Genomic DNA, 380,193 nt, shown 5'->3' with positions numbered 1-380,193 from the left:
GTAAACTAACTTCGCTTTTTTATTGTGACCGTTTTTAATCTCAATTAATCAAAGCTTGAGATCAAAACAAAATTAGACCAAAAAGAAAATCGCCTAAAAATTACTTTTTAGACGACCTCTTTTTATTTTAGTGAAACTCGATTTTGTCAAAATTACAAGTTGAACTAATCCTGCTGAAAAGTAGCATCTCAACACATATCGTAATTTTTATGACTCAAACTTGTCTTAAGACGCAATAGGTTTTATTTTTACAAACAAAATTAAAAACTGCATGCTTCAATTTTTAAGAAAACTATTCCGAACAACAACTCGTGTAAAAGCATCATTAACTATAGAAGAAACAGATCCTATGAAAAAATTTCTCATTGTAGGCTTAGGTAATATTGGAAGTGAATACGCAAACACTCGACACAATATTGGGTTTAAAATTCTAGATTTTTTTGCCAAGAAAGAAGAGGTCAAATTTGAAACTGATAAACTGGGTGATGTAGCGACCTATAAATTTAAAGGTAGAACGTTTATACTATTAAAACCGAGCACATACATGAATCTTAGCGGAAAAGCAGTTCGCTATTGGATGACAAAAGAAAAAATTCCGATTGATAATGTATTAATCATTACAGATGATCTGAATCTTGAATTTGGAACCATTCGTGTAAAAATGAAAGGAAGTGATGGCGGACACAATGGGCTCAAAAGTATTCAAGAGCAATTAATGACAACGAAATACCCAAGATTTCGATTTGGAATTAGTGCCGAATTTGGCAAAGGAAGACAAGTAAATTATGTATTAGGCGAATGGTCTGCAGAAGAAAATGATAAATTACCAGAGCGACTTGAAAAAAGCGCAGAACTTATAAAATCATTTGGAACCGCAGGAATTTCAAATACGATGAATTCATTTAACGGAAAATAAAAAGAGAGGCAATTGCCTCTCTTTTTTTAGTATTTAGTTTAGTTAGGTATCGTTCAAATTATTATTGAACAATTAATTTTTTAATACTTACTCTCTCTCCATCATTTACACGCACCATATACATTCCGGCTGCAGCCGAACTAATATTTAATTCCTCTATAAAGTTAGCTGAGTTTGTATATTTTTTAGAGAAAATAGCACGCCCGCGAATATCAAGTACATCAATGGTCACTTTTTCAGAAGATGTAGATGTGAAATTCACTGTAAATTTTCCTCGTGTTGGGTTTGGCCAAATAGCAAAATCTTCCAATTCATTCTCAACAGTTGATAAAGTATTTTGAACATTAATACGGTAATCTTCTACTTCTGCATCAGCACCATTTTCACATGAAGTCGGAAATACAACCGTAGCTCTTGAAGTATATTTAGTAGATACACGCATCGTTGTACTTCCTGTAAGTGCAGCACTTGGTACCATAATCATCATTCCTGAATTTGCCGTTGCTCCATTAGGAACGTTATCAGCTTCTCCTAAATCATATTCTTCTCCACTATCATCAAAACTACAATTCTGATTCCAATCAATCCACACCTTTGTTTGTGTTCTATAATCACCGTCAGTATTTGCATTTACGGTAATTGGATACGATGATTCTTTCGTTACATCTGTAAAGTCTGTTGTTGAATAATCGGTATAACCTGAAGGCTTTGCTGTAACATTATTAATATCAGCAAACAGCACTAAAGTAGTACTTGTTGCAAAATCAGTATTCGCTACAGAAGCACACACAGCACACGTTTGTGTTGCAAATGAATATACAGTTGAATAAACCGTCGCCACACAATCATTAGAAACACCAACTCTCCAATAATAAGTATTCGATAAATTTAATGTTGTAGCTGTATAATTTGTTGTGGTGATAGTAGCTGACTCTACAATATTTGTAAAAGCCATATCAGAAGCAATCTCAATCACATAATTTGCTGCATTTGAATTTGCTGACCAACTTAAATTTGCATTTACCGCAACATTTGTAGCTCCATTAGAAGGTGAAGTTAATGTGACTGGCGTTAAACTTCCTGGAAAAACACTTAACAACACATCAGAAGCTCTTGTGGTTGCTCCAGATGTTCCTTGCGCTGAAAACGTATAGCTTCCAGACGCTACTCCTGTTGTTCCTGAAATGGTAAGCATTACATTTGTTCCATCTACAGAGGCAGAAGTTGGGCTAAAAGTTGCCATTGCTCCTGCTGGAAGGTTTACAGTCGAAAAGTTCGTTGTTCCACTAAATCCGTTAAATGCATTATAAGTAAAGTTATATACAGCATTTGCTGGCTGGCAAGCGGTTTCATCATTATCAGCAAAAACCAAAGCGAAATCTGGTTCTACCAAAGTGAAATCACTAGAGTTCATTGCGAAGAAAATATTTCCTGCGCCTTCTACAATAATTCTAGCTTGTGAAGTTGGTGTTGTTACTGGAACCGTAATTGTTTGCGAACCATCATTTGGTACGTTAGAAGCCAATATTGTTGGAAATGTAGCGCCACCATCTGTAGATAATAAAATATTTACGTTTGCTGTACTAACTGGTGCTGCATCAGTATTTGCAACATTCCACGTTACTGTTTGACTCGTTCCCATTTCCCAACTTACATTAGATGTTTGTGAATTTACGACAAAAGGTCCAGCGGAAGTTGTGACTGTAATTTCCATTAAATCAAAACTAGATTGTCCGTCTAATCCAGTTGCAGTAGGTTGTCTATCACGCACTGTCAATGCCCAATTCATAGTTCTATTTACAGTAGCAACAGTTTCCCAAGCACTATTAATAGTTGGATTTGTCTGTGTTATATTTCCAGAAGCAACTCTACTCAATTTAGGAATATATCTATTTGGAGAACTTGTTGGCACTTGCGATCTGTTCATAGAACCCGCTGTTAATGTAGGTCCAAATGTCGAATTTCTTACTTGTCCACTATCTGTTTGTTCCCAACAATAAGTTAATGCATCTCCTCCATCTGCATCTGTAGCAGTTCCACGAAGTACATACGCTGTTCCTTGCGGAATAATATAATCATTTCCTGCACTTGCATTCGGCGGATTATTTGCCAGCATTGGAGAGTTATTTGCATTCCAGCACGTTTGTGTTACCAAATTGTCCGTCACTTGTTTGATACTGTGATAATGAAAATACGGATCACTATTTTGCTGTACATTATTTGCTCCAGTGATTCCTGCATATCCCATAATGGTAGATCCACTTCCTGGTTCTGCGTTTACACCTGTTCCTTCTATGTTGAAAGCCCATGTATGATTCGCGCCCATTTGATGTCCTATTTCATGCGCCACATAATCAACATCAAACGTATCTCCTTCAGGAATTCCATCTGCTGGTGAAGTATATCCACTTCCTTTACCTTGTGGAAAATCAGTATCACAAACACAACCTATACAACCTGCATTTCCTCCACCTCCAGCTGCGCCGAATAAATGTCCGATATCATAATTTGCTTCTCCTATATCATCTCTCAATGTCTCTTGCAATTCAACATTCCAGTTGGTCGCAAACCAAGGCGATCCTCCATAAACTGGGTGATCATCCAATCCACTTCCGCTTGGAGAATACGGATCTGTATTTGCATTCGTAAATATAACCGTTTGATTATTTGCTATTACCTCAAAAGTAACAGACATATCTACTTCAAAAATAGCATTTACGCGTGTCATTGTCGTATTAATAGCTGCCATTGCATCAGCAACAGCTCCTCCGTGGTATGCTGTATATTCTCCTGTTACAGAGATTGCAATACGGAATTTTCGCAATATTTGATCGTCAGCGTCTTCTGGTTGTGGATCTGTAAATCGATCTTGTACTTCAGCTATTGTTGAACAATTAAATTCACCAATAGTGCTTACTCTTGCATCTCTAGTATACAATACGTACGTAGAAATAGCATCGTCAGCAGGCTGCATAAAAACAGTTGACTTATCAACATAAGAAATCATGGTTTGTACACCTTTATGAGAAATACTCATGCGCAATTGCGCTCCTTGATTTTCTTGACTAAAACCAACATACGATTTAATGTTTGGAAAATCAGCGGCTAATTCAGGTGCAAAAACAGATGCTTCATACATTTTGAAAGACTCTAGCCTTCCATCAATACCTGGCACTTTTACCACAGTCGAAGAACCAAATGTATTTCCACGTAAAGGTGCCGTTGCAAGACGTTCCTTAAAAGCATTTACATTCAGTTCAAAAAAATGAACTTTTTGTGGTGATAAATTAAATTTTGATACAGTTTGAGAATTTGTAAAATTTTCTTTCTTTGTCCAATCGCTGTTTTGGGCTAAAACACTATTGAAAAAGAAAAGCATGCTCGCGAGAAAACCGTAGCGTAGAATTTGCTTCATTGTTATTTATGATTTGGGGGTTTAAATTTGGCAAAAATTGTATTTTTTATATCCTTAGCATAAATTTTTAATGTTTTTTCGATAATTGAAAGCATTGAAGCGACGAAATAATTATTTTTATCTGTGAAATAAATCTTCTTACAAAAGAAAATTAAAATCTTATAAAATATACAAGGAATTAAATAGCTTTGTAAAAAACAAAACGCATAGTGAATACCATAGATTTTTTTGAGGCATACAGAGCTGAAAATCCATCCGCAATTACCATTGGAACGTTTGATGGTGTTCACGTAGGACACAAAAAAATAATAGAAAACCTTATCGAGAAATCGGAAGGGCTTTCTACAACATTGCTTACCTTTTTTCCGCATCCGCGAATGGTCTTGCAACAAGATTCAAACATAAAACTCATCAATACCATTGATGAACGCATACAACTCCTAGAAGGAACCGGATTGGATACGTTGATCATTTACCCTTTCAACAGAGAATTTTCACGCTTAACAGCACGCGATTTTGTGCGCGATTTTCTAATTGCACAGCTAAACCTGAAAAAAATAATTATTGGATACGATCATCGTTTTGGAAGAAACCGAACGGCAAATATTAATGATTTGCGCGAATTTGGCGAAGCATTCGATTTTAAAGTAGAAGAAATTCAAGCAAAAGAAATTGACGATGTCACCATCAGTTCTACAAAAATCCGAAAAGCACTCACAGAAGGTGATATTGATACAGCAAACGCATATCTTGGCTATGAATTTATGTTGACCGGAATTGTCATTGCTGGAAAAGGATTAGGAAAACAAATTAACTACCCAACAGCAAACATTTACATTAAAGAAACGTATAAATTGATTCCGCGACAAGGTGTTTATTTTATAAAAAGCATCATAAATGATGTTCCCGTTTTTGGAATGATGAATATTGGCACAAATCCTACGGTAAAAGGCACAAAACAAACCATTGAAGTTCACTTTTTTGATTTTAATCGCGATATTTATGATGAAAAAATTCAAATCCGATTGATCAAACGTTTACGCAATGAAGAAAAGTTTGATTCCGTAGAAAAATTACAACAACAACTTCTAAGCGATAAAATACAATCATTAGCATTAATTGAAAAGTATCATGCTCAATAAATTTCTTTTTAAACAAGTAGACAACACTTCACTCGTCGTATTTCGAGTCTTTTTTGGGTTGCTTATTGGTTTAGAAGGATTTGGCGCAATTGCAACAGGTTGGGTAAAACGTACATTTATTGATCCTGATTTTACATTTACATTTATCGGTTTTGAATGGTTACAGCCACTTCCAGGCGTTGGAATGTATGTGTATTTCGCTATTATGGGAATTTGCGGTTTCTTAGTCATGATTGGCTATAAATATCGTTGGAGCATCGGAATCTTTACGGTATTGTGGACCTGTGCATATCTCATGCAAAAAACTTCGTATAACAATCATTATTATTTATTAGTATTGTTATGCATTTTTATGTGGATTGTTCCTGCGCATCATTACCTTTCGGTAGATGCGAAACGAAATCCTAGTATCAAAAAAATTCACATGCCCAATTGGTGTTTGTGGATTTTCATACTGCAATTATTCATTGTATACACATACGCTTCTGTTGCCAAAATATATCCTGATTGGCTGTCTGGTGAAGTTCCTAAAAACTTAATGGGCGGAAGACAAAATTTGCCTATTATTGGCGAATTTTTACAGCAAAACTGGATTCACTATCTACTAACGTATGTAGGAATTGGGTTTGACTTATTAGTCATTCCGTTATTATTGTGGAAACGCACACGTGTATTTATCTTTTGCTGCGCGATTGTTTTTCACTTGTTCAATTCATTTGTATTACACATCGGAATCTTTCCGTATATGTCATTGGCGTTGTGTATTTTCTTTTTTGAACCTGAAACCATTCGGAATATCTTTTTGAAGAAAAAAGAAGTGTATACAGGTAATGAAATCATTTTGTCGCCATACAGAAACCTTGCAATTCCAATATTTGCACTCTACTTTATTTCTCAAATAGCATTGCCGTTACGTCATTGGACATTTGAAGGTGATGTCTTGTGGACGGAAGAAGGACATCGCTTAAGTTGGCGAATGATGTTACGATCAAAAACGGGATATGTACAATTAAAAATTGTCGATAAAAGCTCTTGTCAGATCATTACATACGTAAATCCTGCAACGTATACGACTCCAAAACAAGCCAAACGTGTTGCTGTAAAGCCTGATATGTTATGGCAATTTGTACAATTTCTTGAAGCAAAATACGCAGAAGAAGGCACCGAAGTTAGCATTTATGCAGAAGGTCGTGTAAAAGTAAACAATCATTCCTATCAAAAACTTTTTGATCCAACTGTTGATATTGCTGCCGAAGAATGGTTGCGTTTCTCGCATCATACGTGGTTACTTCCGTTTAAAAGTAAATACGAACACGGTGACTTCCGCCGAAAATAAAATGATTTTGCATTTCTCCTTTCGCGAAAGCTAAAAAATAGTACGACAATTCTGTTAATTTGATTATTTTTGTCGCTTCAATAATCGGCGCGTTAAGGATTGAGGTATTGTTGGAGCTCCTCGAAGAGAGCGACTACCGAAAGCCTGACTGAATATACTGCGCGAAGCAGCAGTGTACGAAGGAACGCCAAAAAAATAACAAAATGTTACAATTACAATTTATTAGAGACAACAAAGCCAGCATTATTGAGGCTTTGAAGAAACGGAATTTTGATGCTGCTGAAGTTGTAAATGAAGCGATTTCGCTAGACGAAACCCGTAGAAGTTTGCAAGTTGAGTTAGACAATACGTTAGCTTCCTCTAATAAATTATCCAAAGAAATTGGAATTTTATTTAAAAGTGGTGAACCTAAAAAAGCGGCAATTTTACGTGAAAAAGGCACGCAACTCAGAGCGCAAGCAGAAACTATAAAAACGGATTTAAAGGAAAAAGAAGAGGCGCTGTCTGAGCTTTTATATACCATTCCAAATGTGCCAAACGCGTTAGTTCCGAGTGGAAATAGCGAAGAAGATAATGAAGAGATTTTTAGCGCTGGCGAAATTCCAACGCTTCATGCAGCTGCACAACCACATTGGGAATTGGCAAAAAAGTACGACATCATCGATTTTGAACTTGGAAATAAAATTACGGGCGCAGGATTTCCTGTGTATAAAGGAAAAGGTGCGCGTTTGCAACGTGCGTTGATTCAGTATTTTTTGGATAAAAACACGGATGCTGGTTATACAGAATATCAAGTGCCACATTTGGTGAATGAAGCGTCTGGTTATGGAACTGGTCAATTGCCAGATAAAGAAGGACAAATGTATCATGCAACTGGTGACGATTTGTACTTAATTCCAACGGCGGAAGTTCCAGTGACAAATATGTTTCGTGGCGATTTGCTAAAGGCAGAAAGCTTGCCAATTTGTTGCACAGCATACACACCTTGTTTTAGACGTGAAGCTGGAAGTTACGGAGCGCATGTTCGTGGATTGAATCGTTTGCATCAGTTTGACAAGGTAGAAATTGTTCGTATTGAGCGTCCTGAAGATTCGTATGCAGCGTTAGACGGAATGGTAGACCATATAAAAGAAATTTTGGAAGAGTTAAAACTTCCATACAGAATTTTACGTTTGTGCGGTGGCGATTTAGGATTTACAGCGGCTTTGACGTATGATTTTGAAGTATTTTCCACAGCGCAAGATCGTTGGTTAGAAATCAGTTCGGTTTCTAACTTTGAGACGTTTCAGGCAAATCGTTTAAAATTAAGAATCAAAGACAAAGACGGAAACAAGCAATTGGCGCACACCTTAAATGGAAGTTCGTTAGCACTGCCAAGAGTTTTAGCAGGTATTTTAGAAAATTACCAAACGGAAAACGGCATTGAAATTCCAGAAGTATTGCGCAGATACACAGGTTTCGATAGGATATCGTAAACGATATACATTATAAAATCATCATTTTTTAAAACATCGGCAATGTATTTTGTCGGTGTTTTTTGCTTTTTATCGATAAAATAAGTAGGTTTGTACTCCAAATTTGAATCAATATAAATACATGTTTTTTAAAAGCAGATATGTACTATATTTTGAACTTACAATACAAGCTATACACCCAAACCTATATTAAAATAAGCCTTTTAATTTATGTCATTATAGCTGATAGAAATGCCCTTGCAATTGCTTGGGCATTTTGTTTTTATATACATTGATAAGTGCACTCATACACTTTTCTTGCATAAAATCACATCAAATTATTTTAATAGAAAAATTCTCACTTATCACTTTGATTTCACATAAGATTACTATAATTTTAAATCCAAGTAAACTTACACACTATCAAAAGCAAGCATATGAACGAAAACTATGAACACGGACATAAATTAGCATCTATAGGGCAACGGTTTTTTGCATCATTTGTTGAAGGACTCATATATACTCTTTTAACGCTTGTGGCTTATTTAATAGTAGGAATCTCCATTTTTGAATATGAAAGTAGTGATTTTGAATTAATTGACATTGTGTATTCTGCAATTATGGGACTCATTGTTGGCGCTATATTTTACCCCCTATTTGGCGGCAACTTAGGGCATAAAATCTTTAATTTAAAAGTAATTTCTTCTGAAACTGGAGAGGATTACAACCGTGCTGAAAAAGGAGCTATTAGAGAATGTTTAAAATATGTTTTAGGATATTTAATCATTCCTGTTATTTGGTTGTTATGGGATGACAATAACCAGAATTTATATGATAAACTGACAAAAACATTGGTCGTTGAAAAAAATAGAAACGAAACGAACTAAAATAAAAATTAACAAGCTACCATACGAAACCAAACTACATTACCATTTATTTAACATACTTTGTGTTATCTTTGAATAAAAGCTTTTCTATGCGGTATGTATTATTTCTAATCTTCAGTTTGGCAGTGTATGGATTTGCGTATGCACAAAGTGATGCGTTGGCGCAACAATACTATGAAAAAGGAGAATATAAAAAAGCCATTGTTGCTTTTGAAAGACTCTACAAAAATTCGCCCCGTAAGGTAAATTACTTTATTGCGATGATCAGTAGTTATCAACAATTAGAAGATTTTGAAACTGCTGAAAAACTACTTTTACAAGCGATTGAAGTTCCAAAATCGAGTCCAATGTTATTGGTAGAAACTGGCTTTAATTATGATTTAAAGAAAGATTCCATCAACTCAAAAAAATACTACGACAAAGCAGTACAATTTACCGAAGCAAATCCATCTGCTTCGTATATAATTGGACGTGCTTTTGAAAAAAAGTCCTTACTCGATTATGCATTGCAAGTTTATCAAAGTGCAATGATTGCAAATCCAAACTATAATTTTTTAAATAATATTGCTCGTATTTATGGCGAAAAAGGAGACATTGAAAAAATGTTTTCAAGCTATTTAGATTTGATCAAAGATAGAGTTGAACAAAAAGGCTATGCACAACGAATTATTAGTCAGTTTTTACGAAACGATCCAGGTGAAGAAAACAATGTTTTATTTCGTAAAATACTACTCAAAAGAAATCAACAAGAGCCCAATTTATTGTGGAATGAACTCTTAAGTTGGTTATTCATTCAGCAAAAACAATACAAAAGAGCGTTTATACAAGAAAAAGCAATTTACATGTCGGGTGATGCTTCCTTGCAACGTATTTTTGATTTGGCAGACATGAGCATTGAAGATAACGACAAAGAAACGGCACGCGAAGTATTGACGTATATCATAGAGAAATCTAGTCAAGATGCAACAAAAATTCGCGCTTCTCAAAGCTTAATTCAACTCGATATTGAAGCGGTGACCGACGGAAATTACGATGAAATTCAACAACGATTTGATCAATTATTATCGACCTACGAGCGCAATTACAGAACCGTTTTGTTACAACGCGATTACGCAAATTTTTTAGCATTTCAGAAAAATAATCCGGAAGCTGCCATTTCCTATCTCAAAGAAACTATAGAACTCAAACTTACTACGCGTCAACTTGCGACTGTAAAATTAGCTTTGGGCGATATTTTAGTCTACAAAGAACAATTCAATCAGGCATTAATTTACTTTTCGCAAGTGCAAAAAGCATTAAAAAATGATGTCATTGGACAAGAAGCACGTTTTCGAGTGGCACGAACGAGTTATTACAAAGGTGATTTTGAATGGGCAGAATCGCAACTAAAAATATTAAAATCGTCTGTATCACAATTAATTGCGAACGATGCTTTAAAATTAAAACTGATTATTTCAGATAATTCTTTGGAAGATTCTACACAAACTGCCTTAAAAAAATATGCCAAAGCAGACTTGCTCGCGTATCAGTTGAAAGATACTGAAGCCATTGCACAGCTTGAAGATATATTGCTAAATCACAAAGGCGAACAAATTGAAGACGAAGCACTTTTCATGCAAGCAAAACTCTATGAAAAACGTGATGAGTTTGACAAATCTCGACTGAACTACAAGAAAATCATCGAGTTTTACAAAGAAGGCATTTTAGTCGATGACGCCTATTTTGCAATGGGACAATTGTACTTAAATCACTTTGACGATCCTGAAAAAGCCAAACAATTCTTTGAAGAAATCATTTTCAATCATCAAGACAGCATTCACTATGTAGAAGCACAAAAAGCGTATCGAAAATTGCGTGGTGATACGGTTAATTGAATCAACACGTCCATTAAAAATTATTTCTTAAAGTAGCGCACTCTTTTTCTGAAGTATAGAAAAAGTTTTGCGTTAAAAATTTTCGAAGCCTTGGAGAAAATTTAGCAAAACATTTTCGGTTTTAGTTTTCCAAAGAGAAAACTAAAAATACCTACTAGAAAAAGCGCATTTTCTTTTGTTGACGCTTGTGCTGAACTTGATTCAGTATCTATTGTGCGAGCAAAGAAAATGAAAATTATAAACTAAAAATGTTCTGTGAAATTGACACTTTCTAATAGACAAAAATCTTTATTTTGATGTGATATAAGAGTATATTATTATTAAAATAACTTAATTTAAAATCACTTTTCGGTTTCAATAAACTTATACCATATAATTCAGCTTAAAAGCGTAATTTTGCACTTTATTTAGAAAGCACATATATGTACATTTATAACGTTACTATTAACATTGACGAAAGCGTTCACGAGGAATTTTTAATTTGGATAAAAGAACATATTCCAGCGGTATTAGCCACTGGGAAATTCACAGAAGCACGATTGGTTCAGGTTTTGGTTGAAGAAGAAATGGGCGGCACAACATACGCAGTTCAATACTCCGCAAAATCAAAAGATCATTTAGAAGCATATTATGCAGAAGATGCAACACGATTGCGTGAAGAAGGCATGAAAAAATTTGCGGATAAAATGCTTGGTTTCCGAACAGAACTCAAACTTATTGAAGATTTCAAAGCGTAAAAAACGATGAAGGAAAAAAAATATTATTCGCAAGTAGCATACTTAGTAAAGGCAATTTTGGTCATTATTGTGATTGGAGTTACCTTTTTCATTATCACACAGTTCTCAGATAAAATAGCGCAAGAAATCAGTATCAAATTGCGAAAAAATTTAGTCGTTATTGAATATATAATGAATGGTATTTTTGGAATCATTGCTTTTGGTTCTATTGCATTGATTCTCCTTAGAGGAAAACCTAGAGTAACGTTGAGTGATACAACATTGAGAACAAATCGTTTCAAAAAAGATTTTATAGAATTAAAAACTTATCATCCATCTAAAGGTGGAAGCGAACCGTATGTAATTTCGCATGATGGAAAACAATACGATATTGAACTTTCGTGGTTTTCTAAAAAAGATCAAAAAGAAATAGAAGCGTTTATCAAAGAACGCGTTGCAACTGCATAACATCGTTCAAAAAAAACAATGGTTATTGAATAGCACACTCTTTTTCTGAAGTATAGAAAAGGTTTTGCGTTAAAAATTTTTGAAGCCTTGGAGAAAATTTAGTAAAAGCTTTTCGGTTTTAATTTTCCAAAGAGAAAATTAAAAATACCTGCCAGAAAAAGTGCCTTTTCTTTTGTTTCGTTTTCTTTGGGCAAGCAAAGAAAATGAAAATTATAAATTAAATTAAAAAACCTTAAAGTGCTATGACAGATAAAGTAAGAGCAAAAAAACACTTAGGACAGCATTTTTTAAAGGATGAAGAAGTTGCAGAAAAAATTGCAGATACGCTAGTGCTGAAAGGCTATAAAAATATTTTAGAAATTGGTCCAGGAATGGGCATGTTGACAAAGTATTTATTAAAAAAACCTGTCACAACGTATGTGTGCGAAATTGATAGAGATTCGGTTGCCTACTTGAAAGCAAATTTTTTACAGCTTTCCGATAAAATTTTAGAAAAAGATTTCTTAAAATACGATTTAACAGAAACGTTCAAAGAAGAACCGTTTGCCATCATTGGAAACTTTCCATATAATATTTCTACGCAAATTGTATTTAAAACTTTGGAAATGCGCGATCAAATTCCTGAATTTAGCGGCATGTTTCAAAAAGAAGTTGCAGAACGCATTTGTGCATCACATGGAAGCAAAACGTACGGAATTTTATCAGTATTGACGCAAGTTTTTTACGAAGCAGAATATCTTTTTACAGTTCCACCAGAAGTATTTGATCCGGCACCAAAAGTGAATTCGGGCGTAATGCGACTCACACGAAAAGAAAATTATACACTTCCGTGCGATGAAAAATTATTCTTTAGAGTGGTAAAAACAGCATTTCAACAACGACGAAAAACACTTCGTAACAGTTTAAAAACATTCAATCTTTCCGATAATTTAAAAGAAGATACTATCTTTGGGCTGCGGCCTGAACAATTAAGCGTTCAGCGATTTGTAGAATTAACCATCAAGATAGCAAATGATTCCATTCAAACTCAGTGATGAACTCATTGAGCAAGTAGAAAAGCTCATTGAGATTAAAAAAGATTCTGTACTTCTAGAACTTCTAGAAGAAATCCACTATGCAGATATTGCAGAGATTATTGATGAGTTAAATCTGGAACAAGCTACCTACATCATCAAACTACTAGATAGTGAAAAAACTTCCGATATTCTTACCGAAGTTGATGATGATACGCGTGAAAAAATTCTTGAAAACCTTTCTGCCAAAGAAATCGCCGAAGAAATTGATGAACTTGATACAGATGATGCTGCCGATATCATTTCTGAACTTCCTGAAGAACGAAAGCAAGAAGTAATTTCCGAATTAGAAGATAGAGAACATGCCAAAGAAATTGTAGAATTATTACGTTATGACGACGATTCTGCTGGTGGATTAATGGCAAAAGAATTGGTAAAAGTCAAGGAAAACTGGAATGTACTTACCTGTGTAAAAGAAATGCGCAAACAAGCGGAAGAAGTAACACGCGTACATTCAATTTATGTCGTAGATGATGATGATATTTTAAAAGGAAGACTTTCGCTAAAAGATTTATTGACAACTTCGACAAGAACCCACATTAAAGATATTTACATTCCAAAAGTAGATTATGTAACTGTTGGTGACAAAGCAGAAGATGTTGCTAAAATCATGTCTAAATACGATTTAGAAGCCATTCCTGTAGTGGACGAAATGCAACGTTTAGTCGGTCGTATTACCATTGACGATATTGTAGATGTAATTAGAGAAGAAGCTGAGAAAGATTACCAATTAGCGGCAGGTATTACACAAGATGTAGAAGCCGATGATAGCATTTGGCAACTCACACGCGCACGTTTACCTTGGCTGTTTTTAGGATTAGTAGGTGGAATTGGCGCAGCTGCCATTATGGAAGGATTTGAAGAAATGATTAGTAAATATGCAATTTTATTCTTCTTTACACCATTAATTGCTGCGATGGCTGGAAATGTTGGTGTGCAATCGAGTGCTATTATTGTGCAAGGTTTGGCAAATGACGATATCAAAGGAAGCATTAAAAATCGGTTGATTAAAGAAATGCTCTTAGCCATGCTAAACGGTATTATACTAGCAATCATTCTTATGATTGTAGTTTGGTTTTGGAAAGATGATCACAAAGCTGCATTAGCGATTTCAGTTTCGTTAGTCATTGTTATCATTGTTGCAGGAATCATAGGGACTTTTATTCCACTATTCTTAAACAAACGCGGAATTGATCCGGCAATTGCCACAGGTCCATTTATTACCACGAGTAATGATATCTTCGGAATTTTAATCTACTTTATGATTGCCAAATTAATTATTGGAATCTAAAAAAGCGAACCGAAGTCCGCTAATTTTAATGCTTATGTCAATGTAGGTTCTAACAACCTATAAATACACTTTGGCATGAAAAATTCACTGAAGGTTGACAAATAATTGCATTAGAAGTACACAAAGTATCCGCTTGAGTTCTTACAGTCATCCCTCCTTTTACAGCGTTTGAATTATTTGCATTCAATTCTGACACTACTGATTTTTTTAACGATAATGTTTTCAATTTTTTTTTCATGATATCTAATTTAATGTACCTACTCTTTTTAACAATTGGCTTTTCGGAATCCGCCTTTACTAGTACGTACTAGTGATTCAAAAATAGCTTAGAGTTTTAATTTTCACCTGAGTTTTCGGGTCAGATTAGTATGTTTGTAACCATTCGCACGCTATTTAACATAAGATTATGTTAAGGACTACTGAATTCTTTAAAGTTGATCGATATTAATATCAGGTTTGGTTAGATAAAAAAATTAGACAATAAGTTCTTGAACAAAATTGGTGATGAAATTATCAAGACTTCTATGCCTTGCATGCTCAATTTGACAAACTCATCAAGAGCATTAAAAAAAGCGAACCGAAGTTCGCTTTAAATTTAATTTCTGTCATGAAATTTAAATACTAGTTGCAATATTAAATACTAGCAGTTATGAGTACGAGGACAATTCCATGTTAAAGGACATTCCCAGCCTGTCAAACAACCTATTTGATTTGTATAACAAAATGTTCCTGCTCCAGTTTGTCCTCCTTTAATTTCTCCAACTTTTTCAGCTCCTAATTCTGATACTACTGACTTGTTTAACTTTAAATTTTTATTTTGTTTTTTCATGTTTTAAATTTTAAATAATTAATAATTTAATTTCTTACTGTTTTAATCACAGATATTTACTGATGGCTCACAAGGAACATTCACAGAAATAAACTCGCAATTGTAATCAAATGGAGTAGTTTTACAAAAACCTCCTTCTCCTGTTCTTCCACCTTTAACTTCTCCTGCATTTTCTAAACTTAATTCTGATACAACTGATTTGTTTAACTTTAAACTTTTGTTTTGTTTTTTCATAATATTATAATTTTTAAATCGTTAATGATGAAACAAATGAAATACTAAATTTGAAGAGAAAAAAGGAACGTAAACCGCAATTATCGAATCAAAGCCACGTAAATGTGTTTTCAGAAAGAAGAAAATTAAAATTATAAAATACTGAAAATCAATTGTATAAATAAAAACACAAACCTATAATTATCGAATTACGGGTTCAAGAAGGAATGGAAAATCATACAATCAGAAAAGCGGTTCCCGCAGATGCAAAATTCATCTCATTATTGGCAAAAATTACATTTTCAGAAACCTTTGGTAATTTATTTCATGACAAACAAGATTTACGCGCCTATATCGAAAAGGTCTTTTCTCTTGAAAAAATGACTTCTTCACTCAAAAAAGAAGAAAACGTATTTTGGATTGCGTACGCAGATGAACTTCCTGTTGGATACGCCAAACTCAAAAAAAAATCGCCTGTACCAAATAGTTCCTACAAACAAGCCGCACAATTGCAGAAAATATATGTGCTCAAAGACTATTTAGCGCACAAAATTGGCACCAAACTTCAAAACGAACTCTTTATTGAAGTACAAAATTTAGACATCGAACGCTTATGGCTTTCCGTATTGCACACCAACGAACGTGCCATTGGCTTTTATAACAAACACGATTTCCATAAATATGATTCATATAGTTTCAGTATTGGAAAAGAAGATTTCGTATTCAACATTATGATGAAGACATTCTAAAAAATTCCTCGTATTTTAGTTGCATGAAATGAGCCATAACAATTAAGTTGATACCAACCGAAATGATCATTGGCGAATTCCGTCTGACCTTATAAGAACAATAAATGTTTACAGATGAAAGCAATCAACATCAATCAAAAATTTCAACTCGTTAATAAACAATGGCATCCACATCAAGTTGCAGTTGTAGACGATATGCAAGTCATTTTGGCTAAAATTCAAGGTGAATTTGTATGGCATTCGCATGATAATGAAGACGAACTGTTTCAAGTTATGAAAGGAACATTATTCATGAAATTTCGCGATAAAACAGTTACCGTAAACGAAGGCGAATTTATTGTAGTTCCAAAAGGTGTCGAACATTGTCCTGCAACCAAAGATGGCGAAGAAGTACACATTTTACTATTCGAAAAACTGTCTACGGCGCATACAGGAACTGTGCAACATGAAAAAACGCAAACCGAATATCCAAAAATATAAACAAGCGTGAACATATTACATCTTGATGAAAATCATCCATTATTAATTGATCAATTAGCAACGTTAGGTCATACCAATCATGAAGATTACACATCTTCAAAAGCCGAAATTGAAGCAAAAATTCACGAATACGACGGTTTTATTATTCGCAGTCGATTTCGCATTGACGCAGACTTTCTAGCGAAAGCGACCAACTTAAAATTTATAGGAAGAGTTGGCGCAGGTTTGGAAAATATAGATTGTGAATTTGCAGAACAGCAAGGAATTCATTTGATTTCAGCACCAGAAGGCAACCGAAATGCGGTTGGCGAACATGCACTTGGAATGTTGTTATCACTCATGAATAAACTCAACAAAGCTGATTATGAAGTTCGCAATGGAAAATGGTTGCGCGAAGCCAACAGAGGTTTTGAACTCGATGGACAAACCGTTGGAATTATCGGGTATGGAAATATGGGAAAAGCATTCGCGAAAAAATTACGCGGTTTTGATGTTGAGGTACTTTTTTATGACTTAAAAGAAAACATTGGCGATGAAAATGCAACCCAAGTATCGCTTTCAGAATTGCAAGATCGCGCGACGGTTTTAAGTTTGCATACGCCACAAACATCGCGTACGCTGAATATGATTAACAAGAAGTTCATTCAGGGATTCAAACATCCGTTTTGGTTCATCAATACGGCGCGTGGAAAAAGTGTGGTGACGCACGATTTGATGAAAGCTTTACTATCTGGAAAAATATTAGGCGCAGGATTAGACGTGTTAGAATATGAAAAAAGTTCGTTTGAAAACTTATTCAATGACAATCAAATGCCAGAAGCTTTCAAATATCTGATTCAGGCAGAAAATGTATTGCTTTCGCCACATGTAGCAGGTTGGACAAAAGAAAGTAAAGAAAGATTAGCGCAAACTATCGTAGATAAAATCAAAACACATTTTCATTAAGATGAAAAAAACAATTTTCATCTTTGCTACCTTAATCATTGCCTTGCTAGCCCTATTTCAGTTGAGTAAATTTTCCATCATGCAAGGAAGTTCATCATTGGAATTTATCATTGCTGCCATTGCAATTATTTTTTTCTTCATCGGAATTTACATCAACAAGAAAAGAGCTATTTTACAAGAAAAACCGAAAACATCAGAAATAGATCATTCGCAAATTGAAAAAATAGGATTAAGTAAGCGCGAATATGAAGTATTGTGCAAACTTGCGAAAGGACATTCTAACAAAGAAATAGCTTCGCTCCTATTTGTATCTGAAAGTACTATAAAAACACACGTTTCAAACATCTACATAAAACTCGATGTAAAACGTCGCACACAAGCCATTCAAAAAGCAATAGCCCTTCAAATATTGCCAGTTTCATAAAATTACTACCTTAGTATGATAGAATTAGTACTTTCGTATGAGTGTTATTTTTAAGACATCTTCTACTTTTGAAACTACTAATTTTAAATTTTCAATAGATGAAAAACACAGTACTTAAATACGGATTGTATAGCTTTTTAACAGCTTTCGGGCTCTTCTTTATCGCCTTATATTTTGGGCAAGGATTAGCATTTACAACACAAGAAGTTATTGGATACACTACCATGGTAACTTCGTTATCCTTTGTATACTTTGGCATCAAACATTATAAGAATCATGAATTAAATGGTAAAATTGATTTTAAAACGGCTTTCAGTATCGGAGCACTTATTTCATTATTTGCCGCAATTGGTTTTGGACTAATGGATGCAATTTATATTACTAAAATCAATCCTGATTTTACGGAACAATACCTTGCCTACGAATACAATCTTTTAGATGCGCGAACTGATTTATCAATTAAAGAAATTAATCTAGAAAAAGTATCATTACAGAAACAAAGTGAAGCATTCGGAAATCCTTTCACCGTTTTTTTTATTATGTCCATGATGGTATTTGTCATTGGCATCATTATTTCATTGCTTTCCGCTTTAGTACTACATAAAAAAGAATAACTATAATATCACAATTTAAAAAACGAACAAATGAAAAATAGAGTAACAGGTTTAGGTGGGTTTTTCTTCAAGACAGAAGATCCAAAAGGGCTCAAAAATTGGTATGGAAAACATTTAGGATTGCCCGTAGACGATTATGGATGTACCTTTTGGTGGAAAGATAAAGAAGGCAAAGATTACTCAACACAATGGAGTACTTTCCCAAAAGACACCAGCTATTTTAAACCAAGTGAAAAGCAATTCATGATGAATTTCAGAGTTGAAAACTTAGTTGAATTATTAGCTGTTTTAAAAGAAGAAGGCGTTACCATTGTTGGTGAAGTTGAAGAATACGAATACGGAAAATTTGGTTGGATTTTAGATCCTGAAGGAAATAAAATTGAACTATGGGAACCTATAGATGAAGCTTTCAAATAACACAAGCGAAATCACTATACTAACTTTCTAATAGTACTTTGAACGAAAAATTTCAGCTTCACGCGGAAAAGAAAAAAGGCGTTTATTATACTATAAAAATGATATTACATAAAGGTAAAGTCCTTTTTAGCACTAAGAACTGTAACAAATAGTCCACATCAAGAACTAATTTTATGTTGATAGTGATGGCTTTTGAATAGGTTCGCAAAAGTCAAAAAAAAACTTTACATTTAAGAATCCAATCAAAAAAAGTAATATTATGAATGATAAAAACGACGATTTAGACAAAAACATAGAAGATACTTCCAATGAAGTTTCAAAAAATATAGAAGACGTTCAGGAAACTGTAAGCGAAAAAGCGGAAGAAATTCAGGAAGAAGTAACGGAAGCTGCAGAGAGTAAAGCAGACGAAATCAAAGGTGAAGTAAAAGATACGTTTGATACTGCGAAAGAAAAATTGGGTGAGTTTACAGAAACCGCACAAGAAAAAGCCGCAGATTTTGCAGAAGAAGCCAAAGAAACTTTTGGAGAAGCAAAAGAGAAAGCTGCTGAATTTGCGGAAGAAGCCAAAGAAAAAATTAGTGACTTCGCAGACGCTGCCAAGGAAAAAGCGGCTGATTTCGCAGAAGATGCAAAAGAAACCTTTGGAGAAGCAAAAGAAAAATTTAGTGAATACAAAGAAGTAGCGAAGGAAAAAGCAAGTGAATTTTCGGAAGAAGCCAAAGAAGTTTTTGAAGATGTCAAAGAGAAAGTAAGCGAATTTGCTGAAGAAGCTGGTGAACGCATTGAAGATTTTACCGAGGAAGCAAAAGAAACTTTTGAAGAAGCAACTAAGAAAACAAAAAGTTTTTTTCAACGCTTATTTGGAAAATAAAATACGTAAAAGACTAGATATATATCTAGTCTTTTATATCTTTATCGTAATTGTACGTTACAAACACATATCATGGGAATTACAAAAAATCACATCTTTGATGACTATCAAAACGAAACTGCTTCCATTACAAAAGTATTAGGACATCCAGCCCGAATTTCCATACTGCAATATATTAGTGAAAACGAATATTGCAATTGTAACGATTTAGTAAAAGCTACAGGATTAGCACAACCAACCATTTCACAACATCTTTCCGAAATCAAAAGAATAAAACTACTCAAACAGAGAAGTCAAGGAAAAAATACGTTTTACGCCATCGATATTGATATTTTGAATCAATATCGAAGAAAAATCTACGACTTTTTTGTAAAAATTCAGGTAAACTGTCAAAGTAAAAGCTGAACAAATTGTTGTACGTAAGTTTACCTCTATGTTAAAATAACATCAATTCATTGAAAAACTAGATATAGAATCCTTTCTTCTACTTACATTTGTTAGGATAAGTAGTCAATTTTGAAGATTTCCCCAAATGTAAAAATTAGTATATACTTCGAGAGTGACGACAAACTAATAATCATAAACCCTACCAAAATTATGAAAAATGTACTTGTACTCTGTACTGGAAACTCTTGCCGAAGTCAGATGGCTGACGGCTATCTAAAGCATTTTGCCAAAGACAAAGCAGCTATATATAGTGCTGGAATTGAAACACATGGCGTAAACCCAAGAGCAATTGCCATCATGAAATTAGATGGTGTAGATATTTCTAAAAATACTTCTAACAACGTTTCTGAATATTTAGCAATCGACTTTGATTTTATCATTACCGTTTGCGATCACGCGCAAGAAAACTGTCCGCATATTCCAAGTGAAAACGCCAAACGTATTCATCAAGACTTTTTTGATCCTTCGAAAGTAAATGGTTCTGAAGAACAAATTTTCAATGCTTTTAAAAAGACACGAAGTCAAATTAAAGCGTTTTGTGAAGAGTTTGTAACGACGGAATTGTCTTCTTAGACTGCTTGGAATCGTTTCCGCTATGGCGGAATCTTTTAGATTTTTGGACTCGCTTTGCTTTTAGACTCGTTTCCGCCTTTCGACTATCGCTCAAGATAAACTATGGCGGAAATCTCTTGGATTTTTGGACGCGCTTCGCTTTTAGACTGCTTTGCTCTTAGTATTTGAGTCTTGAGTCTTAAGTCTTAAGTCTTAAGTCTTAAAATCTACCCTAGTTAGCATCTTTTTCAAATTAATGTCAAGAGAAATACATCCTTTACACTAAAAAGCTTCTTTTCCTGCGAAAATTAAAATATTTTTGATCGGAATTAGTTTAGTTGTAGATGAAGTCACTCTTCTTATTTTTTTGTATCGGATTGTTTTTCACTGTGAATTTGCAGGGACAAACAAAAAATCGCCGTACAAAAAAAGTGGCGGTCAAGGATTCTATTGTCTTAGATTCGGTAAGTATCAATCCATTTCAATTTAAACTGACTGACAAAAAGAATAGCCCGATAGATTCTACCGCATATCGAATTGATTTTAAGAAGGCGATTTTATATTTGAATCTGGCAAAAATTAGTACCGATTCTATTCGCGTAAGCTATACCAAATACCCAGAATTTTTAACCAAGAAATATACAGGTTTTAACAAAAGTTCCATTGTTCAAAACCCGATTGATATTGATAAGATTATCTCGTTAAAATCAAATAGAGAAGTTGAAAATACACGTTTGTTTGATGGTTTGAATACGTCTGGAAGTATTTCACGTGGTGTAACTGTTGGAAATAATCAAAATACGGTTTTAAATTCGGAACTCGATTTACAGATTTCCGGAAAAATCTCTGAAAATGTTACGTTGCGCGCGTCTATTCAAGATGCAAACATTCCGATTCAAGAAAGTGGGTATTCGCAACGTTTGGATGAATTTGATCAGGTTTTTATTGAATTGGAAAGTAAAAGCTGGAAAATTAGAGCTGGAGACGTAAATCTTGAGAATACAGAAACAGATTTTATGCGCTTTCAAAAAAAGGTGCAAGGTGTCGGAATTACATCAACATTGCAACATGAAAATAGCAAAACAACACTTTTTGGCGCTGGCGCGTTAGTGCGCGGTCGCTATACACAGAGTAGATTTCAAGGGCAAGAAGGAAATCAAGGTCCTTATAAATTAACTGGTCCGAACGAAGAATTATTTATCTTGATTGTTTCTGGAAGTGAAACCGTTTTTGTGAACGGATTGCCCGTAGAACGCGGAGAAAATAACGATTATGTAATTGATTATAATGCTGGAGAGATTACGTTTACGTCCAGATATCCAGTTACTTCCGAAATGCGAATTACAGTAGAATATCAGTTTACAGATAATAATTACACACGTTTTGTTGCGTATGGTGGTGCAAAATATGAACATGAAAAGTTCAAAATTGCAGGATATTTGTATTCTGAAAATGATTCTAAAAACCAACCGATTCAACAAAATTTATCGGACGAGCAAGTTTCCATTCTACGCGAAGCCGGCGATAATCAGCAATTAATGTCTGCACCTTCCGCTGTAGAACAAGCGTTTACTGAAAACCGAATTTTATACAAAAAGGAAACCATTGACGGCATGGAAGTTTTTGTGTTTTCAAACAATCCTGATGATACCTTGTTTGATGTGCGTTTCTCGCTTGTAGGCGAAAATCAGGGAAATTATATCTTATCAAATACAGCTTCTAACGGACGTATTTACGAATATGTTTCGCCAATTGCAGGCGTTCTTCAAGGAAATTACGAACCTGTAATTCAGTTAGTTTCGCCAACCAAAACACAAGTTGCAGTGATTAATGGAGCGTACACGCCAAGCGAAAAGACAGACGTACAGTTTGAAGTTGGCTTTAGTAATAATGATCAAAATTTATTTTCGTCTTTGGACGATGATGACAATCAAGGTTTGGCGGCAAAAATTAGTGTGCAACAAGATTTATTGAACAAGAAATGGAAGATTCGCAGTTTTGCTAATTTCAATTATATTGATGAAAAATTTCAAACTATTGAACGTTTGTATTCTATTGAATTTAATCGCGATTGGAATTTAGACAACACTTTTAATGAAGGAAATCAACAATTTTTAGCGACAGGTTTAGATTTTTCTAACGAGAAAAACGGAACCGCACGTTATAGTTTTGAGTATTTAGATTTTAAAAATAATGCTACGGGAAATCGGCATCTTATTTCTTCCGATTTGAAATTCGGAAAGTTGACATTGCAAACCAACGGAAGCATTTTAGCGAACGAAACTTTGACGACAACTTCAGATTTCTTGCGATTGTATGCGCGTTCTACCTATAGTTTTGAAAAAAGTTGGGTTGGCGCACAAATGAACTTGGAAAGCAACGAACAAAAGGAAATTGTTACAGAAACATTCACGCCATTGAGTCAACGTTTTAAGGCATACACAGGATTTGTGGGTGTTGGTGATAGCTTAAAGATTCATGCGGAAGTTGGCTATACGTATCGTGTGAATGATAGTTTGCGCAACAACAATTTAGATCGTGTAAATACGTCTAGTACATACTTTTTAAAGTCAAAATTGATTCAGAATAAAAATACGCAGTTGTCATTATTTGTTAATTACAGAACCTTGCAGCAAGAAGATGAAAGTATTTCCGATGAAAAATCATTGAATTCGCGTTTGGTGTATCAACAGAAATTATTCAATAAAATGGTCACCTTAAATACCGTATATGAAACAAATTCTGGAACCTTGCCGCAACAAGAGTTTACATATATACAGGTTGATCAAGGACAAGGTGTGTATACCTGGAATGATTATAACGAAAACGGCATTCAAGAACTCAATGAATTTGAATTGGCACAGTTTCCGGATGAAGCTATTTATGTGCGTGTGTTATTGCCCAATCAGATTTTTATCAAAACGCATCAAAATAAATTTAGTCAAGTAATTACCTGGAATCCTGCGCAATGGAGTAATAATGATAAAGGCACTAAGAAGTTTTTATCGCATTTTTACAATCAAACATCATTTTTAATAGACCGAAAGATTCGTCGTGAAGATGATAATTTTAATTTTAATCCGTTTGATGATGATGAAAGCGAGAATGTGTTAGGATTGAATCAGAGTTTGAGAAATGCACTTTTTTTTAATCGCGGAAAGCAGAAATACACCACTTCGTATACATACTTGAATGCAAAATCGAAAAACTTGCTTTCCATTGGTTCACAAGAAAATATTAATACATCACATCAACTTCAGTTTACACATAAAATAGGCCAATTTTGGTTGACCGATTTGATTGGTAGTTCTGGAAAAACAGAAAGTATTTCGGAGAATTTCTTGAATAAAAACTTTGAAATTAACCTCTTTAAAGTAGAACCTACTCTTTCGTATTTATTTAACCGAAATAGTCGTTTTAGTGTGTTTTATAAGTATGAGAATAAAGAGAATCTTATTGGCGATACCGAATCGCTATCACAACAAAAGATTGGTGTTTCTTTCGCGTATAGCAACCAGCAAAAAGTAGCCTTGAATGGCGAGTTTAATTATTTTAAGAATGATTTTTCTGGAAATGCATTTTCGCCTGTTGGTTATCAAATGTTAGAAGGTTTACAGCCTGGCACTAATCTTACGTGGAACATTTTAATCCAAAAGAAATTGACTAAGTTTTTAGATTTGAATCTTTCTTATTTGGGTAGAAAAAGTGAAAATTCACGCACCATTCATACTGGGAATGTACAACTCAAAGCATTCTTTTAACTATAATTATTATAAATAGCCACGCAACCTTTTTAAAGTTTGTGAATCTAAGTGTGGTATAGTTATTGTTAAACAAAGCAACATACAACAACAAAACCATTACTTATTATGAAAAACAATTTTACCTCAGCGTTATTTGCGCTTTTCCTTTTACTAGGATTTCAATCGTATGCACAAGATACAGATTCACAAGATGATCAATATGGAGTTGGTAATCGTCAAAACGAAATTCGCTTAGATGTGTTTGATGCAGCATTTTTCTCTGCCATTGATTTGAGTTATGAACGTGTGAACGATTCTTCTATTGGCTATGGAGCATCTCTTTTTGTGAATTTTAGAGATACGGATGATGGCGGTTATTATGAAAAATTCGCATTTACACCATTTTTCAGATTTTACTTTTTTAATAAAGAAGATTACGGAGCAAAAGGACTTTTCGTAGAAGTGTTTTCGAAGTTTGCTTCTGGAGAAGATTTTGTGATTTTTGACAATACAAGAGAAGATATTGACTATTTTGATGCAGCACTTGGACTTGCAATTGGTAAAAAGTGGGTCAACAGAAGAGGATTTATGTTAGAAATTTCACTTGGTGGTGGAAGAAACATTGGATTGGATGATAATTCTCCCGAATTTACCTTTAGAGGTGGAATTTCATTAGGATATAGATTCTAAAGTATTGAACTAATCGTATTATAAAAATATTATAAAGCCTATTGTAGTTGATACAATAGGCTTTAATTTTTTGAAAAAATGAGTTATGAAAGGCTATTACCAAGCATATCCTCTGATTGAAGATACTTGATCATTCCAGCTTCTCCACCATCTCAGTCTATACCACTTTAGGTTTGCTACTCCAAATCCCCAAGCTCCAGTTCCTTGATAGAATCCAATAGCTCTACCATTGAAACAAGAGTGTTCGTATAGTATTGTATATGCTCTTCTATTATAAGGTTTTGTTACAATTAATGAAGACATTTGATCGTTGTATGAAGAACCTACCCAATGATTCCAGAAGTAACGACGACTTGTTCTACGTAAACCTGTCATTTCGGTATTGTAATACGCATGCTTATAGTAGTAGAAATTTCCTGTTCCAGAACCACTGAAACTAATACATGGTCCTTCAGCTCCAGTTGCTAAAGCTGTACCTTCATCATTTGGAATTGCACTTCCTGCGCTACGCTCTACAACTGCTTCCATTTCCTCTACGGTATCAAATAACATCACATCAATTTCTACATTGCTAGGTGCAATTGCATCTGCAGAAAGATCCGTTCCGTCTCCACGATCTTGAAGATTTGAGAATAATACAGCCTGTGGCTCGTTATCATCAGAGACAAGACTTTGGGCACGACTTGTATCTCCTGACATACTTAATACTTCTCCAGAATCATTGTCTAAGGCATAACTTACACTGAAACGTTCTCCATTGTAATTGTAATTGTGTGTTACCGTGGTTACATTTTCTTGAGCAGTACGCTTTGTCGCTTCAAAACTAGTTTGCTCTTCTGGGGTTTCACTTACGCTATCTGTCTGACAGCTCGTAATTGTTAGGGCCGCTACCATGAGCATTCCTAAATACATTTTAATTCTTTTCATAATTGAAAGGTTTTAATGGTTATACTATTTACTTACTCTGTTTTAAAAAAGGGTTTTCAGTAAATCCCCTTATCATAAATGTTGCAACTAAATGACAATGCTAATTAACAAGCTAAATACCACATTTTCAAATACTTAGTTTCGCTATTTACAAATAACAATCATGATATTTATAAATATCATGTAGTCTTATTCTTTAAATTACCCTGTAAAGACTGACGTTTTGACGATGTATAGTACTTATTTTAAAAAATTAGATTGTTGGCGATACGCTTTGCGTTTTTTTAGAAGAAAATTGAGTAAAAAAACTAGTTTTTGAAGTTATTTACTTACAAATAAGTATGGTTTAGAAGCCTTAAGCTTTATATTTTTGATGTTTTTTCTGAATATTTTTCATTTTGATTGAAAAAACTGTCAGCTAATTTTCAAGCTAATTCAGTCAAAAACAAGAAAAAGCAATGCCAAATGCATTCCTTTTTTTAGAGCTGTCTATTATGTGTAAGATTATATTCTTGTGTTAAACTTCATCGAAGATCTTACTTTTATACTTGTTATATAGGAATGAGATTATCAATAACAATACTCCTAACGATACAAATACAATCGTTTTTGCAATGGTAGTCAAGTGTGCTATATCATATAAAAATAGTTTGACGAGTGTGATTCCGAAAAGTGCCATGGCTCCGATTCGTAAGTATTTTTTCTTTTTCCAAATTCCTAAAACGATCGTGAATAGCGCGTAACTTCCCCATAAGATGCTTAATCCTAGTTTGTCTGATGCAGCATTTGATGCCATGCTAAACCAATGAATCAATTCACTACTCAGAATACATAAGATTGTAAAATGCAGTACACAATCAAAAATAATTTTGAGATCTCTTTTTATAAATTTTTCACGAATGTATCGATAACAAATCACTAATAAAAGGATGATAAAAAAGTATGAAACATATCGAATTCCAATGGCAAATAGTCCAACTTCTTCATATTTTCCAATTACTTCTCGCATATACGAATCGCTAAGTCTGCTTAACGCGTACAATCCTTGCGTTAAAAATAGTATAATTGCGACTCCATTTAAACCAAGACTTATATATCCTAATAGTTCATTTTTAATCTTCTTAATATTTACAAATGATAGTACAGATAAGAAAAGTAATGTATAATTGATCACCCAAATTGTTTTGAATTTTAATAGATTATAGCTTAAATTTTGAACGCTAGTTGCAACTCCAAATCCTTCATTTCTAGTTCCTGAACTAATATGTAATTGATTCCAATAACTTTCTATTTCTATTCTAAACGCGTAATATATGCTGAATAAGAAGATTCCTGGAATTACAAATGACAGCATTTGTGTGACGGTTTCAGAAAGTTTCAACGGTGATGAATATTCTTTTTTGAAATACAATCGTGTAATGTATGCAAACGCCGCTATAAATAGTATGGAACCTAAAAAATTCGTATTTAGTATTGGTGTGATGCTCGTTTCACTGTAATAATCATATTGTGTAACATAGAGTACTGACCAATCTTGTATAATGCTTAAAAAGGCTAATAACATTAATGGATAGGATAGTTTTTCGTAAATCGCATGATTTTTTGTGCGTCCAATCCAGAATAATATAGCAGCTTGAAAAACCCATAAAATCGTTACCCAATTTCCGTCAAGTTCTACTGGAATAGCAATGGTTATAAACGCAATCGCTAATCCAACTATTAAGTAAAATAAGTTTTTGTCTATCTCTTTTTGCCTAGATAAGAGCACAGCTACAACACAATGTAACAACGCATTTATAAGTGTAAAAAGACCTAGAAACTGTTCTCCAATATCATGCCTGTCCAATATGAAATATCCTAAAGTATAAAAGAAAAATGTGTTGAGGAAAAGCAGTACAATATCAATTCCGCTATACGCTTCCTTCTTAATAACTTTGTATGCCAAAAAGATCGTGTAAAATATGATAAAGAAGATGGAAAGAAATAATAATGCCAATCCAAAATATCGATCAGTAGTATAGTCCGAAAAATACCATGAAAAGTAAATTAACCAAGTAAAACCAAAGGAAGAACCGTACAATCCTTTCCAGTATTTTTTATAGGAAATAACTAAAATTCCAATATTAATAATCGTCATATACGAAAATAATACTGCTGCATTTCCTGAGTTGCTACTCAATAAAAAGGGAACAGCATACGCGCCAACTAAACCAATATGCGCAATAACTTGCCTATTGTAATGAATTGCCGTGACGACTCCAAACACGGTAAAAATGACCATTAAAATAAAAGCTGGTATTTGCGGAATTAGCCCATAAAAACTATGTGCTGCGTATGTAATAAAGTACATAATTGCGATAGCGCCACTCACTAAAACTGCACTGTAATTTTCGTATTTCTTTTTTAGTTTGATTCCAAAACCTAAAAGTGCAATTCCACTTAGATATCCTAAAATAATACGCATGAGCGGACTAATCAATTCGTTTTCTATGGAATATTTTACACCAATAGAAACACCAATTACAGTAATGATGATTCCTATTTTATTCAATAGATTTTCTCCAATAAATTTCTCCAAATCGGATTTTTCAGGAGGAGATTTAGGTATATTATTAAAATTGTGCCTCGGTGTTTCTACTTCAACTTTCGGTTGAAAAACTTCGGGCTTAATGACTTCTTGAGGAGCTATTGCAGTAACTTCAGGAACTTTTATTGAATTTTCCTTTACAGGTTGTTCTTTTTCTGAAGATTCTTTTGCAATAGCTGACCATCTTGAAGCTCTTAATGTTTCAATTCGAAAGCGTAAATCATTAATCTCTTCAGCAAATTGATCTTGCTTTTTAGACAATACTTCGAGTCGTATCAGAAGTTCTTGAATACTTTCGTTAGGTTTTTCCATACTTTAGTTGATTGATTGTGTATGCTTTGCTATTTTTTGAAGATAAGCACTTTCAGTACAAATATGAACGATGTATTTGTTTTTTTAAATTAAATTTTTAAACAAAAAGGACGATTTATATAGCTTAAAAATAATTTAACTATCTGATATTCAATTTATAAAATGATAAAAAACAAATGATATTATCATTAAAATAATTGCAAATAAAAAAGCTGTTTAAAACATTTAAACAGCTTTTTATATAGTTACTACGTGTGTGAATTTACATTTTCATCAACCAAGCACGCATATCAACTTCTTTCATAATGATCTCACGTACATCTTCAATTTTTACACGTTGTTGTTCCATCGTATCTCTATGGCGAATGGTCACCATATTATCTTCTAAGGTATCATGATCAACCGTAATACAGAAAGGTGTTCCGGCAGCATCTTGTCTTCTGTAACGTCGTCCAACCGCATCTTTTTCATCATAAATTACATTGAAATCAAACTTTAAATCGTCAATGATTTTACGTGCAATTTCTGGCAAACCATCTTTCTTTACCAATGGTAAAACCGCCGCTTTTGTGGGTGCTAAAACCGCTGGCAAACGTAAAACTGTTCGTTCTGAACCATCTTCCAATGTTTCATCTACTAATGAGTTAGAGAAGATTGCTAAAAACATACGATCTAGTCCAATAGAAGTTTCTACTACATACGGCACATAGCTTTCTTTAGCTTCATGGTCGAAGTATTGTAATTTCTTTCCAGAAAATTTTTCGTGTGCTTTTAAATCAAAATCTGTACGCGAATGAATTCCTTCCAATTCTTTGAAACCAAATGGAAATTTGAATTCAATATCTGTAGCAGCATCTGCATAATGTGCTAATTTTTCATGATCGTGAAAACGGTAATTATCCGTACCCATTCCTAATGATAAATGCCACTTCATGCGGTTTTCTTTCCATTGCTCGTACCATTCTTTTTGCGTTCCAGGTTTTACGAAGAATTGCATTTCCATTTGTTCAAATTCGCGTTGTCTAAAGATAAACTGACGCGCAACAATTTCATTACGGAATGCTTTTCCTGTTTGTGCAATTCCGAAAGGAATCTTCATACGACCTGTTTTTTGTACGTTCAAGAAATTTACAAAAATCCCTTGTGCCGTTTCTGGTCGCAAATATAAATCCATTGCCGAATCTGCGGAAGCGCCTAACTTTGTACCAAACATTAAGTTGAATTGCTTCACTTCTGTCCAGTTTTTAGAACCAGATATTGGATCTACAATTTCCAACTCTTCTATCAATGCTTTTACATCTGCTAAATCTTCGTTTTCCAACGATTTCCCTAAACGTGAAAGAATTGTATTTATTTTTTCTTGATAGCCAACAACACGTCCGTTTGTAGATAGAAATTCTTCTTTGTTGAACGCATCGCCAAAACGTTTTGCTGCTTTTTTGACTTCTTTCTCTATTTTTCCTTCAATTTTAGCACAATAATCTTCTACTAAAACATCCGCGCGATATCTTTTTTTGGAATCTTTATTATCAATTAAAGGATCATTAAACGCATCAACGTGGCCAGAGGCTTTCCAAGTAGTTGGATGCATCAATATTGCAGCATCAATCCCTACAATGTTTTCGTTCATTTGCACCATTGCTTTCCACCAATAGTTGCGTATATTTTTCTTTAACTCTGCTCCATTTTGAGCATAATCGTATACAGCACTTAAACCGTCATAAATTTCACTTGATTGAAATATATATCCGTATTCTTTTGCGTGCGATACTACCTTCTTAAATTGATCGTCTTGTTTTGCCATGGCGCAAATATAAAACGTTTGTAGATTAGCTACAAGCTATTTTTGCGCGATGTACACAAAAGCTGGTGGAATGTTGAATGCTTCAAACGATAACTTTACGTTATCGTTGAAAACTTCTTTCAACTTTTTGTAATAGGTAAGACTGTATTGGTATTGTACATATAAACTCCCATCAAACATTGCTTCGTAGGCATTGGCTAATATTTTATCGCTTATTTCAGTAGGAATGTTGGTTAATGGTAAACTTGAAATGATGCAATCTGTTTTGTCAAAACCATGTTTTTTCAGTATCGGAGTAATTTCTTCTGCCGAAACTTTTTCTATAATTAATTGCGAATGCTTAATTTTTTCTAAAGATTGAAAAAACTTGTCGTTAATTTCAATTGCAATCAATTTTGTGTGTGGTTGGATTCTTTTTAAAATCTCTTTGGTAATGATTCCATTTCCTGGACCAAACTCTACAATTACTTTCACATTAGCAAAGTCAATATTTTTTACAATTCTTCGGGTTAGAAATCGTGAACTTGGGAAAATTGTTCCCGAAGTTTTAATATCGCGTATCGCTTCTCTAAAAAATTTTAATCTATCCAATTGAGGAGATTTTAGTACTTGGTGATGAATTTTTGAATCTGACGCGAAGTAAAGAAAATATTCATAAACTACTCCCTTTTTTTGTGCTATTCTTTACTTTTTCAAAAATGAAGATTTAATGTATTCGCTAATACGCAAGATTTAATCCATCCGCAGACATGCCAATGTTAAGTTTGCGCTGCAACCGAAGATTATTTTTTCGCAAAACAAGCAATTGTCTTCTATACTGTATAATGGTTTCGTAATCTAAAACTGTATGGCGTATTTTATTGAGAAGTTCTTTAGCTTTGTTTTTTTCAGTAAGCAATTCTTCAGTATTTGCAGTATTTTGCTTAATTAAATGATCGTAACTTTTAATAATTTCGGTCAATTCTTCTTGAACCAATATTTTTTCTTTTTCTAAATAATCGCTCTTTTGTTGGTTGTCTTTGTAATTGAACACAGAAATGAACACCATAGATACCGTCATTGCAGCAAGTGCAATCAATAATATTTTTTGTATCGTCTCTTTTGTTACTCCACTCATAAAAAAGTAGTACTTTTATTGCTAATGTGTTAAAAATTTTAACGTTTACAGTTGGCTAATATATTAAATAATATTCTTTCTTCCTTTTTTCCTGAGATTTGCTTGGGTTGTTCTGCTAAATTAATGCATCAAGAACAGCATATTTGCACAAAATGTCGCCACAATTTACCTTTTACCTCATTTCACAAGCATCATCAAAATCCTGTACTGAATACTTTTTATGGACGCGTTCCGATAGAAAACGCAACAGCTTTGTTGCACTACAAGAAAAATGGAATGGTACAACAGTTACTACATCAATTAAAATACAAAGGAAGACAAGAAATTGGAACTATACTAGGGAATTTCCTTGGTCACGAGTTAAAAAAGGAAATTTCGTATCGCAACATTACACACATCATTCCGGTTCCGTTGCATAAAAAACGATTCCGAAAACGTGGTTACAATCAAGTAACAACTTTTGGTCAACAATTGGCACATCATCTAGAAATAGAATATCTAGAAGACATTCTTGTCAAAGTGACAAACACCAAAACACAAGCATTTAAGAAACGTGCAGCACGTTGGCTCACTACACAACATTCGTTTGAAGTAACTGATCTGCAAAAATTAGAAGGACAACATATTTTATTAGTAGATGATGTCATTACAACTGGCGCAACATTAGAAGCTTGCGCGAATGCACTCAAAAAAATACCAAATATTAAAATTAGCATTGCTACAATGTCAATAGCAAGTTAAAATCTACGTTAGTACCAAAAATAATTAGTTTATTTGTATCACATTATTTTAGACTAGTTAATGAAACAACGTTTTATATTTTTCTCCATAGTTATACTTTTACTTTTGTCCTTGGTCAATTGTGCCAAGCGTGGCTTTCCTTCTGGCGGCGATCCTGATAAGACACCACCAAAAATGGTAAAAGCGCAACCGGAAGAATTCAGCACTAATTTTGACGAAAAACGAATTCGTATTTACTTTAATGAATACATTAAGGTAAAAGATATTCAAAAGCAATTGATTATTTCGCCTCCGATTAAAGAAGGCGGATATATTATTTATCCACAAGGAAGCGCAAGCAAGTATATTGATATTCAAATTTTAGATACGCTGCAACCAAACACAACGTATTCGTTCAATTTTGGACAAAGTATTGTAGATAATAATGAAGGAAATCCGTACGATTATTTTAAATATGTGTTTTCAACAGGCTCGTATATTGATTCGCTAGAAGTTGGCGGAACAATTGAAGATGCCTTCAATAGAAGTCCCGAAAAGTTTGTTTCGGTCATGCTGTATGAGATTGATTATACGTATACCGATTCAACTGTGTATAAAAAAACACCAACCTATATTACAAACACACTTGATAGTATCACCAATTTTAAACTAGAAAATTTACGCGCAGGAACGTATAAAATGATTGCATTGAAAGATGTTTCAAGTAATTACGTTTTTAATCCGCTCATAGATAAAATAGGATATGTTGAGCAAGAAGTTACAGTGCCAACTGATTCATTGTATACAATTAAATTATTCAAGGAAATTCCGGCTTTTAAAGCAACGCGTCCAGCGCAAATTTCTAAAACAATGATTGCGTTTGGATATGAAGGTCCAATTGATAGCATGAAAATTACGGTCAATTCTGAAGTTGCAGATAATTTTCGTTACAAAACAACACGCGATCCTGAAAAAGACACACTTCGCTATTGGTTTGAAAACTTAAAACCCGAAACAGATTCGTTACTATTTACGGTTTCTAAAGGTACCTACAACAAAGATTTTACGGTAAAATTGAAAGAATTGGAACGTGATTCGATGAAGCTTACTGCAAATTACAAAGGAAGTATTCCACCAAATAAGGATTTTAAAGTAGCTGCAAACACACCAATTGTTGCGGTGAATGATAAAATAATTTCTATTCAAAATAAAGATTCAATTCCTATAGAATTCACTTCTAAATTTGATGAAACAACTAACAGTCTGGATCTTTTCTTTGAGAAAAAAGAAAACCAACGTTATGACATTACCATGTTGCCAAAAACCATCACCGATTTTTATGGAGAAGTCAATGACACATTAAAGTACACATTGGTTACCAAAGAAGATAAAGCGTATGGAAATATTAGCTTAACGTATGATGGTACTGAGTTTCCTATCATCATACAAGTTGTCAATGAAAAGCTAGAATTGATTGTTGAAGAATATGTTACAGAAGCAAAATCAAGCTATAATTTTCCGTTCATTGATCCGCAAAACGTATATTTCCGCGTTATTTTTGACACAAATAAAAACGGGAAATGGGACACTGGAAATTTCCTGAGAAACATTCAACCTGAAGACGTAAAATACTTCCCTAAAAAAGTGGAAATTAGAGCCAATTGGGACGTTAATGAAGATTTGATTCTTAAGAATTTAAAGTAAAGGCATCCTTATCATCTAAAAATTTCAACTTATTCCGATAGGTTTCAATATGTGATTTTGTAAATGTCACAATTTCCGTTGCTTCACGATTGGGTTCTATGTTCGTTAGTTGCTCGCCCAACACATCATACGCGGCGCAATGTCCTGGATATTCATGCGAATTTGCATCGAGTCCTACTCTATTCACGCCAATACAATAACTCATATTTTCAATCGCGCGTGCTTTTAACAACGCGTCCCATGCACTAATTCGTGGTTTTGGCCAATTTGCCACATACAACAAAACGTCATAGTTTTCAACATTTCGCGCCCAAACCGGAAAGCGTAAATCGTAACAAACTAACGGACAAATATTCCAGCCTTTATAATTAATGATATTCTTTGAAGTTCCAGCCGTATAGACTTCGTGCTCGCCAGCTAAGGTAAATGTATGTCGTTTGTCGTAGGTTTCCACGTTTCCAGAAGGAAATACAAATACCAACCGATTGTAATACTTTCCATTTTCAACAATTACCAAACTTCCTGTAATCGCAGCATTTTTAGCTTTTGCCAATGCTTTTATCCACGTCATGGTTTCGCCGTTCATCGTTTCTGCGACAATTTCAGGTTTCATGGTAAAACCAGACGTAAACATTTCTGGCAACACAATTATATCTACAGTTTCAGTAATTGCGTTGATTTTTTCGCCCAATTGGATGCGATTTTGCGCAGGATGTTCCCAAATAAGATTGGTTTGTACTAAGGCTATTTTTAGTGTTTCGTTTTGCATTTGGTATGTTGGTATGTTGGTATGTTGGTATGTTGGTATGTTGGTATGTTGGTATGTTGGTATGTGAAAAACGTCAATTCGAGTGAATTTGCGAAGCAAATTTGTATCGAGAATTACTCGCTTATTGTAAATTTAAGTTTATTTCCCATTAATATCTAACACTTCAAAAAGTTTTGCTTTGAAAGTTCGTCCAATCGGAATGCGCTTGTCGTGAATATACACTTCGTTTCCCGTTATTTTATCAACATGATCTTTGTTAATGACAAACGATTTGTGAATTTGGATGAATTGATTTTCAGGCAATTTCTCTTTCCATGTGCGCAAGGCTCCAATGAAAGATAATTTTTGCAGTTTGCTCACTAATGTCAAATAATTTCGTTCCGATTCGACATAAAAAATATCTTGAAATTGAATTTTATGAAAGGTTTTGTCAACGTTTAAAAACAAGGTTTCCGAAACTGTTTTTGGCGCTTCCGCAGAAATAACTCTGGGTTGATTGCGTTGTGTTTTCTGAATTGCCTTTAGGAAACGCTCCAACGAAAATGGCTTCACCAAATAATCGATAATCGTCTCAAATTCAAAACTTTCCACTGCATAATCAGGATACGCCGTTGTCATGATAATTGTTGGCGGATTTTTGAGCGTTCGCAGAAAACTTAAACCCGAAATATCTGGCAGATTGATGTCTAAAAAGATCAAATCGATGTCTTCCGCATATAAAATATCATACGCTTTCAAAGCAGCATTAAACGTTCCCACCAATTCCAAATGCGATACTTTCGCAATGTAACTTTTTAGAATGCGCTGCGCCGGAATTTCATCTTCAATAATGATACATTGCATATTGTTTAGCTGTTTCGAGTTAAGTTTAATTTCAATGTGACACCGTATTTTTCTTTTGCTTCTATATTCAATTCGTAGTTATCTTTATAAATCAAATCTAAGCGTTTTTTCAAGTTTTGCAAGCCTATTTTGTCTTCTGCCGTCTCTTTTGTCGCATCAAATACATTTGTACAGATACACTCCAACACACCATTAGTAAGCGTGATTTTAACATCAATATGTGTGTCAATTGTGCTGTGTTTAAACGCATTTTCAATAATGGTAATTAATAAAAGTGGCGCAATCGTATAATCAAAACGCAAGATTTCTTTTGTATACTGAATCGTTTTAATGCCTTCTGTCCGAATTTCTTGAAACGCAATATAATTGTCAATAAACGCAATTTCTTTTTCCAACGAAACAAAGGTCGCATTGCTTTCATACAATACGTGTTTTAAATTATTGGACAACATTAAAATCAACTCTGGAACTTGCGCTGGTTTTTCTAAAGAATAGGAATAAATTGTGTTTAAATTATTGAATAATACATGCGGATTGATCTGCGATTTTAAAAATTTCAATTCCATTTCCACATGTTTTCGCTGAATGACTTCTACTTCATCTTTCTTCTCTAAATACCGAAATAACATCCAAATAAACGAGAAAAAGATAATTGGAACAATTGTTTGCCAGACATAATCTGACAAGCATCTGGCAACACTACAACCGCATTCTGCAAATACATTACAATACAATTGAGTTGCCAAGAAACTAATCAACGCAATGATAAGAATGTATAATGTATACCATTTTCTCTTTTCAAAAAACGGCAATAAGATAAAATCATTCGCATACACAATCACAACCAAAATGGATAAGTATTGCAAAAATGGATTTTCTGCCCAATAGAAGTCTGAAAAGTAAAATAGCGAAACCACAATGAACAATGTCCAAAACAAAAGGTGAATCAGTATTTTAGAAATTTTATAGCTAAAAAAGTTCATGTTGGGATTTTTACAAGCAATCAAAGTACTAAGAAAGAGAGAATTCATCAAATATAAGTGGATAAAATACGTGTTTTGCTGTACAAACTTCAATTTCGCCCGAAAGAAATGCTTCTTTTTGAGAAATGCATTTCGTAAAGTCATTATTGCATGCTATACATTTTTTTAGTTTGTTGTTTTTAGTTGAATGATTTTTGAAACATCAATTCAAAATCAATCAAAAATGAACAGGCTTTTTATCACAATTTTCACGCTTTTACTATGTCAATGTTTGCTTTCGCAAGAAGTAAATCAGGTTACAAAAGACGCCAAAGGACGCGAAAAAATGCTAGGCGAAATTACCAAAGAAGGTTTTACGTCGAACACTTTTAATTCATGGTTTACAAAAAATCATGAAGCGTATACACCTGACGAAACAATTGTAAAAAAACTGAAGCGAAAACTAAAAAAATATACCATTACCGTATTTATGGGAACTTGGTGTGGCGATAGCAAAAAAGAAGTACCAAGGTTTTACAAAGTACTAGAAGCTGCCAATTTCCCTGAAAGCAAACTTCGTGTTGTGGGACTCAATAATGGACGTGAACAGTACAAACAAGGTCCTAATGGTGAAGAAAAAGGCATGAATATTCATCGTGTACCCACATTTATTGTGTACAACAAAAAAGGCAAAGAAGTTGGGCGTATTGTAGAACATCCTGCGGAAAGTTTGGAAGCTGATCTGTTGAGAATTTGTCGTGGAAAATCGTATGAGCATAACTATCAAATTGTAACGGAATTAGACAATTTATTTCAGAAAAAAGGGGAAACATACATTACTGAAAACGTTGAAAAAGTAGCTTCAAAATTAAAACCATTCTCAAAAAGTTTGAAAGAGCTCAATACCTATGGTTATGTGTTGCTTCGCGCGAAAGCGACCTCAAAAGCCATTGCGGTTTTTACCATGAACACCAAATTATTTCCAGACGATAAAAACGGCTATGACAGTTTGGGAGAAGCCTATTTTGTAATGAAAAATTACGAAAAGGCAACTGAAAATTACTCAAAAGTATTAGCATTAGACCCAAAGGATACGAATGCAAAAACGATGCTCGCAAAAATGAAATAATACATATTTAAAAGTTAGGTTGGTTTTAAAAGCAGTGCTTCTCGTTATGAGATTTGGCACTGCTTTCTGTATTTAGCTATTGAAATGCAGACACTATTTTAAAAAAAGAATTGAAAGCGGGATTCTTGTGTGAATTATTAGTAATTTTAGCGGTAAAGTGTTTCTTTTTCTTTTTTAAGAATTTGAATGAAAATAATCTACCATAGTTTCCAAACACTTTAATAATGGTTGCTGAAGCCCAGATTTTACAAACCGATTTTATGAAATTGTCACTTCCCAGATTTTTAGCATGCTTGTTGCTTTTAGCATTTCAAATCAATGTGTTAGCACAAGAAGTCCCCGAAAACTCTTCTAATCAAGAGATTTTTGATTTTATCATTCAACATAAATATTCCAATCCTGAACTTTCAAAAAAATATGCTCGAATTCTAGTCACGAAAAGTAAAAAAGAACAGGATAGTATTCAACTTTTTAACGCTTATGCGCAATGTTGTAAAATTGCAAATATTGAAGGAAATTACGAAGAAGCTATTCAGTATTGCGATTCAGCAATTACAACTGCCAAAGCCCTAAAAAATCAACTATTTTTAGCTGAAGTACATCTCGCCAAAGGAAACGCTATTGTATATCTTGGAGATAATAAAGAAGCATTGGCAAATTATTTGAATGCGTTAGATATTGCAAAACAACTCAAAGATATTCAATTTGAAATTGCAGCACAAGCCAATATTGCGAAGATAAAAAGGCGTATGGGTTTTTATGAAGAAGCACTTTCTATATATAAAAATAATGCACACTTAGCTGAACAATATGACTTTCAGAATAAAATGATTCTTATCAATGCGTATATGGGAGTTGGCGGTACTTATTTACGTTTGCAGCAACCCGATTCTACACTTAAATACTCAGAAGTAGGGCTCCAAAAAAGCCTTGCGTCAAATGATATGGAAGGTGTAAGTTATTTTTATATCGATATTGGTATAGCGCATTTCATAAAAGGTAATTTTGATATTGCAATTGAGTATTTAACTAAAGCTGAAAAGATTACCAAAGGACTCAATAATCAAAAACGACTTACTGAAATATACTATTATATAGGCAAGTCATATTTTGAGTTAGAAAAGTATGATGATGCAATTTCTTTTTTAAAAAATGTAGAAAAAATTGTTGCTAAAAAAAATAGCGAACAAAGCATAAAATTTAATCCTCCAGAATTATTAGGCACGTATCTTACACTTTCTAAAGCCTTTGAACTTAAAGATAAACGTGATTTGTATTTGGAATATACTTCTAAATATTTAGAATTAAGAGATGCAAATGAAAATCAAGATATTGCCGTGATTAAGGAATTGTATGAAACCGCACGAAAAGAAAATAATTCACTTTCATCATTGACGTCAAAATTACAAAACAGACTTATTTATGTAATTCTCTTTAGCATATTTGCGCTGAGTTTATGCGCATATTTCTTATTCAAATTTTTGAAAGCGAAAAAACAGAATAAAATTATTTTTGAGCAATTAGTTGCTAAAGTAAACACTAAAAAAGTAGTACCATCAAAACCCAATTTTACGATTGGAGACAAAAAAGTAGAAGCTATTTTAGAGCGTTTAGATAAACTAGAAGAATCATTATTTTTCCTCAATAGCAATTGCACCTTGCAAAGTTTAGCTAAAAAAGTAAAAACGAACACGAATTATTTATCAAAAATTATAACCAAATACAAGCACAAAAAATTTTATGACTATTTAAATGATTTACGGATTCAATATGTCTTAAAACGTCTCAAAGAAGACTCTAAGTTTCGCAACTATTCCGTGAAGCATATTGCAGAAGAAATTGGATATAAGAGTACAAATTCGTTTACAAAATACTTTAAAGCCTATACAAAACTCTATCCATCCTATTATATTAAGAACCTTGAGAATACATCAGAAAATAATGCCTCAAATTAAATAATTTGAGGTGTATGTAATTCATTTTTATATGTTTTAGGTTTTGAATAAGCTATCTTTCAATTTATAATCTAACAAAAAACCTTATTTATGAAAGTAAAGCATTCACAAAAAATGAAGCTTAAAAAAGCAACGATCGCTCAAATTAACCAAACAACTGCAATGCTAGTAAAAGGTGGTACTCGTGGTAATTCGACACTATTTGATGATTCCGCAATGGTTTCGCATTGTGCAGATATAGTTTGCTATTAATAATATTACCTAATAATTCACATGTAAGAATCGGAAGTTTAGCTTCCGGTTTTTTTTTGCGCCAAACTTTACAGTTTCAATTTTCTTCTTACCGCCTCAATTCATTTAATTTTTGCGCTTCTTGCGGAGACAACCTTTTGTGAGGTCAAATTTCCATCCTACTTTTAAATAACAAAATTCACGAAATCTTAGGCAACTTTTGCAACCTATAGTATGAAGTGAATTATTTAATAACTCAAAAACTTTAAACCATGAAAATTAAAAGCATTCAAAAGTTGAAACTAGTTAAAAACTCAGTAGCTATTTTAAACGAGAAAAATCAAAATGAAATTGTTGGTGGAACAAATAATGATCCAATGTCCAACTCTAGATGTATTACTTCTTGTCGTACACGTTAATCTTTTAAACAAGTATTTATCAACCCAAATTTATTTCAATTATGAAAACTCAAAAAATAAAATCATTAAAATTAGTAAAAGCTTCAATCGCTGATTTGAATCCTAAAAAACTACATACTATTAATGGTGGTGGACGTTCATTCAGAACTATCTGTATCACTTCATGTGTAGTACATTAATCGATCTATAACCTTATTATTAACTATAAAATTTTAAAACCATGAAAACTCAAAAAATAAAATCGTTAAAATTAGTAAAAGAATCAATCGCAAGTTTAGATTCTAAACAAAAACATGAAATTAAAGGTGGCGGAAGATCATTTACAACTATCTGTATCACTTCTTGTGTAGTACATTAATCAAATTAGAATCTTATTAATTAACTATAAATTTTTAAACCATGAAAACTCAAAAAATAAAATCGTTAAAATTAGTAAAAGCTTCAGTTGCAAATTTAGATACACAAACAGGACAAAAAATTGTTGGTGGCGGAACTAATCCTTGGACAGATTGTGGAAGTATTGTGTATTCAGTATGCGCTACTTCTTGTCACGCTCACTAAAATTTACTAATTCATAATTTTTAAAAAATATACTCATGAAAACTCAAAAGTTAAAATCATTAAAATTAGTAAAAGCTTCTGTTGCTACATTAGACAATGGAAAAGTTTCTAAAGTGCAAGGTGGCGGAAGCCAAACAAATTGCAACCAACGTTCGCTGTATCAAACATCGTGTTGGGCACACTAATGAAAGGATTATTTAGGTTAAAAGCTCTTGTTTTGCAAGGGCTTTTTTTGTTTTTAAATATACCCTGATTCTTTAAAAGTATATTTAGCATAATTACACTAAAACTTACTGTTGAAATATTTAGACTAAATAGTTAATTATTTATATTGTATTTTCTTTTACTTTGCTCGCACAAAGAAAAGAAACAAAAGAAAGTGCGCTTTTTCCAGAGGTGTTTTTAGCTTTCTCTCTCGGAAAGCTAAAACCGCAATCATTTTCCTAAATTTTCTCCAAGGCTTCAAAAATTATTAACGGAAAATGTCTGCTACACTGCGGAAAAAGAATCCGTTATGTATAATTTAACTTTGTTTTTTTTAATTGAAATGATCTCTATACGAGAACGAAAATAATCTAAATTTTATTCAAAATTTCTGCAGCTTGCGCTAAGGTTTCTTCCGTTTTAGCAAAGCAGAAACGCAACAATTTATGATCTTCTTTATATGTGTTGAACACAGAAAGCGGAATGGACGCAATTTTGTGCTCGCGTGTGAGTCGCTTGGCAAATTCTGTATCTAATTCGTCAGTAATATTTTTATAAGATAATACCTGAAAATAGGTTCCTTGTGATGGTTTCCACGTAAAACGTGAATCTTTAATTGCATTAAGAAAATAATCTCGCTTTCGCTGAAAAAATGCCGGAAGTTCCAGATAATTCTCAGGGTTTTTCAAATACCTTCCAATTCCAATTTGCATCGGATGGTTTACTGAAAATACATTGAATTGATGTACTTTTTTAAATTCGTCCATCAATGCTTTTGGCGCTACACAATAGCCCATTTTCCAACCTGTATTGTGAAATGTTTTCCCAAACGAAGCCGTGATAAACGCACGTTCGGCTAGTTTTGGATACAACGCTACACTTTGATGTTGTGCGTCATCAAAAATGATGTGTTCGTAAACTTCATCACTGAGTAAAATGATGTTTGTATTTTCCAGAATTGAGGACAACTCCAACATGTCAGCTCTTGACAAAACCGTTCCACTTGGATTGTGCGGCGTATTGATAATCATCAATTTGGTTTTTGTTGTAATTTTGCTTCGGACTTCATTCCAATCTACGGAAAATGAAGTTCCTTTGAGTTGAATTGGCACTACTTTTCCGCCATGTACTTCTACTGCAGGCGCATAACAATCATACGCGGGCGTAAATATGATCACTTCATCATTTGGGCGCACAAACGCACTTATGATCGTAAAAATAGCTTGAGTAGCACCTGCGGTTACTGTAATTTCCGTTTCCGGATTGTAGGTTCGTTGATATAACAATTCCATTTTTTCAGCAATTGCTTCCCGTAAAATAAGCGCGCCTGGCATGGGCGCATATTGATTGTAGTTTTCGCGCAATGCTTGCTGCACCATTTCAATGAGTTTTGGATCCGAAGGAAAGTTTGGAAATCCTTGTGCCAAATTGAGCGCGTTTTCCTTCGCTGCTAATTGACTCATCACGGTAAAAATTGTCGTGCCTACATTGGGCAGTTTGGAAGTTTGTTGTATCATTTGATTCTTAGTTACTGATTGTTAAAAATACCTTTTTTCAACGAAAATCTACGGAAGCTATAAAGTAATAATCAACTTATTACGGTGATACCGTATCTGCGTCTGCGCATATTTCACTAATATTATATTGATAACCAAAATCTTATATCATGAAAAAAGTAAATTTAAAATCTTTAAAACTAAACAAGAATTCTGTCTCTAACCTTGATTTAAAAAACATTCAAGGAGGTATTTGGTATCGATCTTTCGGATCGCCTTGCGAAACAAACGAAGCACACTATTGCACTTCGAATAATTTGCATTGTCAAACAATCATCGTTTGTTTTTAAAATCTATTTTAGCGTTGGTTATTATTCATATCCTGATAACTATTTCTTTTTCAATTGTTGATAACCTATTTATTACGGTGATACCGTAGCGACTTCTGAATGTATTTCACTAATATTACCTTGATAACCAAAAACTTATATCATGAAAAAGCAAGAAGTAAGAACACTCACATTAAACAAAAAGTGTATTTCCACATTTAAAATTAACGCTATAAAAGGTGGTTGTCCAACAGACAATTGCCCAGATAAAACCCGCGATCAATCATGTATTATATCGTGTAATGGCGCTTGTCAATAAGCTTAAGATGTAATCCTACAAAAAGTCCGCTAGCAAAAGTTGTTAGCGGATTTTTTATGATATAATTTTATTGTTCTCGATACATTTTATCTTCATTTTATTCCGATAAAACACTCCGAACTGACGTGTGTTATTCCATTTCGTCAGGTCGAGTGATTTTCGATAGAAAATAGTATCGAGAACTTGTGAAAGTTCGCGGCAACCTGCTACTCGACAAGTAGATTCCTGCCTTCGTAGGAATGACAAATCTATATGCTACTTGAAATTCGCTAAAACTTCTTCCAAATTTTCAATAATTGGATCTACGTCTTTGTTATTTTTTCGTTGTTTTTTTCGAACGATGATAAACCCAACAATTAATAACCAAGCATACGTCATTCCATACGCAATCAGTTTGAATTGTAAACTTGCTTCACGCAATACATCTTGAAAATAAATCGTCATTCCAACAGCCAATAATACTAAATAGACTGGCATAAAAAAGTTAGTAATCCATTTGAAATAGTGGAGTTTCTTCAGCATTTTTGTTGCGAATGCTTTCATGTTTTCCGAAATGTCATTCGGCGTACGCCAAAACAATACTCGATACCACATCATGGCTAGCGTTACACTCAATAAGATGAACATAAACGTGAGTCCTAAGTAGAAATTATCCGAACGTCCTTTGAGTGGATTTTCGTTCCACAACCAAATAAATACGGCAAATACAATTGCAAATGAAATGCTCATCAATAGGTTTCCAAAGACAATTTTTAGTTGGAGTTTTTTAAGTTTCCCAAACAACGAATCGCTTTGTGCTTTCCGTTGTAATTCATTGGATGAAACTGACTTCCAATCGTTTTGTAAGTCGTTAAAATCATTCATTATTATATATTTTTAAAAGTCGTTTTTTAATTCTGTTAATTCGAACACCTACATTATTGGCTTCAATTCCGATGATGTCTGCAATTTCTTGATAGCTCAATTCTTCTAAAACCAAACTGATGATCAATCGTTCGTCTTTTTTGAGCTTATTGACACATTGCATGAGTTTGTTTACACGGTTTTCTTGTGATTGTCGTTCGGTGTCAATGGCTGACTCAAACGTATCGGGCAATTCATCATTAAAAAGTGACAAATGCTTTTTTGTAGTTCGATTGAAGGTAATTGTGGTGTTTAAAGTAACTCTGTACAACCAAGTTGTCAATTTTGAATTCCCTTTGAAATTTTTCAATCCATTCCAAACGTTGATCAATACTTCTTGATACAAATCGTCCACCAACTCTTTTTCATAGAGATATGCAAAGCAAATCCGATAGATTTTGTCTTTGTGATGTGTGATGATTTCTTGAAAATAATCTTCTCGCATCTTATATTAGTTCGTTTTGATAAAGGTTGAAACTTCTTTGTAAAATTCTGTTGGATTATCGAGCATGATGAAATGTTCCGCTTTGTCAACAATTTTTACCGTACACGAAGTGCAATTTTTATATTGTTCTTGGCACATCTTCATCTTTTCGGCGCGTGTAAAGTTAGGAAATTGTGGAATAGGTTCGTTCCAATTGGTCAACACTAAAGTTGGTGTTTTTATATTTTGAATTGTATTGCGAATGTCTGTACTCATCATTTCAAACATGGTAAATCCAAGTGTTCTTCGATCGGATTTTGCTGCGTCGTTTAAGACGAAATCAAGTTGTGCTTTGTTGCGCATCATTCCGCCAAGCGATTGTTTGAGCGTATTCCGCAAGGTGATACTATCCATTGGCATGTACATTTCTTTCAACATTCCGTAGGTTGATTTCACGATTTCTTCAGTCATCGAAGGATTGGACGCGCCCGCCAAAAACGGCAAACTGTCTACAATGATGATTTTTGATACGAGTTTTTGATCGTCAATTCCGATTAGTAAACTTGTAAATCCGCCAATGCTGTGACCAATTAAAATGCTGTTTTTAGTTTTATGTTGTTGGATGTATGTTATTAGTGCTGTTTTCACTTCTTGTAGAATGTTCTCTGAAGCAATTGGTTTCACGCCACCAAAACCTGCCAACGTAATGACATGAATTTGATAATTGTCTTTGTATTTCGCAACCGTTTCGTTCCAAACATTTCCGGAACATGACAAGCCTGGAATTAAGAACATCGTGTCGCCTTTTCCGTGAACAGTGACTTCAAAAGCTGGTGTTTTTTTGATTTCTTGCCCGAGAACATTCGCGAAAGCAAAAAGGACTAAAAGAATAGATAGTGTAGTTTTCATCGTTTTTGATTTTGTATTTCCCTTTTAGTACAAACGATTTGTTTTTATTACAGTTTTGATGAAAAAAAACTTGAAGTTATTAGATTTTGAAGTTGTTCTCGATACATTTTATTTTCATTTCATTACAATAAAACACTCGAACTGACGAAATGGAATTCGTAAAACCATACGTCAATTCGAGTGAAATTCTGGAAGAATTTTGTATCGAGAACAGCTTTGAAATTGAAAAACCTCAACGTTTCAGTTTTTGCCACGAATGCACGAATTATTTTTGATGCGACTTTGCGAGAACTTGTAGAAGTTCGTGGCAATCTGCTCATCGAGAAACAGATTGCTTCACTATCGTTCGCAATGACGTAGTTTATCCAAAACAGTCTTAACTCTTGAATCTAGAAATCTAAGTTAGTCTAATAAGTCTACTCCACTATTTCCATCTTCTTCAGTAAGAACGAAGCATTCATGTTGGAACAGATTCCTTTTTTGAGTAGATACCCGAAAAATAATTCATCGTTGATAATTTCAGCATCGAAGAAATAGTTTTTGACTTGCGAAATGTCTTTTTCGAGTTCGCACAAACTTAAATCGTGTGTTGCAATGATTCCTGCAGCATTTTGTGACGCCAATTTTTGCACAATTTTTTTAGAACCCATCGCTTTGTCGTGACTATTGGTTCCTTTTAATATTTCATCTAGAATGATAAAATACGTATCATCTTTGATTCGGTCTACAATCATTTTTAAGCGTTGCAATTCCGAAAAGAAATACGATGCGCCTTCAGCTAACGAATCGGTCGTACGCATGCTTGTAATGAGTTTTATAGGCGAATAATTCGCTGTTGTTGCACAGATTGGCAAACCTGTGTTCGCCATTACGATACTGAGTGAAACTGTTCGTAGAAATGTACTTTTTCCCGCCATGTTTGCGCCAGTAATAATGAAAAACTCAGCGTTTCCAATGTTGAAATCGTTGTCGATTCTGTTGTTGGTTCGCAATAATGGATGTCCTAATTTTTTGGCGTCTAATACTTGATTTCCTTGCTCCGTAATTGTTGGATAGACAAATTGTGGATGATTGAACGCAAAGTTTCCTAAACTGTTGTACGCATCAAAAAATGTAACGACTTCAAACCATTGTGCAACTTTTTTGCTGTGTTTTCCAATCCATATTTCTATTTGATACGATTTTGAAATATCCCACAATAAAAGTCCATTTAAGAAGATTCCAACTAAGATATTATTTCGATTGTCTAGCGCATCTATTCGTTTTGAAAATTCTCGAACTAACGTAGATGCTTTTTGAACTTCGCTGTGAATGTTTTGCTGTTTTTCTTGTAATAGTTTTGATGTAAATGTCGTTGCTTCAATACGGTTTAAAAGATGGCCGTATTGCTGAAAAGTATCTTTTGCTTTGTTAGTATTGTTTGATAGTTGATTGATACTTTTTAGAAATTTACCTGTGATTCCTAAGCCAAGTCCAATCCATAGTATTGCATATAGAAACGGAATGATTTCTAGGTACACCAACGTAATAACCGCTATGGAAAGTGCAGAAAAAATCATCGGGAGATATCGAATTGCTTTCGGAATGAAACTTTTGTATTCACCTAACCAATTTATGATACTTTTGGAACTTGTTTCTACTTTTATTAAGAGTGCAATTGCCGAAAAGTGTTGTCGCCAATCTCCTTTTTGAGCTAGCTCTTTAATGGCTTCTTGTCGTGAGGAAATGTTCTCAATTTTATTACTCGCAAGTAAATCAGCAAGTTCATTTTTTCCTTCGCGTGTGGTGGCTCTGTTTAGGTATTGAAAGAAGGAAGCATTCCCAAAGAGATCAATATCATAACTATATTCATGTGCTGCGTTTAAGAATTCTTCGCCTGTTGGCAATTTGGAAAGATCGCCATTAATGACATCTATTTCAATTTGATTGCATTGAATTAACGCTTCTAGCTTGTTTTTTTGACTTACTAAATCGGCATGACGAAATACTAAATATAGAAAGATTCCTATTCCTATAACGGACGAAATAATCACATAATTCCATTGTCCAAAAAAGAGGTAAATCGCGAAAGCAATACTTAAAAAAACAATCAAACGTACCACACTTGATTGATTTAGTTTTCGCTTTTGAACTTTGAGTTCGGCTTCAAACTTCGCTTTTTGTGACTGATAGAAAGTAATCGGTTCTTGCATGATAGTATTCTGTGAAATATCTCGCCAAGAAACAAAAAAAAACGCACATTATAAATGAAGAACCGTGTTGATTATGGCAAGTTGATTTTTATAGGTTCAATTTGTGTTATAATAACGTGAGTTCGACGTAAGTTCCATTCAAATAAAATGAGGAAATATTTACTACGCAGAATTTAAAGTGCTGAAAATTAATATTTCACTTTCGTTTTCTTTGCTCGCACAAAGAATACTGAATCTAGTTCAGCACAGGCTTCAACAAAAGAAAATGCGCTTTTAGTTCATTCATTTCTATTTTAAATTAAGGAGTTCATGAATCTTCGATTTCCAAGGCTTCAAAAATTCTTAACGAAAAATTCCTGCTATACTGCGGAAAAGAAGAAAACCGCTATTGAATTTTATATCGAACTCAGGTTATAATAAATTGATTTTGCTCAATAATTCATCTTTGTATTTTTTTCCGATTGGAATGCTTGTTCCTAAAATGACAATTGTGTTTTGATCTATTTGTTCTAAATATTCCAAATTGACAATGTAACTACGGTGTACACGCACAAATTTTTTGTTGAGCTTTGTGATGATTTTATTCATGTTTCCACGAATGACATGCTTCTGATTATTCTTCAGTTGAATTTCTGCATATACATGTTCACTTTTAATGAATAGAATGTCTTCAAATTTTAACTTGATAAAGATGTTTTTTTCCTTGATGAAAAAGGCATCTTTAATGATTAACTCTTCATCATTGGCTTCTCCTACTTTTTTTGAATAGTTGAAAAGCGCAATTTCTATGGAAGAGTACAATTCGTCTTTTGTAAACGGTTTGACTAAGTACGCTGGCGGCATCACTTTTTTGGCTTCAGAAACCGTCAATGGATCAGCGTTTGACGTTAGAAATATAAAAGGGAAATCGTAATTACTTCGTATTTTTTCAGCAATGTCTATTCCAGTTTTTCTTCCTGAGAGTTGAATGTCTAAGATAGCAATATCGGGCTTTTCTGCTTCGATGGCTTCAATGGCTTCTGTATAATTGATGACAGGTTCGAGCGCATCATATCCTAAATCTTCTAAGGTATCGCATATATGATCTGCAATGATAATTTCATCTTCTACTACTAGTATTTTTACTTTAGTCATACGATTAGCTATTAGTCTAATAATGCTCTTGTGTGTGTGTCTTTAAACGTTATTTCAAACGTTGCGCCATCTATATTGTTTAACACAAAACTTCCATGCAATTGCTTGGTTAATCTTTTTACCAAACGCAGTCCTAAACTTTTTACTTTTGATAAATCTATTGCGCCATCAATTCCTTTTCCGTTATCAGAAACCGTGAGCTTATATTCTTCTTCATTCAACTTAGCAATCGCAATGTTCAACTGATTGTCAGTCGATGCATCGAATGCGTATTTGTAAGCGTTGGTAATTAATTCGTTTACAATTAGTCCTAAAGGAATTGCCGTATCAACATCAAAATACATGTTTTCTGTGTTGATATTGGTCTGTACTTTTTTCTCCGAAGCATACATGCTAGATAATTCTTTGACCAACACACGAATGTATTCGTCAAAGTCAATCAATCCAGTTTCGTTTTGATAGAGTTTTTGATGAATTAATGCCATCGATTTCACTCTGTTTTTCCCTTCGTTTGCCAAATTCAAGGCTTTTTCGTCTTCAATGCCTTTGGTTTGTAGTTCGAGTAAACTTGAAACTATTTGGAAGTTATTTTTAACTCTGTGATGCACTTCTTTGAGTAGCAATTGTTTTTCCTGCAAGGCTTTTTCGATGATTTTATTTTTCTCATCTAATACTTTTGATATTTTCTTTTTTCGCTGATATGCATAATACGCAAATCCGCCTAAGGCAAGCGCCAATATAAATAACCCAAATAGAATTTGTTGTACATGTTTTTCTGCTTGTACTTCATTTTCTTTTTGAAGTGCTAATACTTCTAGCGTTTCAGCGTTTTGAATACTGTCTTTGTATTGTTTTTTATCAAATGCATACGTGAGTTCTAGTTCTTTTTCATTTTCGATTTTGGCTTTGTTTACCATCGAATCTTTGATTTTTGCAGATACATCTAAATAGAAAAATGCTTTGTCACTTTTGTTGCTGTCTTTGTAAAGTGTTGCCAATCCTTTAGCAACGTATTCTTTATCTTTTAGTTTATTGAGTTTGTCCCAAATTTTATATGCAATTTCAAAATATTTGATGGCATTTTGTTTGTTCCCCAAATTTGCCCAATAATCACCTTTGGTCTGATTGAGATAACCTGTAAAACTTGGATTCACTTTTTTGGGCAATCCTTTGTCCGCTTTCGCGAGATGGTAATATGCACTGTCAAATGCGTTCTCTTTCATTAATGCTCTTGCCAAATGCACAGACGCATACGCTTTTCCGTAGCCAAATTTGATACTATCCGCCAACGCAATAGAAGCATGCATATTTTCTTTTTGTTCGTCAAGCGATACACAATTGCAACTTGCGTAGATCATTCCTAAGTTATTTCGCCAAACAACCACACTTCGTTTATTGTTTTTACGATCAAAATGGGCAATCATTTCTTTTAAGGCAGCAATTCCTTCTTTGTAATATCCTTTAGAATAATATAGAAATCCTTTTGCTTGTAGAATTGGCAACAACTTTTCTCCGTCTTTGTATTGTAACGCGATTATTTGTGCTTCGTTTAAATCTTTAATCGCATTATCTGTTTGCGAAAAGTTTCCATAAATATTTGATCGAAACGAATATGCATTGATCAGTAATTCTTGATCGTTAATGGCTTTTGCATACTGTAACGCTTCATTTACTGATTTGAAAGCTTCATTGTATTTACTTTGTGATTGATACGCGCGTCCCATTGTAACATGCGTTTTGCTTAAGGCAGGCGTATCTTTTAATTCGCGATACAAAGCCAAAGCTTTTTGAAAATGTTCAATGGATTCATCTTCTGCATAATTGCTTTTTATCGCAATATTATATTCTGTATCTGCTAACAGCTTTTTATTAGTTGCTTTTTGCGCCAATTCTTTTTGAAGATTCAATAGCGATAGTACACTATCTTTATCACGCGTCTTCGCGATGATTTCGGCAATGCTATCGTATTGTTGTTGAATGTTTTTTTCTTGAGCAGAAACACATACTACAGAAAACAAAACTGTAGTCAGTAGGAAGTATTTTAATGGCTTTATAGACATAAGTAATCTATTTCATGGTTAGTTTGGGTTCTCACAAAAATACAATGTTTTTAAATATTAAAAGGAGACTTACTCTTTAATGAAGTAGGTCTCCTTTTTTTTTTAATACTAATATGTATGTTTATGCATTAGAGAACCGTAATTTTTTTAACAACAGTTTTATTATGGTCACTTTTTATTTTCAGGAAATATAATCCAGATGTTAATCGCGAGACATCAATTTTCACATTTCTATCATTTTGAATGAGTTTGTTACTACCATAAACCATCTGACCAGTAATGCTATACATTGTTATGTTCGTTTTGTTAATTTGATTGCTCTCAAATTGTATGGTTAGTATATCTTCTACAGGATTTGGACTTACGTGTATGTTTATTGCTAGATTTTCTTCTTCAATACTTAATGGTGTTGTGAGTACACCTTCAAACCATGCAAAATACCCAGGACTAAACGATCCTAGAATTGCATCTAATACACCATCATTATTTACATCTCCAAAACTAACCGTTGCAAACTGTCCGAAATCAAATGTTTCTAAATCTCCTGGCATATTTTGATATGCATAGGTTCCATAATCTGGTGCTGTTGCTGTACCGATATTCTCTACCCAACGGACAATTCCTGTATCAGTTCCCACAATTAAATCAAAGTCACCATCACGATCTACATCCTCAAAATTAGGAACAGTCACCAATATATCACCATGTGGCCAATTACGATCCAATATTCCTGTACCTGTATTCATATCCCAAGGATTATCTAAATGTAATCTACGTTCATACATTGGCACTAATTTGGTCCCTGTATTTTCAAGATACGATATAGAATCACTTCCTATACCTACCATATCTAAATCATCGTCGTCATCTAAATCGACAAATCCAAGACCTGGAAAGTTTGCTATATTCTGATTTAAAATCCCAGGAATGGTAGATTCTACAAAATTTGGCGCTGTAGCTGATCCTGTGTTTTCATAATAATGAATATCATTAAAGTTAAAGAGATTTATATCATTTTTAGTCGCCAAAAATAAATCAAAATCACCATCATCATCGATGTCTACAAATTGACCTTTTGTTTCATTATTTCCTCCTGGAGCAATGGCAACAGCGTCTAATGCTGGTTGTGCTGTTTGTACCCAATTTGGAGCCGTAGCAGAACCTGTATTTTCATAGTAAAATAATTTTCCGTCCGCAGCTTGTGCGCCAGAAACCATGTCTAAATCACCATCTCCGTCTAAATCCACCAATACTGGTGCGCTTAATCTTCCAGTTAATGTTGGTAACACAGCTACATCCAAACCTGCAGGATTTGGCCCAGGAGCAGGTACTGTGCCCACATTGGGAGCATTGGAATTTATTCCGCGAAATTCGAATGTATCAGGAAATACAGCTTGTGCTGTTAGTACATATGTACAAAGTGCACATGATAAAAAAAGTAATTTTTGTTTCATAAGATTTGAGTGTTTATGTAGGTTAACAGAACAAATATAATTTGAAAAGCACTCGACAGTTTCTTAAATGTTCTGAACGTATTGTAAAATGTTCTGAACAACAATTTTTTGTTATAAACCAAAAAAAGCGAACCCTGTAAAAGGATTCGCTTTTGTATTTTTATAGTGTATGTTTCTACAATTCTTTGGTGTCTATTATTTTAAAGAAAGAAATAATAGTTTGCATGGCATTTTTATAGAAGGTTGGTTGAATGTTTTCAAAATCATCTGTTGGTTTGTGATAATCTTCATGATCTTCTACACCAAAATAAACAAACGGAATTCCTGCGCTGTGAAATCCTGCGTGATCGCTTGAAAAAGTCCATTCTTTATGACCAATGATTAACTTTACATCTCCGCTTCTTTCAACGTTTTCAATGATTGGTTTTAATTTTTCAGTGTATTGTGGACCAACAGCAAAGAGTTCTTTTTTATCACTACGGCTAATCATATCCATATTGATATTCAACTTTAATTGTGCTTTCGGAACCATGGAATTGTCTACAAAGTAATACGAACCCAATAATCCTTTTTCTTCCGCATCAAAAGCGGCTAAGATTACAGAATGTTTTGGTGGGTTTCGTTTGAAATATTCAGCGAAAGCGAATAATCCACTAATTCCAGAAGCATCATCATCTGCACCGTTGTATATGTTTCCGTCTTGGATACCTTCATGATCGTAATGTGCCGTGATAACAATGTATTCATTCGCTTTTAGACTTCCTTTTATGTAACCTAGAATATTTTCTCCTTGTGAAGCATTAAATTTTTCAGGTAAAGGAAATTCTTGCACAAAGGTTTTTCCTAAAGGTTCTACACCTAGTTTTTTAAATTCAGAAATGATATAGTTTTTGGCTTTTGTTGCGCCAGGTGTTCCCGTTTCTCTTCCTTCGTATGCATCAGAAGCTAATTCTTTAACATGCTTTAGTAATTGTTCGCCATCAAAATCTGCTGTAACAGTTTTTGGTAGATTTTCGGGCAGATTTGAAGATTTATTTTGTGTTTTACAACTGATAAAAAGTAATAACAGAATGACAATGGTAGTTTTTGGTAGTGGCATATTTTTTATAATAATGTGATTTTGGTATAAAAGAATTACTAGATTTCGATACTAAAACCTTCTAGAATTTCACACAATCTGAGGCAATTCATTTTTAAAATAAATATAAATAAAAAATCCCGAGCAATGGCTGCTTAGGATTTTTATATGTAGTATTTTTAATGCACTTTTAATTTATCCTTTTAGAGATGCTGCTAAGTATTCACGATTCATACGTGCAATATTTTCTAATGAAATTCCTTTCGGGCATTCTACTTCGCAAGCTCCTGTATTTGTACAATTTCCGAATCCTTCTTCGTCCATTTGCTTTACCATGTTTAGTACACGATCTGTAGCTTCTACTTGCCCTTGTGGTAATAATGCAAATTGAGATACTTTTGCCGATACAAATAACATCGCACTAGAGTTTTTACAACTTGCTACACAAGCACCACAACCAATACAGGTTGCTGCATCAAAAGCGGTATCTGCATCGTGTTTGTTGATCGGAATTGCATTTGCATCAATGGTGTTTCCAGATGTATTTACAGACACAAATCCTCCTGCATGTTGTATGCGATCAAACGCACTTCTGTCTACCACTAAATCTTTGATTACAGGAAATGCTTTTGCTCTCCATGGTTCGATATAAATCGTTTCACCATCTTTAAACTTACGCATGTGTAATTGACACGTAGTTACCAATCGGTCTGGCCCATGGGCTTCTCCATTGATGTATAAAGAACACATTCCACAAATTCCTTCACGACAATCGTGATCGAACGCTACAGGCTCATCTCCTTTTGTAATTAGTTCGCTATTTAAAACGTCTAACATTTCAAGAAAAGACATATCTGGAGAAACATCGCTGATTTTATAATCAACCATTTTTCCTTTATCATTTGCGCCTTTTTGACGCCATATTTTGAGTGTAAGATTCATAATTAGTATTATTATGTTATTATGAAAATAAGTTATTGAGTTATTGGGTTATTGACAGCCCAACTCTTTAATGACCTTACTTCCCTTTTTGACTTTTCAGATACTTTATGTAACCATTTAAAATCAAAAGCACTTTATTATGTATTATTCTTAATTCATTTAAGTTTTCTTCTGAAATATAACCTTCATCTAAAGCTATAATTCCATGATCTAAAGTTTCAAATAATGAACCTCTTGCTATTCTACAAAACTGAATGTTTTCTTGAAAGTGAAACCTTCCATAACCTTCAGCTATATTATTTCCTACAGAACGCGCAGACCTTTTTATTTGATCTATTAAAGCATATTTTTCGTTATTTGGTAGTTTAGTTATGATCACTTTTGAAACATAAAGCCTTAAATTTCTAGCTTCTTTCCAGCACCCTAATTCTTCGAATGATTTAAATGTACTCACAATAATAACTTAATTCTCAATAACTAAATAACCTAATATCTATTTATAACTTCTTTCCTTTACTTCTATATTTTCGTACTTCAACTCTTCTTTGTGTAAAACCGCATCTTTTGGTGCTCCTTTGTATTCCCATGCAGAAACATATTGGAACTCTTTACGACGCATTGCTTCACCTTCTGGCGTTTGGTATTCGTCTCTAAAGTGTCCACCAGCAGATTCTTCTCTTTGTAACGCATCTTTCGCGAATAATTCTCCTAATTCTAGGAAGTCAGCTACACGACCTGCTTTCGCTAGTTCTTCATTGTACTCGTCTGCACTTCCTGGGATACGAACGTCTTTCCAGAATTCGGCTCTTAGTTGTGCAATTTCTTCAATGGCTGATTTTAAATCTTTTTCATTACGTGCCATTCCACATTTATTCCACATTATTTTTCCTAATTTCTTGTGGAAATAATCAACGGGCTTTGTTCCGCCATTGTTCATTAAGTGTTCTATTTCTGAACGCACTTTATTTTCTGCTTCTTCAAATTCTTTAGAATCTGTCGGGATTGCTCCTGTACGAATATCATCGGCTAAGAAATCACCAATTGTATATGGCAATACGAAATAACCATCAGCTAATCCTTGCATTAATGCAGAAGCTCCTAAACGGTTGGCTCCGTGATCAGAGAAGTTTGCTTCTCCAATTGCAAATAATCCAGGAACTGTAGTTTGTAAGTTGTAATCTACCCAAATTCCTCCCATGGTATAATGTACCGCTGGGTAAATCATCATTGGAGTTTCATAAGGATTCTCATCTACAATTTTGAAATACATTTGGAATAAGTTTCCATACTTGTTTTTGATAACTTCTTGTCCCAATTTCTTTACTAAAGCCGCATCATCTTCATTCAATCCTTTTACGTGTGCTTCCTCTTTTCCGTAGCGTTGAATTGCCGCAGTGAAATCTAAATACACCGCTTCTCCAGTTACATTAACTCCATACCCTTCATCACAACGTTCTTTTGCTGCGCGTGAAGCAACATCACGTGGTACTAAGTTTCCAAAGGCAGGATAACGACGTTCTAAGTAGTAATCTCTGTCTTCTTCTTTAAGATCTGTTGGCTTCAATGATTTTTCACGAATTGCCGCTACATCTTTTTTGTGTTTTGGCACCCAAATACGTCCATCATTACGTAATGATTCAGACATCAACGTCAGTTTAGACTGATGATCTCCAGATACTGGAATACATGTTGGGTGAATTTGTGTGTAACAAGGATTTGCAAAGTATGCGCCACGTTTGTGTGCTTTCCATGCAGCTGTTACATTACTTCCCATAGCATTGGTTGATAAGAAGAATACGTTTCCGTATCCACCTGTTCCTAATACAACCGCATGCGCTGAGTGTCTTTCTATTTCTCCAGTAACTAAGTTACGTGCTATAATTCCTCTTGCTTTTCCGTCTACAATAACAACGTCTAACATTTCGTGACGGTTGTACATTTTTATTTTTCCACGACCAATTTGACGGTTCATGGCAGAATAAGCTCCTAGTAATAATTGTTGCCCTGTTTGTCCTTTAGCATAAAAAGTACGTGATACTAATACACCACCAAACGAACGGTTGTCTAACAAGCCTCCATAATCACGTGCAAAAGGAACTCCTTGTGCTACACATTGATCAATGATGTTTGCAGAAACCTCAGCCAAACGATATACGTTAGCTTCACGCGAACGATAATCGCCTCCTTTTACGGTATCGTAAAATAATCGATACGTTGAATCTCCATCTCCTTGGTAGTTTTTTGCTGCGTTGATTCCTCCTTGTGCTGCAATTGAATGCGCGCGACGTGGAGAATCTTGAAAACAAAATGCTTTTACATTATATCCTAATTCAGCCAACGTAGCTGCCGCAGATCCACCTGCGAGTCCTGTTCCTACTACAATAACATCAATAAGACGTTTGTTGGCAGGGTTTACAAGATTGATTTTATTTTTATGATTTGTCCACTTATCTGCTAGTGGTCCTTGAGGTATTTTTGAATCTAAAGCCATAGTTATGATAAGTTTTTAGTGTGCGAAATGGTGAAATAATGCAATGAATATAAATCCTACTGGAAGCCCAATTGAATATACTTTACTAACTCCTTTTAATGCTTTCGTGTATTTGTTGTTGGCTCCAATGGATTGAAATGCCGAATTGAATCCATGTAATAGGTGAAGTGCTAAAAACACAAATGCAACAACATAAATAGCTACGATTACTGGGCTTTGGAAGTGCTCTACAAGTTCGTGATAATAACGGTTTGGATCTAATACTTGAGGATCGATGTACTTCACCATCATTTCATGCCACCAAAGGTTAAACATGTGAACTACAAGAAAAGCTTCAATAATAAGACCAGACCAAATCATGTTTCTGCTCATCCAAGTAGAATTTGCTGCTCCATTATTTTTAGCGTAACTTACTTTTCGTGCTTTACGATTTTTTAATTCTAAAATAATTCCCATTGTAAAATGGAATACAATTCCAATAATCAGGATTGGTTGAAGAATGAATTGTACTGCCCAAAAAGTTCCCATAAAGTGGGACGCTTCATTAAAAGCAGTTGGACTAAACACAGAAAGAATATTGATTGCAAAGTGTTGTAAAAGAAAAAACATCAGGAAGAGTGCCGAAAGTGCCATGGCAAACTTTCTTCCAATCGAAGAATTTAAAATTCCGCTCATTATAATTGTGATTAATTATTTGTTACACAAATATACACTTCATGCAGAAGCTCTACAAATTTTACGTATTCTTTTAAAGTCTATTTAGAATGGGTTTAATTAAAAATTAAATCTAGGATTCACAATAGAATTGTAAATTGATCCAAATGAATAGCTAAAGCCAATGGTAACCCAATAATTGTATCCCGACTGTAATTGCTGTTGTTGAAGCAATAGTTCTTCTAGTGATACATCACCCGCAGGAAGATTGATTTGATTTCTGGTAATTCTATAATTTCCTCCAATATCAAAATTGAACCCTTTAAATACTCTAATGTTGGCGCCCATATAGAACCCTAAAGAGTTCAATGTGGTGTCGTGTAAATACTGACTAAAAAACACTTCTCCATTAATGTTTCCCCATTCTTGACGAACACTTCCGCCCAATAAAAGCGTGTGTTCAAATAAGAGTTCTTTATCTTCACCAAATACCGATCGCTCTATATAATCGTTAAAAACCAATCCATTTCGATACGACAGAATGAGTTGTTTTTTTGCAGATTGTTCGTATTTAAAAAAGTTATATTCTATCGCGGGTCTAAACCTCCAAAATAACTTATAATTACGATAGGTTGACGTTCCAATATCTCCAAAGAAACCATAAGACCAATGGCTATTTATACTCAAAACATCACTTACGTTTAAAGATTTATTGTTGTTAATTGCTACAATGTCACTTCCGTCAAAAGTAAAGGTCGATTTATTTTCACCAAAACTAGCTCTCAGTGAAAATTTGTTTTTCTCAGTGACTCTTTTCGCCGAAATATTAAAGTCTAAATTGCTTGACCTATTTGTTTCTTCTCCATTAAAATAACCTCTAGCGCCAAGCCTGAATACCCAAGCATTCCAAGCGTCGTCTTCTATAACTTCTGTTTCATTTTCTGGACTAGGAACCGTAACTGTTATAGTAGCTGTACTTTTATTTTCTATCCAAAACCGCACAAGACCCAATTTTATGTATTTCAAAATTTCATTTCTAACATTATCACTCGTCATGTCTGTATTGGTAGAAAATTCTAATTTGTAGCTGATTTTTTCAAACTTATTTTTACCAATAAAATCAATTTCATATAAGCGTCCGCCACTTCCATTTGACTGTATAAGAAAGAACAAATGAACGTCACTAAGACCTTGGTCTCGTACAAATTGAACATTGCCTAAATTTTGTTTGATGTATGTATGATCGCAACGATTACAATCGAGGAATATTTTGAGATCTTCATTCAAATTATCTTGCGAAAAAGCAATAGAAGAAATAAGCAATAGTAAAAGCAATAACGTAGATTTTAGCATGATTTGAGTTTGTTAGATACAACTATCTATGGGGAAGTGTTGAATGCGATAGTAGGAACTATATTATTTTTATGATGATTTGTTTCAATCCAAATACTGTGCTAAAAAACACATAGCTTGGATTTATTGGTAAAACTAAATTGACCTTGGCTAAATAATGTCAAAAAAATGTAAAAGAAGTGTCAATCATTGTGAAATTCACACGATATGAGGTGACAAATCGATCAAATGTAGTATTTTAATTCTAGATGCGTTTTTAAACTAAGAAAGTTTATTTTTTTTTAAAGATTTTTACTTCATCATATTCATGAATATTAATATTCTATCAATCAACTCTTTAATTTATTTCACGTTTCATCAATAAATCCGTTTGTTCATCATCTCCCAATTTGAAAATGTGTTTATCAAACGCTATGAAACCATTTTTTTCATAGAATCGAATGGCTCTAGGATTTTCTTCCCAAACACCTAACCAGACATAATCTACCTTTTTATGTTTTGAAATTTCTATTACTTTTTCACAAAGTATTTGTCCAACTTTGTTGCCTTGAAATTCATTCAACACATAAATACGCTGAATTTCAAGTGTTTTTACATTCTTGATTTCGGTCAACGATTTTTTAAAATTCACTTTTAAATAGCCTATTACTTTATCTTCAAATTCCGCAAAATAAAAATCAGAATTCTTATCCGCCAATTCAGCTTTCAATCTTTCCGTTGAAAAGTTATTTTTCAAATACTCATGCATGTTTTCTTCACTATTCTTCTCAGCATAGGTTTCGGAAAAAGTCTGCTTCCCAATTTTTTGTAATTGATCAATAGCGTTACTGGTTATTTTATTTATGCTTATGTTCTTCATTTATTTGAAATGTCGCGTCTCGTATTAATTAGAAACCGAAGGAATCAATCCTCTGAGTCCCATATCAACAAGTTGTTCGCCAATCGATGGCTCGTATTTTCCATCCGCGTTAATCTCTGTCCATTCAAAACTATTGTTGACAGAAAACGAAAGTGTTACCACTACATCTTCTGTTTCATTTCCTGTATACGTAAATCCATTTTGAAATTGTCCTGTAACTACACATGAACCTTGCGGCACTGGCGATGAATCAAATAACGGATTTGGCACTGTGGTTGCTCCTGCGGGCGCTTGTCCTTGTGTGGTGAATCCTAAAGCTTCAAATGCCCAGAATCCTTGTAATTTATTTTCGTTAATTTGAAATAAACCTGTGGTACTTCCATCAAAGTCTAATGATGTTATGTATGTATTATATCCTACAAAACTTGCTAAAGTCCCAACAAAATCAAGTCCGCCACCAAATACTTGTATTGTTCCTTCTTGATACGCCAACGAAACACGCACCCAATTGTAAGTTCCTGGGGCAATATCAGTGAGCGGAATTGTTAAAAACACTTCATCATTTCCTGCAAATTGAGCATTTTGAAAATCAATTGCCATATTCCCTCCTTCATTGGTTTCTGCACCTGTGTAGATGACTTGTCCATTACCTAACAATGTTGTTGCGCTTGGCGCAAATTCAATATAATTAGCGCTCATTCTACTAAAATTTGGCGATTGCGCTGCATTCCCCGCAGGAATTGTGGCTGGCTGTCCAATATTATTCAAGCGTTGCTGTGTGGCATCAAACTTAAACTTAATGATTAAATTGTTTACTGTCGGATTTGGCAAACAACAATCTTCATCTGATTTACAGGCTGTGAAACTTACGAGTACAATCGCGAAAGCGAAAATTAGCTTTTTCATGAGAATGATTTGTTTATAATATACCAAATATTGAAAAAAAATACTAGAAATCAATTATTTAATATCTGTTGAATATAACTTTTAGAAAAGAACCTTATTGTGTATCGCTGATAAATTTTAAAGTTAAATACTTTAAAATTTAGTTTTTATTTTCTTTTACTTTGCTCGCACAAAGAAAAGAAACAAAAGAAAGTGCGCTTTTTCCAGAGGTGTTTTTGACTGAAAAAGTCAAAACCGCAATCATTTTTCTAAATTTTTTCCAAGGCTTCAAAAATTCTTAACGAAAAATGGTTGCTACACTGCGGAAAAAGAATCTAGCCGTGTTATTTTCACATGATAATCAATTATTTGTAGTTTTTTAGTACACGTTCACTTTCAAAGTAAGAAAGTTTACTTATTTTTAAAAACTCTTACGTTACTACATCATCATGAATATTTATATTCTTTCGATTAATTCCCGAATTTATTCTACGAATAGATTGTATCACGAAGCCGCCAAAAAAGGGCATAATGTGCGCGTGATAGATCATACAAAATGTGCTGTGATTTTGGGTGATGAAGCCAAACCTCAAATTTATTTAGGTGCTGAAAACATTACACATGGTGTTGATGCGATGATTCCACGAATTGGAACTTCTATTACACGACATGGTGCAGCCATTGTAAAACAGTTTGAAATGAATGGCGTATTTACCACAGCAAAATCGTTGGGAATTATTCGTTCTCGAAATAAACTGCGCACCATGCAAATATTAGCACGAAAGCGCATTCCAATTCCGAAAACTTTGTTTGCAAAAGATACCACAAACATTAAAGAACATATTGAATTGCTTGGTGGCGCGCCAATTATTATCAAACTACAAGAAGGAACGCAAGGATTGGGCGTGATGATTGCCGAAAGTAAGAAATCTGCAAAATCGATCATTGAATCGTTGTATAATATGAACGTGAATATTATTCTGCAAGAGTTTATTGAAGAAGCCAACGGACAAGATATTCGCGTGTATATTGTTGGGAATAAAATTGTGGCTTCCATGATGCGAAGTAGCGATGGCGAAGATTTTAGAAGCAATGTACATCGTGGTGGAACTACGACTTCGGTAACGCTGACAGAATACGAAAAGAAAATCGCGATTCACACTGCAAAAGTGTTAGGTTTGCCTGTCTGTGGCGTAGATATTATTCGTTCCAAACGTGGACCTTTGGTGATTGAAGCCAATTCGTCTGCCGGATTGGAAGGTATTGAAACACATACAAAAGTGAATGTAGCAGGAGAAATTATTAAATTCTTAGAAAATAATGTTCGAAAATTCGGAAAATAAAACCATTACCATTCACGGAGAAACCGTAAAACCTGGCGAAGACAAATGGATTAGAATTCCGATTGATCGCTTACCAACAGGAACCTTGATTGAGATTCCAATTTATGTATCTAATGCAAAAAAACCAGGTCCGACATTGTTGGTGCAAGGTGGTTTGCATGGCGATGAGATTAATGGTGTAGAAATTATCCGTAGAATGCTTTTTGAAGGCTGCTATAAGATCAAAAGTGGCGCTGTGATTGTGTTGCCATTGTTGAATGTTTTTGGGTTTATTCATTTTTCACGACAAGTACCTGATGGAAAAGATGTGAATAGAAGTTTTCCGGGTGTAAATAAAGGTTCGCTTGCCGCGAGAATCGCCTACGAAGTAACATACAACGTGTTGCCACAAGTCGATTTTGGAATTGATTTGCATACTGGTGGCGCGCAACGCAATAATCATCCGCAAATTCGCTATACCGAAAGTATGCCCGAAAGTAAAACCTTAGCGCAAGTGTTTAATGCACCTTTTTATTTTGCGACTTCGCTGATTAAGAAATCGTTTCGAAAAACTGCTTTTGACCGAAAGATTCCGATTATTGTATATGAAGGTGGTGAAAGCATGCGATTTGATGAATATGCCATCCGAGAAGGCATCCAAGGTATTTTGAATGTGATGAAATATGTGGGTATGATTGACAAAATTGACCCAATGCTGATTGAGCGCGAAGCAAGTGAGTTTTTAACAACTCATAAATGGTTACGCGCACCAACTGCAGGTATGTTTGTCCCTCAAGTGTTGAATGGAGGTTCTGTAAAAAAGGGCGAAATTTTAGGCATTGTCACCGATACATTTGCCACGTATTGCAAAGAAATAAAAGCTCCGTACAATGGTTTTGTATTTTGCATTAATAATCAAGCGGTTGTGAATCAGGGTGATGCTTTGTTTCATGTTGGTTGTTAGACGCGCTTCGCTCTTACTAAGAAACTTCTTCTTAAAATATAAATTCAACAACAGTTTTTCACGCACTAATTTTTATTTTAGTCGTTACTATTTTGCGTATGACTAGTTTTCTGGTAATTGTTCTTCTATTTCATACGTACTTAAATTCAAAATGTTTTCTGGATATGCTAGTACGTTTTGTAATACAAGCCCTGTATGGAGATACTCCAGTATACTTTTAAATCGTTATTAAAATAGCCTGACTTTGTAAATGGCAACTCTACTTTAAAAATAATTTTATACTACAATCTGCTCATTATCAATATTCTACGTGCTTTATCAAACACTACGTACCCTACGTAAATTGAAGCATGTATAGTGTTATGTTGGTTTTCTTATCATAATTTGCACTATTATTTTAAACATAATTACCCCTAATATCACCCCTAATATTACGCCTTAATTATTGTATCCATGAAAAAAGCACTACTAATTATCCTAACCATTCTGGTAAGCTACACAGCATTTTCGCAATGTATGGTTGAAGAAGTATCCTTAACAGAAAGAATTAATAAATCATCCATTATAATTGAAGGCGAAGTTATTTCGCAACAAGGTTTTTGGGATGCCAAACGTCAAAATATTTTTACCGTTAATACGATAAAGCCGTTTAAAAATTTTAAAGGTGCGTTATTTAATAGTACAACCATAGATATTATTACTATGGGAGGAACTGTTGGTCTTACTAGATTAGATATTAGCAATGCTTTAAAACTTACTATTGGTGATGTTGGCTTGTTTATCTTGAAGGATTCGCCAGTATCATTAACCAAAAGGGGGAATTTTTTAACCACTGTAGAAGGTGCACAAGGGTTTATAAAATATGATCTGTTTGATGGTTCTGCTAATGATGGTTTTAAACGCTATCCTTCAGTAGAAAAACAATTATATGCACTCATAGCATCTAAAGTAGGTAAAAAATTCTCTGTTTTAAAAAGAGTGAATTTATTTCAAAATAATAAAAATGTTCAGGTAAACTTTATTTCTAGCTATTCTCCAACAATTGTAAATGCTGGAGTTAGCGATATACTTACTATTATTGGAGCTGGTTTTGGTTCCACGCAAGGGACCGTACAATTTAGAGATAGTAATACCGGAGGAACAACTTGGATTTCTGCCTTAGATAGTGATATTATATCATGGGCTGATAATCAAATTCAAGTAAAAGTGATTTCTAATGCAAGTACAGGGGAAGTTAGAGTACAAAGATCCAATAACCAAATTGTAACAAGTCTCGGTGGCCAAATTTTAACAGTAAACTGGGCGCATAGTAACGTAGAATCTGATTTCGTTACTAATACACCAATTAATTATGAGACAAGTTTACGTGCTAAGGATGCTAATGGAGGTTATGAATTTGAATTTGCGCCTAACTTTAGTAATACGAATGAAAGGTCAGCTTTTGATAGGGCTTTAGCAACATGGAATTGTGGTTCTGGTGTCAATTTTGAAAACTCGGGATATACATCGATAAGTGTTCTTGCCTCTGATGGTACCAATGCTGTAATGTATAAGAGTACAACACAAATTGTAGCTGACGGAGGTAGTGCTAGTAGCTTAGCTTTTGCGGCAAGTTGGTATATTGGATGTGATAATGGAGGTGCTATAGAATGGTATGTTAAGGAGATTGATGTTGTTATAAATAGTGATATAAATTGGTATTATGGCTCTGGAGATCCTGGAGATCCTACCAAGTATAGTTTTGAAACTGTAATACTACACGAACTCGGTCATGCACAACAATTGGGACATGTAGCAGACCAAAATGAGATTATGTATTATGCCTTAGGAACCGGTGTAAGTCTTACAACTTTAACTCCAGAAACCTTAAATGGTGCAGCATACGTAATGAATAAAAGTACTACAACTTCTGTTTGTAATAAATCAGTAATGACAACATATGCTGGTTGTTGTAATGATCCAGAAGTTGCCTCACATTCTTCAGATGTTTTTAAATGTGTAGAGGAATCAGCATCTTTTTCAATAACTTCAAATTATGGAACAACTTTTCGATGGCAAGTAAACAATGGAAGTGGTTGGACCAATATTCAAGATACTAATACATTTTATAGTAATGCCAATACAATGGAACTTACTATTGTTGCTATTAAAGCAAATATGGATACGAATCAATACAGATGCGTTGTTTCTAATTCCTGTACAGCAACAGCAAGCTCAAACGCTAGTACTTTAACTATAGAAGCTAGTCCAACAGCAACATTATCTGCTACTGCAGAAACTGCTTGCGAAAATAATGATGGAACAATTACGTTTACATTTCCAGATAGCCCAGATCGTACAGGCATTGAATTTAGTATCAACGGAGGTTCCACGTATCCATACTATTATGATGACGATATAGGGTCTGCAACAATTACAAATTTAGCACCTGCAACTTATAGTGTTTACGCGAGATATGGTGATGATACTTGTGCTACTGAGACAGGAGATATAACTGTTGACTCTAATAATTATCCACAAGCTTCCGTGTCTAGTTCTACAACTTTAGATTGTATTAATAACATAGGAAGTGTAACACTTACTTGGGTACAAGACCCAAGTAGGGACAATATAGAGTTCAGTACCGATGGAGGAAATACGTATCCTTATAACACGTTACTTAGTGCTAACGAACTTACAATACCAAACTTATCTACTGGAGTTATAGACTTATGGGTACGTTGGGGTAGCGATGAATGTCCTGTAGATATGGAAGATGTTACCATAAATATTCCAAATTGTAATTTTTCTAATAGCTTTATAACCACCTGGAAAACAGATAATACAGGAGACTCAGCAAACAATAGTATTACAATACCTACCGAAAGTTCTGGTACCTATAATTACTATGTAGATTGGGGAGATGGACAATTCGACTATAATGTTACCGCAAGTACCACGCATACCTATGCTAGTGCAGGAACTTATACTGTAAAGATAATTGGAGACTTTCCACAAATATATTTTAATGATTCAGGAGACAAGGAAAAAATTCTTTCTGTAGACCAATGGGGATCGACCAATTGGACAAGTATGAATAGGGCTTTTTATGGGTGTAGTAATTTAGTTGTAAATGCAAATGATAGTCCAGACCTTTCAGGAGTAACTTCTTTGGCTGGTATGTTCCGCAACGCGTCATCTTTTAACCAAGATATAAGTGCTTGGAATGTAAGTAGCATTACCACTATGGGTTACATGTTTGATGGCGCTACAGCTTTCAATCAAAATATTAGTGGTTGGAATGTGAGTGCTGTCGAAAACATGTCGCATATGTTCAGGAATGCATCTAACTTTAACCAAAATCTAGCGAATTGGGATGTAAGTAATGTCACAAATATGGGTAACATGTTTAGAAGTGCTACTTCATTCGATCAAGATTTAGGGGCTTGGGATATTAGTAGTATAACTAATATGACTTCTATGTTTACAAGTGTAGCCTTGTCTTCATTAAATTATGATACTACATTAATAGGTTGGAATACGTTAAGTGCAACAGAAACACAAATACCTGCAAATATTATATTTAGTGGAGGAAATAGTAATTTTTGCAATGCAGAAGACGCACGAACTAATTTAGACACTACACACAATTGGACCATTACAGATGGCGGAAAAGATTGTTCTTCAGCATTAATAACCACTTGGAAAACAGATAATTCAGGTGTTACCAATACTAATAGCATTAAAATTTCTTCAGATGGTAATTATAATAATTATAATTATACTATTAATTGGGGAGATGGCACAACGAATAGTAATGTAACGGATGATAGTATAACACATGCGTATACTACTCCAGGAACCTATACAGTAACGATAACTGGTGATTTTCCACGGATTTATTTTGGAACTTCTGGAGATGGAAAAAAGTTACTTTCTGTAGACCAATGGGGAATCCAAGTTTGGAAAACTATGGAAAAAAGTTTTTCTGGTTGTACAAATATGGTTATCAACGCAACTGACAGTCCAGACCTTTCAGAAGTCACTTCATTTTATCGTATTTTTCGAGGTGCTACTGCAATGAACCAAGATATAAGCGCTTGGGATGTTAGTTCAGTAACCAATATGAATGAAGCTTTTTACGAAGCTACAGCTTTCAATCAAGATATAAGCGCTTGGGATGTTAGTGCTGTCACAAACATGAGGTATATGTTCAGGAATGCATTTAACTTTAACCAAGATCTAGCGAATTGGGATGTAAGTAATGTAACAAATATGGGTGAGATGTTTAGAAGTGCTACTTCATTCGATCAAGATTTAGGGACTTGGGATATTAGTAGTATAACTAATATGTCTTCTATGTTTGCAAGTGTAACCTTGTCTTTATCAAATTATGATGATACGTTAATAGGTTGGAATACGTTAAGTGCTACAGAAACACAAATACCTACTAATATTATTCTTAGTGGAGGTTTTAGTAAGTACTGTGCTGGAGAACCAGCGAGAACCAATTTAATAAATACACATGGTTGGACTATTGCAGATGGTGGTAAAGACTGTTCCTCAGCATTTATAACCACCTGGAAAACAGATAATCCTGGTGATACCAATACTAATAGCATTAAAATTTCTACAAGTAGTCTTTATAATTATAATTATACTATTAATTGGGGAGATGGCACAATTAATTATAATGTAACGGGTGACATAACACATGCGTATGCTACTTCGGGAACTTATACAGTAACCATAATTGATGATTTTCCACAGATTCTTCTTAACAGTGGAGGAGATAAAGAAAAGTTGCTTTCTGTAGACCAATGGGGAAACCAAGTTTGGAAAAGTATGGAAAATAGTTTTTCTGGGTGTACAAACATGGTTATAAATGCAACCGATAGTCCAGACCTTTCAGAAGTCACTTCATTTTTTCGTGTTTTCAGTGGCGCTGCAGCTATGAATCAAGATATAAGTGCATGGAATGTTAGTACAGTTACAAATTTTAATCAAGCTTTTTATGGAGCTACCACATTTAACCAAGATATAAGTGTTTGGGATGTTCGCAATGCAACCAGTATGAACCAAATGTTTCGGGAGGCAACAGATTTTAACCAAGACCTAGGAACTTGGGATGTAAGTAATGTAGCATCTATGAACCAGATGTTTCGGGAGGCAGTAAATTTTGATCAAAACTTAGGAGATTGGGACATTAGTAGTATCCTAAGTATGACTTCTATGTTTCAAAATATAACCTTGTCTTTATCAAATTATGATACTACGTTAATAGGTTGGAATACGTTAAGTGCTACAGAAACACAAATACCTGCAAATATTACATTTAGTGGTGGTGGTAGTAACTTTTGTATTGGAGAAGATGCACACATTAATTTAGACACTACACACAATTGGACCATTACAGATGGCGGAAAAGATTGTTCTTCAGCATTTATAACCACTTGGAAAACAGATAATTCAGGTGACACCAATAATAACAGCATTAAAATTCGTATAAGTGGTCTCCGTAATTATAATTATGCTATTAATTGGGGCGATGGTAAAACGAATAGTAATGTAACTGAGAATATAACACATGCATATACTACTCCAGGAACCTATACAGTAACGATAACTGGTGACTTTCCTTACTTTGGGTTTGGAAATACTGGAGATCCAGAAAAGTTGCTTTCTGTAGACCAATGGGGAAATCAAGTTTGGAAAAGTATGTCAAGTAGTTTTTGGGGTTGTACAAATATGGTTATCAACGCAACAGACAGTCCAGACCTTTCAGAAGTCACTTCATTTTATAGTGTTTTTCGTGATGCTACTGCAATGAATCAAGATATAAGCGCTTGGGATGTTAGTTCAGTAACCGATATGAATTATGCTTTTTATGGAGCTACAGCTTTCAATCAAGATATAAGCACTTGGGATGTTAGTTCAGTAACCAATATGAGTTCTGCTTTTTATAGAGCTACAGCTTTCAATCAAAATATAAGCACTTGGGATGTTAGTTCAGTAACCAATATGAGTTATGCTTTTTTTTTAACTACAGCTTTCAATCAAGATATAAGCGCTTGGGATGTAAGTGCTGTCACAGACATGAGGTATATGTTCTGGAGTGCAACAAACTTTGACCAAAATCTAGCGAATTGGGACATAAGTAGTATTAGAAATATGACAAATATGTTTCGATATATAACCTTGTCTTCATCAAATTATGATAATACGTTAATAGGTTGGAATACGTTAAGTGCTACAGAAACACAAATACCTACAAATATTACCTTTAGTGGTGGTGATAGTAAGTACTGTGCTGGAAAAACAGCGAGAACCAATTTAATAAATACACATGGTTGGACTATTGCAGATGGTGGTAAAGACTGTTCCTCAGCATTTATAACCACCTGGAAAACAGATAATCCAGGTACTACTAATGCAAATAGCATTAAAATTTTTACAAATGGTATAAATCCTTATAATTATACTATTAATTGGGGAGATGACACAGCTAATTATAATGTAACGGGTGACATAACACATGCATATGCTACTTCAGGAACTTATACAGTAACCATAACTGGTGACTTTCCTTACTTTGGGTTTGGAAATTCTGGAGATGAAGAAAAGTTGCTTTCTGTAGACCGATGGGGAAACCAAGTTTGGAAAAGTATGGAAAGTAGTTTTTATGGTTGTACAAATATGGTTATAAATGCAACCGATAGTCCAGACCTCTCAGAAGTCACTTCATTTTATCGTATTTTTCGTGATGCTGAAACTATGAACCAAGATATAAGTGCTTGGGATGTGAGTACAATAACAACTTTTAGTGAAGCCTTTTTTGGAGCTACTGCATTTGATCAAGATCTAGGTGCTTGGGACATTAGTAGCATGCTAAGTATGACTTTAATGTTTGATAATGTAGCCATGTCTACATCAAATTATGATGATACGTTAATAGGTTGGAATACGTTAAGTGCTACAGAAACACAAATACCTACAAATATTATATTTAGTGGAGGAAATAGTAATTTTTGCAATGCAGAAAACGCACGAACTAATTTAGATACAACACACAATTGGACCATTACAGATGGAGGAAAAGACTGTTCTTTAGCATTTATAACTACTTGGAAAACAGATAATTCAGGTACTACCGATAATAACAGCATTAAAATCCCTAGAAATAGTCTCTATAACTATAATTATAATATTAATTGGGGAGATGGCACAACTAATCTTAATGTAACGGGTAATATAACACATGCGTATACAACTTCGGGAACCTATACAGTAACGATAACTGGTGATTTTCCACAGATTTATTTTGGAAATACTGGAGATCCAGAAAAGTTGCTTTCTGTAGACCAATGGGGAAACCAAGTTTGGAAAAGTATGCGAGAAAGTTTTTATGGTTGTAGAAATATGGTTATCAACGCAACCGATAGTCCAGACCTTTCAGAAGTCACTTCATTTTACCGTATTTTTCGAGGTGCTGAAGCTATAAACCAAGATATAAGCACTTGGGATGTTAGTTCAGTAACCGATATGTTTCAAGCTTTTTATGGAGCTACAGCTTTCAATCAAGATATAAGTATTTGGGATGTTAGTGCTGTCACAGAAATGGGGAATATGTTCAGGAATGCATTTAGCTTTGACCAAAATCTAGCGAATTGGGATATAAGTAAAGTAACAAATATGCTTTATATGTTTCTAAATGCAACCTTGTCTATCTCAAATTATGATAATACGTTAATAGGTTGGAATACGTTAAGTGCTACAGAAACACAAATACCGACCAATATTATATTCAGCGGAGGTAATAGTAAGTACTGTGTTGGAAAAGCAGCGAGAACCAATTTAAGAAACACACATGGTTGGACAATTACAGATGCAGGCAGAGATTGTGCAAAAGTTGCTATAAAAGTAGTCTTACAAGGTGCGACTTTCAATCCTAATGCAGGTGAAGAAACGTTAATGCGAGACGATCTGCGCGTCGCTGGGTTACTACCAGTAACAAGTCCTTATACTGATGCTATTGTGGCAAATGCAACGGTATTTAATAGAGGAGGAACTTCAGGAACTGAGCCAATAAATAATGATATTGTAGATTGGATTTTTGTTGAATTTCGTGATGCAACTAATAGCTCAGTTACAGTAGCGAGTCAATCGGCATTACTGCAACGCGATGGCGATGTTGTTGCTATTAATGGTATTTCAGATCTATACCTAAATTTAGCGGCTGGTAGTTATTATGTAGTAGTGAAGCATCGGAATCATTTAGGTGTTATGACCAAAAATTCGTTTACACTAGATGCGTCTAGGGTTCTGTTAGATTTTACAGATATTACAGGCATTGCAGATACAAATAATCAATTTACGTACGGTTCTAATGCGCAAGCAATTATTGCAGGTTCACCAAATACGTTAGCACTTTGGTCTGGAAATACAAATGGAGATCAATACATTCAATATACAGGCGCAACACCAGATGTGCCAAATATTTTATCAACGGTGTTGAATAATCTAGGAAACTTTTTAAACTTCCCTACCTATTCATTTTCAGAATATAGTATGAATGATGTTGATATGGATGGTAATATTCAATACAGTGGAGCTACTCCAGACACGCCTTTTATATTACAAAATACGCTTTCGCATCCTGGGAATTTTTTAAACTTTAGTACGCATAGAATAGAAGAACAGCTGCCAGAAAACTAATTGCAGTCTAGTTAGTTTAAGGCGTTATTTATAAATTTTTAAAGGGAATTGCTATTTTTAAAAGCAGTTCCCTTTTTTTGTAAATTACAGTTATTCTTCTATAAAAAGAAGTTCTTTATATTCTGTAGTCCAATTAAGAATAGCATCTACACTCGTTTTTAATTCTAATTTTGTAATGATATTAGTTCTATGTTTTTGCACAGTTCTTACGGAAATAAAAATGGAATCGGCGATATCTTTTGTAGTGTAATTTTTAGCAATTAATCTGATTATTGTATGCTCTGAAGGTGATAATTTATGAAATTTTTCTAACTCTGGTGAGATTTGATTTTCATAAACAGCATCAAATGTTTTACTAAAATAAGTTTCGCCATTACACAAGGCTTCTATGCATTTTTCTATTTGGTTAAAAGGTTCGTCTTTAAGCAAATACCCTGAAATATTTAATGTTTTAGCCTTAATAACATAGCGTTTCTCTTTATGAGATGTTAGTAGTATAAATTTGGTTTTTAAGTTTTTGTTTCTACATTCCTTGATCACTTGAAAACCATTCAATAGTGGCATTTGTATATCTAAAATTGCAATGTCTGGCGTATGCTTTAAAATAAGTTTTGATGCGTCTTCACCATTTGTAGCAGTATCAATAACATTATAGTTATTGGAAACTAATTCTTCGGTCAACCCTTTTAATAATAAAGGATGATCGTCTGCTATTATAATTTTAATTTCTTTAGCCATTTTATACTGGTATTTGAGCTGTAATCTTTGTTCCTTTTTCTAATTTACTATCTATGGTCAATTCGCCTTTTAGTATGCGAATACGCTCATACACTGTTTTAAGTCCTAAACTATTTTTTATTTTCGCATTGGTAAGATCAAATCCTTTTCCGTTATCTTCAATTGTTATTCTAATAAAATTGTGCTCTTTTATAATGTTCACATATAATGCTTTAGCTTCTGCATGTTTTAAAACATTAGTAATGCATTCTTGTATAAAACGATAACAATTCAGCGCTTGTTCTTCATTAAAATAAGTATCTATTTTATGAATCTCTGCCGTAACAAATAGGTTGGTTTGTTTGTCAATATCTAAAATTAATTGATCAATGCTTTCTGTTAATCCAAGTTGTTTTAATAAAGGCGGATATAAACCACGAGATAACGCACGCACTTCTTCAAGGGTATTATGCGTAAGTGTTGTTATTTCTTCTTGATCTATACTTTGGGCTTTTCTTTTAATCAACGTAAGTTGCTGACTAATACTATCGTGAAGTTCTATGGCTATTCTGCTCCGTTCATTTTCTTGAGATTGGATCAATCCTTGTGAAAAGTTTTCTTGCAGGTTTCTTTTAATTTGAGCTTGTTTTAAAAACCATACTAACGTTGAAATAATGATCAGAGAAATTAACGAAATAAACCACCACTCTTTGTAGAAGAACTCTTTACTCTCAACAGTTAGCTGTAATGTGTTTGCTATTTTTTTTCTTGAAAAATCTAATACTTCAATTTCTAAATTATAATTTCCAGCTGCTAAATTTGGAATCTGTATTACATTTTGATGTTTTAAATCGATCCACTCTTTCTTATTTAAACGGTATCTATAATAGTAGTTTTCTGTAAGTTTGTTTGTCTTTTTTAAAGCGAAAATAAGTTCTAAAGCTCTGTTTTCTGATGGTAGTATAATGGGTTTGTTAGATGCTAAATCTAGTCGATTAAAATTGGTTGTGTATTTTTTTAAGTCTTTATCGTATGTATTCACCGTAAGCAATACCAATACTGCCGAATCCTTCTTTACATTCAAATCTTCAGGTCTAAAATAATTAAGACCTTTAAGCGTGCCAACTAAAAAGGAATTATGCGTTGTTTTTAGTGCGCTATATCTATTGGCTTCATTATTACTTAAACCTTCATTTTCTGAAAATCGTGTGGTGGTCTTATCTTTTGGATTAAAAGCTACAACTCCATTAAACGTGTTAATCCACCAAATGTCATTTTTAAAAAGAATGCTTGCTATTCCTGCATTTAAGTCATCTTCATATACCGTTGTAAAACGTTCCTTTTTTTCATTAAATGCTACTATTTTTCCACTTCTTGTTCCTAATAAATACCCATAATCTTTATGATAATCGCACATTAAAATATAGGAGTCTTCAAGTTGAGGTTTGTTATTATAAAATTGATGCTCCTTACTCTTTAAATTATAAGTTAATAATCCTTTATTGGTTCCAGCAATAACTAAGTTGCTGTTTTTTAGCATTTCTATATCAATAATCTCTAAGGAGTCCGTTTTAAGTAAAGTCGTATGCGTTTTAGTTTTGGTATTAAACTGCATAAGCTTGTAATTGGTTGTGCCATAAACAATAATACTATCATTGGGACGCGCTAAACAATTTGCAGGTTTATGATTATACGTTTCTGTCTCAAATGTATTCCTGTCAACTCTTAAAATAGAAGCTTCACTATTACTCCATATAATGTTGTCTTCTTTAAACATATTTCTAGTTGAAACAGGTATAAAGGCGTTGCCTTTGTTTTTTAGCGCTAAAGGCTTAATTGTATTTGTAGCAGTGTTTAATGTAAACCATCCCGATTCTTCAGTTGCAATGATATAATTGGTAGCATCTATTTCATTGATAGCTCTAATACTATTTTCCTTCAGGTAGTTTTTTATTTGTTTTTTTGGAAATCTATAATAATGCAATTCATTGTTATAAACGACCCATACATCTTCTTTATTATTTTTTGAGGTGGCAACAAACCCTTTAACTGTACTGTATTCTTCTTCCTCATAAACAGTTTTCAAACCTGCATCATCTAAAGTGTCAAAACGTAGTTTATTAGTAATGGAAGATATAATAAGATGGTTATTTACATCATCAGTATACGTTTCAATAAAATTCTTTTTTAAGGTGTTATTTGTAGTATTACAAATTAAAATTTCTTTAGTCTTTTCGCTTATATAATGCAATTGAGAGCTATTATTTATAAAACAATAGTAGGTGTTATTAGCCTTAAATATATTTTTTATCCAGTATTTAGGTTGATCTGTTGTTTTAAATGAATCTGAACCAATTGTTTTTAATACATTTCCTTTCCAGTCGAACATCATAATAGGAAAACTGTCATCTCCAATAATACAATAGTCTTTAAAGTAAATAAACTTTGTAGAAGAATCTATTAAAAACTCATGCTCGGTATTCGTAAAACTAAATACAGGCTTTAAACTAAGATCCTTGAGAATTATATTTACGGTTATTTCTTGTTTTTTTTGTGATAAAACATAGTCTTTAAAATTGTATCTAAAAACATTTGAGAGTTGTGTGGAACCCGAAAACTGACCTTTTGTATGTATTCTTGTAAACTTTGTTGTTACAGGATCAAATAAAAATAGAATATGTTCAAAGGCTGTTACTGCTTTTAGGTAAAATTTACCATCAGCACGTTTATAAATTTGTGCTATCTTAGTTATGGGTTCTTCTAAAACGGGTAGCGGTATGTTATGAAACGTATTTCCATCAAAACGTTGTAATGTTAATTTCTGTTTATTTACAACAATAGTTCGCACATTATAATTAACGCCACCTAGCCATAAAAAACCATCATTATCTAAGCACATTGCAGCTATGAAATCTAATGCTAAACCATCGTTTTTTGTGTAGGTTTTTTTAGTTAACCTACTTGATTGAGAATAGGAAAAAATAGAGAATAATAATATAAGGTATAAAAGACTTTTACTCATTATAAAAATATCGGTTTACTTTTTAAATTGAGTATGTGTATTTATATTATTATTGAACTTAAGAATAAAAAATAGGGTAGATTTTTGTAACATAATTTGGGGTATTACAAGTTTAATTTATTAAATAAATGCTGTTAAAGGTATTAAAAATATGAGTATGCACAATATTTTGGCACGAGCAATCGCAGGTTTATAAATTCGATGATCTCTATTTAACTATTCTATGAATAATTACGTACGCACCTACTCTACTTTGTTGTTCAAAATCACCATCAAAAATATCCCAATGTTCATCAAGAAACTCAACTTCCAGCGTGGCGATTTTAATTTCTTTATCCATACTAGAAAGATGATTTTCTAAATCTTCACTACTAATTTTACTTTCTCAGAATTTTATATAATAGTCTTGTATTGAACGTCGAATGTAAAACTCTTTATGGTTAGTTGTCTCGCCATTTTTTTAACGAAATTTTTAATAACTATTGGATATGATATATTTTCCTGCGCTAGACGATATATCTTTTGCTTTATTTTTTGACATAATTACGTTCTTTTGACTTGAACAAGACTATGTGAAGAGACAAATGATACACGCTAATATAAATAAAGCCATATTTTAGTTTTCTCATTCTTCAATATTTACTAGCGTATATATACGGAATTCCTATTGTTTTTCTAAAAATATAACTTTTTTGAACATTCCTACAAATAAGAATACTTCTCAAAATACGTGCTAATTGCTTTCAAATCCTCAATCAAAAAGTTCGACTTTAGAAATCTTGGGGTTGGAAACGGCTGCGCCTTTGGTATCGCTTCACTTCGACAAGCTCAGTATGAACGCTCTTGGTATTTTAGTCAGTGAGTTTAAGTACTTTTCGTCATTCCGTGCTTGACACGGAATCTCATACACTAAATCATTACTATAACGTCTTTGCGAGAACTTTTTTCAAGTTTGTAGTTAGCTGTTTGTTGGGTAAACGTACGCCATCTTGAACTGAGAAAATATTACATACTAGCAACGAATATATTTAACAAATGACCTCAACCCATGAAAAGAAGCATTTTTGAGGTTCGTTAAGGGTTAAAAGCGGTTGATTAAGGGTTTTTACCGCTTGTTGTAGTGGTTCGAGGTGGTTCGGAAGCGCTTCGATGCGGTTCTGAACCGGTTAAAATGATTAATGAACCGCTTCGAAGGTATTCGGAATAGCTTATAATCATTACAAGACCGCTTCGAAGTCCTATTTTATAGAAAATAATCTTCACATAATTATTTATAAATATTAAATTATCGTTTATAAGCGATAATTTATCGCATCAAAGGATATAAAGATGGCTTTAAAACATTAATTTAATCCTTCGAGGTACTTCGGGAACGTTTTGAAGGCATTCTTTATGGGGATACCCTATGTTGGTATGGGGTAGATTGCTTCGTCATACTTCCTCGCAAAGACGTTTCAAATGGATTCTTATCTGCACAAGAAATCGAAGATTCGACGAAGTCAATGACAAAAATTTACAATTAATAGAACTTTGAGATCCCACTTTTCAGTGGGATTAGTTCAACTTACAATTTTGAATGCGTCTTTGAGACTTTTCAAAATTGAGTTTCACTAAAAACCACCACACGAAAATCGCTTTCCGCATAGTGGTAAATCAAGCATGAGAATGCTTCTTTTTATCTTGTAAAATATTTGATTAGATTCCGCTCTTCAGCGGAGTTAATTCAACCTGCAATTTTGAATGCGTCCTTTGGACTTCTCAACATAACTTTAGATTTTTCGTAATTTTTGAGAATAAAACTCAAATTGAAAATCTTTTAAAAAGACTCCGCTCTTCAGCGGAGCTAGTTCAACTTGCAAAGTTGTGTGCATCTCGATAGCTTCGCTAGGTATTTTCATCAAAATATATTTTGATCTCAATAATGCTCGATGTGACACGCTCGATAAAGGCTTTTCAACTTTGAGTTTCATTAAAACAAATCTAAGTTTGGCCAAAATTTAATTGCTTTAATTCCGTCTTCTAATGCTTTTTTCATAGCACCAGCTTGTCCTGCGCCATTTCCTGTTGAGTTTGTTAGAAATACATAGCTTACACCATTGTCCATTTTTTTAATAAACGTACTTGTTCCGCCCATTCCACCGCCATGTGACCAGTTTCCGCCACTTACTGCCCAACCTTTGGCATAGCTTCCATTTGCAGAAGAACCTTTGGTCATCGTTGTTATGGTGCTGCTTTTTAAGATGTCTTTTTTAGAATTTTGTCCATCCACACGAACCATGAACCTTAGTAAGTCTACCGAAGAAGCTATCAAACCGCCATGACTGTCCATTCTGCGCATTTGCAAACTATAGGCATTTCCACCATTTGCATAGTATACCACTTCTTTGTATTTACGTTTCTTTTTTTCGTTGGCTCCAATGTATATTTGCGAGATTCCACATTGCTTTAGAATGTTGTTTCGTAAGTAGCTTTCGTAACTTTTCCCTGTTTTCTTTTCAATGATTCTTCCTAATAGACAGTATCCATAGTTTGAGTATTGATAACGCGTTCCTGGTTTGTGACTCGGGTTGCGATTATCTAAAACCCAACCGATTAATTTGGGTTGACTTAAATCTTTCTTTTGAAACATAGGCGCGCTCCAAGTGTCTGTTCCTTCTGGTTTCATGTTATTGTCCCACGTATCGCCACCAGCCGTATGCTCTAGTAATTGTTGTACCGTGATTGCTTTTTCCCAGTTTCCTAATGCTTTTGAACCATATTTACTTCCAAGAATACTGTTTCTTCCTAATACTTTATCACTTAGTTTGAGTTTGTTTTGCTCCACTAATTTCATGATTGCCACAGATGTAATTGGTTTTGAAACACTTGCCAATCGCATTAAACTTGTTGCAGATGCAATGGTTTTGTCTTCTTTGTTTCCATATCCATATCCTTTTGCATAGACCAATCTTCCATCTTTTACAATTCCGATCGTTACGCCAGGCACTTTGAAATCTTTCATTACTTTTTTGATTTTCGCATCGAGTTGATTTGTATCGCTACTTTTCCAAGTGGTTACATTTTTGAAAGCTGCTGCATATCCTGATGATTTTCCTGCGTCGTGTCCGCTAACAGAAATCGGAACATATCCTTGATAGTAATGATTGTCAACTTGTAATTGATAGTTTTTAGAGTTCATTCCATGACGCGCACTATATTTTCCAGATTTTTTTTCCATGATGCATGCGTAATAGGTTTTATTTCCAACATCATAACTGTCCACCTGTGTTACACGAAAACCTTGTTTCCAATATTTAACAACTAGATCTTGATATTGTTTACTGGTTAAGCCATGACGCGCCACATACCCTGAAGGATTCCCTTTTTTCCATATCGCAGCATAGTATGCTTTTCCTTTGATTCCGTAACCGCTAATGTGTACTAAACGATAGCCGTCTTTTTGATTCTTTTTGAATTCGGCAGTATATTTCGTTCCTGTCAATCCGTGACGCGCTCGCAATCCGCTTGTACTTTGTTTGTTCCAAATAGCAGCATAGCGTGCTTTTTTTCCATTGGAATAGCCATCAACATGTATTAAACGATACCCGTTTTTATGATTTTTTGTCACCTCATCTTGGTATTGTTTTGAGGTTAGATTGTGACGTGCAATGAGTGTCGATGTTTTTCCTTTTTTCCATAAGGCAGCAAATTTTATTTTTCCGTTTACATAGTATCCATCTACATACGTTAGTTTGTAACCTGCTTTGTGAAATTTGGTGACTTCCGTTTGGTATTGCGCTGACGAAAGATTGTGACGCGCTGCGTAATTTTTTAGTGTTTTCACCACAAACGGTTTTTCTTCATTGTTGGCGTTTTCGCCATTTTTTGTTCCCGCAAAGGAGAAAGAAAATAGTAGTATCATTCCCCATAGTGCCAATTTTGTTTTTGTATTCATCATTTTGATTTTTAAAATTAATAACGATGCAAACCTAGTGTTGACAATGGGTTCAGGTGTCCTGTATTGTTGAAACTAAAGGAATTGAGACTTGAATGGGTGTTTTTCCCGAAAGACTGTGGGTGACATCCCTGTGAGTTTTTTGAAGGAATTGTAAAAAGCCGATTTTGAATTGAATCCAGCTTCTAGTCCAATGGATAATACTGGATATTCTATAAATGCCGGATGCGATAGTTTGGATTTTATTTCTTTGATGCGGTAACTATTTACAAAGTCTGAAAAGTTATGTCCGCTTAAGCTATTGATTACTTGCGAAAGATAGTTTGCGCTAATGTTTATTTCTTCAGAGAGTGTACTGAGTTTTATTGCTGGATTTCGATAGCGTTTTTCTTCTTCCATTAACGAACAGAGTTCTTTGTAATAGCTATTATCCTTTGAAATGCTCAATCCTTTTTTCTGTTGTAATTGAATGAGTTTTTTTTCGGTCAGTTTTGCAATGAGTTGAAAGAGATAGAGATGATTTTCCGTGAAGAAGTTTCGCTGAGAATGTTCCGCGTCTAACACACCTTTTAGGATTCCTTCTACATAGATAGGAACCGCTAATTCAGATAAGCGTGCTTTGTCATCTATGATGTAACGTTTGTCTTTGCGTGTATCTTTGATGAGTTCGTAGTTTCCTGTTTGAGCAACACTTCCCACAATTCCTTTTCCAACAGGAATTTCTTTGGGTTCGTGAATTTTAAAAGCATCTTGTTTTTTGTTTCCAAAAGCTGCTTCTTGCTTTAGCATTTGTGTTTTTTCATCTAAGAGATAGAGCACACAGTCTTCTAGTTCTAGTTTGGAAACACAGTTTTCCAAGATGTCCCAAAGCACTTCTTTCGTTTTACTGATATCAAATAGAGATGTTGCAAAGTAGCTTAGAATTGTAATGACTTGTGATTGATTTTTCTGCAAAACAGCCAACGCAGTAGGTTCAAACATTTTATCTAAACCAGAGAGATTGAATGTTTTTTCTTCTTCCGCTTTTTCTTTTTGAATTTTCTGCAAATGCGAAACGCTTTTTATGTAGAATACATAGTAACACGCCAAATACGCAATCCACAATGGATAGTACGTATCGTTTCCGCCAACATTGACATCAATTTTTATGTATAAAAGTGTTAGCAACCAAAAAACACTTAGCAGAATTAACGTCATGTAAATGTTTTTTAACCATTTCGTTTTACGCAGTACAAAGTGATACGATTGATCGCCCAAATCTTTTTCATAACTTTTGATGATGCGGTAATTCCAAACACCAATGATAAACGTGAATAGTAAGGCTAGGTTTTCATTCCATTCCGTGCGAATGTTACGAACTGTTTCTCGTGATAAAATAGCGTAATCGACAAAGACATTGATCTTCACGACCGTGTAAATAAGGAAGAACGCCGCAAACGGAATGAGTAAGTAGTATTTGTATTTTTTGAAGAGCTTTTCTTTTTGAAGATACGCACAGGTAAACGCCGTAAAGATGACAGGTGCTAGAAATTCGAACGGCAAAAAGAAGAGACTGATGACTTTGTATTTTCGAGAGATTCCAATGTCAAACGAAATGTATTGTAGAATGGCAATTGCTGTAATGATGAGAAACCAATAGAAATACCGTGTGGTTTTGTCCTGTGGTTTTTTAGTGAATACATGATAGAGCACTAAAGCTAATAATCCGATAGCGCCAATGAATATGGTGGTGTTGTATAGATTCCAATGTAACATTTGTAGGTAGGTTTCATTTACCTAAAGATACAATAAAAATGGTCTTATATACTTGATTTTCTCTTGATTGGTTGATTATATTGTATCAATTGATGATTTGGATTGGTTTTGTGTACCTTACCAAAAATCCATGTGAATTTGAGAATTCACAGGAATTCCTAAAAGATACGCAGGAACAAATTTTCCAAGAGCATTCATTTCTTTAATGATATTACTTTTATTGAAACCATCTTTTAGTTTATCTGTATGACTTTCAATATTTGTGATGTGCCCATCTTTATTGATGAACAATGTTACTAACCGAAATTCATAATCATGTTCATTCTCTTTTTTACCTTTATAAACAAAATATTTTTTAAGAAAGTTGCGCACTACATAGTCATTTCCATTAAATTTTGGTTCACTCTCAGTTACACGGTAATACTTAGATACGTCTATTACTTTTGATTGTTCTTCTCTGGTTGAACTTTTATAAATTTCAAAAGCTTTTCTTTTGGTTTTTTTATAAATATCATCTCCATATTTTGATCGAATTAAACGATTCATTTCGTCTTTATAACATTGATGATAATCCTCTGAGAATAATTCCATGAAAATGGAATGTTTTGAATATATGTACGTTTGAAAAAAACTCTCAAATTCTCTACCAGTACTAAATTCAATCTCCACATAATCATAATACCCTAATACTTTTCCGTTCTTAAAATCAATAGTAGCTTTTGTTACATTTTCAGCACATTCCTTTTCGGAATCTGTTTGAGAAATTGCTTGTAAACTGATTAGAATTGTTAGTACAAAAAAGAGGTGTTTCATAGTATGTTTTAGGTATTATATGCTGCGTGTTCGTGTATGACTAGTTAGTGTTCAGTTTTATATAATTTAGGTTCGGTTATTCCTTTTTTTATATATCCTTCTTTATTCATTAAGAAATGCATTTTTGACATGTCGTTTAAATATATTTCAAGTGGTTCAAGTCCAATAGATTTTCGTCTTTCGTTGATTGTTATGCTATCGGCTAATTTTTTAGGATACGCTTGTCCTGTGTGCATGTTATAAGTTACTTGCGTTCCATAAACTTGCGCTTGCCCTGTATTGAGCTTAACGCGATCAACAAGCAATCCATAATTACTTGCGTCAGCATTCCCTTTGTTTACTTCAATTTTCATTTTTTCGAGAACTTCTTTTTGAAAGTCAGGATTGTGATCTGAATGTTGAACCATTAACCAAAAATTCATAGAACCTTCATCTCCTGCCAAGTCTATTCCGACAAATCCGTTTTCTTTAAAGATTTTTGAAAGTCTTTTTTGATGCGTTGTATAAACGCTGTCTTTGAAAGAATTCCATGCATCTTTGGATAGTTTCTTGTATTCGCCTTGCGGAATGTATGCTGCTATTTGATCAATTTCAGCCATTTTTTTGAGTTCATCCGCTAAACCTTGATTGAATTCTACTTTTTCCTCAATCACTTTTTTGTCCGCATCTTTTTGCTTGCAGCCAATTATTAATATTCCGATGAATACTATTCTATAAATTTTATTCATTTTGCGATTTTTTTTTAGCTTGAAAGGAACGTATCTATCATAGAAATTCCTTTGAATTCTCCCGATCATGAGTTCTTGTTAAAACTATAAGAATCTTAATTAGAATCAAAATTCTTCATGAAAGTTTCTAGTATCCTTATGAAAAAAGATCGCTTAGTTTTTATGTGTACTGATAATACGCGTCATTTTCCAAGTTCCATTGTCGTTTTTCCAGATGGTAACAAATTTACTCGGAATCGATTTCGCTGTCGGTTCTTCGTTGTTGAAAAATTTGTGTTCGCCCATTTGTACCGCGCCATATCCTGGAATTGGATAGACTTCAGTAGTTCCATCAATAAGTGTTCGCGTGACTTTTCCGCAGATATTGTTTTTCATCGCTTCTAAAATTTGTGTTTTGGAGGTTGCCAAACCGCCTTTGTCATGGAAAAATTCTAGGTCTTCCGAAATCAATTCGTCTTGTGTTTTTAAATCGCAGGTATTGTATGCGTCAAAAAAACGTTTGTCTAAGGCTACAATGGTGTTGTATAATTCTTGATCTACAGGAACGTAGGTTTCTTTGGCAATTATAGTTCGCTCCGATTTTGCTTTGATAGATATACAAGAAGTGGTAAAGATTCCTAAAGCAAGTAATAATAGTACTTTTGATTTCATTTGATGTTTTTTGATTGATTGATATCTAATAGACAGTGATTTTTGGGATTTGTTACACTTCGACGAGCTTGTCTTGAATAGTATTGAATACTATTGAAATCAAAAAAAGTCTTGAGCTAAATCAAAGGATTCAACTCAAGACATGTACTAATTAAAATAAAAGGTCTTTCGTTAGGAAGTCTATCTCAACTGTGCTCAATAAAACATTTGTACTAAATTTATTTTTACTTCCTATAAGTCATTAGGTTTTAGTTTATCAATAATTTCTGTGCTCACCCAATACACATTTGATGACTCATCTTCGTTGGATCTATTAAAAAACAAATATTTGCCATCTGGAGTAATACTCGGGCAAGATTCGTTAAAATTAGAATTTACTTTATTTCCAAGCGGAATTGGTTTTGTCCATGTCCCGTCTTTTTTCTTAAAGCAGACATAAATATCATGGTCTTCATTTTCTTTGTTTCGAGCATATACCAGCAAATACTCTTGAGATGGGGAAACAAATCCGTGATGACCAAATTCAAGTTCAACTTCCTGTACCTCGGGAAATTCACCGTTTTTGTTTGGTGCATAATACATTTTCGCTTTTGAAATACTTGTATAAAAAAGATCTCCGTTTTTAGCTTGATTAATATAAAAAACTATGTCATCATTAATAGGTGAATCAAGTTGTATTGCATCACTCCAGGAATTCTCTAAACGGTTTACGTACCAAATTTTCTCATCCGAAAAAATAGAATCAAAAGCTGTGAAGTAAATCCTTTTGTTATTAAGACTAACGGATGGATATAACTCCTCATTTTTTTTCCCATTGGTAAAGTTTGCTCTTTTAACGGGAGTCCATTTATTACCTTTAAGTTTTGAGAAATAGATAGATGATGCTTCTTCATCTTTTTCATGAGCTGAAAAATATATTTCATCTAAATCAGGAGAAAACGAAATAGTCGATGCATTCCTTCCACTGATTGAAACAATACTAGGCGCAAAAATCTCTGGAATTAAGCCTGGCGGTTTTTGTCCAAAATATAGTTCTTTTAAAATTGAGGAATCATTGTCTTTTGCTTTCTCATTTTTTGTATTGCAAGCATTTAAAACCATTGCAAATACAACTATTAAAAATATGAAATTGTTATTTCTCATTGTACAAAGTATTATATGGATCTCTTTTTATTAATAAAACATAATTCAAAAGGGTTACTAATCTTGTAAAAGATAGCTATTCTTTTTTATAACTACTAAGAGTTACTTGCGCCAACATATTTTAATAATGCTCGATTTGACATTTTCGTTAAGTTAATAATTATCAAATTTTTTGTTAGTCTGGCATTCGGTCTCGTTGTCCTTTTTTACGATTGAATTTGTACACGAATGTTACCGATATTCTTCTTCCAACACGTCTTGATTGTGACGCTAAACGGAAATTTTCACCTGTAATTACCCGATCTTGAATTCTGGAATCAAATATATTTCTGACATTTAATGTAATGGCTCCTTTGTCATTAAAGAGATCTTTACTGATTCCGAAATCTGCAAAGTATTGCGCTTTTTGAAGTACTTGTGCTTGTTGATTTTTTCCTTGATAATTAAAACTCATCTGTGTAGAAAGTCCTTTAGAAAAACGCATTCTCGAATTGATTCTCGTAAACCATGTTTTGTTTTTTGCATCAAAGTTGTCACCTAAATAATCTCCTTTTTGATCGAATTGATAGTAATTAAATTCACCCGATAATCGCAACCATTTGAACGGATTGTAGGTTGTAGATAGTTCAAACCCGATACGATCTTCCGTATCTAAGTTTACAGGAATTGTTCTAAAATTTCCATCAGCTGTTTGAGACGTAACAAAGTTGAAAAAGTCAGTAGTGTGTTGGTAATAGAGTGATGGATTTATGGAAAATTTCCCCCAACGTTTTAAAAAAGCTGCTTCAAACGAATTGGTATACATCGGATTCAAATCAGGGTTTCCAGCAAATATATTTCTGAAATCCGTCAGTCCACCAAAAGGATTCAATTGCCAAAATCTAGGTCTGTTTATTCTTCTACTATAACTCAGTTGCACATCTGTTTGTTCTGCTAGTTTATATGACAAATGTACTGTTGGGAAAAGGTTGGTGTATTTTTTAGTGTCGTTGAATAATTGCTTTTCATCATCAATTCCAATATCCGAATGCTCAACACGCAATCCCAATAAGTAATTAAATTTCCCAATTTTGTCTCCATATTGCGCATACACACCATAAATTCGTTCGTTATAATCCAATTCATTGTCTAAATCAGGAATTAATTGATCGTCAATATGTACCATATAATCACTGGTGATTCTTCTGATTTCTCCTCTAAATCCTGTTTCTAAACGTGCTGTTTTGGTTAAAGGCGATACAAAGTTTGCTTGAAACAGAAAGTCTTTACTACTTTCTACATCATCACTTCGAATTGTTGTAAACGTAGTTTCCGCTGGAAATGTTTTTTGTTGGCGAATGCTTTCTTGTTCGTCATCATTCCAAAAATCATATTGCACGTCCATTTCTAGCTTCTGCCCTTCTTTTTCAAAGGTTTTTACATAATTCATTTCCAACCGATTGAAATTTTGCGGCTCTTTATAATTTTCAACACGCGAAATTGTACTATCAAGCGTTCCTAAAGCATCAAAATATGAATAGTTCAATCTAGTTTCATCCGTGTTTTTTAAAGCAGTATGATAAAAACTGGTGGTCAATGTATTTTTATCATTGATATAATAGTCACCACCAAAAAAGATATTGTGTGCATTATCATTTCTATCTTGATCGTTATTTTGCAATAAATTTATTTCAACGCCATTATTCGTCACCGTTTGTTGAATGTCTTCAGCACCTTCATAGTTAGAGTTTCGGTATCCAACATTTGTAAATAGATTTATTTTATCTGTTTTATACGTAAGGTTTACATTCGTGCGAAAATCTCGCGGAGTTCCTGCACCAAGTTGTACCGAACCGCTAAATCCTCCTTTTTTGTTCTTTTTTAGAATGATATTTATAATTCCCGCAGTTCCTTGTGCTTCATAACGCGCAGAAGGATTTGTAATGACTTCAACTTTAGAAATGTTTTCCGCTGGAATTTGATCCAATCCATTATTTGCAACCAATGCCGAAGGTTTTCCGTTGATTAATATCCGTACGTTTCCGTTTCCTCTTAGGCTAATTCCTCCGCCAGCATCTACACTCACGGAAGGTACATTGTCCAAAATATCATTGATAGAACCACCTTGAGAAATCAAATCTTTCCCTACGTTGAATACTTTTTTATCGAGTTTTAATTCTACCGTCGTTCGTTCGGCAACAATTTCTACTTCGTTTAAATATTGTGCATCTTCTTCTAAGTTTATGGTTCCTAAGTTGAGATTTTTCGCAATAGAAATATCTTTTAATTCGTGTGCTTTAAAAGAAATAAATTCAATTTTAATGGCATACACACCTTTTCCTATTGCTAAAGCAAAATTTCCTTTTCCATCTGTAATTCCACCTTCAAGCGTTGTATTGTTTTTGGCATCAAAAATGGTAATTGTAGCATATTCCAACGGTTGCTGTGTCGTTTTATCGACTACTTTTCCAGTAATCGCATATTCGTTATTTTGTTGTGCATGTGCAATTAGACAAGCTAAGTACACAAATAGAATGACTATTTTTTTCATGTTCGTTTTCTTTTATGAATGATTGATGCCACAAAGATGTTGTTAAAACAAACGCTGTTTTTTATTATAGCCAAACACGGTTATAAAGTCGTCAAACACCTCATATTTAACCGCATACCAGTTTTGTCTACTTTTTCATAGTGTTTAGGTGTTTTTTTGCGCTATTCATCTATCTATGTTTTTTACAATAGTGTAATGCGTACTTTTATAAATATTATTAGATTTGAAACCTTAGTTATGGGAATTATTAAGAATTTTATCGAATACATAAAGAATAGACGTTTGCTAAAACACATTGTTTTTTGGCTATGCTTATATTTATTTTTAATTTTTTCTGATGGAACGCAAGATCCTTTGTGGGTCATTGCTGTTGCGAGAATTGCACATGTAATTCCTCAGATTATCATTTCATATTTCTTAGCATATTGGGTCATTCCAAAGTTTTTATTTACAAAAAAATACATCACATTTGTAATTGCAGTACTTGCAAGCACCTATATAATTTGCGCCTTTTCACGAATTTTAATGGTGCATGTTGCTGAACCTATATTTAGAATAGCTCCATTTGATCAAGAACCTATTATTGAGATTTTAACCGATTGGAAGAAACTCGTAAGAGGGTATTTTTTCACCATTTATTCGGTTGTTTCTTTATTCTTATTGACGAAAATGTCTTTAGAACGCGTACGAGAACAATCGCTGAATAAAGAAAAAATATCAACAGAATTGAAGATGCTCAAAGCACAATTGAATCCACATTTTTTATTCAACACCTTAAATAATATCTATTCATTGTCGATTATAAACTCTCCCAAAACCTCAGAATCTATTGGGAAATTGTCTGAAATATTAGATTATGTTTTATATCGATGCGATCAAAAATATGTGCCCTTATCGGGAGAAATTACGTTGCTAGAAAATTATATTGCGCTCGAAAAATTACGCTACGACGAACGTTTGGAAGTTTCGTTTACACATCGTGTAGAAGCAAACGCTAAAATTGCGCCGTTAATTTTGTTGTCTATTGTTGAAAATGCTTTTAAACATGGCGCTGGAGAAGATTCTGGAAGTCCAAAAATCACGATTAACCTTACGCAAAAAGAAAATGTAATATCTTTTACGGTGTTTAACACCACAGCGATTCAGCAACAACAAACTTCTAAAAACACGATTGGTTTGGAAAATATTCATAAACAATTAGCATTGGTATATCCTACTTCACATACAATTAATATTGATCAGCAAGAAAGTTCTTTTGAAGTGACTATTACTCTAAATACAACATCATGAAGGTAAAATGCTTAGTAGTCGATGATGAACCTTTAGCAATTAAATTGTTAGAGAATCATATTTCTAAAATTGCTTCTTTTGAAGTTGTTGCAACCTGCAATAATGCAATGAAAGCATTGGAAATATTGAACACACAACAGATAGATTTGTTGTTTCTAGATATTAAAATGCCAACAATGACAGGAATCGATTTTTTAAAGTCGTTACGCAATCCGCCAAAAACTATTTTCACCACAGCATACCGAGAATATGCGTTGGAAAGTTATGATTTAGATGTGGCAGATTACCTTTTAAAACCGATTACTTTTGATCGCTTTTTCCGAGCTGTCGAACGTTATTTTAGAGAAATCAAACCTGTGCAAACTTCAATTTCTGCCCCTCAAACAGCAACAGAAACCATCATTCAGATCAAATCTGGGACAAAGTATCATAAGATTGCTGTTTCGGATATTAATTACATCGAAAGTTTAAAAGATTATGTAAAGATTCATACGTCTTCAAAGAGTATTGTATCCAAACAAAAAATTAGTGATTTAGAAACAGAATTGGCAACGCATTCTTTCTTACGCGTACACAGATCGTATTTAATAAATAGTAAAAAAGTAACCGCTTTTACAACACACGATATTGAATTAAACGACACAGAAATTCCTATTGGCGCAAGTTATAAAGAGTATGTATTGGCGATATTGAGGGAGTAGTTATCGTACTAATTTTACTTTCAAAAAAATTTAAGAATAGTTTCCCGCACCAAACCTGGCATTTCCAATGGAATCATGTGACCACAATTTTTTAATACTGTCATCGTCGCTTTCGCGAGATGTTGCTGTGTGTTTTTTACAGCTTCTATATTGACCAAAGCATCTTCTTTGGCAGCAATAATGTGAATTTGAGTTTGAATATTTTTTAACTCGCGGGTTACATCAACGCGTTGTGAAGTCGCTGTAAGTTGGCGGATTAAAACTTCTTTTCCCAATTTCGAATCCATGTCTTTTATCACTTGAATCAACTCGGTATTTTGATGGTTTTTTGGGTGGAGAAATTGCAACGCACGCGTATTCGAAATTCCTTTGTAGTGATGTTTTTCCAGAAAGTCAATAGTATTTTTTCGCAATTGTAATTCTTTGGCGTCCAAACCATTTGCAGAAGCTGCAATCACAATCATTTTTTGAATTCGATTCGGATGTGATACCGCAAAATGTATCGCTGCATACGCGCCCATAGAAAAGGCAACTACCTGTGCTTTTTCTTCCAAACTTTCGTTTAGTAAAGCATCTATTTCAACAAAAGAAGTTGCCGAAGTTGTGTCTATAAAAATACATTCGTACTGCGTTAATTCGGCACAAACAAAATCCCACAATTGTGACGTACACATCGTTCCTGAAAGGAAATAGAGTTTTTGTTTCATATTCCATCTTGCATTTTTTTCTTGTTCTCGACTGCGCTCGAACTGACAGATAAGAAAACAAAGTAATCATTTCGCCTAAGACGACAACCAATTAAATAATTAGTCGAAAATCCCTAAACTTATAAACCTTTCAACTCATAAACTTCAAAGAAAACTACTCTACCACCAAACTCATGGTATCTTTTCCACCGTTTCCAGAAATTTCAATACTATACGTTCCTTTAGGCACATAATACGAACCGTTTTTCTTTTTTGGAATGGAAGCATCTTCTTCTTTTTTCAGGTATTTTTTGCGTCCTTTTTCAGTAATACTCAAATCGTACGTCCACGTGTTGAATCCCGCGTCAGCGTCAACTTTATATTCGTTTAGTACAACTTCATTCGCAGCCAATACTTTTATCGTAAATGTCCCTGCATTTTTCGCATGAAAATAAATGTCTTTCTTTGGTACATTTGGCGTTAACCATTTGCTCCATGTAGATCCCCAAAATGTTCTGTGGCGTACACTTTTAGCAGGGAAAATATAAACGGTTTTATTTTTAATGGTTTCGTCTACTTTTTGTAAAACCTCAATGTTTGCTTTGTAAATAGAACGTCCGTGTGTTCCTAATAATAGATCTTTTGCTTGTTTTTGCACCACAATATCATGAACCGCCACGTTTGGCAATCCGTTCTGGAAAGGTTGCCACGATGTTCCCATATCGAGTGAAGCATACGCGCCATTATCTGTTCCGAGGTATAATACATTTTCGTTTTCAGGATCTTCTTTGATGACATTTACTGGCGAATCTGGAATGGAGTTTCCAATGTTTTTCCAGGTTTGTCCGTAATTATCTGACATGTACACATACGTTGTAAAATCGTCCCAACGATATCCGTTTAATGTTAGATACACACGTTCTTTTTTGTGTGCAGAAGCAATCACGCGTGATACCCATAAATCTTTAGGCAATCCGGCAGAAATATTTTGCCAATCGCCACCACCATTTTTAGTTACGTGAATCAATCCATCATCACTTCCTGCATATAGTAATCCAAATTGAAAAGGCGATTCAGAAATACTCGTCAACGTTCCGTAGGCAACATTTCCTTTTTTTCCACCTTGCGTTAAATCGTCAGAAATCGTTGTCCAATCGTCACCTTTATTAAGCGATCTGTGCAATTTGTTTCCACCTAAGTATAAAATATCTTGATTGTGAACAGACAGATGAATTGGTGTTTGCCAGTTAAACCTGTATGGCGATTCTCCTAGTTCATGTTTTGGTTGAATGTATTTTTGCAGCCCATTTTCACGATCAATTCTAAAGTAATTTCCAAATTGATATCCTGTGTACACAATGTTCGGATTGCGATTGTCTATCTGAACTTGCATTCCGTCACCGCCCATAATGCGCTCGTACGGATATTTTCCTTCTTCATGCCATTTTACGGAAGCTTCATAGTCATTTGGACCAACCCAAACACCATTATCTTGCAATCCGCCATATACTTTGTACGGTTTTTGCTCGTCTGCATAAATTGCGTAAAATTGTCCAACCGCAGGCGTATTACACTTGATCCAATTGTCGCCATTGTCATACGAAATATTTACGCCGCCATCATTTCCGTTGATTAAATGGTTTGGATTGTTTGGATTTACCCAAAGCGAATGATGATCAACATGCACGTTTTGTCCGTTGATTGATTTGTATGTTTTTCCACCATCTTGCGAACGCAAAATTGGTACACCTGCAATGTAAATTTGTTCTGGATTTTTTGGGCTTACGCGAATCAACCCGAAGTAATATCCATACGAATATACCAAATCGTCTAAGTAACCTTCGTGTGTTTTCTTCCACGATTTTCCACCATCAATTGTCTTGAAAACTTGCGCACCGATTACTGGCGTATCAAACAATAATGAGTTTGCGTTTTCTAAATATTTTGCCAAATCAATTGGTTTAATCGTTTTGCTTCTTACCAATTGTTTTACATTTTCAGCTCTGTATTTCTCTTGAAAACCATTCGTTTTTAAGTAGGTGTTGAGTTCTTTATCTGTTAAGCTTAAAAATTTCTCCGAAGACATCGTTTTAAAATCATCTTTTGTCAACGCTTTGGAATCACTATCTTTTTTCTTTTTGTCTTCTCTTCTGAATTGACTGTCATGAAACGCATATACAGTTTCTGCATCGTAGACTGCTAAACCAATACGTCCAACGCCATCACCTTCTGGAAATCCAGTTTTTTCACTTACTTTCTTCCAAGTTTGTCCTGCGTCTGTACTTTTGTAGATTGCTGAATTGATACCGTTTCCAACAAAATTCCACGCTTTACGATCGCGTTCCCATGAAGATGCATATTGCACCTTGAAATTGTTTGGCGCTACGGCTAAATCTACAATTCCTGTGTCTGCATTTACAAATAGTGTTTTGTTCCATGTTTTTCCACCGTCGGTTGTTTTGAAGATTCCACGTTCTGCATTTGGCGAATATAAATGCCCTAAAACTGCGACTACAACTTCGTTTCCGTTGTTCGGGTTGATTACAATTCTACTGATATGATGAGAATCGAGCAATCCCATGTTTTCCCAATGCTGGCCGTTATCGGTACTTTTTAAGATTCCAATTCCTGCATACGAAGAACGCGAAGAGTTGTTTTCTCCTGTTCCTACCCAAATTGTTTTTGACTTCCAATCGACAGCAATATCACCAATGTTTTGTGTTGGCGAACTGTCTAAAACTGGTTCAAACGTAGTTCCGTTGTTTTGTGTATACCACAATCCACCAGAAGCGTATGCCACGTAAAATTCGGTTGTATTGTTTGGATTTACATCTAAATCGACCACACGACCACTCATTATTGTAGGTCCAATGTTGGTGAATTCAATATTTTTTACGGTTGAATTTTGTGTGAGTGTCGCCTTTTGTTGCAATGCTTCTTGCACTTTTGCTGCCGAAGTAGGGTTTGTTTGCGCAATACTAAATTGCAAAAAGAAAATAGATAATACGGAGAGTAAGATTTTAGGTTTCATGGTTGGCTTGGTTTAATGTTGGAAATTACTGAATGTTGCATACTTGACAAAATTTTGGTTGCTTTTTTAACAATAGTCGTGTTGAAGTTTAGTTTTTAGTGTTAGTAAAGAGGATATAAAGCAAATTCACACTAATTAAAATGTTAATTATGGCTTTACCGTAAACGGTTAAGAATTAATTTTTATACTTTCTTTTTTAATCAAAATCTTAAATCATGAAAAAAAAGAATCTTACCGCATTGAAACTCAACAAAAAGTTAATTTCTGACCTAAAGAACAATGAACTCGCAGGTGGAACAGGAAACATTACAGATGTTTTTGATTGTCCTTCTATACTTGTGAAACCACATTGTTTTTCACGTCCTTCAGATTATTCATTTTGTAATTGCCCTTCAGCAATATGCTAACCTACGCATGTAAACGATAATAAGCTGTCTTAAAAGTTTTGAAACTGAATTCACTTTTGTGAAAGTTATACTTTTAAGACAGTTTCTTTTTTTTCTTCAATTAGTGCTTTTATGCTAATCCCTGGGCTAGCGCAAGTTTGCAACCTGTGCCGTTACTAAATGTTTTTTAGCTTGTTTGTCAGCACGAGTTGCAAAACTCGCTATAGTGATTTGCAGAAACTTCAATCGTTAATTCTAACACGGACAATTACTCTTTTCAATATGTTTACCAATTTCCTTTTTCACAGAATAACTGTGTTATTTTTAGTATATTTCAATCTAATAACTATAAAATTTAAAATCATGGGATTACTTTATGCATTATTAGTTGGAGCGGCTGCGGGTTGGCTAGGTGGATATTTAATGAAAGGTGGTGGTTTTGGAATACTTGTTAATATCATCATCGGTATTATTGGTGGTATGTTAGGCAATTGGGCTTTAGGTGCTTTAGGAATTAGTATAGGCACTGGCATTTTGAGTGATATAGCTACGGGTGCTATAGGTGCAGTCATTATTTTATTTATAGCTGGATTACTTAAAAAGTAGTTTTACTATTTCTTTAGAAAATATAATAAGGTGCTCGAAATAAGTATCTTTTTAAACTTGTTATTTTATTCTTTCCTTTCGAAAAATATAAATTATTGATTGATGAATGTGTCTACTGCAAATTTTGAATTGTATTTGAAAACCATCATTCAAGATGCTTCTTTGGATGCTGAGATTCCAGCAATTTTGGAAACCTTCAAGCATAAGCATGTTAAGAAGAATACACTTTTTGTAGAAGAAGGCAAAATTTGCGACTATTTCTGCTTTATCGATAGCGGCATTTTACAACATAACATTCTAGTATTGGGTGAAGAAAAAACAACCTATCTCGCCTTGAAAAATTCCGCCACAGCGGCATTAAAAAGTTTTATGTATCAAATTTCATCACGGAAAAATATCAAAGCAATTAGCGATTGTGATTTGTTTGTAATCGATCAAAAAAACTTTAAAAATTTACTTTCCACCAACAAAGCATTCCATCAGTTTTATTACAATCTGATTGAAAACCAAATTTACCATATTGACGATTATCGCATTGATTTGCTCACCTTAACGCCCGAAGAACGCTATAAAAAACTCCTCGCTAACGAACCAAAATTATTGAAAGAAGTGCCACTGCATTATTTGGCTTCTTTTTTAGGAATTTCAACGCGACATATCAGTCGGATTCGGAAGAATGTGATTTAGTATGTTGGTATGTTGGTATGTTGGTATGTTGGTATGTTGGAAAATATTTTCAAATTGACACATTTTCAAACCAATTTATTATTACATCAAAAAATAACGCCAAATGGCTAGTTGATTCTTTTTTTGTTTGATTATTTTTGAGGGAAATCAATTAAAATTACAGACATGAAATACCAACCAATAGATCGCGAACTGTTTATAAAGAATAGAAAGAATTTTATGGCGCAGATGAAACCTAGCAGTTTGGCGGTGTTTAATTCGAATGATATTTACCCAATTAGTGCCGATAGCACGATGCCTTTTGAGCAACATAGAGATATTTTTTACCTCAGCGGCGTGGATCAGGAAGAAAGTATTTTAGTATTGTTTCCCGATTGCCCAAAAGAGAAACACCGCGAGATTTTATTCTTGAAAGAAACCAACGAACACATTGCAGTTTGGGAAGGTGAAAAGCTAACGAAAGAAGCTGCGCTTAAAACTTCAGGAATAAAAACTGTGTATTGGTTGCAAGACATGGAGAAAATCATGTTTGAGATTATGACGCAATGCGATACAGTTTATATTAATACCAACGAACATTACCGTGCAAATGTAGAAACAGAAACCCGCGAAGATCGTTTTACAAAGTGGTTAACAGCCAAATATCCTGCGCATAGTGTTGCAAAGAGCAATCCTATTTTACAACGTTTACGCTCTGTAAAAGACAAAACAGAATTAGATTTAATACAACACGCCTGTGATATTACTGAAAAAGGCTTCCGCCGAATTTTAGGTTTTGTTCAACCTGGTGTTTTTGAATATGAGATTGAAGCTGAGTTTATTCATGAGTTTTTACGAAATCGTTCTAAAGGATTCGCGTATACGCCCATTGTAGCTTCGGGAAGTAACGCAAATGTGTTGCATTATATTGAAAACAATCAAGAATGTAAACCTGGCGAATTAATTTTGCTCGATGTCGGTGCCGAATATGCCAATTATAAAAGTGATATGAGTCGCACGATTCCTGTTTCGGGAACATTTACACCACGTCAAAAAGAAGTATACAATGCGGTAAATCGTGTGAAGAATGAAGCGACAAAAATGCTGGTTCCAGGAACGATTTGGGCAGATTATCATGTTGAAGTTGGAAAATTAATGACTTCAGAATTGTTAGGACTGAAATTGATTGATAAAGCCGATGTACAAAACGAAGATCCAGATTGGCCAGCGTATAAAAAGTATTTCATGCACGGAACCTCTCACCACATGGGACTCGACACACATGATTACGGAATTTTGACAGAACCAATGCAAGCGAATATGGTATTTACGGTGGAACCGGGAATTTACATTCCAGCAGAAGGTTTTGGAATTCGTTTGGAAGATGATGTTGTGATTCAAGAAAGTGGCGAACCGTTTAACTTGATGCGCAATATTCCTATTGAAGCAGACGAGATTGAAGAGTTGATGAATTAGACATTAGCTTTTTGCCTTTAGCTTCTAGCTATTGGTTTTTATTTGTTTATTACGAAACGTCCGTTCGAGTGTTTTATCGGAATGAAGTGACGATAAAATGTATCGAGAACTAATTGATGAATTAGATTATCAGCTATTAGCTTTTGGCTTTTAGCTGTTGGTTTTTTAAGTGAAAACTGAACTCATGAAAGAAAAGAAAATAGAATACACGGCTGATGATATTCAAGCATTAGAAGGAAGAGCGCATGTGCGTTTGCGTCCACAGATGTATTTTGAGAAAGTGTATGCAGAAAAATCGTTGGATAGACTTCCGTTAGAAGTTGCGTGTCATGCCTTTGATGAAGTAATGGACAAAAACTGTAGTTATATAAAAATTACATTGTTTTCAGATTATTTCTCATTGGAATATGATGCTGGAATGTCTCTAAAAGCTATTCACCGAAATGATACTATGACACATGCCGAAATGATCATGACTACCATAGCTGCATGTAGAAACTACAAAAAGCATTTATCCGTTGGTGATGAATTCTGCGAATTGGGAATTACGGCTATTAATGCCGCTTCCGAATGGTGCAAACTACTTACCTATTCAAACGGTCAGAAAGGTGAATTTCTCTTTAAAGAAGGAAAAACAGAAACGCGATCTATCACGAAAAGTGATGAAAACAAAAATTACACAAAACTTACCGTAAAACCTGATGCGACCATTTTTCCAAACTTAACCATCAATCCAGAAACATTGCAACAAAAGATTGATGTAATTCGCGAAAAGCTTCACGGATTTAACATTCAACTTCATATTAAAAGTTAATATCAGGAACAATTTTTTAAGAAATATTCAATATTCAGGAACTTTTCATTAGTATTGTACGTCACTTATTATAATGAATACCAATATTTATTACAATTAAACGAAGTTTACTTTTCCTTTTATGAAGAAAATACAACGCGCGAAGTTATTCACTATTTTACTACTAGGTTGGATGATTCCGTGCGTTTGCTTTTCGCAACAATATGTATTTAAAAATTTTGATACGCAACAAGGCTTGCCGAGTTCGGAAGTGTACAATTGTTTTCAGGATGCAAAAGGAAAGATTTGGTTTTTAACCGATAGTGGATTGTCCATGTACGATGGTTATTCGTTTCAGAATTTTTCCACCAAAGATGGACTGCTTGACAATACCTTGTTGAATTACTCGAAAGTTTCCGATAGTTTGGTTTGGATTTCTAGTCTCAACAATCAATTGGTAGCACTGAATACCAATGATGTTAGTTTTGAACCGTATAAGTTCAATCACAAAATTAAAGATGTATTATTAAAATCAAAATTACGGAATGCTAATTTCAATAGTTTTTCAGTCAAGCCAAACCATGAACTTTTTGCGAGTCTTACTTTATTTGGAAAGGTTCAAATTGATGCTAAAGGAATTACGAATGAAGTTTTAAACCCGATTTCTCTCAATGGCAGTTATACACATCACTATACCACACCAAAAGGTGAAATTAAAATGTATAAAGGAAAAATAAATGATACACTTTTGGTGAAGAATCATTCATACATCCGTATAAAGAGTGAAAAATCAACACGCTACAACTCTTTACGATTAAATAAGCAATTGACAATCATTAGTGATGACAACGAACTATTTTTATATAAAAACGGAGTGCTTTTTATCAAAAAAAACAGCGAAAATCAAGTTCTAAATATTGGCAAGTTTTACAACAATCAGTTTTGGGTAAGTTATATTGGTAATGGCGTGGATATTTTTGATGAAAATGGCGTATTGCAGGATCATTTTTTAGATCAAAAATCAGTGACATCCTTATTAATAGATCATAAACAATCGTTTTGGGCAACAACACTAAATTCAGGCGTTTATTATTGTAAAAATCCTGCGCTTACTTTTTATGAAATTAGCGAGAGCAATCATGTGCATGACATGGTGCGCAAAAATGACACCTTGTTTTTATCGACGTATGATGGAATTATTTTTAAATATCATCAACAGCTATTTACGGTCATTCATAAAGCTTTCGAGAATCGTCCGATTGCAATTGCGATACACCGCAACACTAATGATCTTGTATTTAATAGTAGAGGAATTTATTCATTCAATGAAAAAAAATTGATTCTCAATTCTTATGCACGAGGGTTTTCCGATAGCGAAACGGATTCGTTGTATTCGTATGGCAGTATTCCGCTTGCGCATCAATATGTAGATGGAAAGATTACCACAAAGGAAATCATACAGTCCGATGTTTTAAAAACTCGCGTAACATTAGATATTCAACCGTATAAAGACAAACTGCTTTTTGCTACGAATAACGAACTTTTTTCGTCTCCAAAAGATAATATTGTGTTGTTTGAAGGTCGCGTGAATGATGTTGATCGGTTTCAAGATGATTTTGCCATTGCTACTTCTGAAAAAGGAGTGGTATTGTTTAAAGACGAACAACCTTTTTTGACTATTTCAACAGCAGATGGATTGTACAGCAATCAAATTTCGGAACTTTTAGTGGAGAATGATTCCGTTATTTGGGCGGGTTCTAATTTTGGTGTGAATCGAATTGAAATTGTAAATGATGCGATTGCCAATATTTCAGGCTTATCGCACACGGAAAATTTAGGCATTGAAGTAAACGATGTTGAAATTGTAAATGATACACTTTGGATTGCCACTAAAAAAGGGCTGTATTCACATCCAACGGCAAATATTAAATCGAAAACGAATGAAACGCCCCGTTTTTTCACGCTAGAAGAAATTTCGGTAAACGGTGAAAAAAGAGCAAAACAAGGGCTAACGCAGCTTTCACACAATGAAAACGCAATCTTTATTCGGTACAATTATATTTTGTTTGATAATATGAAAACTGTTGAATATCGCTATCAGTTTGAAGATGACGATTGGGTATATACTAAAAACAGAGAAATTCGTTTAAATAATGTTCCTGCCATTCATAAAAATTTCATCATTCAGGCACGTGAACTTTCAGGTATTTGGACAGATAGAAATCAATTAATCATTCCAATTCATATTACGCCCGCATTTTGGACAACTTGGTGGTTTAAATCGCTGTTGGTTGGTGCTTTTGGCGTATTAATTTATTTCTTCTTTAAGATTCGTGTATTCACGTATAATAAAGATATTATCAGAAGTTTATTAATGTCATTATTTAATAGAGTGAAAACTGAAAAGCTAGCAATTACGATTAAAAGCGACGGGAAACATATTAAATTATTTAGTTCGGATTTATTATACATTCAATCTTCAGGAAATTACATTGAAATCTTTACCAAAGAAAAATCTCATGTAACACGCGGAACTATTAAATCGTTTCAAAAAGAATTGCCCGATAAGATTAATTACTTACAAATTCATCGTTCGTATTTGGTTCGACTCGATAAAATCAACGCGCACAACTATACTTCTGTAACCATAAATGAGCTTTCGATTCCGATTGGAAAGACGTATCAAAAAGAAGTAAATAAAATACTACTTAAATAAGCGTCTTCCATTCGTCACTTTTTCACCTCCATTCGTCCCTTTGTATTATAAATATTGATATTACAAACGATTCTGAATCTATATTTGTCGAAAATCGAACAGTACTACTTTATGAAAAATTCCATTAAACTTTTAGCTATCCTTTTTATTTTTTGTCTCTCATGTTCAACAGACAGTAACAATGAAGAAGACATGAACGATCCTACCGATCCAACTCCTAACACAACTGCTTTATTAAAAAGAACAGTATCACAAGATGATAGCGGTGACGATTATATTGTCAACTATACTTATAACGGAAATAAACTAGTGAGTTTTAATGAATCAGATACTTTTAACGCAACGTATACCTATTCAAATGATTTATTGGTAAGAGAAGATGCCTACATTGGAAGCGTTCAAGAATCCTATACCATTCTTGAATATGATACCAACAATGTATTGACCCAATATACTGTGTACTTCACAGGAGGTTCTAATTCTGCTATTAGAAACGAGATTTCATACTTACCAAACAATCAAATTAGCACGAAATCATACAGTGGCGATTTTACAACACAAACTGTGTATAATTATGAAAACATAGATACCTTTTCTAATGGAAATTGGACAAAAAGATATTTTGTAGATTATGGTGACGAAGAAGTATATATATACGATACAAAAAACGGAACATTCAAAAACATGCATCAAGGTGATATTTTTCAACTTCTAGGCGAACCAGGACAAGGATCAACTAACAATCCTACAGATTTTGATACTGGCGAAACACGATTGGAATACACATATAATACGAACGATTATCCCGTAAGTTCTTTAGGGTATGAGGAAGGAAATAGCGTTCCTGTAATCTCTACACAATATTTTTACGAATAGTTAGTCAGGTTCCCAAACCGAAAAAGCACGCCAATTGGCGTGCTTTTTCACTATCAATCATGAAAAAAAAAGCAGTACTTACTCTACTACCAAAGTGTATTGAGGTGTGGGATTTAGGGGGCAAAAGTATACATAAGTTCCTTTTGTAAGTGTTACTTCTTTTGAATGTCCTTTGGTGTCATTCTTTACAACTTCCGTTACATACGCGTTTTTAATATGGTTTGCAGCATCTGTTTTTCCTTTTGGTGCCAATACAAATCCTACGTCATGTCCAACGCCTGTATTTGAGATTTCAAAAACATATGTTCCTTCTGAAAGTGTAATTGATTTCTGTGTAAATTCTCCTTTTGTTTGCTCTAAAGAAACCGTTTTCACGTCTTTCTTCATCATTTTATTTTGTGCTTGCGTAGTCATTGAAAATCCTACGAATACTACTAATATTGTGAGTATGTTTTTCATTGTATTTTGTTTTTTAATCCTGAACTTATCAGGGTCTTGAGTATATATATAGTTTAAATTTATGCGTGAAAATAGCGTTCAGCTGTTATTTTACCATCTTTCCATTTTGTTCTGTTCACTTGCTCAAACCTGTGATGTTGTCCGTCATTTGTTTTGAATTCCATGATCGCTTCATAATAAGAAGTATCTCCCGAAATTGCATAATGCAAAATGTCGTATCGGATAAACTCAGTCACCGTAGCAAGCAATTCCACTTCTGCAGCAATGCAGACATCTTTTCCAACTTTAGGTGTTCCGTTTGCTTCTTGCAACACAACATCGTCTATTAAGTATTTTTCCATTGCTTCTAAAAACTGTCCTTTTCCTAAAAGATCTTTTAAATCGAGCAGTGCATTTTCTATTTGATTGTTCATGGTTTTATGTTTTTTAAATGAAATAATTATACGTTTACTGTAAATTTTCCTGCTTCTACTGATGGAAAGTCTACTTCTGTTTCTGCGATGTGATTTACATAATTTGTCAACGTGTTTGAAACTACATTCAATACGATTTCTAAAATATCGCCGTCGTTATAACCTGCTGCTTTTGCTGCTGTAATTTCCTCACCAGATACTTGTCCTCTATTTTTTGTGATACTTTGCGCAAATTGTAAACCAGCCTGAATTTTTGCACTGTCTGACAATCCTTGACGATTTAATTCTGTTTGCTCGTCTGTCAAACCGTTCATTTTTCCAATAGCTGTATGCGCTGACAAACAGTAGTTACATTCGTTTTCTTCTGCGATTGCTAAGGCTAATTGCTCTCTGAATTTGTTGCTAAAATTTCCACTAGCGGTCAATTCGCCTAAACTTAAATACGTTTGTAATGTTGCGGGAGAATTTCCAAATACTTTAATAAGGTTTGGAATAAATCCTAATTTCTTTTGTACTGCATCAAATAATTCTTTTGATTTTCCTGTCGTTGTTTCTGGGTTTAATGTTTCAATTCGTGTGTTCATAATTTCTGTTTTTTTAGTATTAATTTGATTTTTTATTCCTGCGCAGGCAGGAATCTATTGTTTTGTGTTTGTTTTTAATTTTTGCATTCGCACAATTGTCTTTCTGAATATTGCTCTTCGTATTCTTGATATCCCCAGCAATTTGGGCAAACTGTGTTTTGTGTATTTTTCATAATTCTTTGGTTTTCATTTCGACTTCACTCAGTATAAATTCATTTTAAATATTTAGTTGCTGAGCGTTGCCGAAGCGTTGATTTCTAATTACAGTACAAAGATGCGCCGTTAACACATGCCAAGAAATGGACAAAAGTTCCTAAGAGTTGGACAAAAGGGTTTTGGACTTGAAATAGTTAGATTTTTAGACGCGCTGCGCTTATAGATTGCTGGATTATTAGATGAAACATACGTCAAGCTGAACTTGATTCAGCTTCTCATAAGAGTGAGTTTTTTGTGTGATTCTGAGTCAAGCTCAGAATGACGCAGCAAATGTATTCGCAGCAAAAAGAGAAAGTTCTAGGATTTCAATCAAAAGTGAAGCATTTCCAAGAAGTCTAACAAATCTAAAAATCCAATAAGTCTAAAAAGTCCAAACAAGTCCAACAATCGAAGAAGTCTACTTCTTATACTCAGCTTTAAAAGAAAGTGGCGATTTCTCAATCGCTTTGGTGAAGAAACGTGTAAAATATGCTGGATCGTTGAAACCTAAGTCAAACGCAATTTCCTTGACGGATTGCTCCGAATACAACAATTGGCGTTTGGCTTCTAGGATAATTCTATTTTTAATAAAATCACTTGGCGTCGTTGTTCCGAGTTTTTGAAAGTGCTTGGAAATAGATTTTGGTGAAATGCCCAATCGATCTGCATACGCAGAAACCGAATGTAATTTTTTAAAGTTTTGCTCCACCAAAACACTAAAATCTTTATATAATTTAGTTTCGGTTTCTTCTTTCACCACAAAATTTGCTGTCTTCACACGCACCGAATGAATAATGAATTGCTTCAAGTAACTTTGCAACATATCATACTGACCTGAATTTTCATTATTAAATTCTTCGATCAAGTCTTCTAACAACAAACTCAAACGCAGAATATCTTTCGGTTTTGGAATCACAAAAGGTGTATCGTATACATTATTAAACAGGACACCATTACACGAAATTTCTTTATCATGTGTTTGAATGCAATAAAAATCACGTTTAAACGAAAGTTTATAAGCTTCTTTAATTTTCTCAGAACTTACTGAAAAGACTTGTCCTGGCGACAAAAAGAAAATAATATTTCCATCAAAGGTATATTCTTCAAAATCGATATAATACGTTCCTTTTCCTTCTTTAATCCAATAAATCGTATACGAATCTACTTGTTCAGGTTTATTAACCACGCATGCTTTTTCAAACTGCACAACGCTGAGCGAAAATGTATCTTGATAGGTATAAGTAGAAATATCTTGAACTGCCATTTGTAAATTTATCTATTCGATTTGTGTTTAGTCGTAAAAAGTGAAATTACTTAATCTTTCCTCTGAAATAAAACCAACACCACAAACGTCAAAATCGCTGGTAAAACCCACCCAAAATCATGAGTTCCTAACGGAATGATTTCGCGGAACGTAACCAAAGAAGCATTTGTTGGAAAGAAATGTGCCAACATGTCTAAAATTCCAAATAGAAACGTGATTAAAACCACCGCTCTAAAAACTAAAGGTGTTGCATGTTTTTCGGGAGCAATGTTTAAAAAGATCAACACAATTGATATTGGATAGATGAATTTTAATACTGGAATTGCAATGACTATGATATCATGAAAGTCCAATTGTCCGACAATAATTCCTATCAAACACGCGATAATTGCTGTAATTATATACGCGTTTTTTGAATCGTTAAACAATCCTTTGAAGTAATCAGCCGTTCCTGTGGTGATTCCGACAGCAGTCGTAAAACACGCCAATGCAACCAAAACGCTCAGAAAAGCGGTTCCGATATTTCCTAAAGTTGCCAAACTGATTCCACGCAGTAAAGTCGCACGTTTCATATCGCCACTCATAGCTGCGTCAATTTGAATTTCATTGCTGAAGTAAGAACCAAGTATAATCAAACCAGCATAAATAGAAAACAATCCGAATCCGGCAATCCAACCCGATTTCGCAATAAGTTTTTTCTTTTCTTCAAACGAATCATGTCCTTTTAAGTTCAACGAAATAATAATAACGCCACCGATGACAATCGCGCCAATGGCGTCAAAAGTTTGGTAACCTTCTTTTAATCCATCAAATAAAGGTGTTGTAAATGAAGAAGGATTTACCGCTTCATGCGGCATAAACAATCCAATACTAATAATCGCCAAGAGAATTAATACAATTAATGGCGTTAAGAATTTTCCAATGAAATTTAAAATTTTTGAACGATTCAACACAAAAACCAACACGAGCGCAAAATAAATACTACTTGTCAATAATGCACTGGTGCCAAAGTTGGGAAAAATAGAAATTTCGTGTGTTGCTGCGGCTGTTCGTGGTGACGGAATCGACACAGAAATCGCGTATATGATAATGCAAAATACACTACTAAATAACGGCGAAACCTTCTTCCCAAAATCAAACATAGAACCTTGCAATCGCGCATGCGCTAAGATTCCAAATATTGGAATGACAACTGCCGTAATCATGAATCCGAGCGTCACCCAATGCCATTGATCGGTTGCTTGATAGCCTAATAATGGCGGTAATAGTAAATTCCCCGCCCCAAAAAACATAGAAAATAAGGCAAAAGCGGTGACAAAGAGTTCTTTATTTTTTGACATGTATCGTTTTTTTAATTCCAGCAAGTATCAAGCTGATGATAACGTATAGAATAGCGAGAATAATATTGATAAATTTTATGGTAGCTGTCGCAAACGCAAGTGTAGACCAATGAGATTGCAAGTCTCCATAGAATAGTTGTAGTAATGCAAAATTTTCAACTGCGTCCAAAAAAGCAGCGAAAATGACCATTTTTATCATAATGATTCCAAGTCGATATCCTAAACTTTCAGGCTGTTTCCAAACAATTCGCGCAACCCGATGAATAATTAAACATAAAAGAAGTGCGTACGCAATCATAAAAATATAATCGAACCATAAACTCCATTCCGCAGAAAGCATGGCACCTTCTGTTGCTTGCCAAGAAGTCAATATTTTGGTGGAACAATCGAGCGTTTTTGCCAATTCAAACGAAATAATTCCTAAAGGTGCAACCTCATTTTTGAGTAACGTATCAAAATGAACCATACAACTTGCTGCTAGTAAAAAGATTAGCACTGCCAAGAGCAATAATTTCTTTTCGGAAGCATTGGAAAGTTTTTGAAAAACTGAAGTAAACATTTTGGGTTTCTGTTTTATAGCTAACGAAAGATACATATTTTTGCGAGATGCAACAGTTTGTGACCTATAAAAATATAGAAATTGCCTACTCGGTTTCTGGACAAGGAAATGCGTTGGTATTATTACACGGTTTTTTAGAAACGAGTACGATGTGGGAATCATACATCGAGCTATTTTCTAAGACACACAAAGTCATTACGATCGATTTGTTAGGTCATGGACATACGGAATGTATCGGATATATTCACACGATGGAAGAAATAGCAGAATCTGTTTTTGCCGTAATAAAAGCGTTGCGCTTGCGCAAAATTCACTTGGCGGGTCATTCTATGGGCGGTTATGTAGCACTGGCTTTCGCCGAAATGTACCCAGATTATATAAAAGGTTTATGTTTGATTAATTCTACGACAAGAGCCGATAGTGCGGAACGAAAGGTCAATCGTGATCGTGCCATTATTGCTGTAAAGCACAATCATACACAATTTATACGAATTGCAATTTCAAATTTATTCAGACCAAAAAACCGTAAAATCTTCGCAGAAACCATCAAAGAAGTCAAAAAAGAAGCGTTGACAATTTCATTACAAGGAATTGTGGCTGCGTTGGAAGGCATGAAAATAAGGGAAGACCGTGAAATTTTATTGCACTTTTCGCCCTATAAAAAAATGATGATTATTGGCAAACGCGATCCAATTTTAGCCTACGAAGCATTAATCGATCAAACAAAAAATTCGGAAGTTGACGTTCGTATTTTTCCAGACGGACACATGAGTCATATTGAAAACAAAGACGAATTGATCTTTGCGCTTCGTGATTTTGTGAGAAATTAGTTTGGCGAAAGCGAAAATTACTCCAAAAAAAGCTATCTGTCATTCAAAATGATTTCTAAGTAAGAAAATACATTTTATATTTTAAAGAAATTAAAATTAACAACGAAAGAATTGATTTTTCACTTTACCATTCAACTTTAGAAAAAGTGCTATTCGTCTAAAAAATGCATCTTTTCATCGGATAAATAATTTCAGTTTTGTATATTCGAAGTGCCCAAAACAAACTATTTAACCTACTTATCGCAATGGATACAAATCACATCAAAACTACTTTCTCCATCGGAAAATTGTACTGCAACATTTTCGGACATCGCTACAGAGTTACTAAACAAATTACATCACACGTAAATGAATATCAATGCATGTTATGCAATTGTGAAGCTACAAATGATGACAAAGGAGGAATTACTTCATTGACACCTCAACTAAAAGATATCAATGAAACTTTAATTTCTTTCCACAAAAAGAAAAATCACGCTTACTAAACTTCGTGTTCAACGTTTTAAGTTCTGAATTTAGAATTATTCCTGCTCATCCATTGCATTCCAACCTTGTGCTTTTAACGGAATCTTTGTATTAGCTCTTGTCACCAAGTGAATTCCTTCGCGCGCTTCTGTTATGTGACCAATGATAGAAAAATTTGGATTTGCTTTTATTTTTGGAAAATCTTCTTGACGAACGGTGAATAGCAATTCGTAATCTTCGCCGCCACTCAACGCCACCATTGTGCTGTCTATATTAAATTCTTCACAAGTAGAAATCACTTGCGGATCTAACGGAATTTTATCTTCGTATAAATTACATCCAACTTTCGACTGTTTACATAAATGCATAATTTCGGAAGACAAACCATCGCTAATGTCAATCATAGAGGTAGGTTTCACATCTAAATCGTGCAGTAATTTTGAAATATCTTTTCGAGCTTCTGGTTTCAACTGTCGCTCAATAATATAAGTATACATATCCAAATCTGGCTGATTGTTCGGATTGACTTCAAACACCGATTTTTCACGCTGTAATACTTTCAATCCTAAAAATGCACCACCAACATCGCCCGTTACGACTAATAAATCGTTTTCTTTGGCACCATTTCGATAGGTAATATTTTCTTCTTCTACTTCTCCAATCGCGGTAACGCTAATTAACAATCCTTTCGTAGAGGAAGTTGTATCACCACCAACAACATCCACTTTATAAACCTCAGCAGCCATTTGAATTCCTTTGTACAATTCTTCCAACGCTTCTAATGGAAAACGATTTGAAACTGCAATGGAAACCGTGACTTGCGTTGCAGTTGCATTCATTGCGTATATATCTGAAAGATTCACTACAATAGCTTTGTAACCTAAGTGTTTTAGCGGCATATAACTCAAATCGAAATGTACACCTTCTACCAATAAATCTGTAGAAACTACTATTTTTTTCGATTTAAAATCTAGCACTGCGGCATCATCTCCAATTCCTTTCACCGTAGAAGGCTGCGTACACTTTAGGTTGGCTGTCAAATGATCAATCAATCCAAATTCACCCAAACTCGCTAAAGATGTTCGTTGTTCTCCCTTGTCTTTTAACATGCTGCAGTAGTATTTATTTAAGTTTAAATTGTATTTTAGTCACAGTTTTTAAGCCTCGACTATTTGAAAACGCAAAATTAGCCAAAAAAATGACACATATTGCACGAAACCTACGCTTTATCCAAGCGCTCTTTTCCTTTGATGTGTCACGAATACAGATAGTTTCTTTATATATGAGTCTTTTCAATAGTTATTTTTACATTCATAAAAAAAATCTTGTAGCTATTCAGTACGCTAATTCAGCGAAAACCATATTCCAATTTTAACAATTAATTGAACATGAAAAAATACACACATATTTTAACGGCAGTAGTTGCTATAGCATTATTTAGCGCATGCGCAAATGATGACGACGCACCAATCACAGTAGGACAAACTCCAAATTCCATTGCGTTTCCAAATGCAGTTCTTTGCGAAAATGGCCTAGCAGGACAATATTCATGTGATGGTTATGATTTAATGAGCACGATGCCACTAAGCATTTTTGGTGCGTCTAAAGGAAATGATTCTTGGGGTTGGACAGATCCGCAAACCGGAAAAGAATATGTACTTATGGGAACAGATGAAAATACTTCTTTTGTAGATATCACAAATCCAACAGATCCTATTTATTTAGGAAAACTTCCCACAGCAACAGTTGCAAGTTCATGGAGAGATGTTAAAGTATACAACAATCATGCGTTTGTTGTAAGTGAAGCGCCAGGTCATGGAATGCAAGTATTTGATTTAACACGTTTGCGAAACGTAACAAATGCACCAGAAATATTTACTGCGGATGCATGGTATGATGGTTTTGGAAGCGCGCACAATATTGTCATTAATGAAACAAGCGGTTTTGCGTATGCAGTTGGCGCTATGACTTTAGATGATTCTACTTTTTCTTTTAGCGGAGGTCCACATTTTGTAAACATTCAAAACCCTACAAATCCTGTGGCAGCTGGCGGATATCCTAATGATGCGTATTCACACGATGCACAAGTTGTAACGTATAACGGACCCGACACAGAACATATTGGAAAAGAATTACTAATCGGAAGTAATACAAACGAAGTTGTAATTGTCGATATATCTGATAAAAACAATCCAATTCAGTTATCAACAATTGCATATACGGATATCGGTTATACACATCAAGGTTGGTTTACGGAAGATCAGCGTTATTTTATTGTAGGCGATGAACTAGACGAAATAAATACCGGATTCAACTCGCGAAGCATTGTGTTTGATTTTCAAGATTTAGACAATCCTTCAGTAAAAATGTCATACACAGGCCCAACAACGGCGATTGATCATAACGGATATGCAAAAGGCGATACATTTTTCTTGGCAAATTATACGGCTGGTGTTCGCATATTAGATATTTCAAATATTGACGGAAACCTAATTGAGGAAATAGGCTTTTTTGATACATTTCCAACAGGTGACCAAGCTATATTTAGTGGTGCTTGGAATATATATCCGTATTTTGAAAGTGGAAATATTGTAGTAAGCGATATCAATTCTGGCTTATTTATCATTCGAAAAAGTACAGATTAATTCATGAGAAGAAATCACACATATTTTAAATTAATTGCAGCGTTCATATTCGCTCTTGTCGTTAGTTGTGCATCAGATGATGGAACTTCTGGAGAAACGACAAATCCTCCTATAACTGGTTTTCAAGGTGAAATTGAATGGCTGAAAACACTTGGCGGTTCGCAAGAAGATACCGCGCAAGATATTGCCATGACGTCCGATGGCGGGTATGCAATTGTCGGTTTTACCGAAAGTATTAATGGTGATATTACCGACCATGCTTCCGAGCAAAATGATTATTGGGTGGCTCGTTTAGATGCTGACGGTAATTTACTTTGGAACAAAACATACGGTGGCACTGCAGACGATCGTGGAGAAGCGATCAAAGCTACCGCTGATGGCGGATTTGTCATTACTGGATATAGTAGAAGTAGCGACGAAGATGTAACTGTAAACAGTGGTTTTTACGATCAATGGATAGTAAAATTGGACGCAACTGGAAACATTCAATGGGAAAAAAGTTTGGGTTTCTCTGGAAGCGATCAAGCCTACGATATTTTACAAACAAGTGATGGCGGTTATTTTACCACCGGATTTTTAGACATTACAGCATCTGGCGGACTCGGAAGTTTTGGCAGACCCACTAGTGATGGAAGTTTTGCAAATGCAAAACATGGTGTTGGCGAATATTGGTGTCATAAGTTAGACGCAAGCGGAACAATTATTTGGAGTCGCTATTTTGGCGGCACTAACAACGATCGATCGTATAGTACATTAGAAACAAACGACAACAATTTTATTATTGCAGGTGCTTCGGAAAGTGATGATTTTGACATTACAAATAGCAAAGGAAGTTATGATTTTTGGGTGGTAAAACTGAGCAATACTGGCGATCTTATCTGGCAGCAATCGTATGGTGGTACAGGAATTGAAATTGGCTATGATATTGCAAAAACTACAGACGGAAATTACATTGTAGTTGGTGACACACGAAGTTCTGACGGCGATGTTTCCAATCCAAAAGGTTCTGCTGATTTTTGGGTGATTAAAGTAAGTGATACAGATGGCGCACTGATTTGGGAACGCACATACGGTGGAAGTGATTTTGAATCGGCACGAGCAATTACTCCATTACAAGATGGTGGATTTGCCATTGTTGGAAGTGCAAAAAGCAATAATGCAGATGTAAATTCAAATTATGGTCAAAATGATTTTTGGGTGATTAAAATTAATGATGCTGGAAATTTACTTTGGGAGAAAAATTTTGGCGGTTCACAAATCGATATTGCATACGGAATTATAGAAACAACCGATGAAAAACTAGTCGTAGCAGGAAATACACAAAGTTCTGACGGCGATATTAGCCTCAATAAAGGCATTAAAGATGCATTGCTTATCAAAATAAAATAGTGATGAAAAAAATAGCATATATATTCTTAGTTACATTATTAATTGTAGTATCATCGTGTAAAGACGATACTGATCCGATTGAAACTTCTGCGGCAACAATTACGTTTGACAATCGTGTTTCGGCAAATGAAGACTTAAATTTAGGGAACACAACATTCGTCAATCAAAACGATGAAACCATTTTGACAACTGAGTTAAAATATATCATTTCAAATATTGCATTGATTCAAGATAACGGAACCGTTTTCGAATACCCAAAAGAGGATTCTTATTTTATCATTAACGAAGAAGATCCGAGTAGTTTAGACTTGAATCTTACTGGAATTCCTATTGGAAATTATACACAAATTGCGTTTGGTATTGGCGTAGATCAATCTAAATATCCATTAGATGGCGGCGTGTTAAATTTTATACCACAAGCAGAAGAAGCTGGCATGTTATGGAATTGGGCTGCAGGTTATAAATTCATCAAATTTGAAGGTGTATTTACACCGCAAGGTGGCACCGAAAGTCCTTTTGCAATTCATGTGGGAAGTCATGGAGTCAATTTAGACAATTATAAATTTGTCACACTTCCGCTAACATCATCCATTACAATTACCACTGGAAATACGGCTTCCGTAGCTGTTCAAGCGTATGTAGCAAACATTATTGACGCAACGCATCAAATGAAATTAGAAGATGTAAGCGACATTCAAGTCGATCCTGTAAACGCTCCAAAAATTGCTAAAAATTTAGAAAGCGTATTTAGTGCGCAATAAACTGCATAAGAAACTTTTCTTTCAGCGCACATTTATATAAAAAATCCTGTCTTTGTAAACATCCACAATCATTAAAATTTATGAGTAAACCGTTTGAAAACTTTGACTTTTCAACATTTTGGGACAATGACGAATATGCATTAGAATCTTATGTTAGCGAATCTCCAAGTGATGAATTAATACTATCAATTGAAAATGAATTAGGGTATAAACTTCCTAAATCATACATTGAAATGATGAAAGTTCAAAATGGCGGAACTCCTGTCAATTTTTGTTTTCCAACAGATGAATCTACGTCTTGGTCAAAAGATCATGTCCAAATTTCAGGAATTTTCGGAATTGGTCGTGAAAAAGAGTATTCACTAGCAGGAGACTTAGGAAGTCAATTCATGATCGATAATTGGGGCTATCCAACTATTGGAATTTGTATTTGCGATTGTCCTTCTGCGGGACATGATATGATTATGCTCGATTATAGAAAGTGTGGTAAAGACGGAGAGCCTGAAGTTGTGCATGTTGATCAAGAATATGATTATACAATTACATTTCTTGCAAAGAATTTTGAAGCTTTTATTCGTGGTTTGGTAGATTACGATGAATACGACACTTCTGAAGAAGATTTAGTAAATCAATTAGAAGCCTTAGAAACTGCACGATTTTCAACGATATTGACGCAATTCTTTCAATCGACTCAAACAAAAGATTTTGAAAAAATATTGAGAACTATTATCATTAAACTCACAAAAGAAAAAGGCTATTTTTCATTGCATGATGATCCGCTCTCCTATTTAATATATGATACTTTATTTTACTTATATACCAAGAATAAAAAAGTTTCTTCTGCAAGTAAATATGTTGAAAAAGCATATCCAAAGATGATTGTTTTTACAGATCGAGGAATAAATACGGGCGGCTACGCACCTAGCTTTATCAGTACTTGGTTGGATGAAAAAATAGCAAATCAAGACATCACAAAAAAGTTTTTTAAAGGGCTAAAATTCACTACGGAATATGAACATACAATACTCGAAAGATTAAAACCGTACGAATAATAAGTTTAAAAAGTAATGACAGGCATTTGCAAATGTGCTGTACAACAATATTGACAATTGAAAATAATCACATCATAAATACTACATCTTGTAGTATACGATGTGTAACATAATCCTTATTTTTAAGGAAACTAACCGTTTCCTTCGTGAAAAAAATTATCGCAAGTATTGTTTGTGTCTTGAGCTGTTTTGTAGTACAAGCGCAATATTGGACAACCCAACATTTTAATGTAGAAAATGGTTTGCCTGATAATTATGTGTTTGCTTTTGAAAAATTTCAAGAGGAAATCTACGTTGCAACCGATGGCGGTTTGGTTACTTTTGACGGAATTGATTGTAAAATTCTCAACAAAAAAGAAATTCGGTATCCAGTTTCATTACTCAACGCCAAAGATAGTATTTTATATATTGGATCTTGGCTCGATGGAATAATAGCAAAAAACAATAAGAAGCTTAAAAACATATATCCTTTCCGCATTAATCGAATTCTAAAAAACAAAGATAAAAGTCTGATTTACAATACGTACCAGCGAATTTCGTTTTTAGCACTTAATGAACGCTCTCAAATTGACACTTTGATTGAACTTGATAGTATTAATACTACTAGACGACTCGCTATTGACAATTCAGCTATTTATTTAAGTGAACATAAAACAATCTCACAATACAATTGGAAAGGCAAAAAAGAACGTGAATTTAATCACGGATTTACTTCTGATGTTGAAGCCATCAACAGTATTGATGGATTTATTTTTTACAGCGATAATGAAGGGAACTTATCTTGGTCACCAAAGCTCAATCCTACGCAAAAAACAACCCATCATTTTGAAAAACCGTATACAATAAAATGTATCAAATCGTATAAAAAACAACAAATTTTAGTACAGTTTAACCATCGCGCGGAACGCAACAGCATTTACCTTATTACCTTTGACGAAACCTATTCTAAAATCATCAATATGGACGCTATTTTGACCATAAAAAATGGTATTAGTGATATTTTTGTAGATCAAGAAACGATTTATATTGCGGTGTATGGCGATGGGTTTTACAAACTATTTCCTTCCATCATTAAATCATATCACAAAACAGCTTATCAAATTCCAGTTCCTAAATTTAGCTTTGAAAATACCGCTGGGAATATGGTTTTTGCCACAGAAAATGTTTCCTATACACTTCAGGAAAAAGATACCTTTATCCAACAAAAAAACCCATTTCGATTTAATACAGTTTTTGAATTTGGAGGCAAACGCTATTTTTCTTCTCATGAAAATTTATACAATGACTCTTTAAAAATAATAAACGATTCAAGAGTTGATAACATATTATTTGCCAAAGCGAAAGATACTTTATTGTATTCAAAATACTGGCTAAGTCGCAATCACAATGGCGAATGCGAAGATATTTATTGTATTGAATACAATTATAATGATAAGAAAGTCAACACGGGCATTTTTTTTAAAAATAAAGTGTATTTGGGAACGCAAAATGGAATTCGAAAATTCATCAAAAATGAAGTAGATGTTTGGGAACGCACCGAAGATTCCATATTACAAAAAAACTTTCAACAACGGGTTATTCGTTCTTTTTCAATCCATAAAAATCAACTCTTAATTACCACTCCGTATGAAGCATATAAGTACGACGAAACCAACATTTCGCCATTACTTTTTACCGAAGAAGACATTTATATTAATGCAACTTTTGTAGATGCACAAAATCGTATTTACTTTGGTACAAATAAAGGTTTTTGGGTACTAACGGATAATTATAAATATCATTTTAACACAAAAAACGGCACCAATTCGGATAATATATATTCTTTTTATCAAGATCGAAAAGGAATTATTTGGATAATTTCAGGAAACGGAATTATGGAGTTCAATCCTGCTTTGCTTGATATTACATTGCCACCAAAAATTGAAATTGATCAAAAAAATATTCAAAACGATCACGCATTACTTCACTTTAAAAGTAGCACACGACATTTTCCAGAAGCCGTTCTTTTTGAATATAAAATAAACAATACCGATTGGAGAAAACTTCAGCACAAGCAACTTGAAATGAGCAGCTTAAAACCAGGTGATTATACCGTTTCTTTTCGTGGAAAGCATATCAATAGCGAATGGTCTATTCCGGAGACATTTCAGTTTAATATATCACCCAAATGGTATCAAATTACCGTGATCAAAATTTTTATATTTGGAATCATCACCTTCTTATTATTTGGGTTTTTATGGTATCGCTTACGCGTGATTAAACGCAGAAATGAAATTTTATCTAACGAAATCAACAAACGCATATTTTTTGAGCATAAAGTAGAAAACTTACGGGAAGAAATTGCGCGCGACTTTCATGATGAAATTGGAAATAATATTGCTTCTGTCATTGGTTTGTCAAACAATTTAAAACACAGCGAAAAAGTTCCTTCGCCCAAAATTGACAAAATTGCTTCGCTTTCCAAAGAAATTTATCACACAGCAAAAGATTTTGTTTGGTCACTCAATCCAAAAAATAACAATATTGAAAGTTTGTGTAAATATCTCCGTGATTATGGCGAAAATTTCTTTGACCTTTTTGACGAAATTGACTTTCTATATCTCGAAATAGACATCATTCCAATTGACATTTCATACGTAAAAAGCAGAAACATCATTTTGGCGTATAAAGAAATATTGGCAAACATTATCAATCATTCACAAGCAACAAAAGTAGTTTTTAAAACCTATTTAGACGGACATTTATTTACCATTCAAATTCAAGATAATGGAATTGGTTTTGACAATAGTTCATCAACCAGTGGAAACGGATTGAAAAATATTAAAAAACGCATGGAAATGATCAATGCTGAAATGGACATTGAAAAAGTAGCAGGTGTTTTTTACACATTTACCTTAGATTTAAAAGAAGAATTTTATAACACAGAAGAATTATGAAAAAATATATTTCTATCATTGAAGACAATACAATTTTCAGAGAAAACATTGCCGCATACATTCAACAACTAGACGGTTATTTTTTATTAGGTGCTTATGGAAGTTTTGAAGCAGCTTTGGAAGATTTTAAAACAGGAAATCATCCAGATATTGTATTAATGGACATCGGATTACCTGGCATCAATGGAATTAACGGGACAAAAATAATAAAACAACAATTTCCAAAAACCGAACTGATTATCGTAACCGTTTTTGAAGATAGTAATATGGTTTTTGAAGCGCTAAAAGCGGGCGCTTGTGGGTATTTAACGAAAAGTTTAGGATTGCCAGAACTCAACAAAGCCTTGAGCGATTTAGAAAAAGGTGGTGCTCCAATGAGCAATAATATTGCGAAAATGGTCGTAGAATCTTTTCAATTAAATCATCAGGATAATACTTTATCTAAACGCGAAAAAGAAGTTTTAACGCTTCTTGCCAAAGGAAAAACATACAGCACCATTGCGGAAGAATTGTTTATTTCTAAAACGACGGTTCGCACACACATTCGGAACATTTATCAAAAACTACATGTCAACTCAAAAGCAGAAGCCATACAACTTGCTAACGAGAAAAAGATGATTTAAAAAAACTCACAGTGCAACTATAAACCTAAAACTGATCTGTTACAACTGTGAGTATTTCTAAGGCAAAACCATAAGTTTAGCAATACCAAGAATCACAATTCGCGCATTGTGTTTGTGTTCTTTCTGTAGGACATACGCTTAATCGTGACTCTTTACAAGTAGGGCCACCAATAGTACTTCCTACAACTCCACCTAAAACTTGATCTGTTGTCAAATTAGAGACTAATTGTTTCTTCAAGTTTAATCCTGTTTTAAAATTTTGTTTTTTCATAATTTCTATGTTTTAATGTTTAACCCAAAAGTAGCTACTACTTAGAAGCGTTTAATCCTGCAAACTGTATGATTCTTTCAAAAAATTACTCAAATCAGTAAAAAACGGCGTAAAATGTTAAGTTTCTTGTTTGATCATCACACATTTGATACCTTAGCGATAGCTATGAAATATTACAAATGAAATTTAAGTATTACGCATATATCTTACTGATTTGCTTACTTGCTTCCTGCAAAAACGAACCGTATGAAGAAATTCCTGCGCAAGAAGCTGGCGAGTTTAGCAACGTGCGTCTTGAATTTAATGTGCCTTCAAATTTTCCACCTTTAGTATATGATGTAGAAGGAAATGCGCCAACAGAAACAGGTTTTGAACTCGGAAGACGTTTATTTTATGAAGGTCGTATGGCGTCAGATAATGTGGTTGCTTGCGGGTTTTGTCACATTCAAGAATTTGCATTTACACATCACACACATATTATCAGTCACGGAGTCGATGGCGCGTTGGGAAACCGAAATGCACAACCGCTTCACAATTTGGCGTTTCAGAACGAATTTACGTGGGACGGCGCAGCAATTCATCTCGATTTACAACCGATTATCCCCATTACGAACGAACTAGAAATGAATGAAACGTTCACCAATGTCATTGCCAAACTCGAAGCGCATCCTGATTATCCGCGTTTGTTTCGCGAAGCATTTGAAAATGGAGAAATCAACTCAGAAAATATACTAAAAGCACTGTCACAATTCATGATTATGATGGTGACTTCCAATAGCAAATACGACAAATTTCGTCGCAACGAAGGAAACGTAACCTTAACGGCAAACGAAACGCAAGGCATGGAATTATTCAGTCAAAAATGTGCTTCCTGTCATGCAACAGATTTATTTACTGATCAATCATATCGCAACAATGGTTTGGCAATTAACCCTGAATATAACGATATCGGACGCGCACGTGTTACGGGGCTTCCGGGAGATAATTACAAATTTAAAGTTCCCAATCTCCGCAACATTGAAGTTACCTTTCCGTACATGCACGACGGACGTTTTACAAGTTTAGAGCAAGTTTTAGAACATTACCGAACTGGAATCAACGACACAGAAAACGTAGACGAATCTTTACGTCAAACCGATGGAACACTTGGAATTCCAATGACCGACGACGAAAAAGCACGCATTATTGATTTCCTCAAAACACTCACAGACGCAGATTTCATCTTTGACAATCGATTTTCGGAGTTTTAAAAATATAATTTGGGCGCATCGCCAACAAAAAAGTTGCCGTCGGGGGCTATACGCCTACATCCAGATAATGTATTAGAACTTCGTAATGAAGGTTTGAACTATTAAGAATACGAGTGTTTTCTTAATTTTTGCATAGCAATGCTATGGTTAAATTAAAAAACGCAGCAAAGCGTTCGTATTTGAAGTAGTTCAAATACGTAATAGATTTTCTAATGCATTATCTGGATTTGATTCCTCGCTGCGCTGCGGGATTTTCACTGCTATCCTTTGTGCGGTTTCAAAAAACAGAATCTACAACTGAAATTTCATTTTGATTTTAGAGAATATTCTTATAACTTTAACAATATCATCACGTTAAATGCTTAAAAGCGAAAGAAATCATTGAATTAAAATTCAAATAAAGGATTTAGTTTGACGGGAAATTTTACGAATAAATCAAGAAATAAAAACACCATCAATAAACTCTATGGCAAAATATGTTATATAAATGTTAGGTTTCTTCTAAAAAAGCGGCAAATAACCTATCTTTGCATATTAAATAAACCCTACTAAAAAATGATAACAGTTTCAGACACAGCCCGTAAAAAAGTAGTTGAACTTATGACTGATGATGGTTTTAACGCTACAAACGATTACATTCGTGTAGGCGTAAAAAGTGGTGGATGTTCCGGACTATCATACGATCTTACGTTTGACAAAAACAAAGCAGAAGAAGATAAAGTATTTGAAGACAATGGTGTAAAAATTATTGTAGACAAAAAAAGCTTCTTGTATCTCGTAGGAACTACCTTAGAATATTCTGGAGGATTAAACGGAAGTGGATTCGTTTTTAACAACCCAAATGCACAACGTACGTGTGGTTGTGGAGAATCGTTCTCCTTATAATTCAAGGTTTAAAGTTTTAAGTTCAAGGTTAGATTCGTATGGCAACTATAAAACAGTTTGAAGATTTAGAAATTTGGAAACTAGCTCGAAAACTTTGTCAAGATATCTTTGAAATTGCAAAACAAAGCGATTTAAAAACCGATTATAAACTTTACAATCAAATCAATGCTTCTTCAGGTTCCATTATGGACAATATTGCAGAAGGATTTGAACGAAATGGAAATAGAGAATTTATACAATTCTTATCAATAGCAAAAGCTTCTTGTGGCGAAACAAGATCGCAGTTATATAGAATTGTAGATAGAAAATATATTACAAGTGAAACATTAAAAACAGCAACACTTGTTTTGAGTAAAAAAATTAGCGCATTTATAAATTATTTGTCAAAAAGTGAAATGAAAGGAAGCAAATACAAGAGTAAGCAACCTTAAATATTGAACTTTAAACTTTGAACAAAAAAGAAAGAATGAGTAAGTATACTGAAGAAGAATTACAAAAAGAGCTCGAAACCAAAGAGTACGAGTACGGATTTTATACAGACATTGAAAGTGACACATTTCCTATTGGTCTTAATGAAGATATTGTAAGAGCTATTTCGAAAAAGAAAAATGAGCCACAATGGATGACTGATTGGCGTTTGGAAGCATTCAGAGTTTGGTCGGAAATGGAAGAACCTGAATGGGCAAATGTACACTATACTAAACCCGATTTTCAAGCGATTTCTTATTATTCAGCTCCAAAACAAGCAGATCCAAATAAAACTATGGATGATGTGGATCCTGAGTTGTTGGAAATGTATAGAAAACTTGGAATTTCTATTGATGAACAAAAAAAACTACAAGGTGTTGCCATTGATATCGTAGTAGATTCAGTTTCGGTTGCTACTACATTCAAAAAGACCTTGGCAGAAAAAGGAATTATCTTCTGCCCTATTTCGGAAGCCATTCAAGAGCATCCAGAATTGGTTAAAAAATACATGGGAACTATTGTTCCTACCAAAGACAACTTCTACGCGGCGTTAAATTCGGCGGTTTTTACAGATGGTTCATTTTGTTACATTCCAAAAGGCGTTCGTTGTCCGATGGAATTATCAACCTATTTCCGAATCAATCAAGCAGGAACTGGTCAGTTTGAACGTACACTTCTTATTGCTGACGAAGGAAGCTATGTAAGCTACTTAGAAGGTTGTACAGCACCATCACGTGATGAAAACCAATTGCATGCAGCAGTTGTAGAACTCATTGCTATGGATGATGCAGAAATTAAATATTCTACTGTGCAAAACTGGTATCCTGGAAATGCAGAAGGAAAAGGTGGCGTTTTTAACTTTGTGACCAAAAGAGGATTGTGCGAAAAAGGCGCAAAAATATCTTGGACACAAGTAGAAACAGGTTCAGCTGTTACATGGAAATATCCAAGTTGTATCTTAAAAGGTGATTATTCAATTGGAGAATTTTACTCAATTGCTGTCACAAACAATCATCAACAAGCTGATACAGGAACGAAGATGATTCATCTTGGAAAAAACACTAGAAGTACCATTATTTCTAAAGGTATTTCTGCTGGAAAGTCGCAAAACAGTTATAGAGGTTTAGTGCAAATTGCTTCTAAAGCAGAAAATGCACGTAACTTTTCACAGTGTGATTCACTCTTGATGGGAAATCAATGTGGCGCACACACGTTTCCATACATTGAAGTAAAAAATAAATCTGCACAAATAGAACACGAAGCAACCACTAGTAAAATTGGAGAAGATCAAATTTTCTATTGCAACCAACGTGGAATTGATACCGAAAAAGCAATTGCGTTAATTGTAAATGGTTTCAGTAAAGACGTATTGAACAAGTTGCCAATGGAATTTGCTGTGGAAGCACAAAAATTATTAGAAATTTCATTAGAAGGATCCGTTGGATAATAAATCACAAAACAAAACACCACAAAACATGAGAAAAATTTATTTCGTATTCGCATTATGCGTATTGACACTAAGTTGTAAAAACGACTCCAAATCAACCGAAACAGTTACAGAAACTGCTTCACAGTACGAAACGTTTTCGGGTATGTTTTTATACTTAGAAAGTGAAAAAGCAGCCGTTTTTCAAGCCGCTGGAGATCAAATGTACGGAGTCGTTGTGGACGATCAGATGTTTGCACTTAACGAAAAGTGTAAAGTATATAAAAAACAAGATCACGACATGGTTCCTGTGGTTATCAAAGGTCTCAAGAAAGTAAATACAATTGAAAATGCTTGGCCAGAAATCATCGAAGTAAAAGAAATCATTTCTGTACAAGAGCCACGTAATGGTGAAGATGGTACTATTATCATCAAAAACAATCAATAATTCGTTTTAAAAAAATATAATAAGCATTAGAATGTTACACATAAAAAATCTACACGCAGGTATTGAAGATAAGGGAATTCTTAAAGGAATCAACCTTGAAGTAAACGCAGGAGAAGTACATGCAATCATGGGACCAAACGGATCAGGAAAAAGTACCTTATCTGCTGTAATTGCAGGAAAAGAAGAATATGAAGTTACCGATGGAGAAATCTTTTTAAATGGTGAAAATATTGAAGAATTAGGTCCAGAAGAACGCGCACATCAAGGTGTTTTTCTATCGTTTCAGTATCCTGTAGAAATTCCTGGAGTTTCTGTGACAAACTTTGTAAAAACAGCGATCAACGAAACCCGTAAAGCACAAGGTTTAGAAGATATGCCAGCAAGCGAAATGTTAAAGAAAATTCGCGAGAAAGCTGAATTGTTAGAGATTGATAGAAAATTCCTTTCTCGTTCATTAAATGAAGGATTTTCTGGTGGAGAAAAGAAACGTAACGAAATTTTCCAAATGGCAATGCTAGAACCAAAATTAGCCATCTTAGATGAAACTGATTCTGGTTTGGATATTGATGCGTTGCGAATTGTTGCAAATGGTGTAAATAAATTACGAAGTAAAGACAACGCCGTAATCATCATTACACACTACCAACGTTTGTTAGATTATATCGAACCTGATTTTGTACACGTTTTACACGATGGAAAAATTGTAAAATCGGGCACGAAAGCATTAGCCTTAGAATTAGAAGAAAAAGGATACGACTGGATCAAGCAAGAAGCGACAATTTAAAAATCGATTACAAAAGAAATAGATGGAGTTAAAAGATAAATTATTGTCATCCTTTATGGTTTTTGAAGATCGTGTAAACGATGAATCTAAAAACCTACATGGAATCAGGAATGAAGCCATTAAAACGTTTCAGGAAAAAGGGTTTCCTTCAAAAAAAGATGAAGACTGGAAATATACTTCACTCAATGCTTTATTAAAGCACGATTATAGTATTTCTCCACAACAAGAAACAGCAATCGAATTTAAAGAAGTTAAAAAATATTTTATTCACGATATTGATACGTATAAAATTGTATTTATCGATGGAAAATATAGTTCTTTCCTTTCGGAAACTACACATGACGGAATTGATGTGTGTCTAATGAGCGCTGCATTGAGCATGCCTAAGTATAAAATCATTATTGATTCGTATTATAACAAAGCTGCAAAAGCGGATCATAGTTTAACGTCGTTAAATACAGCGTTTGCTTCGGAAGGTGCATACATTCACATTCCAAAAAACAAAGTAGTAGAAAAACCAATTCAAATCATTCACTTTTCTACTGGAAATGAAACTTCTCTGATGCTGCAACCACGAAATTTAATCGTAGTTGATGAAAATTCACATGTACAAATCATTGAGCGTCATCAAAGTTTGACATCAAATGTTGTATTGACAAATTCGGTCACTGAAATTTTCGCAAACAAGCGTGCTATTATTGATTATTATAAGATTCAAAATGACAATCAAGATGCGTCTTTGATCGACAATACTTATATTTCTCAAAAGCAAAGCAGTCACGCTTCTGTACATACATTTTCGTTTGGTGGAAAGTTAGTTCGTAACAATTTACAATTCTTCCAAAAAGGAGAACATATTGATTCTACCATGAAAGGAATTACCATCATTGGTGATAAGCAACATGTAGATCACAACACATTGGTACATCATATTGAACCAAATTGTGAAAGTCACCAAGATTACAAAGGTATTTTTGCTGATCGTTCTACGGGAGTTTTCAACGGAAAAGTTGTGGTGGAAAAGGAAGCACAAAAGACAAATGCATTCCAGGCAAATAATAATATTTTAGTAGACGATAAAGCAACTATTAACACTAAACCTCAACTAGAAATTTTTGCAGATGATGTAAAATGTTCGCACGGTTGTACCATTGGTCAGTTAGATAAAGATGCTTTATTTTATATGCGTTCACGCGGAATTCCTAAGAAAGAGGCCAAAGCATTACTAACCTACGCTTTTGCGAATAACGTTTTAGAAAGTGTGAAGATAAACGCTCTTAAATCCCGAATCAATAAATTAATCGCTCAAAAATTAGGCGTTAATTTAGGATTCGATTTATAAAAAAGGAAAGACAAGAAATTAAAATCCCGAAGCAAACGCTTTGGGATTTTTTTGTGGAATATATCTGAAAAATGTTATCTCTACTCAATTGCCGTAGTAATTTCACTTAGAAATTTATTGAAATCCATTCCATCGCTACCGACCAATCCAAAACGTACAATTACTAAATCTTTTGATGGAATAATGTATACGCGTTGTCCTTGATATCCGTTTGCCGAATACATATCTTTTGGCACATCTGGATGATATCCGCCAGCATTTAACCAAAAGTGCGCTCCATAACGTCCATCAGATGTTGGTGTTGGTTTCGTCACATAATCTACCCAAGAATCATCAAATATTTGTGTGCCGTTCCAATTACCTCTATGTAAGTAGAGCAATCCAAATTTTGCCCAATCGCGTGCATTTGCCCAAGCATACGACGAACCTACATAATTTCCTTCCATATCAGCTTCAATTAACATGGAGTGCATTCCTATTTTATCAATGAAGTCAACATACGGATAATTTAAGTAGTCTTGATGCCTGCTAAATTGCTTTCGCAAGATCCCTGAAAGTAAGTTAGAAGTTCCAGAAGAATAATACCAAGTTTCGTTTGGGGTACCAACCAATGGTTTTTCTGCTTGCGATTTTGTCATGTCTTTGTCCAAAAACAACATTTTAGTCACATCTGATATTTTACCGTAATCTTCTTCCCATTCCAAACCACTATTCATTTGTAGTAAATTGTGAATGGTTATTTGGTTGCGCTCATCATTTTCCCAAGCTTCAACTGGAGCTTTGTCCCAAACATTAATTTTTCCTTGATATTGTAGTACTCCAAACATGGTACTTAACAAACTTTTGGTCATAGACCAGCCTAATATTCTAGAATCTTTGTTAAAACCAGTTGCGTATTGTTCTGCCAGTATTTGATCTTTATAAATGACTAAAACTGCGCGTGTTTTTTTGACATCTTCTCCGTTTTCTTTCGCGAAAGCGTAATTGACAGCATTATTAATCTTATCGTAATCAACATTTGAAAATATAGTATCTTTTTGCTTCATACTTCCATAAGGATATGAAGACATTCGTGCAATATTTGTTCGGTATGGTACTGGCGTTTCTTGTAATATATCGTAGTCATCATCAATAAGTACACTTCCCAAGCCTTTTCGGTAAACTGCGGTTCGTTCCATAAATCCAAACACAGATGCTGATGCAGATTTTTTGAATTCATCAACGACATCTTCAGCGATGTTTATAGGTCCAAAATTGTTGTCCGTCGCATCTGTAAATTCCACAGTCCTTTCCGCGACAAAGACAGACGAACTCATATTTTTTGCGGAATATCCAGAGATAATATTTAAACGCGAATAATTAAAGGCGACAACAACGGCAAGAATTACAATAAGTACTAAAGCTATTTTTAAGACTTTTTTCATCTGTTTATTTTTATGTATGAATCCTCTCAGATGGAATTCACCTATAATCACACGGTTACTATCAACCAATGATTATGGTTCATTTCATGGTTCCTGAATTTTGATACTCAAATATATTAAAATGAAAGTTAGTTTCTTGTTTTCGCGGTGTTTTTCCTTATAACAAAACAGGGAAAACACTCGAAAAAAGTATCTATAAAGCTGTTTATCAATTCATTAAATAGAAGGAAATTTGTAAAACTGTTACGTAACGGGAAAAGAAATACAAACCTTTTAAAAACTTACAAACCATGAAAAAAAAACAAAAAACGTTTAAAAAGCTTTCGCTGAACAAAAAAGTTGTGTCCAACTTGGAAATTCAGCAGACAAATGGTGGTGCTGTTACCACACATATTTGTCCTATTAATACGCTGAATTGTCCTGGAACTTGGATCTGCCCTATTGAAACAAGGTTTTGTCCAAGACCAACTTGGATCTGCCCAATTGAGACACAAATTTGTCCGATTGAAACTCTTGCATGTCCAATAAACACTTTAGCATGTCCATTCTAATCCATTAAAATTTTAAATCATGAAAAAAAATAAAAAAAGTTTAAAGAAGTTAACACTTAACAAAAAAGTTGTGTCTAGTTTAGAAGAGAGCCAAGTAAGTGGAGGAACTATTGTTTCTATCGCTTGTCCAACACTATTTTGTCCAACAAGATTCAATTGTCCAACACTACAATTTGATTGTCCGACATTACGTATTGATTGCCAACAAACCTTGGATAGTGGTTGCATTAAAACTTTAGATTGTTCGCTTGCAGGTTGTCCAACTAATTTTGTTTGCTAAAAACAACCTAATTTATTTATATATTGAGGAAAGCTGCTGTAAAAAGCAGCTTTTTTTTATTTATCGTGATTACTATGATATAACTTCTACTAAATAAAAACTCAACTAGTATTGAAAATTCTAGAACTAAGTGTTTCATTTTTAGTTTCTTATTTTCGTTTTCGTTGCTCGCAAAAAGAAAAGAAACAAAAGAAAGCGCGCTTTTTCCAGAGGTGTTTTCAGCTTTCTCTTTGGAAAGCTAAAACCGCATCCACTTTTCTAAATTTTTTCCAAGGCTTCAAAAATTTTTAACGAAAAATGTCTGCTACACTGCAGAAAAAGAAAACGTCCCATGTTATCTTTTTGTTGAACCAATATTATTTATACTTCGATTCAGGAAGTGAGATAGCTTGTGGATATTTTTTAAGTCTACTTGTCTTATAATCTTCTTTTGCTTTTTCTAGGTTGCCCAATTGTTCATAGCAATAACCACGACTGTATTCTGCTTTTCCATCACTAAATGCCTGTGCATCGATGACTTTTGATAAATTTTTGACAGCATCTAGGTAGTTTTTATTTATCAAATCAATAATACCTATATTTTGAATGGATAGATAATCTGTAGGGTTTGTTTTAAGAATTTCTTCAAAAACTTTTCTCGCTTGTGGATATTGTTGTTTTACAAAAAAATCATACGCTACTTGATGTTTTGCTTTTACTTCATCATTACTGAGATACGATTTAAACTTTAGCTTTCCTAAAACTTCTTTTTTTGCATTGACAATTTTGCTACTAAACTTATTATATGCCAATCCCGTATCTAGTATTTTGAGCATTAATTCACTGTCTTTGGTAAAATCGTACATGGTGTTCGATTTGGTTTTCCATTCACTCACATCTCTATAATTATGTTTCGTATAGTGATGCATTATTTTTAGCAGACTTGCGGTATCTTTATCTTTTAGATAGATTTTTTTAAGCATGTTATAATTCGTTTTGAATCCTGGATATCCATCAAAAACTTGTTCCGAATAATGTTTTGCGCTGTCTAAATTATCTTTTACATTCAAATAGATTTCTGCCTTAAATGCTTTTACCAAAAATGCATCTACATTGTATGATTGTGATGTGTTTAAAATGGCTAATGCTTCGTCATATTTTTTTGCTTTGATGGCATAATTTGCCAAGAACACATTATTAACGGTTCCAACATAACTCAATTGTGGATAGTCTCGCCATCTTTCTTTGATGTTTTCATAGCTATATTTCAGTTTTCCGTCGCCAAACAACGCTTTTCCTGATAAATCGGTTCGCATTTCACGTTGTAGTTGATATGCTTTAAATACTGCATAGTTTGAAGCTATACTGGCAAAACTGAACAGAAATAATACGCCAAATATGACTAACTGTAATTTTTTACTACTCAAAACGATTTCGCTGGTCGTTTGCCTTCTAGCGAAAGCCAAAATAAATACCACCGAAATAATAAAGAATAGTTGAATAGGCGCACGCTCCAACGGAAAGTTTAGCAATGCATCAAGTGTATAACCTAAAGCTACTAAAAAAACAGTGGCATATATATATTGTGTTTTAAAATCTTTTTCGCGACGCATTAATCCGATAAACCATAGAAATGGCGCAATAAATAGAGAAACATAAAAGAGAAAACCAACAATACCTGTTTCCGCTAGCTTTTCCAAGAAATCACTGTGCGCACGTCTAGGGTTTGCAAAAGCTCCTTTACTATTGGTATAATTAATATAATGTGTTTTTTTACCAACGGCTTTATAATTTCCATAACCGACACCAAGCACAGGATTTTCCTTAAAATTATCAAAAGCGAGTTTCCACAACGAAAATCGTCCTGAACTCGATCGTGATTCTATTTTAATAGAAACATCCGCCGAAACGATTTCTTTTTCCTTGGAATAATTTTGATTTACGTAATTTCTTCCACTATAGTAATCAGTGTTTCGCGTGTTCAAAAGATCGTCCAAGGTATTCATAGAATTTTTATCAATTCTATTCACATTCAACACTAAAAGTATAATTAAGAAAGGTGCTACAAACAAAAAAGCTGTTTCTTTTTTAAGCTTTGCACTGTGTTTTATAATTCCATATAGCAAATAAGCTATTGTGATGATAAATATAACAACGAATGATAATACAGCAGTTCTTGAAGCTGCAAAAAACAAAGCAACAATGGCAAGAAATATTGCCAAACCTGAAATGTATTTCCAGATTTTTTCAAAATATAAAAAGCCGTATATAACAAACGGTAATTGCACTACTAAGTATGCTGTGTAAATGTTAATATTAGAAAAGCAATGTTGAAATCCTAAGACAAATTCACTTGTTCTAGCCGTACTTGAATTTCCTGAGAAATATTGAACTGCTTTCCATGAATAAAAAATTACAACAACAATAGATACTTTACAGATAAAGTGAAAAAAGACTTTTGGATCGTGTCTAATAAAAATATACAAACAATAAAATGCTACAATTGTATTGACAAAACGCGCTAAATGCACCAAACTTTCGCTCACATTAATCGCAGTAATCATGGACAAACAGCCAACTGTAAAAAAGCCTACTAAGAGTCCACTATAAATTTTTGCCTTTTTATCGAATGTAGATACATTGAAGAAATCTTTATGTTTAAATAAAAACACTAGTGAAACCACGTTTAATAAGGAAACATACAACCATTCGGGCGCATCAAAATCCATTGCATTAAACAAAGGCACAAAACTCGTAAGAAGGTATAACAAACATAAAAGCTGTGCTATAATGAGTTGATTGGCAACTGGCGTTTTTTTGGGTGAAGCGGTTTTTTCGGATTTACTTTTTGGCATTGATGTAATTTTATATCAAGAAAATAAAAAAATAAAAAATGTAAGTCAAGCAAATACTCCGAATATTAAAGCATTGCTAGCTGAACAAATTACGAGAAAAATCTTGAATTTTGTTGAATTGTTTTTTGAAAGAATTTCAGAATCCCGATCAAACGCAAAAAATGAGCGTTGATTGCTGTTACAATTACAACGGAATTCACCTAAAAAGTGACAACGGATTCTAAGAATAGTTAGTACCTTTGTAAAGACTGAAAAAGATATCATGCTAGACATTCAAAAGATACGAAAAGACTTTCCAATTCTCAACCGAGAAGTAAATGGTAAACCCTTAATATATTTCGATAATGCGGCGACTTCGCAAACACCGCAACAGGTTATTGACTGCATTGTAGATTACTATTCGCGCTACAACGCAAACATTCACAGAGGTGTACATACGTTGAGTCAAGAAGCTACAGATGCGTATGAAGAAGCACGTATAAAAATTCAGAAACATTTTAACGCATCAAAACCGCATGAAATTATCTTAACGTCTGGAACGACGGAAAGTATCAATTTGATTGCCAATGGATTTGCTTCGTTTGTAAAAAAAGGAGACGAAATCATTGTTTCTGCACTAGAACATCATTCCAACATTGTTCCTTGGCAAATGCTGTGCGAACATACAGGTGCCATATTGAAAGTAATTCCAATGTTTCAAAATGGACAACTAGACATGGACGCGTATGTTGCATTACTGAACGAAAAGACAAAATTAGTCTTCTGTAATCATGTGTCCAATGCCTTGGGAATTATCAATCCAATAAAATTTATTATTGACAAAGCACATGAAGTTGCTGCTGCTGTACTAATTGATGGCGCACAAGCTGCACCACATATAAAAGCAGACGTACAAGCATTGGATGTAGATTTCTATGTGGCTTCAGCGCATAAAATATGCGGACCTACTGGTGTTGGATTATTATACGGAAAAGAAGCTTGGTTAAACAAATTACCACCATATAAAGGCGGCGGCGAAATGATTGATCAGGTTACGTTTGAAAAAACAACGTACGCAGGTTTGCCACATAAATTTGAAGCAGGAACCCCAAACATTTGTGGAGTCATTGCTTTTGGAGCCGCGTTAGATTATATGAATGCGATCGGTTTTGAAGCCATTGAAGCCTACGAACATGAGCTATTAGTCTATGCAACTGAGAAATTACTAGCCGTTGGTGATGTAACTATTTACGGAACTGGCGATAAAACCGCCGTGATTTCGTTTAATATAGAAAACATTCATCCGTACGATATTGGAACCATTATTGACAAACTAGGAATCGCCGTTCGTACAGGACATCACTGTGCGCAACCAATTATGGATTTCTACAAAATTCCGGGAACAGTTCGTGCTTCGTTTTCTTTTTACAATACAAAAGAAGAGATTGACACCTTTATAGAAGCGATCAAAAAAGCGAAGATGATGCTTTCGTAACTTTCTCATAAAAAACAGTTTATCTAAAGAATCGCTCCATTGGTCGATTCTTTTTTTTTGCGCGCATCTGAAAAAAACCGATGTGTTTCATCGATAAACATACTATCTATCACTTGTAGGTTAAATTTCATAATGTTGTTTTATCTCTAACATATTAATAAAATAATTACATTTTATCTAAAAAATTGCATTTTTTGTTAAATTATTCATAAAAAAATATACATTTGCCGAAGTATTAATCCGAATAAACCTAATTAAGAAAATTATGAAAAAAGTTTTTCTAAGCATGATTGCCGTAGCAACAATCATGGTATCTTGTAGTGATGACCAAACTGCAAATACAACAGATGACGCACAAGTAGCAGTTGACATGAGTGACTTCTACTTACACACAGACAATAGTGAAAAAGCTGCAGGTGGTTGTTTCACAATGCAGAAATTAAATGACCAGCTTGACAAAGATCCTCAGTTAGCTGAAAAAATGTATAATATTGAGAAAAGATTCAGACAAGATGTGCTTTCTAAAGCAAAACCAGCAAATCCTGGCGGCGGAAACGGCGGCGGTGGCGGCGACCCAGAACCACCAACAGATAACTTAGGTGTTGTAACAATTCCTGTATATATACACGTTGTATATAGTAACAGTAATGAAAATATTAGTGATGCACAAATTAACTCTCAAATGGCTGTCTTAAATGACGATTTTAGAAAAACTAATAATGATGCAAACCAAGTACCTTCATTATTCTCTGGAGTAGCAGCAGATACTGAAATTCAGTTTAGCTTAGCTCAAACGTTCAGATATTCAAACTCTAGAACTTCTTGGGGAACTAACAATCTTGTAAAATCAACATATCCACCAGTAACACCTTCAACTCACATGAATATTTGGGTTTGTAACATTGGTGGTGGAATCTTAGGATACGCACAATTTCCTGGAGGAAGTCCTTCAACGGATGGAATCGTAGTTGGACCACAATTTTTTGGAACAACGGGTTATGTAGCTTCTCCTTTTGACGAAGGAAGAACAACAACGCATGAAGTTGGTCACTACTTAAACTTACGCCACATTTGGGGAGACGGAAGATGTAACAGAGATGATTTTGTTTCTGACACACCAACTTCTGATGCACCAAACTATGGATGTCCTTCATTCCCAACAACAAACTGTCGTTCAACGGATATGACAATGAACTACATGGACTATACAAACGATGCATGTATGTACATGTTCAGTACTGGACAAAAGACAAGAATGAGAGGCGTTTTAGTTGCAGGTGGAGCTAGAGAAACCTTAGTGAACTAAGCAACGAATTACAGTGCTAAATTAAATATAGAAAAGACGCCAATATTGGCGTCTTTTTTTGTATTATTATATTATTGAATTTATAAAAAACCTACACATGAAATATATATTTTGTCTATTCTCCGTTGTTTTATTTTCAAAAGGATGCAATGATGCGAAAACAGAAACCACAAAAAGTGCGCAAGATGATATTTCAATTACGTATGAAGCCTCTTCACGCGGATTGTATCAAAAGATAGACCTTTCCAAAGCACAAATTACTGTTGCAAACGATAGAAGCGGAACTACAGTCACAAAAGAATGCAACGAAGCCGATTGGAGCGAAGTTGTAGCCTTACTTGATAAAATTGATGCTGAAAAATTGAACGGAACTACTGTAAAAGATGAAGACATCGCCAGAGATGCTGCAATTCCTGCAACATTGACTATAAAATACAAAGACAATACCATTACTTCTAAAACAATTGCACACGGAAATCCACCTTCATACTTAGCACCTTTGCTCACAAAAATACAAGCAATGGCAAAAGCTGTTGATAAACCGTAATAGTTGTTGTATTTTTGCATTTCATAAACAATCGTGTAAACGAAGAAATAATGACGATACAAGAGATACAAGACGAAATAGTTGACGAGTTTGCCATGTTTGACGACTGGATGCAACGCTACGAGTATATGATTGACCTTGGGAAATCGCTTCCGCTTATTGATGAAAACTTAAAAGAAGACGAAAACCTTATCAAAGGTTGTCAAAGTAAAGTTTGGGTCCATGGAGAAATGATTGATAATAAACTGGTATTTACCGCCGATAGTGATGCTATTATTACCAAAGGAATCATTGCTATATTAATTCGTGCATTTTCAAACCAACATCCATCAGCAATTATTGAAGCAAATACTGATTTTATTGACGAAATCGGCTTAAAGGAACATTTATCACCAACACGTGCAAACGGATTGGTGAGTATGATAAAACGATTAAAGTTATACGCAGTGGCATATCAAACACAATTAAACTAAAAAAATGTCAGAAGTTACTATAGATACAGACGCTTTAGGCGAAAAAATTGTAAAGGTTTTAAAAACTATTTACGATCCAGAAATTCCAGTAGATATTTACGAGTTAGGACTCATTTATGATGTTTTTGTAAATGAAACGTTCGATGTAAAGATTTTAATGACACTTACGTCTCCAAATTGTCCCGTAGCAGAAACGCTTCCGTTGGAAATTGAAGAGAAAGTAAAATCAATGAAAGAAATCAACAATGCTACGGTTGAAATTACCTTTGAACCGCCTTGGGACAAAGATTTAATGAGCGAAGAAGCAAAACTAGAACTAGGTTTACTATAAGATGGCTGAAGAAATTATCAACAGAGTTGCGCAAAGCAAATTAATGACAATTGATCTTGAAGATTATTATCCTTCTGGAAAACGTGTACTTTTTGACATTTCTGATTGGTTATTGGAAGGATTAATTCTACGCGAAAAAGAATTCCGAAAGTATGTAGCTGAATATGATTGGTCAAAACATCAAGGGCAGTATATTTCGTTAATTTGTTCTACGGACGCTATTATTCCTGGATGGGCATATATGTTGGTAAGCGTAAATTTAGCACCTTTTGTCGAAAAAGTGATAATTGGGACGTTGGAGAATTTAGAAACGTCCATTTACCAAGACATAATTGCAAAACTCGATGTTTCAAGCTATCAAGACAAACCTGTTATTATTAAAGGTTGTGCGCACAAACCTATACCAGACAACGCGTACACGATGATGATAACAAAACTACATGGTGTTGCTAAAAGTGTAATGTATGGCGAAGCTTGTTCCTCAGTTCCGCTATACAAAAAGAAATAACGTTTCTAAATAACCGATTTAATTTACTGACTTTCATAAGTTTAAATATTTTGTGATATTTTTGTGAACTCACGGACAACTCCTATATTTGCCGTCGCAAAAATCTAAAATAAATAGACATGAAAAAAATCATATTTACAATCGCGTTATGTGTCGGAATTACTTCCATGAATGCACAAACAGTAGAAGAATTAAAAGCTCAAAAATCTGAAAAGCAAGCTGCTGCAGATGCTTTACAAGGAGAAGCAAATGCGATACAAGCACAAATCGATGCATTACCAGGATGGAAAAAAGGAGCTTTCGGAACTATTGGAGGAAGTCTTTCTGAATTCAGCAATTGGTACGGACAAGGAACACCAAACGTTTCCTCTGGAAATATAGGGTTTACCATAAATGCTTTTGCAAACTTAAATCAAGAGAAATTTTTCTGGAATAATAGCGCGAATATAAACTTAGCTTGGGTTAAATTTGATGATAAAGACGATCCAACAGATAGTAAAAAGTTTAGAGAATCTACAGATGTATTCAATATCAGCACTTTATACGGTCGTAAAATCAGTGAAAAATTTGCAATTTCTGGTTTAGCAGAATACAGAACAACATTATTAAATAACTTTAACGATCCTGGGTATTTAGATGTTGGTTTTGGTGCTACTTGGACACCAATTCAAAACTTAATTGTGGTGATTCACCCATTAAACTACAACTTTGTATTTAGTGATAATGATTCTGTTTTTGAATCTTCATTAGGTGCAAAAATTGTAGCGGATTATACAAGAAGTATTGGCGCTGTAAACTTTAAATCAAACTTATCAATGTTCCAAAGCTATAAAAGTAGCGATTACTCAAACTGGACATGGACAAACTCATTTAGCTATTCATTATGGAAAATGATTGGTGTTGGTTTCGATTTTGGTTTAAGACAAAACAAACAAGAAGCGGTAAACTTCAATCTTGCTTCTGGAAATACAGCAACAACATTTGACAATGTAGATAATAAATTACAAACATACTGGACAGTTGGTTTAAGCTACAACTTATAAGATTTCACCCAAACAAAATACTAGAAATGCGTCTCTAAATGGAGACGCTTTTTTTGTTCCTAATTCTTTAAAAAAGAAAAAGCGATCCGAAGATCGCTTGAAATTATAAGTCTATTTTGGAGCAGTACACCATAAATCCCCAGTATCATAACACCATTGATTATAGGTCCAGTTACAAAATTCTGGTTCTCGTGAGTCACACATTGGACCATCAGAAAAGGCTCCACCTTTTGCGCTTTCATAAGTTAACGAAGAAACTGCTTTCTTGTTCAGTGACAAGTTTTTAAAATTCTTTTTTTTCATGATATAAAGTTTTGGTTTGAAAATGAAAGTATAAAAACAAATCATGAACCACTTACGGTAACACCTTAATTAACATTTGAATAGCAATTGCAAAAAGAAAATCGAAGTGAAACTATCTGTTACTAAAATAGCAAAATTGCTTTGTCATGCTAGCGTATGGAAATCAAACAAAAACATACGTTAACACACGTTTTAACACAACCGCGAGTTTCATTAACATAAAGTAAAAACCTTTGTAAATAGTGCAACTTCAAGCATTTTTAAGGTTAATGATCGGTTAACGATGGTGTTTTTTATGGCTACCAATTGTGTTATTGCTACTTTTGAATTGTTGAAAGTGCAAAAACACACAACATTTCGATCCTATATACGATTGATAACCACAACCAAAAACTGAATGAAAAATAAAGTCACCATATTAATTATTGCTTCCATTGCTACATTGATTGCTTTATCGGCCATTCAAGGATACTTAATAGAAAACGCATATCAACTCAAAAAGAAGTCCTTTATACAGGAAACAGATGATGCAATTTCTGACATTGACAATCATCCAGAGTTGGATTCAATTGTTGATGTTATCGGTGAAGATTTACGCACCAATTTGGGCGATTATAAAAACAACCGAATTAGCAAAGCAGAAGTTATTCGCAAACTTCGTATAAAAGGCGATAGCGTAAATCAGTCATATATGGAACGCTACACAAAAGAACTAAATGCGATCAACTTAGGTTATAAAATTCGGTATAAAAGACAACTCACCAGTATTATTGTATACAATGGACAGGAATACGACACAATTTTTCCATCAGCAAAAAAACAAAGTTTAACCATTTTAGGTGAAAATTTTGAAGATGAAAATTCACATGTAGTTAAAAGTGCGCGTACGTTTACAGAGTTTGATTTTATAACACAAGAAAGAGACAGCGTTTTTACAACCACACTTGATGTAGAGTTAAAAACAAAAGATGTCATTTTAATTATGGACTGGAAAAGTATTGTTTTCCGTCGCATGGCGAGTTTGCTCATCATTTCCGTATTGCTGCTTTTGTTTGTGGTTGGATTGCTATATTATTCGATTAAAAATTTAATCAATCAGAAGAAAATTACAGAAATCAAAACCGATTTCATTAACAATATTACACACGAACTCAAAACGCCGCTTGCCACATTAAGCGTAGCTTCAAAAAGCTTGAAAAATACCGAAATTAGAAATTCTACGGAAGCATTTGACAACACATTGAATATTGTAGACAGACAGAATACACGTTTGCAAAAACTAATTGATCAGGTATTAACGAATAGTTTAAGCGCAAAGGATATTATATTATCAAAAGACGCGGTTGTAGACAACGATTATTTTAATGATTTAATTGCTGATTTTAAACTGTCAACACAACAACGAGAACTCAGTATTATCAACAAAGTTTGCCCAGAAGAAGTATTGCTTCGTATTGACACATTTCACTTTACCACAGCTTTGTTGAATATTTTGGAGAATGCTGTCAAATACGGAAACGATCAAACAGAAATTACCATTGAAACTTCGCTGAAAAGCAATGAATATTACATCACAATTAGTGATAATGGACAAGGAATTGCAGCGCAAGATCAATCGCAAATATTTGACAAATTTTATAGAGTCAGTCACGGAAATGTACATGATGTAAAAGGACTCGGATTAGGCTTGTATTACACGAGTCAGATTGTAAATGCGCATCAAGGAAAAATTACCGTGCAAAGCGAATTGAAAGAAGGAACAACTTTTATAATAACAATACCTATTAACTAATGCAAAAGACCAAAGTTTTACTCGCAGAAGACGATTATGATTTCGGAAGTATTTTAAAACAATACTTGATGATTCACAATTTTGATGTGATTTGGGCAAAAGACGGCAAAGAAGCATTTGCACTTTTTAGTGCCGACGAACATCAACATGAAAATGCATTTGATATTTGTGTTTTTGATGTGATGATGCCACAATTAGACGGTTTTTCATTAGCTGAAAAAGTAATTGAACACAACCCAGAAGTTCCGTTTATCTTTTTGACAGCCAAGAAGATGAAAGAAGATAAAATACGAGGATTAAAACTCGGAGCCGACGATTATATCGTCAAACCATTTGAAGCCGATATTTTGGTTTTACGTTTACAAAACATATTAAAACGATCAAAAAAAACAATCATTTCATCAAAAAACGAACACGAATACACGATTGGGAAATATGTTTTTGACACTATAAACTATCAATTGAAATTCAATGGAGAAACCCAACGAATTACTGAAAAAGAAGCGCAACTGATTCAGTTTTTCTACGACCACAAAAACCAACTCATTAAACGAGAAGACGTTCTCGAAAATGTTTGGGGAAATGACGATTTCTTTTCTGGAAGGAGCATGGATGTATTTCTGAGTAGACTTCGGAAATACTTCAAAAAAGATCCCGCAATCGCAATTGAAAGTACTCGCGGTCTCGGATTGACTTTTAAAGTAATTACCAATTAATTCATCAAAAAATTAGAAAACATGAAAACATTTTTTATATCCGCATTTATAGTATGTATGTTCCAAATTGGAAACGCACAAAAAGCACCTGACACACCAGAAACACCAACAAATATTGTTGCAAATCATGGAAATTATAGCGAAGGAGGAAATACTTCGGTATCAATCAGTCACACAGACGACGCTTATAAACTAAAAGCAAGTTTTCCACAAAGCAGAGAAGCAAGATTAAAGGAATTGATTCAAAATACGCTTGGCGATAAAAATTTAAACATTCGCAAAGGTTATTCAAAGTGGAGCAATAATGAAAAAGTATATGAAGTTAAATTAACTCAAACAACACTACGAATTTGGATAGATTTAAACATCGCTTCTACGAATTTGATTGAAAAATTTGAAGCATTAGGACATGATGCAAAAACAATTATTTCGGGCAGTAATATTAATGTTGAGAAAGCCCGCATGCAACGAGAAGCAGATAGAATGCGACGAGAAGCAAATAGAATGCAGCAAGAAGTAAAACGCTTAGAACAACAAGCTGCACGTGAAACAAAACGTGTAGAAAGAGAAATGAAACAACAAAACGAACGTGTTCAACGTGATGCTAAACGTCTTGAGATAGAAGCAAAACGCTTAGATATGGAAGCAAAACGTGTGGAAAAAAGAGCGCGTCATAAAGGCGGCATAAGTTCATACATTAAGCGTTTATTGGACGATGCTAAAACAATATATACAGGAACTTCAGGTTCAGATTTGAATTGGATTTGGCCAAGTGTACAAGAAGATTTATTGGCAGCTTTTTTGGAAGATGAATTCGTTACATCTACTTCAAAAGTAGCATTTACAGCAGAGAAAGATCACATGTATGTAGATGGTGTTGAACTCACGGAAGCACAAAGTAAAAAATACAGTGCAATCCTTCGCAAAGCAGGCATAAAAACAAATGCTGATTTTTCATTCTACAAAAAAGGAGATCATATTGTGATCATCGGATTGAATGCAAAAATTAAAAAAACATTCAATGATTTATACAAACAAGGATTTATTGCATCTACGGATGAAGCTGTTAAGCTTCTAATTAATGGAAATTCGATCGTTCAAAACGGAACAAATCTGTCTTCAGACAAAGTAGCCGCAATCAATACAATTCTTAGTGACAACGGAATTATTCCCGCGCCAGGAAAGTATCTTGAAATGAAAAAAGCAGGAAGTTACCGATTGGGTTATAGTACTGGTACAAAAGGAATTGTTGGTACTTGGATTGAGGAGGACTGATTTTAAAAAACATCCTAAAAATACAAGAGAGCGATCTAAATGATTGCTCTCTTTTTGTTTATATGCCTTACCCTAAAAAGGTTCGTTTGGTGGACAGTGGTAGCAATTTGTTAATAATGTTGGATCAGTACATGTAAGCGGTCCACCTGTATTATCAGCTCTACGCAATCCCCCTACTACTTTAACTGTTAAACTTGATACTGCTTTTTTGTTTAGCGAAAGTTTTTTTAGACTTTTTTTCATAATTATTAAATTTTAGTGGTTTCACTACTTAATCCTTCTAAAAATCAAGTAGCCATTTGGTTAATTTTTCTTTTATATGTAAATCTACCTCTGTCCAGGACAAATAAAACACATTGTCATTGCCGTTGGTCCTGTTGGTCCAGTTGTGTAAGTGTCAGTTGTATCGTCATCTTGTCTGCGAAGTCCTCCTTTAAGTTTTACAGATAAATCAGAAACTGATTTTTTGTTTAAGGCTAATTTTTTTAAGCTTTTTTTCATTTTTACTAAGTTTTGGTTGTTAATTAAAGTCGTAGTTTTTAACAAATACTACGTTTGCGATGCATCAGCTTATGAAATAAGGGAATTATATACTTTTTATTGCTCTAAAATGTATCTGGTGGACAATCAAAACATCTTGTGTTTTCTGTCGGATCTGTTGTTGGCGCTTCTCTTCTAAGCCCTCCATTAATTTTTTCTGTTAAACTAGAAACGGCTTTTTTGTTGAGTGCTAATTTTTTTAGACTTTTTTTCATGCTGTAAATTATTAAGTTTTGCTCCTACTCGTACGTTTTTCGGATTCCACGTAAAATATGTGTACTGTACGTTTTCTCATGATAGAGAATATACAATACTATGCAGCAGTCTAAAAAAATTAAGGGAATTCTATGAACAAGAAACCTAAAAAATAAATTTTGGTTTTTTGCTTGCATTAAATATAAAGAAAATCGGAGCTAATTACAATTAGCTCCGATCATTTAATGTTTTTTGTCACTCTATTTCTTCGTAATCAGGATACAAGAAATTATTATATGGGAAGCGCGTTACGTGAATTTCACGTACTACATTGTATACTTTACGCTTAAAATCGTCTATGTTTTCTTTGTTGATTGCCGAAATGAATAATACATCTTCTGCGGAAGAATTCATCCAAGTTCGTTTCCAATCGTCCAAGGTATAATGTGCTTTGGTTCTTTCTGTTACTAAATCATCACTGTCAATAGTTTCATGTGTAAAAGCATCAATTTTATTGAAAACCATAATAGTTGGTTTGTCTGCACTTTTAATTTCACCTAAAATCTTATTAACAGAGGCAATATGATCTTCAAAATTGGGATGTGAAATATCAACCACGTGTAATAACAAATCAGCTTCACGCACTTCATCTAAGGTGCTTTTGAAGGAATCTACTAATTGTGTTGGCAACTTTCGGATGAATCCAACGGTATCACTCAACAAAAACGGAAGGTTTCCAATCACTACTTTACGTACGGTTGTATCTAAAGTTGCAAACAGTTTATTTTCAGCAAAGACATCACTTTTACTAACAACATTCATCAAGGTAGATTTCCCAACATTGGTATATCCAACTAAAGCCACACGAATTAATGCACCTCGGTTTCCACGTTGAACTGCCATTTGCTTATCAATCGTCTTCATTTTATTTTTCAACAAAACAATTTTATCGCGTACAATACGTCTATCCGTTTCAATTTCCGTTTCTCCAGGTCCACGCATTCCAATTCCACCACGTTGGCGTTCTAAGTGTGTCCATAAACCTGTTAATCGTGGTAATAAGTATTGGTATTGTGCCAATTCTACTTGCGTACGCGCATAACTGGTTTGCGCGCGTTGTGCAAAAATATCTAGAATTAAACCTGTTCTATCAATAATCTTACATTTCAACAAACGTTCAATATTTCGCTGTTGTCCTGGTGATAATTCATCATCAAAAATAACGGAACCAATATCATTTTCATTTACAAACCGCTCTACATCTTCCATCTTTCCTGTTCCAATAAATGTTTTTGGATTAGGAACATCCATCTTCTGTGTAAATCGCTTTATGACCTCACCACCAGCAGTATATGTCAAAAACTCAAGTTCGTCCAAATACTCTTTAGATTTGATTTCGTCTTGCTCCTTCGTAATCACTCCTATAAGCACAGCACGTTCGTAATCAATTGTTTTCTTTTCTATCATACATAAAATTAAAAAGCAAAGTTACACAATTCCTTTTTTGATTTTAGTACTTTTAGGTTTTATAAACAGACTTTTATAACGCCCATGGATAAAAAAGACCCTCTAAATAAATATCATACCGTTGCATTTTACAATCTTGAAAACTTATTTGATACAGAAGATGATAAGTATACTCTTGACAATGACTTTTTACCTGAATCAGATCGCAATTGGACTCCAAAACGCTACGAAAAGAAAATTTATAAACTAGGAACCGCTATTTCTGGTGTTGGTCCAGAAGGAGCAAATGATGCACCTGTATTAATTGGTGTGGCTGAAGTTGAAAATAAAAAAGTATTAGGCGATCTTATAGAATCAAAGCAGTTGGTAACGTTTGACTATGATTTTGTGCATTACAATTCACCTGACGAACGTGGAATTGATGTTGGTTTATTATATCAAAAAGAACATTTTGAAGTCACCTATTCAGAATCAATCCCTATTCTATTATATACGGATGAAGGTTTACGCGATTTTACACGAGACACCTTATATGTAAACGGATTACTAAACGGCGAGAGCATTCACGTTTTTGTCAATCATTGGTCTTCCCGCAGAAGCGGTATAAATGAAACTTCGCAGAAACGAATCAAAGCAGCACAAACTGTTCGAGAGAAAATCAACACTATTAAAGCTAATGAAGAAGATCCTCATATCATTATTATGGGCGATTTTAATGACGATCCTACAAGTGAAAGCGTTCAAAATCACTTGATGGATACTGATTTATACAATCCGATGCAAAAACTGTTGACCATCTATACAGGAAGCTTAAACTACAAAGGAGAATGGAATTTGTTTGATCAAATCATTTTTTCTACAAACTTTTTCGATTACAAAAAAGGAACACACAGTTTTGCTTCTGCTGATATTTTTGATGAAGACTTCTTAACACAATGGAAAGGAAAATACAAAGGAAATCCATTTCGAACCTATACAGGTAGAAAATATCTTGGTGGTTATAGTGACCATTTCCCTGTTTACATAAGACTAAAATTTAACACATAACCTTCATTTTTTGCAACTAAAGTGTTAAAGTAAAGTTAAGTTTACTTTTTTTTACTATTTTTAACCCTACTAACTATTAACCAACTTTTTTTATGAAAAAAATTACCTTGCTATGTATGGCAACGTTATTTTATACGTTTTCATATTCTCAAGTATTAAATCAACCAGCAAACTGGCCCAATACAAATTGGTCTGTTACTGGAACATATAATACAGATCCAGGCGCTTTTGAAGCCGATCCAACACTAACAGCAAATTTTGCCTTTGATGATGATGATGCCGGTGGTACCAGTGATGATACCATTGCAGCAGAATCTCCAATCATTGATCTTTCTGCTGCATTTACTGCCGCAGAAACATGGCTTATTGCTTCTGTTGACTACACCTATAATGATTTAGGTGATACACTAACTTTAGAATATTGGGACGCCGATGCTGCTGCATGGGTAACTTGGCAACAATTTCTTGCTACTGCAGACCAACCCAATGATAACTTTTGTGGCGGAACTAGAGATTCGTTTACAAGTGATCCTTTAGATATTGCTGGATTCACTGCAACGCAACAATCAGGATTTCGTTATCGAATTTCCTTTGATGATGCTGCAGGATGGCAATGGGGGTTTTGTTTTGATTCACCTACGTTAATCTCTTCACCTCCTCCGGCATGTCCAGATTTATCCAATTTAACTGCAGCAAACATAACTGCTGCAACAGCTGATATTAGCTGGACAGCAGGAAGTACTGAAACTGCATGGGAAGTTGTAGTGCAAACCGCAGGAACAGGAGTACCAACAGGTTCAGGAACTGCCACTACAACAAATGCACCTTACACAGCTACCGCATTAAGTGCTACTACAGCCTACGAGGTTTATGTAAGAGCTGATTGTGGTGTGGATGGATTTAGTAATTGGATTGGACCTATTAACTTTACAACTTTAAATGTACCACCACCACCACCAGTTGGAGTAACCTGTGCATCAGGAACTTCATCTTTTGTGTTTACGGAAGACTTTGAAACTGATCCAGCTTCTGGATGGACAGGGACAGGCTTTGCGGGAACTAATGGAAATTGGGATATAACTGCAGGTGGAGCTAACTCATTTGGAACTGGCCCTGCTGCTTCCTTTAGTGGAGGAATGCACTTAGAATATGAAGCTTCTGGAAACTCAACTACAGTTGCTTCTGCAATTAGTCCTGCAATTGATTTAACTGCAGCTTTAGACGGTGCAGAATTATCATTTAACATGCACGCCTTTGGTGCCGACATGGGAACATTAAATGTAAATATAGGAACTTCACCAACAGGTCCTTTTACAAATGTATATAGTTGGATTGGTGACTTACAAACAGCTGATACAGAAGCTTGGGTTCCAGTAGGAATCAATTTAGATGCTTATTTAGGTCAAAACATATATGTAGAATTTAGTTATGGCGGTGCTGGAACTGGATTTGAAGGAGATATGTCAATAGATTTAGTACGTGTTGAATCATGTGGTGCTTTCTGTATAGCCCCAAGTGGATTAACAGCTTCTAACGTAACAGCTACATCAGCTGATGTTGCATGGACTGCAAACAATGGGGAAACACAATGGGAAATTGTAGTGCAAGCCGCAGGAACAGGAGTACCAACAGGTGCCGGAACTGTAACTACTACAAATGCACCTTACCCTGCAACGGGATTAACTCCTAGTACAGATTATGAGGTTTACGTAAGAGCTAATTGTGGAGCTAACGGGCTTAGCAATTGGATTGGACCTATTAACTTTAGAACTTTAAACGCACCACCACCACCACCAGTTGGTGTAACATGTGCGGCAGGAACTCCTTCTTTTGTGTTTACAGAGGACTTTGAAACTGATCCAGCTTCTGGATGGACAGGGACAGGCTTTGCGGGAACTAATGGAAATTGGGATATAACTGCAGGTGGAGCTAACTCATTTGGAACTGGCCCTGCTGCTTCCTTTAGTGGAGGAATGCACTTAGAATATGAAGCTTCTGGAAACTCAACGACAATTGCCTCTGCAATTAGTCCTGCAATTGATTTAACTTCAGCTGTGGATGGTGCAGAATTATCATTCTACATACATGCATTTGGTGCCGACATAGGAACATTAAATGTAAATGTGGGAACTTCAGCAACAGGTCCTTTTACTTCTTTATTTAATTGGTCTTCTGACTTACAAACAACTGATACAGAAGCTTGGGTTCCAGCAGGAATCAATTTAGACGCTTACTTAGGTCAAGTTATATATATCGAATTTAGCTACGGCGGTGCTGGAACTGGATTTGAAGGAGATTTGTCAATAGATTTAGTGCGTGTTGAATCATGTGGCGCTTTCTGTATAGCTCCAAGTGGGCTTACAGCTGCTAACATAACAGATACAACAGCTGATATAGCATGGACTGCAAACAATGGAGAAACACAGTGGGAAGTTGCAATACAAACTGCAGGTACAGGAACACCAACTGGTCCTGGAACTTCTACTACAACAAATGCACCGTACGCTGCTACGGCATTAACACCTACAACAACTTATGAAGTATATGTAAGAGCCGATTGTGGAGTTAACGGATTTAGTACATGGACTGGACCTATTAACTTTACAACTGAAAACGCACCACCACCACCACCAGTTGGTGTAACTTGTGTTACAGCTGGTATTCCTTTTGCTACACTAGCTGAAGACTTTGAAGTAGATCCACCTTTTGGATGGACAGGAACAGGTTTTGCTGGAACTAATGGAAATTGGGATATTACTCCAGGTGGAGCAAACTCAGGTGGAACAGGTCCATCTGCTTCCTTTAGTGGAGGATTGCACCTAGAATATGAAGCTTCTGGAAACTCAAGTACAATTGCTTCTGCAATTAGTCCAGCAATTGATTTAACTACAGGTTTAGATGGTGCAGAATTATCATTCTATATGCATGCATTTGGTGATGATATAGGAACATTAAACGTTAATGTAGGAACTTCACCAACAGGACCTTTTACAAATGTATATACTTGGATTGGTGATTTACAAACAACTGATACACAAGCTTGGGTTCCAATAGGAGTCAATTTAGACACTTATTTAGGTCAAACCATATATATTGAATTTAGTTATGGAGGTGCCGGAACAGGATTTGAAGGAGATATGTCCATAGATCTTGTTGAAGTACAAACATGTAGTACAGCAGTACCTTCGTGTGTTTCATTGATATCACCATCAGATGGTGCTACTGCAATTGAAATTAATCAAAATATTACATGGAGTACGGCAGCCGGATCTCCTGGAGGATATATTGTAAGCGTCGGAACTACCCCTGGAGGTACAGATGTTGTAAATGGTGTAGATGTTGGTAACGTGAATACGCTACCATTAGCTACTAATTATGGTACTACTTATTATGTTACAATTTTAGCATACAACGGAAACGGATTAGCTACAGGTTGTACCGAAGAAAGTTTTACGACTCGACCAGATCCAAACCAAGTATTCAACTTAGTTTGTGCCAATGGAGCAATTAATGTAAATCACTGTTATACTAATAATGACGATAATTCGTTCTTATTCACATCCGATACAGGATTCCCAATAATATTAACGTTTGCTTCAGGAACAATTGTAGATGATGATGATATTATCAATTTCTATAGTGGTTCTGATAATACTGGTGACTTAATATCCTCAGGAAACAACGCAGGAGATTTGAGTGGCTTAACCGTTACATCTTCAGGTGGAAACCTATTTATGGAAATTATCAGTGATGGATTTCAAAGTTGTGCTAATGGAAATGGAACACAATGGCAATGGACTGCAGAATGTTCAACTTGTTTCAGACCAACTGCTACCTACACGGTAGTTGAAGATTGTGCAGCTGGAGATCAATTCTTGGTAGATGTAGAAATCTTAACTACGGGTGACGCAATGTCTATTACAATTACGGATGACTTTGGAAGTGTACCGCAAGTAGTTACAGCGGCTGGTGTGTATACTTTTGGACCTTTTCCAAATGCAACACCAGTAGTATTTACAGTAGCTGATACTGATGATATAAATTGTGTATTGACAAGTGATCCAAAAACACAGGCATTCTGTCCAGATCAAGAGTGTTCAATCATTAATGCTGGATATGATCAATTACAAACGTGTGATGTAGACTCAACTGACTTATCGGCTACCTTTATGGCAAGTTCAATAACGTCAAATACAAGTACCTATACAATTAGTGACTTACAATGTCCACCAGATAACTTAACAGGTACACCAACGTCAATTACATTAGATGATAGGTATTCATCATTGATACCATTAACCTTTAACTTCGATTACTTTGGAACTACTTATACCGATGTAGTAATTGGAGCTAACGGACTTATTTCATTTAATGCTGGTGATGCTGGAAACTTCTGTCCTTGGAACTTTGCGCCGGGAGATTTACTTCCAACGCCTGCAGTACCAACAAATGCAATTCATGGTGCATACCATGATATTGACCCTGGTGTTGCTGGGAATCACTACATTGAGTATGCAGTTGTAGGAACAGCACCTTCAAGACAATTTAAAGTAACGTTCTTTGAAGTGCCACACTTTGGATGTAATGCTCTTATGACTACACAACAGATCATTTTATATGAATCTTCAAATGTTATTGATGTAATCTTAATCGAGAAGCCAGTATGTCCAACTTGGAATGATGGTGGAATTGCGATTGTAGGTATTCAAAATAACGCAGGAACTGTAGGATATGCTCCTCCAGGAAGAAACAATGGTGTTTGGACAGTTACAAATCAAGAATTATGGAGATTTGTACCCGCTGGAAATCCTAACTACACATTTGAATGGTTTGATGATGCTGGAAACTCTTTAGGAAATAATACTGACATAACAGTAACTCCAACAGAAGATACTACCTATACCGCATCTATAAGTTATGCATTAGCAGATGGAACATTAGTAACTTTAACAGACGATGTAACCGTTACGGTAGAAAGAGATCCAATAATTGTAGCAACAGAAACATTAGAAGTCTGTGATGACGACTTTGATGGTGTCGCTGATTTTGACCTTACGGTACAAGATCCTAATATTATTGATACGCAAACAGGTGTAACTGTTTCATACTACGAAACAATGGCAGATGCAGAAGCAGGAACAAACATGCTTGCAGATCCAACAGTATACACAAGCGCTGGCGGAACAGTATATGTTCGTATTCAAGATGATGCAACTGGATGTTATGCAACAGGTGACTTTGAAATTGTTGTATTGATGCAAATTGATCCTGCAAATATTGGTTTAGAGGGTGAGTGTATCAATGATGAATATACAATTACGGTATCTCCATTAAATAACGGATATGATCCTGCCACTGTAACGTATGATTGGTCCGGTGGTTCATCTACAAACACTTCTGGATCGCAATTCGTTGCAACAGAAGATGGTGAGTACACTGTAACCATAACAACTATTGATGGTTGCGCAAGTACGCAAACATTTACCGTAATCAACGCAATGTGTTCATTCCCGCAAGGAATTTCACCTAACGGAGATAACTTAAATGATTCATGGGATTTACGTGCGTTTAGAGTACAAGAAGTAGAGATATTTAATTCTCATGGTCGTTCAATATACAAGAAATTTAAGTATACAAATGAATGGAGAGGTCAATCGAATGATAATGATGAATTGCCAGTAGGAACTTATTTTTATGTATTAAGACTTGAAAATGGAGAGGCTAAAAACGGGTGGATTTATCTAAATAAGTAATATCCGTTGCATAAAAATTAAATTCTATATTATTAAAATAATATCACATCATGAAGAACATATATATCGCACTATTTATATTACTTTTTACACTACCATCGCTTGCACAGCAAGATCCACAGTACACACAGTACATGTACAACATGGCAGTTATCAATCCGGCATATGCAGGATCTAGAGAAGGAATATCACTAGGAGCATTATACAGAAATCAATGGACCGGATTTGACGGTGCCCCAAGAACGTTTACGTTCTTTGGGCATTCGCCAGTCGGTAAAAATGTAGGGCTTGGATTATCTTTAATTTCAGATCAAATTGGACCTGTAAAGGAAACCAATGCCTACGCAGACTTTTCATATACATTACAATTAGGAGGTGCACACAAATTAGCATTTGGTGTTAAAGGAGGATTAACATTCCATGATATTGGATTATTCTCTCAAGTAAACCCAACACTAATAGATCAAGGTGATGAAGCATTCTCAAGTGATGTAAATGAAACGACATTTAACTTAGGAGCTGGACTTTTTTACTATACAGACAACTACTATTTAGCATTATCGATTCCTAACTTTTTAAAAGGAACGCATTTAGATGTCAATGGTAGAACGTATGGTTCTGAAATATCACATTACTTCCTTACTGGTGGTTATGTGTTCCAAGCAACTCCAAACACTAAAATAAAGCCTTCATTCTTAGTAAAGTCAGCTTTTGATGCACCAACATCATTTGACGTAAACTTAAATGCTTTATTTTATGAGAAATTTGAAATTGGAGCTTCGTATCGTTTAGATGATTCTTTTAGTGGAATGGTCAATTTTGCAATTAGTCCGAGATTACGTATAGGCTATGCCTATGATGCAGTAACTTCAGAAATATCATCTGTGGCAAGCGCATCTCACGAAGTATTCTTATTATTTGATTTATACTTCCCAAGAAAAGTTTCTCGTTCGCCTAGATATTTCTAAAACCTAATACGCCAAAAAACAATGAAAAAACTATATATATTATTTCTAATTCTAGCAACTTCAAATGTTTTTGCTCAGAATGATAGAACAAAGAAAGCTGACAAGCTTTACGACAGGCTTGAATATGTAAAAGCGGCTAAGGAATATGAAGAAATTGCCATTGATGATGCTGATGCTTATGTATACGAGCGACTAGCTAACTGCTATTATAATCTTTTCGAAACAGAAGAAGCAGAACGTTGGTACAGACAAGCTATTTCTGAAGGAAGTACAAGCGCAGACACCTACTTTAAGTATTCTCAAATGCTAAAAGCGAATGGAAAGTACAAAGAACATAACGAATGGATGGCAAAATTTGCTGCTGCAAAGCCAAGAGACAAAAGAGCCATTGCCTTCAATGAAAATCCAAACTACATTCCACAAATTCTTGCAAAAGTGACGAAGTTTGAAGTGAAGAATTCTGAAATCAATACGAAGAATTCTGACTTTGGAGCAATCACTTCTGGAAGCACTGTATACTTTACTTCTACTCGTGATGGAGGAAGAAAATACGGATGGAACGATCAACCATACTTAGACATTTACAGAGCTTCGTATGATGGAGATGGTAATTTATCAGGCGCACAAGCACTATCAAAAGACATCAACACAAAATATCATGAAGGAACTGTAAGTTTCTCACCCGATAAAAAAACGATGTACTTTACGCGTGAAAATTACTATGAAGGTAAATTCCAAAAAGATGAAGATGGAAAAGGAACATTAAACATGTATACTTCAACCATGTCAAATGGCGAATGGTCAAATGTAAAACCTGTTCCATTTAACAATGATGAATATTCAGTGGGACATCCTGCGGTAAGTGCGGATGGAAAAACATTATACTTTGCATCTGACATGCCAGGAGGTTTAGGACAATCTGATTTATACAAAGTCGCTATCAACAGTGACGGATCTTTTGGAGAACCTGAAAACTTAGGAGGAGATATCAATACAGAAGGAAGAGAATTTTTCCCTTTTGTGAGTAGCAACAATACACTCTATTTTTCTTCTGATGGACACTTAGGAATCGGAGGTTTAGATGTATTTGCAGCTAAAATTAATGGAGCTTCTTATGGTGCAGTTCGTAACTTAGGAACACCATTAAACAGTAACTCTGACGATTTTTCTTTTACATTTGATGAAGTAACTAAAAAAGGATTTGTTGCCTCTAACCGTGATGGTGGAAAAGGAAGTGACGACATTTACGAAACAACATTAATCAATCCTATTTGTGATGTTGACTATGTAATTGTAGTTACTGATAAAGAAACTGGGGCTGCATTAAGCGGAGCCAATGTAATATTAGCAGATGACAAAGGAAACAGTGTTGGATCAAAAACAACAGATGCGGACGGACAAGTTACATTCAAAGTAGAATGTGACAAATCTTCTATCTTAGAAGCTTCAATTCAAGGATATGTTCCTCAAAAAGTAAATGTAGATAGTGGAGACAATCCTCAAATGGCGGTAAACATTGCGTTAGCACCAATTGAAGAAATCATAGAAGATGAAGTAATTGTGCTTAATCCTATCTATTTTGACTTTGACAAACACAACATCCGACAAGATGCTGCTTTTGAATTAGACAAAGTTGTCAATGTAATGACAAAGTATCCTAATATGGTGATCAAAGTGGAAACACACACAGATATTAGAGGTCCTGCTTCATACAATCAAAAACTATCTGAAAGAAGAGCAACATCTACAGTACAATACATCATTTCAAGAGGAATTGATGCTTCACGCTTAAGTAGTGAAGGAAAAGGAGAAAGTTCTCCATTAGTAGATTGCACAAAATGTACAGATGAAGAACACCAACTAAACCGTCGTTCTGACTTTATTATTGTAAGTAAAGATTAATTACAATCTTACCACATAAAAAAAACCTGTAGCTCCCGTAGTTGCAGGTTTTTTTATGCGCTAAACTTTCAAACTATTCTTAAAATTCTTAAGTTTAATAAAAATTACACAGATGACCATTACTATAACTGATGAATCACTAACAGGCGATATTCTCAACAAAATAGAAATCGCTGTACAAAACGAAATTATTACCGTAAAAGATGTGATTACTGCCAGAGTCGCTTCTGAAGTAAACGCATACAACAACAAACTTCCAGAATACTTCAAAGGATTAATTCGTCCCACAGCATCCGAAAAAACCCTGAATGGTTACAAGCTAAAGAACAGCACAAAAAAAATAGACATTGAAGCGCAAACCTTCATCGCATTTGATGCCTTTCAAAAAAACGGATACTTAGTACTCATTGACGATCAACAAGCAGAAACGTTAACGCAAGAAGTATTAGTCACCAATACAACCACCATCAGTTTTGTAAAACTTACGCCATTAGTTGGCGGATAACTAAGAAATATGGGATTCAAAGAAAATCTAAGAAATTTATTTGGCGCAAAAAAAGAAACAGTTTCAGAACATCCTGCATTTGCTGAACTTTTAAAAAGTATCGTCACAGAGATTGTCATGGAAGGTCACCACTATTCCATTCCGTTTTCAAAACTAACTTCCTACCAAACGCTAAAAGCGAAGGATAACGCTACGAAAAAGGAATTTATCATATACCTAACAGAAAAAATTACAATATTTTTAGAAAAAAAATATCTAGACCTTTCCGAAAGTAGACAACGTCAAACATACGATGAGCTTGTAAGTTTGCTTTTACGAAGTAATCTTGAATACAATCCTTCCGAATTTACAACGCTACTAAACATCTTTGTTGATACAACTACGAAAGGACTGCGAAGGTTTGGCGATTGGCCAATTGGCTTTGCAGCGCAACAAATAGAAAAAAGTGTAAAGAAAAAAGGATTCTCTTCGGAATGGAAAACGCTTATTGAAAACTTATTGGCTTCTCCCGAAATGGAATTTAAAGATAATTATTGGGGATCAGATCTAAGTAAAGTAGAAGCAAAACTCAAAAAAATACTATTTGAAGACGAGAATACTGAAGGAAAAACACCTCCATACACACATACCGATGATCGATTTGGAGCAATGATGAATACACAAGTAGCTGAGTTTGATGAAGAAATACGCGATCATTTCTATCAACTATTTCATCTATTTACAAAAGCGACAAGCGGAAAACCATCACAACGTTTTCTAAAAAGCACAAGTGCTATAATTGATGCTATCGGAATTTCTAAATACAAATCTGTCATTCAACCATGGTTAGAATTTGTTTCTAAACTCAAAGAAATAGAAACCAAAAAACAATATGACTATGGAAATGGTCAAATACATGAATATTCTAATTATGAATTTTTACATGAAAAAAGCAGCGTTTTCATCAAAGGATTAGTCTGGAGTTTAGCAAAATTTCACGATACTACGACATTAAATTTGGTTGCAAAACTAGCAGAACGCTGTTACAAAAAAATTCCTGGTGTCGGTCCAGCTGCGGCTGGAATTGGAAATGCATGTATTTATGTTTTGGGAAACACTAAAGGATTGGAAGGCATCAGTCACTTATCGCGATTAAAATTAAAAATCAAGCAAAACAATACCCGAAAACTCATTGAAAAATACATTGATGTAGCTTCCGCCAAACTTGGCATTACTTCGTCCGAAATAGAAGAACTATCCATTCCACACTTCGGCTTGGAAAACAGTGAAAAAACATTCACGTTTGATGAATACACGCTAGAACTCAGCATTCAAGAACTAGGTAAAGTGAATCTTATCTGGCGGAAGCCTGATGGAAAAGTGCAAAAAACAACGCCTGCCTTCGTCAAAAACTCGGCAAAGCATACACAAACGCTCAAAAAAGCAAAAAGTGATGTAGCGCAAATAAAAAAATACCTCACAGCGCAACGTGACCGAATTGATCGGTTGTATCTTGATGATCGAATCTGGAGTTATGAAGACTTTACCAAACACTATTTGCAACACGGATTGGTGAGTTTTATTGCAACCCGATTGTTATGGCAATTCAAAAAAGAAGATACATTTGTTACTGCGATCTATCAAAATGAACAATGGACAACGCAGCAAAACACAACACTCGATTGGATTACAGAAGCAACAGAAGTCCGTTTGTGGCATCCAATATATGAAGAAGTAAACGATGTTTTATTCTGGCGAAAAAAGCTGGAAGAACTCGAAATAAAGCAACCGCTAAAACAAGCGTATCGAGAAGTATACATCCTAACGGAAGCAGAAATCAACACAAAATCGTATAGCAACCGAATGGCGGCGCATATTCTAAAACAACACCAATTCAATGCGCTGACAGGCATTCGCGGATGGAAATATACACTAATGGGCGCGTATGACAACGGCGTTGATGACGAAATCGCTTCCAGACAGATAAAAGCGCATGGAATAGAAGCGCAATTTTGGATCAATGAATTAAATGCGGATGATGAATTTAACGATACAGGAATTTGGAATTACATCGCCACGGATCAAGTTCGATTCATCAAAAACGATGAAATCATGGATATGATAGACGTTCCAAAACTGGTGCTTTCGGAAGTGCTCCGCGATGTCGATTTATTTGTGGGTGTATGTAGTGTTGGAAACGATCCGGAATGGAGAGACAATGGTGGTTTGCCACAATACCGCGATTACTGGACAAGCTATTCTTTTGGAGATTTAACCGAAGTTGCCAAAACCAGAAAACAAATCTTAGAAAAACTCTTACCACGATTAAAAATTAGTAAAGTAGCTACGATTGATGGTAAATTCTTAAAAGTAAAAGGTACCAAACGCACGTACAAAATTCATATCGGAAGTACGAATATCTTAATGGAACCGAACGATCAATATCTATGTATTGTTCCCGCGCGCGGAAAAGATAAAAACACAAATGATATCTTTTTACCGTTTGAAGGCGATCGTGGATTGTCGTTGGTATTAAGCAAAGCATTCTTATTAGCAGCAGATGATAAAATCACCGATACAACCATTCTTAATCAGATCAACTAATGCTAGAAAATGAAGAACATTCCGCGCATTTAAAACAAAAACTGCAAAACACGCATATTGTAGCAGTTGGTTGTGGTGGTTTGGGCTGTGCTTCCCTACTCTCTTTAGCGTTATTGGGTATTGGAAAACTAACCATCATTGATGATGATCGTGTGGAAATGAACAATCTGCAACGGCAAATTTTGTTTGATCTAACTACTGTTGGAGAATACAAATGTGATGTTGCAAAAGCGCAACTAGAAGCACGTTCAAAAGCTACGGAAATTGTTATTTTCAAAGAACGCTTGACCTCAAAAAACAGCGAACAATTACTCCAACAAGCGGATATTGTCCTAGATTGTACAGATAACTATGCAACGCGCTTGCTAATCGATACCGTTTGTGCAAAACACAGCATTCCAATGGTGTATACAGGCGTAAAAGGTATGGAAGGACATATTTCGGTGTTCAACTACAAAGACGGAAAATCGTTGGCGGAAACCTTTGAAAACGATCAAGAAATATTTCAAAATGAAGATTGCAATGATTCCAGAGTCATGCCGCAAATTGTAACAATGGCTGCTAGCTTTCAAGTAAATGAAGTCATTAAAATGCTACAAGATTCATCAGAAGTATTGCAAGGAAAACTACAAGTATTCAATCTGTTGAAAAATGTATTTCGAGTTTATAAGTTGAAGTAAATTAAAATGCTGGTTGCTTGTTGAAAAAATCTTTTTCTAGAACAATTCCTACTTATACCTTTGATTTTCGTTGAGATTCTTATAGCTTTAACAACACTTAAGGTATAGCTATAAAAGAAATAACAGGAATTTTTGTTATATATATGTTGTGCGTCATTTTGACAAACATAACTTTAAAACAATGCAGATTGAAAACGGAAATAGAAATTACATCAATATAGGTAAGATTACTTGCTGGATTACTTTCTTGCTGGGACTTGTATATTTATTTACTACATTTCTTGGTTTTTTATCGTTGGATTTACCTGATGAACCAATCGGAGACCCATACTTTACAATGATGGAATTGCTTTCCTTAATGATTGCTCCATTAATGGCGATAAATATGGTTGCAGTTCATTATCACGCTTCGACGAAATATAAATTGCACAGTCTTTTTGCTCTTTGTTCAATGTTTATTATGGCAGGAATTACCTCAAGCGTTCACTTTGTTGTACTCACTATGAATCATCAACTTGAAGCTACAACAATGGAAGATTTGACTTTACTCTTTTCATTTAAATGGCCATCAGTCGTATACTTATTAGATATTCTCGCTTGGGATTGGTTCTTTTCGCTTTCATTTTTATTTGCAGCTCCAATATTCAATAATGGAACAATAGAAAAAACAATAAGAGCACTTATGTTAATTTCAGGAATATTGAGCCTTATTGGACTAGTTGGTGTTATATTCGGAGATATGCAAATCAGGAATATTGGGATTATTGGATATGCTTTTATTGCTCCATTTGTTTTTTTATTAATCGGAATAAATTTTAACAACATACAAACAAATAAAAAAACGAACGTACAACAACATATATAATCCATTACTAGTACTCGCCTACTTCCGAAAATTGCTTACGCCAATTCGCTTCGCTCGTGTCTCACGGATTTTCTATTCGGTTTGTATTTACTAAATTAGTAGTTTAAACACGTAACGAAATCATACTCGAACACGTTAATTGCCATTTTGAACCCAAATTAGAATTAACCATATAGAAATAAAGAATAGACGAGGAAATGATGAAGATATATTGGGTTGATTTTAATAGATTTAAAGCAAGGATTTACGACAACTAACAATGTAAAAAATAATAATTTTGAAACTCACGAAGCAAAATTTTGAAAAAGCCCGCGGTTTTATTCTGGCAAATGCAAGAATGATAGAACGAAGATTGTTTGACTTCCACTTTAATGGAGGTTCCGCAAATGGAGTTTTTCACGCAGTATATGCATATCGAAATAATGACGGAGGTTTTGGTTATGGAATGGAACCAGATACAGCATCGCCCGAAAGTCAACCACTTTTCAGTATCATGGCGCTGGAAACCTTAGATGAAGTTGGCTATCTGAATGCTGAATTAATACGAAACGATTTTATGCCCTATTTTGAAAGTATTACCACTGAAAAAGGAGGCATTCCGTGGATGTTTAGACCCAAAAGTGAATATCCGTGCGGCGAACACTTTAAAACCGTCAAAGAATGGGCAGCACTTAGTACGACTTCATCACTATTGGGAATCCTTGAAAAGTATAAGATAAACATTCCTTGGATGAAAAAAGCAGAACAATTTGTTTGGGCAGAAATTGAACGCATACAAGAAAAACACGTTTTTTGTCATCTATGTACACCAAGACGATTACAGTTTTTGCAACACACTAAAAACAGAAAAAAAGCAGCGGAAGCAATGAGCAATTTAAAAAATTGGATCGTTGCCGACGGAGTCCTTTTCAAAGATCCATCGGATGATGGTTGGGGATTGTATGGAAAACCACACAGTCTGAATTACGCTCCATATCCTGATCACATTTTGAATCCTATCTTTTCCAAAGAAACCATTGAATCAGATCTAGAAGGATTACTAAACAAACAGAAAACTGATGGCCGATGGGATACTTGGTACGGAATCAGTGAAGGAACAAAGCTAGAATGGGCAGGAATTCAAACCCTATGGACATTAAAAGTTTTAAAATCATACGGCAGCATCGAAAACTAAAAACGACATGAAACTTTCATCAAAATTTAAAGACATTTATGCGCAAATCAACCCAGAAACAACCAAACTGGGAGATTTACGGAAAATTGCCAAAGAGATCAAAAAAGATCATGAATTGGCACTAGAACTGTGGTCTACAAGTGAACTTTTACCACAACTATTAGCAATCCTTATCCTAGACAAAAAATTGCTGTCGCAAGCGCTTATTGACAACCTTGAACTAGACATGCAAAAGCATGGATTTGAAGAGCGAAACCAATTAATGGATTGGCTCATGGCGAATCAGCTTTCCAAAGACAAAAAAACAATTGCTTTGATGGAATCATGGGAAAATAGTTCTTCAGCATTGCAAAGAAGGCTCTTTTGGTATCATCAAGCGCGATTAAGATGGATGGGAAATACCAACCACTCAAATACGGAAGCGCTCTTAACCGGAATAGAAGCTAACATGGCAGCTGAGCAACCTGAAGTTCAATGGGCAATGAATTACACTGCTGGTCAAATTGGCAAATGGCAAGAAGAACATCGTGCTAGGTGTATTTCCATTGGGGAAAAAACAGGTCTTTTCAAGGATGAAGTCGTTCCAAGAGGATGTACCCCAAGTTACTTGCCGAAATTCATTCCAATTGAAGTCGCCAAATTGAAAAAATAGCGATCTTTAAAAACAATAAAAAAGTAAAAATCATTCTATGTTATTTTTAGTTAGTGGAACATCAAGAGCAGGAAAAACAATCATTGCAAAAAAAATAGCTGCACAAAAAGGCATATCCTATTTCTCTACTGATTGGCTTGTGATGGGCTTTACAAACGGTATTCCCGAATACGGAATTCATCATTTGTTATTTCCCGATGAAATTGCGGAACGATCTTGGAGTTTTTTAAAAGCAATGTTTGAAAGTATGATTTGGAGTGACGTTGACTACATTATTGAAGGAGAAGCGATGCTTCCTGAATTGATCATTGAGCTATTGAAAAAACATCCCGATAAATTAAAAATATGTTTTGTTGGTTATACGGATGTTGATCTTGACGAAAAAATGAAAAATGTAAAAGATTATAGTGATGGGGAAACCGATTGGTTACATGATAAACCCGATGCATACATCCTAGATCACATAAAAAACATGATCGCTCACAGTAAAAAAATAAAAAAATCTTGTAAAAAACATACGCTAAAATATTTTGACACTTCTAAAAATTTCACGGATACCATTGAAGATGCCGTAGCGTATTTATTAGCGTAATTGTTAAATAAAACAACTCTGCGAGAACGCTTCGCGACTTCACGAAAGCTTACCGCAAGTCTGCGAGATGCTTCTGAAATTAAACAAAAGCTTGTCGCAGGACTGCGAGACGCTTCCGAAGTTGAACAAAAGCTTGTCGCAGGGCTGCGAGACGCTTCCGTAACTTCCCGAAAGCTTGCCGCATTGCTGCGAGAAGGTTTCGTTGTCTGTTTTATTGATAATTATTCAATAAAATGATCGAAAATGATAGTTTTATTGCGAATTCCTCAAAATCGTCATTTTTACGGTTATTGTGAGAAGTTGAAAATGAACGCAATTACGAAAACCACATTGCATAGGTATAATCTTTGTGCTACTTTTATAAGGAATAACAGGCGTTTAAAACAAAAACTCTTGTTATACATACCTTAGCGGTTATTACGAAAACAAAGTTGGTAGCTAAAAAATTCCTTTTGGATTCAATCGAGAGGTGAAAAATAAAACATCATCAATATTAGAGACTATATGTACAATCTTCCATACCATAAAGAACAAGACGAACAGGTAATTAAAGAATTTGTAGCAAAATATCCTTTTGCTTTTCTAACTGGATGTGATTCCGAAAACAGGCCTATTGTAACACAAGTACCCGTTTTTATTGAAAAAATGGGTAAAAAGAAAGTACTACGAGGGCACATAATGAAAAACACAGACCATCATAAAGCTTTTCTACATAATAAAAATGTGCTTGCAGTTTTTACGGGTAAGCACACCTATGTTAGTGGTACTTGGTATAGCAATCCAAATTCTGCATCTACTTGGAATTATATGAGTGTCCATATAAAAGGTGTTATCAAGTTTTTAGATGATAATGCGTTAGAAGATGTCCTTAGAATGACCAGTCTGCATTTCGAAGACCAAAACGAGCAATCAGCAACAGTTTTTGACAATTTACCTTCGGAGTTTAAACAAAGGGTTATGGGTATGATTATAGCCTTTGAAATTGAGATTACAGAGATTGACACTGTTTTCAAATTAAGTCAAGACAGAGATGCTGAAAGTTATCATAACATCATAAAGAAACTTAATGAACAAGATGAAGATGGTCGAGTAATTGCAGCTGAGATGGAAAAAAGAGCAAAAAATTTATTTCCTGAATACAAACCGTAGGCACAAAAAAGCATCTGAAAGCATTCTTGAGATGTGTCACATCGAGCATTATTGAAATCAAAATATATGTTGATTAAAAATACCTAGCGTAGCTATCAAGTTGTGCCACATCGAGCGCAGTCGAGATGCTCTTATTAAAAGATAATTTCTATCATTACGGGAAGCCACATTGCATAGGTGTAATCTTTGTTTTACTTTTATAGGGAATAATAGGAGTTTAAAACAAAAGTTGCTGTTCTATACACGTTATGGGCAATTAAAAAATTACATGCTACGTTTCATAAATAAACACATTACCCAACATTAAGAAAAATCAGCTAATGGCATTACCAAAACACAATGAAATAAGATTACCCGCTTTACAATTACTTAAAGCGAAAGGGAAAATTAAACTTGGAGATTTTATTCAGCCATTAGGTGAATATTTCAAATTATCTGATGAAGATTTAAACGAAATGTACAAATCTGGAAATGGTCCAATCTTTTACGATAGAGTTTCTTGGGCTTTGAGTTATCTAAATATGGGTGGGCTTTTAGACAAACCAAAAAGAGGAACTTATGAAATTAATACAAAAGGACTTGAACTAATCGAAAAGCCTGACTTAATTGATAAGCACATAGAAAAAGAAATTGACAAGAGAGAACCTACAAGAAAAAAAAAGAAATCAGAAGAACAAATAGACTTAGATGATAATTCTTCCGAATTAACTCCTCAAGAAAAACTTTATAGCTCTTTTTCCAATATTAAAAAATCTGTTTATACAGACATTGTAAATACAATTTTGACCAAAACTCCAATTGCTTTTGAAAAATTGGTAGTTAACCTTTTACAGAAAATGGGATATGGTGGAGAAATTCAAAACTCTGGATTAGTTACTAAGGCTTCAAATGATGGCGGAATAGATGGAATAATCAAAGAAGATGTTTTAGGACTTGGACGAATTCATATTCAAGCAAAAAGATATAAAACAGACATTTCAATCGGCAGAGAGGAAATTCAAAAATTTGTAGGAGCATTAGCTGTTGCTCAATCAAATAAAGGTGTTTTTATTACAACTTCTTACTACACAAAAGGCGCGATTGAATATGCTAATAATTTAAATGGCTCGACAACTTTAGTACTAATTGACGGAAAGCAACTTGCTGAATACATTTATGATTTTGGTTTAGGAATGCAAGTAGAACAAACGATTGAAATTAAAAAACTGGATGCTGACTTTTGGGATTCTCTAAAAGATAATGAATAAAAAAAACGTTTACTAACACCACATAAAACCAATTACGAGCACTACCCTACTCCCAAAAACCCTACTTCAACACACTCAATTCCCATCTAAATCTTCTATTCAGTTTTTATTTATTAAATTAATTACTTAGAAATGCAGCTAAAAGTATACAAACCATTACAAGACATCTAACGCAACCAATTCGAAAAAAAGCATCTTATAAAAAAACGGCATCATGAATTATCGAATTTTACTTCTCTCAATTTTAGCATTTGGAATGTTTTCTTGTAACAATGATGATGATGCAGTCGATCCGTGTCCGACAGAAACCATACTAATAGAAACCACAAGTCTTGAAACTGAATACGGTTGCATCAATACGGAAAATAGCATGGAAATCGATTTGCCATCTGGAGACTTTATAATTATCAGCGATCAGCAAGTATTTAATATGCTTGTCACTGAAGTTTGCATGCCAATGATTGACTTTACAACCTACGATTTGGTCATTGGTAGACAAGGACTCACAAGTGGAAATAGTTCAATTCGCTATGATTTAATCGAGATTTGCGAAACTGGAAATCAAACATTAACCGTTACGTTTAATCTAAATGCAACTACCGTAGCTCCTACCTTAACATTTCATGCGTTGGTTCCAAAACTTGCAGCTGCACAAGTACTAACTGTTGAAATTATAATTAATTAAAAAAATACGGTTTCCCACAAAAAAATAAAAACCACGTACTAACACGCTTACACAAAACAAACTAACTTCTTACCTTTGGAATAACCAACCATTCCATATTATGAAAGTTATAGATATTCACCCAATTACACAAACGGGTACTAATTCAAAAGAGCATTTTGTAGATGGTCGTCCGTGTTTTAGTCCAGACGGAAATACCGTTCTTTTTGAACGCACTGGAAAAGGAATTCCAAGAGCACAATTTTGGACAGTCGATATACAAACAAACTCAGAAAACCCCTATTATAAAAGTGATACGTATGGTTGTCTAAGAGCTTCTTGGACATGGAATCCTACAACAGGTTTACCACAAATTGCCTTTACAGGAATTTATCCGGAAGGTGATAACCCAACCTCAAGAGTTATGCTTTTAGATGAAAATGGCGCAGATAATAGTGCTACACATCTAACTGTTCCTGGGTATCAAGATGCACAACTCTCCTATCCTGCTTGGTATCCTAATGAACCTGCGCTGTTAATGACAAATTACTCACAACTAGAACTTTTAAAAGTAAATATTATCTCTTTAAAATCTAGTGTATTAACGCCTAATAATTATTGGTCTGGTATGGGAACTTTGAATCGAGCAAATCCAAAGATTATAGCGTATGCAGGGCAAACAAAAGGTTCTGGAGCCTATCATCAAAAAATAAATAAAGTATTACTTCAAGTTGGTCAAAATAATCCAGTTGTATTTTCAGATCCAGCCAAAGGAACTATTGGACGTACGCCTTGGTTTAGTCCTGATGGAAACATTATGGCTTTTGAAGCGTATTCAACACAACCAAAGCTTCAAATCTTCTTAAAAAAAGTTGATTTAGCAAATCCAAACACACCTATAATCCATGTAAAAGGTCCTAGTTCTCCTGCCCAACATCCAAAGTTTTCTCCTGATGGTTCTCGTCTAGTTTGGGCACAAAATGATGGACAAGGGAAAACACAAATCTACATGGGAACTGTTTCTATGGATGATTAAAAAATCAAAAAATTAACACAAAAACGTCAAAACCGAGTATTTCTACCGTATTATTTTAGAACTTTTAAGTCTACTTTTGAAATATATTTTTTGATCTGATTCCCCAAAAATGCACTATTACATATTAAAATAATTATATCATAGTGATGACTACACACAAAAATATCCTTATTGGAAGTGATACTTCGACTTCACTTGCGGCTATTATTAAAAGCTTGCAAGAAGTGAATCAGTACAGTTGTATTACAGCAACACGTGTGTCCGATATCATTCAAATTTCAAAAACGATTCAACCAATTTTAATCATTTTAAGTTTCCGTGACAATCAACATATCATTAACTCATTAGTATCCTACAGCAAAGATTTTTCAATTCCTATTTTGTGTTTACATCAAAAAAATGACCGCCGTAATTTACAACTGCACGATGGTATTGTCGTATTTACACAATCGTTCGAATATGGAATTCAGTACAGAAACTTAAATACAAATGTTCAGGGAATTTTAAAGTTGGTTCAAAAAACCAAGCAACCAAAAGCACCGAGAACATTCGCGAAAAGCGCAACACAATCCAGTGATCAAAAAAAAGATTTAGCACGTTATACTTTAGAACTCGATCAAAAAAAAGCGGTTTTAGATAAAATCAAAGAACGCATCAAGCAATTGTATACGGAAGTAGATGCAACGACCAAAACACAATTGATGTCTATTGTAAATACGATCAAAATGACACGAAATGATCGAAAACATTGGGATGATTTTAAACAGTATTTTGAAAACATCAATCCAAGTTTCTTGAAAGATTTAAGTACTAAATTTCCGTGTTTGACCTCGAAAGATTTAAAATATTGCTGTTACTTAAAGATGAATATGTCCAACGAAGACATTCGACTCGTTTTAGGCATCAATCAAGAAAGTGTTCGCACACATAAATACCGTTTAAAGAAAAAAATGGTCTTAGAAAAACACCAAGATCTTCGCAATTATCTACAAGCTTTTGCTGATTAACTTCTTATAAAATATTCAATATTTCTAGAACGTTCCCACATAAAGTATTGCTGTCTTCATTCATCCAAAAATTTTAAAACACTACATAGCGCGCCAAAAAAGCGATCACACTATTTGTGTACACGTATTTCTGTTTTGTCTACGAATTGTCTACGGAAAATTTCGTACAACACTAAAATGTGCATAAATGGTATACGCCTACTTCGCCTGATTCCGTATTTGTATCCTTAATTTTAACATCCAATAAGTTAACGAACCAAACCATAGTATCTACCATGATTGAAAAAGCACTTCAATTTACAGGAAAAGCGCTCAACCAATTTGTCAAAAAGAAATTTGGCTTGGATGAAGATGTCGTCATGATCAATCCGATTATTGATCAAAGTGGAAGTGTTCCAAAGGAAAATCAAAACAAGATCATTATTTCGTTGATTCACATTGAACAAGATACTACGAAACAATTCTACAAAAGAAATCAACAACTCACCACCGGAAATTACACAAGAACACCACAGAGTTATCGCTACAATTTATTTACGCTCATCACACCAAACTTTGAAAATTATAGTGAAGCATTAAAATTTTTAGATGCTTCCATTCAATTTTTTCAAATTAATGAAATGATTGATGCAACACGAAATGCCGAAATTCCTACCGAACTAGGAAAGCTAGAATATGAATTTCAGAAAGGTGAAAACTATATGCAAATGCAAAATTTGTGGACAGCGCTTGGCGCGAAATACCAACCATCGGTGATCTACAAAATGAAACTTGTAACGATTGTTTCTGATGAAATTGAAGGATTTGATGCAGGTATCAATCAAATTAGTACAAATACAGATCCAAAATCATGAATATAACGTATACATCCTTATTCAAAGTTTCGGTGGCGCATTCCTATTATGCATCAGGTATTTGTGAATGTTTACAGTACAAAGCAAGTACAGCATCGCAAACATTGATGGACAAATACGGATTCATCCTAAAAGCAACTACAAACGGATTTGAAGTATACACAACCAATCAATCTATTGAAACACATTTAAACTATATCACGCAAGTTTCAGAAACTACTGCTTTCACTTTCGTGGGAATCACTTCTGATCAGAATTTTTACAACTTTACGGAACTTCCAATAAATGAATTGGGTGTTCTTACCTATACAAGTACTAGCACAGCCAATGTGGAAGCTAACGAAACCATTCAACTTGCAGAAAACTTTGTTACAGATACAACGACGCAAGAAGTTGTTTCCATCACAATCACGTTTGATGATTTAATTCGTTTGCACAAAACAACTAACAATGTGCAATTTAATATTCAAATGAACGCGCGCGAAACGCAATGGTATTATTATATCATCAACAATTCCAATCAAGAATTTAAAAAATTGGTAATAGAAAGTGACAACGATATCCAATTTTCTGGTCCAACAGCAGCAACGCTTCAAAATGGACAAAATGCATTATTATTTTCATCCGAAACCACAAAAATACCTTTAAAAAATACTGTCGAATACACATTCAATTTAACCAATACAAAAACAACGTTGGCAGGTGAACGAACGGAAATCATCATCAAAGGATTGCCCATTCCGAATCCTCAAAATTTACAAGTAAATAACGACCATACAATAGCATCTCTGATGTATGTATACATCTAAGATGCCTTATTAAATATTAATAAAAATTAACACGAACTAATAACTATGTTTTATGAATTTATCAACCATTAAATCTCCAGGTGTTTATATCAATGAGATCAATGGATTCGGAAATTCAGTTGTCCCAGTGGCTACTGCAGTTCCCGCGTTTATTGGATATACACCACAAGCGATGTACGAAGGGAAATCGTATACAAATGTACCAACGAAAATTACGTCTTTTTCAGATTTTCAGGCAATATTTATGCTGCCAAGTCCGGCAGCGCCCGCAGATCCTGCAAAGCAATATAGCCCGCAGTACTATTTAGTAGCAGAAAAAAGTCAACCCGAAAAAGGTGACTACATGCAAATTGATGGAACTTATTATTCTATTGTTCCCGATGCAAACACTATTTACTATTTATACAATAGCATTCGTTTATTCTACGAAAATGGTGGTGGAGACGCTTATATTGTCTCTGTTGGAACGTACGGACCTGCTTCAGGAAATCCAATGACACCAGGCGATCAAATTGTAAATCCAAATGTACAATTGAACGACCTTACCAATGGACTTGCTTTGTTAAAGAATGAAGAAGAACCAACGATGTACATCTGTCCAGAAGCAACCTTGCTTTCTGTAGCAAACAACGGAACGCTTATGGCTTCGATGTTGTTACAAGCTGAAGAAATGCAAACCGCTGTTGCTATCTTAGACATTATCGGTGGTAGAAATCCTGATCCAGTAATGTGGATGGATGATATTACGGCATTCCGTGACAATACAGGTGCAAACGGATTAGACTACGGAACTGCATATTATCCATTTGTTGGAACCACTATTATGCAAACATCTGATTTAGATTATACCAACTTATTTGGTGGTGATTTAAAACAATTACAACCATTATTAAGTCCAGCAGACAATCCAGATGCAACTGTAGAAACAATTATAGGAAACATTGAAAATCCTCCAGGAACACCATTAACGGTAAGTCAATACAACAACTCATTAATTGCCGCGAGTAAAACGTACAGCACCATTATCAATCATGTATTGAGTGATGCGAATATGTTACCTCCAAGTGGTGGAATGGCTGGTGTAATCACAGTGACGGATAACGAAGTTGGTCCTTGGCAAGCACCTGCAAACACATCAATGGTTGGTGCATCGTCACTTCCTATAAAACTATCAGAATCACAACAAGGTGGCTTAAACGTAGATGCAGTTTCAGGAAAATCGATCAATGCGATTCGTTTTTTCAACGGACTTGGAATCCTAATTTGGGGTGCAAGAACACTCGATGGAAACAGTCAAGATTGGCGTTACCTTTCTGTTCGTAGAACGATGAATTTCTTAGAACAATCGTGTAAACTAGCCGCGCAAGCGTATGTATTTGCTCCAAATGATAAAAACACTTGGGAAGGCGTAAAATCAATGATCGGAAGTTTCTTAACCAGTATTTGGAAAGAAGGAGGATTGCAAGGTGCTGTTCCAGCAGATGCATTTTCTGTTGAATGCGGTTTAGGATCTACAATGACTTCAGAAGATATTTTAAACGGATTTATGAACGTAACAATTAAAGTTGCGGTAGTACGTCCTGCTGAATTTATCGTACTGACATTCCAACAACAACAAGCAACTTCTAGTTAATATATAGCTAGAATCAAGAGTCTTTAAATAAAATATAAATTAACATATAAAAATATAAAATTATGGCTGATGATGGAAGTGCAGAAGGCGCAACATGGCCCATGCCAAAGTTCCGATTTGAAGTAGATTTAGGAACTGAACTCAAAGGGGTCGCATTTCAGGAAGTATCTGGAATGGACGTAGAAAATCAAATCATAGAATACCGTAAAAGTAATAGTCCTTTATTCTCTACTGAAAAAATGCCTGGCATTGTAAAGTATGGAAATATAACTATGAAACGTGGTGTATTTGTCAATGACAACACATTTTGGGATTGGCATGCAGAAATTTCTATGAATACAATTAAACGTAGAACTGTACTCATAAAACTATTAGATGAAGCTGGAAAAGTAACAATGCAATGGCAGCTAAACAATGCGTGGCCAACAAAAATTACGAGTACCGATTTAAAATCTGATGGAAACGAAGTTGCAGTAGATACCTTAGAAATTGCACACGAACAACTAATCATAACGAATGGCTAATACTGACTACCCTGTTGGATTTTATTTTTCACTTTCGTTTGAAGGTGAAGACGCGGCTTTTAAAGAAGTCTCAGGAATCAATAAAGAACTAGGTGTGGAAGAAGTTGCTGGCGGCGGAGAAAATCGGTTTAAATATCGATTGCCCAACGTAAGTTCAAGCCAAAACCTAGTGCTCAAAAGAGCTATTGTTCCAACAGGTTCAAATCTCATTACGTGGTGTTCCGATACGTTAGATAATGGATTAGCAGCTGCAATAGAAACCAAAGATGTATCTGTTGATTTATTAGATAATGAAGGAACAGTATTGATGAAATGGACGTTTTACAATGCATATCCTTTAAAATATGCAGTTTCAGATTTGAAATCACAAGAAAGCGAAATTTTAATCGAAACTATTGAATTAGCATACAACTATTTCAATATCAAACAAACCACATAACACGTATACAACTCGAATTATGCCCATAGAAATCAGAGAATTAGTCATAAAGACAGAAATAAAAACGGTTCATGAAAACTTGAACACAAAACGGGCTGGTTATGATATTTCAGCATTAAAAGAAGAACTATTAGACACCTGCAAACGGATGATTTCTGAAGGTCAAAAACGAGGAAAGTATAACAGGTAAATTACCTTGAGGTAAACCCTCGAGGCATTTATTAGAAATTCATACTAGAATATTGAGGCAAACCTCAGCGAACTTAAATCTCGATTATCGAGTAAAATAAGATTATGTCATTAGAATACATGAAAATAACGGGTTACAAAGATGAAGACTTTACACAGGCTGTGTCGGGTGATCCGTATAATCTAATGATCAATCCAGAGTCTATAAAATGGAGTCGAACTATTGAATACAATGAACAACAACCGATAGATACGAGTTCAACATCTCAAAAATACAAAAGTACACCAAGTGATAATCTCAGTTTTGATATTGTCATCGATTGTACTGGTGTTGTTGATAATAAACGAACCGATCTAACAAAGGAAATACAAACCTTAGAAGACATTGTATACACATACAACGGCGACATTCACAGACCTAATTTCGTAAAAATCCAGTGGGGAAGCGATTTGGTGTTTTACAGCGTATTAAAATCATTTGATACAACGTACACACTATTCAAACCCGATGGAAGTCCGTTAAGAGCAAAAATTTCATTGAGTTTTGGAAAGTATATTTCGCCTGACAAGCGTACAAAAGAAGACAGTGAAAGTTCTCCTGATATTTCACATATCGTGGAAGTGGTTCAGGGCGAAAGTTTGCCACAATTATCTAATAAAGTTTGGAACACACCTTACTATTACATTCAAGTTGCGCAATACAACGATCTAAATAAATTTAGACAATTACAAGGAGGTCAACAATTATTATTTCCACCGATTATAAAACCAACCTAAATGAGTGCATCAACAACAATAACGAGCGGCGGTTTAGTTACGTTTACCATTAAAACTAGTGGGAGCGCTATTCCTGATACGATTGAAGTACAGTCCGTTGAAGTCGAAAAAGGTGTGAACCGAATTTCAACAGCAAAAGTTGTTGTTATTGACGGAACGCCCGCTACGGAAACATTTGAAGCAAGTTCATCGAGTACGTTTGTGCCAGGAAATACGATTACCATTGAAGCTGGTTATGATTCTACAAATGAAATCATTTTTAAAGGAATCATTACCAAGCAAAGCATTCGTATTCATGGCGGTATGGGTTCTGTATTAGAAGTAGAATGTCGTGATGAAGCTGTAAAAATGGTGGTCGGACGTAAAAGCTTGACCTATTCAAAACAAAAAGATAGCGACATTATGAGTACTATAATTGGCAATTATTCTGGATTGAGCGCTGATGTAACAGCAACCACCACAGAATGGCCCGAACAAGTACAATACTATGCAACAGACTGGGATTTTTTATTGGCTAGAGCAGAAACGAACGGAATGATTGTCACCACATTAAACGGAACAGTAGCCGTATTTGATCCAAGTAAGGACACAACTTCTGTATTGGAAATTACGTATGGAAACAACTTGTTAGAATTTAATGCTTCATTGGATGCCGTTACACAATTAGGTTCGGCAAAAGCAACTTCTTGGGATTATACTACGCAAGCAACCGTTTCTGGAGATGCATCAAGTAGTTATGCAGGTCCAGGGAATTTATCGTCCGAAACACTCTCTGAAGTCGTTGGACTTTCTGAGTATGAATTGCAAAGTACTGCACCAATTCAAACTGCTGATTTGACAAATTGGTCAAAAGCGGCGTTGGTAAAAAGTGCGTATTCTAAAATTCAAGGAGACGTAAAATTTCAAGGAAGCAATTTGGTTGATCCTGCAAAATATATCACACTCGCAGGATTGGGCGATCGTTTTGACGGCGATCATATTATTTCGGGTGTACACCATGTCATTGGACATGGAAACTGGATTACGGAAGTTTCGGTTGGATTATCGCCTGTTTGGTTTACAGAAGAACCCGATGTAATGGCACCACCAGCTTCTGGATTATTGCCAGGCGCACAAGGATTGTTCAATGCAACAGTAAAAAAGATGTATGAAGATCCTGATAGTCAATATCGTGTATTAATAGACATTCCATTATTTGACCCGAATGGTGAAGGATTGTGGGCACGTTTAACAAACTTCTACTCCACTTCTGGCGCAGGTGCGTTTTTTATGCCTGAAGTAGGCGATGAAGTTGTGATTGGTTTCTTAAATGAAGATCCACGCTATCCAATTATTTTAGGAAGTATGTACAGTTCATCCAGCAATAAACCCCTTGACGGTTTAGATCCGGATGAGAAAAACACCATCAAAGCAATTGTGTCTAAAACTGGAATTAATATAAAGTTTGATGATGAAAACAAAGTGCTTACGCTAGAAACGCCAAGTAAGAACACCGCTATTTTTAGTGATCAAGACAAGCAAATTACGATTCAAGATCAAAACAACAATAGCATTGTAATGTCTGAAAGTGGAATTACGATTAAAAGTGATAAAGACATTACCGTACAAGCTACGCAGAACTTAACGCTTAAAGGCGATCAAGGAGTTACCATTGAATCCTCTGGCGGCGATGTCCAAATCAAAGGATTAAACATAAAAGAAACTGCTCAAATGGAATATTCAGCAGAAGGAAGCATGACAGCATCGTTACAAGGTGGAACACAAACCACTATAAAAGGTGCAATGGTTATGATTAATTAACGAATAGATGTGAGTACTCAGTATTGAGACATGAGATTTCTCTCAATACTCAATACTAACATCTAAATACTAAAATGAATTATGAGATAAAATTTCTCTCAATTCTAAATACTAACATCTCAATACTAAAAATACATGCCACCAGCAGCACGATTAACCGATTTTCATGAATGTCCAATGGTCACACCAGGAGTTCCTCCAATACCACATGTTGGCGGACCTGTTGTAGGACCGGGAGAACCAACCGTTTTAATTGGCAAATTACCAGCCGCACGTGTGGGTGATATGTTAGTGTGTGTAGGACCGCCAGATTCTATTGTAAAAGGATCGGCAACCGTGATGATTGGCGGAATGCCAGCCGCACGTCTTGGAGACTCAACCGCACATGGCGGATCAATAGTATTAGGATGTTTTACAGTAATGATCGGTGGATAGAGAAGCAAACATACAAAAAGAATTTTTAGGCTCAGGCTGGTCGTTTCCTGTAACATTTTCAGCGGGAAATTGTCAATTGCAGCTTACAAAATATGAAACGAACATCAATGAAATGATCGATTTGATCATGCAAACAACTTTTGGAGAACGTCCTTTTGAAGCACAATTTGGTTCAGGATTACAGACATTTTTCTTCAAAGAAATGCGCCCAACATTACAAGGGGAAATTAGAGAAGCAATTAAAACAGCGCTTTTAAATAATGAACCTAGGATCAAAGTGATCACTGTTGAGGTAGCCTTTACAGATTTACAATCAGGTTTGGTAGAAGTAACTATCAATTACATCTATAACCAAACAAATACGCGACATAATTATGTGTATCCTTTTTACATAAAAGAAGGAACAAATTTACAATTATAACCAATGAATCAATTCGATCAATATAACGCAATGATGTCACTAGAGCAAGCTCTTGTGCCTACTGCTGGCTTGGTTGATAGTCGAACAGAAGCGGACAATTTGCGCTTGTTAGTAGATATTGCTTCGTTGTTTAATTTTTATGATCGTACAAATACCATCAACGGGAATTGGTCACCTTTTTTACTAAAAGACCCTGTATTCTTAGTGGCTTCAATTGCTAAAACATCGTTTCAAAAAGCATATTCGCTATTCATTAATACTTGCTTGCAATTAGAAGTTGCTTTAAACAAAAAGACCAATGATACCTTTATTTCAAATGCGTTTAATCAACTGTTTGATCAACTTACCTTTATTTTTAAAACGATTGAGCGATGGACGTATTACATGCAACAATCTAGTTTAGAATACAATCTTAAAACGTATATCATTCAACAAGTAAAAGAGAAACAGAGTGCATTACTTTGGGCACTTTTGGCTTTAAAAAATGATCTTACGACCAATGATATTATTCCAAATATTAGACCTGTAGACACTTTTGCTTATGAAAATTATGATAAAAAAATATGGAAAGAAAGCAAAGGAAAAAGACCATATTGGGAACTCTTAAATCTAAAGTATTCCCCACAAACTGATTATGTATATTACTTTTTTAAAGATTTCATAGCGCTTATTAAAAAGATAGAAACACTACTAAATGGTTCATTTTCAGAAATATTAAAAGAAATTTTTACAATTGCTGAAGACGCTTATACTGCTTTAGTAAAAGCCATAGACATCTTTTTTTCTGTATCCGAATCGCTGGTTAAAAAAGTAACTGAATTTATAGAAGAAATTGCTGGTTTTGTACACCAAGTAATTCACAAAATTAGAGATGAGTTAGAAGTAAAACTTGAAAGCATTAAAGATGAAGATACTTCTGAAACCATAGATGCTATTTTATCTGAATTTGACGCCTTACAAGACACCATCAAAGAGATTGATGACGAGCATTCCTATGAAGATTTAAAAGGAATCGTCATTAAAATTTTAAAGGCTATAAAAGCGATTGTCATCAAAATTACAGTCATGCTTTTAAAATTTGGAACCTCAATCTTTGATATTATTAAAGAAATTTTTAAAGCTATAGCTAATACCTTCAAAAAGATTGGTGAAGAATTATACGCCAAACTAAATGAACTCCTAAAACATATTTTAGAGAAACAAGTCCGACAAGATATTTACAACGGCATCAAAGGAACAGGGAAAACAGTGTTTGCTTTTTACAGCAATTGTATTTCGTATGCAGAAACAGAATTGGAATCGGTACAAAACGTTCCAGGACATTTTCCAGATACTATTTTGCTGAGAACGTTTACGAGCTTACTGAAAATTTACCAGACGCAACTAAATTCATTATCAGAAAAGCATTTAAACTTTTATTATGGTGATATTTTAAAGCAACTTCCAAATAGTGTTTCACCAGATACTGTATTTGCTTGTAGCGATTTGGCAAAAAAAACAGCCACATTTCAACTTCCAAAAAGTACTGTATTTACGGCTGGTTTAGATGCTAACAAACAAGCAATTCTATTTGAAACAACGAGCAAAGTTTCGCTAAATCCTGCAAAAATTGCAAACGCTTATACACTTGCTATCGGGAATGCTGATAAAAAAATGTATTTGCAAGAATTACCGCCAGTTACGGCAGTAAAAAAAGATGAATCAGGGAATATTCAACAATGGAAAACTTTCGGTTCTGAAAATACGCCGATAGGTACTAAGGAAGATTTGGCAATTGCTTTTGCATCGCCATTGTTTTTTCTCGCGGAAGCGAAAACAAGAACGATCAAATTAACGTTTACGCTATCCGATTCAAATACTTCAGATCTTTCTACTGATAACACCACTTGTTATTTAAGTACAGCAAAAGCTTGGTTTCCGATTCTCAAAAAAAACAGCCCAATTACGCAAGATGGAAGTACCGTAACACTTACCATTACCCTGTGCCAAACCGATCCTGCAATTACAGCATTTACAAAAAATCCTGATGGATATACAAGCGATTGGCCACTCCTGAAATTAGTTTTTTCAAACAATCAAAATCTACAAAATCCAACAGAAATTGAAACGTTGAACATTGATGTTGACGTGAAAGAATTGCAAAACTTTGCGTTGTATAATGATTTTGGACTATTGAATGCTAAAAAACCGTTTCAACCACTTGGTCCAACTCCAACTGTTGATCAAAGTTTTATGATTGGTAGTGCGGAAATATTCAGTAAGCCTACAAATAGTATAACCATAACAATGAATTGGAATCCATTTCCTGCTGATTTTAATTTTGCAGTTTACTATAAAGAATACAATGATTTTTTAAATGATGTATATTCAAAAGAACCTAAAGACCTTGTCGCTGCTAGAGAATTGCTTGAAAAAGTTCTCGACTTAGAGAACTCATTTTTTAATAAAATAACAGAAACACAAGAAGCACTTTTTAAATCACTATTTGATACTACAAAAACAGATGCAAGTAAATTAATTACGGAAGCAGATAGTAAACTCAAAAAGGCAATTGAAGCCCAGAACGAGGCATTAGTGAAGGAAATTGATCCTAAAAACGCAACTATTAAAAAAGTGATTACTTTACATAACATCTTGCTTTCCTATATAATTACAGAAGAAGCAACACTTTTAAAAGAAGTTGGTACTGATGGAAATTTAGATGCTAAAAAAATTACGGAAACAGAACAAGTTGTTTTATCTAAGATTATTTCTACCAAAAATTCAATAATTCTACAATTAACCGCTGCTGAAAGTAGTTTGTCAAAAGCTCCACCTCTGAAGACTAAATCTGTATTCAAAAATGCAATCGATTCAATTTTTAATCGTCATACTACGACTCCTACGACACTATTGGAAGATGATACTTCTGGTGACACTACGGAATTTCAGTTTTCCAATGACTCTTTCGAAGTCAATTTTAAATGGTTACAAAACGGATTATGGGAAGAATTTTACACGAATCAAGAACCTGAAGAGGTATTAATTTCGTCTGAATCTAAACTAAATCTTTTTTTCCCTACGGAACCGACAGGTATAGAAATTCCAGATACGCGAGCCTTTACATTTCCGGGTTTGAACGTAAATATTATAGAAGTTGATCCAGCACTACAAAAAACTCCTTTAACACTTACTGATAAAAGTAGTACTGGTTTTTTAAAGATGCAGTTAGTTACACCTGATGATGGTTTTGGCTTGAATCTGTATCCAAAAATAATAGGCGCCATTGCGCTGTTTAACGCCAGGTTAATTATGGAAAAAAGCAGTGAAAGTTTGGTAAATCCGCCAAATTTACCATTCATTCCAACAGTGAGTTTGTTTTCGGGAGATTACAATGCTTCTATAAACTATGATTTCTCAACTAATGACGAAACGTATCCGTTGGAATGTTTTTACTATACACCATTTTTAAATTATAAAGTATTCGATACGGTTGATGGAATTAGCACTAAAAATACAACGATTGGAAGTTCTCCAGCAAGAGATGATAGCGGAATTATTACGCCGTTAACAGCCTTGCCATTAGTGGCAACTTTTGTCTCAAACGGACAATTGTTTTTAGAACTAGCAGATGTAATTGCGCCTGCAAAAGTCAGTTTCTATTTTGAATTGGCGCGTACGTATACAGAACAAGCAGTTACAACAAACAGCGTAAGTTATTCCTATTTGAGTACGGATGGCTGGAAAGCACTGACATCAATAGCAGATGGAACAAATGGTTTTACCTGTTCGGGAATTATTACGATCAATATTCCTAAAGACATTACAAACGATCATGAAACCATGACTGGAACCAATTTTTGGATTGCTATGGGCACAGAAACAAGTCCTGATAATTTTCCTCAAACTTCCTTTTTAAAAACGAACGGAATTACGCTGCAACGCATTGTTTCTTCCAATGATTTTTCAACCGTTACGCCACAAATTATAGCGGATACAATTACGAGTCCGGAAACGGCAATTCCTGAAATTTCGGCAACGATACAACCGTTTGCTTCTTTTGGCGGAAAAGCCGCAGAAACAAATCAGCAAATGAATTCGCGAGTGAGTACACGTTTAAAAACGAAAGATCGTTTGGTAACGGCAGAAGATTATTTTAATGTGATTCGATTGGAATTTCCAGAAGTATACTATTCAAAAACTATGTATACAGCAAAAAAAGCCAGTACGTATGTCATCAAAAGAGTTTCAGATGCTACAGAAACCAATGCTTTTGTGCCACTATTAAGCGAATGCAAGGAATTGGAAATTCAGAATTATATCAAAGAACGGATTTCCCCTTTTGTGAAGGTTTCTGTTGGGAATTTTAAACTCAATTACGTCCTAATTATAGCAGACATTCAACTCCAAAGTGATGAAGATGTAACAACAGTTACCAAAGAAATCAACAATGCAATCAATATCTATTTAGCGCCTTGGATTACAAGTGCGCAATCACAAATTACAGTTGACACAGGATTGAACACAGCGCAATTAGCTTCGTTTATCAACAGTTACGACAGTGTTTTAGAAGTGAATAGCATTTCAATCCAAATTGTTACTGAAAATTTTAATCCAAAAGAAATCAAACCAGAAGACGGCAAGCAAGAAATATCACAAGAAGACGGAATGATTCTCGTTCCATCCTTGAATAATATCACAGAGAATAGTTTTATAAACTACCATTTATGACACAGGAAAACCACATCGTAGACGCACAACTTCCTTTGGAGCTCGATTTTAAATCGCTCAAAGCGGAAGGGCTTGCCTATATCCAAAAGCATAGTAGTACGGAATGGTCAAACTTAAATCCGAGTGATCCTGGTGTAACTATTTTGGAGCAATTGTGCTATGCGTTTACCGAACTTGGGTATTGTGCAAATTTCTCGATGAAAGATATTTTGACACAGAAAAATGGCGACTTAACGATGGAGAATCAGTTTTATGAGCCACAAAATATTTTAACAACGTCACCTATTACAATTGAAGATTATACTAAATATATCATTGATCAAATTGAGAGTGTAAAAAATGTCATCATTTCCCCAATTCCTGTGAATTTTCCATTCATGAATGGTGTATACAAAGTGTATCTATTGATTGACCCAACATACGACGATCCGACAGTAACGGATTCGCCAACAACAGAAACTTTCTATGTATTAAATAGTGCTCGAAACGTAGGAGAATTGTTTTTAATGCCGCAACTATTATCGCCTAAAACATATACCATTTCTGGAGATTTAAAATTGAAATCAGGATACGATATCAATACAATGTTAACGGAAATGATTCAGACCATTAACCAATACATTTTTCCTGATGTTACAGAAACTGGGTATGATAAGTTGAAGGCAGAAGGCGAAACGACCAATGAAATTTTTAACGGTCCAACATTGCAAAACGGCTGGATTCCATCTGAAAGTATTCAACCAAAAAAAGATACGATTCAACCTTTTGAAATTACAAAACTCATTCAGGATATTGAAGGTGTACAATCCATTTCAAAAATTGCTTTTACCTATAATGAACAACCAGCGACATCTGCAATTTGTGACGAAAATGAAATTTTGACTTTTGATTTTTCAACATCATTTTCATCAGGTAAAAATACCGAAAACCTTCAAATAAGCACGCAAGGAAAACCATTAAATGCAACACTCAACACGTCATTAATTGACGAATTGGCTAACATGCAACAATCGAGTGCACAAATCAACGAAGTAGCAGCTGTACAAGTAGCACCAACACTTCCGACAGGAAAATTTAGAGACATTACAAGTTACTATTCTATTCAAAATACATTTCCAGAAGCATACGCTGTTGGACTCAACGCGGTGAATGACAATACGCCTGATTTTCAAGTAGCACAATCGCGACAACTAAAAGGATATTTGAGTTTATTTGATCAACTATTGAGCAATCAATTTGCACAATTGGCAAACATTGACAAGCTATTTTCTTTCAAAAATGCAATCACAGGAGCACCCGCAGATTTGGAGCATTACAACAATATAAAAACACCTCAAGAAAAAGCAACTCCTAAATATCCTGCACCGTTTGAAGTGTTTTCACCGACGTATTTTTATCAATCATTATATACAAGTGTTCCAAATGTTGAACCGCTATTGCGGAATAATCAAATATTCAATTTTGGTCCAATCTCACAATCAGAAACTGCTTTAGCACATGAAAATTGGTTGCAATATCAAGATGATCCATACAACTCATACATGTACGGATTGTTAGTATTTACAGAAAAAGACACGGTAAATCTGCAACGCAGAAACGAATTACTCGATCACTTATTAGCACGTCATGGCGAATCGCCTTTAGTAATTGACACGCTTATTTATGGTACAGTATATTCGGGCGATGTGTTAAAAGATGCTATCATTATTAAAAGTGTGTATTTGCAAAATTTAGGCATTTTATCATACAATCGAACAAAAGCGTATAACAGCATAGGCGCAAAAAAATTACAGAACAGCGCCGTACAAATTACACCTGAACTCCTAGAGGAATTATCAAAAAGAGAAATCCCACAGACAGCAAGCGAAAGAGCTGATGAATTACAATACATTTCAAGTCATACTGCGGAAGAAGTTGAAAATTATCTGAATGTAAAAAGCACCAAAAAAGAGCTGCAAAACATCCTAACGCATACGTATAAAAACAATGGTGTATTTAACATCGCACTGGTAAATGAGAAGCAAAAAATTACAAAACAAGATTGCCTTGATTATGCAACACTTTCGTTGAAACTAAGTTTGTTGTTGACATTACGACCTTTCTATATCAATTTCATACAAGAAAGTGTAGATCCTGAAGCTTATCTTGATGAAAATGATGAAGTACCAAATCCATTTCCATCAGATGAAGTGTGTTCACAAATTGAAGTTGCTTTGTGGATGATTATGGAACGTAAAGGCATGATTTCTATAGAAACAAATCTGCTATTGCAATCGGGAAGTTTTGAAGTATTGATTCAAGAAGGAACTTCACCATTTTCATATTATCGTATAAACACGATGATAAATTATGCGGATTTTATCACATTATCAATGCAATTGGATAGCATGACAACGCAAGACATGCAAACATACTTGCATAGTATCAATGCCGATTATACACTTGAAGGAATTGACAGTAGTACGGTAACAGACGCAACTTTTACAGCTATTGAAAATACAATGTACGCTTGGACAGCAAGTGTAACCTGGGACAACCAAAACTCATTATACATTACAGATTCACTATTTGAAAATACATTATTATGGATTTTTCCAGATTTCATTAAGGATTTTAGCACATCAACATGGCAACAACGTCTCTCCTATTTCATGGAATGTCAATTGCCTATTGAGTTGCAAGCAAATCCTTTGTATGCGACAGTGGAAAATATGCAAACATTAATTCCATTATATGTGAGTTGGTTTAACGCCAATATTTACAATGCAACAACTGAATCTTATGATACCACTTTAGCCACTTCTAGTGCGGGAAGCATTATTACACTATTAAAAGAACTTAAAACAACGCCACCAGAATCAAATGCATAGTCAAGGAGCACATATCGTCACACGTTGTCAATGGAATACATCTTTCGATTCCAAAAACTTGGCGTATCAATTACAGACGGATATTAGTTCGTGGAGTTCCTATAAAATGAAACGAATTATCAATCGTGTGTTTGATAGTATTTGTCCTGAAGGTCAGACGCTTAAGATTAGCACATTGAGTATTGATTTGGGTGCAATTACATACGAAAACATGCTGAGCGAACTTCCTTTACGTTTGGAAGAAGCACTTCGGAATGCCTTGTATGACCTGATTATGTATCCAAAAAGTGGTGATAAAACTTTGGAAATTGTCAATGAACATGTAGCACAAATTAATGTGCTGCGCAATTTTCTTTTACAAGGAATGATGCCGTGGAATTATCAAGAAACATACGGAACGGCGCATCAAATTATGCGTTCGCAATTGACAAACAATCGATTGGACGTTATCCAAATGATTCAAGAAATTGGAAAACAAGAAAATGTTCGCAAACGTATTGCTTGGCAGTTTAATGATACGATTATCAAAAAAATTATTGCAGGATTAGAGCCAAATAATCATCAACAAATTATTAGTTTTTCGGATGAATTTGTAAAAGTTCAAGAAAGAGAAACCATTGTGCAAACCAGCACCAATGATCTTAAGAAAAATATTTGGTTGTGGATTTTAAACTATCTATTTACAGACAGAGGAACCATTTTTAATAAAGTAGCTTTTGTTCGAAATACAGTGGAACAAATGGCAAACCATTTCAATTTATCGTACGACGCGATGCTTGAATTGATTGAAGCTGCTATTGATCGCGCAAGTGAATATTCGCAGATAAATAAAGGTTTTATCGCAATTTTAAAATTATTATCAGAAGAATTACATCGCAAATCATTTACAAAAGTAAAAACAGTAAAACAAAAAGAAAACTTCTGGCTAAAAGTAGCAGATTATTTTAATCAACCTTCCAAAAGAAGCACAAATATTCAGAGGAATGAGTTTAATGAATTGGTGATTAATTTATCAAAATTAGACGCTGCACGTTTTCAAAAAATCGTGTTGAATGTAGAGCAAAAACCAACTACTTGGAAAACAATTTTAAAGGATTTAATTCCAGCTTCGATTGAAAACTTATTTGTAGCATTATCGCCTTCACAATCGAAAAATGTGCTAGCGCAGATTGCCTTTTTATCAAAACTAAATACCGCAACTTCCTTAAAAGTGGATCAACTTGATTTGTATACATTCGGAATTGAGTTTTGCATTGAAAACCAACATACTTCGGTTTCTAAAGATGCTTTCTTGACCTATACCATACAAAAATTAGCGAAGCAACAACAACAAACAAAGCTTACTATTTTAGATCATTTTGTCACTTCTAATGTTACAAACACAGCTAAGAAAACAACGTTTATTTCCTTGTTTAAGGAATTAAACACACTATATCAAAACGAAATTTCAGTTGCAAAAACATTTCGTTCAGAAGAAACATTACAACGAATTATCACACAATATATCGTTGAAATTCAGCAACATAAAACACATACGAACGAATTTAAAACACTCGAAAAAACAATTCAGCAATGGATTTCGGCTTCGCCAATAAAATTCTGGAATCACATTAATCGCATTCAGAAAACATCGAATGTTACCATTCATATTACCGCATTAATTGCTGCGTACGGAACACAACGATTCCTCAAAAAAGTACAACCCGAAATTGTTTCAATACTCGAAAAAGTACAGCAAATTATTGACGAACTTATTACTAAAAACGCAAGAAAAGCAACAGCATTACGCGCCATCAAACGTAGCTTACTCGAAAAAGGTTTTGAAATTGTATGGCAACATGAAAAATTGAGTTCGGCGAACTTCTTTGCGGAATTATTGCAGACATTGAAACAAGCTTCAACGGCTTCAAAAGTTGCAAATACAGACATTGAAGAAGCGATTCAATTGTTATTGAAATACCCAAAAACCAAAACACTTGCTTGGTCATCTCAGGAGTTTGAAGCAATTCAGAAACAGCATAAAATTCAAGTACATCAAACACCGTTAGCCAACATTTTAGAAATCATACAACAACCAAATCAGGAAGCCATCGTTGCACAACATATTTCGAAATTAGTGCACGCTAAGAAAGTAAATACTTCCGAATTTAAAGCACAGGAAAACAGCTTGATTTCCTATGTCCTTTCAAATGGAATTCAACTTCGTGAACGCTTGATTTCAAGGTTTTCGCAACAAGTTTCAGCAACAAAAACGTCGTTTACAACAGCGCAAATTAAAACGATTTTAAACGATTGTTTCTGGCAATTGTTTGTGTTGTACGAAAGCTATCGCGGAAACGAACGCAAGTTTACTGTATTGTTTGAAGAAACTGTTATGGAAACATTTCCAACAGTAAAAAAAGCTTTGGAAAAAACGAATCTAAAAAAGACCGCAAATGCTGATAAGAGCACAACATTAGCAACACCTTATAAAGTTTCAATTACAGCATTGTTTGAAGCGTTAAGAGACAATTTGAAAACGGAAAATTCGAGTTTTGAAATTGAGAAAACTACGTACACATACAAACAATTATTTGTGGTTGGTTTGGAAACATCGCCAACAGAAATTAGAATTATGATTGGTGAAACGGTTCAAACAAAAAAACAACTCGCATTACTTCGTGAAGCCATTTCTTTTGAAGAATTTATTGTCTTAATAGCGAGCGATTTATCAAGTGCGCAACAAGCCGTTTTTAAAGCAATTCATGTTGTATTTGCACTTGCAAAACAACTTGGAAATGCGCAAATACTGGCTACGTTGCAGCGTATTTTCTGGAAGCAAACAATTGCTATCATTCAAGCTAAAAATACCGCTTCAAAAGTATTAGAAATGCTTGTCAATACAACATTTGATACACTTTCAGACATTGAAACATTAGATCAAATTACCATTGTAAAACACATTCAAAATAGTGGATTGAAGATTCCAGAAATTTTGAAAAAAATCTTAATCAAAAGACATCGAATTTTCGAATTGGTTTCGGGAGAAGTACAAACAGCAACACTTTCGGAAGCGATCAAAAATTGTATCGAACACGGAAAAATTGAATTGTTAAGCGAATACCTCATCACACATTATGAAATTCCAGCGTGGTTTCAACATAAGGAATCTATAGATTATCAAAGTATTGTAGACGAACTTTTAATACAACAACCGTTAATCATTTTAAAAACGATTCGCGATCAACGCGTTTCAGCAATACAACTTTCGAAGTTTTCACAAACGATTCGCTTTGCGACATTGATTACAGCATTGACAAAATTATATCCAACACAACAAAAACAACTTTCGGATGTACAGAAACTTTATGAACATATTGCGTTGATTTCCATGACTGGAATTTCCACTAAAAGTTTACAAGAAATCTTAGTCAAAAAAGTACTAACCGCTTGGCGAACGTCCAATTGGAAATTGATTGCAAGTACAACTATTTGGAACGAGTTTTTATGGGAAACCTGCGGTAAAAAAGGCGTGACAGCACCTAACTTTTTTAAAGCAATGAATACAATCAAAACCGCATTGCCAGCATCATTATTAGTGAGTTATAAAAGTGTGTTGCCACATGTAGAAACATCGGTACGCATCCCAAAAACGATTGAATATAAAAACACTAAAAAACCTGTTATGAGTACAGAAACGAAAAAAATAGTAACCGAAGGAATTTCGGTTCCAAATGCTGGTTTGGTATTGCTCAACAGTTACTTTTTGATGCTTCTAGAACGTTTGGGAATTGTGTCAGACAAAGCTTTTAAAACAGATGACGATCCGTTGAAAGCGGTACATTATCTTCAGTATATCGTTACTGGATTGACACAAACCGACGAATCTTTATTAGTGTTAAACAAAGTGCTTTGTGGGCTTTCGCCAGATGCACCTGTGAGAGATCGCATTGAAATGACGGAAGACGAGAAAAAATTGATTGACGGATTGATTCAGGCAGCTATTGGGTATTGGACCGCTATTGGAGATACCTCTATCAACGGATTTCGAGGAAATTGGTTGGTACGAGAAGGAATTTTGAGAGAAACCGAAGAGCGTTGGGAGTTGACCGTAGAAAAAAGAGCGTATGATATATTATTGATAAAATCACCTTTTTCATTTTCAATCATAAAATTACCGTGGATGCAAAAACCATTACACGTAACCTGGGCATATTAACCTTTAAAATACGAATACCATGAACCTATATAAAAAACCATCTAAAATAGATAGCAGTTAAATCGGAATTATACCATTTGACATATAGAATAACCTGTAAAACGGTTAAAAATTAATTAATTAACTAAAAAAATCAAATTTATGAGTTCTTACAATGACAATCTAAATTCGAGTGTCAATTCATCGTTGAGTGCACAAGAATTAGAGTTACAAAATGTAGAAGCACAACGGGAAGCATCCATGTTTTCGCTCTACTATGCACAAGGTGCACGAATTACAACTGCAGAAGAGTTAGAAATAACCACTGCAAGATATGCTTTTGAGAAGAAAGTACATGAACAAGCTATCATTGATAGTGATGTGTCAACCAATGTACTTACCTCTGCAAACAATGCAAAAGATTATACAGCAAAGTCTGTAACGAATACTTCCGTTGCTGCGGCAAATGTTCAAATTGCGGCAAATGCTATTTTAAAGCTAGCCAGCGATACAGGAAGTATTTTTAGCATTATCAATGCGGCTGATTTTGATACTGATATCTATGCGCAAAGCAACAAAGCAAATGTGTTGATGAATGATACTGCCTATGCAGCAGAGCAAGCTTCGCAGCACAGTATGGAAGCTTCCGCTTCTATTGCAGAAGTTACCACAACGAATCTAGCTGATAAGGCTACGGTAACGGATACTTCTATAAAAGATTTATTAGCTGTGGTTACAAAACAATTTGATGATACAACGGCATTATTAGCTACGCAAAGTGCAGAATTAGCAACCGCTAATACGGTAGAAAAACAAGCAGAAGGCGTATTAGAAGATTATAGTGTTGGGTATGAAGCTACTTATGCCGCATACAAATTAAGCAATGACGAGCTCAACTTAGATCTTACAGTAACTACACCTAAAATGGTTGGAGATCATGATAGTTATACGGTTTCATTTGATCCTTATGTAAGTGCTTTTCAGGAGGAAAATGCTGATGGAACTCCAAAAGAAACCAACAACCCAGTTGAGAGCTACAACATTATGCTCGTAGAAAATAGCAAAAGTCCTACGTTTAGTATGAATGATGCAGAAGGCATTATAGCGGGAGCTTTTACAGATCGCTATGTTCCATTGAGTGATAGTAATATAACTACAATAACAGACAAAGACGGTAAGGAAATAAAAAAAATCATAAAGAAAATTTATGCTTCAGGTACGGATAATACTCCTGTTTTAAAAGATTCAGAAGGAAAGCCTTTAGAGTTAGGAAAAGAGTACACCATATTTGTCCTTACAGTATTTACAATAGCGTATAAGAAAATCATCAATACTTTTGACGATTATTTATCGGCGCCATCCAAAATGTTTATGCTGCAAAATCAATTGAATTCAGCAAATGTAAATACAATTCTACCGCAAACGGATAGTACAAGCGAAACAGATGCTAATACGAGTCCAAAATATCAAGTCATTAATTTTGGTGTCTTTGAAAAGCCTAGTTATACGGTAGCGTATCGATGTGTGTTTTTACCAAATAATCCAGACTTAGTCAGTGGATTACTTACAGTAGAAGAAATAGAAAGTATTGAAAATAATGTACAACAATTTGATAAAATTGAATACATCTATAATCTTGAAGTTTCTATGGTAAACGATCAAATACAAATTGTTACAGATCAGATTGCTAAGCTTCAAGCAACAATTGCTCAAGATAAGGTGAAATTAGAAAAGGCGAAAACGGATTCAGCTAAAAAAACATTAAACGACAATATTGCTGCAAATAACCTGGCAATAACTAGTAAACAAGAGCAGTTAACGACCTTTGAAGCGACATTGGTAACCTTAAATAACCTTAGAGATGCTGCCATTAAAAATATAAATATTAATGAGCACGTTCAACCAGGGTTTTTCTTTAATCTTACGACTGCTGAAAAAATTTCTGCCGGAAGTTATACACCTGCAACGTCAACAACAACTGATGATTCATTGAATATTCATATATCAAATAGTATTGATAAGATTGTAAAAGACATTGAGGCAATTGAAGCATTAAATCCTTCTGATGCTTCTGATACTGAAGAAAAAGCAACAGTACCAGTCATCACTAAGCCAAGTATTTCAGATAAACTGACCTCAGCAGAGATCAATAATATACAAGCTACTATTGGCAGCACAAGAGGAACTAGAAATACTGTTTTAAAAAATATACTAGCAGATTTGATAGCTGACACACTAGACGAAAAATTGAAAGACGCTGTAAATCAATTTTTAGAAGATTGTAATCAACTTATCATTGATTTACTACAAATACTTGAAGGCTACACCTATCATACGATGGAAGTTACCTTAGCAGCTGAAACTACAGATAACTTTGGAAATCGTTTAATTGCTAACAATATGTACATTCCTGCAATAATTTCAGTAACGGATAATGAGGATGAAACTGTAAATACACACTTTATCAATGCACTTTCTGACTTCAATCATACAGCAGAATTCCAGTATGTAGATCCGTATGCTGATACTAATAAAACAGTAGCATATCCAAAACAAACAACAACAAATTAATCCTAAAAATTATACATCATGAGTAGTAGACAAACCATATTAATACCAGCAGATCCTGCACCAGAAAAATACGGGATTACAGAAAAAAAGAAGCAAGAAATTGATTTCTTAACGCAACAAGTACAAAACGCGGAAAATGAAGTACAACAATACCAAGCTATTGTAACTTCATTAACCGAGAAATCAACAAAACTTGATGCAGAATTAGCAACCGCAGAAGCGAACAAAACACAAGCATTAAACAATAAAAACTCGGTTGATACCGTAGTAAACAATGCAAAAAGTTTATATGAAAGTTCTGAAACAACACATAAAGAATCTTCAAGTGCTGAAGACGACATAAAAGGTGTTGCTACCGAAGTAAATACAGTAATTAATAAACTTATTTATTCGGCAGAAGTCATCAATAAGCTATCAAACTTAGTCATTCGTAAAAAAGCAATCAATCCGCTAATTTCTGACGAATTAGTTTCAATGGTTTCAGAAGCATCTACGAATGCTAACAATGCTGTGGCATTAACTTTAGTAGCTTTAGAATCTGTGTTTGCATCACAAGCAACCACTATAGAATCTAAATCTGCAATGTCATTAGAGTTGTTACAAGCAAGAAAGCTGTATGAATTCATTATTGGTCGTAAAGTTACAGATCCTAAAGATGTAACCAATAAAACCTCACTTCTGTATTACTTAGATCAAGCGTATGACATTACAAGCAATATGTACGAAGAAACATTAGCTGCTTCGGATGATAATGCAGATCAGTTAAACGATGCCCAAGTATCATTGAGCAAATCAGAAGTAAAACTAAGCTCATTACAAGCCGGACTTGCCGCAGCAAATGCTGCAGCATTAGCATCGTAAATTTGAGTATATTACATGTGAAAATAACCTTAAAACAACATCATTATGGAGGACGTATTTAAAAAATTTTATAGAAGTTTTTATAATAGAACCAATGGCTTTATACCCACAAAACCATTGAATCAACATATGTATCCAGGAGATTTTTTCCAGATTAAAAACGGAGAACTCATTGTTTTAGGGAATATTTTTAGGAAAAATATAATAAATGCTGATGATGTAGTTTTTGAAAATGGCATAAAACTCAATCCTTCCAATTGGAATTTTAGCGAAGGTGTTACCAAACCCTATTCGGGAAGAGACACTGGACACAATCCTATTGAAGGCGATTTTGAGTTTAGTAAACAAGTATTAGCTTTTGACGGATTTGGAAGTTTCTTCTTTAAAAGTAGCGCTTCCGAATCTGTTAAATTTGCTAATTGGAGCGATTTTAAAGATGAGCTCATCATCAAAATGACGCAAGTATTATATTCGTTTAGAGAATTGTATATCGTTACCGAAAGTGCCACTGCCAAACATTGGACACTCGCCATTGCAGGTTCTGACAAAGCAGAATTGGAAATTGCAACCGAATCTGAAAATTTTGGATTGGTTGATATTTTTGGGGATGCAAGCGCCAAAACAATTCAAGCAAGAGAAATTGAATTTTATCATCGTGAAGAAAAAAAGAGACCTTCTTTCTTTAAAGCAAAAAAGTTGGTCGTTCAACAAGAAAAATTAGAAGTATTTATCAGTCAATTACTTAGTGATCGATCAAAAATACCTTCTTGGGCAAACAATTTCTATCAATATGATTTTTATCATGATGAGCTTTCATATTCAACGCCAATTACAACAAATGCACAAGCGTCCGTATTAGATATGTTGCAAGCCAATCAACTCAATCCAAATACAGCATTAGAGTATTTTTCTTGGGCAAATACAAACTTAGATGATGTAGAACGTCTATTCGGAAAATATGGAAACTAGCGAATACAATCTTTCTATTCATCAAGAAATTGATTGGTTGCAAAACGTCATCAATCAGGTAATCAGTAGTTATTTGCAGCATGAAGGCGTTGAGGCACATTGGACAGAACTTCCAATGCCTGATATAGAAGCAATAGATTCACCTTTTGCAAATACCATCAAAGAATGGAATTTAAACAATTTGGAACGACTTGCATTAATATTAGCTATTGCACCACATATTCGTCCGGAAGCATTGGATATTTTCTTCGGTCAGAATAAAATATATAACAGAGGTTTTACAGAATTTGGAGGTGTTATTGATAAAGGTCATAGCGGTTTTTTACCAACAGGACAAACCTTATTTTTTTTAATTACTGCGGTAAATCCTGAATGGCAAATTGAAGTACTTTCATATTTTAATAACGATCATATTTTTCAGAAAGAACAACTATTAAGTTTAGAATCGACAGAAAGTTATTTGCCAAAATTTAATGGTGTTTTAAGTATTAATCATCGATGGTTGCACTATTTTATGACAGGAGAAAAGCCAAAACTAGAACATAGTATTACGTTTCCTGCTCAAAAAATAACCACCAATTTAGAGTGGGACGATATGGTTCTCAATCCTGCCATTATGGATCAGGTAACCGAATTGAAAACATGGATCTTGCACAAAGATACTTTGTTAGACGATTGGGGATTATCCAAGCATTTAAAACCAGGATACAGAGCTTTATTTTACGGGCCGCCAGGTACAGGAAAAACCTTGACCGTTTCTTTATTGGGGAAAAATTTAGAGATGGATGTCTATCGGGTAGATTTATCTATGATCGTTTCCAAATACATTGGAGAAACCGAAAAAAACCTGTCGCGCATCTTTGATACTGCAGCACATCAAAACTGGATTCTATTTTTTGATGAAGCAGATGCCTTATTTGGGAAACGTACACAGGCAAATTCGTCAAATGACCGACATGCCAATCAGCAAACGGCATATTTATTACAACGCATTGAAGATTTTCCAGGAACCGTAATTCTTGCGTCTAATCTAAAAGCAAATATGGATCAAGCGTTTTCAAGACGTTTTCAAGCCATGATTAACTTTAAAATGCCAACAAAAGAAGAACGTTTAAAACTATGGGGAAAAGCATTTTCGGGTACGTGTACATTATCGCCTGAAATTGATTTGAACTCAATTGCAGAACATTATGAACTCGCAGGTGGTGCTATTATCAATGTGCTTCGTTATTGCGCGTTAGCGGCTATACAACGTGGTGATACTGTAGTAAACAAACAAGAATTACTCGTTGGAATTAGAAAAGAATTAAAAAAGGAAAACAAAACCATTACACAACCGTAAAAATGCGGATATCTTTATGGACATTGAAGAATTAATATTACTAAAAGAACATTCACAATTACTCGTGATGAATTCGTGGCGCTATGATATTCCACAAGAACAGCGGAATATTATCATTGCCAATGCGCTCAATAGTTGTGTAATTCATAAAAAATTTCATATTAATGGATATCTCATTACCAATAGACGTGTATTTTTAATTGGTTCAAGTGAAACCACACCTTTTCAAGAAGTATTGTATCATTTCTATTATGAAGTTGAAACAGGAATTGTAGCATACAAAAAGACACATAATGAATATGATGACGAACATCATTTAGCGTATTATACACAACACAAATTATTCACAAATTTTCCGTTTTACAATGAACATATCCGAAGTATTATCACCGGTAAAAAAGTAGTTTTAGACTATTATGATCCTAATTTAGCTCGATTGAAGGCTTATATTCATAGGCATACTTATTGTTCCGCAATCGATTATGCTGATGACACTAACGAGACTATTAATTTTCTAGTTGATATTGAAGATCTTATTGAAATTGACGATGATATTAAAACCTTAATTAAAAACGGAAAAAGTCCTGTAATTGTAAAAAAAATAGAACAACGCAATACCTAAAATTATGTATCAACCAGAACAAAAAAAGAAACTACAAAATAGCAATATTTCAGCTACAAGTGTAAAACTACATACGAATAAAGGTTTGACTTTAAAAGATCATAGAGCAACACATTTGCAAAAAACGAGCAAAGACATTGTCCAAAGAATGGAAGTCGCACAATTAGCAACCAGAAGAGTGCGAAATGTTAGGTTTAATGGTTTTAGTGAAACATTAAGACAGTTACTTCTAAGATGGGCAGTTCCTAATGGAACTCGCATTCAAATTGAACAAACGGATCATGTTGGAGGATCGTTTAATGTTAGATTTACGAATACAAATGGTCCTGCTATCAGTATAGCTACGGCAAGAGGCTGGATTCAAACAGCTATCAACCATCAATAACCTGATAATTCTTCAGAATCAAGCGATAGTGAATAATATATACTGAAAATGAAAACACATCTCACCAAAAAATTAGGAGGAAAAAAACAGCAAACTGCTGCTGCGCATTCCACAAAAAATAGTGTTTTTTCATTAGAAGACAATCGCACATCAACCATTGTTCAACAGAAACAAATAGATGCAATGCATTCTCAAATTCCTGTTCAAAAAAAGAAAAACAATACAGGTTTGCCCAACACATTAAAATCTGGAATGGAAAATCTGTCTGGTCATTCTATGGATGATGTAAAAGTGCATTACAACTCGTCAAAACCAGCACAACTCAACGCGCATGCGTACGCCAAGGAACCAATATTCATCTAGCTTCTGGACAAGAAAAACATTTACCGCACGAAGCGTGGCATGTAGTTCAACAAAAACAAGGACGTGTAAAACCAACACTTAAAACGAAAGGTGTTGCCATTAACGATGATAAAGGGTTAGAAAAAGAAGCCGATGTGATGGGCGCAAAAGCCTTGCAACGGAAAGAAATATCGAATCAAAAACCTAATACTAAAACGAATTTTGGAGTTATTCAGTTAGGGAAAAAATTAACGCCTGCTAAAAGATTAGAAGCGCTCCGAAGAGCTGGGCACGTTACTGGTATATCAAAAATAAAAAGAGTTGGCAAAAGAAGACCTAAAAGTTTAGGTGGATATGCACAAACTACTGTTTCAGGTAGAAAATATTACTCTAGAAAAGATCCTACTGGAAGAGTCGTTAAATTTGCAGGAGGTTTAAAGTATTCTAAAGCAGCTAGAAAAGCAACTCCTAAAGTTCCCTACAAAAGAAAAAATGATGCCGCTGGGCATTTGATCGCACATAGTTTTGGAGGTCCACCAAAATTCACAGATAATTTTGTGGCTATGAATAAAACTATCAACAGCGCTGGAGGCGCATGGGGAAAAATGGAAGGGTACATTAGGCAACGCTTGAAACAAAAAAATATAGAAGTCTGGATGTCAGTAAAACCACACTACGTTGGGAAAAGCAAACGTCCAATTAGTATAGGAGTAAGCCTTACATTTAATAGATCGCCATTCAAGGTAAAGTTTAATATTGCCACACCTTAAATGCTAATTTGACCAAAGCATTTTTATTTATTATATATGAAAACACATCTCACCAAAAAATTAGGAGGAAAAAAACAGCAAACTGCTGCTGCGCATTCCACAAAAAATAGTGGTTTTTCATTAGAAGACAATCGCACATCAACCATTGTTCAACAGAAACAAATAGATGCAATACAGTCTCCTATTCAAAAAAAGAAAAACAATACAGGTTTACCCGATACTTTAAAATCAGGAATGGAAAATCTTTCAGGTCATTCTATGGATGATGTAAAAGTGCATTACAACTCGTCAAAACCAGCACAACTCAACGCGCATGCCTACGCACAAGGAACCAATATTCACCTAGCATCTGGACAAGAAAAGCACTTGCCACATGAAGCCTGGCATGTAGTACAGCAAAAACAAGGACGTGTAAAACCGACTATAAAAACGAAAGGTGTTGCTATTAACGATGATAAAGGTTTAGAAAAAGAAGCCGATGTGATGGGCGCAAAAGCGTTACAACGGAAGGAAATTTCAAATTCTTCTATTCAGCTTAAAGAAGTGGCACAAAGAAAACTACAGAAAGTCGTTGAAAACACTTCTTCTGGAACAATTCAAAAAATGTCAAATTCAGTTATTCAATTTGCTGAACCACAAGATACTGTTGAAGTAATTAAAAAATATTTTTATAACACTTACCAACATTATGGAAAAGCCTTAATTGAAAGGGTATGTACAGCAAAAGGGATGCGGGTTCATGCACACGGAAGTGGAAAACCTGGTGATGGAATAAATGCCGCAACACAAAAAGAAATGGACGATTTACTTCCATTTCTTCGAGCAGCAAAAAGGGCAGCTCCAAGAAGGCAAGCTCCTGCAAAAAAGAAACCTAGGGATAAGTCTAAAGTACATAATAAAGTAGAAGCAAAAGCAGCGGCTCTTAGTAAAGAGCAAAAAAAGAAAGACAGAGCAGCCGCGAAAAAAGCAGCATACGATGCTCGTCAATAAAATTTTATTCAAAATAATCATACCGTTATAAAACCTCTTTTAATATGATCTCCTATTAAATAATCAAGATTCCGTATATTTAAAAAATAAACTATTCAAAAACCAACCAACCGATGCAAGCTACAAGTATCTCTAGTCACGAAAGCAGCTTTTTTAAAACAGGAGAAGATTCTGCTGGAAAAAAATTCAACTTAACAGAAATGTCTGTTCCCATCAAAGGAACCGATGAAGTCATGGAGTATGTGAATTGTAGAACACAAAATGGAGATAAATCGTTTTATTACGAAGAAAGAAATACCAAAACTCAAATTGTACTTCACTTTACAGCAGGGTATTTAAAAGGAGATGTAGCAGCCTTAACAAAACCTAACAATCATGTATCTACACCTTTCATTATTGCAAGAAACGGCACCATTTTAAGTATGTGGTCATCTGCTTTTTGGTCCTATCATTTGGGTTCAGGTGCTATTGGAGGAAATAAAAATGGTTGTAAAAGAACCATTGGTATTGAAATTTCTAATATTGGCTATTTAAAGAAAATAGGAGATACATTAATGACAGTTTACAGTGATACAGATGATTATTGTGAACTTGAGGAAGATTATTATCACACAAAATTAGATACGCCTTTTAGAGGACAAGAATATTTTGCAACCTTTAGTGAAAAGCAATACGATAGCCTCATCGTTTTGCTCCGTTATTTAACCGCCGAATATAACATTCCACGACTATTTTTACCAGAAGATAAAAGATATGAAGTAGGTACCGTAGAAGAATTACCAAACTTTAAAGGAATTACTTCACATATAAATTATAGAACTTCTGGCAAATGGGATATTGGACCTGCATTCGATTGGGAAAGAGTCATTCAAGGTGTGAATGCATAATTCGAAAAATTGTATTGTTAACTGTCTAATTTTTTACAGATATATTGTTATTTTTTAAAAACGCACGCTTCTTTTATCGTGAATTAGTATACTTTTGCAGCTGTTTTTAAAACGACCATTAAATGCTCAAAAAAGCAATTCAATTTATGATCATAAGCGCAATAGCGTTTGCCTTTTTGAATGCAATTGTAAAATATCTAGGTGATTTTAATGCGTACCAAGTTGTGTTTTTTAGATCGATTGGAACCTTGGTTTTCACCATTCCGTTTTTACTAAAACATAAAATTTCCATCTATGGAAATAAAAAAACATTGCTGATTTTTCGCGGAATCGTCGGTGTAACTTCCATGTCATTATTTTTTATGTCGTTGAAATATTTACCAATGGGATCAGTGGTTTCACTACGGTACATCTCTCCTATCTTTGCAGCAGTTTTCGCAGTATTTTTTCTCAAAGAAAAAATCAAACACATTCAATGGTTATTTTTCCTGATTGCTTTTTGTGGCGTTCTCGTCTTAAAAGGATTTGACGCGAAAATTGGCACCATAGGATTACTATTAGCAATTGCTTCTGCCTTTTTTAGCGGGTTGGTTTTTATTGTGATTCGAAAAATTGGAGACAGAGATCATCCAGTAGTGATTGTCAATTATTTTATGATGGTTGCCGTATTGGTTGGTGGAATTTTATGCATTCCGTATTGGAAAACGCCGATTGGTTGGGAATGGGCTTTGCTCCTTAGTTTAGGGATTTTTGGCTATATCGGGCAATTGTACATGACCAAAGCATTGCAACTAGCAGAAACTAACAAAGCAGCGCCATTAAAATATATAGAAGTTATTTTCACGATGCTCATTGGACTAAGCTGGTTCCATGAATCATACACAGTTTGGAGCGTGCTCGGAATTATCTTAATTATCATTGGTTTGACCTTGAATACGTATACGAAAGCTGCGAAATAAATTAACTTGACTTCGAAATAAAAATTACACGTAACGGATTCTTTTTCCGCAGTGTAGCAATCATTTTACGTTAAGAATTTTTGAAGCCTTGGAGAAAATTTAGTGAAATGAGTGCGGTTTTAGCTTTCCGAAGAGAAAGATAAAAACACCTCTGGAAAAAGCGCACTTTCTTTTGTTTCTTTTCTTTGTGCGAGCAAAGTAAAAGAAAATGAAATACTTACATTTTTATTTTATTGAAGCTATATTAAATAAAAACATAAAAAAGCACTTGCTAATTCACACAAGTGCTTTTTAAAATTCAATTGAAAAATCTAAACTAAAATTGAATCGTATTATTTTAAAGTAATTGGAAACTCAGCAATTGTTGTGTCCCATCCAATTTTTAAGTGTATTACATTTTTACTTTTTTCGTATAAAACAATTGATAATTGCTCTATTTCTGTATCACTTTTTTGTGTTGGCACCGTAATACTTGCAACATCTTTTGAAGCGTCATACGAGTAATTTCCCCAACCGTCATTTTCAGTGTTTATTTTTAAGGTCCACGAATCTTTCGTTGGAATGATAATTACGGAATAACGACCCGCTTTTACCTTCGAATCTCCGATCATAACATCTGTCATAAATAACACTTCCGTAGATTCGTTAGCACCAACTCTCCAAGCTTTGTCAAACTTCAATAAATTTCCAAAAACTTCTCTTCCTTTTTTATAAGGTCGTGCATAAATGACACGGATTTTTGGTTCCAAGGATTTTTTCTGTGCATCCGTTTTTGCAAAGGCTCTTTTTGCTGCGTTGGTTGGATAATGCGCGATGTCCGTTGGACTTTTATCTGCTTTTGGGAAATCTTGTGCGTTTACGGTACTTACTGCTGCGAAAAACGCTAGCATCATCATAATTTTTCTCATGATTACTTTTTTAAATTAATTAGGTTTTCGGTTACTATTCTTGATAATTCTTTTAATTCTCCTTTTTCATATAGTGCTGGCAAATCTTTCAACGGCGTGCCAACTTCTGCTTTGTAATTGATGTAATCTTGAAACGTAACTCCATCAACAACACGTGTATTATAAGCACTTCTAAAACGAACGCCGCCATCATTTACTTGATAATTATACGCTAAATAGTCAATCTTTTTTGTGTTTTGATTGATCCAATAATGATACTGATCATCGTGATCTTCTCCACCACCTTCTTGGTTGAACGTAATTTGAATGACATCGTATTTTTGTTCGTTAATCGTAGTTTCTTCCACATATTTTTTATTGACTGCTGCATCATTTAATTTATGTGGTAAGGTTGCAAAATAGATCACAGAATTGATTGCGCCGGTAGCACTTGCAATTTTCTTTTCGGGCAATTCAATGGGTTGATTGTTCACGAAGCGTGAAAATTTTCCATTGTCTAAAACATCACGCGTAGTTTTGCCATCTTTCGTGCTTTCGACTTCGTAGCTGTATTTATTTCCATCATTTTTAAAACGATATTTTTTAGTTCTAAATACAAATGAATAATTCGCAGTATCGTACAAATCGCCACCATGTGCTTTGATAGCTTCCTGAATAATTTGTGTTGCTTTGTCTATGGTTTTCGGTGTTGCTTCCTGAGTCGTTTCTGTAACAGTTGCCGTTTTCTCTAAAGTATTTTTTTCTTTGGTTTCGCATGCTATCAAGCTGAAAAACAGTGTGAAAACTAAGAATAGTTGAGTCGATTTCATTAGATTGATTTGGCTATTAGCTCACTTTTTTAGGCTAATTTTTTATTAGTTCCTGTGTTTGTCGCAATAATGCTAAGAACTTTCTTTTTTTAACAGAATTTAACTTTTAATGTGATGGTTGAAGAAATATGCAACAAGAATGAATTTATTATTTTTTTAGAGAAACAGTTCCTTTAATATTCTGCCAATTGAATAGACTCAATTGTAATAAAACAAGGTATATCTACAGAAAGTGGTTGTTCTTCCAATGAAGGCTCCGAAAATGACGTATCCTCCGTAATAATACCAGTAACAGTTACTTTTTTTCCTTCAAATTTCTGAAACTCTTCTTTTGGGCGTATGGCTTCTTTTAGATATGGAGGTAGCAAGATTACCTCTAATGTATCATTAACAACAATTTTATAATGCCCCGAATGTTTAGCCTGTCCTCGTTGTGATATGGTACACTTTGTATACACGCCAGTTAAGGTTGCACTTTCATTAAATTGAAAATCTAAGTCACTATTTTGCATCGAATCGGATGTTTTTTTTGAGTTACACATGGTAAATACGAACAGCATGCATATATAAATTATTTTCTTGGTCATTATTTCTTTTCAATTGTCATGGTCGTTGGTTTGTCTCCATGCTGTTTTGTCCCAAGATGTTGCTCATGGAACGTTTGTCCTTTTTTCGCTGCAGTTCCATACATCGCAAAATCCCATTTTTTATTTTCTACATCGCCAGGTACAGCATAATTTTCTAATGTTACCGTATCCTTTTTATCATCACTTTTCATTACAACGCCGCCCCAATGAAAGTTCCAAGTTCTTTTCCCTGGATAATTGGTACCACCAGAAGACATTGTATATCCTTGTCCTACATCGGGACTTGCATATTTATTTATTTCTAAATATTTATCTACTTCCTCTCTTTTTGTTGCGCTCAATGTATTATAATAGGTCATCATACTATCGCCATAAGCTTCTACTTTTGACCAATAAATCTTGATTTTTGCTTTTTTATCCGCTGTAGTAGTAGCAGCTCTATACGCAGCTTTAGCCGCATTAACTTCTAACATCTTAGCATTAGCTTTCGTAATTGTAGCATTGATTTTTACTTTTTCAGCGGCGCTAGTAGATGCCATTTTGAGCCATCGTTTCAAAAGTTTTTTCATAATTTCAGCTTTCATAAAAGCTGGCGATGTTGCAGCTGTTTTAGCATTGGTTCCTGTCAAAGGATCATAATGTAAAGCTGTTCTTTTGTTACTTCCTACTATTACGGCACAGCTTTTTCCACAATCATCAATAAGTTTCATATTGTCTCCAAATGTAAAATTTTTAAAATTTATTGGAGCCACTTTTTTGAGGGTTTTTGTGTTAGTACCATCTGATACATTAAAACTTGAACTTAGTTCTATCAGTTTTATTCCAGAACCAACTTTTGTTAATTTAGTATTAGCAGCTTTTGCTTTACCCGCTTTCGCATAAAAATCATGATTAGGATATCCTACTCTAACAGCTGCGGTCAAATCATCAGCTATTCTATAAGATTTCCCTTTTGCTGACCCTTTTGTACCAGTAGCATCAAAATACCTTTGAATTAAATTTGGTTGTGTTTTATTTCCTTTTTGCTGAACTACATGTGCTAATTCATGTGCAAGTAAATGCTTTCCTCCTGAGCTTTTCGGGTTGTATTGACCGCTATTAAAATAGATATCATTACCATTTGTAAATGCTTTGGCACTTAAAGAACGATTCATCTGTACAGCATTTTCATTCGTATGAATTTTTACTTTTGAAAAATCGGCACCTATACTGTTCCCCATACTATTTTGTGTAGAAGCGTCCATAGCCTGTCCGCCTCCTTTACTTTTTTGCAAAGAAGATGCTAATGCAGCTGAAGGCGACTTATTTTCATTTCCCTTCATTTGGAGTATTTCTTCTTCATCTTGTTTTACTTCTTGTCTTTGAATGATTGGACTCAGAGATGCAGCTAATGGTTTCATTTGTAATTTATCTTCATTACACTTGTTGCATTTTCGCTGAACTGTTTGTGATTGATTACCAGTAGGCATTCTCATCACCTTATCTGCCACTTGATCTGCTTCTTTTTCATATTTATCATTTGACTTACCAATGGTTAATTTTGCTTGAATGATAGGAGGAATAAAACTGTGTTGATTCCCTTTTCCTTTTAAAAAAGGAGTTGAATTAGAATTATTCTTATGTTTGGATTCACGAATTATTGAAGAAGGTGCAAACATGTTTTCTATTTTTAGGTAAGTAATTTAATAAAGATACCTTTTAATAACTTACAAAAAAAGAGTGAAAACCCCTTTTCTACACTCTTAAAAAAAGAGTAAGCAATATTTATTGACTTTTTCAGGTTTATTACACGATACAATTATTAAGAGCAGTCAATCATTTTACAAAAATCCCAAAGAGTTCATTGCCTGCGCGCGGCGGAATAGAGTTATATGCTTTTTCAAATGTGTGTATATTGAAGTACGGTTCAAGATAGCTTAGATATTCCTCTTTGCTTCCACCAAACGGACGTTTTTCTAAATCGCCAGTTAATGGGAAATCAAACCATAAACCGACTATTTTTCCTGTTGGTCGTAAGAGTTTCGACATCTGTTTTGCGTAGTTTTTTCTAGTTGCTGGTAATGGCGGAAACGAACAAAAAAATGTTTGTTCTAGAATCAGGTCGTAGTTTCCATTGTGCTGAAAGAAATCGCCACACAATAAGTTTTCAGAAGGAAATTTAGGGTTTCGTTGTTGGAATTCTTGCAGCGGAATTTCAGATATATCTAAGATAAAAACGTTTGTAAATCCTTTTTCAAATAAATATTCAGCTTCATAAGCATTTCCTGCACCGGGAATTAAAATCTTCAGATTTTTATCTGTCAATTGATCAATGTATTCTTTTAACGGCGTGGATGGCGAACCAATATCCCAACCCGTTTGCGCGTCTTTGTAGCGTTGTGACCAATATTCTTCTGTGGAAGCTGAATTCATAATCTTGCGTTTGAATGTAAAGTTCTGAAAAAGAAAATTAATTCATTATCAATCTTATCGCTATTTTTTATAATCAATTTAGATTATCTGTAACTTTTTGAGAATTAATGTCGTCTAACGAAAGAATCAATAGACGCAAAGAATAGTATGATTACAAAAACAACGAATCATAAAGGTTTTTTATTTGATCTAATTATTTACATAGCTGTAATGTTTTTGATTAGAGAAGTATCAATCCCAAATACCAGTTTTCTTGTTACTGGGCTTTTTTGGTCATTTACAACATTAATAGTTGCAAGTTGGAGAATGAAAGTTCGAAATGTTTCTTGGAAAGATGTAGGATTAACAAAACCCAAAAGCATAAAAAAAACACTGCTCGTTACTGGCTTAATTTTAGTAACTACAATTATCTGCTTAGTCGCTTTTAATATTATAAAAGATCAGATCCCGTTTTTCACAGAACAAGTATCAGACCTTGAAAAAACAACAGAGCCTACAACATCAAAATTTGGAAACCTTAAAGGCAATTGGTGGCTTTTTTTAACGATAATGCCAATGGTTTTAATTGAATCATGCTTAGAAGAATTATTAGATAGAGGATTCTTAATAAATTGGTTTGAAAAGTTATTCTCTCAAACTACTATTGCAACACTTCTTGCAGTCGTACTTCAAGCTGCAATTTTTGGTTTTAGACATTCTTATGATTTATCTGAAAGATCAATAACTGTTGGAATAATTGGCTTAATTATGGGAATAGCGTACGTAAAGTTTGGTCGAAATTTATGGCCATTAATTCTCGCGCATTGTATCCTTAATACAATATCAATGATTGATAGAGTCTAAATTATTTGAAATAAAAAATCCTTGCTTCTTTATGAAACAAGGATTTCGTTGCGTAATTATAGACTATCCGTGGCTTAGTACGTTTAGTTTTTAATTAAAAATCAACCAATTTTATGATTAGCTACAAGCGTCTAATGCTGCTATAAATTCATCATCACTATTAATGGTTGCTTGTGTTCCATCATCGTACTCAATAGTCATTGGATATGTTGGTACAAAGAATGTATCGTTATCTATTCCGTCAAGGAAAGCAACAAATTCTTCATCGCTGTTTATAGTTGTTACAGTTCCATCATCTGATAATAATGATAATGGATATACAATTTCAAAACAGTTTACTCCACAATCATCACAAGGATCAATATCATAACAATCGTTGTAAAGTGCATCAAAATCAGCGTCATTATTAATTGTAGAGGTAATTCCTATATTACTTGTTACCATAATTGGATATACAAATCCTATTGCATCATTTACAGAGAATAATTCTAAATTATCATTCACAACTACTGTAGTTCCATCATCGGTTATAACGCTTAATGGGAAATTGAAGTCAAAACAATCGTTTCCAAAAAAGATGATTTGTTGACCAAGACAAGCTTCCAGCGCTTGAATAAATCCAAATTCATTAGCAATTGTTACTATATTTCCATCTGCAGTAGTAATTGTAACAGGAAACGCTACATAGTAACCTGCATTAAAAAAATTGTCAGCTTCTGCTTGACTATTTACAACAGCAGTTGTATTACCATTCGTTACGGTATAAGGAAAGTTGAGTGTAAAACAGTCATCCGTTGAATAATTATCAATGACATCACTGTTTTCATTATTATTTTCAAATACCGTTTCTGCCTGATCTGTGGATGCTGCTGTACGAGCATAGGCTGTTAAACTTGTTTTCAAAGCAACATTTCCATCTGTACTTTGATCTTCAGGAATTACATCAGTGTTGTCATTACTACACGAAAATGTAAAAAGTGCAACTGCAATAATGAGTGATAATTTTAATAAATTTTTCATAGCTGTTTAATTTAGATTCAATTTTTTTTTGGTTTACAAATTATAGACAATCATATCACTTTTCACCCTACCTTTTCAAATTAAAGCGACAAAATAAATTTTTAAAATGCTGTTTTTTAATCATTTAAACATTAAATATTTTTACCTACATTTGAAACCTACAAACCCATACTTTAATTTTCCAACCTATTGAAACCAAAAAAATCAGTCTGTGAAGCTAAGAATTTTGATGCTATTTTCAAACAGCATTCAAGAACTTTGCGCAACTATATTTTTTATAAATGTGGTGATTCAGATTTGGCTGAAGATTTAGTACAAGAAGCCTATATTAAGCTTTGGAACAATTGTAAAAAAATTCCGTTCGCGAATGCGTTATTCTTTTTAAAAAGAGTTGCTAATAATGCATTTTTAAATGTGGTAAAACATAAGAAAATTGTATTGCAACACGAACAAATTAAGAAATCGGGAGTTGACAATCAAGATCCTGAATTTTTATTAGAAGAGAAAGAATTCATGCAAAAACTAGAGAATGCTATTGCGAGTTTGTCTGAGAAGCAGCGCGAAGTTTTTCTGTTGAATAGAATTGATAAGAAAACGTATAATGAAATTGCACTATTTCTCGATATTTCAAAAAAAGCTGTCGAAAAACGAATGCACAATGCACTAAAAACGCTGCGAAAAGAAATTGGAGATCTTTAAAAGGTAGGGTGAATAAATTTTTAGTTGTCTATAATATAAGTGAGGCGTCATGGAAAATAAAAAAAATAACGAAACTGATTTAGCGAAATGGCTTAGTGGAGAATTATCTCCAACTGAGAAAGATGCTTTTGAGCAATCGGAAGATTATAAAGCGTATGCTAAAATCATCAACGCAATGGAAAAACTAAGTGATCCAGCGTATGATGAAGACGAAGTTTTGTCAAAAATTAAAGAAAAAATTGCTTCGCAACCTAAGGTTAGAAAACTCAATATACGCTACATGTATGGCGCAGCAGCTTCGCTAATTTTATTGATTGGATTGTACTTTTTTCTGAATAATACAACCAAACCTTTTCAAACAGATTTTGGACAACAACTTGCTGTCATACTTCCTGATGGTTCTGAAATAATCTTAAATTCAAAAACAACGTTACATTACGATAAAGATAGTTTTATCAATAATCGAATTTTGCAATTAGATGGTGAAGCTTATTTTAAAGTTACCAAAGGGTCTCCATTTAAAGTAGTTACAAATGAAGGAACTGTAGAAGTTTTAGGAACGCAATTTAACGTCGATACAAACGATGATTTTTTTGAAGTTAAATGCTATTCTGGGAAAGTAAGAGTAACCAATGATCAAAAAGCAGAACGCATTCTAACCAAAGGAAATGCACATAGAACATACAATAATATGGCAACAAATTGGGATTTTGATCCAACAAATGCATCTTGGATTTCTGGAGAAAATACATTTACAAATACACCTTTGTTACAAGTAATTGATGCGCTAGAAGATCAATATGAAATCGAAATAAAGAATTCAGAAACCTTTAAAGACGAATACTTTACAGGTCGTTTTTCTAATACTGATCGTGATTTGGCGCTGAAAACTGTTTTTGGCGCAATGAATATTGCCTACGAACTGAATGATAATAGTGTAAAGCTCTCAAAAAAGTAAATGAAGCAAGCATATTTGTTATACCTATTACTTTTATGCTTCACGATAGCACATTCACAGGAACGCACAACTTCTTACGATACTACTCCGCTAAAAACGGTATTAACAGATGTTGAAAAACAGTTTAAAATTAGCATTTCTTATAATTCTAAAATCGTTCAAGGAAAAACGATTACGCTAAAAAATGTACCTGCTACACTTTTAGAAATTTTAAACATAATCACAGCGCAAACTGATTTGATTTTTCAAAAAATCAACGCAAAAAACTATATCCTAAAACAACCAAAAATAAAGAAAGATCCGCTAACAGAACGTACCATTGATTTAGACAAAGTGCTTATCTCTAACTATTTGACTACTGGGTTTTCTAAAAATGTAGATGGTGCCATTGAAGCGGTTCCAAAAAAATTTCAAACCTTACCTGGCTTTGTAGAACCCGATGTGTTGCAAAGTGTACAGCTGATTCCTGGTATTCAGAGTCCTGATGAAACCTCCACAGGGTTGAATATTCGTGGTGGAACGCCTGACCAGAATTTGATTCTTTGGGACGGCATAAAAATGTATCAATACGATCATTTTTTTGGCATGATTTCTTCCTTTAATCCGTATTTGATTGAGAATGTAAAGATTTATAAAAATGCGGCTTCTGCACGCTACGGGAATCATATCTCTGGTGTAATTGACATTAAATCACATTCCAAAATTCCAAAGAAAACCAAAATAGGATTGGGCGCAAATATGATTTATGTAGATGCGTTTGTACATCAACCTATTGGCGAAAAAGTAGCTGTGATTGCTTCGTTTCGTCGCTCATATTCGGATGTGTTTGAAACTGTCACTTTTGATGAGTTTTCAGAACAAATTTTTCAAAACACAAAAATTACGGACAATGCCGGAACGTTTAACGACGCGCTTTCATTGACCAATAATACGTTTTACTTTATTGATTTTACAGCAAAAATCATAGCCGAACTTTCTGAAAATAGTCAACTTTCTGTAAGTTCCATTGTGTCTAAAAATGAACTTGATTTTGTATCTCAATTTGATGAAATTAATCGACGAACAGACGATGATTTATCTATTAATAATCGTGGAATTGGCGTAACATGGAAAAACAATTGGAACAAAAAATTTGCTACAAAACTCAGCGTAACAGCTTCTCGGTATAATTTTGAATATATCGGACAAGAATTATTGTCTAATCTTTTCGATTACGAAACTGTCAAAAAGAATAAAGTATTGGATGTTGGCGTTCATATTGAATTGGAATATAAATTAAATACGAAAAATGCTTTTATTGGTGGTTACGAATTGTCTATCAATGAATTGGATTACACAATTGGGAAACAATCGGATGTTATTTTTGATCCAGATTTTTTGATTACTTCCGAAAATTCTAAAAATACAGTACATGCTATTTTTGGCGAACATCGCTTTAAAGCAAACGATTGGACTATTTTTACTGGCATTCGCGGAAGTTATGCGACTGTAATCAATAATTTCTTTTTTGAACCGAGAATTCACGTTTCTAAGAAACTAAATGAACTGTTTAATGTGACACTTTCTGCAGAAAGACAGTTTCAATTTATCAGTCAAATTATTGAGCTTGAAACGCAAAATTTTGGATTGGAAAATCAGGTTTGGGTTGCAGCAAATGATCATACAATTCCTGTATTGCGAAGCGAACAAGTCAGTATTGGCGGTAATTTTCAGTATAATTCTTGGAATGTTGATGTAGAAACATATTATAAGAAAATCAACAATTTAACAACGTTAACAAGAGGTTTTGACTTAGAAAACACGACACTTTCTATTGGCGAAAGCACTATTACAGGATTGGATGTTTTGGTGAAGAAACGTTTCTATAATTTTACCAGTTTGGTCAGTTACGCATTGACGCGAAACGAGTTTAAGTTTGACAATTTGAACAATACAAATCCATTTTCAGGCAATTTTGACATTCGTCATTATCTGTCTTTGATTCAATCGGCAAAGTTTGGCAACTTAGAATTATCGCTTGGTTGGCGTTACCGAACTTCGCGACCGTATACATTGGCATTAGGTTTGGAAGGTGATACTGCGGATACGGTAGAAATTCAATATGGAGAAACCAACGGCGAACGTTTGCAAGCATATCATCGTTTAGATTTTTCGGCGAAGTACGAATTGAAACCTTTTAAAAACAAGGATTTGAAAGCTTCACTCGGCTTTTCATTGTTGAATATGTATAATCAGAAGAATATTTTAAATCGAAGCTACCGAGTTATTTTGAACAGAGAAAACGCTGAATTTCAGTTGCGAACTATTGATAAAATTTCATTAGGAAGAACGCCCAATTTTATGCTTCGGTTGGAATTTTAAAGGAATTCCACAAAATAAAAAAACACCAACGTCCTTAAGACATTGATGCTTTTTCTTGGTAAAGAATATCGAATACTACGATTAATCTGTAAGTGCTTCCAATTCGTTGGTTACGTCCAAATAGTATACTTTGTAACACAAATATCCATTGCGAATGTGATAGCCATCTAAGAATTTATCTTTTGCTTTTTGAAAGTTAACTTTTGCTTTTTCAGGCTTGTTGAGTGCTTTGTACGCCAAGCCAATGTAATAGTAACTATCTGGATAATCTTCTGTTATTTTGAGTTGCTTGTCAAAGATTTCGAGCGCTTTTTTATATTGCTTATTTTTCACATACAACATCCCTAATGTATGATAATCTGTCAAGCCAAAATCTTCTTCGCGTTTGTAGCTTTTAAGACAATTTTCAATGGTTTCAATTCCTTTTTCGTAATTGCCCAATTTAGCATACGACATTCCAAGCAAGATCCGCATGTCTTTGTCGCCACCTGGAGTCATTTCGTAAATAAATGCATTTGGAAGCGCATAAAAACGTTCTAAATCTTTGATGCAAAGTTTGTAATTTCTGTTTTGAAAATGCCAATAGGCTCTGTATGTTAAGTTATATCGCGGTTCTAGTTCTACAGCTTTGTCGAGTAACCGTAAACCTTCCGTAATGAGTCCTCTTTTTAAATAGGCAACTGATTTTTCCATGTATGCCCAAGCATAGTTTGGATTGATTTTTAGGATAGAATCAAACATAATTTGCGATTCGCGACTTCCTTGTTTTAAATTTTCTCTTTGATGGGCAAGTTCACACGCTTTTCGTTCGTTGCTGCCTTCGGGATAAATTAAACAATTCCCCTGACTGTACATATAAGAAGTACAACTAAGTAGTGCAATGATGAGTCCTTTTTTCATGAGCGTACAATGTTTCCGTTTTCTATTTTTACAATGAGAAATGTGTATCCATCATGACTTTCTCCTTTATATATTGGATGATTCCATTTTTTTAAACTTTTCACTTTCGTGATGATTTCCTTTTCTAAAGCATCTGGGCATTTCATTTCTTTGAAGTCTTCATCTACAATTTCCCATCGGAATCTGCCTGTTTCATTTTTACAGTTTACCGCAAAACGAATGAAAAAATAGCCTGTAAACGATTCAAATGCTGGTTGTATTTTGTAATTGTTAATGAGTTCTTTTTCCATGGCAGGTGTACCACCTGTATATGCAATTTGTGCTCTTTTGTGAAGCACTTTTGTGGAATCGCAAAATATGAAGTTAGCATCATCAAGTTCAGCATTGAACTTTGTGTCGCCAATATCTGCTAGGTATTCGGGTTTCTTTTCAACTTCAGCTTCTTTTTTAGTATGGCAACTGATGCATAGTATCGAAACCATCAATATGTATAAGCAAGTTGTTGTTTTCATGTTTATTGATTGATCGATTGTGCTAGAATTTACAAATTTATTTTAGAAAATTCATCATAATGCATTCGGTAATGGAAACTTGAAAAGTCAAAACCTTTTAAAGTTTCTGCTCTATTTTTAGAAATTCTTTCAGCATGATTTACCATAAAGTTATAAATCTCAACACCATCTGCAACAAATACATTTTCCAGTCCTGAGAAATGAGCAATTACTGCTTCTAACTTTTTGATGTCTACTTCGTATTTTTTTAAATATAATGCCATTCGCACTTTTGCATCTTGTTTCTGAATGTCTGAAAATGCTCCTGAATTCAAACAACTTTCCAAACAGATACAAGCCGTGATATTCGTAAATATGTTGCTGTAAAGTGTATATAAATTTCGGTGATCTTCGGTTTCTACAATGTCCGTTGTTCGCGTACGGTGATTAATTTTGAAGATTTCTTCTTGTTTGTGAAGTAAGGTTGTGAATAGTATTTTTCCTGTGTAATGTCCTAAAACATCAATAAATTCTACTTCATCTTCTACATCTTTATTCTCTTGAATTGCAATATATAAACAACCATTTGCATTGATAGTAGCAAACGAACTTGTTGGCCTAACTTTTATCCTGTAAAATATACATTTTTTTAGACACATTTCTGCCAACGAAAAGTAATCTGACACTTCTGTTTTTAAGTGTTTTATAGCGTTAGTTAATGGTTTTATATTGTGTTCAAATAATTTTGCACCTGTTTCCAATTCTTCTTCTTCAAAAGGAGCACGTTTGGATACTATATGTATTACATTTCGTAATAAAGGTACTTCATGCTTTATAACTTCAATAGTTGTATCTGGAATTATATGTAAGTTTTCAAATGGTGTGGTTTCTCCTTTTTTGTAATAGCCCAATGTTGGTATGTACGCAATTCCATCTTCATTACAGAGTGCACTTGCTTTTATTTCTCCCTTTTCAAGTAGATATCCTTGCATTAATTCTGATAACATTCCTTCTGGAAAGCTTTTTTCGGTTTGAATTTTATTAAAATAAGCCATTAATAAAGGTTCAAGAAAAATTTGATCATCATCTAAGTCTATTCTCGTTAACATAGATTCATCTTCTTTATAAATTAATATTCGAACAACATTTGCTAGTGCATTTTGCTTTACAGGAATGAATGTATTGAGCATATTTTAGTTTTTGCGTAGTATGGTAATTTTTGTAAATGAAATAAGCAGAGATTGTACATCATTAAATATGTAATCAATCTCTGCTTATGCTTATTGTATATTTGTTTTATTAAACAAAAAACAATTAACTATCTATCTTTGTGAAGTTCCATAGTGACAATTGTCAGTATGACAGTCTCCAAATGGTGCTGCGATACCACCAGCGATTGTGTTTAATAATTCGTCTCCTACTACTGTGTTCGCTTTTTTTGCTAATTCTGCAAATGATAATTTACTCATAATGTTTAAATTTAAGGTTGTTTTTACCTACTCTATTAAGGCTTTTCGGTTTTCGCCTATTTGCGCGCACAAATGTTTTTCAGATCTAATGATCTCTATTTTTTTTATGGATTCAGTTCTTCAAATAGTTTAAAACTAAAGTTGTAGCTCTGATTGGAAAAGTCATACGCGTTGATGATATCTCCCCATTTTTTATTTATTTCTTCAAATTTATTTTTGATCGAATTCACAACGTCAAGTCCTTTTTTCGTCAACATATTTTCTAAACCGCCGTAATGTTTTATGACAACATCTAATATTTGTAGATCGATGTTACATTTTCGTTGATAGAATCCAATTCTTGCCAAGGCTTCTTTGTATTGTTTTCCCTCAAAAGAATTTGCAGCGACACATTCATCTAAGCAATAAAACGTCGTATAATAAGTGTATAAAGCGTGAATGAGTATGTTTACATTTCTGTGATCGGGTCTGCCAAGAATTTCTTCTACAGATTGTGTTTGATCAATTTTATAGAACGTTGGTTTGCTAAACATCAAGTTGTTCATAATTACATGACCTGTTTGATGTGCAATGTCATCAATGAAGAAGATTTCGTTGTATTCTTCTTGATATACATTAAAGAAAGCCAGTCCAAGTGCGTTACCACTTGCAAACGAGTTTGAATTTGTCGGATCTGTATTGAACATATAAATATATTCGCAACATTGATCAATGAGCTTGTATTGATCTGGCACATTTTTTCGAATGAGATCCATTGCATTATTTAACTGATCAATACGATCATTGTATAATTTGTCATCCCAAAGTTGATCTTCCGCAGGAATGTCTAATATTACTTTTAAAAATGGTGTTGAACATCGTAAGATTTTTATAGAAGAATCTTTTACTTTAACAGTTGGTGCAAAAGGTGTGTCTTCACCTTTTTTGAAATATCCTACACTCGGTACATACGCAATTCCTTCTTCATTATATAAAAGGTCAAGTTTTAATGCTGGTTTCTCAACATAATATCCTTGCATAAATTCTTCTAATAATACTTTTTCATCTTCTGGCTTAAATGTATTAATTACTTTATGTCGGAAGTAAGCAAACAATAGAGGGTTACAAAAAATTTCATCATCATCAAAGTCTATCTTTTCCAAGATATGCGGAGCCTCTTTGTAAAGTAATATCTTTACAGTGTTGATCTTTTCATTGATATCTGAAATGATTGAATCTTTTTCTAGTAATTCCGCCATACGATTTTGCAGTGTTATTTGTTCAATACTATATTACTAACTATAACACTAAAATCCTACGTTTATTTTAAATTTTAAGGAATTTTATTAAATATTTCAAAAGTAAAAGCATAATTTTTTGAGATATTTATTTACTCGTATGTTAAATAATATCGTCAAAATTTTTAGAGCAACGCCTTGATTTTAAGCTAAAAAACTGACGTTATACAGACGCAAAAAATAATAAATTAACAATTTTTACAGTAGTAGCATGTAAGAAATAATTTTGAAAAATTTATGATTTTCTTAGAGAAAACAGTGTTAAAAAAGTTCCAACATTTGTATTTTTTGTAAGAAATAATATGTAAAAATGTAGCTTTAATTTTATGTTTTGTATTAAAAAATTCTAGTGAGGAAAAAATTGGGAAAAATTTGTCGCAAAAAAATGCATCACCTTACATGAAAATTACACTTTTTTTAGTTTTTTTTGAATATCGTTCTATAACTGTTTTTGAAAAGAGTTCATTTATATTTTAATAATCCCTATATAAGATTACTTATCTTTACACCTTCGCACGAAACACAAACTTTTCATGTTTTTAAAACTATATGAGTTCTCCTTTAGCAAAAGATAAAAAAAGCCTGTTCGATAGAATGTTGATAAAACTTCATCGGAATGCTTCTCACAGCAACAGAATAGGGATTCTGAGTGATCTTTTCATGAAAAAAATTGACGCTTTAGCTATTGAAAAAGATGCTATCAAGTTGTTAGATATTGGTTGTGGCGATATGACAATTACCAATAGTTTAGCGGAAAAAGGAAACAAACTAACCTGTACAGGAATTGATATTTATCCGAACACTAAAAACTGGGAACATTATATGGAGTTTGATGGAAAAACACTTCCGTTTGAAAACAAATCGTATGATGTCGTATTGTTTAGCGATGTGTTGCATCACGATTATGAACACATGCATCAACTAATAAAAGAAGCCAAACGCGTCGCTGATTTTATTGTTATTAAAGATCATTTTGAATATGGTTTCTTTTCCAGGTCTTTGCTTCAACTTGCGGATATTGTTGGAAATTACGGCTACGGTGTTTCCATTCCGAAACATTATTTTACGAAGCAACGATTTTATACTGTTCTTAAAGAGAATCAACTAGAAGAAATTGAAACGATGTGTCCTGTGCATTTATACAACCATATTCCGTTAGTGAAATGGATTTTTAAAGGAAAGTATCAGTTTATTAGCACAATTCGTGCTTAAATTAATGTGAGTTCGACGTAGGTTCCATTCAAATCAAATTAGCAAAAACTTAGTGATTAATATTTAAAGTGATGGAAATCAATTTTTTAATTTAGTTCGTGTCATTTTTATTTCAAATTGCAGAACTCATGAAATGAATCATTTACTTGTCAAATGTGAATTCGGCGAAACCAATCTTCAATTTCGTTTTCTTTGCTCGCACAAAGAAAAGAAACAAAAGAAAATGCGCTTTTCCAGAGGTATTTTTAGTTTTTCTTTTATTGAAAAACTAAAACCGCATGAATTTTTCTAAATTTTCTCCAAGGCTTCAAAAATTCTTAACGAAAAATTCCCGCTATACTGCGGAAAAGAAGAAAACCGCTATTGAATTTTATATCAAGTTCAGATTATATTATGAAGCTATTTTATCTTCTTTAATATGTTGTTTTAAACCCAAAATACTAAAGAAGAAACTAAACAGGATAATTTGAAGTCCTAACATAATGGTAAAAACTGCAGGAACAATGACACGAAGTGTTTCAGCGGGTTTTAAATCGCTAAAACTTGTCGCTTTCCAATCTAATAAACCATGAACACTCAAATAAATTCCAACGGCTAAAGTTAGAAAACCAACAATCAATCCTTTTTCAAGATTGAAGATTTTGAATAGTTTATGGTAACGATCACTTTTGGGCAAAAGTCCATTTTCTACAGCAAAAATTTTAGTCAACGCATAAAAAGCGAGAAACTGAAATCCAACAACCACAGAACTTGCCGTGTATAATAAGGTATGTACATCAAACACAATTCCGCCAAAAGTCAATGGATTCATGATTAGAATTGTTGACAATATCGTTCCAACAATAATCATAATGAATGCCGGATATAAAAACAACCATCTTGGACTGTATAATAATAGGAAACGTAAGTGTCGCCAACCATCGCGCCAAGTGTTTAAATGTGGCGGACGCGTTCGTCCATCAGGGTGTAATATCGTTGGAACTTGCACAATGGAAAGTCCGTTGAGTTTCGATTTTACAATCATTTCAGAAGCAAATTCCATTCCCGTTGTGTTGAGATTCATCTTGGCGAAAGCCTCTTTTGAGAAACCACGCAAACCACAATGAAAATCCCCAATTTTTATATTAAAAAACAATCTTCCAATAAAAGACAACACAGGGTTTCCTAAGTATTTGTGTAAGAAAGGCATTGCTCCTTTCTTTACGCCGCCTTTGAAACGATTTCCCATAACCAAATCATTGCCTTCTCGAAGTTTTTCAATGAATAATTCCAACGACGAAAAATCATAACTGTCATCCGCATCGCCCATAATGATGTATTTTCCTTTTGCTGCTTTTATACCGCCTTTTAGAGCATTTCCGTATCCTTTTTCAGGAACAGGAACAACTCTAGCATTCAATTTTTCAGCAATTGCTTGCGAACCGTCTGTGCTGCCATTATCTGCAATAACGACTTCTCCGTGCACGTCATGTTTTTCAAAAAAAGATTGCGCTTTTTGGATACAAATTGCGAGTGTCTCAGCTTCATTCAGACACGGCATCACTATTGATAATTCAGGATTCATACAATTTTTTGTTAAGCGAATTTAATAAAATAAAAATAGTGAGAAATAGTACCCAATCATTGTAAAATGTAAAGCGAACAACCGCATGCATGCCAATGGCAACTACGATAATATTACTGATGAATAGTAGTGAAATTACGAATAACACTTTGTACGCTGCTTGATCGCGTTTGAGCAATGCAAAAAAGCTGCAGAATGCTAATAAAAAGTATAATAGTGCTTGCTTTATTCCGCCAAAACCAAAAAGCATGTTTCGCACATAGATTCGTTTCCATTTTGAGAAATTATCAAACACCAAAGGCTTTACCATTTTGCTCGTCATTTTGTTCAAAGCAATGTATTTTTCATTCTCAGAAAGTGTTGGATCTAAGCTCGCGTTTCCGTTCTTAAAGATCGGTCCCATGGTGATTCGCGCAAAATTACTGATATAAAATAATGTTGGAGTTTCGTTTTGCGCCAATTCCAAATGATTGATATTCATCTTTTCAGTCGCTAAATCTTTGTATGTGTTTCTAAAAAATTCTTTTTCTTGTTCGGTTTCAAAAATGGCTTCATCTTCCGCATCTGCGACAAATAATACAGGTGTAATTAAGTTCATTCCTGTCCAAGGTGTGCTCACAAAATGATCGTGTGTTATTTTATGATAGGTTTTATCAATCAACGAAACAACCAATGGTAAAAGTAAAAATAGTGCAATTTGAATGCTATATTTTTTGAATTCTCTTTTCTTGAAACTTACCCAAAAAATCAGCAGTAATCCTAATGGAACTAAGTATATAAATTGATATCGTGTGATGAGTAATAACGCTAATAACGGCAACGCGTACAGTAATTGTTTTTTGTTTTTTGAGATGAAAAACGAAATGTAATATCCTATAATAAGTAGGTATAACGAATACGCAATTGCTTCTGAAAGTATGCTATTGGCAATTTTTCCACCAGAAACAAACGGAAATAACAATATAATGGCAAAACAGACACTGAAAAAGTCATTTATAAGTTGATGCGATCGTAGTTTATGAATGAAAAAGTAGATGCTAAAACATCCGAAAATTGCTTGAAAAACGATGGTAGCTGTATCAAATCCGGTTCCGAATAGCAACTTCATGAATTGTAAAAAAAGTGGATAGCCGGGCGCACGAATAATGTGCATGTTTAAATATCCGGTAGAATCTGGAAAGTACACAATAGGATTGCGAAGTACAACGACAAGCGTGATCAGAAATAGAATTCCGATAGCAATGTTACTTTTTTGTTTTAAAAACTTCACAGGTTTCATTTTTGGTAAAAGTATCTATATTTTTTTAGAGTTCTATTTCATAAACTCTATTTGACTCAATTTCTGATGAATTTTCTTTCCCAATTTTTCTGCGCCAATTGGTGTCATATGATAATAATCGTAAAAATCTACGGCTTGCCAGTCTTCATCATTGGTTAAATCAATGACTAATTCTGGTGCTGAAACTTCTTTCATTGCTTCGTTGAGTTTGTTCAGTAATCTGAGATAACCAATACCATTGTATGCGTATGTATCTTCGAGGTATTTAAGTCCTTGAACACCATAAACTTTACCATTTCTGATTCTATAGTTATACGTGGGTTGCGTCACAAACAAAGGAATTGCTTCGATATTTCTTGCGTATTCATATAGTTTTTTGATACGTGCTTTAAAAGCTATTAAATTTGCTTCGTCATAAAGTTCGAGAAGTTTTTCGCTTAACACTTCTTCGGTCGTGTAACTGACTTTTGAAAAATCTACTTTGTGATGTCCGACTTCAAACTTTTTCGCTTTTTGTATTCCTCTAAGTTTCCGATAGACATTGTACAACACCGATTTGTCTTTGATGTGGCTTTTGAGTCCACGACTTTCGAGTTCTTTGATAGTGTCGTATTCGGAATCGCTACTGACGCTGTAAAAATCATTGATTCCAACATAGAAAATGATAATTTCTGGTTGAAGATTTTCAATTTTTGGAAACCAAATTTCTGTGCTTTTTATATGTCCGTACGTCGATTGCCCGTCAACGCCAGCATTTGATATGTACATTTCTTCACCATGATCTCGATATTCTTTTTCTAGCACTTCTTGCCAAGTTTTGGAATCGTCAATATAGCGTTGATCGGTTGTGCTTCCCCCAACGGTAAGTATGTTTATTTTTTCTGGCTGATCGAATGAAGAAATTCCACGCAATCCATATTGATCTCTAGAATAGGTAATAGTCGGATTTTCGGTGTCGTATAAGTGACTTACGTCGAATTCAAATTTTGCATCTCTGATGATTCCCAAATTGCTCAATTGATTGCTACTATTGAACCAACCGCCAAAAATGAGTTCTATCAACAAAACTCCAATCAAGAGAATGGAGCAATTTATGAGTATGAGTTTTAGTTTTTTGGGCATTCGTGAATACGTATCAATTCATTTATACTGTAAAACTAGAATATTAAAAATTAATAAGAGAAAATCAAAAATATTTTTATTGCCCATTGTTTGAATCATAACAATATACACGCAAAATAGTTCTTCATTCGAGAACTATTCTTATATTTGTCCTAGAATTAAAAGTATGAAGAGAATAATTGCGAAGCGAACACTAAGAGAGTTTTGGGAAAAGCACGCTGATTCGGAACAGTATTTAAAAACTTGGCACGAAACTGCTAAAAATTCTAATTGGACTTCGCCTAACGAAATTAAACAAACCTATATTAGTGCTAGTATCTTAAAAGATAGTAGAGTTGTTTTCAATATTAAAGGAAACTCATATCGATTAGTTGTAAAATTTAATTTTGATAGACAATGGGCATTTATACGATTTGTAGGAACACATGCCGAATATGATAAAATAGATGCCAACACAATTTAACGAATAAAATTATGGAGATAAAACCTATAAAATCCGAGCAAGATTACCAAAATGCTTTAAAAAGACTAGAAATAGTTTTTGATGCAGCTGAAAACACAAAAGAAGGAGACGAAGCTGAAATATTATCAATGTTAATTGATGCGTATGAAAATCAATATTACCCTATTGAAGCTCCTGATCCAATCGAAGCTATAAAAATTCGAATGGAAGAAATGAACTTAAAACAAAAAGATTTGGTTGGTATTATTGGTGGAAAAAGTAGAGTTTCAGAAATTCTGAATAAAAAGAAAAGACTCACTGTGGATATGATTAGAGAGTTGGAACGAACATTACATATTTCGGCTTCAGTTTTAGTTAACAGCTACCAATTATCGAAATAAAAATAATTATGTAGATAATACCTGTGAAAACCTATCGATTCATCCAAGCTTTAAAATCACTTGTTTTTTGTCTGCTGACGATGAATTCCTGATCGCGTTCTTGTGAAACCGATAGTTTTACCCGATGATTGAAGTATGGATTTATTTTTTGAATCGCTTGTTTTGCGACAATTTGACCACGATTGATTTTGTAGAATTCTTCGTGATCTAATGTGTTGAATAATTGATCAATGGTTTCATCAATTATGTATCTTTTTGAAGTTGTCACACCAAACGTAATGCTGTCTTCAGAATAGACATATAACAAATCCGAAATCTTAATTTGCACAAAACCTGTGCCTTCTTTTACTAATAAACCACTTCGTTTGCTGGTGTTTTTAGTTTCAGTTTGCGATTGAATACTGGTCAGTAATTGTTTTAAAATTGCAGGTTCAACCGTTGATTTTTGATTGGATTTGTTGAATTTATCCAACGCAATTTGCAAATCAACTTCTTGAATTGGTTTTAGTAAATAATCTACACTATTTACTTTGAAAGCCTGAATCGCATATTGATCGAAAGCTGTGGTAAAAATGATTGGTGCTTCGACCTCAACTTTCTGGAAAATTTCAAAACTCAAACCATCTGCGAGTTGAATGTCCATAAATACCAAATCGGGTAGGTTGTTCGTTTGAAACCAACTCACAGCATCTTCAACCGTGTCAATAATGTCTAATAATTCATAGGCAAAATTACACGTCGAAAGCATGTTTTGCAATTGATTTGCAGCGCGCGGTTCGTCTTCTATGATTAGTACTTTCATTAGTGTTGAGTTATATCAGATTTCAGTAATAACGGAATTGACACCATAAATTCGGTTCCGTTGTTTTCTATTTTTGGCAATTTATCAGAGATTAATGCGTGTCTTTTTTCAATGTTGATGAGTCCTAGTTTGGTTGATGGTAATTGTGTCGATTTTAGTTGCATTTTATTATGTACAACTAGAAAGTCATCTTGTATTGTAACTGTGATTGTTAATGGTTTTGATCGAGAGATTACATTGTGTTTGATGGCGTTTTCGAGTAATAATTGCAAACTCATTGGAACAATCATACGATCTAATTCGGTTTCTGGAAGCTTCCAATCTAGTTTCAAGTTGTCGCCAAAACGTTCGGATTGAATGTGAATGTACGCACGCGCAAATTTTAGTTCATCGCGTAGCGGAATTAAATTCGCATTGCCCGCATCTAAAATAAATCGATATACATCTGATAGTTTATCTACAAATTGTTTCGCATCTTCTTTTGAATTTTGATCAATGATATCGCGCAACGTATTTAAACTGTTAAAGAAAAAATGCGGTTGTGCCTGATTGCGCAAAGCATCTAATTGTGCCAAAACCACGACTTGTTTTGCTTGCTCTTCTTGGCGAATCGATTTTTTGAGTTGTATGTAAAAATAAATCGCTTCATATATTGCCATCACCATCATACTTATAATAATGATTGGCAATAGCACTCTGTATCGTTCAGAGAAATAATAATTTTGATCAAATATGTATCCTAACATAGCGCCGCCAATAGCATCTATTGCTGTAACGGAAACAATGATTGTGAGAAATAAAAAGAATGCACGTTTGCCTACATCTTCCACATTTGGAAATTTTTTCCGCAAGAAAATAAAGTTAAATCGCATTACAAACCAATTGAAAATAGAGAAAAATAAGGAAACACTCCAATTGATTACTGCTTCCCAAAAAGGATATCGTGAAAACGAATTGTTAAATAGGTAATCCGTCACAAAACTCAGTACAATAATACCAATGATTACAAACCAGATATCGTTGAATCCTATGTATTTTAATCGTTTTTCTTTGTTGAGTAACATGGTGTTTAATTATAGTTTAATTCCCTTTGTCTTTTCTATCTATTCTCTATTCTCTATTTTCTATTTTCTATTTTCTTTTATCTATTTTCTTTTATCTATTTTCTTTTATCTCTAATAGCCCAACCGTCTAACAATTTAATTCAAGTTAATTAACGGTATTCCTTGCTTCGCTTGATAGAACATATAGCCAATCCACGCTGCGTATAACAATCCAAAAAGAACAACAGCAATGATTTGATTTTTAGTTGAAGTCTTCCATTTTTTGGAAAGTATGAATGCGAATAACGGAATTATTTGAATGCCATGCAATCCAAAGAAGTGTGCAATTCGTAAATCGCCCGCAACTGTACTCCAGTTTACAAGTGGTAATCCTTCGCCTCCATCTGCTACGCCAACATTGTGTGACATTTGACTGATCATTTGTCCGCCAACCCAACTTCCAACGATGATAACAATCCAACCTAGAAATATAGCAACTTGAATTGATTTCGTTGTTTTCAATTTTAATCGAGCTGAATCAAAAGCAAATAATACCATGATTAATACATTGATTGCGATTAGAATTCCCATCGCAGCAAAGAGCAATCCGTCAAATAATGATTCTTGATTGTAATGTGATCGAACACCGCGCGCTGCTTGATAGACAATGATTCCAATTTCAAATAAAAGCGTCCAAGAAACAATGTTGTTTAGTATGTTTTTCTTTCGTGTTGAATACGGATATTTGGTAATCAAAAAACCTACTGTCATGATATAAATAGCGCCTGAGATACAGAATTTTAACGGTTTTATCCAAACGTTTACGCCAATGAGCGTTCTTTCATCTATGAACAATCCGCCCATACAAACCAACGCTCCAACAACATGAATCATCACAATTGTAAATAGTATTGGACTTTCCTTTTTTACTGTGTTGAATACTTCTTTTAGATATTTCATACTAATGCTTTTTTAAGTTTGATAGCTCTCATCATCATGAAAAGCAAGAATCCGACAGGACCTAACATGAAGGTTCCCGCTAAACAAGGTGCAATCAAAACTGGATGAATTTTTAATGCTTTGTTTTGATTTACAATCCACATGCCGACTAATAAATCGAACGCGAGATAGTGAACCCAACCCGCCAAGACAGCATTTTCTTCAGTAAATAATGCCATGACTGATTTTAGACTTCCAAAGTCCATTCCGCCACCAATTTGTGTGGCTTGAATGATGAAAATTGCATAGATAAGCGATAATGCTATGGGAATGATTTTGTAATCGATAAAGAATCGAGTGACTTTCCATTTGGGCAGAAAGATCATCAGAATCCACATTGGCATCGCCATCATTCCGACGATTGAAAAAACTTGTGATGGTGTCATAGTTGTATTGATTTTAAAAGTTCGTTAGTGATTGATGGTTCAAATATGTGACGATTACTTTAAAGATAGGATGACTTTCTGTTGAATTGTCGTTTTGGGAGATTGAAGTGTCATGCATCTGCAAAAATTAGGGAGAAAAAATCATTGCTTTTGAGGTTTTATAAAGCTTTTGAAGATTGTAGTTTAGCCCATAGGAAAGCGAAAAAGTTTCTACATGTAAAATTTTAATCAATTAAAAGAATCACGTAACACTATTACGGAAACCCATAAGGGAAAACAAATTCTATTTAAGTACTTCGTAAAATATCTTTGTAATTAATAGTAAATTATCTTAATTCCTACGTTATAAAAAGATATTCAGCACTATTAATATGTTAAAATTTTAATACATTTACTTTTTTACAAAACACACCTTGTTCAACATCAGACAGTTATTCATATGGTTAAAAAATACGTACTAGCATTATTCATCGTTTATTTTTCGCTACAGCTAAATAATGCTTCATCACTCAACTCAGAAAGCTCCTACTCAGTAGTCATGCCCAACGCAACTATTAGCGGAAATGCCACTGTTTGTCAATTTGGATCACAGCCAATTATTACATTTACTGGTTCGGCAGGAATGGCACCGTATACATTTACCTATGTAATTGGTACAGGAACACCACAAACCATTACCTCAACAGGAGATACAGCTACATTGCCTGTTTCTACCAATACAGATGGAATTTTCACATATACATTAACTTCTGTGCAAGACTCCACAGGAACTGATAATGCGGTTTCTGGAAATGTTACCATAACAATTACCGAAGGACCTGATGCTACCATTAATGGTCCAAATCCAACAATGATTGATGGATTAACTGCTTTTAGAGAATGTACTAATAGTTCTTCTACATTATCTTTTACGAATGGATCTTCTACAACATCAACATTAAATAGCAATTATACGATTGATTGGGGCGATGGAAGTCCTAATTTTAATGGAACTACTTGGGGGTTGTTAACACATGATTATAATGTTGGAATTTTCACATTAGTATACACAATACAAGGAAACAATGGTTGTACGACCGTACGAGAATATACGGTATTTGTTGGATCAAATCCAGCGGTTTCTTTAGGAAATCCGGGGAACACAGACATTTGTAATACGCAAGGATTGGTATTTCCAATTACAGGAACAGACAATAACCCACCAGGAACCACCTATACAATCTCTTTTAATGACGGTTCTGCTCCACAAATATTTAATCATCCACCACCTGCATCTGTTACACATATGTTTGCAATTTCATCTTGTAATACTACAAGTTCTGACGGAAGCAACTCGTATGCAAATTCATTTTCTGCAAATATTGTAGCTTCAAATCCGTGTAGTTCTTCGTCGGTTGGAGTTGTTCCAATATATGTATCCACAACACCTGAAGCAGATTTTACGTTTCCAACAACACCTACTTGTACCAATACACAAGTGTGTTTTGAAGATTTATCCATCGGAAATGCTACCAATGGAAGTGATAATAATTGTAGTACGAACCCAAATATTACTTGGGAGATTTCACCTGCAACATTTACAGTAGCGAGTGGTACCTTAGGAAACGATTTTGGTTCATCTGATCCAAATTTATGGACTTCTGGCTCTGAAATACTTTGCGTAAACTTTACCCAAGCTGGAACCTATACAATAACACAAAACGTTGGAAATAGATGTGGTATCGATGTAATTTCACAAACCATTTGTATAGAAGAACCTGTAAATCCGCAATTTAATTTAAGTACAGCATCAGGTTGTACACCATTAGATGTAAATGTTACCAATACTACAGATGAAACAACCAGTTGTAATCCACCAACCTATCAATGGCAAGTTACATATGCTGCTAATTTTTGCGGAACTGCACCAGAAGTTTGGAGTTTTACGAATGGAACTTCCGCAACCTCAGCGAATCCATCATTTAATTTTGTTACGCCCGGAACGTATACAATTCAATTGACAGGAACCAACGAATCCTGCGGAAGCACAAGCAATTCGCAACAAGTCATTGTAAAACAACCGCCGACAGTTACGATTGATCCTATTACTGATTTGTGTAATGCAACTTCTATTACACCAACAGCCACCATAAATAATTGCACGGATAATACTGGTGCTATAACCTATGATTGGCAATTTCTTGGAGCCACCACAACTTCGTCAAACTTAGCAACACCAGGAACAATTGACTACACAATGCCAGGAACCTATACAGTTACACTTCAAGTAACTAATGATTGTGGTGTTTCAGAATTGGTCTCAGAAACATTTACGATTCAAGAAGTTCCTGTGATAACGAATACAGACCTTTCACAAGATATTTGCTCAGGAGTTTCTTCTGCTGCTATCAATTTAACGGCAACCGCAGCAGGAACTACGTACATGTGGACAGCAACTGCCACGGCAGGAATTAGCGGATTTATTCCGTCAGGGACTTCAGCGACTATTCCTTCACAAATAATCACGACTTCAAATACATCATCTGGAACAGTTACGTATACGGTTACACCAACTTTAAATGGTTGTGATGGAATGCCAGTAACATTCACCATTAATGTGAGTCCAGCACCAGAAATTACTACACAACCTCAACCAAGTACGGTTTGTCAGAATGGAACACCAATTACATTAAGTGTAGCCACTTCAGGAACTTCACCTCAATATCAATGGTTTAGTAATACAACAAATAGCAATACTGGCGGAACGTCAATTACAGGAGCAACAAATCCTGATTTTGTACCGCCAACGGCAACCGTAGGAATGTTGTATTATTATTGTGAAATCACTTTTGCTTCTGGAGGTTGTTCGGTAATCAGTTCACAAACAGCTTTGGTGACGGTAACGCCGAGTGCAACCATTACAAATCAACCAACCATGACGCAAAGTTTATGTGTGGGAAGTACAATTTCAAGTCCGTTATCAATAGCTTTTACAGACGGAACCGGAACCGTTTCCTATCAATGGTTTAGCAATACAACGAACAGTAATTCAGGTGGAACAGCGATAGCAGGCGCAACAAATTCCGATTATACCCCACCAGTATTTACCGCAGCAGGCAATTTTTATTACTATGTAGAATTGGCTTTTGCTGGAAGTGGCTGTAACAATGTCGTGAGTGATACAGCAGAAATTGTAGTTGTCAATTTACCAACAATCAATTCACAACCTATTACAACGCAAACGCTTTGTCAAAATACAACGCCACAAACCTTAGAAGTACAGGTTTCGGGTGGTTTGGGCACATTTTCATATCAATGGTTTAGTAATACTGTAAATAGTAGCTCAGGAGGAACTTTAATTGCAGGAGAAACAAATACAACATTTATACCGACAACAACTACTGTTGGAACGCTATATTATTACTGTGTAATTTCACAAGCGGCTAGCGCAAGCTGTACGGTAACGAGCGCTACTTCGGAAGTGATTATAAATGCAGCGGCAACAATTGATACGCAACCAGCATCACAAGAATTATGTTTGGGTGATACTGTAAATGATTTGATGATTATATACAGTAATGGCGTAGGAACACCTAATTTTCAGTGGTATTCAAATACAGTTGACAATACTACTTCAGGAACAATGATTTCAGGAGCAACGAATAATAGCTATACTCCTGATGTCACTTCCGTTGGAACAAACTATTATTATTATACGATCACGTTTGGTTCAGGTGGTTGTTCGGAAATTACTTCTGATACGGTTGAAATTATCGTGAATGAAACACCCAGCATTAGCAATTTTACCGAAACGATATGTAGTGGAAACGACTTTACCATCACACCAGATACTTCAAACGGTGATATTGTTCCAACAAATACAACCTACACATGGACAGCACCAAGCATTTCTCCAGCTGGAAGTGTTATTGGCGCAACTGCGGAAACAACGCCACAAACTACTATTAATCAAACCTTAACAAATACGACAAACGCAGCCGCAATTGTAACGTATACGGTAACACCTACTTCTGGAAACTGTAACGGAACACCTTTCACGATTGAAGTCACACTAAATTCAGCACCCGAAATTACAATGCAACCGCAACCAAGTACGATTTGTCAAAACGGAACACCAAACACGTTGAGCATTGTATTGGGAAGCACCGTCGACACACCACAATATCAATGGTTTAGCAACACTGTTGATAGTAATACTGGCGGAACTCTAATTTCAAGCGCAACCAATGCAGATTATGTACCACCAACAACTACGGTAGGAATGTTATATTATTATTGCGAAATCACGTTTGCTTCTGGAGGTTGTGCATTGTTGAGTTCACAAACAGCTTTGGTTACGGTAACACCAAATGCAACCATTACGAATCAACCAACAATGACACAGAGTTTATGTGTAGGAAGTACGATTCCAAGTCCGTTATCAGTCGCTTTTACAGACGGAACAGGAACGGTTTCCTATCAATGGTTTGGTAATACCACCAATAGTAATACAGGTGGAACAGCCATAGCAGGAGCGACAAATTCCGATTATACACCACCAGTATTTAACGCAGCAGGGAGTTTTTATTATTACGTTGAATTGACTTTTACAGGAAATGGCTGTAACGATGTTGTAAGTGATGTTTCCGAAATTGTCGTTGTAGATGTACCAGTTGTAGATGTACAACCAATCGTTTCACAAAATCTTTGTCAAAATACACTCCCACAAACCTTAGAAGTACAAGTTTCGGGTGGTTTGGGAGCGTTTTCATACCAATGGTTTAGCAACAACACCAATAGTAACACAGGCGGAACAGCCATTGCAGGCGAAACGAATGCTACTTTTGTTCCACCGACAGACGTTGTCGGAACCATCTATTATTATTGTGAAATTACACAAGCGGCGAGTGCAAGTTGTTCGGCTGTAAGCGATACTGCGGAAGTTATTGTAAATCTTGGTCCAATGTTTACTTCGCAACCACAATCGCAGGCATTGTGTTTGGGCGAAACAGTAAATGACTTAACGGTAAGTTATAGCAATGGAGTTGGTTCGCCAACATATCAATGGTATTCTAATACAGTAGACGATGTAACTTCTGGAACCGTGATCGCAAGTGCAACGACCGATACATTCACACCTTCGGTTGCAACTGTAGGAACAACGTATTATTATTGTATAATTACATTTTCTTCTGGTGGATGTTCTGAAATTATCTCGAATACGGCAGAAATTATCGTGAATGAAACACCAAGCATTAGTAATTTTACCGAAACAATTTGTAGCGGAAATAGTTTTACCATCACGCCAGATACATCAAACGGTGATGTTGTACCTGTAAACACAACGTATACTTGGACAACACCCACAATTTCGCCAGCAGGAAGCATTACAGGTGCAAGTAACGCAACAACAGCGCAAACAAATATCAGTCAATTATTAACAAATACAACTACAGCACCAGCAGTTGTAACCTATACGGTAACGCCATCAACTGGTATTTGTAATGGACTTCCATTTACGATAGAAATTACGGTAAATCCTGCTATTTCAGCAAATGTAACTACTACGGATATTACCTGTTTTGGCGCAAACAATGGTGAAATTATAACAAATATCACAGGCGGTGTACCGTTTACCACTGGAACGCCTTATATAATCTCCTGGACAGGTCCAATGGGATTCACATCAAGTAATACGACTATTTCAAATTTGATTCCTGGCGATTATGTATTGACGGTTCAGGATGAAGGCGGTTGTCCATTTACGGAAACGTATACAATTACAGAACCCGCAGCATTAATTTTGACAGTTGACACCGAAAACTCCATTAGTTGTTTTGGTTTGAGTGATGGTGAACTGGCCGTTACAATCACTGGTGGAACGCCAAATTACAGCTATAACTGGACAAGAAATGGCGCACCTTTTTCAACAGATGAAGATATTTCAAACTTAACAGCAGCAACTTATGAATTGACAGTGACAGATGCCAATAGTTGCGGTCCAATTGTACAATCGTTTGTAATTTCAGAACCAAACGAATTGATGGCTTCATTACTAAATCAAACGAATGTTGCATGTTTCGGAGAAGCTTCAGGAGCGATAGAAATTAATGTTTCTGGCGGAACACCAACCGAAACTTCACCCGGTATTTTTGAATATATGTATGCTTGGACTGGACCCAATGGATTTACAAGTACTTCACAAAATTTAACAGCTTTACTAGGTGGAACCTATGATCTTACGGTGACAGATGCTAATGGTTGTGATGATACTTTGAGTGTTATCTTAACGCAACCTGATGAAATCATGATTACTTTCCAGACGACTGAAATTCTATGTTTTGGCGATAATGATGGTTCTATTACGATTACAAATATTTCTGGCGGATCAGGTTCTTACACGATTGAATGGAGCAATTTTGGCGCAGGAATGAGTCAGACCAATTTATCTGCTGGCGATTATATAATTACGGTGACCGACACAAATAATTGTACTGCTTCTGTGACTGTAACGATTCCAGAACCACCTATATTTACCATTAATCCTGTCGTAGAACAAATTTCTTGTTTTGGTGCGAATGATGGACGCATTGTATTAAACTTTCAAGGTGGACAAGCTCCTATTGATTTTGCATGGACAGATGATCCAAATGCTGGTGTTGAACGAAACAATCTTGGACCAGGAACCTATACAATAAATATCGTAGATGCAGTTCCTTGTACCATCACGGAAACGTTTACTATTTTAGAACCTTCAGCATTGAGTTTATCTGCAAATATTACAAATGCGCTCGATTGCGATGATCCAAATTCTGGAGCTATTAACTTATTAATTACAGGCGGAACAGCTCCTTTTACTGTTAGTTGGTCAAATGGCGAAACGACAGAAGATTTAGACAATATTCCACCTAACAATTATGTCGTAACGGTTATTGATGATAATGGTTGTGAAGCTTCTGAAAGTTATACGGTGGTAAGACCATCGCCTATTATTGTGGATGTTGACACAGAAACAGTCGTAAACTGTAATGTGTTTTTGGCAAGTCAAAACTTTACAGCGCAAGTTTCAGGCGGCGTACCTCCGTATAGTTTGAATTGGTCTAGCGGAACCGTATCTGGTGTCAACGATGAAGTAATGTCAACCACACAAAATGGCTTAGTTATTTTAGAAGCTACAGATGCGTTGGGTTGTGTAAACAGTTTTACGTTTGAAGTTGATATTCCTGAGTTGAGTGATGCTGATTTTACGACGGTTTCTACTGCTTTTGATACGTTCGGAATTTATTCACAATTAGACCCGATACAATTTACCAATACGACTACAGGTGACTTTACAAATGTTTCTTGGGATTTCGGTGACGGGAATTTTTCTAATGAAGAAAATCCTGTTCATACCTATGCTTCGCCTGGAATATATACTGTCGTACAAACCGTAACATTTCCTGGCGATTGTGTCTATACAAGGGTAATTAGTTTGCTTATTGAAAAAGGATATAAATTGATTATGCCAACCGCTTTTACGCCAAATGGTGATGGATTGAATGATTTTTTCAGACCTGTTTTTATTGGATTGGATACTATGGAACTAAATATTTATGATACTTGGGGAAGTTTAATTTTTTCTGAAACTGGCGATGATATTCAAGGTTGGGACGGAAAAATTAAAGGAGAACTCGTCGAAAACGGAAACTACTATTACACCTTTATGGGGAAAACCTTTTTTGGAAAAATTGTTAAAGAAAACGGACCGCTTACATTAATCTTATAATTGCACTATGAAATTAAAATTATACATCTTTATTATTGGTTTATGCTTTGTTTCTCAAATGAAAGCACAAGATCCAATATTTTCACAATACTTCTTAGTGCCACAAACGTTGAATCCTGGATTTTCTGGATTTATGGAAACTACACACATGGGAATTGTTCACAGAACACAATGGCCAGCTCTTGGTTTACAAATTGACACCAATTATGCCTTTGCAAGCACTTGGTTTCCTGAAGCAAATAGTGGTGTTGGAATTAGTTTTTTAAATCAACGTGAAAGTCAAAGTGGTTACGTTTTTTCTCAGTTTAATGTAAATTATGCGTATCAAGTACAGTTGAGCGACGATTGGTATTTTAGACCCGGAATTGAAGTGGGACGCGGTTGGAAGAATCTTGGTTTTCAAGGATTACTTTTGGAAGATCAAATTAATATACAAACCAATGTAATTAGTGCTTCATCTATAGATTTGTTATCACTAAATGACGGAGCAATTGGTTTTTGGGACATTTCTGCTGGACTTTTGTTTAATACCGAACAAGCTTGGATAGGTATTTCGGCAAAACATTTGAACAGACCTAATATTTCATTGACACTAGGCGGAAATGTTCCGCTGGAAACGTTCTTCTCTATTAGTGCAGGATACGAATTTCTGGTGACGGATTTTATTGATATTCGATTTTTACCTTTTGAAACCCGGTTGATGGTTACAGGAAATTTCATGCGTCAAGGACAATTCAATCGCTTTGACATTGGAACTTCGCTTTCTGTTGGACGTTTCTTTTTAGGGTCAATATTGGTTACCAATCCTTCTAAAAATAGCGGAAACAGTCATTTATTAACGTCTGTGAACACGTTTCTAGGTTTACAGTACACCAACTTCCGATTTGGTGTCTCATACGACTTTAACACCTCTAAAATTGGTCGTACTGGTGGTATCTATGAACTTTCATTAACCTATCAATTTGATTCGGAAGCCAAAAGATGTTATGGTTGCCCTGATTATCAGAAATAGTTGACTAAAATCAATACCTTCTTTCTTTTAAGGTAAAGTAGTACATTTGTTTTATGCGTTTTAGAAAACTACTTTTTGGTTTGGGTTGTATTGTAACATTTTTATTTCTGTTATGGTCTTCGCTTATATTAGTTTCATTGTTTCTACTTATAGTACTTGATTCTTTGACCCTACAAATGAGTGCCCGTTATTTAAAAAAGCGCATTCCTGACATGGTATATAAAGCAATACGATACATTTATGGTACGCTTGCTTTTATTTTTATTGTTATCTTGATACGAACCTTTGTTTTTGATATTTATTATGTGCCTTCAAGTTCAATGGAAAAAACATTATTTCCAGGCGATTATGTGTTGGTCAATAAAATAGCGTACGGTGCAAAAGTTCCAACGTATTTTGCAGATATTCCTGTAATTGGTGCGCTTTTAAAAGAACCCTATCTTTCTTCTAAAAACGGTCGGTATACAAAATTGAAAGCTTTTAAAGAGTTCCAAAGAGAAGATCTTATTGTTTTTAAATCTGTAGAAAAAAAGAACAGTTTACTCATTAAGCGACTTATTGGAATGCCCGGCGACACCTTAGAAATTGTAAACTCGACGGTCTTTATTAATGGTCAATTATTGACCAAAATGGAGTTTTTTAGTTATCGTTATTTAGATAGTTTGGGAAGAATTGAAACCTATACTAATAAAGAGTTTGATACACTTTCTCGAAGCCATAAAGCAGCTTTACAAAAAATGATTGTCACTAAAGCGATCTTTCCTTTTTCCAAACAGAAAGAATGGACTATTGATAATTACGGGCCTATTATTATTCCTAAAAAAGGAATGACAATTTCATTGACTCAGGAAAATATTGCTCTTTATAAACACAACATTCACGATTACGAAACTGAACTAAAAATGCTTTCTGAAAATACTGTATCAGATTATACATTTAAACATAATTATTATTTTGCATTGGGTGATAATCGTCATAATTCAATAGATTCTCGGATCTACGGATTCATTCCAGAAAATTATATTCAAGGAAAAATGGCGGCTGTGATTTTTAGAGATTAATTGTGAAAATCATCTTTTCTTTAAGGTGAAAATTGGTAAGTATACTAAAATCCCAAAGAGCGAAAATAATAATCCTCCAATGGTTCCGACACCTAATGCAAACCAAAATACTTCCTGTTGTCCGTCTTTAATGAAAGGAATAAATCCTAGTTGTGTAGAGACAATTGTAAATACAATTGGGATTATTTTTTGTTGAAATGCTTCTAGATATAAAAGAATGTGATCGCGTGCTGGAAATTGTTTTTTCAACACATTAAATCCGTTTATGATAAAAATAGACGCATTCACCGTAATTCCGCTTAATAGTATAAAACTTGCCATTCCACCTTGATCAAAATTAAAATCAAACAGATAAAAGGTAAGAAATACTCCGATGAATGCTATTGGGATGATGCTTAAGATAATGAACGGTTGCGTGAGACTTTCAAATAAAACAGCGCAGATAAGATAGATAATTCCCATCACTAACAGTAATAAGTAAAAGTAGTTTGTGTTACTTTTTGAGTCGGAATACCAGGCATCATCAGTATAATTAAATGTGTAACCCAACGGTAGTTTTTCGCGAATTTCTATGATTTTTTCATTGACGCTTTGCACTCCAAATTTGGTAGCTCCAATGTATTGAAATTCGACGCGCTGTATGTATTCTTGATTTTCCTTGTAAATGTTTTCAGCTTCGCGTTGTTTGTATATCGTTGCGCTATTTTTTAGCGTTATAGGCGCTTTTTCTTCATCAATTATCATATTCGTTATATGCCAGCGTTGCGCGCGCTTAGAAGTCTCAGAAATAAGTCGCACCGGCATGTATTTCCCTTGGATTTGTATGGATAGATCCTGACGTTTAGAAAGTGTCAACGTTTCCAGTTCTGATAATACATCTAACGGAGTTATATTGGCTAACGCAAGTTGTTTTTTATCTAATAAAAAATGATATTCATAGGAAGGTTTTTTGTTCCTATTAGTATTTTCACGCACTTGTACATTTTGGATTCTCGGATGTTTTTGCAACATTATTTTTAATGTATCTGCCCAATTGGTGAGCATATCATAGTTGTACCCTTTTCCACTTAGTGAAAAATCGATGAGTTCCGTTGCACTATTTCCTGCTCTAAATCCGTTGCCGACACCATGAATACTCCAGGTAATCCCACCAAAGTTCTTTGTTTTTGCAATCAATCGAGATTTTAATATAAAAGGAAACCCAGTTTCTTTATAGGCATCTTTAAATGTAATTTCTATCTGAGCATTATCAGGATTGTACACATACGTGGTGAATTGTTGTAACTCATTATAGGATTGCAAATCGTTTTCAAGCATTAAAAACACTTCATTCATTTGATGTACCGTAGCACCTTTTTCCATCGCTGCTGAGATATACAATTTGGTTTCTTCATTTTCATCATAAAAAGAACTATCAAACACATATTGAGAGAATAATCGGAATGATCCGCCTAAATAACGATCTACATACGGACGCACATGTTCTTTGTACCAACTATTTCCTATGGACGAATTATACGCTTTTTCATACCACGTTTCATTATTTTCCAATTGTTGTGGCAACATAAAAAAAGGAATTCCAAAAAGTACAATGATCAACGTAATGACTGTTTTTTTAAACCTTATTAGCACGGTAATCATTTTGTGGTAAAAGCTGTAAAATCTATTCTTTATAAATCCTTGTGGAAGCTGTTTATCTTTTACAGATAGCTTTATTTTTTCTAACAAAGCAGGAATTAGAAATAACGCAATACATAACGATACCACGAGATTGATAATGATTACATACGCGAAATCAATTAAATTTGCTTTGTACCGATCTTCTAAAAAATAAATAACCGATAACGCGCCAATTGTTGTCAAAGTAGAAGCGAGTATCGGTATAAATACATTCTTATGGTGTTGATGTCGGATATGATTAATCATCACAATACTATTGTCTATAATGAGTCCGAGTGAAATGGTAATGCCCGCTAAAGAATACAGTTGCAATTCTATTGAAAATGCATAGTACAGTATAAAAGCAATACTAATGTTTGCTATAATAGATAGTAATGTCACAAAAAGATACTTAAAGCTTCTACTCACAATCAAAATGAACACTAATAATATCAATACGGTATACAGTGTGCGCTCATACACTTTGCCTAGTTCTTGACGCAAATACGTGGTACTATCGTATGTTTTTATGATTTGGTAGCCAGTAGGCAATTGTTTTTCTAGGGTTAAAAGCGTATTGTGTACTACTTCTGCAAGTGCTAATGTATTTGCGTTTTTTGTAGCATATACGGCTAATGTAATGGCATCTTTCCCATTGACTCTATAATACCGTTGTTTTTCTTGAGACGCTTTTTGAATACGCGCAACTTCGTCCAAATGTATAATTTTATCATTCACTTTTTTAATAGGAATGTGCCAATTTACAGTTGTTTTTGAAGGTTGAACAATCAATGAACTATAGGCATTCTGATAGTTTACAATGCCTAATGAATGCTTTGCAAAAAATTGTCTTAATGCCGTCACGACCTCTTGTTTTGACAATTGTAACACATCTAATAGCTCATTCTTGTAGGTAATACGGTATTCTAACGGAGTTGCTCCATAAAGCTGAACGTTATCTACATTTGTGATGGCGCCAACTGCAGGAAGCAATTGTGATGTGACCACTTCTTGAATTGCCTGTGTAGGTTTTGGTGCATTGATACTATACGTAAGAAAGGCACTTTGTTGCTCCTCACTAGGTTTGTTAATTCTAATTGTTGGATACGAGGTTTGTTCAGGAAGTTGTTTGTACAACTGTCGTACAATTGTAGCGGTTTCAAAGCGAGCGACATCAATATCGGTATGCTTATCAAAATTCAACGTGATGTATCCGTAAGTTGTAGCACTTTTAGATTGAATATCTTCTACACCTTTCAATGTAGCAAAACCAGCTTCTAAAATTGATGAAACATCGCGTTCTAATACATACGGTGTGGCATTCATCAGTGAATAATTTACGGTAATAGATGGAAGTTTTGAAGTAGGATATAGTTGTAATGATATTTTAGGCAACAGAAATATGCCTACTAAAACTAGTATGATACATACTACATGTATTTTAAAAGATGATATTTTCATTATTGGAAATGATATCGATACATTTTATAGTTTATTTGGTATTACTACAAGGTATATAAATTATTGAGAAAATAATACTGCTAAAGTGCTACAAGAACTCAAAACAGCTTTTAATTTCTGATAATCAACACTATACATTTATTTTTTATAGAAAAACCTTACTTGAAATATGGCGTTTTATATTAAAAATCATAAAATTTAACGATATATTGTAAGTATAACCATATTAATAATTTTAAAAACTTACATTATGAAGAAGCTAATTTTTACAGCTGCTTTCGTAGCAGCCATCCTATTTACAGGAAGTTTATTATTTCAAGTTGAAAATATAGACGCGCAAACTCCTACTGATCCTGAACCCGTTGATGAAGTAATATTAGGGAGATGGATTAAAGTTTACACTGGTGATTCAACTCATGCATATGAAATGTGTGTACCATGTATTAATGGTTATGATTGTGATTGTGTAATTGGAACTATTAGAAGAAAGTAACAACGATAGTATTACAATACAATTCATTACTATTTCAAAAAAACTAGGTGTAAGATTTAAGTTAAACCATACTTCTCTGCACTCACTACCACGGTATATAAATTATTAACATATTAATGCCGCAAAAGTGCTGCAAGAAGCTGAAAAAATATTTGTTTACTGATAATCAACACTATACAGTTAAATATTACAGTAAAACCATACTTTCGATAAGGTCTTTTATAGCGTAAAATATAAAATTTAACAGTACATTGTAAGTATAACCATATTAATTATTTTAAAAACTTACATTATGAAAAAATTAATTATCAGAGTTGCTTTCGCAGCAGCTATCCTGTTTTCAGGAGTTATGTTATTTCAAATTGAAAATGTGGACGCACAAACAGATGCCCAAACAGTTGAGAGCAGATTAGGAAAATGGATTTCAATTTACCAAGGCGGTCAAAATCCTACACACCAAGAATGTATAGCACACTATACAGCAGAGTGCAGAACTGGTGACACAAGAAAGGTTCCAATTGCAGATGCAGGACCAGCTGTACCAATTAACAATTAATACATACAATTAAAAAATTGTAAATAAAGCATTGCACACAATCTCATCTCCATAACTATTTTAAAATAAATTGTTCCTTATTGTGATTCAATTATATAAAATAACTGTGGAGATGAGATTTGAATTATAAAAATGATATTGATACATTCTATTGGTTAAAAACCATACTTCTTTCCGCTCACGACTAGCTATAAAAATTATTAACATATTAATGCGATAAAAGTACTGCGAGAACGCGAGAACACTCTTTGTTTCTTGATAATCAATGTTATACGCTTAAATCTTACAGTAAAACCATACTATCGATAAGGTCTTTTATAGCATAAAAAATAAAATTTAACAGTACATTGTTAGTATAACCATATTAATAATATTAAAAACTTAAATTATGAAGAAATTAATTATTAGAGTTGCTTTCGCAGCAGCGATCCTGTTTTCAGGAGCTATGTTATTTCAAGTTGAAAATGTGGACGCACAAGACGCTACACACACAGATGCTGAGCCTGTAGATGCGTTTCCAGATTTAGGAAAATGGATTAAGATGTACAATGGTGACGGGGTTTATTGGAGAGACGAATGTTGGAAGCACACTGCAGATGAATGTAGAGTTGGACAGTGGAGAAAACCTCAGGCTGTGCCAGCCGGACCAGCAGTACCCGGTGGTAACTAATACATTTTAATTGCATGAAAAATTATAATAAACAGCTAAAACAATTACAATTGTTTTAGCTGTTTACCTATGTTATAGTAATTATACAACACAAAACTTCTTATACTCTTATTTTATGAAAAAGTATTCCTATAGCTTACTCATACTTTTCATTTGCATACTATCCTATTCTTGTAAAAAGGGAACTAATCATTCTACAGAAAACTATACACATACAATTACAATTAAAGATTCTTTAGACATCCGCCTGCCAGGAACGATAGATATTTATTTTTTCAAGAAAGATATTGACGACGATATTTTTTATGGATTACAGAAAAATGAGATCATTAAAATAGATTTAAAAGCAAAACAATTTATTGGAAAAATCGAAGTTCCAAGTTTTTATATAAGTTCTGAATTATCATCAATTCATGTCATCAATAAAGACAGTATTTTGGTCACTGATTCTCCAATATCTTTTCTTTTAATTGATGCCAAAGGAGAAGTTCTCAATAAATATACTATTGCAGAAAGTTCTTTACTGCCAGAAAACAGTCAAATATTCACGCCACCTTCATATATCAGACTTCAAGAAGATGGACAACATGTATACTTTCCAATTTTACATTATGCATATTTGAGCAGACCTTGGGAATACAAAAAAAATAACCGAATAGGTGTTTTAAACTTAACATCCGAAAAGGTTACAAAGTTCATCATTCCAACAGCAGAAAGTGCGTATATACCAAAAGGTTATAATTATCCTGATGACGTTCTAGAACCTAATCTTACCGTCGTAAACAACAGTATTATTGTTTCCTATCCGTACGATAATGTTATTGAAGTATATGACCTTTCGGGAGAATTTAAGTATCGAAAAAAAGTGTCTAGTCAATATATTTCGGAAGCTCCAAAACGTATGAAAATCAAAACGTATAAAGTCCACCAAAAAAGATGGAATCATCGAATTACCATGCCGTTTTATAACAATATCAACTTTCATGAAGCTATCGGATTGTATTCACGCATTGCATATCACGAGCAACCTTTAAAAATGAATGACGGAAAATTGAACGATGGAAGCAAACGAACTGCTTCTGTTATTTTGATGGATAAAAATTTCAATGTTGTTGGCGAAACCTTATTTGAAAATGGCTCGCTCGGCGTGTACAAATCAATTCCGTTGCCAGATGGTTATCTCATTGCGTCAAATCAAAAATACTGGAAACATGAAGATCAATTCATCTTTACAACGAGGCTTCAAATTGAAAAACTATGATGAAAAAGATACTCTTAGTATGTTGCTGCATTTCACTTTCTGGATGTGCGCCAAAGGAACCAAAATGTGAGTTCTACGAAGGTTTTTCATTCTACATGAAAGAAGAACATAAAGTGAAAATTACTGATGAATCGTCTAAAATTTATTATTTAATGCCATTAGCCGGATGCGAACCTTGCGTGGAATCAAACTTAGAAATGTTACAAACGATTCCTAAAAGCGATTCGTTACTCATCATTTTCATAGGAACTGCTGACATAGAAAAATACGCATTGGAAGCTGCGGCTTTAAAAACCAAACATCACTATTTAGAAGATATTGATAGAAATATTTCTAGCTACGAAACAAATTTTGGAAAACCGTTGCTGATTCATATCGAAAATGAAACATGTAAAGCGTATAACCAAATTACTGACTTAGAAGTAGAAGAAGCTAAAAGATATTTGGAAGAAAACATACACTAACGAGTTCTTTCTTAACAAAAAAAAACACTAAAATAATGTACAAAATCATCTTGCTTTTCGTCACGTTTTTTTTCTTTCTATCCTGTTCTGATACAAAAGAAACAGCTACGCATGACGAAAAAAGTGAGGAAGCAAAACGTGTTTCGCAACAGTTAAGTGTACAAACTACAAAAATAGATAGTGCCATTTTTCAAAAACAAACCATGTCTAATGGTGTTGTAGAAGCATTGCAAAAAAGTGAACTTCGCTTTAAAATCAGTGAACGCGTTGCTAGCATTCATGTAAAAAATGGAGGGTTTGTAACCAAAGGACAAGTATTGGCAACGCTAGACAATGCGATGTTAGAAAATCTGCTGGAAAGAGCGACTATTGACTTGGATAAAGCAAAACGGAATTTTATTGAAGAAAAAATAAACTATGGTTTTGGAGGTATTGACGAAAGTAAAATTGAACCAAAAAAATTAAAAAATATTTACCTAAGAAGCGGTTATACAGAAGCAAAAAACGCACTAGATAATGCGCAAATACAATACAATCAAACACTCTTAAAAGCGCCTTTTAGTGGCGTTGTTGCGAATTTAGAAAGCAAAGTAGGTGATTTTGTTACTTCTGGAGATATCTTCTGTATAATTATCAATAGAAAACAATTAGAAGTTTCGTTCGCTGTACTCGAAAATGAAATTCCTTTTTTAGAAACGAATCAAAAAATAACGGTGACTTCTTTTATTGATGAAAAGATGCACTATGAAGGAATTATCACAGAAATAAATCCGTTAGTAGATAGAAATGGACTTGTCAAAATAAAAGGTAGCATCCAAAAACCAACTGCTTCACTATTTGATGGAATGCATGTTAAAATACGCATCAATAAACCGCTAACTGACGTTTTAGTGATTCCGCGTGAAGCGGTAGTATTTCGCGAAGACAGAGAAGTTGTTTTTACGGCTGAAAATGGCAAAGCAAAATGGAATTACATAGAAATTCTGGATGAAAACAGCAAAAGTTATGCGTTACAAAAAGGCTTGAAATATGGCGATACTATTATTGTTACGGGGAATATGAACTTATCGCATGACGCAAAAATTTCGCCTACTTTTCAAGTGCATAAAGAAGAAAACCTACACGAATGATTCGGTTTTTAATTCACAAACCAATCGCTGTTTTTATGGTAACGCTTGCCTTGTTACTACTGGGCATTGTAGCGTCGCAACGCATTCCTACTTCTTTATTGCCCGATATTGACATTCCTGAAATTACGGTGCAACTTAGCTATCCAAATAATACGGCTCGGATCTTAGAAACCAACATCGTAAGACCGTTACGAAACCAATTGCTGCAAGTGGCAAACTTAGTTGACATTGAAACCCAAGCCAGAGACGGAATTGCAACACTTACACTGCGTTTTGCTTACGGAACCAACACTGATTATGCTTTTATAGAAACCAACGAAAAAGTAGATGCCGCGCTCAATCAGTTGCCGCGCGATATGAAAAGACCAACCGTTCTAAAAGCTTCCGCCACCGATATTCCGATACTAAATCTTACGGTTTCGTTAACTGAAAATTATACGTCAGCTCGGTTTCTCGCGTTAAGCGAATTTGCCGAAACAGTGATAAAAAAACGCATTGAACAACAACCCGATATTGCGTTGGCAGATATGAGCGGACAAGCACAACCCGAAATTATCATCACGCCGTATCAAGATAAACTCATTAGTTTAGGAATTTCAAATGAACTACTCGCCACTGCCATTCAAAGAAATAATTTTGAACTCGGAAATTTAACCATTCAAAACGGAATTTATCAATACAATTTCCTCTTTTCAAATCCTTTACGGACAAAGGAAAACATAGAAGATATTTATCTCAATATTTACGATAAACTATTTCAACTAAAAGAGTTGGCACATGTGTCCATTCAACCAAAACAAGAAAGAGGATTAGCGTATGCCAATGGAAAACGCGTGATTGTATTGGCGATTATAAAACAAGCAGATGCCAGAATGTATGAGCTAAAAGCATCTGTAGAAAAACTCATTCAAGCCTTTGAAAAAGAGTATCCCGATGTGCACTTTACCACCAACCAAGACCAAACCAAACTTTTACAATTGTCTATTGATAATTTAAAATCTAGTTTATGGATTGGAAGTATATTGGCAATATTAATTATGTTTTTCTTTCTGAAAGATTTCAAATCGCCATTAATCATTGCTATTAGCATTCCCACTTCGCTCATTATCAGTTTACTTTTTTTATACCTTTCGGGAAGATCTATAAATATCATTTCGCTCTCCGGATTGATTCTTGGCGTAGGAATGATGATTGATAATTCTATCATTGTCATTGATAATATTACACAAAAATTGGAAGCTGGACTCAATTTAGTAGAAGCTTGTGCAGCAGGAACAAACGAAATCATTTCTCCGCTGATCAGTGCCGTTTTAACAACGTGTTCTGTCTTTTTACCGCTGTTATTTTTAAGTGGCATCACAGGTACCTTATTCTTTGATCAAGCGTTGGCAGTTTCTATTGGTTTGGGAACTTCACTGTTGGTTTCTATCTTTCTAATTCCGCCTTTATACAAACAATTAAAAAGCAAAAAAATAAAGGTTCCGACTTGGTTTCGCATTCCGTTACAAACGCAGGTTGTTGAAAATTGGTATGAAAAAGGATATCGTTTTTTCTTTGCCAAAAAATGGATTGTGTATGGAATTTCCATCTTAAGTATTTGTGTTGCTATTGTATTGTTTAATGTAATGAAATACGAACAGTTGCCTGAAATTACACAAAATGAAACCATTCTTACCATTGATTGGAATGAACAAATTAATGTGACTGAAAATCAGCGTCGAATTCAAACTATTGTACAAAACATTCCAACACTTGAAACCACTTTTGCTCAAATTGGAGAACAACAATTTTTATTGCAACGAGAGAATATAAAAAGTTTGTCGGAAGCTTCCGTTTATTTAAAAACAACAACCCCAAAAGAATTAACTATTGTAAAAGAGCGCATCCGAGACTTATTACTAGAAAAATATACAGGAAGTACGTATAGCTTCAACAAACCAAAAACCATTTTTGAATATATTTTTAATACAAAAGAAGAAACGCTTGTTGCGGAAGTATTTTCAAAAGGAAAACTAGAAGTTCCTGAAGAAGAAAAAGTCAAAGAACTTACGCAATTGTTAGATAAAAAAAATACTGTGGATATTCCGTTGCAACAAACGGCCGTAATCCAAATTATTCATGAAAATGTAGCGTTGTATGATGTAAACTATAATTCGCTTATTAATGAACTCAAAGCCGCTTTTAGTCAAAATTTTATTGATGATTTAAAAACGGCAAAAAAGTTTATTCCGATCAAGCTAAATTACAATGTTTCCAATTTAGAAAATGTAATCAATCGTTTGTTTGTAAAGAATACAAACGGCGCGGATATTCCTATTAAAAACCTACTTAAAATTCAACGAATTCAGCAATACAAAACCATTACCGCGAACAGAAATGGTGAGTATTTAAGTTTTCCCATACAAAGTGAAGCAAACACAAAAGACAAAATGAAAACCATTGCAAACACCTTTAAAGAACATCCTGATGTGAACGTGCGATTTTCTGGAAGTTGGGCTGTAATTCAAGAATTGAAAAAAGAATTGTTAGTTGTCATTGTCATTGCAATTTTGTTACTCTATTTCATCATGGTTGCACAGTTTGAATCGTTGTGGCAACCGTTAATTATTTTACTTGAAATTCCTATTGATATTGGCGGCGCATTGCTTCTACTTTGGCTTTTTGGCGAATCGATCAATATCATGGCGGTGATCGGAATTATTGTCATGTGCGGCGTGATTATAAACGATAGTATTTTAAAAATTCACACCATTAATCTATTGAAAAAGCAAGGGCTTTCTATTGAAGACGCGATTAAAACTGGCGGAAAATTGCGCATAAAACCGATTGTAATGACATCACTCACCACTATTTTGGCGTTGCTTCCTTTTTTATTCATGAGCGGTTTAGGCGCTACCTTACAAAAACCATTGGCATTAACCGTTATTGGTGGCATGCTCATTGGTACGTTTATTAGTTTGTATTTTATTCCATTGTTATATAGTTATTTGCATCAAAAATTTGAGAAGTTACACTAATTCATTTTTCACCTTTTACGGACTAACCTTCAAATACCGCTATTCCTTATGGTAAAAAAATACGGTTTTTCTTTCAAAACTCAATTATTTCATAAATAAATGCAAACATTAAAAAGTGTATGGTTTTCCCGTAAACCTGGAGTATACCTCTCAAGAATGTTTCTTTTTGTTTAACTTTTTTGGGTTCATTCAGAAGAAAGCTTAAACAAGAAATAGGTGTTTGATGTTAATTTTTAGCATATTATTTCATTTCTAATAAATGGCAAACAATAGTACGGTTTTCACTTACCTTAAACGAGACAAATAACACGTTAACAATTTTTGAAACAAACTATTTCCTAAAAATACCGTTATATTTATATAAGAACCTACCCCAAACTTGATATGAGAAAACTATTCGTTGTATTCAAAAAAATAATACCAATCTGTTTTTTATTGGCGGCTACACTTAGTATTGGTCAACAAAAAAATAATAAGTTAAAAAAGAATCTTATAAGTTCTGACCAAATTGAGCTAGAAAGACACTTTCAAATACTTAATTCTGCAATTAACACTGTTGATTCTGCAAAAATCTATAATGATATAGCTAGTGTACATCTCAAATCTAAATACTATTTAGCAGTTCCAAAATACGATAGCGTCCGTTATTATGGTAATAAATCATTACAATTAACAAAAAGTGATAAAACTACAGAAGGAATTCAACAGTACTTAAGATCTCTAAATAGAATAGGTAATGCATACAAAAATGAAGGTTATATATCCAAGGCTTCAGAAAACTTTAATAAAATTCTGAACATCACAGAAAATATTTCCAATCCTTCCAATTTTTATGAAGCTAGACAATCAGCTACTACTGAAATTGCATCTTTTTTTGCCGCACAAGAAAATTTTGAATTAGCAATTAACCAGTATACCTCTTTGTTTGAGTATATAAAAGACAAAAATATTGATGAAAAAAAAATCTCCGCTATCGTTTTTCTAAAATTTGGGCGCTTTCATAGAAAGATTGGGCGCATGGATATTGCACTTCAATATGCATACAAAGCAAAAGAAGTCGCAACTAGAAATGATTCCTTTATTAGGGTTGCCATGGCATATTTGGAATTGGCATTCATAAAATTTGAAAACCATGAAACTAAAGAAGTTGATCTGTTTTTAGCAAAAGCTGTTGATTTATTGAAAAACCCTAAATACATTGGGTTACTTGCTGAATATTATTATATAAAAGCATTAATAGCAGATAGAAATACTAATGTTTTTGAAAAAATTCAGAATGCCGAAAAAGCATTTGAACTACTCAACAAACAAACAGTTTCTAAAAAGCACATTACCGTTGGTAACCTGTTGTATGAAGCCTATAAAGAAAATGGAGATTTTCAAAAAGCAATAGCTATCGTAGAAGATACTAGAACTTTAGAAAAAATTATTTCAAATAATGAAGAGCTAAAGAAAAGTGCCTTTTCAGAGATTACGCGAAGAGATACTAATATTGTATTTGAACAAAATAAGAGTCAAACCAAAAGTAATGTGATCCTATTTGTCATATTGCTTTTTATTATGGCTGTTATTACGACTATATACTTCTTTAAAGACCGCCAAAAGAAAATTAGATTATCAATGATCATTGCCAAAAAAAATGAACAGTTAAAACAATTAAATGAAGCAAAATCACAATTTTTTTCCAATATCACACACGAATTGCAAACACCGTTGACGCTCATTGCTGGACCTTTGGAACAAGTATTAAACGAAAACAAAGAACCATTAGATCCTATTACAAAAGGAAAATTACAAATGGTCATGAATAATACAAATGCATTGAAAACACTGATCAATGATATTCTAGACTTATCAAAACTGAAAGCAAAGAAGCTGAAACTGAATGCACAAAGTACAAATTTGGATACTTTTTTCAATACCACTACGCAAAAGTTTATTCAGTTAACAAAACAAAAAGACATTTCATTTGAGTATTGCTTTAAGGATTTAGAAGATTTTCATGCCATTGTAGATACAAAAAAACTAGAAAAAATCATTAACAATTTACTTTCCAATGCAATTAAATATACGCAGTTGGACGGTGCTATTTCTGTACTCGGTACATTGACGAAAAAAAATCAGTTAAAACTTATTGTAAAAGATACAGGTGTTGGAATTTCGGCAGCAGATATTCCTCAAATTTTTGATCGTTATTTTCAAACCAGTGATACTACAAAACCTTTAGAAGGCGGATCGGGTATTGGATTGTCGTTAGTAAAAGAGTTGGTGGAATTGATGAACGGGAAAGTTACCGTAGAAAGTGAGTTGGGACAAGGAAGTACGTTTACCATAACGATGCCTGTTAAAAAAGCTACAACAAAACTATCCGAAAATTATTCCAATACTGAATTTTTAAACACTGACATTTCACTCGATCATCTACAATTAGAAACAGAGTTTAAAGTAAAAAAACATACCGTCCTAATTGTAGAAGATCATACCGAAATGCAAGAATTTATTGCTTCTATTTTACAAAAACGATATAAATTAATTATTGTAAACAACGGCAAAGAAGCCCTAGAAAAGTTACAAACAAACACCGTAGACCTCATTGTCTCAGATATAATGATGCCTGTAATGGATGGTTTTACCTTATTAGGAATGATAAAACAGTCGGAAACCTATTATGATATTCCTATTATTATGCTCACCGCTTTAGCTGAAATCAATTATAAGTTAAAAGCGTTAACGGTTGGCGCTGATGATTATTTGACCAAACCGTTTGTTTCTAAAGAACTTTTAGCCAGAACACATAATTTACTAGAACGCTATATAACTCGTAAAAAAATAAAAGCAGAAACCATAGCACAAGAAGATGCTTTGGAAGAGTTACTTACTAAAACTGATGATGAAACCAACGTTTTAACCAGTATTGACCATAGAAAACATACCAAAACAGACATAGAATTGATTGCCAAAGTAGCCAAACTTATTGAGCAAAACATAGACAATCCTGATTTTAAATTAAATGATCTCTCGGAAAAAGTATTCTTAGGCGAACGACAACTGAGAAGAAAAATAAAACTCATCACGGGTTTAAGCACTAAAAAGTTTCAGCAAGAAATTCAGTTGCTAAAAGCGAGAAGATTATTAGAAGAAGATACCTATGGTAATGTAACAGCAGTTGCTATATCCGTTGGGATGGACAATGTAACACGGTTTAGTAAATTGTATGTGGCTCGATTTGGAAAGCATCCTGCTGATTATTTTTAAGATTAAAATGCTTTCTTTGAGATTACAACCTTTATACTTCTTCTGTTTACTATATCACATAAAAAAGAGTTTGTCTAAAAAGTCTTGAAAAGCGTCATTCAGAATTAAATTCAGAATCTCAACGCACTAATTTTCAAGGATTATGTGAAACTAAATCAAGTTCAGCTTGACGAAAATTATACTTTTCAGACAGCCTCTTAACCAGTTTTCTTCTTTGATCAATATTTTAAAATTACTAAATAGTTGTTTTTTATACCTAGAACCTAGAAAAAAGTAATAACACACCTAGTTATATCATCCTAAACACTTAAAAAACAAAAGCATCTGTTACGGCTTCAAAAAATGTGTTACACAGTTCAGGTTTCACTACTAAGGCTAGTATAACTTCTAGTAAATCAATATAAAAATCTCCCAAAGTGGTGTGTTAAATACGATGGGAGATTCGATTTGAAAAATTTTAAAAACTAACTAAGTCATTAGCTTTTAATTGATTTGATTTCCCGTCATTTTAAATCTTACATAGTCAGCTCTATCTCCCCAATTGGATAAAGTACCACAAGAATAAGCTCTGTTATTATGAAGATTTTTATCATCTTCATACTTTCTGTTGGTGTTGTATGTTCCATCATTGTTTTTATTAATAGCCAAGCTTTTTCGGAATGCACATGTACCATCTAAAAGAGCAGTAGTACCAACTAAATCCACTGTCCAGACAATTCTATAATTCCGGATAGAATTTCCGTAAATGGCATATAAGTCTGGTTCTGCAAGTACTTCATACTTAAAAGAAGACACTTCATCTTTAAATTCACTTGGAAGATCAATACTTCCACTGTTAATTTCCTTCCATCGTAAGCCTCCCCAACCACCAATTGCAGCTTCTTCTACATAATCAGCAAAATAAATACGCATTTCACCGCTACCGCCAAAATCTATGTCCTTGTACAATGTCAAAAGCGTAATAAATTCTCTATTCCGATAGTCTGCTTCTGAGCAGTATCTATAAGCTTCACCGTTGAAAATGTCACCATTTGAATAATAATAATTAGGAGTATCAGATAAATCAGAAGCAAAGTAACAACTTGACTTATTTAAAAATATACTCGCTAGGTTTTCCCCACTTTCAATAGCTTGCTTTACAAATTCTTGAAAAGCATAATATTGATCGGCACTATTGTGCACATAAACCTTATTTTCTGCCATTGTGTAATAGTAACTATCCTTATCTGTTTTGCTATCAGTAAGGTAATCGTTCCATTCTTCTTTGTTATACTCAATACCATCGAAGAAATACTTTAAATCTGTAGCTTCTTCAGTAGCAACTTCTTCTGGAGAAGTAATTTCTTCCTTTTGACAACTTGTAGCTAATCCTAAAAGTAAGAACAAGCAAATACTTGAAAAAATGAATGTATACTGTTTAATTAAATTTGTTTTTTTCATGTTTAAAATGATTTAGTTAATAAAATGTTAATATTGTACAACAGGACGAAAGTATGTAGCTGTAAATCAAAATCAAATACAAAAACGGACATGTACTTTCAAAAACGGATAGCCGCTTTCATTTTCGGACAAAAGCTTGGAAATCGTTGCAAAAACGGTCATTAGCGAAGAAAATAAATGCTGATGGAAGGCGAAAAATAAAGCGATACAATTTGAAATATTAAAAAAGAGGCACTCTGAAAAGTGTGGAAAAAGTCATTCTATATTTCACATTGGGTTTGTCGAAATGTATTTCAGAATTTCAACGGATTAATCTTCAAGGATTATGTGAAACTGAATCAAGTTCAGTTTGACGAAAGTAGAATTGCAACCTCTTTTTTGGATCATTATAAAGATTCTTGAAAAATACAGCTCCTGAAACTTGATCAATTAACGCGTAAAGAGGTTGATTACATGGGAAGTATGCGCATAAAAAAAGCCACTATTTCTAGTGGCTTTGGAAAGCTTTGCTCCTCTTCTTGGGCTCGAACCAAGGACCCTCTGATTAACAGTCAGATGCTCTAACCAACTGAGCTAAAGAGGAGTGTTATTGCTTTTGCGAGGGCAAATATATGCTATTTTTTATTTTGAACAAACAAATAATTTAAAAATTTAAAAAACTTTTAAGATCTGTTCCATTTCTTATTAAGAAGTGCCTTTTATCAGGTTCCAGATATCATTTCCAAAGATAACAATCATTAAACTCATAATGATCACAAAACCTACAACTTGACCAATTTCCATTACTTTTTGCGATGGTGCTTTCCCTACGATGATTTCATAGAGTAAAAACATCACGTGTCCGCCGTCTAAGGCAGGAATTGGTAATATGTTTAGGAATGCTAACCAGACGGAGAACATCGCCATGAAATTCCAAAAGAAGCGCCAATTCCAAGTGGTTGGCATCATGTCCACAATTCCAATAGGTCCTTTTACTTTTTTGTATCCTTGAATTACCGGATTAAAGATGAGTTTGAATTGCTTTACTTGGCGTACTAAAACATCAATGGTTTCTTTAAATCCTCTAGGAACTGCTTCAACGAAGCCATATTCTTTTGTAATTGATAATTTTTCTTCTGCTAATCTAACATTTGGATACACTCCCAAACCAAGACTGTCAGAAACTTTTGCGTAAATATCAATGAGTTGACCTTGTCTTTTGATTTTCAGATCAATTGAGTTTCCTTTGCTTTTCTCTACTTCCTCTGTGAATTCATCCCAAAACTCAAATGCATTATTATTTGCAGTTACGATTTCATCGCCTGCTAATAAGCCGGCAATTTTTGCATTAGAACTATCTTTTACCGTTCCTATTACTAATGAATTGTATCTTGGAATGATAATTTGGCGTCCTCTGCGCTCTAACGCTGCTTTTTTTCCTTCATCACTTAATGCAACAGTTACTTCTTTTCCTTCACGCACTACCGTGACTTCATCACCTAATAAAAGGTCAATATTTAAGTATTTGTCTAGTTTTTCAACTGTTTTTCCATCAATAGCAAGTATATTATCGCCTGTTTTGAGTCCAATTTTTTCACTAACACTATCAAAATACAATCCGTGTTCTATTTTATTAACAGGAACGTAGCTTTCTCCGTAATACATGAATAAAGCAATGTAGATAAACCACGCTAGTAAGAAGTTGACAATGACACCACCTAACATAATAATGAGACGTTGCCAAGCTGGTTTGGAACGGAATTCCCACGGTTGTGGTGGTTGCTCCATTTGTTCTTTATCCATGCTTTCATCGATCATACCTGCAATTTTGACATAACCTCCTAACGGAAGCCATCCAATACCGTATACCGTATCTCCTACTTTCTTTTTTACTAAAGAAAACCATGGATCAAAAAATAAGTAGAATTTCTCAACTTTCGTCTTGAAAAGCTTCGCTGGTATAAAATGCCCCAATTCGTGAAGAATCACTAAAATTGATATGATAAGGATAAACGATGTAATCTGAATAAATAATCCCATTTAAGTATAAAATGTTTATAGAACGCACAAAAGTAAGCTTTTATGACAACTTAAAAAAGAGTAGCGCGTACCTAAAATTTTGTTTTTAGTGTATTTACGTTGAAACGATGTAAACTTGGATTATTTTTTAGTAGAAACTAAGGTTGTTTTGTTTGCTGTATTTTCAATAGAAGGCTTGATTTCTAATTCTGCAACTGCCTCAATATCAATTCCGATAGTGTTGTTTTTAGAAATTAAATCATATTTTGGATCAAGTATAATATCTGAAATTTCAAAATCAACAGCTACTGTAAATTCTTGCCCATTAAATGTATTATCTAAGGTAATTAGCTTTTCTTCTCCTTGTATTCCAATGACTAAGAAAGGTACGTTCATTTCAAAATAATCAACTTTTCTGTTCGATTGCTCTTGATTCATTTTGATGCTCACTTCACGTTGGTCACCTTGATACCAAGCTACATTATATGAAGGATATCCTTCTCCATAAATCCAATCGCTAAAAAATTCTTTTAAGCTTTCTCCGCTTGTTTTTTCTAAATGTGCTTGTAATTGACTTGTATTTGCATATCCATACGCTAATTCTTCATCATTCAAATAATTACGAATTCCTTGAAAGAATACGTCATCACCTAATTTTGTGCGCAACATGTGAATCACCATAGCGCCTTTGTTGTAGCTTAATCTTGAACTGAAGATGCGTCCAACATTATCTAACTTTTCATCTTGTACATATACAGAACCATTTCTTGAACTTGTAATGTCCGCAATTTTTCCACGTTTCCAGTTGATAAAATCTTGTTCACCATCTAAATGGTTTTCTACCAATCCTGATAAATACGTTGCAAAACCTTCATTCAACCAGATATCATTCCAAGAATCGCAGGTTACTTTGTTTCCAAACCATTGGTGCGCTAATTCGTGTGCAATTAATGATCTGCTAAAATTCCCCATAAAAGAAATTGTAGAATGCTCCATTCCGCCACCATATTCAAACTCTGCATGTCCGTATTTTTCATCCTTAAAAGGATACTCTCCAAATAAACCTTGAAACAAATTCATAATGTCCACCGTAACTTTCGTGTACTCTTCTGCTTTATCTCTTGATTCTGGATATACATAATTTACAATATCAAAACTATATCCGTCTCCTTTTATAGTTTGTGAAAACACTTCGTAGTCTGTTACCGCAATTCCTATTAAATATGAAGGAATTGGGTAATTGTGTTGCCAATGTGTTGTTACAAAGTTTCCGTTTTCTTCTTCCGACAGTATAACGCCATTAGAAACAGCCTTGTAAGCCTTTGGTGCCGTAATGATCACATCAATCTGATCAATCTTATCGTTTAGGTCTTGTTTGCACGGCCACCAATCTCTTGATCCGTACGGTTCTGATAATGTATATAATGATGGTGTATTATTGTGTGTCGTTGTTACAAATCCGTCTCCGCCAGCATTTTTGTTTGGCGTTCCTTCATACGCAATGGTTACTGTTTCCGTAGCGTTTTCACAAATACCTTTTGTGAATGTAATGGTAAGTTCGTTGTTTTCTTGTGTGAAAGCTATATGTTCTCCTTTGGTTGTTACCGAAGCAACTTTTAGGTTATCTGATAAATCAAAAACGATTTCATCCGTGTTTTCTAATACGCGGAATTCAGAAGTTACTTCTCCTTTGATATAATGTTTTGCGGGATCTACTTCTAATTGAAGTTTATGTGATAATAAATCGTATGTAGCTGTATGCTGATTTGCCTGAAAATCCTGTAGTTGTTCTGCCTTATTATGCTCTCCTTCCACAATATCAATCAGTTCTTGACCTGATTGACTGTAGGCGATAAAAGTCCATAAGAAACCAATGGCTAAAATGGTATTCTTCATAGTTTAAGTTAGATTTGGGATAGACAATATAGGAATTTTTCCCAATCAAAAATAAAAATCGTAATTTTGTAGCGCGTTTTTTCGATGAACATACGAAATAGAATCGACGAACGGTCAATTTAACCGCTAAACGGACTCAAATGTTAGCATTTTTTGGAAAATATAAACTTTTCGCGATTGTAATGGGCTGTTTGTCAGCAATTATCGTCACTGCTTTTTACTTCACATTACAGAAAAAAACAGTATTACCTATCTATCAACCTGCCAATGTCAATGTAGAATTGGTCGATACTTCTATACAACACATTAGTAAGTATCATACGATTAAAGATTTTGCGCTTGTGAATCAAAATGGAGATACCATCACGCAAAACGATTATAAAGACAAAATTTATGTAGCAGACTTCTTCTTTACAACCTGCGCAACGATTTGTCCTATTATGACAAAAAACATGGCAGCTATCCAAAAAGAAATTTTAAGCGATGATGCTATTATGTTATTGTCACATTCGGTTACACCCGAAATTGATACAGTTGCGCAATTAAAACGTTATGCAATTGAAAAAGGTGTGAATGATAAAAAGTGGAATTTAGTTACGGGCGATAAAAAACAAATTTACGACTTGGCGCGTAAATCATACCTAGCAGTAAAATCACAAGGTGATAATGATTACGGAATGGTGCACACCGAAAATTTTATGCTCATCGATAAAGAACGTCGCATTCGCGGATTTTATGATGGAACTAAAGAAGAAGACATCAAAAAACTACTCGGAGATATCAAAATCCTGAAAGAATCTTACAAATAATACTTTTTCTAAATAGGAAGTTTTCTAACTAAACTTTTTAGCTTATTTTTGCTTCTTTAAAATTAATCTAAATAAGAAGAATGCTCACTATCGCAGATTTACAGAAAGGAGAAAAAGCAATTATTCTTGATTTTCCCTTGGATACAATTCCGCTAAAACTCATAGAAATGGGCTGCTTACCCGGAAATGAAGTCATGTTAATACAAACAACACTTTTCAACGGACCTTTATTTTTAACGATTAATGGAAGTAATATTGCCGTAAGAAAAGATACTGCAAGCCAAATTTTAATAGACAAAATCGTATAATCCTATTGGCTAATGAGTGATTCAATGATAAAAGTAGCATTAATAGGAAATCCGAACACTGGTAAAACATCCTTATTTAATCATTTAACTGGATTGAACCAAAAAGTTGGAAACTACCCAGGAATTACGGTTGATAAGAAAACAGGAATCTGTAAGCTTTCCAAAACGCAAAAAGCTAGCATTTTAGATTTACCCGGAACCTATAGTTTGAATGCCTCTTCGGCAGATGAAAAGATTGCCATCGAAATTTTAAACGATTCCTCCAATAAATTTTATCCCGATTTAGCAATTGTTGTCACCGACGTAGAACAGTTAAAGCGCAACTTGCTCATTTTTACACAAATAAAAGATTTAGAGATTCCGACATTGTTAGTCATTAATATGGCAGACAGAATGCAGTCGAAAGGAATTTCAATAGATATTCCGCAATTAGAAGCTGATCTGAACACAAAAATTGTGGTCATCAGTTCTAAATTACAAACAGGAATCAACGATGTAAAAGAAGCGATTATTAACTATGCTTCGCTTTCGACAAAACGTTCCATTGCTGCTGAAAAAATTACACAAAACACCATTACAAATCCTGAGTTAGTAAATTCATTATCAAAATTAGAACTCAAAAAAATACAACATCGCGAAACGATTATTCGCTATCAGTTTATCAATGAAGCACTAAAAAAGTCCTATAAAATAGATCGCGAAAAAGCATCTGACTTACAGGCAAAACTTGATCGAGTTTTTACACACAAAATATTCGGTTATGTTATTTTTGGTGTCTTGCTTTTATTAATATTTCAAGTCATTTTTGAATGGAGTTCTGTTCCGATGGATTTCATTGACGGTGCTTTTGGCTCATTGGCAGATTGGACAAAAGAAACACTTCCCGAAGGCATGTTTACCAACTTACTCGCCGAAGGAATTATTGCTGGTTTGGGCGGAATCGTCATTTTTATTCCACAAATTGCCTTTCTATTTCTCTTCATCGCCATTTTGGAAGAAAGTGGCTATATGAGTAGAGTTGTCTTTTTGATGGATAAAATAATGCGTCGTTTTGGCTTGAGCGGAAAAAGTGTCGTTCCTTTAATTTCGGGAGCTGCGTGTGCAATTCCTGCAATTATGGCAACCCGAAATATTGAAAGTTGGAAAGAACGACTCATCACTATTTTAGTGACACCTTTTATTACGTGTTCTGCGAGATTGCCTGTGTATGCCATTCTTATTGCATTGATCATTCCGAGCGAACGTGTGTTTTGGTTTTTTAATTGGCAAGGAATTACCTTGATGCTTTTATACCTTGTTGGATTCGCTATTGCGTTGCTTTCCGCTTATATTTTACACAAAACATTAAAGATTGAAAGCAAATCGTATTTTGTAGTAGAAATGCCAAAATACAAAGTTCCATTGTTTAAAAATGTAGCGTTTACAGTGTTAGAAAAGACAAAGGCATTTGTGTTTGAAGCTGGAAAAATCATCTTAGCGATCTCTATTATTTTATGGGTGTTGGCTTCGGTTGGTGTGAATGATACTTTTAAGAATGCGGATCAAATTATTACGGAATCTGTTTCTAAAAATGGTTTCAATGAGATTCAAGAAATTTCATTGTCAAATAAAATAGCACGTTACGAAAAAAGCTTGGTTGAAGAAGCAGTTGAAGCTAAAAAAACGATCACTGCACTAGATATTAATTCGGCGATAGCTGAAAAAACACCTGCGTTTAGAGAAGCTGTTATTGAAGATGAAATTGCTGCATTGCGCTTAGAGAATTCTGCTTTAGGAACCATCGGGAAAGCCATTGAACCAGCAATAAAACCGTTAGGATACGACTGGAAAATAGGAATTGCCTTAGTCAGTTCGTTTGCAGCACGTGAAGTGTTTATTGGAACGTTGGCAACAATTTACAGCGTAGGAAGCGAAGGTGATGACGAAGAAGCAAATACCATTAAAGCCAAAATGCAATCGGAAGTACACGCTGCTTCAGGGAAAAAAGTATTTACCTTTGCTTCAGGAATTTCGTTATTACTCTTTTATGCGTTTGCAATGCAGTGTATGAGTACGCTCGCTATTGTAAAACGAGAGACAAATGGCTGGAAATGGCCAATGATTCAATTATTTGGAATGACAGCTATTGCGTATATTGCAGGACTCATAGCGTATCAATTTTTAAAATAAATAGAAATGCAAGAAATTTTAGTTGGCATTACGTTTATCATTGCAGTTGGTTTTATCATCAAAAAATTCTTCTGGAAAAAGAAAACCGCAAAAGCTTGTGGAAAAGACGATTGCGGTTGTTAATCTGTTTTTTTATCTTCTTAGAAATAATAACTCAATCCAAAAAATAAGTTAGACGAATTTAAAGAAAGGTTAAAATTGTTGAAGCTTGTTTCTGAAGCATTTGATTCATTTTCCGAAGTACTCGTTGTGTACCCCAAAGCACCTATAGACGTTTCCAAAGCTAAGTTTTTATTTAATAGTAATGTAAGTCCTGGGCGTATTCCAAAAAAGAAGGTATCTGTGTTTGCGATATCAGCATTGTTAACTTCTGTATTGGAGTTTGTATAACGTGTTTCTCCCTGTACAAAAAACGCTAGTTTTTTTCCAATTCCTTTATAATAACGTACATACGGAAATATTTCAAATGAATTTGTTTTTGCTTCATTATCAAGAGCTCCATTCAATTCGTTTTCTCTAGTACTGTTAGCATATCCTAACCCTAATCCTAAGAATAAATTATCGCTAATAGCATACGCGTATGATGAATTGATCGTAAACCCGAAGTTTTTAGATTCTTGTGTTTGGGTTTGCGCTTCCAAATCCGAATTTGAAATATTTAGCGACAAATTAGCATTTATAAATTGTGATCCTTTTGCAAAAGTTAATTTGTCAGAAGTTGTGTCATCTTGAGCATTCACAAACGCAACGGTAAGAATGCATAAAAAGAGTGTAATTTTTTTCATAGATTTTATTTTAATGTTAAATTATATAAGATCAAATTTAATATAGCAATAGCTCTTAGGTAGTGTGTTTAACATATTTTTATTGATTTTGCATATATTGTCATCAGTAGAGTCTTATATTTATACTATGTCCATACTTTTTTTTGCACCTATACTTTTAATCGGTCTCGGATATTATTTGGATTATAAAGATAATCCTGCCCGATTTATGTCTGATATAAAAGGCGGAATGCTTTATTTCTTAGGATTATTAGCGTTTGTGATGATCCAAAAAATAGTGTTTGGAGTTGGATTACTATTCTTAGTATTGCAAGTTGCAATTTTCATTCTAGCATCCTTTTTTATAAAATTCTTGATAGAGAAGGGAAAATAAAAGCAAAAAAAAGAGAACGCTAAGCCTCGTTCTCTTTTTTCTTATAACAGTAGTTTGTTAATTATGCCTTTAATAATAAACAACTAATGATTTCTAAAATTACTCAATACGAAAGTACATTGATTATCAAGGAATCGAATTTTATTTAGATTAACACGCATGGTTAATCGGTAAACGTATTGATTTCATAGATAAACGGTAATTCTGTTTTTTTTATCTAAAATACTGTAATTCAGTTTTCTAACGTTTGTTAGTTATCATTTTTATGACATGATATCGACATAAATATCGTTTAGGTTTTTAGACATCTTATCCTCTGAACAAAAAGAAATCATCTTTCATTTCTTCTATTTCTGTATCTTTATTTGTAATGATATAATCAATGGCTTTTTCGGTAAATTCTTCTCCTTTTGTCGTCAACGAAATGATCTTATCTTCTACTGTAATCATATTATTTTTAAGTGCCAATTCTACTATTGATTTAGATCGAATGCGTTGCCAATTGATATGTTCGTTTAAATGTTTTACATGACGTTCACTTTCTTCGCTATGGTTTCTAATGTGCAATAAAAACACCAATAACATGATTTCGGTTTTCTGTTGTCGCACTTTATAATAGCCAAAAATAACACCTCTTTTCGGTAAAATATACATCAACAATGCTGATAAAATAGCTGCTATAACTAGAATGTATATATAATCTAATGTGACAAATTGTGTAAATACTGTTTTGATTTTTTCACCTAAAAGTAATTGCTCAAAACCAATTTCATTCGCTACTAAGTATTCATAATATTGATAAAAAATAGTACCTGTTCCAATGGCTAAACTTACCAGAATAGACGTAATGATTGGTTCATATACGAGTAAAAACAAAATTGCCAAAACCGTAGTCATAGATCCTGAAATAGAAGCATCTAATAGATGTGCTAGCCAATAGCCAGAAATTGCTGCAAACACCCCAAAAAAGCAGGAAAGCAACAGCATTTTCTTTAAGTCTTTTGTAAATAAATAGGCAGTTGCCGCAGGCGCAATCATCAATGCGACGACTAATATTGGACCAACTGCATCAAACGCCCCAACAATGGTTACTGAAGAAACCGTCATAAGTCCGTAATGCATAATGATTGGCGAAAAACCAAGTGCAGCCGCTAATCCAGGATCAAAAGTACTTACTTTGAGTTCTTTAAAAAACATGAATAATAAAACCAACGTAATGATCAGAATGATTCCAATAACCCAAATAGCTTTCGGTCCAAGATTGATGCACGAATCGGCAATGCCTTCCGTGCAATTGATCAGTAGCGGATCAAAAGGAGCCAAACTTAAATCACCAACCATCACCGAATCTATATCTAAATGAACATCATTTGCGTTTTTTGAAATTAAAATAACACCAATACTAAACAATGCAGGAAAGACCAATCCGATTGCAGTATCTGCTTTTACCAAACCTGTTTTTTGAATAAATTCGACCAAAATTACGGTGACAACACCAGCCAAAGCTGCTAACACAATCAACAACGGCGAAGATGTATCTTCCACAATAAAAAATCCAATGACAATTCCTAAAAGGATAGAATGACTGATGGCGTCACTGATCAACGACATTTTTCGCAACACCAAGAATGTTCCTGGAATGGCGCAGGCAACTGCTACGAGCGCCACAATGATTTGTATGATAATTTGTGCGCTATTCATGCGTGTCTTTTATTTGTTGATCGTATAAATTTGCCGCTTTTTCATAACCTTCTTGCGTCATTGACCATTGTTGTCCGTTAATTTTCACATAATTGAAATCGACTAATTCTTGTAAGGATCGTTTTGAAAATCCTTGAAAGTCGTTTAATATTTTGATGGTATGCGGATGTGAAATATTTTCATGTGTTTTCGCGATTCCGTACATAAACGCCAATGTTTTTTGCATTTTGATATTGTTTCTGTTCTTTCGAAAGCGAATTTCACGAAATAACAATCCTCTTTTTGGCGAAAAAATAAACGAGATAAAAACAATACTTGCCGCTACCAATACAATTACTGGACCTGTAGAAAGGTTTCCAACTACGGTACTAATTCCGGTTCCAACAACACCAGAAAACGCTCCAAAAATAGCTGCCAAAACCACCATAACACCTAAACTATTTGTCCATTGTCGTGCTGCTGCTGCGGGTGCTAATAACATGGCACTCATTAAAATAACACCAACAGTTTGCAATCCAAGTACAATGGTAATGACGATAAATGTAGTGATGAGAATGTCTATGAAGTTTGTGTTAAAACCTAGCGTTTTGGTATAATCTTCATCAAAAAGTAAGATTTTAAATTCTTTCCAAAACACGAGTAAAATAAGTAGTGAAATTCCAGCTACAATTGCAATAAGCCAAACATCTTCGATGAGCAACGTTGCGGCTTGCCCAAATAAATACGTGTCCAATCCAGCTTGACTGGCATTGGGTTGTTTTTGGATAAACGTTAAGAGCAACATTCCGAAACCAAAAAATAGCGAAAGGGTTAATCCCAACGCTGTATCTGATTTTAAGTGTGTGTTTTTTGTGATGCCACGAATCCAAAAGGTTCCAATTAATCCGCTAATTAAAGCGCCTAACAGAAATAGATTGCTGTCTTTTACACCTATAATTAAAAATGCAATTGCAATTCCTGGCAAAGCTGCATGCGAAATTGCATCACCGAGCAAACTTTGTTTCCGCAATACTGCAAAACTTCCCAACATTCCGCAAAGCGCACCTAAAATTGCCGTTCCTAGCGTAACAGTTCGCGACGTATAGTCTGAAAAAACAAGCGATATGTATTCTTGAATGTCTATAGTTTCTAGTTTTTAAATTGTAGCTGAACCGTTTTTCGTTTTCCCGTAGGTTTGTAAAATCCCATTTCTTCATCATAAATAAAGTCATTGTGTGAGATTTCTTGTGTTGCAATATTGACTTCCAATTCAAAATCATTTCTGCGCGGAATTTGAATGACATAGAAATTAGCGCCTTTTTCAAATGCTGACTTGCGTTGTAATTTTCCGTCTTCAGCTTCGTAATATGCTAAGATTTTGTGCTCATGCCCGCTTCCATGCGTTCCCCAACCTTCTAGTAAATAACCGTTTCCGATTTGATAAATTTCAATAATGACAACATCTCTAAAGGCATCTTCTTCGTCATAATCCATTTCTTCATTTTCTTTCTGAAAAGAAAATACCTGAACGTCGGTTGTGGTTTTGTACTGAACTAATGTTTTGAGTGTATGCCAACTTCCGCCCATGCGACTGTCCCAACCAAAGGTGCGTATTTTTTTATCTTCCGAAATCGTCATTCGGATTTGTTCAGAAAGTGCTGTAAACGGATAGTCCCAACTTTCTTTTTTGGAAAGTAGTGTTTTTAGTGTTGTTTCAAATTGAATTACAACTTCTTCCAAATCCATTTCTGGATCATTTGATCGTAATTTTTTTAAGATTGAAATTACGTTTTCTTCTTCCGCTTTTATACTCGATTGTCCATAGCTTGAAAGTGAATAGAAGCTGATACATAGTAGTAAAAAGATTGTTTTTGCTTTCATACGCTGAAATTTATTCTTGAACACTTACTTTGTAATTAATTCCGTAAGTTTTGGTTAAATTATCATCGTTGAAGATATCTTTTACGGGACCTGTCGCGATTTTTTTTACGTTTAAAAAAGTAACCCAATCAAAATATTCAGGAACCGTTTGTAAATCGTGATGTACTACAATGACTGTTTTTCCTGCTTTTCGCAATTCTTTTAGAATGTTGATAATGGCTTTTTCCGTGGTTGCATCAACTCCTTGAAACGGTTCATCCATGAAGTAAATAGCAGCATTTTGCACCAAGGCTCTTGCCAAGAAGATTCGCTGTTGTTGTCCACCCGAAAGTTGACTGATTTGTCGGTTTTTAAAAGGCAACATTCCAACTTTTTCTAATGCTTCTAACGATGCTTTCTTTTCTTTTTGCCCAGGACGTTTGATCCAACCGAGACTTCCGTACGTTCCCATCATCACAACATCTAAAGCTGTTGTTGGAAAATCCCAATCGACACTTCCTTTTTGTGGAACATACGCAACTAACGAACGTTGTTTTTCATACGGTTTCCCGAAGATAGAAACAGTTCCTGCAATTGGTTTTATAATCCCTAAGATGGCTTTGATCAGCGTAGATTTTCCTGCGCCATTGGGTCCAACAATACACATGAGTACACTTTCAGGAATCATTAAATCAATATCCCAAAGTACAGGTTTGTAGTTGTATGCAACCGTAAGATCATCTACCGTAACGGCGTATTTTTGTTCCATTTCTTTCAGGTTTTAGCTTTTGGCTGTTTGCCGCTGGCTTTTTGTTTGTTCGCTTGTTCGTTTACATCTCGACTGCGCTCGATGTGACATTTCGTTATTTAAAAAAACGTTTCTCAGTTTAAAAATCTAATAAAGTTCAACAATCTAACGCTTCTAACAAGTCTATTTTAGTGCATTCACAATCGTTTTTACATTGTATTGATACATTCCAATATACGTTCCTTCTAAAGTTCCTGCATTACCAAGTGCATCCGAATATAAGGTTCCACCGATAACAACTTCATGTCCTTTTGATTTTACAGCTGCTTGTAAGGCTTCAATGGTACGTTTTGGTACTGAACTTTCTACAAAAATCGCTTTGATGTCTTTTTCAATAATAAAACTAGCAAGTTTTTGAACATCTTGCACGCCAGCTTCGGTTGCTGTTGATAGTCCTTGTAAACCGACTACTTCAAAGTTATGCAATTTTCCGAAGTAGTTGAACGCATCATGCGCGGTCACTAAAACTCTTTTTTCTGTTGGTAATGTTTCGATGATAGCATTTATGTCTGTTGCTAAAACAGCTAGTTTTTCGATATATGCTTTTCCGTTTTTTTCAAAGCTTTCAGCATTTTCCGGATCGAGGTTTTTGAGTTCGTCAATGACAAATTGTGTTGCTTGTTTCCAATAACCAATGTGAAACCAGATATGCGGATCGTAACTAGACGCAAAGTATTCCGAACTGATCAAACCACTTTTATCGATCGCGTCCGAAACCGCAATGGTTTTCTTTTGCTGCTTGCGCATTTTTTCGAAAATGTCTTCTAGTTTTCCTTCTAAGTGCAATCCGCTATAAATAATAACATCTGCATTGAAAAGTTTGCTTACATCGCCTTCACTTGCTTTGTATAAATGTGGGTCAACGCCACTTCCCATCAAACCTTTTACTTCAACGTTATCGCCGCCAATATTTTTTACCATATCGGTAATCATAGTGGTTGTGGTTACAATTTTGAGTTTTCCATCACGTTTTTTGACTTCAGTCTTACAACTGATGATGGTGATTGTTGTTATTAGTATGAGTATGTATTTTTTCATTGTTTAATCTTTTCATTTCGCTTTCGCTCAATGTTTTTGTTTGTTTGTTGATTTGTTTGTTTTACACTGAGCATTATTAAAATCAAAATATATTTTGATTGAAAATACCTAGCGAAGCTGTCGAAGTGTTGATTTGTTATTCGTTTGCATCTCGACTGCGCTCGATGTGACATTCGTTATTAAAATCTAATCAAGTCCAAAAATCTAACGATCTAATAATCTAATTAGGCAATCGAAAACTAATTCCCGTACTGATAAAGAAATCCTGATCTGTATTCAATCCTGTTCCGCCAGATAAATCTAATTGAATTGTATCTGAAAGTAAATAAGTAAAACCGCCATCTAGTAAATGATTCGCGCGATCACTTTCTGGAAAATCTCCGTATACTTCTAAAAAGCAACCTATTTTATCTGAAATGCTGTATCCAAAAACTGTGGTGTACACATACGAAACACTGGATGAACTTCCGTCCCAAGCCGCACCAAGATTGTATGCAAAACTCCAGTTTTCACTCAACGTATGTTCAAACGAAAATCTAAAATCGCCACCTGTACTTTCGGGTTTGTATTCTGTTGCTGCTGTGAATGGCAAAAAAGCACCTCCTAAAAATCCAATTTTTGGCAACGCACCTTTTTCTTCTGTGATGCCTATTTTGAAACCTACATATAAAGGCGTTAATCCGCCGAATTTGTCTTCAAAATTACTAGCACGTTCACTGTTTTTTGTTTCAGCAATATTTAATCCTAATCGTAATTCTAAATTGTCTAGCAATCCGTATCGTAGTAACGTTGTATTGAATGTTGTGGTGTTACTTTCAATGTTATCACTTGTTGTTGCTTCATACATAAAGCCAGTTTCTACTTGCAATAATCCTTTTGGAATCAACGTTGGCGATTCGGTTTGATCTGGTCTATCGGTTACAATAACACCATAATCCTTTGTGTTTTCTTCATTATTTTCTTGTGCTTGCACAGTTGAAAAAGTTAGTAAGGATAACATTCCTAATACTATATATGTTTTGTTTTTAAACATCGCTTTAATTACTTTTTTTGATATAAATATTACTTGCAATCTGATTAGATATTACAATTTCTTGTTTCTTGATTTTTATTTTCATGGAATTATCAAATGGCTCCGTATCAAGTACTTTTATTTTTTTTCCTAATGCAATTTCTTGCTTATCTAAGTATTTTAGAAACGAAGAAGATGAGTCTTTCACACCAACAATAATTCCTCTGTCATCTTTTTGAAGTGTAGAAAGTAGCGTATCTGTTACTGTTTTGATGTTTCCGTCTTTATCAGGAATTGGATCGCCGTGCGGATCACGTGTTGGAAAACCTAAAAAAGCATCTAATTGATCGGTTAGTTTTTCAGATTTTATATGTTCTAGTTGTTCAGCAACATCATGCACTTCATCCCAGGTGAAGTTGAGTTTTTCTAATAAAAAAACTTCCCATAAACGGTGTTTCCGAACAATGTTTGAAGCGACTAACTTTCCTTCTTGGGTAAGCGCCGTTCCTTTGTATCGTTTGTAATCGACCAAACCCTTTTCTGAAAGTTTTTTAATCATATCCGTCACAGAAGAAGCTTTGGTGTCCATTTTTTCTGCAATGGAATTTGTACTTACGCCACCTTCTTTGTGATTGCAAATATGATAGATTGCTTTTAGATAATTTTCTTCAGAGAGTGTCATCTCATTTTATTTTTAGACTACAAATATATTATAAAAATGACATAAGTAAATATATTTTTAGACTTATCTAAAAATTAAATATTAAAAACGAATATTTACACCTAATATATTGATGTTAAATTGATTATTCTTTACTAAGGCTTTTGTAATTTATACAGTTCTATTCATTAACTGTTCGCCAAATGCTTTTAGCGACTGCTTTCCTTTGTCGCCAATATTGAGTGTTTCCAATAATTGAAATGCTTTAGAAGTATAGGCTTCAATTGCTTCTTTAATTGCTTCTGGCGCGTTGCTTTCGTTGAAAATTTCTTTTACTGTTAGCACTTTTTCGGTAGGATCTTCTGGTTGTGATGAGAATAATTGTACTAATTTTTCTCTGTTTACTTCCGAACTATTTTTAAGTGCTTTTAAATAGAGATATGTTTTTTTGTTTTCGATGATATCGCCACCAACTTGCTTTCCAAACGTTTCAGGATCCCCATATGCATCTAAATAATCATCTTGTAGTTGAAACGCCAACCCTAAGTAACGACCAAAATCATAAATACCTTCTGCGTCTTTTTCGCCTGCTTTCGCAACCAATGCACCCATTTTCATAGCTGCACCCACTAAAACCGCAGTTTTGTATTCAATCATTTTTAAGTATTCCGGAATCGTAACATCGTTTCTAGTTTCAAAATCAATATCATATTGTTGTCCTTCGCATACTTCAATAGCAGTTTTACTGAATAATTCTGCCAATGCTCTAAACGTTGTGACTTCATAGTTTTCAAACAGTTGGTATGCCAAAATCAGCATCGTATCACCAGATAGAATTCCTGTATTGATGTCCCATTTTTCATGCACTGTTACTTTTCCTCTTCGCAATGGCGCGTCGTCCATAATATCATCATGCACTAACGAAAAGTTGTGAAAAACCTCCACAGCTAAGGCAGCGTCTAAGGCTTTTTTGTGTGAAATTCCGAAAATTTCAGCAGTCATTAATGTCAATACTGGTCGCAATCGCTTTCCACCTAATTGAAGAATGTACACAATAGGCTCGTATAAATTCTTAGGTTCGGTAAGCACAATTTTTTCTTCTAAATAATTTATAAAAGTCTCTCTGTATTGAGTAATGTGTGTCATTCTGGTAAAATTTTAGCTAAAATACCATATTTCCAATGCATGCTAATAAAAATCATTTGTTAAATAATTGTAAAAACTTTGGAAACTTTTTTTGTTTTTAAAGTTTCCGCATTACATTTGCAACCTACTTATGAAAGATAAAATTAAAATCACAGCAACAGATTTGTTCTTAAACTTAGGGTTTAAGAGTGTTACTATGGACGATATTGCTAATGAAATGGGGATTTCGAAAAAAACGATTTACACACATTTTAGCAATAAAACAGATTTAGTACATGAAGTAACTTCTTCTTTGTTTTGCGCAATTAGTGAAGGTATCGACCTTATTTGCGCCACAGAAAAAAATTCTATTGAAGAATTGTTTGAGATTAAGCAATTTGTGATGGAGCATTTGAAAGACGAAAAATCATCCCCACAATATCAATTACAAAAGTATTATCCGAAAATTTATGCGACGTTGAAAAAGAAGCAATACGATGTCATGCAAGATTGTGTAAAAGAGAATCTACAACGCGGAGTGAATACAGGAGTTTACCGAGATACCATAAATATTGAATTTATTTCAAGAATCTATTTTAATGGAGTTATTGGAATTAAAGACAATGAGTTATTCCCATTGAAGACTTTCCCTATGAGTACATTGATGGAATATTTTTTAGAATACCACATCCGTGCAATTTGTACGCCGAAAGGACTTGAAACATTAAATAAATTTATAACAACTAATCAATCACTATAATATGCGAAACAGACTAATATTTATCTTTAGTTTATGTTTTCTGAGCTTAGGATTTTCGCAAGAAAATCAAGAAGTGCCCAAAAGTTTCTCTTTGGACGAAGCCATTGCTTTTGCACTTGAAAACAACCGAACCGCTAAAAATGCAGAACGCGATATTGAATCTGCAAAAAAGCAAAAATGGGAAACAACTGCCACAGGACTTCCACAAATTAATGCCAATATTGATTATCAAAACAATATAAAACAACAGGTTTCTTTATTACCTGCAAGCGCTTTTGATCCGTATAATCAAATTAGACAATTAAACGATTTTTACGACCTAAGTAGTTTGCCTGTAGTTGATGCTATTCCTACTGCTCCTGGCGCAAACGAATTTATTCCTGTAGTTTTTGGAACAAAACAATCTGTAAATGCAAATATTACTTTAACGCAATTAATTTTTGATGGTTCGTATTTAGTAGGATTGCAATCGGCAAAAGTATTTTTAGAGATTTCTGAAAATGCCAAAGAGAAAACAGATTTAGAAATTCGAAAAGCAGTCATCAACGCGTATGGAAATGTATTACTTTCAGAAGAAAGTGTTGCTATTTTGGAACGCAATAAGATTACGCTTGAGAAAAATTTGAATGAAACTAGAAAAATCTACGAAAACGGATTAACAGAAGAAGAAGATGTAGAGCAACTCGAAATTACGTTGGGAAGTGTTGAAAGCAATTTGCGAAATATAAAACGTTTACGTGAACTTTCTTATAAGATGCTTAACATTACATTAGGTATTGATTTGAATAATGATACGAAACTTACAGATACGCTTCAAGCATTGGCAACTTTAAATATTGCGCCTTCTATACTATTAGTAGAAGATGATGTTACAGGAACCGTTGATTATAGAATTGCAACGAATGATACACGCTCTAAAGAATTATTATTGAAGTTAGAAAAAAGCAAAGCATTACCAACACTTTCAGGGTTTTTGACTGGCGGATATAACGGAAATGGAAATTCGTTTGAATTCTTTCAAAGGGAACAACAATGGTTTGGCTCTGCTGCTTTTGGAGTCAGTTTAAGTATTCCGCTTTTTAGTTCATTTCAAAGAAGTGCAGCAACACAACGTGCGCAAATCAATTTGGAAAAAGCAAAAGATGATTTATTGGAAACTGAACAACAGTTGAAATTTCAAATTGCTGCTGCAAAAAGTGATTATCAATTAGCTATTGAAGAGTACGAAACTGCAAAGAAAAATTTGAGACTTTCAGAACGTATCGAGAAGAAAAATCAAGTGAAATTTTTTGAAGGTATTGCATCAAGTTTTGAATTGCGCCAAGCACAAACACAATTATATTCAGCACAACAAGAATATTTACAAGCAATGCTCGATGTGATTAATAAGAAAGCTGAACTAGAAACTATTTTAAATCAAACTAATTAGTTTATTAGTTGATCAGTTTAAGGGTTTATAATGCAAACAAGTTATAACTATAATATGAAAGTATTTTCATTTGAAAAATTAAACGTTTGGCAGAAGTCTAAAGACTTGCGCATAAACTTCTAAACTAATAAACACATAAACTGATCAACTAACAATCTTAAAGAACAACTATAAAACATCAATCCTAATGAAAAAAATAAATATACTAATCCTTCCTATCATGCTTCTTTTAGCTTCTTGTGGTGGTGGAAATAAAGATGTAGATACACTTATTGCTGCAAAAGACATCAAAAAAATTGAAGAGAAAAGAGATGCTTTAAAAACTGAAAAGACAGCGCTTGAGGCTAAAATTAAACTACTTTCAGATGCGATTGAGGAAATTAATCCAACAAAAAAATATCCTTTAGTAACGACCATTGTTGCCAAAGACACCATATTCAATCACTATTTAGAATTACAAGGAAGTGTAGACACGAAGAAAAATATTGTAATTACACCTGAAACGAATGGAATTTTAAAGCAAGTATTTGTCAAAGAAGGACAGCGTGTTTCAAAAGGGCAAATTTTAGCAAGAGTAGATGATGGCGGAATGAGTCAGCAATTGGCACAATTACAAATTCAGGCAGACTTAGCAAAAACAACGTACGATCGTCAAAAAAGATTATGGGATCAAAAAATAGGTTCTGAAATTCAGTTCTTACAAACAAAATCTTCGTACGAAGCACAACAAAAAGCCGTTGATCAATTGCAAGTTCAAATTGCAAAAACAGCTATTAGAGCACCTTTTTCTGGTGTGATTGATGATGTAATCACGGAGCAAGGTTCGGTAGTTGGTGCAGGACAAACACAAATTATGCGTATTGTAAACTTGCGTGATATGTATATTGAAGCTGTGATTCCTGAAAAGTATTTAACAAGTGTTGTTGAAGGTGTTGATGTAGAAGTTTCTTTTCCAGTATTGGGAACAACAACAAAGGAAAAAATTCGTCAGGCAGGAGATTTTATTGATCCAAACAACCGAACGTATAAAATTGAAATTGGCATTTCAAACAAAGAAGGAAACATTAAGCCAAACTTAACTGCTAAGTTAAAAATCAACGATTATACCAACGCAAAAGCAATCTTAATTCCACAAAGTGTCATTTCTGAAAATGCAGAAGGTGATCAATATGTGTTCATCGCAAATGATATTGATGGTGCAACTGCAAAAGCAAAACGTGTCATTGTGAAAACAGGAAAAACACAAGGTGATTTTATTGAAATTACCAGTGGATTAAATGATGGTGACGCAGTTATTAAAGAAGGCGCACGAAGTGTAAAAGATGATCAAGAAATTAAGATCATAACTAAAAATTAACCTGTACCAAATGGCTAACAAAAAAACAAACAAAGAGTTCATTTTATCCTCTTGGGCGATTGATAATAAAACAATTATCTACATCGTAATGGGCTTAATTCTCGTCTTGGGAATCTCAGCGTACTTTAGTATGCCACGAGAAAATTTCCCAGAAATTATAGAAACCAAAATTTACGTAAGTACAGTATATCCTGGAAATACAGCAGAAGATATTGAAAAACTAATTGTAGATCCGTTAGAAGATCGACTCAAAAACGTAAGTGGCGTTGTCAAAGTTACCTCAACTTCTCAAGAAGATTACGGAATTATTGTAGTTGAATTTGATGAAAAAGTTAGCGTTGAATCGGCAAAATTTAAAGTAAAAGATGAAGTCGATGCCGAAAAAGGTGGCGAAGATTGGCCCACATTTAATGGTGCTAAAGTAGAACCTACCATTTTTAATCTAAACATTTCAGAAGAAACACCGATTCTTAATATCAATGTCTCTGGAGATTATCCAGTAGATAAATTAAAAGAATTTGCCGAAATACTAGAAGATGATATTGAAGACTTTGAAGAAATAAAACAAGTTGATATTCGTGGTGCACAAGAAAAAGAAGTAGAAGTTGCGGTTGATGTCTATAAAATGATGGCAGCACAAGTAAACTTCGAAGATGTAAGAAGTGCCATTGCAAATGGAAACTCAACAATCTCAGCAGGAAACATGATTTCTTCTGGACAACGACGTACCATTAGAATCATTGGTGAAATTGATGATCCTAAAGAACTTGAAAACTTCGTTGTAAAATCGTTAGATGGCCCTGTATACCTTAGAGATATTGCCGAAGTGCGATTTAAAGAAGAAGACAAAACCACGTATGCACGAAAATTTGGTGAAAGTGTGGTAATGCTTGACGTAAAAAAACGATCGGGTAAAAACATGGTAGCTGCAGCTGAAAAAATTAGTGAGGTTATTACTAAATTTAAAAGTTCTCACCAAGACCTTGAAGTTTCGATCACCAATGATCAATCTGAAAAAACCATCAATCAAGTAAATGACTTGGTAAATAACATTATTTTCGGAATCATTCTGGTAGTATTTGTCCTGATGTTTTTCTTAGGATTTAGAAATGCATTATTCGTAGGATTGGCAATCCCGATGTCTATGTTTATGTCGTTTTTCATCCTAAATTTATTAGGCTACACCATGAATACCATGATTCTATTTGCCTTAATTATGGGACTTGGAATGTTGGTAGATAACGGAATTGTAGTAGTTGAAAACGTCTATCGTTTAATGGAAGAAGAAGGAATGTCGCGTACACAAGCCGCGAAAAAAGGGATTGGAGAAATTGCGTTTCCAATCATCATTTCTACCTTAACAACCGTTGCTGCCTTTGTTCCGCTAGGAATGTGGCCGGGAACTATGGGACAATTCATGATTTATTTCCCAATAACACTTTCTGTTGTATTAGGTTCTTCCCTATTTGTGGCAATCTTTATCAACTCATTAATGGTCTCTCAATTCATGGAAGTTGGCGAGCGTGAATTAAAAATGAGACAACTGTTAATTGTTACGGTGGTATTATTGGTATTAGGAATTTTATCATACTTAATTGGTGGCGGATCTAGCGGTTTAGGGTCATTATTCATATTCATAGCCATCATGTTTTGGGTTTATAAATATGTACTAAAACCAATGGCGCGTTTCTTTCAAACTAAAATGTTAGCTGCTTTAGAAAGAACGTACGAACGTTTCTTACGATTTGCCTTAGGAAGTTGGAGACCGTATGTAATTACATTAGGAACATTTGTTTTATTATTCTTAGCATTTGGACTTTTTGGCGCATCAATAGCGAGTAAACGTACCAAAATAGAATTCTTCCCAGACAATAAACCAAATCAAATTATTGTCTATATTGAATATCCGCAAGGAACAGCGATTGAAAAAACAAACAACATTACCAAAGAAATTGAAACGCGTGTATACGAAGTCTTAAATGGCGATGAATACATGGATGCTGACAATAACTTCTTAGTGGAATCTGCGGTATCACAAGTTGGTGAAGGTGCTGGAAATCCACAAACGGATGGTGGTTCGGCTGCTGAAATGCCACACAAAGCAAAAATCACCGCGTCGATGCGCGAATATAAATTCCGAAAAGGTGAAGACAGTGAAGTATTGCGTCAAAAAGTAACCGAAGCTTTAAAAGGAATCTATCCTGGAGTTGCTATTTCTGTTGAAAAAGATGCTGTTGGTCCGCCAGCTGGTTATCCAATTAATATTGAATTAGAAGGGAACGATTATACACAATTAATTGCAGAAGCAGAACGCATGCGCGATTTAATCAATACTAAAAATATTCCCGGTATTGAAGAATTAAAAATTGACGTCAACAAAGGAAAACCTGCGATGCAAGTAGTTGTCGATAGAGAAAAAGCCGGAGAATTAGGCGTTTCGGCAGGACAAGTTGGACAACAATTACGAAACTCAATATTTGGTGTAAAAGCTGCTGTCTACAAAGAAGATGGTGAAGATTATGACATTTATGTACGTTTCAATAATGACAACCGATACAACATGAGTTCGTTATTCAACCAAAAAATGATTTTCAGAAATCAAATGGGGCAGTTGAAGGAAATTCCTGTGTCTGCGGTTGTAAAACAAAACAACACTTCTGGTTTTAGCGCCATCAAACACAAACAGAAAAAACGTGTGGTAACCGTATATTCCGGATTAATGCCAGGGTTTACAGATGCTGGCGCAATTGTAGCACAAATTCAAGCTGAAATGACCAATTTTAAGCCCGATGGTATCAAAATTGATTACACAGGACAAATTGAAGAACAAAACAAGCAACAAGCATTCTTAGGAAGTGCTTTCTTTGCAGGACTTGGATTAATTATGTTAATCTTAATCTTTCAATTTAGTTCTATCTCAAAACCAACCATCATTATGATTGCGATTTTCTTAAGTTTAATCGGTGTTTTTGGTGGAATATTAATCACTGGTGCGCCATTCGTAATTATGATGACCATGATGGGAATTATTTCCTTGGCGGGAATTGTGGTGAACAATGGTGTAGTTTTACTCGATTACAATCAACTACTCATTGATCGTAAAAAGGAAGAACTTGAAATTCCAGAAGAAAAATACTTACCAATTAATCATGTATTTGAAGCAGTTGTACGAAGCGGAAAAGCACGTTTGCGTCCTGTATTACTTACGGCAATTACAACGGTATTAGGATTAATTCCATTAGCGATCGGATTCAACATTGACTTCTTTTCTCTATTCAGTGAATTTGATCCAAAAATATATATTGGTGGAGACAACGTAATTTTTTGGGGACCATTAGCATGGACAGTAATCTATGGATTAATCATTGCTACGTTCCTTACGTTAATTATCGTTCCGATACTATTCTTCCTAATCACGAAATTCAAATTCTGGGCATTCAAAAGCAAACGACCAGAAATAGATGTTGAAGATATAGATATCAATGAAATTGATTTACCGATAAAAACGGTATAGTAAAAAAGAGCGCTGCGCTGCAAGAGTAGAGAAACAAGACTTTCCTATCTATGCGCATTCTTGATTCCTTACAATCAATTAGAGACTCGTTATAGTTTTGACTGGACTTACTAAAGTTTGTAAAGACTGAGTTTCATTAAAACAAAAAAGCCCGAAATCTAATTTAGATTTCGGGCTTTTTGTATGATCGTTATTTCTTTATTTGTTGCTCACAATTGGATTTGGATTTGTCCAATGATTAACATTTACAATTTTACTATTAGAATAATCAACTTCGCTTAAACGATTTGTATTCCAGAAAAACCATTTTCCAACTTTCTTTCCGTTCTCGTAATTTCCAACGGCAATTTTCTTTCCGTTCGCATCATACGATTTCCATTCTCCTTGTAATTTTCCTTCCTTAGTAAAAAATCCTGTTTGTGCTACAGTTCCATTATAATGAAAATAAGTCGCTTCAATTACGTCTCCTTTTTTCTCTAATGTTGGCTTGTTATTTTGTGCGAATGCAACTGTTCCCGAAAGGATGAACACTGCTATGATGAGTAACTTTTTCATATCTATATTTTTAAAATGACTTGAGGCTTTCTTAATAATTACATTACAAAATTAACGTTTTTTTTACTTTCAAGCAACATTTACATAACATTAAATTAACATTGAATCTGTAAAACACTTATTATCAATTAAATAAACAACACTTTCAATGTTAACGCTACTGAAAAAAAAGGGGGAAACACCTGTATATATTTAGGTTTTACATGACTGAAATCGTCCACAATACCTATTAGTTTTGGTAAAAACTAAAACTACTATTTATGGGATCAATTGGAATTGAATGGGTCAATCAATACAACGGAAATGCTTCTGACCTTAGTAATAATGACAATAATGCAAGAGGTTTTTACAACACCTTACAAGGTGTAAAACAATTTGATTATGGTGATAACTTAGCGTGGGATCAAGATTTTGAAAAATCAGGAAAAGGTTCTCCTTCTACAGGAACAGATACTTCGTATGCTGATAATGTTGACATTGCTTTCTTTTCAGGTCATGGATCCAGAAATTATTTACTTTTTGGAAGAAACGACTTTGACAATGGAAAAGCCAGAAATACAGAAATGGAACTTGGTGACAAAGACTTAGAATGGATCGTTTTTGACGGTTGTCAAGCATTAGAATCTAATGGGGTATTTGACCGTTGGGGTTGGGGAGTTTTTAAAGGATTGCATTTTATACTCGGTTTTGCAACTATATGTTATGATAAAAAAAATCGAGGTGAAAAATTTGCAAGACGATTAAACGACTCTTGGACCGTTCGCGAAGCATGATGGATTAAAGCATGTAAAGAAACTGAACCAGCAGCTACAGAGTGGGCATATTTACGCGCCAACGAAGGAAGCATTAGCACTTATAGTGATCATTGGCATGGAAAAGGATCCATAAGTATTGATCCTGACAATCCAACTTCTTTAGCTTATGCAAACGGAAGCTGTTAACATTCAATCATCAAAAAAATAGTAAAAAATGAAAGATTCATTATTCAAACTCAATACAGAATTACCAAAACATATTGGTCGTGTACCCATGTATAAATCGTTTCACTTTGATACAGCTTCAAGCAAAAACAAAGAATATGCGGACTATATCGCAAAACGAACAAAATTTTTACGCTCCAACTTCAAAACTGAAGGCGAGCTGAGAGATTTAGGAGATCAACTAATCATTAGAAACGAAAAAGAAGCACTAGAAATTTACACTGCAAGTGATTCTTTTTGGTGGACAGATCGTACAAACGCATACAGCGAAAACAAAGAAAACGCTAGAAATTTACCGAATAAAGATGAAGCGGTTCAACATGCTAGAAAGCTTTTGGAACAACTAAGAATTGATCAAAGTACGATGAAAGTACATTCAGTTTCAAACTCTTTTACAGCTATGAGTGAATCGCCAAAAGACAAAAATCCTGAAAAATTTCCAACAAGCGTAAACGTCAATTTTACACATGAACTAGAAGGCTTACCAATATTTGGTTCGGGCGCAAAAACACAACTATCATTCATTAATAATGATCAACTAATAGAATTTTTACACTTCAACAGAACACCAAAACAGGAAGGAAAAGCCGAAGTCATCACTCCAGAAAGAGCTTTACAACAAGTATTTGATAATTTCCGATTTGCAGTTATCAAAGAGCAAGGAAAAAGCTCAGGGGAAATCACAGATGTCAGTTTAGGATATTACGCGACAAGTCCATCAGATTTGCAACGTTATTTAATTCCTGTATACAAAGTACAAGGAAGTGTAAGTACACCTGCATTAGAAAACTACGATTTCAATTTATTTGTTATTGCTGCTAAGGAAAGTCAAGAAATGGCAAAACGAAAAGGTCAAACGAATCAAGCCTTAGAAACCGTTTTTAATTAATAGCACTCCTAAACGCTTCACTAAAGTTAGTGGAGCGTTTTTTATTTTATAAAATCCTATTTCTTTTTGGTCCTTTCTTGATATATTACATATGTTATAATTTCCGTATATTTGTTGGTATAATACTTCATTATTATGGGAGCAGTTGAGTTAAAAAACAGAATACAAATATTTTTAGATAATGCCGATGAAAGAGTATTAGCTATAGTTAACGGTGTTTTTGAAAACTACTACAAAGACCAAACTGTAGCCTTTCATCCTGATGGCACTCCTATGACAAGACAAGAATACAAAATGGCGTTGGATACTGCTGAAGAACAAATTGAAAATGGAGATTTTATTTCTGCTGAAGAATTTGAGCAACAAGAAGATTAATGGCTGAAAAAGTTTCAAAAATAGTTTGGACACGCCAAGCTAGAGAAGCACTTACTTCAATTTTAGATTACAGATATAAAAATATTCCTTCTGCCCGAAAAATTATTCGTAATGATATTATTAGTTCTTCAAAAGAAATTGTTTTTATAATGCAATTCCAAGAAGATGATATCTATCCTAAGTATCGAAGAATAATTGTTCGTGATTACAAAGTTCTTTACACAGAGAAAAAAGGAACTATTTACATTATGAATGTGGTTTGCACAAAAACTAAATAAAAATCAATCAAATGAAATAGTTGCTCCCAAAATATTTCCATTCCTACACCATTCATCCACCAAAAACCATTAAATTTGCGCTTTTAAAATCGCATATACATGTACAGATCACATAGTTGTGGTGAACTAAGAGCATCACACATTACACAAGAAGTTACCTTAGCAGGTTGGGTTCAAAAGTCTAGAGATAAAGGGTTTATGATTTGGGTTGATCTTCGCGATCGCTACGGAATCACGCAACTCATCTTTGATGAAGAACGTACACCAAAGGACGTTTTTGAAAAAGCAAAAGCACTCGGTAGAGAATTTGTAATTCAAGTAAAAGGAAGTGTGATTGAGCGTGAAGCAAAAAACTCAAAAATGCCAACTGGCGACATTGAGATTCTTGTTACGGAATTGACACTTTTAAATGCTTCACTATTACCACCATTTACGATTGAAGATGACACAGACGGCGGCGAAGATATCAGAATGAAATATCGCTACTTAGACATTCGTCGAAATCCTGTAAAAAACAGCTTAATGTTTCGTCATAAAGTATCGATGGAAGTTCGTAAATACTTGTCTGCGCAAGATTTTATTGAGGTGGAAACTCCTTATTTAATCAAGTCTACGCCAGAAGGTGCACGTGATTTTGTGGTGCCTTCTCGTATGAATGAAGGACAATTTTACGCCTTGCCACAATCGCCACAAACCTTTAAACAACTTTTGATGGTTGGCGGAATGGACAAATATTTCCAGATTGTAAAATGCTTTAGAGATGAAGATTTACGCGCCGACAGACAACCTGAATTTACACAGATTGATTGTGAAATGGCGTTTGTAGAGCAAGAAGATATTTTAAATGTTTTTGAAGGATTAACACGTCACTTATTAAGTGAAATCAAAGGAATTGAATTAGAGAAATTCCCAAGAATGACGTACGATCACGCTATGAAAACGTACGGAAATGACAAACCAGACATTCGTTTTGGAATGGAATTCGGAGAACTCAACGAAGTTGCACAACATAAAGAATTTGGCATATTCAATTCGGCTGAATTAGTGGTCGGAATTGCAGTTCCTGGAGGAGCAACATATACACGTAAAGAAATCGACAAATTGGTTGATTGGGTAAGACGTCCACAAGTGGGCGCATTGGGAATGGTATATGTAAAATGTAATGAAGACGGAACGTTCAAATCGTCAGTTGATAAATTTTACGATCAAGATGATTTAGCAAAATGGGCAGAAGTAACTGGCGCAAAAGCAGGTGATTTAATCTGTGTATTATCTGGAAACACAAATAAAGTACGTGCACAACTAAGTGCGTTACGTATGGAAATGGCAACTCGTTTAGGATTGCGAAATCCAGCAGAATTTGCACCATTATGGGTCATAGACTTCCCGTTATTAGAACTCGATGAAGAAACTGGACATTACCACGCAATGCACCATCCATTTACGTCACCAAAACCTGGACAACTAGAATTGTTAGATACAAATCCTGGCGATGTAAAAGCAAACGCGTACGATTTAGTATTAAACGGAAATGAAATTGGTGGTGGATCTATTCGTATTCACGATAAAGAAATGCAAGCAACAATGTTTAAGCATTTAGGATTTACCGAAGAAGAAGCAAAAGCGCAATTTGGGTTCTTAATGGATGCTTTCCAGTATGGAGCGCCGCCACATGGTGGATTGGCTTTTGGATTGGACAGATTGGTTGCTATTTTGGGCGGACAAGAAACCATTCGTGATTTCATTGCGTTCCCAAAAAACAATTCGGGTCGTGATGTTATGATTGACGCGCCTGCGACAATTGATGAGCAACAACTAAAAGAATTGAGTATTAAACTCGATTTACACTAAAACATATTAAAAAGCCCGTTTTAAAAAACGGGCTTTTACTTTTACGGTGTATTAATGACATTGCTGGTTTCCACAAGCGGAATACAACGCGGTCGTTCCACACGTCCAATTGCACGTAATGCATGTACACGTATGACAGCCAGCTGTTCCAGCTCCTGATACAGCTTCTTCTTCTAAACTCGAAATTTTACTTTTACTAAACGAAAGTTTCTTTAATGACTTTTTTTTCATGATTTAAAAATTTATGGTTATTAATGATCATCATTTGAATTACTGATGATTTTTGGATTTCTAAGCATGCTTTTTTAGATTAAATCCAAAAACAAGATACCTAATAATTGAGTTCAAAAAGTTGTCTTCTTCCGTATATTAGATGATTTAAGTTACTGAAAATGAGTAACAAATGGTTTTTTATTAAAGCAATTTTATACGTAAAAGCAAATTATATATTTGAATGTTTTTAACTTGTATTTTCTACCGTTGATACAAATACTCAAGAAGTTCATACCAAGAAAATGGTTGATTACAATTCATAAAGTTATTTGAAGATTTTTTTCGCTAATTTTACAGGATGCAAACAACCAACGCCAAGTTTCTCTTTTATAGTGCGATCATTTTAGCACTCTGCGTCGCATCTTGCGCAAAGCAACCAAAAGAAGAAAATTTTATCCCAACCAAAAACGCTTTTACAACAGATGCACATTATATTGATCCTGCAAATGCGCTATTATGTGAAGGTTTTGAAATCTGTGACGAAAACTATATCCTTCAATATTATAATCCGGAGCGGGCAACCTATAGCAAAGGTAAAAACGGATTGCGAAACTTTATCTTATCAAATTATAAAAACAAAAATTACACCGATTCTGGATACTTAAACATTCGCTTTATCATCAATTGCAAAGGCGAAGCTGGATGTTATGTGGTTCATGAAAACGATCTGAATTTAGCACCGAAAACATTCACAAAAGACCTAAAAGATCAATTGTTTGCGTTGACAACTCAATTAAAAAAATGGAATCCGAACTTTGTACATGACTTAGATCGCGATTCTTATATGTATATCTCTTATCGAATAGAAAATGGAAACATCACAGAAATTCTTCCTTAGTATATGTTTGCTAATTTTGGTGTGTTCTTGCGAAGACAATTCAAACCCAAAAGAGCAATCTATGGCATGTTTTCAGTACGGAATGTCAAACTATCAAGGAACACAAGAAAGCATTAACGCATTTGCAAAAGCCGTAGAATATGATCCTACGCATGCAGAATCGTGGCGCGAACTTTCGATTCCTTTTCTGAAACGCGGAATGCCAAGTTTGTGGAAAAAATATATAGACAAAGCTGTAGAATTCGATCCGATTGCCTGGCAAGGTTACAGAGGTTACAACTATTTATGGTTTTATCGCGATTATAAAAGTGCCATTGCCGATTTTGATGCAACTGATACACTTACGCCTAATTTTACAGATGCGCCACAAGGTCATAGCGTAGATTATTGGCGTGGAATTGCCTATTTAGGCTTGAAAGATTATAAAAATTGTATTGCCTATTTTGACAAACACATTCAAAAAGAAATTGACGAAAGTGGTGAAGATTGGGTAGAACATGAAGCGTTTTTATATCGTGGAATTGCACATTATGAAGCTGGAAATCTTGAAAAAGCACTAGAAAGCATCAATACATTGCTAAAATACAACTCTGATTTTGCGGATGCGAAATATTATAAAGCGCTTATCTTAACAATCGCATGTGAAAAATTACATCAAAAAATTTATTTTGACGCAATGTTGCGTAGCTCCACAATTCATGCAAATGAATTAAAACGAAAGCTTGGCAAGAAAAAAGAAGAAACTATAAAAATCATTGAAGAAGCAATTGAAAATTTCAACAATGGATATTCCGATCAACGTCCGTATGTTGAGACCATTCGTCAATTATATTTTGAAGATTATCAAATCCTGAAAGCTAAATTGGAATCGATGAATTAGATTTGTACTTTTAAAGGTACTAACCATCGAACATGCCAACGCAGAAAAAATCGCGCTTTACACGTTTCTTAATTTGGAGATATAAACATATTTCCAACAAGAACTTCATTTTTATATTGAGCATTCTCGTCGGATTAAGTTCTGGCTTGGTTGCGGTTACCATAAAAAATATCACGTTTTACATTCAAGCTTTGTTGGAAAATGTTATTATTTTTTCTAAAAATCAACTCTACTTTATATTACCCGTTGTAGGATTGCTTTTGGTGTATTTATTGGTGAAATTTGTTTTTAAAAAACAACCAGAACACGCTATTTCTTCTATTCTGTACGCGTTATCAAAACGCACAGGTATTATTGCAAATCACAAAATGTATTTACCATTAATTACTGCGCCGTTAACGGTTGGTTTTGGTGGTTCGGTAGGATTATTAGGTCCAGCAGTCGCTTCGGGTTCAGCGATAAGCGCAAATATTAGCAAGTTATTTCACATCAATAGTAAAACACGAATGCTCTTAATTGGTTGTGCTGCAGCTGGCGCCATTTCGTCCATCTTTAAATCACCGATCGCGGCAATTATTTTTGCGATTGAAGTCTTTAGTCTCGATTTAACATTAACATCGTTAATTCCGTTATTATTAGCTTCGGTTTCGGCAGTTGTGACTTCTTATTTTTTCTTGGGAAATGAAAACTTGTTCAATTTTAAACTCATAGAACAATTTCAACTGAGTGACATTCCTTTCTACATAGCACTAGGCATTGGAACAGCGTTTGCATCTATTTATTTTACAAAAATGCACTTTGCCATTACAAAAGTTTTTGAACGGTTTAAACGGAAACTACACAAGCTCATCTTTGGCGGATTGGCAATTGGTGTGATGTTGTATTTTATTCCACCGTTATACGGAGAAGGCTTAGGATTCGTTACGAGTCTACTCGATGGAAATCATATTGAAGCACTCGGAAAAACACCCGTAGACAATTACACAGAAAACATTTGGGTGGTCATTATATTATTGATCGGAATTACCATTTTTAAAGCTATTGCCATGACCACAACTTTTGCGGCTGGCGGTTCTGGTGGAATTTTCATTCCGACAATGGTGATGGGAAGTGCATTGGGAAATGTTGTGGCAAAAGTTATCAATCAATTTGGGTTTAATGTTTCGGAAGCAAATTTTACATTGGTTGGCATGGCAGGATTAATTGCTGGCGTTATTCATGCGCCGTTAACGGCAATTTTCTTAATTGCTGAAATTACTGGCGGCTACGATTTGTTTATTCCGTTGATGTTGACGTGTGCAATTTCGTTTTTAATCACGAAAAATGTATTGAATTATACCATTTACACACGTGAATTGTCGGAAACTGGCGAATTACTCACGCATAATAAAGATGAAACTGTATTAACTTTGATGGCTTTAGACAGTGTAATTGAGCAAAATTTTACTAAAATTCAACCCGAAATGACACTTGGAACAATGTTGCATGAAGCGGTTGCAAAATCGAGTCGAAATTTATTTCCTGTAGTGGATGAAGAAGAAAATTTAGTAGGTATTATTGTGTTGGATGATATTCGCGAATTTATGTTTGATACTTCTTTGTATGATTCATTATATGTTGACGATATTATGCACAATGCGCCCGATTATATCATTTATGAAAAAGACAATATGAAATCTGTAATGAAAAAATTTCAAGATAGCAGCGCCTGGAATTTGCCTGTGCTGAAAGATGAAAAATATTACGGATTCGTCTCAAAATCGAAATTATTAACGGCATATAGACGAAAGTTGATTAATTTTACGCGGTAGTTTTAAGCTATTTTATTTTTAAAAATAATAACTCATGAAATACATTCTCATCATATTACTTATCGCCTTAATCGGCGTTGGAATTTTTGCACATTACTACGAATTTCAAGAAGAAAACTTCGATCAAAAAGTAATTGGACTGTGTATTTTGACGTTTTCATTTATTTGGATGCCACTATTTATTTACTATCGATATAAGGATAAAAAAAAGGAAGATTTTATACTTTCAAACGATAAGTTGAAGGAAATGAACGACTTCGCTCGAAAAGAATAACATAAAAAACTCAAGATATTTGTTTAGGATATGCCATAAAAATGCTAACTTAGGTATCTATTAATTTTTATTTTTTATCACAAATGACTGGTACAGTTAAATTTTTTAATGAATCTAAAGGTTTTGGGTTCATTACCAACGAAGACACAGGAAGTGACATTTTTGTCCATATTTCTAACTTGAACGGCTTAGTTTTAAACGAAGGAGACCGAGTTTCTTACGAAGAAGAAGAAGGGCGAAAAGGAATGGTTGCCGCACAAGTACAAATTATTGAGTAGTACTTTTTTACAAACCAACTTTACAATTTCACGCGCAATCAACATTGCGCGTTTTTTATGGATTAAAATCTAAGTTTTGCAACCATAATCAGTACTAGAAATAACTTCTAATTTTTCAGCACTCAAGTTCTTCGATTGTAGTAATCATTTCCATTTCAACAAAAGACTGTAAAAAACGAACATACAAAACAGCTCTTATAGTTCGCTTTTTTGCTTCGTTCCAAGATTTCCTGCTCTTATTCCAAAATATTTAAGTCTTAAAGCATCTTTTTAGAATTGAGATCTTTTATTCTCCAATTTTGAACTGTCTAACGATATTGAATACGAAGTAGTTTATACCTAAAATTAAGTATCAATAGGCATTTAAGATGTAATCAAAAAAAATAATTGAGTAGCTACTATCAATTTTGATTATGAAATCGGATACCGAAAATCTTAAAAGAATTTTAACCAGAATTATTCACTTAAATTTTAGAAAACATGCAAGCAATTCCAGTAAAAGTTAAAAATGTAACCGTTTATGCCTACTTCAACCCTATTGAACCATTGGAAGAAGTGATCATCACAGGTGCTACAGGAACCTACAGCGTAGGTACATTAATGACCAATATATTTTATAACTTAGACCTTAATGCAGATGGAAAACGTCATAATCCATTAAATGTACATGGTAAATATTATGCTACAGGCGAGACGAGTGACGGAACTAAGTTTACGACACCTTGGATGTATTGTCTTGAAAATGACGCTACACCTACGTTTGGTAGAACAGTATCGATGTTACATTCAAAACATGATATACAAAATGCGACTATTAATAGTGCTGAAGCAGATCCGTCAGATTATATCACGCTTGGTCCACTAACTGATATCACGGTAAGTCAACTTTTTCCAGCTCCAGAAATTGGACAATTATTATTAATCGAAAATGGAAAAGGAAATATCATTGGAACACGAATTGGAACTCCACATTTAATGGGCGTTCAAGTAGACAGCGGTGATAGAGTAGGAAGACTAGTTGGAGGAATGAAAAATATCATCATAACCGCAAAAACTAAGGATGGAAAGCCCTTTTCACAAATCGGATTAACGACAATTTCGGCAGGCAAACCTGCAATCTTTTTAAGATTATTTCCTTAATAAATACTAAAATACTTTAGAAGGATAAAAAATTAATCCCAGTAGAGAAGTCTCTGCTGGGATTACTTATGCACTCAATATTTTTAATTAATTCAAGTTTCGTTTTTGAATAAAGAATTGTTTTAACAAACTAGAAGCTTCTTCTGCCATCACACCGCCCTTCATAACTGTTTTTGGATGTAATTTTGTATTTAGATGAATACATCCGCGATCTTCATCACGAGCGCCATATACAATGTTTGATATTTGACTCCAATACAACGCGCCTGCACACATTTGGCAAGGTTCCAACGTTACGTATAGCGTACATCTTTTGAGATATTTTCCGCCTAAAAAATTCGCGGCAGCTGTAATGGCTTGCATTTCGGCGTGCGCTGTTACGTCCGTAAGCGTTTCCGTAAGATTATGTCCGCGTGCAATAACTCTATTATCAATTACAATAACAGCACCTACAGGAACTTCGCCTTTTTCAAGCGCCATTTCCGCTTCCTGAAGCGCTTTTTTCATGAAATAGGTGTCGTCGTAGATATCTTCGAGTTTCATTGTCGTGTTATTATCTTGTAAAACTACTAAGATTTTAGTTAACCAATTGCAAAAATCGTAGTTTTGTAATTACGCATTCGCAAATGACAACACTACTTTCACATATCAATTCACCCAAAGATTTACGGAAACTTTCTAAAGAAGATTTGCCGAAGGTTGCACAAGAATTGCGCGCGTTTATTATTGATATTGTAGCTACGAAAGAAGGACATTTAGGCGCGAGTTTAGGCGTGGTAGAATTAACGATTGCATTGCATTATGTGTTTGACACGCCAAATGATTTGCTCGTTTGGGACGTTGGACATCAAGCATACGGGCATAAGATTTTAACGGAACGTAAGGATGTTTTTCATACAAATAGACGACGTAACGGCATTTCTGGCTTCCCAAAACGTGACGAAAGTGAATATGACACCTTTGGCGTTGGGCATTCGTCTACGGCGATTTCTGCAGCGTTAGGAATGGCAATTGCATCTAAACTTCAACAAGATTTCACAAAACAACATATTGCAGTCGTTGGCGATGCTTCTATTGCAAGCGGAATGGCGTTTGAAGCCATGAATCACGCGGGTGTTACGGACACGAATATTTTGATTATTCTGAATGATAACGCTATCGGAATTGATCCAAGTGTGGGTGCGTTGAAACTATATTTAACAAATGTTAAGAAAGGAACGCAAAAGCAAGACAATATTTTTGAAGCTTTAAATTTTGAGTATTCTGGACCGATTGACGGACACGATATTTTTGCCGTTGTTGCCGAATTGGAGCGTTTGAAAACGGTAAAAGGTCCAAAGTTTTTGCATGTTATTACGACGAAAGGAAAAGGCTTACAGCAAGCTGAAGATAATCAGGTAACGTATCATGCGCCTGGAAAATTTGATAAAGTTACGGGCGAATTAACGCCGAAAAACACCTCACATTTACCACCAAAGTTTCAAGATGTTTTTGGACATACGATTGTAGAACTCGCTAAAGAGAACGAAAAGATTGTCGGAATTACGCCCGCCATGCCAACTGGAAGTTCGTTAAAGTTTATGATGGATGAAATTCCTGAACGTGCTTTTGATGTCGGAATTGCGGAACAACACGCCGTTACATTGGCTGCTGGAATGGCTACACAAGGTTTGATTCCGTTTTGCAATGTGTATTCTACGTTTTTACAACGCGCATACGATCAGGTTATACATGATGTGGCTTTGCAGAATTTACCCGTAATTTTCTGTTTGGACAGAGCTGGATTGGTCGGGCAAGATGGTGCGACACATCACGGTGTGTTTGACTTGGCGTATTTACGTTGCGTTCCAAACCTTATCATTTTTGCGCCTTTGCATGAAGTTGCTTTGCGAAATATCATGTACACTGCACAACTTGGATTGAAACATCCAATTGCAATTCGTTATCCAAGAGGTCGCGGCGTGTTGCTCGATTGGAAACAACCTTTTGAACACATCCAAATTGGAAAAGGAATTTGTATTCAAGAAGGAACTGAAATTGCGGTACTTACTATTGGAGCTATTGGAAATACAATTATTAATATACTACAAGAAAATTCATTTTCCACCAAAGTGGCACAATACGATATGCAGTTTGTAAAACCATTGGACGAAACTTTGTTGCATCAAATATTTGAAAAGTTTGAAACAATTGTTACTGTTGAAGATGGTGTAATTACTGGTGGTTTTGGAAGCGCCATTGCGGAGTTTGCTTCACAATATACCTATACAAATAGACTACATATTAAAGGAATTCCCGATCGTTTTATTGAGCACGGAACTGTAGAAGAGTTGCATGAGGAATGTGGAATTTCTGAAAATGCTATGAAAGCGTTTTTGATTTCGTTGTTAGCTTAATTACTTCATATGCATCTCGACTGCGCTCGATGTGACATGTTCAATGTAAAAGTAACTCATCATCAAATTCATACATCTTCAAATTAACACATTGTCACATTAGTTGATAATTATTTTCTGCGTTTGAATGGTATTGTTTTGTTGAATTTTTAGAATGTATACACCAGAAGCGATATTGGAAAGATTGAAATTAGTCGTTGTATTTTTTGTTAGATTGATGGCTTGAAGGTTCACTTGTTGTCCAGCTAATGTATAGGTTGTAATTGTTGCTACACCGTTTTCATTCGCGCTAAGCGACATATTTCCATCAGAAATTGTTGGATAAATTTTGAATTGCTTTTCTGCGTTAGTTTCCGCAGTACTGAGCGTTCCTGATAAGAAAGTTCCAGTAAAGAATCCACGTCCGTGTGTGGTTGCTAAAACCGTATTATCGGAAGTGCGTAAGTCTAAATCGACTACAGTTACTTCGCGCATTCCATTGTCGGATCGTGTCCAAGTTGGCGCCATTGCATCAAAGTTTTGCGATCGCCAAACACCTAATTCGGTTCCAAGAATGACTTCTGATCCGCCAGCTAGTAACGGATTCATCAAAATGCATTTTACAGGTAAATCGGGTAAGTCTCCTTCTTTGTCACTCCAAGATGTTCCTTGATCTGGTGAACGCCAAACATTGCTCACGCCATAGTTATGAAACGTCACTAAGAGTTCGTTTTCGTTCATTCCAAATTCAATATCTGAAATACTTCCCACAAAATTTACATCGCTTATGTCTGTAAAGATTGGTGTTTCCGTGTGTGCATTTTCAATTTTGAGCAGTTTCCCGTTTTTTAATCCTGCGTATAATGTTTGTCCATCCGCCGAGATTTTTAATGCGGTTGGCCCATTGTTTAGTAATGGATCCGTCATTTCAAAGGTGGTTACGTTTCCGTTTCCGCCATTGACATTGGAATGTTTCCCTATTTGAAAAACGCCTAAAGAGGTTGATGCATTTGTGTATAAGACATTGTTTGTTTTGTCTAATTCGGCTGTGTTGACAAATTCGCCTTCGCGAAAGCTAAACGGATTGGTTTCAAAAGCAATGAAATATCCTTGATTGATGTCAAAAGAAGGATACGGAACATACGCATGGTTTAGAAACGGAAAAGAAATGATTGCATATCCTTCAGCTGCGTTAATTTCTGTATACGCGCCATCGCCTCCAATGATGGTTGAAAAATTGTTGATTCCAACTGTTGCATCAATCGCAGAGAGACTTCCATTATCTTGCGTTCCGCCAGCAATATCGTCACCATCTAGGATATCGTTTTGGGCAATTGCACCCGAATAGAATTGCGTAACGTTGTAGTCTTTGTTCCGAGCTTGAATCGCAGCGGCATCATTCACGGAAGTGGAAATATTGTCACTGAAATATATACCTCCATCATTTCCAATGATTGCATGATTGTTGTTGTTTGGTCGAAAAACAATTGCATGTTGATCTGGATGCACCAACGAAGCCGTGATATTCTGCAAACCACTATCATTTTTCCACTTAGAGATTTGATCCCAATTGGAGTTTGTCGTATTGTATTTGAACCAATCAATTCCACCAACATACAAGTTATCATTCGCGTCAGCTTCAATGACTAAGTCGTAAAATGCTTGACTTCGGGTGAAATCGGTTGCGGAGATTCCTGTATCGGCATCATTTGGTTCTTGTAGCGCATTTACGGTTGCAAAGTTGTCATCTGTAACGTACACATCTGCTTGTCTGTTCGTTTCTGTAAGAATCCAAAAAGTGCCTGGCGTTGTGGACGAAGGTTCTATTTCGGTACGTTTTGTGTTTGCGAATGTGTATTCTAAATTAAAGGTAATTCCATCGGAAGATGAATAGATATATCCGCCAGAATTGTTGAAGAAATCGCCTGTGGTTGCCAACCATATATTGTTGTTGCTATCGAGTTCGATGTCGTTTGGATTTTGATAGAGTACGCTGCTAGGATATTGAAGTGGAAATCGTGACCAATTGGTTCCGCCATTGGTAGATTTGTATAATCCACGTTGATGGAATCCTAAGAGATTGAATGGTGCTTGTGCATCTCGGTAAGAAGCACTTGCTATGGAAGCGTATAGTTCCGTTGTTCCATTGTTGTTTCTGGCAACTAAATCATTGATGTAGAATACACCATCAACATAGTATGAAGCACCATCAACAGATGATGTTCCAAAGTTTCCGCCATAGACTTGCTGCCAAGTTGTTCCGCCGTCGGTAGATTTGTAGATTCCGTTTCCAACACCATCACCACTTGAGTACGATTCGCCCGAACCTAAGTAGAGAATGTTTGCTGCATTTGGGTCTGCAATTAAAACCGTTACCGAAATGTTATCGGGCAATCCTGTAACTAATTGCCAAGAAGAGTTTGCGTCTGTGATGTTATCATTTACCCATAATCCGCCAGAAACACTTCCTGCAAAGACACGTGTGTAATCGTCTGCTGGATTTGCATTGTTGATGTCATTTGGATCGAATAGTATTGCGCGCGTGCGTCCACCCACATTGTTTGGACCTCTTTCCTCCCATAGATTGTCATTCGCATCACCAGGAGCACGTTTTTGTATGTTTTGTGAAAGTTCTTGTTGTAGTGTGAATAGTGTTTCAGGAGTTGGTCGTCCCAATCTAGGATTTATCGTCAATTCCCATTGCTGTTCAAAGTATGCGTTTGGTGGCAATCCTTGTTGTTTTCGTTCTGATCGTGATATGGTTTTTGAATTTTTGAACGGACTATTTTCTAAATGGTACGCGTGTTCTTTCTTGAGTGTTTCTTGAGAATCTATTACTTTACATACCTTTTTGCGATTACTACTTATATAATAGCCAATGATCGCTAGAAATAGTAGTAAATAAAATATCCTTTTCTTTTGTCTTCTGTCCATAGTTATAGATAAGTTTTCAAAGAGAAGGATATTTTATATGTTAGTTGCTAAAGTTATTATTATTCAATAATAATTTTAGTTGATTGTACAAAATCTTCTCCAGTTACTCTTAGAATATATAATCCTGAGCGTAAGTTATCTAAGTCAAAGTTAACTGTTCCTGTTAAGTTAACATCTTTAGAATATAAATTTCTTCCGTTGATGTCAAATATATGTACAGAAACATCACCTAAGCTTTTATTTGCTTGAATGCTGAAGTTTCCATTTGATGGATTTGGATATACAGAAAATGCATTGATTGTATCAAATTCACCAACACTAAGACTTGTATTGATTGCCAAGTTATCTATGATTACTCCTTCATTGTTTACGTTTTGATCCGTTACTAATACAAATCTAAAGATAACACTTGATTCATTATTTAATGCAGATAAGTTATAACTATATTCTTGCATTGTAGTGTTTGTTCCTGTCCATTGCGATCCAATACAAGCAAAACAATCTGTATTTCCTGAAGAGGCAGCTGTTCTGTCACTGTTATACCAGTTTGCATCAGCAGCCGTTCCTAATGTATTCCATGTGTTCCCACTATCTGTTGTATATTCTACGTATAGATAATCCCAGTTTTCTTCTATATCATACGCCATATCAAACACAATTTGAGGATTTGTCACTCCATTTAAGTCGTAACAGTCTGTTAGCAGGTAACTTCTTGTGTTTCCTACATAGTCTCCACTAAGGTTTGTTGCATATACTTCTCCAGTTAATGTAGTTGTTTCAAATACACTTCCTGTTTGGCTGTATGTTCCTCTAGTCCATAATTGTCCAGCTCCCTCAGAATAGGTGATTAAATCGTCATCTGTTGTTTCAAAATCATATACTTGTTGTACTGCTCCAATTTCATTTACGCGCAGTCTAAAGGTTTCTTGATTGTTAGTTGCGTTTCCATCATTAAATACTACAATCGTAAAACTAAATACTTTTAATCCCTTTGTTAATGTAATTACAGGAAGATCAATGTCTTGTATTGCTCCAACAGGAATGTTTCCAGTATACGTAAATGTATTTACAGGTCCGCCAGCAATTGTGTAGTTAATGTCTACACTTGTAATTGGCGTCGTAACACCTGCGTTTTCAACTCTAACTCTTGGGCTGTATGTATTTAATCCACAGTGAATTTCTGAATCTGAAACTGAAACCAATCTAGCGTCTGTTGCCAACGGAGTATAAACAGTTCCAACATTTACACCATGAAAAGCATCTTGTGTTGCAATTGCTTCAGGACTGTTAGATCCGTATAAGTTTATCGCTACTTCTACAGCTCCGTTTCTTGTGTCTAGAAATGTACTGTTTGGTGTTAAATAGTCTCTTTGTACTAAGTATGCAATTTCTTGTGCTTTTTGCATTCCAATTCCTGTGATATTGTATGCATCGAATGCATCGTTAAAACCTATTCCACCTTGTACTAATAAGTAAAACCAAAAGTTTAACACACCACTATTACTGTGTACACCACATTGGTCATTGGCATTACTTGGTGTTGGACAACCTGCTGTTGATGTTGGTCTCCAATTGTTTCCTTCGTAACTATCAGGATCTCCAAATAAGTTCGGATTGCTCATGCTACGAATTCCAATTCCATTGGGTACAATTTCTTCTCCAATTTGCCAAGTTTGAATATTTGGATTCAAGTCATCTCCATTTCCTTTTGCATAAAATTCAATAGCTGCTCCCCAAATATCTGCATAACCTTCATCTATTGCTCCAGATTCTCTAGCATATACTAAATTACCTGTAAATTGATCTATTCCGTGTCCAATTTCATGTGCACAAATGTCAATAGATGTTAAGGGTTCAACTCCTCCACCTCCATCACCATAGGACATCACTGCTCCGTTCCAAGCTGCATTTTGCCAGCTTCCTCCACCTTGTGGATTGGCAACATGTACGTAGCTTCTCATCGGAAAACCGTTTCCATCAATTCCGTCTCTACCTTGCACGTTCAACCAAAAGTCATACGATTGCATTGCTCCCCAATGTGCATCTAAAGCTGCATTGTCTAATCCTGGAAGCGTCCAAGTATTGTCAGCATCTGTAAATTCTGCGAAGTTATTTACATAACCTCCACCAAAAACAACATTTTGTGCATCTCTTGTAAATACATTTCTTGAGTCGTCATTTAATGTATATAATCCGCTAGTTTCTAAACGCGTTTCAATACTTCTTGATCCGCTATATCTTGTGTTTGCTGTTCCTGTAACAAAAGGCGCAGTTGTTGTTTTTCTAGCAACTAAGTTTGCTGGATCGTTTAACATTTCGCGACCTTCATTGTAGTAATGCTTGATTATTTTATTATTGAATAAAATTTGTCCGTTTTGTGCATCAACATATACTTCTCCTCTACTTACGGGCTGTGTTGCATATATGTCAAACTTGTATGCTAAGTTTAACAAACCTGAATACGTGTTCATTTCTGGAAGTAATACCAATTCGCCTGTTGGTTTTGAGTAGTTCATTGCAGCTGCTTCCGCTGGATTTGACCATAAGTATTGTTGTGCTCCAACATACGCTTTTGCTTTTTCAAAGGCTTCTTGTGGTGATAATGTTGGTGAAAGATTTACACCAAGTGCATTATACAGTTCTCCATTGATACTTTTTACTGCATTGTTTTTAGCGTGAACTATTATCGTTCCAAATTCTACTTTGATTCCGTTGTAATATTGTTGCATTTTTTCATGCTGCATTCCTGTTCTGTCTTGATTGACAATTGTACTTTGGAATGTGTTGTTTTCATCTAAGTTAAACTTCTGTAAAAATTGTGTTGTTGCTTCTGCAGAAGATACTTCTTTTGTGAACTTGATTCTTTTGTTGACTGATACTTCATCTTGTGCGCTTACTTGCAATACGAATGCTGCACAAAAAAGTAGTAATCCTGTTTTAATGTAATTTGAGTACATATGAGTAATGGGTTAAGTGGCTAAAATAATAAAATTATAATGTTTTGGCTGTGAGCTTATTAAATAAGATTACCGCTTGACTATCTGATAGTCTAGATATGAAATTGGTAATGTTCATCAACCTTTTATACAAATGGTCAGTAGCATAGTCTACATTTTCCGGTAAAACTTTCAAAATTAATTTGTCATAGTTAGAAAGAGAGTCACTGTGGTAATTCTTTGTGGCAGTGATAAATGTATCTAGCAAATGTTGCAATACATGATATCCTGTAATTTCTTTTTCTATGACTTCATCACTTTTGTATATCTTCTCAACACTGATTTTGATAATATCATCAATTTGTGCTTTGTATTTACTTTTTTCCATTAATCCAACGGAAAAGTTTCCTTCACGAATGGCTTCTTCATTTTCCAAGAAGATTCGCGCAGCATCATTGATAAGTGTGTTAATTGATAAGGCTCTTAGATAACTTAAACGATCTTCTCGATGTTGTAATAAGTTATACTTTTCTGTCTGAATGGTATCTCTTACCAAATTGATTAAGTATTCCAATGCGTATTCTTCTTGAATTAATCCAAGATTGATACCATCTTCAAAATCAATTATTGTGTAACAAATATCATCGGCAGCTTCTACCAAGAATGTGAGTGGATGTCGCGCATAACGAATATCTTCGCCTTCACCGTATGTTCGCAAGCCTAATTCGTTGGCTACATCTGTAAAAGCATCTTTGTCAGATTGAAAAATTCCGTATTTCTTATCCGCAATGTGACTGGTTGGTTTTTTTGGCAATGATTGTTTCGGATACTTCATAAAAGCACCTAACGTAGCATAGCTTAGTCGTAAACTTCCAGCAACACCTTTACGGTTTTCGGTTAAAATTTTAAATCCGTTCGCGTTTCCTTCAAAATCACATAAATCTTGATATTCTTTTGGAGTTAGTTGTGATTGAAATTGTGTTCCTTTTCCAATTTTAAAATACTCTCCAATAGCTTTTTCTCCTGAGTGTCCAAATGGCGGATTTCCAATGTCGTGTGCCAATGCTGCCGCAGCAACAATAGCACCGAAATCATTGAATTGAAATCCGTGAACTTCTTTGAGATGTGGATATTTTTCTAGGAGTTTTGTTCCAACTGTTCGCCCTAAACTTCTTCCTACTACCGACACTTCCAAACTGTGCGTTAGTCGTGTGTGTACAAAATCTGTTTTGGATAACGGGACAACTTGTGTTTTGTCCTGCAAGCTGCGAAAAGCAGACGAAAAAATTACCCGATCATAATCTACTTCAAAGCCCAATCTGGTCTCATCTTGTTCTTTACGTAGTCGTTTGTGGGTGTCCCCGTAACGTTTTAAAGAGAGTAATTGTTCCCAATTCATTAGTAAATAGCATTTTTTTCTTTGCAATATACTACATAAATCATAGAAATCCCACCGAAGACCATTACTTGACGCTATATTGCTGTTTATGAGGGGAAAAGCATGTTGATTATTTAACCCATAATTAACATTAACTTAACCATAAACATCTTTATTTGCGCTTTAAACAACACAGATTTAACTATTTAATTATTTAGTTTTAATCACTTTTTCTAGTTTTTTTCATAACTGAGAAGTGATTTTTTTTAAAATGAAAAAATGAATAACATAAAATTACTATTAAGCTCAATTCTTTTATTTTCCTTTTGTATTGCACAAGCTCAAGAAATAGAAGCACCTAAATTTGGAAAAGGTATTTTAAACATTAAAGGAAAAGATAGCACTTGGAGCATGAATGTTTCTGCTAGAATGCAATTTCTAGGAATTTCTCAATGGGAAAGTGAAGACGGAAACCTCATAAATCCAGAAGCAAATTTTTTAATTCGAAGAGCGCGTTTAAAACTCAAAGGATTCGCCTTTTCTCCTAAACTTCAATATAAAGTTGAGTTAGGTTTGTCTAATAGAGATATTGGAGGAGCTTCACAATTTACGAACAATGCACCACGCTATATTTTGGATGCAGTTTTAAAATGGAATTTTCACAAAAACTTCACCTTATGGTTAGGGCAAACTAAGTTACCTGGAAACAGAGAACGTGTTATTTCTTCTGGAGATTTATCATTGGTTGATCGTTCGTTAGTAAATAGTCGATTTAATATAGATCGAGATATGGGAATTCAATTGAGACACCATTTTAAGCTTTCTAAAAACTTTATTGTTAGAGAAATGCTATCAATTTCGCAAGGAGAAGGAAGAAACGTAACTACCGGAAATCTTGGTGGACACCAATATACTGGAAGAATAGAGATGCTTCCTTTTGGTAATTTTCAAGGAAAAGGTGATTATGTAGGAAGTGATTTGAAAAGAGAAGAAGATTTTAAAGCAGCCATTGGAGTTACTTACGATTTTAACAATAATGCCGTTAAAAACAGAAGCAACCTTGGTTCTTATATGGAAACAGATATTGGTTTTTATGAAACAAACATCAACACATTTTTTGTGGATGCCATGATAAAGTACAAAGGATTTTCATTTATGGGGGAATATGCAGATAGAGATGCAAAAGATCCTATTGCTAAAAATTCTGATGGAACCGAAACTGGAGATGTTGTTCAAATAGGAAGCGGATTCAATCTTCAAGCTGGGTATTTATTTAAAAACAATTATGAGGTTACAGGACGTTATACCCATATCGATCTTGATAAAAACATCACAGGAAAAGGGCTAGAACAGCAATATACTTTAGGTGTTTCTAAGTTTATTGTGGGTCACAAATTAAAAATTCAAACGGATGTTAGTTACTTATCAAAAGAAAGTAGCAACAATCAATTAATGTATCGATTACAATTTGATATTCATTTCTAAAAGAAGATATAACCTTTAGGTAACATTCACCTTGAGGACACTATTGATATTTGCATATTATTTTTAAACACATATTATGGAGAACATTTACTTTTATATGATCATTGCCCTTGCTATTTTGGCTGTTGCCGATTTAGTAGTCGGTGTAAGTAATGATGCGGTAAATTTTTTAAATTCTGCAATAGGTTCTAAAGCGATTTCTTTTAGAACACTTATGATTGTAGCAAGTATTGGAGTTACTATTGGTGCCGTTTTTTCAAGCGGATTAATGGAAGTAGCTCGGAAAGGAATTTTCAATCCTGGCGAATTTATGTTTGAAGAGATCATGATTATCTTCATGGCAGTAATGATTACAGACATCCTACTGCTCGATTTCTTTAATTCTATAGGATTGCCCACATCAACAACAGTTTCTATTGTATTTGAATTATTAGGAGCTTCAGTAGCTATGGCATTGATAAAAATTGGTGCTACAGATGGCGAATCTTTTTCAAGCCTAACAAAATATATTAATACAGAAACAGCAACATGGATCATATTTGGAATTATCCTCTCGGTCTTTGTCGCCTTTACCGTAGGTGCCGTTGTACAATGGGTTTCCAGACTTATCTTATCGTATAACTTTGAGCAAAAAGCAAAATGGGTTGGCGCATTGTTTGGCGGAATTGCTTTGACAGCTATTACCTATTTCATTTTCATGAAAGGAATCAAAGGAACTAACTATGCAAAATCTATTGTAGATGTTTTATATACTGGTTCTGCAGACGGATTATTAGCTTGGGGAAATGAATACTTTGGCGCTTCTTATGAAACTGTAAAAGAATTAGCAAAAGAAAATAAGAATTTTATAAAAGTTGATACTAATGCAGGATCTGCTTCCATAACGTTACGAGGTTTTCTTGAAATATATGTACTTCCTATTGTTGGATTGAGTTTAGTTTTTTGGTCATTATTATCTTATGTCCTAACGAATTTCTTCAAAACCAACATTTATAAGCTTATTATCGTAGTAGGTACGTTTGCACTAGCACTAGCTTTTGCAGGAAACGATTTAGTGAATTTTATAGGACCATCAACAGGTGCTTACCAAGCATATTTAGACTTTATTGACCCTACAGTGAATACACTTGGATTATCAGCCGATAATTTTCCAATGGATAGTTTGGGTAAAAAAGTAACCACTCCTACATTTCTTTTAGTCGCTGCCGGATTAATTATGGTAGTTACATTATGGTTTTCAACAAAAGCTAAAAACGTAGTAAAAACATCTTTAGATTTATCGAGTCAAGGAGAAACTAAGGAGCGTTTTCAACCAAACTTTTTATCTAGAGGATTTGTTAGAATGGCGCTAGCAATGTCTAAAATGACTTCTTATATCTTACCAGAATCATGGCAAGCAAAAATAGAGAAGCAATTTGAAACACCTGTAATTACATTAACGAAGGATAAAACGTATGAAATGCCAGCTTTTGATATGGTAAGAGCCGCCGTAAACTTAATGGTTGCTGCCGTTTTAATTTCTTTCGCTACATCTTTAGGACTTCCGTTATCTACAACCTATGTAACCTTTATGGTTGCCATGGGTACATCTTTAGCCGATAGAGCTTGGGGCGCAGAAAGTGCTGTGTATAGAGTTGCCGGTGTATTAAATGTAATTGGTGGTTGGTTCTTTACCGCACTAAGCGCATTTACTGCTGCTGGGTTAGTAGCCTACTTATTAAACTTGAATTTAAAAGTAATGTTTCCTATACTACTTGTTGTCGCTATTGGATTACTCGTAAGAAGTACTATTGTTTATAACAAAAAATCTAAAGAATCTAAAGCAGAAGATCATTTAAACAAAGCAGAAAGTAGCTCCGTACAAGGTGTTATACATGAAAGTGCTGACAATATTGCCAATGTTGTAAAACGTGGGAATAGAATTTACACAAATGCCATCAACGGATTGGCGAAGCAAGATTTAGCAATGCTGAAGAAGAATAAAAAGAATATCGTAAAGCTTTCTACTGAAATTGATGAATTGCGAGATAATATCTTTTACTTCATCAAAAACCTTGACGAATCAAGTTTAGGTGCAAGTGATTTCTATATCAACATTTTAGGGTATTTACAAGACATGACACAATCGTTAGAGTATATTTCTAAAGTAAGTCATAAGCATGTCAATAACAATCACAAGAAATTAAAATTCAACCAGATTAAAGAATTAAAGCAGGTTGATGAAGCATTAGAAGATTTATTTAACAAGACAAAAATTGCGTTCGACTCAAGATCATTTGAGCAAATTGGCGATATCTTAAATAATAAAAAACAAGTTTTCGATTTAGTTTCTCAGAAGATTCAAGTACAAGTAGCTCGAACACGAACTGAAGAATCAAGTCCTAAGAATACAACATTATACTTTAGTTTATTATTAGAGACGAAAGATTTACTAAATGCAACTATGAATCTTTTAGAAGAATATCATAATGCGCATGATGCGACTGTAAAACCTGCAACAATTGCTGTTGAAGAAGATACTACAACTCAAGAAGTATTAAAAGAGAAAACGAAAGAGGTAAAAACAACGGAAGTTGAAAAACCTGTCTCAGATACACCTGAAGCAAAAACGAAAGAGGTAAAAACAACAGAAGTTGAAAAACCAATCTCGGATACACCTGAAGCAAAGCCAACAAAGGAATCAAAACCTGATGCGGACGAAGCTTCAAGCAAAGAAGAATAGCAGTAAATAACATAAGTATTAAAAAAACACAGCCTTTAGCTGTGTTTTTTTGTCTTATCTGAGATTTGATTAGCCACTATCTTATAAAAACTGTAACGGTTTTTTTAGGAAGGGTCATTACCGTTATTAAAAAGCGGATCTTTTTTCCCATAAAGTAATTCAGCGATTTCAATAAATTTTTTTATCATATCATTCACATTATCGCTATCATTAACTAAAGAAGAGGCCATATCTACTGTAATTAAATCTTCTCGAATAAGTTTATCCATATCCAAGTTTCCTTTATGGAAACTCTCCTTGGCCTCTTCACCTAGCTTTAATAGTGTTTGATGATATTTTAAATTATCCTTCTCTGTTCTAAATAGATGAATAACTCGCAAAACTTTGGCTACCTTCTTTCTTAATTTATCATACTCTTTTTGAATATATTTATTATCAGAATTTAAATATAATGTTATATTTCTACTTAATTCTTTAACGTCTCTTATGATCTCAACCATTTTCCTGTTTGCTATTTTTATTTCAGTAATTTGATTGTTTTGATCTTCATTTAAATCTAAGGCACTTTGTGCTTTTGTAGCATAACTAATAATCTCACCATAAATGTGTTTCACTTTAGTTGCATATAATTCTCTTATATCAGTTTCAAAAAGAATATTAGATTTCTTTATTACTTTCTTCAATTTTAAATCAGATTTAATATCCTCCCGATGAATGTTTAGCGCATGAGATACAATCTCAAAAATGGCATTCTTATATAAATATTTTGATTCTTTTACCAACGTTGCTATTGCAGTTTCAGGATACTTTAACTCCACTTTGTTTAAGAATTTAGGCTCATCAATTTCTTTTTCTGGTAATAATTTAACAGGGATATAGCGCTCCACTAATTTTGCAATTGGATGGATAAACCAAACCAATAAAAAAGTGTTAAAAATATTAAACATAGTATGAAATAGTGAAATTGCTACAGGAATGGCTGCAGCATTTGCATATGGCGAATCTGATCCTAAATACGTAGTAAACCAACTAATAAATCGTAAGAAAGGATAAAATAGAATAAGCACCCAAAGAACACCTATTAAATTAAAAACCAAATGTGCTCTAGCAGTACGTTTTGCTTGATAATTAGCAATTATTGCTGCTAAATTAGCCGTAATAGTGGTTCCTACATTTTCCCCTAAAACCATTGCTGCTGCTAACTCAAATGGAATCCATCCTTGCGCAGTCATGATTAAAGTTAAAGCCATAGTAGCACTAGAGGACTGTATCACTACTGTTAAAACGGTTCCTATAAAAAGAAATAATAAAATAGATAAATAACCAAGATCTGTATACTGTGATAAGAAACTTAGCATCTCTGGATTGTTTTTTAAATCTGGCATAGCCTCTTTTAAAAACTGAAGACCTATAAACAATAATGCAAATCCAATAATGAAATTTCCCCAATTATGATATTGTTCTTTCTTCAAAAAAGTAAATGCAAAACCAAACCCTATAAGTGGTAACGCAATGGCACTCATACTTACTTTAAATCCTAATATAGTAATAAGCCAAGCTGTTATTGTGGTTCCTATATTTGCTCCCATAATAACACTAATAGATTCTACAAGTGTTAATAATCCAGCATTAGAGAAGCTAACCACCATAAGAGTAGTTGCTGAAGACGATTGAATAATAGAAGTGATTAAAAAACCTGTAAAGATGCCTAAAAACCTATTGGAAGTCATTTTAGCTAGAATAGAGCGCATTTTGTTTCCAGCCAATTTTAATAGCGCATCACTCATCACTTTCATTCCGAAAAGGAATAATCCTAAAGCGCCTATTAGTTGCAGAATATCATAAAACCCGTATTCCATATATTAATTTGCTAACCATAAATAATTCAATTAAAGTAGTTATTTGAAAATTTAAAAACAAATGCCTTCTTACTGAGACTATTAATCTATACTATTTAAAAGGCATTAATACACATAAATTAAATGGCTATCTATATAATTTTTATCTTAGGCTTTTAATTTTACAATAAACACTATGAAAAAACGACTACTAATAGCGATACTATTCATTTTTACATATACTAATTGTGTCATAAGTCAAGAACTTACTGGGCAACAATTACTAGAAAAAGCGATTCAATATCATGATCCTAATGCAAATTGGGAAACGTTCAACGGAACTTTAAACGTTACGATGGAAACTCCTAAAAATGAACCGCGTTTGAGTACCATCAAAATAAATTTACCACAAGAATATTTTTATGTAAAAGCTACACGCGATGCGAAAACGACTGAATACACGGTTGAAAAAGATAGTTGTGTAATTGCTTTTAATGGTAAAACAAATATTTCTGAGGAAACTGCTAACAAGAATAATCTCAATTGCGAGCGTGCCAATTTATACAAAAACTACTATACGTATTTGTACGGTTTGCCAATGAAATTGAAAGATGAAGGCACCATGATTGATCCGAAAGTCACAAAGAAAACCTTTAAAGGAAAGGAATATTTAGTGCTAAAAGTAACCTACGCAGAAACCGTTGGAAAAGATACGTGGTACTTTTATTTTGATCCAAAAACCTACGCGATGGAAGTGTATCAATTTTTTAAAGATGAATCTAAAAATGATGGAGAATACATTCTATTAACAGAAGAAGCTGTCATTAATGATATTAAAATGCCGAAAAAACGCGCTTGGTATTACAACAAAGATGATGGATATTTAGGAACGGATATTCTAGGAAACTAGATCGCTGACGCTTTTAGACTTGCTTTGATGGTTAGACTTTTTGGACAGTTAGAAATTTTACGAAACGTCACTTCAAACACATCAAACAATCTAAGAAGTCCAAAAATCTAAAAAAGGGAACGTTTATTACAAACGTTCCCTTTTTCTTTATTAATTATAGTATCTAAATTAAGAACCACACATTAAGCAATCGTCATCTTGACCTTCTTTTGCTCGTGCAATCATTTCCTTCATTTCTTCTGCCGTTAAAGGCTCCACAGCAACTGGTGTTTCTGCAATTGGTGCTGGCTTTGCTCCTACAACTTCTGCTGCTACTGTTGTTGCAGCTTCAACCGCTACAGGTTCTTTTTTTGCTGCTTTACTTACCGTAAACTTAATGGCATCTACTGCCGATTTTGTACGTAAGTAATACATTCCTGTTTTCAATCCAGATTTCCATGCATAGAAGTGCATAGACGTTAATTTCGCCATCGTTGCGCCTTCCATAAACAAGTTCAATGATTGTGATTGATCAATGAAATATCCTCTGTGACGAGACATGTCAATGATATCTTTCATGCTCAATTCCCAAACTGTTTTGTACAATTCTTTAATGTCCTGTGGAATATTTTCAATATGTTGAACAGATCCGTTTGCACGCATTAACTGCTGCTTTAAATCTTCTGTCCATAAGCCTAAGTTTACTAAATCTTCTAGTAAATGCTTGTTCACCACAATGAATTCTCCTGAAAGTACTCTACGTGTATAAATGTTTGATGTATATGGTTCAAAACATTCGTTGTTTCCAAGAATCTGAGAGGTAGAAGCTGTTGGCATTGGCGCTACTAATAACGAGTTACGCACACCATTTTTTAGCACTTCTTTACGCAGTTGTCCCCAATCCCAACGTCCGCTTAATTCTTCATCTTTAATTCCCCATAAGTTATGTTGGAATTCTCCTTTTGATATTGGCGAACCTTTGTATGTTTGGTATGGACCTTCTTCAATTGCCAATTCCATAGAAGCTGTTACTGCTGCGAAATACAATGTTTCAAAGATTTCTTGGTTCAGTTTCTTTGCTTCATCCGATGTAAATGGCATTCTTAATCTAATGAATGTATCTGCCAATCCTTGTACACCTAATCCAATTGGACGGTGACGGAAATTTGAATTTTCCGCTTCTTTTACAGGATAGTAGTTTCTATCAATCACTTTGTTTAAATTCTTGGTTACACGTTTGGTAACTTTGAATAATTCTTCGTGATCAAATTCTTTTCCTTTTATATACATTGGCAATGCAATCGAAGCCAAGTTACAAACTGCTACTTCATCAGGAGAAGTATACTCCATGATTTCTGTACATAAGTTTGAAGAACGAATTGTTCCTAAATTCTTTTGATTCGATTTGCGGTTTGCTGCATCTTTATACAGCATATACGGCGTTCCTGTTTCAATTTGAGATTCTAGGATTTTCTCCCACAATTCACGCGCCCTGATTGTTTTTCTTCCTTTTCCTGCTGATTCATACTTTAAGTATAATTCTTCAAACTCTTCACTGTGTACGTTGAACAAGTTTGGACATTCATTTGGACACATTAACGTCCAAGAACCATCTTCCTCAACTCTTTTCATGAATAAATCTGGAATCCACATTGCGTAAAATAAATCACGTGCACGCATTTCTTCTTTCCCATGATTTTTCTTTAAATCTAAGAAATCGAAAATATCTGCATGCCATGGTTCTATGTATATTGCAAACGAACCTTTACGTTTTCCTCCACCTTGATCTACATAACGCGCAGTGTCATTATATACCTGTAACATTGGTACAATTCCATTACTTGTTCCGTTAGTTCCTGCAATATATGAACCTGTAGCACGAACATTGTGAATAGACAAACCTATTCCGCCTGCAGATTGAGAGATTTTCGCCGTTTGTTTTAAAGTATCGTAGATTCCGTCAATACTATCATCTTTCATTGCTAATAAGAAACATGATGACATTTGCGGTTTTGGAGTTCCTGAGTTGAATAACGTTGGCGTTGCATGTGTAAAGTATTTTTTAGACATTAACTCGTACGTTTCAATGGCAGCATCCAAATCATCTAAATGGATTCCGATAGAAACGCGCATCAACATGTGTTGTGGACGTTCTGCTATTTTTCCATTTAATTTTAATAAGTATGAACGCTCCAAGGTTTTAAATCCGAAGTAATCGTACCCAAAATCACGGTTATAGATAATGGTAGAATCTAAACGATCTGCATTGTCCATAATTACCTTATATACCTCATCTGATAAAAGAGGTGCTTTTTTTCCATTTCTTGGATTTACATATTCATATAAATCCACCATCGCTTCTGAAAACGACTTTTTGGTATTTTTGTGTAAGTTAGATACAGAAATACGCGCAGCCAATCGAGCATAATCGGGATGTGTAGTAGTCATCGTGGCGGCAATTTCTGCTGCCAAGTTATCTAATTCTGAAGTGGTAACTCCATCGTATAATCCTTCAATAACACGTACTGCTACTTTTACAGGATCTACCAAATCGTTTAAGCCATAGCATAACTTTCTCACTCGTGAAGTGATCTTGTCAAACATCATAGGCTCTTTTCTTCCGTCTCTTTTTACTACAAACATATGCGCGTCTACTTTTTTATTTTTCCTGACTCTCGTTCAGAAAAGGGGTTAGTTGTTTCACTAATTTTTCGGCGAAAAAATTAGCAGTTTAGGTATTTTATTATGTTTTTAAAAATTTTGACTGCAAGCAATCAAAACTTGGGTTTTTTTTAGCTAGAAATCAGCGTCAAAGCTAATTTGGTCTGATCCTTCTTCATTATTCAAAACACCTGCTTTTTGATATTCAGATACTCTTTTTTCGAAGAAGTTCGTTTTACCTTGAAGGGAGATCATATCCATAAAATCGAATGGATTTGACACATTATACTCTTTTTCACAACCCAATTCTTGTAAAAGTCTGTCGGTAACAAACTCCAAGTATTGTGTCATTAATTTAGCGTTCATTCCAATAAGACTTGCTGGCAATGATTCTGTGATAAATTCACGCTCAATATCTAATGCATCTACAATAATACTGCGGATACGCTCTTTGGGAACTTTGTTTACTAAGTGATGATTGTGCAAATGCACAGCAAAATCACAATGCACACCTTCATCACGAGAAATTAACTCGTTTGAAAATGTTAATCCTGGCATAATTCCTCTTTTCTTCAACCAATAGATAGAACAGAAAGCTCCTGAAAAGAAAATACCTTCTACCGCTGCAAACGCAATTAAACGTTCTGCAAAACTTGGCGAATCAATCCATTGTAAAGCCCAATCTGCTTTCTTTTTGATGGCAGGGAAATTATCAATTGCTTGGAACAACATATTTTTTTCCTTTTCATCTTTCACATACGTGTCAATAAGTAATGAATAGGTTTCAGAATGTATATTCTCCATCATGATTTGGAATCCGTAGAAAAATTTAGCTTCTGAATATTGTACTTCATTTACGAAGTTTTCTGCTAAGTTTTCATTTACAATTCCATCAGATGCTGCAAAAAATGCTAAGATGTGTTTTATAAAATAACGCTCGTCATCATTCAATTTTGTGGTCCAATCCGTAAGGTCTTGGTGAAGATCAATTTCTTCGGCTGTCCAAAAACTAGCTTCAGATTTTTTATACCATTCCCAAATATCGGCATGTTTGATTGGAAAAATCACAAATCTGTCTTTGTTTTCTTGTAAGATGGGTTCAATTGCTGATGACATAAAATTATAGAGTTTTTTAATGTAAAATTTGGTATAAAGACTATTGTTTGATTTGGGAATCACAAAGATTGAAAATTGTACGCGAAAAAGAAAGTCTAACTTATTCACAAAGTTAGCAAGTTTTTAACAACAGTACAGTTTTTTCTTACTTTTTAACACTTTCACGAATTGGCATTTTATACTGAAAATCAGTATGTTATAAGTTTTAATTATCGCTCAGGTGCTATAAACCATGAGGTTTCAAAAAAAAATGAGAAAACGAAAATTTTGAAATTTAGCGACCTAATTTTTTTGCTGTTTTTTCTAATTCCATATACCAATCTTCACCAAATTTTCGAACAAGGGCTTCTTTGACAAATTTATAGACAGGTACTTGTAATTCTTTCCCTAATGTGCAAGCATCATCACAAATTGGCCATCGATGATAGTTTACAGCTGCAAATTCACTGTAATCTTCCACACGAACTGGATATAAGTGACACGAAATTGGCTTTTTCCAATCAACCAAACCTTTATTATACGCTTCTTCAATACCGCACAATGCAGTTTGTTTGTCGTCAAAAGTAACATACGCACATTCGGCTCCGTTGACTAAAGGTGTTTCCAACTCGCCATTTTCAGTTACAATATAGGTTCCTTGTTGTTCAATGGCTTCAATTCCTTCTTTACGAAGAAATGGTTTTACGGTATCGTAAATAGCTCCTAATATTTTGATTTCGCCTTTTTCTAAAGGTGCTCCGGCATCTCCTTTTACACAACAGGCACCTTTACAGGCACTCAAATTACACACGAAATCTTTTTCGATAATCTCTTCTGAAACGATTGCTTTTCCTAATTGAAACATAGTGCAAATATACTTTTTTCTCTATCTGAAATTAAGTCTAATGTTCACTTTTTTTGAACATATTTAATTGACATTAATTTAATATAAAAAATACATCTTTTCTCTTTGATAATTAGCCGAATAATGTACTTTTGCCGCAAAATTTAAAACATAAAAAATGGAGTTGAATTTCAAACACATTTTAACGGCGAGTATGTTATTATTTGCCGTAATAGATATCGTAGGAAACATCCCTATTATTATAGATTTACGACGTAAAACTGGACATATTCAATCTGGGAAAGCCACAATTATTGCAGGAGTTATTTTAACTGCCTTTTTATTTGTTGGACAAAGTTTATTGAACTTAATTGGAATCACGGTAAGTCAGTTTGCCATTGCAGGTTCATTTGTATTATTTTTCTTGGCTTTGGAAATGATTTTAGGAATTACATTGTTTAAAGAAGATGACGAAAATGCCATGAGTGATGCTTCTGTATTTCCAATTGCCTTTCCGTTGATTGCTGGTCCAGGAAGTTTGACTTCTATTTTATCGCTTCGCGCAGAATTTAGAGTGGAAAATATTGTCATTGCTATTTTAGTCAATATGATTATATTATATATCGTATTAAAGGCTTCTGGAAAAATTGAACGTTTGTTAGGACAAAATGGAATCCGTATTTTGAGAAAAGTATTTGGTGTTATTTTATTAGCCATCGCTGTAAAAATATTTACTACGGGTGTTCAAAATATATTTGCGTAATTTTGCAATACGGAAAATGCTTGTTGCGCGTATTGATTCGCCAGAATTTGTATGCGCAACAGCAAATTTTATTTAAACTAAAAAATCTTATGAAAATATTCACATACATATTAATTACGATTGCCACACTACTTTCTATTTACAATGCCACAAAACTAGATTTTGCAAACTTATTACAAGGCGATAGTTTGGTTGCGCTCATTAGTATTGTAGCTGCAATGTGTGCGGTATTGATTTTATTGATCTTTATGATTTCAAAGAAGATTGAAGATAAAGTTAATAATAGAGACTAATGTTTGATGTGCTGGTAATTGGTGGTGGCGTTTCGGGAATGCAGTGCGCGCTTGTGTTGGGTTCTGCAAAGGAAAAACCATTTGCTGCTGATAAAAAAATAGGCGTTATTCTTCATCAAAAAACTTCACATTTACAAAATGCATTGTTCAATAATGTATTAGGTTTACCTAAAGGAAAAGCGGGTGCTACTATTTTGGAAGAAGGAAAAGCACATTTGCAAGAAGTGTATCCGCATGTGGAACAAATAGCCAATGAAAAAGTATGTGAAATAAAAGGTGAAGTTGGCAATTTTGAAATCATCACGAATAAAGAAACCTATTACAGTAAATTGGTTGTCATTGCGCTCAATTATTCAAAACCATTAACTATTGATGGCTTGGAAGAATTTGTAGCGCCGCATCCAAGAGCTGCTGTAAAAAAGGATCGATTGTATCTTAAAAATGACGATCATGTTGTAAAAGAAGGTTTGTATGTGTGTGGAACTATTGCAGGCTGGAGAAGTCAATTTTCTATTGCCGCCGGAAGTGGCGCACAAGTTGCCACCGATATTTTAACGCTTTGGAATGATGGAAATCATACGAAGGTTCATGATAAAATATGAATTGAGTGATTTAAAGAATTTAAGCTTTTAAAAATCTATTATCTAACAGCGCTAGCGGTCTAAGGTCTGACAGCGAAGCGATCTTTTACTTACCGTGAAGCTCAAGTACTTTCTCAAGCATCTCATCATCTTTATTCAACTGTTGTTGATAGCCATTTATATCAAATAATTGCTCAATATAAACCGCTTTGATGTGTCTTTTCATTTGTGCGGCGTACTTTTCTATATAGATTCGTTGTCCGCGCTTATCGCTGAAATAGTCTGAGTATTCTTTTAATAAATCATCGCTTACGCTGAAATTATTCATGAATTCTTCAAATGACATATTGCTATAAATTGCTCTGTCTTTGTCCAATTTTTCAAATACGAAATCATCCATATACCCTATCATTTTTGAGCGCAATCCTCTTTCGAGAGATAGTTCTTCTGGTGTCCGAGATAATGGTACAAATACATCCGGAATAATTCCGCCACCGCCATAGACAGTTTTACCTTTTGGCGTGGTAAACTTTAACGAATCTGCCACTTTGATACTATCCATAGATTTTAATTCCCCTGATCGGAATCGTTTGTAGTATTCTTCAAAATAATCGTCGTTTCCTTTTTTGTACGATCGTTGAATTGAGCGCCCTGTTGGTGTGTAGTATCTTGAAATTGTCAATCGCACAACTGAACCATCGCCAAGCGGCATTGGACGTTGCACTAATCCTTTTCCAAACGAACGTCTTCCGACAATGACACCTTTATCATTGTCTTGCAATGCGCCCGCAATAATTTCACTGGCAGAAGCTGATTTTTCATTGATTAGCACATAAATTTCGCCGTTTTCAAATTCGCCATCATCTGTTGCATAATATTTATCAATTTCTCCTTTTTTATTTTTTGTGAATAGAATCAGTTTTCCATCTTCTAAAAATTCATCTGCAATTTGACGTGTGACATCTAAAACTCCACCTGGATTGTTTCGTAAATCAAGCGTTAAGTTTTTTGCTCCTTGTTGTTGCAAACTTTTTAAAGCAGTTGCAAATTCATCAAAGGTAGTTTCTGCAAAACGGTTGATTTTTATATATCCCAAATCATCTGTCAACATATAAAATGCTACCACACTTTTGATTGGAACTTTTGCTCTTCTAAGGTTGATATTGAATTCTTCATTCGTTTGCTTGCGGTATATTCTAAGATCTACAGACGTATCTTCTGTACCTTTGAGTTTGGAAATAATATCTGTATTTCGCAATCTTTTGCCGTACAACGTATCTTTATTTGCCATTAAAATTCGATCGCCTGCTTTAATTCCAGCAGCTACACTTGGTCCGCCTTCGAGCGTTCGTACAACTGTCAATGTATCATTTACCATATCAAAACGAATGCCGACACCTACAAAATCACCTTGCATATTTTCGGCAACTCTTTTTTCTTCTTCCGAAGGAATGTACACAGAATGCGGATCTAAGTTTTCAAGAATATTTGTCACCGTAACATCGACAATACTATCAACATCAACATCATCTACATATTCGTAATCGATATAGTCAATCAATCGGTTGAGTTTGTCTTTACTTGTGTTTGAAGAAAACAACGTTTCGGGCGTTGCACTGAAGTTTAATTTTCCACCAATAAATACTCCAGCGGCAACTGCTGCGGCAATGATCACGGGAAGTAAATATTGTGTTGTTTTATTCAAAATGTTATTGTTTTATGAGGTTTGAAGTATTGCAATGTGTTCTACTTCAACGCCTGCTTTTTGTAAAAATTGTATTCCGGAATCGTCTTTGTATGCTTCTACATACACAACTCTTGTAATTCCTGATTGATGAATGAGCTTGCTACATTCTTTACATGGTGACATGGTAATGTACAACGTTGCGCCCACACATGATTGTGTAGAAGCTGCCACTTTTAAGATGGCATTTGCCTCAGCATGAAGCACATACCATTTGGTGTATCCTTCTTCATCTTCACAGAAATTTTCAAATCCTGATGGTGTTCCGTTGTAACCATCTGAAATGATCATTCTATCTTTTACAATAATCGCGCCGACTTGTCTACGTTCGCAATAAGAGAGTTTTCCCCATTCTGTTGCCATGCGTAGATAGGCATGATCATATTTTGCTTGTTTTTGTTTTGGCATAACCAAATTTAATCTTTTTATAGCTAAAAAAAGCAACTTGTATAGTTGCTTTTTGTCTTCTGTAACGAAGATATTAGGTTTCTGATGGATTCACAACAGCTTTGCTGTTAATTTTTTACCAAAATTATCCTGTACTTGTTTTGTTTAAAAAACGAATTGCTTGATTTTCAAATTTTTCTTTTCTGTATTTTGAATCTATTTATATATAATTCATATCAATAATATGAATGGCGATTCCTAAAACGATTGCCGAAATGACCATAATCCAATCTCTTTTATTGAATCTAAAAATCGTCTGAAAGATAAACGAAACCACCAACACTACCAATACAATGATGATTTGTGCAGCTTCTACACCTAAAGCAAATTCTAACATTGGCAATAGTTTACTTTCAAAACCTGATGTGATAAACTTGAAATGACTTGCAAATCCCAACCCATGAATCAACCCAAAAAATAATGCAGCTACTAACAGCAATACTATTTTCGTTTTGTTACTCGTTTTTCCTGCCGTAAATATGTTGTATAAAGCAGTAATGACAATGGTTATATATATTAATAGTCTAATAGCATTTTCACTGAATGAAACTGCGCCATAGGTTGCTAATATTAAAGAAATCGTATGCCCGATCGTAAATACCGTTACGAGCCAAAATACACGTTTCCAGTCTTTAAATGTATATGCGACCGTTAATACGAGTAAAAACAGCATGTGGTCGTAATCACTTAAGTCTAAGACATGATTGAGTCCTAATTTAAAGAATGTCAAAAATTCGTTCATCGGTTGTTGGAGGTTTTAGGTTTGGGGTTTATATATCAAACTTACATTATATTTTTTGATTTTAAAAACGGCGTTCTTTTTGCAGTTGTTCATAGGCTTTTTGTACTTGTCGGAATTTTTCGTTGGCTCCTTTGACATGTTCTTCTCCCAAATGCTGTACTTTATCAGGATGGTACTTTTTCGCCATTTTGCGATATGCCTTTTTCACTTCGTCATTGGTAACCGATTTGTCAATTTCTAAAATCTTATACGCGCTATCGACAGGATTGTAAAACATTGCTTTGATCGATTGGTAATCACGATCGTTAATATAAAGATATCCTGCAATTGTTTCGATTAATTCTACTTCTTCTTCACTCACATGTCCGTCGGCTTTTGTCACACCAAATAGATAGTGTAATAATTGCAAACGCGATGAATGATCCATGTACAACTGTATTTGCTGACATATTTGACGCGTAGAAAGGTCTTCTTTTTTCAAAATTCCATTAAACAGTTGAAACGCATGATTGGCACGTTCTTTCCCATACATTTTCACAAAATAGTCACGCACATAATTCTTTTCTGACGTTGTAACTTCGCCATCGGCTTTCATTACAATAGCAGAAAGCACCAATAAACTTACTTCAAAATCTCCTGATTTCGTCTGCGCTTTTTTTTGTGTAGTTGAAATTCTTCGCCTTCTTTTTTCATAAACAGGATCAGTACGCTTACGGCGTTGCCTTGAACCACGTTTTGGCGGCTCTAATAATAATCCTTTGGAAGTTGCTTTATCAACAGCAGTTCCGATGGCAAATCCAATAGCGGCTCCAATAGGTCCTCCAAGTGTCCAACCTAACGCGCCTCCAATCCAGCTTGCAAATCCACTCATATATCCTTGTTTTTTACCAAAGATACATTTTCCAAAGAAAAAAATATCAAAATATTGAGTGAAGGCGAAAATTAGGACGTGTTTAGTGAATTTACTTAGAAAAATCTATTGATTTCATAAGATAAGAGCGTCTTACTACAAATGGAATTATAGAAAATATACTATAAATTACTTTTTTCGTAAGAAAATTATTAAATTTACGAAAGAATTACAAAGCCAATCCCTACATACCTATACTTTTAATTTGTTTTTTTAAATGCAAAAAAGTATAAATGAAACGTATTTTTAAATTATTTCCTTTTACTGTTTTAGCACTTTTCTTAAGTGTTATAAGCTGTCAGCATGATGATACTTTGCATCAAAATGACCAAAAAGAAGCCGAAGTTCCAAAATTCATTATTAAAATGGAAAATGGCGATCACTTACGAGAGATCAATCCAACGGTGTATCAACAACTATCTGAAACATCGCGTTACACAAGTTCACTTAGGAATACAGAAGATGAAACAAGCACGCCAAGCTTTACGCTTGATCTTAGCATGGTGCAAATTATTGAACGTAATACCTATACGCAATATACAACGTCTATTTTTGATCATGCAGACTATGAAACCTATCTGATTAATTATTTGCTGCTCGATTTTGATGACGGCGCACACTATCAATTCCTTATTAAATATCCACGTATTGTAACTGATCAAGGTACAGCGCTTGACCGATCGAACGCTATCATGGAAGCAATTACAGGAAATACGTTACTTCAACCTGAAAACATTGTCGGTAGTCCGCGTCCATGTTTAGATAGCGTACCCGTAATTCTCGAAACAGTTGAACAATATAGTTGTACTGAAACACCCTGCACAGGTGGTGCTCGTCATGATTGGGGAGAAATTTGTCCTTGTGCAAATCTTGCGCATTGCACCATGCCAACAAGAACCTGCGGTTGGAACACCGTTAATGTTTGGGGATGTTCTGGCGGCGGTACGTCAGGAACTGGAACAACGAGTCCAACAGGCGGTGGTAATGATACAACACCCAATGATTCAAGCGATGATGAACCGATTGGGACTGTACCGATACTTTCTGCACTAGAGGAAATTGAAATGTGTATGAATATGCCTTCTTTTGTTGAAAATATCGAATTATCATCAGCTATGATTTCATGGTTACAAACACAGCCTAAAGATATAGTAGAAGTCATAAATAATATGCTTAAAGAATATTCTTGTAATCCTCAAGCACAAGCAGATATTTTTGACGAAATCGAAGGAATAATTGAAAATCCATTTATTGATACATCATTAGATCATTTTGCAGTCGATGAAATAACAAATAATTGTTTACTAGGAGTAGTGAGAGATGAAATCATCATTAATCTTAACGCAAGAATTATTAATACTATTAGAAATACTCTTGGACAACAAACTAATTATATTCTTGCTTTTAAAAATAATGATGATCTTAATAGTATTGCTAATGCAGGAACATCAATGCCACCTCAAGGAGCTATCAATAATGGATCATATCCAATAGTAGTTAACTTTGCTAATGATTATCTATCGAATAATCCAACTAAATTATCTCTTGCAGCAACAACGATACACGAAATGGTACATGCTTTATTAATTTATCTTTATTTTGAAGGAGAGTTACTTCAGAAGTATCCACAATTTACAGATCTTAAAGCTAAATTTGATGCCTACATCTCAAATAGAAATGTGGTAACTGAAACAGCGTTGGAAGATTCTATGCATGTAAGTATGGTCGATCTTATTGGAACTATGTCATATGCTCTTTTCCAATATGCGAAAGATAACCGAATGGAAAACGTAACACACCAATATTGTAAAGATATAACTAAAGGGACATTTTTCGGAACACCTGCGATGAACATAATAACGCCAGATATAAATTTACAAAATGATTATATCCTCAAAGCCCAAAATGAACAAAACAACACTTCAGATGCAAAAGGTAATGACTGTTAAAATAGTAAGTTTTTTGGTATTGATATTACTCATAACAATATCATGTCAAAAAGACACACAAAATGATGATATAAAAATATTGGAAATAGTTCTGCAAGAAAAACAAAACCAATCCAATAAGGCGGTTTTCTTGGATCCAATAGGAAAGAGTAACACTACCTTAGATTTTTTTAATTTGAGAAAAAAAAAGAATAGAACATTTACAATTGAATATCAGGATAGCATTTCTCCAAACGATACATTAACCCAAAGAAAAGGCAAAACTGTGTATAAAGACCTAGAAATAACACAAAACAATTATATCGCTTGGGGCAAAGGAGTTGATAAAAAAACAGAAGGTTTTTTAAAAGATTCTTTTAATTATAAAGATGAGAGAACTATTAATTGGACGCTACCAAAAACTTTAAATAATATTTTATTGAAAAAGGAAGGTTCTGAAAAGGGTAAGAAAATTAGAGTCTCTGCGCCTATTTACAATCTCGATAAAAACAAAGCTGTTCTTTTCACATTTGAACAGTCATATAAAAGCACGGTAGTACAAAGCATCTATTTTGTTAAAAAAAATAACGCCGTTTGGGATATTATTTATACAGAATCGCAAGTTATGTTCTTAGATTTAAAAATCGAGTTGACTGGGCAAAAGTGAAACAGATGCTTGGACTGAATTAACAGCCACACAAAAGCAATCAATTGAAAATAGTATAAGTACAAATAACCCCAATCAAATATGTACAAATTAAAAATTTTATTTCTTTTGACTTTTTTCCTAGCTCTCAATAGTTGTTCAGAACAAGAAAAAGATGTGATTTATATCTTCCTTGAAGATGGAAAACCAATTAGTTGTGTTAAACCAAAGACAAATAAAAAAGCCGATACATCAACAGTCGGTTATCAAGGTAAAATGCAAAAATTAGATAGCAAAACTTTTTTCTTTTGTCAGGAAAGATTTGTCAAAATTGATGATAATAAAAACGTTTCATCAAAAGAATTTGAAGAAATTAACTTTGTTAGTCATTCATTTCTTTATCAAGAATATATAAAACGAGCTATATTTTCTAAAAAAGACACTTTTAAAGATATATATCTTAGAAGAAGTGGAATCTTGACATCTATATTAAACACAAAGTGTATTGGGCTGATAATCCCTACTAAATTTTAATCTCAGCATCTAGCCCGTATTATAAGTTTCTTTAAACATAAAGTTTTGCTAAGGCAAAAAAACTAGACAGAACAGAAAATCCTATTGAACTTTCAAATACGACAAAGGTTTCCTTTTTAGTCTTTCTTTAACAAAAAACTGTATTTATCTGCGCGCTTTCCAAAAAATATAATCCGTATCTTTGCCCCATTATTAATGAATTAATTTAAAAGATTATGTATCCACCAGAATTGGTAAAACCTATGAGAGCAGATTTAACTGCCGTTGGTTTTGAAGAATTACACACTGCAGAAGCTGTTGATAACGCTTTAGCAAAAGAAGGAACAACACTTGTTGTTGTAAATTCTGTTTGCGGTTGTGCTGCAGCCAATGCAAGACCTGGAGCAAGAATGTCTTTAGACAATACAAAAAAACCTGATCACTTAGTGACAGTTTTTGCAGGAGTTGACAGAGAAGCTACGGATAAAGCAAGAAATCACATGATTCCTTTTCCTCCATCTTCGCCAAGTATGGCATTGTTTAAAGATGGACAGTTAGTACACATGTTAGAGCGTCACCATATTGAAGGTAGACCAGCTGAAATGATCGCTGAAAATTTAAAAGACGCGTACAACGAGAATTGCTAATACATTCTTACCGAAAAAAATACTATAAAACCACGTAATTACGTGGTTTTGTTTTTTATTTTTGTCACATCATAAAGTACCAACGTAGTGAAGTTTTTATCGTATATATTATCTACCATTTATCTGTTATTTTTCGGATTATCATTAATGATTTTTCACGGAATTCAATGGATTTGCTTAAAGTTAGGAGGTCAAAAATGGCACAACCGAAGCGTAAATTGGTTACAATTCACGTTGATGCGTTGCCACAATCTTTTAGGAACGCATTATACGCTTAAGAATCCGCATCAATTAAATCCGGATCAGCCGTTAATTATTGTGTCAAATCATCAAAGTATGAACGACATTTCGCCGTTGATTTGGCTGTTTAAAAAGCACTATCCAAAATTCATCAGTAAAAAAGAATTAGGCAAAGGAATTCCGAGCATTTCCTTTAATTTACGTCATGGTGGTGCCGCTTTAATTGATAGAAATGATCCAAAACAAGCGATTACAGAAATTATCAATTTTGCCAAACGAATTCACGAAAATACACACGCAGCTGTTATTTTCCCTGAAGGAACGCGGAGTAAAAATGGTGTGCCAAGACCTTTTAAAATAAAAGGATTGAATGTATTGTTTAAATATATTCCAAACGCGCAAATTGTGCCTGTAACGATTAACAATTCGTGGAAAACGACCAAATACGGAAAGTTTCCGTATGGTTTGGGTTCGCACATTACAGTAGAAGCGCACGAGCCAATTCAACTCAGTGATTATCCAAAAAACAAACGTGATGAATTACTTGAACATATCGAAAAAGTAATTACAGAACATATTGTAATTGATTAATTATACATCTTTATTTTAAAGCAAAAAAGGGTTTCACATAACGAATTCTTTTTCCGCAGTGTAGTAGACATTTTTCGTTAAGAATTTTTGAAGCCTTGGAAAAAATTTAGAAAAATGGATGCGGTTTTAGCTTTTTCAGCTAAAAACACCTCTGGAAAAAGTGCACTTTCTTTTGTTTCTGTTTTCTTTGTGCGAGCAAAGAAAATGAAAATTAAAACTTCATAATGTGAAATATAACTATGAATGTTTTTAAATATTAAGCAAGAAAAAATTTATGTATTTATGCATCAAGAAAAAATCATTTCGCAAACCATTTCTTTTGTTCAAAAAACCTTAAAAGATGCTGAAGGCGGACACGATTGGTTTCACATTGAACGTGTATATAAAAATGCACTTTTGATTGCGAAAGAAGAATCCGTAGATGAATTTATTATAAGTTTAGGCGCATTATTGCATGATATCGCTGACGCTAAATTTCACAATGGCGACGAAACTGTTGGACCAAAAGTAGCGCGTGAATTTCTTGAAAGTTTAGACGTTAGTAACGATGTGATTCTTCACGTAACAAATATCATTTCAAACATATCATTTAAAGGTGGAAATTTTGATCAACAATTTACTTCGCCAGAATTAGATGTGATTCAAGATGCAGATCGTTTGGACGCAATTGGCGCCATCGGAATTGCCCGTTGTTTCAATTATGGCGGATTTAAAAATAGAAAATTATACGATCCCGCAGTAGCGGTAAACCTCCACATGACAAAAGCCGAATATAAAAAATCTACGGCACCGACAATTAATCATTTCTACGAAAAATTGTTACTCTTAAAAGATAAAATGAACACCAAAACAGGAAAAAAAATTGCAACACAACGTCATGAATATATGGAGCAATTTCTTGATCAGTTTTACCGTGAATGGAATGGAATTGGTTAATTGTTAGACTTGTTAGACTTGTTAGACTTGTTAGACTTGTTAGACTTGTTAGACTTGTTAGACTTGTTAGACTTGTTAGACTTGTTAGACTTGTTAGACTTGTTAGACAAAATTAATTGATTTACAATTACTTATCACGCCATCAACTTTATTTTTCTTAGTTTCAAATACACTTCTAAAATTCAGAAAAAAGTATCTTTTTTAAAAAAATAAAAAAAGTGGGTAATGAAATTTCATAATGTACCCTAGTTATAGAAAGCAAAAACTTAAACTATTAATTTAAAGAACAACATTATGAAAAGCAAAACAATGAACTCATTAAGATTAAACAGCGTATTAATTTCTAACTTATCATCAGTGAAAGGTGGTCTTATTGCAAATAATAACAATCAACAGCCAATAAACGCTGCTCCAAGTACAGCTGGACCATCTTTGGACTGTGGTTATAGTGCTGGATGCCATACCTATACTTGTAAAAAATAATTATTCTTTACACAATAGAATTATCCAAATTTCCATAAAATAACTGGGTAATTCTATTGTATCATCGATTTCATTTCGCTTCTATATTTTTAAAACTCTTTTCCTTGTAACTTTTTTAAAATATTTTTTAGAGAGTTCAACTTAATATTCAATATCAATCATTCCATTTTTAAATGTAAATAGTGGTCGATCATTCGTATCTTTTAAAGTTACTCTAAAAGTTCCTTCCATTTTAGCATCGGTATGTGTTGTAATAGAAGTTTCTCTATCACCATATATAGGATCTGAACTGTAGTACACATCGTTTTCAATTAAAATAAATTCGTCTATTTGATTGGTTTCTTCTTCTAGTACGGAAAAGAAAAGTGTTTTGGTTTCATTATCAAAAGTCGCTTCTACAATTCTGTATTCAATATTTGTGGGACTCATCATCACTTCATAGTCTGTTAAAGAATAATCTACTCCATTAAGGTTAAAATGTATGGCATTTTCATTCATGATTGGTGAATTTCCATCATCAGATGAACACGATAAAAAAGCGAAAGCAATGAAACATAAAAATACTTTTTTCATGGTGGTTAATTTATAATTATACATGTCTTTTAGGAATCAATTTTGATTCACTAATTTTAAATGTAAATTATTTATCAATGCAACGTCTCAGATAGTTAACAAGCGTAAAATATTTTTCGTAAGCGTTGTTAAAACAGCGAATATTGCCCATTTTTGTACTGCTCATGAAGTGTGGTATTAAGTTTGGGCATTTGTGTATTTTTGAAATATTTCAGTCGCGCTAGCTTGATTAAATTTCTAATTTGTTCCGCTATTTTTCCTTCGCCGCGCATTCTGCTTCCGAAACGACTGTCGTTTAACGTTCCTCCGTGACAACTTTCTATTTGATGCAATACTTTTTCGGCTTTATCGGGCATGGTTTTGTGAATCCAATCAGAGAAAATTTCGCCAATAGCGCCATTCAATCGAACAATGGTAAACGCAATAGATTTCGCACCCAATTCGGAAACAGTTTTTGCCAACGGCAGAATTTCATGACTGTTTATCGATGGAATAATTGGCGCCAACATCACATTCACGGGAATTCCGTTTTCAGATAGAATTTTCACGGTTTCCAGTCGCTTTTTAATGGTTGCTGTTCTTGGTTCTAACACACGACGTGTTTCTTCTGATAAAGAAGTAATGGAAATATTCACACCGATTAAATTATCTTCTGCGAGTGCTGTTAAAATGTCTAAATCACGCAGTATTAGTGAATTTTTTGTAATAATTGCAACAGGATGTTTATATTTTAAAAAGACTTTTAAGAGACTTCGCGTAATTTCTAATTCTTTTTCCGCAGGTTGATAACAATCTGTATTTCCAGAAAGCACAATGGTGTACGCTTGCCAACTTTTCTTCTTGAGTTTCTCTTCCAACAATTCCGCAGCGTTTCGTTTGACGAGTATTTTCCGTTCAAAATCTAATCCTGCGCTAAATCCCCAATATTCATGACTATTGCGCGCGTAACAATAAATACAACCGTGCTCACAGCCTTGATATGGATTGAGTGAATATGTCATACCAACATCCGGACTTTGCACTTTGTTGACAATTGTTTTTGGAAATACGTTGGTATACGTCGTTTTATTTTTGTCCGCTTCTTCGCCTTCTTTGTGGCAATATTCTAAAAAATCAGCACGCGTTTCGTGTACATCTTGTAAAAAACGATTGTGCACATTTTTTTGCGCGCCTCTTCCTTTGGTTTTTTTTGTGGGTTCCACGATTTCTTTTTTCAAAAATAATCGCTCTTTCAATGAATGTTTGCTATTTGAATCATTTTAGAGTGCAACTACGGGAATTTCTACATTCTTGTTTCAATACTAAATTCACTACCTAAAAAAGAATCATTTTTAATACCTTTAGCATTCAAAAAATATAATTCATGAAAAAAGCTTTTCTATTTATGATTGTATGCATCTTTATGGTGCCTGCAAGTTCCAACGCCAATGAAGGCATGTGGTTTTTAATGTTTATTGATAGACTGAACCACAGAGACATGCAAAAAATGGGGTTACAATTAACCGCAGAAGAAATTTATAGCGTTAACAACAACAGTTTAAAAGATGCCATAGTACAATTCAACGGAGGTTGTACCGCGAGTATTATTTCTGATAAAGGATTAGTACTTACAAACCATCACTGTGGATATGATGCTATTGCAGAATTATCTACGGAAGAAAAAAATCACTTAAAAAACGGATTCTGGGCAAAAAGTTTTGAAGAAGAATTGAAGCCAGAAAGTTTATATGTTCGCTTTTTCGTGCGAATGGATGACGTAAGCAAACGTATTTTAGCAAAAGTAACTGATAGCATGACCGAAAAGGAAAGACAAGCTGCTATCAATAAAGAAATTGCTGTTATTGAAAAAGAAAATAACGAAGGTGGAAAATATACTGTTTCTGTACGTTCATTTTTTCAAGGAAACGAATTCTACTATTTCGTGTATGAAGATTATAAAGATGTTCGTTTGGTAGGAACTCCAACAGAAAGTGTTGGAAAATTTGGTGGCGATACTGATAACTGGGAATGGCCGCGCCATACAGGAGATTTCTCTTTATTTAGAGTATACACGGACAAAGACGGAAACGCAGCCGACTATTCTAAAGACAATGTTCCTATGAATCCAAAAAAGCATTTATCTGTAAACTTAGCAGGTGTAAAAGAAAATGATTTTGCAATGATTTTAGGATATCCAGGACGTACAAATCGTTGGATGCCAGCAGCAGGAATTGAACAAAATGTAAAGTATGCCTATCCAGCTTGGGTTGAAGGTTCTAAACTAAGTATGGATGTTATGAAATCGCACATGGATAAAAGCGAAGATGTAAATCTTAAATATGCTTCTGCTTACGCAGGAATTGCCAACTATTGGAAAAATAGACAAGGTATGATTGATGCATTGACAAAGCATGAAACTGCCGAGAAAAAGGGCAATTTAGAGAAAAAGTTCGGTAAATGGGCAAATAAAAAACGCAACAAAGCGGAATATGGTACTGTCATTGAAGATATTAATACCTATTACGCATTGACGAATGAAAAAGCACGTCACGATAATTACTTAATTGGAATATTGAGATCTAGTGAATTTGCTGTAACTCCATGGAGATTAGGAAATAACTTAAAATATTACACAGAACAAAACAAAGCAAAACGAGAAGAGTTACTTCCTAGATTAAAAGGAATGATTGATGATATCTTCAAAAATGCACATATTCCATTGGAAAGAGATGTACTTGCTGCACAGTTAAAGTTATATGTTGAAAAATCTGGATATGAATTACCACCATTGGTAAAACAAATCAGTGAAGAAATCAGTAATGACTTTGATAGTTATATTGATGCGATGTTTGAACTAAGTATTTTCACGTCTAAAGAGCGTTTGGAAGCCTATTTAATGTATCCAAACAAAATCTTATTAGAGAATGATCCATTATACTTATTATCATCTGATTTAATTGATAAATACAGAGATCAACCAGAAGCAATTGCGACTGCAAAAGAAGCGTATGACAAAGCCTATAGAAAATTTGTACAAGGATTACGTGATTCTAAATTGAGCACCGTAAAATATCCTGATGCAAATTCTACGCTCCGTTTATCGTACGGGAAAGTGGTTGCATTACCGAAAGATGCGCGTAACGATGCAAAAATCAACAACTACACAACCATGAAAGGTATGATTGCTAAATATCAACCAGGTGATGATGAATTTGATATGCCTCAAGGTATTTTAGATTTATACAAAAAGAAAGATTTTGGACAGTATGCTGATAAAAACGGATACATGCCTATAAATTTCTTAACAAACAATGACATCACAGGAGGAAACTCTGGATCGCCAGTATTAAATGGAAATGGAGAATTGATCGGTTTGGCTTTTGATGGAAACATTGAAGCAATGGCTGGAGATGTTATTTTTGACGATAAATTACAACGTACCATCAACGTTGATATTCGTTATGTATTTTGGTTAGTTGACAAACTATCTGGCGCAGATAACATTATCAAAGAATTGACTATTAAAAAGTAATTTAAAACACTATGTATATTGAAAAAGCCATTCTTTACGGAATGGCTTTTTTTATGAGGTAAAATTAAATTTACGTTGCAATTGCTTGTGCTAAATCGGCAATTAAATCGTCGATATCTTCAATTCCGACACTTAATCTTATTAAAGAATCAACCACGCCTGTTTTTTCTCTTGCTGACTTCGGAATACTTGCGTGCGTCATACTTGCCGGATGTCCAGCTAAGGATTCAACGCCACCTAAAGATTCTGCCAGTACAAAAACTTTGAGGTTTTCGACAATCTTTATTGATTTCTCGTAATCATTCCCTTTTGTAGTAAAAGAGATCATTCCGCCAAAATCGTCCATTTGCTTTTTCGCAATCTCATGATTTGGATGACTTTCAAATCCTGGCCAGTATACATTTTCTACTGCTGGATGCTGCGCTAAATATTCAGCCACAGCTTTTCCGTTTTCACAGTGACGTTGCATGCGGACGTGCAAGGTTTTAATTCCTCGCAATGCCAAAAAACTATCCATAGGTCCACAAATAGCGCCGCTTGCATTTTGAATAAAGTATAATTTATCTGCAAGTTTTTTGTCTTTTACTACCAAAGCGCCCATGACCAAATCACTATGTCCACCAATATATTTTGTTGCAGAATGCATGACAATGTCTGCGCCTAAATCTAACGGGCGTTGTAGATAAGGTGTTGCAAATGTATTATCAACTGCTAACATGATATTGTGTTTTTTAGCAACTGCGGATGACGCTTCAATATCAATAATATTCATCATTGGATTTGTAGGCGTTTCAACCCAAATCAGCTTTGTGTTTTCGTTTACATACGATTCAATATTCGCAGCATTTTGCATGCCGATAAAGTGAAATTTGATTCCAAATCCTTCAAAGATCTTTGTAAACAATCGATACGTTCCTCCGTATAAATCGCTTGTAGAAATCACCTCATCGCCAGGTTGCAATAGTTTCATTATTGCATCAATTGCCGCCAAACCTGATCCGAATGCCAAACCATAGTTTCCGTTTTCAATGCTTGCAAAAGATTTTTCTAAAGCAGTACGCGTAGGATTGTGCGTTCGAGAATACTCATATCCTTTATGTCCGCCAGGCGTTGTTTGTGCGTATGTAGATGTTTGATAAATTGGCGGCATGACAGCTCCGTACGCTTTATCAGGTTCTTGTCCGCCATGTATTGTTTTTGTATTGAATTTCATGTGTTCAATTTATTTTTATTTTAGGGTCACATGTTACCTTTGATGATTAAAATAATCTTTCCTTTTAAATGCTTAAAGAATATTTTATTCATGTCGATTTCATCTGTGCTTTTTATCTTTTGATACACATTTCGCGTTGAGTTTTTTGGTTTTCCAATTATAGGTGTACCTTTATAAATACTTAATTTTTTATTCGAAATGATACGTAAAAATAACAATTTCTCTATACATCTTCTCATTTTGCTTGGTCTGTTTAGCACACAAGCATTTTCTCAAAATTTCACAAAACAAGATACACTTCGTGGTTCCATTACGCCTGAACGTGTTTGGTGGGATTTAACACATTATCATTTAGACATCAAAGTAGCTCCAATTGATCAAACAATTTCTGGAAGCAATACCATTCAATATAAAGTGTTGGAAAATAACCAAAAGACGCTTCAAATTGATTTGCAAGCGCCATTACAACTCACAAAAGCGATTCAAAACGATCAAGAATTAGAAATTACGCATGATGGAAATGCGCATTTTATTCATCTCGCGGAAGCGCAAAAATTAGGAGAACTATATAGTATAAAAGTTTTTTACGAAGGAAAACCAAAAGTTGCCAAACGTCCGCCATGGGATGGAGGTATTACGTGGACAAAAGATAGCAATGGACTTCCTTTTATCGCTTCTTCCTGTCAAGGATTGGGCGCAAGTGTTTGGTGGCCGTGTAAAGATCACATGTATGATGAAGTGGATAGCATGAAAATTAGTGTGAATGTTCCGAAAAATTTAATGAATGTTTCCAACGGACGTTTGATTAAAGTTGAAGAAAAAGAAGATGACACAAAAACGTATCACTGGAACGTTTTAAACCCGATTAATAATTATGGAGTGAACATCAATATTGGCGATTATGTGCATTTTGGCGAAAAATACAAAGGTGAAAACGGTGAGTTGGATATGGATTATTATGTACTGCGAGATAATCTAGCCAAAGCAAAAGAACAGTTTAAAGATGCCGCACGAACTATGGAAGCTTTTGAACATTGGTTTGGACCGTATCCGTTTTATGAAGATAGTTATAAGTTGGTAGAAGCGCCCTATTTGGGCATGGAACACCAAAGTTCGGTAACATACGGAAACGGATATATGAACGGATATCGTGGAAGAGATTTAAGCGGAACAGGCTGGGGAATGAAGTTCGATTTTATCATCATTCACGAATCGGGACATGAATGGTTTGCCAATAATATTACTAATATTGACATTGCCGATATGTGGATTCATGAGAGTTTTACCGCGTATTCTGAAAATTTGTTTTTGAATTATTTCTATGGGAAAAAAGCAAGTTCGGAATATGTCATTGGAACGCGTAGAAGCATTCGAAATGACAAACCCATTATCGGAATTTATAATGTAAATCACGAAGGTTCAAGCGATATGTATTATAAAGGTGCAAACATGTTGCACACCATTCGTCAACTGATAAATAATGACGAGAAATGGCGCAGTATTTTGCGTGGTTTGAATAAAGATTTTTACCATCAAACAGTAACAACACAACAGATTGAGAGTTATATTAGTGAGAAATCAGGAATTGATTTGTCTTCCGTTTTTGATCAATACTTGAGAACGACAAATATTCCAAAATTCAGTTACAAAACTGAGGGCAAAAAGCTCATGTATCGTTGGGAAAATGCTCTTGAAAACTTTGATATGAAGGTAAAAATAATGATCAACGGAAATGAACTTTGGCTATCACCAACGACTTCTTGGAGCACAGAAAAAACAACTTCTGAAATTATTTCTACAAAGGTTGATGAAAACTTTTATGTGAAGATTAAGGAAGGTTCTAACTAATATAAAATTGTCAAGTCGAGCGCAGTCGAGACTCAAAAAAAATAGTTGATTCTAAAAACTTCTCGACTGCGCTCGAAGTGACAAATGCGAATTTTATTAGTTTTCTAATGTTTGTTTTATATGAGATTCGTCTACTTAAATTGTTTTTACAAAATCCAAAAACACTTCTTTATGTCGCTCTAAATCCATGTTCGCAGAAAGTGCTACACGAGCAATATAATCTTTATCGCCTTCTTTGGTAGTTCCTTGTGTAGATGTTGCAGGAATTGTCCAATAACAACCTTTTAGCTGTCCGTAACTGACACAATACTTGCTTTCGTTAGGAATTTTAGTAATCATCATATTGATTAATCTGTGATTTAATTTTCGTTTATACGCTTCTTTTTCTTCATGAGTATTTCCTTTCGTCGGAAGGTCTAATGAAAAAACCGATGGCGTAAATCCTTGTTCGGCTAATTCCTCCGAAACAAAATTGATTTTCGCTGCTGGTAACGTCTCCTGAATAAAGTTTACAAATTCGCGTGTATTTTGATACGCATCCGCAATTCTTTGATTCATAGAAGGCAGTTGTTTGTCTAATATTTCTAATTGAAGTGCTGTCGCTTCATTATCGCAAAGTTGTAAATGCATTTCTATGTGTTGAATCAATGCTTCAGCTTTTTCATTTCCCACACAATAACCCGCAGTACATTGTCCGCCACTTGGAAATTTTGATCCACTTGCATACGAAATCGTTCGAATCGTTGAAAGTATTTTTCCTTCGCCTAAAAAGAGCACATTAGGACAAAATGTTTGATCTAGAATAAAAACAGGATCAATCGCAGTTTCGCCCGTTGAAGTTGTACGTGTTGCGCTTAAAACCTCTTTTAATTGTATCAAATCTGGAACTTCCACTCTTGGGTTTGTTGGAATTTCAGCAATGATATACGGAATCGCATCTTCGGCAGCAATTTTTGCTAAAACGCTGTCAATACTTTGTACCATATCATGATCGCCGTCCACATGTAAATCTACGATTTCAACATTGTCAATACAAGCAGCTACACGCCGAGCCTGATCGTTTGTGCCGCCATAACAATTTGGAGGCACCACAAATTTGATTGCTTTTCCTTTGTGTTTTTCCTGCGCATCATGAATGAGTCCCATCATAATCGCATATTGAATAGAAAGTCCACTAGAACCAAGAAGTGGTTTTGTGTTTACACCAGTAATTTCTTTAATTAAATTTAAAACACTTGCTTTACTTCGACTCCGCTCAGCACGAGTGTCATCTTCAACATTGCTCGTTTGATTATCAATAGTTGATTTTCCTGTGAGCACATTCAAAGCAGTCAAACAATTTATTGGTGTCATTGCAATGGTTTCTCTTCTTCGTACATGTTGAATTTCTGAAATATAACTTTCATTTTCTTCGCCATTTACGAGCAAAATACTTCCTGAATCTCCGTGAAGATTCACAAAAAAGTCAATATTTTGATTAAGATCAAGAGTACTAATTCCATCTTGTTGTGAAATGAAAACCGTACTTCCATCAAACGCGGAAATTGCTGACGCTTTCTCAACTTTCTTTAACTCAAATTGATATCCATACACATTCTTTATAATTTCTGCATCAAAGAAATCGGGTAATGCATCCGTATAAATGATTTGCGTATTTTTATTGTCTAATAAATTTTTTCTTAGAATTGCTAAAACAGGAGTCGTTTTGGATGAAAAACTGATGACATTTTCTGGTTTTAGACTGTGTAAATTTGCAATTGTCCATTCGAGCACACACGATAATGGATGTCCTAATCGAATATAATCGTACGCAGTTGGCAATTCACGAAGTGCTGATGCATCAGAATTATGATCATTGAATAAAATTTCAAACTGATCTAAAAATTGAACTTTCGCCAATTCTTCATCGTAAATATCGAGTCGATGTGTTGTTAGACCCAACCAATCTGTTGGCATGTTTTCTAACACATCTTTTATATAATTTAGGGGCTTATTGTATTCCATAATTTTCTCTTCAAAATGGGCTGGTAATATACAGTATTTAGATTTTTTTATAAAGTGTTATGAGTCGTTTTATTTATGCTAGACTTCTTCGATTCTTGAACTTGTTAGACATGTTAGACTTATTATTATGAGATTCCTTTCAGCTTGACGAACGAAATTAAAAAATATTTTTAAAGCACTTCTCGATACTAATTTGTTTCACAAATTCACTCGAAGAAGTGACGTTTCAAAAACTAATCCTTCTTCAATTTCTTTACCAACTTTCCTACGGTTAACCCTTGTACTAAGATTGAAAATATCACAACAACGTATGTAATTACCAAAAACAAATCGCGATGCATATCATTGGTCAATCCTAACGCAAGTGCAATAGAAATTCCGCCACGCAATCCGCCCCAAGTCATGATAAGATTGGTTTTAGGGACAAAATCGAGTTTCTTCTCAAAGAATTTTATCGGAAATAATAATGACATGTATCTGCAAGCAAGTACAATCGGAATTGCTAATAATCCCGCAACAATGTATTTCACTTCAAAGGCAATCACAAGCATTTCCATTCCGATCAACACAAATAAAATTGTGTTTAGTAAAATATCGATCAGTTCCCAAAATTTATCTACATAGGTTTCCGTGACTTTAGACATCGCGTTTCCTCTGACAGTATCATTTCCAACAATTAATCCCGCAGTCACCACCGCTAACGGTGCAGAAACGTGCAATTCATGTGCAATGGCGGTTCCAGCCATTACGGTCGCCAACGTAATGATGACTTCAATATCGTAATCGTCAATTGATTTTAGCAATCTATATGTAACCCAACCGAGTAAAACACCCAATAGAATTCCACCTAAAACTTCCAAACCAAATAATTTTACAACATCTAATACTTCAATATTTCCAGGACCTGAGTTTGCTATTTGAAATATCGTCAAAAAGATAACGACACCAACTCCGTCATTAAACAGCGATTCGCCTACAATTTTCACTTCTAGTTTTTTAGGAACATTTGCTTTTTTCAAAATTCCCAAAACAGCAATCGGATCTGTTGGAGAAATTAACGCTCCAAAGAGCAAACAATAGATAAAGTTAACTTCTAAACCTGTCAATTGTAACGCATAAAACATCACAATTCCGACTAAAAACGTAGAAACTAACACGCCTAAAGTTGCAAAGACCAATACGGGCCAACGTTGCACTTTGAGTTGTTCAAAGTTGGTATGTAAAGCACCTGCAAAGAGCAAGAAACTCAGCATAATATCGAGCAATACGCTTCTAAAATCTATTTGTGTAATGATGTATCTTTCCGCATTTAGCAAGGTTTCATCAAAATAACTCAATGCAAATACCGCCAGCGTAAAGAGAATCGTAATCAGCATTAAGCCAATCGTGTTTGGTAGTTTTAAAAATCGCACATTAATATATCCAAAAGCGGCGGCTAAGGAAACAAGTATAGTAATAATTAAAAAATAGTCCATGAGTTAGATTGCTTTTCTGAGTGCTAATATATATCCTAAATGTATACCTTCATGAAAATTATTGAATTCAATTGCTTCTTGCACATTTGTCAACGTTGTTCCTAAACTCACCGTATACTCCGTATAGGTTTTAAAAATTCCTGCTGCGAGATCTTTTTCGGTTTGAATCAACAAACTTTCTAATAAACCGTTGATTTCGTCAACTTCTGCCTGAGTAACATCGCCTTCAGGCTTTGTTTTGTTTCTATATTTTGACACCAGTTCTTCCGAAACATGCATTGGCAAACCTGATAATTTATAGGTTAGCAATTGTTGTGTCACTACAACATGCGCAATATTCCATATAATATTATTGGAAAATCCTTCGGGAATTTTGTTTAAATCGGCTAAAGATATTTGTTCTAAAAAACGTTTTAAGATGATTCTATTTTTGTGTGTAATGGTACTCGTAAAATTCATTTTTAGTATATTTTTCTTAAAAGTATTCTTTTTTAGTCGAAAAGAATTTTCTTTGCATCAATTTTACAACAAATAAGAGCATCAATCTTTTTTAAAATTTAAAACCTGTGAAGAAAATATATCATTTAAAGACGTGTAATACGTGTCAGCGAATCATTAAAGATATTCAACCAACTTCCGATTTTGTCCTGCAAGGAATTAAAGAAGAAGAAATTACCGTAAAGCAACTCGAAGAAATGCACGCGCTTTCTGGAAGCTACGAAGCATTGTTTAGCAAACGCGCCAAGTTGTACAAAGAAATGGATTTGAAAAATCAGGAATTAAAAGAAGAAGATTACAAACACTATATTTTAGAACATTATACCTTTTTAAAACGTCCAGTAATTATTGTAGAAGATCAAATTTTCATTGGAAATTCTGCCAAAACTGTCGCTGCTGCTAAAGAAGCGATCTCCTAATGGTAAAAGAAAGGAAATTTGCTTTTGTTGCTGCCTTTTTGGTACAAGTTTTTTATGGTGTCACGTTTACATTTGCATCAGATGTAATAAAAGGTGGCTACATAAGACCTTTCGGATTTATATTGCTTCGCGTTGCTGGCGCTGCCGTATTATTTTGGCTTTTTAGCTTTTTTGCACCGAAAGAAAAGATTGATCGAAAAGACTTTGTCATTTTCTTTTTTGCTTCCATCTTCGGAATTGCACTCAACATGCTTACTTTTTTTAAAGGACTCGAATATACAACGCCCATTCACGCTTCCGTGATTATGGTTGTTGTCCCAATTATTGTATTGATTATGTCCGCAATATTTTTGAAAGAAAAGATTGTTTCCACAAAAATCATCGGAATTATTTTAGGACTTTCAGGCGCGGTTGTATTAAGTGTTTACGGGAAATCAGCATTGGCTTCAGACAATATTCCACTTGGGAATTTACTTGTATTTATCAATGCCGTTTCGTATAGTATTTACATTATTATTATTAAAAAATTGAGTTCAAAATACCATCCGTTTACGTTTATAAAATGGTTGTTTTTATTTGGAACCTTCATGGTATTACCGTTTGGACTCTCAGAATTAGAAGCTGTTGATTGGACTGTTTTCACGCCGTATATTATATTTGAAACTTTATTTGTAATTATTGGTGCTACTTTTGCGACTTACCTCTTAAATCCGTTAGCATTGCGACAATTAAAAGCCTCAACTGTAAGTACATTTTTATACATTCAACCAGTGATTGCAGGAATTTTTGCCATCATTATGGGGAGCGATTCCCTAAATTTGATTAAAATTGTAGCAGCTTTGTTAATTTTTGCTGGAGTTTATCTCGTTTCAATGAACAAAGCCAAAACTAGTACATGAGTTATAAACAGCCTCTTTTTTATAATAATGTCAACGATATTCCCCAAGAATATTGGCAACAATTAGGTTGTTTAGACAACACCTATTATACACCACAATTTTTACACGCGTACGAAATTTCGAATAAAGATATTGTATTTCGCTATATCATCATTCTGAACGATCAACAAGAAGCAGTTGCTTTTGCTGCGACACAAGTAGTAACGATTCCGATAGAAACCATCACGAAAAATGTTAAGATTTCGGATCGATTCAAAAAAAGAATCAATAGTTTATTCTACAAGAGTACACCTAAAATTATGTTTTGTGGAAACGTTTTTTTGAGTGGCGAATACGGAACTTTTATCAAAAAAGATGAAGACACCAACGCGCGATTTCACGAATTGGTTGCCGCTTTAAAGGTGTTAATGAAAGAAACGAAAAAGTTGCATGCCGTTTTTGTAAAAGACTTTAAAGAAGCATCACTTCCGATTACAGATCAACTAAAAGATTATAAATACATCCCGATGAAGGTGGAACCGAATATGATTATTCGATTACAATCGGAATGGAAATCGTTTGATGATTATAAAAATGCGCTCAAATCTAAATACAGAGTCAAAGCAAATAAAGCCGATAGTAAAAGTGAAAAATTAACGGTAAAACTGTTTACTTCACAAGATATAGAACATCACAAAAGCGAATTGCAAGCCTTATACGAAAACACCATTGCGAACGCGAATTTTAATGCGCAAGTGTTAAATTTGAATACCTATACGCAACTCAAAGAAACGTATGGCGATCAATTTATTATAAAAGGTTATTTTTTAAATGATAAACTGGTTGGTTTCTTGTCAGCCATGAGCAATCAGGAGAATTTAGACGCCCATTTTATTGGACTCGATTATTCACTGAATAAAAAATTTGGCATTTATCCACGCATCTTGAATGATTATGTTCGTTTGGGAATTCAACGTCAAGCAAAACGCATCAATTTGGGAAGAACCGCTTCCGAAATCAAAAGTACCTTAGGCGCAAAACCACAAGATCTTACCTGTTACATTCGCCACAAACAACCTCTACTAAACGCTGCCATGCGACCTTTCATTAAGAATATTAAGATAAAAAGCTTTAGAGAGCATTCGGTTTTTAAGTAGAAAGTTTTAGACGCGCTTTGCTTTTAGACGCGTTCCTGCGTAAGCGGGAATCTCTTGGATCGCTTCGCTGTTAGATTTTTGGACTTTTCCGTCAAGCTGAACTTGATTCAGCTTCCCACACGCTAGCGCAAGTTTTACAACTCGTGCCGACAAACACGCTAAAAAATATTCGTGTATTCGTGGCGAAACTTCTCGATACAATTTTTCTTCATTTCATTACGAAAAATCATTCGAAGTGACGTGTTTTTGAATCCAAGAAACGTCACTTCAAGTGGTTTTTTATCATTGAAAGAAATCGAAATGAGCAAAAAATAGCTTAAAACCGCAAAACACTAAATTTTAAATGTAAAAGTTAAAAGTGTTTTTAGGCTTTAAATTCTTAAATATTTCAATCTAATTTTTACTTAAATAATATAATCCGTACTCACAAAGTTGGATGCTCTGGTGTGTAATAATTCCTTTAAAATAGCATTGTTATAGTCATTGTCTTTTGAAGCAACAAAAGTTCTGATGGAAAATGAACGTAATGCATCATGCACACTTAAAGTCGCTACTGCAGAATCTTTTCTTCCAGTAAAAGGATAGACATCTGGTCCACGTTGACATGAACTATTTAGATTCACACGACAAACTAGATTGACTAACACATCTATTAAAGGTGCCAACGTTTTGATATCTTTCCCGAATAAACTTACTTGTTGTCCATAATTAGAAGCCGCCATATCATCCAAAGGTTCCTCAATATCCGAGAATGAAATCACCGGAATTACAGGTCCAAATTGCTCTTCTTCATACACGCGCATATCTTTTGTAACAGGATACAATACCGCAGGAAAAATATAATTATCCGTCGTTTCTCCCCCTTTTTTATTGATGATTTTTGCCCCTTTTGCTGTTGCATCGTCAATCAACCCTTGAATATAAGCTGGTTTATCTGGTTCTGGCAAAGGCGTTAATTTTGCGCCATCTTCCCAAGGATTTCCAAATTTTAATGCATCTACTTTTTCAGAAAAACGCTTGTTAAATTCGTCCACAATCGCTTCATGCACATACAATACTTTTAGTGCCGTACAACGTTGCCCATTGAAAGAAGTCGTTCCCGCAATACATTCGTTGATTGCTAAATCTAAATCGGCATCTTTCAGTACAATGGCAGGATTTTTAGCTTCCAATCCTAACACCATTCGCAAGCGATTACTTTTTGGGTGTACATTTTGTAATGCATTCGCAGATTTACTATTTCCAATTAAAGCCAACACATCCACACGACCATCTTTCATAATTGGTGAAGCAACGGTTCTTCCACGTCCGTAGATAATATTCACGGCGCCTTTTGGAAAACTATTCTGAAAAGCTTCTAGTAAAGGCGATAAGAGTAAAACGCCAAATTTTGCAGGTTTAAAAATGATGGAATTCCCCATAATTAATGCAGGAATCAACAATGCAAATGTTTCGTTTAAAGGATAATTATACGGTCCTAAACAAAGTACAACACCAAGCGGCCCACGACGAATGTGCGCGTTTACACCAGCGTGCTTTTCAAACTTTGCAGAATCTCTGTCCATTTGCTTGTAGTCTTCAATAGTATCGTATACATAATCTACGGTTCTATCGAATTCCTTTTCTGAATCTGGTAAGTTTTTACCAATTTCCCACATTAAAAGCTTCACAACTTCATCACGCTTGGTTTTCATTTGTGTGACAAATTTTTCCATGCACGCAATTCTGTCTACAACTTTCATTGTTGGCCACAAACCTTGCCCTTTGTCATACGCAGTAACTGCAGAATTCAACGCGTCTAATGCTTCTTTTTCTCCTAACGTCGGAATGGTTCCAAGTAACGTAGGTTTGTATGGTTCTGTTGAAGAAATGGTAGAATATACCTGAGACGTTTCTCCTGTCCAGGTTTTTAATTCTCCATCAACTAAATATGTATTTTGAGTTATTGTTTTTTTAATTTGATACTGTTCGGGAATGTTCATAAAATAGTTAGTTTAAACTAAGAATTGAAATAAATCGGGTTTGTCGTTTAGGTAGTCTCCGTAAAAATTACGCAATTTCATTTTAGTGATTAACGCTTCTAAATCGTCTGCATTTTTTAATTGCAAACCAACGACTGCCGCGCCGTTTTCACGATTGGTTTTTTTGGTATATTCAAAATGTGTAATGTCGTCCGTTGGGCCTAAAACTTCCGCTAAAAATTCGCGTAAAGCACCTGCACGTTGTGGAAATTTGATGATGAAGTAATGTTTTAAATTCGCATACAACAACGCACGTTCTTTAATTTCCGCCGTTCGTGTAATATCATTATTGCTTCCGCTGATGACACACACTACATTTTTTCCTTTTATTTGTTCTGCATATTGCGATAAAGCACCAATACTTAAAGCACCAGCAGGTTCTACCACAATGGCTTGTCGGTTGTATAAATCTAGGATGGTTTGACACACATTGCCTTCATCAACCGTAACCATATCGTGTAAATTTTCTTTACAGATGGCAAAATTGAGATCGCCAACACGTTTTACTGCTGCACCATCTACAAAGTTTTCAATTTTTTTTAAAGTTGTATTCCGATCATTTTTGATCGATGTTGACATTGAAGGTGCACCTTTTGGTTCTACGCCAATAATTTTTGTCATTGGAGATAGTATTTTAAAAATTGAAGATAATCCCGCAGATAATCCGCCACCACCAACAGGCACAAACACATAATCAATTGGGTTTTCTGTTTGTTTTAAAATTTCCAAACCGATGGTAGCTTGTCCTTCAATGACTTTTTCATCGTTAAACGGATGAATAAATGTTTTGTTAAGTCGCTCCGACTCTTCCATTGCTGCATGATACGCATCGTCAAAACTATCGCCAACTAAAACCACCTCAACATATTCTTCACCAAACATTTTTACTTGCTCAATTTTTTGATTTGGCGTTGGTGTTGGCATAAAAATCGTGCCTTTTATTTTTAATAACTTACATGAAATCGCAACACCTTGCGCATGATTTCCAGCACTTGCACACACAATTTCGTTTTCAATTTGTGAAGCTGTCAAAGAAGCAATTTTGTTATACGAACCTCTAATTTTGTACGAACGTACTTGTTGCAAATCTTCTCGCTTAAAGAACACATTGCAATTCCATTGTTTGGAATAGTATTCGTTGTAACTCAATGGTGTCAACGAAGCAATGCCTTTGAGCGTTTTTGCTGCTTGCCTGACGGCTTCGAGTGTTGGACTGTATGTTGTTGTTAGGTTCATTTTTGAATGCTATGTTTTTGCTTTTTTAAAGATCAAGTAACGACTAAAATCATTGGATTTCTTTTTGCGAAATCACTATATTTTTTCTTTAATTCTGCAGAAAAATTATTGTTTTCTATACAAATCATTTTTAATTGTGTTGCGTTTTTTATCCAACTAAATATAGCTTCTCCACCAATATCAGTAATTCCACAACTGACCAAACCTAATGACACTATTGATTTTGGAAGTGATTGCGCTATTATTATTGAGCCTTCATCACCAATTTCTTTGTTGTAACTAAAGCTTAGTGTCTTTACAGGAATTTGTCCTTTATAATTTTTGAAAGCATTCATAATGCATTCAACATTTGTTTTGTCTAGCCATTTCGCGCGAAGCGCCAACGTATCTTCAAAAGCTGTATGATCTTGAATTTGATTTGCTATTGTTTCTAATCTTGAAACTCCTGATGTTTTTAAAGCATCGACTAAAGAAGTCCAAAAATCAGGCTCATTAGACATGTTGAACAGTTTCTTTTACTGTTTTGATCGTCTTCATCGCCGTCATTGCAGCTCTGAGTCGTTTTCCAACAGCTTCTATTGGATGATTTCGAATGGCATCATTTACCGCAATTAAGTCTAAATTATCAACACCATTTGAACTTGAAAATGAGGTTCCAACAACAGTTGTATCAACCGTTTTCATAAAGTCTTTTAATAATGGTTTGCATGCATGATCGAATAAATAACAACCATATTCTGCGGTATCAGAAATCACACGATTCATTTCAAATAATTTTTTTCGAGCAATCGTATTTGCGATTAATGGCAATTCGTGAAGCGATTCGTAATATGCTGAATCTTCAATAATCCCTGCACTTACCATCGTTTCAAACGCCAATTCTACACCCGATTTTACAAAAGCAACTAATAACACACCGTGATCAAAATATTCCTGTTCCGAAATATGATCGGTTGTCAATGCTGTTTTTTCAAAGGCAGTTTCGCCAGTTGCAGCACGCCATTTTAATAAATTCACATCGTCATTTGCCCAATCTTCCATCATAGTTTCTGAGAAATGTCCCGAAATAATATCGTCCATGTGTTTCTCAAATAATGGCTTCATGATCGTTTTTAATTCTTCTGATAATTCAAAAGCTTTCAACTTTGCAGGATTCGACAAACGATCCATCATATTGGTAATTCCACCATGTTTCAACGCTTCCGTGATGGTTTCCCAACCGAGTTGAATCAATTTTGCAGCATAATTCGCATCAATTCCTTCCGCGACCATTTTATCAAAAGCCAAGATAGAACCTGTTTGCAATACGCCACAAAGAATGGTTTGTTCGCCCATTAAATCACTTTTCACTTCGGCAACAAATGAAGATTCTAACACGCCTGCTTTGTGTCCGCCAGTTGCAACCGCATAGGCTTTTGCTTGCGCCCAACCTTTGTTTTCTGGATCATTTTCTGGGTGCACCGCAATTAGTGTCGGAACTCCAAAACCACGTTTGTATTCTTCCCGAACTTCCGTTCCTGGGCATTTTGGCGCGACCATGATTACGGTAATATCTTCACGTATTTTTGTACCTTCTTCTACAATATTAAAACCGTGTGAATAACTTAATGTTGCTCCTTTTTTCATTAAAGGCATCACAGCTTTTACCACCGAAGTATGTTGTTTATCTGGTGTTAGATTCAATACCAAATCAGCTGTTGGAATTAAATTTTTATAGGTTCCGATTTTAAAACCACGTGAGGTCGCATTTATGTATGAAGCGCGTTCTTCGTCAATGGCTGCTTGTCGCAATGCATACGAAATATCGAGTCCTGAATCGCGCATGTTTAGTCCTTGATTGAGTCCTTGTGCGCCACAACCGACAATGACAATTTTCTTTCCTTCAAGCACATGTACGCCATCTTCAAATTCTGAAGCATTCATAAATCTACATTTTCCTAATTGTGCTAATTGATCTCGTAATGATAGTGTATTAAAGTAATTTGACATGATTTTTAATTTTGAACATAGAGACAAAATAAAAGAGAATAGATGTGCTTCTCCAGATGTCTTATTTCTATTATTATTTTTACTTCTATTTAGGTTTAATTAAAAGAATAAAGCCGTCTATTTTCTTTATTCTATTCTCTAATCTCTTTTATTTAATGATTAAATGCTGCTAACATTTTTGATATTTTCATTTCTTCTTTGGACACCGAAATACGTCCTGAACGTGTAAATTGCATGATTCCAAAAACGCTTAATTCTCTGTGCAATAATTCTATTTCTTCTTTTCTTCCCGATTTTTCAATGACAAAAAACTGCCGGTTTACTGTGACAATTCGTGCATTGCTATCTTTGATGATGTTCTGAATTTGTCGTTCATCAAATAATAAATCTGACTTCATTTTAAAGATGCAAGATTCTTGATAGATGATTTCTTCTTCTGTGTGATAATACGCTTTGATGACTTCGACTTGTTTTTCAATTTGACCGATGATTTTTTTCATCTGTTCTTCCGAAAGATTCACCACAATCGTCCATCGAGAAACGCTTTCAATTTCTGAAACCGAAGAGTTGATACTTTCTATATTGATATGTCTACGTTGGAATATTGCTGAAATTCTATTCAACAATCCAATGTTATTTTCGGTATACACCGAAACCGTAAATTGTTTGAGTTCTTTTTCCATGTGTTGTAAAGATGTTAGATAAAAGACGAAAGAAAAAAGATGCTAACGCTAGTTTTTCTATAAATTCAAAAAGTCTTTTCTCTATGTTCTATATTCTATTCTCTGTATTCTACTCTCTATATTTTTAATTATAAATTAACTTAATCGTATATCTGAAACCGACGCTCCCGAAGGAACCATTGGAAACACGTTCCCTTCTTTTTCTACACAAACTTCCAAGAAATACGCTTCTTTGCTCGCCATCATTTCGGCAACCGCTTCCGCTAATTCTTCTCGTTTTGTAACGCGTCGTGCGTTTATATAATACCCTTTTGCAATTGCTACAAAATCTGGATTTGTCATTTCGGTAGATGCATAGCGTTTGTCAAAAAATAGTTGTTGCCACTGTCGAACCATTCCCAAGAAATCATTGTTTAACACCACAATTTTTACTGCCGTTTTTTGTTGAAAAATAGTTCCCAATTCCTGAATTGTCATTTGGTAACCGCCATCACCCGAAATAGAAACGACTTCACGTTCTGGAGCTGCCATTTTTGCGCCAATTGCGGCTGGTAATCCAAATCCCATCGTGCCCAATCCGCCAGAAGTAATGTTACTTTTTGTTTGGTTGAATTTTGCATAACGACATGCAATCATTTGGTGTTGCCCAACATCAGAAACAATGGCTGCTTCACCTTTACTTTCTAAATTTATTTGATGCAACACTTCGCCCATGGTTAATCCTTCTTTCGTTGGATGCAAGTCATGTTTGATGACTTTTTCATATTCAATTTCGTATAAATCCTTGAATTTTTGATGCCATTCTGTATGTGTGTTTTTATGAATGAATGGTAAAATTGCTTCTAAACTCGCTTTTGCATCACCTAAAACGGCTACATCAGTTTTTACGTTTTTGTCCACTTCCGCAGGATCAATTTCAAAGTGAATTACTTTGGCTTGTTGTGCGTATTCATCTAGCTTTCCTGTCACACGATCGTCAAATCGCATTCCAATGGCAATTAATACATCGCATTCATTGGTTAATACATTTGGTGCATAGTTTCCGTGCATTCCTAACATTCCGACATTTAGCGGATGTTCCGTTGGAATTGCCGAAACGCCCAAAATTGTCCATGCTGACGGAATTCCTGCTTTTTCTATAAATGCTTTGAATGCTTCTTCAGCTTCGCTTAATATCACACCTTGTCCCCAAACCACCAATGGTTTTTTAGCATTATTGATCAATTCCGCCGCAGCTTCAACCGATTTTATATCTGTTTCTGGAACAGGTTTGTAACTACGAACGCCTGTACATTTTTCATAAACAAAATCAAATTCTTCAAATTGCGCATCTTTGGTAATGTCTATTAAAACTGGACCTGGACGACCACTTTTGGCAATGTAAAATGCTTTTGCCATGACTTCTGGAATTTCAGATGCTTTCGTTATTTGATGATTCCATTTGGTTACTGGCGTTGAGATTCCGACAATATCCGTTTCCTGAAACGCATCACTTCCCAATAAGTGTGAAGCTACTTGTCCTGTAATACATACCATTGGTGTGGAATCTATTTGTGCATCCGCAATTCCCGTGACTAAGTTTGTTGCGCCCGGACCTGAAGTTGCCATCGCCACACCAACTTTTCCAGAGATTCGTGCATATCCTTGTGCCGAATGCGTTGCACCTTGTTCATGACGTGTAAGTACATGATGAATTTTGTCTTGATATTTGTATAATTCGTCATATACTGGCATGATTGCACCACCTGGATAGCCATAAATAATGTCTACACCTTCCGCTAATAAACAGCGTACAATAGCTTCGCTTCCTGAGATGCGTTCTGTTTGTTGTGTATTCGTGGCTTTATTTTCTATTGTTTGAGTTTCTTTCATCTCTTATATTTTTTGTATCGATTTGCTTTTAGTTTCTCGATGATGAGATTCCTTTTTTCTCAATGATGAGATTCCCACTTTCGTGGGAACTAGAACTCATCCGTAACACATCCTTTGGATGCAGATGAAACTGTTTTTGCATATTTGTATAATACACCGCGTTCAAATTTGAGTTCGGGTGCTTTCCATTGTTTTCTACGTTCCTGTAATTCTTCTTCGAATACTTCTAGTTGAATTGAATTGGTTTCTGCATCAATGGTGATGATGTCACCATCTTTTACTAATGCAATTGTTCCGCCTTCTTGTGCTTCTGGCGTGATGTGTCCGACGACAAAACCGTGTGTTCCGCCTGAAAAACGTCCGTCAGTAATCAGCGCGACATCTTTTCCTAAACCTGCGCCCATGATTGCAGCCGTTGGCTTTAACATTTCTGGCATTCCTGGACCACCTTTTGGACCTTCATACCGAATGACGACTACATCGCCTTTTTTTACTTTTCCATCACGAATTCCGTCGTTTGCTTCATATTCGCTTTCAAATACTTTTGCTTTTCCTGAAAAGGTTAATCCTTCTTTTCCTGTGATTTTGGCAACACTTCCATCGCACGCTAAGTTTCCGTACAACATCCGCAAATGCCCAGATATTTTGATTGGATTTTCAATGGGTTTGATGACATCTTGCCCTTCCGTCAAATCGTCCACATCTAATAGGTTTTCAGCAATGGTTTTTCCGGTAACGGTTAAACAATCGCCATGAAGTAATCCTTTTTTTAGTAGGTATTTTAATACCGCAGGAATTCCGCCAACCGCGTGTACATCTTCCATGAGATATTTTCCGCTTGGTTTTAAATCCGCCAAAAATGGTGTGGTATCACTTATTTCTTGAAAGTCTTTGAGTGTAAAATCTATTTGTGCAGCTCTGGCAATTGCCAAAAAGTGCAATACTGCATTGGTTGATCCACCAAGAATAGTTATTAATCGAATTGCGTTTTCTAAAGATTTTCGCGTAATGATATCCGAAGGTTTGATGTCTTTTTCTAAAAGTAAACGCATTGCTTCACCAGCCGCAACTGATTCTTGTTGTTTTGCATCGCTCAACGCAGGATTTGATGAATTGAATGGTAAGGTCATTCCTAAGGCTTCTATTGCAGAAGCCATGGTGTTTGCCGTGTACATTCCGCCACAAGCACCCGCACCGGGACAGGCTTTTTCTACAATGCTTTGATATTCTGTTTCGTTCATCGTTCCAGCAACTTTGCTTCCCCAAGCTTCAAAAGCAGAAACCACATCGAGTTTTTTTCCGTTGTGACAACCAGAATCAATCGTTCCGCCATAGACTAAGATACTTGGACGATTTAAGCGAATCATTGCCATTAATGCGCCGGGCATGTTTTTGTCACAACCAACAACCGTAATTAATCCGTCGTAACTCATTGCTTGCACTACCGTTTCCATAGAGTCTGCAATGATATCGCGCGAAGGTAACGAATAGCGCATTCCGGGAGTTCCCATGGAGATTCCGTCACTTACGCCAATAGTATTGAAGATGAGTCCAATGACATCCACATTTTTAGTTCCTTGTTTCGTTAGTTTTGCCAAATCATTTAAGTGCATGTTACACGGATTTCCTTCGTATCCTGTACTTGCAATTCCGATGATGGGTTTGAAAAAGTCTTCTTTCGTTAATCCAATTGCATGCAACATGGCTTGTGCCGCAGGTTGCGTAGGATCTTGCGTGACCGTTTTACTATATTTGTTTAATGTGTTCATACAGCTTCTGAGAGTTTTTGAGAGCGTTCACAAAGCACTTCTTGTTTGTATAGTTTCATGAGTTTGTAACCGAGAGACGCTTCCCACGAAAGTGGAAAAACATAAGTATCTAATGATTGTAAACCAACAACTTCAGCCGCAGTTCCTGTGAAGAATGCGCTATCAGCTTGTTTTAGTTCTTGTAGTGTGAATTGTTTTTCTTCTATTGGAAAACCAACTTCTTTAGAGATTTCTATAATGGTATCACGCGTAATTCCTGCCATGATGTGTCCACGTTTTGGCGTGTATAGTTTTCCATCTTTTTCCATGAATATGTTAGCGCCCGAACATTCAGCAACATGACCATTCATATCGAGTAATAAAGCTTCATCATATCCTGCATTTTTTGCTTCATTGGTAGATAGAATAGAGTTTACGTAATGTCCTGTGATTTTTGCTTCTACAAAACACGATTTTGGATTTGGTCTTTGAAAGGACGATGTTTTTACTTTTAGGAGTTTGTCGCCCATGAATTTTCCCCATTCCCAGCATTGGATTGTGAGTGTAGCTTCTTCAGCCGTTGATAGACTCATATCGGATCCTGTGGAAATGATTGGTCGTATGTACGCGTCTTGGAGGTTGTTTTTTTCTAATAGTGTGTATGTGATTTCTACCAATTCATTGATAGAATAGTTGAATGGAATTCCCATCACCTCAGCGCCATATTGTAAACGTTTGTAATGTGCTTCCGCTTTGAAGATTTTTGCGCCAGATTTTGTTTTGTACGCTCTGATGCCTTCAAAAACACCATTTCCATAGTGTAATGCTTGACTGTATAGGTTTCCAGAAGCATTTTCTGGATGCATGTAAGTACCGTTGTGATATATGATACTATCTTCTTTATAATACATGTTCATAATTGTTATTAGTTCGAAATTAATTTATTGTGCTGTTTTTTAGTACTTGATTTCATTTGTTAACCTAAAACCAATTGCTACTTTTTTTAGTTATTTTATTGATTTTCAATATTTTAAATATTATTATATACGATGTTCAACGTGTGATTTTTAATTGTGAGATCCCGATTTTCAGCGGTGATTCCTTCAACTTACTGTTTTGTCTTCGCCATTAGATACTGAATCAAGTTCAGCACAAGTTTTTCATAATGAGATCCCGCTCTACAGTAGGATTAGTTCAACTTACACCATTGAATGTGTCCTGCAGACTTTTCAATGGTGAGTTTCACTAAAAAAAGCCTGTATCGTTGTTGATACAGGCTTCAGTTTTATGAATAGCAAATCTGTATCAACTCAGGAAGAGTTTATAATGATAATGACGATACTGCTGATAATTATTTGATTCATCTTTTTTTATTAAAATTCAGTTTTTTATTTTTCGTTTTCTTTGTTCGCCCAAAGAAAAGAAACAAAAGAAATGGCGCTTTTCCAGAGGTGTTTCTAGTTTTTTCTCTGAAAAACTAGAACCGTATGAATTTTTCTAAATTTTCTCCAAGGCTTCAAAAATTTTTAACGAAAAATTCCTACTACACTGCGGAAAAGACGAAAATCGTGCTTCATTCTCACATCTAACAAACATTCATAAAAAAAACCTTCCAATTTCGGAAGGCTTTGTAAATTTTATAGTTAAATTTTTATATGCATTCCTTATCTCTGTGAGCGAATCACAATGACATTGATAGCAATGATATTTATGTTTTGTTTGTTCATTTGTTACTCAAATATTGAAAAAGTTTTTTTTGGAATCCAAGTTTTTGTTTAAAAAATTGATTGATTTTGAATTGATATAGTTACACATGTATTTATATGCGGCTTGTTGCGCATAGCGTTTTTTTATAGACAACATCCTGGTAAATTGTATAATGTTGTAATTTCTGACTGGGATAAAACATGGTCATAAATAATAATGTCATCTAACAATCCATTAAAGTCTTCTCCTAAAATTAAATCTCCAAGAGGTGGCATTCCACAAGAGTTTGAAGTTCCCGCTATTATGTCTGTTGTTGAAACACCATTTCTATAAAGCTCTAGACCTGTTGCACCATCATAAGTAACAGTTAAGTGTTGCCAAGTATTAGAAAGTTCAAGTGTAGTTTCAATACAACCATCAGTATTATAATAGTCACTCCAAATATAGTTTTGGTTTACTTCAAATACTGCTCTTCTACAGTCAAAAAGTATAATTGCCCATTGACCAGTATGGTTTTGACAATCAGAAACATAACTTCTTTTCATAGGAACTTCAAAACTCCAATCTGTACCAGTTGGGTTATACCATAGTGAAATTGAAAAAGGAGCGTTTTGAAAATTATCTAAAAATGCAGGATTAGCATATTCTAGAAATTCGTTATTCCCGGCAGTAAAATTAAATGCACAATCTAAATTTCCATCTCTATCCGTTCCAGAGCTAGCGGTTGAAGTATTAGTCAAATTATACCCATTCCCTGAAAAATCATTGATTGAACCATTATTGAAAGGGTAAAACGCAATAATTCCATTTTGTAAAGCTCCAGGAATACAGTTAATTACTTGCTCTTCAGTAGCGTCATCAGAACTGTTACAACTAAAAATAAATAGAATTAATATGAGTAATCCAGTTTTTGGTATTTTGTTTAACATAAGTCTTTTTGTTTTGTAGATACATAAATGGTGGTTTGGTTGCGTGTGTTTCTACATCAAAATACTTAACGAATGAAATCACACACGCGGCAAATCACTATCATCTTTCAACGGTAAATTAGAACTTCCCATCAAAAAAGCATCTACATGATATGCCGCTTGACGACCTTCCGAAATTGCCCAAACAATTAATGATTGCCCTCTACGCATATCGCCAGCTGTGAAAACACCTGAGACATTTGTCGCATAGTTTTTTGTAGTCGCTTTGATGTTGGTTCTGAAATCCATTTCCACTCCAAATTCGTCTGCTAATGTTTTTTCTGCACCTGTAAACCCTAATGCTAGTAATACTAAATCACAGTCCCATTGTTTTTCAGTGTTTGGAATTTCGTTTAATTGTGGTCGTTCGCCTTTTTTGAAAATCCATTCTACTTCCACTGTTTTTAATCCGATAAGGTTTCCTTTTTTGTCGCCTACAAATTCTTTTGTTGAGATACTAAAAAATCGTTCCACACCTTCTTGATGCGATGATGTTTCTTTGAGTTTCATAGGCCAATATGGCCACGGTTGATGCGCAGGACGACCGATTGTTGGCTTGCTTAAGATTTCAAAGTTTGTGACTGATGTTGCTCCGTGACGATTGCTCGTTCCGATACAATCAGAACCTGTATCGCCACCACCAATGACAATCACGTTTTTGCCTTTTGCGGACGTTATTTGATCAAAATCAACTAAACCATCTACATATTGATTATTTCGTTTTAGGAAATCCATTGCTTGATGTACGCCTTTCAGTTCTGCTCCTTTTATGGGAATGGAACGTTTTACCGTGGCACCACCACAAAGAACAATGGCGTCAAAGTCTTCTTTTAGTTGATTGGCATGGATGTCTACTCCAACATGCGCATTGGTTTTGAACGTGATTCCTTCTTCTGCTAATACTTTTATACGACGGTCAATGACCTGTTTTTCCATTTTAAAATCGGGAATTCCGTAGCGCAATAAACCGCCAATTTTTTCATCGCGTTCAAAAACAGTTATTGTATGACCTGCACGATTTAATTGTTGCGCAGCTGCTAAACCTGCTGGACCAGAACCGATGACAGCAACTGATTTTCCGGTTCTTATTTTTGGTGATTTTGCAACAATCCAACCTTCCGCGAAAGCGGTTTCTACGATGTTTTTTTCAATGTTTTCAATACTTACAGGATCTTCATTGATTCCTAATACACACGCTTCTTCACACGGCGCAGGACATAAACGACCTGTAAATTCTGGAAAGTTATTAGTCGCATGTAATATTTCTGCAGCTTCTTTCCATTTGCCTTTGTACACTTTGTCATTGAAATCGGGAATTAAGTTTCCTAACGGACAACCACTGTGACAGAATGGAATTCCACAATCCATACAACGCGCACCTTGATTTTGAAGTTCAGGTGTTTCTAACGGAATGGTAAATTCTTTGTAATTTTTTATTCGTTTTTTTGGCGTTTTATAGGTTTCATCTTGACGCTCATATTCTAAAAAACCAGTTATCTTTCCCATCGTTACGCTGTTTGTAATTGTTCGTTTTCTATTCTTATTAAGGCTTTTCTATATTCTTCTGGAAGTACTTTTTTAAATTTTGAAAGGTAGCTTTCCCAGTTTTGCAATATTCGTTTTGCTAACGGACTCGATGTTGCTTCAAAATGATTTTCAATTAATTGTTTTAGTTGTATTTGATCTTCTTTTGATTTCAGTGGATCAATGTTTAAATCTTCTCCATTACAGTTATCTGTAAATAGATTGTCTTCATCTAAAACATACGCGATTCCTCCGCTCATTCCTGCGCCAAAGTTTCGTCCTACTTTACCGAGAATTACTGCAATTCCTCCAGTCATGTATTCACATCCGTGATCGCCAATTCCTTCCACAACCGCTTTTGCTCCAGAGTTACGAACGCAAAAACGTTCACCAGCTTTTCCGTTGATGTAGACTTCTCCAGCAGTTGCGCCATATAAGGTTACATTCCCCGTAATGATATTGTCTTCTGGCACAATAGTACATGCTTTCGGAACTTTGATGATTAGTTTTGCTCCTGACAATCCTTTTCCTAGATAGTCATTCGTATTTCCATCTACTGTAAAAGTTAATCCTTTGGTTGCAAATGCTCCAAAACTTTGTCCTGCTGAACCGCTGAAATCAATGTTTATAGTATCTTCTGGCAAACCATCGGCTCCATATATTTTAGATATTTCATTGCTCAATATGGCTCCAACAGCTCTATCTATGTTTGTTATTGGCAATGTTAAATGTGTTTCTTGTCTTCGGAATAATGCTTGATGCGCCTGCTTTATGATTAGGAAATCTAAGTGTGTTTCCAGATGGTGATCTTGCTTTTCCGTATTGTATAGTTTGGTGTCTGCGGGAACATCAATTTTATGTAGTATTGGCGTTAAGTCAATTCCTGATGCTTTGTAATGTTCAATTGCTTTGTTGCGATTTAATTTCTGCACTTGACCTACCATTTCATTCACCGTTTTGAAACCTAGTGAAGCCATTATTTCACGTAATTCTTGTGCTACGAAATACATATAGTTTACTACATGTTCTGGCTTGCCCTTGAATTTTTTACGCAGTTCTGGATTTTGAGTCGCAATACCAACTGGACATGTATTTAGGTGGCAAACACGCATCATGATACAACCCGAAGCAACTAAAGGTGCCGTTGCAAAACCAAATTCTTCTGCGCCTAGCAAACACGCAATCGCAACATCACGACCCGTTTTTAGTTGCCCGTCGCATTCTAAGACGATTCTGTTTCTTAGATCGTTCATGACTAAGGTTTGTTGCGCTTCCGCAATTCCTAATTCCCAAGGTAAACCTGCATGTTTTAGTGATGTTAATGGTGATGCACCTGTTCCGCCGTCAAAACCTGATATTAAAACAACATCTGCTTTTGCTTTTGCAACTCCGGCAGCAACCGTTCCAACGCCAATTTCAGAGACTAGTTTTACATTGATTCGTGCTTCTCGGTTTGCAGATTTTAAATCATATATGAGTTGAGATAAATCTTCAATGGAATAGATATCATGATGCGGCGGCGGCGAAATTAACCCTACATACGGCGTGGAATTTCGTGTTTTGGCAATTTCATGATTTACTTTTGGACCTGGCAATTGTCCGCCTTCTCCTGGTTTTGCGCCTTGTGCTATTTTTATTTGAATTTCGTTCGCGCTAGTAAGGTAGTTTGAAGTCACTCCAAATCGTCCAGAAGCTACTTGTTTTATGGCTGAGTTTTTCCAGTCGCCTTGCGAGCTTTTGTAGAAACGTTCTTGATTTTCTCCACCTTCACCCGAGTTGCTTTTTCCGCCAATTCTGTTCATGGCAACCGCTAAGTTTTCGTGTGCTTCTTTGCTTATGGAACCATACGACATTGCGCCTGTTTTGAAACGCTTTACAATTGCTGTCCAAGGTTCTACTTCTTCTATTGGAATTGGATCGAATTGATCAAATTCAAATAAACCTCTAATAGTCATTAAGCTTTTCGATTGATCGTTTACCAAGTTGGAATATTCCTTGAAAGTAGACGATTTATTGGTTCGAACCGATTCTTGAAGTTTTGCTACCGTTAATGGATTGAATACATGTTTTTCTTGTCCACGTCGCCATCTGTATTCTCCGCCAATTTCAATATCCGCAGTTGTTTCATTTGCTTGAAATGCTTTTTTGTGACGTTTTACGATTTCTTTTTCAATTTCTCTTAAACCAATTCCTTGGATTCGCGTTGGTGTGTTTGGAAAGTATTTATGAACCGTTTGTGAATTAATTCCAACACATTCAAATAGTTGAGATCCACGATACGAATTCAACGTAGAGATTCCGATTTTATTCATCACTTTTAGAATCCCTTTTCCGATCGCTTTGTTATAGTTTTTTATTGCTGCCAAATATTCTAAATCTGTAACATCGTTAGATTCAACTTGTTCTTGAACAATTTCATTTACGATGTATGGATTTACAGCACTCGCACCAAAACCAAATAGTAAAGCAAAATGATGCACTTCTCTTGGTTCCGCAGATTCAATAATCAAGCTAATTTTTGAACGTTTTTTTAGTTTATGCAACGCATGATTAACATAGGAACATGCCAATAATGCTGGAATTGGCGCGTGATTTTCATCAACATATCTATCCGACAGAATGATAATGTTTGCGCCATCATCTATTGCTTTTGAAGCTTTAGACATTAAGTTTTCCAATGCTACTTCGAGTTCATTTAAACCTCTGTTTACTTCATATAACATTGAAATAGACTCTACTTTGAAATTAGGATTGGTATCGTAGTTTCTAATTTTATCTAAATCGTGTTTTGAGATGACTGGGTTTTGAATTTTTAACTTTTTACAGTGTTCCGCATTGATGTCAAATAAGTTTACATCACTTCCTAAGGTTAGACTGATGTCTGTAATGAGTTCTTCTCGGATTCCATCTAAAGGCGGATTGGTCACTTGGGCAAAGAGTTGTTTGAAGTAGTTGTACACAAGTTGTGGACGTTCAGATAGTATTGCAATTGGCGTATCGCTTCCCATAGATCCAATTGGTTCTTTTGCCAGTTGCGCCATTGGTCTGATAATCGTATTTAAATCTTCTTGTGTATAGCCAAAAACTACTTTTCGCTTTTTTAAGTCTATTTCATCATATTTAATAGGTCCTTTTTTTGCTGAAATTGCTTTTAGATGTACCAAGTTTTCGTTCAACCATTTTCTGTATGGATGTCTTGACGCTATTTCTTCTTTTATTTCTTCATCATTGACAATTCGACCTTCATTCATGTTTACTAGAAACATTTTTCCTGGTTCTAAACGCCCATGAAAACGTACATTTTCTGGTTTTATGTCTACAACACCCGTTTCTGAAGACATGATTACGTTTCCACTTTTGGTCACCGTATATCGTGAAGGTCGCAAACCATTTCTGTCTAATACGGCACCAATGTAATTCCCATCCGTAAACGGAATCGATGCTGGCCCGTCCCAAGGTTCCATGACACACGAATTGTATTCATAGAACGCTTTTTTGGTGTCATTCATGTTGGCGTTTTTTTCCCAAGCTTCTGGCACTAACATCATCATTGCTTCAGGTAATGAACGACCTGTCATGAGTAATAATTCGACTACCATATCTAAGGTTGCTGAATCTGATTTTCCTTTTAGTATGGTTGGAATTATTTTTTTGATGTCATCACCAAATAATGGACTTTCCATAATTTCTTCACGTGAAAACATGCGCGATACATTTCCCCTCAAGGTATTTATTTCTCCATTATGACAGATGTACCTGAATGGTTGTGCTAAATCCCACGTTGGAAATGTATTGGTTGAAAAACGCTGATGTACTAAAGCCAAACGCGTATCTAAAACCGAGTCATATAAATCTAGATAGTATTCATTGATATGTTCTGGTTTTAGTAATCCTTTATATATGATGATTTTGGTAGATAAACTCGGAACGTAAAAAAATTGCGATTCAGATAGTTTGGAATCATATATTGTATGTTCGGCAATTTTTCGTGCTGCGAATAGTTTTAGTTTAAAATCGAAATCTGATTGATCTGGATTAGATTTACCTATGAATAATTGTTTTACAAAAGGTTCTGTTGTTTTCGCAATTTCTCCTAAAACTTCACTGTTTACAGGAACATCTCTCCAACCTATAAGCTGTAAGCCTTGTTTGTCAATTTCTGCTTCAAATACATCAATACAATAGTTTCGTTGATTTTCTTTTTTTGGTAAAAAGACATTGCTTGCTGCATATTCACCTGCTTTTGGAAGTTTAAAGTCGCAGAATTTTTCAAAGAATTTATGAGGAATATCTATTAGAATTCCTGCGCCATCGCCTGTGACACCATCCGAACTTACAGCACCACGATGTTCTAGTTTTACTAAAATTTCAAGTGCTTTATGAATGATATCATTAGAACGTTTTCCCGTTAAACTACATATAAATCCTGCACCGCAATTATCATGTTCAAATTCTGGCAAATACAGTCCTTGTTTCTTTAGCATAATCATCTTGTTTTGGTACGTAAAAAGTACTTTTTCAAGAACGAATATATAGTGTCATTTTTGAAGTGTCACTATGTGTAAATGATTATTTCGAGATTCGGAATTTCAGACCTTTTAAATACATTTTTAACATTTTTAGCATGCTTATTTTACAAAATATTCAATGTTAAAATATTTAAAAAAACATCCATTATTTGCGAAAACGTTTGCGAAAGATCAATTTAATTACAGATTTTTCATCAAAATTATTAAAATCATGTGAATTTTGTAAAATTCTGATTATTGATTTATCAAAAAAACTTATAAAAAATAGTTAACCCTAAAAATAATAGGGTTCAAAATTGTTATTTAATAAAAATGAATCGTTTGACCCTATTTTTTTGTGGGTGCAAGTAAAGTTTATATAGATTTGGATCGGAATAACCATATAATTCAAAATTTATGAAACATTTATTTACACTAACATTACTTTTAACAAGTTTAGTTTTGAGCGCACAAGAAAAAACAGACGCTCCTGAAAAAAAATTCACATTTGGAGGAAGTATAGATGCTTACTTCAGAACTAACTTCACAGCCCCAAATGATGATAATCAAATTGCTCCAGCAACTTCTTTTGCAGACACCGCTGGTTTTTCATTAGGTATGGGAAATATTATTGCTTCTTATGAAAAAGGGAAAGTTGGTGCTGTTGCTGATTTAGTTTTCGGTCCAAGAGGTGAAGCTGCAAGTGCAACTGTATTGAATCAGTTATTTGCTTATTACAACATCAGCAAAAACACAAAGCTTACTATTGGAAAGTTCAACACTTTTTTAGGATATGAAGTGATTTCTCCAACTGGAAACTTTAACTACAGTACTTCTTATTTATTCTCTAATGGTCCATTTTCACATACTGGATTGAAAGCTGATTTTACACTTTCTGAAGATTTTAGTTTGATGCTAGGTGTGTTTAATCAAACGGATGTGACCGAATTTAATCCTGATGGAAGTTACGCCGTAGGAGCACAATTAGGATATAGCGATCAGTTTTTAAACTTACTGTACGACAAAGCCGGACTAGGTTTTGAAATAGATTATACAGGTGGTTTTGATGCGACTGAAGACTTTTATATTGGAATTAATGCTGCGTATGCAGATAATGAAGGTGAAGGATTCTACGGAGTAGATATTTACCCTCAATACAGCACAAGCGAATCTTTAACAATAGGTTTGAGAGGCGAATATTTTCAAACACAAAGTGATGCCATCAGTGATGACCCTAGTGTTTTTTCAGTAACACTTACTGGAAGCTATGTGGTTGATGAAGATTTAATTATTAAACCTGAATTTAGACTTGATAGTGGTTCTGAAGATATTTTTATTGATACAGATTTAATGGCAACAAAAAGCTTAGGTTCTTTTGTTTTAGCTGCTATCTACCAATTTTAATTACATAATAAGATAACTAACAATAAATATAATTACGATGGATAATTTTTTAACGATTTTACCAAATCTAATTACAATTCAAGATGTTGCACCAGCTTCCACAAAAGATATAGAAGAAGCAGTGAGTGCAATTAATGGAGATTTAGGAATGCTATGGATGTTACTTTCGGGTATTCTAGTATTTTTTATGCAAGCAGGATTTACGCTTGTTGAAACAGGAATGACACGCTCTAAAAACGCAGCAAATATTGCAATGAAAAACTTGCTTGATATTTGTGTCGGTTCACTAACCTATTGGTTCGTTGGATATTCTTTAATGTATGGAACAGCTAATGATAGTGGTACATTTTTCTGGAGTGGATTAATGCAAGGTAAAGGTGCCGATTTATTCTTTCAGACAATGTTTGCCGCTACTGCAGCTACGATTGTTTCTGGTGCTATTGCAGGACGAACTAAATATTCTACCTACGTAATATTTTCTATTGTGATGACAGCACTTATTTATCCAATTGCTGGTGGATGGCAATGGCAAGGATCTGGCTGGCTAACAGAGTTAGGATTTATTGATTTTGCAGGTTCTTCTATTGTTCACTCTGTGGGTGGATGGGCTGCTTTAGTTGCTGCCATTATGGTAGGGCCAAGAATTGGTAAATTTGTAGATGGAAAAGTATTCTCAATTCCTGGTCACAATCAAGTTTTGGCAACTTTAGGTGTATTTATCCTTTGGTTAGGATGGTTTGGTTTTAATGGTGGATCTCAACTTGCATGGGGCGGAGCTGATGCTATCGGAGCTTCTAATGTTATTTTAATTACAAACTTAGCTGCCGCAGCAGGTGGTTTAGGTGCATTAATAACGACATGGATTTGGTATGGAAAACCTAATTTACCACAAACACTAAATGGTGCATTAGCTGGGTTGGTAAGTATTACTGCGGGTTGCGGAAATATGTCTGCAATTGGAGCTGTTTTTGCAGGACTTATTGGAGGTATTATTGTTGTATTCTCAATAGAATTTATTGAAAAGAAACTTAAAATTGACGATGCCATCGGAGCAGCTTCTGTACACGGCGTTGCTGGTGTTTGGGGAACTGTAGTGATAGGCCTTTGGGGTATTAATGGTGATAAAGGCATAGGTCTTTTTAACGGTGGTGGCGCAGAACAACTAGGAGTACAAGCTCTAGGTAGTTTAGCGTATGCTGTTTGGGCTGTTGTATTATCTTTTATCGTTTTTAAAATCTTAAAATCAACGATGGGACTTCGGGTTACTGAAGAAGAAGAAATGGTTGGATTAGACCTTTCTGAACATGGAGAAATTGCATATCCAGGAAAACGTGATAGAGGCTAATAATAAAAATACATACTAATTGTTATGTATAAATTTAATTGTTGAAAAAACCTTCGGAACTATTGTTTCGGAGGTTTTTTGCTTAAGAATTCATCTTGACTTTTTCTATTATTTCTGAATGGCATTAAATTTGTACATTTAAGCACAACATTATTAATAGCTATTATGAAAAAAATTATTTGCGCTTTAGTACTCGTCCTTTTTTGTGTTTCTTTTGGAAATGCACAAGTTTGGAAACAACTTCGCGGTGGCGGACAAGGAAAAGCTATTTATAACGACAATGGAACTCTTTGGGTTATTGGAATGCAAAACAGTGTTTTTTCATATAACGGTCGTACGTGGCAAGAATATCCTGGTCGCGGAAAAGCAATAGATATTGCCGTACATAATGGAACGCCTTATATTATTGGACTCAACAACGGAATATGGAAAGGAACAGGTTCAGGTTGGGTTCCAATGCCTGGAAACGGACTCGGAAAGCGAATTTATAGTGACAACGGTCAACTGTGGCTTATAGGAGTTAATAACAACATATTTTCATTTGATGGCAGAAACTGGAATTTATATCCAGGATATGGAAGCGCTATTGATATTGCAGCACATAATGGAATTCCATATATCATCGCGGAAGACGGAAGTATATGGCGTGGAAACGGCATGGGCTGGATACAACTTCGCGGAAATGGAATTGGTCAAAAAATATATTGCGATCGCGGAACGGTTTGGGTTATTGGTATAAATAACGGAATTTTTACGTACCGTTTTGGTCGCTGGAACGAATATCGTGGCGGCGGAAGAGCCTTAGATCTTACTGTTCATAGAGGAATTCCGTATGTTATTGGGCTTCGGAATGCTATTTGGAAAGGATAAAAAGAGGCTGTCTGAAAAGTTTTTAGAAAGCGTCATTCTGAACTTGATTCAGAATCTCATCACACTGATTATCAATGATTATGAGAAACCGAATCAAGTTCGGTTTGACGAAATTTTGACTTTTTAGACAGCCTCTTTTTTTTTTATTGTTATTTTTTAATATTACGTCCAAGCATTGACAATTCCGCCCATAATAGCAAACGAAACTACCCAATATCCGACGTTGATCAACATGTATTTGAATGATTTTTGCTCGTACATTGCATTCGTTACCAAGGCTGGCATGACAACAAATAACGAAACCAAAAGTCCATGCACAACACCATGCCCAAAAGTTAAAAACTTTTCTTGTCCATGTGGATCCCCAGGTTCTCCACCTGTGGCAACGGAAGTCATGTAAATAAAAAATACCGCTATAAAAGCTAAAACAACACTCAATCCGAGTCGCAATGGCATGCTTCCTTGCTGTGCTTTCTCTTCGGTCATGCCTGTTTCTTTCATCCAAGCTTTTCCAAACAAAGGTCCATACCACAAAAAGCCAATCACAAGTGTAGACAAAGCCGCTACTACAAGTGCAATCCAATTAATGTTTTCCATAATTTTGATGTTAGTTAATATAGGTTAGTATTTTAAATGTACTGTTTTTTAACTAATAATCAAATAGTTACTGAATTTCTTGAAGATATAAGATTAGTATTTCACTGTTGTTCGATAAAAGATTAAAGATCGCTGCGCTGTTAGATTATAGCATAAAGACTCGTTATGCAACTAATTGAAAAACAGAGATTATAATTATATTTTTTTATGCTTGCCAATAATACTTTCATTCCTAATGAAGATTGATTAAAAGCAATGGTTGTTCATGAATACTTTCCTAGAAACTCATTGATCGTAGGGTATTGAGAAGAATATCAAAAATTTTATCGGGCACTAATATTATTAGTTAAAAGATATTATTTCTTTCAAAAAGGTTTACAAAATTTTCAATTTCATTAATATTTGGCAAATCTGATCTGTATTTATCTACAATAAAATCATGTAAGTCCTTATTATTAAATTTTATCAATTCATCTAAAAGTTTATAGTATGTTGATGAATTTCTACCTTTAAATTTTGTTGTTTTTAATTCATTTATGATAAACGATTGCAATTCATCACTATATACTGACCTATGCCAATTACACAAATAAAATATTGCATCAATGTAATCTTTTTTAAATCCTAATGTATAAATTGTTTCTTTTAAATCATCATCATACATTCTATTTTCCAAAGCTCTCCCTAACAATGACTTGTTTGGATTTTCTGATGCTATTATTATTTTATCAAGCTCAAAAAGGACTTCATCTTTTGCATTTTTCATATTCACTAAATTCCAGTATCTATGATAAAATTCGCTCGATAATTTATCTTTATTAAGTAGACAACCTGAATACGTTTCAACAATTCTACCGTCTTTAATTAGCGTCTCAAAGATTTTAGGTAAGTCTTCGTATTCCTGTTCAATCAATGCCCAACTTGCATAACAGACAACTACAGGATTTTCATGTGTTAGTAATTGTATTAACTGATTGGAGTTTGCCTTTTGACTTAATTCTTTAAATTTTAAATAATTTTGTCCTGTCCAGCCTCCAATTCCAACATGTTCATATTCAACAATATTTTTATCTGAAATTTCAGAGACTAGCTTGTCTACATCTTGACTACAAGATGTTATTGAAGTTAAAACAAAAATCATATATAATATTTTTCTCATAATTACACGTAACAGTAGGTTTAATAGGAATTTCTATTACTTATATCATAGTAAAACTTATTTTTTCTTGTAAAAGTATAGTTATTGATCAAAATCAAATAGTTACTGTAAATCTTGAGGCTTCTTCCCGAATTTTCGCGTATCTTCTTTTGTCAATACTTTAAAGTTTTTTGCTTTTGGCGCATTGCGCAATGCATCATTAAAAAATACTGGTAATCCAATCAATTGACGTGATTTTAAATCGATCCAAGCACCCATAATTTCACAACTTGCAAAGTTTTTTCCGTTAGTATCATAAAAATTATGAATAAACTCAAAGAACATTCCGTCTTCACTCAGTCCTGCAACTTCTAGCGAAACGCGTACAGGTTTCCCTAAAAATGCTTCTTTAAAATAATACACATGCTCGTAAAATACTACTGGACCAATATTGTTTTTGGCTAATTCTTTTTGCGTAAAACCATTCTCAATGAGAAACCCCATTCGCGTATGACTCATAAAGTTTATGTACGCAGCGTTGGCTAAATGACGATTTGCATCTAAATCACTCCAACGAATTTCAAATTCTTTAAAATACATTGTATATTTATTTTTTTATTTATCAAAAATAGTATGCCAATATTAAATACGTATTACGATCCACCACTTATTTTTAAAAATGGTCATGTTTCAACGGTGTATTCAGGTTTATTCCGAAAAGGCGCAAAAATTGAACAGAAAAGAGAACGTATTACTTTAAGTGATAGTGATTTTATAGATTTAGATTGGAGTTTTGCCAAGAAAAAAACCAATAAGCTTATCATTTTACTACATGGTTTGGAAGGAAATGCACAACGCGCTTATATTACGCGATCGGCAAAATTATTTAATGATCATGAGTATGATGCTATTGCTATGAACTACAGAAGCTGTAGTGGCGAACCCAATCGTTTGTATCGTTCTTACAATGCTGGTGCTACGGACGATTTGAGAGAAGTTGTTGCACATGTGCTTACAAACCATCCAAAATACGATCATATTATTATGAAAGGATTTAGCTTGGGCGGAAATATGTTGTTGAAATATTTAGGCGAATCAATTCGTGTTCCTAAAGAAGTAAAAGCCGGAATCGCTATTTCCGTTCCTTGTTCTTTGCATGGTTCATTACAGCAGATGAATCGGTTAGAGAATCGCTTGTACACCAATCGTTTTATAAAACATTTACAAGAAAAACTCATGGAAAAACATAAAGCATTTCCATCATTATTGAGTTTAGAGGATATTAAAAAAGCAGATACTTTATTTAAAATTGACGATTTATATTCTTCTAAAGCGCATGGTTTTAAAGATGCACTAGATTATTATAAAAAGTGTTCTTCATTACAGTTTTTGCGCTATATTAAAATTCCGACCTTAGTTATTAATTCCTTAAATGATTCTTTTTTATCTAAAGATTGCTATCCAATTAAAGAAGCAGAAGAAAACGACGATTTGTATTTAGAAATGCCAAAATACGGTGGACATGTAGGTTTTTTTGAGTTTGGTCAAATTTACCATTCAGAAGCACAAGCTTTGAGCTTTGCTACTTCGGTTTAAAATGTGAGTTTTGTTGATGAAGCCGAATGGCTTTTTGTGATAATAATAATCCAACAGCTAATGACATAAATGCTCCGATGGAAATTCCTGGAATGTAATTGATAAATAAGAAGAAGTCATAAATTCCATGAAAGAAAGTCGCCAACGCTAATCCCATCAAATTGTACTTCACACGGTTTCTGGAAAATTTTGCTTTTCCCATATAATAGCCCATAATAATTCCAAAAGTTGCATGTGCTGGAACTGCTGTAAAAGCTCTGTATATGGCAATGTCTATTCCACCTTGAAACGCATACGCTAAGTTTTCGGTGACTGCAAAACCCATAGAAACCATAATGGCATACATAATTCCGTCGTACGGTTCGTCAAACTCTTTGTGATTTTGGGCAAAGTACCGCACAAATATATATTTGCTAAATTCTTCTACCAAAGCCACAACAAAAAAGGCTTTGCAAAATTGAACCCAAACAATTGGTTCTTCTAACCCAGGATAGTATTGTGAAACAAATAAATGAGAGACAGACGCAATTAAAATACTCCCAACAGCACCCAAAAAGAAACAGATGAATAATAAGTGCCGTGGTTCCTTATCATATTTATCACTGTAATAAATATAAGTTATAATCAAAAGCGCAGGAGCAATAGATAATAATATTAAAGGCATCAGGTAGTTTTGTCAAAAATAAAAAAACGAATGATAATATGAACGATTTATCTTGGTTTATCATCACATTATTTCATTAAACTTTCGGCCACAGCCAAAAAACTGTTTTCACAAAAGTCTTGAATACATACAGAATAGCCACAAAGAAACCGAAACGTTGTCGCTATTTTTATTATTTTTGCCGTTATGATAAAGTCTATGACCGGATTCGGAAAGTCTGTTGAACAACTTCCGTCTAAAAAAATAACTATTGAATTAAAATCACTGAACAGCAAGAGTTTGGATTTGAATGCTCGAATTCCTTCTTCTTATCGGGAAAAAGAATTGGCAATGCGTAAAACAATTGCGGCTACTTTAGTAAGAGGAAAGGTTGATTTCTCTTTGTATATAGAAGCCACTGCGGAAGAAACTTCTACCGTAATCAACAAAGCAGTTGTAAAAGAATATATGCGTCAATTGCGCGATATTGAACCTGAAGCAGATGATATAGAGTTATTGAAAATGGTCGTTCGTATGCCCGATTCATTAAAAACCGAACGTGAGGAAATAGATGCAAAAGAATTTGAAGTCATTCAAAATGCATTGCAACATGCCATTAAAGAACTCAACGAATATCGCTTGGAAGAAGGAAAAGTGTTAGAACAAGACTTTTTACTTCGTGTGAAAAACATTTCAAATTTACTAACTAGTATTATTGAAATGGACGATGAACGTATGAATTCTGTGAGAGGAAGACTTCGCAAAGCCTTGGATGATTTGAAAGAACAAGTAGACGAAAATCGTTTTGAGCAAGAATTGATTTATTATTTAGAAAAATTTGATATTACTGAAGAAAAAGTTCGGTTGGCAAACCACTTAGATTATTTTTCAAAGTCGTTACATTCTACCGATTCTAATGGGAAAAAGTTAGGCTTCATTACGCAAGAAATTGGTCGTGAAATCAACACCATTGGTTCTAAATCTAATTACGCGCCCATGCAACAATTGGTCGTACAGATGAAAGACGAATTGGAGAAAATAAAAGAACAACTTTTAAACGTGTTGTAAATGAAAAGAGGCAAGCTAATTGTATTTGCAGCACCTTCTGGCGCAGGGAAAACCACTATTGTTCATCACTTATTAGGAATTCCTAAATTGAATTTAGAATTTTCTATTTCGGCAGCTTCTCGCGAAAAACGCGGTACAGAAATCGAAGGAAAAGATTATTATTTTTTATCTCCTGCAGCGTTTAGACAAAAAATTAAAAACAAAGAATTTTTAGAGTGGGAAGAAGTGTATCCTGAAAATTATTACGGAACACTTAAAACAGAAGTTGATCGTATTTGTGATGCAGGAAGAAACGTTATTTTTGATATTGACGTTGTTGGCGCTTTACGTATCAAACGAAAATTTCCAGAAGAAACGTTAACTGTTTTTGTAGAGCCACCAAGTATTAATGAATTGATTGTACGCCTAAAAGGTAGAAAAACTGAAAGTGACGAAAAAATTGATATGCGTGTTGCCAAAGCTGCCGTAGAAATGGCAACAGCGCCACAGTTTGACGTGATTGTAATGAATGACGATTTGGACAGAGCAAAAGCAGAAGCCGAAAAGATAGTTGCTGAATATTTAGGAATTGAAACAAATAAATAAAATGAAAATTGGTTTGTATTTTGGCACGTTCAATCCGATTCATATTGGACATTTGGCAATTGCCAATCACATGGCAGAATACAGCGACTTAGACGCTATTTGGATGGTGGTAACGCCACACAATCCGTTTAAAAAGAAAAGTAGCTTACTCGATAATCATCATCGCTATCAAATGGTCATGGTTGCTACGGACGAGTATCCTAAGATTAAGCCAAGCAAAATAGAATTCAACTTACCACAACCAAATTATACCGTAAATACCTTAGCGCATTTACAAGAAAAATATCCGACGCATGAGTTTTGCCTTATTATGGGCGAAGACAATTTAAAAGGATTTCACAAGTGGAAAAACTACGATGTGATTTTAGCAAACCACGATGTGTATGTATATCCTAGAGTTTCGGAAGGTTTAGTAGAACATCAATTTAAAGATCATCCTAAGATTCATAAGGTGAATGCGCCGATTATGGAAATTTCTTCTACGTTTATTCGAAAAGCAATTAAAGAAAAGAAAAACATCAAACCATTATTACCTGAAAATGTTTGGGAATATATTGATGAGATGAATTTTTATAAGAAGTAATCTTAATTTTTCAATTTGAAGATTGTCTGATTTGAAAATGTAGCTTGTGACTTGAAAGTATTTCTCGATACTATTTTCTGGCGAAAATCACTTGAAATGACGATTTGTAAAAAAATCATGAATATAGAACAACAGTCTTATTCAATCTTTTAATTATTGAATTTTCGTATACACATATTCTTCGTTGTTTTCCATATCAACTAAGACTAAAGTACCATCGTTGCGTTCGTTGACACCTTTCAACTCATAACATCTTGAAGATTCACCTTGATCGTCAGTTATTTTGACAAATAACGAACGATACGTGCTATATTCATCGCATTGTGTCGCTATGGTATAATGATAATTTTTGCCTTCTTTATTTGCGTAGTAATCTTTCCCAATTCCATTTTGAAGAAACTCTAATGTATATTCTGGGTTCGATTGTGACGCCCAAGTTCCAATAATTTCCTTTTTTGGCATTACGAAAGATGTAATTCCCAAAAGGATCAATAACAATATAGAAAGCGGAATAATTATTAGTGGACGATAGCTTCTCATAATATTGGTTTGTTTAGAAAGCAATATTAGACGTTTTTCGAGGTACGGAACAAGGGGACTTTTCCCCTTTTTTGTAGGTTTTTAACTTATATGTAGCAAAAAACTCCTCAAGATTGAGGAGTTTTTCATATTTGTATGTTAATCCAATGCTGGAATTCGTAATACTTGTCCCGGATATATTAAATCTGGATTTTTCAACATTGGTTTGTTTGCTTCAAAAATTACTGGATATTTCATAGCATTTCCATAATATTGTTTGGCAATTTTTCCAAGTGTATCACCTTTAGCTACGGTATGAAATTGTGCTTCTGGTTCTTTGTGTTCTACTTCCATTCTGTCATCAACCATGGCAATTCCATGTGTGTTTCCTACGACTAAAACTACTTTTTCTTTAGTTGCCTGATCGTATGCTTTTCCAGTAATGATTGCCGTGTCGCCTTCAAGTGAAACATATAAATCTTCCACGTGTAAATCTAAATCATGAATTGTCTCTTTGATTGACGCTTCATCTTCAGCTCTCTTAATTGCAACTTCTTCTAAATGTTCTTCAGCTTTTTCAATAGCTTCTTCTGCGGCTTTTTCAGCGGATGTTTTTCCACCAAATATTTTGGCACCTGCATCTTTTATAAATGAAAATAATCCCATAATTGTTCTTTGTTTTATTATTTGTTAATTGAGGTTTTTATTGAATTGTTAATGTACGAAAAATCATGTGGTTCACAAAAGTTCAATAGTATTTATGTAACTAAACGATGTACTGCAAAAAGTTTCTTTAAGTTGCATTTTGCACGCAGCTTTTCAAGCTTTTCAAAATACTTATTTCAAACTGTAATTTGTGATGAAAAGAAAATTAGAAATCGTTTGCAGAAGATTCCGCTCCGCAGCAGAGTTAATTCAACTTGCAGTTTTGCATGCGACTTTCAGGCTTTTCAAAATACTTATTTCAAACTGTAATTTGTGATGAAAAGAAAATTAGAAATCGTTTGCAGAAGACTCCGCTCTGCAGCGGAGTTAATTCAACTTGCAGTTTTGCATGCGCCTTTCAGGCTTTTCAAAACTGAGTTTCATTAAAAAAAAGAAACAGTTTTCACAAAGTCGTGAAAACTGTTTCTAAACTAAATAACCAACCAAAGTCTTTATGTTTTTATTTCTTAAAGTCGTCTTTATTGAACTTCTTATTGATAATTTTTTTACGTTTTTTATCGGTCTGCTTCAACTGTGTTGTACTTCCATCTGCTGACGGACGTAAGAATTGAATGTAACCTCTTCCTTGAAACTCGTATGTTGTTCCAGAATCTGGGTGAAACAACTCTATGTTTCCGTCATCTATAACGTTCAATTCAAAATATTCATTGTCCAGATAATCATAATCTAATGTTAAAACTTTCGAGTACGGATCGCCAGCTACATCATACACTGTATAAATTCCTTCGTAATCGTAGATTATATCTGCAATTGGCGTATCTACATTATCTGTAGATGATAAAAATGTATCATCATTTCCACCTGATAAAAACGTTAAGAAATTTTCATCATCAAATGCATTTAGCATTCCAGTCTGACTTGTAAATGTTTTTTTCCATGCCGTAAATTCTTGTAATAAATAGTGAATATTGTCATAGAATACGAAATCGTAATCAAAATTTGAACGTTGATATCCTGTTAAGTAATAACTTGTATTTGTAGCTGTATCAACCATACGAATTCTGTTTACACTAAGTTGATCTACACGCAATGGATAAAATCCATCAATATCATGATCAATCTCTACAAAATCGAAATCAGTTCCGTAGATTCCAACATCAATTCCATATCCGTTTCCGTTGGTTCCTATTCCCGAAATATTATTGTTTGCATACAAGGTTCCATTGATAAATGATACCGTAAACGCACGTTGTAAAAACGGAACTTCACCGTTTCCAGTAGTTTCGTTGATATTTACATACCATAATTCATACGAGTTCAATAACTGATTCAAAGTAATTCCTGGTGGATCAATAATTGGATCTTCTACTATAACTTCCGTATAACATGAGCTCATTATTGAACTAACTAATGTAATTGTTAAGAGTAATTTTAGAGTCTTCATAAGCCAATCTGTTTAATGTTGATGTTTAATAGTATTCAAAACACATGCCAAAAAAGCAAACTCTTGATTTTCAAGCATGCGTTAAGAGCAATATTTTGCGTATTTTTGAATTATAGATCAACTATTTTATGGACAAAGAATTAAAATATGCTGTTTTTGGCGCAGGAAGTTGGGCAACCGCGATTGTGAAAATGCTTTGTGAGAACTTAGATGAAGTAGGTTGGTACATGCGAAGTGTGTATACAAAAGAGCATTTATTAAAGGAACAACACAATCCGAGTTATTTGAGTTCGGTAGAGTTTAATATTGATAAACTAAAACTTAGTAACGATATTAACGAAACTGCCAAGTATGCCGATGTGTTGATTTTTGTCATTCCGTCTGCCTTTGTTTTTTCAGAATTACAAAAACTAACGGTTGATATTTCTGATAAAATCATCGTTTCTGCCGTAAAAGGAATCATTCCTGAATCAGGATTATTGGTTGGGGAACATTTTCATGATATTTACAAAACTCCGTTTGAAAACATTGCCGTTATTGCAGGTCCTTGTCATGCCGAAGAAGTTGCACTCGAACGTTTGTCATATTTGACAATTTCATGTGCCGATCAAGAAAAAGCACAAAAAATTGCTGATGTTTTAGCAAGCGATTATATCAAAACGAAAACAAGTGATGATGTTATTGGAACAGAATATGCCGTGATGTTGAAAAATATCTACGCTATTGCTGCCGGAATTGCACACGGATTGGGTTATGGCGATAATTTCCAAAGTGTGTTAATGAGCAACGCTATTCGCGAAATGAAACGTTTTATCAAGAAAGTGCACAAGATGAAACGGAACATCAATAACTCTGCCTATTTGGGCGATTTACTCGTAACTGGTTATTCGGTATTCTCTCGAAACAGAATGTTCGGAAACATGATTGGAAAAGGCTACACTGTAAAGTCTGCTCAAATGGAAATGAATATGGTTGCTGAAGGTTATTATGCAACGAACAGCGCGTATTTATTGAATCAGAAAAATACTAAGAAGACACAAATGCCAATTATTGATGCTGTCTACGCAATTCTATATCAGAATAAAGATCCTAAGAAAGTTTTTCAGAAGTTAACGGATAAGTTGGATTGATGTTTTCAATTTGAAAATGTTTCAATGTGTTAATTTGAAAATGGAATGATTGTTTTTCTGCAATTATATCCTTTGTAAAGTCTTTTTCAACATATTTGAATCTTTTTGATTGTTCCAAAATAAAAGTAATGTGATTAAATCTTGATCTGGATGCATTCTATAAAATACTGTTGTTTGTTTTGAGATTACTAATGAATGAATATTTTTAGGTGAATATTTTTTTCCTTGAATAATACCACAAGACAAGTTTTCAATAAATCCATTAACAAGAGCGATAAAAGCATTCACTTCTTTAGAAGTCCATTTAGATTCAATAAAATCTAACTCATCAAAATATGAAAATTTAGCATAAGGTGTCCACGAAACTATTATTTTGGACATCTATTATTTGGTGAGATTATATCTTTTTTGCACTTCTTCCATAACTTTATCATGAGACGTAAGTTCACCTCGATCGGCTTGTGCTGCACTTTCTAAAAGTAGTTCTTGAATAGGAGTTGGCAATTCCTGAAAAGAATCTGTATGTTGTAATTTATTTTTTTCAGCAAAATCAAAGACTTCCTTTAAATAAGATATGTTATCAGTATTTAAAAGTTGTATTATTTTATTTTTTAACTCTATTGCTCCCATTATAAAAAGTACTATACTACCAAATATACGTAAATTATCATAAATCATTTATATGAAGATATAAAGTGAAATTGATATTTTAATTTGAAGATGTATTCAAAAACTTGAATGTTTTGAAAGTAAAATACTTCTCGATACAATTTTCTGTCGAAAATCGCTCGAAGTGACGTTATGAATAATTTATAGCGAACTAGTGAGATAAATCCAACAGCGAAGCGATTCCAACAGCGAAGCGATTCCAACAGCGAAGCGATTCCAACAGCGAAGCGATTCCAACAGCGAAGCGATTCCAACAGCGAAGCGATTCCAACAGCGAAGCGATTCCAACAGCGAAGCGATTCCAACAAGTCTATTTCACCAAAATCCCAGTCGTATTCATTAGTGGAATTTCTTGAAACGCATTCTTGTTAATCGTGTTTTTTCTGAAAAGATACTTTTTATCATACATTTTTCCACCTTCAAAAAAGGTAACTCTAAACTCGTTATTTAATGCAAAAACATCTTCTTGCAACCACTCCGCTTTTGCATACGATTTTGCAGGCAATTTTGCCAATTTGTGACGCATTGTTGACGTTTCTCTTTCCGCATCGTATCCGCGCGTAACAATCAATATCATTTCTAAGTCAACATCCTTTTCATTGATGATATACGCGTTCCAATCGTCTGATTTGTAGATTTCATTGTATTCTTCTACAACAGCCATATACAAGCCTTCTACTTGTGGAATTTCAATGTCTTTTTTCATTTTGCGTATTATTTCTGTAAAAAATAAATTCCGTCATTGCGAAACTTTGAAAAAGTTGTGGCAATCTGCTTTTTAAGTAACAGATTACTTCGCTCTAGCTCGTAATAACGCTAGGTTATAATGCCGATTTGAATTGCGCTAAGAAGCGTACATCGTTTTCACTCAACAAACGAATATCACCTATTTGGTGTAATAACATCGCAATACGATCAATTCCAACACCGAACGCAAATCCTGAATATTCTTCTGGGTCAATACCGCAGTTTGTCAACACATTCGGATCTACCATTCCGCAACCACCGATTTCTAACCAACCTGTTCCTTTGGTAATTTTGTGATCGGTTTCTGTTTCCAATCCCCAATACACATCAATTTCTGCGCTTGGTTCTGTAAACGGGAAATACGAAGGACGCAAGCGAATTTTCGACTTTCCAAACATCTCTTTAGTGAAATGTTGCAAGGTTTGTTTTAAGTCTGCAAAGCTTACATCTTTGTCTATATATAATCCTTCTATTTGATGGAAAAAGCAGTGAGAACGTGCCGAAATCACTTCATTGCGATATACTCTTCCTGGAGAAATCGTACGAATTGGCGGTTGGTTGTTTTCCATGTATCGAACTTGCACCGAACTTGTGTGTGTTCGTAATAAAATATCTGGATTTGTTTGAATGAAAAATGTATCCTGCATATCACGTGCTGGATGATATTCTGGAAGATTCAATGCGGTAAAATTGTGCCAATCATCTTCTATTTCTGGTCCTTCAGACACATTAAATCCAATACGCGAAAAGATATCTGTAATTTGATTCTTTACTAATGATATTGGATGACGTGCACCAATTTCAATCGGTTCAGCCGGACGCGTTAAATCACCATAAACACTTTTTTCTTCCACATTGTTTTCCAACACTTCTTTTAAAGCATTTACTTTTTCTTGAGCCGCTTTTTGTAATTGGTTTACAATTTGACCAAACTCTTTCTTTTGTTCATTAGGAACATTCTTAAATTCAGCAAAAAATTCTTTTAGTAATCCTTTTTTACCTAAGTATTTAATTCTGAAGTTTTCAATATCTTCTTTTGCTTTTGTAGTAAACTTTTCTACCTCAGCAATATGTTCCTTGATCTTATCTATCATGACGATCTTCTTAATTTAGCTTGCAAATTTAAACAAAACTAGCTTATACAATGTATTCCTTTTCCAAAAAGTAATTAACGATGGCTTCTTTCATTAAAACAGTTTGCTCTCCCGCTTTTAATGTTGGCAATTCTTCTTTGAATTTGTAATGTGGCCAACCATCATCATCAAAATAGTCAAATTCGTAATAACCATACGGTTCCAACAAACGACAAATAGCAATATGCATGAGGTTTACTTTTTCGTCTTTTTTGAATGTTTTATGGATTTGACCCAATTCTTGCACGCCAATTAAATAGATAATTGCATCCAAGTCTAGTGTGTCGCCTTCTGCAAATTGAAGCGTTAGTTTTTCAACTAATCCATTCCACCGTTCCTTTAATTGTTCGTCTCTTGCCATTATTTCGTTCTTTTTCAGCTGCAAAGGTAATTAACGCGTATTGATATCAGTATATTTCTCAAAAAAACTTAGGTATCTCAATTCTAAACACTAATCAAATACCCTAATTTTTCTTACTAATTTTCATTTTTTTTGCTCGCACAAAGAAAACAGAAACAAAAGAAAGTGCGCTTTTTCCAGAGGTATTTTTAGTTTTCTCAGGAAAACTAAAACCACATCTATTTTCCTAAATTTTCTCCAAGGCTTCAAAAATTTTTAACGGAAAATAGCTGCTATACTGCGGAAAAAGAATGGCTTTCAAACTAAACTCAGTACAAGCTAAAAAGAAAAGGAAGTATCACCTTTTTATTCTAAATAAGCTGTAGGTAAATAAATTTTTATAATAAAGCGCATTGAGCGGAATCGAAATGCAATAAAACACTATCAATAAAAATTCTATATTTGTTAAAACTCGATTTTCATGAACATTATAGATATCATTTTGGGCGGACTTATTCTGTTTGGATTTGTACGCGGATTAATGAAAGGACTTTTTGTAGAAGTTGCTTCGTTAGTCGCTTTGATTGCTGGAGTTTACGGCGCAATTCACTTTTCATATTTTGCAGGCGATTTTTTAAAAGATAGTTTTGAAAGTTGGGACGAGAAATATATTAATTTGACAGCTTTCGCAATTACGTTCGTTGTGATTTTAATTTTAATTACCATGGCTGGAAAGTTATTGACAAAGATTGCCGATTTTGCTTCGTTAGGTATTTTAAATAAACTTTTGGGTGGCGCGTTTGGCGGATTGAAAGTAGCCGTGATGTTAGGTGCTATTTTAGTGTTTTTTGATAGAACGAATAATACGATGGAATTTGTCGCAAAGGAGAAAGTTGAAGAATCTGTATTGTACAAACCTGTGAAAGAAGTTGGCGGTTTTGTGTTTGCATATGTTTTGCAAGAAACAGATCAAACTATAGATGACGAGAAAGATCCTGAAAAAGAACAAAAAGAGCTAGAAAACGATTTGAAAACGATTGAAGAAACTGAAAATTAATTTTATTCTATAATTTATGATTCGAGGATTACTTCTAGTGTTGCTACTTTTTTTAATTGGTTGCAAAAAGGAACAAAAAGTTCAGCTTGTTGATCCAAATACAATTGAACAAGGTCCAATTTTAAATAAAACGCTGACTGATAAGCAAATTGAACAAATTACTTATTTATTTGAAACTTTTAAAGAGGTTGATCCAACTCCGAAAGAAAAATGGATTGAAAATTTTAAAAGAGATTTAAATCCTGATAATGAAATCGCTATATGGATGATGATGGCAAACGCTTATACTAGTTTTTGCAAAGATAAAACCATTTCCTTAGCTACAAAAAACGAAGTTTTCAAGCTTGTACTAATACGATCTAGTCTTCCTGAAAACGAAGTATTACAAGAGATTGATTTATCGTATCTTTCTGAAGATGATGCGAAATCAATTTTAGCAGCCTATACATTAGACGCTAAACCTATTACAATATATAAAGCAAGTGATTTAAAATAAATGCTCAAGCTATGTGTGAAAAATGTGCAAATCCCGAACTAAAACATCTTGCTGATGAAAACGCAATAAAACCGTTTCAGAAAAAGCTAAATACGACTTCTTTGAAAGGGAAAGTTAAACGTGTGAAAACTGCCTAAAAATAACTATTCATGTGCGAACATTGTACGCCACTTACTGTAAATAATTTCTCTTCACAAGAAGATTTTGGAGATTTTAAAGAGATCCTTCAAGCGAAATGTATTGACGGAACTTTTGTACGCGTCATAAATGCAGGCGAAACCCGAAGTGCTTTGTTTGACGAAAATTATCAATGTACATTTTGTGAAACAGATTGGGTTTTGTTTGTTGATGGACGTTCTGAGCACGGTTATTTTTTACCCGCAGAAGGAATTACTGTGCGTGACAATGATCAAACGTATGAATCAAATAGCCGTTTTGAAGCATTTCAACCCAAGAGAAGCAAAAACTGTGGTTGTTGCCTAGGAATGATCTTCTTACTGATTGCGCTGATTATTTACGGATTGTATAGCTTGGTAGCTTTTTTGTTTGATTTGTTGTTTTAGTTGATCACTATTCTTCTAAAAATTACTGCAACTACAGTTTCAATATCTAAAAAATAAACGCTCTTTCGTCAATTATTAGTTAATTGCTGAGATAATTATACGCTCGTTTTTTAAGCATGAAATGTTGAAAATATAAACATTTTAACTAAAAATTAAGTTAAAATGTTACGCTTATACAAAAAAATCAACGCTTATACATTTTATTCTTTGTTTAAAAAAGCATTACGTACTTTTAAATAAGTGCTTCCCATTACATAACTCAAAAGCAGTCTTTAGAAGACCGTTTTACATCATCACTTTAAGTGGATGACAGGGCTATCTATGGAATAATTTTAAACCAAATTATAAATATGAAAACAGATGCATAAACGATGGAAAATGTAAATATATTAACGAGTTATCTAAATCCAAAAAAATATACGGCTACAAGTAATTTTAAAAAAGAATATCATTTAGTTAGGATTGACAGTGATTTTTTAGATGAAAATCAAAATATTTTGTCCGAAAATGTTACTAAAATACTTAGGAACGAACTCCCAATAACGTATGGTTTAAACGGAGGGTTTAGTCTAATAAATATAGAGCACCCACTCGTTGTTACTAGAGATGGAGATAACATTGATTATTATTTCCAAAGAGAGCGAGATGGTATCACTAAGTATTTAAGTTTAGAACATGCATTACTTTTAAATACTAACGAGAGTCATTTTCTCCCATATAATCATTTGACTTTTATTCCTATTGATTTACAGTTTATTCATTATTACCATATTGAAGAACAAAAAATTTATTCCGTAGAAATTGCACTTCCTGAAATTACCCTTTTTGGACATAAGACATTAGATTATAACCCAAAGCATTTAGGCGGACTTACCAGTGGAACGCACGAATTGAATTATAAAAATGCTGCTGGCTATACCAATGTGCCAATAGAAATTATTATTGGAGAACTTTTAATGGAGCAATCTAGGGAAGAGTTTAAAAAACGGATTGTCAATGTGAATTTGTATCTACAAGCAGGAAAAGTCTATTGGTACCCAAAAATTAGAACAGAGCAAGGAAAAATCACTTTATACTACGAGTATCACAAAATACTGAATGATCATTTTGAAATTCCGTTTACTGATGGACGCTTACAACCTGCCATAAAGCTTGTGTTCAATTATATTGAAGGTTTCTTAGCATTTATGCAACTTACCTATTTTACTAATGGTGTATCACTATTAGATCTTTGGGAAGGTTCTGGTTTTCGGAAAAAAGATTTCTTTGCAGACTATGTGGAAATTATTCTTGAATACTTAAAACTCAATGAAGATCATATTTATGGGATTCTTACCATTTTGTATTATGTTCCGACTAATTTCTTTATCAAAGAACAAAAACTATTTAAGCAAAAAGGAACTGACACTACTATATTAGGAGAAGAATTTATTTGGTCATGTATTGACAACGTATTAAAAATCCCTATATCAAATTATGCAACAAATGTAGAAGATATTACGTTGAAATTATTCGAGATTTTAGAATTAATTCAAGCGTATAAAGGCTATAAAGACAAAGAAAAAAACGATCATATACTAAACGAATTACTCAGAAGAAGATTTAAGGGACAAAGTTATTTACTTGCCTTTTACGATAGAATGAACACTAGTAGTTTTGTGAAATATAATTACTTAATTTATAAAATTTGGAGAAACAGTTCATATATCAATCCTGAAAAAAGCATCTATAAAGAGACGACGTATCTTACAAAACTAACGGATATCGAAAAGAAGGATAAACAGAAACCTCCAAGAATGTTAGCGTATGAAACTGATAAAGTAATTGGATTTTACACAAGTGACATTAATACCGAATTTGATGAAAAAGAAAATATTGTATTCACTCCTGATGCAAGTTGGCTTGATGACGGTTTTAGACTTGTGTATGGAAAAGAAAGGGCGAGAGGAATTACAGCATTTATAGAAGGCGACTGGGAAATTACATACCATCCATTGTATCCAATATTTTTACCAAACCCTTCTGATAAAAGTGCTATTCAAGTTCAGAAAGTTTCACCTGCATTATTAATAAAAGCAAGTGAAGACAAAGCATTTTGGAGCAATGTAGGCACAACTGTTTCCTACACATTTGATATCCTTACAACGCTTTCAGGTGTTGGAAACTTAGCAAAGTTCCGACATTTAGCACGAATTGCAGATGCTGCTGGCTATCTAAAAAACGGTATTAAGCTCAAAAACACGTTCTATGTATACAAAGCGGCAAAAGGAACGCTGGCAGCCGTAGAAATATCAAGTGGAACTATTAATATATTATTACGGATAACTGGATTAGATGAAACTCCTTTTGGACAAGCATTAACTAATTTTCTATTTTGGATGGAAATGCTTACTTTGTCTGTAGACCTTACGGATGCTATTTCAGGTGGATTAAAGACAAATGCTAAAATATTATCAACTGTAGAGTCAGATAAATTAAGTAAAATACTTGATGACCTTGTTGCCGCAAAACAAATTGATGAAGCGGATAAAGTTGAGGTGCTTGGTGAACTTCAGAGAATTGCCACAAAAAATAAAAAGGCAAAAAGTATATGGCATGTGAATAGAGATTTCTATACTGGAGAAATTAAAAGCAGTCTTAATTGTGCTAATTGTGCCATTGCCGTTGATAGAATATTAGCAGGCTTCCCCACTTCTGCTGTTCCATACACAATAAGAAAAAGGTGGAAAAATGGAAAATTTATAAATACCGCTTCTTATGATACAGGGACGTACTTAACCGTACTTGAAAAAGAATTTGGGAAAAAATTTATATTGGATATGCCTCCAAAAAAAATACGAGAGACTTTAAAAAATGGACAACGCGGCATTGTATATGGTAAGGTTAATGGAAGAAGTATAGGGCATGTTTTTAATGCTGTTAATGATAATGGTGTTATTAAATTTTTAGATGGCCAAACTGGGAAAAAAGCAAATTTAATATATGATACATATCAATTTTTACCAACAAATTTTTAAAATTAAAAAATAATGAACACTAAAGAACAAGCGCAAACAATAATGCAAGAATATATAGATTTTATAATCAAAGATGTTTTGTGGAATGAAGAAGAAGAAATTGATATTATAATATATGAAGATGCAACTGAAGAATTTGATTTTGGTTGGGTTTTTTGTTATGATGTAAGAGACCCTGACAAAGAATCGCCGCTTATTGGTAACGGCCCTGTAATTGTGGAGCGAGATACGCTAGATACATATAAGATGCATACAGCGTATTCTTATGAAGATAATGTTAAAATGTATCTCAAAGATAAAATGAAACTTGGAAAACTAGAAAAAGATGATGATGGTTTTTGGGATATTGTGAATTTCAGATCATATAATGATTGATAAAAAATTAACAGCATAGTTAGTTTACAAATCATAAAATTAACACGCATTAGGGATTGGTCTACGAAATATAACTTTAAAAAAATAACTATGGATATTAATAAGGTTCTAGAAGAAAAGTTTAAAAAACAATTAGAATATTTGGAGAGCCTTTCTACAGAAGAGAGAAATGAAATTAAAAATAAAGAATTAAGTTTGTCTTATAAAATTAAAGAATTATTAGACAAAAAAGGAATTGCTATTTCAGATATTGACACCTCTTTTCATAAAAATTTCAAAACAAAAGATGATGAAATAATTGATGCGTTCAATACTGTTTATACCTCTTCTATTACACAAAGAGCTAATTCTATTACAACTAATGCAGAAACAATGGAAATGCTATATGTTAGAATTGGTGTCATGAAGTTTTACAGTATAAAAGATTTTTTTGACCTAGAACAATGAAAATAACTAATAATATTGTTGTCATACTTAATAATAAACTATGAAACCAAAAATTCAAAAACTACTAACAGATATGATTGACAACTTTGATTATAGAGTAGTGGTAAAACCTGATAATTGTTTAATAAGAGCTCAAAAAGAAATAGGAATAAGAATGGCTAATAGTCGAGTATTGAATCTATTTGGCTGGATCAATCCAAGAAATCATAATCTTCCAGATTTTAACCCCAATAAGTATGTAATTTACGAAAGGGAGTTCATGTCGAAGGAAGGTTTTGAAAGGGCATCTAGAGAATTTAAACTGGTATTTGAAAAAATACCAGAGCTAAACTATATTTTCAAATTAAAGGAAGAACATGTAGAATTTAATGCGTCATTGAGTAAAAATGATATTGAAGAAATTTATGAATTTGTTAAAACAAACTACAATGTCCCTATAAGGGATTTTCAAAGGAGAACTAGGTAGCTAGACAGAAAACACTTTAAAATTACGTAATACTATATTTCAAAAGATCAAATGAAACTTGGAAAACTAAAAAAAGATGAAGATGGTTTTTGGGATATTGTAAATTTTAAATAGTGTGAAAAACTCATACAAAACCCGCTAAACTCTCAAAGCTTAGCGGGTTTTATAATTTTATAATTCGTTTTTCTCACTAAACCACATCTTCTACATTCGCTTTAATCCATTGCAAACACTTTTCAAAGGACTTATAGCAATCTTCTTCCGGAATTAAATCAGGAATGATATCAATACGTTCCATCATGTATTTTGGCTGTTTTGGAATGTTGACAAACAATACTTTTCGTCCCGCACTTTTTAAATCGATCAGAATATCTTCCAACGCATACAATCCTGATTGATCAATATATTGCATTCTTCCCATACGAATAATGACCGTACGCGCCGTATCTGGCAATTGTTTGGCTAACGCCTGAATCTCACTTGTAGAACCAAAGAATAAAGGTCCTTTGATATGTTTGATGAATACTTCTTCTTTTAAATTCTCAGGAAAATCCATTTCATCGTCCCACGCTTCTTCACGCAAGGTTTTTATATCTGAACCTTTGGCAGTAATGTCTCCAATCTTTTTCATGAACATCAACGAAGCGATTACCAATCCGATTCCTACGGCATAAATTAAATCCCAAAAAGTAGACAATCCAAGAACGATCAACATAATAAGTACTTCTGAACTTAATTTAAATTTGAAATTCCCTATACCTATTTTCATGTCTTTTGGCAAACTTGGAATTGCTCGCAATCCTTTGTAATCCATCACACCAATACCAACTGTAATTAAAATTCCGGCTAATACCGCAGCAGGAATTCTAGATGCAACTGGTCCTAAAGCCAATAGAATTATTAATAACAATATACCAGCAATCATTCCAGAAAGCTTCGTTTTTCCTCCAGAATTGATATTTACAACCGTACGAATCGTTGCTCCAGCACCTGGAATTCCTCCAAATATGGCAGCAATAGAATTTCCAATTCCCTGTCCCACCAATTCTTTGTTCGGTTGGTGTTTTGTTTTGGTCATATTATCCGCCACAACACTTGTCAATAAAGAGTCAATCGCTCCTAATAACGCCAAGGTCAATGCGGTAAATACATAAGGCGTAATACCTCCCAAACTAAATCCTGTAAATATTTCCATGTTTGGCATTGGGAAATCTCCCGTGATCTTTTCAATTGGTTTATAGTCCAATCCAAAACCAACGGCAATTCCCGACATGACGACGAGTGCCACCAAGGTACTTGGGACGACTTTTGTAATCCGCTTGAAACCATAAATAATCAAGATGGTTCCGAGTGCCAATATGAGTTCTAACCACTTAATGTTTTTGAGTGCGCGCGGTAATATTTTCACAGCACCAATAACACCTGAAGCATTGTTTTTGGCTAATGTTTTTGATTCTTTTGAAATATCATCTTCCGTGATTTTTTCTCCACGCTTAATGGTTTCTTCAAAATTTTCCAATACAAGAATTCCTTCTTCCTGTTCTTCTTTTAGAATGTTTTCCAGAATTACTTCTTCTGCTTGTGCTCTAAATTGATTCACATATTCCACATCTTCTTTTGGATAATATCCGATAGAAGGTAAGATTTGCGTGATGAGAATGATGACACCAATTGCCGTCATAAAACCAGAAACCACAGGATACGGAATGTATTTGATATAGGTTCCTAACTTCAATGCTCCTAAACCAACTTGAAACAAACCAGCCAATAAGAAAACGGTTAAAATTGCGGGCAATGCTTTGTCAATATCGCCTTCGTTTGCAGCTACAATTCCCGCAATAACCACCATACTTACGGCAGTCATTGGTGCGGTTGGTCCAGAAATTTGTGTATTGGTTCCGCCAAATAAAGCGGCAAAGAATCCAATAAAAATGGCTCCGTACAATCCTGCACTTGGTCCTAATCCTGAGGAAACTCCGAAAGCTAAAGCTAAAGGTAGCGCAACGATTCCCGCTGTAATTCCTCCAAAAGCGTCACCTTTAATATTCGAAAATAATTTTTTCATCTGTTGGTTTGAGTTGTAATATATGTATGAAAAACATACATTTTGAGTTGTTATGGGATATTTTTAATGCCTAAAAGTTAGCAAAAAAATTATAATTCGTTTACGTCCTCTGCAATAATCCAACCGACTTTTCCATCGATGAGTTGAATTTTTTTCCAGTTATCTACAGTATCTAATACCTGAACCTTAGTTCCTTCATGCAATACAAAAACTTCATCGCTTCGTAAGTTTGGTTCAGATTTTACGGCTGTTTCCGTTGCATATATAATTGCAGGACGATCTTTTTGTGCTCTTCCATATTGTTGGTATGCAATTGCAACAGTTCCCAAAATAAAAAGAAATGCAATAAAACTGACTATAAAATAGATTCTTTTTTTTAAGCTTCGATATGCAAATTGATACAACAGGAATGAAATTACGCATAAAAATCCACAAATAACAGCAATCCACGCCCATTGATTATAGGTAAATGTTCCCGTGATGTTTCCGACAAATTTAGAAAGTTGTGTTTTTGGCAACGGTTCTATAGCATCAATCGTCATGTTTCTGGCAAACGCCAAATTATTCAAAATATCTTTATCATTCGGCGAAAGCTGCAACGCTTTTTCAAAGTAATAAACACTTGGCCCTATTTCATTGCTTTTATAATACGCATTTCCAAGATTGTAATAAATCGCTGCGGAATGATTTCCTGTTTCCAAAATTGATTTGTATTGTGGAATGGCTTCTTGATAGTTTCCTTCGTTATACGCTTTGTTTGCCGCTTCAAATAACGCTGTATTATCTTGTCCAAATGCTAGTGTACAACTAGAAATGAACACGAGAAGCAAATATGTGATCTTGATTTTCATTTCTTTCTACTTAATTTGTTTGTCAATTTGCGAAATGGTTTGCACCGATTTTTCGTAATCTTTCGTAATTGTTCCATCTGTTGCTGGCGTATAGCGTGCAAATTCGCAACTTTCTAACAACCCAATGAAATCGGTTACTGTTTCAGGTTTTACGCTGCGTTCTCCCAATAATTGACTGATTTTTTCTTTGCTAAATTCAGATGTTTCTATGCTGAGTTTTGCACGTAAATAATTGTGCAATGCGCGTTCTAACACTTCATAAAAAGCTTCTTTGTCGCCTAATTTTTTCTTGGCTTCTGATAGATATTTCTTCGCTAAGCGATTTGCCAAACGTGTTTTACTTCCTTGAATATCATTGTCAAACGCACGCTTTTTTCTTCTGACCATCAAAATAATTGGAATGAAGAAGAATGGCCCAAATAACAATCCGTAGAACAAGTTCGATTTGAAGAAATTTTCAGTTTCAATTGCGGTTAAATTAGCATCTGTTTTTAAGAATCTAAATTGTGAACCATTGGTTGTAATTGCTTGTTTTTGTGTGTTGGTTTGATTGTCAGTATTGGTTGAAGCCATTGTGTTTACTGGACCTTCAATAACATTGATTACAATTTCTTCGGAAGTTAAGGTTTTGTATTTTTTTTCTTTTGGATCAAAATACGAGAATGAAATGCTTGGAATTGGATATTTTCCTTTGTATTGTGGAACTACCGTATAGCTGTCTGAAATTTTCCCTTGCATTCCGCTTAAGCGCGTAGATACACGTTCTGTAAATTCAGGATCGTATACTTCTAATGAACTTGGAAGATTAAGTTTTGGTAATTGAAATAATTTTAAGTTTCCTTTTCCTGATACTTCTACTTTTGCTTGAAGCGACTCAGTAGCATCTAATGATGTTTTGCTTGTAGTTACTTCAAAGTCAAAATCTCCAACGGCGCCTGAAAAACCTGCTGGTTTTCCAGCTTCTGGCAATGCTTTTACTTTAATGGTTCTTTGAGAAGATGATAAGGTTTTATGAACGGTTTCATAACGACTTCCAAATACATCTCTACGTTGCGATCGGACAGAAACTTGTACATCTATAGAAAATGGCTCTATAACTTGATTGCCTGTTTTTTGCGGATATAACACAAATCGTTTTAATATAACAAACGAATACTGTTCGCCTTTGTAAGTCCCGCTTTGCGCTTTGAGTCGGGTTTCAATATTTTGGCTCCAAAAGTTATTGAATGTTGGTTTTCCAAGTTCTCTGTAATCATTAACATTGATCCCTGGTTTTACATACAATTTGTACGAAACGGTTACTGGTTCGTTTAAATACGGGTTTCCATTCGTAATTTCGGTTACTAAATGCAATCCTTCCGAAACCGTATACTCTGTATTGTTTCCGTCTTTCGGTTTGTTCACAGCTTTGATCACCTGAACCGTTACGGGCAATGTTTTATAAACTTTTCCGTCAATTTCAACTTTAGCTTGCTTGATGGTAAATTTTCCTTCTGCCGTTGGTTGTAAGAAATACGTATATGTTTTTGAAAACGAACGTTGTCCATTGTTCCAAACGTGATTCATAGATTGTATCGGTCCTGCAGCTATGCGGAATCCTGTGAATTTTGGCGCTGTAAAATTATCGCCATCTCTGTCCATTTCAAAGTCTACACGCAAACGCTCATTCACGCCAAGCTTCTTTTTACTTACTTTGGTTTCAAAAGTAACCTGCGCAGTGACTACGCTTGCAAATAGCAAGAAAATGATGGTGGATATGTATGCTTTTATTTTCATGTATTCTGACGACTTTTTTGTCGTTTTTTATTTTTTGTTTGAATAATTACCAGTCTTTTTCAGCTTTTACTTTAATGCCTTTTCCTTTTTTCTCGTTGAGTTTGTCTTGTGTTTTCTTTTCCGCATTGTTCATCGCTTGTAACAAACTTTTTACTTGTTGTGGCGACAACTGATTTGGCTTTGGCTTCTGCTGCTGTTTGTTTTGATCGTCTTTTTGATCCGATTTGTTTTGATCTTTTTTATCGTCTTGTTTATTTTTTTCTTTCTCTTTATCGCCTTCGCCGTCTTTATCTTTATCGTCTTTTCCGCCTTTATCTTTCTCCTTGTCTCCTTCGTCTTCGTTTTTATCCTTGTCTTTATTATCTTGATCTTTTTTGTCCTGCTCTTTGTCTTCTTCCTTCTTGTCCTTGTCCTTTTTGTCTTTGTCGTCTTCTTTCGGAGGATTTTTCTCTAGCATGTCTTTGGCCAACGCCAAATTGTAGCGTGTTTCATCGTCCGTTGGATTGTTGCGAAGCGCTCTTTTATAAGATTCAACCGCTTTTGCGTATTCTTTATTTTTCATAAAGATATTCCCCATATTATGAAATGCACTATGTTTTTCCGCTTTTGTCAACGCAACTTCAGAAGCTTGCTTGTATCGATTGAACGCTTCTTCATAGCTTTCATTTTCGTAATACGCATTTCCTAAGTTATACCTTGCTGTTACGTTTTCGCCATCTTTAGAAATTGCTTTCCTGTATTCAGCTTCTGCGTCTGCAAAACTATTTTCTTGCAATGCTTTATTTGCTTTGTATGTGTAATTGTTTGATTCTTTTTTAATCTGTTCAGCTTCCTTATTTTGGGCAAACGCCACAGAAACTGTCAGCAATAAAATTAGAATGTTTTTTATATTTTTCATGCTCCTTTTTCATTAAATAAATTCAACTTTTGCAACCATGCTGTTTTTCGTTCTAATAGAAATACATCTAAGAGTAATAAGAAGATTGCCAAACCAAGAAACCATTGAAATTGATCTTGATATTCCGAGAATTTTTTCGCTTCAAATTCTGTTTTATCCATCACACTTAATTGATTTTTGATGAATTCCACCGCTTCTTCCGTGACAGTTCCGTCGATATATTCACCGTTTCCTTCCGAAGCAATATCCTTTAAGGTTTTTTCATTCAGTCGGGTAATGACAACTTCACCTTGTAAATCGCGTTTATATGATTCGGTTACGCCTCTTCTTTTGATTGGAATTCGTCCGCCTTTTGGTGTTCCAACTCCAATTGTATAGGTTTTTATGCCTTCTTTCGTAGCTTCTTCCGCTAGTTTTCCTGCGCCACCTGTATGATCTTCTCCATCAGAAATAATAACCAAAACTCTATTGGTTTGTTCCACATCATCATAGTACGTTTTTGCCAAACGAATGGCATCATCAATGGCAGTTCCTTGCGAAGACAACATGTCTGTATTTAGGTTTGATAAAAACATTTTTGCTGCCGAAAAATCGGTTGTAATTGGCAATTGTGGTACAGCTCTTCCCGCATACGCGATGATTCCAATACGGTCACTTCCCAAATTATTGATAATTTCAGAAACAATCCGTTTTGCTTTGTCCAATCGGCTTGGTGAAATATCTTCTGCCAACATACTTTTAGAGACATCAACTGCAAATACAATATCAACACCTTCACGTTTTACCGTCTCCAATTTTGTGCCAATTTTAGGATTTACCAATGCTACAACTAAAGAAGCGATTGCCAAACACCAAATAGTCAATTTCAAAATAGGTTTGAAAATTGATTTTTCAGGACTTAACCGTTCTAACAATTGTTTATCAGCAAATTTACGCTGTGCACTTCGTTTCCAGAGTTGCAAGAGCATAAATACCAATACCGCAATTGGGATGATGATTAGTAAATAAAAATATTTTTTTTCTTCTAGCATATTATTTTCGCATCAATTGATTCGCAAAGTTTGTAATGCTTTGCTGCACTTCTTGTGTTATTTTTTTATGTTCAATCCATGTATGGATGTGTCCTATATATTCCATTCCAAGATACGCTGCACTTTCTACAAAAGGCATTTCAAAACCTTGTTTTATTTCGCTATCTGAGCCACAACTCACTACGCCCATTGTTTTTTGCCTCAATCGTCTTCCAACTTCTTTTTCTTCAAATAAAAAGTCAGATATTCTATCAAAAAACACTTTCATCATACCGCTCATAGTATACCAATAAATTGGTGTGGCAAACACAAAAGTTTCATAATTTTCAGTTAAATTTTTAAACAGTGCATTGAAATCATCTTCATTTTTTAAATCGTATTCAAAATGATTTATTTGATATTGTTTTAAATCAACCAAATCAAAACCTGTTTGTTGCTGAAGTTCGGAAACAATTGTATGTGTATTTCCATAACTTCTTGAACTGCCTAATATGATTACACCTTTTGCCTTCATTATTTTAGATAAAACTTCTAAATAGTGTTTTACGCAATAGTATTTCTATCAATAATAAGATGCCCGCAAATAGTACAAATATTCTGAATTTCTCATCATAGTTTGTATATCGGAACTCTTCTATTTCTGTTTTTTCTAACTTATTGATTTCTTCATAGATTTCCGCCAGTTTTTTGCTGTTGGTAGCTCTAAAGTATTTTCCGCCTGTCGTTTTTGCAATTTGTTTCAACAAGTCTTCATCAATCTTCACTTCCATATTCATAAATCGAATGGTTCCATCAGGATTTAGCGATACAGGAGTAGATGCCATTCCGTTGGTTCCAATACCAATTGTATAGGTTTTTACTCCATATTCTACGGCTAATTCAGAAGCAATTTGCGGTTCAATAAATCCTGTATTATTGACTCCATCTGTCAATAAAATAATGACTTTACTTTTGGCTTTGCTATCTTTTAAACGGTTAACCGCCGTAGCCAATCCCATACCAATTGCGGTTCCACCTTCTAGTTCGCCATATTTGTATTTAATATCTTTCAACGCATTTTGAATGATGTTTTTATCTGTTGTAATTGGTGTTTTGGTAAAACTTTCTCCTGCATATACAACCAATCCAATTCGATCGCTTGGTCGTCCGTCAATGAATTCGGCAGCTACTCTTTTTAGTGCAATTAATCGGTTTGGTTTTAAATCTTTCGATAACATACTCGCCGAAACGTCAATTGCCATCACAATATCAATTCCTTTGTTGGTTTTGATACGTGTAGAAACTTCTTTGATCTGCGGACGCGCCAATGCTATAATTAATGCGGCTACGGCTAACATTCGCAACGCAAATAGTATAGGCTTCAATTTTGGTAATATGCTTGGTGTAGCTTTGAAACCTTGCAAACTTGACATTTTTACGGATGCCAATTGTTTTGGTTTTTTCCAAATATACCAAGCGATTGCTATTGGAATAAACAACAGCAACCAGAAAAATTGTGGATGGGCAAAATTGTAATTTTCTAACATCATTTTGGTTCTTCTATTTGCGCTAATGAGTTCATAACTCTATCCAATACTTTTTCAGCTTCTTCATCTTTTACTGTGTATGCAAAACGCAGCACTTGTATGCCAACGCCTTCTTGAAAAATGTATACTTCGTAGGCTCTTTTTTGTGAAGTTCCTAACGGATTTTCTACATCATTGAAGACAGCACTTCCATACATTTTTAATCCTTTGATTCCACGTGGCGATTCGTATTCATCATATTTTACGACAATATGTTTTGCGCCAGATTCTTCCATCTGTCGCAAAATCTTCTCTGAGATTTTATCTGCTGTAATGTCTGTTTTTTCTTTGAATGTCACTGTTTCCAGATTGATCGTAAATGGTGCTAAGTAACTGTTGTACTGAAACATTTGCGAATCAAATTGTGACGCAATACTGTCTGGGACTTTTATAGGTGAAATACGTTTCAATACTTTTGGTGTTGAAATGGTAAAGCCTGAAGCTCCATATTCACTAATAACCCATTCGCTATCGATTAAATCGTCCATAGAATGACCGATATACGTGTTTTCTTTTACATACGATAAGGTTGCATAGCCAATCAATCCGCCAAATACAATGATCATTGCCACAATTCCGATAGCAGCATTTCTAAAACGTCGTTTTTTACGTTGTTCTTCGAGCAATCGCAATTTGTATTCTTCGTCTTTTCGTAATTCTTCTTCTGAGATTTCCGGAATTGCTTCTTTGGTTTCCACAACAATGTGTTCTACCAAATTACGATCGGCTTGCACAACAGCATCATCAGGTTTTGATTTTGCAAATTTTACCAAATCGGCAGTTTGCAATACGTTTTTCAGATTTCGGATGGTTTCATCTTTTAAATCTAAATACCCTGCATCTTTTTGTGCTTCTATTTTACGAATGAGTTCTTCCGTAGTACTTTCTAAAGCATCAATTCGAACTTCTTCTTCTATATATTGACGTACAATATTGGTCAATTCGGAATAGTAATCTTTGTATTCTGATTTTAGTAATAACGTAGAATTATCAAGCTCATTTAATTGTAGTAAAGCTCTATCATACGGTGGAATTTCTGCTTCTTTTTTCTTTTTCTTTTTTGCCTTCAACTGAAATACAAAGTAGTAAAAGTATGCTCCAAATGCTGCTAACAATCCTAAAACAATCAACAAATACTTCCACCAATTGCTGCTTCCTTTTGGTACGGAAACGAGCGATTTTATTTCAAACATTTTCTGCTTCAACGTATCGACAGGAACATCTGCCACAGCAATACGAATAGAATCTGTAAAGAAAGGCTTTTCGTTGATGAGTATTTTTTGCTTCGGAATGAAATACACGCCAGAATCAAATTGCGTGAGTCCGTATTTTTTGATCAAATTGTACTTCGCATCTTTCTTTATGGTATCTGCTTTGTACGATTCTAATAATTCCAACGGTATAAATAAAGTATCGCCTTCTGGAAATACAACACTTGCCGTAGAATCTGCTTCCACCAAAATGGACAATTTTATTTCTTCTCCAATTTTTATTTGTGTAGAATCTACAACTGCCGCCACTTTTTGTGCGTGCATGTTGAGACTCAAAAGAAACGTACAAACGAAAAGGATCATCTTCGTCTGCTTGAGCGAAAATAATGCTTTGTGTATTTGTAATGTATAATTCTTCATTCGTAATTTCTTTTTATCCTCTTCGTTTAAAATAGCCTAATAGTTTTTTCACGTAACTTTCATCAACACGCGCACTTAATGCGCCTGCGCCACTTCTAGAAAACAATTCTTGAAAGTAGTTTACTTTGTTTTGGTAAAATTTCGCATAGTTGGTACGCACCGTTTTTGAACTTGTATTGACCAACATGGTTTCACCTGTTTCGCTATCTTGCATTTGCACCATTCCTAAATTTGGAATTGCAGCTTCGCGTTCATCAAAAATTCGAATTCCGGTAAGGTCGTGTCTTTTTGCCGAAATCTTCAAGGTTTGTTCGTATTCATCTGCAATAAAATCTGATAGCATAAAAACGATTGCTTTTTTCTTCATTACACTCGATAAAAATCGCAATGCTTGTGAAATGTCTGTTTTGGTACTTTTAGGTGTAAATTCTAACAGTTCACGAATAATGCGCAATACGTGTGATTTTCCTTTTTTTGGTGGAATGTATAATTCAATTTCGTCTGAAAACAGAATCAATCCCACTTTATCATTATTCTGCATGGCAGAAAACGCCAGCGTTGCCGAAATTTCCGTGATCGTTTCGTTTTTAAATTGCGTATTGGTTCCAAATAATTCTGAACCAGAAACATCTACCATTAACATCATGGTGAGTTCGCGTTCTTCTTCAAAAACTTTAATGAACGGTTCGTTGTAACGCGCGGTTACATTCCAGTCAATATTTCGTACATCATCGCCAAATTGATACTGACGCACTTCGCTAAACGTCATTCCTCTTCCTTTGAAGGTAGAATGATATTCTCCTCCGAAGATATGATCGCTCAATCGGCGCGTTTTAATTTCTATTTTTCGTACTTTTTTAAGTAACTCTTTTGTATCCATTTTTCAGTATGCAGTGTTCAGTTTGCAGTTTGCAGTTTGCAGTGAGTAATTATTAGAGTTTTCAGCAAACTGAAAACTCACAACTCAATACTCATAACTCACACCTTTTTAAGGTACTTCAATTTCATTTACAATCTTGTTGATGATTTCTTCGGAAGTAATGTTTTCAGCTTCTGCTTCATACGTAATTCCAATTCTGTGACGCAATACATCGTGTACAACGGCGCGAACATCTTCTGGAATTACATAACCTCTTCGTCTGATAAACGCGTAACATTTAGCCGCATTCGCTAAGTTGATACTTCCACGAGGCGATGCTCCAAAACTGATTAATGGTTTTAATTCTGCTAATTTGTATTTTTCTGGATACCGCGTAGCGAAAATGATATCCAAAATATATTTTTCAATCTTTTCGTCCATGTAAACATCCTTAACCGCTTCTTGCGCTCTTAAGATTTGTTCTACCGTAACGACAGGATTTACTTTTTCAAAAGTTCCTTTTAAGTTGGCACGCATGATCAATTGTTCTTCATCCATTTTTGGATAATCAATCACGGTTTTTAGCATAAAACGATCCACTTGTGCTTCTGGTAGCGGATAGGTTCCTTCTTGTTCCACAGGGTTTTGCGTTGCCATTACTAAGAAAGGTTTATCTAAAATAAACGTTTCGTCTCCAATAGTCACTTGCTTTTCCTGCATGGCTTCTAACAATGCTGATTGTACTTTGGCTGGCGCTCTGTTGATTTCATCTGCAAGCACAAAATTTGCAAAAATAGGTCCTTTTCTAATAGAGAAATCATTCTCTTTCATGTTGTAAATCATGGTTCCAACAACATCTGCTGGCAATAAATCGGGCGTAAACTGAATTCTGCTAAAGCTTCCTTGCACAGCTTTACTCAGCGTATTGATCACTAATGTTTTTGCCAATCCAGGAACACCTTCTAAAAGGACGTGTCCTTTTCCAAGCAAACCTATCAATAAGCGTTCTACCATGTGCTTTTGCCCGACGATTACTTTATTGATTTCCATCGTAAGCAAATCGACAAAGGCACTTTCTCTTTCAATCTTTTCGTTAATAGCTTTAATATCTATTGTTTCTTCCATTTGGGTACTTTTTTTGACGCGTGAATTTACTAATCACATTTGAACGATGCAAATTGTTAAAATTATTCGTTTATTGCTGTTAATAATTGGTTAAAATATTAAGGATATTTATATATTGAAGCCTTTAAAACTCAAAACAACCGTTGAAATGGAAATATATCATTTTTTTGTTCATAACTCAAAATGATATGCGCCATTATCTGACCAATTGTATTACCTTTTTTAAACCTATTGTATGGAATTATCAGTACTAGATTATAGCCTCATTATTGGATTTTTTGCCATTGTTTTAGGGATCGGAATATACGTATCCAAAACTTCAGGGAAAAATACAAGTGAATATTTTTTATCAGGAAGAAATATGCCGTGGTGGATTTTGGGAGTTTCTATGGTAGCAACTACTTTTTCAACCGATACGCCAAACTTTGTAACCGATATTGTTCGTAAAGATGGTGTTTCTTCCAACTGGATGTGGTGGGCATTTTTAATTACAGGTTTGTTAACAGTTTTTGTGTATGCAAAACTATGGCGAAAATCAAATGTTGCAACCGATATTGAATTTTACGAATTGCGCTACGGCGGAAAACCTGCAAAATTCTTGCGATGGTTTCGTGCGGTATATTTAGGTGTCATTTTCAACATATTTGCAATGGCTGGTGTAACGCTTGCCGCGATAAAAATTGGCGGAATTATGCTCGGATTAGAACCTGTAGAAACTATATTGTATGCAGGAACGATTACGGTAATATTTAGTGCTATTGGGGGATTTAAAGGTGTTGTATATACCGATTTTTTACTGTTTTTTGTAGCAATGGCAGGAGCAATTGGAGCTGCTTATTACTGTGTCAATCTTGAAGAAGTTGGCGGAATTCAAAACTTAATTACACATGAAAATGTAGCCGATAAGATTAATATTTTTCCTGATTTTAATAATAAAGAAATACTGATTACGCTGATCATTATTCCGCTCGCAGTACAATGGTGGAGTTCTTGGTTTCCGGGCGCAGAACCTGGCGGTGGTGGTTATATTGCACAACGAATGTTAGCCGCAAAAGATGAAAATCACGCGATTGGTGCCACGTTTTTCTTCAATATTATGCATTACGCGTTACGTCCGTGGCCATGGATTTTAGTAGCCTTAGCTTCGTTAGTCGTTTTTCCAGATGTTGCGAGCATTCAAGAAGCATTTCCAAACATTCCTGCAGATAAATTAGGACACGATTTAGCGTATTCTGCCATGTTAACCAAATTGCCAAGCGGATTGTTAGGTTTAGTATTAGCTTCGTTGGTTGCTGCATATATGTCTACGATTTCTACACACTTAAATTGGGGATCATCATACATTGTAAATGATTTTTACAAAACAACTATCAATAAAAATGCTTCTGAAAAAGAATTGGTCAATGTTGGACGAATTTCTACTGTTGTGTTAATGGTTTTAAGTGCGTTTTTTGCATTATTTCTACAAAATGCGAGTCAACTTTTTGATATTATTATCATGTTTGGTGCTGGAACTGGATTAATTTTTATCCTAAGATGGTTTTGGTGGCGAATTAATGCATGGAGCGAAATTTCAGCAATGGTAGCTTCTGGTGTAATTTCTTTTTTGTTTAAATTGACTTTCGTTGGAAAAATTTTATTCACCTATAAAGATGTAGACGGAACAACAATAGAAGGTTTGATGCCGAGTTATGCACAATTTCCGCTTGTCGTATTAATTACGACGATTATTTGGGTTTCTGTAACCTATCTCACACAACCTGAAACTAAAGAAACTTTATTCAACTTTTACAGAAAAATACAACCTGGCGGTCCTGGTTGGCAAAAAACATTGGACGAAGCTGCCGAAGATAATATAGAAATCGTAACGGACAGACAACCTTGGAATGTACCATCGGGAATTTTAGCGATGTTAGTTGCAATGATCTTTATTTACAGTATCATGTTTGCCACAGGTTATTGGATTTATGGTGATTATAGTTATGCAATTCCGTTAACAATTGTGGTGATTACTTCTGGATTAATTTTAATTCAACTCTGGAAAAAGATCAAAGCGACGGTTTTTTAGACTCGTTCCCGCGTAGGCAAGAATCTCTTAGACTTTTTAGACGTGCTTCGCTTTTGGACTTTCTTAGATTGCTGGAAGGTTATTTAAAAATTCGTCAAGCTGAACTTTTACGTTGAGCCTGTCGAAATGTGATTCAGCTTCTCATAACAGTGAGCATCTCGACTGCGCTCGATGTGACACTTTTTAGTTTTTACCATCAAATAATTCTAATAATCGAGATATCCAAAAAGTCTAACAATCTAACTTTCCAACAATCTAAATGGTCAAAAACAAATTCGTATTTTTACGGTAAAATAGATAGACTTTGAAATCAAATTATTCAAGAATTATAGCAGGAACCATGACTTGGGGAATTTGGGGGAAACAATGCTCAACTTCACAAATGATGGATTTGATGCAGCATTGTATTTCTTCAGGAATTACCACGTTTGATCATGCTGATATTTATGGTGGTTATACGACCGAAGCAGACTTTGGAAACGCATTTGCGCAAAGCGGAATCCATCGCGAAAGCATCGAAATTATTTCAAAATGTGGCATTCAATTGCAAGCAGAAAATCGTCAAAATACCATCAAACATTACGAATATTCATCAGAATATATCATTTGGTCAGCAGAAACTTCACTAAAAAATCTCCAAACTGATTATTTAGACCTTTTATTAGTACACAGACCAAGTCCGTTAATGCATCCTGACGAAATCGCGAAAGCAGTTGATCAATTGAAAACACAAGGAAAAATCAAAAACTTTGGCGTTTCAAATTTTACACCTTTGCAAATGAACATGATTGGTTCAAAAAGTGAAATCACAACAAATCAGATTCAATTTTCATTGACTGATTTTGACGCCATGCACAATGGAACGCTCGATTATATGATGACGAATTCCATCATTCCAATGGCTTGGCAACCTTTGGGAACTTTTTTTAAAGAACAAAATGAGCAAACTGCTAGCATTCACAAAGCATTAGAAAGTTTAACCGAAAAATACAGCGCAACAAAAGATCAATTGGTGTTGGCGTGGGTTTTAAAACATCCCGCAAACATTCATCCTGTGATAGGAACCACAACGCCCGAACGAATTACAAATGCTGTAAAAGCTACAGAAATAGATTTATCACTGGAAGATTGGTTTTTATTATTAACTGAAAGTCAAGGACATGAAGTTCCTTAGTTTTTAGTAGTGAGGTTTTAGATATTAGTATTGAGTTTAATTTAAAAGAGATTTCCGTTGGAGTTTATCTTGAGCGGAGTCGAAAGAGGAAATAATGAGCACAACAAAAACAGCTTTTATTACAGGCGCAACAAGCGGAATTGGGCGTGAAATTGCACGCGAATTCGCAAAACATAACATACGTTTAATTCTTTGCGGAAGACGACAAGAACGTTTGGACGAATTACAAGAAGAATTGAGTACACACACAGAAGTTCACACGTTAAATTTTGACGTTCGCGATAAAGAAAACGTTGCCAAAGCAGTGAATTCGTTGCCAGAAAACTTCAAAACAATTGATATTTTGATCAATAACGCAGGAAATGCGCATGGTTTAGATCCAATTCAGACAGGAAGTTTGGACGATTGGGACGCAATGTTGGACATTAATGTAAAAGGATTATTATATGTCAGCAAAGCCATTATTCCGCAAATGGTGGAACGAAAATCTGGTCATATTTTAAATATTGGCTCTACGGCTGGAAAAGAAGTATATCCAAATGGAAATGTATATTGTGCCAGTAAACACGCCGTTGACGCGCTGAATCAAGGAATGCGAATTGATTTGAATTCGTATGGAATTCGCGTTGGCGCGATTAATCCCGGACTGGTAGAAACCGAGTTTAGCGATGTTCGTTTTAAAGGTGATTCACCTCGTGCAGAAAAAGTCTATCAAGGTTTTCAAGCATTGAAACCACAAGATATTGCAGAGATTGCTTATTTTATTGTTTCATGTCCTGCACATGTAAATATTGCTGATTTAACGGTGATGTGTACCGCGCAAGCTTCGAGTACAATTGTGAAAAAATCATAATGGAATATGATCTACATCAATGGTGGTTAAATTTAACATCGAAATATACCGATGATGAACTACTATTGAATGAACTCTGGAATGAAATTCACAAAAAATATACTTCTAAAAAACGTCATTATCACAACTTGAATCATATTGGTTATATGTTGCGATTAGCTGCTGACAATCAAACTGATTTGATAGATTATGATACGTTACAATTCGCTATTTGGTATCACGATGTGATCTATAATGCATTGAAAAGTGACAATGAATTGAAGAGTGCAGCATTCGCGCGAAAGCGATTAAAAAAGTTAAAAATTGATCCAAAAAGCATCGAAAATTGTGCAAATTTGATCATTTCTACAAAAAAACATGAAATCCTAAACGTTCAAAATCAAGATAATGCCTATCTTTTGGACTTCGATTTGGCAATTTTAGGAACAACTTGGAAATGGTATGAATTGTATACTAAACAAATTCGAAAAGAATATTCCATGTATCCCGATTTTATGTACAAAAAAGGAAGAAAGAAAGTATTGCAACATTTTCTAGAACGTCCACAAATTTATTACACCGAAAAATATCACAATTTGTGGGAAGCAAACGCTAGAAAAAACATCCAAAAAGAAATTAGCTTGTTATGATCAATAAACGCCTTTTGATTAAAAACTTACTCGCGCACAACGATGAGAATAGTTTTTATGACAAAAAGCGAAAGTTGAATATTAGCGAAAAGGAAGGCAAAGCAAAGTTTCTAAAACATATTTGTGCGCTCTCAAATAGCAACCCGAAAAACAATTCGTTCATCGTAATTGGCGTGGAAGATGAAGACAATAAAATTGTTGGTGTTGACTTTTTTGACGATAGTAAAATTCAGAATTTAATAAATGCGTATTTAGCAAATCCGCCAATGGTGCAATATGAAAATATCTACTTTTCACATTTACCCAAAGGAAAAGTTGTCGGTTTGGTTACAATTCGACCTACTGGAAAAATTACCTCACTCCGAAAAAACATTTGGAAATATTATGGCGGTTCTGTTTTCTTGCGAGACGGCAGCATTTCGATGCCGAAAATATTTGATATTGAAGTAAAAGATGTCAATTCTGAAATTGTTGCTGAAATTGAAAAAAGTGCTCAGAATAATATCAAGTTAACCTTAGACAGCGTGATTAATTTCATCACAAATGAACACGAAAATTTAGAATCACATTACCAAGTTTTCAAAGAGCAATTTGTAGTCTGTTGGGCAGGAATTAAGCAAAAAAAGAAAGAAAAAACCTTTTATTCCAGAGTTGATATTGAGCTCATTAATGAACAAGTAAAGTTATTTTATTCCGCGTTGGATCAGGTTGAAATTACCT

The 380,193-nt window shown here is 34.5% G+C and carries 328 protein-coding genes, 1 tRNA gene and 1 pseudogene (1 of these 330 cut by a window edge); 190 read left to right on the top strand and 140 right to left on the bottom strand.

Features of this window, described 5'->3' with window-relative positions:
- Window positions 1-271 precede the first annotated feature (271 nt).
- Entirely contained in the window at window positions 272-916 is a 645-nt protein-coding gene (gene pth, locus H2O64_RS07405; RefSeq protein WP_187561529.1) for an aminoacyl-tRNA hydrolase, read from the top strand.
- Window positions 917-977: 61 nt separating this feature from the next.
- Here the strand turns inward: pth and H2O64_RS07400 are convergent, their stop codons facing one another.
- Window positions 978-4,331: a zinc-dependent metalloprotease gene (locus H2O64_RS07400; RefSeq protein ID WP_187561528.1), complete on the bottom strand. Its 3,354-nt coding sequence runs from the start codon at window positions 4,329-4,331 to the stop codon at window positions 978-980.
- Window positions 4,332-4,540: 209 nt separating this feature from the next.
- Here H2O64_RS07400 and H2O64_RS07395 point away from each other — a divergent pair, with 209 nt between their 5' ends.
- From H2O64_RS07395 to mgtE, 9 genes are all read left to right on the top strand, one after another.
- Window positions 4,541-5,473: a bifunctional riboflavin kinase/FAD synthetase gene (locus H2O64_RS07395; protein ID WP_187561527.1), complete on the top strand. Its 933-nt coding sequence runs from the start codon at window positions 4,541-4,543 to the stop codon at window positions 5,471-5,473.
- Window positions 5,463-6,809 (top strand): HTTM domain-containing protein, encoded by a 1,347-nt coding sequence (locus tag H2O64_RS07390; RefSeq protein ID WP_187561526.1) that lies wholly within the window; start codon window positions 5,463-5,465, stop codon window positions 6,807-6,809. The genes H2O64_RS07395 and H2O64_RS07390 overlap by 11 nt, the downstream gene beginning before the upstream one ends.
- A 203-nt stretch (window positions 6,810-7,012) precedes the next feature.
- Complete coding sequence (gene serS / locus H2O64_RS07385) at window positions 7,013-8,284, top strand: serine--tRNA ligase (RefSeq protein WP_187561525.1); 1,272 nt, start codon at window positions 7,013-7,015, stop codon at window positions 8,282-8,284.
- Window positions 8,285-8,700: 416 nt separating this feature from the next.
- Window positions 8,701-9,150: an RDD family protein gene (locus H2O64_RS07380; RefSeq protein WP_187561524.1), complete on the top strand. Its 450-nt coding sequence runs from the start codon at window positions 8,701-8,703 to the stop codon at window positions 9,148-9,150.
- An 89-nt stretch (window positions 9,151-9,239) separates the two neighbouring features.
- Window positions 9,240-11,024, top strand: a complete 1,785-nt coding sequence (locus H2O64_RS07375; RefSeq protein ID WP_215907137.1) for a tetratricopeptide repeat protein — start codon at window positions 9,240-9,242, stop codon at window positions 11,022-11,024.
- A 422-nt stretch (window positions 11,025-11,446) separates the two neighbouring features.
- A complete protein-coding gene (locus H2O64_RS07370; RefSeq protein WP_187561522.1) occupies window positions 11,447-11,761 on the top strand; it encodes a DUF4286 family protein in 315 nt (104 codons plus the stop codon).
- 6 nt (window positions 11,762-11,767) lie between these two features.
- Window positions 11,768-12,208 (top strand): hypothetical protein, encoded by a 441-nt coding sequence (locus H2O64_RS07365; protein ID WP_187561521.1) that lies wholly within the window; start codon window positions 11,768-11,770, stop codon window positions 12,206-12,208.
- 242 nt (window positions 12,209-12,450) lie between these two features.
- Entirely contained in the window at window positions 12,451-13,242 is a 792-nt protein-coding gene (gene rsmA / locus H2O64_RS07360) for a 16S rRNA (adenine(1518)-N(6)/adenine(1519)-N(6))-dimethyltransferase RsmA (protein WP_187561520.1), read from the top strand.
- Window positions 13,220-14,572 (top strand): magnesium transporter, encoded by a 1,353-nt coding sequence (mgtE, locus tag H2O64_RS07355; protein ID WP_187561519.1) that lies wholly within the window; start codon window positions 13,220-13,222, stop codon window positions 14,570-14,572. The genes rsmA and mgtE overlap by 23 nt, the downstream gene beginning before the upstream one ends.
- Before the next feature lie 49 nt (window positions 14,573-14,621).
- Here mgtE and H2O64_RS24350 read toward each other — a convergent pair whose 3' ends face one another.
- The 3 genes from H2O64_RS24350 to H2O64_RS07340 form a co-directional block, all read right to left on the bottom strand.
- Window positions 14,622-14,810, bottom strand: a complete 189-nt coding sequence (locus tag H2O64_RS24350; protein WP_187561518.1) for a class I lanthipeptide — start codon at window positions 14,808-14,810, stop codon at window positions 14,622-14,624.
- A 402-nt stretch (window positions 14,811-15,212) separates the two neighbouring features.
- A complete protein-coding gene (locus H2O64_RS07345; RefSeq protein WP_187561517.1) occupies window positions 15,213-15,401 on the bottom strand; it encodes a hypothetical protein in 189 nt (62 codons plus the stop codon).
- 42 nt (window positions 15,402-15,443) lie between these two features.
- Window positions 15,444-15,635: a class I lanthipeptide gene (locus H2O64_RS07340; protein WP_187561516.1), complete on the bottom strand. Its 192-nt coding sequence runs from the start codon at window positions 15,633-15,635 to the stop codon at window positions 15,444-15,446.
- A 206-nt stretch (window positions 15,636-15,841) separates the two neighbouring features.
- Here H2O64_RS07340 and H2O64_RS07335 point away from each other — a divergent pair, with 206 nt between their 5' ends.
- The 11 genes from H2O64_RS07335 (at window position 15,842) to H2O64_RS07285 (ending at window position 25,549) form a co-directional block, all read left to right on the top strand.
- Window positions 15,842-16,363 carry a GNAT family N-acetyltransferase gene (locus H2O64_RS07335; protein WP_187561515.1) on the top strand — a complete coding sequence of 174 codons (522 nt, stop codon included), beginning with the start codon at window positions 15,842-15,844 and terminating at the stop codon, window positions 16,361-16,363.
- A gap of 114 nt (window positions 16,364-16,477) precedes the next feature.
- Window positions 16,478-16,843: a cupin domain-containing protein gene (locus H2O64_RS07330; RefSeq protein ID WP_187561514.1), complete on the top strand. Its 366-nt coding sequence runs from the start codon at window positions 16,478-16,480 to the stop codon at window positions 16,841-16,843.
- Between the two features lie 6 nt (window positions 16,844-16,849).
- Window positions 16,850-17,788: a 2-hydroxyacid dehydrogenase gene (locus H2O64_RS07325; protein WP_187561513.1), complete on the top strand. Its 939-nt coding sequence runs from the start codon at window positions 16,850-16,852 to the stop codon at window positions 17,786-17,788.
- A gap of 1 nt (window position 17,789) precedes the next feature.
- Window positions 17,790-18,212 carry a response regulator transcription factor gene (locus H2O64_RS24280; protein WP_187561512.1) on the top strand — a complete coding sequence of 141 codons (423 nt, stop codon included), beginning with the start codon at window positions 17,790-17,792 and terminating at the stop codon, window positions 18,210-18,212.
- 98 nt (window positions 18,213-18,310) lie between these two features.
- Window positions 18,311-18,826, top strand: coding sequence for a DUF4199 domain-containing protein (locus tag H2O64_RS07315; RefSeq protein WP_187561511.1), 516 nt, complete (start codon window positions 18,311-18,313; stop codon window positions 18,824-18,826).
- Between the two features lie 30 nt (window positions 18,827-18,856).
- Complete coding sequence (locus tag H2O64_RS07310) at window positions 18,857-19,243, top strand: VOC family protein (RefSeq protein WP_187561510.1); 387 nt, start codon at window positions 18,857-18,859, stop codon at window positions 19,241-19,243.
- A gap of 259 nt (window positions 19,244-19,502) precedes the next feature.
- The gene (locus H2O64_RS07305; RefSeq protein ID WP_187561509.1) at window positions 19,503-20,117 is read left to right on the top strand and encodes a hypothetical protein; all 615 of its coding nucleotides are present in this window, start codon (window positions 19,503-19,505) and stop codon (window positions 20,115-20,117) included.
- Between the two features lie 72 nt (window positions 20,118-20,189).
- Window positions 20,190-20,522: an ArsR/SmtB family transcription factor gene (locus H2O64_RS07300; RefSeq protein WP_187561508.1), complete on the top strand. Its 333-nt coding sequence runs from the start codon at window positions 20,190-20,192 to the stop codon at window positions 20,520-20,522.
- A 192-nt stretch (window positions 20,523-20,714) separates the two neighbouring features.
- Entirely contained in the window at window positions 20,715-21,137 is a 423-nt protein-coding gene (locus H2O64_RS07295; protein ID WP_187561507.1) for an arsenate reductase ArsC, read from the top strand.
- A 323-nt stretch (window positions 21,138-21,460) separates the two neighbouring features.
- Entirely contained in the window at window positions 21,461-24,877 is a 3,417-nt protein-coding gene (locus H2O64_RS07290; protein WP_235982794.1) for a hypothetical protein, read from the top strand.
- A 108-nt stretch (window positions 24,878-24,985) separates the two neighbouring features.
- Window positions 24,986-25,549: a hypothetical protein gene (locus tag H2O64_RS07285; protein ID WP_187561505.1), complete on the top strand. Its 564-nt coding sequence runs from the start codon at window positions 24,986-24,988 to the stop codon at window positions 25,547-25,549.
- A gap of 96 nt (window positions 25,550-25,645) precedes the next feature.
- Here H2O64_RS07285 and H2O64_RS07280 read toward each other — a convergent pair whose 3' ends face one another.
- The 5 genes from H2O64_RS07280 to H2O64_RS07260 all read right to left on the bottom strand — a co-directional run bounded on the left by H2O64_RS07280 (window position 25,646) and on the right by H2O64_RS07260 (window position 32,296).
- Window positions 25,646-26,476 (bottom strand): hypothetical protein, encoded by an 831-nt coding sequence (locus H2O64_RS07280; RefSeq protein WP_187561504.1) that lies wholly within the window; start codon window positions 26,474-26,476, stop codon window positions 25,646-25,648.
- 517 nt (window positions 26,477-26,993) lie between these two features.
- Complete coding sequence (locus tag H2O64_RS07275; RefSeq protein WP_187561503.1) at window positions 26,994-29,375, bottom strand: DUF2339 domain-containing protein; 2,382 nt, start codon at window positions 29,373-29,375, stop codon at window positions 26,994-26,996.
- A gap of 262 nt (window positions 29,376-29,637) precedes the next feature.
- Complete coding sequence (locus H2O64_RS07270; RefSeq protein WP_187561502.1) at window positions 29,638-31,179, bottom strand: glycine--tRNA ligase; 1,542 nt, start codon at window positions 31,177-31,179, stop codon at window positions 29,638-29,640.
- Window positions 31,180-31,215: 36 nt separating this feature from the next.
- On the bottom strand, window positions 31,216-31,770 hold the full coding sequence (locus tag H2O64_RS07265) for a class I SAM-dependent methyltransferase (protein ID WP_187561501.1): 555 nt from the start codon (window positions 31,768-31,770) through the stop codon (window positions 31,216-31,218).
- A gap of 127 nt (window positions 31,771-31,897) precedes the next feature.
- A complete protein-coding gene (locus H2O64_RS07260; RefSeq protein ID WP_187561500.1) occupies window positions 31,898-32,296 on the bottom strand; it encodes a hypothetical protein in 399 nt (132 codons plus the stop codon).
- A gap of 51 nt (window positions 32,297-32,347) precedes the next feature.
- Here H2O64_RS07260 and H2O64_RS07255 point away from each other — a divergent pair, with 51 nt between their 5' ends.
- Complete coding sequence (locus H2O64_RS07255; protein ID WP_317173820.1) at window positions 32,348-33,037, top strand: ComF family protein; 690 nt, start codon at window positions 32,348-32,350, stop codon at window positions 33,035-33,037.
- 60 nt (window positions 33,038-33,097) lie between these two features.
- Entirely contained in the window at window positions 33,098-34,720 is a 1,623-nt protein-coding gene (locus H2O64_RS07250; protein WP_187561499.1) for an Ig-like domain-containing protein, read from the top strand.
- Here H2O64_RS07250 and H2O64_RS07245 read toward each other — a convergent pair.
- The 3 genes from H2O64_RS07245 to H2O64_RS07235 form a co-directional block, all read right to left on the bottom strand.
- Entirely contained in the window at window positions 34,704-35,489 is a 786-nt protein-coding gene (locus H2O64_RS07245; RefSeq protein WP_187561547.1) for an amidohydrolase, read from the bottom strand. The two genes, H2O64_RS07250 and H2O64_RS07245, sit on opposite strands and share 17 nt — an antisense overlap.
- A 138-nt stretch (window positions 35,490-35,627) precedes the next feature.
- The gene (locus tag H2O64_RS07240; RefSeq protein ID WP_187561498.1) at window positions 35,628-36,332 is read right to left on the bottom strand and encodes a LytR/AlgR family response regulator transcription factor; all 705 of its coding nucleotides are present in this window, start codon (window positions 36,330-36,332) and stop codon (window positions 35,628-35,630) included.
- A gap of 5 nt (window positions 36,333-36,337) precedes the next feature.
- Window positions 36,338-37,315 carry a sensor histidine kinase gene (locus H2O64_RS07235; protein WP_187561497.1) on the bottom strand — a complete coding sequence of 326 codons (978 nt, stop codon included), beginning with the start codon at window positions 37,313-37,315 and terminating at the stop codon, window positions 36,338-36,340.
- A gap of 223 nt (window positions 37,316-37,538) precedes the next feature.
- Between H2O64_RS07235 and H2O64_RS07230 the strand changes: the two genes are divergently transcribed.
- The 8 genes from H2O64_RS07230 to H2O64_RS07195 all read left to right on the top strand — a co-directional run bounded on the left by H2O64_RS07230 (window position 37,539) and on the right by H2O64_RS07195 (window position 41,774).
- Window positions 37,539-38,423, top strand: a complete 885-nt coding sequence (locus H2O64_RS07230) for a thioredoxin family protein (RefSeq protein ID WP_187561496.1) — start codon at window positions 37,539-37,541, stop codon at window positions 38,421-38,423.
- 260 nt (window positions 38,424-38,683) lie between these two features.
- On the top strand, window positions 38,684-40,378 hold the full coding sequence (locus H2O64_RS07225) for a helix-turn-helix domain-containing protein (RefSeq protein WP_187561495.1): 1,695 nt from the start codon (window positions 38,684-38,686) through the stop codon (window positions 40,376-40,378).
- 90 nt (window positions 40,379-40,468) lie between these two features.
- Window positions 40,469-40,630 (top strand): hypothetical protein, encoded by a 162-nt coding sequence (locus tag H2O64_RS07220; RefSeq protein WP_187561494.1) that lies wholly within the window; start codon window positions 40,469-40,471, stop codon window positions 40,628-40,630.
- Between the two features lie 251 nt (window positions 40,631-40,881).
- Window positions 40,882-41,028: a hypothetical protein gene (locus tag H2O64_RS07215; protein WP_187561493.1), complete on the top strand. Its 147-nt coding sequence runs from the start codon at window positions 40,882-40,884 to the stop codon at window positions 41,026-41,028.
- A gap of 41 nt (window positions 41,029-41,069) precedes the next feature.
- On the top strand, window positions 41,070-41,207 hold the full coding sequence (locus H2O64_RS07210; RefSeq protein WP_187561492.1) for a hypothetical protein: 138 nt from the start codon (window positions 41,070-41,072) through the stop codon (window positions 41,205-41,207).
- 41 nt (window positions 41,208-41,248) lie between these two features.
- Window positions 41,249-41,386 (top strand): class I lanthipeptide, encoded by a 138-nt coding sequence (locus tag H2O64_RS07205; protein WP_187561491.1) that lies wholly within the window; start codon window positions 41,249-41,251, stop codon window positions 41,384-41,386.
- Window positions 41,387-41,427: 41 nt separating this feature from the next.
- Window positions 41,428-41,589 (top strand): hypothetical protein, encoded by a 162-nt coding sequence (locus tag H2O64_RS07200; protein WP_187561490.1) that lies wholly within the window; start codon window positions 41,428-41,430, stop codon window positions 41,587-41,589.
- A gap of 35 nt (window positions 41,590-41,624) precedes the next feature.
- Window positions 41,625-41,774, top strand: coding sequence for a hypothetical protein (locus tag H2O64_RS07195; RefSeq protein ID WP_187561489.1), 150 nt, complete (start codon window positions 41,625-41,627; stop codon window positions 41,772-41,774).
- A gap of 390 nt (window positions 41,775-42,164) precedes the next feature.
- Here H2O64_RS07195 and H2O64_RS07190 read toward each other — a convergent pair whose 3' ends face one another.
- Window positions 42,165-43,307, bottom strand: a complete 1,143-nt coding sequence (locus tag H2O64_RS07190; RefSeq protein WP_187561546.1) for a methionine aminotransferase — start codon at window positions 43,305-43,307, stop codon at window positions 42,165-42,167.
- A gap of 152 nt (window positions 43,308-43,459) precedes the next feature.
- Between H2O64_RS07190 and H2O64_RS07185 the strand changes: the two genes are divergently transcribed.
- Window positions 43,460-43,639: a hypothetical protein gene (locus tag H2O64_RS07185; RefSeq protein ID WP_187561488.1), complete on the top strand. Its 180-nt coding sequence runs from the start codon at window positions 43,460-43,462 to the stop codon at window positions 43,637-43,639.
- A 142-nt stretch (window positions 43,640-43,781) separates the two neighbouring features.
- On the top strand, window positions 43,782-43,937 hold the full coding sequence (locus tag H2O64_RS07180; RefSeq protein ID WP_187561487.1) for a hypothetical protein: 156 nt from the start codon (window positions 43,782-43,784) through the stop codon (window positions 43,935-43,937).
- Between the two features lie 255 nt (window positions 43,938-44,192).
- On the opposite strand, the gene H2O64_RS07175 is transcribed toward H2O64_RS07180, so the two are convergent.
- The 3 genes from H2O64_RS07175 to H2O64_RS07165 are packed head-to-tail and all read right to left on the bottom strand — an operon-like array spanning window position 44,193 to window position 46,173.
- Window positions 44,193-44,801, bottom strand: a complete 609-nt coding sequence (locus H2O64_RS07175) for a hypothetical protein (RefSeq protein WP_187561486.1) — start codon at window positions 44,799-44,801, stop codon at window positions 44,193-44,195.
- Window positions 44,794-45,285: an RNA polymerase sigma factor gene (locus tag H2O64_RS07170; RefSeq protein WP_187561485.1), complete on the bottom strand. Its 492-nt coding sequence runs from the start codon at window positions 45,283-45,285 to the stop codon at window positions 44,794-44,796. The genes H2O64_RS07175 and H2O64_RS07170 overlap by 8 nt, the downstream gene beginning before the upstream one ends.
- A gap of 6 nt (window positions 45,286-45,291) precedes the next feature.
- The gene (locus tag H2O64_RS07165) at window positions 45,292-46,173 is read right to left on the bottom strand and encodes an alpha/beta fold hydrolase (RefSeq protein WP_187561484.1); all 882 of its coding nucleotides are present in this window, start codon (window positions 46,171-46,173) and stop codon (window positions 45,292-45,294) included.
- 222 nt (window positions 46,174-46,395) lie between these two features.
- On the opposite strand from H2O64_RS07165, the gene H2O64_RS07160 reads away from it, so the two are divergent.
- The gene (locus tag H2O64_RS07160) at window positions 46,396-46,533 is read left to right on the top strand and encodes a hypothetical protein (RefSeq protein ID WP_187561483.1); all 138 of its coding nucleotides are present in this window, start codon (window positions 46,396-46,398) and stop codon (window positions 46,531-46,533) included.
- A 56-nt stretch (window positions 46,534-46,589) separates the two neighbouring features.
- Here H2O64_RS07160 and H2O64_RS07155 read toward each other — a convergent pair whose 3' ends face one another.
- From H2O64_RS07155 to H2O64_RS07100, 12 genes are all read right to left on the bottom strand, one after another.
- Window positions 46,590-48,365: a MutS-related protein gene (locus H2O64_RS07155; RefSeq protein ID WP_187561482.1), complete on the bottom strand. Its 1,776-nt coding sequence runs from the start codon at window positions 48,363-48,365 to the stop codon at window positions 46,590-46,592.
- 411 nt (window positions 48,366-48,776) lie between these two features.
- Window positions 48,777-49,499 (bottom strand): LytR/AlgR family response regulator transcription factor, encoded by a 723-nt coding sequence (locus H2O64_RS07150; RefSeq protein ID WP_187561481.1) that lies wholly within the window; start codon window positions 49,497-49,499, stop codon window positions 48,777-48,779.
- Between the two features lie 11 nt (window positions 49,500-49,510).
- A complete protein-coding gene (locus tag H2O64_RS07145; RefSeq protein WP_187561480.1) occupies window positions 49,511-51,559 on the bottom strand; it encodes a tetratricopeptide repeat-containing sensor histidine kinase in 2,049 nt (682 codons plus the stop codon).
- 128 nt (window positions 51,560-51,687) lie between these two features.
- Window positions 51,688-53,013 (bottom strand): T9SS type A sorting domain-containing protein, encoded by a 1,326-nt coding sequence (locus H2O64_RS07140; protein WP_187561479.1) that lies wholly within the window; start codon window positions 53,011-53,013, stop codon window positions 51,688-51,690.
- Between the two features lie 175 nt (window positions 53,014-53,188).
- Window positions 53,189-54,112 (bottom strand): M28 family peptidase, encoded by a 924-nt coding sequence (locus tag H2O64_RS07135; protein WP_187561478.1) that lies wholly within the window; start codon window positions 54,110-54,112, stop codon window positions 53,189-53,191.
- A gap of 174 nt (window positions 54,113-54,286) precedes the next feature.
- Window positions 54,287-55,033: a succinate dehydrogenase/fumarate reductase iron-sulfur subunit gene (locus H2O64_RS07130; protein ID WP_187561477.1), complete on the bottom strand. Its 747-nt coding sequence runs from the start codon at window positions 55,031-55,033 to the stop codon at window positions 54,287-54,289.
- Between the two features lie 76 nt (window positions 55,034-55,109).
- Window positions 55,110-55,487, bottom strand: coding sequence for a four helix bundle protein (locus H2O64_RS07125; RefSeq protein WP_187561476.1), 378 nt, complete (start codon window positions 55,485-55,487; stop codon window positions 55,110-55,112).
- A 39-nt stretch (window positions 55,488-55,526) separates the two neighbouring features.
- Complete coding sequence (locus H2O64_RS07120) at window positions 55,527-57,524, bottom strand: fumarate reductase/succinate dehydrogenase flavoprotein subunit (RefSeq protein WP_187561475.1); 1,998 nt, start codon at window positions 57,522-57,524, stop codon at window positions 55,527-55,529.
- Window positions 57,525-57,539: 15 nt separating this feature from the next.
- A complete protein-coding gene (locus tag H2O64_RS07115; RefSeq protein WP_187561474.1) occupies window positions 57,540-58,199 on the bottom strand; it encodes a succinate dehydrogenase cytochrome b subunit in 660 nt (219 codons plus the stop codon).
- Window positions 58,200-58,298: 99 nt separating this feature from the next.
- The gene (locus H2O64_RS07110) at window positions 58,299-59,531 is read right to left on the bottom strand and encodes a hypothetical protein (RefSeq protein ID WP_187561473.1); all 1,233 of its coding nucleotides are present in this window, start codon (window positions 59,529-59,531) and stop codon (window positions 58,299-58,301) included.
- Window positions 59,532-59,868: 337 nt separating this feature from the next.
- Window positions 59,869-60,390 carry a GNAT family N-acetyltransferase gene (locus tag H2O64_RS07105; RefSeq protein ID WP_187561472.1) on the bottom strand — a complete coding sequence of 174 codons (522 nt, stop codon included), beginning with the start codon at window positions 60,388-60,390 and terminating at the stop codon, window positions 59,869-59,871.
- Window positions 60,391-60,414: 24 nt separating this feature from the next.
- Entirely contained in the window at window positions 60,415-61,296 is an 882-nt protein-coding gene (locus tag H2O64_RS07100; RefSeq protein ID WP_187561471.1) for a hypothetical protein, read from the bottom strand.
- Between the two features lie 428 nt (window positions 61,297-61,724).
- Between H2O64_RS07100 and H2O64_RS07095 the strand changes: the two genes are divergently transcribed.
- The 3 genes from H2O64_RS07095 to H2O64_RS07085 all read left to right on the top strand — a co-directional run bounded on the left by H2O64_RS07095 (window position 61,725) and on the right by H2O64_RS07085 (window position 72,255).
- A complete protein-coding gene (locus H2O64_RS07095; RefSeq protein WP_187561470.1) occupies window positions 61,725-62,618 on the top strand; it encodes a RimK family alpha-L-glutamate ligase in 894 nt (297 codons plus the stop codon).
- Window positions 62,596-63,561 carry a succinylglutamate desuccinylase/aspartoacylase family protein gene (locus H2O64_RS07090; RefSeq protein ID WP_187561469.1) on the top strand — a complete coding sequence of 322 codons (966 nt, stop codon included), beginning with the start codon at window positions 62,596-62,598 and terminating at the stop codon, window positions 63,559-63,561. Before H2O64_RS07095 ends, H2O64_RS07090 begins: the two co-directional genes overlap by 23 nt.
- A 453-nt stretch (window positions 63,562-64,014) precedes the next feature.
- The gene (locus H2O64_RS07085; protein ID WP_187561468.1) at window positions 64,015-72,255 is read left to right on the top strand and encodes a BspA family leucine-rich repeat surface protein; all 8,241 of its coding nucleotides are present in this window, start codon (window positions 64,015-64,017) and stop codon (window positions 72,253-72,255) included.
- 90 nt (window positions 72,256-72,345) lie between these two features.
- On the opposite strand, the gene H2O64_RS07080 is transcribed toward H2O64_RS07085, so the two are convergent.
- The 10 genes from H2O64_RS07080 to H2O64_RS07040 form a co-directional block, all read right to left on the bottom strand.
- Window positions 72,346-72,993 (bottom strand): response regulator transcription factor, encoded by a 648-nt coding sequence (locus H2O64_RS07080; RefSeq protein ID WP_187561467.1) that lies wholly within the window; start codon window positions 72,991-72,993, stop codon window positions 72,346-72,348.
- A 1-nt stretch (window position 72,994) separates the two neighbouring features.
- Entirely contained in the window at window positions 72,995-75,994 is a 3,000-nt protein-coding gene (locus H2O64_RS07075; RefSeq protein ID WP_187561466.1) for a sensor histidine kinase, read from the bottom strand.
- A 208-nt stretch (window positions 75,995-76,202) separates the two neighbouring features.
- Complete coding sequence (locus H2O64_RS24160; protein WP_262890633.1) at window positions 76,203-76,334, bottom strand: hypothetical protein; 132 nt, start codon at window positions 76,332-76,334, stop codon at window positions 76,203-76,205.
- A 1,629-nt stretch (window positions 76,335-77,963) separates the two neighbouring features.
- On the bottom strand, window positions 77,964-79,928 hold the full coding sequence (locus H2O64_RS07070; RefSeq protein WP_187561465.1) for a serine hydrolase: 1,965 nt from the start codon (window positions 79,926-79,928) through the stop codon (window positions 77,964-77,966).
- Window positions 79,929-80,003: 75 nt separating this feature from the next.
- Entirely contained in the window at window positions 80,004-81,683 is a 1,680-nt protein-coding gene (locus H2O64_RS07065) for a helix-turn-helix domain-containing protein (RefSeq protein WP_187561464.1), read from the bottom strand.
- A gap of 117 nt (window positions 81,684-81,800) precedes the next feature.
- Window positions 81,801-82,496, bottom strand: coding sequence for a hypothetical protein (locus H2O64_RS07060; RefSeq protein WP_187561463.1), 696 nt, complete (start codon window positions 82,494-82,496; stop codon window positions 81,801-81,803).
- A gap of 44 nt (window positions 82,497-82,540) precedes the next feature.
- Window positions 82,541-83,224, bottom strand: coding sequence for a DUF6624 domain-containing protein (locus H2O64_RS07055; RefSeq protein ID WP_187561462.1), 684 nt, complete (start codon window positions 83,222-83,224; stop codon window positions 82,541-82,543).
- A gap of 153 nt (window positions 83,225-83,377) precedes the next feature.
- Window positions 83,378-83,875, bottom strand: coding sequence for a nuclear transport factor 2 family protein (locus H2O64_RS07050; protein ID WP_187561461.1), 498 nt, complete (start codon window positions 83,873-83,875; stop codon window positions 83,378-83,380).
- A gap of 231 nt (window positions 83,876-84,106) precedes the next feature.
- Window positions 84,107-85,018, bottom strand: coding sequence for a hypothetical protein (locus tag H2O64_RS07045; RefSeq protein WP_215907135.1), 912 nt, complete (start codon window positions 85,016-85,018; stop codon window positions 84,107-84,109).
- Between the two features lie 175 nt (window positions 85,019-85,193).
- Window positions 85,194-87,548 (bottom strand): TonB-dependent receptor domain-containing protein, encoded by a 2,355-nt coding sequence (locus tag H2O64_RS07040; protein WP_187561460.1) that lies wholly within the window; start codon window positions 87,546-87,548, stop codon window positions 85,194-85,196.
- A 237-nt stretch (window positions 87,549-87,785) separates the two neighbouring features.
- On the opposite strand from H2O64_RS07040, the gene H2O64_RS07035 reads away from it, so the two are divergent.
- A complete protein-coding gene (locus H2O64_RS07035; RefSeq protein ID WP_215907134.1) occupies window positions 87,786-88,838 on the top strand; it encodes a sensor histidine kinase in 1,053 nt (350 codons plus the stop codon).
- The gene (locus H2O64_RS07030) at window positions 88,835-89,539 is read left to right on the top strand and encodes a LytR/AlgR family response regulator transcription factor (RefSeq protein WP_187561459.1); all 705 of its coding nucleotides are present in this window, start codon (window positions 88,835-88,837) and stop codon (window positions 89,537-89,539) included. Before H2O64_RS07035 ends, H2O64_RS07030 begins: the two co-directional genes overlap by 4 nt.
- A gap of 20 nt (window positions 89,540-89,559) precedes the next feature.
- Here the strand turns inward: H2O64_RS07030 and H2O64_RS07025 are convergent, their stop codons facing one another.
- Both H2O64_RS07025 and H2O64_RS07020 read right to left on the bottom strand, forming a co-directional pair.
- Window positions 89,560-90,246, bottom strand: a complete 687-nt coding sequence (locus H2O64_RS07025) for an alpha/beta fold hydrolase (RefSeq protein ID WP_187561458.1) — start codon at window positions 90,244-90,246, stop codon at window positions 89,560-89,562.
- Between the two features lie 154 nt (window positions 90,247-90,400).
- On the bottom strand, window positions 90,401-93,256 hold the full coding sequence (locus H2O64_RS07020) for a WD40/YVTN/BNR-like repeat-containing protein (RefSeq protein WP_187561457.1): 2,856 nt from the start codon (window positions 93,254-93,256) through the stop codon (window positions 90,401-90,403).
- 215 nt (window positions 93,257-93,471) lie between these two features.
- Between H2O64_RS07020 and H2O64_RS07015 the strand changes: the two genes are divergently transcribed.
- The 7 genes from H2O64_RS07015 to H2O64_RS06985 all read left to right on the top strand — a co-directional run bounded on the left by H2O64_RS07015 (window position 93,472) and on the right by H2O64_RS06985 (window position 100,775).
- Window positions 93,472-93,663, top strand: coding sequence for a hypothetical protein (locus H2O64_RS07015; protein ID WP_187561456.1), 192 nt, complete (start codon window positions 93,472-93,474; stop codon window positions 93,661-93,663).
- A 342-nt stretch (window positions 93,664-94,005) separates the two neighbouring features.
- Window positions 94,006-94,248 (top strand): GlsB/YeaQ/YmgE family stress response membrane protein, encoded by a 243-nt coding sequence (locus tag H2O64_RS07010; protein ID WP_187561455.1) that lies wholly within the window; start codon window positions 94,006-94,008, stop codon window positions 94,246-94,248.
- 102 nt (window positions 94,249-94,350) lie between these two features.
- Window positions 94,351-94,935, top strand: a complete 585-nt coding sequence (locus tag H2O64_RS07005; RefSeq protein WP_187561454.1) for a Crp/Fnr family transcriptional regulator — start codon at window positions 94,351-94,353, stop codon at window positions 94,933-94,935.
- Between the two features lie 165 nt (window positions 94,936-95,100).
- A complete protein-coding gene (locus tag H2O64_RS07000; RefSeq protein WP_187561453.1) occupies window positions 95,101-96,390 on the top strand; it encodes an aminopeptidase P family protein in 1,290 nt (429 codons plus the stop codon).
- Between the two features lie 184 nt (window positions 96,391-96,574).
- Window positions 96,575-97,204, top strand: a complete 630-nt coding sequence (locus tag H2O64_RS06995; RefSeq protein ID WP_187561452.1) for a DNA topoisomerase IV subunit B family protein — start codon at window positions 96,575-96,577, stop codon at window positions 97,202-97,204.
- Window positions 97,205-97,325: 121 nt separating this feature from the next.
- A complete protein-coding gene (locus H2O64_RS06990) occupies window positions 97,326-99,899 on the top strand; it encodes a ligand-binding sensor domain-containing protein (protein WP_187561451.1) in 2,574 nt (857 codons plus the stop codon).
- A 111-nt stretch (window positions 99,900-100,010) separates the two neighbouring features.
- Window positions 100,011-100,775: a hypothetical protein gene (locus H2O64_RS06985; RefSeq protein WP_187561450.1), complete on the top strand. Its 765-nt coding sequence runs from the start codon at window positions 100,011-100,013 to the stop codon at window positions 100,773-100,775.
- Window positions 100,776-100,853: 78 nt separating this feature from the next.
- On the opposite strand, the gene H2O64_RS06980 is transcribed toward H2O64_RS06985, so the two are convergent.
- From H2O64_RS06980 to H2O64_RS06955, 6 genes are all read right to left on the bottom strand, one after another.
- Window positions 100,854-101,234, bottom strand: a complete 381-nt coding sequence (locus H2O64_RS06980) for a plastocyanin/azurin family copper-binding protein (protein ID WP_187561449.1) — start codon at window positions 101,232-101,234, stop codon at window positions 100,854-100,856.
- A gap of 59 nt (window positions 101,235-101,293) precedes the next feature.
- Window positions 101,294-101,647: a nuclear transport factor 2-like protein gene (locus tag H2O64_RS06975; RefSeq protein WP_187561448.1), complete on the bottom strand. Its 354-nt coding sequence runs from the start codon at window positions 101,645-101,647 to the stop codon at window positions 101,294-101,296.
- Between the two features lie 26 nt (window positions 101,648-101,673).
- Window positions 101,674-102,231 (bottom strand): carboxymuconolactone decarboxylase family protein, encoded by a 558-nt coding sequence (locus H2O64_RS06970; RefSeq protein WP_187561447.1) that lies wholly within the window; start codon window positions 102,229-102,231, stop codon window positions 101,674-101,676.
- A 613-nt stretch (window positions 102,232-102,844) separates the two neighbouring features.
- Window positions 102,845-103,690, bottom strand: a complete 846-nt coding sequence (locus H2O64_RS06965) for an AraC family transcriptional regulator (protein WP_187561446.1) — start codon at window positions 103,688-103,690, stop codon at window positions 102,845-102,847.
- 50 nt (window positions 103,691-103,740) lie between these two features.
- Entirely contained in the window at window positions 103,741-105,030 is a 1,290-nt protein-coding gene (brnQ, locus tag H2O64_RS06960; RefSeq protein ID WP_187561445.1) for a branched-chain amino acid transport system II carrier protein, read from the bottom strand.
- Window positions 105,017-105,589: a hypothetical protein gene (locus tag H2O64_RS06955; protein WP_187561444.1), complete on the bottom strand. Its 573-nt coding sequence runs from the start codon at window positions 105,587-105,589 to the stop codon at window positions 105,017-105,019. The genes brnQ and H2O64_RS06955 overlap by 14 nt, the downstream gene beginning before the upstream one ends.
- Window positions 105,590-105,636: 47 nt before the next feature.
- On the opposite strand from H2O64_RS06955, the gene H2O64_RS06950 reads away from it, so the two are divergent.
- Window positions 105,637-106,419 carry an alpha/beta fold hydrolase gene (locus H2O64_RS06950; RefSeq protein ID WP_187561443.1) on the top strand — a complete coding sequence of 261 codons (783 nt, stop codon included), beginning with the start codon at window positions 105,637-105,639 and terminating at the stop codon, window positions 106,417-106,419.
- A 245-nt stretch (window positions 106,420-106,664) separates the two neighbouring features.
- The gene (locus H2O64_RS06945; RefSeq protein WP_187561442.1) at window positions 106,665-106,904 is read left to right on the top strand and encodes a hypothetical protein; all 240 of its coding nucleotides are present in this window, start codon (window positions 106,665-106,667) and stop codon (window positions 106,902-106,904) included.
- A 36-nt stretch (window positions 106,905-106,940) separates the two neighbouring features.
- Here H2O64_RS06945 and thiL read toward each other — a convergent pair whose 3' ends face one another.
- Window positions 106,941-107,993, bottom strand: coding sequence for a thiamine-phosphate kinase (gene thiL, locus H2O64_RS06940; RefSeq protein ID WP_187561441.1), 1,053 nt, complete (start codon window positions 107,991-107,993; stop codon window positions 106,941-106,943).
- Window positions 107,994-108,272: 279 nt separating this feature from the next.
- On the opposite strand from thiL, the gene H2O64_RS06935 reads away from it, so the two are divergent.
- From H2O64_RS06935 to H2O64_RS06910, 6 genes are all read left to right on the top strand, one after another.
- Window positions 108,273-109,529 carry a choice-of-anchor B family protein gene (locus tag H2O64_RS06935; RefSeq protein ID WP_187561440.1) on the top strand — a complete coding sequence of 419 codons (1,257 nt, stop codon included), beginning with the start codon at window positions 108,273-108,275 and terminating at the stop codon, window positions 109,527-109,529.
- 3 nt (window positions 109,530-109,532) lie between these two features.
- Window positions 109,533-110,918 carry a hypothetical protein gene (locus tag H2O64_RS06930; RefSeq protein ID WP_187561439.1) on the top strand — a complete coding sequence of 462 codons (1,386 nt, stop codon included), beginning with the start codon at window positions 109,533-109,535 and terminating at the stop codon, window positions 110,916-110,918.
- 2 nt (window positions 110,919-110,920) lie between these two features.
- Window positions 110,921-111,679: an MbnP family protein gene (locus tag H2O64_RS06925; RefSeq protein ID WP_187561438.1), complete on the top strand. Its 759-nt coding sequence runs from the start codon at window positions 110,921-110,923 to the stop codon at window positions 111,677-111,679.
- Window positions 111,680-111,759: 80 nt separating this feature from the next.
- Window positions 111,760-112,731: an SMI1/KNR4 family protein gene (locus H2O64_RS06920; RefSeq protein WP_187561437.1), complete on the top strand. Its 972-nt coding sequence runs from the start codon at window positions 111,760-111,762 to the stop codon at window positions 112,729-112,731.
- A 146-nt stretch (window positions 112,732-112,877) separates the two neighbouring features.
- Window positions 112,878-115,667: a sensor histidine kinase gene (locus H2O64_RS06915; RefSeq protein ID WP_187561436.1), complete on the top strand. Its 2,790-nt coding sequence runs from the start codon at window positions 112,878-112,880 to the stop codon at window positions 115,665-115,667.
- Window positions 115,664-116,290 carry a response regulator transcription factor gene (locus H2O64_RS06910; RefSeq protein WP_187561435.1) on the top strand — a complete coding sequence of 209 codons (627 nt, stop codon included), beginning with the start codon at window positions 115,664-115,666 and terminating at the stop codon, window positions 116,288-116,290. The genes H2O64_RS06915 and H2O64_RS06910 overlap by 4 nt, the downstream gene beginning before the upstream one ends.
- A gap of 76 nt (window positions 116,291-116,366) precedes the next feature.
- On the opposite strand, the gene H2O64_RS06905 is transcribed toward H2O64_RS06910, so the two are convergent.
- A complete protein-coding gene (locus H2O64_RS06905; protein ID WP_187561434.1) occupies window positions 116,367-116,561 on the bottom strand; it encodes a hypothetical protein in 195 nt (64 codons plus the stop codon).
- Window positions 116,562-116,740: 179 nt separating this feature from the next.
- Between H2O64_RS06905 and H2O64_RS06900 the strand changes: the two genes are divergently transcribed.
- The 7 genes from H2O64_RS06900 (at window position 116,741) to sufD (ending at window position 123,164) form a co-directional block, all read left to right on the top strand.
- Window positions 116,741-117,811 carry a cytochrome-c peroxidase gene (locus H2O64_RS06900; protein WP_187561433.1) on the top strand — a complete coding sequence of 357 codons (1,071 nt, stop codon included), beginning with the start codon at window positions 116,741-116,743 and terminating at the stop codon, window positions 117,809-117,811.
- 555 nt (window positions 117,812-118,366) lie between these two features.
- The gene (locus H2O64_RS06895) at window positions 118,367-118,696 is read left to right on the top strand and encodes a HesB/IscA family protein (protein ID WP_187561432.1); all 330 of its coding nucleotides are present in this window, start codon (window positions 118,367-118,369) and stop codon (window positions 118,694-118,696) included.
- A gap of 38 nt (window positions 118,697-118,734) precedes the next feature.
- Entirely contained in the window at window positions 118,735-119,127 is a 393-nt protein-coding gene (locus H2O64_RS06890; RefSeq protein WP_187561431.1) for a four helix bundle protein, read from the top strand.
- A 35-nt stretch (window positions 119,128-119,162) separates the two neighbouring features.
- On the top strand, window positions 119,163-120,611 hold the full coding sequence (gene sufB, locus H2O64_RS06885; RefSeq protein ID WP_187561430.1) for a Fe-S cluster assembly protein SufB: 1,449 nt from the start codon (window positions 119,163-119,165) through the stop codon (window positions 120,609-120,611).
- 28 nt (window positions 120,612-120,639) lie between these two features.
- Window positions 120,640-121,038, top strand: coding sequence for a hypothetical protein (locus H2O64_RS06880; RefSeq protein WP_187561429.1), 399 nt, complete (start codon window positions 120,640-120,642; stop codon window positions 121,036-121,038).
- Between the two features lie 31 nt (window positions 121,039-121,069).
- A complete protein-coding gene (gene sufC / locus H2O64_RS06875; RefSeq protein WP_187561428.1) occupies window positions 121,070-121,822 on the top strand; it encodes a Fe-S cluster assembly ATPase SufC in 753 nt (250 codons plus the stop codon).
- 22 nt (window positions 121,823-121,844) lie between these two features.
- Window positions 121,845-123,164, top strand: coding sequence for a Fe-S cluster assembly protein SufD (gene sufD / locus H2O64_RS06870; RefSeq protein WP_187561427.1), 1,320 nt, complete (start codon window positions 121,845-121,847; stop codon window positions 123,162-123,164).
- 80 nt (window positions 123,165-123,244) lie between these two features.
- Here sufD and H2O64_RS06865 read toward each other — a convergent pair whose 3' ends face one another.
- Complete coding sequence (locus H2O64_RS06865; protein ID WP_187561426.1) at window positions 123,245-124,588, bottom strand: serine hydrolase domain-containing protein; 1,344 nt, start codon at window positions 124,586-124,588, stop codon at window positions 123,245-123,247.
- A gap of 290 nt (window positions 124,589-124,878) precedes the next feature.
- Between H2O64_RS06865 and H2O64_RS06860 the strand changes: the two genes are divergently transcribed.
- Window positions 124,879-125,139: a class I lanthipeptide gene (locus H2O64_RS06860; protein WP_187561425.1), complete on the top strand. Its 261-nt coding sequence runs from the start codon at window positions 124,879-124,881 to the stop codon at window positions 125,137-125,139.
- A 19-nt stretch (window positions 125,140-125,158) separates the two neighbouring features.
- Complete coding sequence (locus H2O64_RS06855; protein ID WP_187561424.1) at window positions 125,159-125,419, top strand: class I lanthipeptide; 261 nt, start codon at window positions 125,159-125,161, stop codon at window positions 125,417-125,419.
- Window positions 125,420-125,775: 356 nt separating this feature from the next.
- Here the strand turns inward: H2O64_RS06855 and H2O64_RS06850 are convergent, their stop codons facing one another.
- A complete protein-coding gene (locus tag H2O64_RS06850; protein ID WP_187561423.1) occupies window positions 125,776-128,253 on the bottom strand; it encodes an O-antigen ligase family protein in 2,478 nt (825 codons plus the stop codon).
- Window positions 128,254-128,515: 262 nt separating this feature from the next.
- On the opposite strand from H2O64_RS06850, the gene H2O64_RS06845 reads away from it, so the two are divergent.
- From H2O64_RS06845 to H2O64_RS06815, 7 genes are all read left to right on the top strand, one after another.
- Window positions 128,516-129,727, top strand: coding sequence for an aminotransferase class V-fold PLP-dependent enzyme (locus tag H2O64_RS06845; protein ID WP_187561422.1), 1,212 nt, complete (start codon window positions 128,516-128,518; stop codon window positions 129,725-129,727).
- A gap of 265 nt (window positions 129,728-129,992) precedes the next feature.
- Window positions 129,993-131,033, top strand: a complete 1,041-nt coding sequence (locus tag H2O64_RS06840) for a zinc metalloprotease (protein WP_187561421.1) — start codon at window positions 129,993-129,995, stop codon at window positions 131,031-131,033.
- A 97-nt stretch (window positions 131,034-131,130) separates the two neighbouring features.
- Window positions 131,131-131,580: a hypothetical protein gene (locus tag H2O64_RS06835; RefSeq protein WP_187561420.1), complete on the top strand. Its 450-nt coding sequence runs from the start codon at window positions 131,131-131,133 to the stop codon at window positions 131,578-131,580.
- A gap of 50 nt (window positions 131,581-131,630) precedes the next feature.
- The gene (locus H2O64_RS06830) at window positions 131,631-132,053 is read left to right on the top strand and encodes a SufE family protein (protein ID WP_187561419.1); all 423 of its coding nucleotides are present in this window, start codon (window positions 131,631-131,633) and stop codon (window positions 132,051-132,053) included.
- 4 nt (window positions 132,054-132,057) lie between these two features.
- Window positions 132,058-132,384, top strand: coding sequence for an iron-sulfur cluster assembly protein (locus H2O64_RS06825; protein WP_187561418.1), 327 nt, complete (start codon window positions 132,058-132,060; stop codon window positions 132,382-132,384).
- A gap of 1 nt (window position 132,385) precedes the next feature.
- Complete coding sequence (locus tag H2O64_RS06820) at window positions 132,386-132,892, top strand: DUF2480 family protein (protein ID WP_187561417.1); 507 nt, start codon at window positions 132,386-132,388, stop codon at window positions 132,890-132,892.
- Between the two features lie 119 nt (window positions 132,893-133,011).
- Window positions 133,012-133,935 (top strand): DUF3078 domain-containing protein, encoded by a 924-nt coding sequence (locus H2O64_RS06815; protein WP_187561416.1) that lies wholly within the window; start codon window positions 133,012-133,014, stop codon window positions 133,933-133,935.
- 111 nt (window positions 133,936-134,046) lie between these two features.
- Here H2O64_RS06815 and H2O64_RS06810 read toward each other — a convergent pair whose 3' ends face one another.
- Complete coding sequence (locus H2O64_RS06810) at window positions 134,047-134,238, bottom strand: class I lanthipeptide (RefSeq protein WP_187561415.1); 192 nt, start codon at window positions 134,236-134,238, stop codon at window positions 134,047-134,049.
- A gap of 397 nt (window positions 134,239-134,635) precedes the next feature.
- On the opposite strand from H2O64_RS06810, the gene H2O64_RS06805 reads away from it, so the two are divergent.
- The 3 genes from H2O64_RS06805 to H2O64_RS06795 are packed head-to-tail and all read left to right on the top strand — an operon-like array spanning window position 134,636 to window position 138,021.
- On the top strand, window positions 134,636-136,030 hold the full coding sequence (locus H2O64_RS06805) for a sensor histidine kinase (RefSeq protein WP_187561414.1): 1,395 nt from the start codon (window positions 134,636-134,638) through the stop codon (window positions 136,028-136,030).
- Window positions 136,030-136,746 carry a response regulator transcription factor gene (locus H2O64_RS06800; protein ID WP_187561413.1) on the top strand — a complete coding sequence of 239 codons (717 nt, stop codon included), beginning with the start codon at window positions 136,030-136,032 and terminating at the stop codon, window positions 136,744-136,746. The genes H2O64_RS06805 and H2O64_RS06800 overlap by 1 nt, the downstream gene beginning before the upstream one ends.
- 21 nt (window positions 136,747-136,767) lie before the next feature.
- Entirely contained in the window at window positions 136,768-138,021 is a 1,254-nt protein-coding gene (locus H2O64_RS06795) for a hypothetical protein (protein ID WP_187561412.1), read from the top strand.
- A 72-nt stretch (window positions 138,022-138,093) separates the two neighbouring features.
- Here the strand turns inward: H2O64_RS06795 and H2O64_RS06790 are convergent, their stop codons facing one another.
- The 4 genes from H2O64_RS06790 to hflX all read right to left on the bottom strand — a co-directional run bounded on the left by H2O64_RS06790 (window position 138,094) and on the right by hflX (window position 140,223).
- The gene (locus H2O64_RS06790; RefSeq protein WP_187561411.1) at window positions 138,094-138,264 is read right to left on the bottom strand and encodes a hypothetical protein; all 171 of its coding nucleotides are present in this window, start codon (window positions 138,262-138,264) and stop codon (window positions 138,094-138,096) included.
- A gap of 84 nt (window positions 138,265-138,348) precedes the next feature.
- A complete protein-coding gene (locus H2O64_RS06785; RefSeq protein WP_187561410.1) occupies window positions 138,349-138,522 on the bottom strand; it encodes a hypothetical protein in 174 nt (57 codons plus the stop codon).
- A gap of 104 nt (window positions 138,523-138,626) precedes the next feature.
- Window positions 138,627-138,776, bottom strand: coding sequence for a hypothetical protein (locus H2O64_RS06780; protein ID WP_187561408.1), 150 nt, complete (start codon window positions 138,774-138,776; stop codon window positions 138,627-138,629).
- A gap of 235 nt (window positions 138,777-139,011) precedes the next feature.
- Entirely contained in the window at window positions 139,012-140,223 is a 1,212-nt protein-coding gene (gene hflX, locus H2O64_RS06775) for a GTPase HflX (RefSeq protein WP_187561407.1), read from the bottom strand.
- A gap of 84 nt (window positions 140,224-140,307) precedes the next feature.
- Between hflX and H2O64_RS06770 the strand changes: the two genes are divergently transcribed.
- The 40 genes from H2O64_RS06770 (at window position 140,308) to H2O64_RS06575 (ending at window position 192,383) form a co-directional block, all read left to right on the top strand.
- Window positions 140,308-141,270, top strand: a complete 963-nt coding sequence (locus H2O64_RS06770) for an endonuclease/exonuclease/phosphatase family protein (protein ID WP_187561406.1) — start codon at window positions 140,308-140,310, stop codon at window positions 141,268-141,270.
- A gap of 92 nt (window positions 141,271-141,362) precedes the next feature.
- Complete coding sequence (locus tag H2O64_RS06765; protein WP_187561405.1) at window positions 141,363-147,023, top strand: T9SS type B sorting domain-containing protein; 5,661 nt, start codon at window positions 141,363-141,365, stop codon at window positions 147,021-147,023.
- 50 nt (window positions 147,024-147,073) lie between these two features.
- Complete coding sequence (locus H2O64_RS06760) at window positions 147,074-147,991, top strand: PorP/SprF family type IX secretion system membrane protein (RefSeq protein ID WP_187561404.1); 918 nt, start codon at window positions 147,074-147,076, stop codon at window positions 147,989-147,991.
- A 21-nt stretch (window positions 147,992-148,012) separates the two neighbouring features.
- Entirely contained in the window at window positions 148,013-149,893 is a 1,881-nt protein-coding gene (locus tag H2O64_RS06755; protein WP_187561403.1) for an OmpA family protein, read from the top strand.
- A gap of 112 nt (window positions 149,894-150,005) precedes the next feature.
- Window positions 150,006-150,398, top strand: a complete 393-nt coding sequence (locus tag H2O64_RS06750; RefSeq protein WP_187561402.1) for a hypothetical protein — start codon at window positions 150,006-150,008, stop codon at window positions 150,396-150,398.
- A 9-nt stretch (window positions 150,399-150,407) separates the two neighbouring features.
- Window positions 150,408-152,981 (top strand): DUF4132 domain-containing protein, encoded by a 2,574-nt coding sequence (locus H2O64_RS06745; protein ID WP_187561401.1) that lies wholly within the window; start codon window positions 150,408-150,410, stop codon window positions 152,979-152,981.
- Window positions 152,981-153,661 carry a HesA/MoeB/ThiF family protein gene (locus tag H2O64_RS06740; protein ID WP_187561400.1) on the top strand — a complete coding sequence of 227 codons (681 nt, stop codon included), beginning with the start codon at window positions 152,981-152,983 and terminating at the stop codon, window positions 153,659-153,661. Before H2O64_RS06745 ends, H2O64_RS06740 begins: the two co-directional genes overlap by 1 nt.
- Before the next feature lie 181 nt (window positions 153,662-153,842).
- Window positions 153,843-154,526 (top strand): hypothetical protein, encoded by a 684-nt coding sequence (locus H2O64_RS06735; RefSeq protein WP_215907133.1) that lies wholly within the window; start codon window positions 153,843-153,845, stop codon window positions 154,524-154,526.
- A gap of 277 nt (window positions 154,527-154,803) precedes the next feature.
- Complete coding sequence (locus H2O64_RS06730; RefSeq protein WP_187561399.1) at window positions 154,804-155,700, top strand: hypothetical protein; 897 nt, start codon at window positions 154,804-154,806, stop codon at window positions 155,698-155,700.
- Window positions 155,701-155,707: 7 nt separating this feature from the next.
- A complete protein-coding gene (locus tag H2O64_RS06725) occupies window positions 155,708-156,352 on the top strand; it encodes a DNA alkylation repair protein (RefSeq protein WP_187561398.1) in 645 nt (214 codons plus the stop codon).
- Window positions 156,353-156,389: 37 nt separating this feature from the next.
- Window positions 156,390-156,944: a hypothetical protein gene (locus tag H2O64_RS06720; protein ID WP_187561397.1), complete on the top strand. Its 555-nt coding sequence runs from the start codon at window positions 156,390-156,392 to the stop codon at window positions 156,942-156,944.
- A 504-nt stretch (window positions 156,945-157,448) separates the two neighbouring features.
- Entirely contained in the window at window positions 157,449-158,093 is a 645-nt protein-coding gene (locus H2O64_RS06715) for an FMN-binding negative transcriptional regulator (RefSeq protein ID WP_187561396.1), read from the top strand.
- A 320-nt stretch (window positions 158,094-158,413) separates the two neighbouring features.
- The gene (locus H2O64_RS06710; RefSeq protein WP_187561395.1) at window positions 158,414-159,340 is read left to right on the top strand and encodes a restriction endonuclease; all 927 of its coding nucleotides are present in this window, start codon (window positions 158,414-158,416) and stop codon (window positions 159,338-159,340) included.
- Window positions 159,341-159,554: 214 nt separating this feature from the next.
- Complete coding sequence (locus H2O64_RS06705; RefSeq protein WP_187561394.1) at window positions 159,555-160,025, top strand: hypothetical protein; 471 nt, start codon at window positions 159,555-159,557, stop codon at window positions 160,023-160,025.
- A gap of 100 nt (window positions 160,026-160,125) precedes the next feature.
- Entirely contained in the window at window positions 160,126-161,040 is a 915-nt protein-coding gene (locus H2O64_RS06700) for a TolB family protein (protein ID WP_187561393.1), read from the top strand.
- Between the two features lie 146 nt (window positions 161,041-161,186).
- Window positions 161,187-162,047, top strand: coding sequence for a helix-turn-helix transcriptional regulator (locus H2O64_RS06695; protein WP_187561392.1), 861 nt, complete (start codon window positions 161,187-161,189; stop codon window positions 162,045-162,047).
- Between the two features lie 179 nt (window positions 162,048-162,226).
- Entirely contained in the window at window positions 162,227-162,901 is a 675-nt protein-coding gene (locus tag H2O64_RS06690) for a DUF4255 domain-containing protein (protein ID WP_317173819.1), read from the top strand.
- The gene (locus H2O64_RS06685; RefSeq protein ID WP_187561391.1) at window positions 162,898-163,710 is read left to right on the top strand and encodes a hypothetical protein; all 813 of its coding nucleotides are present in this window, start codon (window positions 162,898-162,900) and stop codon (window positions 163,708-163,710) included. The genes H2O64_RS06690 and H2O64_RS06685 overlap by 4 nt, the downstream gene beginning before the upstream one ends.
- A 52-nt stretch (window positions 163,711-163,762) precedes the next feature.
- The gene (locus H2O64_RS06680) at window positions 163,763-165,343 is read left to right on the top strand and encodes a phage tail sheath family protein (protein ID WP_187561390.1); all 1,581 of its coding nucleotides are present in this window, start codon (window positions 163,763-163,765) and stop codon (window positions 165,341-165,343) included.
- A gap of 62 nt (window positions 165,344-165,405) precedes the next feature.
- Window positions 165,406-165,867: a phage tail protein gene (locus H2O64_RS06675; RefSeq protein WP_187561389.1), complete on the top strand. Its 462-nt coding sequence runs from the start codon at window positions 165,406-165,408 to the stop codon at window positions 165,865-165,867.
- Complete coding sequence (locus H2O64_RS06670) at window positions 165,860-166,306, top strand: phage tail protein (protein ID WP_187561388.1); 447 nt, start codon at window positions 165,860-165,862, stop codon at window positions 166,304-166,306. Before H2O64_RS06675 ends, H2O64_RS06670 begins: the two co-directional genes overlap by 8 nt.
- A gap of 19 nt (window positions 166,307-166,325) precedes the next feature.
- Window positions 166,326-166,496 (top strand): DUF5908 family protein, encoded by a 171-nt coding sequence (locus H2O64_RS06665; protein WP_187561387.1) that lies wholly within the window; start codon window positions 166,326-166,328, stop codon window positions 166,494-166,496.
- A gap of 104 nt (window positions 166,497-166,600) precedes the next feature.
- Window positions 166,601-167,272, top strand: coding sequence for a CIS tube protein (locus H2O64_RS06660; RefSeq protein ID WP_187561386.1), 672 nt, complete (start codon window positions 166,601-166,603; stop codon window positions 167,270-167,272).
- Entirely contained in the window at window positions 167,273-169,072 is a 1,800-nt protein-coding gene (vgrG, locus tag H2O64_RS06655; protein ID WP_187561385.1) for a type VI secretion system tip protein VgrG, read from the top strand.
- Window positions 169,073-169,207: 135 nt separating this feature from the next.
- Window positions 169,208-169,507 (top strand): PAAR domain-containing protein, encoded by a 300-nt coding sequence (locus tag H2O64_RS06650; RefSeq protein WP_187561384.1) that lies wholly within the window; start codon window positions 169,208-169,210, stop codon window positions 169,505-169,507.
- Window positions 169,500-169,928 (top strand): GPW/gp25 family protein, encoded by a 429-nt coding sequence (locus tag H2O64_RS06645; protein ID WP_187561383.1) that lies wholly within the window; start codon window positions 169,500-169,502, stop codon window positions 169,926-169,928. Before H2O64_RS06650 ends, H2O64_RS06645 begins: the two co-directional genes overlap by 8 nt.
- Before the next feature lie 3 nt (window positions 169,929-169,931).
- Entirely contained in the window at window positions 169,932-174,638 is a 4,707-nt protein-coding gene (locus tag H2O64_RS06640; protein ID WP_187561382.1) for a coiled-coil domain-containing protein, read from the top strand.
- Complete coding sequence (locus tag H2O64_RS06635) at window positions 174,635-177,508, top strand: hypothetical protein (protein ID WP_187561381.1); 2,874 nt, start codon at window positions 174,635-174,637, stop codon at window positions 177,506-177,508. The genes H2O64_RS06640 and H2O64_RS06635 overlap by 4 nt, the downstream gene beginning before the upstream one ends.
- A complete protein-coding gene (locus H2O64_RS06630; protein WP_187561380.1) occupies window positions 177,501-181,706 on the top strand; it encodes a contractile injection system tape measure protein in 4,206 nt (1,401 codons plus the stop codon). Before H2O64_RS06635 ends, H2O64_RS06630 begins: the two co-directional genes overlap by 8 nt.
- Window positions 181,707-181,847: 141 nt before the next feature.
- The gene (locus tag H2O64_RS06625) at window positions 181,848-184,256 is read left to right on the top strand and encodes a hypothetical protein (protein WP_187561379.1); all 2,409 of its coding nucleotides are present in this window, start codon (window positions 181,848-181,850) and stop codon (window positions 184,254-184,256) included.
- An 18-nt stretch (window positions 184,257-184,274) separates the two neighbouring features.
- Complete coding sequence (locus H2O64_RS06620) at window positions 184,275-185,117, top strand: hypothetical protein (RefSeq protein ID WP_187561378.1); 843 nt, start codon at window positions 184,275-184,277, stop codon at window positions 185,115-185,117.
- A gap of 45 nt (window positions 185,118-185,162) precedes the next feature.
- Window positions 185,163-186,086: a hypothetical protein gene (locus tag H2O64_RS06615; protein WP_215907132.1), complete on the top strand. Its 924-nt coding sequence runs from the start codon at window positions 185,163-185,165 to the stop codon at window positions 186,084-186,086.
- Complete coding sequence (locus H2O64_RS06610) at window positions 186,076-187,428, top strand: ATP-binding protein (protein ID WP_187561377.1); 1,353 nt, start codon at window positions 186,076-186,078, stop codon at window positions 187,426-187,428. Before H2O64_RS06615 ends, H2O64_RS06610 begins: the two co-directional genes overlap by 11 nt.
- 16 nt (window positions 187,429-187,444) lie before the next feature.
- Entirely contained in the window at window positions 187,445-188,050 is a 606-nt protein-coding gene (locus H2O64_RS06605; RefSeq protein ID WP_187561376.1) for a hypothetical protein, read from the top strand.
- A gap of 4 nt (window positions 188,051-188,054) precedes the next feature.
- On the top strand, window positions 188,055-188,435 hold the full coding sequence (locus H2O64_RS06600; protein WP_187561375.1) for a hypothetical protein: 381 nt from the start codon (window positions 188,055-188,057) through the stop codon (window positions 188,433-188,435).
- Between the two features lie 48 nt (window positions 188,436-188,483).
- Window positions 188,484-188,798: a hypothetical protein gene (locus H2O64_RS23960; protein WP_215907131.1), complete on the top strand. Its 315-nt coding sequence runs from the start codon at window positions 188,484-188,486 to the stop codon at window positions 188,796-188,798.
- 137 nt (window positions 188,799-188,935) lie between these two features.
- On the top strand, window positions 188,936-189,547 hold the full coding sequence (locus H2O64_RS06590) for a DNA/RNA non-specific endonuclease (RefSeq protein WP_187561540.1): 612 nt from the start codon (window positions 188,936-188,938) through the stop codon (window positions 189,545-189,547).
- A gap of 36 nt (window positions 189,548-189,583) precedes the next feature.
- Entirely contained in the window at window positions 189,584-190,537 is a 954-nt protein-coding gene (locus H2O64_RS06585; RefSeq protein ID WP_187561374.1) for an eCIS core domain-containing protein, read from the top strand.
- A gap of 113 nt (window positions 190,538-190,650) precedes the next feature.
- Window positions 190,651-191,424, top strand: a complete 774-nt coding sequence (locus tag H2O64_RS06580; protein ID WP_187561373.1) for an N-acetylmuramoyl-L-alanine amidase — start codon at window positions 190,651-190,653, stop codon at window positions 191,422-191,424.
- A 122-nt stretch (window positions 191,425-191,546) separates the two neighbouring features.
- A complete protein-coding gene (locus tag H2O64_RS06575) occupies window positions 191,547-192,383 on the top strand; it encodes a DMT family transporter (RefSeq protein ID WP_187561372.1) in 837 nt (278 codons plus the stop codon).
- Window positions 192,384-192,715: 332 nt separating this feature from the next.
- Here H2O64_RS06575 and H2O64_RS06570 read toward each other — a convergent pair whose 3' ends face one another.
- From H2O64_RS06570 to H2O64_RS06550, 5 genes are all read right to left on the bottom strand, one after another.
- Entirely contained in the window at window positions 192,716-193,291 is a 576-nt protein-coding gene (locus tag H2O64_RS06570; protein ID WP_187561371.1) for a DUF2911 domain-containing protein, read from the bottom strand.
- Between the two features lie 2 nt (window positions 193,292-193,293).
- The gene (locus H2O64_RS06565; RefSeq protein WP_187561370.1) at window positions 193,294-194,100 is read right to left on the bottom strand and encodes a DUF6503 family protein; all 807 of its coding nucleotides are present in this window, start codon (window positions 194,098-194,100) and stop codon (window positions 193,294-193,296) included.
- A 173-nt stretch (window positions 194,101-194,273) separates the two neighbouring features.
- Window positions 194,274-194,612, bottom strand: a complete 339-nt coding sequence (locus tag H2O64_RS06560) for a hypothetical protein (RefSeq protein ID WP_187561369.1) — start codon at window positions 194,610-194,612, stop codon at window positions 194,274-194,276.
- 74 nt (window positions 194,613-194,686) lie between these two features.
- Window positions 194,687-196,345 carry an eCIS core domain-containing protein gene (locus tag H2O64_RS06555; protein WP_187561368.1) on the bottom strand — a complete coding sequence of 553 codons (1,659 nt, stop codon included), beginning with the start codon at window positions 196,343-196,345 and terminating at the stop codon, window positions 194,687-194,689.
- Between the two features lie 157 nt (window positions 196,346-196,502).
- Window positions 196,503-197,099 carry a methyltransferase domain-containing protein gene (locus H2O64_RS06550; protein WP_187561367.1) on the bottom strand — a complete coding sequence of 199 codons (597 nt, stop codon included), beginning with the start codon at window positions 197,097-197,099 and terminating at the stop codon, window positions 196,503-196,505.
- A gap of 147 nt (window positions 197,100-197,246) precedes the next feature.
- Between H2O64_RS06550 and H2O64_RS06545 the strand changes: the two genes are divergently transcribed.
- Window positions 197,247-197,942: a CPBP family intramembrane glutamic endopeptidase gene (locus H2O64_RS06545; RefSeq protein WP_187561366.1), complete on the top strand. Its 696-nt coding sequence runs from the start codon at window positions 197,247-197,249 to the stop codon at window positions 197,940-197,942.
- A gap of 117 nt (window positions 197,943-198,059) precedes the next feature.
- Here the strand turns inward: H2O64_RS06545 and H2O64_RS06540 are convergent, their stop codons facing one another.
- Window positions 198,060-198,962, bottom strand: a complete 903-nt coding sequence (locus H2O64_RS06540) for a hypothetical protein (RefSeq protein WP_187561365.1) — start codon at window positions 198,960-198,962, stop codon at window positions 198,060-198,062.
- A gap of 189 nt (window positions 198,963-199,151) precedes the next feature.
- On the opposite strand from H2O64_RS06540, the gene H2O64_RS06535 reads away from it, so the two are divergent.
- Genes H2O64_RS06535 through H2O64_RS06525 form a run of 3 tightly spaced genes read left to right on the top strand, consistent with a single transcriptional unit; the run spans window position 199,152 to window position 202,980 of the window.
- Window positions 199,152-199,661, top strand: a complete 510-nt coding sequence (locus H2O64_RS06535) for an RNA polymerase sigma factor (protein ID WP_187561364.1) — start codon at window positions 199,152-199,154, stop codon at window positions 199,659-199,661.
- A gap of 49 nt (window positions 199,662-199,710) precedes the next feature.
- A complete protein-coding gene (locus H2O64_RS06530; RefSeq protein WP_187561363.1) occupies window positions 199,711-200,619 on the top strand; it encodes a FecR family protein in 909 nt (302 codons plus the stop codon).
- Window positions 200,620-202,980 carry a TonB-dependent receptor gene (locus H2O64_RS06525; protein WP_187561362.1) on the top strand — a complete coding sequence of 787 codons (2,361 nt, stop codon included), beginning with the start codon at window positions 200,620-200,622 and terminating at the stop codon, window positions 202,978-202,980.
- An 81-nt stretch (window positions 202,981-203,061) separates the two neighbouring features.
- Here the strand turns inward: H2O64_RS06525 and H2O64_RS06520 are convergent, their stop codons facing one another.
- From H2O64_RS06520 to H2O64_RS06500, 5 genes are all read right to left on the bottom strand, one after another.
- The gene (locus H2O64_RS06520) at window positions 203,062-203,880 is read right to left on the bottom strand and encodes a tetratricopeptide repeat protein (protein WP_187561361.1); all 819 of its coding nucleotides are present in this window, start codon (window positions 203,878-203,880) and stop codon (window positions 203,062-203,064) included.
- Window positions 203,877-204,392 carry a hypothetical protein gene (locus H2O64_RS06515; protein WP_187561360.1) on the bottom strand — a complete coding sequence of 172 codons (516 nt, stop codon included), beginning with the start codon at window positions 204,390-204,392 and terminating at the stop codon, window positions 203,877-203,879. Before H2O64_RS06515 ends, H2O64_RS06520 begins: the two co-directional genes overlap by 4 nt.
- 29 nt (window positions 204,393-204,421) lie before the next feature.
- Complete coding sequence (locus H2O64_RS06510) at window positions 204,422-205,561, bottom strand: hypothetical protein (RefSeq protein ID WP_187561359.1); 1,140 nt, start codon at window positions 205,559-205,561, stop codon at window positions 204,422-204,424.
- Window positions 205,562-205,693: 132 nt separating this feature from the next.
- On the bottom strand, window positions 205,694-205,840 hold the full coding sequence (locus tag H2O64_RS06505; RefSeq protein ID WP_187561358.1) for a hypothetical protein: 147 nt from the start codon (window positions 205,838-205,840) through the stop codon (window positions 205,694-205,696).
- A gap of 104 nt (window positions 205,841-205,944) precedes the next feature.
- A complete protein-coding gene (locus H2O64_RS06500; protein ID WP_187561357.1) occupies window positions 205,945-207,078 on the bottom strand; it encodes a hypothetical protein in 1,134 nt (377 codons plus the stop codon).
- Window positions 207,079-207,666: 588 nt separating this feature from the next.
- On the opposite strand from H2O64_RS06500, the gene H2O64_RS06495 reads away from it, so the two are divergent.
- Entirely contained in the window at window positions 207,667-208,329 is a 663-nt protein-coding gene (locus tag H2O64_RS06495; protein ID WP_187561356.1) for a class I SAM-dependent methyltransferase, read from the top strand.
- A gap of 391 nt (window positions 208,330-208,720) precedes the next feature.
- Here the strand turns inward: H2O64_RS06495 and H2O64_RS06490 are convergent, their stop codons facing one another.
- The 3 genes from H2O64_RS06490 to H2O64_RS06480 are packed head-to-tail and all read right to left on the bottom strand — an operon-like array spanning window position 208,721 to window position 212,294.
- Window positions 208,721-209,893, bottom strand: a complete 1,173-nt coding sequence (locus H2O64_RS06490; RefSeq protein ID WP_187561355.1) for a glycosyltransferase family 2 protein — start codon at window positions 209,891-209,893, stop codon at window positions 208,721-208,723.
- A complete protein-coding gene (locus H2O64_RS06485; RefSeq protein WP_187561354.1) occupies window positions 209,883-211,163 on the bottom strand; it encodes a hypothetical protein in 1,281 nt (426 codons plus the stop codon). Before H2O64_RS06485 ends, H2O64_RS06490 begins: the two co-directional genes overlap by 11 nt.
- Window positions 211,164-211,205: 42 nt before the next feature.
- Window positions 211,206-212,294, bottom strand: a complete 1,089-nt coding sequence (locus H2O64_RS06480; RefSeq protein ID WP_187561353.1) for an SGNH/GDSL hydrolase family protein — start codon at window positions 212,292-212,294, stop codon at window positions 211,206-211,208.
- Between the two features lie 166 nt (window positions 212,295-212,460).
- On the opposite strand from H2O64_RS06480, the gene H2O64_RS06475 reads away from it, so the two are divergent.
- On the top strand, window positions 212,461-212,757 hold the full coding sequence (locus tag H2O64_RS06475; RefSeq protein WP_187561352.1) for a type II toxin-antitoxin system HigB family toxin: 297 nt from the start codon (window positions 212,461-212,463) through the stop codon (window positions 212,755-212,757).
- 11 nt (window positions 212,758-212,768) lie between these two features.
- Window positions 212,769-213,137, top strand: a complete 369-nt coding sequence (locus tag H2O64_RS06470) for a helix-turn-helix domain-containing protein (protein ID WP_187561351.1) — start codon at window positions 212,769-212,771, stop codon at window positions 213,135-213,137.
- 31 nt (window positions 213,138-213,168) lie between these two features.
- Here the strand turns inward: H2O64_RS06470 and H2O64_RS06465 are convergent, their stop codons facing one another.
- From H2O64_RS06465 to H2O64_RS06450, 4 genes are all read right to left on the bottom strand, one after another.
- The gene (locus tag H2O64_RS06465; RefSeq protein ID WP_187561350.1) at window positions 213,169-213,939 is read right to left on the bottom strand and encodes a LytR/AlgR family response regulator transcription factor; all 771 of its coding nucleotides are present in this window, start codon (window positions 213,937-213,939) and stop codon (window positions 213,169-213,171) included.
- Window positions 213,939-215,003 carry a sensor histidine kinase gene (locus H2O64_RS06460; protein ID WP_187561349.1) on the bottom strand — a complete coding sequence of 355 codons (1,065 nt, stop codon included), beginning with the start codon at window positions 215,001-215,003 and terminating at the stop codon, window positions 213,939-213,941. Before H2O64_RS06460 ends, H2O64_RS06465 begins: the two co-directional genes overlap by 1 nt.
- A 135-nt stretch (window positions 215,004-215,138) precedes the next feature.
- The gene (locus H2O64_RS06455) at window positions 215,139-215,942 is read right to left on the bottom strand and encodes a hypothetical protein (protein WP_187561348.1); all 804 of its coding nucleotides are present in this window, start codon (window positions 215,940-215,942) and stop codon (window positions 215,139-215,141) included.
- Entirely contained in the window at window positions 215,939-216,367 is a 429-nt protein-coding gene (locus tag H2O64_RS06450) for an ABA4-like family protein (RefSeq protein WP_187561347.1), read from the bottom strand. Before H2O64_RS06450 ends, H2O64_RS06455 begins: the two co-directional genes overlap by 4 nt.
- A gap of 538 nt (window positions 216,368-216,905) precedes the next feature.
- On the opposite strand from H2O64_RS06450, the gene H2O64_RS06445 reads away from it, so the two are divergent.
- The 3 genes from H2O64_RS06445 (at window position 216,906) to lepB (ending at window position 226,187) form a co-directional block, all read left to right on the top strand.
- Entirely contained in the window at window positions 216,906-224,114 is a 7,209-nt protein-coding gene (locus H2O64_RS06445) for a PKD-like domain-containing protein (RefSeq protein ID WP_187561346.1), read from the top strand.
- 7 nt (window positions 224,115-224,121) lie between these two features.
- On the top strand, window positions 224,122-225,126 hold the full coding sequence (locus tag H2O64_RS06440; RefSeq protein ID WP_187561345.1) for a PorP/SprF family type IX secretion system membrane protein: 1,005 nt from the start codon (window positions 224,122-224,124) through the stop codon (window positions 225,124-225,126).
- A gap of 212 nt (window positions 225,127-225,338) precedes the next feature.
- A complete protein-coding gene (gene lepB / locus H2O64_RS06435) occupies window positions 225,339-226,187 on the top strand; it encodes a signal peptidase I (protein ID WP_187561344.1) in 849 nt (282 codons plus the stop codon).
- Between the two features lie 9 nt (window positions 226,188-226,196).
- Here lepB and H2O64_RS06430 read toward each other — a convergent pair whose 3' ends face one another.
- Complete coding sequence (locus H2O64_RS06430) at window positions 226,197-229,307, bottom strand: efflux RND transporter permease subunit (RefSeq protein ID WP_187561343.1); 3,111 nt, start codon at window positions 229,305-229,307, stop codon at window positions 226,197-226,199.
- A gap of 250 nt (window positions 229,308-229,557) precedes the next feature.
- Here H2O64_RS06430 and H2O64_RS06425 point away from each other — a divergent pair, with 250 nt between their 5' ends.
- From H2O64_RS06425 to H2O64_RS06390, 8 genes are all read left to right on the top strand, one after another.
- On the top strand, window positions 229,558-229,800 hold the full coding sequence (locus tag H2O64_RS06425; protein ID WP_187561342.1) for a hypothetical protein: 243 nt from the start codon (window positions 229,558-229,560) through the stop codon (window positions 229,798-229,800).
- Window positions 229,801-230,092: 292 nt separating this feature from the next.
- Complete coding sequence (locus H2O64_RS06420) at window positions 230,093-230,356, top strand: hypothetical protein (RefSeq protein ID WP_187561341.1); 264 nt, start codon at window positions 230,093-230,095, stop codon at window positions 230,354-230,356.
- A gap of 388 nt (window positions 230,357-230,744) precedes the next feature.
- A complete protein-coding gene (locus H2O64_RS06415; RefSeq protein WP_187561340.1) occupies window positions 230,745-231,026 on the top strand; it encodes a hypothetical protein in 282 nt (93 codons plus the stop codon).
- Between the two features lie 115 nt (window positions 231,027-231,141).
- On the top strand, window positions 231,142-232,287 hold the full coding sequence (locus H2O64_RS06410; RefSeq protein ID WP_187561339.1) for a DUF4221 family protein: 1,146 nt from the start codon (window positions 231,142-231,144) through the stop codon (window positions 232,285-232,287).
- A complete protein-coding gene (locus H2O64_RS06405) occupies window positions 232,284-232,751 on the top strand; it encodes a hypothetical protein (RefSeq protein ID WP_187561338.1) in 468 nt (155 codons plus the stop codon). Before H2O64_RS06410 ends, H2O64_RS06405 begins: the two co-directional genes overlap by 4 nt.
- A 35-nt stretch (window positions 232,752-232,786) precedes the next feature.
- A complete protein-coding gene (locus tag H2O64_RS06400; RefSeq protein ID WP_187561337.1) occupies window positions 232,787-233,881 on the top strand; it encodes an efflux RND transporter periplasmic adaptor subunit in 1,095 nt (364 codons plus the stop codon).
- Window positions 233,878-236,898 (top strand): efflux RND transporter permease subunit, encoded by a 3,021-nt coding sequence (locus H2O64_RS06395; RefSeq protein ID WP_187561336.1) that lies wholly within the window; start codon window positions 233,878-233,880, stop codon window positions 236,896-236,898. Before H2O64_RS06400 ends, H2O64_RS06395 begins: the two co-directional genes overlap by 4 nt.
- Window positions 236,899-237,282: 384 nt before the next feature.
- Window positions 237,283-240,153 carry a hybrid sensor histidine kinase/response regulator transcription factor gene (locus H2O64_RS06390; RefSeq protein WP_187561335.1) on the top strand — a complete coding sequence of 957 codons (2,871 nt, stop codon included), beginning with the start codon at window positions 237,283-237,285 and terminating at the stop codon, window positions 240,151-240,153.
- A 483-nt stretch (window positions 240,154-240,636) separates the two neighbouring features.
- Here the strand turns inward: H2O64_RS06390 and H2O64_RS06385 are convergent, their stop codons facing one another.
- From H2O64_RS06385 to H2O64_RS06370, 4 genes are all read right to left on the bottom strand, one after another.
- Window positions 240,637-241,593: a hypothetical protein gene (locus tag H2O64_RS06385; RefSeq protein WP_187561334.1), complete on the bottom strand. Its 957-nt coding sequence runs from the start codon at window positions 241,591-241,593 to the stop codon at window positions 240,637-240,639.
- A gap of 509 nt (window positions 241,594-242,102) precedes the next feature.
- Window positions 242,103-242,176 (bottom strand) — tRNA-Asn (locus H2O64_RS06380).
- 101 nt (window positions 242,177-242,277) lie between these two features.
- The gene (gene rseP / locus H2O64_RS06375) at window positions 242,278-243,612 is read right to left on the bottom strand and encodes an RIP metalloprotease RseP (protein ID WP_187561333.1); all 1,335 of its coding nucleotides are present in this window, start codon (window positions 243,610-243,612) and stop codon (window positions 242,278-242,280) included.
- 120 nt (window positions 243,613-243,732) lie between these two features.
- A complete protein-coding gene (locus tag H2O64_RS06370) occupies window positions 243,733-245,487 on the bottom strand; it encodes a M1 family metallopeptidase (protein WP_187561332.1) in 1,755 nt (584 codons plus the stop codon).
- A gap of 140 nt (window positions 245,488-245,627) precedes the next feature.
- On the opposite strand from H2O64_RS06370, the gene H2O64_RS06365 reads away from it, so the two are divergent.
- From H2O64_RS06365 to H2O64_RS06350, 4 genes are all read left to right on the top strand, one after another.
- Window positions 245,628-246,296 (top strand): SCO family protein, encoded by a 669-nt coding sequence (locus tag H2O64_RS06365; protein WP_187561331.1) that lies wholly within the window; start codon window positions 245,628-245,630, stop codon window positions 246,294-246,296.
- Between the two features lie 80 nt (window positions 246,297-246,376).
- Complete coding sequence (locus H2O64_RS06360; RefSeq protein ID WP_187561330.1) at window positions 246,377-246,604, top strand: FeoA family protein; 228 nt, start codon at window positions 246,377-246,379, stop codon at window positions 246,602-246,604.
- A gap of 12 nt (window positions 246,605-246,616) precedes the next feature.
- Window positions 246,617-248,773: a ferrous iron transport protein B gene (feoB, locus tag H2O64_RS06355; RefSeq protein ID WP_187561329.1), complete on the top strand. Its 2,157-nt coding sequence runs from the start codon at window positions 246,617-246,619 to the stop codon at window positions 248,771-248,773.
- A gap of 6 nt (window positions 248,774-248,779) precedes the next feature.
- Complete coding sequence (locus tag H2O64_RS06350) at window positions 248,780-248,896, top strand: FeoB-associated Cys-rich membrane protein (protein WP_187561328.1); 117 nt, start codon at window positions 248,780-248,782, stop codon at window positions 248,894-248,896.
- 17 nt (window positions 248,897-248,913) lie between these two features.
- Here the strand turns inward: H2O64_RS06350 and H2O64_RS06345 are convergent, their stop codons facing one another.
- Window positions 248,914-249,558 (bottom strand): outer membrane beta-barrel protein, encoded by a 645-nt coding sequence (locus tag H2O64_RS06345; protein WP_187561327.1) that lies wholly within the window; start codon window positions 249,556-249,558, stop codon window positions 248,914-248,916.
- A 127-nt stretch (window positions 249,559-249,685) separates the two neighbouring features.
- Between H2O64_RS06345 and H2O64_RS06340 the strand changes: the two genes are divergently transcribed.
- A complete protein-coding gene (locus tag H2O64_RS06340) occupies window positions 249,686-249,931 on the top strand; it encodes a hypothetical protein (protein WP_187561326.1) in 246 nt (81 codons plus the stop codon).
- A gap of 309 nt (window positions 249,932-250,240) precedes the next feature.
- Here H2O64_RS06340 and H2O64_RS24015 read toward each other — a convergent pair whose 3' ends face one another.
- From H2O64_RS24015 to H2O64_RS06300, 8 genes are all read right to left on the bottom strand, one after another.
- Entirely contained in the window at window positions 250,241-251,632 is a 1,392-nt protein-coding gene (locus tag H2O64_RS24015; RefSeq protein ID WP_235982791.1) for a metal ABC transporter permease, read from the bottom strand.
- Window positions 251,625-252,755 (bottom strand): metal ABC transporter permease, encoded by a 1,131-nt coding sequence (locus H2O64_RS06330; protein WP_187561539.1) that lies wholly within the window; start codon window positions 252,753-252,755, stop codon window positions 251,625-251,627. The genes H2O64_RS24015 and H2O64_RS06330 overlap by 8 nt, the downstream gene beginning before the upstream one ends.
- Before the next feature lie 5 nt (window positions 252,756-252,760).
- Window positions 252,761-253,492, bottom strand: coding sequence for a hypothetical protein (locus H2O64_RS06325; RefSeq protein ID WP_187561325.1), 732 nt, complete (start codon window positions 253,490-253,492; stop codon window positions 252,761-252,763).
- A gap of 10 nt (window positions 253,493-253,502) precedes the next feature.
- Window positions 253,503-254,240, bottom strand: a complete 738-nt coding sequence (locus H2O64_RS06320; protein ID WP_187561324.1) for a metal ABC transporter ATP-binding protein — start codon at window positions 254,238-254,240, stop codon at window positions 253,503-253,505.
- Between the two features lie 162 nt (window positions 254,241-254,402).
- Window positions 254,403-255,317, bottom strand: a complete 915-nt coding sequence (locus tag H2O64_RS06315) for a metal ABC transporter solute-binding protein, Zn/Mn family (RefSeq protein ID WP_187561323.1) — start codon at window positions 255,315-255,317, stop codon at window positions 254,403-254,405.
- Between the two features lie 220 nt (window positions 255,318-255,537).
- Window positions 255,538-256,350: a transporter gene (locus tag H2O64_RS06310; protein WP_187561322.1), complete on the bottom strand. Its 813-nt coding sequence runs from the start codon at window positions 256,348-256,350 to the stop codon at window positions 255,538-255,540.
- A 4-nt stretch (window positions 256,351-256,354) separates the two neighbouring features.
- Complete coding sequence (locus tag H2O64_RS06305; protein ID WP_187561321.1) at window positions 256,355-257,011, bottom strand: metal-dependent transcriptional regulator; 657 nt, start codon at window positions 257,009-257,011, stop codon at window positions 256,355-256,357.
- 150 nt (window positions 257,012-257,161) lie between these two features.
- Window positions 257,162-258,136: a polyprenyl synthetase family protein gene (locus H2O64_RS06300; protein ID WP_187561320.1), complete on the bottom strand. Its 975-nt coding sequence runs from the start codon at window positions 258,134-258,136 to the stop codon at window positions 257,162-257,164.
- Between the two features lie 130 nt (window positions 258,137-258,266).
- Here H2O64_RS06300 and H2O64_RS06295 point away from each other — a divergent pair, with 130 nt between their 5' ends.
- The 4 genes from H2O64_RS06295 to H2O64_RS06280 all read left to right on the top strand — a co-directional run bounded on the left by H2O64_RS06295 (window position 258,267) and on the right by H2O64_RS06280 (window position 265,175).
- A complete protein-coding gene (locus H2O64_RS06295) occupies window positions 258,267-258,875 on the top strand; it encodes a TetR/AcrR family transcriptional regulator (protein ID WP_187561319.1) in 609 nt (202 codons plus the stop codon).
- 1 nt (window position 258,876) lies between these two features.
- Entirely contained in the window at window positions 258,877-260,304 is a 1,428-nt protein-coding gene (locus H2O64_RS06290; protein WP_187561318.1) for a TolC family protein, read from the top strand.
- A gap of 187 nt (window positions 260,305-260,491) precedes the next feature.
- Window positions 260,492-261,661 carry an efflux RND transporter periplasmic adaptor subunit gene (locus H2O64_RS06285; protein WP_187561317.1) on the top strand — a complete coding sequence of 390 codons (1,170 nt, stop codon included), beginning with the start codon at window positions 260,492-260,494 and terminating at the stop codon, window positions 261,659-261,661.
- A gap of 10 nt (window positions 261,662-261,671) precedes the next feature.
- Window positions 261,672-265,175, top strand: a complete 3,504-nt coding sequence (locus H2O64_RS06280) for an efflux RND transporter permease subunit (protein WP_187561316.1) — start codon at window positions 261,672-261,674, stop codon at window positions 265,173-265,175.
- Between the two features lie 198 nt (window positions 265,176-265,373).
- Here H2O64_RS06280 and H2O64_RS06275 read toward each other — a convergent pair whose 3' ends face one another.
- Window positions 265,374-265,730, bottom strand: coding sequence for a toxin-antitoxin system YwqK family antitoxin (locus H2O64_RS06275; protein WP_187561315.1), 357 nt, complete (start codon window positions 265,728-265,730; stop codon window positions 265,374-265,376).
- A 260-nt stretch (window positions 265,731-265,990) separates the two neighbouring features.
- Here H2O64_RS06275 and H2O64_RS06270 point away from each other — a divergent pair.
- From H2O64_RS06270 to aspS, 5 genes and pseudogenes are all read left to right on the top strand, one after another.
- Window positions 265,991-266,671: pseudogene (locus H2O64_RS06270) on the top strand (DUF6345 domain-containing protein).
- A 28-nt stretch (window positions 266,672-266,699) separates the two neighbouring features.
- Window positions 266,700-267,599: a hypothetical protein gene (locus H2O64_RS06265; protein WP_187561313.1), complete on the top strand. Its 900-nt coding sequence runs from the start codon at window positions 266,700-266,702 to the stop codon at window positions 267,597-267,599.
- Window positions 267,600-267,734: 135 nt separating this feature from the next.
- Window positions 267,735-267,974, top strand: coding sequence for a hypothetical protein (locus tag H2O64_RS06260; RefSeq protein WP_187561312.1), 240 nt, complete (start codon window positions 267,735-267,737; stop codon window positions 267,972-267,974).
- Entirely contained in the window at window positions 267,974-268,252 is a 279-nt protein-coding gene (locus tag H2O64_RS06255) for a type II toxin-antitoxin system RelE/ParE family toxin (protein ID WP_187561311.1), read from the top strand. The genes H2O64_RS06260 and H2O64_RS06255 overlap by 1 nt, the downstream gene beginning before the upstream one ends.
- Window positions 268,253-268,351: 99 nt before the next feature.
- A complete protein-coding gene (aspS, locus tag H2O64_RS06250; protein WP_187561310.1) occupies window positions 268,352-270,103 on the top strand; it encodes an aspartate--tRNA ligase in 1,752 nt (583 codons plus the stop codon).
- Window positions 270,104-270,154: 51 nt separating this feature from the next.
- On the opposite strand, the gene H2O64_RS06245 is transcribed toward aspS, so the two are convergent.
- Window positions 270,155-270,334, bottom strand: coding sequence for a class I lanthipeptide (locus H2O64_RS06245; RefSeq protein ID WP_187561309.1), 180 nt, complete (start codon window positions 270,332-270,334; stop codon window positions 270,155-270,157).
- Window positions 270,335-270,674: 340 nt separating this feature from the next.
- Here H2O64_RS06245 and H2O64_RS06240 point away from each other — a divergent pair, with 340 nt between their 5' ends.
- From H2O64_RS06240 to H2O64_RS06215, 6 genes are all read left to right on the top strand, one after another.
- On the top strand, window positions 270,675-271,214 hold the full coding sequence (locus H2O64_RS06240; protein ID WP_187561308.1) for a hypothetical protein: 540 nt from the start codon (window positions 270,675-270,677) through the stop codon (window positions 271,212-271,214).
- Window positions 271,186-272,094 carry a tetratricopeptide repeat protein gene (locus H2O64_RS06235; RefSeq protein WP_187561307.1) on the top strand — a complete coding sequence of 303 codons (909 nt, stop codon included), beginning with the start codon at window positions 271,186-271,188 and terminating at the stop codon, window positions 272,092-272,094. The genes H2O64_RS06240 and H2O64_RS06235 overlap by 29 nt, the downstream gene beginning before the upstream one ends.
- A gap of 32 nt (window positions 272,095-272,126) precedes the next feature.
- Window positions 272,127-273,905, top strand: coding sequence for a chloride channel protein (locus tag H2O64_RS06230; protein WP_187561306.1), 1,779 nt, complete (start codon window positions 272,127-272,129; stop codon window positions 273,903-273,905).
- Window positions 273,906-273,939: 34 nt separating this feature from the next.
- Window positions 273,940-274,179, top strand: a complete 240-nt coding sequence (locus H2O64_RS06225) for a hypothetical protein (protein ID WP_187561305.1) — start codon at window positions 273,940-273,942, stop codon at window positions 274,177-274,179.
- Between the two features lie 83 nt (window positions 274,180-274,262).
- A complete protein-coding gene (locus tag H2O64_RS06220; RefSeq protein ID WP_187561304.1) occupies window positions 274,263-274,457 on the top strand; it encodes a cold-shock protein in 195 nt (64 codons plus the stop codon).
- A gap of 480 nt (window positions 274,458-274,937) precedes the next feature.
- Window positions 274,938-275,597, top strand: a complete 660-nt coding sequence (locus H2O64_RS06215) for a hypothetical protein (RefSeq protein WP_187561303.1) — start codon at window positions 274,938-274,940, stop codon at window positions 275,595-275,597.
- An 87-nt stretch (window positions 275,598-275,684) separates the two neighbouring features.
- Here the strand turns inward: H2O64_RS06215 and H2O64_RS06210 are convergent, their stop codons facing one another.
- Window positions 275,685-276,140: a nucleoside deaminase gene (locus tag H2O64_RS06210; protein WP_187561302.1), complete on the bottom strand. Its 456-nt coding sequence runs from the start codon at window positions 276,138-276,140 to the stop codon at window positions 275,685-275,687.
- A gap of 83 nt (window positions 276,141-276,223) precedes the next feature.
- On the opposite strand from H2O64_RS06210, the gene H2O64_RS06205 reads away from it, so the two are divergent.
- A complete protein-coding gene (locus H2O64_RS06205) occupies window positions 276,224-277,993 on the top strand; it encodes a 1-deoxy-D-xylulose-5-phosphate synthase (RefSeq protein ID WP_187561301.1) in 1,770 nt (589 codons plus the stop codon).
- 99 nt (window positions 277,994-278,092) lie between these two features.
- Here H2O64_RS06205 and H2O64_RS06200 read toward each other — a convergent pair whose 3' ends face one another.
- Genes H2O64_RS06200 through H2O64_RS06190 form a run of 3 tightly spaced genes read right to left on the bottom strand, consistent with a single transcriptional unit; the run spans window position 278,093 to window position 285,241 of the window.
- Window positions 278,093-280,906 carry a sialidase family protein gene (locus H2O64_RS06200; protein WP_187561300.1) on the bottom strand — a complete coding sequence of 938 codons (2,814 nt, stop codon included), beginning with the start codon at window positions 280,904-280,906 and terminating at the stop codon, window positions 278,093-278,095.
- A gap of 59 nt (window positions 280,907-280,965) precedes the next feature.
- A complete protein-coding gene (locus H2O64_RS06195) occupies window positions 280,966-283,863 on the bottom strand; it encodes a M4 family metallopeptidase (protein ID WP_187561299.1) in 2,898 nt (965 codons plus the stop codon).
- A gap of 34 nt (window positions 283,864-283,897) precedes the next feature.
- A complete protein-coding gene (locus H2O64_RS06190; protein ID WP_187561298.1) occupies window positions 283,898-285,241 on the bottom strand; it encodes a deoxyguanosinetriphosphate triphosphohydrolase in 1,344 nt (447 codons plus the stop codon).
- A gap of 258 nt (window positions 285,242-285,499) precedes the next feature.
- On the opposite strand from H2O64_RS06190, the gene H2O64_RS06185 reads away from it, so the two are divergent.
- Both H2O64_RS06185 and H2O64_RS06180 read left to right on the top strand, forming a co-directional pair.
- Window positions 285,500-286,705: a porin gene (locus tag H2O64_RS06185; RefSeq protein WP_187561297.1), complete on the top strand. Its 1,206-nt coding sequence runs from the start codon at window positions 285,500-285,502 to the stop codon at window positions 286,703-286,705.
- Between the two features lie 76 nt (window positions 286,706-286,781).
- Complete coding sequence (locus tag H2O64_RS06180) at window positions 286,782-289,427, top strand: inorganic phosphate transporter (RefSeq protein WP_235982789.1); 2,646 nt, start codon at window positions 286,782-286,784, stop codon at window positions 289,425-289,427.
- Between the two features lie 104 nt (window positions 289,428-289,531).
- Here H2O64_RS06180 and H2O64_RS06175 read toward each other — a convergent pair whose 3' ends face one another.
- Window positions 289,532-291,286 (bottom strand): Na/Pi cotransporter family protein, encoded by a 1,755-nt coding sequence (locus H2O64_RS06175; protein WP_187561296.1) that lies wholly within the window; start codon window positions 291,284-291,286, stop codon window positions 289,532-289,534.
- Window positions 291,287-291,461: 175 nt separating this feature from the next.
- On the opposite strand from H2O64_RS06175, the gene H2O64_RS06170 reads away from it, so the two are divergent.
- Window positions 291,462-292,175, top strand: a complete 714-nt coding sequence (locus tag H2O64_RS06170) for a DUF6503 family protein (RefSeq protein WP_187561295.1) — start codon at window positions 291,462-291,464, stop codon at window positions 292,173-292,175.
- Between the two features lie 168 nt (window positions 292,176-292,343).
- On the opposite strand, the gene H2O64_RS06165 is transcribed toward H2O64_RS06170, so the two are convergent.
- The 3 genes from H2O64_RS06165 to H2O64_RS06155 form a co-directional block, all read right to left on the bottom strand.
- A complete protein-coding gene (locus H2O64_RS06165; RefSeq protein ID WP_187561294.1) occupies window positions 292,344-294,797 on the bottom strand; it encodes a ribonucleoside-diphosphate reductase subunit alpha in 2,454 nt (817 codons plus the stop codon).
- Window positions 294,798-294,950: 153 nt separating this feature from the next.
- Window positions 294,951-295,931, bottom strand: coding sequence for a ribonucleotide-diphosphate reductase subunit beta (locus H2O64_RS06160; protein WP_187561293.1), 981 nt, complete (start codon window positions 295,929-295,931; stop codon window positions 294,951-294,953).
- Window positions 295,932-296,205: 274 nt separating this feature from the next.
- On the bottom strand, window positions 296,206-296,775 hold the full coding sequence (locus H2O64_RS06155) for a DUF3109 family protein (protein ID WP_187561292.1): 570 nt from the start codon (window positions 296,773-296,775) through the stop codon (window positions 296,206-296,208).
- 157 nt (window positions 296,776-296,932) lie between these two features.
- Here H2O64_RS06155 and H2O64_RS06150 point away from each other — a divergent pair, with 157 nt between their 5' ends.
- The 3 genes from H2O64_RS06150 to H2O64_RS06140 all read left to right on the top strand — a co-directional run bounded on the left by H2O64_RS06150 (window position 296,933) and on the right by H2O64_RS06140 (window position 298,412).
- Entirely contained in the window at window positions 296,933-297,517 is a 585-nt protein-coding gene (locus H2O64_RS06150; protein WP_187561291.1) for a MarC family protein, read from the top strand.
- Between the two features lie 89 nt (window positions 297,518-297,606).
- Window positions 297,607-297,810, top strand: coding sequence for a hypothetical protein (locus H2O64_RS06145; RefSeq protein ID WP_187561290.1), 204 nt, complete (start codon window positions 297,607-297,609; stop codon window positions 297,808-297,810).
- Window positions 297,810-298,412 carry an FAD-dependent oxidoreductase gene (locus H2O64_RS06140; RefSeq protein ID WP_187561289.1) on the top strand — a complete coding sequence of 201 codons (603 nt, stop codon included), beginning with the start codon at window positions 297,810-297,812 and terminating at the stop codon, window positions 298,410-298,412. The genes H2O64_RS06145 and H2O64_RS06140 overlap by 1 nt, the downstream gene beginning before the upstream one ends.
- 85 nt (window positions 298,413-298,497) lie before the next feature.
- Here H2O64_RS06140 and H2O64_RS06135 read toward each other — a convergent pair whose 3' ends face one another.
- From H2O64_RS06135 to H2O64_RS06120, 4 genes are all read right to left on the bottom strand, one after another.
- Window positions 298,498-300,096 carry a S41 family peptidase gene (locus tag H2O64_RS06135; protein ID WP_187561288.1) on the bottom strand — a complete coding sequence of 533 codons (1,599 nt, stop codon included), beginning with the start codon at window positions 300,094-300,096 and terminating at the stop codon, window positions 298,498-298,500.
- A 12-nt stretch (window positions 300,097-300,108) separates the two neighbouring features.
- The gene (locus H2O64_RS06130; protein WP_187561287.1) at window positions 300,109-300,543 is read right to left on the bottom strand and encodes a deoxycytidylate deaminase; all 435 of its coding nucleotides are present in this window, start codon (window positions 300,541-300,543) and stop codon (window positions 300,109-300,111) included.
- Window positions 300,544-300,742: 199 nt separating this feature from the next.
- On the bottom strand, window positions 300,743-301,324 hold the full coding sequence (locus H2O64_RS06125; RefSeq protein WP_187561286.1) for a HupE/UreJ family protein: 582 nt from the start codon (window positions 301,322-301,324) through the stop codon (window positions 300,743-300,745).
- Between the two features lie 61 nt (window positions 301,325-301,385).
- Entirely contained in the window at window positions 301,386-302,195 is an 810-nt protein-coding gene (locus H2O64_RS06120) for a TerB family tellurite resistance protein (protein WP_187561285.1), read from the bottom strand.
- A 272-nt stretch (window positions 302,196-302,467) separates the two neighbouring features.
- Here H2O64_RS06120 and H2O64_RS06115 point away from each other — a divergent pair, with 272 nt between their 5' ends.
- The 7 genes from H2O64_RS06115 (at window position 302,468) to H2O64_RS06085 (ending at window position 308,218) form a co-directional block, all read left to right on the top strand.
- Window positions 302,468-304,183 carry a hypothetical protein gene (locus H2O64_RS06115; protein WP_187561284.1) on the top strand — a complete coding sequence of 572 codons (1,716 nt, stop codon included), beginning with the start codon at window positions 302,468-302,470 and terminating at the stop codon, window positions 304,181-304,183.
- Window positions 304,161-304,829 carry a hypothetical protein gene (locus H2O64_RS06110; protein WP_187561283.1) on the top strand — a complete coding sequence of 223 codons (669 nt, stop codon included), beginning with the start codon at window positions 304,161-304,163 and terminating at the stop codon, window positions 304,827-304,829. Before H2O64_RS06115 ends, H2O64_RS06110 begins: the two co-directional genes overlap by 23 nt.
- Before the next feature lie 81 nt (window positions 304,830-304,910).
- Window positions 304,911-305,342 (top strand): hypothetical protein, encoded by a 432-nt coding sequence (locus tag H2O64_RS06105; protein ID WP_187561282.1) that lies wholly within the window; start codon window positions 304,911-304,913, stop codon window positions 305,340-305,342.
- Between the two features lie 215 nt (window positions 305,343-305,557).
- A complete protein-coding gene (locus tag H2O64_RS06100) occupies window positions 305,558-305,968 on the top strand; it encodes a BrxA/BrxB family bacilliredoxin (RefSeq protein ID WP_187561281.1) in 411 nt (136 codons plus the stop codon).
- Between the two features lie 87 nt (window positions 305,969-306,055).
- Window positions 306,056-306,799, top strand: coding sequence for a lysophospholipid acyltransferase family protein (locus tag H2O64_RS06095; RefSeq protein ID WP_317173818.1), 744 nt, complete (start codon window positions 306,056-306,058; stop codon window positions 306,797-306,799).
- A gap of 282 nt (window positions 306,800-307,081) precedes the next feature.
- Entirely contained in the window at window positions 307,082-307,735 is a 654-nt protein-coding gene (locus H2O64_RS06090; protein WP_187561280.1) for an HD domain-containing protein, read from the top strand.
- A gap of 309 nt (window positions 307,736-308,044) precedes the next feature.
- Entirely contained in the window at window positions 308,045-308,218 is a 174-nt protein-coding gene (locus H2O64_RS06085) for a hypothetical protein (protein ID WP_187561279.1), read from the top strand.
- A 141-nt stretch (window positions 308,219-308,359) separates the two neighbouring features.
- Here H2O64_RS06085 and H2O64_RS06080 read toward each other — a convergent pair whose 3' ends face one another.
- Window positions 308,360-308,791 carry a hypothetical protein gene (locus H2O64_RS06080; RefSeq protein ID WP_187561278.1) on the bottom strand — a complete coding sequence of 144 codons (432 nt, stop codon included), beginning with the start codon at window positions 308,789-308,791 and terminating at the stop codon, window positions 308,360-308,362.
- Window positions 308,792-308,919: 128 nt separating this feature from the next.
- Entirely contained in the window at window positions 308,920-310,008 is a 1,089-nt protein-coding gene (locus H2O64_RS06075; protein ID WP_215907129.1) for a PA0069 family radical SAM protein, read from the bottom strand.
- Window positions 310,009-310,154: 146 nt separating this feature from the next.
- On the opposite strand from H2O64_RS06075, the gene H2O64_RS06070 reads away from it, so the two are divergent.
- Complete coding sequence (locus H2O64_RS06070; RefSeq protein ID WP_187561277.1) at window positions 310,155-312,302, top strand: S46 family peptidase; 2,148 nt, start codon at window positions 310,155-310,157, stop codon at window positions 312,300-312,302.
- A 70-nt stretch (window positions 312,303-312,372) separates the two neighbouring features.
- On the opposite strand, the gene H2O64_RS06065 is transcribed toward H2O64_RS06070, so the two are convergent.
- Complete coding sequence (locus H2O64_RS06065) at window positions 312,373-313,515, bottom strand: cystathionine gamma-synthase (protein ID WP_187561276.1); 1,143 nt, start codon at window positions 313,513-313,515, stop codon at window positions 312,373-312,375.
- Between the two features lie 198 nt (window positions 313,516-313,713).
- Between H2O64_RS06065 and H2O64_RS06060 the strand changes: the two genes are divergently transcribed.
- Window positions 313,714-315,363, top strand: a complete 1,650-nt coding sequence (locus H2O64_RS06060; RefSeq protein ID WP_187561275.1) for a M1 family metallopeptidase — start codon at window positions 313,714-313,716, stop codon at window positions 315,361-315,363.
- A 135-nt stretch (window positions 315,364-315,498) separates the two neighbouring features.
- On the opposite strand, the gene H2O64_RS06055 is transcribed toward H2O64_RS06060, so the two are convergent.
- The 3 genes from H2O64_RS06055 to H2O64_RS06045 form a co-directional block, all read right to left on the bottom strand.
- On the bottom strand, window positions 315,499-317,367 hold the full coding sequence (locus H2O64_RS06055; protein WP_187561274.1) for a PLP-dependent aminotransferase family protein: 1,869 nt from the start codon (window positions 317,365-317,367) through the stop codon (window positions 315,499-315,501).
- Between the two features lie 233 nt (window positions 317,368-317,600).
- Window positions 317,601-318,842, bottom strand: a complete 1,242-nt coding sequence (locus H2O64_RS06050) for a cation:proton antiporter (RefSeq protein WP_187561273.1) — start codon at window positions 318,840-318,842, stop codon at window positions 317,601-317,603.
- 3 nt (window positions 318,843-318,845) lie between these two features.
- Entirely contained in the window at window positions 318,846-319,301 is a 456-nt protein-coding gene (locus H2O64_RS06045) for a DinB family protein (protein ID WP_187561272.1), read from the bottom strand.
- Window positions 319,302-319,408: 107 nt separating this feature from the next.
- Between H2O64_RS06045 and H2O64_RS06040 the strand changes: the two genes are divergently transcribed.
- The 3 genes from H2O64_RS06040 to H2O64_RS06030 are packed head-to-tail and all read left to right on the top strand — an operon-like array spanning window position 319,409 to window position 321,794.
- Window positions 319,409-319,759 (top strand): arsenate reductase family protein, encoded by a 351-nt coding sequence (locus H2O64_RS06040; protein ID WP_187561271.1) that lies wholly within the window; start codon window positions 319,409-319,411, stop codon window positions 319,757-319,759.
- On the top strand, window positions 319,759-320,658 hold the full coding sequence (locus tag H2O64_RS06035; protein ID WP_187561270.1) for a DMT family transporter: 900 nt from the start codon (window positions 319,759-319,761) through the stop codon (window positions 320,656-320,658). Before H2O64_RS06040 ends, H2O64_RS06035 begins: the two co-directional genes overlap by 1 nt.
- On the top strand, window positions 320,655-321,794 hold the full coding sequence (locus H2O64_RS06030; protein ID WP_187561269.1) for a peptidogalycan biosysnthesis protein: 1,140 nt from the start codon (window positions 320,655-320,657) through the stop codon (window positions 321,792-321,794). Before H2O64_RS06035 ends, H2O64_RS06030 begins: the two co-directional genes overlap by 4 nt.
- A gap of 404 nt (window positions 321,795-322,198) precedes the next feature.
- On the opposite strand, the gene H2O64_RS06025 is transcribed toward H2O64_RS06030, so the two are convergent.
- The 11 genes from H2O64_RS06025 to gltB all read right to left on the bottom strand — a co-directional run bounded on the left by H2O64_RS06025 (window position 322,199) and on the right by gltB (window position 340,026).
- The gene (locus H2O64_RS06025; RefSeq protein ID WP_187561268.1) at window positions 322,199-323,776 is read right to left on the bottom strand and encodes an NADP-dependent glyceraldehyde-3-phosphate dehydrogenase; all 1,578 of its coding nucleotides are present in this window, start codon (window positions 323,774-323,776) and stop codon (window positions 322,199-322,201) included.
- 12 nt (window positions 323,777-323,788) lie between these two features.
- Window positions 323,789-325,051 carry a threonine ammonia-lyase IlvA gene (ilvA, locus tag H2O64_RS06020; protein WP_187561267.1) on the bottom strand — a complete coding sequence of 421 codons (1,263 nt, stop codon included), beginning with the start codon at window positions 325,049-325,051 and terminating at the stop codon, window positions 323,789-323,791.
- 32 nt (window positions 325,052-325,083) lie between these two features.
- Window positions 325,084-325,551: a hypothetical protein gene (locus H2O64_RS06015; protein WP_187561266.1), complete on the bottom strand. Its 468-nt coding sequence runs from the start codon at window positions 325,549-325,551 to the stop codon at window positions 325,084-325,086.
- Complete coding sequence (gene ilvC, locus H2O64_RS06010; RefSeq protein ID WP_187561265.1) at window positions 325,544-327,040, bottom strand: ketol-acid reductoisomerase; 1,497 nt, start codon at window positions 327,038-327,040, stop codon at window positions 325,544-325,546. The genes H2O64_RS06015 and ilvC overlap by 8 nt, the downstream gene beginning before the upstream one ends.
- A gap of 152 nt (window positions 327,041-327,192) precedes the next feature.
- On the bottom strand, window positions 327,193-327,723 hold the full coding sequence (gene ilvN, locus H2O64_RS06005; RefSeq protein ID WP_187561264.1) for an acetolactate synthase small subunit: 531 nt from the start codon (window positions 327,721-327,723) through the stop codon (window positions 327,193-327,195).
- Window positions 327,724-327,858: 135 nt separating this feature from the next.
- Complete coding sequence (ilvB, locus tag H2O64_RS06000; RefSeq protein WP_187561263.1) at window positions 327,859-329,595, bottom strand: biosynthetic-type acetolactate synthase large subunit; 1,737 nt, start codon at window positions 329,593-329,595, stop codon at window positions 327,859-327,861.
- Between the two features lie 89 nt (window positions 329,596-329,684).
- Window positions 329,685-331,364: a dihydroxy-acid dehydratase gene (ilvD, locus tag H2O64_RS05995; protein ID WP_187561262.1), complete on the bottom strand. Its 1,680-nt coding sequence runs from the start codon at window positions 331,362-331,364 to the stop codon at window positions 329,685-329,687.
- Window positions 331,361-332,254, bottom strand: coding sequence for a branched-chain amino acid transaminase (locus tag H2O64_RS05990; RefSeq protein WP_187561261.1), 894 nt, complete (start codon window positions 332,252-332,254; stop codon window positions 331,361-331,363). The genes ilvD and H2O64_RS05990 overlap by 4 nt, the downstream gene beginning before the upstream one ends.
- A 939-nt stretch (window positions 332,255-333,193) precedes the next feature.
- Window positions 333,194-333,979, bottom strand: a complete 786-nt coding sequence (locus H2O64_RS05985; RefSeq protein WP_187561260.1) for a LamG domain-containing protein — start codon at window positions 333,977-333,979, stop codon at window positions 333,194-333,196.
- A gap of 78 nt (window positions 333,980-334,057) precedes the next feature.
- Window positions 334,058-335,524, bottom strand: coding sequence for a glutamate synthase subunit beta (locus H2O64_RS05980; protein ID WP_187561259.1), 1,467 nt, complete (start codon window positions 335,522-335,524; stop codon window positions 334,058-334,060).
- A 2-nt stretch (window positions 335,525-335,526) separates the two neighbouring features.
- Window positions 335,527-340,026, bottom strand: a complete 4,500-nt coding sequence (gltB, locus tag H2O64_RS05975) for a glutamate synthase large subunit (protein WP_215907128.1) — start codon at window positions 340,024-340,026, stop codon at window positions 335,527-335,529.
- 441 nt (window positions 340,027-340,467) lie between these two features.
- Between gltB and H2O64_RS05970 the strand changes: the two genes are divergently transcribed.
- The 3 genes from H2O64_RS05970 (at window position 340,468) to H2O64_RS05960 (ending at window position 343,669) form a co-directional block, all read left to right on the top strand.
- A complete protein-coding gene (locus H2O64_RS05970) occupies window positions 340,468-341,454 on the top strand; it encodes an outer membrane beta-barrel protein (RefSeq protein ID WP_187561258.1) in 987 nt (328 codons plus the stop codon).
- 37 nt (window positions 341,455-341,491) lie between these two features.
- Window positions 341,492-342,799, top strand: a complete 1,308-nt coding sequence (locus H2O64_RS05965; protein WP_187561257.1) for an ammonium transporter — start codon at window positions 341,492-341,494, stop codon at window positions 342,797-342,799.
- 165 nt (window positions 342,800-342,964) lie between these two features.
- The gene (locus H2O64_RS05960; protein ID WP_187561256.1) at window positions 342,965-343,669 is read left to right on the top strand and encodes a hypothetical protein; all 705 of its coding nucleotides are present in this window, start codon (window positions 342,965-342,967) and stop codon (window positions 343,667-343,669) included.
- 162 nt (window positions 343,670-343,831) lie between these two features.
- Here the strand turns inward: H2O64_RS05960 and H2O64_RS05955 are convergent, their stop codons facing one another.
- The 3 genes from H2O64_RS05955 to H2O64_RS05945 all read right to left on the bottom strand — a co-directional run bounded on the left by H2O64_RS05955 (window position 343,832) and on the right by H2O64_RS05945 (window position 346,004).
- Entirely contained in the window at window positions 343,832-344,266 is a 435-nt protein-coding gene (locus tag H2O64_RS05955) for a DUF1761 domain-containing protein (RefSeq protein WP_187561255.1), read from the bottom strand.
- 346 nt (window positions 344,267-344,612) lie between these two features.
- Window positions 344,613-345,407, bottom strand: a complete 795-nt coding sequence (locus H2O64_RS05950) for a hypothetical protein (RefSeq protein ID WP_187561254.1) — start codon at window positions 345,405-345,407, stop codon at window positions 344,613-344,615.
- Window positions 345,408-345,527: 120 nt separating this feature from the next.
- Window positions 345,528-346,004, bottom strand: a complete 477-nt coding sequence (locus H2O64_RS05945; RefSeq protein ID WP_187561253.1) for an acyl-CoA thioesterase — start codon at window positions 346,002-346,004, stop codon at window positions 345,528-345,530.
- Window positions 346,005-346,037: 33 nt separating this feature from the next.
- Here H2O64_RS05945 and H2O64_RS05940 point away from each other — a divergent pair, with 33 nt between their 5' ends.
- On the top strand, window positions 346,038-347,000 hold the full coding sequence (locus H2O64_RS05940) for a YheT family hydrolase (protein ID WP_187561252.1): 963 nt from the start codon (window positions 346,038-346,040) through the stop codon (window positions 346,998-347,000).
- Here the strand turns inward: H2O64_RS05940 and H2O64_RS05935 are convergent.
- Window positions 346,987-347,664 (bottom strand): PrsW family intramembrane metalloprotease, encoded by a 678-nt coding sequence (locus tag H2O64_RS05935; RefSeq protein ID WP_187561251.1) that lies wholly within the window; start codon window positions 347,662-347,664, stop codon window positions 346,987-346,989. The two genes, H2O64_RS05940 and H2O64_RS05935, sit on opposite strands and share 14 nt — an antisense overlap.
- A gap of 198 nt (window positions 347,665-347,862) precedes the next feature.
- Between H2O64_RS05935 and H2O64_RS05930 the strand changes: the two genes are divergently transcribed.
- The 3 genes from H2O64_RS05930 to nadD are packed head-to-tail and all read left to right on the top strand — an operon-like array spanning window position 347,863 to window position 349,879.
- A complete protein-coding gene (locus tag H2O64_RS05930; protein WP_394368166.1) occupies window positions 347,863-348,711 on the top strand; it encodes a YicC family protein in 849 nt (282 codons plus the stop codon).
- Entirely contained in the window at window positions 348,712-349,296 is a 585-nt protein-coding gene (gene gmk / locus H2O64_RS05925) for a guanylate kinase (protein ID WP_187561249.1), read from the top strand.
- Between the two features lies 1 nt (window position 349,297).
- A complete protein-coding gene (gene nadD / locus H2O64_RS05920; protein ID WP_187561248.1) occupies window positions 349,298-349,879 on the top strand; it encodes a nicotinate (nicotinamide) nucleotide adenylyltransferase in 582 nt (193 codons plus the stop codon).
- 153 nt (window positions 349,880-350,032) lie between these two features.
- On the opposite strand, the gene H2O64_RS05915 is transcribed toward nadD, so the two are convergent.
- From H2O64_RS05915 to H2O64_RS05905, 3 genes are all read right to left on the bottom strand, one after another.
- Window positions 350,033-350,341 (bottom strand): hypothetical protein, encoded by a 309-nt coding sequence (locus H2O64_RS05915; protein WP_187561247.1) that lies wholly within the window; start codon window positions 350,339-350,341, stop codon window positions 350,033-350,035.
- 216 nt (window positions 350,342-350,557) lie between these two features.
- A complete protein-coding gene (lysM, locus tag H2O64_RS05910; protein WP_187561246.1) occupies window positions 350,558-351,064 on the bottom strand; it encodes a peptidoglycan-binding protein LysM in 507 nt (168 codons plus the stop codon).
- Between the two features lie 499 nt (window positions 351,065-351,563).
- Window positions 351,564-352,508 carry a nicotinic acid mononucleotide adenyltransferase gene (locus tag H2O64_RS05905; protein ID WP_187561245.1) on the bottom strand — a complete coding sequence of 315 codons (945 nt, stop codon included), beginning with the start codon at window positions 352,506-352,508 and terminating at the stop codon, window positions 351,564-351,566.
- Between the two features lie 128 nt (window positions 352,509-352,636).
- On the opposite strand from H2O64_RS05905, the gene H2O64_RS05900 reads away from it, so the two are divergent.
- Window positions 352,637-353,638 carry an NAD(P)H-dependent glycerol-3-phosphate dehydrogenase gene (locus H2O64_RS05900; protein WP_187561244.1) on the top strand — a complete coding sequence of 334 codons (1,002 nt, stop codon included), beginning with the start codon at window positions 352,637-352,639 and terminating at the stop codon, window positions 353,636-353,638.
- Window positions 353,639-353,701: 63 nt separating this feature from the next.
- On the opposite strand, the gene H2O64_RS05895 is transcribed toward H2O64_RS05900, so the two are convergent.
- The 5 genes from H2O64_RS05895 to H2O64_RS05875 all read right to left on the bottom strand — a co-directional run bounded on the left by H2O64_RS05895 (window position 353,702) and on the right by H2O64_RS05875 (window position 356,548).
- Complete coding sequence (locus tag H2O64_RS05895) at window positions 353,702-354,019, bottom strand: hypothetical protein (RefSeq protein ID WP_187561243.1); 318 nt, start codon at window positions 354,017-354,019, stop codon at window positions 353,702-353,704.
- Between the two features lie 3 nt (window positions 354,020-354,022).
- Window positions 354,023-354,268 (bottom strand): hypothetical protein, encoded by a 246-nt coding sequence (locus tag H2O64_RS05890; protein ID WP_187561242.1) that lies wholly within the window; start codon window positions 354,266-354,268, stop codon window positions 354,023-354,025.
- Window positions 354,269-354,617: 349 nt separating this feature from the next.
- A complete protein-coding gene (locus tag H2O64_RS05885) occupies window positions 354,618-355,013 on the bottom strand; it encodes a hypothetical protein (RefSeq protein ID WP_187561241.1) in 396 nt (131 codons plus the stop codon).
- Window positions 355,014-355,128: 115 nt separating this feature from the next.
- Window positions 355,129-356,148 carry a phenylalanine--tRNA ligase subunit alpha gene (pheS, locus tag H2O64_RS05880; protein WP_187561240.1) on the bottom strand — a complete coding sequence of 340 codons (1,020 nt, stop codon included), beginning with the start codon at window positions 356,146-356,148 and terminating at the stop codon, window positions 355,129-355,131.
- A 43-nt stretch (window positions 356,149-356,191) separates the two neighbouring features.
- Entirely contained in the window at window positions 356,192-356,548 is a 357-nt protein-coding gene (locus tag H2O64_RS05875) for a hypothetical protein (RefSeq protein ID WP_187561239.1), read from the bottom strand.
- A 460-nt stretch (window positions 356,549-357,008) separates the two neighbouring features.
- Between H2O64_RS05875 and H2O64_RS05870 the strand changes: the two genes are divergently transcribed.
- The 7 genes from H2O64_RS05870 (at window position 357,009) to H2O64_RS05840 (ending at window position 362,948) form a co-directional block, all read left to right on the top strand.
- A complete protein-coding gene (locus H2O64_RS05870) occupies window positions 357,009-357,584 on the top strand; it encodes a CvpA family protein (RefSeq protein WP_187561238.1) in 576 nt (191 codons plus the stop codon).
- Between the two features lie 16 nt (window positions 357,585-357,600).
- A complete protein-coding gene (locus H2O64_RS05865) occupies window positions 357,601-358,080 on the top strand; it encodes a hypothetical protein (RefSeq protein ID WP_187561237.1) in 480 nt (159 codons plus the stop codon).
- A 149-nt stretch (window positions 358,081-358,229) separates the two neighbouring features.
- On the top strand, window positions 358,230-358,643 hold the full coding sequence (locus tag H2O64_RS05860; RefSeq protein ID WP_187561236.1) for a hypothetical protein: 414 nt from the start codon (window positions 358,230-358,232) through the stop codon (window positions 358,641-358,643).
- A 371-nt stretch (window positions 358,644-359,014) separates the two neighbouring features.
- On the top strand, window positions 359,015-361,660 hold the full coding sequence (locus H2O64_RS05855) for a toxin glutamine deamidase domain-containing protein (RefSeq protein ID WP_187561235.1): 2,646 nt from the start codon (window positions 359,015-359,017) through the stop codon (window positions 361,658-361,660).
- Between the two features lie 12 nt (window positions 361,661-361,672).
- Complete coding sequence (locus H2O64_RS05850) at window positions 361,673-362,035, top strand: hypothetical protein (protein WP_187561234.1); 363 nt, start codon at window positions 361,673-361,675, stop codon at window positions 362,033-362,035.
- Between the two features lie 90 nt (window positions 362,036-362,125).
- Window positions 362,126-362,482 (top strand): hypothetical protein, encoded by a 357-nt coding sequence (locus H2O64_RS05845; protein ID WP_187561233.1) that lies wholly within the window; start codon window positions 362,126-362,128, stop codon window positions 362,480-362,482.
- Window positions 362,483-362,522: 40 nt separating this feature from the next.
- Window positions 362,523-362,948, top strand: a complete 426-nt coding sequence (locus H2O64_RS05840; RefSeq protein WP_187561232.1) for a hypothetical protein — start codon at window positions 362,523-362,525, stop codon at window positions 362,946-362,948.
- Between the two features lie 190 nt (window positions 362,949-363,138).
- Here the strand turns inward: H2O64_RS05840 and H2O64_RS05835 are convergent, their stop codons facing one another.
- The 10 genes from H2O64_RS05835 to H2O64_RS05790 form a co-directional block, all read right to left on the bottom strand.
- Complete coding sequence (locus H2O64_RS05835) at window positions 363,139-365,013, bottom strand: SulP family inorganic anion transporter (protein WP_187561231.1); 1,875 nt, start codon at window positions 365,011-365,013, stop codon at window positions 363,139-363,141.
- An 89-nt stretch (window positions 365,014-365,102) separates the two neighbouring features.
- Window positions 365,103-365,864: a tetratricopeptide repeat protein gene (locus H2O64_RS05830; RefSeq protein WP_187561230.1), complete on the bottom strand. Its 762-nt coding sequence runs from the start codon at window positions 365,862-365,864 to the stop codon at window positions 365,103-365,105.
- A 6-nt stretch (window positions 365,865-365,870) separates the two neighbouring features.
- Window positions 365,871-367,640, bottom strand: coding sequence for a BatD family protein (locus tag H2O64_RS05825; protein WP_187561229.1), 1,770 nt, complete (start codon window positions 367,638-367,640; stop codon window positions 365,871-365,873).
- A gap of 46 nt (window positions 367,641-367,686) precedes the next feature.
- The gene (locus H2O64_RS05820; protein WP_187561228.1) at window positions 367,687-368,538 is read right to left on the bottom strand and encodes a tetratricopeptide repeat protein; all 852 of its coding nucleotides are present in this window, start codon (window positions 368,536-368,538) and stop codon (window positions 367,687-367,689) included.
- Complete coding sequence (locus H2O64_RS05815; protein WP_187561227.1) at window positions 368,535-369,569, bottom strand: vWA domain-containing protein; 1,035 nt, start codon at window positions 369,567-369,569, stop codon at window positions 368,535-368,537. Before H2O64_RS05815 ends, H2O64_RS05820 begins: the two co-directional genes overlap by 4 nt.
- Window position 369,570: 1 nt before the next feature.
- A complete protein-coding gene (locus tag H2O64_RS05810) occupies window positions 369,571-370,083 on the bottom strand; it encodes a flavodoxin family protein (RefSeq protein ID WP_187561226.1) in 513 nt (170 codons plus the stop codon).
- A 4-nt stretch (window positions 370,084-370,087) separates the two neighbouring features.
- The gene (locus H2O64_RS05805; RefSeq protein ID WP_187561534.1) at window positions 370,088-371,095 is read right to left on the bottom strand and encodes a vWA domain-containing protein; all 1,008 of its coding nucleotides are present in this window, start codon (window positions 371,093-371,095) and stop codon (window positions 370,088-370,090) included.
- Window positions 371,095-372,765: a hypothetical protein gene (locus tag H2O64_RS05800; protein ID WP_187561225.1), complete on the bottom strand. Its 1,671-nt coding sequence runs from the start codon at window positions 372,763-372,765 to the stop codon at window positions 371,095-371,097. The genes H2O64_RS05805 and H2O64_RS05800 overlap by 1 nt, the downstream gene beginning before the upstream one ends.
- A 13-nt stretch (window positions 372,766-372,778) precedes the next feature.
- Entirely contained in the window at window positions 372,779-373,645 is an 867-nt protein-coding gene (locus H2O64_RS05795) for a DUF58 domain-containing protein (RefSeq protein WP_187561224.1), read from the bottom strand.
- A 108-nt stretch (window positions 373,646-373,753) separates the two neighbouring features.
- Window positions 373,754-374,749: an AAA family ATPase gene (locus H2O64_RS05790; RefSeq protein ID WP_187561223.1), complete on the bottom strand. Its 996-nt coding sequence runs from the start codon at window positions 374,747-374,749 to the stop codon at window positions 373,754-373,756.
- Between the two features lie 235 nt (window positions 374,750-374,984).
- Here H2O64_RS05790 and H2O64_RS05785 point away from each other — a divergent pair, with 235 nt between their 5' ends.
- The 5 genes from H2O64_RS05785 to H2O64_RS05765 form a co-directional block, all read left to right on the top strand.
- Window positions 374,985-376,817, top strand: coding sequence for a sodium:solute symporter family protein (locus tag H2O64_RS05785; RefSeq protein ID WP_187561222.1), 1,833 nt, complete (start codon window positions 374,985-374,987; stop codon window positions 376,815-376,817).
- A gap of 304 nt (window positions 376,818-377,121) precedes the next feature.
- A complete protein-coding gene (locus tag H2O64_RS05780) occupies window positions 377,122-377,991 on the top strand; it encodes an aldo/keto reductase (protein ID WP_235982787.1) in 870 nt (289 codons plus the stop codon).
- 94 nt (window positions 377,992-378,085) lie between these two features.
- Entirely contained in the window at window positions 378,086-378,844 is a 759-nt protein-coding gene (locus H2O64_RS05775) for an SDR family NAD(P)-dependent oxidoreductase (protein ID WP_187561221.1), read from the top strand.
- On the top strand, window positions 378,844-379,473 hold the full coding sequence (locus tag H2O64_RS05770; protein ID WP_187561220.1) for an HD domain-containing protein: 630 nt from the start codon (window positions 378,844-378,846) through the stop codon (window positions 379,471-379,473). Before H2O64_RS05775 ends, H2O64_RS05770 begins: the two co-directional genes overlap by 1 nt.
- Window positions 379,470-380,193 carry the 5' portion of an ATP-binding protein gene (locus H2O64_RS05765; protein ID WP_187561219.1) on the top strand. Its footprint extends 413 nt past the window's final position, so 724 of the gene's 1,137 nt are visible here — the first part of the coding sequence; the start codon lies at window positions 379,470-379,472; its stop codon lies beyond the right edge, outside the window. Before H2O64_RS05770 ends, H2O64_RS05765 begins: the two co-directional genes overlap by 4 nt.

The sequence above is a fragment of the Kordia aestuariivivens genome (assembly GCF_014397005.1).
Lineage (GTDB): Bacteria > Bacteroidota > Bacteroidia > Flavobacteriales > Flavobacteriaceae > Kordia > Kordia aestuariivivens.
This window is presented reverse-complemented; position numbering and strand designations above follow the sequence as displayed.

Excerpts from the sequence above, each read along its gene's own strand:
- pth (WP_187561529.1), top strand. The coding sequence starts at position 272 with ATGCTTCAATTTTTAAGAAAACTATTCCGAACAACAACTCGTGTAAAA.
- H2O64_RS07400 (WP_187561528.1), bottom strand. The coding sequence starts at position 4,331 with ATGAAGCAAATTCTACGCTACGGTTTTCTCGCGAGCATGCTTTTCTTT.
- H2O64_RS07390 (WP_187561526.1), top strand. The coding sequence starts at position 5,463 with ATGCTCAATAAATTTCTTTTTAAACAAGTAGACAACACTTCACTCGTC.
- serS (WP_187561525.1), top strand. The coding sequence starts at position 7,013 with ATGTTACAATTACAATTTATTAGAGACAACAAAGCCAGCATTATTGAG.
- H2O64_RS07380 (WP_187561524.1), top strand. The coding sequence starts at position 8,701 with ATGAACGAAAACTATGAACACGGACATAAATTAGCATCTATAGGGCAA.
- H2O64_RS07375 (WP_215907137.1), top strand. The coding sequence starts at position 9,240 with ATGCGGTATGTATTATTTCTAATCTTCAGTTTGGCAGTGTATGGATTT.
- H2O64_RS07370 (WP_187561522.1), top strand. The coding sequence starts at position 11,447 with ATGTACATTTATAACGTTACTATTAACATTGACGAAAGCGTTCACGAG.
- H2O64_RS07365 (WP_187561521.1), top strand. The coding sequence starts at position 11,768 with ATGAAGGAAAAAAAATATTATTCGCAAGTAGCATACTTAGTAAAGGCA.
- rsmA (WP_187561520.1), top strand. The coding sequence starts at position 12,451 with ATGACAGATAAAGTAAGAGCAAAAAAACACTTAGGACAGCATTTTTTA.
- mgtE (WP_187561519.1), top strand. The coding sequence starts at position 13,220 with ATGATTCCATTCAAACTCAGTGATGAACTCATTGAGCAAGTAGAAAAG.
- H2O64_RS24350 (WP_187561518.1), bottom strand. The coding sequence starts at position 14,810 with ATGAAAAAAAAATTGAAAACATTATCGTTAAAAAAATCAGTAGTGTCA.
- H2O64_RS07345 (WP_187561517.1), bottom strand. The coding sequence starts at position 15,401 with ATGAAAAAACAAAATAAAAATTTAAAGTTAAACAAGTCAGTAGTATCA.
- H2O64_RS07340 (WP_187561516.1), bottom strand. The coding sequence starts at position 15,635 with ATGAAAAAACAAAACAAAAGTTTAAAGTTAAACAAATCAGTTGTATCA.
- H2O64_RS07335 (WP_187561515.1), top strand. The coding sequence starts at position 15,842 with ATGGAAAATCATACAATCAGAAAAGCGGTTCCCGCAGATGCAAAATTC.
- H2O64_RS07330 (WP_187561514.1), top strand. The coding sequence starts at position 16,478 with ATGAAAGCAATCAACATCAATCAAAAATTTCAACTCGTTAATAAACAA.
- H2O64_RS24280 (WP_187561512.1), top strand. The coding sequence starts at position 17,790 with ATGAAAAAAACAATTTTCATCTTTGCTACCTTAATCATTGCCTTGCTA.
- H2O64_RS07315 (WP_187561511.1), top strand. The coding sequence starts at position 18,311 with ATGAAAAACACAGTACTTAAATACGGATTGTATAGCTTTTTAACAGCT.
- H2O64_RS07310 (WP_187561510.1), top strand. The coding sequence starts at position 18,857 with ATGAAAAATAGAGTAACAGGTTTAGGTGGGTTTTTCTTCAAGACAGAA.
- H2O64_RS07305 (WP_187561509.1), top strand. The coding sequence starts at position 19,503 with ATGAATGATAAAAACGACGATTTAGACAAAAACATAGAAGATACTTCC.
- H2O64_RS07300 (WP_187561508.1), top strand. The coding sequence starts at position 20,190 with ATGGGAATTACAAAAAATCACATCTTTGATGACTATCAAAACGAAACT.
- H2O64_RS07295 (WP_187561507.1), top strand. The coding sequence starts at position 20,715 with ATGAAAAATGTACTTGTACTCTGTACTGGAAACTCTTGCCGAAGTCAG.
- H2O64_RS07290 (WP_235982794.1), top strand. The coding sequence starts at position 21,461 with ATGAAGTCACTCTTCTTATTTTTTTGTATCGGATTGTTTTTCACTGTG.
- H2O64_RS07285 (WP_187561505.1), top strand. The coding sequence starts at position 24,986 with ATGAAAAACAATTTTACCTCAGCGTTATTTGCGCTTTTCCTTTTACTA.
- H2O64_RS07280 (WP_187561504.1), bottom strand. The coding sequence starts at position 26,476 with ATGAAAAGAATTAAAATGTATTTAGGAATGCTCATGGTAGCGGCCCTA.
- H2O64_RS07275 (WP_187561503.1), bottom strand. The coding sequence starts at position 29,375 with ATGGAAAAACCTAACGAAAGTATTCAAGAACTTCTGATACGACTCGAA.
- H2O64_RS07270 (WP_187561502.1), bottom strand. The coding sequence starts at position 31,179 with ATGGCAAAACAAGACGATCAATTTAAGAAGGTAGTATCGCACGCAAAA.
- H2O64_RS07260 (WP_187561500.1), bottom strand. The coding sequence starts at position 32,296 with ATGAGTGGAGTAACAAAAGAGACGATACAAAAAATATTATTGATTGCA.
- H2O64_RS07250 (WP_187561499.1), top strand. The coding sequence starts at position 33,098 with ATGAAACAACGTTTTATATTTTTCTCCATAGTTATACTTTTACTTTTG.
- H2O64_RS07245 (WP_187561547.1), bottom strand. The coding sequence starts at position 35,489 with ATGCAAAACGAAACACTAAAAATAGCCTTAGTACAAACCAATCTTATT.
- H2O64_RS07240 (WP_187561498.1), bottom strand. The coding sequence starts at position 36,332 with ATGCAATGTATCATTATTGAAGATGAAATTCCGGCGCAGCGCATTCTA.
- H2O64_RS07235 (WP_187561497.1), bottom strand. The coding sequence starts at position 37,315 with ATGAACTTTTTTAGCTATAAAATTTCTAAAATACTGATTCACCTTTTG.
- H2O64_RS07230 (WP_187561496.1), top strand. The coding sequence starts at position 37,539 with ATGAACAGGCTTTTTATCACAATTTTCACGCTTTTACTATGTCAATGT.
- H2O64_RS07225 (WP_187561495.1), top strand. The coding sequence starts at position 38,684 with ATGAAATTGTCACTTCCCAGATTTTTAGCATGCTTGTTGCTTTTAGCA.
- H2O64_RS07220 (WP_187561494.1), top strand. The coding sequence starts at position 40,469 with ATGAAAGTAAAGCATTCACAAAAAATGAAGCTTAAAAAAGCAACGATC.
- H2O64_RS07215 (WP_187561493.1), top strand. The coding sequence starts at position 40,882 with ATGAAAATTAAAAGCATTCAAAAGTTGAAACTAGTTAAAAACTCAGTA.
- H2O64_RS07210 (WP_187561492.1), top strand. The coding sequence starts at position 41,070 with ATGAAAACTCAAAAAATAAAATCATTAAAATTAGTAAAAGCTTCAATC.
- H2O64_RS07205 (WP_187561491.1), top strand. The coding sequence starts at position 41,249 with ATGAAAACTCAAAAAATAAAATCGTTAAAATTAGTAAAAGAATCAATC.
- H2O64_RS07200 (WP_187561490.1), top strand. The coding sequence starts at position 41,428 with ATGAAAACTCAAAAAATAAAATCGTTAAAATTAGTAAAAGCTTCAGTT.
- H2O64_RS07195 (WP_187561489.1), top strand. The coding sequence starts at position 41,625 with ATGAAAACTCAAAAGTTAAAATCATTAAAATTAGTAAAAGCTTCTGTT.
- H2O64_RS07185 (WP_187561488.1), top strand. The coding sequence starts at position 43,460 with ATGAAAAAAGTAAATTTAAAATCTTTAAAACTAAACAAGAATTCTGTC.
- H2O64_RS07180 (WP_187561487.1), top strand. The coding sequence starts at position 43,782 with ATGAAAAAGCAAGAAGTAAGAACACTCACATTAAACAAAAAGTGTATT.
- H2O64_RS07175 (WP_187561486.1), bottom strand. The coding sequence starts at position 44,801 with ATGAATGATTTTAACGACTTACAAAACGATTGGAAGTCAGTTTCATCC.
- H2O64_RS07170 (WP_187561485.1), bottom strand. The coding sequence starts at position 45,285 with ATGCGAGAAGATTATTTTCAAGAAATCATCACACATCACAAAGACAAA.
- H2O64_RS07165 (WP_187561484.1), bottom strand. The coding sequence starts at position 46,173 with ATGAAAACTACACTATCTATTCTTTTAGTCCTTTTTGCTTTCGCGAAT.
- H2O64_RS07155 (WP_187561482.1), bottom strand. The coding sequence starts at position 48,365 with ATGCAAGAACCGATTACTTTCTATCAGTCACAAAAAGCGAAGTTTGAA.
- H2O64_RS07150 (WP_187561481.1), bottom strand. The coding sequence starts at position 49,499 with ATGACTAAAGTAAAAATACTAGTAGTAGAAGATGAAATTATCATTGCA.
- H2O64_RS07145 (WP_187561480.1), bottom strand. The coding sequence starts at position 51,559 with ATGTCTATAAAGCCATTAAAATACTTCCTACTGACTACAGTTTTGTTT.
- H2O64_RS07140 (WP_187561479.1), bottom strand. The coding sequence starts at position 53,013 with ATGAAACAAAAATTACTTTTTTTATCATGTGCACTTTGTACATATGTA.
- H2O64_RS07135 (WP_187561478.1), bottom strand. The coding sequence starts at position 54,112 with ATGCCACTACCAAAAACTACCATTGTCATTCTGTTATTACTTTTTATC.
- H2O64_RS07130 (WP_187561477.1), bottom strand. The coding sequence starts at position 55,033 with ATGAATCTTACACTCAAAATATGGCGTCAAAAAGGCGCAAATGATAAA.
- H2O64_RS07120 (WP_187561475.1), bottom strand. The coding sequence starts at position 57,524 with ATGGCTTTAGATTCAAAAATACCTCAAGGACCACTAGCAGATAAGTGG.
- H2O64_RS07115 (WP_187561474.1), bottom strand. The coding sequence starts at position 58,199 with ATGAGCGGAATTTTAAATTCTTCGATTGGAAGAAAGTTTGCCATGGCA.
- H2O64_RS07110 (WP_187561473.1), bottom strand. The coding sequence starts at position 59,531 with ATGCTAAAATCTACGTTATTGCTTTTACTATTGCTTATTTCTTCTATT.
- H2O64_RS07105 (WP_187561472.1), bottom strand. The coding sequence starts at position 60,390 with ATGAAGAACATAAGCATAAATAAAATAACCAGTAACGCTATTGATCAA.
- H2O64_RS07100 (WP_187561471.1), bottom strand. The coding sequence starts at position 61,296 with ATGAAAAAGCTAATTTTCGCTTTCGCGATTGTACTCGTAAGTTTCACA.
- H2O64_RS07095 (WP_187561470.1), top strand. The coding sequence starts at position 61,725 with ATGAATATTTATATTCTTTCGATTAATTCCCGAATTTATTCTACGAAT.
- H2O64_RS07090 (WP_187561469.1), top strand. The coding sequence starts at position 62,596 with ATGTTCGAAAATTCGGAAAATAAAACCATTACCATTCACGGAGAAACC.
- H2O64_RS07085 (WP_187561468.1), top strand. The coding sequence starts at position 64,015 with ATGAAAAAAGCACTACTAATTATCCTAACCATTCTGGTAAGCTACACA.
- H2O64_RS07080 (WP_187561467.1), bottom strand. The coding sequence starts at position 72,993 with ATGGCTAAAGAAATTAAAATTATAATAGCAGACGATCATCCTTTATTA.
- H2O64_RS07075 (WP_187561466.1), bottom strand. The coding sequence starts at position 75,994 with ATGAGTAAAAGTCTTTTATACCTTATATTATTATTCTCTATTTTTTCC.
- H2O64_RS24160 (WP_262890633.1), bottom strand. The coding sequence starts at position 76,334 with ATGGATAAAGAAATTAAAATCGCCACGCTGGAAGTTGAGTTTCTTGAT.
- H2O64_RS07070 (WP_187561465.1), bottom strand. The coding sequence starts at position 79,928 with ATGAATACAAAAACAAAATTGGCACTATGGGGAATGATACTACTATTT.
- H2O64_RS07065 (WP_187561464.1), bottom strand. The coding sequence starts at position 81,683 with ATGTTACATTGGAATCTATACAACACCACCATATTCATTGGCGCTATC.
- H2O64_RS07060 (WP_187561463.1), bottom strand. The coding sequence starts at position 82,496 with ATGAAACACCTCTTTTTTGTACTAACAATTCTAATCAGTTTACAAGCA.
- H2O64_RS07055 (WP_187561462.1), bottom strand. The coding sequence starts at position 83,224 with ATGAATAAAATTTATAGAATAGTATTCATCGGAATATTAATAATTGGC.
- H2O64_RS07050 (WP_187561461.1), bottom strand. The coding sequence starts at position 83,875 with ATGAAATCAAAAGTACTATTATTACTTGCTTTAGGAATCTTTACCACT.
- H2O64_RS07045 (WP_215907135.1), bottom strand. The coding sequence starts at position 85,018 with ATGAGAAATAACAATTTCATATTTTTAATAGTTGTATTTGCAATGGTT.
- H2O64_RS07040 (WP_187561460.1), bottom strand. The coding sequence starts at position 87,548 with ATGAAAAAAATAGTCATTCTATTTGTGTACTTAGCTTGTCTAATTGCA.
- H2O64_RS07035 (WP_215907134.1), top strand. The coding sequence starts at position 87,786 with ATGGGAATTATTAAGAATTTTATCGAATACATAAAGAATAGACGTTTG.
- H2O64_RS07030 (WP_187561459.1), top strand. The coding sequence starts at position 88,835 with ATGAAGGTAAAATGCTTAGTAGTCGATGATGAACCTTTAGCAATTAAA.
- H2O64_RS07025 (WP_187561458.1), bottom strand. The coding sequence starts at position 90,246 with ATGAAACAAAAACTCTATTTCCTTTCAGGAACGATGTGTACGTCACAA.
- H2O64_RS07020 (WP_187561457.1), bottom strand. The coding sequence starts at position 93,256 with ATGAAACCTAAAATCTTACTCTCCGTATTATCTATTTTCTTTTTGCAA.
- H2O64_RS07015 (WP_187561456.1), top strand. The coding sequence starts at position 93,472 with ATGAAAAAAAAGAATCTTACCGCATTGAAACTCAACAAAAAGTTAATT.
- H2O64_RS07010 (WP_187561455.1), top strand. The coding sequence starts at position 94,006 with ATGGGATTACTTTATGCATTATTAGTTGGAGCGGCTGCGGGTTGGCTA.
- H2O64_RS07005 (WP_187561454.1), top strand. The coding sequence starts at position 94,351 with ATGAATGTGTCTACTGCAAATTTTGAATTGTATTTGAAAACCATCATT.
- H2O64_RS07000 (WP_187561453.1), top strand. The coding sequence starts at position 95,101 with ATGAAATACCAACCAATAGATCGCGAACTGTTTATAAAGAATAGAAAG.
- H2O64_RS06995 (WP_187561452.1), top strand. The coding sequence starts at position 96,575 with ATGAAAGAAAAGAAAATAGAATACACGGCTGATGATATTCAAGCATTA.
- H2O64_RS06990 (WP_187561451.1), top strand. The coding sequence starts at position 97,326 with ATGAAGAAAATACAACGCGCGAAGTTATTCACTATTTTACTACTAGGT.
- H2O64_RS06985 (WP_187561450.1), top strand. The coding sequence starts at position 100,011 with ATGAAAAATTCCATTAAACTTTTAGCTATCCTTTTTATTTTTTGTCTC.
- H2O64_RS06980 (WP_187561449.1), bottom strand. The coding sequence starts at position 101,234 with ATGAAAAACATACTCACAATATTAGTAGTATTCGTAGGATTTTCAATG.
- H2O64_RS06975 (WP_187561448.1), bottom strand. The coding sequence starts at position 101,647 with ATGAACAATCAAATAGAAAATGCACTGCTCGATTTAAAAGATCTTTTA.
- H2O64_RS06970 (WP_187561447.1), bottom strand. The coding sequence starts at position 102,231 with ATGAACACACGAATTGAAACATTAAACCCAGAAACAACGACAGGAAAA.
- H2O64_RS06965 (WP_187561446.1), bottom strand. The coding sequence starts at position 103,690 with ATGGCAGTTCAAGATATTTCTACTTATACCTATCAAGATACATTTTCG.
- brnQ (WP_187561445.1), bottom strand. The coding sequence starts at position 105,030 with ATGTCAAAAAATAAAGAACTCTTTGTCACCGCTTTTGCCTTATTTTCT.
- H2O64_RS06955 (WP_187561444.1), bottom strand. The coding sequence starts at position 105,589 with ATGTTTACTTCAGTTTTTCAAAAACTTTCCAATGCTTCCGAAAAGAAA.
- H2O64_RS06950 (WP_187561443.1), top strand. The coding sequence starts at position 105,637 with ATGCAACAGTTTGTGACCTATAAAAATATAGAAATTGCCTACTCGGTT.
- H2O64_RS06945 (WP_187561442.1), top strand. The coding sequence starts at position 106,665 with ATGGATACAAATCACATCAAAACTACTTTCTCCATCGGAAAATTGTAC.
- thiL (WP_187561441.1), bottom strand. The coding sequence starts at position 107,993 with ATGTTAAAAGACAAGGGAGAACAACGAACATCTTTAGCGAGTTTGGGT.
- H2O64_RS06935 (WP_187561440.1), top strand. The coding sequence starts at position 108,273 with ATGAAAAAATACACACATATTTTAACGGCAGTAGTTGCTATAGCATTA.
- H2O64_RS06930 (WP_187561439.1), top strand. The coding sequence starts at position 109,533 with ATGAGAAGAAATCACACATATTTTAAATTAATTGCAGCGTTCATATTC.
- H2O64_RS06925 (WP_187561438.1), top strand. The coding sequence starts at position 110,921 with ATGAAAAAAATAGCATATATATTCTTAGTTACATTATTAATTGTAGTA.
- H2O64_RS06920 (WP_187561437.1), top strand. The coding sequence starts at position 111,760 with ATGAGTAAACCGTTTGAAAACTTTGACTTTTCAACATTTTGGGACAAT.
- H2O64_RS06910 (WP_187561435.1), top strand. The coding sequence starts at position 115,664 with ATGAAAAAATATATTTCTATCATTGAAGACAATACAATTTTCAGAGAA.
- H2O64_RS06905 (WP_187561434.1), bottom strand. The coding sequence starts at position 116,561 with ATGAAAAAACAAAATTTTAAAACAGGATTAAACTTGAAGAAACAATTA.
- H2O64_RS06900 (WP_187561433.1), top strand. The coding sequence starts at position 116,741 with ATGAAATTTAAGTATTACGCATATATCTTACTGATTTGCTTACTTGCT.
- H2O64_RS06895 (WP_187561432.1), top strand. The coding sequence starts at position 118,367 with ATGATAACAGTTTCAGACACAGCCCGTAAAAAAGTAGTTGAACTTATG.
- H2O64_RS06890 (WP_187561431.1), top strand. The coding sequence starts at position 118,735 with ATGGCAACTATAAAACAGTTTGAAGATTTAGAAATTTGGAAACTAGCT.
- sufB (WP_187561430.1), top strand. The coding sequence starts at position 119,163 with ATGAGTAAGTATACTGAAGAAGAATTACAAAAAGAGCTCGAAACCAAA.
- H2O64_RS06880 (WP_187561429.1), top strand. The coding sequence starts at position 120,640 with ATGAGAAAAATTTATTTCGTATTCGCATTATGCGTATTGACACTAAGT.
- sufC (WP_187561428.1), top strand. The coding sequence starts at position 121,070 with ATGTTACACATAAAAAATCTACACGCAGGTATTGAAGATAAGGGAATT.
- sufD (WP_187561427.1), top strand. The coding sequence starts at position 121,845 with ATGGAGTTAAAAGATAAATTATTGTCATCCTTTATGGTTTTTGAAGAT.
- H2O64_RS06865 (WP_187561426.1), bottom strand. The coding sequence starts at position 124,588 with ATGAAAAAAGTCTTAAAAATAGCTTTAGTACTTATTGTAATTCTTGCC.
- H2O64_RS06860 (WP_187561425.1), top strand. The coding sequence starts at position 124,879 with ATGAAAAAAAAACAAAAAACGTTTAAAAAGCTTTCGCTGAACAAAAAA.
- H2O64_RS06855 (WP_187561424.1), top strand. The coding sequence starts at position 125,159 with ATGAAAAAAAATAAAAAAAGTTTAAAGAAGTTAACACTTAACAAAAAA.
- H2O64_RS06850 (WP_187561423.1), bottom strand. The coding sequence starts at position 128,253 with ATGCCAAAAAGTAAATCCGAAAAAACCGCTTCACCCAAAAAAACGCCA.
- H2O64_RS06845 (WP_187561422.1), top strand. The coding sequence starts at position 128,516 with ATGCTAGACATTCAAAAGATACGAAAAGACTTTCCAATTCTCAACCGA.
- H2O64_RS06840 (WP_187561421.1), top strand. The coding sequence starts at position 129,993 with ATGAAAAAAGTTTTTCTAAGCATGATTGCCGTAGCAACAATCATGGTA.
- H2O64_RS06835 (WP_187561420.1), top strand. The coding sequence starts at position 131,131 with ATGAAATATATATTTTGTCTATTCTCCGTTGTTTTATTTTCAAAAGGA.
- H2O64_RS06830 (WP_187561419.1), top strand. The coding sequence starts at position 131,631 with ATGACGATACAAGAGATACAAGACGAAATAGTTGACGAGTTTGCCATG.
- H2O64_RS06825 (WP_187561418.1), top strand. The coding sequence starts at position 132,058 with ATGTCAGAAGTTACTATAGATACAGACGCTTTAGGCGAAAAAATTGTA.
- H2O64_RS06820 (WP_187561417.1), top strand. The coding sequence starts at position 132,386 with ATGGCTGAAGAAATTATCAACAGAGTTGCGCAAAGCAAATTAATGACA.
- H2O64_RS06815 (WP_187561416.1), top strand. The coding sequence starts at position 133,012 with ATGAAAAAAATCATATTTACAATCGCGTTATGTGTCGGAATTACTTCC.
- H2O64_RS06810 (WP_187561415.1), bottom strand. The coding sequence starts at position 134,238 with ATGAAAAAAAAGAATTTTAAAAACTTGTCACTGAACAAGAAAGCAGTT.
- H2O64_RS06805 (WP_187561414.1), top strand. The coding sequence starts at position 134,636 with ATGAAAAATAAAGTCACCATATTAATTATTGCTTCCATTGCTACATTG.
- H2O64_RS06800 (WP_187561413.1), top strand. The coding sequence starts at position 136,030 with ATGCAAAAGACCAAAGTTTTACTCGCAGAAGACGATTATGATTTCGGA.
- H2O64_RS06795 (WP_187561412.1), top strand. The coding sequence starts at position 136,768 with ATGAAAACATTTTTTATATCCGCATTTATAGTATGTATGTTCCAAATT.
- H2O64_RS06790 (WP_187561411.1), bottom strand. The coding sequence starts at position 138,264 with ATGAAAAAAAGTCTAAAAAAACTTTCGCTAAACAAAAAAGCAGTATCA.
- H2O64_RS06785 (WP_187561410.1), bottom strand. The coding sequence starts at position 138,522 with ATGAAAAAAAGCTTAAAAAAATTAGCCTTAAACAAAAAATCAGTTTCT.
- H2O64_RS06780 (WP_187561408.1), bottom strand. The coding sequence starts at position 138,776 with ATGAAAAAAAGTCTAAAAAAATTAGCACTCAACAAAAAAGCCGTTTCT.
- hflX (WP_187561407.1), bottom strand. The coding sequence starts at position 140,223 with ATGATAGAAAAGAAAACAATTGATTACGAACGTGCTGTGCTTATAGGA.
- H2O64_RS06770 (WP_187561406.1), top strand. The coding sequence starts at position 140,308 with ATGGATAAAAAAGACCCTCTAAATAAATATCATACCGTTGCATTTTAC.
- H2O64_RS06765 (WP_187561405.1), top strand. The coding sequence starts at position 141,363 with ATGAAAAAAATTACCTTGCTATGTATGGCAACGTTATTTTATACGTTT.
- H2O64_RS06760 (WP_187561404.1), top strand. The coding sequence starts at position 147,074 with ATGAAGAACATATATATCGCACTATTTATATTACTTTTTACACTACCA.
- H2O64_RS06755 (WP_187561403.1), top strand. The coding sequence starts at position 148,013 with ATGAAAAAACTATATATATTATTTCTAATTCTAGCAACTTCAAATGTT.
- H2O64_RS06750 (WP_187561402.1), top strand. The coding sequence starts at position 150,006 with ATGACCATTACTATAACTGATGAATCACTAACAGGCGATATTCTCAAC.
- H2O64_RS06745 (WP_187561401.1), top strand. The coding sequence starts at position 150,408 with ATGGGATTCAAAGAAAATCTAAGAAATTTATTTGGCGCAAAAAAAGAA.
- H2O64_RS06740 (WP_187561400.1), top strand. The coding sequence starts at position 152,981 with ATGCTAGAAAATGAAGAACATTCCGCGCATTTAAAACAAAAACTGCAA.
- H2O64_RS06735 (WP_215907133.1), top strand. The coding sequence starts at position 153,843 with ATGCAGATTGAAAACGGAAATAGAAATTACATCAATATAGGTAAGATT.
- H2O64_RS06725 (WP_187561398.1), top strand. The coding sequence starts at position 155,708 with ATGAAACTTTCATCAAAATTTAAAGACATTTATGCGCAAATCAACCCA.
- H2O64_RS06720 (WP_187561397.1), top strand. The coding sequence starts at position 156,390 with ATGTTATTTTTAGTTAGTGGAACATCAAGAGCAGGAAAAACAATCATT.
- H2O64_RS06715 (WP_187561396.1), top strand. The coding sequence starts at position 157,449 with ATGTACAATCTTCCATACCATAAAGAACAAGACGAACAGGTAATTAAA.
- H2O64_RS06710 (WP_187561395.1), top strand. The coding sequence starts at position 158,414 with ATGGCATTACCAAAACACAATGAAATAAGATTACCCGCTTTACAATTA.
- H2O64_RS06705 (WP_187561394.1), top strand. The coding sequence starts at position 159,555 with ATGAATTATCGAATTTTACTTCTCTCAATTTTAGCATTTGGAATGTTT.
- H2O64_RS06700 (WP_187561393.1), top strand. The coding sequence starts at position 160,126 with ATGAAAGTTATAGATATTCACCCAATTACACAAACGGGTACTAATTCA.
- H2O64_RS06695 (WP_187561392.1), top strand. The coding sequence starts at position 161,187 with ATGACTACACACAAAAATATCCTTATTGGAAGTGATACTTCGACTTCA.
- H2O64_RS06685 (WP_187561391.1), top strand. The coding sequence starts at position 162,898 with ATGAATATAACGTATACATCCTTATTCAAAGTTTCGGTGGCGCATTCC.
- H2O64_RS06680 (WP_187561390.1), top strand. The coding sequence starts at position 163,763 with ATGAATTTATCAACCATTAAATCTCCAGGTGTTTATATCAATGAGATC.
- H2O64_RS06675 (WP_187561389.1), top strand. The coding sequence starts at position 165,406 with ATGGCTGATGATGGAAGTGCAGAAGGCGCAACATGGCCCATGCCAAAG.
- H2O64_RS06670 (WP_187561388.1), top strand. The coding sequence starts at position 165,860 with ATGGCTAATACTGACTACCCTGTTGGATTTTATTTTTCACTTTCGTTT.
- H2O64_RS06665 (WP_187561387.1), top strand. The coding sequence starts at position 166,326 with ATGCCCATAGAAATCAGAGAATTAGTCATAAAGACAGAAATAAAAACG.
- H2O64_RS06660 (WP_187561386.1), top strand. The coding sequence starts at position 166,601 with ATGTCATTAGAATACATGAAAATAACGGGTTACAAAGATGAAGACTTT.
- vgrG (WP_187561385.1), top strand. The coding sequence starts at position 167,273 with ATGAGTGCATCAACAACAATAACGAGCGGCGGTTTAGTTACGTTTACC.
- H2O64_RS06650 (WP_187561384.1), top strand. The coding sequence starts at position 169,208 with ATGCCACCAGCAGCACGATTAACCGATTTTCATGAATGTCCAATGGTC.
- H2O64_RS06640 (WP_187561382.1), top strand. The coding sequence starts at position 169,932 with ATGAATCAATTCGATCAATATAACGCAATGATGTCACTAGAGCAAGCT.
- H2O64_RS06635 (WP_187561381.1), top strand. The coding sequence starts at position 174,635 with ATGACACAGGAAAACCACATCGTAGACGCACAACTTCCTTTGGAGCTC.
- H2O64_RS06630 (WP_187561380.1), top strand. The coding sequence starts at position 177,501 with ATGCATAGTCAAGGAGCACATATCGTCACACGTTGTCAATGGAATACA.
- H2O64_RS06625 (WP_187561379.1), top strand. The coding sequence starts at position 181,848 with ATGAGTTCTTACAATGACAATCTAAATTCGAGTGTCAATTCATCGTTG.
- H2O64_RS06620 (WP_187561378.1), top strand. The coding sequence starts at position 184,275 with ATGAGTAGTAGACAAACCATATTAATACCAGCAGATCCTGCACCAGAA.
- H2O64_RS06615 (WP_215907132.1), top strand. The coding sequence starts at position 185,163 with ATGGAGGACGTATTTAAAAAATTTTATAGAAGTTTTTATAATAGAACC.
- H2O64_RS06610 (WP_187561377.1), top strand. The coding sequence starts at position 186,076 with ATGGAAACTAGCGAATACAATCTTTCTATTCATCAAGAAATTGATTGG.
- H2O64_RS06605 (WP_187561376.1), top strand. The coding sequence starts at position 187,445 with ATGGACATTGAAGAATTAATATTACTAAAAGAACATTCACAATTACTC.
- H2O64_RS06600 (WP_187561375.1), top strand. The coding sequence starts at position 188,055 with ATGTATCAACCAGAACAAAAAAAGAAACTACAAAATAGCAATATTTCA.
- H2O64_RS23960 (WP_215907131.1), top strand. The coding sequence starts at position 188,484 with ATGAAAACACATCTCACCAAAAAATTAGGAGGAAAAAAACAGCAAACT.
- H2O64_RS06590 (WP_187561540.1), top strand. The coding sequence starts at position 188,936 with ATGGGCGCAAAAGCCTTGCAACGGAAAGAAATATCGAATCAAAAACCT.
- H2O64_RS06585 (WP_187561374.1), top strand. The coding sequence starts at position 189,584 with ATGAAAACACATCTCACCAAAAAATTAGGAGGAAAAAAACAGCAAACT.
- H2O64_RS06580 (WP_187561373.1), top strand. The coding sequence starts at position 190,651 with ATGCAAGCTACAAGTATCTCTAGTCACGAAAGCAGCTTTTTTAAAACA.
- H2O64_RS06575 (WP_187561372.1), top strand. The coding sequence starts at position 191,547 with ATGCTCAAAAAAGCAATTCAATTTATGATCATAAGCGCAATAGCGTTT.
- H2O64_RS06570 (WP_187561371.1), bottom strand. The coding sequence starts at position 193,291 with ATGAGAAAAATTATGATGATGCTAGCGTTTTTCGCAGCAGTAAGTACC.
- H2O64_RS06565 (WP_187561370.1), bottom strand. The coding sequence starts at position 194,100 with ATGAAATCGACTCAACTATTCTTAGTTTTCACACTGTTTTTCAGCTTG.
- H2O64_RS06560 (WP_187561369.1), bottom strand. The coding sequence starts at position 194,612 with ATGCAAAATAGTGACTTAGATTTTCAATTTAATGAAAGTGCAACCTTA.
- H2O64_RS06555 (WP_187561368.1), bottom strand. The coding sequence starts at position 196,345 with ATGTTTGCACCTTCTTCAATAATTCGTGAATCCAAACATAAGAATAAT.
- H2O64_RS06550 (WP_187561367.1), bottom strand. The coding sequence starts at position 197,099 with ATGAATTCAGCTTCCACAGAAGAATATTGGTCACAACGCTACAAAGAC.
- H2O64_RS06545 (WP_187561366.1), top strand. The coding sequence starts at position 197,247 with ATGATTACAAAAACAACGAATCATAAAGGTTTTTTATTTGATCTAATT.
- H2O64_RS06540 (WP_187561365.1), bottom strand. The coding sequence starts at position 198,962 with ATGAAAAATTTATTAAAATTATCACTCATTATTGCAGTTGCACTTTTT.
- H2O64_RS06530 (WP_187561363.1), top strand. The coding sequence starts at position 199,711 with ATGGAAAATAAAAAAAATAACGAAACTGATTTAGCGAAATGGCTTAGT.
- H2O64_RS06525 (WP_187561362.1), top strand. The coding sequence starts at position 200,620 with ATGAAGCAAGCATATTTGTTATACCTATTACTTTTATGCTTCACGATA.
- H2O64_RS06520 (WP_187561361.1), bottom strand. The coding sequence starts at position 203,880 with ATGAAAAAAGGACTCATCATTGCACTACTTAGTTGTACTTCTTATATG.
- H2O64_RS06515 (WP_187561360.1), bottom strand. The coding sequence starts at position 204,392 with ATGAAAACAACAACTTGCTTATACATATTGATGGTTTCGATACTATGC.
- H2O64_RS06510 (WP_187561359.1), bottom strand. The coding sequence starts at position 205,561 with ATGCTCAATACATTCATTCCTGTAAAGCAAAATGCACTAGCAAATGTT.
- H2O64_RS06505 (WP_187561358.1), bottom strand. The coding sequence starts at position 205,840 with ATGAGTAAATTATCATTTGCAGAATTAGCAAAAAAAGCGAACACAGTA.
- H2O64_RS06500 (WP_187561357.1), bottom strand. The coding sequence starts at position 207,078 with ATGGCGGAATTACTAGAAAAAGATTCAATCATTTCAGATATCAATGAA.
- H2O64_RS06495 (WP_187561356.1), top strand. The coding sequence starts at position 207,667 with ATGAGTTCTCCTTTAGCAAAAGATAAAAAAAGCCTGTTCGATAGAATG.
- H2O64_RS06490 (WP_187561355.1), bottom strand. The coding sequence starts at position 209,893 with ATGAATCCTGAATTATCAATAGTGATGCCGTGTCTGAATGAAGCTGAG.
- H2O64_RS06480 (WP_187561353.1), bottom strand. The coding sequence starts at position 212,294 with ATGCCCAAAAAACTAAAACTCATACTCATAAATTGCTCCATTCTCTTG.
- H2O64_RS06475 (WP_187561352.1), top strand. The coding sequence starts at position 212,461 with ATGAAGAGAATAATTGCGAAGCGAACACTAAGAGAGTTTTGGGAAAAG.
- H2O64_RS06470 (WP_187561351.1), top strand. The coding sequence starts at position 212,769 with ATGGAGATAAAACCTATAAAATCCGAGCAAGATTACCAAAATGCTTTA.
- H2O64_RS06465 (WP_187561350.1), bottom strand. The coding sequence starts at position 213,939 with ATGAAAGTACTAATCATAGAAGACGAACCGCGCGCTGCAAATCAATTG.
- H2O64_RS06460 (WP_187561349.1), bottom strand. The coding sequence starts at position 215,003 with ATGTTACTCAACAAAGAAAAACGATTAAAATACATAGGATTCAACGAT.
- H2O64_RS06455 (WP_187561348.1), bottom strand. The coding sequence starts at position 215,942 with ATGAAATATCTAAAAGAAGTATTCAACACAGTAAAAAAGGAAAGTCCA.
- H2O64_RS06450 (WP_187561347.1), bottom strand. The coding sequence starts at position 216,367 with ATGACACCATCACAAGTTTTTTCAATCGTCGGAATGATGGCGATGCCA.
- H2O64_RS06445 (WP_187561346.1), top strand. The coding sequence starts at position 216,906 with ATGCCCAACGCAACTATTAGCGGAAATGCCACTGTTTGTCAATTTGGA.
- H2O64_RS06440 (WP_187561345.1), top strand. The coding sequence starts at position 224,122 with ATGAAATTAAAATTATACATCTTTATTATTGGTTTATGCTTTGTTTCT.
- lepB (WP_187561344.1), top strand. The coding sequence starts at position 225,339 with ATGGTATATAAAGCAATACGATACATTTATGGTACGCTTGCTTTTATT.
- H2O64_RS06430 (WP_187561343.1), bottom strand. The coding sequence starts at position 229,307 with ATGAAAATATCATCTTTTAAAATACATGTAGTATGTATCATACTAGTT.
- H2O64_RS06425 (WP_187561342.1), top strand. The coding sequence starts at position 229,558 with ATGAAGAAGCTAATTTTTACAGCTGCTTTCGTAGCAGCCATCCTATTT.
- H2O64_RS06420 (WP_187561341.1), top strand. The coding sequence starts at position 230,093 with ATGAAAAAATTAATTATCAGAGTTGCTTTCGCAGCAGCTATCCTGTTT.
- H2O64_RS06415 (WP_187561340.1), top strand. The coding sequence starts at position 230,745 with ATGAAGAAATTAATTATTAGAGTTGCTTTCGCAGCAGCGATCCTGTTT.
- H2O64_RS06410 (WP_187561339.1), top strand. The coding sequence starts at position 231,142 with ATGAAAAAGTATTCCTATAGCTTACTCATACTTTTCATTTGCATACTA.
- H2O64_RS06405 (WP_187561338.1), top strand. The coding sequence starts at position 232,284 with ATGATGAAAAAGATACTCTTAGTATGTTGCTGCATTTCACTTTCTGGA.
- H2O64_RS06400 (WP_187561337.1), top strand. The coding sequence starts at position 232,787 with ATGTACAAAATCATCTTGCTTTTCGTCACGTTTTTTTTCTTTCTATCC.
- H2O64_RS06395 (WP_187561336.1), top strand. The coding sequence starts at position 233,878 with ATGATTCGGTTTTTAATTCACAAACCAATCGCTGTTTTTATGGTAACG.
- H2O64_RS06390 (WP_187561335.1), top strand. The coding sequence starts at position 237,283 with ATGAGAAAACTATTCGTTGTATTCAAAAAAATAATACCAATCTGTTTT.
- H2O64_RS06385 (WP_187561334.1), bottom strand. The coding sequence starts at position 241,593 with ATGAAAAAAACAAATTTAATTAAACAGTATACATTCATTTTTTCAAGT.
- rseP (WP_187561333.1), bottom strand. The coding sequence starts at position 243,612 with ATGGGATTATTTATTCAGATTACATCGTTTATCCTTATCATATCAATT.
- H2O64_RS06370 (WP_187561332.1), bottom strand. The coding sequence starts at position 245,487 with ATGAAGAATACCATTTTAGCCATTGGTTTCTTATGGACTTTTATCGCC.
- H2O64_RS06365 (WP_187561331.1), top strand. The coding sequence starts at position 245,628 with ATGTTAGCATTTTTTGGAAAATATAAACTTTTCGCGATTGTAATGGGC.
- H2O64_RS06360 (WP_187561330.1), top strand. The coding sequence starts at position 246,377 with ATGCTCACTATCGCAGATTTACAGAAAGGAGAAAAAGCAATTATTCTT.
- feoB (WP_187561329.1), top strand. The coding sequence starts at position 246,617 with ATGAGTGATTCAATGATAAAAGTAGCATTAATAGGAAATCCGAACACT.
- H2O64_RS06350 (WP_187561328.1), top strand. The coding sequence starts at position 248,780 with ATGCAAGAAATTTTAGTTGGCATTACGTTTATCATTGCAGTTGGTTTT.
- H2O64_RS06345 (WP_187561327.1), bottom strand. The coding sequence starts at position 249,558 with ATGAAAAAAATTACACTCTTTTTATGCATTCTTACCGTTGCGTTTGTG.
- H2O64_RS06340 (WP_187561326.1), top strand. The coding sequence starts at position 249,686 with ATGTCCATACTTTTTTTTGCACCTATACTTTTAATCGGTCTCGGATAT.
- H2O64_RS24015 (WP_235982791.1), bottom strand. The coding sequence starts at position 251,632 with ATGAATAGCGCACAAATTATCATACAAATCATTGTGGCGCTCGTAGCA.
- H2O64_RS06325 (WP_187561325.1), bottom strand. The coding sequence starts at position 253,492 with ATGAAAGCAAAAACAATCTTTTTACTACTATGTATCAGCTTCTATTCA.
- H2O64_RS06320 (WP_187561324.1), bottom strand. The coding sequence starts at position 254,240 with ATGGAACAAAAATACGCCGTTACGGTAGATGATCTTACGGTTGCATAC.
- H2O64_RS06315 (WP_187561323.1), bottom strand. The coding sequence starts at position 255,317 with ATGAAAAAATACATACTCATACTAATAACAACAATCACCATCATCAGT.
- H2O64_RS06310 (WP_187561322.1), bottom strand. The coding sequence starts at position 256,350 with ATGTTTAAAAACAAAACATATATAGTATTAGGAATGTTATCCTTACTA.
- H2O64_RS06305 (WP_187561321.1), bottom strand. The coding sequence starts at position 257,011 with ATGACACTCTCTGAAGAAAATTATCTAAAAGCAATCTATCATATTTGC.
- H2O64_RS06300 (WP_187561320.1), bottom strand. The coding sequence starts at position 258,136 with ATGACACACATTACTCAATACAGAGAGACTTTTATAAATTATTTAGAA.
- H2O64_RS06295 (WP_187561319.1), top strand. The coding sequence starts at position 258,267 with ATGAAAGATAAAATTAAAATCACAGCAACAGATTTGTTCTTAAACTTA.
- H2O64_RS06290 (WP_187561318.1), top strand. The coding sequence starts at position 258,877 with ATGCGAAACAGACTAATATTTATCTTTAGTTTATGTTTTCTGAGCTTA.
- H2O64_RS06285 (WP_187561317.1), top strand. The coding sequence starts at position 260,492 with ATGAAAAAAATAAATATACTAATCCTTCCTATCATGCTTCTTTTAGCT.
- H2O64_RS06280 (WP_187561316.1), top strand. The coding sequence starts at position 261,672 with ATGGCTAACAAAAAAACAAACAAAGAGTTCATTTTATCCTCTTGGGCG.
- H2O64_RS06275 (WP_187561315.1), bottom strand. The coding sequence starts at position 265,730 with ATGAAAAAGTTACTCATCATAGCAGTGTTCATCCTTTCGGGAACAGTT.
- H2O64_RS06265 (WP_187561313.1), top strand. The coding sequence starts at position 266,700 with ATGAAAGATTCATTATTCAAACTCAATACAGAATTACCAAAACATATT.
- H2O64_RS06260 (WP_187561312.1), top strand. The coding sequence starts at position 267,735 with ATGGGAGCAGTTGAGTTAAAAAACAGAATACAAATATTTTTAGATAAT.
- H2O64_RS06255 (WP_187561311.1), top strand. The coding sequence starts at position 267,974 with ATGGCTGAAAAAGTTTCAAAAATAGTTTGGACACGCCAAGCTAGAGAA.
- aspS (WP_187561310.1), top strand. The coding sequence starts at position 268,352 with ATGTACAGATCACATAGTTGTGGTGAACTAAGAGCATCACACATTACA.
- H2O64_RS06245 (WP_187561309.1), bottom strand. The coding sequence starts at position 270,334 with ATGAAAAAAAAGTCATTAAAGAAACTTTCGTTTAGTAAAAGTAAAATT.
- H2O64_RS06240 (WP_187561308.1), top strand. The coding sequence starts at position 270,675 with ATGCAAACAACCAACGCCAAGTTTCTCTTTTATAGTGCGATCATTTTA.
- H2O64_RS06235 (WP_187561307.1), top strand. The coding sequence starts at position 271,186 with ATGGAAACATCACAGAAATTCTTCCTTAGTATATGTTTGCTAATTTTG.
- H2O64_RS06230 (WP_187561306.1), top strand. The coding sequence starts at position 272,127 with ATGCCAACGCAGAAAAAATCGCGCTTTACACGTTTCTTAATTTGGAGA.
- H2O64_RS06225 (WP_187561305.1), top strand. The coding sequence starts at position 273,940 with ATGAAATACATTCTCATCATATTACTTATCGCCTTAATCGGCGTTGGA.
- H2O64_RS06220 (WP_187561304.1), top strand. The coding sequence starts at position 274,263 with ATGACTGGTACAGTTAAATTTTTTAATGAATCTAAAGGTTTTGGGTTC.
- H2O64_RS06215 (WP_187561303.1), top strand. The coding sequence starts at position 274,938 with ATGCAAGCAATTCCAGTAAAAGTTAAAAATGTAACCGTTTATGCCTAC.
- H2O64_RS06210 (WP_187561302.1), bottom strand. The coding sequence starts at position 276,140 with ATGAAACTCGAAGATATCTACGACGACACCTATTTCATGAAAAAAGCG.
- H2O64_RS06205 (WP_187561301.1), top strand. The coding sequence starts at position 276,224 with ATGACAACACTACTTTCACATATCAATTCACCCAAAGATTTACGGAAA.
- H2O64_RS06200 (WP_187561300.1), bottom strand. The coding sequence starts at position 280,906 with ATGGACAGAAGACAAAAGAAAAGGATATTTTATTTACTACTATTTCTA.
- H2O64_RS06195 (WP_187561299.1), bottom strand. The coding sequence starts at position 283,863 with ATGTACTCAAATTACATTAAAACAGGATTACTACTTTTTTGTGCAGCA.
- H2O64_RS06190 (WP_187561298.1), bottom strand. The coding sequence starts at position 285,241 with ATGAATTGGGAACAATTACTCTCTTTAAAACGTTACGGGGACACCCAC.
- H2O64_RS06185 (WP_187561297.1), top strand. The coding sequence starts at position 285,500 with ATGAATAACATAAAATTACTATTAAGCTCAATTCTTTTATTTTCCTTT.
- H2O64_RS06180 (WP_235982789.1), top strand. The coding sequence starts at position 286,782 with ATGGAGAACATTTACTTTTATATGATCATTGCCCTTGCTATTTTGGCT.
- H2O64_RS06175 (WP_187561296.1), bottom strand. The coding sequence starts at position 291,286 with ATGGAATACGGGTTTTATGATATTCTGCAACTAATAGGCGCTTTAGGA.
- H2O64_RS06170 (WP_187561295.1), top strand. The coding sequence starts at position 291,462 with ATGAAAAAACGACTACTAATAGCGATACTATTCATTTTTACATATACT.
- H2O64_RS06165 (WP_187561294.1), bottom strand. The coding sequence starts at position 294,797 with ATGTTTGTAGTAAAAAGAGACGGAAGAAAAGAGCCTATGATGTTTGAC.
- H2O64_RS06160 (WP_187561293.1), bottom strand. The coding sequence starts at position 295,931 with ATGTCATCAGCAATTGAACCCATCTTACAAGAAAACAAAGACAGATTT.
- H2O64_RS06155 (WP_187561292.1), bottom strand. The coding sequence starts at position 296,775 with ATGTTTCAATTAGGAAAAGCAATCGTTTCAGAAGAGATTATCGAAAAA.
- H2O64_RS06150 (WP_187561291.1), top strand. The coding sequence starts at position 296,933 with ATGGAGTTGAATTTCAAACACATTTTAACGGCGAGTATGTTATTATTT.
- H2O64_RS06145 (WP_187561290.1), top strand. The coding sequence starts at position 297,607 with ATGAAAATATTCACATACATATTAATTACGATTGCCACACTACTTTCT.
- H2O64_RS06140 (WP_187561289.1), top strand. The coding sequence starts at position 297,810 with ATGTTTGATGTGCTGGTAATTGGTGGTGGCGTTTCGGGAATGCAGTGC.
- H2O64_RS06130 (WP_187561287.1), bottom strand. The coding sequence starts at position 300,543 with ATGCCAAAACAAAAACAAGCAAAATATGATCATGCCTATCTACGCATG.
- H2O64_RS06125 (WP_187561286.1), bottom strand. The coding sequence starts at position 301,324 with ATGAACGAATTTTTGACATTCTTTAAATTAGGACTCAATCATGTCTTA.
- H2O64_RS06120 (WP_187561285.1), bottom strand. The coding sequence starts at position 302,195 with ATGAGTGGATTTGCAAGCTGGATTGGAGGCGCGTTAGGTTGGACACTT.
- H2O64_RS06115 (WP_187561284.1), top strand. The coding sequence starts at position 302,468 with ATGAAACGTATTTTTAAATTATTTCCTTTTACTGTTTTAGCACTTTTC.
- H2O64_RS06110 (WP_187561283.1), top strand. The coding sequence starts at position 304,161 with ATGCAAAAGGTAATGACTGTTAAAATAGTAAGTTTTTTGGTATTGATA.
- H2O64_RS06105 (WP_187561282.1), top strand. The coding sequence starts at position 304,911 with ATGTACAAATTAAAAATTTTATTTCTTTTGACTTTTTTCCTAGCTCTC.
- H2O64_RS06100 (WP_187561281.1), top strand. The coding sequence starts at position 305,558 with ATGTATCCACCAGAATTGGTAAAACCTATGAGAGCAGATTTAACTGCC.
- H2O64_RS06090 (WP_187561280.1), top strand. The coding sequence starts at position 307,082 with ATGCATCAAGAAAAAATCATTTCGCAAACCATTTCTTTTGTTCAAAAA.
- H2O64_RS06085 (WP_187561279.1), top strand. The coding sequence starts at position 308,045 with ATGAACTCATTAAGATTAAACAGCGTATTAATTTCTAACTTATCATCA.
- H2O64_RS06080 (WP_187561278.1), bottom strand. The coding sequence starts at position 308,791 with ATGAAAAAAGTATTTTTATGTTTCATTGCTTTCGCTTTTTTATCGTGT.
- H2O64_RS06070 (WP_187561277.1), top strand. The coding sequence starts at position 310,155 with ATGAAAAAAGCTTTTCTATTTATGATTGTATGCATCTTTATGGTGCCT.
- H2O64_RS06065 (WP_187561276.1), bottom strand. The coding sequence starts at position 313,515 with ATGAAATTCAATACAAAAACAATACATGGCGGACAAGAACCTGATAAA.
- H2O64_RS06060 (WP_187561275.1), top strand. The coding sequence starts at position 313,714 with ATGATACGTAAAAATAACAATTTCTCTATACATCTTCTCATTTTGCTT.
- H2O64_RS06055 (WP_187561274.1), bottom strand. The coding sequence starts at position 317,367 with ATGGAATACAATAAGCCCCTAAATTATATAAAAGATGTGTTAGAAAAC.
- H2O64_RS06050 (WP_187561273.1), bottom strand. The coding sequence starts at position 318,842 with ATGGACTATTTTTTAATTATTACTATACTTGTTTCCTTAGCCGCCGCT.
- H2O64_RS06045 (WP_187561272.1), bottom strand. The coding sequence starts at position 319,301 with ATGAATTTTACGAGTACCATTACACACAAAAATAGAATCATCTTAAAA.
- H2O64_RS06035 (WP_187561270.1), top strand. The coding sequence starts at position 319,759 with ATGGTAAAAGAAAGGAAATTTGCTTTTGTTGCTGCCTTTTTGGTACAA.
- H2O64_RS06030 (WP_187561269.1), top strand. The coding sequence starts at position 320,655 with ATGAGTTATAAACAGCCTCTTTTTTATAATAATGTCAACGATATTCCC.
- H2O64_RS06025 (WP_187561268.1), bottom strand. The coding sequence starts at position 323,776 with ATGAACATTCCCGAACAGTATCAAATTAAAAAAACAATAACTCAAAAT.
- ilvA (WP_187561267.1), bottom strand. The coding sequence starts at position 325,051 with ATGAACCTAACAACAACATACAGTCCAACACTCGAAGCCGTCAGGCAA.
- H2O64_RS06015 (WP_187561266.1), bottom strand. The coding sequence starts at position 325,551 with ATGTCTAATGAGCCTGATTTTTGGACTTCTTTAGTCGATGCTTTAAAA.
- ilvC (WP_187561265.1), bottom strand. The coding sequence starts at position 327,040 with ATGTCAAATTACTTTAATACACTATCATTACGAGATCAATTAGCACAA.
- ilvN (WP_187561264.1), bottom strand. The coding sequence starts at position 327,723 with ATGGAAAAAGAACTCAAACAATTTACGGTTTCGGTGTATACCGAAAAT.
- ilvB (WP_187561263.1), bottom strand. The coding sequence starts at position 329,595 with ATGAAAGAAACTCAAACAATAGAAAATAAAGCCACGAATACACAACAA.
- ilvD (WP_187561262.1), bottom strand. The coding sequence starts at position 331,364 with ATGAACACATTAAACAAATATAGTAAAACGGTCACGCAAGATCCTACG.
- H2O64_RS05990 (WP_187561261.1), bottom strand. The coding sequence starts at position 332,254 with ATGTATTATAAAGAAGATAGTATCATATATCACAACGGTACTTACATG.
- H2O64_RS05985 (WP_187561260.1), bottom strand. The coding sequence starts at position 333,979 with ATGTTAAACAAAATACCAAAAACTGGATTACTCATATTAATTCTATTT.
- H2O64_RS05980 (WP_187561259.1), bottom strand. The coding sequence starts at position 335,524 with ATGGGAAAGATAACTGGTTTTTTAGAATATGAGCGTCAAGATGAAACC.
- gltB (WP_215907128.1), bottom strand. The coding sequence starts at position 340,026 with ATGCTAAAGAAACAAGGACTGTATTTGCCAGAATTTGAACATGATAAT.
- H2O64_RS05970 (WP_187561258.1), top strand. The coding sequence starts at position 340,468 with ATGAAACATTTATTTACACTAACATTACTTTTAACAAGTTTAGTTTTG.
- H2O64_RS05965 (WP_187561257.1), top strand. The coding sequence starts at position 341,492 with ATGGATAATTTTTTAACGATTTTACCAAATCTAATTACAATTCAAGAT.
- H2O64_RS05960 (WP_187561256.1), top strand. The coding sequence starts at position 342,965 with ATGAAAAAAATTATTTGCGCTTTAGTACTCGTCCTTTTTTGTGTTTCT.
- H2O64_RS05955 (WP_187561255.1), bottom strand. The coding sequence starts at position 344,266 with ATGGAAAACATTAATTGGATTGCACTTGTAGTAGCGGCTTTGTCTACA.
- H2O64_RS05950 (WP_187561254.1), bottom strand. The coding sequence starts at position 345,407 with ATGATTTTTGTTTTAACTTCAATAACATCTTGTAGTCAAGATGTAGAC.
- H2O64_RS05945 (WP_187561253.1), bottom strand. The coding sequence starts at position 346,004 with ATGTATTTTAAAGAATTTGAAATTCGTTGGAGTGATTTAGATGCAAAT.
- H2O64_RS05940 (WP_187561252.1), top strand. The coding sequence starts at position 346,038 with ATGCCAATATTAAATACGTATTACGATCCACCACTTATTTTTAAAAAT.
- H2O64_RS05935 (WP_187561251.1), bottom strand. The coding sequence starts at position 347,664 with ATGCCTTTAATATTATTATCTATTGCTCCTGCGCTTTTGATTATAACT.
- H2O64_RS05930 (WP_394368166.1), top strand. The coding sequence starts at position 347,863 with ATGACCGGATTCGGAAAGTCTGTTGAACAACTTCCGTCTAAAAAAATA.
- gmk (WP_187561249.1), top strand. The coding sequence starts at position 348,712 with ATGAAAAGAGGCAAGCTAATTGTATTTGCAGCACCTTCTGGCGCAGGG.
- nadD (WP_187561248.1), top strand. The coding sequence starts at position 349,298 with ATGAAAATTGGTTTGTATTTTGGCACGTTCAATCCGATTCATATTGGA.
- H2O64_RS05915 (WP_187561247.1), bottom strand. The coding sequence starts at position 350,341 with ATGCCAAAAAAGGAAATTATTGGAACTTGGGCGTCACAATCGAACCCA.
- lysM (WP_187561246.1), bottom strand. The coding sequence starts at position 351,064 with ATGGGATTATTTTCATTTATAAAAGATGCAGGTGCCAAAATATTTGGT.
- H2O64_RS05905 (WP_187561245.1), bottom strand. The coding sequence starts at position 352,508 with ATGAAGACTCTAAAATTACTCTTAACAATTACATTAGTTAGTTCAATA.
- H2O64_RS05900 (WP_187561244.1), top strand. The coding sequence starts at position 352,637 with ATGGACAAAGAATTAAAATATGCTGTTTTTGGCGCAGGAAGTTGGGCA.
- H2O64_RS05895 (WP_187561243.1), bottom strand. The coding sequence starts at position 354,019 with ATGTCCAAAATAATAGTTTCGTGGACACCTTATGCTAAATTTTCATAT.
- H2O64_RS05890 (WP_187561242.1), bottom strand. The coding sequence starts at position 354,268 with ATGGGAGCAATAGAGTTAAAAAATAAAATAATACAACTTTTAAATACT.
- H2O64_RS05885 (WP_187561241.1), bottom strand. The coding sequence starts at position 355,013 with ATGAAAAAAGACATTGAAATTCCACAAGTAGAAGGCTTGTATATGGCT.
- pheS (WP_187561240.1), bottom strand. The coding sequence starts at position 356,148 with ATGATAGATAAGATCAAGGAACATATTGCTGAGGTAGAAAAGTTTACT.
- H2O64_RS05875 (WP_187561239.1), bottom strand. The coding sequence starts at position 356,548 with ATGGCAAGAGACGAACAATTAAAGGAACGGTGGAATGGATTAGTTGAA.
- H2O64_RS05870 (WP_187561238.1), top strand. The coding sequence starts at position 357,009 with ATGAACATTATAGATATCATTTTGGGCGGACTTATTCTGTTTGGATTT.
- H2O64_RS05865 (WP_187561237.1), top strand. The coding sequence starts at position 357,601 with ATGATTCGAGGATTACTTCTAGTGTTGCTACTTTTTTTAATTGGTTGC.
- H2O64_RS05860 (WP_187561236.1), top strand. The coding sequence starts at position 358,230 with ATGTGCGAACATTGTACGCCACTTACTGTAAATAATTTCTCTTCACAA.
- H2O64_RS05855 (WP_187561235.1), top strand. The coding sequence starts at position 359,015 with ATGGAAAATGTAAATATATTAACGAGTTATCTAAATCCAAAAAAATAT.
- H2O64_RS05850 (WP_187561234.1), top strand. The coding sequence starts at position 361,673 with ATGAACACTAAAGAACAAGCGCAAACAATAATGCAAGAATATATAGAT.
- H2O64_RS05845 (WP_187561233.1), top strand. The coding sequence starts at position 362,126 with ATGGATATTAATAAGGTTCTAGAAGAAAAGTTTAAAAAACAATTAGAA.
- H2O64_RS05840 (WP_187561232.1), top strand. The coding sequence starts at position 362,523 with ATGAAACCAAAAATTCAAAAACTACTAACAGATATGATTGACAACTTT.
- H2O64_RS05835 (WP_187561231.1), bottom strand. The coding sequence starts at position 365,013 with ATGAAAAAATTATTTTCGAATATTAAAGGTGACGCTTTTGGAGGAATT.
- H2O64_RS05830 (WP_187561230.1), bottom strand. The coding sequence starts at position 365,864 with ATGAAAATCAAGATCACATATTTGCTTCTCGTGTTCATTTCTAGTTGT.
- H2O64_RS05825 (WP_187561229.1), bottom strand. The coding sequence starts at position 367,640 with ATGAAAATAAAAGCATACATATCCACCATCATTTTCTTGCTATTTGCA.
- H2O64_RS05820 (WP_187561228.1), bottom strand. The coding sequence starts at position 368,538 with ATGAAAAATATAAAAAACATTCTAATTTTATTGCTGACAGTTTCTGTG.
- H2O64_RS05815 (WP_187561227.1), bottom strand. The coding sequence starts at position 369,569 with ATGCTAGAAGAAAAAAAATATTTTTATTTACTAATCATCATCCCAATT.
- H2O64_RS05810 (WP_187561226.1), bottom strand. The coding sequence starts at position 370,083 with ATGAAGGCAAAAGGTGTAATCATATTAGGCAGTTCAAGAAGTTATGGA.
- H2O64_RS05805 (WP_187561534.1), bottom strand. The coding sequence starts at position 371,095 with ATGTTAGAAAATTACAATTTTGCCCATCCACAATTTTTCTGGTTGCTG.
- H2O64_RS05800 (WP_187561225.1), bottom strand. The coding sequence starts at position 372,765 with ATGAAGAATTATACATTACAAATACACAAAGCATTATTTTCGCTCAAG.
- H2O64_RS05795 (WP_187561224.1), bottom strand. The coding sequence starts at position 373,645 with ATGGATACAAAAGAGTTACTTAAAAAAGTACGAAAAATAGAAATTAAA.
- H2O64_RS05790 (WP_187561223.1), bottom strand. The coding sequence starts at position 374,749 with ATGGAAGAAACAATAGATATTAAAGCTATTAACGAAAAGATTGAAAGA.
- H2O64_RS05785 (WP_187561222.1), top strand. The coding sequence starts at position 374,985 with ATGGAATTATCAGTACTAGATTATAGCCTCATTATTGGATTTTTTGCC.
- H2O64_RS05775 (WP_187561221.1), top strand. The coding sequence starts at position 378,086 with ATGAGCACAACAAAAACAGCTTTTATTACAGGCGCAACAAGCGGAATT.
- H2O64_RS05770 (WP_187561220.1), top strand. The coding sequence starts at position 378,844 with ATGGAATATGATCTACATCAATGGTGGTTAAATTTAACATCGAAATAT.